Source organism: Moellerella wisconsensis ATCC 35017, assembly GCF_001294465.1.
In the GTDB taxonomy this organism is placed as follows: Bacteria; Pseudomonadota; Gammaproteobacteria; order Enterobacterales; family Enterobacteriaceae; genus Moellerella; species Moellerella wisconsensis.
In genome coordinates, this window is sequence record NZ_LGAA01000018.1 from 1 (window position 1) to 461373 (window position 461373).

Genomic DNA, 461373 nt, shown 5'->3' on the forward strand with positions numbered 1-461373 from the left:
CCTCCTGTCGATGTGATGCTGGTTATTATTGCTGTTGTGGCTGCCTCTGCCACTTTACAGGCGTCGGGAGGGCTTGATGTTATGTTGCAAATCGCTGAGCGATTGCTGCGTAAAAACCCGAAATATATCTCTATTGTCGCTCCCTTTGTGACCTGTATTCTGACTATTTTATGCGGTACAGGGCACGTCGTGTATACCATATTACCTATTATATACGATGCAGCGATTAAAAATAATATTCGCCCTGAACGTCCAATGGCAGCCAGTAGCATCGGGGCTCAAATGGGCATCATTGCTAGCCCAGTTTCTGTCGCGGTGGTTTCATTAGTGGCGATGCTGGGTGGCGTCACTATCAATGGTAAGTCATTAGAATTTTTAGATTTATTAGCAATTACTATTCCATCAACATTGTTAGGTATATTAGCGATTGGTATCTTTAGCTGGTTTCGCGGCAAGGATTTAGATAAAGACCCAGTGTTTCAAGAATTTATTTCTGACCCAGAAAACCGTGAATATGTTTATGGCGGTACAGTAACATTACTCGATAAAAAACTGCCGACAATTAACTGGGTAGCTATGTGGATTTTTTTGGCCTCAATAGCGGTAGTTGCTACATTAGGTGCATTTTCTGAATTGCGTCCACTGATCAATGACAAGCCTTTATCGATGGTACTGGTTATTCAAATGTTTATGTTATTAGCCGGTGCGCTGATTATCATTATTTGTAAAACCAATCCAGCACAAATTTCAAAAAACGAAGTGTTCCGTTCAGGAATGATAGCTATTGTTGCGGTATATGGCATTGCGTGGATGGCCGAAACTATGTTTGGCGCGCATATGAATGAAATTAAAGGTGCATTAGGCGCGCTAGTCAAAGAGTATCCTTGGGCGTATGCAATAGTTTTGTTATTAGTATCTAAATTCGTTAACTCACAAGCGGCGGCACTGGCTGCCATTGTGCCGATTGCTTTGGCTATTGGGGTCGAGCCAGCGTATATCATCGCTTCTGCGCCTGCTTGTTATGGTTACTATATTTTACCGACGTATCCAAGCGATTTAGCGGCAATCCAGTTTGACCGTTCAGGAACGACTAAAATCGGTAAATATGTTATTAATCATAGCTTTATTTTTCCCGGCTTAATCGGAGTAAGTGTTTCTTGTGTGTTTGGTTGGGTTTTTGCTGCAATGTATGGATTCTTGTAATCAAGATAACATCAGGGATTAGATATCGCTTTTTGTGCCGGTGGATACCACCGAAAAGGTGAGCAACAGCCAAGTAATGATTAAATAGACGTGGATTGAAGTATCGAGAGAAAGTAAGGAATCGATATTAGTTGATAGACGAATCAATAGGTTAATAAATAAAAGGCGCAACTTAATCAATAAGTTGCGCCTTTTATTTTAAGTCGGCCTTAGCGGTATGATCAATCAACTACTGAATATAAATGGCTATAATCAATACGTTATCATTCAATTTCAATATCCGATAACGGGTGACAGCAGCAGGGCAAAATTTCGCCTTTATTAATAAAGGCCAATGGTTGGCAGCGATACGCCACTTTGCCAGTTAATAAAGTGACTCGGCACGAGCCACAATAACCTTCTCGACATTGGTATTCAGCAGCAATCTGACTATCTTCCAAAGCTTCAAGCAGTGAGTCGTGAAGCTCCGAATGGAAGGGAACATCAACACCCTGCGGTTGGCGCAGGGTGATTTTATGGCTCGACATGATTAGAGCTCGAAATCACTCAAATCGTCGGTATTAACTTCAGAATCTATTTGACCGACTAAATAAGAGCTGACTTCAACTTCTTGTGGCGCAACTTGAACGTTATCTGAGACTAACCACGAATTAATCCATGGGATTGGGTTTGAACGTCCTTCAAAAGGCAATTTCAAGCCAACGGCCTGCATACGAATATTAGTAATATATTCAACATACTGGCACAGAATATCTTTATTCAAACCAATCATAGAACCATCGCGGAATAGATAACTAGCCCACTCTTTTTCTTGCTCAGCGGCATCGACAAATAGACGATAGCATTCATCTTCACATTCGGCGGCAATTTCTGCCATTTCAGGATCGTCTTGACCCGAACGTAACAGATTTAGCATATGCTGAGTGCCGGTTAAATGCAGTGCTTCATCGCGCGCAATTAATTTAATGATTTTGGCGTTACCTTCCATTAATTCACGTTCTGCGAAGGCAAATGAGCAGGCAAAACTAACGTAGAAACGGATAGCTTCTAAGGCATTGACACTCATTAAGCACAAATATAACTGTTTTTTCAGTGCACGTAGCGAAACAACGACTTCTTGACCATTGACGATATGCTCACCTTCACCATACATATGGTATTGATTAGTCATATTAATCAAGGTGTCATAGTAGGCCGAGATATCACGAGCACGTTTTAAAATTTCTTCATTTTCGACGATATCATCAAAAATAAGCGCCGGATCATTTACAATATTACGAATAATATGGGTATATGAACGTGAATGAATTGTCTCTGAAAATGACCATGTCTCAACCCAAGTTTCCAGTTCTGGGATCGAAATCAGTGGTAGAAAAGCCACGTTAGGGCTACGACCCTGAATTGAATCCAATAAAGTCTGATATTTTAAGTTGCTGATAAAAATATGTTTCTCATGATCAGGCAACGCATTGTAGTCAATACGATCGCGAGACACATCCACTTCTTCTGGACGCCAAAAGAAGGACAATTGTTTTTCGATCAGTTTTTCGAAAATAGGATATTTTTGCTGATCGAAACGTGCAACGTTAACCGGTTGGCCGAAAAACATCGGCTCCTGTAACTGATCATTTTTCTTCTGTGAGAAGATGGTATACGTATGAGACATAGCTTCCTCAAATTAAATTTTACACGCGCCGCCTTCACAGTCGGTATCTTCAGCTTCAATGACTTCTTCCAGATCGCCCTGAATATCTTCTGCGCCATCACGGGTGTTGTGATAATAAAGCGTTTTGACGCCAAATTTATACGTTAGTAGCAGATCTTTGAGCAGTTGATTCATTGGAACTCTGCCATTAGGGAAACGAGTTGGGTCATAATTAGTATTAGCCGAAATCGACTGATCAACAAATTTCTGCATAATGCCGACTAATTGTAAGTAGCCGGTATTTGATGGCATTTGCCATAATAGCTCATAAGCATCTTTCAGGCGTTCATATTCTGGAACCACTTGGCGCAAAATACCATCTTTAGACGCTTTAACGCTGATATAACCGCGCGGCGGTTCAATTCCGTTAGTAGCATTAGAAATCTGCGATGAGGTTTCAGAAGGCATCAATGCCGATAACGTTGAATTACGTAGGCCATATTGTTGAATATCGCGGCGTAAAGATTCCCAATCGTAGTGCAGAGGCTCGTTGGTTAGCTTGTCGATTTCTTTTTTATAGGTATCGATAGGCAGCACACCCGCTGCATAAGTGGTTTCATTGAACCAAGGGCATGCGCCTTGCTCTTTTGCCAGCTCATTAGAGGCTTTCAATAAATAATATTGAATAGCTTCAAACGTTTGATGAGTGAGGTCATTAGCACTGCCATCAGAATAGCGTACACCATTTTTAGCTAAATAATAGGCAAAGTTAATTACGCCGATACCTAGCGTACGACGACCCAAAGCGCCTTTTTGTGCAGCAATAATGGGATAATCTTGGTAATCCAGCAGAGCATCTAATGCACGTACTGCTAGCGTGGCTAACTCTTCGAGCTCATCAAGGCTGTTAATCGCACCTAAATTGAAGGCCGACAGTGTACACAGAGCAATTTCTCCGTTCTCATCTTTGATGTCACTTAACGGTTTGGTCGGTAACGCAATTTCTAAGCACAGATTAGATTGGCGTACTGGTGCAATCGCCGGATCAAATGGGCTGTGGGTGTTACAGTGATCCACATTCTGAATATAGATTCGGCCAGTAGATGCACGTTCTTGCATCATTAATGAAAACAATTCCACCGCTTTAATTTTTGATTTGCGAATAGCTGGATCTTGCTCATAAGCCACATACAGACGTTCGAATTCGTCTTGATTAGCGAAGAAAGCATCATATAAGCCAGGAACATCTGACGGGCTAAATAGCGTGATATCTTGGTTTTTAATCAGACGCTGATACATTAAGCGATTGATTTGAACCCCATAATCCATATGGCGAACACGGTTACCTTCGACCCCACGGTTATTTTTAAGCACTAACAAGCTTTCAACTTCTAAATGCCATAATGGGTAGAATAAAGTTGCTGCACCGCCACGTACGCCGCCCTGAGAACAAGATTTAACCGCAGTTTGGAAGTGTTTATAAAAAGGAATACAGCCAGTATGGAACGCTTCACCACCACGGATTGGGCTGCCTAATGCGCGGATGCGACCCGCATTGATACCAATTCCTGCACGTTGAGAGACATATTTAACAATTGCGCTTGATGTTGCATTAATTGAATCTAAGCTATCACCACACTCAATCAGAACACAGGAGCTGAATTGACGTGTTGGCGTACGAACCCCCGCCATGATAGGCGTCGGTAATGAAATTTTAAAGGTTGAAGCGGCATCATAAAAACGCTTGATATAATCTAAACGCGTTTCTTTGGGATAGCGAGAAAACAGACAGGCTGCGACTAAAATATACAGGAACTGTGCGCTTTCATAAATATCACCGGTCACTCGGTTTTGAACTAAATACTTCCCTTCTAATTGCTTAACCGCGGCATAGGAAAAGTTCATATCACGCCAGTGATCAATATAATCATCCATTTGCTTGAATTCTTCGGCGGTGTAGTCTTCGAGCAAATGCTTATCATATTTGCCCATTTCAACTAAGCGCTTCACATGATCATACAGTTTTGGTGGTTCAAACTGACCGTAGGCTTTTTTGCGTAAATTAAAAATCGCAAGGCGAGCAGCGACATACTGATAATCCGGCGATTCACCGCTAATTAAATCGGCGGCTGCTTTGATCATCGTCTCGTGGATATCAGAAGTTTTGATCCCATCATAAAACTGAATCTGTGAACGTAACTCCACCAGTGAAACGGATACGTTATTGAGCCCATCAGCGGCCCAGGTGATTACCTTGTGGATTTTATCGAGATCGATACGTTCTTTGTGTCCATCACGTTTGGTGACTAACAGACTCTGGTTCATGAGCAGATATACCTTGAGTTGTGCTACATATGACTGTGGCGACAAGCATAAAAAAACTCACGGGGTAACCCCATGAGAGTAGTATTTGGTGGTGTCTTATCACACTATATGTAGTGGTTTTGATATTGTTCGATAACAAGATAATGTTAATGACGGATTTTATCAAGTGTACAGTTTTGGCTGATCTTGTGGATAAGTTTCTGGATAAATTAGGTGATCATGTCGGTAACCTGCACCCCAAAAGGAAAGAGCGAAATTAGATTAGCCGACATAACTAAAAAAATAAATTTGTAAATGAGAGTTCGTTTGCTGATTTATTAATCTGCGCTGAGTTATTTATCAGCACTCTGGGTATGTAACATATAATTCACATCAACATTTGGCCCAAGCCAAAACTTATCTGTAATAGGATTGTAATGTAACCCTATGATATTTTTCTCTTTTAATGAGGTTTGATCGGTCCAGCTAATCAATTCTGAAGGGCGGATAAATTTTTTCGCATCATGCGTGCCTTTGGGGACAATCTTCATAATATATTCTGCTGCGACGACGGCCATTAACCAAGCCTTTTTATTGCGATTAATGGTTGAGAACATAACGTGCCCACCAGGTTTAACCAATTTTGCGCAGGCACGCACAACAGAGGCAGGATCTGGAACATGCTCAAGCATCTCCATGCAGGTAACAATATCGTAGGCATGTGGATATTTTTCCGCGTGTTCTTCGACAGTTTCTTGTACATACTCGACCGGGATCCCACTTTCTAATGAATGCAGCTTAGCTACTTGCAGTGGTTCAGCACCCATATCGAGTCCTGTAACAATGGCTCCTTCACGTGCCATGCTTTCAGATAAAATTCCGCCACCACAGCCAACATCGAGCACTTTTTTACCGAATAGCCCATCAACGCGCTGCATAATATAATTTAAGCGTAATGGATTAATACGATGCAGTGGGGCAAATTCACCTTCGAGATCCCACCAGCGGGAAGCAACGGCTTCAAATTTTTCGATTTCGTGCAAATCAACATTTTGTTGATTATTTAGCGGGGCATTAGTCATGAGGGGATAACTCCTTAAGTGCATAGTTGGCGATCCAGCGGTGGAAGCAAAGCATAAATTACCTATTATTGCCGAGGTACGGTCGACCAATAGTTAAAAATAGTAGCTGAACCGATCCATAACCCAATTTTTTGGCTATTATACATAGCTTGAAAGACAAATACTCGCTTCTCTTTTTTATTAAATTGACGAATTGTGGTATAGTTCTAAACCTTTGAATCCGAAGTTATGAGGGACAGTGGTTCCATGAGCGACATTGCCAGAGAAATCACACCAGTCAATATCGAAGAAGAACTAAAAAGTTCGTATTTGGATTATGCTATGTCCGTGATCGTCGGACGTGCACTTCCAGATGTTCGTGATGGACTGAAGCCGGTACACCGCAGAGTACTTTTTGCGATGAATGTACTGGGAAATGATTGGAATAAAGCCTATAAAAAATCCGCCCGTGTAGTCGGGGACGTTATTGGTAAATACCATCCGCATGGTGATAGTGCTGTCTATGAGACAATTGTTCGTCTTGCACAGCCATTCTCAATGCGCTATATGCTTGTTGATGGTCAGGGAAACTTTGGGTCAGTCGATGGTGACTCAGCCGCAGCGATGCGTTATACGGAAGTCCGTATGGCTAAAATCGCCCATGAATTGCTAGCGGATCTCGATAAAGAAACGGTCGATTTCGTTCCAAACTATGATGGAACGGAAAATATTCCTGCAGTTATGCCGACCCGTGTACCCAATTTATTGGTTAATGGCTCATCAGGTATCGCGGTTGGTATGGCAACCAATATTCCACCGCACAACTTAGGTGAAGTGGTCAGCGGTTGTTTAGCCTATATTGATGACGAAGATATCAGTATTGAAGGTCTGATGGAGCACATCCCAGGGCCTGATTTCCCAACAGCTGCGATTATTAATGGGCGCAGAGGGATTATCGATGCTTATCGTACTGGCCGAGGTAAAATTTATCTCCGTGCTCGTGCTGATATCGAAGTCGACGAAAAAAATGGTCGCGAGACCATCGTAGTTAATGAAATCCCGTATCAGGTTAATAAAGCACGCTTAATTGAAAAAATGGCGGAGCTAGTTAAAGACAAACGTATCGAAGGCATCAGTGCTTTACGTGATGAGTCTGATAAAGACGGCATGCGTATTGTGATTGAAGTTAAACGCGATGCAGTGGGTGAAGTGGTTCTTAACAACCTCTATTCATTAACTCAGTTACAGGTTTCTTTCGGGATAAACATGGTTGCTCTGCATCAGGGCCAACCGAAAATCCTTAATCTGAAAGAGATCATTTCAGCGTTTGTACGTCACCGTCGTGAAGTAGTGACTCGTCGTACAATTTATGAATTACGCAAAGCCCGCGATCGTGCTCACATTTTGGAAGCGTTAGCGGTTGCCTTAGCCAATATTGATCCGATTATCGAATTGATCCGCCGGGCATCAAGCCCTGCAGAAGCCAAAGCGGGCTTAATCGCATCGCCTTGGGAATTAGGTAACGTTGCAGCAATGTTAGAACGTGCGGGTGATAATGCGGCACGTCCTGAATGGTTGGAAGAGCAATTTGGTGTTCGCGACGGTAAATATTATCTTACTGAGCAACAAGCCCAAGCAATTCTTGATTTACGCTTACAAAAATTAACCGGGCTTGAGCATGAAAAACTGCTCGAAGAATACCGTGATTTACTCAAAATTATTGAAGAATTACTGTTTATTCTAAATAGCCCAGATCGTCTGATGGAAGTGATTCGTGAAGAATTAGAAACTATCCGCGATCTATACAATGATGCGCGTCGTACTGAAATCACTGAGAATACTGCCGATATTAATATCGAAGATTTGATCAACCAGGAAGATGTTGTTGTTACCCTGTCACATCAAGGTTACGTTAAATATCAGCCATTATCAGACTATGAAGCGCAACGCCGTGGCGGTAAAGGTAAATCAGCAGCGCGAATAAAAGAACAAGATTTTATCGAACGTTTGCTGGTGGCTAATACTCACGACACAATTTTATGTTTCTCAAGCCGTGGTCGCTTGTATTGGATGAAGGTATATCAATTACCGGAAGCCAGCAGGGGAGCGCGAGGTCGACCAATCGTTAACTTGCTGCCGCTGGAACAGAATGAGCGTATTACGGCTATTCTGCCTGTCCGAGACTATGAAGATGGCTATTTTGTCTTCATGGCTACAGCCAGTGGTACCGTGAAGAAAACAGCACTGAAAGAGTTTAGCCGCCCAAGAAGTGCCGGTATTATTGCGGTGAATCTGAATGACGGTGATGAATTGATTGGCGTTGATTTAACCAACGGTTCTAACGAAGTTATGCTGTTCTCTGCACAAGGTAAAGTGGTTAGATTTGCTGAAGATGCCGTACGCTCAATGGGCCGCACAGCTACAGGTGTTCGTGGTATTAGATTGATGGATAACGATAAAGTTGTTTCATTAATTATTCCGCGTGCCGAAGGTGATATCCTAACAGTTACTGAGAATGGTTATGGTAAGCGAACTAACGAACGTGAATACCCAACGAAATCTCGTGCGACTCAAGGCGTTATCTCGATTAAAGTGAGTGAACGTAATGGTCAAGTAGTTGGTGCTATTCAGGTTGAAGAAACCGATCAGATTATGATGATTACTGATGCCGGTACTTTGGTTCGTACTCGCGTATCAGAAGTTAGCATTGTTGGCCGTAATACGCAGGGGGTCACCTTGATCCGTACTGCTGAAGATGAAAAGGTTGTTGGTCTTCAGCGTGTTGCTGAGCCAGAAGACGATGATGAATTACTGGATGCTGACGGTGATGTAGCCGCCGAATTAGAGGATGAAATTATTACTGACTCTGATGGTGCACAAGCAACTCCAGATACAGATGATGGCGTAGAAGATAACGCATAATTCTGAAAGCTGAATAAAAACAGACGGATTACCGTCTGTTTTTATTTTAACAAACGCTAATTACTACTGTTTATTCTCTGGCTGATATTATAATCTATGATGGCTAATTTAATGCATTGAATAGTTTTAGGAATACGCTTGAGATATTTATCTTCTTTTCGAACATCGCTTAAAATATCCCGTTATTTATTCCGAATTCTCGGCTTTATGTTGTGGGCGATGGGCGCTATTCTTACATTATCCTATCTAATAAATCAGTTTAACCAAGCTAAATCAGATATACGTCAGCAGTTTAATTCTAGCTATGATCATATGCAGACTTATATAAGAGAAACTAACGGTACATTGCGCTCAATTCAATTTATGACAGAAAGTTATATTGAAAAACGAAAAGCACAACCTGATTTTTTTTCTAACAAAGTCGAACATTCCTCTTTTGTTTATCATCCATTACAAGTGAATGGTGATTGCCGTATATTCAAAGAAAAAACACAAGATTATTTATCCTCTTTCCAGCAATTAATTTATTTTTGGAAAGATAGTATTGCAGCGTCACAAGGCATTAATCATGTATTTATTGCCGGTGTTAATAGCCATTGTATGGTGGATTTCCCTATTCGAATGACTGCTTCAAATATTGAATTGCTTAAGCGAGTGGTTTACGAATATATGCGCACCTATATGAGTATGAAAACACAAGGGCAAGAGCGCAGCCTATATTGGATTGTTCCTAATCCACAACCTGATGCTGGTCAGCTATATTTAATGGCTCCGATTTATAAAGAGGGAATATTAGTTGGTTTAATGGGTATAGAAAGAAATATAAATCTTAGCCAATTTAATCATCGGTATGATATCCCGCTTGAACTGGCGATTGTTAATCAAAATAATCAACCGGTAATCTATAACTCTATTAGTAAAATTCCAATGTCTGCGAGTATGCTTGAATCAATCGATACTCCATATTTTGGTTTTAATAATGATTATTCAAAATTAATTTTTAAAAAACGTTTATCTCCTTCGGCGCTTAGTGTAGCGCTTTCTATACCAACTAATAGATTATTAGCTAAATTTAATCTTTCCTTACTTAATGCTTTTATTTTAAATTTCATCTCGGCTATTAGCATTGTTATTATGATTTGGTTGTTGGAAAGAAAAATGCTTGCACCAGCAGAAAATAATGCAATTCGTTTAGAAGAACACGAACAATTTAATCATAAGATAGTGGCTTCTGCTCCGGTTGGAATTATTATCCTACGAGTGAGTGATGGTGGAAATATATTAAGTAACGAATTAGCTCATGATTATTTCCAGTTGCTCAATGACAAAGATAAACAACGAATATTAAAAATAATTCGTGAGAAGTCTTCTAATTACATCGATGTAGTGACAACAAATCAAACACATTTGCAGATTAGTTTTGTGAATTCACGTTATCAAAATGAAGAAGTAGCCATTTGTGTCTTTGTTGATATTAGTATTCGGGTACAAATGGAAAAATCGCTGCAAGATGTTGCCGAAGCAGCCGAGCAAGCAAATCATGCTAAATCAATGTTTTTGGCGACTGTTAGTCATGAATTAAGAACGCCACTTTACGGAATTATTGGTAATATTGAGTTATTGCAATCATATGATTTGCCAGGTAAAGCTAATCGCTTGGTAAAAACTATGGACAATTCATCTGCATTATTATTACAGATTATCAGCGATATTTTAGACTTTTCTAAAATTGAATCTAAACAATTAAAAATTGAACATAAAGCTTTCACTTGCCGTGAGATCTTTTCTTTTGTCTTATCTAACTATGTACCCTTAATTGCTAAAAAAAAGCTATCAGTATATTCATTTATTGAACCTAATGTCCCCGATTTAATTAATAATGATGCAGTACGACTTCAGCAAGTAATTTCTAATATACTAAATAACAGTATTAAATTTACTGAATCAGGATTTATTGTTCTGTACGTCTGGCGTGATGAACATTATTTGCGAATCGAGATTAAAGATTCTGGTATTGGCATGACTTCCGGCATACAAATGCAACTGTTCGATCCTTTCTTTCAAGTTAATAATGATAATAATATGGCAAGTAAAGGCACTGGACTAGGTTTGGCAATTTGTGAAAAATTAGCCAGTTTGATGGATGGAGATATTGAAATTAATTCTGAATACGGACTAGGCAGTACTTTTATCGTGCGTATTCCATTGTATAACGTCAAATATCTACCAATCCAAGTTCCTGAATACCGTTCAGCATTCACGATCGCTGTATTATGTCGTAATGATTTTCTGGGGCAATATTTATCTCGTCTGCTTGAACACCATGGCTTTAATGTCACTCTCATTGATGAGCTCCATAGCCAAGAGAATTACGCTCTGCTGTTGACTGATAACCCAGTATATAGCTCATTGGACATACCGCGGACTATCCGATTAGCTGCTACTTATATTGGTGAGGTACGTTTGGTTAAGCAGGGTGAATGGAAACATAATACCTATCAACTAGATCGGTTACCTACGTTTATTGATACATTGATGCGTGAAGAGAGTAATATAACTGTAATTCCTGAAGATCATATTCAATATGATGGTGCATTGAATAAATTTATCGTATTAATTGTCGATGATCATCCTATAAATCGTCTTTTATTGACAGATCAGATAACTAGTATGGGATACCGAACGGCAATGGCAATTGATGGATTAGATGCATTGGATTATATTGCTAAAAATCCAGTTGATATTGTTCTGAGCGATGTCAATATGCCTAATATGGATGGCTATATGCTAGCAACTCGTCTGAGAGAACAATCATTTACTCAACCTATCATTGGGTTGACTGCGAATGCGATGGCCGAAGAGAAACAACGTTGTATAGCTGCTGGTATGGACGATTGTTTATCGAAACCAACCAAACTACTGCAGCTGAAAAAAACGTTATTGAGCTTTAGTAAGCGTTAAAAAAATGCACTCTATGATTATTATCAATAGAATGCATTTTAAAACGCTATAGCGCAGTGTTGCAGCGATGTATTCACATAAAGTAATTAGCTGATTAACTTTAATAATCAAATGCTTATAAATATAAGTATAGAATTACTCTACAGGACTATTATCAATAGTAACCGAAGATAAATAATTGAGCAGGGCGATATCGTTATCTACACCGAGCTTAAGCATGGCTGATTTCTTTTGGCTACTAATAGTCTTAATACTGCGATTTAATTTTCGTGCAATTTCGGTGACCAGAAATCCTTCAGCGAATAAACGTAGAACTTCGCTTTCTTTTGGCGATAAACGTTTATCCCCATAACCACTAGCATTTACTTTTTCTAATAACTTAGTTACGCTCTCTGGTGTAAATTTTTTACCTTTCTGTAATGCAGCTAGCGCTTTTGGTAAATCTGCTGGAGCGCCTTGTTTTAGAACAATACCTTCGATATCTAATTCAAGTATTGCACTTAAAATAGCTGGATTATTATTCATTGTAAGAATAATAATCGAAAGATCGGGATAGTGGCGTTTGATATATTTAATTAACGTAATACCGTCGCCGTATTTGTCACCCGGCATGGATAAATCGGTTACCAAAACATCCGCATTTAGGCGCGCCAAGTTATTGATAAGGGCAGTTGAATCTTCAAATTCTCCAACGATATTAACCCATTCAATTTGTTCTAGTGATTTTCTGATACCGAAAAGAACAATGGGGTGGTCGTCTGCAACAATGACATTGATGTTATTCATATTATTGGTCACCTTCTGGCATTAATTTAGATACTGAATACTCCAGCTCTCTAATACCTTTACTTATTTCAAGTTTATTATGTTCTGCTATGTGGTACTCTAAATATTCACATATTTCTTTCAATAAATCAAAATCTAACATAGCAAAAACACCTTTTAAACGATGAGTTATATCTTTTAGCTCGGTTAAATCAGCGATACTTTCACTACTATACAGTTTATTAATATCTACTGGTACTGTGGTGATAAATAAATCTCGATATGGGCTGATAGATAAATTATTTTTATAACTTGCTAGAATGCTTTCGGTTGGATTAACTTCCGTTTCATCATATTCATTTATTTCAGGTGCGAATTCATTAATTCCTAAATTATCGAGATCAATATGATCACTAGACTCATTATTATCGATTAAAAATGAAATTGCATTAATAAGCTGATCAGAAAAATTAAAATTTGATTTGACTTTAGTTGTACTAATAACCGAAAGTTGCGTAGAGTTGCTATCTAAAATTATTGTTGGTCTTCCTATCTCATATTCTTCTTCATTATCAGTAATCACGATATCACCAATAGTGCTAGTAGACTGCTTACTCATTATTTTTACGTTTGCACCATAGTGACTCAATATATCTTTGACGATGGTTTCTGTTTCATAATTATGAATATCCATCAATATGATCATATCCTCTAATAGAGGAGGGAATTCGACAGAAGTACTCTCAGTGTTAGCAGCAAATGTTAGTGTATAATGTGAGCCAATCTCTTCTTTGCTATTTATAGTAAAGCTCCCGTTCATCATTTTACACAACATATGACATAAATAGAAAGTAACACCGGAGCGCGAGAATCGTTGTTCATAAATAACTCGATTAGAAAATGGGAATTGCAGATTATTTAAATCTGCTGCGGTTAGCCCATACCCACTGTCCATAATATTAATAATAATCTCATTACGTTCAGCGTTATAATCTAGCGTAAGAGATATCTTACCAAAAGAAGTACTACCAATTGAGTAATTCATTGTTAATTCAATTATATGCAGTAAAGTTTGCTTATCAATGGTAAACAGTTGTTCAGGATTAATATGATTATGAAAATATAATGTTAATCCCTTTTGATTGATTAATAATAATTTTTGCTGTAGAAATTGTGTGATAACTGTACTGATAGCGGTGGACTCTACATTCTGTGTATATAGATTAGCTTCAACTTGAGTTAAGAGATTAATATTATCAAACCAATGTTTGATGCTATCAATATGCAAAATTAATTGGCTTAAATACGGGTTATCATCATAAGGCTCACAAGAAAGTAGATGTTTTATTTGCTGATCTATTTCTATTAACCTAGGTTGGATCTCAAATCCCATATTTTCAAAAATAATTTTTCTTAAATGAATATTTTTTTTATATTCACGCTCAGCCAGCATATATTTTTGCTGTGATAGTGCCTCATTATCTTTATCAACTAAAATAAATAAGAATGTATTATCAAACATTGAACTATTAACTAAGGTAATTTCATACACTATGTTATCAATCGATACTTGGATAATACCGTGATTTTGTACCGCCATATCACGGATATGTACTAAATCCATTGATGTAAGTAGTTTATTTGCAATACTATTGCTGAGCACTTTTCTATTCAATGAAAAATCATACACCATCAATCCATAAGGAATATTATTTACAATTTCATTATTAATCGAATCCTTAGCTTGTAACTCGCGATACATGGTTCTATTCGGGGTAATAAATCGTCTTCTTATATATAAACTTCCACCGCAAGCCAAGGTAGTAAATAAAATCATACAAATGATTAACCAGAAGTTATTGCTCAAAATACTAATGATACTTTCTTTCAGTGAGAGCGCATAGATTAATTTGTATGATGTTCCTTGTACTGGCTGAGAGAAGATAATTTGAGCGCCTTGTACTGAAATATTATTTTTATTATTATCAAAATCATCATCTAGATTAGCAGGTACGAGTGAGATATTTTTATTAGATAGAGAAAGTGCACTGATAGAATTGAGAGAGATATCAAAAGATATAATGCTGGTTAATTGGCCTGGTGAATTAAACATCGCACGGTAAGTATAATAATAAATATTTTCTGGACTTAATTTTTGAATATTAGATAAGGTTTCGCGTTTATCTAAAATAGTTGATTGAACCAGCATATCAGCCCGTTTTTCTTCTGCGCTTAACGTTAGATAGCTCTCTTTATAGCGTAATTCTGGTTTTAATACTGAATGCGTAGTGGTCAATATGAGTGAGTTACTGCTCCCATCTAAATAATACATTGAGTTGTATTCATTTCGTGCTCCCCAAACAATTTCCATGTAATTAGCTAAGATTGATGCTAAGAATGAATCCTCTTTTTCTCGATCACCAAAGATAATAGCATCAATTGTCTGATTGGCACTGCTTAGCCAATAAACATTGGGACGAATTTTAATCACTGAATTATTGTTCTCTAAATGATAAATAGCTTCAGTATTTTTTATTTCAGGATTAGCGAGCTTATAAAGGTGATTCGCATGATATCGATAGTCCTCAATTTGATAGGCAAGGCGCAGCGACATGCTATTTAGTGAACTTTGTTTAGAGATTAACCAGGCATGAGAATAGTTATAAACAAACAGCGCCAACATCAATAATAATAAAAGAATAAAGGCGACAAAAAAACGTGAAAGTGTTGATGGCTGTAAAAGTGATTGTTTATACATAAATGAAAGTAAAGCCTTGTCGATAACACTATTAAATTGGAATAGAAAACAGATGCATGGGTATAATATATGCGCCGAATGACTTTATATTAACACTTTTTTTTATAAAAAAGCCGCCGATTGATCGAAGATTAATCAAACAGTAAAAAAAATGCATTTTTTTTACTTGTAGGGGTAGACAAGTTGCTCCGGTTTCTCCATAATCGCACCCCATGGAAGGATGGCCGAGCGGCTGAAGGCAGCGGTCTTGAAAACCGCCGATGGGAAACCATCCTAGAGTTCGAATCTCTATCCTTCCGCCATATTTGCCGGCTTAGCTCAGTTGGTAGAGCAACTGACTTGTAATCAGTAGGTCACCAGTTCGACTCCGGTAGCCGGCACCAAATAAGAACCCGCTATCTCTCAACGAGATAGCGGGTTTTTTCTTGCTTGTAATTCATGTCATTTAACTGCCTCTAGTAGTTAATGGGACATATTTGGGACATCATCAACAAAAAGGGTGTCCATTTTAAGTGCATGCTCTTTTAAATGTGAAGGTGCCAAGTGAGCATATCTTCTCACCATTTCTCTTGATTCCCATCTTCCAATAATAAAACGTTTCCACTTTTCGAGATGGGTCTTGCTTGTTGTACGATGTAATACTGAGTTTTTAGAGCGAGGCTTACAAAATAGTTATATTAAGCAAAATAACTGAATTAAGGTTTTGCCTGCTTTATCTTTGGCTTTATCTAAAGGAACGCAAAAGACTTTATATAACGCCTCTAAAGCACCAGGTAAACTATGTGCAAAGGCTTAAAGCAAGGTATCGTATCAGTGGCTAATATCAAATTTGATTCTGCTATTATTAAACATAGGGCTTAGTGCGGCCAAAGTGGCTGCTATATGCATAAATAATTGTTTAACGCCCAAGTAAAAAGCATAATTTTAATAATTTCCGCATAAGAATGTGTATTATATTTAATTGGTTTTTCACTGAATGCTTCGAGGTCGAAACAGAATATATTTTGGTTAATTTATAGGATAGTACCCATGTCAGATTTTAAAAATATAATGGATTATATTGCCAATATTATTAAATATTTTTTGGTCAAAAAAAAGAAATTTTATGCTATTAGCTGTTATTATATTTTTTAGCTATAGGTATGAGTTTTTTACAGATGTTTTTTATAAGGTTAAGAATAAAAAATTAAATGAACTATCTTTTTATAGAGATAGAGTTAAAAGTGAAACAACCACTAAATAAATTAATAATATAATTAATGAGATAATGGAAATAAGAATTACAAAAATTAGTGATTATAAAGAAAGAAATATTTTTATGTTTTTATCTTCACGTATAGAACATTGGAGTTATGGATATATTGTTTAAGGAATATTATAAGTTACATTTCTGTTGGTAAAAGATTTCGAATTAATTTTAAAAAGTATAAAAAAATCGAAGTGGTTATAGAGCGAAGTTTATTTTTTAGTCGTCGAAGTTATTTTCGCTAGTGATATCGCCACCTGTGAAGGCATCATTATCACAGAAGTTAAAGTGCATTGAACTATCGCTAATAGATTTGAAGTATATTAGAACTGTATATAACTAAAACATTTTGATTTTAGGGGGCAAAAAAGGAAATTTGAGGTTAGGGGAGAGTACATGCACAAATAGTGATAGTTAAGTCAAGAGAAAGTATAGTACGGTGGATTAAATATTATAATTTTGCGCCAAAGCTATATTTTTGTTCTGCATGATAGAATACGATAATATTAATATCGGCCTTGTCGATGAGGTGGTGGGAAAGACGATGAACGTTCTTGCCGTGATTGAGGGAATTTGGAGCTGTTTTCTTCAGTTTGCTGACTATCGCGATATACTTCCCCGCAGAGAAAATGTAAATTTGGTCGTTGTTTTTCTAGATAGTTTTTTCTAACTTCACATTCCTGTTGAGTATAAATCACGTCGGTTACGGGCAACGCATCACAGGCATCTAATCCACATGGACTCACCCATAACCCCCAGCCGATTAATATTAAGTGTGGTGACATCGTTTATACCCATTGAATAGTTGATCAATTCCAGTTTCAATTTATCTGTCAGATCATATCATATATTGTGCTAACTTTATTAATATAACTTAAGTTAAAGCAACACGATAGCTTTAAAACTATTTTTTCGATTTATGAGTAATAGGTCTTTATTTTATATAAAATGATAAGCGTAAAGTGATGCGTTTAAATTTAATTATCTAATAAACACATGTAATAATTATCTATTATAATTTTCAAGGTAGATATTGTGATTGTTTATGCTGGTGATGATACAAAATAAGCTTTGAATAATTTCATTATTGAAATTATAAGTTTTTTTGTGGTTTACTTCTCAAAAATATAAAACATTATACGGTGATACGACATTTTAAGAGATCAGTTATGTCTTTTACATTTATTATTCTTTACGATAAATATAACTATCTGATAACAGATTTTATAACATCTATAGGCAAAAACTATGCATACGGCGGAACAAGTTCTGTCATTTTGGTTTGAAGAAGCAACGCCAAAACAATGGTTTGAAAAAAATAGCCAATTTGATGCTGCAATAATTAAACGTTTTAGTGTAATTAGTGAGCGTGCAGCTAAAGGTGAATTAGCTTATTGGCGAAAATCATTAAAAGGTCGCCTGGCTGAAATAATTGTTTTGGATCAGTTTTCTCGTCATATCTGGCGGGATACTCCTAGAGCATTCTCTCAGGATACCATGGCGTTAGTTTTAGCTCAGGAAGCTTTAAAACATCAAGATTTTAATCAATTATCTCTTAGTCAACGTAAATTTATTCTTATGCCATTTATGCACTCAGAATCTATGTTTATTCATCAGCAAGCTGTCGAATTATTTCGAATATTAGGTCATGATAAAACGTTAGAATATGAAATGCAGCACAAGGCAATCATTGATCGTTTTGGGCGTTATCCTCACAGAAATATTATTTTAGAACGTCATTCATCGAAAGAAGAGTTATTATTTTTACAGCAAGCGGGCAGCATATTTTAATTTTTCTCTCAATGACATGAGTTAATAATAAGTTCGTAGTAAAAATATAGTAAGAACTTAGTAATAGACTCTAGAGTGCAAATAACTGATGCCCGCTAAATAGAGAAGCGTTAGCGAAATAACTCAACAGTGAGTGGTGTAATATTTAATTGCTGTTGTAATTGGGCTAAATAAATTTTGGTGATTGTTGCAAGCTGAGGATAAAAAGTGTTCTCAACATGAGACATCTCCACCAGAGTAAGATAACGATAAGCCCAGGGCAATAAATGTTGTTCAAGTAGTGTTAGCACTGCATCTGGTTTATTTTGCTCATATAATGCGGTAATGGCTAATAGCATCAGTCCAAATTGGTCTTCAGGCTCATTGAGATAAGAATTAGAGACTAAACCATGGCTGGCTAAAAATTCACGATATAATAAAGTTGATTCACCCATCACAATATTTTCATGATCCAGATAAACTGATCCCCAAGGCGGGGCAGGCATTTCCCCTTGACCTTCAAACAAGACAGAAAAATCATAACTTAGTTGCTCTGGAGTGTATTGACCCATCGACTGTAGCAGCGAATTAATATGTTGACTATCTGGCCAATTATTAAGCTCAGCTAATTCTGGTAATACAGGAATAATATTTTCAAATGTGGATGACTGTGGCGGGTAATAGAAACATGCGCCTAAAATTCGTAATAATGTGGTGTTAGCTAGCATAAGAGTTATTTTTCCGTAATATTGCAAATTTATAGGTGATGAGCTAGATATTGTATAATTACTATGCCCAATACAGGTATTTATTTTAGTCGATCTCGTTTAATAAGAAAGCCTGCATCAGGCAGGCTTTAAAAGTTAATCTTATTATATAAAAGGGTTATGTACGGTAGATTACATAGTAATTTGCCAAAGATTATAAAAAGCAATACGTCCTGCCAGTTCAGCCATTAAAACTGCACCAGCACAAGTAACTAATATTGTTTTTGGCATCCGTTGTTTTAAAACAGTGACAGCAAAAATAAAGATAGCTAAGGCGAGAATAACTAACTGAAAAGCCCAAAAAGGAGTTTGTTCTGCGCTTAACTGTGGGCCACTTTCGCTTAAGAAGCTTTGATAGCCAGCTCGGCTAGCAAAAATGGCGACTGAACCGACAATAAAGCACAGTACACCCAGTTGGCGAGCACCGATAATTACCGCTAATGCGCCACCACCGACTAATAAGGTCATCCACATTTGCAGAGTAGTATATTCGGTAAACCAATTAGCAATTGTAGCAATATTATAAACTTGTGGAATAGACCAAACGAAAGCTAGGCCAAAAATGACCGTACCAAGATTGGCTAATTCGCGCAGTAACGGTTTTTTCATAAATAACGTGAAAAACAGCGTTACTGCACCGAATCCAACAAAAATACCACTGAGTAATGCTTCATTACTCATTGGCGAACGGCCAACACCAAACAGCATATTAAAGAAACGCAATGGTTGGCCGACGTGCAAACCACCAATACCTAAGCCAATAACCACAATAATAAAAGCCAAAATATTAGCATTTTTGAGCTGATTAAGGTCGATTAAGCCCAATTTCTTGCTCAAATAAGCGATTAAATACAGGCCTGCGGCGGATTGCCCTAAAACGGTAAAAAATACTAGGGGTAGTTCATGCATATTACACCTCCGCCGGATTTTGTAGTTTGCCACTCTTATCGCCAAAAGGTTTGGCATCTTTGTGTGGTTTGATCACGATATTAGGATGGGTCAAATTAGGATCTGGCATTGGAGCAATACCGCATTCAGAACCGTGACGAGCACGTAACACAGTGATATCGTCAAAATCTAGAGCACGTTGAGGACATGAATCTACGCAAACCGGCTTCATACCTTGGGCAACACGCTCATAACAGCCATCGCATTTGCTCATCAATTTTTTCTTCTCATCATATTGAGGAGCGCCATATGGGCAACGTAATTCACAATAGCGGCAACCGACACAAATCGACTGATCAACAACGACTAAGCCATCTTCAGGACGTTTATGCATGGCGCCTGTCGGGCATCCTGTGACACAGGTTGGGTTAGAGCAGTGGTTGCACGAGATAGACAGATAATAATTAAAGACATTTTGTTGCCAAATGCCGTCTTGTTGTTGCCAACTGCCGCCGCCAAACTCATATACTCGACGGAATTTAGGGCCTAATTCGAGATCTTTTTCATCTTTACAACTGACCTGACACGTTTTACAGCCGGTACATTTTGTGGAGTCAAAGAAAAAGCCATATTGTTTCATTAATTAACTCCTTGTACACGTTTGACTTCGACGAGGTTAGTGTGTTGTGACGGCCCTTTAGCTAAAGGAGAAGGCATCTGTGAGGTTAAAGTATTGATACAACCTCCAACATCAATCCCTTCTTTGTCTAAACTGCGCCATGCACCCTGGGGCACAGCAATAACACCCGGTAATACGCGATCAGTAACTTTAGTTTTAATTTGGATCCTGCCACGACCATTATAAATTTCAGCCAGATCGCCATTCTTTAATCCACGCTGTTGAGCATCGATAGGATTTAACCAAAATTGATGGGGAATAGCTTCACGTAGCATCGCAACATTATAGTAGGTTGAATGAACGTGACCTTTGTCATGGAACCCAGTCATTTGTAAGGGATATTTTTCTTTTTGTTGTTTATTTTCAACGCCTTCTTTATTTGCACAATATTCAGGCACCGCTGGAATTCTCTGACCCTCAGGCAACTGCCAGTGTTTAACACGTTCAGCCAGTTGTTCAGAATAAATCTCAATTTTACCCGATGGCGTTTTTAATGGATTGGCTTGTGGATCGGTATAAAAGTCTTTTAACGCAATATTATCACTGCTATTGGCGAGGATCCGGTCGATAATGCCTTGATCATCCGTTTGTTCAAATGCAGGAAGATGAGGCATGGTTTCACGGGTTTTGTTATAGCAATATTCAATCCATTCAGGATAACTGCGCCCTTCTGTGAATTGATCTTTAATACCAAGTTTGTCAGCAACTTCGGCTAAAACATCATAGTTAGGGCGATTTTCCCACAGAGGAGTAATTGCATTTTGTAATCTGACCATGTAGTGATAAGCCCCACTGGCATAGGAATTATCAATTAGATCATTAGTTTCTACTGGAGTTACATCCGGCAGTAATAAGTCTGCATATTTTGCTGATGGGGTATTGTGATTATCCCAAACTAAAATAAATTCGCATTGGGATTCGTCAGATAAAATTTTATGGGTTTTATTTAAATCTGCGTGCTGGTTTCCGGTGACATTACTGGAATAACACCATAGAAATTTAATCCCTTGGTTTAATTTATCCGCTCCTTTAATCCCCGCATTTTCAGCGGTCATTTCAGGTGCTCGAGTAATCGCATCCGTCCACATGAAGGTTGGAATTTGTGTTTTGACTGGATTAGGAACTGAGAAACCTGCGACAGGGTATTCAATGCTACCGCCCCATAAGCCAGTATTGGTCCCTGGACGGCCAATATTACCGGTCATAATTGGCAACATCATAATAGCTCGGCTCGCTTGTTCGCCATTTTCGGTACGTTGAATTCCCCAGCCTTGAGAAATCCACGCATTTTTAGCATTACCGATTTCACGAGCTAATTGAATAATTTGTGCGACTGAAATACCGGTTAATTTACTCGCCCATTCAGGGGTTTTTGCCTGACCATCAGGTCCATTACCTAGAATATAATCTTTATAAGAACCATTGCGCGGAGCTGAAGCCGGTAAAGTTGATTCATCCCAACCGACACAGTATTTTTTTAGAAAATCTTCATCGGTCAGATTTTCTTGGATCATCACATAGCCCATGGCGGCGATTAAAGCGGCATCAGTACCTGGATAGATAGGTACCCATTCAGCTCCTAGTGTCGTAACACTATCAGTACGACGTGGATCAATGATAATGACTTTGGCTTTGCTTTTTTCTAGGGCATTGAGTGTTTCATAGAATTGTCCACCACCAGACATACGGGTTTCTGCGAGATTGTGACCAAACATGACGACTAAATCAGAGTTAGCGATTTCGGATAACAAAGATTCTTCCACTGAGCCGTAAACGTAAGGGGTAATTTCCATCAATTGAGCATAGGAATATGTTCCATAATCACTTAAAAAACCACCAGTTAAGCTTAATAAGCGTTTGCAGGCAGAGCGGCCATGTAAATTAGCCCCAGTAGAGCCAGTACCGTATTGGTAATAAATTGCCTCATTGCCATAATTTTCGATCGTATATTTCAGTTTTTCTGCAATTATCGAGGTGGCTTCGTCCCAACTAATTTTTTTGAATTTACCTTCACCACGTTTACCGACCCGTAACATAGGGTATTTTAAACGATCTGGATTATATGTTTTCCAGCGGACAGAACGACCACGCAGGCAGGGACGAATTTGATGCTGCCCAAAGGTAGAATCATCGTAAAAAGTTTCATTTGAAATACGGCGTATAACATTATCTTTCACATGTACTTTTAATGGACAGCGGCTACCGCAGTTAACTAGACATGCACTGTATTTTATGGTTTCTCCCGTCTCATCAGGTTTAGAAACAGTGATATCATTGTTTGCTCGCGCGGAAAAGGGCAGTGATATAGATCCCGCAACAGCCGCAGCACCAGCAACGGTAGCGGATGTCTGGATAAAATCACGTCGGCTCATTTCTGCAAAATGAGGGGCTTTTTTAGTTTTATGCATCGACATTGCCTATATAAATAACGATTATTATTTTATTGATGCTGATGTTAAAAAAATTAGCCTGGTACCATCATGATGTAAATCAAGTTAGAGGCTGAAAAATAAAACTAGATTATTCTCATTTACTTAATTTATAAGGATTTTTTGATTGGTTATTTACGTTTTGATGAGTAAGACTTACCAATGGATATGTTATTTAATATATAACGATAAGTAAAAAGCCATAAAAAAAGAGGAGTAAAACCCCTCTTAAAATAATTAATATCTAAATTTACATCAATTTAATTTAATAATCTCTAATAAAAATTAGATTATATTAATTTCGTCATTGTACCCAATTGCACGCATATCATTACCGGTCGGTGATTGATGAACTCTTAAACCAAATTGCGGCAAGATAGAGAAAATATGGTCAAATATATCAGATTGAATCCGTTCATACTCTAACCAAGCGGTAGTATTAGTAAATGCGTATATTTCAACGGGTAAGCCATTGGAATCTGATTCTAATTGTCGGACCATAATGGTCATATTTTTGTGGATTAACGGGTGGTTTTTTAAATATGCTTCCACATAAGCGCGGAATGTTCCAATATTTGTTAAGTTGCGTTGATTTAATGGCGATACTTTGTCTTGAGGTAGCGAGGAATTAAATTGTTTTAGCTCGTTAACCTTATTGTCTATATAAGGCTCAAGCAATTGCGCTTTTTCTAGTGCAGAAATTTCGTGCTCGGTTAAAAAATGAATGCTTGTCGTATCAAGGCGCACACTGCGTTTAATACGGCGTCCTCCAGACTCAGTCATTCCCTGCCAGTTTTTAAATGAATCAGAAATTAATGCATAGGTTGGGATGGTCGTCACTGTATTATCCCAGTTACGAACTTTCACTGTCGTTAACCCAATATCTGTGACTGCGCCATCAGCACCATATTTAGGCATTTCTAGCCAGTCGCCAATATTAAGCATATTATTAGCTGACAATTGGATCCCGGCTACTAAGCCCATAATTGGATCTTTGAAAACTAACATTAATACCGCCGTCATGGCACCCAAACCACTAATTAATATTAGAGGCGATTTTCCAATGAGTAGCGAAATAATCATTATGCCAATAATGACAGTTGCTATTAGCTTAACGCTTTGGAATATTCCTCTGAGCGGTAAACGCGCGATAGAGGGATAACGCTGCATGGCGCCCAGAATAATATCCAGCAGTGAATATAAGATAAGTAAGCCAAATAATAGGCTCCAAGCTTGTGCTCCAACGGTTAGCACTTGCTGAGTTGTAGACCCAGCATGTAGCCATAAAATGGCTTGAATATTAACAACTATACCTTGAATCAAAAAGGCAATACGATTAAATAACTTATGTTGGGTTAATTGAAATTGCCAACCTTGATTCTTCTTTTTTCCATTTTTTTCCAATTGAGGAAGAATAATTTTATGTAAAATAAAGTGCAGAATAAGTGCAACAATAATAATAAGTGATAAGACTATCAATAACGAGGTGATATCGGCGTAGTCATGGTTAAATTGTTTTATCCAATCAAGCAGTTGTTGCTGCATACGTTCCCCTAAAAAAATTAAATACTGCTGTTAAGGCTAAAGAATTCCACGCTTGAGTCAACCATTAACCGATAAATTGTAGGTAATAAAGATTACTATTATGTAACATTTGATTAAAATGTTCAGCTAACAGCTGCCAATAGTATATTGATATATATTAAAAATAATATTTTGGTAGGATAAATTGAAGTTGAGTAGTGAGTTAAGACAAAAAACTGAATTTATCTTATAAAACAATCAAATTTATGATATCAGTCATAGCTATACTAAATATCGTTTATAGCCATATTTATACATTCTTCAGAAATAAAAAAACCGCCTAACAATACAAGTTGAGCGGTTTATCAAAATACAAATTGAAATTAAAGCAAGATATATCAATCTATTAAAGGCCATTGAATTACATAAAACGTTTAGCTGATAATAATTCAACAACTTGTTGTAGATTGATAATAAACTGTTTGATATTGGTCATAACTTAATCCTTAATTAATAAAGTGTGATCCAGATCACTTGATGACCATTTTAGTCAATCATATGTTATAGTCAAGTTAATTTTAAAATTTATTTTAAAAATTAAAAAATAGTTATAGTGTTCTATGTCTATGTCTATGTCTATGTCTATGTCTATGTATAGATATCTAGATATAAGTTAACGAGACTAATAAGTGGTGATTAAAGCGAGTGTAAGTTTTTTTAATTATCAGAAAAGTGCTGATGCGAAGAGGTTAGTATGACCATAAGCACCCTTAGAAGTAAGCAGAGTGGGCATTTTTGTATACTAAATTAGTAACTAAACAAATAATTGTTATAGTTAGAGGAATAGCTGGCAGTGATGTTTATTCTTACTAAGAATAACGCTATAGGTTGTTCAAAGAGAAGATAAATAAAAAGGCTCTGCTAATTGTTACTAACAGAGCCTATAATTTACAAATAACTTATAAAATTTAACTTAAGATTTAAATTGTCTTTTTAGCAGGCTAGCAAAGCTAAATAGCGTGAATGAGGTAAATAGTAACTCAATACCAATAAATGTGGTTAATAAAATAATTGATGTTTCAGCACCGGCACTCAGCAGTAAGTAAGCGATAATAAAATCTAGAATACCGATCAGGATATTCATCCACGCTGAATTCGCGGATAAATTTGAAAATCCTGCATATAATCTGAAAACACCGCCAATAATAAATAATGCACCCACAAAAATAGCTAGAGTCAGTAAACCTTGTAGCGGATCTGTAATAAATACATAGCCCAAAATTAAATACGCGGCTGCGGCGATGAGGCTAAATAAAACTGATCGGCCATTATATATGCGCCCTACAATCAACGTCACAATTATAGCTATACCGCTGATCAGTAACATAACACCTATGATTAGGCTAATTGTTATACCTGATACTAAAGGGCTGGCTAAACAGACAATCCCTCCAACTAATAAAAGAAATGAAAGAATATACAGTAAAGTTCGCTGTTTTTTGATTTGTTCGCCCGCTAATTTAGAGAGCTGCTCGGGATTGATGTTAAGCATGATAAAGCCTCTTTTAATGACTATATTTTGATAAACGACTGTATATTAGTGAATAATGATATATGCGTAATAGATTTAAGTTTCAGCTGTATTTAGTTGCTTTCCGTCACTTAAAATAATGCTAAGCATATAAAATCCGTAGAGTTAAGTTAAGCTTATAATAAATATTAATCAACTACCATAATATAGATCAATAGCGATTAAATGTAACAAACAGTACATCGAGAGTAAGCCTATTCCTATAATTTAAATCATAAAAGGAATACTTTAAGTGCTTAATTTATACATAAGAAAATCTATATTATTAATTATCACTAGAATTATTATTCTAATATAGTATATATATTAATCTATAGTTTTTAACGGTCACATTGAATATTATCAGGATAACTATGTCTGAAATAACACCTGCGATAGCATATGTAAATGGCAAATATTTACCGGAAAGCCAAGCATCAGTATCTATCTTTGATCGCGGATTTTTATTCGCTGATGCGGTATATGAAGTCACTGCGGTTATTCAAGGAAAACTAGTTGATTTCTCTCAGCATATGGCTCGTTTAGTACGCTCTTGCTATGAGTTATCTCTACCACTACCTTATTCAGAAGCAGAATTAGAGCAAATTCATCATTCTTTAATGAGTCAAAATGAGTTAACTGAAGGATTAATTTATTTGCAATTAACTCGAGGAAATCCAGGAACTCGTAGTTTTTTATATCCCGAAAAACAAATAAAACCGACCTTGGTTTTATTTACTCAGCCGGTAAATATTATTGAGCAACCGTTAGCTAGGCTAGGAATACGGATGGTAACCTATGATGATATACGCTGGTTACGCCGTGATATTAAAACGGTTGCGTTACTTGCAGCATCGATGGCTAAAGAATACGCACAGACGAATAATGCCGATGATGCACTATTAGTGCAAGATGGATTTATTACGGAAGGAAGCTCAAGTAATTGTTTTATTTTTCGTGATAATAAATTAATTACTCGAGAATTAAGCCAAGATATTTTACCCGGAATTACACGTCGAGCGATACTTCAATTAGCCAAAGAACAAAATTTAATAATTGAAGAGAGAGCATTTACGCCACATGAAGCCATCGAAGCTCAAGAAGTCTTTATAACCTCAGCGACGACATTGATTTGGCCTGTTATTAGTATTGATGGCCAACTGATAAATAATGGCATACCTGGGCCGATAGCTAAGCGATTGCGAGAAATTTATTTAGCTCAGATAACTAAGTAATATATTAAATATAATATAGCATTGCCTTTGGCTATAGAACGTGCTGCTTTTAATTATTATATAATAAATTCATATTATGTAATCAAGTTTGAGTAAAGAATAGCAACCCAATTGCGTAAATAAAATTTAGCCTATAGAAATTTTATTTACGCAAGATAATCCGAACATATATATCTTAATAAGATTTTTATGACTGTTGCCATTCCGTGGAGCAAGAGATTGTCGCCATGCCTTGTAATGCTTGCATACTTTGTCTATGTAATTCCTCATTTGCGGCAGCACAAAGATCCTCTAATACAGTTACTTGATAACCTAAATCATGAGCTAAACGAGCAGTACTTTGGATTGCCATTAATGAACTGACGCCGCCGATGACTAAATGTTGGCAATTATGCTGCTTTAACCATTGGTCTAATTTATTACTGGTGAATGCGGATACCCCCTTTTTTATAAAAATATGATCTTGAGGTTGTACGTCTAGCCCTTTTACCCATTGACATCCTGAACCACTTAATTTTAAAGCTCCCAGTTTCTGTGCGTTTTTAAACATAGGCGAGCCTGCGGGAATATCGTGATAATCATCAGAAAAGCCCACCTTAACCCAGATTACAGGGATTTGATGAGCTCGCGCATATTGCGCTGTTTTATTCGATTTATTAATAATATCGCGTGTTTTTGTTTCGGCAGCACTACTATTAGACAGGCCTTGTTCACCAATAATATCTTCAATTAAGTCAATAATTATTAATACTTGAGACATAGATGTTCCTATATAATTAATCTGATAAAAAAGAGTTAATTTAGTCTATTTGTTCATTAGGCTCAGGAAGCCAACTATCATCAAGCCAAATTTCTTCTAACATCTCTTGTATTCTTTCCTTCTCATGATCAACTTTAGTTCCACTGATCACAATTGATTGCGAGGTACTTAATGCGACGCGAGTGATCATCTCTGGAAATTGTGGTTTTAGTTTACGTTCAATTTCTATTTTCAGCGCATCCATAATACTCGGAGACGGTTTATGGGAGGAAAGTTTATCAAACAAGACTTCAATACGTAACATAATAGCCTCATAACATAACTGTATCTATATACAGTGTATTTATAACTCGATTTTCTTTATTGTCAATTAAAATTTAATTAGTCATCATTAGCTGGAAGAAGCATCCATCTTCAGTAAGATAGTTCTTTTTACAAGCTATAATAAGACTTATTCTTATATTCGTGTACTGTGTGTAACATGATCACTTGTCATAAAATCTCTCATTTAGTTACTAATTGTTACAAAATAACAAACTATCTTTCTGTTTTTTACTTTTTGAATATATTTCACTGGTGGATAGCTCCACTTTTTCGAGTTTATAGTTGTGGTAATTACGAACTTTAGATATAAAACCGGGGAGAAAAATGACATAAACATAAAATCTATTAAATATAGAGAGTATTATATGACGCTAAATAAGACAGGTAAAAAAAAGTTTCGCCTTGGTTTAGGCTGGCAAATATTAATAGCATTATTTTTAGGTATTATTTTAGGAGCAATTCTTCATAATAATACAGAATATAAAGATTGGTTGATTTTAAATATTTTAAATCCAGCAGGTAATATTTTTATTCAATTAATAAAAATGATTGTTGTACCAATTGTTATATCAACATTGATTGTAGGAATTGCCGGAGTTGGTAACACTAAGCAACTCGGTACATTAGGTTTTAAAACCATTCTTTATTTTGAGCTGGTAACAACAGTCGCTATTATTGTGGGCATTTCATTTGCGAATATATTCCAACCTGGTGTGGGTATTGATATGTCGCAGTTGACCCAGGTTGATATCTCACAATATGAAAAAACCACGCAGGCAGTAGAGAGTCATCCGCATGGAATTATTAATACAATATTATCGTTAGTGCCTAGCAATATATTTGCTGCTATGGCGAGTGGTGATATGCTTCCTGTTATTTTCTTTGCTGTATTATTTGGTTTAGGTTTATCTTCATTACCAAAAGAGAAAAAGCAACCTCTATTAGATGTTCTACAGACTTTTTCTGAAACTATGTTTAAAGTGACCAATATGATTATGTTATATGCACCGATTGGTGTGTTTGCATTAATCTCGGTTACTGTTGCCAACTTCGGATTTAGCTCATTAGTTCCATTAATTAAGTTGATTGTTATTGTACATGTTGCAATTCTATTTTTTGCACTAGTAGTATTAGGATTAATTGCTCGTTATTGTAAAATAAATATATTTACTATTATTCGTATTTTAAAGGATGAATTATTATTAGCTTACTCAACTGCAAGCTCTGAAACTGTATTACCGCGTATTATGGATAAAATGGAAAAATACGGTGCGCCTAAATCAGTTACAAGTTTTGTTATTCCTATTGGGTATTCATTTAATCTTGATGGTTCAACTCTTTATCAGAGTATTGCAGCTATTTTTATTGCACAGCTTTATGGTATTGAATTATCTATCGGGCAGGAGATTATTTTAGTCTTTACTTTAATGATTACTTCTAAAGGTATCGCTGGTGTACCAGGTGTCTCATTTGTGGTTCTGTTAGCTACACTTGGTAGTGTAGGTATTCCTTTGCAAGGTTTAGCATTTATTGCTGGTGTTGACCGTATATTGGATATGGCGAGAACGGCTTTAAATGTCGTTGGTAATGCGCTTGCTGCAATTATAATCTCTAAGTGGGAACATAATTATGATGAGAAAAAAGCTATAGAATATGAAAAAAGTTTATAATAATTAAAATCTAATAATTCTATAAAGCCAACGTATTTGTGTTTAGACCACAAATATGTTGGCTTTTTTATTATTTGTTATTCATTATTTAATTTTTTATCTTTAGTAATATTAAATATAGTTAAGTTCTAAATTATTCTTTAAATGTAAAATATTTAATTAACTAATTTATGAGATGAAATATAAGTATATATTACGGAATTTTAGCTAAAGTACATAAACTGACAAAAATCTAGAGTATGATAAAATAACCATTAATCAATAAGCTAAATGATATAAGAGGCTTTTTTGGTGATTAGTTATTCAATTGGATTCTTAATTTTCTATGTCTCATCTATGATAAAATGATAAGATATTCAGAAATTTTTTATTGAGTTACAATCAAAGTAGCGAAATTTTTTAAGTTATTTGGTAATAAAATATATATTTAAGATAAGGGTGATTAGTGTATTCTAAAAATGTTTTTAAATATAAATATTTACATCCAAAATATGCATTAACTTGGCTTGGTGTGGGTGTATTATATTTGTTAGTTCAATTACCTTATACTTGGATTGTCATGATTGGAGGTAGCTTAGGTAATTTATCAAGACTTATCTTAAAAAGACGGGCAAAAATAGTTAAGAGAAATCTTCAATTATGCTTTCCAGATAAATCCGTGTCCGAAATAGAACAAATGGTAAAAAAGAATTTCTATTCTCTCGGAATTGCGTTATTTGAAACAGGGATGGCATGGTTCTGGAGTGATCGCCGGATAAAGAAAATATTTACTATGACCGGTGGTGAAAATTTCACCAATGCAATGAACAAGCAGCGCGGTATTATGGTCGTTGGAGTTCATTTTATGTCGATTGAGCTTGGTGGTCGGATCATGGGAACTTGTTATCCAATTAATGCAATGTATCGACCACATAATAATAAAGTTATGGAATATATCCAGACAAAAGGGCGAACCAGATCGAACAAAGGTATGATCGATAGAAGAAATTTAAAATTCATGATCGAAGAGTTAAAAAGTGGTAAAGCCATTTGGTTTGCACCTGATCAGGATTTAGGCACTAAAGGAACTTTATTTGCACCATTTTTTACGGTGAAAAATACCTCGACATCAAAAGGAACCGCGATGATTGCGCAGTTATCTAATTCCGTGGTACTAACGATGGTCTTAATTAGAAATAATAAAAATGGTAAACCTTATGAAATGATTATCGGTCCTGAATTAGATAATTATCCGACGGGCGATAAGCAACATGATGCTGAATATATTAATCATATTATTGAAAATGAAATAATGAGGGCTCCAGAACAGTATTTATGGGCTCATCGCCGATTTAAAACTCGTCCCAAAGGTGAACCCACTTTTTATGAAAATAAATAACTTATTATAAATATAATCGAGTTATAAGTATGCGCTAAGTAATATTTTAAATTTAGCGCATACTTATTATTATTCATGAATTGATGAAATAAACATCAGTTTTTTTGCATCTACACATCAGTCTCTCTTTATCTTCTAGGTACTTTCTTATTAATCAATACGTGAAAGAATATTTGTTGCTAGCTGCAAATAGAATATTCGATTCTGGTTAATAAGAATCAATCAATTAGTATAAAATATGTTGCTCGTCTGTTTATTTTATCATTTAATAAAGCAGCCCTACGGCTTTATCTTGAGTAATGAATTTACATGAAAAGTTACTATTATTAGTCATAGTTATCACTATAAGCCACGATGTTCAATCTTAAATAATAAGCAGGTGTTTATGGAACGTTTTATTGAAAATTTAATGTATGCCTCGCGTTGGTTAATTGCCCCAATATATATAGGCTTATCGTTGGCACTAGCCGCATTAACGATTAAATTTTTTCAAGAGATCATTCATGTATTACCCAATATATTTTCTATCGCTGAATCCGATCTCATTTTGATCTTATTATCTTTGATTGATATGGCATTAGTCGGTGGATTATTGGTCATGGTAATGTTTTCTGGTTATGAAAACTTTGTTTCCCAGTTAGACATAGCTGAAGGTAAAGAAAAACTGGGTTGGTTAGGAACCATGGACTCGAACTCATTAAAAAATAAAGTAGCAGCGTCAATTGTAGCTATTTCATCCATTCATTTGTTACGTATATTTATGAATTCACAAAATGTGCCCGACAATAAACTCATGTGGTATGTGATTATCCATTTAACTTTTGTTCTTTCGGCATTTGTTATGGGATATTTAGATCAAGTGACCAAGAAAAAATATTAAACTGAGTAAATTATTTGGCCTAAATATGTGTTGATAGCAGTGATAAAGTAAAATTTATTGCTGCTATTTTACTTTTTATACGTCTAAGTAAATTATTTAATTATTTGATTTGCAATAACTTTACTGGATGAGCACTGCAGGTCATAAAAATTAATATGCAAATAAAGGTTGCTATAAACAGGGGAATATGAGTAAATAGCGTCATCGGTTTGAAAGTACAGACCCATTTATGATAAGCAAGTTTAAAGCAGTTCACCATTTAGTGTTATCCACGATACCCCTTCATTGCGAATTCCTTCTAATTAGTTCCCATAAGTACGTACAAATTTAAAACAAACCTTAATCTGCCTTATGGCAACTCTAAAATTTAAAGGATTTCAAATGTCTAATACAATGACTGGTTTAGTAAAATGGTTTAACAATGATAAAGGCTTCGGTTTCATTTCACCAAAAGATGGCAGCAAAGACGTGTTCGTCCATTATTCTGCAATCCAAGGTACTGATTTCAAAAGCTTAGATGAAGGCCAAGAAGTATCTTTCACCATCGAAGATGGTGCTAAAGGCCCAGCAGCTGCTAACGTAGTTGCTCTGTAAGAGTTCACTGTTATTTTGATAAATAAACTATACTGTTTATTTAAATAAATACAAAGAATCTTAAAACCTCGCTTATGCGGGGTTTTTTACGTTATATATACTAGAAATTATATCTTTATATAGCAGATCTATTTTTTTGATCACAATATTTAATTAAGCTGAGTAGTATTTGCTATAGATATATTTAGCCCTAATATTAAATGTTACTCTAATATCATACTAGTAGATTTTAGTTCGAAAAAGTCGATGACGAGTACTATTTTTGTGTTAAGAGAATAAATAACGGTGGGGAAGTAGTTGCTTGTTCGGTACCGAATAAATGATTTTGGGTCGATTTTTACGATCAATTTTTTAGTGAGCCTATTATTACGCTATCAGTGGTTACAAGTTGATATTATATTATCAATCTAATATATCGGGCATTTTTTTAGGAAATTTTGGTCGGTATGATAGGATAATTATTGATGCAGCGGTTGGTTAGTTTGTTAAAACAGGTAAAAGATAAATATGAATTAACAGAACGGTACTATATAAAAGACATTTCAAAATAAAAGATATTTCAAAGACAGCAATAGTAAAGAGATATGAAGCGCTCAGAGGATAAAATTAGATAAAAATTAATGATAGCTGAAAATTTCATCGAAACATGTTTGATTATAGTTGGTGCTGTTTTAGATACGGATGAACGGGTAAATAAATCCACAATTAATAGTTAATACTTTTGTAACAAATTTTGGGCATTAATGCGATAAGCGTGAATAAGTTCCACCTAATTTATAGAATATAACCTCGCAATTGCGGGATTTTTTATGCCTAAAACAACCATAAGACGGGCTGTTAACTTTGGCCCGAGTTATATGTGTGACCATGCACAATAACTAATTAAACTTAAATTATTTTTAAAACTGTAAATTTAATGTTATTTCGTGTAAAAATAAACTCTCAAGAGCTTATATGGGGTGGTTTTTATGTGGAGTAACAAAGTAAATATTAAGATAGTTATTTGGGGAACTATTATTGGTGGCTTTATTAGCTCATTAGTTAAATGGGGCTCTGAAGTAAATATGCCACCGAGAGTTGCGGGAGAAATATCGCCACCAGCGGCGAATATTGATGCGTGGTTTAGCTGGTTAGGCGTTAACTCTCACTCTCTTGATTATTTTTATCAGGGTTCATTGATTGGTGGCGCTGTAACTTTATATCATTGGCTGTTTAGTTTTGTGTTCGCTTTTGTATATGTTTTTTTATCAGCTTATTTACCTAAGATCCGAATGTTTTATGGTGCATTGTATGGCGTTATAATTACAATATTTGCTCATGGAATAATGATCCCATTATTTGGATTTCGTCATCCATCATATAATGAGGGGAAAGTTGGTTGGCTCTGGAATTTAAATGGCTATGAACTAGTTAGTGAGATTTTAGGACATATTTATTGGGCTGTATCTATAGAGATTTGTCTAATTGCAGTCTTAGCATCTTTTGCTCGTCCTATACGTGGTCGCTGGATTAGCCAATAAATAATATTTACACTCGACTGTGTAGAGTGTGGCGATTTATCCAGAATTGGCTTATTGCCTTCTAATAAGAGACGTTCTATACCTAGTCGCATTAAATATATTCAAGACCTCGCATTCGCGGGGTTTTTTTATACTTAAAACGAGCATAAGTTTATTATTAACTTTGGTTAGAATTATATGTATAGTTACGCAAAATAACTAATCAATGGTTTCATCACATGATAAAAAAAATCACGCTAATGCTGTCTTTACTTTTTATGTTATCAGCATGTTCAATTAAAACGCTTAACTTAACACAAGAACAAGTAAGTAAAATTCCTTCTATGGGAAATGTAAAAGTGATTTTGCCTAATCTAAGTGAACATAACATTCAGCTTGCAAGTAAGCCTTCACTTTTTATTACTTATCGCTCTAGTGATTTACAAAAAATAAAGAATGAAAAGTATCTTTCTATTTCTCTTGATGAATCAACTAATAACCAAGAATATGTCATCAACATCCCAGACTATCAAGGGACTACTGTTGACAATATTTCATTATTGATTGCATATAAAATTAATGGAGATTCAACTATATACGCTAATGCAGTCATACAGCTAGTCGCCATATATGATGAAGATAGATATGAAATAGATAAACTATCGAAAGCGAAACACTATAAAAATGGAGATAGCATTAACTATATTTTCGATATAAAAATGCAACCAAATTTAAAATTAAAAGGATTGTATTTCTATACTGATAAGGACGTTATCTATGGTTCAGGAATTTCATCAGTGTGATGATATTACCGTGCTTATAAGTGAGACGTCTCTACAATAGCAAAATATATGTAAATAATGCTATTTTAGGCAACAAAATATTCTAGAAATTATTCCGAGGGTTGCGCATTGCGTGGCCTTATTCTATTTAAGAGAGATAGTTATGATTGATAAAATCAAACTATCAGTAATTAAAAGAGCCAAAGTGTCAGGTGTTGTTCTCATTCTAGAAGAGTAAGCGATCATCATTGGTATTATTTGTACGGTTGTAACGTTCTTTGTTAATTGGCACTACAAACGAAAAGATTTCAAATTATAAGAGAGCTACCAGTGGCAAAAATATCCAATAAGATAAAAATTGCAGCTGGTGATGTGATGGCTTTAACTGTTGCTTAGTAAGTTTAAATATTTATAGCCATCAGCTAATCACTAGTAGCTTTTTCATTTATGGATATATTTTATACCACTACGTATCCTTCACTAATGTCGTAAACACGGATATGCCAAAACAAAAACTGACCGCGGTGGTTATTGTGCTAAGCATCAGAGCATAAAATGAGAAACCATCAGCGAGGCATGAGCAGACACGAATGTGGCTATGGTTCTAAGCGGGACAAGATACGCGCCTGATTCCTGCGTCGTGATAAGTATTTGTGCCAAGAATGTATCAAGTTAGAACGAGCAATAGAGGCTAAGACCGTCGAGCATATTACACTGAAAGCGGATGGGGATATCGATAATAACAGTAACTTGCAGTCATTGTGCTGGCCCTGTGATAAACGTAAAACAGCAATGGAATGAGTTCACTAAATTAGTCGATGATGAACGTGGTGAACTAGAAAATGGTGCGCCGGTAGATATTTCCGCAAGGCATTGGATCGATGTGCGTGTCAATATGCCAAATAACTCTATCTACAATCAAATGCAAGCAGAAACCAAGAGACTCAGCGAAAGAGGAGGCGGAGTAAAATCCTTTTTAAGTCACCGATCATTTTACTCCTATTTTATCCCGCTTAAATTTCAGATATAAAAAAATAAATGTAACAGGTTGTTTTTTTTTAGGAAATGCTAGTCGGCATGATAGGATTTCAACCTACGACCGCCGACACTCATGAATCCGATTTTGAGTTATATAATATACTGATTTTAAATAATTAAATATTAATCGACTGTATTTTTAAATAGTACATGATATGCAAAATATATACTAATGAATCAATAGGTTTAGGTTAGATTGAATTTTATCTACTGAAACTCAGAGTATTAAGTAAAACATAGTATGATATTTAAAGTTTTCTAAGTGGCTAGCAGAAGGCAAGCAATATCCAATCGACACCATTGTTTACCATAAAAATAAAGCATAATAGTTAAAATTATTAAAATAATAGTATTGAGTCCGTCGTTGGCAAAGAGCGGAAAAAGCTAAAATCGGATCTCACTGCGGGTGATATCAATGTTTATAAAAAATAGAATCTGACACGCATTTTCAGCCATTAGCCAACTACCAAGCGGTAGGTTACAGCTATTCTAAAATAGAATCTGGCACTAATTATCAATCCAAAGGCAACTATTCCCCTACAGGTCATTATGCACTTAAAGGTGAAAGTTATATGAAAACTGAAAGGGATACATGGCATCAACCGAAAGGCAGTTACCAATCTAAAGATAGTTATCAAGCGGCAGGTTATAGCTATTCAAAAGCGAGGTCGACATAAACTATCAATCCAAGAAGAATTATCAGCCAACGGGGATTATGTGGTCAATAGAGCGTTAACGAATAGCTTAAATATAAAATTCAATATAAGCGGTGTGGTGCAGGCTACTGATGCATCGACGACTACGGTTATGAGCTAAAAAACGGTTACAGAAGTCTTACAAAATGCGATAAATCTCAATATTATTTATCCGATTGGTATCGTGGTATGGTTTGCTAAAAATAAAAATCTGAATCCCTTATTCCCTGATATCAAATTGCAATATGCCGGAGAGAATAAAATCATTCGATTAGCTAATTCGAGGAGTAACAACGTATTAAGCAGCTATGGGAGAGATTCAGTGACTATCGGTAAAGGTCATCTTTTTACGGTTTAATTAAAATATTCAGGTACAACAGTAAGTAATGGCGGTATACACATACTAGTGGCACCAATGAATATTACAGGCGAGTATGATTATATGCATCGGGAGCTTTTTCTTTAGGCTATATGCTGCTAATGGTGGATATACAGGGAACAATAATACAGGATCACGTAAATATATTTTCAATGCGCAAGTACTTGGAGTGGTAGCTCATCTCAACATGGGGGACGCACTCACACCTATTAAGGGTATATAGAAAACTTAGGATCAGGAGCAGCTTTGGCATTAACTAACCCTTATATCATGTTAATGGGATGGTATCGAGTTAGTTAGATTTTTTTTATAAATTAAATATTTTTGTTTATTAAAAAAGCAATAAAAACCTAAAAACATAATCTTTAGCTTAAAACTATAATTTTGTTTTAGAATAAAGGGGGTTATATATTTTTTTATTGAAGCCTGTTGTTGACGAGTAAAATAACAATAGCCATATACCCGAGTGCTGACTCTTCTCAGCAATGAATATAAGCCAAGTATAGATGGTGTTAAAACATCTATACAAACTGCTTTGTTATCTGATTTGTCATATATGCTATATAACATTTTTATAGCGTATATGATGTCATCAATATGATGCTCTTTAGCCGTATTTGTGATGCTATTCGTTCTAACGCGATAATAAATAAGAGGAGAAGATATACTATAAATAGTTTTTGAATTAATTGTAACTAAAGGAATAATTGCAGCATCCTCATATACTTTTCCCTCAGGAAAAGTAATATCCTTAAATAAATCTCTGTGATATATACGAGCCCATGGAAACCACTCATTTAGTTTAAATAATCCTTTTACATCAATGATATTATGAATATGGGTTAGTTTATCTAGAAGATTTGTGATTTTAACATCGGTAGTTATATTTGTATCATCGTTATAGAAACGTACCGCATTAAAGATAATCATATCAGGTTGAATGTGATTTAATATATGCTTAGTTTTCTCCCAAAAATTTGAACACCACAAGTCATCTGCATCAAGAAATCCAATGTATTTCCCTGAAGAATGAGATATGCCTACATTTCTTGCAACGGAGACACCTTGATTTTTTTGCTCAATAATTTTCACGTTTAGATTGCTGTTATCGTTGGCAAAACGTCGGATCTCATCAATAGAGCCGTCGTTAGATCCATCATCGATAATAATAATTTCAACTGTATCATCTACTTGCTCAGCAATTGAATGTAAGCAGGCATAGATATAATTTTTATTATTGTAGCAAGGGACTATAACACTTAATACTATTGTGGGCATAAAATGAACAACCTTTATATTGATTACACATTATCATACCATAGGAAATATATATATCATGTATAGGTGTGTTTGATTTTTGTGTGGATCCTTATGAAAAAAGTACAGGAATAGAAATAAAAAACCTGTAAACAGCAAAATATTTTCATATTCTCATGAAATTAATATGACTTTAGATATTTAAAGATAATTGATACGTTACTTTTATCTAAAACTGTTACTTCAATGACAAGATAGTCGCTTTAAAAAGCAGCTCTTTTCACTATCAAAATCGATGTTTTGGGTTGCTGAAAACAGGAACATTTCTATTAGTTTTATCCCCATTTTACCCACCTAAAATCACAGGCCTAAAAAAACCAACCACAATAGATTGTTTTTTTAGGGAATTTTGGTCGGCATGATAGGATTTGAACTTACGATCTCTCCGACACCTCATGACTATATACAATTAAGCCACAACCTATTGATTTTGATGTTGTTGTAATTGATTCGACTGCATAGGGGAACATTGGATTATTGATCATTTTGGTAGTATATGAATCAATGGATTGCAAGCGAAGAACAGGCCGAATTACAAGGGGTACCAGCTTATAAAGATTGTCCTCGATGTGCCGGGCGCAGATTTAAGCGTGTGCCATCATCTGTAGCGTATAATGCGATAAAGCAATTAGTACTCTATCTTAATGAAAGAACATGGCGTAGAAATTGGAAGCCATTCTATGAAAAGTTGACTAACAAATGTTATATTGAAGAAAACATAGCGGAACAGGCTTTTAAGAAAGTAATTAAATAGCCTATACAGATAGCGGGTGGTTTAAGTAGATAAAACAACCCGTTATTATAGATACCGAATATGGTGAATATAGCTCGAAAGTTATAATAATGACCTTAGTGCATTCCATTCGCTTTTAAATTTACGCCTAAGATACCAACAAAATAAATCCATTCGTAGTTTTCCATATGCAGTTTTCTTTCTTTTCCTGATAGAGTCAATGTTTGCATGTAATTCTTCGGGGTCAAAAAAATAGATTACAGAAGGAATGGGCGCTACTGTATTGTAGTAGCAAGATGGAGCTACATAGTTGAAAAATAAGTTTTCAACATGTTCCTTCGGATAATTTTTAGCGACTGAAGCTATATATGCATAATCAATTTCCGTATCAATAAAGGCATATGATAAAGCCTCACAAAGTGCCTTGTCTTCTAATGAATACCCCATTTAGTGAACTCTTCTATTTCGTCATCAAGACTATCAGCAACAACGGAACCAGCAATGCCACCAGCGGTTCCTCCTAATAAAACGACTGCGATAGCGCAAACTGGAGCGCCTGGGCCACATAAAGGCACAACGGCAAAACCTGCCAGCCAACCACCAATAACCCCGCCGCCTATCTGTACACCTTGTTTAATTGCTTCTTTAGGCTTATTTTCTGCATCTAGTATTTCGTATGTAGCTAGAGATGCTGTAATTAATATTCCTACCTTCCCTAGTATTCTTAGTCGTTTAGTTTCAGTTGAACTTTGAACATTATTTCTTCCTGCTGACTCTATTATTTCATAGTAAATAGTATTTTTTTGACTACCCGTAAGGCTTTTTATATCAAGACCATACTTTTTTAGAATATTTATCTAATAGTTCATTTAATGATAATGGTACTTTTTTATGTTGCTCAGCTTTAGCTAGTCCCTGAACTGAGGTTATTTTCCTATGTTCAGCCATTATTTTATTTCTCATTTCATCACAAAAGACTGAAGCCTCCTTAACGGATATTTTTTAGTATTTACCATTTATTTTACTTCACTTACTACGTGCTTTATATTTTATTGATAACTATTTCTTATTTTGGCGTCACTTATTGCATCTATTTATGCATTGCCCATCATCTAAAGTGATAATGTATTTTAGATCTGAATAGTCTCTATTTAGTGGTAATTGAAAGGAAATCCATTTTTCTACTGTTTTGTCCAAAACTGGCTTATTCTCTTTTGAGAATAGGCAGCCTATACCTAGTCGCATTAAACTAATTAAAGACCTCGCAATAGCGGTTTTTTTATACCTAAAACAAACATAAGATTTACTGTTCACTTTGGTTAAAGTTACTTTTTTCAAATGAGCGTCGACTTTTTGAAGAAATAATTCTTTAGGGGCTTTTTCGCAAGCTTCGTTAATTAACAGAGCTGATATTTCGATCTCGCTAATATCTAAAATAGGATTTTATATTTTATCTTTCTGAGTAATAATTTCAGCGACACCAATTGCTGTTGGATAAAAAGCATCATCGATTGTTAAGGGATCTTCACTCGTCCACTGAGATACAGGTTTAGCATCTGCAGTTGCGAAAGTGGATGCAAGTATTAAAAACAATATAATGATACTAGTAAATAGTACTTTTTTTATAAAATCATCTTATAGTTTTAAGTGAAATACTTTAAAAAAATTAAATATAACTGAATATGTTTAAAAGTAAAATAATCAGTATTTGATTATTAAAAGTAGATGATGTAATTATAGGAAACTGAGATCAGTTAAATATTTACTTTAAGATTCTATTAAGATTTAATTGATGGGCTATAAAAACTAACAGAAAAAGGAATTATTATGAATAATATAGTTATTGGACTCGTATTATCAGCGGCATCATTTGGTGTTTTAGCTAATAATGGTACGGGGGGATTTATTTCGAATGATGGCTCAGTCGTGCAGAAAGGTGGCTTTGTTGCAACAAATCAGGCTGTAACAACAGTCATTCAAGCCAAAGAGCTTCCTGATGATGCCTGGGTTTCACTTGAAGGTAATATTGTGAAGCAGATTGGTAAAGAACTTTACGAGTTCAAAGATAGTACTGGCTCAATCGCTGTAGATATTGATGATAGACGCTGGCGTGGACAAGTTGTAACACCTGAGACAAAAGTTCGCTTAGATGGTGAAATTGATAAAGAGTGGTCTTCATTAGAAGTTGATGTGAAGCGCGTAACGATTATTAAAAAGTAATCTTTAATATTATAAAAGTCCCTTAATAGAAGGGGCTTTTTTGAGTTATCTAATCACTAGATGAACTAATTCCTCAATTTAATTCTCTAGTAATTAGATACAGTTAAATTTTATTCTTGTTGCGCCATTAATTGAGTATTTTAAGCAAGCGAGATATACATTAGGCATAACGGCTAAGGAAATTCATCAAGCCACGAGAAAGCAAATGGCTTCTCATTGGTTTGGCTATAGTCAATGGCAATTACCGAACGAATCGGATTATTTAAAGCTTCAAGAATTGTTTCATCGTGTAGCAGGTGAAAAATTCAGTACAAATCCATTAAATCGAAGTCACTCAGATTTAATAGACACGCAAGCAACGCTTAATCGCGAATATCATGAATTGGCAGCAAAATATCAGTTATTACGCCGTCCTTTCTCTGTGACTGTTGATGTTCCTTATACAGACGTATGGATCTACCCACCCGTACAGTATTACCCCGGCAAGCATCCCTATGAAAAACCTTCAGCGATGATGGAACACATTATTAAGAGTAGTAGCCGTGAAGGTGATGTAGTGGCTGATTTCTTTATGGGTTCTGGCGCCACAATAAAAGCCGCATTAAAACTTAATCGACGGGTTATTGGTGTTGAGCTGGAGTCGGAGCGGTTTGAGCAAACAAAGTTAGAAATCTGTAATATAAGATTATAGTAAATATAGAGCCTATGCTTCGGTAGGGCCTTTTTGCTTTTTATATTAACTTTTATTCAATCAATTGATTTTTATTTCCAGAAGTTAGTGGTTAATCTTTATTTTTGTAGGTTAAATCACACTTAAAATATAAAAATCATTATTTCTTGAAATTTAATATTGTTTATTTGCTTTTTAACAGCTATTTTTTTATTGCTCGGTGAGTCATTTTTTTTATTTTTAATAATCTAAGCATTAATACAGGATAACATCATGAAAAAAATAATTATTGCATCAGCATTAATATTACAAGTTTTGGCATTTAATAGTTATGCAGGAAATAGTAAATGTGAGGATTATCATCAAGCTATTATTGATAACTGTAACTCCGGTACCGGAGGAATATCGAGTGGTTCAATGGGTGCATGCTTTGGCGCTCAGTTAGGTGCATGGATTGCGGGCTGCTAAATAAATATAAGAAAATAACCACCGAGCCGTTTAGTGGAATTAAATAGCCGCCAATGCGAATAATGAAAATGTTATCTTTCATTATCCCAAGCGAAAGAAATTAAAGCCTCATCTCGGTGGGGTTTTTCTACAATGAAAACTCTATTTGTCAGCTTCTATCTTGCATATATAGGTATTAAAGCGAGTAGGACTCTCATTGTAGACAATGCCAAGGCTGATTGGCTAACTCGTATGGGTTCTGTACTTGTCAGGATAGGAGCACGCCATGGGGAACCTGAAAGCGTATACCCTCAGTGTATGCCACCGTAATACCTATAACTATCTTATCGTTTTGATAATGTTTAATTGAACAATTGAACTTACAGATCTCTATTAGTCTAAATTTTCACTTAAATATGTAATGTGAGGTATGGCATGAGGCTATTTATAATAGTTTTTGTGGTAATGCTTTCTGCTTGCACATCTTCTGGGTCAGATTTTAGTAAGGAAAAACCTAAAGATGACCCCTATGCTGATAGTACGTTAAATAACATAAAGGCTAGTCAGAAAGCGCAAATAGACCAGAAAGTATATAAAAGAGGATACTAATTCAGTAACAGAACAATATTCCAAGGGCTACGCATTGCGTGGCCTTTTTCATATATAGCCATCAGCCATAATGATTTTCACTTTAGAAGCGTGAGCGATCATCATTGGCATTATTTGTACGGTTGGAACGTTCTTTGTTAATTGGCACTACAAACGCAAAGATTTCAAATTAAGAGAGAGCTAACAGTGGCAAAGGTACCCAATAAAATAAATATGACCGCTGCTGATGGCTTGATGGCTTTAACTGTTGCGATGGTCTCTGATTTCGAAGGATATGGATCTAAGCCTTATCGTGATGTGGTTGGTGTTCTTACCGTGTGTTATGGGCACACAGGCTCTGACATTATCCCCACCAAAATCTATACAAAAGCCGAGTATGATGCGCTGTTAGAAAAAGACTTGGCCATCGTCGCTAAAGCCGTAAATCCTCTCATCAAAGTCAATATTCCTGATTACACTAGGGCAGCACTTTACTCATTCACTTATAACGTTGGAACAGGTGCTTTCTCGCGCTCTACACTACTGAAAAAAGCGTAATACTGGTGACCAAACTGGCGCATGTAATGAACTTAAATGCTAGATATATGCTGGGGGCAAGCCGTGGAGAGGGTTAATGACAAGGCGAGAAGTGGAAAATACAGTATGCCTTGGAAGCCTATAGTCTGTTTGGTTGCCTATCTTATTTTATTTATTCGATCGGGCGCATATTTATTGCTTGATGACAATGATCAGCAGGGGGCTAGAAAAGCGTTGCCAAGTTGCACTCAGGCATTATCGGGGGGGATGTGAAGTGGAAAATAACAGCATTAACACTAGTTGATGTCATTATTTTGGAGGGGCTGCTTAACTGGCAGGTGAGTGAAAATCAAAAGCTACTAGATGAAAATACTGAGCTAAAAAAAGAGAAGAAGTCATTATATGACGCCCTCAGCGAACAAATCGCTATCACCGCAGATTATGAAAAGCGCATTAACTCCCTTCACGAACTCGACACTAAACATACCCAAGAGCTAACAAATGCAAAAACTGAAATTGACCAGTTGCGTATTGCTGCTGAGCGCAATTCTGAGCGGATATACATCAAAGCCAGTTGTTTGAAAAGCGAAGCCAATTCAACCGCCAGCTTGGATGATGGAACAACCGCCAGACCTACTGACTCCGCTATCCGAAATTATTGGTTACTCAGACAGCGAATTGCAGAGACAGAGCAAATGATTAGGGGATTAAAGTACAGTGTAATTCATATTAGAAATGCAAAGAAAGCCTACCTAATGCTTGAACTGCACAAACAGCTACCTCTTCCTGTTTGTCATCGCATAATTGAATAAGTCTTGAAATTGCAGCTTTTTGCCCTGTGGCAGCTTTATACTCACCAAGGGCTGATATCGCAGTAACCTTGATTTTATTATTTTCGTTGTGTGTTAACTCAATAAGTTTCCGAATTATAGTATTTTCCATTCTATCGCTCGCATATGTTTTTATATATTAACATCAGTAAGTAACGCATCATTAGCATACTGAAATAGCTAGTTAATATATGTAATGAATTACAACAAAATGCTACGAGAACAATTAAATTCGATGCGAACATTATTTAATAATAGTGTTGGTAGATGATATGAATTTAATAGCAAAGTGCAACTTGGACAAGAAAGCAATACGGGAAATTGAATAACAACGAGCCTCACAATAGCGGGACTTTTTAATATCTACAAAAATCGCATTTCACTCTGTACACCACATGCACACACATCTAAAAACATCGAGCCAATGTTTAGGAATGAGCCTTTGAGGTGATAAGTTATAGCTAATACTGCTTCGCTGGACTGATGTTGCTATGTGGCAAAGGCTCATTACTAAGTAAGGTAAGCACCATGAATAATATTATTCCTCTTGAATATGATGGGCATCCTGTGCATTTTAATCACGACGGATGGATTAATGCCATCGAATTAGCTGCTAAATTTGGGAAGTGCCTAATGAATGGGTCAAGCTTCCTGAAACCATAGCTTATATTCAAGCACTTGAAGGTAGATACGGGAAAATCCGGTATGTAAAAACTAGCTCTTAATTATAGGGACTCTGACACAATCTAAGTTGAATTGTGTCATGAAAAGAATATTAGCTGGCCTATTACTTTGCTCTGTTGGATTCGGAATGTTTGCGGACTGGAAGCATACAGAGAAAGTTGACGAGATGTGCGGCAAAACTCAGTATTTTACAAGCTTAGCTCCAGAAAAAGAGCACGAAGGTATAGCTATGATTTTAAGGGCATATAGTGACAATAATGCAAGATGCATACGATATTAAGTTTATGCTAAATGGTGCCAAATTTGATTGCAAGTTAGGCAGTATCTGCTCGGGTTCAATGAAATTAAATAATAAAAATATTGTCGATTTATTATTTAAAACAGACAAGGAAGGTGGGGCGATAGCAACGCATGTATGGCCGACTGGGGGGCAACTTCAGTTTTGAATTCTGACGTTGTTTATCTAGAGGTTCCCATAAAGAATGAAGGAATGATACAGTTTAAATATCACCCACAAGGCTTTAAATGATCAATGTAATAAACATCAACAATCACACATAATAACCTTCGGGGGTTTTTATTGCCTGAAATCTGTATCTATCCTAATATTCATTGAACTTAAGCTAAACTTGTTAGGGCAATGGAATGAATAAATTACTTGCGTGTTTTTTGAGCTTGTCAATTTTAAGCTCTACTGGTTGTATGACAAAGAATTTTTGGGAAGATCACCCAACAGTTGAAACAAAATCACAAGATGTCGTTAAGCTAACAGATAAGATAGTTACTACGTTTGAATATAAAAACATTAAAGTTCAAGGTAAAACAACAAATATTACACATGATATAAATATTCCAACTTCAGGGTTTGGTTTTGTTGGAGAGAAGTATGTTTATTTATTGACTAGTGGATCTACTGAATTAATGGATTTAAATGAAATAGTTAAAAAAATACCGTTAGCTGCATTTGATAATCCACAGGGAGTAATTCGAATACAAATACTTCCAAATAGCAACAGTCAGTCACCGATTGAATTTATGCAGGATTATTTTGTTTACACGAACTCTAATTATAAACTTACAAAAGAACAGATAAAAATATTAGAACAAGCAGGCTTTAAGAAAAGGTCTGAAGGAAATAGTAAATCATCTTGGATAAAAACAATATCAATTAAAGGGTATGTTATTGATAGAAATGATATGAACTTGCCTGCAATATCAGTCGATAAGCTCAATGAGTTATATACAGTTGAGTTATATTCTGCTGAAGATAAGAAATCTTTTAGTGCAGGGAATTTGGCCGCAAAGATAATAGCTACACCATTTACTGTCGTGGCTGACATCATTGTCACACCTCCCCTTTTTATTTTTATTATGTATGCATTTAGCAAATAATCATTTTGATAGCGAACTATTTGGCAACTTAATCTCTAATGAATAACCTGCTCCGGCAGGTTTTTTGTTGGCTTCAATTTGCACCCCCGCTAAGCTAACAGTACTGAAACTAATAAAAAACTGAATGAGGGGGGATAAAAAAGGTATTAATGATAGCAGTATTAGCTTCATTTCCATGTGCGACGGTGGTTGGTGATATCTTAAATGAGTCAGACGTAAAGATTGTAAAAAATAGCGCAGACGTAAGTGATCTAAAGTGTGATGGCTATGAGAAGTTAGGTTATTTATGCCAAAGATACCGCGTTGATTTCATATGAATTACTAGGAGGGACATCTAATTATAACCTGATTTACAAAGTCCCAGCACAATGTCTAGTATTCAAAAGTTAAAGTAATCAATTTAATCAAGGCTGCTTAATTGCAGTTTTTTTACATCTAATTTTAAGGAAATAGCATGTACAGTACAGATAAAATTATACAACCACAGCAAATACTACGAAAGTAGTCGGCACTAATACAAAGTGGAAAGATAAAAATTCACTCGTCTTGCCCGAGCAAGCCATCTTAATTTAAAACGGCGCCACAATTTACATTAACAGCATTGCCTCTATCTAAAGCAACACGGAAATGACGCTGAGTTTTCCGGTACTGGTAACCGTCAAAGATGCGACATATAACATCTTAACTCCGATGATCCACTCGGTATCAGATGCAGCAAACAAGATTGTGGCAATGAATAATGCTAACGTCCAGTTCAGCGACATATTGAATCGCTGGGCTACGGAAACTGGCACAATCACCGTCACGTTACCCGACGGCACCAAGCAGCAACTGCGGACAGCGAAAAAAATGGATAAGCAGTTGGGTGGGAAGTTTGAAAAGGCGGGCGGTACAGTTACAGGCTCTCTTACATTAGGCGGTAACCTTACATCCGGTGGCAGTGTTGTGCAAAGAAACAACGAAAAAACAGGAAGCAGCGGAAAGTGAGTCAGTGGATGATAATTCCTAACAAAAGGAAAGGTAAGGACTAGTGTGATTTGTGTTGTCATTTTACCCGACTTTTACCCACCCCAAATTCACCACATAAAAAAACCAACCGTAATAGGTTGGTTTTCTTAGGGAATTTTGGTCGGCATGATAGGATTTGAACCTACGACCCCCGACACCCCATGACGGTGCGCTACCAGGCTGCGCTACATGCCGAACAGTAATTATACTACCTATTTTTGTCTTAAAATCAAGAGTCGTTGGGGCGAGTGATTGAATTTTAAGCGTTAGTTATCATTAAAACGTTTTATTTCAGATAAGATTTTTAATAGTTCAGCCAAGTTAGGTTTTTCATCTTTTAGTTCATTTCCTTCGGCGTCATAAAGATTAAATTGACCATTATTGTGCATAAATAATGTTTCATTTTCGCTGGTGACGATAATGTCATTATTATCGCCGGTGATTAACCAAGGACGTTGGCGAGTTGCGGTAAATAAATCCTCACCTTGTGTATAGTCATCAGGATTATTAGTGACATGCAATAAACGCTGCATCAAGGTGGCCATAATATCTTGATGTCCAGTCAGTTTATTTAACTGCTGCGCCGGTGTCTCAGGCCAGTAGATCCACAGTGGAACCTGCATTTGCTGGCGATTGAATTTTTTATTGATAAACCAGTGATCAGCTTGTTCATTTAATCGATGATCATAATTAGCTGTAATAATGACAATAGTATTTTTCAAACTGTCATGTTGCTGCAATGTCGTGATAATTTGTTGGATCTCATTATCGGTTTGGGCACGATTATCGCCTTTGATATTTAGATAGGAGAACCAGGGCGCATTGCTTTGCAGGTTATTTAACCAATTTTGCCATTCAAGAATAGTTTTTGGATCGCTGTCCGTGGTTCTTGGCGAGAGTGAATAATCTGCCAAAATGGCCTGCCTGAAGAGCGGCGAAGTAAAGCCATCGGTAGAGAATAAGCCAAATTGATAGCCTTGATGTTCTAATGCTTCAAACAGGGCAGAAGTATGGCGTCCATTGAGAATATTATCGAAATAACTGGCAGAAATTCCGTAAAATAAGCCAAAGAGCGCGGTATCGTTTTTAATTCCGCTACTGTAATGCTGATTAAATTGGACGCTAATATTCTTAAACGCTTGCAGTGCTGGCATCTGTTGTTGCTCTGTAGCAGAGCCCAAATTGTCAGCAACCAGTAATAATAAGTTATAGCCTTGCCCTTGGTCTTGATATTTTAATGGCTTTAAAGGGTACTGCAGATGCTGAGCTGTCGGGCTGCCTTGTAAAAACAGGCGCTGTTGATATTCAGTTAAATTCAGCAGGCCATAGCGATCTAATAGCTTACGAGCAGTCATCGGATAGGATAATGGATAATTATAACGCTGCATGGTAATAGGGCGATAGAAGTTTGCATCAGCCCAAATATACATTAAATGTGACAGTACAAAAGCAGTTATAAAAATTCCTGCGACCGGTTTTGCAAATTTTTGTCGATTAAGACTGCGTAATTTTTGCCAACTCCAAGTGGCAAACAGCATCTGCACCAGAAAAATAATCGGGACACTGATAAACATCAGTTGCCATTCTCTAGCCATTTCACTTTGTTCAGGATTTATCACTAAATCCCAGACTTGAGGGGTCAGATGCAGCCCAAGTTGACTAAATACTCTGATATCGAAAATTAATAGGGTGATACCCGTTGTCGCTAAGGCAACGCATAGAAATCGCAGTAATCGCTGGGAAACGACAATAAATGTGAGCGGAAAAATAATCAGTAAATATGCAGCAAAGACAATAAAACTAAAATGTCCTAACCAGCTGACGATGGCATAGATACGCCCGGTAAGGGTACCGGGCCAGTCAAACAAGAACAGATAGCGGCTACTCAACACGAGGCTGAGTAAAATATTAAATAGTGCAAACCAGTGCCCCCAGCTGATCATCTGGGAGACTTTGTCACGGTAGCGCTGATGTGTCACCATACTGTCCGTATCATTAATTAAATTAGTGAGATTGGTCTTCTTTGACAGAAGAAAGTAACGCGTGCGCAAACGACTCGGCGATCATACTTCGCTGAGCGGGTGCAACTGACGTATTGAGTAAATTGGTGACCATATTACCTAAAACCATCAGGGAAAGATCAACCGGAGTCCGATTTTTTTCCAGTACACTGACTAGTTCAGCTAATAATTTTTCTACTTGTTCATCAGTATAGCGAGATGACTGTGGCATAAATTTCAACATCCTAAATGAATAAAAGCATCCTATAATAGCCGATAGTTGGATGATTTTCTGCAATTCTGCAAAGTTTTTTAGCGTTAATTCATAATAATAGTTATTAAGATAATTAGCCTCACTAATAGTTCCATAAATTGTATGGAAAAATGACTATTGATTTAGCGTTTTAGTTGCACCGTCAAGACAACAGTGTTTGAATAGCCGAGATTTTTTATTCTGCTATCCATGAGGAGCATATAATGAGTTTAGATATCACAAATATCGCCTTACACCAGCTAATAAAACGTGATGAACAAACGCTGGAAGTGATGTTGCGTGATTCTTTGCTGCCAACAACTGAGGTTGTGCGTGAGATGATGGCTGAATTACACCGTGTTTATAGTGCCAAAAGTAAAGCCTTTGGTTCGTTTAATCAAGACAGTGAGCTATCGGAAGCATTAACTCATTTACGTAAAGGTGACGAGGATTTTTTGGGGTTTAGTCGTGCTGCTACGGTGAGATTAAAAGATGAGCTAGCGAAATACCCTTTTGCTGAAGGCGGAATTGTGCTGTTTTGCCAGTATCGTTATTTAGCGGTCGAATATTTATTAATTTCAGTATTGAATAGCTGCGATAGTATGTTTGTTACTGATACTTTAGATTTAGGCACCACACATTACTTAGATATTCCACATGCGGATATTGTTGCACGTATTGATTTAACTGAATGGGAAACCAACCCGAACTCAACCCGCTATTTGTCTTTTTTAAAAGGGCGAGTAGGGCGTAAAGTTTCAGATTTCTTTATGGATTTTTTGGCGGCTAGTGAAGGTATGAATGCCAAAGTTCAAAATAAAGGATTAGTACAAGCGCTAGATGATTACTGTGAATCGGCTGAATTGAATAAGAATGAAAGTTTGGCTTATCGTCAGCAAGTATACAGTTATTGTAACGAGCAATTACAATCCGGCGAAGAAATTACGCTAAATGATTTGTCTCAAGAATTACCGCCGATTGGCGATCAAACTTTTTCTGATTTTACTCAGCAAAATGATTATCAATTGGAAGAGAGTTTCCCGGCAGATCGCAGTACCTTAAAACAGCTGACTAAGTTTTCGGGCAGTGGGGGCGGAATGACATTAAATTTTGATGCAATGTTACTAGGAGAACGTATTTTTTGGGATCCTGCGACAGACACGCTGACCATTAAAGGTACACCACCGAATCTGCGTGAGCAATTACAGCGTCGCAGCGGTAAATAATAAGTTAGCTGAATATTATTTGTCTCTATAAGTAAATAACGCCGCAAAAGCGGCGTTATTTACTCGGCGTCCCGAAATTTTTCAAGCTCGGCTTATGTGGCTAATTAAGCGCGCAGGAAGTCAATGTGCGTTAGTTTAGGCTTAAACGGGTGACGTTGAATAGCCTGCACTTTAACTTTAGTTTCTTTACCATCGATAACCAGAGTCAGAACTTCGTAAAATTCTGCTTTTGGCTCTTGGTTGATAACGTCATCATGGAACAGTTCAATAGCAACTGGCTCCTGGTTACCACCATACACGATAGCTGGGAACTTGTTGGCTCTGCGCAGGCGGCGGCTCGCACCCTTACCCTGCTCTGTACGTAAATTTGCTTTAATAGTTAACATTATTTTTTTCTCATAAAGAAAAGAAAAATAAAAATCCTGCTACAGGCGACCCAGCAGCAGGTTCGAGATTTGGCTAAGTGTTCGCACAACGCGAAAATCACTCAGGCGGCGGCATTTTAACGAAAAAGCGCTAGCGCGGCAATGACAATTACAGTTTATTATTCAAAGCACGTATTGATGACGTCAGTAATCACTCGGTGTTGATGACAAAATTCGTCTTTAATACAAGCTGTCCGCTAAGCGATAACGGCCTTGATAATCAAATATTTTTTCTCTAATTTGCCAAAAATTATCTTTTTTACGGGCGACGATAAAATCGGGATAGCGCAGTAAAATTTGCTGGCGAATAATATCCTCAGCGTGTTGCCAGATAAATGGTGTAGCGGGTGCCCGTTGATGGAAACGTAAAAAATGATATTCAAATGCTTTACGTTGAGCGGGGGTTTTTAAACGAAAGCGTTCAGAAACATCGCTACCATCTTCATCATAATAGGTGATTTTTATCCATTCACCTTTGGCATCTTCGCCGCTAGCTAATTGCATACCGCCACAGCGTAATATTAGCGCATCTTTGAGTTTTAATGCGGCTTTTAACATATCGTCCGGATCGGACAATATAGCATCACATTGGTGACAGCGTCGTGCGGCAATATCGTTTTCTTCACCGCAGTAGGGGCATTGTTTAAAGCGAAAGCGAAATTCGCACTGTTGTTTTTTATGTTGTTCATCAAGCTCCCAGCCTTGGCATCGGCGGCCATAATGCTCAATAATGTGTCCGTCTTCGGTTGTTAGTCCCCAAAAGGTATTCGCAAACTGACACAATGGGCAGAAAACTTGCACAGGAACGCTACGTGAATTAGGTTTAGGACTGCCAACTTCGGGATTAAATAGATCATGTGGATTGCCGGCATAATCTAAAATGAGGCACGATTTTTTCTCTGGGAATAAACGTAGGCCACGACCCACAATCTGCTGATATAAACTAACAGATTCGGTAGGACGCAAGATGGCAATGACATCGACATGCGGGGCATCAAATCCGGTAGTGAGTACCGAAACATTAACCAAATAATGCAGCTTCTGCTGCTTAAACTGTTGAATTATCGTTTGCCGTTCTGCAGCTGGGGTCTCAGCACTTACTAAGGCGGCACTCTGAGGAGGTAAATAACCGAGGATCTCTTTTGCATGCTCCACGGTCGAAGCGAAAATCATACAACCCCGACGCGACTGTGCATATTGAATAATTTGCGCGATAATTTGTGGTGTAATCCGTCGTTGCTTGGTAATTTCACGGTTGAGTTCAGTTTCATTAAAAATACCACTACTGCTGATGCTCACCTGACTAAAATCGTACTGTAACACAGGCATATCGAGCCGTTCTGGTGGCACTAAGAAATGATGTTTTATCATATAATGCAGCGGTAATTCATAAATACATTGGTCGAAAAAACAGCGTTCATCTCCTTTGACCATACCATGATAATGGTAGCGATAAATCCACCCTGTACCTAAGCGATAGGGTGTTGCGGTTAATCCAAGAATTTTTAGTTTAGGATTACGTTGTTTTAGCTGCTGAATAATTTGCTGATATTGGCTGTTATCATTGAGGCTTATACGGTGGCACTCGTCAATGATAATTAGAGAAAATGCACTATCGAACTGCGATAAATTCCGCGCTACAGATTGTACACTGCCAAAAATTACTTTTCCTTGAGCCTCTTTTCGAGCCAATCCCGCGGCAAAAATATCAGCATCCTGACCATAAGCGCAATATTTAGCATGGTTTTGTTCAACTAACTCTTTAACATGGGCTAGGACCAACACGCGGCCATGAGCTAGGCGTGCCAGTTCGGCAATGACTAAACTTTTTCCGGCACCAGTGGGCAGAACAATGACTGCAGGTTGATGATGTTGGCGGAAATATTGTACGGTAGCATTGACCGCATCTTGCTGGTAAGGGCGTAAGGTAAAAGACATATTTTCGAATAAAGAGTAAAGTAGCGCAGAATAATCGTGCTGTAGGATAACATTTTTTATAATGTTTGGCTGGTTTAGTCTTATTTAATCAACTGAGTGATTGTCTCGATTGTGTTACATGCTATCACTTGAGTTAGGTTGTTGTTATAATCATATGTGTGATAATAATCACAGCAATTCAACCTTCAATTCTGACAGCATGAGCCACTTATTTGCTCAGCTGACATGCCATCAATTTTAAGAGTAACTATGCGACTGGATAAATTTTTGTGCCAGCAGCTGGGGATCAGTCGTAATTTAATTACGCGTGAATTCCGAGCAGGCCGGGTAACTGTTGATGATAAGGTCATCAAATCAGCTTCTTATAAACTATCGCCTGAAGAAGTTGTAGCATACGAAGGCAATATCCTTAAGCAAATTATTGGCCCTCGTTATTATATGCTACACAAACCTGAGGGATATATTTGTTCTACAGATGATCCTACGCATCCGACTATCTTGTATTTTATTGACGAACCGATGGCAGAAAAACTGCATTCTGCGGGGCGTTTAGATATGGATACCACCGGATTAGTGCTATTAACTGACGATGGTCAATGGTCTCATCGTATTACCGCGCCAAAACATCATTGTGAAAAAACCTACTTAGTGAGTTTAGACTCGCCGATCGCGGATAACGTAGCGAATAAATTTGCCGAGGGCGTGATGCTTAATGGTGAAAAGCAGCCTACACGTCCGGCAACATTAGAGATCCTTGAGCCAACGCGAGTGCGTTTGACTATCAGTGAAGGGCGCTATCATCAAGTTAAACGTATGTTTGCTGCGGTGGGTAACCATGTTGTTGGTCTGCATCGAGAACGAATAGGCAGTATTATACTGGATGATGAGCTCGCTCCAGGTGAATATCGCCCACTGACTGAAGATGAAATAAACAGTATCCATATACCAAGTTAGGTCATTGCTTTTTTAGGAGTTATCGGCGTGCAACAGCAACGTTCGTCCTATTTAGGACTTATTTTAATCTTGGGATTGATATCAATGCTAATGCCTTTAGCGATTGATATGTACTTACCAAGTTTCCCAACGATTGCCCAGTATTTTGGTGTCGATGATGGCCAAGTCCAGATGACGCTAAATAGCTATATTATGGGTTTCGCTATTGGGCAACTGTTTTATGGACCAATGGCTGATAGCCTTGGTCGCAAGCCGGTAATTCTAGCTGGAGTGATTATTTTTGCTTTAGCGTCTGCCGCCTGTGCTTTAGTCGAATCAATTAATTGGTTTATTAACTTCCGTTTTATTCACGGTTTTGCGGCAGCAGCAGCCAGTGTTGTTATTAATGCCTTAATGAGAGATATGTTTAGCCGTGACGAGTTCGCTAGGGGAATGTCCTTTGTGACTTTAGTAATGACGGTCGCACCATTATTAGCACCGATTTTGGGCGGGATGCTGATGATTTGGTTCTCATGGCATTCAATTTTTTGGAGTATCTGTTTTGCAGCGGTGATCGCAGTTATTTTAGTCACTTTCTTTATTAAAGAAACGCTGCCAGTGGAACGGCGACAACCTTTTCATTTGGCGACTACCTTGCGCCAATTTGTGACCTTATTTAGAGCAAAGCGGGTATTCTTTTATATTCTTGCTAGTGGTTTTTCTTTTGCAGGAATGTTCTCTTTTTTAAATGCGGGTTCTTTTGTTTATATTGATTTAAATGGCGTTTCACCTCAGGATTTTGGCTATTATTTTGGTCTTAATATCATATTTCTTTTTGTGATGACTACGATTAATAGCCGTTATGTTAGGCGTTTTGGTGCGATGAAAATGCTGCATTTTGGGGTAACCGTACAGTTCATTATGGGAATTTGGCTGTTGCTAAGTACCGCGTTAGGATTCGGTTTTTGGTCTTTAGTGCTAGGTGTAGCAATTTATGTCAGTGGTATTGCGATGATAACCTCGAATGCGATGGCGGTTATTCTGGATAATTATCCACATATTGCCGGAACCGTCTCCTCTTTGTCTGGTACGATCCGTTTTAGTATTGGCGCATTCGTGGGGTCAATGCTGTCGTTGTTCCCTTCACAAAGTGCTTGGCCGATGGTCGGCTCGATGGCGGGGTGTGTCTTTTTTGCCATGCTGTTCGTAATGCTTGCGAAGCGTATAAAAGACTAGTTATACGACAATTGAGCGTTATTCTATTTTTATTGAGTGATCTCAAGGATGAGATTATCAATTTAATCATTTCCTACTTAATAACTATTAGCTTAGCTTTGTGCGGCTAATTTTTTCCTTTAATATTTGTAGTTATCCGGATGTCTTCGTTTTTTAGTCTAGCCGCTATTGCTAGCTTCTCTTCGTATTTACATATTGTTGCGTCTTTTAACGCTCATTCAGTAATATCGATTATTTTCATATAAGTTTAATGTTTGATGATCAGCTGATTGTATTGCCGTTATGTCAGCGCTACTTATTGTATAATTCGACGATAACAATAGAATACCTCGAATAAAACGATTAATAACTCAGAGGGATTAAAATAAAAGTCGATGCTTAATACAGATTAATATAGAAATGTGATTTTATTGTTAAATAATCTGTTAATAAAAGTAAATTAAACTGATGATTATTTTTAATATAAGTTAACTAATTATTTTTTAAAGAGTTTTGTTTTTATTTGTTAATTTTTTTCGGTTTAACAAATGAAATATGTAAATAAGAATTCAATATTCTGTTTAAAATATGAAGTAAAATATTTGAAATTTAAGTTTAAAAAGAGTATGAAATATCGAACAGTGATCTGTATCACTAAATGTTAACGACAGGTCTTTTGTTTAGTGTTATATTTAGTCTAATGATTTAACATTATCGTTACTTGGTTTTGACTCGGTTGATTCGGTTTGAACGAGTTTTTATTGAATGTTCACCATAGGAATGTTACGTGGAAAATATTGGACTTTCGGTAGTGCATCGACTGCCGCAAAGTTATCGCTGGTTGTCGGGGAAAGTGGGGAGCTCACTAGAAGTTATTCCAATGAATACGGCTGATAGCAATAAGCTGGTAGGTTTGAAACTTCTTAGTCATGACTGTGAAACGGATACGGTAGCCTTAAAACAGCTTGCTGATATTTTATCTGACATGCAAATTGATAGTGTAACTTTAGATTGGCAGGGTGAATTGTGTTTATTTATTCGTGCCACTGATGAGCAAGCAGCAATGTGCCGCTTCAAGGCGTTTGGTATGGCCGTCGCGGAATCAGTAACAGCATTCTATCCCTTTTAAGCGTAGATTTAAGCCACTGTTATTAAACTGCAATTAGTTGATAATAAATATACAGTCATAAATAAGAATTGATCACTAATTGATAGTTTTATTAATAGGTTAGTTGATAGCTTAATTGATAGTTGAATTGATTAATAGCTTGATAATAGCCCCTGAATAAGAAAAAACGCGTCCTAACAGATAACTGGGACGCGTTTTTTATGGCCTGTATTTATATTTTGTTATCTGGCCGGTAGCTCATTAATTCGTTGTTTCATGTTTCTAATTTAGTTGGCATTCACTATCGAACGGTTCAAATTAAGAGGGATCGATAACTCGTCTGCTGGCATAAAGACGCTTACTCCAGTAGCTATTATCCATCTTAGAGACGATAACACCGCTGCTAGTGGAAGCATGAACAAATTGGTTATCTCCGACATAAATACCGACATGGCGCATAGAACGGCCGGTTTTGAACAGAACTAGATCGCCAGGACGTAAATTATTACGTTTAACGCTCATGCCAATATTTTGTTGTTCTGAGGTAGAGCGAGGTAAATCCATGCCAAATTGTTCTTGGAAAGTTCTTTGAACGAAGGCTGAACAATCAATACCACTGCGGTTGGTGCCACCGAGACGGTAAGATACGCCTTTCCAGTTAGCATATTGAGCCATCAATTTTGATTTAACATCGACATTACGGACTAAATCTTCGAATTCATCTTGTGAGGCTAAGCTGAGTGAGTCGCCCATGTTGCCATTAAGCATACGACTATCGGATTTGGCAGTACGTTGATGTGTTTGATTTGAATTAGGGGAAGTACACGCGGATAAAGTGATGGCAATCGCGATAGCGGGGATAAGCCGCAAAATAGAGTGTTTGAGTTTGTTGGTTACCATTATGATTAATATCCCATGCCGTTCTTATGCATTGAGCTGTTTATGTCACATGCATGCTTTTAACTGATCCTTGTGAAAAATGCCTTATAGATTAGCTATAGTGTATCTTTCATAAGAAATGTTTGTTATCGCTAATGCTGTCGGCACTATGAATACTAAAACGTTCTATAATATTAGAGCGTCATATTATTATTTATTGGTGCTTATGCCAGCTTGATATTCTATTGGTAATTAGTCGAATAAATAATTATTAAAGTATCCACTCAACTTAACCGTTAACAGCATACATAAAGAAAACTAAAATGGCGAGTTAGACAAGGCAGAATTTACAAAACATTATATTTGTTGCGTTATTAAACTCGTCATAAAGGTATTTTTATAATACTCAGCCCATAAATCAACCTCATTTAATTCGTTACAATACAAAAGTTAGATCTAGATCACATAATCTCACAAACTCATTATCTCGTTGAATTATATTAATTTGCATCATCCAGTCATGGAAGGCAGATAAAGGAGACGATAGTGTACAATCGTTACCGTTTATTTAGGAGAATAATGCCTCTCTATTTAATGCTGAAAAATTTATATTCTCGTCGATTTCTGCTGATTTTTAGTTTATCGACTGAAATTAATCAATGAAATTAATTAATGTAATTTCATGCTTAAATGAAATTTTAATGGCAATTAGGCATAAGGGGAATGGGTTAAAAAGACTTGATTAGTCTAAATAAGTTGGTTTTTTTGTCTATTTATTGGCTTATTTTTGGCTTTATTGTGATAGTGATCGGCATTTTATTGGTTAAATATAAAAATAAACGTTTTTATAAAAAACGGCGTCCATACCTGTGATTTTGCTTAAGTGAAATGACATAACATTTGCTCAGTGAATGGAACTATAGGTTTCAATAATGGTAGGTAACTAAATTTATCATCTGTTAATGATGGATGTTGGTTGCTACAACCTTTTAATACTGAGAATATTTATGCCAAGTTATTTTTGTTTTACTCGTAATATGATTATTGTTTTTCAGGCAATATTGATATTAATGAGTATTCCTAGTCTTATTCATATCAATATAGCAAATGCGCAAAGCCAATCACGTACTGCCGGTGGCACAATTACGTTTACTGGTGCGATTGTTGAACCTCCTTGTGAGCATCAGCAAGTAGATAATTTGATGGAAACGGTATGTTGGAATAGCCTGGGTAAAAAAGAGCAATTAACAATTACTCTTAATACAATGAAAAGTGGAGAAGTTTTAGCTTTAGGCAATAAGGCTAAAGTCTCTTTTCAGTGGATTAATAAGCAAAAAAAACTTGGTATATACAAGATTATTTATAATTAATTTAATGCTCAACGGTGAGCTTAATCATATTAACATTATATTATCATTGCTTTTTTAGAATAAAATGATTTTTAAATCAATGAGTTAACTCTAAAGTCATATTAAATTAAGAATGATTTACAGACGCATTTTCTGCTTAGGTTTTTACTATAATAATTAATTGATTTTAATAATAGATTATTAGTCTATATAACAAGCCATATAACAAAGATATGTGATAGAAGTAGATATAGAAAAATAAATAACAATTTCTTCTTCCTACCAATAACGTGAGATCACCATATACAAAGTATTATTGGCATTGGTTGTTATATTTCTCGTGTTTATTAACCAGCAATATTTTTGAATAGATACTGTTTAATAAATATATTTGAATGATAAGTTGAATAAATTATAGATGGTTGATGAGCCTATCTTATCTCAGCCTATGGGCATTAGCCCATAGGAGTCACAGATACAGATCAGGTTATTACGGGTTTCACAACAATGTAATTAATCGCTGCGGCCCATATAACGACGTTCTGCAATATGAATACGAATTTTTTCGCCCGAGCTTAAATACTCTGGCACTTGAACGATCAAGCCTGTAGGCAGCGTGGCGGGTTTAGTCCGCGCACTGGCAGAGGCTCCTTTGATACTTGGCGTGGTTTCTACAATCACCATATCCACAGTTTGTGGTAATTCTAAGGCCAGCACTTGGCCGTCCATAGTGAGCACTTGCATGCCAGGCAAACCTTCTTCAGGAATGAACAGTAGTTCCTCTTCAATATCCTCTTTTTTAAAGGTATATGGCGTATAATCTTCAACGTCCATAAACACATATTCATCACCATCAATATATGAAAAGGTGATAGCCCGACGAGTTAAAGAGATAGTTTCTAGAATATCATCGCCTTTAAAACGTTCTTCTACTTTTTGTCCTGTTTTGACATCAGTGAAACGCATTTTATACAGCGTGCTAGCACCACGAGCACTTGGTGATTGAATATCGATATCTTTTACTAATAATAATTTGCCGTTGTAATTGACAGCACTGCCGCGTTTGATTTCATTGGCTTTGGCCATAATTTACTCTCTCTTGATACAGTCAAAATGTGGCGACAAAATTACTCGCAGACAGCGAATTAGGCAAGATAGAAACGCATTTTTATTGCAGAAAAATCCCCAGTCAATTGACTGGAGATAAGCTTAATTAAAAAACAGGTAATAAATTAAACAGAGAAAGGATATGAGCGACGGCGTTAATTACTCCGAATAAGATAACAAAGCCAATTAGAAAGCTACCCCCCGGAGCGCGATAAGAGCTGTCTGGGAAGCGTTTACGGCAAGCTCTCGCCATCATTGCTGGCACAATTACCGCCCATACAGTCGCCGCTAAACCGGCAAAACCAATCGCATATAAGAATCCATTCGGTAGCAACAAAGCCAATACAGTCGGGGGTAAAAAGGTGACGACTGCCGATTTAAAGCGGCCGGTACCATTGTCTTTGAATTTAAAAAAGTCGGCTAAATAATCAAATAATCCCAGCGTTACGCCTAAAAATGAGCTGGCGAGCGCCATATAGGAGAACAAGGTTAAAAATTTAGAGACTGTACTATTGCCAGTGGATGTGTCCATTTGGCGTAATAATGCATCAATATTGCCGCCTTCAGCAATAATTTGCTTAAACGAATCGCGAGAGATATTCCCCTGAATCACATACTGCCACAGGATATAAATCACCAATGCAATTAAAGTACCAATAAGTAAGCTGCGAACCACCGATTTACTGTCTTTACGGTAATATTTAACTAGCCCAGGAACATTACCGTGGTAGCCAAAAGAAGCGAGTAAATACGGCAATGCGGCTAAAGCAAAAGGCAGGTACTGGGTATCGGAGCCCGCGCTTTGATTAAATAAAATTGCCGGTGAAACTTGGGTAAACATTCCACCGACCGAGAGAATAAAGGTGATTACCATGCCGCCAATTAAGATGGTGCTTAGCCTGTCGACAGCGCGGGTTGATAACCATACAAAAAAAGACACTAATATTGAAAAGGCTAATCCAGCAACCATTTGGGAAACCGGAAATACCGTCGCTAGATTATGAGTGATAATTGAGCTACCGGCAGAAATATAGGCATAAGTTAAAATATACAACACGAAAGTGATGGATAATCCATTAATACTATTCCATACCGGCCCAAGTAAGTCTTTGACTATAGTATGAAAACTGGCACCTGCCGGATAGTTCATATTCGCTTCGAGGATCATTAATCCTGAAAAGAACATACATGCCCAAGTATAAATAAGCAGTATGATTGAGCCGGTAAACCAGACACCAGAAGTAACAATAGGGATTGAAAACATACCGGCACCGACAGCGGTACCTGCAATTATCATTGCACCTCCAATGACGGAAGGGCGTTTTAGCTGTGTCATTACGTCAGCTGACATGTGGACTCCTGATTATCCGTTTCTTTGTACTAGCTCAATGATACAAGTAAGGTATGTTAATGTAAACTAATAATATTCTTAATCGGATAAATTATGCTCACTTAGTCAATATAATCTAATAATGTCGCGATATGATAAATAAAGGATGCGTGATAAAACTCGCTCTATGTGATTTTTGCCCGCTTATAAGGTGAGATATAGGACGAGTTAATAGAGAGTTTGATGGCTGGAAAGCGGCAAGATAACTTGTGGCTATACAACAGGCAGAGCGTTGATTAACGCGACGCGCAATAGAATTGGCCCTGTTGCCAAAGTGCAATTGCAGTACGACTGGCTTCAAAATGTGGTTCTGGTAAATTATTGGGATCGACCCACATTAGCTGAGCACATTTCTCCGGTTCCATAATTCGTGGCGCCGGTTCTCCAGTATATTCTGCATGTAAACATACAGAAATGGTATGTTTACCCTCTTCTTGGTAAGTTGTTAGATTATTTGATAGGCCGAAAACGTGAGGGTCGATAATCTGAATGCCAACTTCTTCGGCAATTTCTCGGATAGCACCGGCTTCAAAGGTTTCCCCCGCTTCAAGGTGACCGCCGAAAATAGACCAGTAAGGAGCATGTTTACTGCTGCGTTTGCCCACCAATATTTTTCCTTGATGATTGCTAATAATGACGCCAATACCAACGACGACTGACATGTGCTGTTCTCTTTTATATTAATTAAATGGGTAGCGCTAGAATAGCATTGCTCAGCGTGAAATATCACTGAGGTAATTGTGTTTTTAATGATATAACTATAATTTGTAGGAAATTATTTACTGTTAATGATTGGCTGATAACTATTTACTAAAAACTGGTCATTAATCAATAACGTTGTATTGCTGTGATCTGCTAAAAATGGAGAATTCCGGTTATGACCCGCCGCGTTGCTACAATTACATTAAATCCTGCCTATGATCTCATTGGGCTTTGTCCTGAAATTGAAGTGGGTGAAGTGAATTTGGTTAGAACCGCTAGCCTAAATTCGGGGGGCAAGGGGATCAATGTTGCCAAAGTATTGCGAGATCTCGGCGTTGATATCACCGTTAGCGGCTTTATGGGCAAAGAGAACCAAGAAGAATTCCAACACTTTTTTAGTGAAAATGGTATGGCTAACCGTTTTTATATAGTCCCCGGCCGTACTCGGATTAACGTCAAGTTAACCGAGAAAAATAGCGACTCCACCGATTTTAATTTTTCAGGCTTTGAAATAAGCAAAGAAGATTGGAACCGGTTCTCTAGTGAATCACTCAGTTGGTTAGGGCATTTCGATATGGTGATTGTGAGCGGTAGCCTACCGAAAGGGGTTGATTTAGCTGATTTTACCCGTTGGATGACTAAACTACGTCAATTGTGCCCATGCATTATTTTTGACAGCAGCCGTGAGGCCTTAACAGCAGGCTTGCAAGCTTCTCCGTGGTTAGTGAAACCGAATCGTCACGAATTAGAAATGTGGGCAGGACGCAAATTACCCGAATTAAAAGATGTAATTGCCGCGGCTCATGAATTGCGTGATAAAGGTATTGCTCATGTGGTCATTTCTCTGGGCGAAGAGGGCGCATTATGGGTGAATGCTTCCGGTTCTTGGCTAGCTAAACCGCCACATTGTGAGGTAATAAGCACGGTGGGGGCGGGAGACTCAATGGTTGCAGGGCTGGTTTATGGCCTACTCAATGGTGAAACTAGTTCACATACTTTGCGTATGGCAACCGCTATTTCTGCGCTTTCTGTGTCGCAGCCTGATGTCGGTTTAACCAATCGCAACAAACTCGCTGAAATGATGAATAAAATCACACTGCAATCGATTTAGTCATATATTAGATTAGTATTCGGCGAGCTATTATTTATTAATTAAATCAATTTATTGCTGGATTATGTGCTGAAAATTAAAAAGCCTGATCAGCTTGATCCCGTCAAGTGGGATACTTCATTGTGATCGGGCTTTGATATAAGATAAAATTGAATTATTTAGTCAATCACAGGAGAGCTATTCATCAATAGCCCCTATTTCAAGCTTGTTGTGCTTTTAACCAGGCAATTTCTTCTGGCCAAATATCCGGATTAATAGTTTCTAAAATAAGCGGAATATGATCAAACCGAGCATCCTGCATAATATAGCGAAAAGGTGTATGGCCAATATTGCCCATTCCTAAGCTGTGATGGCGGTCAACTCGGCTGGCATATTCACTTTTTGCATCATTTAAATGCATAGCTTTGAGATACTCGAAGCCGACAATGTCAGAAAATTGCTGGAAAGTAAGTTCACAATTTTCAACAGTACGCAGATCATAGCCCGCAGCAAACGCATGACAAGTATCGATACATACTCCAACACGTTGTTTATCTTCTACTTTATCTATAATCGCAGCCAGATGCTCAAATTTGAATCCTAAATTAGTTCCTTGCCCAGCTGTATTTTCGATGACTGCGGTAACTCCCTCGGTTTTATCTAATGCAATGTTGATTGATTCCGCTATCCGCGCTAAGCAGGCATCGATATCAATTTTATGCAAATGGCTGCCGGGGTGGAAATTCAATAACCCAATACCTAATTGCTCACAGCGTTGAATTTCATCGATAAAGGCCAGGCGTGATTTTTCTAATGCTTCGGCTTCGGGATGCCCTAAATTAATTAAATAGCTATCATGCGGTAAAATTTGCTGTTTACCAAAACCGTATTTTTGACAGTTTTGTTTAAAACGTTCAATGATTTCTGGTTTTAATTCAGCGGCTTTCCATTGGCGTTGATTCTTGGTGAACAACGCAAAAGCGGTTGCATTAATCTCATGAGCGCGGGTCACGGCCTGATCAACTCCCCCCGCAGCGCTAACATGTGCTCCAACGTATTTCATCATTCACTCCTTATTTTTCGACAGTATGCCATTATAAGTTGAATAAATGAAATCGGCTGGAACCATTGAGATCCCAGCCGAGATAGATGATTGAATTTTGGGCTATTATCGCGATTAGCTAAACAGATATTGAATTGCCCCATTAATCGCTAAGCCGCCAATAATTAACCAAAAGAACAGGATTAATGCCATTAAAATTGGTTTAACGCCGGCTTGGCGGATGGCACTAACATGGGTCGTTAATCCTAATGCTACCATTGCCATAGCTAATAATATGGTATCTAAACTAATAATGTATTGAACCACTGTTGCCGGCAATAAATTAAATGAGTTAAACCCAGCCATTAAGATAAAAATTACCGCAAACCAAGGAATTGTAATTTTTCTCTGTTGAGGCTCTCCGGCATGAGCCTGTTGTTTACGACTCAAATATGCCGATAAGATGATTAAAAACGGTGCCAGCATCATCACTCGGATCATTTTAGTGATCACTGCGGCATTTTCAGCCTCGGTACCCACAGCATGCCCAATCGCCACAACTTGAGCGACTTCGTGTACAGTGGAACCCGCAAAAATTCCAAAGGTTTCTTGGTTAGCCGGTAACCAATCTAAATAGGCATTTAATTGGTATAACCACGGATAAACGAAGATAGCAATTGTACCGAAAATAACTACGGTAGATACTGCGACAGCGACCTTGCTGGCTTCAGCTTTTACTACGGGTTCGGCTGCCATAACTGCGGCTGCCCCACAAATACTGCTGCCGGCACCAATTAATAAGGTAGTCTGTTCATCCAGCTTAAATACTTTGCGGCCTAACCATAGTGCAATCAAAAATGTTGAAGTTAACGTTAAGGCATCAATTAATAAGCCGGTAGCACCGACATCGGTAATTTGCTGAAATGTCAGGCGAAAGCCGTATAAAATAATCCCTGCACGCAGTAAATAATGTTTAGCAAATTTTATTCCATCGTCACATACTGGTTTTACTTGGGTGTAAAAGCTATTACCCACGATGATCCCCAGCAATATCGCTAAGGTTAATGCCCCTAACCCAACATTAGAAAACCAATGTAGATTGCCAAGATAAATTGCGATAGCGGTGAGAATTGCCGCTAAGATTAATCCAGGGATCAGTGCAAACACTGTGGATAATCTTGAGGCCGTTGCCGGCATTTTAGTCTTTAGCTCTGTCATAGTTGGTCTCTCGTTATGCTTATAACGGTTAATTACAGTGATATCCCTCGGTAAATCTAACGTTATTTAATTACCTACAGATATCAACTTAAGGGGATATGTGATTTAGGAATAAGCATATAACAAAATTATTAATAAAATAAATTCATTATTCAAGTATAATTAATCGATAAAATAGATTATCAACTAAATGTTTGTAACTTACTGAGATATAGCTAATATTAACATTATCGTTACAAATGAATGCAATGTGAGCGAGGCGGGAATTTATGCGTATTACACTCAGGCAACTGGAAGTTTTTACTGAAGTATTAAAAAGTGGCTCCACAACGCAAGCATCGCAATCACTGGCGTTATCGCAATCTGCAGTAAGTGCCTCTTTGACGGATTTAGAAAGTCAGTTAGGCGTGCAATTATTTGATAGAGTAGGTAAGCGGCTAGTAACCAATGAGCATGGCCGCTTATTGTATCCCAAAGCGTTAGCACTATTAGAGCGAGCTTTTGAAGTTGAACAATTATTTAAAAAAGAGATGGGGGCAGTACGCCTAGCGGCTAGTACCACTATCGGTAATTATATGCTGCCAGAAATGTTAGCTCATTACCGCCATGATCATCCTGATATCCCCTTAGAATTGAATATTAGCAATACGGAAGAGGTGATCCGCTCAGTATTAGAATTTCGAGTGGATGTGGGGTTAATTGAAGGTGCGTGCCATAGCCCTGAATTAATTACTCAGCCGTGGTTAAAAGATGAATTAGTTATATTTGCTGCACCGTCGAATCCATTAGCCAATAGAACGATTAGCTTAGAAGATTTAAAACAGGCATCGTGGATTTTGCGCGAACGCGGCTCGGGTACACGAGATGTACTTGACCAACTGTTATTCGCGCAATTACCCGGGTTTCATATTTTGATGGAGTTAGGTAACTCAGAAGCGATTAAACATGCGGTACGTTATGGCATGGGTATCAGTTGTTTATCTCGCCGAGTTATTGCTGAACAACTGACTAATGGATCGCTGGTGGAATTAACTGTGCCTGGATTGCAATTATCTCGCCTCTTGTATTTGATTTATCATCGTCAAAAACATCTCTCTAATGGTATTCGTAGTTTGTTAAGTTATTGCCGTGAATAAATTTAATAGGCTTAACCAATCAATAGTTATCTTCCTATATAAATGAAGGAGGCCAGCTGTTTACGGTGAGTTGGTTGTATTTTGTGCAAAATAGATGGCGGTTATGATGGTTTTACTAATAATTTCCCCGCGATCATGAAGGTATCTTATAACAGGACTAAGTTTCTTAGACTCGTCAGAATGTTTTGCTAGAATCGCGGCATTATTAGTTAGAAAAAGAAAAACAGGATACTGATGTCAGAACAACCAACTAGCGGAGCGCATCCAGGCCCGCAAAGATTACGTCGAGAATTAAAATCGCGACATCTCGCTATGATAGCGATTGGCGGCTCAATTGGTACTGGATTATTTGTGGCCTCTGGTGCGACTGTGGCTGAAGCTGGCCCTGGTGGCGCGCTACTTTCATATGCGATTATTGGCTTGATGGTCTATTTTTTAATGACCAGTCTGGGCGAATTAGCTGCATATATGCCAGTTTCTGGGTCTTTTGCAACCTATGGTGCCAAATATGTCGATGAAGGTTTTGGTTTCGCTTTAGGCTGGAACTATTGGTATAACTGGGCAGTAACTATCGCGGTTGACTTAGTTGCCGCGCAATTAGTGATGACCTATTGGTTCCCAGATACTCCGGGCTGGATTTGGAGTGCGCTGTTTTTAGCGATTATTTTCTTGCTCAACTATATTTCAGTCAAAGGCTTCGGTGAAGCGGAATATTGGTTCTCTCTTATCAAAGTTACCACGGTTGTCATCTTTATTGTTGTCGGTGTTATGATGATTTTTGGTATCATGGATGGGGCTGAAGATGCCGGTTGGCATAATTGGACCTTGGGAGATGCTCCGTTTGTTGGTGGTTTTGCCTCGATGATTGGTGTAGCAATGATCGTCGGATTCTCGTTCCAAGGTACTGAATTAATAGGTATTGCTGCTGGAGAATCAAAAGATCCGGCTAAAAATATTCCTAAAGCGGTACGTAAAGTCTTTTGGCGTATCTTATTATTTTATATTTTTGCTATTTTGATTATCAGCTTAATTATTCCTTATACCGATCCTAATTTATTACGTAATGATGTAAGCGATATAAGCGTTAGTCCATTTACCTTAGTATTTCAAAATGCCGGATTGCTGTCCGCAGCGGCTGTGATGAATGCTGTTATCTTAACCGCGGTATTATCGGCGGGTAACTCTGGTATGTATGCATCAACGCGTATGCTGTATACCTTGGCGAAAGAAGGTAAAGCACCACGTATTTTCTCTCGTCTATCGAAAGGCGGCGTACCACGTTACGCACTGATAGCGACTACGGTGGTTGCTAGTTTATGTTTTGTCAGTTCACTAGGCGACGATAAAACGGTTTACTTATGGTTATTAAATACCTCGGGCATGACCGGCTTTATTGCTTGGTTGGGTATTGCGATTAGCCATTATCGCTTCCGTCGCGGCTATGTGGCTCAGGGTAAAGATTTAAATGACTTACCTTATCGCTCAGGTTTTTTCCCTATCGGACCTATTTTTGCCTTTGTTCTGTGCTTAGTGATCACTTTAGGACAAAACTATCAGGCATTTTTGGAAGATAAAATTGACTGGGTAGGGGCAGTAGCCACCTATATTGGATTACCCTTATTTTTAGTTATTTGGTTCGGTTATAAAGCGGTGAAGAAAACTCGGATTGTCCGCTACAAAGAGATGGAGTTCCCTACCTACCAAGAAAATTTGGATAAATAAAATCTTTTTTAGCGTTATTCGGTGATACAAAAAACCCCCTGAGATTTCATCAGGGGGTTTTTTTATATTAAAATAAAAATATCTTTAGACGAGTAAACGATATTCTAGATACATGATAGTCATCATGTGGTTGATTATTTATTCGGCTAAATCGAAGGAAATAGGATAAAAAACGACAATAAGCTTCACATTTATGCACTCTCTACTGATTTATGACGCCAATCGTATTGATAAGTATTATTATTTGCTTTATTGTTAGGGCACTTTGTTTTCAGGCAAAAGAGAGCGTATTCCGTGAGACGACATTTCACTCCTATCACTAAGACGATTAGTGTTGCATTATTGGCTGGCGTCGGTTTATTTGCTAGCGTTACTGCGTGGGCAACCACCGTTGTTGATGCGGCTGGCCGTACCGTAGAAGTACCTGATAATGTAAACCGCATCTTGTTAGGTGAAGGGCGTTTATTTAGTGCCGTCGCGTTATTGGAAGGTGATAAACCGTTATCTCGCATAGTGGGATGGCAAGGTGATTTACGTAAGCTCGATCCCCAAACTTATGCTGTTTATCGCGATAAATTCCCAGAAATTGACAATATTCCATTGATTGGTGGCACCAGTGCAGACAGTGTTAGCTCAGAGAAAGTGCTGACTCTAAATCCAGATGTCGCGATTTTTGGTTTATCAGGCCATGGTCCGGGTAAAAATAGTGAACTAGTCGGGCAGTTAGAAAAAGCCGGCATCCCGGTAGTATTTGTCGATTTTCGTAATGAACCACTTAAAAATACCTTACCTAGCATGAATATTCTGGGTAAAGCGCTTAACCGTGAACAAAAAGCGCAACAATTTGCTGAGTTTTATCAACAGCAACAAGATAGAGTAACCAATATTACCGCCAAAATAGCCGAAGATAAAAAACCGACTGTATTTATTGATTTACGCGCAGGATCATTTGAAGATTGTTGTTCTACTGCCGGCAATGGTAATCTCGGCAATTTTATTGATTTAGCCGGCGGTAAAAATATCGCTAAGCATGTATTACCGGGGCCGCTAGGCTCAATTAATTTAGAAAAAGTGATCGCTGAAGATCCGTCGATTTATATTGTGACTGGGGCAAAGGCTCCGGGCAGTAAAGAAGCTGGTGTACAGCTTGGGGCACAAAGTACGGTTGATGCCGCGAAAGCCAGCCTGAAAAAAATCACTGAGCGTAAAGGTATTAGCTCGTTATCGGCGGTAAAAGAGGGACGTGATTATGCAATTTGGCATAATTATTATAATTCCCCTTATAACGTGATAGCGACCCAAGTTTTTGCTAAGTGGTTCTATCCTGAGCAATTTTCGACCCTCGATCCACAAAAAACACTCGAAGAGCTACACAGTAAATTCTTAGCGGTTGAACCGACCGGTGTTTATTGGATAAGCGAAAAGTAATTAGGTAATTATCATGAGTATTACCACCGAACCTTTAGCCTCGATTAAATCGACGGTTGAAGAGCATGAACAAGGTATTAAAAGTCACTATCGCCAGCTGCTACGCCGTCGAGTAATGTTGATGCTATTGATTATTGCCTTTATCGTAGTATCGCTGATAATTGATTTCACCTTGGGACCCTCAGGGCTGTCGCTGGAAAAACTGTGGCAAACACTGACTTCGCCAGCATCAGTTGACGCAGGAACCCGGGTTATTGTGTGGGACATTCGCTTACCTTATGCCTTAATGGCCGTGGTGATCGGTATGGCACTGGGTTTAGCCGGTGCAGAGATGCAAACTATTCTGAATAATCCTTTAGCCAGTCCTTTTACGCTGGGTGTTTCTAATGCGGCGGCTTTTGGTGCGGCATTGGCAATTGTCTCGGGGATAGGTATTCCAGGGGTGCCTGATCAATGGTTTATCTCGGCGAATGCCTTTATTTTTGCTTTAATTGCGGCGTTAATGCTAGATGGTGTGACTCGCTGGACAGGGGTTGCGACCTCAGGCGTGGTGTTGTTTGGTATCGCATTAGTATTTACCTTCAACGCATTAGTCTCAATGATGCAGTTTATTGCCACAGAAGATACTTTGCAGGGATTGGTTTTCTGGACCATGGGCAGTTTAACAAAAGCCACCTGGATTAAACTCGGTGTGATGGCGCTGGCATTATTGGTTATTTTCCCAATATCGATGCTCAATTCGTGGAAATTAACCGCTCTACGTTTAGGTGAAGATAGGGCGATTAGTTTCGGTATTGATGTGCGTCGTTTACGCTTAGGCACGTTATTACGGATTAGTATTTTATCGGCATTAGCGGTGGCATTTGTGGGGCCGATTGCCTTTATCGGCTTAGTTGCTCCTCATATCGCGCGTTTAATGTTTGGCGAAGATCATCGTTTCTATTTACCGGCAAGTGCATTAATTGGTGCGGTAATTTTGTCATTGGCTTCAATAGCTTCGAAGAATATCATTCCTGGAGTGATTATTCCTGTTGGGATTGTGACTTCATTAGTGGGCGTTCCGTTTTTCTTGAGTATCATTTTACGTCACAGAGGTAATGTTTCATGATTGGTGGTTTGCAGATTAATCATTTCAATGCAGGCTATCCTAAGCATCAGGTGATTAATAATTTAACTACACAGCCATTGCCGCGCGGTAAAATTACTGTCTTGCTGGGCCCTAATGGCAGTGGAAAATCAACATTATTACGTTCTTTGGCTGGATTAAATAAAGCCACCGGCGAACTTTTGTTAGATGGACTGGATTTAACTCAGCAGAATTTTGCTCAGCGGGCTCAGAATGTGGTGTATTTGCCACAAACATTGCCGGCGGGCGTTCACTTATATGTTTTAGAATCCGTTATTGTAGCTCAACGTGCTTCTGGTGGCTTGAGTAATCAAGACAGCAAAGATCAAGTTATGAGTTTATTACGCCAATTAGGTATTGAACATTTAGCTTTATGTTATTTAGATCAATTATCTGGTGGGCAAAAACAATTAGTGGGTTTAGCTCAATCATTAATTCGCCAGCCTAATTTATTATTATTAGATGAGCCACTGAGCGCATTAGATCTAAATTATCAATATCATGTTATGGATTTAGTCGCTAAAGAAACGCGTCGCCGTAATATTATTACCGTAGTCGTGGTTCATGATATTAATATTGCACTGCGTCATGCTGAACATATTCTCATGTTAAAAAATGGCGAGTTAATCGCGCAGGGTGAACCTGAAGAGGTTATTACACCGGAAAGCCTAGCGCAAGTATATGGAGTACGAGGTCGTATTGAGCGTTGTTCTCAAGGCGTTCCTCAAGTTTTAATTGATGGATTAGTCAGTCATTTAGTCAGTTAGTCTGGTATCACTCTTATTGACGATGCTATTTAGTTTATTGATTTAAAACAAGATAAAATAATAACTGGAGCCTATTAGACTTTGTCATTATGGCTGGCTGACAGTGTCGTGTTTAGGCTGTATTAGGTTAGTAATATATTGCGTTATCATAGTAAAATAAGGGTTATTAAATAGTCTAAAATAATATTTATATTAATACATATTTGTCTTTTATTTATTAAATAATAACTCTGGAATATTAAATCTATTTTTATAATTAAAAGTGATAAAGGTGTTTATTTAACGGATAGATAAAATCCACACTAATTATACTGAATATAATAATAACATGTAATAAGGATGTTAACTCCTTATTAGCCGAGCTAATGTCATCGGAAAATATATTTAATTAGAATCTATACCTATTATTTAGGGCGTAGGGCAATTGCCTGCAAGCTAATTAATCTCGGGTATATTATCTCTCGGAGAATTGGGAATGGCTGTTTTTACGAAAAGAAAAATTGCATTAGGCATTATTACTGCTTTAACTGCCGCGTCAGCTTATGCAGCTGAAAATGAAGATACCATTTATGTCACCACTGCCGCGGGTTTCCAACAGAAAATTGAAGACGCTCCAGCTTCGATTTCTGTAGTGACCCGTCAACAGTTGGAAAATAAAGCCTATCGCGATGTTACTGATGCCCTGAAAGATCTTCCTGGTGTGCAGGTTACGGGCGGCGGCAGTAGCACGGATATTAGTATTCGTGGTATGGATGCCAAATACACCATGATTATGGTGGATGGTAAACGCGTGGATACTCGTAGCACCCGACCAAACAGTGATGGTTCAGGAATCGAACAAGGCTGGTTGCCACCATTGCCGTCGATAGAACGCATTGAAGTCGTACGAGGCCCAATGTCATCGCTATATGGTTCTGATGCGATGGGCGGCGTGATCAATATTATTACCCGCAAAGTAGGTAAAGAGTGGCACGGTAGTTTACGCGCAGATACCACTATCCAGTCTCACCGCGATTCAGGCAATCAAGGCCAGGGCAGTTTTTATGCTTCTGGGCCATTAATCGATGGATTACTCGGCTTAAAAGTTAATGGGTTGCTATCTAAACGTGGAGAGGACAAATTTGTTGGCGGTTATAGCGAACAAAAAATTGGCGCTATCGGCACTACGTTAACCTTTACGCCAGATGAGCAAAATACTTTTGATTTTGATTTCAAACATGACGAACAAGAACGAAATGGCTTGGCAGGTCGTTCGATAGAATTGATGTGTACCTCAGGAAAAGGCGCCAATAAAGTAACCAAACGTTGCGATGATTCAAAAACCACTTATCGGAAAAATAATTATGCTATCACGCATAATGGACTATATGAGTGGGGATCAACGGAGACGTTTATTCAGCGCGATGAAACTAAAAACCCAAGCCGTAAGATGGAATATAACGATACGTTAGCTAAAAATCAGACGGTTTTTAATCTTGGTGATCATACTGTTAGTCTTGGTGGACAATACCGCTATGAAGATTTACGCGATAAAGGTAATCAATTAGCATCAGCCAAAGACGTCGATAAATTAACCCGCTGGAGCTGGGCATTATTTGCTGAAGATGAGTGGATGATGACCAATGATTTCTCGTTAACCGGCGGTATCCGTATGGATAAAGATGAAAACTTTGGCTCACACTGGACACCACGTTTGTACGGTGTTTGGCATGCGACGGATGAGTGGGTTATCAAAGGAGGGGTTTCTACCGGCTATCGTTCCCCAGAATTGCGTCAAATATCCCCTAACTGGGGACAATCTACCGGTGGTGGTGGTGCTCCTGCGGTGATCATCGGTAATTCTGATTTAAAACCTGAAAAAAGTGTCACTGAAGAGATTGGTTTTATCTGGAATAACCAAGATGATTTAAATATTGGTGTTACCTTCTTTAACACTGAATTTAAAGATAAAATTATGGAAATTCGTCAATGTACCGACTCTACTAAAAATGATAAAGGAGAGACAGGGACGATAGCCAGTGGTGAGTGCATGTATGATGGCAGCGCGTACAAATTTATCAGTACTCGCGAAAACGTTGATAAAGCCAACTTACGCGGAGCTGAGCTGACATTAAATTGGGATATTAATACTGACCTAGCATTGGCAGCTAACTATACTTATTCTGATTCTGAACAAAAAAGCGGTAAATTCAAAGGTAAGCCGCTGAGTCGTACGCCAAAACATATGGCGAATGCCTCATTAACTTGGCAGACCACTGAAGACTTACAAAGTTGGACCCGCGTTAATTTCAATGGCAGAAGCAGTGAATATTTGTCTAGAACATCGATGTCTAAACAGCGCCCATCGTATACTTTTGTTGATATGGGGCTGAGCTATCAATTATCCAAAGAAGTTAATCTGGTCGGCGGTGTGTATAATATTTTTGATAAGCGTTTAACTAAAGATACAAATGATATTATTCTGGATGGTCGTCGTTATAACTTTGGGGTTAACTACAACTTTTAATCTTAGAAAGAATTCGATAACCTAATACATTACAAAAAGCTTACATGCCAGTGATATGTAAGCTTTTTTATTGCAATTAATGGGCAACATTTGTAGCTCATTAATTGTGATTAAGGATGAATAAAAATTCGTTCAAAAACAAATGGATATATATAATTATAAGTTATCGATAGCTAATCTGTATTTTGCATGAAAAATTATCATCAGAAATCTAGGATTTTCGACGATTTATACTTGCTATTTATGGTCAGGGTGGGCAAAATGCGCCATCTAAAATTAACTGATGCAAATTACCCCTGCATCGGTTTTTTTTTGCTTTACATTAATTCATTTTATGGGGCCGGACACCAGGCCGGATTGATAAACGATACACACGCGTAGCTTATAAAAAATAAAGTTACCGAGTTGAGGGATGCTTACATGGCGTACATTTTCGCATTAGCACCTGTGCCAATTGGCCACAGCTGCATTGATGACTACGGAGCTACTGGCTCTGTTAATCACCTATTCCACTTTTTAACTTCTTTCTTTTCTGCTTATAGGCAGATGCAAAGTCTTCCCAGTAACTGTCGGTTGAGTCGAATTATTAGGACAAAATCGAAAGTTATGGGAGGACGCGTTAATGTCAAATAATACCACTACTCATGCTGTCGCCATTGGTAAAAACCAGACTGGCGCAAATAATCGTGTCCAACTCGCCAAAACCTTGACGCTATTACAAGTTGTCATGATGGGGCTTGCCTATTTGCAGCCTATGACGATTTTTGACACCTTTGGCCTGGTTTCTTTGAAAACTGATGGTCATGTTCCGTCTTCATATGTGATTGCATTAATTGCTATCCTATTTACAGCAATAAGTTACGGTAAGCTGGTGAAACGTTTTCCATCAGCCGGTTCCGCATACACTTATGCTCAAAAATCCATGAGCCCACATATTGGCTTTATGGTGGGTTGGTCGTCGTTATTGGATTATTTATTCATGCCGATGATCAATATCTTACTGGCTAAAATTTATCTCGAAGCTATTTTCCCGAATGTTGCGCCGTGGATTTTTGTGGTCGGTTTAGTTATTTTGATGACCCTTGCCAATCTGCGTGGCATTAACGTGGTGGCTAACTTGAATACGATTATTGTTATCGTTCAGGTTGCAGTAATGGTTGTTTTCCTTGGGTTTTTAATCCATGGATTGTCAAAAGGCGAGGGCGCAGGGGAGATGTGGTCCTTCCGACCATTTACTTCTGAGAATGCTCATCTAGTGCCGATGATCACCGGAGCGACTATTCTGTGCTTCTCATTCTTAGGTTTTGACGGCATCAGTTCATTGTCTGAAGAAACTCCGAATGCCGGTAATGTGATCCCGAAAGCTATCTTCCTGACAGCGCTTATTGGTGGGATTATCTTTATCGCGGTGTCTTACTTCTTACAATTGTATTTCCCAGATGTTTCTCATTTTATCAATCCAAATGAGTCACAACCTGAAATTATGCTGTATGTGGCAGGCGCGCTGTTCCAGTCAATCATTCTAGTCTTCTCTTGTGTTACCGTACTGGCTTCGGGTATGGCGTCACACGCAGGGGTATCTCGACTAATGTATGTTATGGGCCGTGATGGAGTGTTCCCTCAAAAAACATTTGGTTATGTACACCCAAGATGGCGTACACCGGCATTTAACGTTATTTTAGTTGGTGCATTGGCGTTGAGTGCTATCTGGTTCGATATGGAAATTGCGACCGCGCTAATTAATTTTGGAGCGTTGATTGCTTTTACCTTCGTTAACTTGTCGGTTATTTCTCAGTTCTATTTCCGTGAGCGTCGTAGTACCACACTGATGGACAAAGTGAACTACTTGATTTTACCTATCATCGGGGCATTAACTGTCTGTGTGCTGTGGGTTAATCTGGAAGAAAATTCGATGATGCTAGGGTTAGCGTGGGCAGCGATAGGCTTCACCTATATGGCGATTATTACTCGCCGCTTCCGTCAGCCATTGCCGCAGATGAACGAGCGTTAATTCAGTCTTAACCTGTATTGTTTTATTTAAAAACAGCGCCTTTGAGCGCTGTTTTTTTTTATCCAAATACCCATCCTCGCTATTTTCTGCTAAGTTAATTAACGTGTTATTAATCAGTTGTAACTCGTATTATAATTATGTGATTAGCCATCAATCCGCAGACAGAGACAGATCCCAAGACAATCCACAGGGTGAGAATAAATAATAATGAATGATGTTAAAAGTTCAGCAAATCAACGATTACTGCTTACATTAAAAAATATTGTCGGTAACAAACATTTACTGACAGAGCCTCATAAAACAGAACGCTATCGTAAAGGATTCCGTTCCGGTTTCGGGGATGCACTGGCTGTCGTTTTTCCCGGTACATTACTTGAGCAATGGCGGGTATTTAAAGCCTGCGTTGAGGCGGATAAAATCGTATTAATGCAGGCTGCCAATACGGGATTAACCGAAGGCTCAACGCCCAGCGGTAACGACTATGATCGCGATATTGTGATTATTAGTACGTTACGATTAGATAAAATACACATTTTGGGCGAGCATAACCAAGTGGTCGCTTTTCCGGGCAGTACTTTATACCATCTCGAAAAAATTCTGAAACCGTTAGGTCGTGAGCCTCATTCACTGATTGGATCTTCTTGCATAGGTGCATCGGTTATCGGCGGTATTTGTAATAGCTCGGGCGGCTCGCTAGTACGCCGAGGCCCCGCGTATACTGAATTAGCACTGTATGGACGCGTTAACGATGAAGGCCAAGTTGAATTAGTGAATCATCTGGGTATTGAGCTGGGTGAAACCCCAGAACAAATTTTAACTAATCTTGAAAATCGTCATTATCGCAGTGAAGATGTTCAAGCAAGTTCAAAACTGGCTTCTGATCATGAATATGCCCAGCGTGTCAGAGATATTGATGCAGACAGTCCATCACGATTTAACTCCGATGAACGCCGTTTATTTGAAGCTTCAGGCTGTGCGGGTAAATTAGCCGTTTTTGCGGTACGTTTAGATACCTTCCCCGCAGATACTTCAACTCAAGTTTTTTATATTGGTTCTAATAATCCTAACGAATTAGAAGACGTTCGTCGCCATATTTTAGCTAATTTTGAAAGCTTACCTGTGGCGGGTGAATATATGCATCGCAATTGCTTTGATATTGCCGAAGTCTACGGCAAAGATACCTTTTTGATGATTGATAAGCTTGGTACCGATAAAATGCCAGCATTTTTCACGCTTAAAGGGCGTGTCGATGCGGTGCTAAATAAACTGCCTTTGCTACCCGCTAATTTCTTGGATAGAACGCTGCAATTTTTCAGTAAATTATGGCCATCACATTTGCCACCCCGTATGAAAGAGTTTCGTGATAAATATGAACATCATTTGATGTTAAAAATGGCGGGTACCGGGATAGATGAAGCGAAGTCATGGTTAAAAACTTACTTTGCTCAGGCCGAGGGGGGATATTTTGAATGTACCCCAGAAGAAGGAGCGAAAGCCTTTTTACATCGCTTTGCAGCAGCAGGCGCAGCGGTACGTTATCATGCGGTTCATAGTAACGAGGTGGAAGATGTTTTACCGCTAGATATCGCGCTGCGCCGTAATGACCGTGATTGGTTTGAAAAATTACCGCCAGAAATTGAAAAATTATTAGTTAATAAATTGTATTGTGGCCATTTTATGTGTCATGTCATGCACCAAGATTATATTGTGAAAAAAGGCGTTGATCTTAAAGAACTGAAACAAAAGATGCTCGAGTTACTAGATTCACGGGGTGCTCAATATCCTGCTGAGCATAATGTGGGGCATTTGTATCAAGCACAGCCACAAGTTAAAGCTTTTTATCGACAGGCCGACCCGACTAATACGATGAATCCGGGGATTGGTAAAACCACTAAACGTAAAAATTGGGAAGGAGATTGTGGGTGTGCTACGCTACATCAAACTCATCAGTCTCAGAAACATCAAGAGTAATTATTGATGATCGACGAATGTCATGCGGTTACTCAGTCGCTAATTTACGCTTTAGTTAATGGGGTTTATATTTATATCACATTGATTTATTGAGTTTAGCTTTAATAAAAACCAAAGGCCGACTTCAATCTCAACAGATGAAGTCGGCCTTTGGCTTGTTACTGTGGGAATCGCTAGGTGTGATTCAAGCTAGCTAGCAATCTCAACAGCATAGTCAACTAAGGCTTTTAGCTGTAAGCAGCGTTGAGCGTCATGCTGATATTCAGCTAATAAGTGATTAATTTTTTCAATATACGCTTTGAGATTTGTTTCAGTTAAGATTTCTCGTCGATGATTTACCCAGCGATGTTGTTCTTCCAGTGATAAAATACCGGGGTAATTCCGCGCCTTATAGCGAAAGAATAGCGGCTCCATACGCGGATCTTCAAAGGTTAAATCCAAAGCCGGTAGATTTTGTGGTAGCGTTTTGCGGATAATATCCATCGCCGAGCGATCTGAAGGATTAAAAAAGCCGGAATAAAGCATCGCATCAACGTTAGTGGATTCTGCGAACGGTTCTGCTTGAGCAAACAGTTCTATTACCTTATTTCTGATCTCTGGGTGCCGCTTTAAAATTTCCAGATTTTGAGCGCAACGGTCGCGATCGATCGCTGTTCTTTCTGCATCTTGAGTTCGCAAGGTTTTTTCAGGGGCTAAAATAGGACATTTATTGATATGCACTAATTTAATAGGAACAGGCAATTCATCTGCGGCTAAATTGGCTCTCGGAGTATATAAACGGGTGCGTAGTGCTTCTGAATCTAGCGTTAATAACGGGCTAAGGTCTGCCATTAAATCGCACATAATCACTGCATTACGATTATCTGGATGCCATGCCAAAGGTGCGACTAAACTAATATTTGAACGCTGAGCACCAAACATACCTGAGACATGAACTAATGGAGTCATATCAACGATATCAATTAGCTGGCTAACTTTATTTTTGTTTCTTAACTCAAAGAAATAATTAAACATTCGTGGTTGGGCAGCTTTCAATTTCTTAGCCATCGCAATGGTAGCATCCACATCGGCCATCGCATCATGGGCATTCTCATGGAAAATTCCATTGGCGGCGGTTAAATGCTCTAAGCGAAAGCTGGGCAGCCCCAAATCATTTTCAGGCCACACAACCCCCTCTGGACGCAAGGCGAAGCAAGCACGGAGAACATCCATCAAATCCCAACGCGAATTACCTTGCTGCCAAGCATAAGCATAAGGGTCGTAAAAATTACGATATAAAATATTTCTGGTAACTTCATCATCGAAGCGAATATTATTATAGCCAATAATACAGGTCGATGGCTGACTAAAGACCTGATGAATACGGCGAGTAAACTCTGCTTCATTGACGCCTTTTTCACGGGCGAGTTGTGGCGTAATACCGGTGATCATCACAGCTTCGGGTTGGGGCAGATAATCATCGGTGGGCGCACAATAAAAAACGTGTGGCTCTTCAATAATATTAAAATCATAATCGGTTCTCACCCCAGCAAATTGTGCGGGGCGATCTAACGCAGGATGTTGCCCGAAAGTTTCATAATCGTGGAAGAAAAAGCTCGGTTGTTGTTTGTCATTTTTCAAAGTTATTTTCGTCCATCTTGTGTTTGTTCATCTTCGCTTGGTGGTGAAATACGATAAATATTCAGCGGCGAGGCGGCATCAGCCATCTTTGTTCTCTATGGTAAACCATATATGCCGAAATATGAAATTGCCGCCCCTGACAAATAAAAATAATTTTGCTGAAATTTTATTTAGTCGCGGGGGAGAAATAGCCATTCAATGATTGAGATTATCCCTATTTTAGAATGAAAATAGATATATTCCTGATATTGTTCGAGAGAGATTTATTAAATACTGCAGGGATAAAGATAGCCAGACGATAAATTGAACATAAACTATTTTTGTAACCTCGTATGAATAGAGGATGACGAAATATAGATTAACTTGCTAAAATTGAATAAAGTTTACTCATGCCACCTGCGTTATTTTCGTGTCTCTATATTGTCAGAGTAAGCTATATTCGTAGGGCATCTTTCTCAGTGTATATTACTGTGGATAGTAATAAAAGCAGCAAGTTTTGAAGGCGTCTTTTATAATGAATAGCTTAGTTGCTAGCATTAAACAGCCGATTTTATCCGATGTTTGTCCAGTTAATATTATTAGTGATCATTATCACAAAACGAATCTGTTAACGTTAACAATCGTGCTTAACATCACAAAAAATACTTGGCAGATTAGATTATTGACTATGTTAACCTTAACATTAGCGCCATACTGTTAGAAAAGAAAATGGACCCCCTCTATGAATAGTGAATCTAAAAAATATTATGCTTCATTAAGTGCATTATTATTTTTCTTTTTCTTTACTTGGTCATCGGCTTTTTCAGTGGTGGCGATTTGGTTAAGAAAGTTTGTTGGTTTAGAAGGCACCGATATTGGAATTATATTTTCCTGTATATCGATTGTGGCTTTATGTGCCCAGCCACTGTATGGCTTTATCCAAGATAAATTAGGACTAAAGAAAAACTTACTGTTTTATATTGCTGCGCTGTTAATTGGCTCCGGTCCATTTTTTATGATATTGGCCCCGTTATTACAGTGGAATATCTTTGTCGGTAGTATGATTGGTGGGTTATATGTAGGGATGACATTCAATGCGGGTATCGGGGTTTTAGAATCCTATACCGAGCGCGTTAGCCGTATGCGAGACTTTGAATACGGTAAAGCCAGAATGTGGGGATCGTTAGGCTGGGCAGCAGCAACGTTCTTCGCGGGGAGAAATATTAATATTAATCCAGATTATAACTTTATCATGGCCTCAGTTTCAGGCGTGATATTTATGGTTATTTTATTGCGCTTAAAAGCAGTAAAAACTAATGCATTAAATAACTTAGAATTTGGTAACCCAGCAGCAATTACAGTAAAAGATGCATTGCAACTGTTAGTATTACCTCGATTTTGGGCATTGATTTTATTTGTACTGGGTACCTGTATTTATGGTGTCTATGATCAGCAATTTATGGTGTATTTTGCCCAGCAGTTTGCTGATGAAAGTATGGGTAATGAGATGTACGGTTATTTGAATTCATTGCAGGTATTCTTAGAGGCGGGGGGGATGTTTTTAGCGCCGTATATTGTCAATCGCATTGGTGCTAAAAATGGACTGTTATTTGCTAGCTCAGTGATGGCATTGCGTATCATTGGCTCCGGGCTGGTGGACGGTCCGATTATGATCTCTGTAATGAAACTTTTGCATGCGGTTGAATTGCCTATCTTGCTGATTGCGATTTTTAAATATAACAGTAAACATTTTGATAAACGCTTATCTTCTACTTTATATTTAGTTGGTTTTAGCTGCATTACATCGATTGTTGCGAGTGTCCTCTCCCCATTAGCGGGATATGGTTATGATAAAATTGGTTTTGCTGATACTTATCTCATCATGGGTAGCTTCGTAATTATTACCACCGTTCTGTCTTATTTCTGTTTACGTAATGACTCCCCAGATGATCATAAACCCATTGCCGCCAATAATAACGGCAAGCTTAATTTAGTCGAAGACAAAGTAGCGAACTAATCTGAGGGTTCGCTGTTCTAACGGTATGTAGTAGTATTGTTTTATAGTCAACTGTTTATCGAGTTTTATAAAAAAAATTGTATAAATAAGCAGTAAAATCAATAAAATTGATAAACCGACTTGTAACTTAATAGCATTAGATTGTATTGTGTTAAGAATGCATTGTGTTTAAATATTTTTAACAGAGGGTCTTAAACATGGACAACGCCAACAAACAAACTTTCCAAAATGTACTGGAATTTGTGCGTATGTTTCGTCGTAAAAATAAAATTCGTCGCGAAATCACTGATAATGAGAAAAAAATTCGCGATAACCAGAAACGTGTTTTATTACTTGATAACCTGAGCGAGTATATTAAACCGGGCATGAGCATCGAAGATATCCAAGCAATTATCGCCAATATGCGCAGTGACTATGATGATCGTGTCGATGACTACATTATCAAAAATGCAGAACTTTCTAAAGAACGTCGCGAAATCTCTAAACAGTTAAAAGAGATGGGTGAGATCAGCAAGAAAGAAAAATAATTTGATAATGAGAGCTTAATTAGCCGTCATACTAATTATTTTATTACCGCCGACAGATCTATTCTGTCGGCGTTTTTTATGATTATTATCTTGATCTAAATAAGAAAATTGAGCGTCTTAATATACCATGCAATGGCCTATAAAAATCACCAATTTGGTCGCAATTGGCTATCTATCACTGCATAAACTTGGCCATAACTTTGGCGATCTTCGGCGAGTTTCTGAAGTTGTTTTGCCACATCATAGCGACTGACAATGCCGTGCGCTTCACCCACCAATAGCTCGCAATGACCGCTACCTGCGGTATTGACTAAGCCGCCGGGGCGCAGAATGGTAAATGCCAATTCACTGGTTTGAAGATAACTTTCGGCCATCGATTTATAGCGTACGGCACGGCCAAATAAGCTTTTGGCGCGCGGAGATAAACTGAGCCATGTGTCACCACAGCCAATAGACGTCACCAGCAATAGCCGGGAGATTGCGTGCTGTTCAGCCCGTTTAATTACAGTAAAGTTACCCGTAAAATCGGCATCCCCTCCGCCGAGAGTGCTGAAAATGATGCTGTTGGGGCTAGCATTTGAAAATAGGGTGTGGAGTGAGTTATCGACTACCGCATCGCCTAGATAGGTTTCAACCCCTAATTTACCGAGTTCCTTTGCGGTTGATTCGCTGCGTACTAGCGCGCTGATGTGATGTCCAGCAGCTAGCCCGAGATCAACTAAATGACGGCCGACACCTTTACTCGCGCCAAAAATAATCCACTGCGCCATAATACCCTCTAAATAATAATGATTATTATTCTATAGTATAGCTAAAGTATAACTAATTTATCAAAATCTATATCCATCTATAGATATTTATTAATAAATCAGAGGCTAATAAAGTGATCAGCAAGTAAAGAGGGGGGATAGATAAATACTAAAGATAGGCATATCGAAAGCCAGACGATCTTCGGGTGATAATTATTGGTGGTAAGAAAAAGAAAAACCCCCAGTGTGTTAATCACATAGGGGGTTTGGAATAGGCTAACCCATTGACTTAATGATGATTATTCAATAGGTGCTGGTTTGGCCATCTCAGCAGTAGCAACGTTGGTCGCGATATGACCACCTGCACCACCTTTTCCTTCGAAATTAACTGCTTCGCGTTGATAGATTTTAATTTCTATCGGTGCCTTAATTTCGTTAGGCGCAGGTGTTTTGGTCATTGGAGCATAGGCATGACGACCCGGCTCAACCACAATAACCGTGCTCACCACGTCTACCACAGCAACATCTTCTGTTTTCACTGTTTCAATTATTTCTGGCTCGGTTATTTCTGGCATGGCTGTGTCAGGAATCGCTGTGTCAGGAATAGTTATCTCAGGAATAGCTGTATCAGGATTAGCTACAGGTACACTTGCTGGTGAGGCGGCAGCTGAATGCGACGATCCGCCAGTACGTGCCGGTGCATGATTAGTCATCGCTGCATCGGTGCTAGCTACGTTCTGCTGTGGTTGTGGACTGATTGATTCAGGTTTAGCCTGTTCAATAGCAGGAGCATCAACGACTGGCTTGACAGCTTCAACAGGCTCATTGATAGCCGCAGTTGGCGAATAGGCCGGACTGTGGCTATGAGTTTCTGTGGAACGCGTGGTTTCTATCGATTGCGCTTTAGTTGTCACTGCAACTTCGGCAGGGGCGATATCTGTATTTTTACTGTCGTTATCCGCTGTGTTTTCAACTACATCCTTAACTACATCCTCAACGGTATTTTCAGCAACCGGGGCATTTTTCGCAGTAGATGCGTTAATGGCCGTTGCTGATTGCGCAGCAACTTTTGCTTGTTGAAGTGCATTAGCTTGCTGAAGTGCATTGGCTTCTTGTTCTAGCATCTCTTCATTAGTAATGATTGCTGGTGAATCATTTTGTGAAGTCATCAGTGAATAGTTAATCCACACTTTCCCAGATGCTAACTCAGGCGATGCGACGGCGGCAGTTAATGGTACAGGTGACTGCGTCAGATTACGTTCGTTACGGTAGCGACGACGACGTTGACCACTGACACGTAAATGGCGAGGTGAACGGCGAGAACGACGCGGAATGATGGTATCTTGTTTGTCACCATCAGCATTGTTTCCAATATTACTGCCAGGATTATTGCCGTTTTCATCGACATTATTCGCAGTAGCTACCGGGGCTTTAGCTTCGCGCACTGTTGTAGGTAACCCAGAGGCAATAGCGGCAGGGGAGCTAACCACAGGTTGTGCAGCGGTATTTGTTGCTGTTTTATTAACAGGCGCTGGTGTTTCCTGCGTTTTAGTGTCGGCTATAGTCGGCAAAATAACGTCATTATTATCAGTTGCTGCCTCAGTAACACGAACTTTTTGTGTTAATGGGCGACGTTGACGGCGCTGCATCGCTGGGCGTTGCTGCTCTTCTTTTGCTTCAACAACTTTTGCCTCAACAACGTCAGCAGATTTTGCAGTTGCAGCTGCAGTTGCGTCAGTTGCTTCTTGCTGAGCTTTGTTCGCTTGCTGTTGACGTTTTTCTTCTTGACGGCGACGACGTTCGGCACGTTGTTCGCGACGCAATTGCTGTTGAGCCTCACGAGCTTCATCATCAATTGGCGTTTCTGGCGTGGTATTGGCCGCTACTGGTGCGTTATTTTTAGCATTACGTAGTTTACGAGATGCATTGTCATCGGTCGATTGTGCTGCCGCTGGGCGATTTTGACGATTGTCACTGTTTTCATCGCGATCACGACGCGGACGACGATTATTGTTGCGACGATCGTTATTATTACGACGGCGATTATCGTTATTACTGCTGCCTGTATTATTACTCGGGCGTGCAGGTTCAGCGATAGGTGCAGTAACTTCAACCGGTTTATCTTCGCTAGCAAACAGTTTTTTGAAGAAGCTCGCAATGCGGGTAAATAAGCTGGGTTGTGGCTCAGTAGGTGCAATCTCCACCGGGCGTGTTTCTTTGGCCGGAGCTTCTTGCGCTTTAATTACTGGGACAACTTCATTATTTTCATGTTCTTGCAGGGCAAAAGCTGAAATTGCCGGTTGTTCTGGTAATTTACGCTCAGGGGTTGTTTCTTCGCTCGCATTTAACGCTTCAGCTTCATGATACTGCGCTAAATTGTAGCTCAGAGTATTAATTTCTTCGCCTTTACGAATACGTACCACGTTAAAATGCGGTGTTTGCATTTGATCGTTAGGCACGATAATTACCCGGACTAAGCGCTGGCGTTGTTCTATTTCACTGATAGCATTACGTTTTTCATTCAGTAAATAAGAAGCAATTTGCACCGGTACGATAGCATGTACTTCATGGGTGTTTTCTTTCAGCGCTTCTTCTTCAATTAAACGTAGAATCGACAGTGATAGCGATTCGTTATCTCGGATAGTACCCGTCCCACTACAACGCGGACAAACGTGATGGCTAGATTCACCCAGCGATGGACTTAAGCGCTGACGCGACATTTCCAGCAGACCGAAGCGCGAGATACGGGCGATTTGGATGCGGGCTCTGTCTTGGCGTACGGCTTCGCGCAGACGGTTTTCTACTTCACGTTGATGACGAACTGGGGTCATATCAATAAAGTCGATAACAATTAAGCCACCTAAGTCACGTAAACGTAATTGACGCGCGATTTCGTCAGCCGCTTCCAAGTTAGTATTAAACGCAGTTTCTTCGATATCCCCACCACGGGTTGAGCGTGAGGAGTTGATATCAATTGCGGTTAAAGCTTCAGTAGTATCGATAACCAGTGCGCCACCAGAAGGTAGACGAACTTCACGCTGGAAGGCAGATTCGATTTGCGATTCAATTTGGTAATGGCTAAATAATGGAATATCACCACTATAGTATTTGATTTTACTTGCAAAATCACCACGACCAATCGATTCAATATGGCTACGAGCCATATCAACAACTTTTGGATTATCTATCAGAATTTCACCAATATCTGGACGTAGATAATCACGGAATGCACGGACAATAACGTTACTTTCTTGGTGGATTAAGAACGGTGAGGGACGATTCTCAGCCGCTTTTTTAATCGCTTCCCAATGACGTAAACGGTATTGTAAATCTTGTTGCAGTGACTCGGCAGATTTGCCCACACCGGCAGTACGGACGATTAAGCCCATGCCTTCAGGGATTTCCAGCGAGGAGAGCGCTTCTTTAAGTTCTGTACGATCTTCACCTTCGATACGGCGAGATATACCGCCAGCACGTGGGTTATTTGGCATCAGGACTAAGTAACTTCCCGCTAAGCTAATAAAGGTGGTTAACGCGGCGCCTTTATTGCCTCGTTCTTCTTTATCAACTTGTACTATCACTTCTTGGCCTTCTCTCAACACATCTTTAATGTTAGGACGACCGTGGGCATGATAGTTACTAGGGAAGTATTCGCGGGCAATTTCTTTAATAGGTAGGAAACCATGTCTTTCAGCGCCATAATCAACAAAAGCAGCTTCAAGACTCGGTTCAATACGGGTGATTTTACCTTTGTATATGTTGGCTTTTTTTTGCTCATGACCTGGGCTTTCGATGTCCAAATCATAAAGACGCTGCCCGTCAACAAGGGCAACTCGCAACTCTTCTTGTTGAGTCGCGTTGATTAACATTCTTTTCATTATAACTTACTCATTATTCGTACTTACTTTCAATAAAGAGCAACGAAAAAATGGTGCTACTGTAAACCGATGGCCCCGTGACTTTTACAGGATCGTCAGCCTCGCGGATGTCGACTGTATAGAGGCGCGTTATTTTTCGGTGAACCTGATTTTTCGATTAAAAATTCAGCGTTCTTAATCGAGGCACCGTAGCTATTAAAACAATACGATTAGTCCCCGACCCAATAAGCAATTATTCGCTGCTCGCTAATTATTTGATTTTGCTTAACGTCTTACGCCATTGCAGCGTTATTACTCAATCAAACAGCTAAATATCTTACTTTCTTACTTTATTTGCCAATTATTGTTTTAAAGAAACATTCTGACAGTTATGCATTATTCCATTGCTGCTAGCAATATAGCAAGGAGCCATTGCAGCTTTATTGAAATTTTATTTATAAAAAGTATAAATCAGCTATTATTTGCGCAGTTTTAAAATATTTAGAAAAACTTTTTCAAATATCGGTAAGATATTAGATTCGCTTTTGCGGATCTTTCAACCATCAAGAGTTAGCACATTTCCTAATGAAAACACAAAACCAAGTTCAGTTTATTGATATCAGTGAGGACGAAGCAGGGCAGCGCATTGATAATTTCCTGTTGGCCCGCTTAAAAGGCGTACCAAAAAGTATGATTTACCGCATTATTCGCAAAGGTGAAGTGCGGGTAAATAAAGGCCGTATAAAGCCCGAGTATAAATTGTGCTCAGGCGATAGCGTGCGTATACCTCCGGTTCGTGTGGCAGAAAAAGAACAATCAAATGTTTCTGCCAGTTTAACCAAAGTTGCTGCTTTGGCTGATTGCATCCTGTATGAAGATGATGTCATTTTGGTGCTGAATAAACCTTCGGGTACCGCAGTGCATGGGGGGAGCGGGCTAAGTTTTGGCGTGATTGAAGGTTTACGTGCATTACGCCCAGAAGCGCGTTTCTTAGAATTAGTCCACCGTTTAGACCGCGATACCTCCGGTGTATTATTGGTGGCAAAAAAGCGCTCCGCTTTGCGTGCGCTACATGAGCAATTGCGTTTAAAACAGATGCAAAAAGATTATATGGCGCTGGTACGGGGTCAGTGGCAGTCCCATGTGAAGACTATTCAAGCTCCATTATTGAAAAATATTTTGCAAAGCGGTGAGCGCGTTGTCAAAGTGAACAGTGAAGGAAAACCATCAGAAACGCGGTTTAAAATTGAAGAACGTTTTGAACATGCTACTTTGGTTAAAGCCAGCCCAGTGAGCGGGCGTACCCATCAAATTCGAGTACATGCATTACATGCCGGTCATCCGATTGCCTGCGATGATCGTTATGGTGATACGCAATTTGATAGCCAATTGGCCGATACCGGACTTAATCGTTTATTTCTGCATGCTAGTGCGTTGAAGTTTACCCATCCTCAGAGTGGCGAAGAAATGCGAGTTCAAGCACCGCTCGATGCGAAATTAATGAAATGTTTGAAAGTATTAAGAAACAAAAAATAATAATTAGTTATGCGATAGATGATCAACAAGCTGATAGACGTAAACCAGCCATCGGTCAATTAAGCTGACCAAAAGGTGGGGGAAATCGCCTATCAACTATATTAGTCTATCAACTATATTAGTCCATCAACTATATTAACAGGTCATGGCTATAGGCCATTAAAAGCACGCTATTTATTTTTTTGGTGTATTGGTTAGATGGTCAATCAATGTAGCTAACCAATGCAGCATAGATAAATAGCGATTGCTTATCGATAATTTATTTTTTAGCCGTTCTCTATTAACTCTGAAAATTTAATGCTTGGTGAGCAATCTGGCTAAGCAATTCTGATGATTGATTAATAAATCGTTGTATTTCGGATATTGCACCCCGTTAGCGTTCTAATGGATTAATTCCATGTTTGCGCAGCATCTCTAATAAAAGAATGAGCGGTAATCCAATTAGCGTATTGGGGTCGCGTCCTTCGAGCCTATCAAATAATGCAATTCCCAAACCTTCGGATTTAAAACTGCCAGCACATTGATACGGTGTTTCTTTGTTGAGATAGTTCGCAATTTCATGATCAGTCAATTGACGAAAATGTACCTTGAACGGTTCACAATGAACATCATAATGCCCGTTACTGCTGTCTAGCAGGCATAAGCCGGTATAAAAAGCGACGCATTTCCCAGAAGCCGCGCGTAATTGTTTGACTGCATTATCGAAGTTATGTGGCTTGCCGCAGATTTTGCCATCGATCACACAGACTTGATCACTACCAATAATTAAATGTTGTGGATACAGTTCTCGTAATGCACCGGCTTTATCGTGAGCCAAACGGGTGACCAACGCCTCTGCGGATTCATTGAGTACCGGCGACTCATCGATATTCGGCGCGGCGGTTAAAAAAGGTAGGCCGAGCTTCTTTAATAGCCCTTGTCGAAATTCAGAAGTAGACGCTAAAACAATTGATTTCATAATTTTTCTCAAAATTCGTAGCCAAATGGTATAACTCATTCTAAACTATCCGCCGCTCAATGAGCGATTTTTTGGTGGAAAGGTGAGTTAGCTCGCCTTTTTCTTTGACTCTAGCTCATTACAAAGTTAATATGCGCGCCTTATGCAAAAGGTAAAATTACCCCTAACTATCGACGCAAAGCGTGCTGCTCAGAAAAAACTCGACTATGTCGGGAGCTATACCCCTGAGCAAGTTGCCCGTGTCGCAGAGTCGGTAGTCAGTGTGGACAGTGATGTAGATAGCGAATTATCATTTGATATTGATAATCAACGTTTGACAGTAGTAAGGGGAAGTTCGGTAACGGACGTCACTTTAGAGTGTCAGCGTTGTGGTCAACATTTTCATCGCCATGTCCACGTAACATATTGTTTTAGCCCTGTCGTCAATGATGAGAAGGCCGAGGCATTACCGGAAGAATATGAGCCAATTGAGATTGATGATTTTGGCGAAATTAGTTTGCTGTCGATGATAGAAGATGAAATAATTCTGTCACTGCCGGCATATCCGGTACATGATTCTGAACACTGTGAAGTGTCCGAAGCGGACATGGTATATGGTAAACTGCCTTCCGAGGTGGAAAAACCAAATCCATTTGCCGCATTAGCCAGTTTAAAGAAAAGTACTTAAAGGAGTAAGGTCAATGGCCGTACAACAAAATAAACCAACTCGTTCAAAACGCGGTATGCGTCGTTCACATGATGCACTGACTGCAACCCTTTTATCTGTAGATAAAACTTCAGGTGAAACCCATCTGCGTCACCATGTGACTGCTGATGGCTACTACCGTGGCCGCAAGGTTATCAACAAGTAGTTTCTGCTTTCATTAGCAAGTTGATACCTTGACTAATCTAACCATTGCGTTAGATGCCATGGGCGGGGATGTAGGTCCCCGCGTCATAGTGCCTGCTGCATTGCAGGCTCTAGCATCTAATCCAACACTTAAGTTACTGCTAGTCGGTAAACCAGACGCAATACAACCACTGCTTGCACCCTTTGCCCATGACAGCAAAGCCGCGGAGCTGGTTTCGCGTATTCAAATTATTCCAGCTGATAACATCATTGCCAACGAGGCAAAACCTTCTCAGGCCATCCGCCAGAGCAAAGGAACATCAATGCGTATCGCGCTTGATTTGGTGAAATCGGGGGAAGCTCAAGCGTGTGTTAGCGCCGGTAATACAGGTGCATTGATGGGATTAGCGAAGTTGATGCTTAAATCTATCGATGGAATTGATCGTCCTGCGTTGATGACCGTTTTACCTAATATCGAAAAAGGCAAAACGGTGGTGTTAGATTTGGGCGCAAATGTGAACTGTGATAGCCAAATGTTGGTGCAGTTTGCGGTGATGGGCGCGGTAATGGCCGAAGAATTAGCCGGTATTCAGCACCCTAAAGTTGCCTTGTTGAATATTGGCGAAGAAGACAGTAAAGGTTTAGATAATATCCGCGAAGCCGCCGCAGTGTTAAAACAAACGGCATCCATCAACTACATTGGTTATGTTGAAGGCAATGATTTATTGACCGGCAAAACTGATGTCTTGGTGTGTGACGGCTTCGCAGGTAATGTCACGCTGAAAACAATGGAAGGGATCGTCCGGATTATTCTTTCATTGTTGAAATCAGCAAGTACAAAGAACAAAAAACCGTCATGGTGGGTTCAACTGGCTAAAAAATGGATTAAAAAACGCATAATAAAGCGTTTTGGGGAGCTGAACCCCGACCAGTATAATGGCGCAACTCTGTTAGGATTAAAGGGTATTGTCATTAAGAGTCACGGTGCGGCTAATGAGCAAGCATTTATCGCTGCGATTGAACATGCCGTACACGCTGTCGAAAGGCAAGTACCGGACAGAATAGCTGCTCGTCTGAAGATCGTATTACCCAAGAGTGAACAATAATCCATGCATACTAAAATATTAGGCACAGGCAGTTATTTGCCACAGCAAGTTCGGACAAATTCTGATCTGGAAAAGATGGTTGATACCTCTGATGAGTGGATTGTAACTCGCACAGGCATTCATGAAAGACGCATTGCCGGTGAAAATGAAACTGTTTCCACCATGGGATTTACAGCAGCGCAACGTGCGATAGAGATGGCCGGCATTAATAAAGCCGATATTGACCTGATCATCGTGGCGACTACTTCTGCGACGCATGCATTTCCAAGTGCAGCTTGTCAAATTCAGCAATTGCTGGAAATTAATGATTGCGCTGCATTTGATGTTGCTGCCGCTTGTGCTGGATTTACTTATGCGCTAAGTATTGCCGATCAATTCGTGAAAACCGGAATGTCCAAAACAGCATTAGTGATTGGTGCTGATGCGTTATCAAAAACTGTTGATCCTACAGATCGCGGTACGGTTGTTTTGTTTGGTGATGCTGCCGGTGCGATGGTTGTTACCGCGTCTGAAACCCCAGGCATAATCTCAACACATTTGCATGCTGATGGCCGCTATGGCGAGCTATTAGCTTTACCACAGCCAACGCGTGGTTCCAATGAGCCGGCTTATTTAAGTATGACCGGTAATGAAGTCTTTAAAGTCGCGGTCAGAGAATTGGCTCATATTGTTGATGAAACATTGATCAAAAACGGGCTGGATAAATCACAGCTAGATTGGCTGGTTCCACATCAAGCCAATTTGCGTATTATTTCCGCAACGGCTAAAAAATTAGATATGACCATGGACAAAGTCGTGGTGACATTAGATCGCCACGGTAATACGTCTGCGGCATCCGTGCCGACGGCTTTTGATGAAGCTGTGCGTGATGGGCGTATCCAAAAAGGTCATTTAGTGCTGCTTGAAGCTTTCGGCGGCGGTTTTACTTGGGGCTCAGCCTTAGTCCGTTTTTAATAACTGAAAGCGCGGCGTATTGAGAATTCATTTTTAATTTATTGAGAAAATCGATATGACTCAATTTGCAATGGTATTTCCCGGCCAAGGGTCGCAATCTTTAGGCATGTTAGCTGCATTAGCCGCTGAGTTTCCAATTGTTGAACAAACATTTGCCGAGGCATCAGAGGTATTAGGTTACGATTTGTGGGCTTTAGTCCAAAATGGTCCTGAAGAAGAATTAAATAAGACTTGGCAAACTCAACCCGCACTATTAGCGGCATCGGTAGCTATTTTTCGTGTTTGGCAACAAAAACAAGCACCAATGCCACAAATTATGGCGGGACACAGTCTGGGTGAATATTCAGCACTGGTCTGCTCTCAAGTAATTGACTTTAAAGAAGCGATTAAATTAGTTGAATTACGTGGTAAACTAATGCAAGAAGCCGTTCCTGCGGGAACGGGCGCAATGTACGCGATTATCGGCTTAGATAATGCAGCTATAGAGCAGGCATGCCGTGAAGCCGCACAGGGCAGTATTGTTGCTCCTGTTAACTTTAACTCTCCGGGTCAAGTGGTTATTGCTGGTGAGAAAGCTGCGGTAGAACGTGCCGGTGCCGCCTGTAAAGCAGCAGGTGCTAAACGTGCATTACCATTATCTGTTAGTGTTCCTTCGCATTGTGCGTTGATGAAACCAGCAGCTGATAAATTAGCGCTAGCATTAAAAGACGTTAACTTTAAGCAACCTGTTGTGCCTGTGATCAATAATGTTGATGTCAAACAGGAACAGAACGCTGATAATATACGTGATGCACTTGTGCGTCAGTTGTATAATCCTGTTCGCTGGACCGAAACAGTTGAATATATTGCTGGACAAGGTGTAGAACAACTATTAGAAATAGGGCCGGGTAAAGTCCTTACAGGGTTAACCAAGCGTATAGTAACTAATTTAAGTGCAGCGGCGGTTAATGATCCCGCATCATTAAATGCTGCTCTAGATAACCTTTGAGGGCGACCATGAGCTTTGATGGAAAAATTGCACTTGTAACAGGCGCTAGCCGTGGAATTGGCCGTGCAATCGCTGAGAATTTAGCTCAGCGCGGAGCAATTGTCATTGGTACAGCAACAAGTGACAGCGGTGCAGAAGCAATAAGCACTTACCTGGGTGATAAAGGTAAAGGTTTTGCGTTAAATGTTACCGATCAAACATCAATTGACCAAACATTAGCCGATATTCGTAAAGAATTTGGCGAAATCGATATTTTGGTTAATAATGCGGGTATTACTCGTGATAACCTACTGATGCGTATGAAAGATGATGAATGGCAAGATATTATTGACACCAATCTTTCATCCGTTTACCGTCTGTCTAAAGCAGTAATACGTTCTATGATGAAAAAACGTTGTGGACGTATTATTTCTATCGCATCTGTTGTTGGTGTGATGGGTAATGCGGGACAGGCAAATTATTCGGCAGCGAAAGCTGGGCTAATTGGTTTTAGTAAATCATTGGCCCGTGAAATAGCTTCCCGAGGCATTACCGTGAATGTTGTTGCACCAGGTTTTATCGAAACTGATATGACTCGGGCATTGACAGACGAGCAGAGGGCAGGCATTTTATCTCAAGTTCCTGCTGACAGGCTAGGTGATGCAAAAGAAATAGCCAGTGCTGTAGCATTCTTAGCTTCAGATGAAGCAGCTTACATTACGGGTGAAACATTGCATGTCAATGGCGGCATGTACATGATTTAAGAAAATGGAGGAGTCCTTTTGCATTATTTGTGTTATGTAGCGCAAAATATTGCAAAAAAGCGATTCCAACAGCCGGGATTGGGTTGTATCTTTTCCTGTATTTCATAAACTACGAAAACCATCGCGAAAGCGAGTTTTGATAGGAATTTTAATAGTATGAGCACTATCGAAGAACGCGTTAAGAAAATCATCGTTGACCAATTGGGTGTTAAAGAGGACGAAGTTGTTAATACGGCTTCATTTGTTGATGACTTGGGCGCTGATTCTCTTGACACAGTTGAGCTGGTTATGGCTCTCGAAGAAGAGTTCGATTGCGAAATCCCTGACGAAGAAGCTGAAAAGATCACTACAGTACAGGCTGCTATCGACTACGTCTCGTCCGCAAGCAACTAATACTTATATACCATATCTAGGCGGTCACTCGACCGCCTATGTTTATCCCTTAACTTTTTCCCTCCTTGGAGGATAAGCGTGTCTAAACGTCGAGTCGTCGTAACTGGACTGGGCATGTTATCTCCTGTCGGCAATACAGTTGAATCATCATGGAAAGCTGTTTGTGACGGACAGAGTGGTATCAGCCTTATCGAGCATTTTGATACTACTAACCATGCAACGAAATTTGCTGGGGTAGTAAAAGAATTTAATCACGAAGATTATGGACTTTCCCGCAAAGATGCGCGGAAAATGGATCCATTTATTCAGTACGGGATTGCCGCAGGTCAACAAGCACTGCAAGATTCAGGGCTGGAAATAACAGAAGCCAATGCTACTCGTATCGGTGCAGCGATTGGTTCTGGTATTGGTGGATTAGGTCTTATTCAAGATAACTGTGAGTCTCTTGGTGCAGGTGGCCCACGTAAAGTGAGTCCTTTCTTTGTGCCTTCAACGATTATTAATATGGTTGCGGGTCACTTAAGCATCATACATGGTTTTAAAGGCCCATCAATTTCGATTGCTACTGCTTGTACCTCGGGTGTTCATAATATCGGTCATGCTGCGCGTATGATTGTTTATGGTGATGCTGATGTGATGATAGCGGGCGGTGCGGAAAAAGCGACCACCCCTTTGGGTGTGGCGGGTTTTGGTGCAGCGAGAGCATTATCGACGCGTAATGATGACCCGCAGGCGGCAAGCCGTCCTTGGGATAAAAATCGTGACGGTTTTGTGCTTGGTGACGGCGCGGGCATTATCGTGCTCGAAGAGTATGAGCATGCTAAAGCGCGTGGAGCCAAAATTTATGCTGAAATTGTTGGCTTTGGTATGAGCAGCGATGCTTACCACATGACGTCACCGGCAGAAAATGGTGAAGGTGCGGCATTAGCGATGGTCAATGCATTGAAAGATGCTCAGATTAGTGCTCAGGATATCGGTTACATCAATGCTCATGGCACATCAACGCATGCCGGTGATATTGCCGAAGCTCAAGCGGTTGAAACGGTCTTTGGGATGGGTACCGATGTGTTGGTCAGCTCGACAAAATCGATGACTGGTCATCTATTAGGTGCGGCTGGTGCAATTGAATCGATTTTCACCATTTTGGCGTTAAGAGATCAAATTGTCCCGCCGACAATTAACCTTGATGAGCCTGATGAAGCATGTAAACTGGATTTTGTCCCTGGCGCTGCGCGTAAAGTTGAAAATATGGAGTACGCACTGTGTAACTCTTTCGGCTTTGGTGGCACCAATGGCTCACTTATTTTCCGTAAAGTGAGTGACAGCTAAATATTTGTTAGTGTGTATTCTTTGATAGTGGGGATTTTTAACCTGCTATCAAGCGGCTAACACGCGACAATAAATATTAGTTAAAACAGTCATAACGACAAATATCCTGAAAGCCTCGGCATTTAACCGCCGAGGCTTTTTTGCATCGGACTTATCAGTCAGCTGAATTGACTCACTCCTGAATTGATATTACCATCTGATTTATCAGTATTAATTTAATTAAGAATAGCGATGACCTATTGGATTAATGGCAGCAAAACCGACACATTGTCCGCGAGCGATCGTGCTGTACAGTTCGGTGATGGTTGTTTTACTACTCTGAAAGTAGAGCGCCAACAGATAGTCATGCTGGAGCAACATCTTACGCGCTTGCGTACCGACACAATGCGTTTGCGTTTGCCGCCCCCAGATTGGCAGCAACTTCGCGCCCATTTAGTCAATATTGCTGAGCAACAATCCGAGACGATGGTGCTGAAAGTGATTATTAGCCGTGGGCAAGGCGGTCGGGGTTACAGTAGCGCGAATTTTACTGCACCGACGGTGATTGTTTCCGTCAGTCCTTATCCCCATCATTATCCATGTTGGCAGCAAGCGGGCATCGAATTGATCCTCAGCCCCATCCCCTTGGGTAAAAATCCCTATTTAGCCGGTATCAAACACCTTAATCGCTTAGAGCAGGTGCTTATCAAACAATATATCGATGACCAACAGGCTGATGAAGCTTTAGTCGTTGATATTGAAGGCTTATTGGTAGAATGTTGCAGTGCTAATATATTCTGGCGTCAGGGAGAGCAGGTATATACGCCATTGCTCGATAACGCTGGCGTGAATGGATTAATGCGTCAGCGTATCATACAGTTACTGGCGGATAGCCCATATACACTGCAGCAGGTGGCTGAGTCCCCACAGGCGTTAGCTCTGTGTGATGAGGTGCTGGTATGTAATACACTAATGCCAATTATACCGGTAAACGCCATTCGGTTACCGGAATCTTCCACTGTTTGGCATTATCAGTCACGGCATTTATTTAACTATTTGTTGCCAAGTTGCCAATAATTAATGCCAAATCAGCCCATAGGTTCAAAAATAGGTAAGTAATGAAATTAGCAAAACAGATAACTATTGGGGTGGTATTTATTGCCGTGGTAGCGGCGGCGACCCTGTATGTTCTTTATCAGCAGGTGGTAAGCTATGGGCATGAGCCAATCACCTTAAATGAAGATAAAATCTTTACGGTACCCGCTGGAACCGGGCGTATTGCGCTGGAAGGCCTATTAGTAGATGGTAAGATTATTGAAAAAAGTCCGGCATTCCAGTGGCTGTTAAAATTACAGCCTGAACTGGCGCAATTTAAAGCTGGAACGTATCGGCTACAACCTAAGATGACTGTCACTCAATTGCTGGCATTATTATCGAGCGGTAAAGAGGCTCAATTTACCATTCGTTTTATTGAAGGCAGCAAGCTCAGTGATTGGTCAGCAATATTACGAGACGCGCCGTATTTAACCCATGAAACTGAAGGGAAATCCTTGGAGCAATTAAGCGAATTGTTGGCGATAGAAACGCCAGATTCGCTGGAAGGATGGTTTTATCCTGATACTTATCACTATACCGCCAATACCAGTGACTTGGATATTTTAAAACGGGCGCACCAACAAATGAAAAGCGCATTGGATCAAGCTTGGAAAGGGCGAGACAAAACATTGCCTTATACACGTCCTTATGAAATGCTGATCATGGCATCTATTGTTGAAAAAGAAACCGGTGTAGAGCACGAGCGTTCCAAGGTGGCCTCCGTGTTTACTAATCGATTGAAGAAAAATATGCGGTTACAAACTGATCCGACGGTAATTTATGGTTTAGCCGAGAAATACCGAGGCACGATTTATCGTAGCGATTTAAATAATTATACCCCGTATAATACTTATCTTATCGATGGATTACCGCCAACACCGATTGCGATGCCTGGTCTGGCCTCGCTCAAAGCGGCGGCACATCCTGCGACCACTGATTATTTATATTTTGTGGCCGATGGCACGGGTGGGCATACATTCAGCACTAATTTGAACGATCATAATCGTGCGGTTAAAGTGTATCGGCAGTTACAAAAATAACATTAATGGATAGCATGAAAAATCATTACATTGTCATTGAAGGTCTAGAAGGCGCAGGGAAAACCTCCGCGATTAATACGGTCATTGATACGCTGGCGGAGGTTGGGGTGCATAATATCACTTTTACCCGCGAGCCAGGAGGCACACCGTTAGCGGAGAAACTGCGTGACTTGATAAAACAGGGGATAGAGAGTGACCCTGTCACAGATAAGGCCGAATTATTAATGTTATATGCGGCGCGAGTGCAACTGGTAGAAACCGTGATTAAACCAGCGTTAGCCCGTGGGTGTTGGGTGGTTGGTGATCGTCATGATCTCTCCTCGCAAGCATATCAAGGCGGAGGACGCGGTATCGATCAACAACTGATGCAGTCACTGAGAACCTTGGTACTTGGCGAGTTTAAACCATCGCTGACTTTGTATCTGGATTTAGATCCTGAAATAGGCCTACAACGTGCACGTTCTCGCGGTGAGTTAGACCGAATTGAAAAACAATCTCTCGACTTTTTTCACCGTACCCGAGCGCGATATTTAGAGTTAGCCGCGGTAGATGACACTATCTTGACTATTGATGCCAGCCAAAATTTCGCGCAAGTTCAAGCCAGTATTCGCCAGACATTACAGCAATGGCTTGCTCAGCAGGAAGCATAATTGATGAACTGGTATCCGTGGCTGAATAAAATCTATCGCCCGATAATTAATGCTTATCAGCAAGGTAAGGGGCATCATGCGTTGCTGATCCATGCGCTTGATGGAAATGGAGCTGATGCATTGTGCTACGCTATCAGCCGTTGGTTAATGTGTCAGTCGCCCGACGGATTAAAAAGCTGCGGTCATTGTCATAGTTGCCGTTTGATGTTAGCAGGTACACATCCTGACCACACCGTGCTCAGCCCGGAGAAAGGCAAAACCAGTATTAGCGTAGATGCGGTCAGAAAGCTGATCGAAAAATTGTCCTCTCATTCTCAGCAAGGCGGCGCTAAAGTTGTGTGGATCCCCAACACTGAAGCTTTAACCGATGCGGCGGCAAATGCATTGTTAAAGACGCTGGAAGAACCCGCGCAATCGACCTTTTTTATTTTGCAGTGCCAGCGACCAGAAACGCTGCTGGCTACGTTGAGAAGTCGCTGTTTTTATCATTATCTTGCAGTGCCTGACAGTGATAGCGCTTGGTTTTGGCTGCATAAAAACTTCCCCCAAGTGCCTTACTCCGATGCAGTAACCGCGTTACGTTTATCGCAAGGCGCACCTGTGGCCGCGGCTAAGTTATTAGAAACCACTCATTGGCAGCAACGCCAGCAATTTTGCCATGCATTATCGGCAGCGTTACAGCAGCAGGACATGTTATCGTTATTACCGGCATTAAATCAGGAGGGGATGACAACTCGACTTTATTGGTTGATGGGGTTACTCACTGATGCGATGAAGTACCAACAAGGGGCAGCTGAGTTTTGCAGTAATCAAGATCAGCTCCCTTTAATCGCCCAACTTGCCAACATACAGGCGCCCTCTCAATTGTTGGCTGCCTTTGATAAATGGCAAAATTGCCACCATCAATTACTGACAGTAACCAGTTTAAATCAAGAGCTGATACTGACTAACCAGTTATTAGATTGGGAAAAATCGTTAGTTATGACGTCAAAATAATTGACCAAAATAGCTTTAAAATAAAAATACCCGTAAAAATAAGAGTTAAATATGTTTTTAGTTGATTCGCACTGTCATCTCGATTGCTTAGATTATGAAAAACTACATACTAGCGTCGATGATGTGATAGCCAAAGCTCAGCAACGTGATGTCCAGTTTATGTTGGCCGTCGCAACGACCTTGCCGGGTTTTGAGAAGATGAAAGATCTGATTGGATCGCGAGATAATGTGGCTTTTTCATGTGGGATCCATCCACTAAATTTAGACGAAGGTCATGATTTTGAACGATTGGCTTCGCTAGCTGCACAATCTGAGGTCGTGGCGCTAGGTGAAACCGGTCTAGATTATTATTATCAAAAAGATAATGCCGAATTGCAGCAAACCTCGTTTCGTCAGCATATTCGTATTGGTCGTCAATTGAATAAACCGGTGATTGTTCATACCCGCGATGCCCGTAACGATACCTTAAATATTCTGCGTGAGGAGCATGCCGAAGAGTGTGGCGGCGTGTTACATTGCTTTACTGAGGATAAGCAGACGGCAGTAGAATTGCTGGATTTAGGTTTTTATATCTCATTTTCTGGCATTGTTACTTTCCGTAATGCCGAGCAAATTCGAGAAGCCGCGCGCATTGTACCACTTGATCGTATTTTAATTGAGACGGACTCACCGTATTTAGCGCCTGTTCCTCATCGTGGTAAAGAAAATCAACCTGCATACGTTCGGGATGTTGCTGAGTATATGGCGGTATTAAAAGGTGTCAGCGTGGAACAACTGGCCGAAGCCACTACAGAGAATTTTAATCGCCTGTTCCATTTAAATGTCGATCAGCCAGCTGAGTAAGTTTGAGCCCGGCGCTAATTATCTGCTAGCTATTACCTGTTTAGTTATTATCATTCTATATTAGGGGATTAAAATGTCAGAAGACACTATTTTCAGTAAAATTATTCGTCGTGAAATCCCAGCCGACATCGTTTATCAAGATGAGTTTGTGACTGCTTTTCGCGATATAGCGCCGCAAGCACCGACCCATATACTGATTATTCCCAATAAATTAATTCCAACAGTTAACGATGTCACCCCTGAGGATGAACAGATGTTGGGGAAATTATTTGTGGCAGCCGCTAAAATTGCAGAACAAGAAGGTATTGCTGAAGATGGATACCGTCTGATAATGAACTGCAATAAACATGCGGGACAAGTGGTTTACCATATTCATATGCACTTAGTGGGTGGACGTCCATTAGGCCCGCTATTAGCAGAATAGTGGATTCATTGCAGGCGAGTGTGCCGAGAGTAATTCGTCTAACTCGCTGATAATAGGCTAATACTAATGCGTAAACAACTCAAGGAATTCAGTTTATTAGGGATAATAACTCTAATGCTGGTGATGCTGACAGGGTGTTTGAGTAAGAAGCAAAATGGATTGAATTTAAATCAAAGTCAATTAGTGGTAATGGAGCCTTCGGTACTGGCCAGTGGCGTGATAGTCGAGACCCCGCGCATAACGCAGCAGAATAACGGTATGACGTCCGCCAGTATTAGTATTAGTAATGTTCATCACCAACCAGCGAACATTATGTATCGTTTATATTGGTATGATGCCAATGGCTTGCGTATTGGCAAACCGAAAGATAATCCGCTAACGCTGGCAGCGGATTCGGTTAAAACCATTGTGGCTGATAACCCTGCGCCACAGGCTAACCATGTGCGTATTTATGTATTTTTACCGAATTAATTCGCGGAGAGAGTGATGAAACGGATCTTATTGGTTATGGCTGCCAGCGTATTACTGGCAGGCTGTCCTTCAACCTATATGCCTGAAAATAAAGCCCCAGTAGAAACGGTAACCCCTCCGCCAGAGGTTGAACCTGTTACCCCACCACCGGTTGATGTGGTTCCTATTCCACCGAAACAAACGGCGGTCGATTGGTCAGCTGTTGTTGCTCCGTTGATCACACAAATGGCCTCAGCTGATAGTGTAGAGAGCGGCAAGATTTTATTAGTTGATTCAGTAAAAAATAATACTAACGGCGCATTGCCAGTTGCAAAAGTGACTTCGGCGATTGTGAATACTGTCGATAATACGGGGCGCTTTAATTTGGTGCCGCAAGATGTGGTGGTTAGTGCCCGCAAGGCGCTAGGCTTATCTCAAGAAGATAGCTTAGTCACCCGTAGTAAAGCCATAGGGCTTGGGCGTTATGTACAAGCTAATTATGTGCTATATAGCGTGGTGTCTGGCAGTAAAGATAATCGTGATATAGAAATGCAATTGCTGTCGGTACAGAGTGGCGAAATTTTATGGTCAGGCGACGGAAAAATTGACCAATAACATTTTTCGGAGCTCGGTGATTGATAGCACCTCTAGCGATCCGGCTATAATTTCGTTATTAGATTTATTGTCCGCTCATTATCCACAAGTCCGGCAAACACCATGGTCTATCACACCATTAGCCGGACTGTCTGGTGGTACTTATTTGCTGGCTAATGGTATTGAGAAGCTTATCGCGCGTTCACAAAACGTGACTCAGACTAATTTATCTGTGTCGCGGAAAAAAGAGCATGCTATATTGCGGCAGTTAAACGATTTTGACGCTGCACCCCAGGCGATAGCCGTGAATCGGCAGTGGCTGCTGGTGGAATGGTTACCGGGTATCTCACCTGAGACGTCGACATTCTATTCTGCCGATTTTCAACGCCAATTAGCCCAGCTAGTCGTAACATTACATCAGCATCATCGTTTCAGTTATCATTTGCCATTGCGCGAAGAAATTAGCCATTATGCGCGTTGGATTGACCCGCGCCGTAAGACCCCCGCAGGGTTAAGATTGCATCGGCATTTTATGCGCTCACCGCTACCAAAAACGCTTAAAATCACCCCTGCCCATATGGATATCCATGCCGATAATTTGCTTATATCACCCTCCGGCCAGTTATTGTTACTGGATTGGGAATATGCGGCGAATACCGACATCGGTTTATCCTTAGCTTGCTATTTTAGCGCCAATAATTTAAGCCTTGAGCAACGACAGATTTTTTTATCCCACTATTGTTTGGATTATCATGCGTATACTGATTTATCCGGGCTAGAAAATCAGTGCCAGTTATGGGAACCTTGGGTAAAATACATGATGCTGATGTGGTATGAAGTTCGTTGGCAGCAGAGTAAAAATGACCAGTTTCTGCAACACGGACAGCCGCTAAGACAGTATTTCGGTTTATCCTGAGCTATCAGGCTGAGAAATATCAAGAACATTTTATATTAATATAGCGAGGCATGTTATGGGTCCGATAATGTTGGATGTTCAAGGGTACGAATTGGACCAAGAGGAACGTGAGATTTTAGCACATCCACTGGTAGGTGGTTTGATCCTGTTCACCCGTAACTATCATGATGCACAGCAATTAAGAGAATTAGTTCGGCAGATCCGCGATGCTTCTCGGCATCGTTTGTTGATTGCTGTCGATCAGGAAGGGGGACGAGTTCAGCGTTTTCGCCAAGGATTTACTGCATTACCCTCCGCACAATCGTTCGCCGCATTAAATGATGCTTATGCGGGAGCTAAATTAGCCGAACAAGCAGGCTGGTTGATGGCGGCTGAAATGATTGCTATGGATATCGATTTAAGTTTCGCGCCAGTGCTGGATTTAGGTCATGGTTGCATAGCAATTGGCGAACGAGCCTTCCATGAAGATGCTGAAATTGCTATGGTCATGGCTGAGCATTTTATTAAAGGCATGCGTTCTGCCGGCATGAAAACTACTGGAAAGCATTTTCCGGGGCACGGTGCCGTGAAAACTGACAGCCACAAAGAGACTGCCCGAGATGAACGAGCTGCCGAGGTAATCCGTCGGCATGATATGTCTATTTTTACTGATTTTATTCAGCGCGAATTACTCGATGCTGTAATGCCAGCCCATGTAATCTATAGTCAGATTGATGAACGCCCAGCCAGTGGATCGCCATACTGGCTGAAATCAGTTTTACGTGAGCAGCTAAGATTTGATGGAGTGATATTTTCTGATGATTTATCTATGGAAGGGGCAGCGATTATGGGCACCTATCCTCAGCGAGCGCAGGCGGCGCTAGATGCTGGTTGTGATATGATTTTAGTGTGTAATAACCGCCAAGGTGCTGTCAGTGTGCTGGATAATCTACCCAAAATGCCTGCCTCGCGCGCATCTATGCTGTATCACAGCGGTCGTCAGTATTCATTAGCCGAATTACAAGCTAGCAGCCGTTGGCAGCAAGCGAATGGTGCTCTAACAGATTTACATCGTCGTTGGAATGAACAATAAGTCGCGCTGATCCCCATCAATTGATTAAATTGGTGAGTTCGAATTCGTTTGTTTTGTACTAAAGCATGCCCAGTGACAATACTGGGCAAATTGATTTTAACTGTGTTTTTATCCTCTTACGTCGATTTTTGAGAATAATTAATAATTGTCTTTTTTATTTTCTATTTTTTATTCTATAAAATATTAGTCATTGAAATTTAATTATTTTTTTTAGTTCCTCAATGATTTCCCCTCCGATTAGCCTGATTAATAAATTCATTGCATATTCTATGTTTAACTTAGCAGTCAATGCTTCACGAGAGAAATATATCCATCAGGATCAAATGATCAAAAAGATTTGACTTTGTGACCGATGTCATAATAATCAATTAAATTGATTTGTATCAATTTTGGTATGACCAAATAACCGGCCATGTTATTCTTTGTCACAAATCAGATTATGTTTTGTCAAATTAGGTTATTTAATTTTTTTGTCTACAGAATACTTAAATAATATTAATTTATTTTGCAGTGGAGTTTATATGGCATCTGTACAACCAAAAATTATTATCGTCGGCGGTGGCGCGGGTGGGCTAGAGCTGGCAACACGCTTAGGTCGTAAGCTAGGGCGTAAAAAGAAAGCTGAAATTACGCTGGTCGACCGCGAACATAGCCATTTGTGGAAGCCATTACTGCATGAAGTCGCTACGGGCTCATTAGATGATGGCGTTGATGCATTGAGCTATTTGGGGCATGCCCGTCAAAATGCCTTTAATTTTCAATTGGGCTCATTAACTGATATTGATCGTGAAAATAAAACCATCACGTTAGCTGAGTTACGCGATAAAAATAATGAGCTGTTAGTCCCAGAACGTCAACTAAGCTATGACTTTTTAGTCATGGCGCTGGGCAGTACCTCGAATGACTTTGGGACACCGGGCGTAAAAGATAACTGTATTTTTCTCGATAATCCACATCAGGCTCATCGATTCCATGATGAGATGCTTAATTTATTCTTACGCTATTCAGTGCGCGATAATGCAGAAGAAAAAGTTAATATTGCTATTGTCGGCGGTGGGGCGACAGGGGTTGAGTTGTCAGCTGAATTATATAATGCTGTTGAGCAGCTCACTAGCTATGGATTTAAAGGGTTGGATACCGATGCGTTGAATGTCACGCTAGTAGAAGCAGGCGAGCGAATTTTGCCGGCATTACCTGTGCGGATCTCATCTGCTGCTCATCAAGAGCTGAATAAAATGGGCGTGCGTGTCTTGACGAAAACTATGGTAACCAGTGCTGATGCTGACGGGCTGAATACCAAAGATGGTGAGAAAATTAATGCCGACTTAATGGTTTGGGCTGCGGGGATTAAAGCACCTGATTTTATGAAGGATATTGCTGGGTTAGAAACTAATCGAATTAATCAGCTGGTGGTTAAGCCAACCCTGCAAACGACGCGTGATGAGGCTATTTTTGCTATTGGCGACTGCGCTTCTTGTGCCAAAAAAGAAGGGGGGTTTGTTCCTCCACGCGCACAATCGGCGCATCAAATGGCGAGTTGTTGTTATGAAAATATTTTAGCTATTTTGCGCAATAAACCGCTAAAAGAATATGTTTATAAAGATCACGGCTCATTAGTTTCTTTATCGCGCTTTAGTACCGTGGGTAGCCTGATGGGGAATTTAATGCGAGGCGATATGATGGTTGAAGGACGTATTGCTCGTTTAGTGTATGTTTCTTTATATCGTTTACATCAAATCGCCTTGCATGGTTATATTAAAACCGGCCTGATGATGCTAGTTGGTAGTATTAACCGCATTATTCGTCCACGGTTAAAATTGCACTAATATTTATGTATTTAATAATGGGTTAAATTTTATTAAATTTTTGTATTAATAAAATATTCTATTAATTGAATAAAAATGGCATCACTAAAAGTGAATATCCACACTGATTAAGATGCCATTTTTGTAACTGATTTTTTGTTATCCTAGTTGTATTCAATCATTTTCCTTATCACTACTCCTACAATTAATTGTTTTTTAATTATTATATATCCGATTGTTACCTTCATTTTCACTAAATATTGCTAATTTACTCGCAGAATAAAATGATTTAGGTTAAATAATAACTTATTAAACCAATTTTACTAAATAGCAGTCGATGCCCATTTCTCATCAATTAAATTTGATTATAATCATATCGTTAAATAGAGGTAATATTTTTTTATAGATAAAAACAGTTAAAACAGGTTAGAAATAGAATAAATTTTTGTTAAATATCGTTTTTTCTTGGCCTTCTATTGAATAAAAACTCAGTATAATCGCTATACTATTAGCAGATGTACCGAAACTGACAATTGTTACTGAATTGTGGAGCATGAGGCCTGCTAATGGCAAAATATAAACTCTCTTTTATTCTTTTAGCCGCAGTGGCCTTGTTGATACTGGGGCTAATTATTGGATTGAAATCAGAGTCAAAACCGCAACTGGCGACAGTTTTATCGGTCGACCCTATTATCGTGACCCAAGTTATTGAGAATGAGCATTGTGATGTTGCTGGATTTATCGGCCCGTTTAATCGCGATCATTTAGCACGTTATCACCCAGCAGAAAAAGAATGTGAAGTTTTCTATATGATAGAAAAGATCCAAGGGATGCATATGACGGATTATCCGAAACGTCAATTTAGCCATTGCATCGTTACCCAGCAAAATATTTTGGTGACCATTGGCTATGATGTTATTTATCGAATTGGCGATACCTTAGGCAAGGTGAGAAGCCCTTATGATCCGGGAACTTTTATTCCACTGGATGAAAAAGGACAGTTGATATTGGATCTACCACTGAAGAAACTGTGTGAAAATGCGATGCATAACAAAGAGGCAGCACAGCCATTCTATTGTTTAAGTGGTTTATTAGTAGCAAACTCACTAGAGCCGGTACAATCGCTGAAAATATTACCCGCTAAGACATATGATTAATAATCCCCAGAAGGTATAAATAGAGCCGAGTAGACAAGAGATGCCATACTCGGCTGATATTTTACCAACTACGAACTATTAACTGTTTAATTGATGTTCGCTAAACTCGGTCAGTAAATTTTTCAAAAATTCAATCCTGGCCATTCTATCGCTTAAATCGAGAATAAATTTCAGTTTACTTGGCCCATCTAAACGGTAGGTTTGCGGAGCGCTTTGTAATAGACCAATTAAGAAACTTGGATCAACTTTATTGCGTTGACTGAATTCAATAAAGCCACCTTTTTCATGAGCTTCAATCCGTTTGATCCCTAAAATATTAGCTTGGAGGCGTAACGCCGCAGAGGCCAATAAATACTTACCGGCATCGGGCAATAAACCAAAACGGTCAATCAGTTCAATACGTAGCTCATTAAGTTCGGGTTGATCTTGCGCACTGGCTATTCGTTTATAGAAGGAGAGCCTGATATTGACATCATGGATATAATCCTCAGGTAGAAGTACCGGCATACGCAGCTCAATCTCTGTTTGCTGCTGGGTTAAATCTTCTAGTGAAGGCTCTCGCCCATCTTTTAGAGCTTCAACCGCACTTTCTAATAACTCCATATACAATGTAAAACCAATGGTGGTCATTTGTCCGCTCTGATCATCCCCGAGCAGTTCACCGGCGCCACGGATTTCTAAATCATGAGTTGCCAATGCAAATCCAGCCCCGAGATCTTCTAAAGATGAAAGGGCTTCCAAGCGTTTTTGTGCGTCAGTGGTCATCGCTTTCGGATGCGGAGTTAATAAATAGGCGTAGGCTTGGTGATGAGAACGTCCAACGCGACCGCGTAATTGATGCAATTGAGCCAAACCAAAATGATCGGCACGCTCAATAATGATGGTATTAGCACTCGGTATATCGATACCCGTCTCGATAATCGTCGTACAAATTAAGACATTGAAACGCTGATGATGGAAATCGGTCATAACCCGTTCTAACTCACGCTCGCGCATTTGACCATGACCAACGACAAAACGCGCCTCTGGGATCAGCTCTTCCAGCCGATTTTTAGCTTTTTCGATATTTTCGACATCGTTATACAGATAATAAACTTGGCCGCCGCGCATCACTTCACGCAGAATAGCCTCACGGATTACCAGCTCATCATATTGCCGTACAAAGGTTTTTACCGCTAAGCGTCTTGCGGGCGGGGTAGCGATAATTGATAAATCACGCATACCACTCATGGCCATGTTTAGGGTACGAGGGATCGGTGTTGCGGTAAGCGTCAGAATATCCACATCGGCGCGCATAGCTTTGATCCGTTCTTTATGACGGACCCCAAAACGGTGTTCTTCATCGACAATTAGCAGCCCTAAATCTTTCCACATAATATCATTTTGCAATAACTTATGTGTACCGATAAGTATATCCACTTTACCGTCGATAGTGTCTTGAATAACTTGTTGTTGCTCTTTGGCCGTTCTGAAGCGTGAGATCATTTCTATTTGGATTGGCCAATTAGCGAAACGATCACGGAAATTATCATAATGTTGTTGGGCTAATAATGTTGTTGGCACCAACACTGCTACTTGTTTGTGATTATTGACCGCCAGAAAGGCTGCGCGCATCGCGACTTCGGTTTTACCAAAACCGACATCACCACAAACTAATCTATCCATAGCAATAGGTTGGCACATATCGCTCATTACTGCATTGATAGCTTGTTCCTGATCCGGAGTGGTTTGATAAGGGAATCCTTGGCAGAAAATTTGATATTGTTCACGGTCTTGTTTAAACGCAAAGCCGGGCTTCGCAGCACGTTGAGCATAGACATCCAACAGCTCAGCAGCAACATCACGAACTCGCTCTGCGGCTTTTTGGCGAGCTCGGCTCCAGCTATCACTGCCCAGTTTGTGCAGTGGTGCATTTTCATCGGCGCCTCCCGAATACCGACTGATCAAATGCAGCGACGAAACGGGGACATACAGTTTATCGTTACCGGCATAAGTTAAAATCAAATATTCGGCTTTTACGCCACCGGCTTCTAGCGTGGTTAATCCTTGATAGCGTCCCACACCGTGTTCGATATGTACCACCGGCTGGCCGGGACGTAATTCGGCTAAGTTACGAATTAGCGTATCGGTATTGATACTGCGTTTGGTCTCAGAACGACGACGAGTAACGCGTTCGCCCAATAAATCACTTTCGCAGATAAGAGCGAAGTTATGCTGATTATCAATAAAACCGTGCTCAGCAGGTCCGATCATGATAGTAAAACGTGAATTTTGCCGTTGATTAAGCGAATCAATCGACTCAGGACGAATTTTTATCCGAGCCAGTAACTCAACTACAGATTCACGTCGGCCTTCACTTTCTACCGAGAAAACAATCGCTCCTTTAAAGGTTTCGATAAATTGACGCAACTTATCTAATGGCGATTTACTTTGCCCATTGACGCTGATATCGCTCAATAATTGATACTGTAAATTAGTATGTGCGGCTTTAGTGGTTAATTTATCTTGGGATAATTGCACCCGTGGCCACTTTTTAATCTGTTGATTGACCTGCTCTAAGGTTAGCCATAATTCGCTCGGTGCTAACAATGGGCGCATTGGATCGACTTTTCGACTGTCGAAGCGTTGCAGAGTATCAGCTTGAAATCGTTCGGCAGCGGCTTGAAAATCCTGCGAAATAAATAATGTATTTTCAGGGAAGTAGTCAAACAACGAAGGCAAAGGTTGACTAAAAAATAAGGGTTGCCAATATTCAATCCCAGCGGGCAGTGTTTTTTTACTCACTTGCTGATAAATATGCTCAGCATCACGACGAACATCGAAGCGCTCGCGCCATTGGCTACGGAATAATTCGATAGCCTCCTGATCGGTCGGAAACTCATGTGCGGGCAGTAAATTAATCTGCTCAACTTCCGTTAGCGTGCGCTGGGTATCAACATCAAACGTTCGTAGACTATCAATCTCATCATCAAAAAAATCAATACGATAAGGAACTTCACTGCCCATTGGGAATAAATCGAGAAGTGCACCGCGTGTAGCATATTCCCCATGTTCAAGCACTTGCTCGACATGACGATAGCCGGCTTGTTCAAGCTCAGTACGCAATTTGTCACGCGAAAGTTTATCGCCTTTTGACATTAATAAAGCATGCCCTGCCAGATAGTCGGCTGGACACACTTTTTGCATTAAGGTGTTAATCGGAAGAATTAGTACACCTTTTTGCAAGGTGGGTAGCCGGTATAAAGTGGCAAGTCGATTAGAAATAATTTCTTGATGCGGTGAAAAACTGTCATAAGGTAGCGTTTCCCAATCAGATAGTGTGTTGATGGGTAAACCGGTGAATTGTCGTATTTCATCACGCAAACGGAGGGTATTTTGCATGTCACGGGTGATGAGAACGACAGGTCCCTGATGACGTTCGATTATCTCTCCACATTCGATAGCACCAGCCGCACCTATCAGGCACCCTAGTTGGCGTACATCTCCGCTGCGCTGTGGGAGTTCATAACGGTATTTTGCAGACATAAAAGTTGTTAGCTTCTCATTGCGTGATGCCCCTCGACCTGAAAATCCCGGTACATTACTCTGAAAAATAGCAAGACAGGTCGAGATAGAACAAAAAAAACCACAAATCCGGGGGTGAGTGGTTCCATTCATCAATACTACCCTTTATTATCCCTGAACACTTCGCTTTAGCAACAGGGGCGTTACAGATTTCATGATTCAATCTGTCTCTTTATTTATAGGGCTACGTTATATGCGTGGTCGGGCAGTGGATAAATTTGGACGATTTGTCTCAAGTTTATCCGCTATTGGTATTACTTTAGGGGTTGCAGCGCTGATCACGGTAACCTCGGTTATGAGTGGGTTCGAACGTTCATTACAGGAGAGTATTCTAGCGTATATGCCGCAGGCGGTTATAACGTCAGACACAGGAAGTATCGATCCTCACCAATACCCATCTAGCAGCTTGAAAAATTTGGCGGGTATCAATGATATTACCCCAATAGTCCAAGGAGACGTCGTATTACAAAGCCGAAATAATGTGGGTGTTGGTGTGATGATTGGTGTACAGCCCGATGAACATTCACCATTATTAGATAATTTACGCAATAGTGAGCGTGATGATCTACAGCCCGGGGCATATAATGTCATTTTGGGCCAGCAATTGGCCCAGACATTAGGGGTCAAACGCGGTGACCAAATCCGTATTATTGTGCCGGGGGTCAGCCAATTGACGCCGATGGGACGTATGCCTAGTCAGCGTTTGTTCACGGTAGCAGGCGAATTTGCTACCCAAGGTGAAGCAGATACGACCGAATTAGTGGTTAATCAACAGGATGCCGCACGACTAATGCGTTATCCAGCCGAGCATATCACCGGCTGGCGTTTATTCCTCGATGAGCCTTTAGCGGTTGACCGACTAAGCCAACAAACGTTACCCGAAGGTTTAGTCTGGACTGATTGGCGTGAACGTAAAGGTGAGTTTTTTCAAGCGGTTAAAATGGAAAAAAATATGATGGGGCTGTTATTAAGCCTGATTATTGCCGTGGCGGCCTTCAATATTATTACTTCGTTATCACTGCTGGTTATGGAAAAACAGTCAGAAGTGGCTATTTTGAAAACCCTGGGATTAAAGCGGCGTCAAATTTTATGGATATTCATGATCCAAGGAGCCGGAGCTGGGGTTATTGGTACTTTAATCGGTACGGTGATTGGCGTACTAATCTCCAGTCAATTAAATTTATTAATGCCGCTGTTTGGTTTATTACCATCAGGAATTAACTTGCCTATTGTTATTGATATGACACGCGTTTTAGTGATCGCGTGCTCTGCTATTATTATTTCGTTGCTGGCGACCTTGTATCCATCATGGCGCGCGGCAGCGGTTCAACCTGCTGAGGCTTTGCGTTATGAATAAAACTCCACTTCTTGTTTGCCAGAATCTTTGTAAGCGTTATCAAGAAGGGGCGCTGTCTACAGAGGTATTGAAAGATGTGAGTTTTTCAATCAATCCCGGCGAAATGTTGGCCATTGTCGGTAGTTCGGGGTCGGGGAAAAGTACACTGCTACATTTATTGGGCGGTTTAGATACACCTACCTCGGGTGAAGTTATTTTCAGAGAGAAAAAAATCAACCTATTATCTTCGGATGCACGCTCTGAATTACGTAATAAACAATTGGGCTTTATTTATCAATTCCATCATTTACTGCCTGATTTTAGTGCATTAGAAAACGTTGCTATGCCTTTATTAATTGGCGGTACTCCCAAAGCTGAGGCCAATACTAAAGCGCTGGAGTTATTAGTGTCTGTCGGATTAGGCCATAGAGCTAATCATCGACCTTCAGAATTATCAGGGGGAGAGCGCCAACGCGTGGCGATAGCTCGGGCATTAGTTAATGATCCCGCACTAGTTTTAGCCGATGAGCCAACGGGAAATTTAGATTTACGTAACGCAGATGCCATTTTTGAATTATTAGGCGAATTAAATCGTCGTCAAGGTACCGCATTTTTAGTGGTTACGCACGATTTAAAATTAGCTGCGCGTTTAGATCATCAATTAGAAATGCGCGACGGATTTTTACAGCAAGATACCTCATCAGGAGCGCAATAATGGCTCGATTGCCGCTTTCTTTACTAACCGCGATACGCTTTAGCCGTGGGCGTCGGCGAGCGGGAATGGTATCGCTCGTATCAATTATCTCCACATTAGGGATTGTACTTGGTGTGGCAGTATTGATTATCGGTTTAAGTGCGATGAATGGCTTTGAACGAGAATTAAAAAATCGAGTACTGGCAGTGGTGCCTCATGGGCAAATTTATGCTGCCAATCCACCGTATCAAAATTGGGATTACGCTTATAAAGCCATCGAAGAAACGCCTGGGGTAGCAGGTGTTAGCCCGTATATTGGTTTTACCGGTCTCCTAGAACGTGGCGTAAATTTGAAAGCTATTCAAATTATGGGGGTTTCGCTAGAGAATGAGGCTCAAGTTAGTTCATTACCTAACTTTGTATTAGATAATGCTTGGCAGCGTTTTCAGCCCGGAAAGCAACAGATTATTTTAGGCAGTGGTGTTGCGAATGCACTGAATGTCCACGTTGGGGATTGGGTGACCATCATGATCCCTAATACTGACGCCAGCTTGAAGATTCAACAACCGAAACGTATTCGGGTACAGGTTGAAGGTGTTTTTAAACTGAGCGGTTTGCTTGATCATCAATTGGCGCTAATTCCATTGCAAGATGCGCAAAAATATCTTGATTATGGTGAGGGAATTAGTGGATTTGAAATTAAAGCCACCGATGTATTTAATGCCGAACAAATAGTCTACGATGCCGGCATGCGTACGATGCACCATGTGGTGATTAAGAGCTGGATAGGTGATTATGGCTATATGTATAACGATATCCAAATGGTACGCAGTATTATGTACTTAGCTATGATTTTAGTTATTGGCGTGGCTTGTTTTAATATTGTTTCTACGCTGGTGATGGCGGTAAAAGACAAAAGTACCGATATCGCAGTACTGCGCACGCTAGGGGCTAAAGATAGACAAATTCGCGCGATCTTTTTGTGGTATGGCTTGCTAAGTGGGCTGGTGGGGTCACTAATTGGTGCATTGCTTGGATGTATTGTCTCATTGAATCTCACCACGATAATCAGTGGATTAGAATTTATGATTGGTCATCCTATTCTATCCGGAGATGTGTATTTTATTGATTTTATGCCGTCAGAATTAAATGCAATGGATGTAGTTTATGTTTTATGCACCACAGTGATCCTCAGCTTATTAGCTAGCTGGTATCCTGCAAGGCGAGCAACAAAATTAGATCCTGCACGCATTTTAAGTGGGCAATAGCAGCGAATAACATTTAAATGCTATTAAATTCGCCGATAACAGTGAAGCTTGTTTTAGGCTGATAATCGATAAAAACCGGCAATAATTGGATGTGATGGTACCAAAAATTACGGGTTATTGACCGGTGAAATAAAAATATGCCGCAAAATAAAATGAAATGTACTAACATGATCGGCAATATTTGGAGTTATGGTTTAATTTAAACTCTAATCTAATTATGATAGTTTAAGCTTGATAATTAGTTAGTTTAGAATTTTTGCTCGGTAGATCTTAAACAAACGCGCTTCGATGTTAAGCTCGGTGAGTTAGCTGTTGCGCGAATGAATAAACACAAGGAAGCAATGTCATGATGCGTTATCGGCATCGCACGAAGAAGTTCAGAAAAATTAAACATTTACGACGTCAGCGTTCCCGCGGTCGTCTGTTTTATCAAGATTACAAATCTACACCAACGACGTTGCCAAAGATTGTAGTTCTAACGGGCGCAGGTATCTCTGCCGAGTCGGGTATCCGCACATTCCGCTCTTCTGATGGCCTATGGGAAGAACACCGTGTTGAGGATGTTGCTACTCCAGAAGGCTTTGCCCGTGATCCCCTCTTAGTCCAAAATTTCTATAATGACCGCCGCCGTCAACTCCAACAACCTGATATACAACCTAATCCAGCCCATTATGCGCTAGCAGAACTTGAAAAAGTGCTGGGCGATAATTTTTTGCTGGTCACTCAAAATATAGATAATTTACATGAACAAGCTGGTAATCAGCGAATTATTCATATGCACGGTGAATTATTAAAAGTACGCTGTTGTGGCTCAAATCAAGTTCTATCATGGAAAGGCGATTTATCGGTGGATGATAAATGCCATTGCTGCCAGTTCCCTCAGCCTCTGCGCCCCCATGTTGTCTGGTTCGGCGAAATGCCTCTTGGTATGGATCAGATTTATCACGCTTTGGAACAAGCCGATATATTTATTGCGATTGGGACATCGGGACATGTATATCCTGCGGCAGGATTCGTCCACGAAGCCAAGCTCAATGGTGCGCATACGGTAGAGTTAAATCTTGAACCTAGTCAAGTTGAAAGCCAATTTGATGAGAAACATTATGGACTGGCAAGCCAGTTAGTTGATGATTATGTTGAGGTTCTATTACGTGCGGTGCAAGCATCAGCCAAGCAAGATCATGATGTTAAGGTAGCCAGAGTCGATTTGCTTTAATAGATTGAAATCATCTTTACTTTAGCTCTCGCGATAACTAAATAATTCGATGGGGATAATTATTCCTGTCGAATAATGGTTTATATCGAACTGATTATGCATATTAATCCCTTCATTATCTGTAATTTCTGCTAATTAACCTCATTTCGCCATTTTTTGTCACCTTTCGCTACAAATCTGATTTGACGCAATATCTGATAATAGACTTTCCCCATAATAGGTGAAGATAAAAATATTAAGGGGAAGGAGAATGGATAGATTATTGGAACGTTTCTTTGATTATGTATCATTTGATACACAATCAAAACCTTCCGCAAAAACAGTACCGAGCAGTAACGGGCAGCTTAAATTGGCTCGTGCATTGGTCAATGAATTAACCGAGTTAGGTTTTGCGGATGTTACATTATCAGAACATGGCTGTGTAATGGCAACATTACCGGCTAATACTGATTGGCCAGTCCCTATTATTGGTTTTATTTCCCATTTAGATACCTCGCCAGATATGTCGGGGAAAAATGTTAAACCACAAATTTTAGAAGATTATCGTGGCGGTGATATCGCGTTAGGTATTGGGGATGAAGTCCTTTCGCCAGTAATGTTCCCCGTATTGCACCAAATGATTGGTAAGACATTGATAACCACTGATGGTAAAACTTTGCTTGGCGCAGACGATAAAGCCGGTATCGCTGAAATTATTACCGCAATGTTACGTTTAAAACATCAAAATATTCCTCACGGAAAAATTCGTATCGCTTTTACCCCAGATGAAGAGATTGGGCGGGGAGCTCATCATATCGATCTAAAAACTTTCGATGCTAAATGGGCTTATACGGTAGATGGTGGTGGGGTTGGTGAATTACAGTATGAAAACTTTAATGCGGCCAATGTCACGATAAAAATAGTTGGAAATAATGTGCATCCAGGTAGCGCTAAAGGCGTGATGGTAAATGCATTATCATTAGCGACACGTATTCATAGTGAGCTACCTCCAGAGGAAACCCCTGAAAATACCGAGGGCTATCAAGGTTTTTATCATTTGAATTGTATTAAGGGGACGGTAGAAAAAGCCGAGATGCATTATATTATTCGCGATTTTGATACTTCTGGTTTTGAAAATCGTAAACGTAATATGATCAGTATCGCAGAAAAAGTAGGTAAAGGGCTACACCCGAGCTGCTATATTGAACTCACTATCGATGACTCTTATTACAATATGCATAAGGCAGTGATGAAATCGCCTTATGTGGTTGATATTGCACGTCAAGCGATGGAGGATTGCAATATTACGCCCATTATTGAGCCGATCCGTGGGGGGACCGATGGAGCGCAGCTTTCATATCGGGGCTTACCTTGCCCAAATATATTTACTGGGGGATATAATTTCCATAGTAAACATGAATTTATTTCTTTAGAAGGTATGGAACAGGCGGTAAGTGTCATTATGCGGATTGCTGAATTAACTGCATTGAGTGCTAAAAAACTGATTAAATAACTCTTGATCTATTCTCTCTTTTTATTAACCCAGTCACAGAAATAATTCGTGGCTGGGTTTTTTATGGCATTGGCTCACTTAAGTCGTATCAGCGTGTTAAATATAAAGTTATCTGTTTTGCGTTGTGGTTGGTCGAATGCAAGAGTAATACCAAGAAAACACCTTTCCGTTACCATATAGAAGTTCAATATAGAAGTTCAAGATAATAGAGGTAATATAACGAAGGGAAGATATTTATGGGGCATTAAAAACAAAAAGCGTAGCGCATATAAAATAGCCGTGTAAATTTCGTATCGTTAAGTCTTTTAAATTTTATAGATTATTTAAACGGCAAACGTCGCTTAATAACATTTGAAAAACATAGGAATATAAAATACAAATATTAGCAATAGAAAACCACCCAATAGACGGGTGGTTATATTTTAAATTATCTATTATTCAATAGATTAACTGCCTAATTGATTTATAGCTGAACTCATCGCTAGCAATTAATCATCAAAATACCAGTAGCCATTATTGACAAGCTCGGTGAGCAGAGCAATAAAATTAACATCATCAATGGCGTCACCCAGTAATTCGGCGGTAACCGCTTGGTGACGGCATAAGCTGTCTGCGGCGTGGTAGCACTCGGTAGCTAATTGTTCACCATTTACAAAGAAATGATCACCAACGCGTAGGGCGCGTAATCCATTGAGGCGATACAGTGTCTCTTGCTGTGATTTCAGCAGCTCATACACTTCTTCTGGTTTATATTCCGGTTCTGGCGGCGCGATATCCAGCTCATGGCGTGATTGAGAGATAAATGTCCCTAACCATTTTCGGAATATTTCAGGTTCACTAATCATCGACTCCATCATTTCGCGCAGTTTAATTTGCTCGCCTTGTAAAATTTCAGCCGGATTATCTCGGAATGAAAGGTCTGGGTCGCTATAACGATAGCTACCTAACTCATTGGCAATTAAATAATCAGCAAAACTGCTTAGTAACTCGCGTGAATTAGGGGCTCTGAATCCAACGGAGTAGTTGAGCGAAGGTTCAATTGCATAGCCTTCATGTGGAAATCCAGGCGGAATATACAGGATATCACCGGGTTCCATTTCTTCATCAATGATGGCGTCAAAGGGCTGGACCTGCAATAAATCAGGATGTGGGCAATGTTGTTTCATTGGGACTTTTTCACCAACGCGCCATTGTCTACGGCCTACACCTTGAATAATAAACACATCATATTGATCTAAATGAGGGCCGACGCCACCGCCAGGCACTGAATAGGAGACCATCAAGTCATCCATACGCCAGTCTGATAAAACTCTGAACGGTTTCATTAATGCCGCAGAAGGATGATGCCAATGATCAACAGCTTGAACTAAAATTGACCAGTTTTCTTCGCCAAGATGGTCATAACGTTCAAATGGACCGTGTGAAACTTGCCAGTTACCGGCTTTATTACTAACAAGGCGGCTATCTACTTCCTCTTCCATTGCCAGCCCTGCAAGTTCATCAGGCGAGAGCGGATCAATAAAATCAGAGAATCCATTTTTAATTAATAGGGGGCGTTTTTGCCAATGGCTGTCGAGGAACGATTGCCAGTCAAGATTGAGTTTATAATCCATCTTTCTGTCCTGAGTTAATGGTATCTACAGCTATAGTATACCCGAATATTGGCGATAAACAGGAACATAAAGTTCTTTCGTGATCTGCAATTAATTATCATCAATCACCGATTGTTGACGAAAAATAACCACTAACTGTGCGCCGCCCAATGGACTATCATTAATTTGGATTTCACCATCATATTGGTCAATAATTTCCGAGGCGATGGAAAGCCCTAGGCCTTGACCGGGACGCATGGTATCAACACGCTGACCTCGCATAAAAATAACATCACGCTTACTCTCTGGTACGCCGGGACCATCATCGTCAACAATAATTGCTAAACTGTCGTTATTGACACGCGCGGTGACTTCGACAAATTCTAAACAATATTTGCAGGCATTCTCTAAAATATTGCCCATCACCTCCATAAAATCATTTGGCTGGCCTAACCAAGTAATTTCTGGGGAGATATCTAAAGTAATGACGACATCTTTACGTTGATACACTTTATGCAGCGCGCTGATTAAGCTGTCGAGTAAAACCGACACTGAAGTTAATTCACGTAGCATCATATTGTTATCGCTGCTACGCATGGTGGCACGATGCAGATAATAACCGATTTGTTGCGATATTCGGCCAATTTGCTCAATCATGATCGGTTCTGCTTGCTCGATTGTCATCTGTTTACCTGAGCGTAGTGAACGGAGTGTAGACTGCAAAACGGCTAGAGGCGTTTTCAAACTGTGGGTTAAATCAGACAAAGTGGTGCGATATTTACTATTACGCTTGCGTTCATTACTCAAGAGTGCATTTAAATTGCGCACTAATCCCCGTAACTCAGCCGGGGGATTCTCATCCAGAGTTTCTCTTTCACCTTTTTCTAAGCCACTTATTTGAGTAATTAATAACTTAATTGGCCGTAAACTCCAATAAGCAGCAAGCCAAAGCAAAGGGATCACTAAAATAAGATTAGCTAATAACACATATCCAAACCATTCCCAAACTAAATCTGTTTTTTGTAAATCTTGGGGAAGAGGGTCAATAACCACAATTTTTAAGGCAGGTAAATGATCTGTTTTAGCATATTGATTTACGGAGAGAGAATGGATTAAAGGCTCATCATCCTCGTCTAGTTCATCAAGCTGTTGATGATAATTCGGTGAATCTTTTAATAATTCGCGGGTGGTAGATAAATCAGTCTCTAGCTCATGTAATCCCTCAGTGGCGAGCCATTTTTTCGAGATCATCTTTTCAACTACGGGTAATTGACGCTGACGCCAAATAATCTGATCGTGATCATCATAGATTATTACCAAAGAGGGGGCATTTAAGATGAAATTGGGAGGGACACGGATATCTAACCGGTTATTACTCCATTGTGCCAAACTGTAAAATAGATTACTTTGACTCCGCAGCAAAGTATAGTTTGTCTTATCAAAACTGACTAAATAGCCTAATATCGCGACCACGCCATAAGATAGCGTGAGCGATAATATTACGGCGGCGGTGGCTAGCAGAAATCGTGCGCGTAATGACAGTGGTTTTAAGCTGAATTTCTTGATGTTCATGGTTAGATATTCACATCGAAGCGATAGCCTTGCCCTCTGACTGTAATAATCACTTCATCGGGATAATATTGCTGAATTTTTTTACGCAATCGCCCCATTAATACATCGATAGTATGGCTTTCTCGTAATTCAGCATCTGGGTAGAGTTGTCGCATCAATGAATCTTTACTTACCACTTTGCGATTATTACGCATAAGCGTTTCTATTATAGTATATTCAAAAGCAGTTAATTTGATGTTATGCCCTGCAACAGAGAATTCTTTTCTTGATAAATCAATGACAAATGAGCCAATCTCTAGCACTTGGGAGGCTAGCCCGCTGTTACGTCTCATGAGTGCTTGCATTCGTGCTACTATCTCTTCTAATTGAAAAGGCTTAGTAACATAGTCATCTGCACCACTGTTTAAGGCGGCCACTTTTTCTTGCCAGCTTTCTCGAGCTGTGAGCACTAATACGGGTAATTTCACCTGATTAGCACGCCAACGGCGTAGCATCGATAGTCCATCTTCGCCGGGTAGCCCAAGGTCAACAATGGCGATATCTGGCTGACTTTCGAGTAAAAAGTAATCAGCTTCTTTTGCATCCTCTGCGGCATCAACTTGATGGCCAAATTCTTTCAGTTGCACGGTTAAATGATGGCGAAGTAGTGAATTGTCTTCGACGATTAAAATACGCATCTAAACCCTCGTTATTTGGCACGAAACGTGACTAATTAAAAATATTAGCTATCAATAGTAGATTGAATAGTTACGTTTAGAAAGGGTAATTTTACTGTAGAAATACTTAATAAATGATTAACGATAAGCAGATAAAATACGGGATAGCCAATTATTAGAAGATAATATGAATGAATAGCGTGAGTGAGAAATAAGATGCGTAAAATTCATATAATTACCCGCATGATTAATCGCCGCAGCTATTTGAATAGCGACGGCGATTAAACAATTATTTTAATTGATCAATAAAAGTAACTGCATAACCGATGTAGTTAGCCGGAGTCAGGGCTTTTAAGCGATCTTTTTCTGCTTCAGGTAGCTCAAGACCATCAATAAAGGTCTTCATACCTTCGGCGGTTACGCGTTTACCACGGGTTAATTCTTTGAGTTTTTCATATGGTTTCTCAATGCCATAGCGACGCATAACAGTTTGAATTGGCTCTGCCAGTACTTCCCAGTTATGATCTAACTCTTCACGCAGATGGGCTTCATTAACTTCTAGCTTATTTAATCCTTTCATAGTGGATTGATAAGCAATTAACGCATAGCCAATACCTACGCCCAAGTTACGCAGAACAGTGGAGTCAGTCAGGTCACGCTGCCAGCGTGAAACAGGTAATTTAGATGCTAAGTGACCTAATACAGCATTTGATAATCCTAAGTTACCTTCTGAGTTCTCAAAATCAATAGGATTAACTTTGTGTGGCATGGTTGAAGAACCGATTTCACCGGCGATAGTTTTTTGCTTAAAGTGATTCAGTGCCACATAGCCCCAGATATCACGATCAAAATCGAGCAAAATAGTATTGAATCGCGCGACGCAATCAAATAACTCAGCAATGTAGTCGTGCGGTTCAATTTGAGTGGTAAACGGATTCCAAGTGATCCCCAAAGAGGTAACGAAAGATTCGCTGAACTGGTGCCAGTTAACTTCTGGGTAGGCGACAATGTGTGCATTATAGTTACCGACGGCACCATTGATTTTACCGAGAATTTCAACTTGACTCAGTTGGCGATATTGACGCTCCATACGGTAAGCAACGTTGGCAAATTCTTTGCCCACTGTCGATGGTGTCGCTGGTTGCCCATGAGTTCGGGATAATAACGGGAGATCACGATATTGATGTGCCATGGCCGTGATTTTATCAATCAACTGACGCCATTGGGGTAACAGAACCTCTTCACGTGCAGTATTTAACATCAGCGCATGAGACAGGTTATTGATATCTTCTGAGGTGCAAGCAAAGTGAATGAATTCAGAAACTGCGTGCAGCGCTGGAATATCTGCCACTTTTTCTTTTAGGAAGTACTCAACCGCTTTAACATCATGATTGGTTGTGCGCTCAATATCTTTGATACGCTGTGCATCTTGTTCACTGAAGTTGGCGACAATTGCATCTAAGTAAGCGTTTGCGTCTGCATCAAATGAGGGAACTTCATTAATTTCAGGGGTTGCTGCTAATTTTTGTAGCCAGCGAACTTCAACTTGAACGCGAAATTTTAGTAAACCAAACTCGCTAAAAATACCGCGTAGCACGCTAACTTTGTCGCCGTAACGACCATCAACCGGTGAAACAGCGGTCAGAGAGGATAATTCCATGGGGAGCAACTCCAGTTCTTTATTCACAGTGGGACAAAATTTCTTTCGCCTGATGAGTCAGACGGCTTCGGGAAAACATCAGTTGTAGACGACTACCGCCGACTTGCTGCCAGAGAACAGCACTGCGGATACCGGCTAACAGCACCGCGCGGACCTTAGCTTGAACTAACGAGTTCTTTAAAATATCCGGCGAGCCAGTGACTTGAATTCGGGGGCCGAGCGGACTAACAACATCCACGTAAATACCGGCTAAGCCATTAAATACCCCTTCGGACATCGGTTCAAAATAGTTACGTTGACGCTCAAACTGTTCAATTTTCTGGCCCAAGGTTGCAAACGCGTTCTGATCTTTATTTAATCGACGTTCTAACACCATTAGGCTCAGCATGTAGCGAGTCATCTCCGCGGATAACCCACTATTGGTCCCATTAAACATTCCTAGCAGCGCCTCTAATCCGGTTTTTAGATTAGTGGGATCATTGCCAAATACATCTAACGTAGAAGATGGATTCATATTAGTGATGCTATTGATCATGACTTCTAGATCGTTAGTGCGGCATTGACCCTCATGAGCCAATTGCTGCACGATACGCCCGGCTTGGCAGATACCTGCCATCGCCAGTGTTATGTCATAAAAGTTCTTTGCCACGATTACTCCTGAATACGCGCTTCGATAATACCGCCGCCCAGACAAACTTCATCAATATAGAATACCGCAGATTGACCAGGTGTTACGGCAGCAATAGGGAAGTCAAAGGTTACTTCAATTTTATCATCGCCTAATGGAGTGACTGTGCAAGGAATATCGGCTTGACGATAACGCGTTTTCACTGTGCAGCGTAAAGGCTCGGTTAAGTTATTTCTATCTACCCAGTGTAATTGCTGAGCAATCAACCCCGTTGACATTAGTCTTGGGTGCTCATGGCCTTGGGCAACAATCAGAATATTGTTCGCGACGTCTTTATCTACCACATACCATGGATCTTCAGAGCCATCTTTGGTACCGCCAATTCCCAATCCTTTGCGTTGCCCTAATGTATGATACATCAGGCCACTATGTTGGCCGATAGTTTCACCGTCAACGGTGACAATAGGACCTGGTTGGGCAGGTAAATAACGCCCTAAGAAATCACGGAATTTACGTTCACCGATAAAGCAAATCCCGGTAGAGTCTTTCTTTTTCGCGGTGACTAAACCAATTTCTTCTGCAATACGGCGAACCTCAGGTTTTTCTAATTCACCGATAGGGAATAAGCTACGACCGACTTGCTCATGGCTTAATGTGTATAAAAAGTAACTTTGGTCTTTATTACCATCTAAACCGCGCAATAATTGGCTTTTGCCATTAACATCTCGGCGGCGGACATAATGCCCAGTTGCGATATAATCTGCGCCTAAATCTTCTGCGGCAAATTCTAAAAACGCTTTAAATTTTATTTCTTTATTGCACAGAATATCAGGATTAGGTGTACGGCCAGCTTTGTATTCAGCTAAAAAAAGTTCAAATACATTATCCCAGTATTCGGCAGCAAAGTTAATGGTAAAAAGCTCGATACCAAGTTTGTCGCATACTGCTTGCGCATCGGCAAGATCAGTTGCGGCAGAGCAGTACTCTTGGTCGTCATCTTCTTCCCAGTTCTTCATGAATAGACCAGCGACCTGATACCCTTGTTGCTTGAGTAAATAGGCAGAAACCGATGAATCCACACCCCCGGACATACCGACGATGACTTTAATTTGGCTGTTATCTAACATGGCGTTACTTGACATGAAAATAGTCTCACTGGGGGAAAAACAAGCCCAATACTTTACCATGTTGCACCCTTGTTAGACTATACCAAAGGTGCATATTTATATTTTGGGTGCTATATTTGTGCAAAGTTATCGCCAAACACAGAAATAACCTCTAATGGCAGAGGATTATTTTGTAAAAAACAATGGATACTTTCTGCCACCAACGGTGAACGCAAACAGTCACTGGTTAGAATACGCTCGGCAGATACCCAATGACAGCAACTAATATCATTGTCTTGAGGTGTCGTTGGGCAAATATCATCTAGCTCAAGTGCGAATAGAAAGCGAATAAACGGTGTGTTATCCGGAGCTATCCATTGATGGATCCGCAGTAATTGCTGAGGCCGGGCACGGATCCCCGTTTCTTCAAATAGCTCTCTTTCAGCGGCAGCAATAACGCTTTCATCAGCCTCTAAATGACCCGCGGGTTGGTTCCACGTAGGTTTACCATTAATCCATTCTTCAACTACTAGAAATTGTGCTTTAGCATGAACAACGGTAGCGACAGTTACATGGGGTTTAAACATTTTGGATCTCCTTCCATTTACCGATAGCAATATTCTCAAGCGTATATTCGCCAACTTGATAACGAATTAAACGTAATGTCGGGAAACCAATATGAGCTGTCATACGTCTAACTTGACGATTACGTCCTTCATATAATGTGATTTTTAACCAACTGGTCGGAATAAGCTTACGCTCGCGGATAGGCGGATTGCGCTGCCATAACCATTCAGGTTGTTCGACAATTTCAATACCTGCTGGGCGTGTTGGCCCATCATTTAAAATTAATCCTTGGCGAAATTTAGCCAATGCGGCTTCATCAGGTATCCCTTCGACTTGGGCAAAATAGATTTTTGCGACTTTACTTTTGGGCTGAGTTAATTGTGCTTGAAGTTTGCCATCATTGGTTAAAATTAATAAACCTTCACTGTCTCTATCTAAACGACCTGCGGCGTAGACACCCGAATAAGAAATATAGTTTTTTAAGGTTGTGCGCCCTTGATCATCGGTAAATTGAGGTAATACATCAAATGGTTTATTAAAAATGATCAGTTTGCGTGGGCCTTCAAGTTTAGGTTTTTGCTCACGGGCGGGGTGTTGATTAGATGAACTGTGTTTAGACGCGGATTTATGAGTTGATTTGCTGCTAAATTTATGGGTGTGTTTATTATTTTTTGTAATGCGTTTAGGTGTGGTCATGTCCGCTCATTAATTAGAATTTATAGGGAGTGTGTTATTACTACTTTATCAATTATTGATTTGCCTGGGATTATTATATGCACTATACGGATATGGACTATACACAAATTACATATAGAAACGATATTCGTACGTATGATTCGTAGGTATTTGGCACGAATGCTGCGAGTTTCCCAGAAATACTGCTTAGAAGCTAACAATTGTATTTTAGTTTTAGGTTAAGGTACAGGCAGAAAATTTCAATAAAAAACAGTAGCAAGTTAGATGTATTAAACACGGTGTATTACCGTATGTTATCACGTGAGATAGGGTTAAACATTTTCTTTTTATTACAAAAATTTTACATTAACAGTCAAATACAGTACTCATTTAAGGTCATTGATACCCGATTAAAAGAATAAAACCAATAGCGATTAGGAGTTCACGTCGATTATATTTTTTGGGGGGAATATTTATACTTGAACAGTATAGTTAAGACTGAGATTAAACGGTCACTACGGCCACTACTTTTACAGTCTCTATTTTTAATTCTATATTAATACAGTAATCAAAATAAAAATATACTTATTAATAAATTAACAATCAAATATTATAAATTAATTTTAGTTATTTTTGGGTTAATAGGATAATGGGTTTTCAATGATAAAGTGATATTATGCGTGTGATTAGTTCAATAGAAGCTTTTATTTTATGATTTTGGTTTTATCATCTAATAAATCTATTAGATCCTTAAAGTTGTGGTCTGTTTTAGTGTTGATATCTTCTTATCTTCTTATCTTCTTATTTTTATTGTCATTTGTTGATTTATAACTTATAAAATTGTGTAATAAAAGATCTTATTTAAAAATTTCAACAGTATCCGTTTGTTTTAATAGAGATTGAATAAAAATTATTGATGAAAAATAATTATTCAAATAACATTATAAGCACCATTTTAATCATAAAAACCATCAGAATAATTAATAACTCATTATTGTACTCGCTTTGTATCTTAGACAAAAAATGTCAATGATTGACAAATGTAACCGTTATCATCTAATTTAAAGATGAAAGGTGAATATAAAATACTTTAATCGTTTATTAATCTTTGATTCTGTGAGCGCAATAAACTTTTTAAATTGCATTGTTAGATAAGATAAAAATCTCATTAAAATAATTATTTCTTGTAGTTAAGTGCGCTAAATTATCGTGATTTATCTGGCAGTATTGGTATAAATGTTTATTTATTAATAATACAAGTGAGAATTTTAATTGTTAGGAGTTTTGTAATATATTGATTTAAGGGTAATTATACTGACACTTATCCAGAACTCTCCTGAGAGTCGACGGCATAAATTAGCCGTATGCCATGAGATACTGTACTAACCATTGGCGTTCGGGAAAGATTCAAGTAATATCGACCGGTATCTTACAAAAAATTAACAAGAAAAATGCTGACTTGAAAGGAGAGGTTAATGGAAAGCAAAGTAGTAGTTCCGGCACAAGGCGCTAAAATCACCATCGATGCTAAAGGTAAACTCATCGTTCCAAACAACCCCATCATTCCTTATATTGAAGGGGACGGTATCGGTATCGATGTAACCCCTGCAATGCTGAAAGTGGTTGATGCATCTGTTGAAAAAGCCTACAAAGGTGAGCGTAAAATTTCCTGGATGGAAGTTTATACCGGCGAAAAATCTACTCAAGTATATGGTAAAGATGTATGGTTACCTGAAGAAACTCTCGAGTTAATCCGTGAATATCGTGTTTCTATTAAAGGCCCTCTTACAACGCCTGTTGGCGGTGGTATACGTTCTCTAAACGTTGCCCTGCGTCAGCAACTTGATCTCTACATTTGTTTACGTCCTGTTCGCTATTACACTGGAACACCAAGCCCAGTAAAACAACCTGAACTGACAAACATGGTTATATTCCGTGAAAACTCGGAAGATATCTATGCAGGTATCGAATGGAAAGCGGGCTCTGCTGAAGCAGATAAAGTTATTAAATTCTTAAAAGATGAAATGGGTGTAACCAAAATCCGTTTCTCTGAAAACTGTGGTATCGGTATTAAACCGTGCTCAGAAGAAGGAACTAAACGCTTAGTTCGTGCTGCAATTCAATATGCGATTGATAACGACCGTGATTCAGTAACGCTGGTTCATAAAGGTAATATCATGAAATTCACCGAAGGTGCTTTCAAAGACTGGGGTTATCAACTGGCTCAAGAAGAGTTTGGTGGAGAACTTATTGATGGTGGCCCTTGGATGAAAATCAAAAATCCAACTACGGGTAAAGAAATTATTGTTAAAGATGTCATCGCAGATGCATTTTTACAACAAATTCTACTGCGCCCTGCGGAATACGATGTTATCGCCTGTATGAATCTGAACGGTGACTATATTTCTGATGCTCTGGCGGCACAAGTCGGTGGTATTGGTATCGCACCTGGTGCTAATATTGGTTCAGAATGCGCTTTATTTGAAGCAACGCATGGTACTGCACCTAAATATGCAGGTCAGGATAAAGTTAATCCAGGCTCAATCATTTTGTCCGCAGAAATGATGTTGCGCCACATGGGATGGACAGAAGCCGCTGACCTAATCGTTAAGGGAATGGAAGGTGCTATCGAAGCTAAGACAGTTACTTATGACTTCGAACGTCAATTAGAAGGCGCTAAATTACTGAAATGTAGCGAATTCGGCGACGCAATCATCAAACACATGTAATTAATTAGCATGTGAGATTAATAACGGGAGCCTGATAGTTCCCGTTTTTTTTCTGTACAAGAAAAACCTTCCCCAAAACTCCCCCAAAACTCCTCCCCAAAACAACTCAAAAAATAGGCGATTTAAATAGCGATAATTTGCCACTCCTTACCACGATCGTCGTTATATTTATCGGTCATTTTTTGTGATTTATGGCCCAATAATTTTTGAGTATTGATACCTTGATCTCGATACAATCTTTCTGACAAAGAGCGTTGCTCGTGGAAAGATGGCGCGGCTCTTTCTTGCCACTCTAAGCCGCATTTATCTCTCGCTTTCTTAAATGTTGTTGTTAATGTATTTGCAGTGACCTGCTCACCACGTTTTGCTTGTGATGTAGTGTGACGGTAATGGACCAAATATTTACTGACAACAGCGTCACGGCAGATTGAGATAACTTGTTTAAGTGTCATGCCAATAGCCTCAGATTTAATTGATAATGGAATTGCTAGTTTTGAGCCTGTTTTTTCTTGCTCAATATGAAGCATGTCATCCCAAATATCTGAGAACTTCATTTTGACAATATCACCAATTCGTTGTCCAGTAATTACAGCTAATAGCATCGCATTACCCAAATATTTATGTTGGTTATCTGCCACTTCAAATATTTTTTGCCACTCTTCTAAGTTGAGGCGCTGGCGGGTAATTCGTCTTTTAGGTTGCTTGGTTGCGAGTGCAGGGTTGTACCCAGGTGAAACATGTCCAGCATGCTGAGCCTCTGCATAATTACCTCCACATCTGCCATATATAGATTTAAAAATTAAATATCGTCAGTAACTGGTTTAATTAAATGCTGGTGGATAATAGACACATATTTGGCCTGATGAATTGTATCAGCTAAGGCGTTATGTTGCTCACTGGCAAATTTGAGTGATTGAAGCTGGGATGCATTATTTCAATGTGAAAAATAATTTCGCGCTTTATCATTTTAGCCACCATTATTGGTCGTTACTGTAATATATTTCATCGGTGTCAGATTCATCTAAAACCAATAAGATTGTCTTCGTAGTAAATCGCACCAACAAGACGTTTAAGCTCAAAATAGAATGGAACAATCTTCTTAGCGAGTCTGTTTGAATACTCAAACTTGCCTGTTTATAGAGGCTTAGAGGCTGAAAATAGGGGATCCTAATTAATTAAACCACTACAGTAGCTACGGCATTTTAAGCTGACTGCTAATCAGCTATCGATTCGAGGTGATGGGTTCAAGACGATACTCTGACATCGTACTCAAGGAATGGAGGAGGCTACTGTGAGAGCACAGTCATAAGCAATGGCTTCTTCTTTTATTCCTCAAATGAGAGCGAAAAATAGAAGTTAAAAAAGTTCAAGGGGACGGATTATGTGTTTTTATTTATACATCTCACCAATTTGATGGGATATATAAATATTAGTAGAATTCAGACGTCCACATGAGAAGCATAAGTGATAAAAATGCCAGTATTATACCAATAGAGATACAGAAAGCTCCCTTGCTTTGGCTTGATGAAACAATAATTATGAATGAGACAATAAATCCTATTATGGGGATAATCGCTAATAGTTGAGCTAAGTCATTAAACATAATAAATTTTAGTTAGATTCAGTTAAGTTGTCATGTTTTATCATGTATCAATTAAAATGCTAATTAGCTATATTTTTTTCTAGCGGTATATATTCATTTTTAAATTTAGAGTTATAATATATTTTACTTAACCTAAATTATAATAAAAGTAAAAATTCATGGATACAGAAAAAGAAGAATATAAAGTAGTTGGTAAAGGAATTTTAAATGCATTTTGGTTTGGGCTTGTGGTATTCATCATAGCATTGATTATTAATCAAGTTAGCCCGCACAATAGCTCGGGTGGATGGTCAACTCTCTCCAGAGGGTTGTCGATGGCATTTATTATTTTTGGCGCAGGTGTTTATTGTTTTTTTTGTTTCATTATTGCTATGAATGAGTGGATAGATAACCGAAAAAAGAGTCACGTTAATACAGAGCGGGCAATGATAGCCACATTTTTGCACGGTATCGTTGCTTTATTTGTGGGCTGTTGTACATTGATTATTTTTAATAATTAGTTTTCTTATATTTTACAATCACAATATTTATTTCAATGGCTGCGTATTGCGCGGCCTTTGTCTATTTAAGAGGAGGAGGGATATGAATCGAAATATCAGAAAAGAATGAATTATCCGCTTTTCTAAGGTAATGGTTAATAGTTATTTACAAAATGAAGCTGCTAAACAAGCCACGCAATAAGTCGCTTTGAGAGAAATAAAAAAATAACAAATGTTACATTTAGTAATGAAAAATAAGACTAGTATGGACTGTTTTATAGGGATTCATTATTTAGTATATCGTTAGTTTTATTCGGAGGTGATATGTTTTCAAGTATATTTAAATTATCAAAGAAAGAGGATAGACACCTATCTTTAGCTGTTCTTATTGGTATTATAACAGGAATATTATCTGCTTTTGTAAAATCAGGGACTGAAAGTATTTTACCACCAAGAACTTTGGATAGAATAGCGCCTCCTGTAAAGATGATTGAAGATATGGGAGTTAATATTAATAATTTTGTTTATACGTATTCTGATCAAGTTGTTCATTGGGGCGGAAATGGAGTTCACATTATATTCTCAATTGCTGTTGCTATCTTTTACTGCTTAGCTTCAGAGATTTTTCCGCGAATAAAAATATTTCAGGGATTGGCTTTTGCTATTGTAGTGATGGTCGCATTTCATGGCATAGTTTTGCCTATATTGAATTTATCTCCAGCAGTTTGGAATTTGCCCTTTGATGAACTGTTTTCAGAAGTTATAGGGACATTGCTCTGGATGTGGTCGATTGAATTATTAAGAATGAATCTTCGTTATAGAATGACTAAAAAAGCAGATTTATAAAATTAACGGGATATATTAAATAATAAGTTAAGAAGCCATCAATTAATTATGGATGGCTTCTCATTTTACTAAAAGATCACTGCAGAGTGAGATTGTGAAGTATTTATTGAATAATAAAGATAGATTAACTACTTAAATACAGTTAAATTTAACTTTTGCAACCCCATTAATTAAATAATTTGAGCTGGTTTCATCGCTAAGTATTTTTAGCGCTTTATCTTGTTTTTGGCAATATTTAGATGCATTAGTGGTTGCGTAAGCTATGGCGCCACTAGTACGTCCAGCCCCCGGAGCGGCTTCTACAGAAGCAACATAGTAACCATCGGGTGTTTTATTAATATCTGAATTGTATGTAAAGCCAATACCTTTAAATTCAGTTGAGTCATTTTTAACTGCACATGCACTTAGTGATAGTACTGCGGAACAGATAAATAATAAAGGTAGTATTTTTTTCATAATAGAGTTCTCGATATATAAGATATATTTTTATTAATTATATTATGTGAAAAATAAACAAATATTAAACGATAGATCTAAATAATATTATGATTTTTTTAGTTTATCAATACTATTGATGAGATTAGGTAGTTAAAATAATTTCTACTTTGATATGACAGACAAACGTTTTAATGCTATATGTCATCTAAACTTTATTTGATATATATTGCTATGAGTATATCATAACAGTATGAATTACATGTGTTTTTATACCTAATTTGATTTTTTACTTGTTTGATTTTATACTCTCACTTCATTTTGGTGAAAATAGAGGGATGTTCGGTATGATTATCTTCCTCTAATTGCTTTTATTGGTTAGTCCTGTTATTAAGCCATGAAATTAATTATTAAACTCTAACTACAATAATCGCTCACTTTTTGTTAATAGATTTTTTTCGTTAAATCAGTCTTCGATAATAACCAATACGAGAGATCAAAAAATATAAGGTTCGGGAGTTGTAGGGAACATCAAATGAGATAGAATGCTAACTTGGCCGTCATTATGTAAATTACACTCATAGAGTGATAAATTTTAATCACTTTTTCAGTTTGCACTCTCTAGAATGTAAGTAAAATGGCTATTATTGATAAAGCTTTTAATCATGTGATTCTTTGCAGCTTCTAATTTTGATGCGCCTATTTGTTTATATTATTCTAAGCAAATGTCTACTATATGCAATTATCTTGTGGTTATTTATTTCCATCTAGTTATAAATAACCTATCATAGCAAAATTATATACTTATTTATTGGGAGAAATATGAATTTATTGGAGTTAACTCAAAAAAAGGCCCGCCATATTTCTATTGCGATTTATGTTGGAGTCATTGCGGGTATTTTTTCTGCGCTAGTAAAGTCTGGGTTTGAGGGATTAATTCCGCCAAGAACATTAGAGACAACACCACCTCCGGTAGTATTACTTGAAAAACTGGGGATAAATGTAGATGCAATGACATATGACTGGATGGGATATTCAATTAATTGGGGTGGGAATGGTGTTCATATTCTCTTTTCGATAGTTATTGCTGTTATATATTGTGTTATTGCAGAATATCTTCCTAAAGTAAAAATGTTGCATGGGATTATTTTTGGTATAGGTGTTTCTATTTTTGCTCATGGTTTAGTTGTGCCTTTATTAGGTTTATCTGGATGGTTATGGATAGCTGGTCCTGAGGCTTTAATTTCTGAATTTGTTGGTACTGCATTTTGGATTTGGTCAATTGAAGCGATTAGACAAAATTTACGCTATTGTTTAACTAAAGGGCCAGATGCTGAAAATTGTTAATATTGAGGATTAATAAAGAGGTAATATGAAATATTTTCCTATTATTTTAGTATTATTTTTTCTTGCTTGTGTTTATTTTATTTCTATTTTATAGATGTCTAATAAATAAAATTAATACGAATAATTAAATAATTTGATATAGTAAATCGCACCTTAATATTCGATACAAATATTTTAAGGTGCGTCTTTTCATGGTGTTTATTGATTAATTCTGTTGTTTAATAACAGAATTAAGTATATTTATGATACTAAAAAATAGAAGGTGAGAATAAAATTTTCACCTTCTGGATTTAAGTTACATATCAAACTCAAAAGAATGACTGATATCATGTACTAATAAAGTACACTTTATAGTTACTGCTTCAGGATCAATATTACGTTCTTGCAGCATGTTAGTAAATACATGATGAAAAATATCAATAACACATTTGATTTTTGCTAAATCACAACAGCCAGTAACATTGATTTCACCAGAAATTGTTGTTTCAACATTAGTATGTTTTTTAATATTTTGCAGGTTATTAACTTCTTTAGCAAGATAATCATCAATCCAATTACGAGTTTCTGCTGCAGCATTACTATTATCTGCTGGATTGTTTTTTTCTACAGAATAGGATAATAAAAAGGGTTTCATTACACATCCTTATGTAAACATAAATAATTTATCAATATAAAATAATGATATAAGTTGATTGGTTATTCGCATCGAGAATAATGAAATAACGATCTATCATATTGATTTTTAATTAAAAATAGAAGCTCAATATGTGATAATTGTTCGATTAATTCCAATTGTGTGAAGACGATCACTGTAATTATAAATATCAAATAAAATACTTATGAATTATTTATATTAATTATTATTAATTTATCTAATAATTATTTTTTCTACTTTTAAATATATTAAATATAGCTATATTTAAGTAAATATAATAATAGTCAATTATCAATAAAAACTTAAGAAATATTTATAGAACTGTGGACTTAATCAAAGTATACGATATTGTAAAAAATCAGATATCCAATTATTGATTTATATCAATAATACTGGGAAATTAAAGGACTATGGTTAATTCACGATTAATCGCTTTAGTGGGTAACTATATGGACTATTGGTTTATATCATTTAAAGTACGTTCAAGAAATGGCGATACGTATGTTGGTCAGAAGATTTTTGAAGCCGTACAGGGGACTACTCCTCATAATGCTTTAGAAGCAGCTATTAAAGACGTGGCAGACTTTAATCAAGCTGATTTGAATACGGTTAGGATTTTGGCATTTAATCGTGTGTAATCATTATTTTATATTTTTAATCCTTAATTAAACCTCGCTATGCGAGGTTTTTTGTTAGATGATTTCTCATTAAAAAATAACATATAGAAGTTAATTTTTATAAAAATAGCTATATTTAGGTACATAATATTAGGTAAAATAGCGACAAATTTAACTTATGAACAATTTTATTATGATAGCTAAATATTTACCTATATTATTATTAGTCATTTCTAATGTATTTATGATGTTTGCCTGGTATGGTCATCTTAAATTTGGATCAAAACCCTTATATGTGGTTATTTTTTTTAGTTGGTTAATTGCATTGGTAGAGTATTGTTTCGCGATTCCTGCCAATCGATTAGGACATCAATATTACAGTACTGCAGAGCTTAAAACATTACAGGAAGTAATTACATTATGTGTTTTCATGGTATTTTCTGTTGTATATTTAGGTGAAGGATTTACTATTAATCATCTTATTGGCTTTATTTTAATTTGTGCAGGTGCTTTTTTTATTTTTAAAGGTCCATTTTAATTAAATTTAGTTAATAATTCGTTAATTTTATTATTACGGAATTTATGCAAACAATAAATTTTAAGCCTGTCATTTGATATTTTCAAAAAACATATTCTATACTAAGTAAGTGGGTTTCTATTCTTATCTTACTTTTATCTATAGGAGGATATATGGCAGGTAAAAAGATTATTATTGGTGCAGATCCTTCAGGTTTTGATCTAAAAAATACAGTCAAATCTTATTTGTGTGAAAAAGGGTACCACGTAGATGATATTACGGCTGAGGCACCGACGGGATATTGTGACGTTGGAGATACTGTTGGAAAAAAAATTTCAGATAAAGAGTATGATTTGGGTTTTATTTTCTGTGGCACCGGAATGGGTGTGAGTATTGCTGCGAACAAACACTTCGGTGTCTATTGTGGAGTTTGTGAGAGCGTAACCACGGCTAAGTTATGTAAGGCTATTAATAATTGTAATGTCCTTTCTATGGGAGGACTGTTGATTACGCCTTTCAAGGCTAAAATGATGGTAGATGCTTTTTTAGGCGCAGAATTCTCGCAGAATTTTAGTGAAGCCACTCCTGATGAGCTGAAATCAGGATATAGTGATATACAAAAAGCAGAAAAACGAATTTTTAATCGTTAAAACGTATTAATTTTTAGAAAAAATAGAGCTAACCCGCCATAATGTGGTGGGTTTTTTGTTTTTTGTTTTTTGTTAGGCGTATTGTTTAATAATTATTGCAACCATTTTAACTTGTTGATATGTAATGTCTTTTGTTTTTTTTGGGGTTGCAGTCTGAGTTAAAAGTAAGTTTCATGATAAGAGCAGGGAGTAATATGCTCCTTTGAATTCAGATATAAATAAAATATTTGAATTTATTGTTTGCGTTATGCCATAGAATATGAGTTAATAGCGTCACTGGTTTGGAAGTACAGACCTACTTTATGAAAGACAAGTTTAAAGCAGTTCCTGTTTGGTGATATCGAAGATACCCCTCTCATTGTGAATTTCTTCTAATTAGTAACCATAAGTAAAAAAGAAAAACAAACCGAAAAATGCCATATGGCGACTTAAAAAAATTATAGGAAATTTAATATGTCTAATACAATGACTGGTACAGTAAAATGGTTCAACGAATCTAAAGGCTTCGGTTTCATCTCTCCAAAAGATGGTAGCAAAGATGTTTTCGTTCATTTTTCTGCAATTCAGAGCGATAGCTTCAAAACTTTGAACGAAGGTCAAGAAGTTAGCTTTACTATCGAAAACGGTGCAAAAGGTCCTTCTGCTGCAAACGTAATCGCACTGTAAGATAAATTAGTTAATACTAATTTTAATCTTTAAAGTGAAAAATATTTAAAACCTCGCCTTGGCGGGGTTTTTTCATATATAAAAAATCATAGTTCAAGCTATTATTATCTTCTGTTTTTTATAATCAAAAATAGCCTATCAGCTATTGCTCTCGTTATTTACTAAATAATTACTATTAGAATTAATCTCAATAGGCTTCTAGCTAAAATTATAATGATTTATGTTTACAAATTAACGTTTTTGATATAAATAATAAATTTCATTTATTAAAATAATTATTTATAATCAATATTTTTGGTTAACTATATAATTAGATCAATCTCAAAAGACTTAATCATAATTTTTAAAGGAATAGGGAATTGGCGTAAGATAAAAAATTCTTTTAATGTTGATTCCTATCAGTTTAATATCGATAATTAAGCGTTCGTGAGTTAATATCTATTATGTTTTCAAAAATTGAGGGAAGCCTAAAATATTAGATTTTGGATACGATAATTGGGGGGTTATTATCGGATTAGCTTTATTTTTCTAGTATCTGTATCGATTAATATAACTATTTTTAGTATTTTTTTCGGAGATATTTTGGAGTTTTGGTTAGTATTTTAGTATAAACCATTTATCAAAATAAGTATGTAGAAAGTAATATCCATCTTGGTTGATTTATAAATTATATTGACATTAATGATTGGTATAATTATTTTGGATGGATGACAAAACAGGCTATGATTAAAATTATTTTAATCATTAATCGTATATTTTTAATTTCGAATAAAGGTAAAAAGAACGAAAATTATAATCTAAATTGCTTATTTAAGATAATATTTTCACTGATTACGATTGTGGAATATTTAGGTTATTCTGTGATTTCTAAGAAATTTAATTTAGAGAAATAGGGTTTTTCCTCAGACACCAGAAACACTACTCATGGCATTATTATTTTCAGAAAAGTATATTATGAAAATATGTTTAATAAAAAATTACTATACAATATTCTAATGGGTATCTTTTTTCTATCACAGCATTACTTTATTTACTTTCGATAAAAATAAATAATATATAAATAAATTTATATTATCAAAAATGAGTATTGTTATAGATGAGTATAGTTATTGCTACACTTTACAGTATTTCTATATTGAATAAGGCTAAGTAAAAAAGAATTAATTTTAACTCTTATTGATTTAGTTTTGGCTGTGTTTAGTGGGATAATTATTAATATATCATGATGTTTATCATTATTATCTTGAGTAAAGTGGTAATTCTAAAATAAATATAACCCCTACATATGAATAATGACGGAGTTATATTTTATTTTTACTTATTTTTGGGCTGGACTCGAATTTTTATCTAGCCATTGCTGCATTTGCTCTATTTCTGGGCCTTGAGCATCAATTATTTCTTGTGCTAATTTTCTCATTTCAGTATTTTTACCGTACTTAAGCTCAATTTTTGCCATATCAATAGCACCTAAATGATGAGCTATCATGCCTTTAGCAAAGGCTATATCAGGGTTTTCAATGGAGGCACTTTCAGCCATTTCTTGATGCATTTTCATCATCGAATGATCAAGCTCTTGTTGCATAGCAGATGGACTATTGTTCGTTAAATTATGCTCCATGGTAGGCATATTTTTATCTGCAATGGCTGAAAAAGAAAGAGCGCTTGATAATAACGTAATTAAAGCAATTGTTTTTTTCATAAATAAATCCTCTTGTTAATTGGGAATAATATTTACTGTAAAGCTTCCTCTAAGGGGAAGGTCAAATAGTCCCGGTAAGATTTTACTTACTTTACATTTCTTCAATTCATGATTATTAATAAATAAAAAATGTTATATTGTAATATATATTATTGTTTAATTACATACTTTATAAATTCATTTAGCTTGGAGGTGATTTTATATTATTAGATGAAATAATTTAATTAGTGATGCTGCAGTGAAAAATAAAAAATATAATTTAATTGGATGTTGTTTTTGATATGTAATATTATTAAAATAAATAGCTTGATGATTATTATTAATATCTGGTGACTGAATTAGTTCATATGTAAAAAGTTAGTTCAATTAACTGGTGTAAAAATAAAGATAGGTGATAAATTAAAATACTAGATAGATAGTTGATGAAATCACTAGTATTGGAATTGTAGATATTATTATTTTATTGCAGGTAATAGTATTTAAACTGGAAAATTATTAATCTTTAAGTTTACATTATAGAGTAATATGGAGTAAAAATAGATAAATTAACTTATTATCATTAAAGAACAAATGGGTTTTATAATCATAGGAAAGACGCAATATAAAAAACTTAAAATATAGTATATTGCAGTATATTTTTGTTTATTTTGCTGTTTTTTATTATTTTTAAATGCCGTTCTGGTAGAGAGAACAGGTGTGTTCTACAATAAAAAATTGTTATATCAGTCATAAGTTATTGAATAAATATTATTTATATTTATTTTTGATGGAAGGTTAATTATTTATAATATACCTATTATTAGGATTGATTTTTATTTTATGCTATTTATGGCTGTCTTGTAAGTAGATTAAAAGTAATTATTGTAGCTGTAAGCTTTCTCTTAAACAGGAGTATACGATGAAAAAAGATAAATGGATTGATACAGAAAATACGGCAAATGAAATAGAGCATCGTTCTAAACATTTGCCTTCTCGAGCTGCAGCTATTCATGAGGAAATCCGCAGCGAAGGGCAGAAGGAATTAAATCGTGATTTATTAGCTTTGTTTTTATCAGCGATTGCTGCTGGTTTATCTATAGGAGTATCACTATTAGTTAAATCAAAGTTAAATATATCTTTTGCTGAGACAGATTATCGTGGTTTGATTGAAAGCTTTGGTTATACTCTGGGGTTCGTGATTATTATTATGTCTCGTCAGCAATTATTTACTGAAAATACACTGACGGCAGTATTGCCTATTATGCATCGACCTACAAAAAATAATTTTAAGATGTTGGGGCGTTTATGGGGAATAGTTCTAATAGGTAACTTAGTTGGAACATTTATTATTGCTTATTTACTAAATAATTTATCAGTTTTTCCACCAGTATTAAAAAATGCATTTCATTTAATATCTGCAGAGTTGCTGGAACAAAGTCCAACTAATATGTTTGTTGGTGGAGTAATTTCTGGGTGGTTGATTGCGACTATGGTATGGATGTTACCCTCTTCGGGGAGTAGTAAAGTCTTTATTATTATCATGATGACTTTTATTATTTCAGCCTTTGGGTTTCCTCATATTGTGGTTGGTTCGGTAGAAACATTTTATTTGATTATTGAAGGTGTGCAGCCTTGGAGCGCTTTTTTCTATCCATTTGGCATACCTACTGTGGTGGGTAACATTTTAGGTGGAACATTTATTTTTAGTGTATTAAGTCATCTACAGATCCGTAATGATTTGAAAGCACGTCAATAACTATTTGTTTTATAATATTATTAATTAATACTTAGTACCTCATCTATTTATGATGGGGTGCTTTTTTATTGATAATCTAATTTTCTATGAACATGGAAATATTAAAATTGAGATAAATTTATTTGTTATGATTTTTATCATTAGTAAAGAGATAATATGCTGTTTTAACGTTAAATAATAAAAAATTGTATTAATTTTGACAAAATAATTTCAAATATATATTCTTATTTGAAATATATAATATCTGTATCTAATTGATTTAAATGATCATTATTTTAAACCTAACTGGGGGGACAAATTTTTTAGTTTTATGACTTGCTAATTGTAATGAGATGTGCGTTAATAGGTCATCGGTTTGGAAGTACAGACCTATTTATGCAAAGCAAGTTTAAAGCAGTTCACCATTTAGTGTAATCATTAATACCCTTCATTGCGAATTCCTTCTAATTTAACGACTCATAAGTACATCTAGCACAAACCCTCTATCCGCCCTTGGCGAATTAAATAAATTTAAGGAATTCTATATGTCAGCTACAATGACTGGTTTAGTAAAATGGTTTAACGAATCTAAAGGCTTCGGCTTTATTGCTCCAAAAGATGGTAGCAAAGATGTTTTTGTTCATTATTCAGCAATTCAAAGTAATAACTTTAAAACATTGCAAGATGGACAAGAAGTCAGCTTCTCAATCGAAGACGGAAGTAAAGGCCCTTCAGCTGCAAATGTTATTGTTCTTTTATAATCAATAGCAAACTTCTTTAAGATAATAGCTTTACGATAGCGATGACGGGTCCCCCTGAGCAGTTAAAGCTGTTATCTATAATATTAAGCCTTGCATTAGCAAGGCTTTTTTTTTGGAGATATATGACTAAGGCTACTAAATTTCATATTGTTATAAAATTATGTACTAATATTTTAGTTATCGTTTTATTATTATCAGCTGTATTGATGATGTCTAAATGGTTTCAATAGATAAACTATTATTGAATATAATCAATTTTTTGTTTTTAATATTATAATTCATTATATAAAAAATCTATTATATCTGTATTTTATAATTAAATTATTATTCATTTTGTTCTGCGAAAAATTTAGCTAATTTACTTAAAGAAATAATAGAAGCAATAGCAATATCTTTATTATAGTCACCACATAAGGAAATTAGACGTTCAATAGCGCCCTCAAGCTCAATAGTACATTGATAATCACCTAATGCATTGATTGCTGCGACTTTGACATCATTGTTTGTTCCGTAAGTTAAAGAAACTAAGTTTTCAACAATTTTATTTTTCATTTTAGAATGTTTAATTTATTATTCAGTGAGTGATATTTTTATTATAGAGTAATGTTTTTTTAAAATAAATTATTTTTTATATCAATGCTAAATATTAAATTATATATAAATTATTATTTCTCAATGATCTATAGATGACTAACTTACTTATTATTAATGGTTGATAATAACTTATTATTTTTAATAATAAGTTATTTGTTGATTGCTGGGTAAGTTTAAGTATTGTTATTAGAGTAAAAAGCCAACCCGAAGGTTGGCTATAACGACATTACTCTTGCTTTTATTATAAAGATTATAGCATAAGTTTAGCCGATGAATAGTACGTTAGAATTGATGTGTGTATCAATGGATAGTGATGGACGTCCGAAAGCATTAATAATGTTCAGAATCTTCATTTTAGAGTCAAAATTGATACTTAAAGCTAATACATTTCGAGTTAATACTGCTAAATTAGACTTGGTTTTTTTAGATATAATGAATTTTGTATAGTCCAATAGGTGGCTGGTAACAAATTTATAATTTAGGTGGTTATTCTTGAAACGGTTTTATATTAAGTTATTTATAGTTGGTCTGTTATCTTTGTCAGTATTTGCGTATGTATATTATAATACAGTGCATGACAGTGATGTATTTCAAACAGTTCAGCAGCGTATTGAGCAAAAAACAAAAGCTACAAAACCATTAATATTTAATGATATGCGTATTGCTCAGCGTTTTGAGCAATCAAAAGGTGAGATGTTACGCGTTTGTGGAGACTTTCAGTATTCATTGGTAGGTAATAAGCAAGCATTTGTAGCAATCGTGAGTATCAGCAATAATAAAATTTCCTCAGCAGGACAAATTTTATTAGCTGATAGTGAGTTTACGCGATCGTCAATACGTACATTATGCGCGGAGCAGCGCTAGCCTTAGCGGATAACCATCATATCCTTTATTAACAGCTGAAAAAGTTATCAACTAACGAGATTATGTGATTTGCTATTGGAATAATGATCGTCATCTGGATATGTAACCAGCGCGCATGCTGAGAACTGATACGTTTAAATCCGTTGTTTAGAAAGAAGATCAAGAAGAACTATATGACATAGTGAACGATCGTGGTGAAACTATTAATTTTGCGCTAATAACAAGTATTGAGGGCAAAAGCTGAGTTGGGTAAAAAATTAGATAATTATTTGAAAATTTTTGCGATCCATTTTATACAGAAGCGATTATTAATTAAAAATAGCATTTAGATGCTATCGGATATCAGTATCATAGTAGTGAAGCTAGTATTTAGAACTCTCAAAAAATTCGCCTATTGCTTGCAGATAAACAATTTCCTAAAGCAAGAGAGATTAGGTTGTCTTTATATAAACAAGCACGCCTGTCTTATGCTGGGAAAAATAGTGAGTATAAAATAACAACACAATGTAATGATTAATAAAAGTAAACGGATAAATATTATATAATTTATCCGTTTTTTATTTCTCTAAATTTTCACCATATTTTTAATCTAATATGTGTGAAAAATATATCACATTGATTAATAAAGAATATTATTTGTTTAGTAACAGTTCGGTTTGGATTTTACAAGCGCTAACAGAATCATTGAGTGATTTAGTGAAATCTTCTTTAGTGGCGAACGCGGTTTTATTATCGCGAATACCTTGGATAGCGACTTGCAGATCTTTTTGCAAAGCAGCTTGATTGCTTTTTAACTTACTCAAATCCAGTTGTTCACTTTTTACCTTGACTAACGCAGTGTCGATCAATTCTTGTGCACTTTTATTGGTGCTATATGCTTGGGCCAGTACATCGCCCGTGATGTCACAATAATCAACCGCGGTTTGACTAATCTTTAATGGTTCATTGGCAGCGAAAGAGAGAACGGGAACCAAACATAAAGATAATAATAGACGTTTCATGGTATTACCTCGGATGCAGTCTAAAGATACCCACAGTCTAGAATAATTATCATCATAAATATAGTAGATAAATCCTTAAGTTTTTTACTCGGCGAATTATTTTTGTTCTCAGTGGAGAAGAATACTATTTATCATGGCAGTATGGGGCGCTCTTTTACAAAGGGATTAAATATAATAATAGAAGTGAATTCGGATTTTTATGGTGACAAAAGAAAAAGCCAGTACAAAACTGGCTGCTAGATAATTTAGCAAAAGCAATGTAGATAAATTTCGTTATATAAATTATCATATGACGTATAAAAGAAAAGCGTTATCTTCAAATAAATAATAATTAATCTGATGTTTGTGATAGAAAGCTACATGAGATGGATAGAAGAGGGCTAATTAACAGTGACTGGCGTTGCCACCAGTCAGATAACTATAAAGAAGTTGTGTTTTAGTTTATTTTTTTAGCCAATGACCATGTTGATGTACATCTTCTAAGATTTCATGCAGAACAATTCGTGCTTCATCATCATCATGAAAGCCATGGGTAGTAAAGATCGTTGGCCCAACATCATGAGTGATTAATAAGTTGCTGCTAGGATAAACCTCTTTTACGCGAGCAGTTAATTCTGCAATATAAGCGTCATACGCAGGTTGAGTTAAATTTTGGACAGAGTCATCAGCAACTTTGATTTTAATTTCCATTGAGTAAACCTTCAGCAGAATGATTATTTTTATCTGACGTGTATACGTCAAGCTAGTGTTTTATTGATTACCATAACGCAGTCTCTTGTGGACAGCAATCTCGTCTTTTCAGTCATCACCTTCCGTTGATGACTTATTGTATTGCTTCTATCTGCGTAAGAGCGGTAAATTTTGATGATATTATTATTAGTACTCAACCATTCTACGAATATTTATCTAAGTTAACAATTGTTCTTATTTTATGATTTCTAATATAGGGAATCACAATGTAAAGTAATTATGATCTCACTGGAAATAAGCAGTCTAAAATCGAACAAAAAACATGCATATGTTGGTTGATTTATATTCAATGATTATCACTTGGCTTACAGTTTAGTCATATGATATGTGAGTTTTTTAATAAATAGAGTAATTAAACAGTTTAAATTTTATGAGCTATTTATATAGCTGAATGATTAAGATATTACGTTAATATAAAATAGATATTTATTAGGATATATAGCTACAGTGAGCTTATCTTAAATTGTTGGTGTAATCTAAATCAATTGATTTATTTTTAAGCTTAAAAATAGTACGGATGAAAAATTTATTTTAAAACAGTTAGTTGATAGATAGTTTTAGGTGGTATCTGGTGTCATCATTAATTGTTTTAGTTAAATGAAATATCACTTAATTAACATAAAGTAGATCACAATGATAAAAATTTATACATCTAAACTCGCTTTATGATACATTATTTTCGTTATCTAATACATTATACCTATCGTCATATATTCATGAATATGTTGATCGAATAATCAATATGTTACCGTGCGTATTTTGCTTAATTAATAATAGTCAATAAGCGATACTATAGGCATCAGCGGAGTTGAATTTGGCATATTCATTATCCGATAAGATAAGGGGAAATATTTTGACTGAAGTTATTAACTATTTAAATAATATACTATGGGGTTCAATACTCATATATTTATTATTAGGTGTTGGTATCTACTTCACTTTACGTACAGGGTTTATTCAAGTTCGTCATTTCTTTCATATGTTCGCTATTTTAAAAAATAGTAATAATTCTAATCGAGAAGATAAGGCAGGAATTTCTTCATTTCAAGCGCTATGTACTAGTTTAGCCGCAAGAGTTGGGACAGGGAATCTGACGGGGGTGGCAATCGCGTTAACAGCTGGTGGACCCGGAGCGATTTTTTGGATGTGGGTTGTTGCGTTGCTTGGCATGGCAACTTCATTTATTGAGAGCACGCTCGCACAGTTATATAAAACGAAGGATGATCAAGGAAATTATCGTGGCGGTCCGGCCTATTATATGGAAAAAGGGCTAAAAATGCGCTGGATGGGGATATTATTCTCTATTTTTCTGATTATTGCGTTTGGTTTAGTCTTTAATGCAGTACAGGCAAATTCTATCGCGCAGGCGACAGCTGTTGCTTTTGATTTTAACCCTCTGTATGTCGGTATATTTTTGGTAATTATTAGCGGGATAATTATCTTTGGAGGATTAAAATCTATTGCAAAAGTGGCTGAATGGGTAGTTCCTGTTATGGCTTTAGCCTACTTAGGGTTAGCTGGATGGGTAGTCTCTGATCATCTAACCGAATTACCTGACGTATTTATGCTGATTATTCGTAATGCATTTGGATTGCAAGAAGCAGCAAGTGGAGCGGTTGCTTATGGCGTTGCACAAGCAATGACCCAAGGCATCCAACGCGGATTATTTTCTAATGAAGCAGGAATGGGGTCGGCGCCGAATGCAGCGGCTTCTGCGTCACCTTATCCACCGCACCCTGCATCTCAAGGTTATGTACAGATGCTGGGTGTATTTATGGATACGATCGTTATCTGTAGTGCGACAGCGATTATCATTATATCTTCCGGTGTCCTTGATAATCCAACAGATAAGATTAGCGGTATTGAATTAACACAGATGGCTTTATCGTCTTCGGTCGGTGACTGGGGAACTACTTTTATTGCTATCGCAATATTTTTCTTTGCATTTACATCGATAATTGCCAATTATGCTTACGCTGAAAGTAATCTGATTTTTCTAGAGAACAACAGTACTACAGGTTTGCTGATTTTACGTCTAGCAGCCTTAGGGATGGTGATGTTTGGTGCGCTAGCTGAAATGCCATTTATTTGGAAACTTGCTGATTTATCTATGGGATTGATGGCTTTAATTAATCTGATAGCCATATCATTGTTGTCAGGAATCGCCTTTAAGATCACCAAAGATTACAATGTGCAGCGTAAATTAGGTAAATTACCAGTATTTGATATTAACCAATATCCAGATATAGAGCGGCAAATAGAACAGGGTATTTGGGAAAAAGAAGCAGTAGAAAAATGGGTCGAAAGAGAAAGTAATCGTTAATTTTTGAGCCTGTTACTATAAATCGAACCAATTTAATCACCTCTTACCTGATCATTCAGTGTAAGAGGTTTTTTATTTGTAGACAGCGACGGTTGCTGTAGGATGACTATAATTTATCGATAAACCTAACTAATTAGCAGAAAAGTTACGTGAAATATATTTTACTCTTACTGTCGCTGGTCTTGGTCGGATGCCAAACTCCACGTGATTATACCATTAGCCAATATCCAATTGCAGGAAAGGCGGGAAATACACCTAAATTTTTAATTATTCACTATACTGCGTTAAATGATACAGATTCCATTAACGTTCTTTCATCAGGTCAAGTCAGTATTCATTATTTGATCCCAAGCATACCTGAAGTAGAAATAACAGGACGATTAACGGCTATACAGATGGTCGATGAAAAATCTATTGCGTGGCATGCGGGACAAAGTTACTGGCAGCAAATGCAAGGTCTGAATAAGTATTCAGTGGGCATTGAAATTGTTAATCGTGGTTTTCAAACGCGTTTATTAGGGCGTCACTGGTTTGCGTATCAGCCTGCACAAATAGAACTATTGGCTAAACTAGCTAAGGATATTATTCAACGCTATGATATTGCACCGGAAAATGTTCTAGGGCATAGTGATATCTCACCCGGTCGAAAAGTTGATCCAGGGAGGTTATTTCCTTGGCAGCAACTAGCGGAGCAAGGTATCGGTGCATGGCCAGAACAACAGACAGTGAAATACTATTTAGCAGGGCGGCCAGTTAACAAACTCGTTGATCCCCATGATAAGTTATTACCTGCGCTAGAACGTTATGGCTATCAATTACCCGTATCATCGACATCGATGAATAGCTTATCAATTAAATTACTGATTCAGGCGTTTCAGATGCACTTTCGACCTGCGGATATTTCAGGAATAGCGGATGCAGAAACAGAAGCCATTGCGTTGGCATTAGTGGAGAAATATCGGGCATCTAAACAGCAGATAATAACGATTAATAAGTCATCTATATAATTACAAATATCAATTCCGCTACCCTACAAGGGGTAATAGAATATATAGCCTAAGGAGTAAAACCAGTGAAAAATATTAGTCAGCAAGCAGCAACTGGTTATGGGATTATCGCGATTTTACTCTGGAGCACTATTGTTGGATTGTTACGCAGCGTAAGTGAAAGCTTTGGGCCTGTCGGTGGTGCTGCATTAGTATATACCTTAGGGGCCATTATTCTATTATTAACCATGGGGTGGCCAAAGTTAACCTTATTTCCTAAAAGATATTTATTTTGGGGAACATTATTATTTGTCAGTTATGAGTTGTGTTTAATTTTATCTTTGGGATTAGCCAATAATCGTCAACAGGCGATAGAATTAGGTATGGTTAATTATTTATGGCCCAGTTTTACGATAGCATTATCAGTTATTTTTGCAGGCAAACGATTTAGTTTGGCATTAATTATTGGTTTGATATTGGCTTTTTGTGGATTGATATGGGTATTAAGTGGCGACCAGTCAATTTCTGCGGTTAATTTATTGGCTAATATTCAAAGTAATCCAGTGAGTTATTTTTTGGCTTTTATTGGCGCAGTTATCTGGGCATTTTACAGTAATGTGACAAAGAAAATTTCTGGTGGGCATAATGGCATGGTGTTATTTTTTATTTTAACGGCGATGGTATTATGGGTATTAACCGGACTGCAATCTAATATTGACATGTCATTCTCTTTAGCGAATACCAGTTTATTAATTTTAGCCGCACTTGCTACCGGTGCCGCAAATGCTTTGTGGACGTTAGCAGTAATTAAAGGCAATGTAACGTTATTAGCTACGCTATCCTATTTTACTCCGGTGATTTCAACGGCTTTTTCTTCTTATTTATTAAGTACTATGCTTACATTGAGTTTTTGGCAAGGGGTTATTATGGTCACGTTAGGCTCAATTATTTGCTGGCTAGCGACACGTCATTAGCTAATAGTATAAAAGTGCCCATTTTATTACTAGTAATGGGCGCTTTTATACTGGAGTTTCAGCGCTATTTTTGAGTTTAAATTGTTATATTATTCGGATAACATTTAATTTAAACGTTAACAAATTTATTAATTGCAGTAGCAACGCCATCTTCGTCATTGGTACCTGTAACAAATTTTGCCATTTTTTGAATATGTTCAGCGGCATTACCCATAGCGACCGACATACTGGCATATTCTAGCATTTGGATATCATTATTATGATCGCCAATACTCATGATTTTATCATGGGTAATCCCTAATTTATCGGCTAAAGTTTTTAGTGCTTGCCCTTTACTAACCGTTTTATTATAGATTTCTAAGAAGTAAGGGCTAGTTCTTACCAAGGAATAACTATCAAAAGTATCTTCAGGAATATAGTTAATACGTTCAGAAAGCACTTCGGGATGATCAATCATCATTAATTTAGTAAAAGATAATTGGCGATCCATCTCTTCTACTGGGCAATATATCAGTGGAGTATTGGTGAGGTATGCATCAACAACAGTATAATGATGGATATGTTTATTAGCTGTATAAATAGAATTATCAGCTAGCGCATGCATATGAACCCCAATTTCGCGCGAGAGTGACTCAAAAAATTGATAGTCGGCAAATTCGAGTAGGTCTTCAACCAAATGTTCGCCATTATGGGCTTTATGGATCACACTGCCGTTATTACTGATACAGTAGTAATGGCTATTATCTAATTCTAATTGATGCAAAAAAGGAGCAATTCCAGAATAGGGTCGTCCTGATGCAAGAACTATATGAACGCCTTTTTCTTTTGCTAGCTGGATGGCATTTTTTACTGCATCAGTAACTTGATGGTGGCTATTTAATAAAGTTCCATCTAAATCTATGGCGATCAATTTAATCGACATTAATTCCTCCGGGTAATTAAGAGCGTTATTATCTTGAATTACCTTACTCTATTTATATCAAATGTAAATCAGCAGCAATGGATAAATAGGTGATAACATTTACGCTAGTTGATCCCTAATTATTCTGCGAAATCAGGGCTCAAATGTAATGGCTGCTTGACCATTAGTTCAATGTCTTGATTTTGTCGGAAATCAAACGGTGTGATCCCATATTCTTTACGAAACATATAAGTAAAATGAGATTGAGAACCAAAGCCAAAATCTAGAGCGATATCAAAAATAGACTGCTGACTGTTTCTCAGTAGATTCACAGCTCCCGCAAGTCGTCGTTGGCGAATATATTTACCAAGAGAAATTCCCGTGACTTCTTTGAATATTTTTTGCATATGCCATAGTGAGTAGCCGGAATAGGCAGCTAGTTCTTCTAAGTGGATGACTCGACCTAAATGGTTTTCAATCCATTTACTTAAGGCGCAGACCAATGCTAGGTGATTATATTGTGGCATCTCAATTACAGGCTAGTTAAGGATAAATGCAGTATACACAACTTTTTTTGTAGATGACAAAGGCCAGTTGTGCGGTAAAATCAGTTAACTCAGCATTGAGGCTATATTTTACGCTATCTTCATCATTATAAGACTGAAAACTTCCCCCTAATAAACGCGAATAGCTCAATTAATCAACGATTGAATTGAATAACAATTTCTAACACATGTAAAAATTTTAGATTGCCAAAGTATTATTATACTCAAGGTAGGACATATAAAATGGTGAAAAGGATCTTTTATATAACCCAAAGTGTATCGCTGGTTGATCAAGTTGCATGATTGAAAGGTAAAAAATTGATTAAAATTAAAAGATTACTTATTATCCTCTTGGTCATATTTAGTTGCTTGTTATTGTATTTGTTGGCATTAGACAATGTGTGTGATCAGGGCGGCAAGGATTTTAAGTATGGCGTTTGTCAGATAACCGATTGGTTACCCTTTTAATTGCTTACAAAGTAGTCGTCGGTAAAGCTCTTTTATTGACTAATTTTAGTTATGATTAATTGGCAAATAATGCTATTAATACGAAGATAAAATCGTGAAATTATAAAATTGTTAAATAATTAGTCACGAATAATAAAAAACAATCAAGGGTGTCATAATGTCAGAAATGAATGAGCAAACGTTAAAGCGAGGATTAAAAAATCGGCATATCCAGCTGATTGCTTTAGGGGGTGCTGTTGGTACAGGGTTATTTTTAGGGATCGCCCAAACGATTAATATGGCGGGCCCTTCAGTTTTATTAGGGTATGCCGTTAGTGGATTTATTGCTTTCCTTATTATGCGTCAGCTGGGTGAAATGATAGTTGAAGAGCCTGTCGCAGGCTCATTTAGTCACTTTGCTTATAAATATTGGGGTAGCTTTGCTGGTTTCTTATCCGGTTGGAATTACTGGGCAATGTTTATTCTCGTCGGAATGGCAGAATTGACTGCTGCCGGTATGTACATGAAATACTGGTGGCCAGACTTACCAACTTGGATATCTGCAGCTATTTTCTTTGTGGCTGTTAATGGTATTAACTTAATTAATGTACGTTTATACGGTGAAACCGAATTTTGGTTTGCAATTATTAAAGTCGTAGCCATTATTGCGATGATAATATTTGGATCTTATTTACTGATAAGTGGAAATGGTGGACCTCAAGCATCTGTTGCCAATCTTTGGCAGCACGGAGGCTTTTTCCCTAACGGTATTTCTGGGCTAGTGATGGCGCTGGCTGTCATTATGTTCTCCTTTGGTGGCTTAGAGTTAGTGGGGATTACGGCAGCTGAAGCAGAAGATCCACAAACCAGTATTCCTAAAGCGACCAACCAAGTGGTTTATCGTATTCTTATTTTTTATATTGGTTCTTTAGCCGTATTACTTTCACTATATCCGTGGATCAATGTGGTGAGTGGTGAAAGTCCGTTTGTGCTTATTTTCCATGATTTAGGTGATAAATTAGTCTCTAATGCTTTGAATGCGGTTATCTTGATTGCTGCGCTCTCGGTTTATAATAGCTGTGTATATAGTACCAGTCGTATGCTTTATGGTTTAGCGCAGCAACGAAATGCCCCACATTTCTTAACCCGAGTGACGCGCAGTGGTGTGCCGCTAATGGCACTTTCAGTTTCCGCATTAGCGACCTCATTGGGTATTGTCGTTAACTATATGATGGGAGGAAAGGCGCTTGAATTATTGATGTCACTGGTCGTAACCACGCTGGTGATTAACTGGATTATGATTTGTGTTTCTAATCTTAAATTCCGCGCCGCGAAAAATAAACAAGGTGTGACTACTCGTTTCCGTGCGCTATGGTACCCATTTGGTAATTATTTGTGCTTAGCATTCTTAGCTTTTATTTTAATCATTATTTTGATGACTGATAGTATTCGTATCTCGGTGATTTTAATGCCATTTTGGATTGGATTTTTATGGATTGGTTTCCAATTTTCTAACGCCAGAAAACAGTCTATTAATAATAACAAATCTGCATAATTAGTTTATGTCAAAGTTAATAGAACATTTGATACAAGCTAATGACCAAGACGTAATCACCTAGAGTTAATGGATTAAAATAGAAACTAAAAAGGCGACTAATAGAGTATTTATTAGTCGCCTTTTTATGATAAAACATTTTTTACAGATTATTTTTCGCTAACTTTATTATTACCACTGCCAACGAAGCCAAGCAAATAATACGTTACCATTATTATAGGTACCCGGAACATAGGTAGCTTGAAATGCTAGGCGATTGTATTCAACCGAAACTAAAGGTAAAGGCAGTGGTATTGGAATATAGTTATATTCATGGCGAGCCGTGATACTTAAGGTAAAACCGGCGCCCATACGAAAGCCGTCTATATCTCCGGGGATCCACATTTTCTGGAAGCCATAACCTATAATCGGTTCGACTTTGTCATTCGAATCCATAAACGCCATTGCATAAAGAGAATGCCAATCATTATCTTCATCATAGCGATATTTACCTAGCCCTAAACCCCAAGGGGTCTCATTATATCTATCGGTTTTTTTCTTATCATACGTCAAGCGGTTATGCCAAGTTAGTGCCGGTAAATAGACCTCATATTCAGGAGAATCCCATGTTTTACTGACATTGCTGGTAAATTTATCCCACAATCCCGGCGTATTTATTGATGCTGGGGCAACGTCTGAAGTGGAAGATGCGGAACAAGTAGCCGAACTTAACCAGATAGTTGAACTCGCCGCTAGGATCACCCAATTTTTTACAGTCATTACAATTCCAATATACGTTAACACATCACGTGTTTTTCATCTCTTACCCTAAAAAATCCTTTGGACAAAATGTATGTTAAAACAATCAGCAATGGCATTAAAAAATATTATATCGAGCTATAATAACATTTTTTTAAAAAGTGAAAACTAATACATTATTCATTATAAGAAAAATCTTAGATTATATATGTATTGATTCTCTATTTTTGATTTTTTCAGATTATGAATTTTTAACCTTAATAAGGAGTTAGTACAGCTGATAGTACTGAAAATAGCTAGTATACCGACTAGATAGAGGTTGATGATAGGCTAATATCAATGAGTAATAATCTCATAGTTTCTCTAGGTTATTTTTTTGTGTGACTGTAAATAATATTATTTAAATGAGTAAAATTTAAAAAGAAGAGTGTTTTAGTATCATTTTATCTTGAGTTTATTATAGCGCAACGAGCTAAATATAAAGTAATTATATTTGACGACAGATAAATTAATATAATATTAATTATATTTTTATTGGGTTAAATGTATTTGATTTTACCCGCTGGTTTGCGCTGATAATTAATGCGATACTAATCCGCATATTTTCTGCTTTTGCCAAAAATGGTAGAGCATTTGACTCGGGGCGCCTTAAGGCTGAGATGAACCCGTATTACCTGATCTGGATAATGCCAGCGTAGGGAAGTCGGTGAACTGGGTATCATTTTCCTTGCCAAATCATCACTCCTTAGCTGCATTTAAGTTACTAATACTTATAATCCGCATTTAAGGAGAAATATAGTGAGAATTAATGCATTAACCATCGCTGGAACCGATCCTAGTGGTGGTGCCGGGATCCAAGCCGATTTAAAAACCTTTTCGGCCCTTGGTGCATACGGAACCTCAGTGATTACGGCGCTGGTGGCGCAAAATACCCAAGGGGTCCAAGCGGTCTACGATATTTCTTCCGAGTTTTTTGCGACTCAGCTCGCATCCGTTTTGTCAGATGTGCGAATCGATAGCGCAAAAATTGGAATGCTCTCGAATAGCCAAAATATTGCTGTTCTTGTTAGTGCCTTAAGACGCTATCCTATCCCTTATGTTGTCCTTGATACCGTTATGGTTGCAAAAAGTGGTGATCCACTATTATCTCCTGATGCTATAAGCACTATGGTGAGCCACCTTCTGCCGTTGGTCTCATTAATTACCCCTAATCTACCGGAGGCTGCGGCATTATTGGCGACTTCTGTTGCCACGAATGAAAATGAAATGAAAATACAAGGGAGGATGCTGCTAGCAACAGGTTGCCAAGCGGTATTAATGAAAGGGGGACATTTGAATGAAACAGAAAGTCCAGATTGGTTATTTACTGCACAAGGCGAATGGCGGTTTTCCGCACCGCGTATCAATACCGTGAATACTCATGGAACTGGTTGTACGTTATCAGCAGCACTTGCAGCATTACGACCTAAATTTAGTAACTGGCAAACGACATTGCCGGTGGCTAAAAATTATTTACAACAGGCTTTATTAATGGCGGACTCATTAGAAGTGGGACAGGGTATTGGACCAGTCCATCACTTTCACCAATGGTGGTAATTAACTATATGTGTTGGAGAATAATAAATGGAACCATAAACTCCAACACACAATAGCGTTAAAACTAAATAAATCGCAGTAAAACAAGCGCTAAAAACCACAAAAAGTAGCGATGAAAATGCGTACTGCACTATCTAGGATAATAGGTCACATTGTGGCGGTAACCGACAGCTAATAACGTTAGGTAAAATCTCAAAGCGGAACGTTTCACCAGATAGTGGTTCGCCATCGAGATTAAATACCATTTTATGCGGAGAATGAATTTTTATCCATGAACTTGTTCTGCGGACAATACTGTCATTTTTTTCGGGGTTAAATAGATTATTGACGATAGCCGGGATTATCTCACGGGCAGGGATCAATAGAAGGTCTAATTTTCCATCATCGATTAATGCGTTTGGAGTTAGTACTTGTCCGCCACCAGCTTGTCGACCATTACCAATACCGATAACCAAGGTTTCGCCTTCCCAATTGAAATCTTCGGCTTCGACGCGACAAATATCTGTTTTTAGTGTATCCGGTCTAAATAGCCCGTTGACAAAATAGGCCATCCCTCCTAGCGCAGATTTGAGAGCAGCAGGGGTTTCTGTTGTTATACGGGCGCCAAAACCACCAGTCGCCATATTGACGAAATAAAAGTCATCATTAACTTTAGCTAAGTCGATAAGGGTTGTTTTTCCTTTAATTGCTAAAGCTAAAGCATTGTCGATTTCACGTGGGATCCCCGCACTGGTGGCGAAGTCATTAGCAGTACCGAGCGGTAGAATAGCGAGAGTAGGTCTTGAGCTACTCTGGCAGCGCATTAGGGCGGTAGCTACGGCATTAATAGTTCCATCACCACCACCAGCAATAACTGTGTCTATACCCCTGCTCACGGCCTCGTCGATAAAGCGGGTTAAATCATCAGGTTCCCAAGAGACACGAACGAGAATATTTGCACCCTCATGACGTAATTTCTCTACCGCACTACGCACTTCGGGATTCGTTGCATTTGGAGCAAATATAATCAGCATGCTGATATTTGAATTCTCCATATTTAACCTCTTTTTATACATGGATTTAATGGCGACAGGGCAGAATTAGACCTGATTATTCTTTTACTATAGATGGTTATATTGCGTGAGATAAATTTATTTTGCTAATAATGATTAAAATAGCCTTTAAATAGAGTCGCTAAAAATAATGATTAGAAGTGTAACTTAAAATTTAGTTCAAGGAGAAGGAGAAAGAACGTTGGAAAAATAAGCCGGGAGCTAATGATGGATAAAACGAATTGTGGGTAAAGTAAACAGATAAAAGAAATGGCCAGCCCAAGGGAGATTGGGCTAGCCAAGGAGGTGGTTCCTAGTCTTAATCTATGACTTTATAGTTCTTAATTTTCGTTGAGGATTATAGGACAAGCAGATATTGATTGATGTGATCTATGGCAAAAATTTGCATATTAGTTATAAGTTGAGTGTATGAATTTATAATATTGCTGAATTATTCAATATCAATGTAATGACTATTCTACTGGCAAACTCAGCCTATGTTGGGCTTGCCGATTTGCATGTAATCTTTTATTTCTATCCGCTATGAGGGGACGGTAATATATAAGTTAAGCTAATTGTATTCTCCACAGGGAATTGTATCGAGGGATTCAATGAAGGTTACAGCTCTAGCTATGCTGTTGTTGTCCTTAATGATAAACGCAAGCAGAGCAAACTGATTCAGGCATAAACTACAGAACAAGTCGGTTTTAACAAGTAGAGATAGTCCATAATTTTGAGAATAAGCCTGAATCAACAAAGCTCGAGATATCATTAAAATGCTTACTTTTTTGGGCACGGGCTTCATGTGATGAAGCGCAATTGGATTGGGGCTCTGTAAAAATCGTGAGAGGATGATCGCTACCGTATTAATTAAGTTACCTTAGCTTCGCTACCGTAACTCAGCTATCAGTAGCTTTTTCTGAGTACCTAAGACGCGCTATTTTTAGTCAATTATTCAAGTAAGCCGATAAAATCAAAATAGGGATTAGCGTATTGGGGGTTAATGTTATGAGCTATTAAGGGTCATCAACAAGCAAGTCGATAGACTCAACAAAATCCGGCCTCAGTTATTCTTACGCGGGTTCAAAAAGAGAGCTTTAACAGTAAATGGAAATGGTTGAATCCTTTAGATCAGACAAAAGGTCTGATCTAAAGGGAAATAATACTAATAAAAAGCCATCGCATTAGCTTCTGTATTCAGAATATTGCGATGGCTAATATGTGCTCGTAAAGTTAATCACTTTAAAGTACACAGGCTAAAATACCTATGTGCTGAAAATTATTCTTATGCCGCCGAGTGTGGATCACGGGTAGTAGTACCCGGTAAGTTTCTGATCAGCAAACCAAATTCGAGATTAAAATCTTCAGGAATAGGTAAATAAACAATATGCCCATTTCCTGGTGCAACATCAATGGCTTCACCTTTACGATTCGCCAGTGTTTCTAATGTGAATACTACGTTGCCAGCTGGCGTCATTAATTCCAAGCTGTCGCCGAGGCTGAATTTATTTTTTACGTCGACTTCGGCTAATCCATTAACACGTTTACCGGTTAATTCACCGACAAATTGCTGGGTGTCAGAGACCGAATAACCATATTCATAAGTTTGGTAGGAATCATGGGTATGACGACGTAAAAAGCCCTCGGTATAGCCACGATGCGCTAATCCTTCAAGTGTGGTAAGTAATGATGCATCGAAAGGTTTGCCTGCGGCGGCATCATCAATTGCACGGCGATAGACCTGTGCTGTACGAGCGCAGTAGTAGAATGATTTTGTCCGGCCTTCAATTTTTAGTGAATGTACGCCCATTTGAGTTAGTTTTTCAACATGCTCAATGGCACGTAAATCTTTAGAATTCATGATGTAAGTGCCGTGTTCATCTTCAAAAGCCGTCATGTATTCGCCCGGACGTTTAGCTTCTTCAATCATAAAAACTTTATCGGTAGGTGCACCCGCGCCGAGGGTTGGCTGAATATTTTTGACTGCAATCGGTTCATGTTGGTGAACAATATTACCAACATCATCTTCTTTGCCTTCTTCGACTTTATATTCCCAGCGACAGGCATTGGTGCAAGTCCCTTGGTTAGGGTCACGTTTATTGATATAGCCAGAGAGCAAACAGCGGCCAGAATAGGCCATACATAATGCACCGTGAACAAAAATTTCCAATTCAATCTCAGGCACATGCTGGCGAATATCGGCAATTTCTTCGAGAGAAAGCTCACGGGATAAAATAACCCGCGTCAGTCCCATTTGATGCCAGAATTTTACCGTAGCCCAGTTCACCGCGTTGGCTTGTACCGAAAGATGAATATCCATGTTCGGAAAAGCTTCACGTACCATCATAATCAGTCCTGGATCGGACATAATTAATGCGTCTGGAGCCATTTCTATCACTGGCGTAAGGTCACGAATAAAGGTTTTTAATTTGGCATTGTGAGGGGCAATATTGACCACAACATAGAATTTTTTACCTAATTCATGAGCTTCTGCGATACCTTTAGCCAAATTTTCGTGATTGAATTCGTTATTACGCACACGCAAGCTATAACGCGGCTGTCCCGCATATACGGCATCTGCACCGTAAGCGAACGCATAACGCATGTTTTTGAGTGAACCTGCTGGGGATAATAATTCTGGTTTAAACATGATAATTCTCGGTCTGATAACAAGTCAGGGCTTACCGGATTGATAAGCTTTTAAGGAGGCAGATTCTAGCGCGTTATCGAGAAAATGCCAAATAAACCCTGCAAACAGTACGCGTATAAAAATAGCGAATTTATGGATCCACAATAAATTATTGGCGCTGCTTTATTCGTCGGATTCATTTTCAACTTCATCCCAACGGTATCCCAGTCCATAAATTGAACGAATGAAAGTTCGAGTATTGTCTAACGAGTTAAGTTTTCGGCGTAGATTTTTGATATGGCTATCAATAGTTCGGTCAGTAACTACACGATGATCATCATAAAGAATATCCAGTAGTTGATCTCGAGAGAATACGGTCCCAGGATTATCGGCAAAGTTTTTAATTAGACGAAACTCCGCTGGAGTTAACTCGAGTTGTTTATCTTGATAGCGAACTTGATAAGCTATTTCGTCGATAGTCAGTTTTTCATCGGAGGCTAAAAACGTATCATGGCGTACACAACGGCGTAAAATGGTTTTAACGCGAGCGACAACTTCCCGCGGGCTAAAGGGTTTGCAAATGTAGTCATCTGCGCCGATTTCTAAGCCAAGTAAGCGATCCACTTCTTCTGTTTTTGCGGTCACCATAATAACTGGGATTTGACTAAATTTGCGTAGCGCTTGGCAAATTGAAATACCATCTAAGCCCGGTAGCATTAAATCGAGTAAGATAATATCTGGCTGGTGGTTTTTGACATAGTCAATCACTTGGTCACCACGTAACAGCCATGCGGGCTGATAACCTGCGGCATGCAGATAATCATACAATAATTGACCCAATTTCGGTTCATCTTCGACGATTAGCACGTTGGCTGAGGTGATTGAACTGTTCATACTCAGTGAGTTTCCATATTAAGTTAGCTATCTTTAGCTATATTTATACTTAGCTATATAAAGAAAGCGGCTATACAAAGTGACAAGCTTAAACGGTGATACGTTTATCATTAGGTATCTGCTAACTACAGTTTCTGACAACATATCGTTGTACATAGCGTTTAGGGTGCCTGAGTCATCACCAGCATAGCTGGTGTATTCAGATCACTAAAGTACAGCCTAATTTCAACTATGATCGTATTTCAACTATGATCTAGCATGGTATTTTCTATCGTCATCAGTGGCAAGGTGAGGGTAATACATACTCCACCCAATTCTGAAGGCGAGGCGCTAATGGTGCCGTTATGTGCTTCGACGATGTTAAAGCAAATGGCTAATCCTAGTCCTGATCCTCCGCTGGCACGGTTGCGTGAAGATTCGGCCCGATAAAAACGCTCAAAAATTTTATCACATTGCTCGACACTTAAACCGGGGGCGCTGTCTTCCCAGCGTAAAATAAATTGTTGGTGATTAATTTCACCTTGCAGCCGCAATTGCCCTCCATTGTGGGTATAACGCAAACTGTTTTCTAATAAATTATAGAATAACTGGGTAATACGATCGGGATCAGCCATCACATTAACTTGTTCTGGTAAGGCTATCTCGAGAGTTAAAGGCTTCTCCGCCAATCGTCTCTGTGCATGGCCGAGTGCAACAGTAATCACTGGTGTTAGATTAATCAATTGTTTACGGTAGGCAAGGGAGCCACGATCGGATAATGATAATAGATGTAAATCATTGACCAGCTTGATTAATGTTTCCGTTTCGGCGAGTAATGAATTTAATGTTTCTGGTGTCGCTTGGCGAATACCATCTTGTACCGCCTCAAGTTCACCGCGCAGTACAGATAGTGGGGTACGCAGTTCATGAGAAATATCAGCCATATAATCACGCCGCGTTTGCTCGTTTTTTTCCAGCGTTGAGGCTAAATGATTAAAGTTTTGCGCTAATTTAGCCAGTTCGTCAGGGCCTGAATCAGGCACTCGGGTAGAAAAATCACCGGCAGCTAATTTTTGGGTTCCTTGCAATAAACGTTTAATCGGCTGTAAAAAGCCGCGTGCTAGAAAATACGTGGCAATTAAGGCCACTAACAGTGAAATTCCTGCCACTATCCAACTGGTATAGAGTTGCTGAGCATCAAAACGCAAGTCGATTTCTCGGGTTAATCGATTCGTTGAACTAGCGGCAACCCAACCAATAATTTTGCCATTATTTAGCTTAATTGGCTCACGTATTGCATCGGGAGGAATAGGTGTTTTACGCCCGTAAAGCGGTTTACTGCGCTTATCTAATACCCAGAATTGCATCGGCATAGGTTGAGGTGGCGCATTTCTAGGCGCCATTCCAGACATATGCTTATGCCCATTCATTGGGCCATGTTGTCGGCTGTTTTGGAGGTCATTGCTGGCATGCTGTCCTTGTTCGATAGAACGTAATATACGGAAAAAAGCCCGTTCATCTTTCATTAAAAATTGCCAGCTACCCACCTCTTGATATTGTTCCGCCAAGGCGTCAGCGATAAGTTTGGTACGCTGTTGGTTATCGGTTTTAATATAGCCGATAAATCCAGATTGAAAGCTCGAACGGACACCAAAGTGCATGATAATAACCAGTAAAATACAGGTGGCAAAGATAGCCAGAAATAAACGCGTTCTTAAACTGGTTAATCGGAGCTGAGTTAATCCTAATCGGCGTTTCATAGTCACTCCGTTAATGATGAGCGCGTACGACGCTGCTGCATTTTTTGACGTAACTGATCGAAATATAAATAGACAACCGGTGTGGTAAATAGGGTTAATATTTGTCCCATAATTAGCCCACCGACAATAGTTATTCCTAGCGGTTGACGCAGTTCTGCGCCATCACCCGAGCCAAGCGCTAAAGGAAGTGCACCAAAAATAGCCGCTAATGTAGTCATTAAAATAGGCCGAAACCGCAGTAAACTGGCTTTAAATATGGCTTTGCGAGCAGTTAATCCACCAACACGTTGTGCCTGAATAGCGAAATCCACCATAATAATGGCATTTTTTTTCACTATCCCTATTAACAACATCACCCCAATGAGTGCAATTAGACTAAAGGGGGTATTAAACAGCTCTAAAGCCAGTAAAGCCCCAACCCCCGCGGAGGGGAGCGTTGATAAGATGGTTAATGGATGAATATAGCTTTCATATAAGATCCCGAGAACTAAATACACCGTAACTATGGCGGCAAGAATTAATAATAGCTGAGATTTTAAGGTATCCTGAAAAACTTGAGCCGTTCCGGCAAACGAGCCACGTACAGAAGAGGGGACGCCTAGTTCAGTCATGGTTTTTTCAATGGCATTAATCGCCTCATCTAAGGTGGCGTTTTCGGCTAGGTTAAATGAAATAGTTGAAGCAGCTGAGAGCCCCTGATGATTAACACTTAGGGGCGCATTTGATGGCTGCCAACGGGCAAAATAGGATAATGGAATGGCTTGTCCTTGCCCATTTATTACAAACATTTTATCTAATGAACTGACATCCTGAGTATATTCAGGCGCTACCTCCATGACCACTTTATACTGATTCATGGCTTCATAAATGGTTGAAATTTGTCGTTGACCAAAGGCATTATTCAGCAAATTATTGGCTTCTCGCACATCGATACCCAATTGAGCCATTAAATCTCTGTCATAGGTTAGCGCCATTTCTGCGCCTTTATCTTCTTTATCAGAGTTAACATCAGCTAGTTGCGGTAAGGTCGCCAACGCTTTGCGTACGGCCGGTTCCCACTCGCGTAATTCATTTAAGTCATCAGCTAACAGAGTAAACTGATAACTAGCCATTGCCTCACGGCCACCGACACGTACATCTTGCACCGGCATCAGAAATAAATTTGCTCCTGGTTCGTTAGCCAGTTTGACGCGTAGACGATTAATTACTTGTGTCGCGCTTTCACTGCGTTCGTCTAGTGATTTCAAGGAGATAAACATAAAGCCACTGTTTATACGACTCCCACCAGTGAATCCTGTTACATTATCAATCGCCGGATCGGCTTTAATTTGCTGGATAAAGCGTGACATTTTTTCTTTCATCGATTGGAACGAAATACTTTGATCAGCACGGACAAAGCCCATTAGTCGGCCCGTGTCTTGCTCAGGAAAGAAGGTTTTTGGTACGCTGATATACAAATATACATTTAGGCCGATAGTGGCTAACAGCAATGCCAATATGGTGCGTCGATGGGATAATGCCCAGTCTAACGTGACAGCGTAACCTTGTTGTATTTTGAACAAGACTTTGCCAGCACCTCTGATTTTCTTCGCTTTATTTTTATTCGGTGCCTTGAGTAAATAGGCACACATCATTGGCGTTAGGGTTAATGATATCAGCAATGAAATCGAGATAGCGGTGGTTAGAGTAATGGCGAACTCTTTAAATAAGCGGCCGACTAATCCATCCATCAATAACAGGGGAATAAATACGGCGACCAACGAGATACTCATCGAAACCACGGTAAAGCCGACTTCAGTTACCCCTTTAACGGCAGCCTGAAAGGGCTTTAAACCATTTTCCAAATGGCGCGAAATGTTTTCCAATACCACGATAGCATCGTCGACCACAAAACCCGTGGCAACAGTGAGCGCCATTAAAGATAGATTATTGAGGCTAAAACCGCACAAATACATAGCGGTAAAAGTCCCAATCAATGAAACAGGAACAGCGATAGCCGGAATTAAGGTGGCTCGGCCAGAACGCAGGAAAATCAGGACGACCAAAATAACTAAGGCGATGGCAATTACAAGCGCACGTTCTACTTCAACCAGTGATGCTTTAATCGTCGGCGTTCTATCTTGTGCTACAATTAGTTCAATACTCGCTGGGATCATGCTGCGTAATTCGGGAAGTTCCTCGCGGATACGCTCTACCGTTTCAATAATATTGGCTCCAGCATCACGGCGAATAATCATTAATATCGCCGGAGATCCGTCGGACATTCCAGCCGCGCGCACATCTTGGACAGAATCACGAACCGTAGCGACATCGCTGAGTTTTACCGCATTTCCCGCGCTGTAATGAACAATTATTGGTTGATAATCAGCTGCTTTCTTAAGCTCATCATTGGTTTGGATCTGCCAGCGTACATTATCATTAGTTAATTGCCCCTGTGGTTGACGGACATTGGCGCTACTAATTGCTTGGCGTACCGCATCGAGTGAAATACCTTGATTAAACAATGCTGTTGGATTGAGCTCTACTCGTACTGCTGGGAGTGATCCTCCGCCGACGGTGACTTCACTCACTCCTTCAATTTGTGCGATTTTTTGTGCCAGCTTTGTCGATGCAATATCATACATTTCACCGCTATTGACCGTTTTTGAGCTCAAAGTTAAGATCATAATCGGTGCATCAGACGGATTAGATTTGTAATAACGTGGCCGACTTGGCATGCCACTGGGTAGCATGCTTTGTGCTGCATTCAACGCCGCTTGGACTTCACGCGCAGCAGTATTGATATCTTTAGTTAAATCAAATTCTAAGGTAATACGTGTACTGCCTAGTGAGCTGCTGGAGGTCATTTCATTGATCCCCGCAATCCGGCCTAGAGAACGCTCTAACGGAGTGGCTATCGACGAAGCCATCGTTTCAGGAGAAGCACCCGGCATCGAGGCTGAAACGTTTATGACCGGGTAATCCACTTGGGGTAAAGGTGAAACCGGTAAAAATGATAAGCTAAGTAAGCCACATAACGTAATCGCAACGCTGATCAGTAGGGTAGCAACCGGCCGCCGAATAAATAGGGCAAAAAAGGCTTCCATCATTTACTCCTGCGTTATCTGGGATGAATGACCGGATTTAATCCAACGCGATAAACGATCAAACAGTAGATAAATGACTGGAGTGGTGAACAGAGTCAGTACTTGGCTTAAAATTAAGCCGCCTACCATACAAATCCCCAGCGGTTGACGCAGTTCAGCACCGACGCCGGTGCTAAGCATCAGCGGTAATGCGCCTAATAACGCGGCCATGGTGGTCATTAATATCGGGCGGAAACGCAATAAGCAAGCTTGATAAATGGCTTCATAAGGTGTCATACCTTGTTCTCGCTCAGCGGCCAAGGCAAAGTCAATCATCATAATGGCATTTTTCTTTACGATACCAATCAACAAGATAATCCCTATTACCGCGATCATATTTATCTCGCTTCCGGCAATCATCAAGGCTAATAGCGCGCCAACTCCGGCTGTTGGTAAGGTAGATAAAATGGTGATCGGGTGAATGAAACTCTCGTATAAGATACCCAGCACGATATACATGGCAACAATTGCCGCGATAATCAGCCAGACGGTACTGGTCAATGCTGCCTCAAACGCTAACGTAGAGCCTTGGAATTGAGTTGTAATATCTTTAGGTAATTGAATAGCTTGCTCTGCTGCTTTCACTGCATTGACGGCTTCGCCTAGTGATGCACCTTCAGCAACATTGAATGAGAAGCTCACAGACGGGAATTGATCAAGATGATTAATTGATAGTAAGCCTTCGCCTTCTTCGATATTGACCAAGGTTTTTAGCGGAACCATTGCGCCATCCGACCCTTTAAGACGTAGATTATCAAATGCAGATAGTCCCTCTCGACTTTGTGCATTGTTTTCTAATATCACCCGGTACTGGTTCGACTGGGTATAAATAGTCGAGACCATCCGCTGACCAAAGGCATTGTAAAGAGCGTTGTCAATCGCTGACATAGTTATTCCAAAGCGGCTTGCGGTATCGCGGTCAACACGCAAAAATGCCACCAGGCCTTTATCTTGCCAATCGCTACTGATATCAGTAAGTGCTGATTGTTGTTGTAATTCATTCAACAACTTAGGAACCCACAAACTTAAATCTTCGAGCGATGAGGCTTGCAAAGTAAATTGATATTGAGTCCGTGACACTTGGGTATCAATAGTTAAATCTTGCAGCGGTTGCAGATAAAGGTTAATGCCGGGAATGCTCTCTGCGGCTTTTTGCATACGAGGAATGATAACATCCACTCGATCTGGGCGCTGATCGAGCGGTTTTAAGGTGATTTGTAAGCGTCCATTATTTAAGGTCGGATTAGAGCCATCAACACCGACATAAGAGGTTATGTTATCTACCGCGGGATCTTTTAACAATAACTGGGTCACTTCACGTTGTTTATCCGCCATCGCAGAGAAAGATATTGATTGGCGAGTTTCAACCGACCCCTGAATGATGCCATTATCTTGTAATGGGAAAAAGCCTTTTGGGATCCACAAATAGAGCAAAATAGTGAGAGCCAACATACTTAATGCGACAGCCAATGTTAGCCATTGGTGATTTAAAACCCGCTTTAAACCAATGGCATAGCTGGCAATCATACGATTGATAAATTTTTCACAGGCGATTTCGAATCTATTGTGCCGATGCTCTGATTCTGGTTTTAACAATCGAGCGCACATCATTGGGGTTAGGGTAAGGGAAACCACGGCTGAAATTAAAATAGCTACCGCTAAAGTAATCGCAAATTCACGGAATAAACGTCCAACGATATCCCCCATAAATAATAATGGAATGAGTACTGCGATCAGTGAAAAGGTAAGCGAAATAATAGTAAAACCAATTTCTCCGGCGCCTTTTAATGCCGCTGTCATGGGTTTATCACCTTGCTCAAGATAGCGCGAAATGTTTTCAATCACTACAATCGCATCGTCGACCACAAAGCCGGCGGCAATAGTCAGCGCCATTAAAGTAAGATTATTAATTGAAAATCCACAGAAATACATCACCGCAAAAGTACCGATAAGCGATAATGGCACCGCTATTCCAGGGATCAAAGTAGCAATTCCATTGCGTAGAAACAGATAAATTACCATTACCACTAAAGCGACTGCTAGCATTAACTCAAATTGCACGTCGTCGACGGATTCGCGAATAGTACTGGTTCTGTCGGTTAATATTTCAACATTGACTGATTTGGGTAAACTCTTGACCAATTCGGGCAGTAAATCTCGGATGGCATCGGTAGTTTCAATGACGTTAGCGCCCGGTTGTCGCTGGACGTTAATAACTATTGCTCGCTCATTATTTGCCCATGCGCCTAATAAATCATTTTCAGCACCTTGTTCAATAGTGGCCACATCGGCTAAGCGGACGGGAGCACCATTTTGGAATGCTACGATCAGTCGGCGATAATCGTCCACTGATTTCATTTGGTCATTGGCTGATAAGGTGACTGAACGGGTTGGGCCATCAAAACTACCTTTTGCTGAATTGACATTGGCGTTATTGATAGCGCTGCGTATAGTCTCGCTGTCTAATCCTTTGGCGGCTAAGGATTGTGGGTTAAGGCCGACTCGGATAGCGGGGCGTTGTCCTCCCGCTAAAGTGACGAGCCCGACACCATTGACTTGAGATATTTTTTGCGCAACTCGGGTTTCGACCATATCTTGAACGTCGGTCATTGCAACGGCATCAGAAGTTACCGCGAGGGTCAAAATCGGCGGATCGGCGGGATTAACCTTACTATAAATTGGTGGGTAAGGGAGATCGGCGGGGAGTAAATTAGTCGCCGCATTAATCGCGGCTTGAACTTCTTGCTCCGCGACATCAATGGGCAACGCTAATTGGAACATCAGGGTGATCACCGAAGCGCCGCCTGAACTTTGCGACGCCATCTGTTTTAGTCCTGACATTTGACCAAATTGACGTTCAAGCGGTGCCGTAATAGCCGAGGTCATCACCTCAGGGCTAGCGCCCGGATAGAGTGTAACAATTTGAATAGTCGGATAATCGACCTCAGGTAAGGCGGAGACCGGTAAAAAACGATAGCCAATAATCCCTGCTAATAAGATAGCCACCATAAATAGTGTCGTGGCCACTGGGCGTAAAATAAATATGCGCGAAGGACCGCCGGCACGTTTCAGAGTGTCTGGCTGCATTATTGTTTCTCCGCTGACGGGGTTTTAGTGGTTTTTGTCACTTTTTGCGCATTCGCCGTGACGACTTCAACTTGTGCGCCTTCTGTTAATCGATCGACACCATCGGTCACTACTTTATCGCCTGCACTAAGACCACTTTCAATCACTACGCGCTGATTATCCTGCAAGCCAACTGTCACCACGTGCTTACTAACACGATTATCCGCATTTAATATCCAGACATAATGACCTTCATTGCCCATTTGTAAGGCGGCATTAGGGATCACAATCGCATGTTGTAATGTTTCAATTTGCATTTTTATATTCACAAACTGATTGGGAAATAAGCGCTGCTGTTCATTGGTAAAACGCGCTTTCATTTTTAACGTTCCCGTCGCTGGGTCAATTTGATTATCGATACTGAGTAAATGTCCGCTGGCGATTAGCGCGATATTATTGCGATCCCAAGCTTCGACCAAGACCTGATTATTCCCTGGCTGTTGTGCGCGTTGAACGGCAGGAATATCGCCTTCTGGCAGTGAAAAGACCACATCGGCAGGATTAGTTTGGGTGATCACTACTAACGGAGTACTGGTGCCACTGCTAATAAAGTTGCCAACATCCACCAGTTTTAAGCCCACACGGCCAGAAATGGGAGCGATAATTTTACTGTAGGTTAATTGCAGTTTAGCGTTATCAACCGCTGCTTGATCAACTTTAATACTGCCTTCTGCTTGTAGCACTAACGATTTTTGGTTATCTAGCTCTTGTTTAGAAATAACATTGCTGCCTGCTAATGTTTGAAAGCGAGCCAGATCTAAACGAGCATTAGCTAATAGCGCTTTATCTTTAGCAAGTTGGCCTTCGGCTTGTGCTAGCTGAACTTGAAACGGTCGTGGGTCGATTTCGGCAAGCAAATCGCCGGCATTAACTTGCTGTCCTTCGACAAAATGCAAAGACATTAATTGACCTTCTACTCGACTAGTCACGGTTACAGTATTGGCGGCTTGTACAGTCCCTAATCCTGAAAGATAGCGCGGTACCACTTGCTCAACTGTTTCAGCAACTTGCACTGGCGGCAAAGGAAAACGTCGTGTTGGCGCGGCATTTTTATTGCTTTTTTTAGCGGCGGGTTCACTGATTGTATCGTGGGTGGCCGAGTAAAAATATCCGCCAGTACCGATGATAGCGATAATGGCAACAACAACGGCTGAGCGCATCAAAAGAGTCGAACGATTATTTTTAGTCATTTTTATTCACTTTCGCTTAATTCAGGATAAATCAGTGGTGTTATACCGTCCAAAATAGACGGACTAGAATGTTCAAAATTCCGTTTGTTCAGTTGGATTTAATGAAAAATATCAACAACATTGGATAGGCTAATAGTTTAGCGTTAATTATCCAGCGAAAAATGGAGGAATTATGAAGATACTGTCAATAACCGTATAAAATCAGAGGGAAACAGTAGCATATAATAGAGAAATAAATAATCGATTCAGTTTATATTATTTTTGTATGAATAATTGAGATGTAATCAGAGGCCGATCATGGCGAAGGAATCGCGTATACCGGCAATGCTACCGGCATACGCGAGAGGAAAATTACTGCTTAGTGTTGTGCTTGTGCGGACTGCGTGGATACAGTCTGTTCCGGAGCATCGGTCACTTTATTAGCACTCCATCCTTTATAAGCTAATGGTAAAAAGGCAACTAAAATCGCTAAAATTGAGACGCTTGCGACATAATATGCCGGTGCCATATGTGATTGTTGCAACCATGCGCCAGTTAAAATTGGGGTTAGTCCTCCAAAAATAGCATAAGCAATATTATAGGCGAATGATAACCCTGAAAAACGGATCGCTGGTGGAAAGGCACGAGCACTGATTATTGGGGTTGTTGCAATTGCCCCTACAAAAAAGCCCATCAATCCATAATTAAATGCCAAAGTAGTCGCGCCAATCTCAGAAGATAATTGAGCATAAAAATAAACTGAAGTTATTGCTAAGCCCCCCCATGCTAATAACATAGAGCAACGAGTCCCTGTTTTATCGCCTAACCAACCCCAGAAAATACAGCCTATAGTTAGCATTAATGTTGCGACACAGTTAGCTTGTAATGCGGTATTACGATCAATTTTATATACCCCTTGCAGTACAACATCAGGGGTCATTAATATGGTGACGACAATCGCAGTTGATAATGACCAAGTTAATGCAGCGGTGATCAAGCAAGCTTGTTTATGCGATTTTAATACCGTCTTGACGGGTAATTCTTGAGATAATGCTTTTTTAGCCGCAAGCTCTTTGAATATAGGTGTTTCTTCAAGAAAACGGCGTAAATATACTGACAAGAAACCAAAAATACCGCCTAAAATAAAGGGAATACGCCAAGCAAAATCATGAACTTGCTGTGCGCTATAATTACGCTCAATCATAATGGCGACAATAGAACCTAATAAAATCCCGCCGGTGATCCCCGAGGTTAAGGTACCAATACCTAACCCATAACGCTGTTTTGGCGTATGTTCGGCAATAAATACCCATGCTCCCGGCATTTCGCCCCCGATGGCCGCACCTTGCATAATACGCATTAACAGCAGTAATAATGGTGCTGCGGCACCAATGGTCTCATAGGTTGGTAAAAATCCGATAATCAATGTCGGGAAAGCCATCAAAAAGATGCTTAAAGTAAACATGCGCTTGCGACCAACTTTATCGCCAAAATGCGCCATAATTATTCCGCCTAATGGGCGGGCTAGATAACCAGCAGCAAATAAACCGAGTGTTGCCATTAAGGCTAGAAATTCGTTATTCCCCGGGAAAAACAGTTGAGAAATGATTTTTGCGTAAAAAACAAAAATAACGAAATCATAAAATTCCAATGTACCGCCCAAAGAAGATAAACCTAAAGTTTTATAATCTTGGCGGGTTAATGGCCTTGCCGACGGTTGTCCATTAGTGGTTTGTGTTGTCATGTTGCTATCCTTTATATATTCTATTTTTTATCCCTGATACTTTATATTGCCCAGAATAGCAGAAGCTGTTTTTACGGGGTATTGCATCATTGGTTATCTGTGGTTAAACATAAATTGACGTTAATAGTAGGCTGGTATAGAGGATCATATTCTCTACGGCCTGTTATTAATTTCTATTACTTACTTAATTTTACTGCCTGAGCGTTAGCACTCTTTATGGGCTATTGGTTTAGCTATCGGCCTGGCTATTAGCAAATAAAGAGAATTTATTTTGCTAATTTATTTTTGTCTGGTGAATGTTATAACAAAGTACATAAGTAATTTATAGCAGAAAGTTTCAGTTTTTGTAAACAGTAAAGCTAAAAACAGGTGTTAAGTTCTTCTTATTTGGAGGTGGTTGGCTTGATATTTTGGTGTGGGCTAACATGGTACAATATAGTTTTATGAATGGTATAAAAACAGAATATTGTAATATTAATAGACGTCATTATTTGATTAATCTATTTTTTAGATTAAATTATGGGATAAAACGAAGAATAAATAAACCGAAGCATAAATAAATCTATAGATAGAACCATGTATTTAGAATGTATTTTGAAGTGATGGAGTCTAATGGACTTTTATTTATTTAGGCTATTTATTAACTCATGATCAAAAATCAAAAATCAAAAATCAAAAATCAAAAATCAAAAATCAAAAAATAGAGAATAGCAGTAAATAGAAAATAAAAAGAGACCATAAAAAAAGCATGTCAGTGTCACAGACATGCTTTTTATACTGGCAGATGTTAATAATAATCAACGGCAATACTGATTAGCGTTGATTATTATTTATTATAATGATTAGAGACGCATTAGACTAAGAAAATAGTGGCTAATCCTAAGAAGATAAAGAAACCACCAGTATCGGTAATCGCTGTAATCATTACGCTCGAACCAATGGCTGGATCTTTACCAAATTTAATCATTAGCATTGGGATTAATACGCCCATGATAGCGGCCATGAGTAAGTTGAGGATCATCGCGAGGGTCATTACGCCACCCATCGCCATATCTCCATACAATAGATAGGTGACGACCCCCATCATTCCGCCCCAGACAATGCCGTTAATAAAGGCGACGCCAAGCTCTCTGACAAACAAGAACGAGAAGCTCCCGGTCTGAATTTGGTGTAAAGCAATAGCTCGTACAATCATGGTAATGGTTTGGTTACCCGTATTCCCGCCGATACCGGCGACAATGGGCATCAATGTTGCCAATGCGACTAGCTGGGAAATAGTATCTTCGAACACCCCAATAACGCGTGAAGCTACAAAGGCGGTACATAAGTTGATAGCCAGCCAAGTCCAACGCGTTTTAACTGCTTGTCCTACCGGAGCAAAGACGTCTTCTTCACGGCTTAACCCCCCCATGCGGCGGATACTGGTGTCGTTTTCTTCGTGCATATTATCGACGATATCTTCGACGGTGAGTCGTCCCATCATCAAGCCATTGGCATCAACCACGGCTGCGGAGATTAAGTCATAACGTTCGAACGCACCTGCCGCATCTTCACCTTTTTCATCGGGCATGAAGGTAACAGTATCGGTTTTCATGACGTCGGCGACAATTTTTTCGGGCGATTGAGTCAAAATAGTGGTTAACGGCAATTCACCGGTGAGATGATTCTGGTTATCGACCACAAAAATCTTATCGGTGGCTTCGGGCATTTTACCGCGTTGACGTAAATAACGTTGCACGGTTTTTAGCGTGACGGAAGGCCTTACGGTGATGAATTCGAAATCCATCATTTGACCAACACTGTCTTTCGGATATTGCAGTACTTCGCGGATCCGGCTACGTAGGCTTGGCTCTAAATAAGTTAGCAGGCGACGCATAGTATCGCGAGGTAAGTGCTCGGCAATATAGGCTTGCTCATCGATATGCAAAGTGGCGACTGCGCGTAAAAGCTCGCGGTCGGTCATATCTTTGATTAGGCTATCCCATACAGAAACCGAGGCTTCTACCAATACTTCACCGCGTTCACTGTTATCGACCAGATGCCAAAGTGCTAAACGTTCATCATACGGTAACATCTCCAAAATATCAGCGATATCGGCAGTATGCAGGTCTTTTAGCAGCTCTTTTACCGCGGCAATTTTTTCTTTTAGTACTTTGTCATCTGTACGGACGTGAGGGTCAGTTTCTAATAGGCTATGTACAAACTCTTCATCATCCAGAAAAAGAGTTAAAATTTGCTGACGAATATGCGCCAGTTTTTGTGAATGCGGATTCATAGTGGGTGCCGCATCAATTGAAAAAGCAGGTTGAGACATTTTAATCCTTAAAACATAAATTGAATGCCCAAGAGCATTTAAAATGAGTCCATTAGATGAATTCTAGCGGTTATTGCTCATCAATGAATCGCTGTCAGCGACAGTGGCTTTTATTTTTAATGATGAACAATTAAGCCGATTCCTCACATATTTTCAGTTCCCAGCCCGGAACGTCTTCCCAAAAAGCTTGTTCTTTTTCTAAATCCAGTTGCATTAGAGCATTCTCAGCCAAGTAGTTGGGTGGCAGATATAATGTCCAATAACCGTCATTAGTTTCAAGCCTTAACGTTGCCGGCGTTGTGGTTGACTGTCGTTGATTATTTAACAGAATGGATAGCCGAAGAATTTGGATCAGCGGCATAAACTGTTTTTTCTTATATAAATTAAACTTCGGAATATCATCATACTTAATGGCTTTACGATGATTTTTAACCAAAGTCGCTAATAATAATTGCTGTTCTTGATTAAAACCGGGCAAATTGGTATTTTGCAAAATATAAGCAGAATGACGATGTAGTCCGCTCAAATTAATACTTAAACCGACTTCATGCAGCATCACGGCCCAAATTAAAATCGCCTCTAAATGCAAATTAACTTGTTTCGGATTTTGTTCCGCCCATTGTTTATAAAGTTGTTCCATCGTAGCTAAAACGCGCTTTGCTTGTTCTCGATCGATATTATAGTGCTCTGCTAAACTCAGTGCAGTGCGTTGTCGAATATCCTGATGGCGAAAACGGCCTTCCATTTCATACAGAACACCTTCGCGTAATGCGCCTTCAGAAAGCCGTAGTTCCTTGATATCTAAAGAATCAAAGACTGCACATAATATTGCAAGTCCGGGAACAAAGATTTGCTTTCGATCATCGGATAAACCTTCAATCTCCAGATCATCAAACGATGTGTATTTTAATACGTGTTGGGTCAGTTGTGCTAGTCGTGCGGGCGTAATAATCCCGTCTCGTTCACCATTTTCTAGCAACACAGCATGCGCTGCCTTTATGGTACCCGATGCCCCTAATACCACATCCCACCCTTGTTGTTTAAATTGGGTAGCAATATTTTCTAATTTCTGATTTGCGACTAAGCGTGCGCGGGCAAAATTACTCGGTGAAATTTCATTATTTGGAAAATATTGACGCGAAAAACTCACGCAACCCATACGCCGGCTTTCAATTAGCAGTGGCGTAAAGTTCTCGCCGATAACGAGTTCAGTGGAGCCTCCACCGATATCAATTACTAGTTTACGGCCTTTTTCTGGCTGTGTATGCTCAACGCCCATAAAAATTAATCGAGCTTCTTCTTGGCCTGAAATAATTTCAATCGGATAGGGGATTATTTGTTTTGCTCGGCGTAAGAATTCTTGTACGTTTGTGGCTTCACGTAATGAATGTGTGCCAACTATACAGACATTTTCAGCCGGAAATCCTTGTAATCGTTCTGCAAATAGTGCCAGACAAGATAATGCTCGTTCGATGGATTCTTCGCTAAGCTCATTATGTTCATTTAATCCGGTCGCCAGATGAACGCGCTGTTTTAGCCGCGTTAGAACTTGTAATGCACCATTAACAACCCGCGCAATAATCATATGAAAGCTATTAGATCCGAGGTCAATAGCGGCGATTTCTAACGGTCGAGGTGTTGATGTATAAGTTAATGGCATGTTTATTAAGATCTCATGTCTGGATTTTCTATAGATTTCAAATAGTCATAAACCGCAAGCTGGGCACGGATCTTACGTTTGTTTCCTCGAGGAACATAATGATTGCTAAGTTCTTTGTCAACAAATCGTGCTTTTACGGTATCACCAAACTGTAAGTCTAAAATATCCAGAACGCGTTGTTTTAATTGCGGATCGACTAATTGCACTGCCACTTCAATACGATAGTCAATGTTGCGAGTCATCCAGTCAGCTGAAGATAGAAAGACTTTTTCGTCGCCACCATTGGTAAATACGTATACGCGATCATGTTCGAGAAAACGGTCAACAATACTGGTGACTTGAATGTTTTCACTCATTCCGGGTTGCCCTGCGACTAATGAACACATACCACGGATTAATAACCGTATTTTCACCCCAGCATTTGAGGCATCGTATAATCGGTCTGTGAGCTCTCTATCTACCAAATTATTGATTTTTAGAGTTATTCCAGAGGGTTTATCTGCCAGTGCATTTTCAATTTCAGTATCTATTAATTGATTTAATTTAATGCGTGTATTTTGTGGCGATACCATTAAATTATCGAAAGTCACCGGGCGATATGGATTTTCAATAAAGTTAAATACCCGGCGAACTTCATTGGTAATTTGCTGATCGGCGGTTAATAACGAGTAGTCAGTATATAAACGGGCGGTTTTTTCATTGAAATTACCCGTGCCAATGTGGGCGTAACGAATAATTTGACCGTCTTCCAGTCGAGAAATAATAAACAGTTTAGCGTGAATTTTTAGCCCCGGAGCAGAGAAAATGACATGTACACCGGCTTCAGTGAGGCGTTTCGCCCAATGAATATTAGCTTCTTCATCAAAACGGGCCTGTAATTCGACCACTACGGTGACTTTTTTACCGTTGTGTGCGGCGTGGATCACTGAATCGATAATCCGAGAGTCTTTAGCCACCCGATAAATATTGATTTTTATCGATATAACACTGGGATCAAATGAAGCTTGACGCAGCAGTTCTAACGTATGTTCAAAGGTATAATAAGGATAATACAGTAAAACATCGCGCTCACGGATAGCATCGAAACCATTACGAAAATTATCAAACCAGCGATGGCGCAGACATGGCAGCGGTTTATACAGTAAATTTTTATTTCCTTCATTAGGGAATTTTATGAAATCTTTAAAATTATGATAACGACCGCCAGCAATAACCGAGTCATCATTCGAGAGCCCTAATTTAGTTCTCAGTAATTCGACCATTTCATCCGGCATATCACGTTGATAAACAAATCTTACCGGTTCGGCAGTAAGCCGTTGTTTTAACGTCGATGACATTAACTCAAGCAGACTGGATTCCATTTCAGTCGCTAAGTCATATTCTGCATCTCGCGTCATTTTCATTGAATAGGCATTAAGTTTGTCGTAATCGAAAAAGCCTTTGAAAATTTCATCGAGACAATAACGCAAGATATTATCAATTAAAATCATTGACTTACGTCGTTTTGGCATTTCTGGAGGCAAATTAACAAAACGCGGAACTTTATCAGATGGAATTTCTAATAATGCATATTGAATCTCTTGCCCATGAATAATTTCGACCGCTAGATAGGTGTAATCATCTTTGAGAAATTCAACAAAGTTGGTTTCAGGATTAATTAAGATTGGAGTAATGTGCTGACGTAATTTTTGGCGAAAATATTGACGTAACCAAATTTGTTGATTGGGGGAGATTTGTCGCTCGTTAATTAAAAATATTTGATTACGTGCCATTTCTAGCAGTAGTTCGTTATATAGTATGTCAAATTCTTGATCGAGTTTAGCGACTTTGGTTTGAATTTTGCGTAACAAGTGACGAGAACCCGTAGCTGAACCACGTTCTTCATTGATCAAGATACGGCGCTTTACATCCGCAAAACGGACTTTATAAAACTCATCAAGATTATTGGAGTAAATACCAAGAAAACGCATTCGTTCTATTAACGGGTTACGTTTGTCAGCCGCTTCTTGTAGAACACGTTCGTTAAAAGAGAGCCAGCTCAGCTCTTTTTCATGATATGAGCGATCTTGGGACATTATTACTCCAATATGATAGGTGATAAGGTCAATCCTTGTTAGCTAGCTATTATACCTGTTGTTTAATAGTTGCATGTTTATTAACCACACTTTCTGGATGACTACTTTGTTGTTTCATCGCAAAATATTGTTGCTGAAAAACACACATACGGATAGCAGTGTGATAGCGACCATTAACAAAAAACTCATCGATTAATTCACCTTCGGTATAGAAGCCGAGCTTTTCATAAATATGGATAGCTTTGATATTTTCTTTATCAACAATTAAATATAATTTGTATAAATTGAGAACTGAGAATGCATAATCCATCGCCAGTTTTGCTGCGCGTGTGGCATAGCCTTTGCCTTGAAAATTAGGCGCGATGATAATCTGAAATTCAGAGCGCCGATGAATATAATCAATTTCGACTAATTCAACTAAGCCGACTTTTTCTGCAGCATTTTCAACGATAAAACGGCGTTCAGATTGGTCATGGATATGCTTATCGTACAGATCGCTTAATTCAACAAAGGCTTCATACGGTTCTTCGAACCAATAACGCATAACACTGGCGTTATTATCAAGTTGATGAATAAAAGCTAAGTCTTCGCGTTCAAGGGGGCGCAATCTAAATGGGGATAACTGCCCGGGTTTCATAATTTTACCTCAGAAAAGTTAAGGGTATTAGCTATACGCTACGCTAATAAATAAGCAGCTTAGCGTTGAGTATAACCAATAATAGGGCGATATTAAAAAATGCTGACGTAAATATCACCGTTATAAACAAGACAATCACTAAGGCAATAAAATTAATACTTTCTATTCATTATTAATCTTATTGATTGGTTTCTCATAGGATATCACTTATTTAATAGAAAATAAGCCAACCTCAAAATAGACAGACATCGATTGATGAATAATTCAGCAACAATTAAGTTGAAAATTTTATCTCTGCTGTCGGTGAGTGGAGTTAGCGAGGGATTAGCCGAATAACGGTGATGATAGCGATTAAAGTAACTCATTGAAATAAAATAATAGATAGTGAAGTGACCCCATAAAGTTGCTAATGGGGCAGAACAAATAAAAACCAGATAAACAGGGTTCAAATAATGAATAGGATTTAAAAAATATTCATAAATGAAAATATAAATCACCGGATTATCTGGTTTTCCAGTATTAAAATTGAGCCAATAAATTGTAATTTAGTGGTCTAGTCGTCGCTAGCATACCCGTGTTCGGGGAGAACTTTTCCGTCTAATTGCGCATTATTTCCCACCATTTGTAATCGACCTGAAATAAACCAATCAATTACAACCGGATAAATATCATGTTCTTGGGTTTTAATTCGTTCAACTACATCGTTTTCATGATCATCGGCAAAAATAGGTACTTTGGCTTGTAAAATAACCGGTCCGCCATCTAACTGCTCGGTGACAAAGTGGACAGAAGTCCCATGTTCTTGGTCACCATTTTCCATTGCTTTACGGTGGGTATGTAATCCCGGATATTTAGGCAGCAATGACGGGTGGATATTGATTATTTTACCGCGATAGTGGCGTACAAAATCGGCAGTCAAAATTCGCATATAACCGGCAAGCACCAGTAAATCAGTATCATGGCTATCTATTGCTTGCTGCAGTGCATGGTCATAGTCTTCGCGATTGATGTAATTCTCAGGTTGAATTACAAAGGTAGGGATCCCGGCCTCTTGTGCCCGAGATAATCCCAATGCATCGCTTTTATTGCTGTATACCGCACAAATTTCGGCGTTTATCTTACCTGCTTGGCAGGCATCCATAATCGCTTGTAGATTTGTGCCACTTCCCGAAATCAATACCACTATTTTTTTCATTAGCCAATGATAACCTGTTCTGCGTTTGCTGGTAATGCAGCAATTTTACCAATTTGCCATGCGGTTTCGCCTAATTCAGTTAATAAATTGATCGCTGTAGCAACTTCTGCTGGTGGAAGAGCGATTATCATCCCCACACCACAGTTAAAGGTACGATACATTTCATGGGTGCTAACATCGCCAGCCTTTTGTAGCCAACGGAATACCGCTGGCCATTGCCAGCTGTTCGCATCAATTTGTGCTTGGGTATTCTCCGGCAATACACGCGGAATATTTTCCCAAAAACCACCACCGGTTAAATGAGCAATAGCATGAATATCACTTTTCTCAATCAGAGTTAAAATATTTTTGACATAAATGCGAGTTGGCTCGAGAAGATGGTCAGCTAAACTTTTGCCTTCAAGCTCGGTAGCTTCAGGATCAGTTTGACTCACTTCTAAAATTTTACGTACCAATGAATAACCGTTGGAGTGAGGGCCACTAGAGGCGAGAGCGATTAGGGCATCACCAGCTTGCACTTTGCTGCCATCAATAATTTCTGAGCGTTCAACAACACCAACACAAAAACCGGCGACGTCGTAATCTTCACCATGGTACATGCCTGGCATTTCTGCGGTTTCACCCCCGACTAATGCACAGCCCGATTGTTTACAGCCTTCGGCGATCCCTGTAATTACGCTAGCCGCAGTATCGACCGATAATTTACCAGTCGCGTAATAATCTAGAAAAAACAGGGGTTCAGCACCTTGAACGATTAGATCGTTAACACACATTGCCACTAAATCAATGCCAATGGTGTCATGGCGTTTTAAGTCCATGGCTAAACGTAATTTGGTGCCAACACCGTCAGTACCCGAGACTAATACCGGCTCGCGATATTTTTGTGGCAGAGAACAAAGTGCACCAAAACCACCTAGACCCCCCATAACTTCAGGACGACGCGTCTCTTTTACAACGCCTTTGATACGTTCAACAAGTGCATTACCTGCATCGATATCGACACCGGCATCTTTATAGCTAAGAGAGGTTTTATCAGTCACAACAGCCCCCAAGGCAATTACGTTTTAAACAAAGAAGCAATAATGAGATTAATTCTAACAGGCTAAGCAAACGTTTGCGATAGCTTTCTGCGGGAAATAATCTAAGATTAAAACAACATTATTCGGAAATGTTTTGATCAGCATCAACCCGATACTAGTGGAACTATCTCAAAAAAGAGTTATAATCTCGCGATTTTTTTGCCCGCCGACCACCAAAAATAGTAGGAGAAAAGTATGAAAGTTGTTGAGGCGAAACACCCGTTGGTAAAACATAAACTCGGCCTGATGCGCGATCACGATATTAGCACCAAGCGTTTCCGCGAATTAGCGTCAGAGGTAGGGAGTCTCCTGACATACGAAGCAACTGCCGATCTTGAAACTGAAACAGTAACAATCGAAGGGTGGTGTGGCCCAGTTGAGATTGAACAAATTAAAGGAAAGAAAATTACCGTTGTTCCAATCTTACGTGCTGGTTTAGGCATGATGGATGGTGTTTTGGATAGTATTCCAAGTGCGCGTATTAGTGTTGTTGGTGTATATCGAGATGAAGAAACTCTTGAGCCAGTTCCTTATTTCCACAAATTAGCGTCAAATATCGAAGAACGTATGGCGTTGGTTGTTGATCCGATGTTGGCGACTGGTGGCTCAGTTATTGCAACGATCGATTTGCTGAAAAAAGCCGGTTGTAAATCGATTAAAGTCTTAGTCTTAGTCGCCGCACCAGAAGGTATCGCGGCATTAGAAAAAGCCCATCCAGATATCGAACTCTATACTGCCTCTATCGATGAGTACCTTAATGAACATGGCTACATTGTTCCAGGGCTCGGGGATGCGGGCGATAAAATATTTGGTACTAAATAAGATCAGCCGACGAATAGTCGGCTTTTTTTTAAATAAAAATACTGGGAATAATAAGTGTTGTTACCGTGTTGCGAGTTCAGCTTGGTTTTAGAGGGCTCGCAACCAGTGACTGATAGTTGGTATTCAGACACCGGACGAATTAAAGTTAACTTAATAGCCAATATGCGTTCCGTATGCGCTATTAAGGACTGTTTTAATCGTCTGCAATTATTAGGCTATATAGCCAGTTATGTTGTAAATGCGTTAGCTATAATTAACTGCGTAATTTTAACCCGTAATTTTAACCATAATATCTAAAAGTATATCATCTAGGGGATGCAACAAATGACTCGCCGTACCATCGGAGTTGAAGAAAGACCACCATTATTACAAACTATTCCACTTAGCCTACAGCATTTATTTGCTATGTTCGGCGCAACGGTAATTGTTCCTATTTTGTTCGGCGTTAATCCAGCCACGATCTTATTATTTAATGGCGTCGGGACATTAATTTATCTATTTATCTGTAAAGGTAAAATTCCTGCTTATTTAGGCTCTAGTTTTGCGTTTATTTCTCCGGTATTAATTTTATTACCTTTAGGTTATGAGCTAGCACTTGGCGGCTTCATTATTTGTGGAGTACTCTTTTGTGTCGTGGCGTTAATTGTTAAAGTCGCGGGCAGAGGCTGGATTAATGTGATGTTTCCCCCCGCTGCCATGGGTGCCATTGTGGCGGTCATTGGGTTAGAGCTGGCACAAACCGCAGCCAGTATGTCGGGATTATTGCCTCAAGGCGATACTCCTGTAGATCCATCAACCTTAATTATTTCAATTACTACGCTGAGTGTAACTATTCTTTGCGCGGTAGTGTTCCGTGGATTTTTATCAATTATTCCTATTCTTATCGGTTTCTTAGTTGGATATGCCTTATCCTATTTCATGGGGATTGTGGACTTGACGCCCATTGTCGATGCGCCATGGTTTGCGGTTCCTGAATTTTATACACCACGTTTTGAATGGTTTGCGATTTTAACTATTTTACCCGCGGCATTAGTTGTTATCGCGGAGCATGTAGGGCATTTGGTGGTGACGGCAAATATTGTCGAGCGTGATTTACTAAAAGATCCCGGTTTACACCGTTCTATGTTTGCGAATGGTTTTTCGACGATCATTTCTGGTTTCTTTGGTTCGACACCAAATACCACTTATGGTGAGAATATCGGCGTAATGGCAATAACTAAGGTTTACAGTACTTGGGTTATTGGTGGCGCAGCTATACTAGCAATTTTACTGTCATGTGTTGGTAAATTATCTGTGGCGATTCAACTCGTTCCAACCCCCGTGATGGGCGGTGTTTCTTTGCTGCTTTACGGCGTAATTGGTGCATCAGGCATTCGTGTGCTAATTGACTCAAAAGTAGATTATAATAAGCCACAAAATCTAATTTTAACGTCGGTGATTTTAATAATCGGTGTCAGCGGTGCGGTTATCCATATCGGTCAAGCAGAACTGAAAGGTATGGCATTAGCCACTATTGTTGGTATTGGTATGGCGCTGTTATTCCGTTTTATTACGTTTGTTCGTCCAGAAAAACATTTTATTACTGAGCAATTAGACGAAATTGAAACTAAGCGCTCGATAAAGCAATAATCTAGGCTTACAGTTAGTTCCGGTTGGTCGGCCTTTGGTATCATCGTGTCGGCCAACAGTGTTGATAACTATTACAAAAATATTGTCTAGAAATATTGCTCATAAACATTGCTTATAAACAATATATATCAGGTTCATTTAACCTGCGATTTTATGTTAAACTGTACCGCGAAAATTTGTTCGTTAAGCCAGAGGCTATCCTGAATACACCATCGCAGCTCTCATTACCTTTATATCTGCCGGATGATGAAACGTTTGCTAGTTTTTATGCGGGAAATAATCCCTCATTGCTGGCGGCGATTAAGCTCGCAATTCATCAACCACATGGCAGTTATCTCTATTTTTGGTCCCGTGAAGGTGGCGGAAAGAGTCATCTTTTACATGCTGCCTGTGCAGAATTATCTGATAAAGGCGAGGCCGTTGGCTATGTGCCACTGGATAAACGAGCATATTTTGTGCCGGATGTATTAGACGGAATGGAACACTTATCATTGGTTTGTCTTGATAATATTCAATGTATCGCCGGTGATGAAGAGTGGGAAATGGCGATTTTTAATTTATATAATCGCATTTTAGAGATAGGCCGCACATGTTTGTTGATCACGGGGGATAGGCCGCCTCGGCAAATTGAATTAAAACTGCCTGATTTAGCGTCTCGTCTTGATTGGGGGCTGATTTATAAACTGCACCCATTAAGTGACGAAGAGAAAATTCAAGCATTACAACTCAGAGCGCGCATGCGGGGCTTTGAGCTTACCGAAGATGTTTGCCGCTTTGTATTAAAACGCTTAGATCGCAAAATGGGTACATTATTTGATATTTTGAACGAACTTGATCATGCGTCTATTGTGGCTCAACGAAAACTGACAATTCCATTTGTTAAAGATATTCTGAAGCTATAAATCACGCGCTCTTATGAGTAACTCGGTTCACATTATTGATTTATTTTAGTCCTGCTGATCCACTATTAGCGGGTTAAAATCATAAAAATAGCGGCAGCTAAATAAACTGCCGCCAAATTAGCGGATTTGTTGACTGAGCTATTTTTTAACGCTTATTCTTCAGCTTTTGAATGTTAGTCGCTATTATTTAACCCGATGGCCTAGAATTTAGCGTCCACGATTTAATCACCTAGTATTTAAAGGCATTTCATTCGTCGCTTAAGGCTATAAAATCTCTTTAACTTGCTCCGGTGGGCGACCTAAACGCGCTTTATTACCGGCGACCACAATTGGGCGCTCAATTAATTTTGGATTTTCGTGCATAGCCTGCAACAATTGCACTTGGCTTAACTCGGGATTAGCTAATCCCAATTGTTGATACAATTCATCTTTGGTACGTATTAATTGGCGTGCATCCTCAAAGCCTAAAGCTGACAATAATTGGGCTAATTCGGCTACGCTAGGCGGTGTGTTTAGATATTCAATAACCTGTGGTTTTATCCCCATCGATTCGACTAATGCCAAGGTTTCACGGCTTTTTGAACAGCGTGGATTATGATAAAAAGTGACGGCTGTGCTCATAATATTAGAGACCTTTTAAAGTTTGATTTTACTTTCTCGCAATTGGAGCTGACGGATTTCGTCAATTCGAGCGTCATAACGTATTTGCTCATAACTCCCTAGTTTTGTCATTCTGCTGGCATCGCTCAAGTAGTTAATTGCCCCATCAAAATTACCTCGTAATACCATGTCTTCCGCGTAAGCCGCCAATTCTTCATTGCGCTTACCTTGCTTCGCGGAGGCCTCGGCCAGTAAATCCCAGCCATTGGGGTCGCTTGGGTAATCAAAAGTATATTTATACAAAAGTTTTGAAGCATCGGCATATTGTTTATTGCGAATATACGCATTGGCCAGGTTAATCTGTAAAACCGGATCTTTTGCAGAGTTTATACGTGCCTTTTCCAAACGAGCAACGGCTTTAGCCGCACGATTTTGTTCAATATCCAAATCGGTCATAGCATCGATAAACCACGGATTATTAGGTTGTTTCGCCAGTAATTCCGCTATAATTTTATTCGACTCGGTATATTTTTTTTCTTGTGAAGATAGCCACAGCGCTCGACCATAATCTGCGGCCATTTTTTCTTGCTCGCTACCTTTACTGTAGTTAGATAAAATTTGCTCTAAGATGGCTTTTTGATCCACACCATACATCGCCAAAATACGGACACGGGCTAGCATAAAATCAAATGATGACGGCACGGTGACTTTGGGAAATTGGCTTGAACGATTACGGGCATCGGCGAGCCGGCTATCAGGTAATGGGTGAGTGAGTAAAATTTCTGGGGGTTTTGACATATAGCGTGTTTGGTCAGACATTACCTGCATAAAATCTGCCATAGCATGGGGATCAAATCCTGAGCGACGTAACGTTTGTAGACCGATACGATCGGCTTCTTGCTCATTGCCTTGAGTAAAGCTAATACGACCTTGTTGAACCCCCGCCATAGTGCTGGTCAAGGCGGCAAACCCGGCTTGTGGATTCGCCATCACCAATAATAATGAACCAATAGTGCCGGCAATGGCTAATGGAGTATTGCTTTTTTGATCTTCAAGCATACGGGCTAAGTGCCGCTGAGTAACGTGAGATATTTCATGCGCCAAGACGGAAGCCAATTGGCTTTCATTTTGGCTATAACGAAATAGTGCGGAATGCAGTACCACGTTACCACCGAAGTAAGCATAGGCGTTAATATTCTGATTATTAACTAAATAAAATTTAAAGGGTGTTTTTACTGAATCTGCATTTTTAACTAACTTATGCCCCAAGTTATTAATATATTGCAGCAGCAGAGGATCATAAATGAGAGGTGTACTGGCTCTGATTTGCCGAGTAAACGCATCCCCCAATAAAATTTCTTGGTCAATAGTTAGAGTGCCTGCGGCGGTCGTTCCCATATCAGGCAGGGTATCTTCGACGGAACTGTAGGCCGTAGCCCAAGGTCCAAAAGTGAGTGTTGCAATTAATACAGCCAAAATAGGGTTTTTCAGTGTGTTTTTCATGAAATAGATACGCCCCTTACAGCGATGAATGAGCAAAATTCCCATTACTTGTCATTTATCAAATGGCCGATATGCTGGCTATTTTTGCATATTTTGAATTAATTGAGCTATATGATAGCAAAAGCTATCGTAAAATCTGTGGATCAGTATAATTTCATTAAATTAAATCGATTATTGGCTTATCCCTGGTCCCCAAGGAGTCATTGCTATGCTTGATATGCTTGTTCAATGGTATCGACGACGTTTCTCAGATCCACAAGCGGTTGCATTATTTACCAGCTTAGTTATTGGATTTTGTATTATATTCTTTTTTAGTGGAATTTTAGCCCCATTATTAGTGGCGATTGTTTTAGCTTACCTTCTCGAATGGCCAACTCATTTGCTTGAGAGGTTAGGTTGTTCTAGGGTATTAGCCGTATGTATCATTTTGACCGTGTTTGCTGGAATTAGTGCCATGGTTTTTTTCATCATTGCACCTACGGCTTGGCAACAGGCAATTAATTTGATCTCTGATTTACCGACTATGGTGAATGATTTTAACCAATATGCCAAAACATTACCTGAACGTTATCCTGCATTAGTCGATGCGGGTATTATAGATATGATGGCGGATAACTTGCGCAGTAAATTATCTTCAGTGGCGGAATCAGTGGTTAAATTTTCAGTCGCCTCACTCATTGGTATTTTTACACTTTCTATTTATATTGTGTTAGTACCGCTGATGATGTTTTTTTTATTAAAAGACAAACAGCGCATTTTTGCTGGCGTACAAAAAGTGTTACCGCGTAACAGAATGCTAGTTACTGAAGTTTGGCAAGAAATGAACCAACAAATTACCAATTATCTACGCGGTAAAGTGACAGAAATGGTGATTGTGGGTATTTGTACTTACGCTGTTTTTGCCTTTTTGGGGCTGCGTTATTCCGTTTTATTATCGGTGTTAGTCGGTTTTTCAGTCTTAATTCCATACATTGGTGCTGTGGCGGTCACTATTCCTGTGGTGATTGTGGGATTATTCCAATGGGGATTAGGCAGTGATTTTTGGACTCTAATGATTGCTTACTTAGTGGTTCAAGGATTAGATGGCAATTTATTAGTGCCGGTTTTATTCTCTGAAGCGGTTAATTTGCATCCGTTGGTAATTATTTTGTCGGTGATTATTTTTGGTGGATTCTGGGGCTTTTGGGGCGTGTTTTTCGCTATCCCGCTGGCCACGTTAGTTAAAGCGGTGATCCACGCGTGGCCTGAGGATGTAATTGAAGACAACTCAGCAGATGTCAAATAATAGTGCTTGAGCAAGAATAACGTTCGAGATCCTCACCCATGAGCGGTGAGGACACGTTAAAACAAGATACTTCTTAACAGGGACAATACCTATTCTGCGTCGGTGAAATCCCCAGAATAAAATAAGCGCAGTGATATCTAGCGGTGTTTACTCTTTATTTATAGGGATCGATTATGTTTCGTTTGTATACCCGATTTACCCATATTGCCCATCATTATTTTCACAGCCGACCGCGATTATTGCTTTCTTTGGGCGCTGCGACAATCACCTTTTTTATATTGCTGTCTTATTATCCAGTACAAACTGGCTTAATGTTGAGTTGGAATGTATTTGCATGGCTCTATTTAGCCTGTTTGCTTGAAAAAACTATTATTCGTAAAAAAATCGATATCCGCAAAGTGACTCGACGGGAAGATGAAAGTGCCAAAATGGTGATTTTCTTTCTATTAGCAGGGTGTTGTATCTCAATGCTGGTGCTGTTTGTCGAGTTGAGTGGCAGTGCTAACTTAAAAGGGTACGATAGAATTTTTTCTTATATATTAACTGCATCGACATTAATTTCATCTTGGTTATTAATTCCTATGGGTTTTACTATGCATTACGCCCATCTTTATTATGGGCGGCATGAAGATAATCAACCGTGGTTAATTTTTCCGGATAAACCTAACGAGCCGATGTATTCAGATTTTATGTATTTTTCTTTTACTATTGCCGTTGCTAGTCAAACTGCAGATGTGTGTGTTGGCTCTTCGATGATGAGAAAAGCGGTATTATTGCAATCAGTAATATCGTTTATCTTTAATATGGCAATTTTAGGCTTGTCGATTAATATTTGCGCCAGCTTATTTTAGTCCGTTATTTGATATAAAACGATTAAATTAAATAAGCTAATTTTTATTTTTATGCAACCGATAATCTTGTTGAAGGTCCGATGCTCACAGAACATTTAACTGAACAAATTGCCGAATACGGTTATTGGGCGACATTTTTTGGCACCATGCTGGAAGGCGAGGCCGCAGCTTTTATTTCTGGCGTAGCAGCACATAATCAGTGGTTATATTATCCGTGGGTTTTATTGTTTGCGGCGCTAGGTGGAATAACCAGTGATAGCCTGTTATTTACGGTCGGTTATTTCTTTGGACCCAAAATTTTAGCCCGCTTACCTCGGCATCAGGATAAAATTACTTGGGTACAGCAAAAAATAACTCAGCATCAAATCGGGTTAATTATCGGTATTCGTTTTGCTTATGGATTACGCACTATCGGACCCATTATTATCGGTAGCGCTAAAATTAATCCATTAAAATTTTTCGGATTCAATATACTAGGCGGAATTTTATGGAGTGGCATAATTGTTACTTTGGGTTATATGGCCAGCTCAGTACTGATATGGCTGCCGTTTAAGTCTCCTGTTGTTTGGTTAGTCGGACTAGTCATTATTTTGTTGGCAATTTTGATGGCGCGTAAATTTTGGCATAAGAAATGGCGTAAAAAACCTCAATCAAGCGATAACGACTAAAAAGTCTTGGATTATTGGTTGTGTGTTTCTCGTATAGCGGCGGAATAACTAATCTTGAAGGGGCCGAGGAAATTGCCGCTGAAGTTAGAGTCAGCGGCAAGAATATAGTTAGGCGTTAGAGTTGAGATAATCCAAGACGATTTGATGGTGATCGCTGGTTTTAAAGTTATCAAAAACATGTTCAATGTTGCCATTCGCATCAATTAAAAAGCTAATGCGGTGAATGCCATCATAGGTTTTTCCCATGAATTTTTTCTCTCCCCAAATACCAAATTGCTCACAAACATGGTGATCTTCATCGGAAAGTAGAGTGAAATTCAACATCTCTTTTTCAACGAAACGAGCCAATTTTTCTGGTTTATCGGTGCTTATTCCAAGAACATCAACGCCTTGTTGTTTTAGTGTATCCATTTCATCACGCAGACCACATGCCTGAACAGTACAGCCTGGCGTCATCGCCTTCGGGTAAAAATAGACTAAAACACGTTGCCCTACATAATCAGAAAGATTGATGATTTCGCCATCTTGGTCAGGAAGGCTAAATTGAGGAGCCTTATCGCCGGCTTTCAATGGACTCATTGCATAGATCTCCGTTAATTCTGCATTTTTGGATTATGAATAATATTTATGCTGCCTTGAGCATGCAGTATTGTACATAGCTGCTCAAATTTATGGGTTATTACTCCGCCATTATCATCCATAGGATTATGGGCGGTAATTTGTACTTCAAGCTGAGGTGGCAATCCGTCATCCACTAGGTGGGTTTTAGACATTAGCTCAGCAATATTACACTGCTGGGTAGTAAATAAATTAGTAAATTGCTCGACTATACCAGGTGCATCATTTACCACAACTTTAACGACTGCGGTTGATGGATAGTAGGTGGTCTCGATACAGCGGGTACGTTTCATCACGATCAATAAATCGAGCTCTGCACCTTTTAGCGGCAAAATGGATTCGAGCATAGTGATTGAATTCCATTTACCTGACAACATCATAATAAAAGTAAATTCTTCTCCAAACATCGCTAAGCGGCTATCTTCTATATTACAGTCACATTCACTGACCAGTCGGGTGATAGTATTCACTATTCCTGAGCGATCTTTTCCTAATGCGGTAATCACCAGATACTGCTGTTCGGACTGTGACGATGCTGATGGTGGCAAAGCGGGTTGTGGCAAAATAATTTCCTTAGTGTTTGTTCGCGTATCTGTTTTTGTCTAATTATCAGTTACTTTTGCTTATTTTAAACTTATTTGGGCTAAACGCTAGAATAGCTTATCGCTAAATATAGCGTTTAAGCATCCGCCTTAAAATAGTCGATGCAAAATAAAAATAGAATCAACGTTCTCTAAGGGGAGCATAAAATTGCAGTGATGCCAAGTAAAGCTCATTACGGTTTTTATTCATCGCTAAGCCTTGATGGTGATTCAAAGCCGCATCAATACGATAACATGAGAACCTTAGCTATCTAGAAATTGATAATAAAGAATGAGATTGAACTCTATGCCGATATCTAGCTTGCCAGATAAATTAACTTGAAAAACTGAACCTAATTGCCCGAATTTGAGGGAATTATTACTTCTGTTTAAGTTAAAGATTCAGCTATTAACAAAATTCATTAAAATCATGCGTTAGAATGGTTTTATTCTTTCTGCCGAGAAAGTAACATGAGAGTTCAACTTTTTGGGGGAATGGCGAATGGCTAGCGGACAGAAAAACTATAAACAATTTATGCAGGGCAGTATGGTTGCATTGATTACACCCATGGATGCAGCGGGAAAACTGGACAAAAAAAGTCTAAAAGCGTTAGTCGATTATCATGTCGCGAGTGGCACCTCAGCGATTATTTCTGTTGGTACAACGGGAGAATCAGCCACACTGAGCCATGATGAGCATGCTGAAGTGGTACTGGCCACGCTGGAATATGCTGATGGACGCATCCCGATTATTGCGGGAACTGGCGCTAATGCAACTGCCGAAGCAATTTCGCTAACTAAACAGTTTGAAAATACAGGCGTTGTTGCTTGTCTGACGGTTGCACCTTATTATAATAGACCGTCACAAGAAGGGATGTATCAGCATTTTAAAGCTATTGCTGAAAATACCGATTTACCTCAAATTCTGTATAATGTTCCTGCGCGTACTGGCAGTGACTTATTGCCAGAAACTGTGGGCAGATTGGCAAAATTGGCGAATATTGTGTCAATTAAAGAAGCTACAGGGAACTTAAGTCGTGTTAGTCAAATCAAAGAGCTGGTTGATGAAGATTTCATTTTGCTCAGTGGTGATGATGCATCGACATTAGATTTTATCCAGCTCGGCGGAAAAGGTGTTATTTCGGTAACCTCGAATGTCGCCGCTGCTGAAATGGTAAAAATGTGTGACTTAGCCTTAGCAGGCAAATATACTGAGGCGCGAGAGTTGAATAAACGCCTGATGGGGTTACATCATCAGTTATTTGTTGAACCGAATCCAACGCCAGCTAAATGGGGCTGTCGACGTCTGGGTCTGATAGCGGATGATTCGCTACGGCTGCCAATGATCCCACTGACTGCGTCGGGCCAGCACAAGGTTGAAGAAGCCCTGAGGTTAGCTGGATTACTGTAAAATTTAGGGAATTTTAATGGCAACATTATTGCAAAAATCGAAGGTTATGAAGGTTGCTGGTCTGTCACTTGTCGTGTTACTGGCAGCCTGTTCCAGCGATCAGCGCTATAAACGTCAGGTAAGTGGTGACGAAAATTATCTGGATGCTGCGCCACTGAAAGCATTGGTTGTCCCACAGGGAATGAGTTTACCTTTACAGAACGGCGAATATGATATTCCACCGGTCACTTCGACAGGTGCAGTAGGTAAAGCATTAGATATTCGTCCACCGGTTCAAACCATTAGCTTATTAAGCGGCTCGAAAACAGAAAATAGCGCGGATGCAAGCCGTTTGTTGCTAGAAAATACACCTGAAAACAGCGCACTTTGGTCTCAATTGAACCTGATCTTAGCTCAGAAAGGGATTAAAGTTGCAGAAAAAAATGATCCGACCCAAACCGTTGTGACTGACTGGGTGGTGTGGGATCGCGCCGATGAAGATGTACCATTACAAACACGTCATCGTTTAGTTATCGCGCCACAGGGATATCAAATTATTCTGACTATCACCAATGAAGGCATCAAACAGGGTGAGCAAAATATCACTGATCCGGTTGAGATCCAACGTTATAACAAGCTGTTATTAAACGAAATTGTTGATAGCTTATATATTCTGCGTGATACCTCTAAACAAGATAAGTTAGGTAATACGTTTGGTATTATTGATGTCCAAAGTGGCAGTGATAGTAGTGGATTACCGCAAGTTATCGCTCGAGCTCCGTTTGATGTTGTTTGGGATCGTTTACCGGTAGTATTGGAAAGCATCGGTATGAAAGTGGGCGATCGTAGCCGTTCAACTGGGGCCGTTAATGTTACTTATAAAGGACTCAGTAGCTCTGAATGGCAAACCTTCGGTATTGACGATCCAACAGTTCCAGAAGGGGATTATAAATTGCAAGTTGGTGATTTAAATAACCGTAGTAGTCTGCAATTTATTAACAGTAAAGGCGTACCGTTAACTCAAAAGCAAAATGATGATTTGGTCGCCGCATTAAAAGCTGCATTTAGCACCACGAACATCAAATAAGTTGTTTTAGAAGACGATTTATTGTGCGATTGTTTGATGCCATATTGTTTTAAGCCATATTGTTTGAGGCAATATTGTTTGAGGCAATATTGTCTGATGGCGAATAAATAAAAGGAGAGCTTAGGCTCTCCTTTTTTGTTGGCTTGGGGAGGAATAATTATCGCTATGGCAGAAATCTCATAGCCGATACTTTGTATATTTTTAAGATTTAATCAATCCTGTAGCGCTTGTTGCAAGTTTCGCAGGTTATTTTTTGTTATATTATCACTTCGATATCTTACAATTTAATTTTTTCTTAATTGCATAATGTCACGATTGAAAAATATCTTATAATGTTTAAGTAATCGTTTGCGTAGGCGAGATAATTTTATTATTATAGTTAATAGCAAGATTAAAAATATTTATTTTCAATGGGTTAGGGGTATTGTAAAGGTTATTATTTATTTTTAGCGAACAAGTTGATTTCTAAGCGATTAGCGGTAAACAAAGTCGATAATAAACGGCATAAACTGATAGATAGAGTGTGCATCACCAACACGCCGTTTGTTATCTATTTTTGCAGTTAAACTGCGCGGACAAACCTTGATAGAGTCGGAGTATTTCATCCCTCTATAGAATGAAATATGACGGTTTTATTTTCAAATGATCACATCGCTGGAGTGTGTAAGATGCAAAAGAAAGCTGAGCTGTATCGTGGAAAGGCGAAAACAGTCTATACCACAGAGGATCCTAATCTGCTAATTCTAGAGTTCCGCAATGATACATCAGCGCTGGATGGTGAGCGTATTGAACAATTTGATCGTAAGGGGATGGTTAATAATAAGTTTAACCATTTCATTATGACCAAACTGGAACAAGCGGGCATCCCAACACAAATGGAAGCGTTACTTTCAGACACTGACGCTTTAGTGAAAAAGCTCGATATGGTCCCGGTCGAATGTGTTATTCGTAACCGAGCCGCGGGTTCATTAGTCAAACGCTTAGGCGTCGAAGAAGGACTTATTCTGAATCCACCTATTTTTGATCTGTTCTTAAAAGACGATGCTAAACATGACCCAATGGTGAATGAGTCTTACTGTGAAACTTTTGGCTGGGTAAGTAAACAGCATTTAGCAGAAATGAAACGTTTAAGCTATTTAGCTAATGATGTCTTGAGCAAAATTTTTAATGATGCAGGTCTTATCTTAGTTGATTTCAAACTGGAATTTGGTTTGTATCAAGGAAAAGTAGTATTAGGGGATGAGTTTTCTCCGGACGGTAGTCGTTTATGGGATACAGAAACATTAGATAAGATGGATAAAGATCGTTTCCGTCAAAGCCTCGGTGGGCTTATTGAAGCTTATGAAGAAGTCGCTCGCCGCATTGGTGTTGAGTTAGACTAATTGATGTTGATACCCTAACTACGCTAAAAAACCTGCCCTAGAGGCAGGTTTTTTGTATTAAAGCCCTCTCAATAGCCCAATTATTAATCATTACTATGTTTTGATTGATGAATAACGGTAATATTTTCAAACCGAAGCTAATTTTTCGCTATAATTCAGGCAAAGCTCACTCTGTATAATTATCCCTACCTGAGGGACTGAGGTCACTATGCGTTGGCAAAATCGTCGCCGAAGCGACAATATCGAAGATAGAAGAGGCGACAGTTCGGGCAGTAATGGCTCGGGAGGTAATGGTTCTCTGGGCGGCGGCCGAGGGATCCGTATTCCATTAAGAGGCAAAACAGGATTGATTATTATTGTTGTCATTGTGGTGGCAGGAATATTTGGTGTCGATCTCAGTGGATTAGTCACTGGTGAGCCGATTAATATTAATCAAAGTAAACCGACAGCGACGCAGTACCAACCGGTGAGTAAACAAGATCAACAACTAGCAGAATTTACCTCGGTGATTTTGGCATCAACTGAAGATGTTTGGCAGCAACAGTTTGAAAAAATGGGCAAGCGTTATCAGCAGCCAACATTGGTCATGTATCGTGGTTCAACGGGCACAGCTTGTGGTCAAGGACAGTCAGTGATGGGGCCATTTTATTGTCCTGCCGATCATAAAGTGTATATTGATCTATCGTTTTATGACGATATGCGTACCAAGTTAGGAGCAGACGGTGAATTTGCTCAAGGTTATGTCGTGGCGCATGAAATAGGTCATCACGTGCAATCGTTATTAGGCATAGAACGTCAAGTTCGCCAGAAACAACAAGGCGCTAGCCGAGCTGAGGCTAATCGCTTGTCAGTAAAATTAGAACTGCAGGCGGATTGTTTTGCCGGTGTTTGGGGACATGCTATGGCACAAGAAGGGATCCTTGACTCAGGCGATTTAGAATCTGCACTTAATGCTGCTAAAGCGATAGGTGATGACCGTTTACAGCAGCAGAGTCAGGGGCGAGTTATCCCCGACAGCTTCACACATGGCACATCGCAGCAACGCTATACGTGGTTTAAAACGGGTTTTGATAGTGGGGATATTAACCGTTGCAACACATTTGCTGCTCAGTAAAAGTTTTTGTTTTATAAGTTAATTTTATTGATTACCGGTCGCAGCATTAATGGTTGCGACCTTCTTTATGTTGTTATTTATCCGTAGGGGATCCAAAGTATGGGCCAAGTCGATCCGACACTTATTATCCTGCTGGTGCTGGCTGGGCTGGGCATTATTAGCCATAACAGTACTGTGACATTAGCTATGTTATTTCTGCTAGTCGTACGTATTACGCCATTAAACAACTATTTTCCATGGATTGAAAAATATGGGCTAACGATTGGGATTTTAGTACTAACGATAGGCGTGATGGCACCGATTGCCAGCGGGAAAATCTCAGCACAAGATGTGCTAGGCAGTTTTTTAAATTGGAAATCATTGCTGGCTATTGTGATTGGGATTTTAGTTTCTTGGCTCGGAAGCCGCGGCGTATCTCTCATGTTTAATCAGCCTTCGACAGTAGCTGGGTTATTAGTTGGCACGATAATTGGTGTTGCACTGTTTCGCGGGGTACCCGTCGGTCCCTTGATTGCTGCTGGTATTTTGTCCTTATTAATTGGTAAAACCTAATTGATAGGACTTAAAAAACAGCAAATCGTGATGACAAAAAATGGTTGAAAGCATGACTGAAAGCATAACTGAAAGTATAGCTGAGCCATTACTCAAGCTGCATCAGCAGCGGTTGATTTACGGACAGCGGCAATTAATAGTGTTGAGCGGTCAATCCGAATGGATAGAGCGGCAGTTAAATGAGATAACCAGTGCGCTGAATGGGGATTGGATAACGCTGTCTCCACACTTAGCAGGGGCAACACTGCCGTCTAAAGCCACGGTATTATTAGGCCGTGAATTTCTACATGGCATTTTTGATGCTCAGTCAGGCTGTTATGCTGAATCGATGGCTATTTTGGTCGGTACATTAAAAGCCGGCAGTGTTTTGATTTTATGCATCCCCGAATGGGATGCCTGGCCATTGCAGCCGGATAGCGACAGTTTACGCTGGAATGAAGCTCACGGTATGATTGCCACGCCTCATTTTGTCGCGCATCTACAGCAAAGCTTATGTAATGATCCTGATGTTTTGATTTGGCGTGAAAATCAGCCGTATATCTTACCTACCTTGACACCGGCAGTACCTTGGTGTGCGCCGCAAGGGCAAGCAACGCCTCAGCAGCAACAGATATTATCAACTTTGTTGGCGGCAGAGCGCGGTACTTGGGGGATAATTGCGGCGCGAGGCCGAGGAAAATCGGCACTGGCCGGTATGTTGATTGAACAGTGGCCAGGCAGTTGCTGGTGCTGTGCTCCAGCAAAGATCACAACGTCGGTAATGAATCAATTTACTCACAAAGCCCCGCGATTTTGGTCGGTAGATAGTTTACTCGCCTATTGTTTGGCTGGGGGGGAAATCGAGGCTGACTGGCTGATTATTGATGAGGCGGCGGCTATTCCAGGACCTCAGCTTAAACAGCTAACCGCTTATTTTCCTCGCTGTTTATTAATTACGACAGTCGAAGGTTATGAAGGTACCGGTCGCGGTTTTTTGCTTAAATTATGTGCCTCACTGACTGATTTTCAGGCTTTGACGCTCACCGCACCGATCCGTTGGGCGCCGAATGATCCGTTAGAACGTTGGTTGAATAAAGCATTATTGCTGGATGAAAAACAGCCTGATTGCCGCACTATCGATGTCCCCGACCAGATACAGTCAATTACTCAGCGTCAATTTATCGATTCTCCTCCGTTACTGGAAGGATTTTATGGCTTATTGACCAGTGCGCACTATCGAACATCGCCGCTTGATTTACGTCGATTATTAGATGCGCAAAATATGTTTTTTATGGTATCAAAGCGCCAGCAACAGATTATTGGCGCATTGTGGGCGGTCGATGAAGGTAATTTATCCTCCATGTTAAGTTGGCAAATATGGGCTGGATTACGCCGGCCTCGCGGTAATCTGGTGGCACAATCTTTAGCCGCACACAGTTATTTTCCACTCGCGAGCCAGTTGCGTTCACGGCGAGTCAGCCGTATTGCGGTCGATATTCTCTATCGGCGTCAAGGTATAGGGTTGGCATTGTTGAATCAACTGGCTAAACAGTCGGCATGCCAACAATTAGATTATTTATCGGTTAGTTTTGGCTTTACTCCCGAACTGTATCATTTTTGGCGGCGAGCCGGTTATCGACTGGTTCGTTTAGGCAGCCATAAAGAAGCCAGTAGTGGTTGTTTTGTGGCGATGATGATCTTGCCATTATCTGCCTCAGCACGGCAATGTTTTCAGCGGGCTGAATATATGTTGCAACGGGATGTTTATTGGCGCAAAGATAGGCAACAATTAGGCCTGATTACAGGCAATGATCAGATCGTTAATGAGCAGTCAGAATACGAACAATCAGAATATAAACAATCAGAATATGATCAGCGATTGATTGATGAAGATTGGCAAGAATTAGCAGGATTCGCCTATACCCATCGTTCACTGGCCGCCAGTTACTTCGCAATTTGCCGTTTTTTAGCCACAACTAACGGCGAATTACCGATATTGCGTCTTTATTGTGAACAGCATCTGTCATTGCCGGTTATTTGCCAACAGCTTAAAATCGCGGGACAAAAGCAAGGACTAACGCAGGCAAGAGCCGAGTTAGCGGCCGCATTAGAGCAACAACAGCCACAGAGAATGAACTATTGGCGCGAGCTAATCACGACTTTTTATCGTTAGGCCAGTCGTCGTCATCATCCCATTGATGATTGTTATCGCGGTGAGGCGGAATTTCAGGTTTATTATCCAGATACTTTTTATGATCTACGCGCATCATATCTTTAATTGAATTCCAGATAATACCGACGAGCAGCAGCAGGATCACCCACCAGTAATCAGCTAGCCAATGCATAATTTAGCACCTATATTTTATGATTTTTTTAAGAAAGGTTATTACAGCACACTTTAGAGCAATGAGGGAGCGCAAGATGGGAATAAAGAAAGGAATATTAATCCTCATAGGGTGGTTTGCGGTAATTTTAGCAACCTTAGGTGTCGTATTACCACTGTTGCCTACCACGCCTTTTTTACTGCTTGCGGCGTGGTGCTTTTCACGATCTTCACCGCGCTTTCACTATTGGTTGCTCTATCGTTCGTGGTTTGGCGGTTATATTCGCTATTGGCAAACTTATCGTGGATTACCTAAAGGGGCGAAACCGAAAGCTATCGCCTTGATTTTGGTTACCTTTGGGATTTCCTTATGGGCGGTATCAATGTGGTGGGTTAGGGGATTATTAATCCTCATCTTATGCGGCTTAGTGATTTTTATGTTGCGCTTGCCAGTGATTGATAAACCTATGATTGATAACTCTACGATTGATAAAAAATAGATAAATCTTAAGAAAGACAGCGATCTATATTCGGATAATAGCGCTATTTAAGCAGGTTATTGGGAGTATGGCTGACAGCAGCGGCTCAAACGAAACATTAATGAGCAGGATTAAATCGGCCACCTCGGCTCTTCAACAGAAGGACATGGGCTGAATAGTTTTAATTTAGCCCATGAAACCTGACATCCAGCGCAATAAATCTTATTCTGGAAGCCGAATATAGCGTTCAAATACCGTCGATAAATTGGCTAATAGCCACGTTTTACCGGCAATATCTTCAGTACTCAGAACTTGCGCTATTACCTCTGGTGTCAACAATGCCTCTGCTTGATGCGATAACGGCCAGTAACTAATATGCCATGGTTCATAGGCGACACCGGCATCCGTGGCGGTAAAGGGACGATAAAAATCAAACGCAGCCATATTCTCTGTCAGCCATTGGCTAAGATGATAAAAATAGCCACCTTCCTCATATTCCCACGGTGTTAATTCCAGTGATTTATCTTCAGGAAGCAAAAATGGATCGTAAATATCTAGCTCTGTACCCCAATGATGGCGGCTGGCACCGGGCAGTGCTGACCAGCGTAAAATAGCTTCACACAATTGGCCTTCACTAAGATGAGTAATATCAAGCGGTTGGCTATCTGCATCTAATACCACTCTTGCTCCAGTAAACTTACCGTTCCAAATAGCTTGTTGGCGTGTAAAATCACGAAACGAGCTGGCAGGTTGCAGTTTAAATCCCGCACGTGCAGCCGCTTGTTGTAAGGCTAAAAAAGCTTTAGTGGCATTAAATTGTAATCGATGATGGCTATTCAATGACACTAAGTGGCCGCATGCGCGGCCGGTGAGCTGTTCAATAGTTAGGTTGTCATTCGACATTATAACACCAAGCGCTCCATAATATTTTCATAAATAATGGCTAATTGTTGGAGATCGCGCACATTAACGCACTCATTTACTTTATGAATAGTGGCATTTAATGGTCCAAGTTCAACCACTTGAGCCCCCATTTTAGCGATAAAACGCCCATCAGATGTTCCACCGCTGGTTGATAATACCGGGACATGACCACAACATTGTTCGACAGAAGTGACTACCGCATCGACTAACTTACCTTTAGACGTTAAGAAGGGTTGACCCGATAATGCCCACTGTAAATCATATTTTAGCCCGTGACGTTGTAACATATCCTCGACTCGCTGGCGAATGAGCTGGTCTGTGACTTCAGTGCTAAAACGGAAATTAAATTGTACCGACATTTCACCAGGGATCACATTATTCGCGCCAGTACCCGCATGTATATTAGCAATTTGCATGCTGGTGGCAGGGAAAAACTGATTCCCGTTATCCCATTCGGTGGCGACAAGTTCTTGTAAAAAGGCGGTTGCGCGATGCACCGGATTATCCGCAAGTTGTGGATAGGCGACATGTCCTTGAACACCGATGATGGTCAAGTTAGCGGTGATGGAACCGCGACGACCATTTTTGATCATATCACCAAGTTGCGATTGGCTAGAGGGTTCACCGACTAAACAATAATCTAAACGCTCATCGCGAGACATTAAAGCTTGAACTACTTTTACGGTACCATCCGCGGCTTTGGCTTCTTCATCGGAGGTGATTAAAAAGGCTAAGCGGCCTCGATGATCGGGATATTTTTCGACGAAGCGTTCGGCAGCGACTACCATCGCTGCAATAGAACCTTTCATATCAGCGGCACCGCGGCCATATAAATGACCATCGATAATTGTTGGGGTGAAGGGAGGCGTAGCCCAATGGCTGGGATCGCCGGCAGGTACCACGTCGGTATGCCCAGCAAAAGCTAACGTTTCTCCTTCATTACCACGATAAGCCCAAAAATTAAGGGTTTCACCAAAAGGCATTCTTTCTATAGTAAAACCAATATTTTCAAGTCGTTGGATAAGTAATTCTTGACAACCTTGATCATCAGGGCTAATAGACGGCTGGCTGATTAATTGTTCTGCAAGGGCGATAACAGGGCAGTTCATGATTGACCTCATCCAATAAATTGTTGATATTCTGTCTCAGAAAAACCGAGGTGATAGCGGTTATTTGGTGCAACTAACACTGGGCGTTTGATCATCGCGGGTTCAGCCAGTAATACGGCTTTAGCGCTGGCTGCATCTTTTACTGCATTTTTTTGTTCATTAGTTAGTTTTCGCCAAGTAGTGCCGCGTTTATTTACTAACACTTCCCAACCGAGAGCAGCGATAAATTGGTCGAGCAGCACTTCATCAATTCCATCAACGCGATAATCATGAAACTGATAAGTGATACCTTTATCATCCAGCCAACGGCGTGCTTTTTTTATGGTGTCACAGTTTTTAATACCGTACATAATGAAAGTGGAATGACGGTGGCTGTTATCTGTCATACTATTTACCTTTTGGTTATCACTAATTATTTACTACATAATGCGTGAAAAAGTCAGTCTGATCCAGCCCTTAGGTGTAAAAGTGATGCCATCAAATCTGTCAAGATAACTGTCGATATAGCCTATATTAAAGTGTTATTTATTGTTTAATTCAGTATATTCTAACTTTTTATAGCGTATTTTATTTTAAATAAATAACCTTCATTTATTTTATAACGATTACTAGTTATCTTAAAATACCCTATTTTATTTAGTGTTTTAATCTGCCGTTGTTAGTAGATAATAATCAAATCGTTCAGTTTATTTGGGGTGTTAACTGATTCTATGTTGATAAAGTTTCATTGTTCAGCATTAATTTTATTTGTTTTTCATTATTTTGGGTTTTATTTTTTATTACCATGATAAAATTATTTTATCAAAAATGGATTTAATCATTTAGAGGTGTTTTAATGGTTATTTTAACACTAATAAATAATTGGATATTAAAATATTAACGTTAAGCTATAAGATTATTATGTGAGTTAGAAATTTATTTATAATACTAGTTAGTTTATGTAATGATATGTGTTAATGAGTTATATAACAAATAATAAGTATGTTTTATTCGTATCACTATTTAGTGCGTAAATAAATTAAGCTGGCTTCTAATCGTGAACGAGCCTGTAATTTTTTCAATAAATTTCTAATATGAACTTTAACGGTTTCTTCAGAAATAAATAGCGCTTTAGAGATTTCTTTATTTTTTAATCCTGAGGATATTTCCTGTAATACTTCAAACTCACGTTTAGTCAGAAAAGACAGAGGGTCTTGATATTTATGGCGATTTATCAAGAACTGATATACTTTTTCGCTGAATACAGTATGGCCCTGTGCTGCTCGGCGGATACTGTTCATTAACATATCTAGTTCGCAATCCTTTAATAAATAGCCATTAGCTCCGGCATCCATAGCACTGTAAATATCATTACGATTTGCAGAGAATGAAAGAATAAGGACGTAGGTTTGTAGGCAGTATTTTCGTAATTGACGAATGATCTCGATGCCTTTCATGTTTGAAAGGTTAATATCCATCATGATAATATTAGGTTGTATTTTACTGGCTATATTAATGGCATCAGAACCATTATTAGTTTCTGCTGCCACGATAAATTTCTTTTCACTTTCGACTAATTGCCTTAATCCATGTCGCATCACTGGATGGTCATCAATAATCATAATTGAACTATTAGACATATTTTACTCCTTTAGCAGTTTGTTCGGGCGATTGATTAAATTCTTTGATTGTTAAACGTAAGTTATTTAATGAAAGTTATTTTTTATCCTTATTTATGCTGAGTTAATTGATTTATTTTGCTTAGTTTGAGTGTTTTAATTGATTTTATTTTTTAATGGCATAGTTTCTAATGGTATTAATTAATATTTTTGTGATTATTTTAATAGCGATGTTAATTGGAATATTATTGTATCTGGCTGATGATAACCTAATCTTATTAGATATAAAATAGGCATTGTTAATAGTTAGTATTCATATATTTTCATACTAATTGATGACATGGCCGGTGAAAATTACATCGATTAGATAGAACCATCTCAGATAAATAAAAATTATGTAATTTCGAGCGATGTTCATGATTTAGCTATGCGTTATGTTTATACTAGTTTGGCTCTTACCTCTATAAGATTAGAAAGGACGTTATGATGGACAAACAATTAAAACAAAGTGCTCTTGATTTTCACGAATTTCCACAGCCAGGAAAGATAGCGGTAACGCCGACTAAACCCTTAACCACCCAGCGTGATTTAGCGTTAGCTTATTCTCCGGGCGTTGCTGCGCCTTGCCTTGAAATTGCAGAAGATCCTTTAGCGGCTTATCGCTATACCGCAAAAGGCAATTTAGTCGGTGTTATTTCTAACGGCACTGCAGTGTTGGGGCTGGGTAATATAGGGGCTTTAGCCGGTAAGCCAGTCATGGAAGGTAAAGGCGTCTTATTTAAAAAATTCTCGGGTATTGATGTCTTTGATATTGAAATAGATGAAACCGATCCTGACAAATTGATCGAAGTTGTAGCGGCGATGGAGCCGACCTTTGGTGGGATTAACTTAGAAGATATTAAAGCGCCCGAGTGTTTCTATATTGAAAAAAAACTGCGTGAGCGCATGAATATCCCCGTTTTTCATGATGATCAACATGGTACCGCAATTATTTGTACTGCTGCTGTTTTGAATGGACTACGTATTGTTAAAAAACAGATTGAAAATGTACGTTTAGTCGTTTCAGGCGCCGGGGCGGCTTCTATTGCTTGTATGAATTTGTTACTGACCTTAGGCCTGAAACGTGAAAATATCACGGTATGTGATTCAAAAGGCGTAATTTATAAAGGTCGTGATACGCGCATGGATGTTACTAAAGCCGCGTATGCTATTGACGATAATGGCAGCAGAACTCTCGCTGATGTTATACCAAATGCTGATATCTTCCTCGGTTGCTCAGGCCCTAAAGTCCTTACGCCTGAGATGGTTAAAACCATGGCAAAAGACCCGTTAATTTTAGCATTAGCCAACCCAGAACCTGAAATTTTACCGCCATTAGCTAAACAAGTGCGCCCAGATGCGATTATTTGTACCGGACGCTCTGATTATCCGAATCAGGTCAATAACGTCTTATGTTTCCCGTTTATTTTCCGTGGCGCGCTAGATGTTGGGGCAACGGCTATTAACGAAGAAATGAAATTAGCCTGTGTACATGCGATTGCTGATTTAGCTTTAGCTGAACAAAATGAAGAAGTTGCTTCTGCGTATGGTGATCAAGATTTATGCTTTGGTCCAGAATATATTATTCCTAAGCCATTTGATCCACGTCTTATCGTAAAAATAGCGCCAGCTGTAGCGAAAGCCGCAATGGACTCAGGGGTTGCAACGCGTCCAATTAGTGATTTTGATGCTTATACCGAACGACTCAATCAGTTTGTGTATAAAACAAACTTGTTTATGAAACCTATTTTCTCACAGGCGAAAAAAGAGAAAAAACGCATTGTATTAGCTGAAGGTGAAGATAATCGCGTATTACATGCAACTCAAGAATTAGTATCTTTAGGATTAGCACACCCTATATTGATCGGACGCCCAAGCGTTATTGAAAGCCGAATCAATAAGTTAGGTTTACATCTTGAAATCGGCAAAGATTTTGAAATCGTTAATAATGAAAACGATCCACGTTTTAAAGAATACTGGCAAGAATATTATCAAATTATGAAACGCCGTGGGGTTTCGCCAGAAATGGCACGTCGTGCAGTGATAGGTAATCCAACCTTAATTGGCGGTATTATGGTGTTACGAGGTGAAGCCGATGGCATGATTTGCGGTACTGTAGGCAGTTATAGCGAACACTATGACGTGGTAAAAAACATTTTTGGTTTCCGCGAAGGTGTTCACACCGCAGGGGCGATGAATGCGTTATTACTGCCGACGGGTAATACGTTTATCACTGATACGTATGTTAATGAAGATCCAACAGCAGAACAACTAGCCGAAATAACGATTATGGCGGCAGATACCGTGCGTCGTTTTGGTATTGAGCCTAAAGTGGCGTTATTATCTCGTTCCAGTTTTGGTTCATCAGATTGTCCTTCCGCGCAAAAAATGCGTGATACGCTAGCCTTGGTTCGAGCGAAAGCCCCGAATTTAGAGATAGACGGTGAAATGCACGCCGATGCAGCGTTGGTAGAAGCAATTCGTCAGGATGTAATGCCGGATAGTCCGCTAAAAGGTTCAGCTAATCTATTGATTATGCCAACGATGGAGGCTGCACGTATCAGTTATAATTTGTTACGCGTGACCAGCTCAGACGGCGTAACGGTGGGGCCTGTATTAATGGGGGTAGCAAAACCAGTGCATGTTTTAACTCAAATTGCTTCGGTGCGTCGTATTGTTAATATGGTCGCATTAGCTGCCGTAGAAGCACAAACGCAACCCTTATAGTAGCTAAAACTCTGTGAGCTTATCGTTAATCCCGCCAGCATTATAATAGGCTAGGGCACTAAATTGACCTCTGTAACAGTATAAGGTTACAGAGGTTTTTTATTGCTAATAGTTCTCATTACCGCTATCTTGGGCGGCCTATTTGCTACATTAGTTTAACGTTTCGAGCTATCATTCATGAAATCAAAATTGATTAAATTCAATAAATTAATTCTATCAGTATCCTTATTTTTGCTGGCGGGCTGTGTTCAATCATTGAATCAACCATCAGACAAACCATCTATTGATCCCTTAGCGGCAGAATTAATTACCCACGGAAATATTATTGATTTGCATACCGGTAAAGCGATAACTCCGGCACAGTTGGTACAGCGGTTATCGGATTCGTCATTGGTGATAGTCGGGGAAAAGCACGATAACCGTTATCATCATCAGATTGAACGTTGGCTAATACAGCAAGTTGCACAGCAGCGACCACAAGGCGCTGTTTTGCTGGAAATGCTGGTTCCTGCCCAACAGCCGAAGGTCGATCAAGTGAAGCAATGGCTGCGATCCAAACCTTATGTTCGTGATGAGACATTACAGCATGCATTAGCTTGGCAGCAGGGCTGGCCGTGGGAACATTATGGCGAGTTTACAAAAACGTTACTTTATGCATCATATCCGCTATTAGCTGCCAATTTAGATCGGCAGGAAATTACCCAACTGTATGATAATCCGATACAACTGGCCGGTACTTATTCTACCCAACCGACAGTCCGCGAGATGATAAATCAAATGATCGATAGCTCGCATGGCGGTCAATTAACCGCAGAGCAAATAAATAAAATGACGACTATCCAACAAATGCGTGATCGCCGTATGGCACAGCAATTATTAGCCGCGCCGCGTCCTGCGTGGTTATTTGCTGGTGGATATCATGCAACTCGAGTCGTTGGTGTACCATTGCATGTGCAGGATCTGGCGTCGAGTGCTGAGATGAGTGTGCTTATCCTCAGTGAACAAGGCAGTGAAATTAATAATATGCATGCCGATTATGTTTGGTATACCCCAAGTTCTTCATAGAAAGCGTTAGCATGACTGCGCCAATAGGGGATTTGGGTCCGAAAAATCACTTTGGCGCAGATAATCTGTCTAAATAACTGTCATTTTATCTTTAAGTGATTATCATTCTCATATATTTATTGTCCATTAGATGAGATGTTATTACCGAAGATGAAGACCTTGCTGCTTCCCTCTGATAACCGAATAAACCTGATTATCGCCGGCATAATTGCTCTCGCGATACATGGGGTGTTTTTGGCTTGGTTAATGACTAAAAATAATATCTATCAATGGGATGAAGTATTACCTGCCGCTTCAGTGATTGTAGAGTTTTCGTTTGATCATCAAGCTAAAAAACAGATTGAGCCGCATATTGGGCCAGAGCAGCAATTGTCCGCATTGATGACAGCCCAAGAAGCCATGCGTGAGACACCGCAATGGTTATTATTGGCCGAGAATGAACAGGCAGATATACAGGTGCAGCCTAAAAAATCACCGCAGCAACAGCAAAAACCCATAATTTCAGCCGTACCTACGCCGAAAAATATCCCCGCACAGCGACCTAGCGACAATACCCAAGCTAGCCGGGCACAGTTTACTAGCGACGCTATTGCCCAAATCGTGAGTGATAAAACGGCGGCAAGTTATCAAAGTGAGTCCCATGAAGTGAACAATGAGGAGCAGCAATGGCAGGCACGGGTACTTGGGCATTTAATCAAGTTTAAGCAATATCCCACAGATGCACATCGGCGAAATCGCAGCGGGACACCAGTAGTGTCGTTTGTAGTCGATGCCGAGGGTTATGTACTGCAACAGTCATTATTGCGTAGCTCAGGAACACGGGCATTAGATAGAGAAGCTGAACGAGTTATCAAACGCGCCCAACCGCTGCCAATTCCGCCGCCCGAAGCGTTAGCTCACGGGCAAGTAACGGTGATTTTACCCATTGTTTTTTTATTAAATGAGTGAGTTTTGGTCAATATGCTAAAAAGCACATTATTTTCACCGGTTACTGAATGAATTAAAGAGAAAATAAATGCATAAACCATTAAGCTGGATGCTTGATCCGCAGCGGATCGCACATTGGTGCTTGATTGCCCTATTAAGTTTTAATTCAGGAAATATATTGGCGGAGGAAAAAATGAACGCACCGCAGGCTAAAAAACAGCCCCATAGCATGACAATTCATGGTGATACTCGCCTCGATAACTATTATTGGCTGCGCGATGATGAGCGTCAGTCGCCGGAGGTTCTCGATTATCTTGAGCAGGAAAATCGCTATACTCAGCAGATGCTGGCGCCCGGTGAAACGCTGCGTGAAGAGATTTACACCGAATTAGTCGGTCGCATGAAACAAGACGATCAATCCGTGCCTTATACCTCAAATGGTTACACTTATCGTACGGTGTATGTTAGCGGCAAAAATTATCCAATTTATCAACGAAAACCTGCGACTCGCCGAGCAGAAAATCAACATAATAGTCAGCAAAATAACAGTGATCTAGAAAGTAACCAAGATGATTGGCAAACGCTGATCGATGGTAATCAACGCGCAGAAGGCAGTGAGTTTTATCGTCTTGGCGCATTAGCGATTTCACCGGACAATAAAATTATCGCGGTTGCTGAAGATAAACAAGGACGCAATAATTTTTCGATTTCATTTCGCCAAGTTGATGATAATGCATGGCAAGATAATGTCTTGCAGGGGACCTCGGGGAATATAGTCTGGGCGGCAGATAGCAACACACTGTTTTATGTGCATAAACATCCTAAAACGCTGTTACCTTATCAAGTCTATCGTCATCAATATGGCAGTACACAGCAGCATGATCAGAAAATTTATGAAGAGCTGGACGACACTTTTTATATCAGTTTGTCTAAATCGACGTCTAAACAGTACATTTTAGTCGCGATAACCAGTACAGAAACTGCGGAATATCGCTTAATTGATGCCGCTAATCCACAGCGCGAGATGGTGACGTTTAAACCTCGAGAAATCGGCATCGAATATTATCTTGATCACTTTAAAGATAATTTTTATTTGCGTGCTAATCATGAAAATGAACTGTTTGGTTTATATTCTACCGACCATCCTGGAAATAACTGGAAAACGGTAATTGCCCCGCGTGAGGGGATTGATCTGGAAGATTTTGAGTTATTCAATAAATGGTTAGTGACTGAAGAGCGTGAAAATGGTCTGGTTAAGTTACGTCAAATTAATTGGCAAACCCAAGAAGAGCGCTATATTCCGTTAGATGATCCCGCCTATATGGTGTGGATTGGTTATAATCCAGAGCCTGATAGTGACTATTTACGCTATGGTTATTCCTCAATGACCACGCCGACCACCACTTTTGAAATAAATATGTGCACTCAAGAACGCCAGTTATTAAAACAGCAAGACGTTAAAGGGTTTAATGGCGCATTATACGCCAGTAAACGGGTATGGATTGAGGCGCAGGATGGTGTAAAAGTCCCGGTTTCATTGGTGTATCGTAGTGATCTGTTTAAAACGGGTGATAATCCATTATTAGTCTACGGCTATGGTGCTTACGGCGCTAGCATGGATCCATCGTTTAGTTCTTCACGCTTGTCATTATTAGATCGAGGTTTTGTGTATGCGATTGCCCATATTCGAGGCGGCGGTGAGCTGGGTAAAAAATGGTATAATCAAGGTAAATTAGCCAATAAGAAAAATACTTTTACTGATTTTATCGATGTTACTCATGGATTGATTTCCTTGGGTTATGGCCATCCTGAGCATATTTATGCTATGGGGGGCAGTGCGGGGGGATTGTTGATGGGCGCGGTGATTAATATGGCGCCGGGGTTATATCAAGGCGTGGTGGCTGCGGTGCCATTTGTGGATGTTATGACCACCATGCTAGATGCATCTATTCCGCTAACTACTGGGGAATATGATGAGTGGGGCGATCCTAATCAGTCAAAGGCTTATTTTACTATGTTGGCCTATAGTCCTTATGACAATATAAAACCACAGCGATATCCGCATTTGTTGGTTACTACGGGATTGCATGATTCGCAAGTACAATATTGGGAACCGGCAAAATGGGTGGCTAAGCTACGCGATTATAAACAAGGTAACTCTTTACTCTTATTGGAAACCAATATGAGCGCGGGACATGGTGGTAAATCTGGTCGTTTTAGTGCACTGGAAGATATTGCAACCGAATACAGTTTTTTGTTAATGCTGGAAAATAAAGCTAATTATTTCCCACAATTAAACTAATATTATGTGGATATGATACTTGCCGGTACTATTTTCCGGCACTATTTTCACAGACTATTCACTGTCACTATGTGAATATAATAATGAATCTAGTCTCTAAATAAATTAGGCGCTAGATTCATAAAATAAAAATAAAAATAAAAATAAAACTGATAATAAATTATATTAATTGAAAGTATTTTATAAACTATATCTTTAACTCCATGATTAAAATGAAATATTTCTAATTGGTTGATATATCAAGCTAAAATTATTTTATTTCTCAAGTATATATTTGTAATATATTTACAGAAATAAGACTTAAGTTATTTTTTATTAAGCAAGTGAGTTTATGGTAAATAAGCTATCTTAAAAACCTACCTTACGGATTGGGATGATTATTTATTTAAATGAAAGCATTTATAAAAGTCTAGCGCGGTATATAACACAGGCTCATTGAATGTCTATAATTAATATTTCATTTAGAATAATACCCCATGGTATCTTATATTTCTATCTTATCTAGAAAAGATATCGGTTATTAAGATCTGTTTAAATTTATGGATAAATTTACGGAACTGTTTAATGAATAAAATCACCCAATTAATATCGTTAGGTATTTTTCCTGTAGGGATAATGCTGATAACGATCACACAGATAGCACAGGCGCAAGCGCCAAATTCAGGTAATAGCCAGCAAGCACGCATCTTTCGCCCATTAAAAATATCGGGCAGTACTAAGAATACCCCATCAACTCAAGCCTTAGAACGGCCAGGCGCCTATAGTGCACTCAGCGTAGAATATAATTTACAATCGCTTGATAGCGCGATACGTACTTTGCCGGGGGTGTATACCCAAATGGATGGTAGCCAAGGGGCAGTCAACGTTAATATTCGCGGGCTCAGTGGCTTGGGGCGCGTAAATATGATGGTTGATGGCGTCAGTCAAAGTTATTACGGAATTTCGCCGAGTCAATATACCCATGGCCAGCAACCTTATAGTCAATTTGGTAGCATGATTGATCCTAATTTTATTGTGGCGTTAGAGGTTGAAAAAGGGCAACTTAATGGGGGCAATAGTATTAATGCATTAGCGGGTAGCGCAAATTTTCGCACTTTGGCGATAGATGATGTTATTTTTTCTCCGCATGTTTATGGCATCCGCAGTAAAACCCGTTGGGGGAATAATGGTATAGGCTATAACGGCATGTTGGCATTGGGTACCAAAATAGCGCTAAATTCATCGCAGGGGTATATTGGCGGTTTGATAGCATTAAGTGGACATAATATTCCAGGCAATTATAAAAATGGTGATGGTATAAATAGTGATGAATTTGCTACAGACAGTACTTTTAAACAACGGCCTAAATCACAACTGGCAAAAATTAACTATAAAGTTAATGATTTTCATCAACTCGAATTAAGTGGCCGTTGGTATCAAAATAAATTAACTCGCCGTAATATAAATACTAAAGATTATTTTATAAAATATAACTATACACCGTTTAATGATTTTATTGACAGTGAAGTCCTGTTAAGTAATAGCCAGAGTCATCAGGATTTTTCAGGGGATTCACTAGGGTGGGCATTACGCCAAGGTAATTCCTATCATCAATCATGGGCGATGAATGGATTTAATACCAGTCGCTTTTCACTCCACAATATTGATTATCAATTCACGTTAGGATCAAAACTCATCGCGACTAAATATCATCGACAAGTGAGTACTGCCAGCACGGTTGATACGATGATTAGAAATCCATTCTCTCCATCAGGAAAACAAAATTTGGCTAGCGCTTATGCTAAATTAAAAATGGATTATCAAATTTATACCGCTGAGTTTGATATTAACTATACCTATTATGATGTTAAGGGGCATAAGCCGGCATGTGATGCGCGAGAAAAATGTTTTCCCGAAGGTGCCGCTGATTTTCGATTAAAGCACGGCGGATTTAACCCTGGCGTGTTGCTTTCAGCTGAAATTATCCCTGAATTTCAACCATTTGCCAGTTATGCCTACAGTATGCGTGCCCCCAATGCTCAAGAAGCTTTTTTTTCTAATGAAGGGGGAGCATCGATGAATCCTTTCTTGAAAGGAGAAAAAGCCCAAACGGTTCAGTTAGGATTTAACAGTTATCGACCTGATTTAATTATTACTGGGGATGTATTAAGGCTCAAAGCCTTGTGGTATCACAGTAAATTGACCGATTATATTTATAGTCGCGGTTACATTTTGTGCCGTACTCATGCTGATGATGAATATCATCGTTGCTTAAATAACGACGATGCTTTTGATAATTATGATGTTAATGCCAATGTTAGCATGTATATCTACCAAAATAACCCCGATAAAGTCACGCTGCATGGTTATGAACTGCAGGCGGATTATGATGCCGGCCTATTTTATTCGACCTTGTCGTACAGTAAGGAAAGCAGCAATCAGCCGATGTCCGTGACTTATAGCTCTGATGCGTTTAGCGCCGGAGATATTTCAGAGTTGCCAGAATACTATTTGAGCTTAGATTCCGGCATACGTTTACTGGATAAGCGCTTAAAACTTGGCACCCTGATCACTATTACCGGCCCTTCTAAGCGGATTACCCCTTCAGGCGAAAGAAATGAAAGTGGCGATATTATGACTGAGCAATATGAACAGCAGCCGACAATTATTGATTTGTATGCAAAATACACGATTAATCGACAGATTAAATTGATGTTTAATGTGAATAATATCACTAACCGCAGTTATTCAGACGCGCTAAATCGTGCAAATTCATCGGCCAAGATAAGTGAGAAAGATCAACATACAGCTCGCGGACGCACCTATATGCTGGGTGCAGCGGTACGTTTTTAAGCTTATTCAGCATTTAACAAAAAGGTTATTGAGTCACTAAGTGATTCGATCAATATCAATACGAGAGGCATTCGAGCAGTAATCGCCCGAATGCCACAGCTTAGATTAGGTTTTGCTGACGGGTGCAGTTTTACGTTGGCGAATTTTTTTGATCGCGGTGATTTCACTATCAACCCAGCCATCGTGCAAGCGGGTACGCAACATTTGACCTTTTTTAACTTGGCTGACACCTTTTAGTACTTCACCCGTTGGGGTTTCACTAATACTAAATCCTCGGGCCAAGGTCGCTAATGGGCTCACTGTTTCCATTTTTGAACAGGCGACGGCAAAGCGCTGGCGATAATTATTCAATACTGTAACTAGTGAACGCTGTAGACGATATTGATATTGATTAATATGCTGCTGATATTGCTGAACTTGTGGCCGAAGATCATGTTGCATTAATTGACGACTCATCTGTGTATATTGAGTCATTCGGCGCTGTAATAGGCGACTCATGGATTGAGTAAGGTGTTGATTTAACGTCGCGAGTCGATTTTGCTGCCGCGCTAAGCGTAATTGAGGGTGCTGCTGTTGCAAACGATGATGTAATTGAATGAAACGCTTATGTTTATTCGCCAGATAATAATCCAGCGCCATTTCCAACCGCTGCTGGTGGCTGTTTAATTGTCGTAGTAACTCTTGTTGATTGCGGCTAATCACTTCTGCGGCAGCCGAAGGCGTAGGTGCCCGTAAATCCGCCACAAAATCAGCAATAGTTACATCGGTTTCATGGCCTACGGCACTGACAATCGGTAATTGGCTAGTAAAAATTGCCCGGGCGACTTTTTCATCATTAAATGCCCACAGATCTTCTAAAGAGCCACCGCCGCGGCCAACAATTAAAACATCACATTCTTGGCGTCGATTAGCAATTTCAATAGCACGAACAATTTGTGCTGGGGCGCCATCTCCTTGAACCGCAGTGGGATAGATAATAATCGGCAGTGAAGAGTCTCTGCGGCGCAAAATATGCAAAATATCATGCAGTGCTGCGCCCGTTGCCGAGGTGATAATACCGACACATTTTGCCGGTGAAGGCAACGGCTTTTTATGGGCAGATTCAAATAATCCTTCTGCGCTCAATTTTTGTTTTAATAGCTCAAATTGTTGCTGTAATAATCCTTCGCCCGCCGGCTGCATACTCTCGACAATTAGTTGATAGTCGCCGCGAGGTTCATACAAAGTAACAGAAGCCCTAACCAGCACTTGATGGCCATTTTGTGGACGAAAGGTTACTCGCCCGTTTTGCCCGCGAAACATGGCAGCCCGTACTTGCGATTTGGCATCTTTTAATGTGAAGTACCAATGCCCAGAAGAAGGCTGGGAAAAATTAGAAATTTCCGCACTGAGCCAGATTCTGCCCATCTGATTGTCTAGTAGTTCCCTGACCGTTTGATTTAAACGGCTAACAGAAAAAATTCCGGTCGATGAAGTTGTTAACATATGCGCTAGAAAAAATTTCAAAACAATGACTTAATCAATCGATACTAACCTACCTCGTGCTGTTAGCAAGCTTTTTTTTGAAAATAAAGCTGGAGGCAATCGGTTTCGGTGTGTATAATGCCGCGGCAATATTTAAACCTTTCTAACAAGCTGCCCGGTGAGATATTGCCTATGTTACGCATTAAAAAAGAAGCACTAACTTTCGACGATGTATTACTCGTTCCTGCACACTCAAATGTACTGCCTAACACGGCAGATCTTACTACTCAACTCACTGATACTATTCGTCTAAATATCCCAATGCTGTCTGCAGCGATGGATACCGTGACCGAATCTGACCTGGCTATTGCACTTGCTCAAGAAGGTGGGATTGGCTTTATTCATAAAAATATGCCAATCGAACGTCAGGCAGAAGAAGTTCGCCGAGTGAAAAAATACGAAAGCGGCGTAGTTACCGACCCTGTCACCGTCAGTCCAGAAACCACAATTCGTGAAATTAAAGAACTGTCAGAGCGTAATGGCTTTGCCGGTTATCCGGTTGTTGCCGCAGATAATTCTTTGGTAGGTATTATTACCGGCCGTGATATCCGTTTTGTGACTGATTTAGATCAGCCAGTTACGGCAATGATGACCCCAAAAGAACGTTTGGTAACGGTCAAAGAAGGCGAAGCTCGTGATGTTGTGTTACAGAAAATGCATGAAAAACGAGTTGAAAAAGCTTTAGTTGTTGATGATAAATTCCATTTATTAGGGATGATCACCGTTAAAGATTTCCAAAAAGCAGAACGTAAACCTAATGCCTGTAAAGACGAACAAGGCCGTTTACGCGTTGGTGCGGCCGTTGGCGCAGGCGCAGGTAATGAAGAGCGCATTGATGCATTGGTGGCTGCGGGTGTTGATGTTTTACTGATTGACTCGTCTCACGGACATTCTGAAGGTGTCTTACAGCGTATCCGCGATGCACGTGCAAAATATCCCAATCTGCCAATTATTGGTGGTAACGTTGCAACTGCGGAAGGTGCAAAAGCACTGGCTGATGCCGGCGTGAGCGCAGTAAAAGTGGGCATCGGCCCAGGTTCTATTTGTACTACTCGTATTGTTACTGGCGTCGGCGTACCGCAAATTACTGCTATTGCCGAAGCTGTTGATGCCTTAGAAGGTACGGGAATTCCGGTTATCGCCGATGGTGGTATCCGCTTCTCTGGCGATATCTCCAAAGCGATTGCAGCGGGTGCGGCCTGTGTAATGGTCGGCTCTATGTTCGCCGGTACCGATGAATCCCCAGGGGAAACTATACTGTTCCAAGGTCGTTCATATAAATCGTACCGTGGCATGGGATCGTTAGGGGCGATGTCTAAAGGATCATCAGACCGTTACTTCCAAACCGATAATGCTGCGGATAAACTGGTACCAGAAGGTATCGAAGGCCGCGTTGCTTATAAAGGCAAACTTAAGAATATCATTCATCAACAAATGGGCGGACTGCGTTCATGCATGGGTCTGACGGGTTGTGGCACTATCGATGAATTGAGAACTAAAGCTGAGTTTGTGCGTATCAGTGGTGCGGGTATTCAAGAAAGCCATGTCCATGACGTGACTATTACTAAAGAATCACCGAACTATCGTTTAGGTCAGTAATTACAGTAATTTTTTCAGGGCGGTCCTTCGCGGGACTGCCATATTTTATTTTGACATGAATGTTTGGAATTCTCCTCAAATGACAACAAATATCCATAAACATCGCATTCTTATTTTAGATTTTGGTTCCCAATACACACAGCTTATTGCACGTCGTATCCGTGAAATTGGTGTGTACTGTGAACTTTGGGCATGGGATGTGTCTGAAGAGCAAATTCGTGAGTTTAATCCCAATGGAATTATTCTTTCGGGCGGCCCTGAAAGTACAACGGCTGAAGATAGCCCCCGCGCGCCAGAGTACGTTTTTCGTGCTGGTGTGCCTGTATTGGGTATCTGTTATGGCATGCAAACTATGTCTATGCAACTGGGCGGCGCGGTCGAAGTCTCCGGTGAGCGCGAATTTGGTTATGCACAAGTAGAAATCAAACAGCAATGTGAACTGTTCCAAGATATCCACGATTCACTGTCAGAGCAGGGCGCACCGGTATTAGATGTCTGGATGAGCCATGGCGATAAAGTAACCGCTATTCCTGCTGATTTTGTAACCGTTGCTAGTACACCAAGCTGCCCATACGCGATTATGGCTAACGAAGCTAAACGTTTCTACGGGGTACAATTCCACCCAGAAGTCACTCATACTCATCAGGGTCTGAATATTCTGAAACGTTTCGCGTTAGATATTTGCCAATGTGAAGCTCTGTGGACACCGGCGGCAATTATCGAAGATACCGTTCAGCGTCTGAAAGACCAAATTGGCGACGATCACGTTATTCTGGCACTGTCTGGTGGTGTTGACTCATCAGTAACTGCATTATTATTACATCGTGCTATTGGTAAACGCCTGACATGTGTATTTGTTGATAACGGTCTGTTACGTTTAAATGAAGCTGAGCAAGTTATGGAAATGTTTGCCGGCAAATTTGATTTAAATATCATCCATGTTGAAGCGGAAAACCGCTTCTTAAATGCATTGGCCGGTATTGCAGATCCTGAAGCAAAACGTAAAGCCATTGGCCACGTATTTATCGATGTATTTGATGAAGAAGCGTCAAAACAATCTCAAGTTAAATGGTTAGCACAAGGCACGATTTATCCAGATGTGATTGAATCTGCAGCATCAGCAACGGGTAAAGCTCACGTTATCAAATCTCACCATAACGTTGGCGGGTTACCTGATGACATGAAACTGGGCTTGGTTGAGCCATTAAAAGAATTGTTCAAAGACGAAGTGCGTAAAATTGGTTTAGAACTGGGGTTACCGTATGACATGCTGTATCGTCATCCATTCCCAGGTCCAGGCTTAGGTGTTCGCGTCTTGGGCGAAGTGAAAAAAGAGTATTGCGACCTGCTACGTCGTGCTGATGCTATCTTTATTGAAGAGCTGCATAAAGCTGATTTATATAATAAAGTTAGCCAAGCATTCACCGTATTCTTACCTGTACGTTCTGTAGGCGTGATGGGTGATGGCCGTAAATACGACTGGGTGGTTTCATTACGCGCAGTTGAAACTATCGATTTCATGACCGCACATTGGGCACACTTACCGTACGATTTCTTAGGCCGTGTATCTAACCGTATTATCAATGAAGTCGGTGGGATCTCTCGCGTAGTCTATGACATCAGCGGCAAGCCACCAGCGACTATTGAGTGGGAATAAACTAGCGTCAGTCGATAACAAGCGTTAGTTGTTGATAAATTCTAAGGCATCAGTAACTTACTGGTGCCTTTTTGTTTTTTACAGCGGTTAACAGTCGATAGTAGCCGATAATTTTGACGGTATCTATGACAGTGTGAAATAAAAAAATATAATTTTATAATTAAAACATCGCCTCAAAAATAATTAAAAATGACGGTATCACGCAAAGGAATACCGACGTGTTAACCGATAAAAAATTAAAGAGCTTAAAGCCTCAGGATAAGCGTTATAAAGTGGCTTATCGTGATAATTTATATGTTGCCGTATAAAAAACTGGCGTAATATCATATAGATATAATTACTGCTTTAACAGGTGTAGAGACACAATAACTTTCTGGCGCTATAGTGATGACGGTATTACGCTAGCAGAAGCAAGAAATTTATTATTGGCGGCTAAAAAGCGTCTAAACGCAGGTGTATTACCAGCATCAAGCTAAGAGATCACGACATAGAAGGTTAGAGCCTTATATCAAAAAATTAAAGAGCGCGGCGCAAGGGCCACTGCTTTGCAGGTACGTGAAATCATTGGCTCTGTCTTTACTATGTCATTGACCGTGGCTATGAAATTAAAAACGCCGTCGGCAGCATTAAAGCATCGTCAATTGCCATCTTTGAAGCGCGTGAGCGTTCATCATCTCCTAAAGAAATTAGCATCCTATTCAACGAACTTGAAAATTACAGTTGCTATCCAACGTTAAAACTCGCTGTTAAGTTTGTATTGATAACGTAGTGCGAAAGAGTGAGTTCACAAATGCAACTTGGGATGAGGTTGACTTCCAAGAATGTCAGTGAGTGATCCGATTACAGAGAAGACATAGTTTACAACCGATACGTACGCTATCAGAGTGAATTCAATCCACGGCAGTCTCTTTAGTTATAAATTGAGATCCTGTAGGTTAAATACTGTTATTTGGGCGTTAAGACTAGCCGCCTTTATTTATGGCAATTTGTGCGATAGTCATAAAACCCCTCGGCAATCTAGTGCCGGTCTATGATCGTCATGTTAGAATTTATTTTTTGATGATTGATAAAAATAGGAATTATATCGGCTATGGCAGTTAGACAGATTATAGAGATCCCTGATGAGCGTTTAAGAGTTAAATTTACTCCGGTACAAGATGTTAACTCAGTACAAACGTTAATTGATGATATGTTGGATACCCTATATGGCACCGATACCGGTGTAGGTTTAGCCGCGCCCCAAGTTGGGGATAAGCATGCGGTAGTTGTGATTGATATTTCAGAAACGCATGATCAACCATTAGTTTTAATCAATCCTGAAATTATCAAAAAAGAGGGATTAACCACCTATCAAGAAGGCTGCTTATCGGTCCCCGGTATTTATGCAGATGTTGAGCGTTATCAATCTGTTACTGTGCGTGCTCTGGATAGAACAGGTAAAGAAATTTTGGTGCAAGATGATGATTTTTTAGCTATTGTTATGCAGCACGAGATAGATCACCTGCACGGAAAAATCTTTATCGATTATTTGTCGTCTTTAAAACGTAGCATGGCACTGAAAAAAATGAAGAAATTTAAAAAATCCAATGCAGAATAGTTCAGATATTAGCCTGAGCGATGGGGTGATCACCATTCTTGACGGTAGTGTTTATTCCCATGCGTAGAGGTCGATGCACTATTGCTCTTTTTACGGTTACTTTGCGAAATTAATAGCATTAATTTCGCGCATCAGAGTAGATAATTGACCGTGGCGTGGGTGTAAAAGCCCAACGTTGCTGGGTGCGGATATGTTATACTGCGTTCATCTCATTATTAGCTATTAGTATTTAATCCTATGAATTATCAATGCCCTCTATGTCATCATCCTTTGTTATTAACCGGAAAAAGCTGGATTTGCCAGCAAAATCACCATTTTGATTGCGCTAAAGAAGGCTATGTTAATCTGTTGCCAGTACAGCATAAACGCTCGAAGCAGCCCGGTGATAGCGCGGAAATGATGCAGGCACGGCGTGAGTTTTTAGATGCCGGTTATTATCAGCCGATGCGTGATTTAGTGGCTGAAAAACTAGGTCATTTTTTGCCAGAGCTTAGCCAAAGTATTTTAGATATTGGCTGCGGTGAGGGCTATTATACCGCACAATTTGTTGAAAAAGCAGCCAGCCTCGGTCGTGAGATTGATGTTATTGGGCTTGATGTCTCGAAGGCCGCAATCCGATCGGCGGCTAAGCGCTATACTCAAGTTAATTTTTGTGTCGCATCAAGTCACCGGTTACCATTTAATGACAGCAGCATGGGGGCGGTGATCCGCATTTATGCTCCTTGCAAAGCGGAAGAATTGCAGCGTGTTATCGAAAATAATGGCATTTTAATTACCGTCACGCCTGCGCCTGAGCATTTGAAACAATTAAAAGCGCTGATATATTCTGAAGTGCGTTTGCATCCGGTTAATCATGAAGATTTGGCTAATTTTGAATTGATTGATCAACAGCAATTGACTTACACCCTTGATTTATCTGGCAGTAAAGCATTTGATTTATTACAGATGACACCATTTGCTTGGCGAGCTTCGGAAGCGGTAAAGCAACAGCTGAAAAGTACGCTTAATTTCCATTGCACGGCTGATTTTATGGTAAATGTCTATCGGTTAACCAAGTAACTCGATAGCCAGAATCGTGGGAGTTTTAACGGTATAGCTATAAAAGGTATGACTATAAAAGAGATAGTTATTGAGTTGTATTGCCACTGAATAAGGGCAGTAACGTGAATATAAAATGTTACTTACTCAATAAACAGTGGCAATAGGGTAGTTATTTGGTGTTAGCCGCAGCAAGATTAAGCCGGTGCATACATAAATAGTTGCAGATGTTCAAACAAGATATTAAAGCCGATACCAATAAGTACTACGCCGCCGATAATTTCTGCTTTTTTGCCTAAGATAGGGCCAATATAGCGTCCGATCATCATACCGATAGTCGCCATAATCATAGTCATTAGGCCGATAGTCATGGCGGTATGAACAATATCAACTTGCAGGAAGGCTAAACCTAAACCGATAGCCATGGCATCCAGACTGGTGGCAATAGCGGTACAGATTAGGGTGACTGAGCCGTGACGAGTTTGCGGTTCTTCGCAAGGTTGGTCTTTTGTTTTATAACTTTGCCAAATCATTCGTGCGCCAAGCACAAATAATAAACCGAAAGCAATCCAATGATCCCAGCGAGCGACATATTGACTGGTTAATAAGCCGACCCCCCAACCAATAACGGGAGTTATGGCTTCAATGATGCCAAAGATAAAACCAGTGCGGAGGATTTCTCGGAAGCGGGGTTTGTGCAGAACGGCGCCTTTGCAGATTGCGACGGCAAATGCGTCCATAGACAAGGCTAATGCCAAAATTAAGGTTGCGTAAAAACTCATAATTATAGACTCGGTTGGGTATTATCCATATACACATAAATTACCCCCAACCAATGGCGTATTTATGTGTCTATGGTCTTGCCAACCGAATTTGGTGTCCGTACCACGTTTTAAATAAAACGAGTATGTTGATACGGACTTTCTGAATAAACGCGGTTATTCAGAACAGGCTACTCCCCAATGACGTGGACGGAAAGATACCATAAAATAATTAAAACGCAATAACAATATTATTAAGGATATTAAATCTAATTGAGAATTATTTTCATTTATGTAATTGAAAAAAATTAAGATTAATTATTTTTAATTAACCTTAATTTTAAAGTGAATATATAAATAAATTATTTATGATTTAATAGGAAATTATAAATCTTTTGTAAATCATCTAGTTGAGTAACTCTTATATAGAGTTTATTTTTCTCTAATCCCACAATTAAAATACCGTCTTCGGATAAATTCATAGTTTTAATTCGATTAAATAAAATAAAAGTATTCGCGAAATAAAAGCCATCTTGTTTAAATAATAACTTTGGCGAACGAATAAATGCTAAATAAATAGCCATTAATATAGTTGCTAATAACAGATAGGTGGTTAATAAATTACCATCGCGGGTAATATTGGTATAAATAACAATAGATACTAGCACAATAAAAATAACCGCATCCACTCGATGCTTACGTTTTAATTTGATTTTAAGAAGAGTTTTTCCTTGGCGTGTTGGCTGGATAAATTCATCATAAATGGCATAAGCCAGCATCAAAAGAATAATAATGGCTAGAATGATATCATTTAAACTCATGGTGAACATGCCCTTGAGTGGAGTAGTGAGTTGGTGAAGAATAAAAGCAATAACGGGAGGTCGCAACCTCCCGTACAATTATTATTGGATTAGATACCGAGGAAGCCTAACCAATAACCGAGGATACCTAAGGCGAAGAACCCGATAATTATCCACAATGCATTAACTTTATGACGTAATAACCACATACAGCCGAAAGTTAACAGCAGCGGAACCAGTCCCGGCATGAGTTGGTCAAGAATGGTTTGGACCGTGGTAACATCCATTTGTCCGGTGGCCTGATTTTTGATTTCAGAAACCACCAGTGGAATATTGACATGGGTCCATTTATTGACCAAGGCGCCCATGACAAAGAGGCCGAGGATAGACGCTCCTTCCGTCAATTTTTGCAGGAAGCCGCCACCCATATCTTGAACGATATCCAGTCCTTTTTTATAGCCGTAAGAGATGCCGTAGTATAAGGTTAACAGACGTACTAAGTTAAACAGAACGAAGAACAGTAGGGGGCCTAATAGGCTACCGGTCATTGCGATACCGGCACCCAATGCGGCAAACACCGGACGCACAGTACCCCAGAAAATAGGGTCACCGACACCGGCTAGCGGTCCCATTAAACCAACTTTGATCCCATTGATTGCGGCATCGTCGATATCTGCGCCATTCGCCCGTTGTTCTTCCATCGCCATTGTTACGCCGAGCACAGGGGCTGCAACGTAAGGGTGGGTATTAAAGAACTCTAAATGACGTTTGATGGCTTGTTTGCGGTCATCATTGTTTTCTGGGTATAAACGGCGAATAACTGGGATCATTGAATAGCAAAAACCCAGCGCCTGCATACGTTCAAAGTTCCAAGATCCTTGGAATAAGTTGGAACGCAGAAATACGCCACGGATATCACCCGGGGTGAGTTTTTTCTCAGCAGGTGCGGCTGAAGAAGTTGTTGTATCTACCATGAATGCGTCCCTCTTAATCTAATTCGTTATCAAGATTATTATTGCCATTACCGGATTGGCTGACGACAACCTGTGATTTGTTATATTTAGGGCTAAGCTGGATATACAGCACTGCCATAACCACACCGATAACACCAAGAGCAACCAAGTTAAAGTCAGTAAATGCCGCAGTCACGAAGCCTAAATAGAAGAATGGCATTAGGTAGCCTGCACGCATCATGTTAATAACCATCGCGTAACCGACAACAACAATCATACCACCAGCGATATTAAGACCATTAGTCACGACATCAGGGATAGAGCTGAGTAACTCTTGCACTTCTGAAGTTCCGACAGACACAGCCACGATTAATGCAGGAATAGCTACACGCATGGCTTGTAACACTAACGCACTAATATGGATAATCCCTAACGCGGTTAGATTACCATTTTTACCGGCGCGGTCAGCAGCATGTTGGAAGGCAACAGTCACCGTACGCACTAAAATAGTTAATACTTGTCCGGCAGCTGCCAGAGGGATAGCTAGTGCGATACCTGCACCAATATTTTGCCCGCCGGCGATAACCAAGATAGTAGAAATAATCGATGCCAGAGCCGCATCAGGCGCAACCGCAGCCCCGATGTTCATCCAACCTAATGCGATCATTTCTAGCGTACCCCCGATAATAATACCGGTTTTCATATCACCTAGTACGATACCAATTAAAGTACAGGCAACTAGTGGGCGGTGAAACTGGAATTCATCGAGGATAGACCCCATACCTGCGATACAGGCAACGATGAAAACCAGTACTATTTGAACAACGGTAAGTTCCATTGTTAATCTCCTGTAACCAAACGAGTTTGGCAATTCTGTTTTCGAGTAATGATAAAAAATACGTGTTAAACCGCCGTTATTAACGCACCGCAGTTATCGACGTGGAGTTATTAATTTTTTGCTTTTTTTATTAAGTCCATCATACGAACTTTACTGTCTGAGGCGACTTTACGCACTTCCAGCTCAATGCCTTGATCATTCAAATAATTGAATGCTGAGACATCTTTGTCATCAATCGATACTGCATTGGTGACTTGGGTTTTGCCTTCGTGGAAAGCCATACCGCCAATATTGACGGATTTAATCTCAACACCGCCCTCAACAATGCGTTTAACATCGGTTGGATTAGTGAATAACAACATCACACGCTCACCGGCGTATTTAGGGTTGTTATAGACACGCACACATTTTTCAACATCAACAACATGGGCGGTTACACCCGGAGGCGCGACTTGTTTTAACAGAGTAGAGCGGACGTGATCTTTAGCCACTTCATCGCTAACGACAATAATCCGTTTAACCCCAGTTTCTTTAGTCCAACGAGTCGCGACTTGCCCATGGATTAGACGGTCATCGATACGTGCTAGCGCGATCACCATATGGCCACCAGGACCTGGAGTAACGTGTGGTGCGGCTTGTGGAGCAGGGCTCGGCGCTGGTGTGGCAACGGCTTCAGGTTCAGATTCTTGCAGTTTGAACGGTTTGATTCCACCCCGGCCTGTTTCTAATGCCACGGTCACTAACTCTTCCATCGAAGGGCCATCGTCACGGCACATGAAGGTTTCAACCAGCATCGGGACATTAACGCCAGTAACAATTTCATAATTGTCATTTTGGTTAACGATCCGCGTTGCTGCATTAAAAGGACTGCCGCCCCAGGTATCAACCAAAAATAAAACACCGTCAGTAGTGGTTAAGTCGGTTAATTTGGCGTTGTATTTATCGAATAAAGTGTCAGCATTTTCCCCCGGCACAAAATCAATAAACGAGACATTTTCTTGCTCGCCAATTAACATTTCGGTGGTGCGTAGCAACTGCTCTGCTGCGACCCCGTGGGTACCAATCATAATAGCTATACTCACTATCTTTACCTCTTAATTAGATATACTTGCTATAAACCAATTTTCTGTTATGCAACTAAAACAAAAATCTTGGCTATCACTATGCTGTAACCCGATACTGTTCCTCCGTTATGCCAATGAGAGATCGATTATTTTTAATGAATATGATGTGTGGGATCCCAAATATCGGGGGATATACCGACACGTTAATAGCTACCTAGTTATCATTAGGCATTTATCAATTTAACTTATTAAAATTACAATATTAGCTAATGTTAACTATATGTAAATATAATTAATTTTGCATCTTTTAAATAGGATAGCATTTTGTTTAAGGTAAAAAACTTGTTTTGCGTCAGAAAATTAAAATAAACCAGATTATATCGATTATAAAGGTTGAATTGTTTTTGATTTTTACTATTTTAGATATTTTATAAGTATATTTTTTGTTTGGTTGAATTTATTATCTTTTATCGGTAACAGAATATGTCTGTAATTTAGAATTAACTTGTAAAAAAGACTAAAAAAACAGCAGAATAAAGGGTGGGATAAAAAATAGCCTTAGCAAATGCTAAGGCTATATTCTTATTTCGCCGGTTAAATTTTATATTAATTTAGCTAGCGAATAATTAAGGATAGTGAAAAAGAGTAAAAATAGTTTAGTCACACTGAACTTTTATCGCTAAACCACCGCGAGATGTTTCACGATATTTAGCGTTCATGTCTTTACCGGTTTCATACATGGTTTCAATAACTTTATCCAGAGAAACACGGGGTTCACTGGTTCGGCGGATAGCCATACGTGCCGCATTTACCGCTTTAACTGAGGCAATTGCATTACGTTCAATGCACGGTACCTGTACTTGTCCAGCGACAGGGTCACAGGTCAATCCTAAGTTATGTTCCATGCCAATTTCTGCGGCAATACACACTTGTTCAGGGCTGCCACCTAATAGCTCTGTGAGTCCAGCGGCTGCCATCGAGCATGCAACACCGACTTCGCCTTGACAGCCCACTTCAGCACCTGAAATAGAGGCATTCATTTTATACAGAATACCAATAGCCCCAGAGGCTAAAAAGTAGCGGGTGTATAGTTCTGGTGTGACGGGTTCGATACACTCGTTATAATAGGCTAAAACAGCAGGAACAATCCCACATGCACCATTAGTCGGTGCGGTAACAACACGCCCGCCAGCCGCATTTTCTTCATTGACCGCTAAAGCATACATATTGATTAAATCAACAACTTGCATTGGGTCATTAGAGAATTTACTGGATGAGGTTAACAACCGGTGCAGCGCAGAAGCGCGACGCGGAACACGTAATGGACCTGGTAATACGCCTTCGGTATTTAATCCGCGCTCAATACATGCCTGCATAGTGTGCCAAATGTCGGCGAAATATTGTTCGATTTCAATCCGAGAATGCAGATCAAGTTCATTCTTCATCATCAGGCTTGAAATAGATAAACCGGTTTTTTTGCAATTCAATAATAATTCAGAGGCTGAATTATAAGGATAAGAAACCGGTTTGCTATTGAGTGTTGATTGCCCGAAATGCTCTTCATCAACGATAAATCCACCGCCGATAGAGTAGTAAGTTTTGGTATAAATTTCGTCATCACCGGAAAAGGCATGAATAGTCATGCCATTTTCATGCAATGACAAGTTATCGTGACGGAAATTCATTCCACCATCACGCAAGAATTCAACCACGTTTAACCCATTGGCTAAAGGCAGTTGCTCAGTTTGTTCAACTTGCTGAATGAACCCAGGAATGGATTCGATATCAACTGTTGCAGGTAAATTGCCAGCCAATCCCATAATAATAGCAATATCAGTATGATGGCCTTTTCCAGTTAGTGAAAGTGAACCGTAAACATCAACGGTTACACGCGTGACGCTGGGTAGCAAATTTTTAGCGACCAAATCATCGACAAATTCTTTACCTGCCTTCATCGGACCGACCGTATGAGAGCTTGAAGGACCTATGCCGACTTTAAACATGTCGAAAACGCTTATCACGCTTGACTCCTTAAAAATGAACAGTTATTTGGTGTTTTATAGTAAAGCGCGCTACTTTACTTTCATTTCATAATGTAAACCAGCACGATTATAGGTTTTTTTGAATTGTCATAGAGTTTTTAACAAAAGGGGTTGAAAATAATACAAATTATCTGTCTTATTTTGGTTATTTGAGTTTTGTTATTTGCTTTTATAGGGCGCTACTTGACTATATAGAAAATAACCCGTTGGATGAGGCATAAATAGATAATAAGCCAATTAGTCAGTAAATTGATTATACGCTATAGCGGAGTAAATAGTGGACATAATTGTGCGATGTACCAGGTGAGATTCATACCATGAACTGTTTATTATTCATCTCCGTCGTTCGGTGATGAAACGTGGCTTAATGAAAGTAATGTGACCAGTAGCGATTTAATTAAGTTGTAATGCCAATTGATGAAGAATAGCCGCGGTCAATCCCCATATCATGCGATTTTTATACCAGTAAAAGAACACCCGTCGCCGTGTGCCAAAACGGATAATATCGATATATTTATGTTGATGTAGAGATAATGCATCAAATAAAGGCACTTCAAAAATATCATCAACTTCGGCGTCATTGGCATGATAATCAATTCCGGAAGGAATTAAGCCAACGATGGGCGTGACTTGATAACCGCCCAGACTGTTCATCGGGGATAATTGGCCGAGAACTTGGACTTGATTAGGGGGGATAGCGACCTCTTCGAAGGCTTCGCGCAATGCGGTATCAATTAAACTGGCATCAGTCGCATCCGCAGCGCCGCCGGGAAACGCCACTTGCCCAGCGTGAGAGCGCAAAGTTGTGGCGCGGCGAGTTAATAATAAGGTCGGTTGTTGTTTACAAACAATCGGTAATAACACGGCTGCCGATTTATCCTGTTGAGAAAAAGATACTCCGGCAACCGGGACGTTAAGCTGAAAATCACGAATGAAATCAGTTAGACAGGTCATTCTGGTGTAATTCTCCGAGCTGCGGCAAGATTAGTCTAAGTTTGTCGAAGGTTTCTTGATATTCCTTGCTAGCCACACTATCGGCCACAATACCGCCACCCGCCCAGCAATAAATTTTCTGCTTGTCGGTAATTAACGTTCTAATGGTGATATTGGTGTCCATATTGCCACTGAAACTGAGATAGCCTATCGCTCCACAATAACCATGGCGTCGATGGGGCTCTAGTTGTTCGATGATTTCCATGGCTCGTACTTTTGGGGCACCGGTAATTGATCCTCCGGGGAAGCATGCGCGTAATAATTCTGTCGCTTGATACTGAGAATCTAACTCCGCTGTAATGGTGCTGACCAAATGATGCACCGCAGGGAAGGGCTCGACTACAAATAATTCGGGCACTTTAACGCTGCCGGGCTTGGCGACTCGGCCAATATCATTGCGTAGTAAATCAACAATCATCAGATTTTCAGCCCGATCTTTACTTGAGGCCGCCAGTTTTTCGGCTTGCAATGCATCTTCTGCGGCATCCGCTAAACGAGGCAGCGTACCTTTAATCGGACGGGTTTGAATATGGCGCTGTTCAAGAGAGATAAAACGCTCTGGTGATACGCTGATCACTGTGTTTTTAGGCAAGCGTATAAATGCCGAGAACGGGGCTTTATTGGTTTTATTTAGGGCTAAGAAGGCTTCCCATTCATCCCCTTGATAATCGGCAGTAAATCGTTGAGCTAAATTAATTTGATAACAATCGCCACTGCGCAAATATTGATGGATTTGGGCAATTTTTTCATAGTATTCAGATTCTGTCATATTGGCAGACCAATCGGAGGTCAATCCAAATGGACGCTGCTCTGCGGCTTGTTGCTGCTGTAACCACTCAAAACGCGTATCGACATCATTAAAACTGAATAAAGTAACTTGCTGTAAATGGTGATCAACCACTAATCCCCAATCATAAATGCCAACCGCCATATCAGGAAAGTCCAGCTGGTTAGCCGCTAGTTCAGGTATTTTTTCAACGTAGCGCCCTAAATCATACCCAAAAATACCCAGCGCGCCACCTTGGAAAGGTAATGCTGAATTTGGCTCTGTGGCGAATTCAGGCTGTTGTTGATACAACGCTAAATAATGCTGTAACAGTGCAAAAGGATCGTCGGTGGAAGACCAGCTTTTATCTGCTTCATGAATAATAGTTTGATGATGCTGAGTTTCTAAAGTCACTATCGGCTGTGCAACTAGAATATCAAAACGATTATGTGAATGATCAGCCGCGCCAGAGTGTAATAGCATAGCCCAAGGTAAATGCGCAATAGTGGAAAAATAATCTTGAGCGGCATTAGGATGATACGGTAATGAGCGTTTTTGTAGCGTAGATTGTAGCATAGATTTCATGGGCGTTAATTAACCAATTGAACAAGATACGGTAACAATATTATCATAGGTTACTTGACAGGGTTAGCGCGGATTGTTATCAAATCGCTGACTTAAGACTCACTGATTGGCTATTACTGACTCAGGAATTCGGGATAATTAACAAATCATAACGATATACTGCTATATTGCTTGCCCGTTGCGATAGCATAGCCCATCATTCATCAACTACGGATTAATTTAACCAGAGTCAGCTGAGTCGATCAGTTGCTTATGCATTGAAGATCCCTCAACGCAGTGATTAAAATTATTAGCCTATATTTCTGTAATTATAGAAATATAACCCTATAAATCTAGCCATATAAATATTGTCATAGCATCGAAAATCTTAATCTTGTATATCAATGTTATAACCCGGTTGTTTAATTTAAGAGGTAATAAACGATGTTTTCTGGAATGCCTGCACTAAATCATACGCAACAACAGGTTGCAGTAGAACGAATTCATCAATTGATGGCGGACGGTATGAGCAGTGGTGAAGCTATTATGATTGTTGCTCAAGAAATTCGTGAACAATATAAAGACGAAGAACAGATACATGTGCGCTTTGAAGATGATGATGCTGATGAAGATCAGCCTCAAAGATAGGCATAGTAGCAAATTATTAGGTTGATAATGAGCAAATAACCAAATAATTAAAACGTTTTATTAACATTATCACAAAAATCCGATAAATAATGTGCTACTTATAGACTTTGATATTTTTCAATCTTAAGTTTTCTGTCTCGTGAGTTAGAAAATAGTTAGCAAATAGCGAGCAAATAACATTGAAATAAATCATTGTTTAATGAGCACATTTACCCCAAAGAGGGTTGTCGGAGGAAGTATGGAAACCATAAAAAATAACCGCCTGAATCTTATATTGGCCACAGTTGCACTAACATTCAGTGCTTTTACGTTTGCCGCCACCTCAGATGAGGCAAGAACAGCCCATTTTATAAGCTGTGAAAAGCTAAATGAAGTGCAAATTGGCGCACAAGTAAAAAATGATTTTATGCACAATCGTCTGCCGCGTTGGCAAGATGAGAAAGCAATATTAGGCAGTAAAGCCGTTGCTTGGGTGAATAATAATAATATTACTCAAACCCCAGAGGGCTATCAGGTACCACTTGATGTCCGAGGTGCAAAAAAAGATCTGCGTTATAATGTGCAAGTTGATTGTGTAAAAAATACTATTACCTATCAGCCAATAAAATAATTCATGAGTAGCTAGCAAAAAGGAGAATATTAAGTTCTCCTTTTTGCTGATCAAATTATTTTATAGTTGGTTCGTAAGGTAAACGCGAGAGCGTTTGAGAGCGTTGCCGATAAAAGACTAAGCGCTCACGAAAATAGTCGCGTAGAGACTCGGGTTGTTGTTGTTCAACCAGCTCGGCAATAATCGGCATATTATAACGCTCTTTAAAGGCGACGCCGGAGGCCGCGAGATCAACATTAATTTTATCCATCTCTGATTTAGACAATTCCGCCAAATTATAACTCATGTATGATCCTATTAATTTTGGGTTATACACCATGATATCGGTATTTTAGCAGCCTGTTATTCACCTGTCTTGTCTAAGCTGGGGGGCTATCTTTGAAGGTTTTTTTGTGATGATAGAAAATACATTGTAGAGCTAATGTATTTAAGCGATAGCGTAGATCTTTATATTGATGATATTTTAATTCAATAATAAGAAAAATATCGATAAATAATAAGTTTAATTTAATGCAAATAACAATAAATCTTATTATTCTTTATTAAAATTGAATGATATTTAAAATAACAAATAGCTAAAAGATAATGAATCGCATTGCGTAATATATTTATTGAATGAGATTAGTTATTATTTGATGTTTCATAAAAAGTTAATATTAATCAATATATTGTGATATTTTGTTTTATTTTTGTTTTAGTGTGTATTTATTTGTAATAGTGTGCATAATACACAGATATTTTATTATAAAAAACAGGAATAAATAATATGCTTACAAAAGACATGATCAATAAATTAAATGAACAATTAAATCTTGAATTTTATTCAGCTAATTTATACCTGCAAATGAGTGCGTGGTGCAGTGATAAAGGTTATGAAGGCGCGGCAGCGTTTTTAAAAGTCCATGCAAAAGAAGAAATGGAACATATGCAACGTTTATTTGATTATCTGAGCGATACTGGCGCATTGCCTCTGTTAGGTCAGATTGCAGCACCACCATCAGCATTTTCTTCTATTGCCGATGTGTTCAAAACAACTTATGAACATGAACAATTCATTACTGCTGAGATTAATAAACTGGCGCATTTAGCGATGACTACGCAAGATTATTCAACTTTTAATTTCCTACAATGGTATGTTTCTGAACAGCATGAAGAAGAAAAACTGTTTAAATCTATTTTGGATAAATTGGATATGGTAGGTGAGAGTGGTAAATCCTTGTTTATTCTGGATAAAGATTTAAAAGGAATGTCTGCGGCAACGCATGTTTGATTGGTATCAGTTATAATTCCGTTCGAATAATATCGATAAAACGACCAGAGCTATTTATTTGCTCTGATCGTTTATTAAAGCATATATAATTTTCACTTCATTTGACCTCAATAATTACCACGCAAATAATCATCAATTAATTAACATTTAGTCAACAATGTCATTTTAGGTATATTCCTTTGTAGAAATGACTAAAATGAGTGCTGTATCACAGGATAAAACACTCGTACAAATTAGTGGCAGCGTAATGTTCTTTCTTAGTATAAAATAATTGTCATTACAAATAAAATCACCTGCAAATTAAGGGGTTACTATGCCACTTCATAAAATTACATCGCCATGGCGCAAATTAAGTGCAATCGCCGTTTTATTTATAGGGATGTCTTGTCAGCAAGCTCTCGCTCATGCACACCTTACCGATCAATTGCCTGCCGAAGGCGCATCAGTAGAACAGACGCCTGAATCGATTACACTTAACTTTTCTGAAGGAATTGAAGTTAACTTCACTAAAGTTAATATTACCGGACCAAATAATACTCGTGTTGATACCGGTAAGCCGATACTTGATGCCGCCAACGATACCAAAGTAATCGTACCTATCAAGGCTAAACTTGCCAGTGGTAAATACGATGTTTCTTGGAGCGTTGTTTCGGTTGACGGACATAAAACTAAAGGTGAATATAGTTTCACAGTAAAATAATGGTGAAATAATCGTAAAATAATAATGTCTCTGGATCAGCTGTATGTCCTAACTCGTTTTATTCATTTTATGGCAGTGATGCTAATGTTCGGAATGAGCATATTCACTGCCACCCTCGCTGTTGATCGCTTCGCGTTACTTTTATCTTCTCAGCTTAAAAAAGGCTTGATATTTAGTACATTGATAACTGCATTGACCACCTTTGCTTGGATGTTTATACAAGCGGGATTAATGGGCGATGGTTGGGAAGACGCATTTGATTTCTCGACTTGGATCAGTGTATTGGGTACGACTTTCGGTCAATCTTGGCGCTGGGAATTAATTTTGTCAGTGGCTGCGATGGCGGCATTAACACTAAAATCACCGCGATGGCGTAATCGTGGGCTATTAATTATTTCCATCGGGTTATTAGCGGTACATGCCACTATAGGGCATGCGGCTATGTACAGTGGTATGCGCGGTATATTACATCAAATAAATCAATTCATTCATTTAGTTAGCTCGGCTTATTGGTTCGGTGGATTATGGCCATTCTTGATTTGCATCCAGTTTATGCGCGACAAACAGCAGCTCACGGGGGATCTTGATCCTGCCATTCTGCCTTCTATTATTCGCACGATGACTCGCTTTTCCCAGATTGGACATATCGCGGTGATTTTGGTGTTAATCACAGGAACAATTAATAGCTTATTATTGTTACCGGGCTGGCCGATTAATTTTACTTTCTCTGATTATCAATCACTGCTGGGGCTAAAAATTGGCTTGGTACTGGTGATGTTAATCTTAGCGGTGGTTAATCGCTATGTGCTGGTGCCCAAACTTAAGTTAGCTGGACGGTTACAATATTTGATTATTAATAGCTGGATCGAGCTAATTTTAGGTACAATGGCGATTCTCGCTGTTGCTATTTTTGCAACATATCAACCCGCATGACGATCAGATTAATATCGCTGATGAATATCACTGATCATGAATTTAGGTGAAGGGCAGTATACATGAACATCAAATCCGTTGTTTTCACACTATTATTAACCAGCATCAGTTTTTCATCGCTTGCTGCGCCTATTACGACGGTGAGCAAAAAACAAATAGGGGCAGATAAATGGCCCTTTACCCGAGAAGAAGTGATGCTAGAGTGCCGAAGCAATGGCGCATTAATGGTGATTAATCCCGCCACACTAATGCAGTATCCGATCAACGATATTGCTATTCAGCAGATGAAAAATCGTGAAATCAATGCAATGCCTATTGATATCTTATTGCTTGATGACCCCCAACAATCAGGGATGAAAATGGACATTGCGGTAATACAGCAAGCGGCTCAAAGCTTATGCCATAATGATTAGTTTGCAATAAATCTGATTATTACTGGTTCAACAGACTCAATATTATAGATTAGTTCGAATAATCAATAATATTGGGTTTTTTTATGGCTAAAATTTGAAAAAATTAATACGGATTTATCGGGGGGAGATATTGAGGAATAACGGCAAATAAATCCATTACGTAGGATAAATAACTTAATTGCTAATAGTAGGAACTGTTTAAAAACCAGTAATCAATTATAAATTAATGTTAAAAAACTGTAAAATTGAGCAGGTAATTAATGGCGAAAATAAGTAAATCAGCTAAGATTAAAATTATAGGCTATATCAATTAAGACCAAAATTAAAATTAAGATTTTAAATAAAGAGTTTAGATAAAGATTTTAGATAAAGAGTTTAGAAAGATTTTAGCGCATGGCTCAAGCAGAGCCCTTTCCCAAGGCCAGATAAGCGGAATTTATCTGGCCTCTTTTTTTACTATCATGACGTCATGCTGTTTACACATACACATTAGGCGACTCGCATAACCCAGTGATCACGTTCTTTATCATACAGATGCCGATAAAGTAGCACCGGTTGCTCGTTGATGGTGGCGGGAATACTGGTGTGTTCATCCCAGCCATCCAACTGCATACAAAATTCGGTATCTGAATTACACGGGATACGTACCATAGACGTTTGTTTATCAGAAAGAATAGCATCATCGATTTCATAGGAAGATATTTTCAATTTTACGATGTTCATCAGTAACCCCTAATTTCATTTAATGGTAATCAGCTAATACTGCAGTAAGCCGTTCAAGGAACAATAATAACAAGCATTCATTGAGTTACTGGAAGGTAATTCAATTGTTACATTATTGATACTCACGCTATACAGCATAGTATAAATGGAATCTATTTCCAAAATAAATTTAGCCACTAAATAAAAAGGAGGTGCAATATTCTCATAATATGCACCTCCTGTAGCATTATCGTTTAGGGATTGCCGTTCCCCATTCCTGCCAATCTTTAGGTGGCTCTAATTTTAGGATGAAATGCTGTTCGGCTTTAGCCGGATTGGATAAAGGTACGGTCGGTGGTGTAGCAATGGCGATTCCTCCACGGACGAATTGTTTAAAGGTGCCGCTTTTCACTACGCCACCCGTTAAGCCGAAGGATAAATTGTATCCAGAAGCTAACCAAAACTCAGTGTTATCCCGAATAAGATATTGATATTCTTTACCAATTCTGGTTGAAACATAGACTCTATCAGACAGTTCGCCCAACGTAAATCCGGTCACTGTTCCAATTTCCAAACCGCGAAATAGAATCGGCGTTCCAACTTGTAAGGCGCCTATTTCGCTGGCATCAAGTACGATAGTCATACCATCAAGATAGCGTGAGTCAGTAATGTTGGCGGTTTGTAAGGCAAAGAGATAACGGTTTTTTGTGCCTCGGCCGGGCTCTGCATTAATATAAGGTTGCAGCAGTGAATCTAAGTTACTCACGCCCGCAGAAGATAGCTCTGGCGTCACTACAGCAAAACGACTGCCCGCTATAGAGAATGATTGAACATACTGGGGATATAAAATCGCTTGAGCATGCACTTCACTTTTGTTGGCAGATAGTTTCATCGATTCAATTTGGCCGATATCGATGCCGAGATAACGAATAGGCATTCCTACGGACAGTTTAGAAGCATCGAAGGTTGTGAGGGTAATCACGCTACCTATGGCTTTAGCCGCAGTTTCGTTAGGGTACAGGGTATGCCGACGTTCGTCATTTACCACTACGCCGGAAAAGTTATCAAAGCTGATAGCGCCTTTAATCGCTCGGCTAAGTGGAGCGGCCTGCACGGTAAGCCCATGGCCGTTTAATTGGACTTTGGCTCCACCTTCTGCCCAGAACACACTATTATCTGTCAATAAATTACGGTATTGGCGCGAAATATGCACATTGATACTAAACCCTTTGGCATGCGGTTTAATTGAGACTATTTCGCCAACTTTAAATTGACGATAAAGAACAATAGATCCAGCCTGAATGTCGGGTAACGTATTGGTTTCTAATGTGATTGATGTCGTTGGTTCCGAGCCTATCACACCCGCTTGAGCATTTTCATCACTGCGATAGAGAGGATAGGTTTCAGTGCTATTTGTGGGTGCGCCTGATCCAGCCAGCAAGTGGATACCACCTTCTAACCATTCTTGTGGTGTTGCTCCTTGAAATTGCACTCCATTTAAACCAAATTGAACATCTACCCGACTATTGGCGACAAATTTGCTATTTTCTCGAATTAAGTGGCGATACTCGTCCAATATACCAATGTTGAAAATGACATTTTCATTGGAGAGATTACGGGCTAAAACTTCACCTATTTTGATCCCTCGATAGACAATAGGCTGTCCTGCGTTCACACCGTAGGTTTCGGGAGAGGTTAATGTCAGGCGTAAACTTTCGGGTCCATATTGGTTTTCAATATTAGCGATATCTCTGGCGGCTAATAAAGGAAAGTTTTGATCTTGTTCAGCGGCAGGGCTGTTTTCTGGCGAGTCAAAGGCAACTGCGCCATTAATAACCGCAGAAAGACTTTCCATTTTAACACTGGCACCTGAACGCAGATCAAATTCGCCTTGTACACCCGAAACATTCCAAAATTGGCTGTCTTGTTTGACTAAATGGGCATAGCGTTTTTCAATTACTACCGCAATAGAGACACCTCGGCTGTCAGGTAAAATAGAATAATCATAAATATAGCCGACAGGGACTTTACGATAATAGACCGCTGAGTTTTCGTGCAGTGAGCCTAAATCCGAGGCGCTGAGATAAATCAGTAATTGTCCGGCATCCATATGAAATTGAGGTTGACTATCTTGTGCGACGTAATTATGTGCTTCCGCGCCTTCTCCCGGCATCATGCCTATATAGTTGCCTCCAACCAGAGCATCTAAGCCAGAGACGCCAGCTAATGAGGCTTTGGGAGTTACTAACCAAAATTTAGTGCCTGCACGCAGTGCCGATTTCATGTCTTTATGAATACTCGCCGTGACACTGATGGTTTGCATATTTTGGCTAATTGCGACTGATTTAACCATACCCACTTCGACCCCTTGATAGCGAATAGGGGTTCTTCCTGCCACGATGCCCGGGGCTGATGAGAATTGGATCGTAATTTCGGTTCCTTGCTGTGACCATTGTTGCAGTAATAGCCAGCCGGCAATAAAAATCGCGACCAGTGGCAGCAACCAAAAGGGAGAAATTCGAGCTTTGTGTTTTATCATCACCGGCACTTCAGGTTCTGAGGGTTCACTTGGTTGTGGTTTTTTTTGCATATGTATCCCAAATTAGACGGCTATCAAGCCATTCAACGGCAAGAATGGTGAGAATGACAGCGGTACCAAAATAAAAAGCGGCTGGTCCTAGCGTAAATGACATTAATTGGTCTCGATTAATTAAGGTCATCATCAGAGCAATAACGAATAAATCTAACATTGACCAACGGCCAATCCATGAAACAAATCTCAATAATTTCATCCTCAATATCGGGTCTAATGCGCTGTTAATGCGGATAGATATTAGCAGGATTATCATCACTATTATTTTCAAAAAAGGAACAAATATACTGGCGATAAACACAATTAGCGCAATCGGCCAGTTTCCTGATTGAATTAATGACACTACGCCAGAATAAATTGTATCTTCCATTCGCTGACCATTAAGATAAACAATTGATATTGGTAATAAATTGGCCGGAAATAATAAAACCATAGCAGCAATTAATGCAGCACAAGATTTCTGCATACTGGCGGGTTCTCTGGCATGCAGTGGACGATGACAGCGCTGACAAACGCCACGTTTATTAGGTGGCGCAGTATAATCGCAGGCGCGGCAGATTAGCGCGTTATTTTCCGCGCCATGAGAAGCTTGTGGATAAAATCGAGACCACAGCCGTTCAAGGTCGAGGTGAATGAGCATTAAAAGGCTTAAAATAGTGATGCATATAAAAGCGATTAAGCCATTACCGATAAAAATAGTCGCGTAATCTTGCAGTTTTATGGCCGCTACACCTAATCCAACCAAATAGACATCCAGCATCACCCACTCTTTTAAGCGGCCTAAGACTAATAATATCGGCCGTAAATTCATCCCGATGCGGGATCCTAAAGATAAATAAAGAATCGATAAGGGTAAAAATAGCGGGGCGGCAATGGCACAAAACGCCACAATCGCCGCCGTTAATGGCGAGCCTTGTTGACTCATTAATTTGACGCCAGTAAATACGTTGGCATCTATTTGGCTTCCCAAAAGATGTATCGAGATTAAAGGTTGCCAGAAAGCCATCGGGGCCAAAATTAGAATAGAAATAGCTAAGACAGTTAAGCGGCTGAGCGACCAACTATTGCCATCTTCTAATTTACTATTACAGCGCGGACAAATCAGTGCTTGTTGGGTATATCGCGCCGCAGGTAGCTGTAATTTTTGATCGCAATAACAACAACGTTGCGAAATTGTGTCACACCTATTAATCTGAGCCATATAAAAATGTTCGCTATGGGTGACTCAACATAAAAATACCGCGCATGTTGGCATTAATACGCGGAAAAAGCTGCGCAGAGTCACCTGAATATTGCAGCTATTAGTGCCGTTATTGTTGATTTATCGTGCTTATGATGGCACGAATTTGCCTATAAGGTAATTTATTGAGTTCTGTGAACGGAATAAATTTTACCACAAAGTGACATCCTGATAACCTGTTCTTCGGTGGTTTATGGTGCGCATTATTGAAACTTGGTTAATTTCTAGAAGATATCATTATGGATAAACAGATTTTATATCGTGAGCTTACGGATAGTTTGTCTGCTCTATTGGCTGGAGAGTATGATTTTATTGCCAGTCTAGCTAATACCAGTGCATTATTATTTGAACGCTTAGAAAATATTAACTGGGCGGGATTTTATCTCAGAGATGGGCAGCAATTAGTGCTTGGTCCTTTTCAAGGTAAAATTGCCTGTGTCAGAATTCCTTTTGGTAAAGGGGTATGTGGAAGCGCATTCTCAGAAAATAAGATCCAGCGGGTTGCCGACGTGCATGAATTCCCTGATCATATCGCTTGTGATGCGGCAAGTAACTCTGAAATTGTGCTGCCTTTAGAGATAAATGGTCAGATCTTGGGAGTTTTGGACATTGATAGCCCAAATATTGAACGGTTCGATGAAGAAGATGAAATTGGCCTGAAAATGCTTGTAAGCCAGTTGTGCCAACATCTCGCGCTATGTTCTATGGCAAAATATCAATAATTAAGGGTAACTTAACTTAATCAGGGCGTGGTAATTGTTTGTAACGCTATTATAATGTCCGCTTGTTCATGCCCATGCTGGTTGGCAAAATCGTTGTTATCAGGAAATTTCATGGAAAATCAACCTAAGTTGAATAGTAGTAAAGAAGTCATCGCTTTTCTGGCTGAGCGTTTTCCGCTCTGTTTTATCGCTGAGGGAGAAGCGCGTCCATTAAAAATTGGTATCTTCCAAGATATCGTCGGACGTTTGAAGGATGAAGATGGTATAAGTAAAACTCAGTTGCGTACAGCATTACGCATGTATACATCAAGCTGGCGTTACCTTTACGGTGTTAAAGAAGGGGCTAAACGTGTTGATCTTGATGGTAATGATTGTGGCGAGTTAGAAGCAGAACATATTCAACATGCGCAGGCTCAGCTTGCTGAAGCAAAAGCGCGTGTTCAAGCTCAACGTGCACAAAAACGCGCGGCTGAAAAAGAGAAAGCTGCTGGTGAAAAAACACCACGCACTGCTCCGGCAAAAAATAGCACGCCTCGCCGTCGTACTGCAGACAGTGAAAAACGTGAAAATCGTTCGTCAAACCAAACTGCCAAACCGCGTAAACCTGCTGGACACTCTCCTCAACCTGCATTGAAATCAGTCACTGACATTACGGCACTAAAAGTCGGTCAGTTATTGAAAGTCAAAATTGGCCAGAGCTTAATGGATGCGTCAGTATTGGAAATTGCCAAAGATGGTGTCAGAGTTCAGTTACCGACTGGATTGGCAATGATGGTGCGCGCGGAACATTTAAAGTTCTGATACGGAGGTCAACCTGGGCATGAGCAAACTTCTAAAAGTCGCTTTTGTTTTAAGCCTTGCCACCTTTGGCAATGCAATAGCAAATACACAAGCCGTGACCGCAATCACGGCGAGTCAGTTACCCGAGCTAAAACAAGATCCACAGCATGGCATTGTGAGTGAGCGAGTTACCTCACGGTTTACTCGTTCTCATTATCGCCAATTTGATTTAAATGCTGACTTTTCAGCTAAGATCTTTGATCGTTATCTAAACATGTTGGATTATGGGCATAATGTCTTGTTACAGTCTGATGTCGATAAATACGCCAAAGATAAAACAAAAGTGGGACAGTGGCTGGAAGATGGTAAGCTTGATGCCCTGTATGACTTGTTTAATTTATCGCAAAAACGCCGATATGAACGCTTTCAGTTTGCGTTAAATCGGTTAAATCAGCCGATGAATTTTGATGGTAATGATACGATTCAGATAGATCGTAGCAAAGCCCCATGGCCGAAAAATAGCCAAGAACTGGATAAGTTATGGGATGAAAAAGTTAAATATGACTGGCTCAATCTCAAGTTAACCGGTAAAGATGATAAAGAAATTAAAGAAACTCTGACCAAACGTTATAATTTTGCGATTAAGCGTTTGTCTCAAGGTCAAAGCGAAGATGTTTTTCAATTAATCATGAATGCCTTCGCGCGCGAAATTGATCCACATACTAGCTATTTATCGCCTCGCAGTACCGAACAATTTAACTCGGAAATGAGTTTATCTCTTGAAGGTATTGGTGCGGTATTACGTCAAGATGATGATTATACTGTAATTAATTCTATGGTTCCCGGTGGGCCAGCAGCAAAAAGTAAATCATTAGCGGTCGGCGATAAAATTATTGCAGTGGGCCAGCAAGGTAAAGGTATGGTCGATGTAGTCGGTTGGCGCCTTGATGATGTAGTCGCGTTAATTAAAGGACCCAAAGGCAGTAAAGTTCGCCTTGAAGTCTTAGCGGATAGCAAAAGTGCCAAACCGCGAACCATTACTATTTTGCGCGAGCAAATCCGTCTGGAAGATCGCGCAGTTAAATTGAAGATTAAACAAGTTGGTAACCAAAAAGTCGGCGTTCTGGATATTCCAGGCTTCTATGTTGGTCTGACCAATGATGTTAAAACCCAATTACAAAAAATGGCGCAAGATAATGTTTCTGCCTTAGTAATTGATTTACGAGGTAATGGTGGGGGCGCGTTAACCGAAGCTGTCTCATTATCTGGCCTGTTTATTCCGAGTGGTCCGGTAGTGCAAATCCGTGATAATAACGGACAAGTACGCCAAGACATCGATGAAGATGATGCGGTTTATTATAAAGGCCCCATGACAGTATTGGTTGACCGGTTTAGTGCATCAGCCTCTGAAATTTTTGCGGCGGCAATGCAAGATTATGGTCGGGCATTAATTGTCGGTGAGCCGACTTTTGGTAAAGGTACGGTACAGCAACATCGCAGTTTAAGTCGAGTTTATGACCAAATGCTGCGTCCAGAATGGCCTTCATTAGGCTCAGTGCAATATACTATACAAAAATTCTACCGTATTAATGGCGGCAGTACCCAACGAAAAGGGGTCACACCAGATATTGTGATGCCTACGGGAGTTGATCCAGCTGAAACCGGTGAAAGTTTTGAAGATAATGCGTTGCCTTGGGACAGTATTCCCGCAGCAAGTTATGAAATTCAAGGTGATGTTAAGCCGATAGTGGCAGAATTAACGGCCAAACATCAAGCTCGGATTAGTCAAAATCCTGAGTTTAACTATATTGAAGAAGATATTGCGCGTTATAAGGCTAATAAAGAAAATAAAGATGTTATTTCTCTTAATTATGCTCAGCGTGAAAAAGAAAATAGCGAAATTGATGCAACGAAACTTAAACGTATTAATGCGCGCTATGCTAAAGAAGGTAAACCTTTATTAAAATCAATTGATGATTTACCAAAGGATTATGAAGGTCCTGATCCTTATTTAGATGAAAGCGTTAATATTGCGATTGATACGATTAATGTACCTTCAGGCCGTTTGTTAACTAAATAGTCTCAGGCACAGATTAAGTAATCTGCTTGCGATTAGCAGATTGAAATACCAGCCTTAATTAGATTGGAGTGAAGGGATTTGCTTCAATCTACCTTTATGCTATTAGCCCATCCGTGTTTATTCAGTATAGTTATTCAGCGCAGTTATTCAGCTTAACTCTTCGGTCTATTCCAGGCGTTTTATGCTAACTTTCATGACATTGAAAACAGCAGGTTAAATTCAAATTAGGCTAAGATAACTGATTAATAATTCGCTAATTAGTGAGCTTTGTTATCAATTATGTAAAGTTATGTTTATTTTTATGTTTGAGGTGGTAAAAGGCTTGAAAAATTGTGAGAAAGCCTTATTTATAGCGTTAGATTCTACCGAATTAAATTCGTGTAATATTATTTTAACCAAGGAAAGCAAATTATATGATGCGTATAGCTTTATTCCTGCTTACAAACCTCGCGGTAATGTTTGTGTTCGGGATTATACTCTCTTTAACTGGAATACAGGGCAGTAGTGTTTCAGGTTTAATGATTATGGCGGGATTATTTGGATTTGGTGGTGCGTTTATTTCACTGCTGATGTCTAAATGGATGGCATTAAAATCGGTCGGTGGTGAAGTAATTCAATCTCCGCGTAATGATGTTGAACGCTGGTTGATAAATACCGTACAACGCCAATCACAGCAAGTAGGCATAAAAATGCCTGAAGTGGCGATATATCATGCGCCAGATATTAATGCGTTTGCGACCGGTGCACGTCGAGATGCTTCGCTGGTGGCCGTGAGTACTGGATTATTAGAAAATATGAGCCGTGACGAGGCAGAAGCGGTTATTGCTCATGAAATTAGTCATATTGCTAATGGTGATATGGTAACAATGACCTTATTGCAAGGGGTAGTAAATACCTTTGTTATCTTTATCTCACGTATTTTGGCTCAAGTAGTGGCTGGATTTTTATCTAATAATAATGATGAAAATGAAAGCAGCAACGGTAATCCTATGGTCTATTTTGCCGTGTCGATGGTGCTTGAAATTGTGTTTGGTATTTTGGCCAGCATCATTACTATGTGGTTCTCTCGTCATCGCGAGTTCCATGCAGATGCAGGCTCGGCTCAATTAGTTGGTAAAGAGAAAATGATCGCCGCATTGCAGCGCTTAAAAACCAGTTATGAGCCACAAGAAGCCAGCAGTATGATGGCATTTTGTATCAATGGTAATGGTAAATCATTCAGTGAATTATTTTTATCTCATCCACCATTAGATAAACGCATCGAAGCTCTACGTTCTGGTGATTATTTGAAATAATTGCATTAAATCGCTAAAAAGTCATATTGACTGCACCTCAAACGTTGAAATAGTACGGAGTAGGGTGCAGTTTTTATTTTTAATGAACACAAAATAATTTTGAATCGTCGAATATGATGAATATCATGGCTAAATAATTTTATCGCGATAAGCTGCTATTCTATTAAGAGTTAATATTAATAGCTAATTGAACAGTCATATTGGATAAATACATTATATTAGACAATAACTAAAACCTTGCAGAGGAAGCTTTATGGATACATTAGTCGCAACATTAGTATTCGGTAATGATTTTATCAATGCGGTTAATCCTGCGCGCTTGATCCCGTTTAAATTTGAAATTTATCAAAATGATCAGGGATTCTATCATCGTATATATAAAGAAGTGGGGATGGCGGCGGCTAATTTAGGGCTGGTGTATAAAGTCTGGGCTTTTGAAGAACAAAAAAGCTGGGAATACGGAAATAAGCAGATTCAATTAGCGGATTATATTGCACATTGCCAAGATCTTTATGCGGGAAAAGTTAAAGATTAGCGCGCAGTAGTCAGCGATTTAGACCAGCAAATTGATGGCTAAAAAAGCCCCTTCAGAATAGATGATGCACTGAAGGGGCTAAATATCTCGGAGATATTTTTAGTATTTACCTAGTAAGTTATTTATTGGCGATAAGCTGTTTTAATTTGTTCTAAGGTGCTTTTATAGGTTTCTGCTTGGCTGCAATCTTCCATTGCGGCAACTTCACGATCCATCTTAATCAATATTTTACCGGCATCGGCTTGACCCAATGCTTTGAGCATATGAGTTAATAGATTTTTTAAGCAGGTAACTTCATCAGCCAATACATTGATATCTGCAGATGTTGGGAAATTGTTTTTCATTGCTATATTCCTTGAAATTTACTGAATGATTGACTAATTTTACCATAAAAGAATCGGTTAAAATTTAAAAAACTAATTAAACATGACGATTAAATTTATCTAATTTATACAGTCAGGAGGGTAAACCATGCTGACGCAAGCCGAAAAAGACTTATTAGCCCAACGATTCCCTTATTTAACGGCTGTTCGCCCTGAAGAGAGTAACAAAGGTACCTTTGGCACCCTGGGAATTATTGGCAGCGCGCCACAAATGAATGGTGCCTGTGTATTAGCAGGAAGTGCAGCATTAAAAACTGGCTGTGGTAAAGTTATCATTGGTTTTAATCAAAATAAATTACCTTTAGCAATAGTAGAGAATGCACCTGAACTAATATTAAATATTGCTAATGAGTTAATTAATAATAAGCATATCACCGCATGGGTGATTGGCTGTGGATTAGGAATGCAATTAGCCGCAGTTATATTAATAAAAAATATGTTGCAGTATATTAATAATGGAGCCAAAGTTTTAATTGATGCAGATGGACTGAATATATTATCAATACAGGCTGAAACGATAAAATTAACTGAGAATTGTATTATTACGCCGCATCCTAAAGAGGCATCAAGATTATTAGCTTGTAGTGTGGAAAAAATACAACAAAATAGAGTTGAAAGTGCAATAAAGCTGGCAAAAATATATCATTGCTGGGTTGTATTAAAAGGCCATGCAACAGTGATTGCTGCACCCAATGGAAAAACTTGGGTTAATGAGACAGGAAATTCTGGATTAGCGACTGCCGGGAGTGGCGATGTACTATCCGGTATTATTGGTAGTTTACTGGCCCAAAATATCCCGCTTTCAGAAGCGGTACGAGCGGGTGTATGGTTACATGGTAAAGCCGCAGACGACTTAGTATCTCAAGGTATTGGTCCGATCGGTTTGACTGCACATGAATTAATTAACGCTGTAAGAATGCTACGGAATCAGCTAATTAGCCGCTAATCATATCTGTTAAATTGAATTTTTGTTCATTTTAAAACGCTTAATAAACGTGATATAGTTCACACATTGCGTTTTCACTATTTTGTTAATGTGACATTTTAATTTGCAATAACAAAAATGCCTGAAAAACTTATTGATTGTCCGTAGTACACAATAATATCTAATTACTATTGTGTATTTTATATATCGGCTATTACGTTATATATTAAGGGCTAAATATTGTGTGCCATGTTTTACGGATTAAGCAAATAAACTATGAACAATATATCACAGGTTTCTAGAAAAACGGCGTGGACTCGGGTTATCGCCTTATCTATTGCCGCTTTTGTATTTAATACTACTGAATTCGTGCCCGTTGCTTTATTAAGTGATATAGCGGAAAGTTTTAATATGTCAGCGGCACATACTGGGTTGATAATAACTATTTATGCTTGGGTTGTGGCATTAATGTCATTACCGTTAATGTTATTAACCAGTAAAATTGAGCGTAGAAAATTATTAGCGATTTTATTTATTATTTTCGTCATCAGTCATATCGTTTCAGGCTTCGCTTGGAGCTTTGAAGTATTGGTTGGCGGACGCATTGGGATAGCTTTATCACATGCGGTGTTCTGGTCGATAACAGCCTCATTAGCCATTAGGGTAGCCCCGCCGGGTAAAAAAGCTCAAGCTCTAGGGTTATTGGCCACCGGAACGGCTTTAGCGACAGTACTTGGGTTACCAATTGGACGAATTATTGGCCAATGGCTTGGCTGGCGAGTTACCTTTTTATGTATTGGTGCTATTGCCTTATTTACTATGATTATACTGGTGCGTTTTTTACCGAAATTACCGAGCGAACATTCTGGTACCTTTAAAAGTTTGCCCGTAATTTTAAAACGACCTGCACTGGTTGGTATTTTCGCATTAACGGTGATTGTGATGACCGCACACTTTACGGCATATAGCTATATTGAGCCTTTTGTGCGTGAAGTTGCTCGTCAAAGTGAAGATTTTACCACCTTGATTTTATTGATTTTTGGTGGTGCAGGGATTATTGGTAGTGTAATTTTTGGTCGCTATAGTAATAAATTAGGATTGGTTTTCTTACCGGCAGCGATAGCGATGTTAACCGTGAGTTTGTTATTCTTAATGAAGGTAGGCGGTGAAAGTTGGTCATTAATTCTGCTGACTATTTTCTGGGGAATGGCGATTATGTGTATTGGTTTAGGTATGCAGGTTAAAGTGATTGATTTATCACCGGATGCGACTGACCTATCAATGGCTATTTTCTCTGGCATTGTTAATTTAGGTATTGGTGGCGGGGCGTTATTGGGGAACCAAGTGATCACCCATTTAGGAATGACTAATATCGGCTATGTCGGGGCTGGGTTAAGCTTTCTGTCTCTGTTATGGTGCGTATATATCTTTAGGCGTTATCGTCAGGCGTTTAGTGATATTACACCACCGGCAGCGAGTTCAACCTCTATTTAAATTAAACTACGTGACGCTGTCACGATAGACTTAATTCCGTACCGTGAGACTTGACGGTCGTATTCGAGCTAAATTTAGTCATATAACCCGAGTTTATTGCGTCTTATTTTAGGCCATAAGCTCGGGTTTTTTTATCTCAATTAAGCGGTAAAAAAATCTTGTCATTAGTAATTGTTATGTTATAACATAATTTAAAATAAAATGGTTTCATTGATAGGATTAGCTTTCATGACACGCAACTCATTGTTTATTTCTTTAGTCGCCTTAGCGGGTAGTTTTTCATTTTTCAGTATTTCTGCATTAGCGCATGGTGGGCATAGCCACAGTCATCCGCCACAAACCGAAGAAGCACGTTTGGCAAGTGACGGTATATTTAAGGATGATGCAGTCAAAAATCGGCCCTTGAGTAATTGGGATGGGGTCTGGCAGTCAGTTAACCCCTATTTATTAAACGGTGATTTAGATCCTGTTTTACAGGCAAAAGCGCAAAAAGATCCGCAAAAAACCGTGGAGCAATATCGTCAATATTATAAAATGGGCTATGCGACTGATATAGATATGATTGGTATCGAAGATAACGTGATTGAATTCCATCAAGGCGATAAGGTCAGCGCCTGTGAATATCATTATTCTGGTTTTAAAATATTACACTATGCTTCAGGTAAGAAGGGCGTACGTTATTTATTTGAATGCGCTAAAGGCGATGCTGATGCTCCGAAATATGTACAATTTAGCGATCACATTATTCAGCCGCAACAATCAGCCCATTTTCATATTTATATGGGAAATAGCTCGCAAGAAAAATTATTAGAGCAAATGGACAATTGGCCGACCTATTATCCCTACTCACTAAATGCCGCACAAATTGTCGATGAAATGTTACATCATTAATATATTCAGCTATAAAAAATAATTTTCCATAATTAAAACCCACTTAAAACAGTATTAAGTGGGTTTTTTGTCGTTTTTAGTACTGGTTAAGTGTGTTAAATTTCACCGTGCTTATTATTTGCTTTAATTTTAATATAGGTGAGAATATAAAAGGTCTGGGGCTATTAATTTTATCAATTCTTGCGGAAGTAATTGCCACTACAACATTAAAGGCTTCTGATGGATTTAGTCGATTTTGGCCTTCACTGATAGTCATTATCGGTTATGCAGTTTCGTTTTGGGGCTTATCGCAAGTGGTTAAAACAATGCCTTTGGGCATCGCTTATGCCATTTGGTCAGGTTTAGGTATTGTATTAGTTTCTATTGCGGCGATGTTTATTTATCAGCAAAAACTCGATCTGCCTGCGGTGATCGGTATGCTACTTATCATCGCGGGAGTATTAGTTATTAATATATTATCTAAAAGTGGAACCCATTAATTTTAGATAGTGCGAATATTCGGCTAGCATACGCTGGCAGTCGCAAGCACAAGTCAGCGGAGATAATAATGAATCGGTTTACTGGTAATATCGCATCATTAACGGTATTGGGAATAATATTGAGCATAGTTTCAGGTTGCAGTAATTCTTCAGCACAGCAAAAACAACGACAATATGTTAATCAAGATGCTGATTATGCTCGACAAGTGATTAATTTGGGGCCAGGGATCAACGAAGCCTGTACTTCTGCCGGAGGCATTCCTTCGCTAACTCAGCAGTTAGACGGCGCCAAAACACCCGTATGTCAGTTTGCTAATGGCAAACGATGTGATATTGATGCCATTCAATATGGTAGCTGTTTATAACAGTAGGCAGCAGAATAAAAATAGCCAGTTTTTGCAACCTGGCTATTTTTGTAGATATTAATGATTGAATTATTACTATTAGCTATTTAGTTATTGGGGATAGTGAAATAACGGATTATTTCTGCTTAGCAGCAAAAAATTGACTCAACGTAACAATAATTGCCATCAATAAATAAACTGCAAATACACCAATTAACCACTGCGGCATATCCCAGCCTAAAAAGATCCATTGTCTGACTGAACAATCTCCGGTGGCTTCAAATACTGCCGGAACCCATTGATTAAGCGGTAGCCATTCAGGGAAATTGACAAAAAAATCACAGGAGGCAAAAGGTGAAGGATAAAGCTGTAACATCGTATGTTCCCAAGCTAAATCCAGCCCGCGCCAAGCACTGTAAATCCATACAATAATCGCTAGCCAGCGTAATAATCTATTCTGTGGAGCAATCGCACCAATTAACCCAGCAGCAATAATCCCTAATAATGCGATGCGTTCATAAATACACATGACACAAGGCTGTAATTTCATTACATGCTGAAAATAAAGTGCGGCACATTCCAGCATTAATGCAATAAAAGCCATTAATAGCCATGCTCCTCTTCCTTTTGAGCAGGAATTAAAATATCTGAGCATACTCATTTCCCTAAGTTTATTAATGGCTGATATTTTGCCGTGTTATGTTGAGCAAAAAAAGGATTATCGCCAATTTGTCGCTATATTATGGGCTAATTTACTTAATCTTACGATTGTTATATCGGTGTGAATGTTACTTTAAACACCGATATAACAGTGATGTAATAACGAATAACAGGATTCATGCCTATTTAAGATAACGTAATCCATCCCATAGTCTGCATCCAATCAGAAACGGGTAATAACCATAACTCAACGCCTAATAAACCGATAACCGTCATAACGATAGTATAAGGTAAGGCCATCCAAACCATACGTCCATATGACAAACGAATTAATGGCGAAAGAGCCGAGGTGAGTAAAAATAGGAACGCGGCTTGTCCATTAGGTGTCGCCACGGAAGGTAAATTAGTCCCGGTATTAATAGCAACCGCAAGAGCTTCATATTGATGCAGCGAAATTAATCCTTGTTTCATTGCTGTTGTTGCTTCATTTATATATACCGTACCAACAAACACGTTATCAGAAACTGCAGAGAGTAAACCGTTAAATAAATAGAATAACGATAGCTGAGAAGATTCTGAAGACTGTAGAACAAATTGGATAAACGGGGTAAACAAATGCTGATCAACAATTACCGCGACTACTGAGAAGAATACGGTTAACAATGCGGTAAACGGTAGGGCCTCTTCGAAGGCTTTACCCAATGAATGTTCTTCGGTTATTCCACAAAATGCGGTGGTCAAAATAATCACTGACAAACCGATTAAGCCAACTTCCGCCAAATGAAACGCCAGAGCGAAAATTAACCATAATCCAACAATCGCTTGTACAATCAATTGAGCACGATCACGACGTGTACGTTTGGCACTGGCTTTTTTATCATGCTGTGTCAGGATATTTCTGACGCTATCAGGTAATTCCGCACCATAGCCAAACAGTTTAAATTTCTCAACTAAATAACAGACAAGTAATCCACAAACGAATACTGGAATAGTCACAGGAGCCATGCGCAGGAAGAAAGTAGCAAAATCCCAACCCACATACTTTGCAATAATCAGATTTTGCGGCTCACCAACCATCGTCATTACGCCGCCTAATGCGGTACCGATACCCGCATGCATCATTAAGCTACGTAAAAAGGCACGGAATTGTTCAAGTGTTTGTTTTTTTTCTGCAGTATCGATATAACCGTCATTGGTTAAATCATCATTATCTTGTTGATTTGATGCATAATGATGATAAATAGAGTAGAAGCCGACCGAGACACTGATAACTACCGCTATTACCGTTAGGGCATCTAAAAATGCCGATAAGAAAGCACTGGCAAGACAAAAAGCTAAGGATAGGGCGCGCTTAGAGCGGATAGACAGTAATAACTTGGTGAAAGCAAACAGCAGCAGTTGCTTCATAAAGTAAATACCCGCTACCATAAATATAAGCAGCAGTAATACTTCTAGGTTGTTACTGATCTCATGGCCTATTTGGCTAGGGGAGGTCATACCAATAATAACCGCCTCAATAGCTAATAGTCCGCCGGGTTGCAGTGGGTAGCATTTTAATGCCATAGCTAAAGTAAAAATAAATTCAACAACTAGCATCCAACCTGCAGTGAACGGATCGACGTGATAAAACACAATAGGGTTGATAATCAAAAAGATAATGATAGCTAGTTTGTACCAGTCAGGTGAGTTTCCAAGAAAATTTCTAAGAAATGCTTGTTTGAAACTGATATCCATTATTATTCATATTCCTCTGGTATATATGTAAAGCGTAGTGTGGCTATATACTACGCTTAAAATCAATGGAAATTAAGCTTAGATATTCATAGTAAATGCATTAATAGTATAATGTTTTATGATTGATCTCACTGTTTATACAGCACCTAACTATCTCAGATTCAGACAATCTGTTATGATTTCGGCTATAATTAGTAAAATTCAGTTTGGAATCAATCAAAACATGGTTATTAAAGCTCAAAGTCCTGCCGGCTTTGCGGAAGAGTATATTATTGAAAGTATTTGGAATAATCGTTTTCCTCCGGGGTCAATTTTACCTGCTGAACGTGAACTTTCAGAGCTTATTGGTGTAACGCGAACCACTCTGCGTGAAGTATTACAACGGTTAGCCCGCGATGGTTGGCTGACAATCAAGCATGGTAAGCCGACAAAAGTAAATAACTTTTGGGAAACTTCAGGCTTGAATATTCTTGAAACTCTAGCGCGATTAGATCATGACAGAGTCCCCCAATTAATTGATAATTTACTGGCAGTTCGTACCAATATCGCGGCAATTTTTATTCGTACTGCATTTCGTAATAACCCTGAAAAATCATTAGAAGTGTTGGCACAAAGAGAGACCGTCGAAGATAACGCGGAAGCCTATAGTGCATTGGATTATAATATTTTTCGCGGGTTGGCTTTTGCCTCTGGTAATCCTATTTATGGATTAATTATCAATGGATTAAGAGGTCTATATACGCGTGTAGGTCGCTATTATTTCTCTAATCCTGACGCACGTAAATTAGCCCAAAATTTTTATCAACAACTGATAAACCTGTGCCGTGAGCAATCTTATGAGCGGATTATGGAATGTGTGCGTAATTATGGAAAGGATAGCGGGACAATTTGGCACAGTATGCAAGGCAATATGCCGAGCGATTTAGCCCAAATGAGTTAATCATCAATAGCCGTATAATTCTGTATAAATGGCCTTCGAGTGAAGGCTATTTTTTTGACTAAAAATGCAAATTGATGATTAATAATTTTTGCTGTCTCGATTCCGTTATAATAAACCAATCCAGTTGTGATGACGTTGTAAATAATAATAAACCAAGTTTATCATACTGCTAGTATTCAGTTTATAGTTACTCATCTATTTAATGATCTGATTTTTAAAATAGTTCTCACTGATTCTCTGTTTTTCTGTTAAATAAATATTCTACCAAATAATATATCGTTATTAATCATTATTTAGTGCTGCTTTAGGGATTAAGTTTGTTTTTTATCCAGTAGATAATTCTGTGCTGGCAAATATTTTATAGCCGATTACTCTTATGTTAATGGCTGGTTATAAAATATAGAGGGCAATGATGAAAGTTCTGGTATTAGGTGCGGGCGTTATTGGTGTCACTAGCGCATGGTATCTCGCGCGCCAAGGGCATGAAGTCATAGTCATTGACCGTCAAAATGCGGTAGCTACAGAAACCAGTGCGGCTAATGCAGGGCAGATTTCACCAGGATATGCAACTCCTTGGGGAGCACCAGGTGTTCCGCTAAAAGCGATTAAATGGATGTTTGAAAAAAAACATGCGCCTTTGGCTATTCGCCCTGATGGCACATTGTTCCAATTACGTTGGATGTGGCAGATGTTGAAAAATTGCAGCGACCAACGTTACGCTATCAATAAAAGCCGCATGTTACGCTTGGCTGAATATAGCCGCGACTGCTTAAAGCAGTTGCGGGCTGAAACCGGTATTGAATATGAAGGCCGGCAAGGGGGAACGTTACAGCTATTCCGTACTCAGCAGCAGCTTGATCACGCGGCTAACGATATTGCCGTTTTGCAGCAGCAGGGTGTGGCTTATCAATTATTAACCGCCGATCAATTAATCATCGCAGAACCGGCACTAGAGCAGGCTCAACATAAGCTAAGTGGTGGGTTACGTCTGCCAAATGATGAAACTGGTGATTGCCAAAAGTTCACGCAAAATTTAGCCACAATGGCGCAAGATATCGGAGTACGCTTTAAATTTGGCCAACAGGTACAGGCGATATTAACCGCGGGAAATAAGGTCACCGGTATTCAATGTGACGATGAATTACTCACCGCAGATAGTTATGTGGTCGCGATGGGCAGTTATTCGACTAGGTTATTGACGGATTTGGTAAGCATTCCAGTCTACCCCTTAAAAGGTTATTCATTAACTTTGCCAATTATTGATGCCGAGCGCGCTCCCGTTTCAACCGTGCTGGATGAAAGTTATAAAATAGCTGTAACACGTTTCGATAAGCGAATTCGCGTCGGCGGTATGGCTGAAGTCGTGGGATTTAATTTGCGTTTATCTCCTCAGCGTGCAGAGACACTAAAAATGGTAGTTAATGATCTTTACCAGGGGGCGGGAGATATCGAAAAAGCGACTTTTTGGACCGGTTTACGTCCGATGACACCGGATGGTACACCGATTGTCGGCGCAACACATTATCAAAATCTGTTTATTAATACCGGCCATGGGACGTTAGGATGGACAATGGCATGTGGTTCAGCAAAATTGTTGGCTGATATTATCTCGGGAAACTGCCCTGAAATTGCAGCGGATGATCTGTCGGTACGGCGTTATATGGACAGGCGTTAATGCGGTGAGGCAAATTCAATAAAGTTGATTTAAGCAGAAATATCCACAATTATTTCTGGCGCTTCGATAAAAAATACGAAAAAATAGCCAATAAAAACAATAAGAGGAAGTCGAATGCCCCGTCCGATCTGTGCAAAAATCCACTTGCCGAATTTTACTCATAATTTGTCGATTATTCGCCAGCAGGTTGGCACAGCTAAAATTTGGTCGGTCGTAAAAGCCAATGCTTATGGGCATAATTTAGCTAAAGTTTGGCCATTTCTGGCGGCGACAGATGGTTTTGCATTATTAGAGCTTAGTGAGGCGATTCAATTACGCCAAGCTGGCTGGCAGGGGCCGATTTTATTATTGGAAGGTTTTTTTCATCCATCAGATTTAGCGGTTATCGATCAGTATTATTTGACTACCGCTATTCACAGTGAATGGCAGTTGGATGCCTTAGAACAAGCGGATTTATACCATCCAATATCAATATATGTAAAATTAAACAGTGGAATGAATCGGTTAGGTTTTTCACCCACTGATTATCCGAAGATTATCTCGCGTTTACAGTCGCTAGATAATATTGCTTCAGTGACGTTAATGAGCCATTTTGCTAATTCGGATAATAGTCAAGGTATTGAATATGCTCATCGACAAATTGAAGCCTTTTCAGCATTAAAATTAGCGACTTGTGTCGCTAATTCAGGGGCAATTTTATGGCATCCGAATACTCATTATGACTGGGTAAGAAGTGGTATTTTGCTTTATGGTGGCTCTCCAAGTGGTTGTTGGCGCGATATTGCTTGCTATCAAGTTAAGGCCACTATGACCTTGTGCGCTGAAATTATTGCAGTACATCATATTGTGGCCGGTGAATCTATCGGCTATGGCAGCCGCTTTACTGCGACTCAACCTAAACGCATTGCCACTGTCGCTTGCGGATATGCGGACGGCTATCCTCGTCATGCGCCAACAGGAACACCTGTTTGGGTAGATGGTGTACGTTGTCCGATATTAGGTGCTATTTCGATGGATATGTTAACTATTGATATTACTGATTGCCCAACAGCGAAAGAGGGAACCTCAGTGGAATTATGGGGACAAAATTTACCGATTGATGATATTGCTCAGCGAGCGGGTACGGTGGGTTATGAATTAATGTGTGGGTTGGCTCAGAGAGTACCTATTGATTACGAAATATGATTAATTATGAATAAATACGGTAGAATTAAAATTAATTGTAAGCACAGTTAACTAAAAATGTGATTTGGTGGGATTCTCCTTGGCACTTAAGGCAGACAACAGTATTATTTGGTCAAATAGTTAATTAATAATCTAGGGTTAGCAATGTCTAAACATGTTAAATTAGTATCAATGGGTATCGCAGTAGGCTTATTATCAGCATCATCCTTCGCTGGAACTTGGTCTATTGGTGGCTCAGTATTAGCTCAAGCCTCACCTTATAAAGGGATCAAAGCTAAAGACTATGTCACTCCCGTACCAGTGATTAATTACGACAGTGAAAATTTTTATTTTCACACTTTAGCGGCGGGTTACTATCTGTGGAATGATGAAGCAGATCAATTATCACTTGATGCACATTACTACCCACAATTTTTCAAACCTAAAGATAATGATGACCACGACATGCGTCAGCTAGATCGTCGTCGTGATACCGTGATGGCCGGCTTTACTTATAAGCATAATGCACAATGGGGTACCTTGCGAGCAATCGCTTCGGGCGATATTCTGGGTGTTAGTAATGGATTGAGAGGTGACTTCGCCTATTTATACGGTTTCCAGGGCGATAAATGGTCTATCATGCCAGGTGCTGGTATTGTATGGACGAGCAAAAATCAAAATAATTACGAATACGGTATTTCATCTAAAGAGTCACGTAACAGTGGATTAAGCCGTTATAAAGCGGGCGACAGCTGGACTCCTTACTTAGAATTACAAGCTAGCTACCGTTTCAATCAAGATTGGTCTGTATTTGCTGTCGGTCGTGTTGACCGTTTATCTAATGAAGTTAAAGATAGCCCAATGGTTAATAAATCAGTTTCTGGGATTGTATGGTCTGGCGTGACATATACATTCTAATATGCTGATTTATAGTCTTTATTAAGACTATCGACGCAAAAACTGTAGATATAATGAAGTAACCCCCAATAGTTGGATAACCAATTACAGGGGGTTTTTTTATGCCAAAATTTTCAGGTATTATCGCTAGAGTTATTTTTTTTATAACTATCATCTTGAGCGGCATTATCCAAATAGGGATGAAACTCATTATGATCGCGACAACGCATAATGAGTGACATACGTGCAGGCTCGGCATTATCCGGTATCATTGGTTTATTGATACGGGCGGTTTCAACGCAGATCATCTGCTTGTAACCATTATTCGGCATATCTGGCATGCTGCACGATAACTCTGCCCACGGATTCCAGCAAACTACATCACTGTGATGATAATGGTGCATTTCAATAGTACGCTGCCAGCCATCATCTCGAACTAAACTGTATTCATCCGATTCAGTATAGATGCGATCGGTACGTCCATTAACTCTCAGTGTTGATGCATTATATTCTTGCTTATCAGTCACTTTATCTAAATAGTGTGAGCCTAAACCATAGACTGCCGTTTTTTGGATATCACTGATATTTAAATAGCTATGCATCGCACAGGTTGCACTGAAATTACCGTAGCTTTCTAATTCAATTTCGCAGGTTTCCCCGAGCTTAAAACGTAATATCAATGTGAAGTCATGCGGCCACAGTTTTTTAGTATATTCATTATCAGACAAAGTGAAAGTGAGGATAACTCCATCATCGTGTTCATTATGTGCGGTAAATTCCCATGGCAAAATACGTGCAAATCCATGGCTAGGTGTGCCGGCAGGACCAAACCATGGCCAGCAAATAGGAATACCGCCACGAATTGCTGTGCCGGGTTTAAACTCACTATTTTCACTTAACCACAAACAGGGTTTCTGGCCGCTAGGTTGCCAAGCAATTAATTGCGCCCCTTGGAAGCTGATAGCTCCGCGTACTTTAGGGTGTGAAATGACAATCAGAGGAAGTTCGCCTAGCTGACGTTGGCTAAGGTAAGGGGAGATCTGTGTTAATACCGGTAAATTAAAAATTTTATCATTCATGATAACTCGCCTATTCATACAACCTAAGGATTAGACAAACAGGATTGTTGTGCTAATTAAAGGTCATGGAATACAGAGGAAAATAACATTTCTGTCCATGGAGCTCGAGCAGTATAAAGTAGATACAAAAGAGCCGCCATAATGGCGGCTCGAATATATTCTGAAAACTAATTAGCTATTATTTAGAGATATGAGCAATCAGGTCCAGAACTTTGTTTGAGTAACCAGTTTCGTTGTCATACCAAGAAACCAGTTTAACGAAGTTATCGTTCAGTGCGATACCTGCTTTAGCATCGAATACTGAAGTCAGTTTTTCGCCGTTGAAGTCTGTTGATACAACGTCTTCGTCAGTATAACCCAGAACACCTTTCAGCTCGCCTGCAGCAGCATCTTTGATTGCTTCACAGATTTGCGCGTAAGTTGCTGGTTTAGCCAGACGTACAGTCAGGTCAACAACAGAAACGTTTGGTGTAGGAACACGGAAAGACATACCCGTCAGTTTACCGTTCAGTTCTGGGATAACTTTACCTACAGCTTTAGCTGCACCGGTAGAAGATGGGATGATGTTTTGTGATGCGCCACGACCACCGCGCCAGTCTTTATGAGAAGGACCATCAACTGTTTTTTGAGTTGCAGTAGTTGCATGAACAGTTGTCATCAGACCTTCAACGATACCAAATTTGTCGTTGATAACTTTTGCCAGAGGTGCCAGGCAGTTAGTAGTACAAGACGCGTTAGAAACGATTTCTTGGCCTGCATAAGTATTTTGGTTAACGCCCATAACGAACATTGGGGTGTCATCTTTAGAAGGACCTGTTAACACAACTTTTTTAGCGCCTGCTTGGATGTGTTTACGTGCAGTCTCATCGGTCAAGAAGATGCCGGTAGCTTCAGCAACAACATCAACACCAACTTCGTCCCACTTCAGGTTAGCTGGATCTCTTTCTGAAGTACAACGGATAGTTTTACCATTGACAACCAGGTGACCATCTTTAACTTCAACAGTACCGTTAAAACGGCCATGAGTTGAATCGTATTTCAGCATGTATGCCATATATTCAGCATCTAACAAATCGTTGATTGCAACAATTTCAACGTCAGAGCGTTCTTGTGCAGCACGGAAAACGATACGGCCGATACGACCAAAACCATTGATACCTATTTTGATACTCATAGTATTTCCACCAGCTATTTTTTAGTGAATTAAGTTGTATTTAAACTTACCAAAACCTTGCCAGCCGTCAAGCGGAATCGTGTCAATTATTGCAAAAGATCAATTCAAAACGCACTAATTGGTTACTTGTCAGCCATTTTATTGAGTAAATACACCCAAAATGTATTATCAGGGCAGATTGAAATAATTAAAGATCTTATCAGTAATATATGTGAGATAGGTCACAAACAGAATTCGAAAGCAGCTTCTAATTAGTTTAGAATAGCATTTGACAATTTTCTGTTAAATTTTTGTTTCAACATAGATTAATTTAATGATTAGCAAGATCTTTTATCACAGCCATACTGATAATCCATATACTGTAATACATATAAACAATTAATTATATAAAAGTAATTAATCGATATCATGAGAGAGTCGGTGTGGGAGTGAAAAAATGCAGTAAAATTAATTAAATTAATCAGATAACACGGGTTAATACGCATTTTTAGCCAAGTTTATATTTTACGTTGTTAGCGAAAATTAAAAATTGTCCAAAGAAAAAACAACAAATATAGGTACCGTAATGTCAAAGTCTAAAGATAATCAAATTGATCTCTCCGATCTTAGTGAAATTCAGCGTTACGTGACTCAACAAGCCGGAACCGAGCCACCGTTTTCTGGTCGTTTATTGCATCTGCGAGAAGAGGGGATATATTATTGTTTATGTTGTCATGCGCCATTATTTCGTTCAGAAACTAAGTTTGATGCGGGATGCGGATGGCCCAGTTTTTATCAGCCAGTCAATGACTCCGCGATAAAATATATTGAAGACAATAGCTTGGGTATGCAGCGAATTGAAGTACGTTGTCAGCAATGTAATGCGCATTTGGGACATGTATTCCCTGATGGGCCACAACCTACCGGACAGCGCTACTGCATTAATTCAGCCTCATTGCGTTTTACTGATGACAATCAGAATAAATCAATCGATGGTTAATTAAATAAAAATAAAGTAACTTATTGATATTAATGGAGTAAGGTTCAGTAATAGAATCTACAGGCCCTATAATCAACGCATCATATAAGCAATACCCGGGCTTAATCGTTTCAGCTTTGAATGTAAATTAAGTCATAACGAGAGCTATATAACGAGGGCTCTATGCCCAAATATTAAGCTCAGATATTAAGCCCAAATGGCGAGTATTGACATTAAGCACAGGCGATTAAAATAGGCCAGTTTTGAAAGATATTAAAACATAGGCAATAACTAATATTTTAAGTCAAGGTGAATAATTTAGCCTTGGCTTGTTGAGGAGTGAATGTGAGTTTTGAACCTAAATCGGTTGATGTAACGCCGCTGGATTTATCTGAGCCAGCGAGTGAAACTCAAACTGAGGCACTAGATCCACAGCATATCGAGCAGTTGCTTTCGGTTATGACGCCAGAAATTTATCAACGTTTAGTAACCGCAGTCGAGTTAGGTAAATGGCCAGATGGGGTTGCTCTCAGTGCTGAACAAAAAGCCCACAGTTTACAAATGGTGTTGTTATGGCAGTCGCGGTATAATCATGACCCCGAACATATGACGGTGGGAACAGACGGCAATATCACCATGAAAAGCAAACAGCAGCTGAAATCAATGTTTCAACAATCGCTGTTAGCCACCTTAAAGCCGCAGGACAATGACTCGAGTGCTCAGCATTAAATTTAAATATTAAGTTTGAATATAAAGTTTGAGTATAAAAAAAGCGCAATTAAATCAGCGGTTATTAAGCTAACCGCTGTCTTTGTATAGAAATTTCCTTGGCTATTCTTGTGCACAAAATTGCGCGAGATTGATCAAAACAGCACCGTTATCAGCCATTTCTTGCAAGGCGAGTTGCCCATCGTGTGGGGCTAAATTAACGGCACGACAGCCATCGGTAATCACTTCCACGCTGTAGCCTAATCTCAATGCATCTAATACGGTGAATTTAACGCAATAATCCGTCGCAATACCCAAAATGAATAATTTTTGGATCTGCTGCTGTTGTAGCCATGAGTGTAGTTGGGTTTGGCTGCGCTGATCGTTATCGAAAAATGCGCTGTAGCTGTCTATTTGTGGATTTTCACCTTTGGTAAATATTGCATCGATAGCAGCTTGGTTTAATTGAGGATGCAGCGCCGCTCCGGGGTGGTTTTGTACACAATGTACGGGCCACCAAACCTGTGGCAGTCCATTCAGTAAGCCACATTCGCCAATATTAGTTCCTGAATTGACTGCAAAACTTAAATGCGTCGCGGGGTGCCAGTCTTGGCTAGCGATGACGTGAATATGGTTCTGTTGGCAATAGGTAATCGCTTGATTCGCAATATCGATCGCCGTTTCGCTATTCTGGACGGCGAGTGCACCTCCTGAACAAAAATCATTTTGTAAATCAACCAGAAGTAGAGCAGATTTCACGTTATCGTCCTCATTATCAGTCATCAGCGTAACTCAATTCACCGCGTAAATTATTTTGCATTAATTCGCGAATATGTGCAGTAGTAAAATTTTGGCTTAGTAAATAATGCAATTTGGTCAGCGTAGCTTCAAAGGTCATGTCATAACCACTAATAACCCCAGCTTCAGCCAGTGCATGCCCAGTGGCATAGCCTTCCATATTAACTCGTCCAGAAATACATTGGGTTAGATTAATCACAATAATGCCTCTTTCTGTGGCTTCGCGCAGTAAGCGTAGTAAATCAGGCTGTTGAGGGGCATTACCGACACCATAAGAACGAATAATCAAGGCTTTTATCGGTTGCTGTAAAATATTATTGATAATATCAATTGATAGTCCTGGGTAGAGCATTATCACGCCTATAGGCTGAGGGGTGATATTATGCGTGATAAATTCACCAACTCCGCGTGGTGCGGGGCAGGTAGCAAAGCTACGAATATTAATTCCTGCTTCCATTAACGGCGAACAGTTTGGCGAGGTAAAGGCATCGAACCCGTCGGCGTGGGCTTTTACCGTGCGATTTCCACGAAATAATTTATTATTGAAAAATAAGCTCACTTCGTTTACCGGATAATTAGCGGCCAAATATAGCGCGTTAAGTAGGTTAGTTTGGCCGTCAGATCGCAGTGCTTCCAAGGGAATTTGTGACCCTGTCACGATAACGGGCTTTTGCAGATTTTCAAACATAAACGACAATGCTGACGCGGTGAAAGCCATGGTATCGGTACCATGTAGAATAACGAAACCATCGTATTTATCGTAATTTTGGTGAATATCATCGGCAATAATTTGCCAATCTTCAGGCGTAATATCTGAAGAGTCAATTAAAGGATGATGTTCACGCAGCGTAAAAGAAGGCATTTCAGGCCGGTGAAACTCAGGCATTTTGGCTAATTGTTGTTGTAAATGCCCCGATACAGGCACATAGCCAAACGCAGAATGCTGCATACCAATAGTGCCGCCAGTATAAACCACATAAATTGATTTTTTTTCTATATCTTTTTGCATTATAAAAATCCGACCTGAAGAGAGACAACTAATTAATCGGGATTATAGAATGAATGCAGTATAAATATTAGATAATAAATGCAATTTATTGGTGTAATAATATTAAGGTGCCAGATTTGGCGCTATTTTAATCTCGTGGATTGAGGGAGATGGTGTGGCAACTTCATTCAATTAAAAAGAGCATATAAAATGGAATGAAGTAGCCAGTAAGTCAAATAATTAAGCGCTCCCAGCTTTAGAACGCTGGGAACGCCAATACACGTTAATTACTAATATAAGCTAATTAATAGATGCGTTAATTAATAGATATCTCCGCAGTTTAAACAAAAGGCATAGCGGTTTTGGGGATCGTTCATCTTTAAGAAAAACTGGGCTTGTTTACGAATATCGGTCACAGTTTGTTCTGGTAACAGCGCATGCAAGGTATCGGGCATTATCGCCTGAGCTTTAGCGGTGATTTCTAACATCACTAAATCAAACAATGATAAGTCTGGACGTAACCAATCAATTTTAACATTATTTGGTGTGATATTGGCTAGCTCTGCGGCTTTATCTACCGCGTCATCAAAATCACCCAGCTGATCGACTAAGCCAATATTCTTAGCATCGATGCCAATCCATACACGTCCTTGGGCGATTTTATCAATTTGCTCGGGAGTTTTATTGCGTGATTGAGCAACCAAATTAATAAAGGTGCTATAGCCATTTTCGATGGTGATTTGCATTAAGTCGCCAAACTCGGAGCTGATCCCCTTGGTGAGCGAGACATCAGCCAATGGCGATGTTGAAACACCGTCAGTATATACTCCCAGCGAATTTAATGAGTCTTCAAAGGTGTTGATAACGCCGAAAATACCGATGGAACCAGTTAGCGTACTCGGACTAGCGATAATATAGTTTGCCGGTGTTGACACCCAATATCCACCTGAAGCGGCTAAACCCCCCATTGAAACGACTATCGGCTTACCAGCTGCACGGGTAGAGGCCAATTCACTGCGAATAATATCTGAGGCAGTTACGCTACCGCCTGGGCTATTAACCCGTAAAATAATGGCTTTAATCGCCGGATTGAGCCGAGCTTTACGAATTTGGGCGGCAATGGTATCACTGCCAGCAATACCGGGTGTTTGTGGGCCGTCCATTATTGCCCCTTGTACCACGATCACTGCGATATTTCCGCTATCTTGTTGTGATGAGTCTGTATTTGCCAGGTCTAATTGCTGAGAATAATCATAAATACTAATATAATTGAAATGCTGCTGGGTTTTATTCCAGCCAAAGTGAGCTTTCATTTCATTTTCAGCTTGTTCGCGAGTTACCACTTTATCTACTAGCTTTTGTGATAATGCATATTGCGCATTATTGCCATTCACCGCTTTTAGTGAAGTGAGCAGTGCATCAGCTCCCGGAAAAATACCGGTTGGCGTGGATTGGCGGTTGTTAGCTAACGTAGTTAAATAATTATTCCACAGAGTTCCCAGCCATTGCTGATCCGCCGCGCGTGCTTCGGGAGACATTTGATTGCGCATAAATGGCTCAACAGCAGATTTGTAGGTACCTACGCGGAAAATATGAGTATTAACTTTCAGTTTCTCGAGCAGCGTTTTGTAATATAAATTATTGGTAGAAAAACCGTAAACGCCAACGGTACCTTGCGGTGAGAGATAAATTTCGTCGGCATAGCTAGCTAAATAATATTGTGATTGGTTATAACTATTGCCCAGTGCATAGACTGGTTTACCTGTGGCTTTAAACTCACTGATAGCTTTACCAATATAATTTAATGAAGGTTGATCTGCGCCAACAAAATTATCTAGTTGCAATACCATTCCGGTAATATTTTTATCATTGGCAGCTTCACGTAAAGTATCAACTAACTCAAATAAGGCATTTTCTTGCATTCGGTTAGCGGAAGCGCCTAATAATTCGCGACTCATACGCCCAAGTGGATCAGGGCTTGAGATTTGATCAACTACGATCCCTTGCAGATCTACATATAGCGCACCTTGCTGAGATGCTACGGGTTGTTGATCTGATTTATAAATTACAATCCCAGCACCGATGATAATTATCAGCGCTATGAATACAGCATTAAAAAATAGTTCTCGGGCAAAATTCAATAATCGCCAGCTAAATTTAAAGACTGTTGCGATAATGTTCCAAATTTGGCGCATACTCTCTCCATATTACAAAAATTTTGCCCATATTAATGGCAAAGAACATCTTTTTCTGTCTAAATCCTGATAATTTATCCACAAAAAAAGTGTCAAGATGATTATAAAATGCGGGCATCATATTTCTCTGTACCGACAGATGATATAATTCAATATATTGATATGTACAGTTATTCGCTACGGTTATTCAAATTAATTACTATAATAAATCGATATTATCGAGTAATTACGAAAACAGTTTATCCCGAAATGGAGATATAGATGGATGCTTTAACACTTTTATTGAATCGTCGTTCAGCTTCACGCCTAACGACACCGGCACCAGCAGGTGAGGCGTTACAAAATATCCTTACCGCTGGTATGCGTGCGCCTGATCATGGCGCTTTACGCCCATGGCATTTTATCGTTATGCAAGATGAAGGATTGATTAAATTTAGTCAACTGCTTGAACAAGCTGCGATTGTGGGGGAAATGGGCCCAGAAGTAGAAGAAAAAGCGCGCCATGCCCCGTTTCGTGCACCGCTGATTATTACGGTAATTGCTAAAATCGTCGATCATCCCAAAGTGCCTGATTGGGAGCAATTGGTTGCTGCGGGCTGTACAGTACAAGCCATGCAAATGGCGGCATTGGCTCAGGGCTTTGGTGGTATTTGGCGTTCAGGATCATGGACTGAAGACCCTATCGTGAAAGCTGGATTGGGCTGCGCTGAAAATGAAAAAATTGTTGGCTTTTTGTATCTTGGTACGCCTGCATTAAAAGTACCAAGTAAAGTTCAGCAACCAGATATGAGCGACTTTGTTAGTTATTTTTGATTTGGGAGGCCTTTAAATGCAAGATATTAGACTCACACAATACAGTCACGGTGCTGGATGTGGCTGCAAAATTGCGCCAAAAGTATTGGAACAAATTTTACATAGCGAGCAAGCTAAATTTCATGATCCTCATTTATTAGTCGGCAATGAAACTAAAGATGATGCGGCGGTGTATGACCTTGGAAATGGTATCGGTATTATTAGCACTACCGATTTTTTTATGCCGATTGTCGATTCTCCATTTGAGTTTGGTCGGATAGCAGCCACTAATGCGATTAGTGATATTTATGCTATGGGTGGAAAACCAATGATGGCTATTGCTATTTTAGGTTGGCCTATCAATAAATTAGCGCCGGAAGTTGCACGCGAAGTGATTGAAGGCGGGCGAGCAGCATGTAAAGAAGCGGGCATATCACTGGCAGGTGGACATTCAATTGATGCACCAGAACCGATTTTTGGTTTAGCGGTTACTGGTGTGGTCGATACTGCTAAAATCAAGAAAAACAGCGCAGCAAGCAGTGGATGTCAATTATTTTTGACCAAACCGTTAGGTATTGGCGTATTAACTACCGCTGAAAAGAAAAGCTTATTGGCAGATGAACATCGTGGTTTAGCAACAACAATCATGTGTCAACTCAATCAGATAGGTAGTGAATTTGCGGCTATTGAAGGTGTTACGGCGATGACTGATGTGACGGGTTTTGGTTTATTAGGTCATTTAAGTGAAATATGCCAAGGCTCGCAAGTTGCGGCACAAATTAATTTCTCACAGGTGCCTAAATTACCAAATATTGAACAGTATATTGCTCAAGGTTGTGTGCCCGGCGGAACACAGCGTAATTTTGATAGCTATGGCCATTTGATTGCACCATTAACTAATTTACAACGTGACGTTTTATGTGATCCTCAAACTTCAGGCGGATTATTGATAGCAGTACAGCCTGACGCGGTAGATCAAGTCACCACGCTGGCAGCGCAGCACGGTATTGCATTAAATGCGATTGGAAGATTGATTCCACAGCAACCAGATCAGCCTTTGATCGATGTTATTGAATAAGCTATGCGTTTATTTATTGCGGAAAAACCGAGTTTAGCTCGGGCTATTGCAGAGATATTACCGAAGCCCCATAAACGAGGGGACGGTTTTATTCAGTGTGGTGATAATCAAATGGTCACTTGGTGTATTGGCCACTTATTAGAGCAAGCGGAGCCAGAGGCTTACGATGCGCGTTATGCTCGTTGGGCGCTAAATGACCTGCCTATCATCCCGGAAAAATGGCAATTAAAACCAAGGCCTTCAGTCGCTAAACAACTGAATACGATAAAATCATTATTGTCTCAAGCCTCAGAAGTTATTCATGCGGGAGACCCCGACAGAGAAGGCCAATTATTGGTTGACGAGGTGCTTGATTATCTCAATTTGCCCGCAGAAAAAAGAAAAGCAGTTCAGCGTTGTTTAATTAACGATTTAAACCCTCAAGCCGTTGAGCGAGCTGTACAGCGATTACGTGCTAATCGTGACTTTATCCCGCTATGTGTTTCTGCATTAGCTCGTGCCCGCGCAGATTGGTTATATGGGATAAACATGACTCGCGCTTATACACTTTTGGGTCAACGTGCTGGCTACCAAGGGGTATTGTCTGTCGGGCGAGTACAAACTCCAGTGTTGGGGTTGGTGGTGCGCCGTGATGAAGATATTGAAAATTTTGTACCTAAAGATTTCTTTGAAGTTAAAGCTCACATAGTAACGCCCAATGAAGAACGTTTTACGGCGGTCTGGCAGCCAAGCGACTCCTGTATTGATTATCAAGATGAAGAAGGACGATTAACGCACCGGCCTCTGGCTGAGCATGTGGTGGCACGGATCTGTGGGCAACCAGCAGAAGTCACCTCATATCAAGATAAACGTGAGTCAGAAATATCGCCTTTACCATTTTCATTATCGGCTTTACAAATTGAGGCGGCGAAGAAATTTAACTTGAGTGCGCAAGAAGTCCTAGATGTTTGTCAGCGCTTGTATGAGACACATAAGTTAATTACTTATCCGCGTTCTGATAGCCGCTATCTTCCGGATGAACATTTTGCTGGGCGTCATGCGGTACTTAATGCAATTTCAGTCCATCGACCCGCATTAACTGAATTTGAGTTAACTGAAATTGATCACAAAAACCGTTGCTGGGATGATAAAAAAGTTGATGCTCACCATGCGATTATTCCGACGGCACGCAGCTCAGCGGTCAAATTAACTGAGCATGAAGCTAATATTTATGGCTTGATAGCACAACAATATATTGTTCAGTTTATGCCCGATGCTATTTATCGTAAGTGCGTGATTGAGTTAGAAATTGCAGGCGGTAAATTTATCGCTAAAGCGCGATTTTTAGCTGAGGCTGGGTGGAAAACAGTACTGGGTAATAAAGAACGTGACGCAGAGAATGATGGCACTCCGTTACCCATCGTTAAAAAAGGGGCACAATTATTGTGTGAAAATGGAGAGGTAATCGAAAGACAAACTCAGCCACCTCGGCCATTTACCGATGCCACCTTGTTATCTGCAATGACCGGTATAGCTCGCTTTGTGCAAGATAAATCATTAAAAAAAGTGCTACGCGAAACTGATGGTTTAGGGACTGAAGCGACGCGTGCAGGGATTATTGACTTGTTATTTAAGCGCCAGTTTTTATTTAAACAAGGGCGCTATATTCATGCTTCACCGGCGGGGCGGGCGTTGATCCATGTGTTACCTGATATGGCAACATTACCTGATATGACCGCACATTGGGAATCAGTCTTAACTCAAATAAGTGAAAAGAAAACTCGCTATGATGATTTTATGCAACCATTGTCCGCGACATTACAGCAATTAATTGAATATGCTCGACAAAATACCAATGTAAAAGCGTTTAGAGAATTACCACCTGCACCTGCGCGCAAAGGTAAATCTAGCACAAAAGCGCGGAAAAATTCTGCCTCAGGTACCCGCAAAAAGCCCGCAAATAAAGCATAAAATACTAATAATCTCGACCCCATAATTGAAGCAATGAACTTATCAATTATGGTGGCCGAGATTAATGCTTATTTATCGCTAGCAGTTAGCTCAAACTCAGCCCACACCGGCGCGTGATCGGAAGGTTTTTCCATCGCCCGGATATCATAATCAATTCCAGTAGCGACACAGCGTTTGGCCAATGATGGACTGGCTAAAACTAAGTCAATTCGTAGCCCACGGTTATCATCAAAACCTTTTGAACGATAATCAAACCATGAAAATTTATCATCAGTATTAGGGTGCATTTGACGATAAGTATCGACTAATCCCCAATTTAGTAGCTTGCCTAACCATTCACGTTCTTCGGGTAAAAATGAACATTTTCCACTACGTAACCAGCGTTTCATGTTGTTTTCACCGATACCGATATCTTTATCAGTAGGGCTAATGTTGAGATCGCCCATAATTAGCAGCTGTCCGGCGGGATCAAACGTTTCGACATAGGTTTGTAGATCGCGATAAAACTTTTCTTTAGCCGGGAATTTAGTTGGATGATCGCGGCTTTCACCTTGAGGGAAATAGCCATTAATGACGGTTAATGGGCCATTTTCAGTGGCAATATCAGCCATGATAATACGGCGTTGAGCATCTTCATCATCGGTAGCAAAACCCTTACGTATCGCCAATGGTGGATTTTTCAATAATAATGCCACCCCATAGTGACCTTTTTGTCCATGATAATAAATATGGTAACCCAGCTGTTTCACATCATCTAAAGGAAACATATCATCATGAACTTTAGTTTCTTGTAACCCAATAACATCAGGTTGATATTTTTCAACAATTGCAGCGAGTTGATGAGGGCGGGCTCTTAATCCATTGATATTGAATGATATAAATTTCATGGTAAGGGAAGTGTCCATATTTTAACTGAAAAAACTATTTTAACAGATAATAGAATTTATGTAACCATTCAAAATAATAATTTAAAATAATGTAAATATAATTAACTTAATATGAAATTAAACTGGTTCGCTTATTATATTAAATGTAACAATGATAAATAAAGAATATAATAAGAATGTGAGCAATGTTTAAAATAGCTTGCTGTAAAGGTTGAGGATAATTTTTATTTAATACAGGCATTACAAATTTTATTCATATAAAACGCTAGATTGGCATGGTTGAGTTTGTTAGAAATTAAGTGCTTTAAGTTATAGGATTATATTATCTATTCGATTTGGGATTGTTAAATTAATTATTTTTTAATTTCCATGCTCGATAAGCTAAAAGCGGTCTAACTCAAATTAACTAATTGATATCTAGAGTTATTATTTGAATATTACTCTATATATTCTTATTTTATCGTAGTTTGGATGGGGATATAGATATGTTTTTTTCACGCAAGCTAGAGGCTTTTATGGCAGTAGTAGAAAATGGCTCATTAAGTAAAGCTGCTCGAGTAATGAATAGAACAACGCCACCAATTGCTAAGTCAATTAAAGATTTTGAAACCATATTAGGTAAACGACTTTTTAAACGTGAAAAATTTGGTATGACACTCACAAAAGATGGTTTTGAATTATATAATGACCTCAGAGAACTTTATTTACAGGAAAAAGAAATTACTAAGAAACATTTTACTGGGCATATAAGTAATGAGGCAAATATTTATTATGACTGGGGAAAGGAAGGGCATTTAATTAATTTATATCACTCAGCGAGTAAACATAATACACAGGTAAATATTTTTAGATTTAATTCTCAAGAATTAGACGATATTGTCGATTACGATGGTAATACATTGATTCTAAGCTCGGAGATAGTCATTAGCGAGCGTTTTAGTCTACTAAAGCAGATTGAGCATAACTCATTAGGTATATACTGCCAGCGTTCACTGTATCAACTGTGCCAAGAAAATATTATTGAACTGCTACGCAAATATACTTGGTTATGTGATCCGGCATTATATAAAAGTCCGTTAATGGCGCAGCTAATTCATCAAGTGGGTGCTAATAAAATAAAAATTAGTATCCGCCAAATGGACAATACTGGCTGCTGTGTTAATTTTATCCAGCAGGGCGATTTTATTGGATTAAGCGATCAACTACCTAAAGAGTGCCGCAGTGATGAGAAAATGATATTTTTACCGTTAGATAAGCTGAATATCAATTTAAAGTGTTACATTTATAAATCGAAAGCCCATTCTAGCGTATTGAATCGCTTTATTTCGTTAATTGAGCAGATGACATAATGATAAATATAGCCAGAGATAAATAAAATGATGTTGTTGAAAATAAATGTAGATAGGGCGCAAAAATATGTACTGTACAAGAGATAATTTAAAACAAGGAGAGGGTCGTTAGAGTAGGATTAAATTTGAAATATTATGATGAAAATTTTAAGTGAGTCTATCAAGGCTAACTGGCGGTTAGCGAAGTGGTGGTGGGGGAAGGATTCGAACCTTCGAAGTCTGTGACGGCAGATTTACAGTCTGCTCCCTTTGGCCGCTCGGGAACCCCACCAAATTTTTTCGCTCGCTATCTGTGACAGCGGGCAGAATCATATCAAATGAGCTGCCGCTGTAAAGTATTAATTTAAAAAAATAGTTCGAATGCCGTTTTTTTGCACTTTATGGCGGTTTAATCTACTAAAAATCTTTTTATAAGATAACTGTTCTATTTCCGTACACGAAAACGCGTTGTGCTAATACCCAATATAGGGCTTGGCTCAGCACGTTTTTTTCTACATCGCGCCCAGCCCGCATCATATCGTCCGCCGTAAAGGTATGATCAACGTTGATGACGTCCTGAGTAATGATCGGACCTTCATCCAGGCTATCGTTAACAAAGTGTGCGGTAGCCCCAATAATTTTCACCCCACGCTCATAAGCTTGATGGTATGGGCGTGCGCCAATAAAGGCTGGCAAGAAAGAATGATGGATATTAATGATCTGATTTGGATAATGTTGCACGAATGCTGGAGTCAGTACCCGCATATATTTAGCTAACACGACATAATCAGGTTGATATTGGTCAATTTGGTTGATCATTTTTTCATCATGTTGCTCGCGAGTTAGCCCTTCATGGCTAATATGATGGAAAGTAATCCCAAATTGCTCAACTAATGGCTTTAGGGTATCGTGATTCCCAATAACTGCGGCGATTTCAACATCTAAACCATCGTAGATGCTCTTCATTAATAGATCACCTAAACAATGGGCTTCCTTGGTCACCATAATCACAATACGCCGACGACCTGCTGCATTAAGCTCACGTTTTGAACCACTAGGTAATGCATCATCCAGATCCGCTAGTAACGTTTCATCATTAAAAATTCCTTCTAGCTCGGTTCGCATAAAGAAACGTCCGGTGAGATGGTCAACGAATTCATTATTTTGAACAATGTTGAGCTGATGTTTGTAGCAAATATTGGTTATTTTTGCGATTAGGCCTTTTGCATCAGGGCAAATAGTTCGAAGAACTTTTCTTTGTATATTTTTGTGTTGCATGAAACGGTTAGATCCTTAAATAGTTTCGATTTTAGTTATCGCTGATGACGGCTACATTAAAAATCGTCAATGATTCCCGCGTAATAGCAGAATAAGATTAATTATCACCGCAGCATTTTTTATATTTTTTCTCTGAGCCACAAGGACAGAGATCGTTTCTGCCGACTTTTGGTGTTACCTCATCAATATAGAGCCACTGTTGGCCGACACGCACAAAGCGCGAACGCTCATGAATAAGTTGTTTATGATCAGCTTTTTCATCAATAAAGCAAGCCGAAAATTCGACATAAGCTAGGTCTGAGTTTTTATCATGAGAAGAACTAATGACACGCAACCCAAGCCATTGGGTATGGGCAAAACCATTAATTAGTTCATCCTGCCACTGCTCAGCATGACATTCTGGATGCCATGTTTGAAGCAGGTAATCTGCGTTATGTGTTACATAGGCACTATAACGTGAGCGCATTAATGCTTCGGCTGTTTCGGGAACCTGCTGATGGTCTAAAAAAGGCTGACAGCATACGTTAAATGTTTTTTGGCTACCGCAAAAGCAGTCTTGGTGCACAGAATCTTCCATTTTTAGCCTGTATTTTTCTATTTTGAAATAAAATATCTATACTTAGATTACAGTTACCCAAAAAAATAATAGGGTTCGGATAATAGTATCTGAATTTTGTCTCTAGTGACTAGCGATTGGATTTTTTATGAAAAATAAACAGATAATGATAGTCGAAGATGAAATTGTTTTTCGAACTCAGCTTGAGAGTTATCTGCGCTCATTAGGGGCTACGGTAATTGTTGCAGAAACAGGTAAGCAAGCATTAGATATGATTATTCATCATGGTGTGCATCCTGATATTATTTTATCCGATATTAATATGCCGTTGATGTCGGGTGAAATGTTGATGACTCAGCTGATCGAAAATAAGCTGTATATCCCGGTGATAATTATTACGGCTACTAATGATTTTACTCAAGTGGATAAAGTGCTTAGACTAGGCGCTAAGGATGCATTACTAAAGCCTATTCGTGATTTAAATGAGATTAAAGAAACTTTGGAAACCTGCTTGTATCCAGAGCGTTATCAATCAGATATTGGTATAGAAGCAGAGATGCGCCATATATCCTCATTATTACAGCATCCATTACCTAATATCACACCGATGTTAATGCAATTACAGCCGCCTGTTTCTCAAGAAATTAATAACTACAAAGTTAATTATCGCCAACTAAATGATGCTGAGCGTGTGGGGCTGTTATTAGATTTAGCCCCATTATCGGTTCATCAAATTGGTTTTTATTGTATCGATATCGAACAATCACCAAATGAAGGCGTCATGGCAGCATTACTTATTCGAGTTGTATTTAATAATTTATTAAAAAGTGCGGTTAATAATCCACAACAAAAATTACCAAAAATTGAATACATTATTCAGCAATTAAATTATTTACTAGAAGACTCCGGCTTTAGTGGCCAATTTCCGTTGCTAGTGGGGTATTTTAATACTGACAGTAAAGCCGTTATTCTTACTTCTGCGGGATTAGAGGTTCAAATCGAGACTGAAAACAATACATATAAACTCAGGCCGAGTTTACCGCTGGGTACCGCTAATCCAACAGATACCGCGCAATTAGCCACTCATACGACTCAGTGGCAATGTAAAGTCTCCAACGCAGGGCATCAAATTACGCTGATGTTTAACCCGTTAACAGTTTAATTTGAGTCATAACTTATACTCGTGCATAAATTATACTCTACATCAGAAAAAGGGTTATTACCGTCTTATTTTATTATCAATTAATGAATTAATCGGCTTCGCTCATTAAATATGGCTAAAAAATTCTGAAAAAAAGCCAGATCTATTTATCCTTGCTTTATTCCTGCTATACTCCGCAGCACTATATTATGGCACTAAAATGCTCCCTATATTATATCGAGGGGAGCTAGTGTTAAGGGAGATTATTTGGTCATGAAAACTGGATTTAAACATAAAGTACGTAAAGCGGTCATTCCGGTGGCAGGTTTAGGTACGCGGATGTTACCTGCAACGAAAGCTATCCCTAAAGAGATGCTGCCTATTGTAGATAAGCCACTGATCCAATACGTGGTTAATGAGTGTATTGCCGCAGGGATCAATGAGATTGTTCTGGTCACGCATTCATCAAAAAACTCAATCGAGAACCATTTTGATACTAGTTTTGAATTGGAAGCTATTCTAGAACGCCGAGTTAAACGTCAATTGCTGGCTGAAGTACAGTCTATCTGTCCCAGTCATGTCACTATCATGCAAACCAGACAAGGTATTGCTAAAGGTTTAGGTCATGCAATACTGTGTGCTAAGCCGTTGATTGGTGATGAGCCATTTGCAGTTATTCTACCTGACGTTATTCTTGACCGTTATAGTACCGATCTGTCTAAATTCAATTTAAGTGAGATGCTAGCGCATTTTGATGAAACAGGCGCGAGTCAAATATTAGTTGAGCCGGTTCCTGAATCTGATGTGTCTAATTACGGCATTGTTGATTGCAATGGCATAACGTTACAGCCTGGTGACAGTAAACCTATTTTACGCATGGTAGAGAAACCACGCCAAGAAGAGGCTCCGTCTAATTTATCTATTGTTGGGCGTTATGTCTTAACTGATAAGATTTGGCCTCTGCTAGCTAGAACAGCACCAGGTGCGGGTGATGAAATTCAATTGACTGATGCTATTGCTATGTTAATTGAACAAAATGAACCTGTTGAAGCTTATCATTTGCGCGGTAAAAGCCATGATTGTGGAAATAAACTGGGTTATATGAAAGCCTTCGTTGAATATGGCATGCAGCATGAAGAGTTAGGTGAAGATTTTTCTCAGTGGATTAATTCACTACCAGCAAAATTAAACGTCAATAAATAATATCTATCTCGATTTGACCATCCATTTATAATTACTCGCCGATATATTACGCATATATCGGTTTTTTTATTTTTGTAATTAACCGCCATTTTTACTCTATAGCGCTAGAGCATTTTACTTAAACTCATATTGTAAATTGTATCTGTATATTTGAACGTTATTTTACTCGTAATAAGAGGAGAAAGGAGAGAATTACGGTTTAAATTCATCAGGTATTATACCTACCACTTATATGGTACTGCTAAATCACTAAATTTGTTATCAGCTATTCTCGTTTATTCCAATATTATACGGTTCATCAATTTTTATCGTTTGATGAGAAGTGAGTTGAACGCCATCTAATCGAATAACGCTATATTCATAAAATCCCACGAATATTATGTGTATTAAATTTCATAAATCTTTATTTTATTTCGGATAATAATTATTAAATGAATAACTAAAATTAACTAATTGATTCATTAATCAATCGAGCTATTATTGATAATAATTACATAAATTTACTTTAATTTTCGCTTTTGTATAAAACGTCAAATGAATGTTGAAGGCTGGTTATTTGTCCAGAGTGTTGATTTAGAAAATATCTTAATTTGATATTTATAATTTTAAATTGTTTTTAATCAAAGTCGTTAAGTCAATAAACTTGCCTGAATAGGTGATAGCACAATAGGATAATTATCATATTGGGTTCATACAACATAAGAGAGGGATTATTTTCTGATGAATAAATGATTTATTCAAAAAAAACGCCCTTGATTAAGGACGTTTTTTAATAACATATAAATCAATTAGATTAAGAAATCTTCTAATGATTTACCTTGTTCTTCAATTGCTTGTTTGATGACAGCTGGAGTACGACCTTGGCCGGTCCAAGTTTTGCTTTCACCATTTTCGTCGATGTATTTATATTTTGCAGGACGTGCAGCACGTTTAGGTTTAGCGCTAGTTTTCGTTCCGCCCATAGATTGCAGCAGCTCATTAGGGTCGATACCTTGAGCCAGAATCATTTCACGTACTTCTTCCAGTTTACGAGTACGTTCTTCTAATTCAGCTTGTGCTTGGCTATCTTCTTCACGACGCTCTTCTACAACAACAGTTAATTTTTCTAACATCTCTTCCAGTGATTCCAGAGAAAGTTCTCTTGCTTGCGCACGAAGAGTACGGATGTTATTTAATGCTTTTAATGATTCGCTCATTTTCCTGGTCTCAAATTAATTAGTAGGTTTAAGTGTCTTAATAATAGAATGCTATTATATTTTCTGCAATAGCTAATTTTCTCTATTAGTTTAAAAGTTATCTTTAGTAAAAGCAATTCCTTTACAAAAGGAATATTAAATTTTCATAGATATATATTTCCATTTTTATAAAACTTAGCAGGATATGAATCATAGTCTGTTAATTGCTTGGTTAACGCTATTTATATTTTCTTTAGCCATAAACTTATACAAGCAACTAAGCTAGATTTTACTAGATTTACTATCCTCTTAAACAAAATTTTTGTTTTTAGTTTCAGTGATAAAGTCATGAAAAAGACAATCTGGATTTTTATCATCAAGATCAATTATTAGAATAGGGTCTATTTCTCATTTATGTAGTCATTAATCTGATTGTTACTAATTTCTTATCTGTTTTCTTATATAATAAGATATATCGAGATGATAAATTAATCGACGTTAGTCGGTATTCTAATTTTATCGTTCTATTTGCTCTCAGGAGCTTTGTTTGTGATAGAATCAGCCGGTTTTATTTTTCCAGAGGGGTACGGCTGATGGCTCAGCTTTATTTTTATTACTCTGCAATGAATGCAGGGAAATCGACATCACTTTTACAATCTTCTTATAATTATAATGAACGTGGAATGAGAGCGCTTATTTTTACTGCAGAAATTGATACCCGTTTTGCTCAAGGTAAAGTTGTTTCGAGAATTGGCTTATCTGCCGATGCGTTACTTTTCTCACCACAAACGAATATGGCTGAAGTAATCAAGAAAGAAAATAATAATCAAAAAGTACATTGTGTCTTAATTGATGAGTGTCAATTTCTGACAAAACAGCAAGTTGAACAATTATGTGACATAGTCGATAACGTGGATATTCCGGTATTATGCTATGGCTTACGAACTGATTTTTCAGGCGAGTTGTTTTCTGGAAGTCAATATTTGTTGGCTTGGTCTGATAAGCTGGTGGAATTAAAAACCGTTTGTTGGTGTGGACGTAAAGCGGGTCGAGTATTGCGGATTGGTAGTGATGGTATTCCGGTTTATGAAGGCGCTCAGGTTGATATTGGTGGTAATGAAAAATATATTTCAGTATGTCGTAAACATTACATGGAAGCTATTAATAAAGCTAAACTGATGGCTAATGGTCAGTTGCCAAAAGTTCCTTTCCATTTTAATTAATGTTGACTGAGATAAATTTCTGACGAGACCCTTAATGATTAGCGCTGTATGGCTTGTAAGGGGATTTAATCAATCTTCTGATAACTTTGCATCGATTACACTAAAAGTGGCTCAATAGTTCTTGTGTGACCTTTAGTGTAATTAGTTTGTTTTTCAATCTGTATTTTCTCATTATTCCTGCAGATTTTACTCCCATCATTAACTGTAGTGATTAGGACAGTATTTGGGACGAAAATACTCTTCGCTATTCTATTTTCATGGTATTGATTATCTGCCAGTTATTTCATTCACACTTTCTTGCTTATCAGTTATAAAAACCGTGTCTTTTTATTTATTGTTGTATGTTATGACAATCGGATGATGAGTGCGTGGTTATTAACAGCGATAATAATATGGAGTTTTTTTCTGCGTGATAATTAAATCGGGTATCGGGGATAGATATAAAAATTAATCCGCAGAACAGATTTAATCCGGGTCACAATATGTGACGGATAATTATGTGATAGAGAATAAAGTGGCTGTATTGAATATTCTATGGTGAGGTTAGTTCAGCGCTAGTTAAGGTTGGTAGCCGACGTTATAAAAGAGACACTGATTTATCATCAGTGTCTCTTGATAGGGAGATCTCCTTTTACGTTAAGTTATACGAGTCGTGTACTTATCGAATATAACTTAATGAGTTAGAAGGATCGCCATTGTTATTTTTTAGTGGCTTTTTTGCTTTCTTTCGCTGCTTCAACCACATTTTCTGAGTATTCACGGCCGTAGTAAGTATCCAGAAGAATTTGTTTCAGTTCAGCAATCAGTGGGTAACGTGGGTTAGCCCCAGTACACTGGTCATCAAATGCATCTTCAGATAATTTATCAACTTTAGCCAAGAAATCAGCTTCAGCCACACCAGATTCACGGATTGATTTTGGAATGCCCAGTGAAGATTTCATTTCTTCAATCCATGCCAACAATCTCTCAATTTTCAGCGCTGTATTGTCATTTGGCTGGCTCAGACCTAAATGGTCAGCAATTTCCGCATAACGACGACGTGCTTGAGGGCGATCATATTGGCTGAAAGCCGTCTGTTTTGTTGGGTTATCGTTAGCGTTATAGCGAATAACGTTACAAATCAATAAGGCATTAGCTAATCCATGAGGAATATGGAATTCTGAGCCTAATTTATGCGCCATGGAGTGGCAAACTCCCAAGAAAGCATTGGCGAATGCGATACCGGCTAAGGTCGCTGCATTATGAACACGTTCTCTAGCTACTGGGTTAGTTGCGCCTTCATGATAGCTGGCTGGCAGATAGGCTTTCAGCAGGCTAAGTGCTTGTAATGCTTGGCCGTCAGAGTATTCGTTAGCCAATACAGAAACATAAGCTTCCAATGCATGAGTTACCGCATCTAAACCACCGAAGGCAGTCAGAGATTTAGGCATATTCATAACTAAGTTTGCATCGACAATCGCCATATTCGGAGTTAATGCATAGTCCGCTAATGGATATTTTTGACCTGTCTTATCGTCCGTAACTACCGCAAATGGTGTGACTTCAGAACCGGTACCTGAAGTGGTGGTAATCGCGACCATTTTCGCTTTAACCCCCATTTTGGGGAAACGGTGAATACGTTTACGGATATCCATAAAGCGTAAAGCTAATTCTTCGAAGTGGGTTTCAGGATGTTCATACATCACCCACATAATTTTAGCTGCATCCATTGGTGAACCACCACCTAATGCAATAATAACATCAGGTTTGAAGGCGTTCATTTGTGCTGCACCTTTGCGCACAATAGATAATGTTGGATCTGCTTCAACTTCAAAGAATACTTCAGTTTCAACATTGAATTTTTTCAGAACGCGGACAACTTCTTCAACATAGCCATTATTGAACAGGTAGCCATCGGTGACGATAAATGCACGTTTTGCCCCCTCAGTAGCGACTTCTTCTAATGCTATTGGTAAACAGCCCCGGCGGAAATAGATAGAGTTCGGAAGTTTATGCCATAACATATTTTCTGCTCTTTTTGCTACGGTTTTGGTATTGATTAGATGCTTAGGACCCACGTTTTCAGAGATAGAGTTTCCACCCCAAGAACCGCAGCCTAGAGTTAGAGAAGGGGACAGTTTAAAGTTGTACAGGTCACCGATACCCCCTTGTGATGCTGGGGTATTAATCAAAATACGTGCTGTTTTCATTTTGTCGCCAAAATGTTCGATACGTGATTTTTGATTATCTTGATCAGTATATAAGCAAGAAGTATGTCCAATACCGCCCATTTCAACTAATTTTTCTGCTTTTTCGACCGCATCTTCAAAGTTTTTACCGCGGTACATTGCGAGTAACGGAGACAGTTTTTCATGTGCGAACGGTTCTGAATCGTCGATAACTTTAACTTCACCGATCAAGATTTTAGTGGTTGCAGGGACACTGATACCGGCCATTTCTGCAATTTTAGTCGCAGGTTGACCGACGATATCTGCATTTAGGTTACCGTTTTTTAGAATAACGTCTTGTACCGCTTTTAAATCTTCACCTTGCAGTAGATAACCACCGTGAGTAGAGAAGCGTTCGCGGACTTGATCATAAATTTTATCAACCACTACAACAGACTGTTCTGATGCACAGATAACGCCGTTGTCGAAAGTTTTAGACATTAAAATAGAGGCAACAGCTCGTTTGATATCGGCGGTTTCGTCGATCACTACTGGCGTATTACCTGCACCCACACCAATTGCCGGCTTACCAGAACTATATGCGGCTTTAACCATGCCTGGACCGCCAGTGGCTAAGATCAGGTTGATGTCTTCATGGTGCATTAATGCGTTAGACAAAGCGACAGATGGCTCATCAATCCAGCCGATAATATCTTTTGGCGCGCCTGCAGCTATGGCTGCATTTAGTACAATTTCAGCAGCGCGGTTAGTGGCATTTTTAGCGCGTGGATGTGGAGAGAAGATGATCGCGTTACGTGTTTTCAGGCTGATCAGTGATTTAAATATAGCAGTTGATGTTGGGTTAGTGGTTGGTACAATACCACAGATAATCCCAATAGGCTCGGCGATGGTGATAGTGCCAAAAGTTGGGTCTTCAGATAAGATCCCACAGGTCTTTTCATCTTTATACGCATTATAGATATATTCTGAAGCGAAGTGGTTTTTAATCACTTTATCTTCAACAATACCCATACCGGATTCTTCTACGGCTATTTTAGCTAAAGGAATTCGAGCATCTGCGGCGGCGAGTGCAGCAGCACGGAAAATTGCGTCAACTTTTTCTTGTGGGAAATTGGCGAATTCACGCTGTGCTTTTTTGACACGGGCAACCAGTTCGTTGAGTTCGGTAACATTAGTTACTGACATAAAGATTACTCCTGATAAATGTTAAACTTTTTAAGCCAATGAGCAGTCAAATGGTTAACCAAACCAACAAGATAACTAATGTTTCTTAACGGCTTAAACTATAAATCTAACATATTGAATCAATGGCCGTTTGAAGATCTTGTTAGCGGTACTTTTATATCTCAAGCTACAAGGATAAAAATAATAAAATTAAATTAACCTTTTAAGATAATAAATTTCAACAACTCTGTTTTATACCGCTTATTGGCTTAAAAAGCTCTTTAAATCAAGGACGACAGTATTAATTAATACTTGATATCGTCTGTTTTAATGCAATACAGCTTAGCATTAATCTAGATAAATAAAGTGATCTAAATCACAAAACAGCCATGCTGACACCATTCAGCATGGCTGTTTTATTAATCAATAGAGATGTTTTATTAGTGTCAAAATAATGTAAACAGATAAGAAAGATTTGCTAACTTAAAAATTCATCTATTAACGAAAATTAAGCTTACGGACAGAAGTGTAAATAAAAATAGCAGACATTATAGAGATAAGTTACATTACCGTCCTTCGCGTGAAAGCATCAGTAGATTCTACTTCTATTATCACAAAATTACGTATCACAAAATTAAGACTTACAGAGGATGGTTATTCGTGGGCTCAGCATTACTAGATTTGTCAGGTTACATTAAATTCTTTATTGGGTTATTTGCCTTAGTTAACCCAGTAGGGGTATTACCTGTTTTTATCAGCATGACCAACTATCAAACGATTGCGGATAGAAATAAAACAAATTTAGTCGCTAACGGTTCAGTCGCTATTATTTTGTGTATTTCTTTATTAGTCGGCGATTTAATTCTTAAATTATTTGGTGTATCTATTGATTCGTTCCGGATTGCTGGTGGGATATTGATTGTTACTATTGCTATGTCGATGATTAATGGGAAATTAGGCGAAGATAAACAGAATAAACAAGAAAAATCAGAATCTGCTATCCGTGAAAGTGTCGGCGTAGTTCCTTTGGCGTTGCCATTAATGGCAGGCCCCGGAGCGATTAGTTCATCAATTGTTTGGGCGTCACGCTGGCAAGGGTGGCAAAATTTTTTAGGTCTGGCACTGACCTGTATTATTTTTGCTTTTTGTTGTTGGTTATTATTTCGTTCTGCATCCTTATTAGTGCGTTTTTTGGGGCAGACCGGTATTAACGTCATTACCCGTATTATGGGATTGTTATTGATGGCTCTGGGTATTGAGTTTATTGTCACTGGGATTAAAGCTATTTTTCCCGGCTTATTATAAATATTCGTGCTATGGCTATTGCCTCTATATTGATCTCCTGCTGCGTTTCAATCTCTAGCTAGAGCTAGAGCTAGAGCGTAGTACGGAGAAACCCCCTTTGCGTACTTATTTTATTAATAACTGAACATTAATAATGAATAATCGTTGAATTCCTATTACTTTATTTTTATTGCATCTGATAGAAGATCCTCGCCATATCACCTCAGTGTGATATTTCATTATGTTTTAATCACTTATTTTAATGATTTTTTATTTCCTGCCTTTTAATTCTTTGTCTTTTAATTTCCCTGCTTTTAATTTTTACCGTCAACGAGCATTTTTTTATGTTGCTTGTCTAGGGTAAACAGAAAGATTAAATAGGGTACTTTTTTATAAATTAAGGGGAATATCTTACAAATGTGTGATGAATGTAAATTTTCACACTAAATAATTTGTATTATGTTAATAAATTGTTTATTTTCGATTTAATGACTTAAGAAATGAAAGCACATTAATTTATATATTTAGCCTTTAAATATCATATACATAATCACATTTTTGAGGGTTATAACGTTTATTTAGTCACTAATAACGAACGGGAAGGTTAGCAGCGATTAATTTTTGATTAATCAACTGAATTTTATCATTGGCATATTATTTAGAGACTAAAACTTGGCTCGGATAGCTGTTCTGATTGAGATGAAGATAATAACGGCTTAATTCTATCATGATTTAATGGTTATACCGGAAACGGGTTAATCGATTTTTATATAATAAAATTTTTAATCACAGTGAGTTATCGTCACTTATTAATCATAAAAATGAACCTGAACAACACATCACCACTTCAACGGCAGTTTATTTATTGGGAGTAATGAGATGATAAAAAATATTAATAAAACCTGTGTGGCTCTAGCGGTTTCTGCTTCAATATTGGCGGCAACACAGGGAGCAACATTTGCGGCCAATGTTTCTGAAGGGGTGCAATTAGCTGAAAAACAAAATTTAGTACGTAATAACGGTTCTGAGCCTCAGTCATTAGATCCACATAAAATAGAAGGTGTACCGGAAGCCAGTTTAGCGCGTGATTTGTATGAGGGGATCACTATTGTTGGACCTGATGGGGAAATATTACCGGGTTCTGCGATTAGTTGGGAAAATAAAGATTTTACCCAGTGGACATTTAATATTCGCGAGGGCGCAAAATGGTCCAATGGTGACCCTGTAACGGCAGGGGATTTTGTTTATAGCTGGCAACGATTAGCTAGCCCTGATACCGCATCACCTTACGCAAGCTATTTACAATATGCTCATATTGAAAATATTGATGATGTTATTGTTGGGAAGAAAAAACCTACCGAATTAGGGGTTAAAGCTCTTGATGATCATACTCTAGTCGTGACGTTAAGTGAGGCCGTACCTTATCTACCCAAATTATTAGCTCATTCTTCTATGTCCCCCGTGAATAAAAAAACTATCGAGAAATACGGTGCTAAATGGACTCAACCAGCTAATTTTGTCGGAAATGGAGCCTATAAACTCAAAGATTGGACAGTTAACGAGCGAATTGTGTTAGCGCGTAATCCTAACTATTGGAATAATGATAAAACCGTCATTGATCAAGTGACATTCTTACCTATCTCTTCTGAAGTAACCGATGTTAATCGCTATCGCAGCGGTGAAATTGATATGACTTACAGTAATTTGCCGATAGAACAATTTAAATCGCTGCAAAAAAATATGCCGAATGAATTAAAAATTAATCCATATTTATGCACTTATTATTATGAAATTAATAATGAGAAACCGCCATTTGATAATCCTAAAGTACGAGAAGCGCTTAAATTATCCATGGATAGAGATACCATAACTTATAAAGTTAAAGCTCAAGGGGATATTCCGGCCTATGGTTTTACGCCTCCGTTTACCGATGGAATGGAGAGTGAAAAACCGGATTGGTATCAAAATATGGATCAGCAACAGCGGAATGATAAAGCCAAACAATTGCTGGCAGAAGCAGGCTATAATGAATCTAATCCATTGAAATTTAATTTATTATATAACACCTCGGATTTACATAAACGTATTGCTATCGCCGCGGCTTCAATGTGGAAAAAGAATTTAGGCGCGGATGTTAAATTAGAGAACCAAGAATGGAAAACGTTCTTAGACACTCGTCACCAAGGAACATACGACGTAGCGCGTGCAGGATGGTGTGCGGATTATAATGAACCATCGTCTTTCTTGAATATGTTGTTGTCATACAGCAGTAACAATACGGTACATTATAAAAATAAACAGTACGATGCGTTAATTAAAGAAACGTTACGGGCTAAAACGGATAATGAACGTGCTAAGTTATATCAACAAGCTGAGAAATTAGTCGATCAAGACTCGGCGATTGTCCCACTATATTATTATGTAAATACACGCTTGGTTAAACCGTATGTAGGTGGATACAGCGGTAAAGATCCTTTAGATAATCTACATACCAAAGATTTATATATTATCAAAAAATAATAAGATGCTGATCATTGTTCATATTGCTGCCACTGAGCCACATCAATTTATTTATGGTGGCAGCAATATAGAGATCATAGCGATAATAGAAAGTCCAAATAATGGATGACCACAGTATAAATTATCACTCTGAATAAGTTATTCAGTAGGAAGGGGCAATGTTAAAGTTTATTATTCGCCGGTTACTTGAGGCGATACCGACATTATTTATTTTGATTACTATTTCATTTTTTATGATGCGCTTAGCACCGGGAAGCCCATTTACCGGGGAGCGAAAGTTACCACCAGAAGTTATGGCGAATATTGAAGCGAAATATCATTTAAATGATCCCATCTATAAACAATACTTTTCTTATTTGGCCCAATTATCTCAAGGTGATTTTGGTCCTTCCTTTAAATATAAAGATTACAGCGTTAATGAGTTAGTCGCGAAAGCTTTTCCGGTATCGGCAAAACTTGGCGCGACGGCTTTTTTGGTGGCGGTTCTGTTTGGCGTTTCTGCGGGAGTAATCGCAGCACTTAATCAAAATACTAAATGGGACTTTACGGTGATGGGATTCGCAATGACGGGGGTAGTTATTCCCAGTTTTGTGGTAGCGCCATTATTGGTCCTCATTTTTGCCATTCAGCTGAAGTGGTTACCCGGCGGGGGCTGGGATGGCGGTGCGGCTAAAAATATGATTTTGCCAATGGTGGCTTTATCCTTAGCTTATATTGCCAGCATTTCGCGTATTACGCGCGGCTCAATGATTGAAGTCATGCACTCTAATTTTATTCGTACTGCTCGTGCTAAAGGGTTACCGCTCAGAACAATTGTTTTACGTCATGCGCTTAAGCCAGCATTATTACCGGTATTATCCTATATGGGACCGGCATTTGTCGGGATTATTACCGGTTCGATGGTCGTAGAAACGATTTTTGGCTTACCAGGAATCGGTCAGTTATTCGTTAATGGTGCGCTTAATCGGGATTATTCACTGGTACTGAGTTTAACCATTTTGGTCGGGGTGTTAACCATCGCCTTTAATGCGATTGTTGATGTGTTATATGCGGTGATTGACCCGAAAATTCGTTACTGATCTGGAGTAAGCTATGTTACTACATTCAAAAAACAGCGATGCTCTGGAAAGTTTCTCCGAGCAGCTCGATATTGAAGGGCGCAGTTTGTGGCAAGATGCACGTCGGCGATTTATTAATAATAAAGCCGCGTTAGCCAGTGTATGTCTGTTATTTCTAATCACTCTATTTGTAATTTTTGCCCCAATGTTATCACCATTTCTTTATGATGATACCGACTGGGATATGATGTCGATGCCACCAGATTTTGCCAGTGGACACTATTTTGGTACAGATGCCTCCGGGCGTGATTTGCTAGTTCGTGTAGCCATAGGGGGACGAATTTCATTAATGGTGGGCGTTGCTGCGGCATTTGTTGCCGTCATTGTGGGCACATTGTACGGCTCACTATCGGGTTATTTAGGGGGTAAAATCGACTCTTTGATGATGCGTTTACTCGAGATCCTTAACTCTTTCCCATTTATGTTTTTTGTTATTTTATTAGTCACTGTATTTGGACAGAATATTTTACTTATTTTTGTGGCCATCGGAATGGTTTCTTGGTTGGATATGGCTCGTATCGTACGGGGTCAAACGTTGGGCTTAAAGCGTAAAGAGTTTATTGAAGCAGCGTTGGTGGGTGGGGTTAAAACTCGGCAAATTATCTTGCGTCACATTGTCCCCAATGTGCTCGGGGTGGTAGTGGTATACGCCTCTTTGCTAGTTCCAAGTATGATTTTATTTGAATCCTTTCTCAGTTTTCTGGGATTAGGCACCCAAGAACCCTTAAGCAGCTGGGGGGCATTGTTAAGCGACGGCGCTAACTCAATGGAAGTCACTCCATGGTTATTATTAATTCCGGCAGCGTTTTTGGTGACCACCTTATTCTGCTTTAATTTTATTGGCGATGGCTTGCGTGATGCCCTCGACCCGAAAGATCGCTAAGGGGATAATAATGAACAATATACAGCCCACATCATTGCTTTCAGTCAAAGAGCTAAATGTTGAATTTACGACACCCGACGGTCAAGTTACTGCCGTTAATCGTCTTAATTTTGAACTTAACGCGGGAGAAACCTTAGGGATCGTCGGTGAGTCAGGCTCAGGAAAATCTCAAACCGCTTTTGCCTTAATGGGGCTATTAGCTAAAAATGGTAAAGTCAGTGGCTCGGCACAGTTCAACGGACGCGAAATTTTGCATCTTAGCGAAAAACACCTTAATCGTATGCGAGCTGAAGAAATTTCAATGATTTTCCAAGATCCCATGACGTCATTGAATCCTTATTTAAAAATTGGTACCCAGTTGTCTGAAGTATTGCGTTTGCATAAGGGCATGAGTAAGCAGCAGGCGTATGAAGGATCTGTGCGTATGCTTGACGCGGTGAAAATGCCCGAGGCTCGCAAGCGGATGGAGATGTATCCACATGAATTTTCAGGTGGTATGCGCCAACGCGTTATGATTGCTATGGCGTTATTATGTCAGCCAAAATTATTAATTGCCGATGAACCAACTACCGCATTAGATGTGACGGTACAAGCACAGATTATGATATTGCTTAATGAGCTAAAACATGAATTTAACACATCAATTATTCTAATAACTCATGATTTAGGCGTTGTGGCGGGAGTTTGTGATAAAGTTTTAGTCATGTATGCCGGACGTACCATGGAGTATGGTACTGCACGTGACGTATTTTATCAGCCTTCCCATCCGTATTCTATTGGTTTACTTGAAGCGGTACCGCGTTTAGACGGTAACAGTGAAATTTTAGCTACTATTCCTGGTAATCCTCCGAATCTGTTACGTTTACCTAAAGGTTGCCCATTTGGTCCTCGATGTCAATTTGCTTATGATAGATGCCACCAGCATGAGCCAACGTTACAAGCATTCTCACAAAATAGATTACGAGCGTGCTTTAAGCACGTTGAGGAGTTGGCATGATCCCGTTAGAACAGCGCCAAGTATTATTAGAAGTTGACGATCTAAAAGTTCATTTCGCGATAAAAGATCATAAACAGTGGTTTTGGCAAGCCGATAAATCACTGAAAGCTGTCGATGGGGTGACACTGCGACTTTACGAAGGTGAAACCTTAGGTGTCGTGGGGGAATCCGGCTGTGGTAAATCCACATTAGCTCGCGCTATCATTGGCTTAGTGAAAGCTTCAGGGGGGGCAGTCAGTTGGTTAGGGCGCGATTTATTAGGCATGAATGCCCAACAATGGCGAGAAGTACGCAGCGATATTCAAATGATTTTTCAAGATCCTTTGGCCTCATTGAACCCAAGAATGACGATTGGCGATATTATTGCTGAGCCACTAAAAACTTATTTCCCGAAAATGAAATCAGCTGAAATCGAGGACAAAGTAAAAAATATTATGATGAGAGTTGGGTTATTACCCAATCTGATTAATCGTTATCCGCATGAATTTTCTGGCGGTCAATGTCAGCGAATTGGTATTGCCCGGGCATTGATTTTAGAGCCTAAACTGATTATTTGCGATGAGCCTGTATCGGCACTGGATGTGTCAATTCAGGCGCAAGTTGTTAATTTATTACAGCAATTACAGCGTGAAATGGGGCTATCATTAATTTTTATTGCTCATGATTTAGCCGTAGTAAAACATATTTCAGATAGAGTGTTAGTGATGTATTTGGGGCATGCCGTCGAACTTGGCACTTATGATCAGGTATATAATTCACCGCTGCATCCTTACACCAAAGCGTTGATGTCTGCGGTACCGGTCCCAGATCCTGATAAAGAACGTAATAAATCAATCGAATTGCTAGAAGGTGAGCTACCTTCGCCAATCAATCCACCTTCAGGTTGTGTTTTTCGTACGCGATGTCCGTTGGCCGACGACGAATGTGGTAGAACTAAACCATTGCTAGAAGGCAGTTTTAAGCATGCGGTCTCATGTTTGAAAATCGATCCATTATAATTTAGCCAGTGAAGAGACAAATAAACTAGGTCTGTATAGAATAGCCCGAGTTTTTCTATTTTTAATTGTAATATTAATAAGTTATCGCAGTAACTCGGGCAATTACTGACGCCAAATAATATGTGAAAATGGCTGTGATAAGTCTCGGCTTATTAAAATACGAGCGAAAATATCTTTTAGTTCGGCATCTTCATCTTCCGCCAGCCCAATCACTACTTCACAGAAACGTTGACTATCAATCTCTCGGTTTAATTGCTGCTGCCAATCTTCGCTCACATCGATAACTTCTGCCGCGCCACACTGTTCAAATTGCAAACTAAAAATAATTTGATCTGCCGGCTCTAAGTGCTCGCTGGCACCTTCCAGAAATAAGTCGTACGCGATTTCTAAGGCATCATCTTCAGTAATTAATTGATTGCTAACAGAACTATTCATCTTGGTTAACACCTTAACTAGTTAGAGTAACGGACAAGTTAGAGTAACGGACTAAAGAAATAACATAAACGTTCCACAATACGATTCCAGAATGGGCGTTGTTCCCACTCTTCAAGCTCCAAGCGGGTAGAACGTGCAATATAATCATATTGAACGATGGTGAGATCGCTACCAAATACTTTGTCATCGATAACGACAGTAATTTCAAAATTGAGCCATAAACTGCGCATATCTAAATTAACCGAGCCGACAAGACTTAATTCGCCATCAACTAATACGCTTTTAGTATGCAATAAACCATCTTCGAATTGATAAATTTTAACGCCGGACTCTAATAATTCAGTGTAGAACGATCGACTTGCCCAGCGCACTAAAAATGAATCATTTTGCCGTGGCATAATAATACTGACATCGACGCCACGCATTGCTGCTGTGCATATGGCATGCATTAAATCATCACTAGGCACAAAATAAGGTGTGGTAAATATCAACTGTTTGCGTGCCGAGAAAATAGCGGTCATTAATGATTGCTGGATAAGCTCATCGGGAAAGCCCGGGCCGGAGGCAATAACTTGGGTCGTATGACCGTCATCACGCTCAAACGGCATAATATTGGTATCTGGCGGCGGCGGTAACATACGTTGTCCCGTTTCCATCTCCCAGTCAAAAGCGTATACAATCCCTAACGTTGTGCTGACTGGCCCTTCCATGCGCACCAAAACATCAATCCATTGCCCGACGCCCGCATCTTGTTTAAAGTAGCGTGGATCAACCATATTCATACTGCCGGTATAAGAAATATAATTATCAATTAAGATAATTTTACGGTGCTGGCGTAAGTCCATTCGACGTAGGAAAAAACGCCACAAGCTAACTTTCAATGACTCGATAAACTCGATGCCTGCTTGACGCATTTGGTCAGGATAGGGGCCGCGGAAAAAGTGCCAACTGCCCGCAGAGTCAACCATAACTCGGCATTTAACGCCACGTTTTGCAGCGTTGATTAAGGCCTCTGTGACACCATCGACTAAGCCTCCCGGTTGCCAGATATAAAACACCATTTCAATTGAATGACTGGCATTATTAATATCATTAACAATGGCTTTTAGTGATTCCTCACAGGTTGTCATTAATTGAATACGATTGCCTTTAACCCCAGCAATTCCTTGGCGTTTTTCACATAGTTGGAACAGAGGTTCAGCAACAGCGCTATTTTCGGTAGCAAAGATATGTTTAGAATGCCGCAATCCTTCTAGCCAGGTCGCGACAGAAGGCCACATTTGTTGCGCTTTTGCTACCCGTCGTTTGCCCAGATGTAATTCGCCAAAGGCGATATAAGCAATAATCCCAACTAATGGCAGAATATAGATAATTAATAACCACGTCATGGCGGAGGTGACAGGACGACGCTTCACCAATACTCGCACTGTAACAGCGGCAATTAATAGCCAATAAAGGAAAAAGAATAACCAACTCAATAGGGTATACACTGTTGTCATACTAAGATGCTAACCTCGGGGGACGAAAAGTGAAGTGGATGAACATCATCACAGTAAAATGATAATCAACGATTTATACCGATGCTGGCTAAATTTAACAAATATTTAGATTAAAAGCTGCGAAAATGAGTAAATAATTTAATAAAAGTTACCGCTATCATTTTATGATTTCATTTTTTAATAAAAATACCATTTTCAACTATTGTTTTTGGCACTTGTTTTTAATATTAGTTTTTGGCACTAAATGACTTAAAGATAAATAATTTAATCTATCGAATCAACGTGAATTGAAAACTTATCTCATCCCCTTGGATCCCTAGTTTAAAGGTCTATAATATTGCAACAAAATATTATCATCCATATTTTCTTGAGAATTTAAGGGTAAAAGATGAGACGCAGTCGTAATGAAGTCGGTCGTTGGAGAATGTTAAGACAAGCTACTCGCCGTCGTCGCCGTTGGCTAGAAGGACAGTCGCGACGTAATTTACATATCTACGCAATGCGTAAGATAGATATTTATAAAAGCCGTCGTTCGCTGTTATTTACTGAATGGAAAGAATGAGTTTAAGCCATAATTTTGGCACAATAATAAGATTGAATGATAATCCTTATTGAATATGATTGCTATTTGCATTTAAACTATAGCCCATGATGTTTCACGAATAATTTCGGCAGTAGGATAAAATTAGGCTATGCGTTGTATTCGTTGGATTTTTATTATTGTGCTTTCATTAGCTCTGCATGCAGGGTTAGCTATGGCGTGGATGTTTAATCAGCCCAAAGTTACGCCTCCCCCTGAACCCATGACTATCGCCATGCTAGCGTTTGAATCACCTGAGCCAGCTGCCGAGTCAGCCTCATCATCTGCTGCGGTGGAGCCAGAACCTGAGCCAGAGCCCGAACCTGTGACACCGCCACCCCCGAGAGTTAAACCGGCGATTGCGATTGCAGAAAAAAAACCTGAAGTAAAACCAAAACCGAAGCCAAAACCAAAAAAAGAACAAAAACGAGAGAAAAAACAGCCTATTAAGCCGATTGAAAACAAGTTAGCAGATAAAAACACCCCGTCGCTTGAGTCTCTAAACAGCGGTAAACCGGCAGCGCAAACGGTAAAAACGGATAACCAAGGAAGTACAAATTCGTCAAGTAGTGGTGCTCGTGGGCCTAAAGCCTTACGTCGACAAGCCCCTAGTTATCCTGATAGGGCACGCCGTCTGGGTAAAGAAGGGGTGGTGAAAGTTCGTTATGATATCGATACTGACGGGCGAATTACCAATGTAGAAATTATTGAAGCTACGCCTAAAGGATTATTTGAGCGTGAAGTCAAGCGAGCCATGAACCGTTGGTTATACGAGCAAAAACCACAACCGACAACCGGTAAAATTGTTGAAATACGGTTTAAAATTGACGGAACTGTTAGCCAAATATAAGCCAATAAAAAATACCGGTGTTTTAATATTAAAAACACCGGTATTTTTTCATCTATCTATCAAACCAAACATGAATTCAAATATGAATTAAATTACTTGCCATCAAGTTGATAAACCTGAACCTTCTAAGACAAAATTACGTTTCTCAGGCGGTAATAAACGTGGTTTGTTTTCATCATTAATAGCTACATAGGTAAAGGTTGCCTCAGTCGCTCGATAACGCTGGCCAACGGGTTCTGTAGATACTTTCTTTACCCAGACTTCAATATTGACTGTAATTGAACTGTTTCCCGTTTTTAGACAGCGAGCGTAACAGCACACTACATCACCGACAGAGACCGATTTTTGAAACTCAATGCCATTCACTGCCACAGTAACCACACGGCCTAATGCAATTTCTTTAGCCAGAATCGCGCCCCCGATATCCATTTGTGACATTAACCAGCCACCAAAAATATCACCATTCGCATTGGTATCTGCGGGCATGGCAAGTGTCCGAAGTACTAACTCTCCATTCGGTAAATGCATATATCACTCTTTTCAATAAAATGATGGTAGTAATAAAATTATGGCTTGCGCCATCCTAGGTATCACATTATAAGATTAATTATAATTAATGATGCTGTTAACTATTTTGCAGATAATCATCTATATCGGCAGGCATTTATTCAGCAACTTATTTCTAATTCAATTTGGTTATTCGATAATGATAAACTAGAATAATAGCTAGCGTCATCACTTTTACGCTTAAAAACTATCTAAATAGGCCCGTTTATAGTTTGTTATTACAGTAGTGAATCATGCGATCATACCGTGAAGAAGGATCTATTTATTTATGGTTATGCAAAGATAGATAAAAAAGTGTGCTTAGCGTTGCTGTTTAATCACTAATCTGGTTACTATAGTGATTAAATCTGACCTATTTATTAAGCTATTTTAATTAAAACCCCATGATTTTAATCAACTCTCTCTATTGGTCGAGGTCGATGAAGCACCTAAGAGGGATTGAATGGATAAACAGAGGTTAAGTGATTATGAGATTATTGCTGGCAATATTATTACCGTGGCTACAATTTTTCACTATTGGTCGTCCTTTTGCGGGTATTATCTGCCTGATTTTACAAGTTACCTTAATTGGCTGGATCCCCGCGGCTATTTGGTCAGTTTACGCGCTCTCTCAATATAAAACCGATGAAAAAATCCGCCGAGCATTAGGCCGATAATCTACTATTTATTGCACCTATTTCTGATACATAAAAAAACACCTGCATTGGCAGGTGTTTTTTTATCGCGTGAATTATTTCATTAAGGCAGTTAATCATAAAGCTAATCATGTTAATTAATAGATTTAAGTAAAATTAGACTAGCTCTATTGCGGTTAACAACGTCAGTATAGGTTGAAATAAAAATTATTTATTGGCTTCTTTAGGCATATATTTATAGATATAAACCACTGAAAGTACCGTAAATAGTAAGGTGGCGGCGGTTAACCCGAATACTTTAAAATTGATCCAAATATCTTCTGAAAGCCAAAATGCGACATAAACATTTACCAGCGCACAGACGATAAAAAACAGTGACCAAGCGATATTGAGTTTAGTCCAAACAAATGGCGGCAATGTTAGTTCTTTACCTAGCATTCGTTGAATGAGGGGTTTATCAGTAAACCACTGGCTGCCAAGTAAGGCTAAAGCAAAAATTCCATAAATAATGGTGACCTTCCATTTGATAAAGACCGCATCATGGAAAAAAATAGTCAAGGCACCGACAACCATCACTACGCCTGCAGTAATTTTGGCACTTTTTTCAATTTTTTTATACATCAAGTACGTGACAAGCATAGCTAATGCCGTCGCAATCATTAAAGCGCCGGTAGCATAAAAGATATCCACTTTTTTATATACGATAAAGAAAATAATGAGTGGGATGAATTCAATCAGTTGCTTCATATTAGTTGTTTCCGATCCATTGTTGTAAGTCATTTAGCCATCAAACGATCGTGATAAGCTAAGATCATTGATTATGGCTAATTCCATCATATGTTTGCATCGTTGCGGTGCAAATAGCGCTTAACTGTTGGTGTTACAAATTATTCTGGCTATCTTAGCGTAATTTAGGGCGAATGTTAAAACTTTGCGTGTAATTAGGCGATAAAATCAATCCAAATGTAATCAACTTAGCACCAATGCCAGTTTATCTGGCCGTGATGCTAGCTTAAGTTATGTGCTTCGGATATAACTTAAGGAACGATGGAGTTAACTGACTAATTGAGTAGGGAATTTTCAATTATGCTAAAGGCGAGGTTATTTAATTGGGCGCCCGGAATAAAAGTATTAGCACAATACAATAAAGACTATCTTAGTGCGGATATTAAAGCGGGTTTGTCGGTAGCGGCTGTGGCATTACCGGTGGCGATTGCCTATGCTGAACTAATGGGAATTAATGCCATAATTGGTCTTTATGCTTGTATATTGCCGATGATTGCCTACGCATTATTTGGTACTTCGCGCCAACTAATTATTGGTCCTGATGCAGCAACTTGTGCTGTCATTGCAGCAGCAGTAACTCCTTTGGCGATGGGGGATGAAAATTTACGTTGGCAATTAATTATCGTCATGAGTTTAATGACCGGATTTTGGTGTATTCTAGCGGCACGTTTTCATTTGGGGGCATTTGCCGATTTTTTATCTAAGCCGATTTTACAGGGATTATTAAATGGCGTTGCGTTGACGATTATTGTCAGTCAATTAGGTAAAGTATTTGGTATTCATCATTTACCTTCAGCATTTATAGAGCGTTTGGTTGCTCTCCCTCAGTTACTGCATATTGCACATATTCCTACAGTCATTGTGGCGCTATTAACTTTAGCTATCACCATAGTTATTAAACGATTTCGTAGTAAATGGCCATCATTACTCATTGCGATGTTACTAGCAACATTAATCAGTATGTTGATGGATTTTACTCAGTATAAAATCGAAATTGTCGGATTTCTGGGCGAGGGTTTACCTTCAATACCGATGCCAGACTTTCCTCCAGGACTGATCCGTGAGTTAATTATTCCCTCGTTAAACTTAGCGGTGATAAGTTTTGTCAGTTTTATGATGACGGCACGCAGTTTTGCTAGTAAAAATGGTTATCAAGTCGATGCAGATCAAGAGTTAAGGGCATTAGGGATAGCCAATATGGCTTCGGTATTATCGCAAGGTTTTGCGGTTAGTGCGGCAAGTAGTCGTACCGCGGTCAATGATATGATGGGTGGTAAAACTCAAATGGTCTCGGTTATCGCTGCGCTGACTATCTTATTAGTTTTGCTCTTTTTAACTAATTTTCTAAGCTATATACCATTACCTGCATTAGGCATGGTATTAATGATTTCAACTTGGTCATTATTAAGTTTTCGCCAAATTTGGTCGATACGAAAGCGTAATAGAGAAGCTTTCACTTTAGCTATTTTTACCTTATTTTCTGTATTAGTCGCTGGGCTAATAACCGGAATTGGGTTAGCGGTATTATTAGGACTATTACAGTTTATTCGAGTTATTTTTCGGCCAACAGATCAGTTATTAGGTACTGATTTTCAGGGGATGATCCATTCAATAGCCGATGATAATCATATTCACTCACCTGAAGGTGTTTTAATTTATCGTTTTAACTCGCCTTTGACCTATTTTAATGTCAATTATTTTAAAGAACGACTGCATAAACACCTGGATAATCAACCTAAGCGCCCAGCTTGGGTGATTGTCGATGCAGCCGTTAGTTTTACTCATAACGATATCAGTGTTTTCTCAGCATTGAATGAAATCGTAACCAGCCTAAAAGCCAAAGGCGTGACATTGGTGCTGGCGGGCAGACGTACATCAATTAATCGCTGGCTAGAACAGAACAAAATAAATCGTTGTGATGATGATTTGCTGGTGGTTCCGGATATATATTTTGCTATTCGTCTGATACAAAGTAAGCAATTAAGTCAGCAGAAAGAGAAACAAAATACAGTAATTACGCCAGAAATAGGGGAAATAAAGAAAGATTAGATAGGGGGCGATAATGCCTATTTGTTGGATAAATTTGGCGGCCAGCAGAGATTATTTATCTACGCTGACCGTCAAAAATTTTATCATGTTAGTACGATCATGCCTGCGGTGGTTGCACCAGCATATATAAGCGGAAAAAGTAAATTAGCACAAATGCGGCGATAATATTATTAATAAAGAAAGATAGCCCATTGATAATAATATCAGGCAGTGGGATATGCCCTAAAAGTAACCCAACCAACATTTGGCTAGCCATCCAAATTAAAATCATCGGTAAAATAATTCGCCAATTAGCATAGGCTAGTTTCCAACTCCGAGCCATTGCACTGAATGGATTAACTTTTTCGGTCATTAAAATCGATGGTGCTAATGAAAATCCAATGGCTAAAATCACACCAGGTAAGATCATTACTGCGGTGCCTAACTGGATCAATAATGAACAAACTAATAACAATATAAACATGCTGACTAATTTGCCGCTTGATTGTAACAGCGCTTGCAGCCCGCTAACTTCCTCACCTTTAGATAAAGCCAGAATATAGGATAGTGTACCAGAAACCAATAATAAGCTGCCTAGGGTAATTGATAAAATTAGGCCAAAAGAAACCCGCAAAATGCTACTTTTATCTTGGTCTGATAATTCTTTAATCCATTCTTGTAGTCCTGCATTACCTGATTCTGCCAACTTATTTTGTGCTTCGAAGACGACGGCAATCATCTCTTTATTGGGGATCATCAAATAATAGATAACGACACTAACCACGGTGGCGAGAAGCGATATCGTGAGAAGGCCATTCAGTTGATTTTTGAAAAAATTGACGCTATCACGGATAAGTGAATTGGCCGTAATGGACATGAAACTGCTCCTAATCTATGGGCTGCATAACAATTGGGCGCAATTGTAACTGACTCTGGCTTGAGAAGGTAGTAGCAGAGGCGAAAAGTCGGTGAGTTTGTAGAAAAATACACCGTGAAATGTGGATAGCTAAATTTATGATAATTAATCAATACTCGGATAATTATGCCATCAATAAAGATAGGTTTATCAATAAACAAATTTATCTGTGATTAATTTGTACAAATAATTTTTCATTAGATGATTAAAACATCAAAAAAAATAAATTGTCTCTATAGGAATTATCTATTTTTAGCTTAACCATAAAAAATTGATTTACATCAAAAATAAAAAATACATCAATGGAATAATAATTGAAAATTGACGGGATATGACTCTATTTATTAAAACTTGTGATCTTGATTAGATCATAAAATACAATTAAAGAGTATATTCCCCTAAGAATAAAAAACACAGGAATGGGATGATAATGAAAAAATTAGCGGCAATCGTATTAGCGGCGGCAACTATTGCGCCAAGTATTTCTTTCGCTCACCAAGAAGGTGATTTTATTTTCCGTGCTGGGACGGCAACTGTACGTCCAAATGCAGGGTCTGAAAATGTATTAGGATTAGGTTCTTTTGATGCTAATAATAATACTCAGCTTGGCCTGACTTTTGGTTATATGGTAACCGATAATATTGGTGTTGAATTATTAGCAGCAACGCCTTTCGAACATAAAATCAGCTTGGGTAATCAGGGTGAGATTGCAACTGTTAATCATTTACCACCCACATTAATGGCACAGTATTACTTTGGTAATAAACAAGACAAATTACGTCCTTATTTAGGTGCCGGTATTAACCATACGTTTTTCTTTGATGAGAAATTTAATGCTAATGGTAAATCAAAAGGATTAAGCGACTTAAGTCTGTCTAGCTCATGGGGCTTTGCAGCGCAGGCTGGTATGGATTATATGCTGGATGAAAACTGGATGCTGAATGCGTCACTGTGGTGGATTGATTTAGATACCGATGTTAAATTCAAAGCAGGTGACCAAAAAGTTAAGGTTGATACTCGCTTAGATCCATTCGTCTTCATGTTTGGTGTTGGCTATCGTTTCTAATTGATCCGCCGGTTATATTATTAGTGGTAATTCACGGGGCGTTCGCCCCGTTTTTTTATGTCTATTATTTCTTAATGATTATCTTCGCTCTATTTGCTTTGATACTAATTTTTTTGATATGTAAGGACAAGAAATAAACTAATAAGAAACAGAGAAAATGAAAAAGGTGATTAGAAAATAGATTCAAAATATAAATAACAATAAAATATAACAGGCATTTAAAATACACTTTTACTATAACTTAAAGCTGTATAGCAATCAGATATATAGTTTAAATTTAGATTAACATAAAAATTCTTTAAATGTATTTCAATAACCGTGTCTTCTCGACGGCGAATAAGTCTATTTATTGGATAACTTTGGCAATATAAAAAATCAGCTTCAATAGAAGCTGATTTTAAAGGATAGATCAATTTAATGATGGGCCAGTATTTAGCGTACTTTCATTGAATCAATAACACTTTGTACTCCGTTAACGCCGCGAGTAACTTGTATTGCGCGTTCTGCGGCATTTTTTGAGTTAACAAATCCGCTCAGTTGTACTCGACCTTTAAAGGTTTCGACACTGATTTGTGTAGATTTTAGATCTTTCTCGGCTAATAACGCAGATTTAACTTTCGTGGTGATCACAGAATCGTCAATATAGCCACCAGTGCCTTCTGTTTTTGCACTTGGTGCACAGGCAGAAAGTGCAACAGCCATAAATAATGCGATAAATACTGCAGTAACTGATTTGATTGCTTTCACCGTATCTCTCCTGAAATAGAATATTAATCAAATAAATCTTAGATAATCCAATATTTATTTTTGCTTAAACTTATACCTAGAGAACGAGGTATTTTATTTGCCTCTATATCAGTATTAATAAAAATTAGACAAAACACAAATTTATTGTTGCTTAATTAATCATTTTTAATAAATCAGCTGAAAATAAATACAAAAAAAGAGATAAAAAGTCCCAAGGGTAGGTAATGTCTTTAGATAGGAGATATCTAGAGAGCGATAGAATAATAATTATCTATTGCTCTCTATAACGAATATTCGATTGAATTATAATTGAGTTGCGGCTTTCATTTCGCGCACAAATTGAGTTAATGCGCTAAGCATACGTTGGGGATCCGCCAGATTATTGGCGATAATATTAACCACAGCAGAGCCAGAGATAGCACCGGCAGCCCCGTTATGTAAGGCTTCGCGCACTTGGCTAGGTTCAGAAATACCAAAGCCTTGTAACGCGGGAGCTACATTATATTGCTGAAGTTTATTTATTAGATGCGTTAATGGTTGCTCTGCTCGTTTTTCAGTACCCGTTACGCCAGCTCGCGATAATAAATAAGTATATCCCCGGCCATTATCTGCAATTTGCGCGATTAGCGATTCATCCGCATTCGGTGGGCAAACAAAAATCGGTGCCACATTATGTGCGATAGCCGCATCACGGAACGGTTGTGATTCAGACATCGGAACATCTGCCACTAATACCGAATCCACACCGGCTTGTTGACAGCGCTGATAAAAATTATCAATTCCACGACTAAAGACTAAATTTGCGTAAACTAATAAGCCAATCGGCATTTGTGGGTGCTTTTGGCGAATGCGAGTTAATAATTCAAAGCATAGGGTTGGGGTGATTTGGGCTTTAAATGCCCGCAAGTTAGCGGCTTGAATCGTCGGGCCATCGGCTAACGGATCGGAAAATGGAATACCAATTTCAAGCGCATCTGCACCGCCAGCGATTAAAGCATCTACGATGTCTAATGAGAGTTCAGCATCAGGGTCGCCCAGAGTGATAAATGGAACGAAAGCCCCTTGATTTTTCGCTTTCAATGACGCAAAAAGTTGTTGATAGCGTTCCATTAAATCTCTCCTTTTTGGGTTAAAATATCGTGCACCGTAAAGATATCTTTGTCACCACGACCGGAAAGATTGACAATTAGAATTTGCTCTTTTTTGGGTTCTAACTCAATCATTTTTAATGCGTAAGCCAGTGCATGTGACGATTCTAACGCCGGAATAATTCCTTCTTTGCGCGATAATAATTTAAAAGCATCTAATGCTTCATCATCGGTTACTGAGACGTATTCTGCACGTCCAATGCTGTTTAAATGTGCATGCTGTGGCCCAACGGAAGGAAAGTCTAATCCGGCTGAAATAGAATAAGACTCTTCAATTTGGCCTTCGGCTGTTTGCATCATGGGTGATTTCATCCCGAAGTAAATGCCGACACGGCCATGCTTTAATGGCGCACCATGCTGTCCTGTCTCGATACCTAATCCTGCGGGTTCAACACCAATTAATCGTACATCGGTTTCAGGAATAAATTCTGCGAACATGCCAATAGCATTGGAGCCGCCGCCAATACATGCCAGAACAGCATCAGGCAGTCGTCCTTCTCTTTGCAAAATTTGTTGCTTAGCTTCTTCGCCGATCATGCGTTGAAATTCGCGGACAATTGTCGGGTAAGGGTGTGGCCCAGCCGCAGTCCCTAATAGATAGTGCGCCTGTTGATAACTGCCAGACCAATCTCTTAATGCTTCGTTACACGCATCTTTTAAGGTGGATGAGCCACTATGAACAGGGATCACTTCTGCGCCCATTAAGCGCATCCGGAAGACATTAGGGGATTGACGTTCAACATCTTTTGCGCCCATATAAATCCGGCATTTCATGTCCAAAAGTGCGCAGGCTAATGCGGTAGCAACTCCATGTTGTCCCGCTCCAGTTTCAGCAATGATCTCGTTTTTACCCATCCGCTTGGCCAATAATGCTTGGCCAAGTACTTGGTTGGTTTTATGTGCGCCACCATGCAGCAGATCTTCGCGTTTTAAATACAATTTGGTGTTAGTGCCTCGGGTAAGATTACGGCACAAGGTAAGAGCTGTTGGTCTGCCGGCATAGTTTTTTAGCAGATCCTGAAATTCTTGCTGAAAAGAGGGATCATTTTGCGCATCGATAAATGCTTGTTCGAGTTCGTTGAGTGCAGGAATTAAGATCTCGGGAACATACTGTCCGCCGAATTCTCCGAAATAAGGATTTAATTTACTCATTATGCATCCATCCATTTTAAGACTGTAATAAGGTAAAAACATGTGCAATTTTTTGTGGATCTTTAATCCCCGGCGCGCTTTCTACACCTGAGTTAAAATCTAATCCATTGCAACAATAACCGGCGGCGCTCTGGCAGTTTTGTGCGTTCAATCCCCCAGCTATCATAATTCTGCATTGGCTGGTGGTCGGAATATTTGCCCAATCAAAGGGTTGACCGCTGCCACCCTGGCCGTTATCTAACAGAATTAAATCAATGTTATTAATATCATTAATGCTATCAAGATGGGCTAATTTTTTATCTGCCATATTATAGGCTTTCCAGATCTCACAATCTTCGGGGAGTTGAGTTCGTAACTGAGCTATAAATTTAGCATCTTCATTACCATGCAATTGAACCGCAGATAGGGCCAGGGTATGCGCCAAATGGGCAATAAAATCGACCGCTTGCTGCTGGAATACTCCTACATACTTTAAGGGGGCGGCATGAATAATTTGCTGTGCCTGTGACAACGTCACTTTACGCGGGGATGTATCGGCAAAAATAAGTCCGCCATAAGTGGCGCCAGATTGATAGGCAGCAAGGGCATCTTGCGCTCGGGTTAACCCACAAACTTTATGCTCGCCAATAATCAATTTTTTCAATGCTTGAGCTAAATCATCTTGAGACATCAATGCGCTACCGATTAAGAATCCGTTAGCAAATTGGCTTAATTGCTGAATATGTTGGTGTTGATAAATACCGGATTCGCTAATAATAAGAGTGTCTTCGGGCAGTTTGGGTGCCAATTGACGAGTACGATCCAAATTGATCGAGAGATCACGCAGATCGCGATTATTGATCCCCACAACTCGAGCATTGAGTTTAATCGCCCGGGCGACTTCTTCGTCACTAATAACTTCGGTTAATACACCCATATTTAATTGGTGTGCAACGGCAGCTAAGGCGATATATTGCTCATCATCCAGAACCGAAAGCATTAATAATATGGCATCTGCTTGGTGATAACGCGCCAGATAAATTTGATATTCATCGATGAAAAAATCTTTACATAACACCGGTTGATGCACTGCATCGCTGACTTGTTGCAGATAGGTAAAATCCCCTTGAAAGTATTTTTCATCGGTTAATACTGAAATTGCCGCTGCATAGGGTTGATAGGTTTTAGCGATAGTCGCAGGGTCGAAATCCGCGCGGATCAGCCCTTTAGAAGGCGAAGCTTTCTTGCATTCAAGAATAAATACGGGATGCTTAGCCTCAAGTGCTTGATAAAAATTTCGTTTTGCAGGGACTACCGCATCGATAAAACTGCTCAATGGTTGCAGGGCTTTACGCGCGATTAGCGCTTGACGTTTATCATTGACGATAGTGTGTAATATAGTTACTTTCATGGCATTACTTCCTTAAAGCCAGGGCAGTCACACGGTCATAAGCCTTGCCACTGCGAATAACATTGAGAGCAAAATCTGCATTTTCAGCCAGATTTTCATGCCCGTTAATTTTCATGAGTAAAGCAACATTTGCTGCCACTGCGGCCTCATGTGCCGGCGCACCTTGCCCTTGTAACAGCTGGCTGAGTAATTGGCGATTGTGCTCAGGTGCCCCCCCAGCTAAATCGGTGAGAGCATATGGCATTAACCCAAAATCATCGGCATTAAGTTGGTAATAAGACAGCTTTCCATGATTAAGTTCAGCCACATCGGTCGGTGCATGCAATGAAACTTCATCCATTCCACCACTGTGTACCACAGCTGCGCGGGTAAACCCAAGCATTTGTAATGTCTCAGCAATGGGTTTAACCAATTCCGCTTGGTAGACTCCAATTAACGCAATCGAAGGGCGAGCCGGATTAATTAATGGGCCCAGCACATTAAACAGTGTTCGAGTTTTTAACTGGCTTCTAACAGGTGCTGCGTGACGAAAACCACTGTGATATTGCGGGGCAAATAAGAAACAAACGCCTAGATCATCAAGGGCATCGCGGGCGTTTTGTGCGCTCATTTCTAACGAAATACCAAAAGCCGCCAATAAATCAGAAGAGCCGGAACGGCTGGATACGCTACGATTACCGTGTTTAGCGACTTTAATACCACATTCAGCCGCCACAAATGCACTGGCTGTTGAAATATTAATACTGTTGGCCCCATCACCACCAGTACCAACGATATCACTGAAGGCATAGTCCGGGCGTGGAAATGGCTGGGCGTTTTCTAAGCAGGCTAATGCTGCGCCTGCGATTTCTGCTGGCTGTTCGCCGCGAATTTTCATACTAATTAATACAGCGGCTAATTGTGATTCGGTCAGTTCACCGCGAATAATGGCATTGAATAATGATTGGCTTTCTGATTGTGATAACACTTGAGCGCCAAATAATTTATTTAATAATGTATTCATAATATTTTCTCTCTATCTAAATTGGCCTTGCAGTTTATTGATATTTATTTTATTTCTGCGTATCGAGTGCCCAAGCTAATGTCTGCTCAAGCAATCTGGCCCCTTGTGTTGTTAAGATAGATTCGGGATGAAACTGAAAACCGCACACTTTATCTTGCTGATTACGGACCGCCATCACCATGCCGTTAGATTCCGCGCTAATGGTTAATGTACTCGGGATTTTGTCGCCCACGAGTGAATGATAGCGCGCTACTGGCAGAGGGTTATCAAGACCGGCAAACATAGCTTGATTATCGTGAGTCGCCAGTGATGACTTACCGTGTAAAATTTCACCTGCGGCAGACACTTGGCCGCCATATACTTCAATAATGGCTTGGTGCCCCAAACAAATACCAATAATGGGATATTGTCCTTTTACCGCTTGCAATACGGCGGGCATACAACCGGCTTCTGACGGTTTACCCGGGCCTGGAGAGAGCACTAATAGCGGGGATTCCATGCTCGCCAGTACGGTGAGAATATGTTCAGCAGAGACCGTGTTGCGATAAATAACCACTTGATGGCCATAAGCACGTAATTGGTCGACGAGGTTATAAGTAAAAGAATCGACATTATCGAGTAATAGAATATTAGCCATTAGAGGATCTCCTCGGTTTGGTGTGCTTTAGCTATCGCGCGGATCACCGCTTGGGCTTTATTGCGTGTTTCATCGGCTTCGTCTTGCGGATTGGAATCCAACACCACACCACCACCGGCTTGTACTGTGGCAATGCCATTTTCGACATATGCCGAGCGAATTACGATACAGGTATCAAAATGACCTTTACCGGTGAAGTAACCGACCGCGCCCCCGTATGATCCTCGACGTTCTTGCTCATATTCTGCTATCAGTTGCATTGCACGAACTTTTGGTGCCCCGGTTAGGGTTCCCATATTCATACAGGCCTGATAGGCATGGAAAATATCTAAATCGGAACGTAATGTTCCCACGACTTGAGAGACCAAATGCATCACAAACGAATAACGATCTACTTTGGTTAAATTAGCCACATAGCGGCTACCAGGTTCGCAAATACGGGCTAAATCATTACGGGCCAAATCCACTAGCATTAAATGTTCAGCCAATTCTTTTTTGTCTGTACGCATGGATAATTCAATGCGGCTATCTAAATCCGCATCAATCTCGCCATTTGCGCGATGCCCGCGAGGACGAGTACCAGCAATTGGATAAATTTCAATCTTTCGGCTGTCGGCATCATATTTAAGCGCGCTTTCTGGAGAGGCTCCAAATAGGCTAAAATCCTGATCTTGCATAAAAAACATGTACGGGCTGGGATTCTGTTGTTTGAGATGCTGATAAGCCAATAAGGGGTGTGGGCACGGCATGCTGAATTTACGCGATGGCACTACTTGAAAGATATCTCCTTGGCGAATGTATTTTTTCAACGCACTCACGGCATCGCAATAAACTGCATCGTCTTTATTCACGTTAACCGTAAAGTTGTCGACAGAAACTGCTGGTAATGCAGATAAGAAGGGGCGACAAGCAGAGATAATTTCTTGGTGACGCACGGAAATACTATGATTAATCGTGATATCTTGGCTAAAGATACTGCTTCTAAGTACCGCGGCTTGGTTTTGATGGTCGATCACTAAATAATGTTCGGCAACATAAAAGCAATAATCAGGGCAACGATTAACCGATGCGACTTCAGGCAAAGATTCAAAGTTGGCGATAAGATCGTAAGCAAACAAGCCACCGACAAATAATAATTCCGGTTTATCTGATTTTTGTTGAGCTAATTCAGGCAATAAGCGTAATACGTCCATTGACGAATGGGCTTTGAGGCGGTTATCTTCATCTAACTCTGGCGCAGGCTGTGGAAAAATGACGATTAATTGCCGGGGAGTAATGTTTATGTTCTTACTGTGTGAGGCTAATAAATCGGCTATGAGCGGTAATAATGCCGCACCGTTTTCACTTAGCGCTTCTATCTCAACTTGTTGGCCAAAGGCACGGATACGCAAGGCGCTATCGACAATCAGCAAACTTTGTAAATTAGTTTTTAGCGTGATTTCAGCAGATTCGAGCAATAGGGTGGCAGGCTTATTTTCACACAGATGGTGAAATAGCAGTGTCGGATCTTGCTGATAATTAATCGGGCTTTCCAAATGATCAAACTTAACCGCTGTTTCTTTGTGATTTGTCATGTGTCTTACCTTAAAACTGTAGCCTTAAAACTGAGGCTTAAAATGAAAATGTAGCAATAAAAAAACCCACCTCAAGGGGCGGGTTTCAGCACGGTAGCATCTCTATTCTATGCACTCGCGGATTGCGCCCAAACGGGGAAGTTACGCCACCAACGGTTAAATAAAATAGATGCTGTCATACCGTGCCTCACATGATTTAGGGTTAATTTATCTAAGGGTTATCATCCTGACCTGTGTACTAGTTAACTAGATCGAGCTTGGTGTGTCAAGCCGTTTATGGAATACTAGTTAAAATAATTAATATCTATAATTAATACTGATAAAAAGGACTCAACATGTCGCAACAGTTAACTGAACTGCTGGTTAGATATGATTTGCATAGTCATACTACGGCTTCAGACGGTGAGTTAACCCCTGAAGAACTGGTAGAGCGTGCGGCAGAAATGGGGATTAATTTTCTAGCAATCACCGATCACGATACTTGTGCGGCTTTGCCAATCGCACAACAGTATATTATAGAAAGTCATCTTCCAGTAAGGTTGATCACTGGCGTAGAAATCTCAACATTATGGGAGAATATGGAAATCCATGTGGTGGGATTAAACTTTGATCTCAATTCTCCGGCGATTAGTCAACTGCTCGAGTTACAATCAACCAGACGTTATCAGCGCGGTGAAGAAATAGGGCGACGGCTAGCTAAAAGTGGTATCGAAAATTGCTGGGAAAATGCGCAGCGATTAGCGCAAGGTGGGCAAGTGACTCGTGCTCATTTTGCTAAATATTTGATAGAAATTGGTAAAGAAAAAACCATCAATAAAGTCTTTAAACGCTATCTAGCGAAAGGGAAAATTGGGTATGCTCCGCCAACATGGTGTTCAATTGAAGAGGCGATAGCCGCTATCCATCAATCCGGCGGGGTTGCCGTGTTGGCGCATCCCTCCAAATATCAGTTGTCAACCAAATGGTTAAAGCGGCTGGTGGATTATTTTAAACAGCAAGGCGGCGATGCAATGGAAGTCTCGCATTGCCAGCAAACCCATCAAGAAAAACAGTTTCTATCGCAACTGGCTGAATTGCATCAATTAAAATGTTCTCTGGGCTCTGACTTTCATCGCCCTTGTGGCTGGATTGAGCTGGGCCGTAATTTGTGGCTACCAAATGATAATAATGCAGTTTGGCAATTGTGGGATAACACGGATAATAATAACGCGTTGCTGAGCGTATAAGTCAGTGTAGAATAGACAAAATTTAATTTAAACTAGAATTAAATTAACAGTGCAATTTATTGTTAATCTATATCCTATAACTCACATGGTGAGGTATGGTCGTGAAATGTTCACGACCAGAGGATCGCGAGGTAATTTATGAGCCAATTTTTTTATATTCATCCAGATAATCCGCAAGCACGCATGATAAATCAGTGTGTTGATGCTTTAAAACAGGGCGGAGTAGTGGTTTACCCAACCGATTCCGGTTATGCAATGGGTTGTTGTTTGGGCGATAAAAATGCGATGACTCGCATTTGCCGTATTCGCCAGTTAGATTCTAACCACAATTTTACTTTGATGTGCCGTGATTTGTCTGAACTAGCGACATATGCCCATGTTGATAATACCGCGTTTCGTTTGATTAAAAATAATACGCCGGGTAATTATACTTTTATTTTAAAAGCTACCAAAGAAGTACCTCGTCGTCTGATGAATGAAAAACGTAAGACGATTGGGCTGCGAGTGCCAGCTAATCCAATAGCGCGTGATTTGTTAGAAGCAATGGGTGAGCCATTAATGTCCACCAGCTTGATTTTACCGGGTGATGATTTTACCCAGTCTGATCCTGAGACTATTCGTGATGTGTTAGACCGCCAGGTGGATGTGATTATTCATGGGGGCTATTTAGGACAACAACCGACCACAGTGATTGATTTAACTGATGATTCCCCGGTGATTGTACGTGTAGGAACTGGGCCGACTACACCTTTTGAGTAACCGAGGTTTGTTTAGGGCATTCACTGAAAGCTGTGTATAATGCGCAGGGATTTTGATATTGTATCGGGATATCCGCAGCAAGCTATATCAGCCCATATCAAATTAGATCATATCAAGATAATAAGCCATATAGATTATCTATGTGGCTAAGCCATATTTATAAATCACTGTGTATAACATTGAAAGTGAATGAATAATAGCCAGTGCAAAGTAAACAATATTAATGAATATGACGCCTGTGAAGGCGACACATGAGGTATACATGAGCGTTAAAACGCAAAAGACAGAAAAGTTACAGAAAGTTTTAGCCCGTTCAGGGCATGGTTCGCGTCGTGAGATTGAAACATTAATCGAAGCTGGGCGGATCAGTGTTGATGGTAAAGCCGCCACATTAGGCGATCGTATTGACGTTAAATCATCGACTAAAATCCGTTTAGATGGCCGAGTGCTATCTATCAAAGAAGCTGAAAAAGAAGTTTGCCGCGTCATGGCGTATTACAAGCCAGAAGGTGAACTCTGTACCCGTAATGATCCCGAAGGTCGTCCGACCGTATTCGCTCGTCTTCCTCGTTTAACCGGCGCTCGCTGGATAGCGGTAGGTCGTCTGGATGTTAATACCAGTGGTTTACTGTTATTTACCACTGATGGGGAATTAGCTAATCGCTTAATGCACCCAAGCCGTGAAGTTGAACGTGAATATGCGGTGCGCGTATTTGGCGAAGTTACAGATGCCATTAAACGCCAACTGACCATGGGTATTCAACTTGATGACGGCCCTGCATCGTTTAAAACCTTGACCTATAAAGGCGGCGAAGGTATCAATCAGTGGTACAACGTGACCTTAACCGAAGGGCGTAACCGCGAAGTACGTCGTCTGTGGGAAGCGGTTGGTATTCAAGTGAGCCGTTTAATTCGTGTGCGTTATGGCGATTTAGATCTGCCAAAAGGCTTGCCACGTGGTGGTTGGGTTGAATTAGGTTTAGAGCAAATCAATTATTTACGTGAATTGGTTGAATTAGATCCAGAAGTTGTGACTAAAGTGGCTGTTCCTCGCGATCAACGTCGCTTAAAAGCTAATCAAATTCGCCGTGCAGTGAAACGTCATTCGCAGGTGTCTGAACGTACGGGGGGGACTAAACGCCCAAGTACTCGTGCAGGGACTAAAACTGGGGCTAAATCCAGTACCAAACCCGTGACTAAAAGTCGTACCCGTACTTAATCAATATATATAATCAATATATAAATTAGTTTTAGTAAAATCAGCCGGATATTTTATAGCGGCTGATTTTTTATTATTACGATATCATTCAAAAACAATCATTAAATACAATAAATTACGTGATATTTATTCTATTTTTTTATGAGTTATTGTCCTATCCCTTACATTGTTACAATCCTGTACCAAATTACAATCTTATACCGATTTTATAATTCAGACTCGGGCTATATTTGGTACTGGCGTATCAGTTATTCAACAGCTATTTATAACATCGTTGCCCAAAGAGTCATTGATATAATGGCTGATCTGGCTCGTGCTTTTTATCGTAAAATGACGGGCTAAACAACAGTAAATGGATTAGCCCGCCGTAGCTATTATTTCGAATGATTTTTAGTCATTAGCTTTTACCAATCGATGCCTTTTTGCGCTTTAATACCGGCATCAAATGCGTGTTTCACCGGGCGCATTTCGGTGACAGTATCTGCTAGTTCCAACAGCTCTCGATGGCAACCTCGTCCGGTAATAATGACCGTTTGATGCTCTGGCCGCTGGGTTAAGCGTAGGAGAACTTCCTCTAACGGCAAATAGCCATAACTCACCATATAGGTTAATTCATCCAGAACCACTAAATCGATGGATGGATCAGACAATAATGGAACTGCCTGTTGCCAGGTTTGTAGGCACGCTTGGGTATCATAGTCACGGTTTTGGGTATCCCAAGTAAATCCGGTGGCCATAACATGAAAAGGAACACCTAATGGTTCGAGCAATGCGCGTTCGCCATTATCCCAACCGCCTTTGATAAATTGGACAACTGCGGCTTTTAAACCGTGCCCGATAGCCCGTGTTACGGTCCCAAACGCTGCGGTGGTTTTGCCTTTGCCATTGCCAGTAAAAACGATTAAAATTCCGCGTTCAAGCTGAGCAGATTCAATCCGAGCCTCAACTTTATCTTTCAGTCGTTGTTGCCGTTGCTGATGTTGTGATTCTGGCATCGATTTACTCCGTTATCCCCGGTTTTCTATTCGGTTGTGCATCAAAGCTAATACCGCTTTTCCCTTGGCTATCATTACCCATAAGATACACATAAACTGGCATAATATCGGCCGGGGTTTTTAGTCCGAGAGGGTCTTCTTGTGGGAATGCACTGGCTCGCATTTGAGTACGAGTGCCTCCAGGATTGATACAATTAACTCGCAGATTACTTTGTTTATATTCTTCAGCCAGAACTTGCATCAAGCCTTCGGTGGCAAATTTAGAGACAGCGTATGCTCCCCAGTTTGCACGCCCTTGTTTACCGACACTGGAGCTGGTGAATATTAATGAGGCACTGGTTGAGCGTAATAATAGCGGGAGTAATGCCTGCGTTAGCATAAAGGTCGCATTAACATTAACTTGCATAACTTGATGCCATAATTCAGCGGGTTGTTCGCTGATTGGGGCAACAATACCTAATAACCCAGCATTGTGCAGTACGCCATCAAGACAAGGTACTTTCTGTGCTAGATCAGCCGCTAACGCTTGGCATTGTTCCTCGGTCGCGGTTAATAAATCTAGCGTATAAATTAACGGAGTGGCGTGATAAGTATCAGTAATCTGTTGTTGGACATCTTTGAGCTTGCTTTCGGTTCTGCCCAGCAAAATAAGTTTGGCACCATAACGTGCATAGGTTAATGCGGCTTCTCGGCCAATGCCTGCACCAGCCCCAGTTACTAAGATAATTTTATCGTTTAATAGGTCACTTTTGGGTTGATAGTGTAACATGCGTTGTTCCTAATCGATTGGTGGTTATTTATCTATTTGTATTAACTGCAATTATTAGCTAATTAAATACAATCGAATTCAGTAGATCCTCGATTAAGAGTAAACTACTCTATAATTTTTGCTAGCCTCATGAATTTATTCATGAGAATATTTTTGTATATATTTAGTCTGAAAGAAGGATTATTTCGTGGAGTATTTTTCTCTGTATGGTTTATTTTTAGCCAAAGTAGTAACCATCGTGTTAGCTATTGGGGCGTTGGTAGTATTAATTTTTGCTAATAGCCTGCGTCGTGGTGGGAGTAAAGGCGCATTGAAAATTAGCGATCTTGGTGAGCTTTATCGTGATCGTCAACGTGAAATGCAGCGGCTAAAAATGAATGAGGCTGAGCATAAAGCGTGGACAAAAGCGTTTAAAAAGCAGCGTAAAAATGATGCTAAAAAACAGAAGCTTAATGCGAAGGCAGGTCAGAGTGGTGTAAAAAAACCGTGCCTGTATGTATTGGGTTTTAAAGGCAGCATGGATGCGCACGAAGTTTCGTCACTGCGTGAGGAGATTACTGCCGTATTAGCGGTAGCGGATAAACAAGATGAAGTGCTGCTACGTTTAGAAAGCCCGGGCGGTATGGTGCATGGTTATGGACTTGCAGCGTCTCAATTGGGGCGGTTGAAAGAAAAAAACATTCCATTAACTGTGGCTGTCGATAAAGTGGCCGCCAGTGGTGGTTATATGATGGCATGTGTTGCTGATAAGATTGTGGCGGCTCCTTTTGCTATTATTGGCTCTATCGGTGTGGTTGCTCAAGTACCCAATATTCATCGTTTATTGAAAAAACATCAAGTTGATATTGAACTGCATACTGCGGGTGAATATAAAAGAACATTGACAATGTTGGGCGAAAATACTGATGCTGGCCGTGAAAAATTCATTGAAGATTTAAATGAAACTCATCACTTGTTTAAATCATTTGTGCACGATAATCGACCATCATTAGATATTGAAGCAGTAGCAACAGGCGAATATTGGTACGGAACTCAGGCAAAACAGAAAGGTTTAATTGATCAGATTGGCGTTAGTGATGATTTGATTATTGAGCAAATAGAAAATAGAGAAGTGATTAGCGTGAGCTATACACACAGCAAAAAATTAGTTGAACGTTTTACTGGTAGCATCTCAGAAAATGTGGATAAATTACTATTACGCTGGTGGCAGCGCGGTCAAAAACCGTTACTTTAATCATAATAATGACTAAATTAGTGGATTAAAAATAATCGCTAATAGTTATTTAATGACGAATTTGATTATATTTATGGTTTAAATTTAAGCATAAATATAGTCGATAGTTCATTTTATAATATTTAGAGGCAAGTTATTGCGATAAAGATCATCAGCCGTTTGCTGTTATCTTTATCGCATGCTGATTATTAATCTTTTAATCTATATTGTTCAGATAATGTTTGAGTTAAATGTTTAAACATATTAAATACTGCGGTACTTTTGGCCGTTGGTACGCCATCTTCATCGAGGAAAAACTCCCCTTTAAACACTAGGGTCGGACCGTGTTGTTCAACAGTGGTTGCGTACATTCCATGAATAAAATCTTCATGTTCTTTAATGATTTTATTCGCTTTTTCTAAAAGCTCATCCCGAGTAATGAGTGTTGGTTGCTTCTGCATAGAACTGACTCCTTAAAAAAATAATTAGTTGCGTATCACTATTTATCAGGTAGAGTGTGTGTTTTTCATTTGCCACTAAACTGCTATTATACAGCAAAAAATATTGCATACTAAAACTCAGTTTCTCTGTGTCTAAAATAGCTCAGTTAATTTTACTGTTTTTGTTCTACCGCAAATAAATTAAAGAAAAAAAGTTGATCTATTACGATTCTTACGCAATATAAGAAAGAGATTTTCAATTTAGTACATTTAAATAATGAATGTACTTATTACAGAAATTAGGTAAAGGTAATTATGGGTAAAGCTCTTGTTATAGTGGAGTCCCCGGCAAAAGCCAAAACGATAAATAAATATCTTGGCAAAGACTACGTGGTGAAAAGCAGCGTTGGTCATATCCGTGATCTGCCTAAAAGTGGATCAGGAACGCAAAAGAGCGCAGCCACAACTACCGATAAAACCAAAAAAGCCAAAAAAAATCCACAAGATGCCCTGGTTAATCGTATGGGTGTCGATCCTTATCATGGGTGGACGGCTAATTACCAGATTTTACCTGGTAAAGAAAAAGTGGTTTCTGAATTACAATCGTTAGCTGCGGATGCAGATCATATCTATCTCGCAACCGACCTTGACCGCGAAGGAGAAGCTATTGCTTGGCATTTGCGGGAAGTGATTGGTGGTGATGATTCACGATTCAGCCGGGTCGTATTTAACGAAATTACAAAGAACGCCATTACACAAGCATTTAATAAGCCCGGTGAGTTAAATATTGACCGAGTTAATGCTCAACAAGCGCGTCGCTTTATGGATCGCGTGGTGGGCTATATGGTTTCTCCGCTACTGTGGAAAAAAGTGGCGCGAGGATTATCTGCCGGACGCGTTCAGTCCGTCGCTGTACGTTTGATTGTTGAGCGTGAGCGCGAAATTAAAGCATTTGTACCAGAAGAATATTGGCAGCTACATGCAGATTTAGCAGAAAAAACAGTTTCAGCGATCCGTATGGAAGTGACCCACAGTAAAGGTAAGCCCTTTAAGCCGGTCACTAAAGCCGAAACTGAAGCTGCAGTGGCATTGCTGGAAAAGGCTAAATTTGAGGTCACTGACCGCGAAGATAGACCAACCTCCAGTAAACCCAGCGCACCTTTTATTACTTCAACTTTACAACAAGCGGCCAGCACACGCTTAAGCTTTGGAGTAAAGAAAACCATGATGATGGCTCAGCGTCTTTATGAAGCGGGGTATATTACCTATATGCGTACTGACTCGACTAATTTGAGCCAAGATGCATTAACCATGGTGAGAGACTATATTGGTGAAAACTTTGGCGCTAAATATCTGTCTAAAGACGCTAATATTTACAGTAACAAAGAAAACTCACAAGAAGCGCATGAAGCTATTCGTCCTTCCAGTGTGGATGTATTACCTGATTCCTTGAAAGATATGGAACCAGACGCAAAAAAACTGTACCAGTTAATTTGGAATCAATTTGTGGCGTGTCAAATGACACCTGCCAAATATGATTCAACCACATTAACTGTAAAAGCGGGTGATTTTGAGCTTAAAGCCAAAGGTCGTACATTACGCTTTGATGGTTGGACGCGAGTGATGTCGGCATTACGTAAAAATGATGAAGATAAAACTTTGCCACCGATTCAGCCGGGAACGGTACTGAGTTTGGAAACGCTGCTACCTAGCCAGCACTTTACCAAGCCACCCGCCCGTTACAGTGAAGCCTCTTTAGTTAAAGAGCTTGAAAAGCGCGGTATCGGACGTCCATCGACCTATGCATCGATTATTTCTACTATTCAAGATCGTGGATATGTTAAAGCGGAAAATCGTCGTTTTTATGCTGAGAAGATGGGTGAGATTGTTGTCGATCGCCTAGAAGAAAACTTCACAGAATTGATGAGTTACGATTTTACCGCGCGTATGGAAGATCAGCTTGACCATATTGCTAATCATCAAGAAGAGTGGAAAGCGGTGTTAGACGAATTCTTCTCTGATTTTAGCAAGCAACTGGATGTGGCTGAAAAAGATCCGGAAGAAGGCGGCATGCGGACCAATCCAATGGTGTTAACGTCGATCACTTGTCCTGATTGTGAACGACCGATGGGCATTCGTACTGCATCAACCGGTGTTTTCTTAGGATGTTCGGGATATGCTTTACCGCCTAAAGAGCGCTGTAAAAAAACCATTAATCTGATCCCAGAGAATGAATTATTAAATATTCTCGAAGGCGAAGATGCGGAAACCAATGCATTACGTGCTAAGCGTCGTTGTCCGAAATGTGGCACTGCGATGGATAGTTATCTAATTGATACTCATAGAAAACTTCATGTTTGTGGTAATAACCCTGCCTGTGATGGCTATGATATCGAAGAAGGTGAGTTCCGGATTAAAGGCTACGATGGCCCCGTGATTGAGTGCGAAAAATGTGGTTCAGAGATGCACTTAAAAATGGGACGTTTTGGTAAATATATGGGATGTACCAATGATGAGTGTAAAAATACTCGTAAGATCTTAAAAAGTGGTGAGATTGCGCCACCGAAAGAGGATCCGGTCCCTTTACCTGAGTTGCCATGTGAAAAATCTGATGCTTACTTTGTCCTACGTGATGGGGCTGCGGGGATATTTTTAGCTGCCAACACTTTCCCTAAATCGCGGGAAACTCGTGCACCGTTAGTTGCTGAGTTACAACGATTTAAAGATAGATTAGCCGATAAAATGAAGTATCTAGCAGAAGCACCTGCCACCGATCCTGAAGGTAATCCAACGATTGTTCGTTTCAGTCGCAAGACTAAACAGCAGTATGTTTCTTCAGAAAAAGACGGTAAAGCCACTGGCTGGAGCGCATTCTATGTTGATGGCAAATGGGTTGCAAAAGAAAAGTAATACGCATTTATTGATGTCGTTTTATTGCCTAATGACTAGATAATTGACATAGATAAATAAAGGCGCTGGAAACCAGCGCCTTTATTGTTTGGTTATCCGCTAAGATCACCAAATATGTACCCGTTCAGTCGGAGGTAGATATAATTTGTTATCGGGCTTAACGTCAAACGCTGAATACCATTCATCGATATTACGTACTACGCCATTTCCTCTGAATTGATTTGGACTGTGAGGATCCGTGAGGATTTTGTTTCTCTCGGATTCTTGGTTTGCTAATTCTTGCCACGTTCTGGCCCAAGAAATAAAGAAACGTTGTAACCCCGTGGTACCATCAATAATCGGTGGTTCGCCGTTCGGATAATGTTCTTTAGCGAACTGTTTATAGGCATTTAAGGCAATACTTAGCCCCCCTAAATCACCAATATTTTCCCCCAAAGTTAATTGCCCATTTACGGCCAACTCATTGACTTTAAAATTACTGTACTGCTTGATTAGGTTTGCAGTTTTAGCATTAAACTGGGTTTGTGATTGTTCTGTCCACCAGTCTCTTAGAGTGCCTTTACCGTCATACAGTCGACCTTGATCATCAAATCCATGGCCCATTTCATGCCCGATAACTGCGCCGATGGCCCCGTAGTTATAGGCTGGATCAACATTCGGATTAAAGAAAGGTGCTTGTAAAATAGCCGCAGGAAAAACGATTTCATTTTGCACAGGATTGAAATAAGCGTTGATCATTTGAGGAGGCATCTCCCACTCCCAGGTGCGGACTTTTTCACCTACTTTTTGCATATCTTGTTGATATGACCAATTTAAAATATTTTGGTAGTTATTAAATAGTTGGTCGTCACTTAACGTCAATTGGTGGGTATCGGTCCATTTATCTGGATAACCTACTTTTACCTTAAATTGGTCAAGTTTGGTTAAGGCTTCTTGGCGAGTCTGTTCATCCATCCAGCTATTTTTCTGTAAACGGTCGCGGAAGGTTTGTTTGACATAATTAACTAAATCGATAATTTTAGCCTTTGAATCCGCATTAAAATAACGCTCAACATACAGTTGACCTAATGGCTCATCTTGTAGTCGGTTAACGGTTTCTAGCGCGCGCTCTTGACGGCTACGTTGCTGTTCAATGCCATTTAGCTGGTGAAGATAAAAATTGAAGCGTGCGCTATCAAAATCGGGTGTTAAGAAGTTTGCGTTACTGCTTAACAGATGAAATTGCAGATAATCCTTCAGTGTATCAATATCGGTATCAGCAAAAATCTTGGCAGATTGTTGAACCGCACTGTCATTTTGCACAATAATTTTTTTGAGTTGTTTATCCGAGAGTTTCCAATAATCAAATAATTCATTTAATGGATACCCCGCAGTATATTTGGTAACTTCAGCAAGGCTCATTGGGTGATATTGCTTGATAGTGTCTCGGTTAGCTTCTGGTGTCCAGTGAGCCTTGGCTAGGGCGGTTTCTAACGCCAAAATTTTATGTGCTTTTTGGTTAGCTGTAGCTGAATTTTCGCCAGCGAGTTTTAACAGAGTTACAATGTATTCGACATAATTTTTGCGGATTTCAACCATTTGCGGACTATCATCAAGATAGTAACTACGATTCGGTAAGCCTAATCCCCCTTGTCCCAAATACAACACATAGGTATCCGGCGCTTTAGCGTCTAAATCAACCCAATAAGAGATCAACGAGAAAAAGCCAGGTTGTGCCATTAATTTGGCAATATCAGCATGACTATTGGCTTGCTGTATTGCGTTCAGTAATGGTTGAGCCGGAGCTAATCCGGCCTGTTTAATTGCCGATTCATTCAAATAGCTAAGATAGAGGTTACGAATATTGCGCTGATTATGATTTAACGTATTTTCTGGCTGGTTGAGTAAGTTATCTATTAATGACTGTAATTGTTTTTCGGTTTTAAGATGTAACTCAACAAAAGAGTTAATACGTGACATTCCGGTAGGAATTTTGGCCTGATCTATCCACTGCTGATTGACATAGTGATAGAAGTCATCTCCCGGGACAATATTATCGGATAATGCGATGGTTTGAGAGCCATAAGTAATATCTTTGGCATAACTTGAAGGTAGGGTTGTTATCGCTGAGATCCCTATGGCTAAGGCTAATAACGTTTTCTTCATAGAGCAAAAACCTCTTTTAACTGAGACAGCTAGCGGATTATCATAAGGTAGGCGTAGCTGGTGATTAATTCAATCTCAAATTCTAACATATAGCTGTTAATTATTATTTAAACAATGTTATATTAGTTATATTAACTTATATCTATATTACTTTTTGTTATATGTAAGATGATTTAGCTATAGCCAATTAGTATGGGCATAAATTTACAGGTTGAGGGTGGTAGAACTATGAAATTGCAACAACTGCGGTATATCGTCGAAGTCGTAAATCACAATTTAAATGTCTCATCGACAGCCGAAGGTTTGTATACCTCTCAGCCGGGGATCAGTAAACAAGTGCGTATGTTGGAGGATGAGCTAGGGATCCAAATTTTTGGACGTAGCGGAAAACATTTGACTCACGTGACGCCGGCGGGTGAAGAGGTGATTCGAATCTCCCGAGATGTTCTGTCAAAAATAGATGCTATTCGTTCTGTGGCTGGAGAGCATACCTATCCTGATAGAGGCTCATTATATATTGCGACTACCCATACACAGGCTCGTTATGCGTTACCCCCGGTAATTAAAACTTTTATTGAACGTTATCCTCAGGTTTCATTGCATATGCATCAGGGATCGCCAACCCAAATTGCGGAGGATGTGTGCAAAGGCAATAGCGATTTTGCCATTGCTACGGAAGGGTTACATTTGTATAGCGATTTAATAATGTTGCCTTGTTACCATTGGAACCGTTGCGTTGTCGTGCCCAAAGACCATCCTTTAGCCAATAAAAAAGATTTAACTATTCGAGATATTGCTGAATATCAAATTGTTACTTATACCCATGGATTTACTGGGCGTTCGGAGTTAGATGTTGCATTTGAACAAGAACAACTGACGCCGAAAATTATCTTTACTGCCACCGACGCCGATGTGATTAAAACTTATGTACGTTTAGGGTTGGGTATTGGCATTATTGCCAGCATGGCCGTTGATCCTGTGCAGGACAGTGATTTGGTTACTATTGATATGCGAGATAAATTTAGCTATAGCACCACTAAAATTGGATTTCGTCGTAGCAGTTTCTTACGTAGCTATATGTATGATTTCATGTGGCGTTTTGCACCGCATCTAACCCGGGATGTGGTCGATAAAGCGGTGGCTTTGCGTAATAATGAAGATATTGAACAGATGTTTAAAGATATCCAGTTACCGATTATTTAGCTGCTATCTTAGCTGTGGCTGTTTGCTGTTTTTCGGTATAGTACTATTTTGGGTTATAGTACTATTTAGCCTACTATAACAGTGTGTCACATACGTGCTGTTACTATGTTTATCGATATACCATCCATATCTTTATATGAATACATATCTTTATATGAATAAACGGTATAAAGAGGGCGATAAGTAACTATTTAGAACCGTATGTAGGTGGATGTTACGATTGAGTAGGGTGACGCCCAAAAAAGTTATCTGATTTTTGAATCGAACTCAGCAAATGGCGTTGGATAAATTGTTCAAATTGATGGCTAACCAGTTCATCCTTAAGTGCATCATCATTAAAAAACGCACTAAACGAGGTATATTCAAAATTAATCTCAAAACTATCACTGGAGTTACAATTCAGCATCAGTTGTGCGTTCTTACGATTGAAATGTAAATGGTAAAAACAGATTTTGGGATAAAAAACACTATTTTGCATAATATTGTGTGCTTCTATAACGCAAAAGATTAGTGTGGTAGAGAACTGATTAATATTTTTCTTTAATCTCAATTGCATTGCTTGTTCTTGTTCTTGAAGAAACAGTAAAAATGCGTCTAATCCTTCATTTTGAACATTCAAAATCGTCTCCATGATTAAAGCTAATACACCTTTAGCGACAGTTATTCCTTTAACCTGATGGCTTATTTCCTTTTTTTGTATGGCGGAACAGGTGATTAGTGGCAATTGTTGTGTCGCATCTAGCCAATTTTTTAATCCGGGTTGGTGGGATGAAAGTGTATCGATAGGGTGATTGGTATTGATATAATGTGTAACAATGGAAATTAAACTAATCAGATATTTTTTCAGTTTAGTGAGCTTTTCATGGATACCTGGTTTTTTATACAGTGATCTGTCGATGATATACTGAATGATGCCATCGTTGTCACTATTTCTATGCAGGATGGGTTGTGTTTGCGCTGTCGGCTGCACATCAGAAAGTGTATAGGTATTGTTAATATGCATATTCGCATGAGTATTTGTGTGGGTATAGGCGTAGATATTCGTATTAGCATAGGAATGTTTGAATCGATGATAATTAAATTTAGTCATAAAATTCTGATCTCATTCTATTGAAAGATAGATAGAATTAAACATAGTCTGCTATCGACTGAAAAGGCTAAATTTTATTAACGCGTGAGAATGTTTACCGGTAATTAATAATATTTTTATGGTTTTTTATTGTTTATGTAGGTCTTAGATGTGATTTAACTTAGGTTAATAACACGGTCTGAACTGTATTTAACGTTATGTATTTAAAGTTATTTTAAAATTAGCATTTAACTATTCCGCAATTATTTCGCAACTATTCTTCAATAACTATTTATCCTTAAAAACTACTCTTCAATAATGACTTTTAAACAACTATCGTCCAACTATTCCATATTAATTTATACAGAAAATACGAAAGCGCCGATGATAGGCGCCTTCAAGGATTACAGTAAGCCTTTTTCGGCTAACTCTAGTGCAAAGTAAGTAAAGATAATATCTGCACCTGCGCGTTTAATTGAGCCTAGTGTTTCTAAGGTCACTCGAGTTTCATCAATTGCACCGGCCATGGCTGCAAATTTGATTTGTGCATATTCACCACTCACCTGATATGCGCCAATCGGTAACTCAGTTCGCTCACGCAAATCGCGAATAATATCCAGATATGCACCAGCGGGTTTAACCATCAACACGTCTGCACCTTCTTGGGCATCAATCAATGATTCGCGAATAGCTTCACGACGGTTCATCGGATCCATTTGATAGGTTTTACGATCGCCTTTTAAGCATGATCCTGCGGCATCACGGAATGGACCATACAGTGCTGAAGCGAATTTAGTCGAGTAGGACATAATTGGCGTATGATTAAAACCTGCGTTATCTAGTGCTTGGCGAATAGCGGCAACTTGTCCGTCCATAGCTGCTGATGGGGCAATGAAATCTGCGCCTGCCCGTGCAGCAGCGACCGCTTGCAAACCCAGGTTATGAATAGTCTGATCGTTATCTACACTCTCATTATGCAATACGCCACAGTGACCATGTGAGGTATATTCACAGAAACAGGTATCTGACATAACTATCAGTTCAGGCGCCGTTTGTTTGGCTATACGTGACATTCTAGACACCAAACCATTCTCTTGCCATGCATCGCTACCGGTTTCATCTAAATGGTGCGATACCCCAAAAGTCATAATAGATTTAATTCCTGCCTTGGCAATACGCTCTATTTCATACGGTAGACGTTTTTCTGGAATACGCATGACACCCGGCATGCTCTCAATCGGTTGGTAGTCATCAAGACCTTCTTCAACAAAGATAGGTAAACACAGGTCATTGAGTGACAGAGAGGTCTCTTGGAAGATTTCGCGGAATGTTTTTGTTTGACGGAGTCTTCTCAAGCGCTGGATGGATGGCTGATTATTCACAATAGCTCCTTATTTTGTGATCTGGCTGTTTGAGGATAGTGGCTATTTTATGGCAGCTAACGCTCAGTGAGCATAAATTGTAATGACAGTATAAACGTTATCAACAGAAAGTGAATGTAACCGATTGGATGGGGAAACTTGATGTTGATGATAGTTAAATGCTGATGATAGTTAATAGAGCAGATTTAGAAGACCATCGATTGGATGATCTTCATCAAAAGTATTTATTTACTCGTACTGATATTTGTCAAATTATTTATTAAATAATAAATGACCCATTTTTTCCGCTTTGATATCTAAATAATGCGCATTGTTTGGATTTCGGCCCACAATTAAAGGCACGCGTTCAACCACATTGATACCCGCTTGTTTCATGATCTCTATTTTTTTCGGATTATTGGTTAATAATCTTACTTGGTTGATCCCGAGTAATTTGTACATATCTGAACACAAGGTAAAATCGCGCTCATCGGATTTAAATCCGAGCTTTAGATTAGCTTCGACAGTATCTAGCCCTTGATCTTGTAACGCATACGCTCGGATTTTATTGAGCAGACCAATATTTCTGCCTTCTTGGCGATGATAAAGTAAAACACCTCGGCCTTCTTTAGCAATTTGTGACAATGCAGCTTCTAATTGAAATCCACAATCACAGCGTAGGCTAAATAATGCATCACCGGTTAAACATTCTGAATGGATACGAGATAGCACCGGAGTTTCGCCAGAGATATCCCCATAGATTAACGCGACGTGATCTTTACCGGTAGCGATTTCTTCAAATCCAACCATTAAAAACTCACCAAATGGGGTCGGTAATTTCGCCTCAGCGACGCGCTTTAGCTGTATATTTTCTTTCATGAATAGATTATAACTCTCGGATAATGATAAAAATGACCGATAAATAGAGTCTTTGAGATTTGCGATTAAGATTAAATAGACACAAAATTATAGTGTATATTATCTTAGGGCTATCTAATTAAGACATCATTCCCACGCAGTCTTAGCTATATTAATACAATAGGTTTTGCTAAGAATAAACAAATTTAATTAAAAATAATATCAGTGCTAAGGATGACAGAAAATGAGAAAATTTACTTATCCTATTGTGGTTTTTGCGATGATTTTGGCATTGCCGCCCATACTGCTGGTGGCTATGCAATGGCATTGGCAACCTTTTGATAATCCTTTCGGCTTACCGTTGCTATATATTACTAATACAGCGGGGAAACCGTGGTCAATAATCACTTCTTTGTTGTTATTGCTATTAACACTTTGGCTAATTCGTCCACGAGGAAAGCAGTGGATTAAATGGGTGATAGTGATGACTGGATGTATTGTTATTGGGCAAGGGCTGAAAGTGGGAATAAAAAATAGTGTGCAAACGCCAAGGCCCTATGTGTTGTGGCTTGAACAGCAGTATAACATTTCTCCTAACCAATTTTATGCTCAAGATCGCCAACAAAGAAAAGTACTGATTAAACAATTAACATCAAATGTTAGCGATATTCCGCAATGGCAGTTAACTCATTGGCAGAATGAGACGGGTTATTCTTTTCCCTCAGGACACACGTTATTTGCCACTGGTTGGGCATTATTACTGATAGGTCTATTTTGGCAACGTGGTTATTATCTATGGTCGATTGCGCTAGCGGTGTGGGCTGAAAGCGTTATTGTAAGTCGACTGGTTTTGGCGATGCACTGGCCGAGTGATATTTTGCTATCAATTGCTATTAATGTTGTATTAGCGATGATCGCATGTCGGCTATTAGCTCAACCGACCAACCGCTAATTGGCTAAATACTAATCGCCAAAGTATGATTATATTATTGAAATGCGAAAATAAAAATCTCGATAAAACAGGGTATTATTCAGAATGATAGCCAAGGTATAATAGAGAGTGTAATAGAATGTGTATTACACCGTATCGATAAGGCGATAATTGATATTTTTTGGTATATTACGGATATCGAGTTAGATTTTGTAAAACACGGCCATTATCCGACTTACAGCTGGCAGGTTTATTTGAGAAATTGCTTGGTCTGAACTCAGAGTAAATGCTACCTTATCAGGCAGATAATGGATATTTATGTCTATCGACGACAACTGATAACAGGAAATAATGTGAAATATTTTCTAATTTTATTACTGGCAGTGGTGATTTTTATTGTGTCAATAACGCTAGGATCGAGTAACGACCAAGTGATTAGCTTTAATTATTTGATTGCTAAAGGTGACTTCTCTGTTTCTACGCTGTTGGCCTCATTGTTTGGTATGGGGTTTATTTTAGGTTGGTTGGTCTGTGGTATTTTCTATTTAAGATCATTTGTTGCTTTGACGAATGCCCGTCGTAAAATTAAACGCTTAGAATCACAATTAACTGAGTCAGGCAAAAATGCATCCGAATCGGCGGTATCTGCTGTGACCTTATCAAATAAGGATTAATTTTCTATGTTAGAGCTGCTATTTCTGCTGCTACCGATTGCTGCCGCCTATGGCTGGTATATGGGGCGTAGAAGTGCTCAACAAGATAAACAACAGAACGCTGATCGTCTGTCGCGTGAATATGTGACAGGCGTTAACTTCCTTTTATCCAATCAACAAGATAAAGCGGTTGATCTGTTCCTTGATATGTTGAAGGAAGATAGCTCTGCTTTTGAAGCTCATCTAACCCTCGGTAATTTGTTTCGTTCTCGAGGTGAAGTTGAACGTGCGATTCGTATTCACCAATCATTAGTTGAAAGTGCCTCGTTATCTTTTGAACAACGTCTGCTTGCGACCCAACAATTGGGGCGTGATTATATGGCCGCGGGTGTCTATGACCGGGCAGAGAATATGTTTTTACAATTGACTGATGAAGTGGATTTTAAAAATAGTGCTTATCAATCTTTATTATCGATTTATCAATTGACTAGTGACTGGCATAAAGCCATTGATGTGGCAACCAAGCTAGTCAAATTGGGGAATAATGCGCTACGTGAAGATATAGCCCAGTTTTATTGTGAATTGGCCTTACAGCAATTGGGCAGCGATGATTTAGATGCCGGTTTAAATTTATTGAATAAAGCCGAACAAGCAGATAAAAATTGTGCGCGTGTTTCAATTATGAAAGGGCGTATTTATATAGAAAAAAATGCCTACGATAAAGCCATTGCCTCGTTGAAACAGGTTTATCAACAAGATCGCGAATTAGTTACTGAAACGTTGCCGCTACTTTATGAATGCTATAAACAACTGGATAATATGCAAGAATGGGCTGAATTCTTGCAACAGTGTGTCGCCGGTGATTCGGGTGCTGCGGCTGAACTCTATTTGGCGGATATTATTGCCCAAAGCGAGGGACACGATAAAGCATTGACCTATATTAATGCTCAATTGCAGCGCCATCCAACAATGCGCTTATTCTATCGCTTGATGGAGTATCATTTACAAGATGCCGAAGAAGGGCGAGCCAAAGAAAGCTTAATTTTATTACGTAAAATGGTCGGCGAACAAATCCGAACCAAACCTGATTACCGTTGTCGTAAATGTGGATTTACTTCACACTCGTTATATTGGCATTGCCCATCTTGCCGTTCATGGGATACGACAAAACCTATCCGTGGGCTAGATGGTCAGTGACACTGTCACATCATATTTTCGTTTTTTTCAAATGATATAAAGGCATAGCATAGAAATGAACTCCCCAACTCAAAATCAAACAATGGCACCTGTCGATCCATCGGTTATTGTTGCTCTCGATTATGATGATATTAATCAGGCATTGGCCTTTGTTGACCGTATTGATCCGCGCGATTGTCGGCTAAAAGTTGGCAAGGAGATGTTTACTTTTCATGGGCCTGAGCTGGTTAAGCAATTAAAACAACGTGGATTTGATGTGTTTCTGGATTTAAAATTCCACGATATTCCCAATACTGTTGCGCGTGCAGTGGCTGCGGCGGCAGAAATGGGGGTTTGGATGGTCAATGTACATGCCAGTGGGGGGACACGTATGATGGATGCGGCGAAAGAAGTATTAATACCTTACGGTAAAGATGCCCCGCTACTGACGGCGGTAACAGTATTAACCAGTATGGATCAAACTGATTTGGCCGGTATTGGTATCGATGTTTCACCGGCCGAACATGCAGAACGTCTAGCTTTACTGAGTAAAAACAGTGGATTGGATGGGGTTGTTTGCTCTGCTCATGAAGCGGCCCATTTAAAACAATTATGTGGCGCTGGTTTTAAATTGGTCACTCCTGGCATTCGTCCCGTAGGCAGTGATATTGGCGATCAACGTCGGATTATGACCCCACAAGATGCAATTGCCGCAGGGGTGGATTATATGGTCATTGGTCGTCCCATTACTCGCAGTGATTCTCCTACCCAAATGCTACAACAAATTAATGAATCACTGAAGGGGCTGTAATGAAAGATAATAATAGCCGCTTAGTCTATAGCACTGATATAGGGCGTATCGAGGAAGAAAAACCACGTATTGAACGACCTAAAGGCGATGGTATTGTGCGGATCCGCCGTGAAACCTCTGGCCGAAAAGGCAAGGGGGTTTGTGTTATCACTGGATTGGATTTAGACGATAGCGCATTAGCTAAATTGGCTGCTGAATTAAAGAAAAAATGTGGCTGTGGTGGCGCGATTAAAGACGGCAATATAGAAATTCAAGGCGATAAACGCGACTTAATTAAACAGCTACTTGAAGGCATGGGTCATAAAGTGAAGCTGGCTGGTGGATAAATCAGTGGATGACAGACGTCGATTTATCAGAAATGCAGAGCGACAGTAATATTAATTAATGGATAAAATAATAGGGCGCAGAATAAGCGCCCTATTTATAGTATTTTTAAGCGACATTTGCTAATGGTATTATTTTTTAACCTGATGACCAATAACCCCCCCGACAGCCGCCCCACCCACAGTGCCTAATACACTTCCCCCGGTTAATACCGCGCCACCTACGGCACCAATCCCTGCGCCAGCCGCGGTATTTTTATCTCGTTTAGACATATTTGAACACGCAGAAAGTGAAAGGACTACGACTGCGGCTACGGCATATGCTGTAATGGATTTTTGTCTAGCTTTCATAATTCAATTCCTCATTTTAATAGTCAATCTACGTTAGCATAGCCCAGTAATTAGCAAATGAGAATAATCGGGGATTTTTATTTAATTACCCCGATAATTTAACTTTTAGTGCGAATATTGTTTACGAATATTGTTTGCGAATATTGTTTATGAATATTGTTTACGAAGCACCAGCATAATGGACTCTGCGAAACTACGGCTACGCCAATACAAAGTTACTCTAAGATATAAGGTTAAATAGGGCAGATTAAGCCCGTCCAATGCAATAATAGGGCTATCAATATAGAAAACAAGCGAGTAAAAATAGACAGGGTAAGTAATTCGATAGGAACAATATAGACACAATAAAAAGCCGGATGATTTTCACCCGGCTAGAATATCGATAATCTGAAATTAGTTGACAGGGCGCGCTACGATATTGCGAGTCTCCATACGGACCTCGGCAATACGTACATCAATAATATCATTCAGTTTATAGACGGGTTCACCCTTAATCAGAACGGCGCCGGTTTCTTGGCTGCATTGAATTTCATCGCGCGTTGAATGTAAGAACGTGGCGGGAATAAATGCTACAGCACCATTATCGACTAGGCGAATACGAACCCCTCCGCGTGTTATATCAATGATTTCCGCACTGAAAACCTGGTCAGTCCCAGCATATGGGCTAAGGAAGCGAGAATATAGCCAATCTCCAACATCTCGTTCCGCCATGCGATTAGCACGGCGACGCTCAGCTAAATGAAGCGATAACTCTTCTGACGGTTTCTCAGTGCTTGGTTTGCCGGCAATAATTGATTTTAATAAACGGTGATTGACGATATCTGAATATTTACGGATGGGCGATGTCCATGTCGCGTAGGCATCAAAACCTAATCCGTAATGGGGCGCGGGTTCATTTTTGACTTCAGCAAATGTCTGGAACCGACGAACGCGGCTATCCAAAAATTGAGTCGGCTGACGGTCTAAAATGCGGCGAATTTTACGGAAGCCTTCGATAGATAGCAGTGACTCTGCGTCAGTTTCAATGCCATTATCTTTTAATGTTTGTACCACTTGTTCGATATTTAGTGGGTCAAAACCGGCATGCACATTAAACACGCCAAAGCCTAATTTATTTTTCAGCTCTGAGGCAGCGCATAGATTAGCGGTGATCATTGCTTCTTCTACAATTCGGTTAGCTGCACGGCGGTTTTCAGCGACGATATCAACTACCACGCCGTTATCATCGAGAATAAACCTAAAATCAGGGCGATCTTTAAACACTAAGGCATTATCCTGACGCCATTGACTACGGCGGGTAGACATCTCAAATAAGCGCTCAATTTGTTGCTCAACTTGAGGGTTTTCTGGCTGCCAAGTTCCTGTTTTTTCAATCCAATCAGATACCAAGTCATAGGCAAGCTTGGCTTTTGACTCAATCCATGCGGCAAAAAATTGAATATCATCAGCTAAAGTACCATCAGCTAAAATGGTGACTGAGCAGACGAGTGCAGGACGCCGTTCATTCGGACGCAACGAGCATAAATCATCTGACAATGCGCGGGGCAGCATCGGGATATTAAAGCCGGGTAAATAATTGGTATACGCCCGGGCAGCGGCAATTTTATCTAATGGGCTGTCTTTAGCGATATAACTGGTGGGATCAGCAATGGCGATAAACAGTTTGAGATCACCGGCTTCTGTGCGTTCAACATATAACGCATCGTCCATATCTTCGGTGCTGGCGCTATCGATAGTGACAAAGAATAAATCGGTTAAGTCAATACGTTCTAGATCATTATCATCGCGTTCGCTGTCAACCATCTCAGGGGCAATACGCTCTAATTGATGGCGGCGTAATGTTACCCACCATGGAGCGTAGTGATCGTCAGCGTCAGTAATAAATTCAGTAATTTCAGCGTTAAAAGCTTTATCGCCTTTAAGCGGGTGACGGCGCATTTCAGCTACGGCCCAATCACCTTGCTTAAATTGATGATCTACGTCTTTGGCAGGGCGACAAAAAATAGCGTCGCGTAATAATGGATGGTCGGGAATAATGGACAGACGATTATCGTTTTCTTTCTTTTGAATTCTGCCGACAAATCGAGTTAAAAATGGCTCAACCAACTCTTCTGGCTCGACGGATTCGCGGTCTTTATCAGTATGAATAGTTGCGATGATCCGGTCGCCATGCATGACTTTTTTCATTTGTGGCGGGGGGATAAAATAACTTTTTTGTCCGTCAACCTCAAGAAAGCCAAAACCTTTTTCTGTACCTTTTACGATCCCTTCCGCTCTCGGCGTGGTCGCGTGAAGTTGCTGTTTAAGCTGTGCAAGCAGCGGATTATCTTGAAACATACTTACCATTTTTCGTGGAGTTTAAAATTTAACGCCCATTGTTACGCAAATCAAAGTTATCGGGCAAGTATAATCTCGCCTGCGTGATAACTTTTGGGCCCGTATTGAGTTAATTTTCAGGATAAACTTTTTGTTTAAATTCGCATAAGTCTTCAATAATGCAAGAACCACAGCGTGGTTTTCTGGCAATGCAGGTATAGCGACCATGCAAAATTAACCAATGATGGCAATCAACTTTGAATTCAGCGGGTACCACTTTTAGCAGTTTATCTTCCACCTCAACGACATTTTTCCCGGGGGCAAAATTAGTGCGATTACAAACGCGGAAAATATGGGTATCGACAGCAATGGTTGGCCAACCGAAAGCGGTATTCAATACCACATTAGCAGTTTTCCGCCCAACGCCCGGCAATGCTTCTAGTGCGGCTCTATCTTCTGGAACTTCACCTTGATGTTTTTCGATTAACATTTGGCAGGTTTTAATCACATTTTCAGCTTTGGTATTAAATAAACCAATGGTTTTAATGTACGGTTTTAAGCCATCAACGCCAAGTGCCAAGATTTTTTCTGGTGTGTTAGCTATCGGATACAGCTTGGCTGTGGCTTTGTTCACGCTGACATCGGTCGCTTGAGCTGACAATAACACCGAAATTAACAGCTCAAATGGGCTGTTAAAGTTTAATTCGGTGGTTGGGTGTGGGTCATTTGCCCGCAAACGGGTTAAAATTTCAATCCTTTTGGTCTTATTCATAGCTCACAACATGTTGATTTAGATAATAATGCCGGCCATGCACCATGCCGATAATCGGTGTTAATGGCTTGACTGTCCTTCTGAAGCGCGCTCGGTGGATAATTCTGTTTGAGGCTCAGCTTCTTGAGTTTTATTTTGGGTTAGCGACTTATGGGTCTGGCGCTGTTTCATTTTTTCATCAATTAAATATTTTAATGCCAGCATTAGTGCAAGACCAATAAAGGCACCAGGAGGGAGCATGGCTAAAAGGAATGGCGAATCGAGATGAATAATTTCAATTCTCAGTACTTTAGCCCAAGAGCCAAGTAATAAATCCGCGCCATCAAACAGCGTACCATTACCAAGAATTTCACGCATGGCTCCTAATACCAGCAAGGCAGCGGTTGCCCCTAGTCCCATCGCAAGGCCATCCATCGCTGATTGATAGACTGGATTTTTGGCAGCAAAGGCTTCAGCACGACCAATCACGATACAGTTGGTGACAATTAGTGGAATAAAAATCCCCAATGATTGATACAACCCAAAAGCATAGGCATTGATCAGCATTTGTACCGCGCTAACTACTGAGGCGATAATCATTACATAAATGGGGATACGAATTTCTGAAGGCACCCAACGACGAAAGGCCGATACCGCAACATTAGTACAGACTAACACTAAAGTGGTTGCTAAACCGAGACCTAATGCATTGGTGGCGGTTGATGAAACGGCCAATAATGGGCATAAACCCAGTAATTGAACCAGCGCAGAGTTATTTTTCCACAGCCCTTGAGCAAATAATTCTTTAGTCTGATTCATTATTATTCCTCTCCACACACAGGATAATCGGCCAGATTATCGGTAACATTTTGCATAAATAAAGCGGTTCTTTTTGTAGCATTGACCACAGCTCGTGGTGTGATGGTTGCTCCAGTAAATTGATCGAACTCTCCACCATCTTTTTTTACTGCCCAAGGTGATAGATTATCAGCATCAATTTTTTTACCACTAAAATGGGTGATCCAGTCGGAAATCCGAGTTTCAATTTTATCACCTAACCCTGGCGTTTCATGATGTTCAGTAACCCGAGCCCCCAAAACGTTACCGTTAAAATCACTGCCAACAATTAAGTTGATAGCGCCTGAATAGCCATCAGGTGCCGTAGATTCTAACGCCGCCGCGACAGGAGTACCTTGTTTGCGCGCGATATATAAGCGGTGCGGTTGTGCAGTCCCCAGGGCCTCGGGTGCAGTGACTAAATAACATTCTTGGCTAAACTGATTATCGTACATTTGTGGAGGAACCACTTGGTCCAATAATTTTTTTTGCTCAATTTGGGCTTGTTCCGCAATAATATGTTTAGTCAAGGTATAAACCGCTGCACTTAATCCGGTGGTTCCAGCGGCAAACAGTGCCAAAGTAATCGCATGGCGTCGCATAGTTGTTAACATCTGTTTTCCTTATTTATGCCCGTATGCTCGTGGTTGCGTATAATTATCGATTAATGGTACCGCGATATTTGCCAATAATACCGCAAATGCAACAGCATCTGGGTAGCCGCCATAGACTCGAATAATCCATACTAATAACCCAACCAGCCCGCCATAAATTAATCTTCCGCGAGGTGTTGTTGATGCCGTCACTGGGTCGGTGGCAATAAAGAATGCACCAAGCATCGTTGCGCCAGACAGTAATTGGAATAGTGGCGGAGCATAATGGCCATCATCAACTAACCAGCTGATGGTAGAACAAATCGCGAGTACCGCTAAGAATGAAACGGGGATTTGCCAATTGATCACCTTGCGATTAAGCATGATTAATCCGCCAAATAAATAACCGATATTTACCCATTGCCAACCAATGCCGGCTAATGAGCCTTGTAATATGGGTTGCGCTAAGACTTCGTCAATGGCATGGGTTAATAAGCCGGTTTTAAAGCTGTCGAGCGGCGTAGCTTGGCTCATGCCATCAATTCCTAAGCGTAGCTGCTCTAATGTAGATCCTCCAGGTGTATGCCCGGTGAGAATAATCATTAGGCTATCCCAAGCTGAGGTAGGGATATTTTGTAACGCATCCGGCGGTAGCCAACTGGTCATTTGTACGGGGAATGAAATGAGCAGTACGACATAGCCGACCATGGCGGGATTGAACGGATTTTGACCTAATCCACCATACAGATGCTTGGCTATAATTATGGCAAATACAGTACCAATAACAATTAACCACCAAGGTGCTAAAGGCGGCAAACTAACGCCTAATAATAGTGCGGTCACTAATGCCGAGTTATCTTTGAGCGCGGTGCTTATGCTACGTGTGCGTAATTTTACCGCGATAGACTCGGTAATAATGGCGGTTAGCATGGCTAAAATTAACTGGTATAAAGTACCAATTCCGAAAAAATAAAGCTGCGCGGCAATACCGGGAATAGCAGCAATAATTACCCACAGCATAATTAGTTGGGTATTATGTTGGTCGTGAGTAAACGGCGAGCTAGCGATTTTTAAACGACGACTTTGTTGATTTATGGGTCTAAATTTCATATTTTTTTCGCTATTCTATCGATGTTTCTTCATGTTTTTGCATTTCACGCTTTGCTTTTACGCGAGCAATTGCCGCAGCAACTGCTATTTTACGTGGATCAGTTTCGTCTTCGATGGGCTCATCGGCAGCCGGCGATAATTGATTATCTATTTCCATTTGTAAACTTGGCGTATCAATCTCAATCGTGCTGGCTTGTGCGGCTTTTTTGGCTTTCACTCGAGCAATCGCAGCGGCTACAGCGGCTTTGCGTGGGTCAGTTTCAACCCCGGCTTCCGTTGCAGCTTCAGGTGCTGTGGTTGCAGACGCTGTTGTAGAAGCTGTTGTAGAAGCTGTTGTTTCGGCAGCTACTGTTTCGGCAGCCTCCGCCGAGAGATCAGCACCAGCTTGTGCGGCTTTTTTGGCTTTCACTCGAGCAATCGCAGCGGCTACAGCGGCTTTGCGCGGATCAGTTTCAACCCCGGCTTCCGTTGCAGCTTCAGGCGCTGTGGTTGCAGACGCTGTTGTAGAAGCTGTTGTTTCGGCAGCCACTGTTTCGGTAGCTACTGTTTCGGCAGCCTCCGCCGAGAGATCAGCACCAGCTTGTGCGGCTTTTTTGGCTTTAGCACGAGCAATCGCAGCGGCTACAGCGGCTTTGCGTGGGTCAGTTTCGGCCCCGGCTTCCGTTGCAGCTTCAGGTGCTGTGGTTGCAGACGCTGTTGTAGAAGCTGTTGTTTCGGCAGCTACTGTTTCGGCAGCTACTGTTTCGGTAGCTACTGTTTCGGCAGCCTCCGCCGAGAGATCAGCACCAGCTTGTGCGGCTTTTTTGGCTTTCACTCGAGCAATCGCAGCGGCTACAGCAGCTTTGCGCGGATCAGTTTCGGTCCCGGCTTCCGTTACAGCTTTAGGCGCTGTGGTTGCAGACGCTGTTGTAGAAGCTGTAGTTTCGGTAGCTACTGTTTCGGTAGCTACTGTTTCGGCAGCCTCCGCCGAGAGATCAGCACCAGCTTGTGCGGCTTTTTTGGCTTTAGCACGAGCAATCGCAGCGGCTACAGCGGCTTTGCGCGGATCAGTTTCGGCTCCGGCTTCCGTTGCAGCTTCAGGTGCTGTGGTTGCAGACGCTGTTGTAGAAGCTTTTGTTTCGGTAGCTACTGTTTCGGTAGCTACTGTTTCGGCAGCCTCCGCCGAGAGATCAGCACCAGCTTGTGCGGCTTTTTTGGCTTTAGCTCGAGCAATCGCAGCGGCTACAGCAGCTTTGCGTGGATCAGTTTCAGCCACGGCTTCTGCTGTGGCGGTTGGTAGCTCAGTAGACGTGGATAATGACTCAGCGGCTTTTTTCTCGGCTTGGCGTGCGCGTGCTTGTGCTTTTCGTGCTTCACGAGCGGCAATCACTGCGCTGTTATCTGGAGCCTGGGTCGGATCGACAGTAATGCTTTCGGCGGCAGACTGCTGTTTTGCTTTTACACGAGCTAAAGCTGCATTAACCGCACTTTTATCATCGCTATCTGGTTGCACGGCGGCTTTTCTATGTCGAGCTTCACGCGCTTCTTTTTCTCTTTCCATACGGATTTGTTTAGCTTCAAATCGCAGTTTAGCCTCGTTAGCACGTCGTTCTTCTTGGGCTATCTCTTTGATTTCTGCTTTTTCTTGGCGGTAATATTGCACCAAAGGAATATTGCTCGGGCATACATAGGCGCAAGCGCCACATTCAATGCAGTCAAATAAATGATGCTTTTGTGCTTTATCGTGCTCTTTGCCTTGGCTAAACCAATATAGTTGCTGTGGCAGTAAACCAGCAGGACAAGCTTCGACACAGAGCCCACAGCGAATGCAGGCTTCTTCTTGTGCTTTAAGCCCCATTTCTTCTGCGGTAGGCACTAACAGGCAGTTGCTGATTTTTACGATAGGCACACTGAGGTCGGGCAGGGTAAAGCCCATTAATGGCCCCCCCATAATCACCATTTGTTGATCTTGTGGTTGAAAACCCGCTTGTTGCAATAGATATTGTACGGGTGTACCTAAACGCGCCCAAAAGTTTCCCGGTTGCTGTATAGCTTCACCCGTCACAGTTACCACGCGCTCGATTAAAGGGTGTCCGTCAATAATTGCGCGTTTAATGGCAACCGCCGTGCCGACATTTTGCATTAATACGCCAATTTGAGATGAACGCGCGCCAGAGGGTACTTCTTTGCCAGTTAAAATTTTAGTTAATTGTTTAGCTCCCCCCGAAGGGTATTTGGTGGGGATCACCCGAATATGGATCAGTGGGTCGTGTTGCGTTAGTGCCTTTTTTAAGGCGCGAATGGCTTCGGGTTTATTATCTTCAATGCCTATTAACACTTGTTCAGGGTTAAGCAAATGGATCAAAATTCGGCAGCCTTCAATAACTTCATCGGCATGCTCTTGCATTAAGCGATCATCGGCCGTGATGTAAGGCTCGCATTCTGCGGCATTAATAATTAGTGTTTTAATCGCTTGCCCTGCGCCAGCTAATTTTGCTGCCGTTGGGAATCCCGCACCGCCAAGGCCGGCAATGCCTGCTTGTTCGATATGGAATAATAGCTCGGAAGCCGTCAGCTGAGTATATTCAGGATGTGGATGTAGTTCACCCCATTGGTCTTTACCGTCGGTGGTAATAATTACACACAGCTCAGCTAATCCGGAAGGATGCGCAGTAACGCGTGGCTCAATAGCACTGACAATCCCGGAGGAAGACGCGTGTACCGGGACGGTTCTGCCAATCCCTTTGGTTAACGGTTGGCCTTTAAATACATAATCGCCAACCTTAACTAATAATTCACCCTCAGGGCCTAAATGCTGCTGTAATGGAATAATCAATTGCGCAGGTACCGCGGCGATACGCATGGGGGTTTGGCTGGATTGTAATTTCATTTCAGGTGGGTGAATACCACCATCAAAATCCCAAATATTGTCTTTTTTCAACCAGTTAAATAAATTAAACATGCGATTCACCCTGAGTCGATCCCTTCGGAGTGATAGGAGTTGTTGGTAATGTAATATTTTTAACCGGAATCGAATTTAAATCCCATTTCCAGTTAGAGGTGGATGTTTTGATTGGAACTAATTCAATGCAGTCTGTTGGGCAGGGGGCCACACACAGATCGCAGCCAGTACACAGATCTTCAATCACTGTATGCATGGCTCGCGTTGCACCAATAATTGCATCTACCGGGCAAGCTTGAATGCATTTGGTACAACCAATACAGTTCTCTTCATCAATAATTGCCACTTTGCGCTGAGGATTTAATACGGCTTCATCGCCTTCTAGTGGCTGCGGGTCTACATTTAGTAGCTCCGCAATTTTCAACATCGCTTGCTCGCCACCAGGAGCGCAACGATTGATCATTTCACCATTATTGGCTACCGCATTTGCGTAAGGTTTGCAGCCAGGATAACCACATTGACCACATTGGCTTTGTGGTAGAATATGATCGATTTGTTCGACAATCGGGTCTTCTTCGACTTTAAAACGCAGAGATGCGTAACCTAAAATAAGGCCAAATATCAGCCCAAATGCGGCTAATATGCCAATAGCAATCCATAACGATATCATTAGAATTTCACCAAACCACTAAAGCCCATGAAGGCCAAAGACATTAAACCCGCGGTAACTAACGCAATTGATGAGCCCCGAAATGGCGCGGGTACATCGGCGACTGCCAGTCGTTCGCGTATTGCAGCAAATAGCACCATGACTAATGAAAAACCAACCGCGGCACCAAAACCATAGACTGCCGATTGTAAAAAGTTATGGGATTGATTGATATTAAGTAGTGCAACCCCTAAAACCGCGCAGTTAGTGGTGATTAGCGGTAAAAAGATACCTAATAAGCGATATAAGGTCGGGCTAGTTTTACGTACGACCATCTCGGTGAATTGGACCACCACCGCGATCACTAAAATGAAACTTAATGTCCGCAGATAAATGAGATCTAAAGGGATCAGAATAAAGGTGTCCATCAACCACGAGGTGATAGACGCAAGGGTCATTACAAAGGTGGTTGCAAAGCCCATTCCAATGGCGGTTTCGAGTTTTTTTGAGACGCCCATAAACGGGCATAAGCCAAGGAACTTAACTAACACAAAGTTGTTAACTAAAACGGTCCCGATAAATAAAAGCAGATAATCAGTCATTGCATTGCCTGAAACGTGTTGATAAAAAACGAAAAAGAATTAGCGAATTATTAAAAATAACCCGGCTATAATAACAAGCAATTTTAGCGTGGCTTATCGATCTTGTGTGAAAGTCATTTTTACGCGGTATGAACGTTTCATATAGGGCACAAATAACGATGCGGCAAATAATGGCCATAATAGCACTTTTAGCGCCATAGTATCGTCAATCGGTGAAAATGCGAAGGTTTTCAGTCCGAGAACTAATGAAATCATGAGCCAAATTATGAACATACGTGGGAATTTGCGTGCTCGAAAAAACATCAATTTAATCACGTGAGCAGTAAAAAGACCCATTAATAACGTCGTTGCTAAAGATAAATACCAGCTAAGTGGTAGAAAGCTAGGCCATGCTCCATAAGCTGAATATAAATCAAAAAATTTTAAAATATACAATATAAACATGCCGCAAGCAGCAACAAACATAACAACTAGATAGGTCGCTGGCGCTAATAGCCAACCATTAATATGCTGGTAATCATTTAAAGGTTTCATTATAGATATCAACTCAATGACGGGAAATAGCGCTATCTTAACATGTCGCTAAGGGATAGAGCTATTTTAGTTTAGTTTGCTAATCAGCAAACACTAGTGGTACTTTCTTCTCTAGCTAATTAATATTAATGATTAATTTAAAATCTATCATCTGACCGAGATAAAGAGGTAATTATGACTAAACCAATTAAAGTTGGATTAGTAGGGTATGGGTATGCAAGTAAGACATTTCACGCACCTTTTATTGTGGCTTTAGATCAGTTTGAACTCACCGCTGTCTCAAGCAGCAATCCGGCAAAAGTTAGTGCGGATTTGCCCGATGTTACCGTAGTTTCCTCGCCAGAAGCCTTATTTAATAATCCCGATATCGAACTTATTATCATCCCTACGCCTAATAATACTCACTATTTATTAGCACAAGAGGCTTTGGCAGCAGGTAAGCATGTCGTGGTCGATAAGCCATTTACTGTAACAGTAGATGAAGCTGAGGCGCTGAAGAATCAAGCGGAAAATGCTGGTTTATTGCTATCGGTTTATCATAATCGTCGCTTTGACGCAGGGTTTTTAACGTTGAAAAAACTGTTGGATCAGCAGATCCTCGGCGATATTAAATATTATAGCTCACATTTTGATAGATATCGCCCGGCAGTGCGTCAACGCTGGCGCGAATCGGCTGTCGCCGGCGGTGGGATTTGGTACGATTTAGGCCCGCACTTGTTAGATCAAATGTTGCAGTTTTTTGGTAAGCCGCAATCGATCACCGCCGATCTGGCTGAGATCAGGCCGGGAGCAGAAGCGGTAGATTACTTTCATGTGATGCTTAATTATGCTGATAAAAAGGTGGTTCTGCATGCGACAACAGTGGCTGCTGCTGAATCGCCTGTTTATACTGTGCATGGAATGCTGGGCAGTTATGTTAAATATGGCTTGGATACCCAAGAAGATTTATTAAAAACGGGGCATTATCCAGTCGGCGATAATTGGGGTGTGGATCCACGTGCAGGAATTGTGACGCTGTCACAGGGTGATCAATTAGTTGAACAGCCGTGGCCGAATGAAAAAGGCAATTATGGTGGCTTTTATACGGCGATTTACCAAGCTATCCGCGAAGGAGAAGCTAATCCTGTTACACCTGAGCAAGCAATTATGGTCATGAAGTTAATCGAAGCCGGTGTTAAATCGGCAAAACAGCAGCAAACTATTGTTCTGGAATAACAATTTTAGAACAACTATTTTAGAACAACTATTGAAGAATAATTCCTTTAAATGGAACAGGTTGGAATGGTAGTTTTTATTTAATCATTACTGGCATCAGGATAAGGTGCCAGTAATATTATATTGAGAAGTAATATGCCTTGGCTAAATAAATTAAAAATCGACCCGTTTCTTATTACCATGCTATTGGTGATTGGAATTGCGAGTATTTTTCCTTGCGAAGGTGAGGTTAAAATAGGCTTTAAATACTTAACGGTTGCTGCGATAGCACTGCTATTTTTTATGCATGGCGCTAAATTATCGCGGGAAGCGATAATGGCGGGCATTCGTCATTGGCGGCTGCATTTGTTGGTGTTTAGCAGTACTTTTATTGTGTTTCCGATTTTAGGGCTGGGCATGCACTTTATGGTGCCAGAATGGATGTCGCCTACGGTATATATGGGCTTTCTTTATCTATGTGCTTTGCCCGCAACAGTACAGTCAGCGATAGCCTTTACTTCGGTAGCCGGAGGCAATGTCGCAGCGGCAGTTTGTAGTGCTTCGGCATCCAGTATTCTTGGGGTGTTTTTATCGCCTATATTAGTTGGGATGTTGATGGACGCTGATGGTAGCCAAGCTGTAGATACTTTTAATGCGATTGGCTCAATTTTACTGCAACTGATGCTTCCGTTTATCGTTGGACATCTGGCGAGGCCGTTAATTGAAAAATGGATTAATCGTCATCGTAAATTAATTAATATCACTGACCGTTCATCGATTTTATTAGTGGTCTATGTTGCTTTTAGTGAAGCAGTGGTTGAAGGGATCTGGCAAAAAATCGATGCTTTTTCGTTATTGATGATTTGTGTAGTGAGCTGCTTACTGTTATTGGTGATAATTGTGATGAATATTGCTGCAGCGAGATTACTGAAATTTAGTAAGCCCGATGAAATTACGATTGTTTTTTGTGGTTCAAAGAAAAGTCTGGCGAATGGTGTACCTATGGCGAATGTATTATTTCCGGCATCTGTCGTTGGGGTGATTTTATTGCCATTAATGATTTTCCATCAAATCCAATTGATGGTTTGTGCGGTACTTGCACAACGCTACGCTAATCAGGGAGCTAAGCAAAAAGCCGAATAAGCCCGAGATCTCGGCGTAACTATTTGATGACTGAAAAATAATAAATTGATACATACGCAATAATTGTCTAATACCGATATGTTGTTTAGATATTTGGAATCTGTTCTGAGTATAGACTTGAGTTCATCAATAGAGCTTAAGCGGTTTAGCGTGGCTTATGATTTGTCAATTTGTCATCACGGTAGGTTAAACTCGTTTAATTTAGTAGGTCACATCATTGACCTACTAAATTGACCGATTCGATTAAATAAGCTATTTACGTTGTGCAGCAATTTCAATTAATTGCTGTTTTTCTGTGGCGCTTAAAAATGCCATACGTAGACCGTTGCGCTGCGCTTGTAAAATCTCTGCGGGAGTTAACCCAGCATCGCTAGCCGCGAGTTGATACTCATGAGCTATCTCTATTCCTTGTACCGCCGGATCATCGGTATTGATGGATACAATAACCTGATCGGCTAAGAATTTCCTTAATGGATGCTCTGCCAGAGAAGCTACGGTACTGGTTTGCAGATTAGAGGTTAAGCAGCTTTCAATTCCAATCTCTTGGGCAACCAAATAATCCATTAATTGAGGATCTTGTATGGCTTTAACGCCGTGACCAATCCGCTCGGCGCCGAGTTGATTTATCGCTTGCCAAATACTGGCGGGACCCGCAGCCTCGCCGGCGTGTACCGTTATATGCCAACCCGCATCTTTGGCTTGGGTAAAATGCGAATGGAATAACTCCCCTGGGAAACCGAGCTCGTCTCCGGCTAAATCGAGGGCACAGATATGGTCTTTATGCGCTAATAATCCATCCAACTCTTGTTGGCACGCCTCGCGTCCAAAAGTTCGGCTTAAAATACCGATTAAATTAATTTTTATGGGATATTTTTTAACTCCCGCTTGAATGCCTGCGATTACTGCCTCGACAACACCATCGATAGGTAATTGGTGTTTCATCGCCATATAATAGGGAGAAAAACGCAGCTCGGCGTAGTCAATTCCTGCATGATAGGCATCTTCTACATTTTCAAAAGCTACACGATAACAGGCGGCTAGATCGGCCAATACTGCCACACCCCAATCAAGTTTTTGTAGAAAACCGAGTAAGTCTGGTTGATTGCTAAGCACTTGAACATGAGGGCGTAATGCTTCTAATTCATCCGCAGGCAGAGCGATATTGTGCTGTCTTGCAAGAGATAATATGGTTTGTGGACGAATATTGCCATCAAGATGTCGGTGTAAGTCGGTCAATGGAATAGTATGGTTTATCATGCAATTCTCGTCCTTTTAGTCTATATAGTGAAACGAATAATAAAAAACGCCAGTCAAAGAGATTGACTGGCGTTTTAACAAAAAGATAAATGATATTAACAATAACTTAAACTGAAATTATTATTGTGCCGCTGGAGCCTGTTCACTTACAGCTGGAACTTCAATTTCTTCTTGTACATCAATCTGTTCTTCAGGTTGTTCTTCAGCAGTTGGTGTCATGACATGCATTTTAGTCAGGAAATCAGCTAAAGCAAATTTCTGGCCATTAACCATAATGTCATTGCCGTCAAATTTGAATGACATAGTTAATGCATCATCGCTATTGACCATCCAAGGCGTTGGTTTTTGCTTGGCTTTTTCTGCACGTTGTTCGTCAGTTAAGAACATATCTTCATAGGGTGAAGAGAACATATCAGCAGTTAATGGCGCTTCAATGGTAGTTAATTCTTGAGTCGCTTGTTCGGTGAACGCTTTTTTCTCTTCTGCGTTAACTACTTTACCTGAATCAATGCTGTGCGACTGGGCAATCGCTTCGATAAGCATAGGTTTTGACAGTTTGATGTTCATATCAAAGCTTTTAAACAGTTTTTTCACGGCTTCGTCAGCTTTGTTAGACATTCCTAAATTAGTTAATTCTTCCGGTGTCCATGCATTGAAATCTATTGACAGGTCAAAGTTGCTTTCGCCAGCCGCATTTTTCCAAGACAGTGGGGAAATAGCAAATTGTGGATTTGATTTCATCAATTCAGGCAGACTTGTTGATAGCATACGCATCGCTAATTGATCAGCAACATACGGTAAGCTGCCATCCGATAAACTTTGTGAAATTGCTTCGTTGTAATCAGTAATGAATTTGCCCAAGGCTTCGGCACTTACACGATCCATTGATAATGACATTTTACCTGAGCCTAAGTTTTGGCCGAGAACGTCTAAATCATCAATGCTATAAGTCAAACTTCCTTTGGCATTTTTATCTGCAACAGAAGTCGCTGAATTAACCTTTAAGTTTTTGAAAGAGAAGGCAGTGTTATTATTATTAACATCAACATTTTCAACAACTAAAGCTTGATCGCCAGTATAAAAACCATAGTCAGTCTTTGTGATATCACTCGTAAACTTCAGGCCTTTTAATACCATGCTTTCTTTTTCAGCATCGCTAGAAATAACGGTATTGTCACTGGTTAAAGAAGCTTTAATATCTTTTAGATCTGCGGTACCTTCAAATACGAATTTTGCACCACTGAATTTTAGGCTATTACCATTTTCAGTAATATCTAATGGAATAATATCAAATGTTGAATCGATACCTTTGCCGTAACCGATAACAGTAGTACCGTTGATTAATGATTTACCGTCGGTATATTTAAACAGTTTCTCAGTTACTTTGTTGTTAGCCAGTTCAACATGTGTCGCAGCTAATTTTGGCATTAAATTAAATTTAGCCACTTGAGATACAGGGAAAGGACCATGATCAATGTTAGTTTTAATCACGATAGCATCGGAGTTATCGGTAGAATCCGCACTAGTGATCAGAACATCTGCATTAGAACTGAAGATACCACGTTGATAATTTTCAACTTTTAACACAATTCCAGTATCTGGCAGGCTAACGGCCAACGCTTGGTTAGTTTTTTCAATCACGCGACTGAATTCAGATTCAACTTTAGAACCTGTGTACCATGATGCGCCCGTCCATACTGCGCCTACTGCGATAATAACGCCAACCGCGACTAATGACTTTTTCATGCTGAACATCCATCCTTTCTGTCCGTTGTAACACAACGGTGCTTAATACGAATTACGAAAATTTATATTGCCGTCTATTGAAAAAAATCAATGACGAGTAAAATACAAAGTTAATGACTACAAATTATAGGCTCTGGCCAGTTTACCATGACCGTTTATATAAGCTAACTTATCAGAAGCAGGGAGAAAAATAGATTCGCCAGCAATAATTAACAACTCATCATTATTGGATGTTATTTTAATTTCGCCTTCAATACAAAACAGGATTGAAGCGGTTTCATTCTCTATTTTAGTCTGCATTTGATTAATAGAATATATACAAAATGCAAAATCTTCTACAGGTATATCGTATTTACAGATATTTCCATTTATTTGAGGTTCAGAAAATAAAGATTCTACCTCTTTAGGGATAAAATCAACATTAGCAATTAATTCTGGAATATCAATATGCTTATTGGTTAAACCTGCACGTAATACATTATCTGAATTAGCCATTATTTCTAATCCGACGCCTTCAATATAAGCGTGCGGAGTTCTAGCGTAAAGAAACATCGCTTCTCCAGGCTGTAATTCAATCACATTTAACAGTAACGGTGAGAATAAGCCATTATCTTCAGGATAAAGACTAGCCATTTTTTTAATTGTATTCCAAGGTTCACCTTGACGGCTATTAAGCGCAGATTTTAACACGCCAAGCGCGCGTTCTTTTTGTTCTCCAGATAAACTAAGAATTTGTGCAAATAATTTTGCCAGTTTTTCTTCGGTCGGCTGTTGAACAAATAATTGAATTTCAGGATGTGCCGCAGAGACAAAATCAAGAAGATTGGCAATTTCAGCTAATGGACGGAACGCATTCATCGCTTTAAACGGAGTAAGAGCGTAAATTAATTCGGGTTTATGATTATCATCTTTATAATTTCGATTTGGTGAATCCAGTGCAATGCCCGCAGCATTTTCTTTAGCGAAGCCGACTTCAGCATAAGTTTTATTCGGATGAACTTGAATCGATAGAGGCTGTGCGGCGCATAATACTTTAAACAAAAATGGCAATTGATTGAATTTATAAGCTATTTTCTCGCCGAGAGTGGCAATTGGATCAGCTTCAATCAATGATTTTAAACTGATTAATTTATGCGTTGAACTATCCATAACTCGAGAGCTGGCTTTGGGATGGGCACCCATCCACAATTCTGCCATGGGTAAATTATCAGGATTTTGTATGCCATAAAGTGACGTTAAGGCTTTTTTACTTCCCCAAGCATAATTTTGAATTTGATTGGTCATTTTTAACATCGCAAAACCCTCATTAGTGATAAAATCAACATATTTCCTTTTAACTACAATACAATAAACACGCATAAGTCGCATAATTGAAATTAAATTTATGGCATCATATGTTCATCGATTTTTAGTTTTCTGTTCAACAGATTGTTCATAATTTAATTTTTCTGTGTACTAAGTAAGGAGAAAGTAATGGCAGCTAATCGCATTGAAAAAGACTCAATGGGACCCATTGAAGTACCTGCTGACCAGTTGTGGGGAGCGCAAACTCAGCGTTCTTTAGAACATTTCCGTATTTCGGTAGAAAAAATGCCTGTTGCATTGATTCATGCACTGGCATTAACCAAGAAAGCGGCAGCCTGCGTCAACATGGATTTAGGATTATTACCGAAGGATCGCGGAGAGGCAATTACTGCTGCTGCTGACGAAGTTCTGGCGGGTAAACACCCAACAGAATTCCCGCTGGCTATTTGGCAGACGGGCTCCGGTACACAAAGTAACATGAATATGAACGAAGTGCTGGCTAATCGTGGTAGTGAAATTCTCGGCGGTCAACGCGGTAACGAACGCCTTATCCATCCTAATGATGATGTGAATAAAAGCCAAAGTTCTAATGATGTATTCCCAACAGCAATGCATGTAGCTGCGGTTACTGCATTGCGTGAACAATTATTACCGGAATTAAAGCAACTTCAGCAGACATTAGCGGCCAAAGCAGAAGCATTTAAAGATATCGTTAAAATTGGCCGTACTCATTTACAAGATGCCACTCCATTGACTCTTGGTCAAGAAATCTCAGGCTGGGCAGCGATGTTATCCTATAATATCAAGCATGTAGAGGAGAGTATTCCTCATCTATGCGAGCTAGCACTAGGGGGTACAGCAGTAGGCACTGGACTAAATACACACCCTGAATATGCAGTACGTGTCGCGAAAAAAATTGCTGAGTTATCTGGTCAGCCGTTTGTGACCTCACCCAATAAATTTGAAGCGTTAGCAACTTGTGATGCATTAGTTCATGGCCATGGTGCGTTGAAAGGGCTAGCAGCTTCGTTGATGAAAATTGCCAATGACGTACGTTGGTTATCATCAGGCCCTCGTTGTGGAATCGGCGAAATTTCTATTCCTGAAAATGAACCGGGCAGCTCAATTATGCCAGGTAAAGTTAACCCAACACAGTGTGAAGCAGTTACTATGTTATGCGCACAGGTTATGGGTAACGATGTAGCCATTAATATTGGTGGCGCATCAGGTAACTTTGAATTAAACGTTTTCCGTCCAATGATTATTGATAACTTCTTACAATCAGTCCGTTTATTGGCTGATGGAATGCGCAGTTTCAATGAGCATTGTGCGATAGGAATTGAACCAAACCGTGAGCGTATTGATAAGTTATTGCATGAATCATTAATGCTAGTGACCGCATTAAATACCCATATCGGTTATGATAAAGCCGCTGAAATTGCTAAAAAAGCCCATAAAGAAGGATTAACACTGAAGCAATCTGCATTGAAATTAGGTTATTTAACCGATGCTGAATTTGATGAGTGGGTACGTCCTGAAAATATGGTCGGTAGCATGAAATAATCGTCACTTTACGCTGAGCTATGTTTATTAGCTGAAGCAACATACATACCGTTATTAGAAAGCCATCTTAGCCGACTAAGATGGCTTTTATATTATCCGTCTCTATCAATATAATTTTTATCATAAAGTTTGAATAATGATCTTAAGCCGTAAACAGTATTATTGCGGCTGAATATTAAGGTAATTCACGATATAAATTTAACCTAGGAATTAATAATTCTAACGGTTTACTTTTCGGCTTATGTCGCAGTGTAATATTACTGGCATCGTAATCGTTCAAATCACCAATAATGATACTGTTTTCTATCGGCTCGATTAAAAAAATTAATAATGGAAGAGGGCAGGCGTACTGGGTTTGTTTTTGCTGCTCGCTATTCCACACTCGAGCTATCGGCTGCACTTTAACCGGCCGTTGAGTTTTCAGGGTCACTGGTTCCCGCAAACTAGCGATAAGCCGTATTTCTTGATTAATTTGCTCAAGCCACTCCGAAGGTTGATAACCCGCAGGTGTCCGGCTATTCTCGTAGCTGAATTGCAGTTTATCTAACATTTGTGCTTTAGTGATTTTATTAATGATTTTTTTATTTGCCCAACCAAAACGGACGCTATTTGGTGACTTCACATAGGTGAGGGTGCGATAGGCATTTAAGGTAATTAATCCGTGAATATTGTCATGCACAAACTCAAAACGTTTATTCTCATCTACACCCGAAGCCTTGGTGACAATGTATTTTAGTTGATGTTTTAATTTATTGATTTCATCAATTAGCGCTGTCAATTGTTGATAGTTGTCTGCTGATACGCTAAAGCATAGAGCACCGGGGAGTCTAATCGCAGATTTACTACTAACAGATTCAGACTTATCAAAGATAAACAGTAAGTTATACAGTTTTATTGCTTTATCTAAAGCAATTTTATTTTCTAAAGTATTCACACTTATTTGAGTTATTTCATCATGTTCTTGGCCTTTTTTTACCGAAGGTAGCTCAAATACCTTCGCTGCTAATAATTTTTGCTGCCGCAAAAGCTGACTAAATTCTGCGATTTTTTGTTCTAATTGATTGAAGCACTGATTGAGTTCTAGTTTAGGTTTTATCATAGTTATTAGTTACAACATGCAATTGTGTGGTAACCAAAGAGTAACACATAAACACCTGAGATAAAATACACGCTAAACAGTAAGGCCAATGTTGATTTTAAGTGCTCTAGATGCACGAGCAGAAAAACTATATAACAAAGAAAAAAAGAAGGGTGCAAGAAACCAATAGTGATGTCGATTACTGCGATAAAACAGTATCGAGACACCACTATTTATAGGGCGCTTAGATAGGGAGGATATCAGCTTGTTGTTTTAATTTTAAGGCAATCAATAATCCAAATATTAACATTGCAGCAATAAAATAGACCACACCAGACCAGCCAAAATGTACCCAGAAGATGCCGCCAACCGTACCAGCTATACTCGAACCAGCATAATAGCTGAATAAATACAGTGACGAAGCTTGGCCTCGTGCGCGCTTAGCGCGGTGACCAACCCAACTGCTTGCCACAGAATGAGCAGCGAAAAATCCGGTTGTAAGGATTGTCATGCCAATAAAAATCAGTACGATATGGGAAAATAGTGTGATTAAAATACCGATTAACATCATTAATAACGCGGAAATTAACACCTTGGACATGCCAAACTTATTGGTCAAAGCGCCGGCTTTTGAAGCACTGTAAGTTCCAGTCAAATAAATAACCGATAAAAAACCTACTGCTGCCTGACTAAAGTTATATGGAGCTTCAAGCAATCGATAACCGATATAATTATACAGTGTGACAAAACCGCCCATTAATATAAATCCCTCAATAAATAACAACGGCAGGCCTTTATCGCGAAAATGCAGTTGAATATTGATCCATAGAGATTTAGGTTTGAGTGAGCTAGGTCTAAAATGCTGAGATTGCGGTAATAAACGCCAAAAGCTAATGGCTGCAATTAATGCCAATAGGCCGATGATGATCACTGCCACGCGCCAAGAATAGTAGTCGGCAATAACCCCGGTCGCTAGACGGCCACTCATCCCACCAATTGAGTTACCGCTAATATATAAACCCATCGATAAGGCAATATAGCTGGGATGGATCTCCTCGCTTAAATAAGTCATAGCCACAGCAGCAACGCCGCTTAATGATAATCCAACTAATGCACGTACTATTAATATTCCTTGCCAACTTTGCATCACCGAACTGAGTAAGGTAAATAATGCCGCGCAAGTTAATGCGATCACCATAACATTTTTGCGTCCGATAGCATCTGAGATAGGACCAGTAATTAATAATCCTAATGCCATCATCCCCGTACATAATGAAAGTGATAAACTTGCCGTGGCTGGAGAAACATTAAAATCTTCTGATAATAAAGGCAGAATAGGTTGTACAAAATAGAGTAGGGCGAAAGTGGCTAACCCGACGGTAAAAAATGATAAAGTGACCCGTAAATATAAAGCGTCATTACGCTGAATAAAATGTTTATTTTGCGGTTTGAGCGCCGACGTCTTTTGGCTCGGAATGGATTCTTCAACCCTCGGTTTATCGGAGATATTCACGTATTCTGTCCTTAGATTATCACTATTTTTAAAGTGGAGATCACAGAATAGAAACTTAGTACTTTTTTGTCTAATATATTAATGGTCTAGATTGATATGAAAAGGATCTCAATTAGAAAATGTCCATAGAATTAAGGCACTTACGTTATTTTGTTGCTGTTGCTGAAGAGTTACATTTTGGCCGAGCTGCGGACAGATTACATATTTCACAACCGCCACTAAGTCAGCAAATACAATCACTTGAACAGCAGATAAAGGCTAAATTATTAGAGCGCAATAACCGTAATGTCAGCTTAACGCCCGCAGGAGTAATGTTTCTAAAAGAGGCATATCAAATATTGTCTCAGGTCGATGCTGCGGTAATAAAAGCGGCACGGATGGAAAAAGGGGAACTTGGAGAGCTTTCAATTGGTTTCACATCAACTACGCCGTTTATGAATAAAGTTACCATGAGCCTCAGGCAATATCGAGAAACCTATCCTGATGTGGGTATTCATATGCACCAAATGAATACTAAACAACAAATAGCGCCGTTACTGACCGGGCGTATTGATATTGGGATCATGAGGAACACGGAACTTCCAGAACAGCTTGAATATCAATTACTGTTTAAAGAACCCTTTATGCTGGCTGTTTATGAAGGGCATCCATTATTGGCCTATGAGTCGAGCCATGTAGATATTGCGTTATTAGCTGATTATCCGCTGATTTTTTTTGAGCGTGATGTAGGAACAGCGCTTTATGATGAGATATTACACTTATTAACGGCTGCCGGGGTTACCCCAACTATTTCACAAGAAGCAGGGGAAGCAATGACTATTTTAGGGTTAGTTGCTGCAGGAATGGGGATCTCTATCATCACACAATCTTTTACTCGCATGAAAGTCGATGGGGTTCGTTATCTTAAATTATCTGATAAAACAGCAACTTCTGAAGTATGGTTGGTCTCAAATAAACAGCGATCTATTCCTGCCGCTGCGCAAAAATTAACTGATTTATTAGTTAACAATATAGTGAATGCTAAATAACTATTTATGTGATGCTAGTCACGTATTTGATGTATTAAGTTACATCTTTTGATCAGGTTTAGCATAATTAACCGGTGTTTATTTTGTGGTACAAATTAATTATGAGTATGGATAATCTAACTGGTCATAATGACCAGATTAAGCAATTAAATACAGGATTAATCTATCGATTAATTGATCTGCATGGACCGATATCCAGAATTAGCCTGTCAAAAAAGGCCAAACTCGCACCTGCAAGTATTACTAAGATCACTCGGGAATTAGCCGAGGCTCATTTAATTAAAGAGATAGAATTCCCCGTTTTAGGGCTTAGAGGCCGACCCGCGGTTGGGTTAGAAATAGACAGTGAAGGGTGGCAATTTTTAGCTATCCGTATTAATAAACAACAGCTTGTTTTTTCACTAAGAGAATTAAATGCTAACCTAATTATTGAGGATGAATTTGATTTTACCGCGCAGGGAAATGCTAATTTTAGCCAACAACTCCTCGACTCTATTAGTTTATTTTTCTCTCGCTACCAAAATTTTCTAGAAAGATTAACCGCTATTACTATTATAACTCAAGCAAATATAGATCCATCGGCGGGGATTATTAATCAATTAGATGATTACAATATTAAAAATTTACCCATTAAAGTACAGATTGAAAATAAAATAGGCTTACCTGTCTATTTACAAAAAGATATTTATGCATGGACGTTAACCGAAAGTTTTGTTGGAGCAGCTAAGGACTGCGCTAATATTTTACATATTATTTTAGATGATCAAATAAATGCAGGGGTTATTACTAACAATTATCTTATTCATGCTGAAAATTCACGAACTATTGAACTTGCCCATATGCAAATTAATAGAGAAGGGATTAAGTGCTCCTGTGGAAATATAGGCTGCTTAAAAACAGTAGCGAGTATTCCTAATTTATTAAAGCGTATAACTATCTTATTAGCACAGTATCCTCAATCAATACTGCATCAGCAAGAGATTACTATTAAACATTTTTGTCAGGCAATCGTGGCTAAAGACCCTTTATGTTTAGAAATTCTTGGTGATTTCAGTCGAGATTTAGGTCGTGCTATTGCGCCATTGATTAATATTTTTGGTCCTGAAGTCATTGTTATCGGCTCACCATTAAATACTATCGCCGAAATTTTTTATCCACAACTAGCTGCTATTATAAAATCAACGTCAGTTCCTAAATACACTTCAAACCTGCAATTAAGAGCGGCAAAATATACGAATACAGGGACTTATAATTCATCAGCCTTAATTAAACAGTCATTATATAATGGTGAGCTTTTGTTAAAATTGTTACAGGGTTAAACCACGATAACGAAAAAGCAACATAAATAGACTGGTTTTTTTAGCTTTCCAACCAAAAATTGAGCTAACGCAAGCTTCATTTATCTCCATTACCATAAACTGAACTTATATCATCTATTTCACCAGTTCTGTCATTTCAGGATATAAATTAATTATGGTTACTAATCTATTTGTGACAGGGACAGATACCGATGTTGGCAAAACGGTAGCGACACTTGCGATCCTCCAACTTCTCAATACAAACGGGACTAAAGCCGTTGGTTATAAACCCATTGCCGATAATTGTATTGATACCACCGAAGGTTTGAGAAATAAAGATGCTTTACTAATTCATAAGGCATCACAACTAAATGTTTCTTATGAAGAAATTAATCCCATTCAATTGGAAAACAATTACGAAAACGATACACAAGTTAACTTTGATAAAATCCAACACGGTTTAGATCATTTAAATAAACAATCGGATACGGTAATTATCGAAGGTAATGGCGGTTGGCGCTATCTGCTTAATAACAACACATTTTATTCCGACTGGGTTAAACAGCAAAAACTAGGGGTTATTTTAGTGGTTGGTATTCAGCATGGTTGTGTCAATCATTCATTATTAACTGCTGAAGCAATTAAACAAGATGGCCTACCGTTAATTGGTTGGATTGCTAACCGAATTAATCCGGGACTAGCGCATTACGCACAAATTATTAATCGCTTACAAGAACATCTCGATGCGCCATTAATTGGTGAAATACCTTATTTATTACGGCCTGAAGAGAAAGAATTAGCTCAATATTTAGATGCTGATGCATTGCAATCATATATATGTGAATACGCGTAATACTCAGTATAAAAGGAAAGGGCGCAGCGCGCCCTTTTTAGTCTAATTATCTAACATAAAAACAATATGGCTTATTGGGCTTCATTATTGCCGTTAGCAAAGCGAGTATAAATAATTTTATAAGTTTCATTTTGGCAATGGCCAACAATTTGCCCACCGGCATTATCCGCTTCATCATTAGGTACTGCTTCTAGTTTAAAAGCGTTTTCAGCGACACCATTATTAATGATTTTCTGTTTAATATCTTGGATAACACTTTCACAAGATGCTTGTGCTGCAATAGGTGCAAACATTAAAAATAATACTGAAAATAAAACTTTCTTACTCATAGTCATTTCCCTCATTTCTATCAGAATAAAGCTATCTTATTATTAAGGCTTAATTGGATAGCCAGTATTAGTGTCTAAACAGCGTTGAGTATTAGGTTCCCAGTATGCATTTCTATTTAAACTTTTGCGACAGGTATCTTCGTTATCGATAGCTTGTTCCAGTTTATTAAATTCTTTTTCAGTCCGAGAAGTTATTTTACTCCGCAGAGATTTTGTTTCATCCCAATGCTGCTTTTCTTGCCGGGCTTGTTCTTTGGTTAAAGGATCTTCGACACCATTCCCGACTGTAACGCAGGTGCTTCCCGATGTACAGCTTGCCGCAACGGAGGTTGTTGCCCAAAATAGCGGTACACATAATGCTATTGCAGGAAGTAGACATTTAAACAATGGAGTTGATAATTTCATTTTGGCCTCAATATAAAATTCTAATACCCAAAGTATAAAAACAATTACCTATTTACAGTATATAAGTAAGCTCTTAATTTTCTTTATTTACGCTTAAACCAGCAAATGACTGAGACACCGGCATCATCTCTATCGTGTTAATATTCACATGGGCAGGGAGATTAGCTATCCAAAATACGGTTTCAGCAATATCTTCAGGCGTCAATGCATTGGCACCTTTATAAATATCAGCCGCTGTTTGATTATCCCCTTTAAGGCGGATATTAGAAAATTCAGTCCCACCGACTAAACCGGGTTCAACATCGGTTACTCTAATTTTTTTACCTTGTAAATCAGCTCGTAAGCCAAGAGAGAATTGTTTTACAAATGCCTTCGTTGCCCCGTAAACATTACCGCCTTTATAAGGCCAATTCGCCGCAGTCGATCCAATATTAATAATATGACCGTGATTATTTTTCACCATGATTTGTAATATTTCATAGGTCATATTAACCAAACCTTTAGTATTAGTATCAATCATCGTCGACCAATCGGTAGGGTCAGCTTCATAAGCAGGAACAATGCCTAAAGCTAGACCCGCATTGTTGACCAGCAGATCAATATTTTTTAAATGTTCAGGTAACTGTTTTACCGCTTTAGCAATCGCTGTACTATCGGTAACATCAAGTTGAATAGGGTGAAACTGATCGCCAAATTCTTGTTGTAACGCAAGTAAACGTTCGAGCCGGCGACCAGTACCAATCACTTGCGCGCCATGAGCAATAAATTTTCTGGCAATTGCTTCGCCAAACCCAGCCGTTGCACCCGTGACTAATATAATCATGTTTACCCCTGTATGTTATGTATTAATTATTATATCTCATCATTCTAACGCCATCTTAAATAAGATACAAAAAATGGTTTAGCAACAGAATGAAAAAACACTCGCTTAAAATTAATACGTATTTTTATGTTCGATACCATTATTTGACCGAAGAAATAAACAGTCTGAGTTATGTCATAAACTATGTCTGAGTTATGGCGCCTCCGTAGATGAACCAGAAGGTTTGACCTATACTGGCTTACCATTAATTAATGATAATCATTTACATTTTAATCATTTAAGGATGAATACTATACTTATGATGAATACTATGCGTTTCATCTCACTGTTCATTACTCTAGGAGCGTTAATAGTGTGCAAGCCAACATGGGGAAAGGATACCGATCCTCCTTCTATTCCCCCCCTAAGAGATAGATTATTTACCAAGGATTATAGAAAAATAGAACTACGTTATGATCCTAATTTACCCCAACGGGCACCTTATCCGAAGACGCAGCAACAGGTTATCGATTTATATCACCAGGCATTAAACGAAAATAACGAGGATGATAACTATGTGTTATTTTCTTTTTTCAGAACTGGCTGCTCTGATTTTAATGGTCCCAATTATTCAGTGAATGCACAAGAAGAGTGCTCTTTAGCAAACTTCTTTTTAGCTCGAGTGCTAAACCTTAACCCTACCAATGGATTAGCCTTATTCTATATGGGCCAAACTTTTCATAGGGGTTATCTAGGAGAGATAAATACACCAAAAGCCGTTGAATATTATGAAAAAGCCTATCACCTTCATAGCAATAGCCTTATTCTAGCGGCACAAAATCTTTTTGTTATTTATATGCATGGGATCGGGGGGGTACCGCAAGATTTTGATAAAGCCAAATACTATTTGGAAAAGGTGGCCGCAGATAACCCAAAAGGGATCGAAGCCTATGATCTGAGGAATTTTGATACCCATGTAGACATGGCTAAATTATTGAATGAAAGTGATAGATGCAAACAGAAAGATCCTAATAACCGAGAGTGGAGACTAAAATGTACCGATGAAATGGATAAAAAAAGAGAAGAATATATAAAGAAATATCAAGGCACTGAAAGAGCAAGAAATTGGCAAGAAAACCCTGATCAGGAGTCATCAGAGTAATCATAATTTGTCGAGCGCCTTAGGTGTGGAGAGCGGTATAACCTGAAATCACCTAAATGCGTTCTTTATATAAAAATGACGACAAAAAAGCTAATTAGCGTGACGCTGTCACTAATAGTTAATAATAAGCACAAATAGCACTATCAAATAGTTAATTTAGTCTAATTACAGCTCATTAGTTCCTCAAAGCCAAATAAAAACGGCAGGTAATATTAATTTATTAAGTATAATTGCCTTAAAAAATATAAATAATCAACTATTTAACATGTTGGTTCGGATAATATTATTTGATTATGTTAAATTGACTGTGTTAATAACACTGAATAATAGGGGAGTTAATCATACCTATCTTATTGTGCGATGTGACACACTAAGTACCGAGTTATGCTAAAAGAATAGCGGTTACCGGGATGCAGAATAGCGAGAGGAGATCTTTACACAGAGTGGGTTATGAAAATCAATTATTCATTATAGAGTGGTTTTTTTAAAAGCCTATTATTTCAATAGTTTTTTACGAAGTACATTTAAAATTCTATCATAAACATTGTCACATCGTGTACTGAAAATAATAAATAACTATTTACCCTTATTGGACTCTAGTGTTGTATTACGGAGATAGTTTCAGGATAGCTACAGGATTAACTTCAATTTTGTTATTAACACTTATGGGGATTTATTTTTATTATCTAATATTGATTTGCCAGATTTTCGATAATTATCTTCACTGACTGATTTATACCTTATGAAGTATATTACTAGATAGTAACACTGATATGGTGACTAAGATTCTTATTATTTTAGTACAAGCGACGGTTGCGCTGAGACTAATAATCATCCAGAAAAGCACAGTCAAGAGATAAAAAATTAAGAAGTACAATTTACATCCGATATATGAATTTGATGGTTATATTAAAATTTATTTATTGTGGCAATGATCAGCAATAAATCACTTAAAAAGAACCAACACGATTAACCAGCCAGAACGCTGGATTTCTTCATTTATTACAAAGGTTCGCATAATGTATATTATGTTAAATTGAATTAATTGATCTATTATTGCTGTTGTTGGTCAATTAGCCAGAGCTATTTCCCCACTACTCTACTTTTTGCTTTTGTTTTTGTTTTAGTGACGTTATAGATCAACAGCGATTATTTTTTCATTTATCAAATATTGGTTGTAAATGAGTTTTTAGTAATGGCTATATTAACGGATTATCGTTTATAACTTAAAAATCTTATTTACTATCCAGTTACACATATGAAACGTATTGTTGTTGGTATTTTAGTCTGTTTAATTAATAGGGTCAGGATGCCGCCTTTGTCCGTCAGAGCCTTCCCCTGTTGGTGTGTTTTTAGAGTATGACCGAAATCGAAAAATTATGCCGTTAATCATTCTTTTGGACATCGTTTATTTACTGGAATGATACCGAAAATCTAACTCATCTAACCTTTTACGCTAAATAATTCATATTTCTTATTTATACTTTTTATTTACAATTATTATGCTTGCTCTCTATGATGATAAGTTACATAGACAGAAATGGTAGATTTAATATCTGAATTTAGTCCTCCACCTCTTGGGAATATTTCATAAGGAACGGTTACAAACTCATGACTTAAATATGAGACATACCCGTTATTTTTTACAAAATCTTCTATTTTCTTTATTAAGGGATTTAAATCTAAAGTTTCTGAACCTCCATAAAAATAGATAGAACCTACTTTAGAAACTTTAATGACATCCTTTATTTCTGGTTGTTTAGCATTTTTTTCATCAATAAATTGATTCATTTTTCACCTGTCTAATTAGTTATTTTTCGTCATAATTATAATGGATCATATTTATATAATATTTGGTTCTATCCATTACCGAATAGCTGCTATAAAGTATCAATCACTGCTATTAGTTATATGATCCTCACCGTAAAAATAGAAAGGCCGCATATCGATTTTTTGTGTCTTAATAGAACAACCTAAACCTTCGCGTGCAGCATTCACTAATAGTCCACTACTATCCTGATCGGCAGTCCATGTCATTAATCCACCTAAGCCTTTATTAATAACGTATTCTCCCTTAGCGAATACTGTTCTTGGAGTATCAATAGATAGCAAGAGTTGTGATTGTGGATTATAAAGATAATCAGCATTTGCCTCAGAATCCGTCAATAATTTAAAACCATTTTTCCCAGTTTGATTTTCAAGATCTAGATAATTATTAAGGATGTCATACCATTCAGTACTGCCAGATTCAAAGGTTCCAGTCGTATGTGAAGCCCCACTATTATCATAATTTCCGGCTAAGGGAGATACTGAAGTCAGAACTGCTCCTTTTGCATTCCGTGAATAACCGGCATAACCAATCATAATTTGTTGAGGAGGAAAACCGATTTTTAGTAAATAGTTGACCGCATTATCTATGCTCCAGATACCCTCTGGAGCATAAAGATTGGTATGATGTGCTAATTTATCTGCCCATGGAGTACCAAAAAAATCGTAAGTCATTAAGTTAATACCCAGACCACCATTGGGAGAACAAACTGTATTCAGATCAAGAACGGATGCTTTCATTAAAATTTCAGGATCAGCGGAGGCAGCAATGCTGATCTTAATATGACTTAATCCATTTTGTTGAAATTTTTGAACGAGTTCCTTCATTAAAATAACGTAATTTTGACCATCCGCTGGATCATGCGGGTTGTTATTACCTACAGCTCCAGGATATTCCCAGTCAATGTCGACCTCAGAAAACATAGGAAAACGTTTTAATATATCCACCACACTAGTACAAAAAGCAGTACGTAAAGTCGGATCTTTGACTAAATCACTAAAAGCATAACTCATCGTCCAACCACCAATACTGAACGATAAAGCTAAGATATGTCCTTGTGCTAATGCTTTCTTCTGCAAATCGCGTAATCCACCAAGAACCCCTCTGCTAGATCCTTGATTAAAAGATTGTGGCATGGGTAAATCTACCCAGCCCTCAAATCCACAATTTCTCCAAGATTGACAATCTCCCCATGGATCAAGAAAGGTAACTTGTCCATTATTAGTACGACCAAATTGAGGAGCAGCTGCATTGATAGCATCTTTTTTCTCACCCAGATCACCAAGGCAACCGGCAAATCCAATAATCAATTTATCGAAAGCACAAGGATCAATGAGTGTTAAGTCCACGCCCCTACCTCGATTTGTTAGTGTCTGATCACCATCCAATCGGCCATCATATTGTGACCAATCAGTATAGTAGCCTATTACTTTAGGTTTGCCTTGTTTGTTATAATTATTAAAATTAGGCTGAACCACGCGAGAAGAAGTATAACTATATTTTATTACTTCTGACTGGGGATCAAATTCATCCATAATATAGGAGTCATTGGTTGCTTTATCATATTTGGTTATTTTAGATGTCATAATAATACCTTTATTTTTCAGATGGAATATATAATGCTGTATGAATTTATTTATTAATTATCGTGAAAAATATAAGTTACACTTTATTTAAACGTAAAGTAACCCGCTGATAGATTATTATTTATAACATGGATGAAATCATTATTAATGGTCAGAATAATAATTTGTATATTTATTCTTTATTTGAGAGTAAATATTATGAGTGATTTACTCAATATCTTTTGTAGTATCGCCATTATGGAATTATTCTCAGCCCTTCCGATGATTAGTATTTTTTAGCTTATCGCGTAAATTAAGTGACGCTGTCACTATGTACAATCAGTATTCTCTAAGTTAATTGTTTTGCGTTTTATTTATTTAATTGAAATAGTTATACAAATTATGGGCTAAAAATATTAGATTATTATCTAATAATATTGATGTGTGTATAATGGAGATAAAAGTGACATTGTCACTTTTTTGTGTGGTATTACGAATAATTAATACCATTTAATTCCCTGAGCTAAAGTTTATTCTCTACTAACTCTTTATTGTCCATATTTTTATATTTTAACAGCAAGTCATTTATTAATTATGATTTTATAAAGTATATGGATTTATAAAATAGGGTATTTTTATTATGAACAATACATACTAAATTTATAAAATGACTTACTATTAAAATAACTACAACTTATTATTAAACGACAAAATTGATTAACCGTTTTGACGTGTTGGACGAAACAATATCTCATTAATATCAACGTCTTCGGGCTGGCTTATAGCAAACAGTACAGTATTGACGAATGAGTCAGCAGAAATAGCGTTTTCCTCATAGAATTTCTTATAATTACCGGCAATATCTTTTTCAGTAATACTATCGACGAGCTCACTTTGCACTGCTCCGGGGGAAATAATCGTAGTCCGAATATTGTACGGCTTTACTTCTTGCCTTAACCCTTCGCTGATCACTCTGACCGCTGTTTTTGTAGCAGAATAAACCGCGCCACCAGGTTGTACTCGATGCCCAGCAACTGAGGAAGTATTGATAAAATGTCCTGATTTTTGTTTTTGCATATAAGGAAGTGCGGCGGCAATGCCGTAAAGTACCCCTTTTAGATTAACGTCAATCATGGCATTCCAATCATCAATTTTGCATTTTTCGAGTAAAGAATGTGGCATTAAACCCGCATTATTTACCATAACGTCGATACGGCCATACAATTTAATGGCTCGTTCAACCAGTGCCTGAACTTGCTCTGGATGAGTAACATCAGTTTTTATACTTGAATTTTCTGGTAAGTCTAGCTCATTGATTAATCTTTTCAGTCTTTCTTCACGACGTGCACCGAGAACTACTTTGGCTCCTTCATCAACTAAACGGCGAGCTAATGCTTCACCTAACCCGCTGCTTGCTCCTGCTATTACGACGACTTTATTACGGATATTTTCCATTATCATTCCTGTTATTACTAATACAAACCATAAAATTTCTTCAATTGTCTTTATTTAAGAGTAGCAAAGGATCTGACATTTTGCTGTCAGTCTTTATTTTAATTAATATTATATTTGTCATTTTTAGTATAGATAATGCAGTTTTTAAATAGCCACCAGCAATTAAGAAAAAATTAAATCATTCTTTAATCAGATAAGGGTTATTATAACTGAATATTATATAACCCTTTAATTATCATTTATTATTTATAACTGACTCATTAAATACTAATGCTTGATAAGGTTGTAATAAAATTTCACCCTTTTCATTGGTAATTAATTCTCGATTGGATAAGAAAAGATGATGGCATTTTAATGGCAGAGGTAGGATATTTTTACTGAAGTTAGTCACTATATTGACGGACTTTCCGGCAAATTTGCGCTGATAAGCTATCACATCGTCACTATCAATATTTAAAGGAACAAAGCTACCATAAGTAAGAATATCCCCAATTATTTCATTATTTCTTAAGTTAATCAGCTTCTTATAATAATTAACCACTGAATTTGGATCGTGTTGTTGTGCTTTTAAATTAATAATAGCGTTATTAGGATTCACTTTTAACCAGGGTGTATGCGTACTGAACCCTGCATTTTTTGTTTCATCCCATTGGAACGGTGTTCGTGAATTATCCCGACTGCGCTGATTTAAATAACCGATAATTTTTGACTCTGAATAACCTAATTTTTTACCTAAGCGATATAAATTTTTTGCAGCTAAATCGTCATATTCATCTATAGTCATTGGGCAATTTGTCATACCTAATTCTTGCCCCTGATATATATATGGCGTTCCTCTTAGCAGCATATAAAAAGTTGCTAGCATGGTTATACTTTCATAATTGATTTCACCCTTAGGCAGAAACTTATTCAGTGAACGTGGTTGATCATGATTTTCTAAATAAGGTGCGGCCCAGCCAACTTGTTCTAACTCTAATTGACTTTTAAATACCAGTTGACGCAATTGTTTAGCGGATAATACCGTGGTGTTAAACAGTTTTTGTCCATGAATATCGGCATCAGCATAGCTGAAATCAAATACCATAGAAAAGAAACCGTCTTTACCGATATATTCTTCCATGGCTTCTGCTGGAATATCAATCTCTGCTACGGTCATACTATTAGCTGGTTTAAAGGTATTATCGGCTAATTCATTTAAGAAATCCGCAATGCCGGGTTGGTTTAATACCCATGGAACTAACAGCGCAGAACCGTCTTCATGATCGGGTTCAAAATGATGAGCGGATAAGGCCAAAGCTGATTTTTTAATATTGCCTATAGCATCGATTCTAAATCCACGCACCCCCTTTTCAATCCAGTAATTGATTATATTTATAATTTCTTGTCTAAGCGCGGGATTTTCCCAATTTAAGTCAGGTTGTTCTGCGGCAAATGAATGAAAATACCAACGGTCTGAATTAGCTAGCCTTGTCCATACAGAGGTATCAAAATAGCTACGCAGATTGTTCGGTGGCAGGTCTTTATTCCAATGTTTAAAGATATAATAATTAGCGTAAGGGCTATCAGGATCATTAATTGCCGCTTGGAACCAAGGGTGTTGATCTGAGGTATGGTTTAGCACTAAATCCAGCATAATAGCTATTCCACGTTTTTTAGCCTCATCAATTAATTGCTCTAAATCTTGATTGGTTCCAAAAGTGGGATCAACTTGATAATAATCGGCGATATCATAGCCATTGTCTTTCATCGGTGATTTAAAAATAGGACACAACCAAATGACATTAATGCCAAGTGATTGAATATAGTCTAATTTTTGAGTTATTCCAGGTAAATCACCGATGCCGTCATGATTACTATCATAGAAACTTTTAGGATAGATTTGATAAACAATTGCCTTTTTCCACCAGCCATTATCGCTGCCAATATCCATAAATACTCCCCTTAAATTTTTAGGTTCATTACTCGACTAGTTTAAGTTTAGTATAGTTAATGTGCTTTGTATTTCTACTGTTTGGTCTATATTTGAATCAATAAAGTCGATTAAAGTATCAATAGTTGGCGTTAAAATCTGAAGTATATAGTCACTGTTCATTATTGAGATTTTATGCTGGAAATAACTTGCTTAGAGTAATTAGAATAAATTTTTGGGCGTCTTGTTGATATTAATTAACGGTACTATTAACAATACTATTGACAGTACTGACGCCCGAAATGTTCTAAGTAAGTTATTTAGTGGGATATAGGATTAACTGCAATAAAGTGTCTCTTCGTTAATTGGTAACGGAGGGATTTCAATGCGTCTCACTTGCGCCTTGTCGTTAGGCTCAGTTAGATTATTATCGCCCTGTGCGCTGGAATCAATAAGTTCAAAGATGGCATTTAACATAGTGGGAACATCCTGTTTAACCATTTCGATATCATGCCCCAGTAAAGCTACAAATGGATCCCAGTCAAAGCACCCCATCGCCGGTTGTTTCTTACCTATATATCCTTGCTTTGACATCCAGCGAATAACACCTTCAAGCGAAATGGTTGAGTTAACGAATAGTCCAGGCAATAAATTCGGCGCTATATTAGGTTTTAGGTTAGGTTCCATATTGTTAGGATTAGAAGCACTGGGCAGCAAAGTGCTAATAAAATCACGTAATGCATTTTCTGCTTTTTCAGCAGCATATCCGCAAGTCAATATACGCGCTTCACTGACTTCAATTCCATATTCACGATGCGCTTCGCGGAAACCACGTAAACGTTCACGAGTATTGTGATCGCTATTACGCCCCCCAATGAATACCAAGGGGTCTAATCGCCCTTGCCGCTGTTGATTATTATGTAGTATACGTGAGGTTAACGCTTTTGCTCCGCTGTAGTTATCTGAAATAACTGAGGTCGCTAGCGTACCGGGAAGGTCTAGGTTTAAGGTAGGCACTCCCGAGGTGGCACAAATCTGCGTAATTTTATCTGGATCGGTAGCGCCGGTCGCAATTAGCCAGTCAACTTGATACGACAGCATAGTTTTTGCTGCTTCGATTTCTAGAGACGGGTCTCTGCGTGTACAAGTGATAATGGGAAATAGCCCACGCTCGCGTGCCATAGCCTCGAAATGCTCGACAATAGAGCCAAAATAGCGGTTATCATATTTAGGCACAATCATACCAATGATTTTTGATTTATTACTGCGTAGCGAACTGGCTTGCTTATTGGGCGCATAATTTTGCTCTTCGGCAATACGAATGATTTTTTGCGCTAATTTTTCACTGATACGTCGTTTTTTCCAGTTACCGTTAAGCACCGCGCTGACGGCGCTTGCAGAAGCCCCAGCCAGTTCGGCTAAATCATAGATAGTGGTTTTCTTCGTTTGTCTGACTTGAGTCACAAATATTTCATCTCCATTTTTGTCTAGCTTGACACCAATTGATAAAAGAGACAATACTGCTACATCGATTGAGCAAATATAAAATCAATCCTCTATCACACTCTAAATCGTAATCTAAGATTGTGAAAAATCATAAAAAGTTACTCTGTTACCCTAAACCGTCAGCGCATTATAAACCTAAATGCTGACAAGCACTCCCGAGGAGAAAAATTATGGCTATCTCATTAGAAAATAAAGTTGCAGCAATTACTGGTGCCGCTTCAGGGATTGGTCTTGAATGTGCGCGTACCTTAATTAAAGCCGGCGCAAAAGTGGTCCTTATCGACCGTGCAGAAGAACGATTAAATCAACTGGTCGCTGAACTGGGCGATAACGCCTACCCACTAGTGATAGATTTAATGCAACCAGAACAAGTCTCTGGCATGCTAGACGGAATTTTAAAACTGACGGGGCGCCTGGATATCTTCCACGCCAATGCTGGCGCTTATATCGGTGGCGCCGTGGCTGAAGGTTGCCCTGATGTTTGGGATAAAGTGTTAAATCTAAATGTTAATGCGGCGTTCCGTTGCGTTCATGCCGTGCTTCCTTACTTTATCGCTCAAAAATCCGGTGATATTTTATTTACTAGCTCAATCGCCGGAGTAGTTCCCGTGATCTGGGAACCTATTTATACCGCCTCTAAATTTGCGGTACAGGCTTTTGTACATTCGACTCGCCGTCAAGTTGCACAATATGGTGTTCGTGTGGGTGCTGTTCTGCCTGGTCCTGTAGTGACGGCTTTATTAGATGATTGGCCACAAGAAAAAATGGATGAAGCATTAGCCAATGGCAGTTTAATGCAGCCGATTGAGGTGGCTGAAGCTGTCCACTTTATGCTGACACGTTCTAAAAATGTCACCGTCAGAGATTTAGTCATTTTACCTAATAGCGTCGATCTCTAATTATTCTCTTTTATCACTCTCTGGATGCCGTCGGCAATAAGATATTTGAAGGAAGCCTTATGCATAACCAAACACAAGCCGCAGCGGATTTAGCCAAGCACCACACTAAACGTTACGTTATCGGAATAGATGTAGGTACTGGCAGTGCGCGCGCCGGTATCTTTGATTTTTCTGGCACTATGCTGGCATCGGCCAAACAGAATATTACTCTCTATCGTGATACCGAGCATTTTGTCGAGCAATCAAGCCAAGAAATTTGGTCTGCCGTATGTCACTCGGTGAAACAAGCCCTTACGATAGCTAAAGTTACTCCGACAGAAATTGCTGGTATCGGCTTTGATGCTACCTGTTCTTTGGTCGTTATCGGAGATAATGATGCACCACTCTCGGTAAGTCCTTCGGAAGATCCCGAGCGCAATATTATTGTATGGATGGATCACCGTGCGACGGAGCAAGCTGAACGTATCAATCGTTTAGGCCACCCTGTATTACGTTATGTCGGTGGTAAAATATCGCCAGAAATGGAAACGCCTAAATTACTGTGGCTAAAAGAGAATCGCCGTAGCACATTTGATAATGCGAAATATTTTTTTGATTTGGCTGATTTTTTAACCTGGAAAGCCACCGGTGATTTAGCTCGCTCTACCTGTACGGTAACTTGCAAGTGGACGTATCTAGCGCATGAAAAACGCTGGGATGAAGATTACTTCCATCAAATTGGTCTAGAAGAACTGGCAAATGAAGGTTTTGCGCGCATTGGCCAGAATATTATTGATCCCGGCACACCATGTGGTCATGGACTAACACCACAGGCTGCTGAACAATTAGGGTTAATTGTCGGTATACCCGTCGCTGCGGGCATGATTGATGCACATGCCGGAGGAATTGGCACCGTTGGAGTAAATGGTGATGCTACTCGCAATTTAGCTTATGTGTTTGGCACCTCCTCGTGCACTATGACCACCCAACGCGAGCCCGTATTTATCCCCGGCGTTTGGGGGCCCTATTATTCTGTTATGGTTCCGGGAATGTGGTTAAACGAAGGCGGGCAAAGTGCTGCTGGTGCGGCAATTGATCAACTCATTTCATTCCATCCAGCCGCTGCAGAAGCGGCAATACTGGCTAAGCAACACGGAGTTTCTTTGCCGGTCTTTTTAGCCGATTTAGCGCGACAAAAAGTCGATTCAGCCTCTGAAGCGGTTGACTTAACTCATGGTATCTATGTCGTTCCGGAGTTCCTCGGTAACCGAGCGCCTTTTGCTGACCCTCATGCTCGTGCATTAATCGCGGGCTTAGGAATGGAGCGCGATCTGGATAACTTATTGTCCCTGTATATTGCTGGGATATGTGGTATCGGCTATGGACTGCGCCAAATCATTGACGCCCAACAGCTCGCAGGAGCCGCTATCGATAATATTGTGATCAGTGGCGGCGCAGGACAACACCCTTTAATTCGTCAGTTACTGGCAGATACCTGTGGGAAAATGGTGTTAGCCACTAAAGCTAGTGAACCGATGTTATTAGGTTCCGCTATTTTAGGCGCTGTTGCCGCTAATGTTGCTGATTCAGTAACTCAGGCAATGGAGCAGTTCAGTGAAATAGCCGATCAATATTCACCCTGCGATAAATATACTGAGCGCCATCAACGCGGTTATCAGGCATTTCAGCGCTTACAGCAAACAGCGCGAGAGTTGGCAACTAGTTAGCAGAGAACTGTTAGCAGAGAACTAGTTGCCAGATAGCTCAGCGAGTAATACATCAGTGACCATAAAATAGCGGTATAAAAACCTCAGCGGATACTTAAGGAATAACCCACCTTTCGCTATCCGCTTTATGGCTTATCTTGACAGAGTTATCCATTCCCTACCCTTATTCTCTCGGTGAACAGACTGATAGCTGATGGATATTCATCTAAATGACCCAATATTGTATAAGCGTATCACCATCCCTTTTCATAACTCACTATCTAATTTATTCGCCGTCCAATAATGTGAATAATCTAATCATTATCAAGAGTCTATCTATAAGCGATGATTAGTATTGAAACTATGTTTCATTGTGTAACGCAGGTTAAGTTGTGTAACACTTTATCACCAGGCTTAATTAAGAATAACTATCGTGAAATCGTCGATTCTTGCTATGGTTGGCTTATCTCTAGTTGTTTATTGTAAAGAGTACATGCAGATAAATTATATAAATTACAGTATATGAAACGTAAGGGAATTATTATGAACCGACTATACCTTGCATTATTAATTTCTTCTTGTCTCATTAGCTTAAATGCTAATGCAGCCCCTATTACATCCGAAGCGACTGTTATGCCAAACAGCTCGTTAGATAAAACGACTATGCTCACTAATACTAAAATGGTAGAAAAAATGGCGGGGAAAATGGTCGAGAGCTCACCGCTTGCTACCCCATTAGGTTTAAGCGAGGCGGCAGAGCAATATCACATTTTGTATACCTCAATCAGCGGTATTGATGGGAAATCGCTGCGTGAAGATTCCGGCGCTGTATTCTTACCTAAAGGACCAATGCCGCAAAATGGCTGGCCGGTGGTAGTTTGGACTCATGGGACTATTGGCGTAGCCTCAAAATGTGCGCCGTCACTGAATCCGCGTTCAGCTCGTGATACTCAGTATTTGAATACTTGGCTGTCGATGGGCTTTGCTATCGTCGCACCAGATTATCCAGGATTAGGCTCTGCTGGATTACACCATTATTTGGATGCCCGCGCGGAGGCATGGAGTGTACTCGATAGCGTAAAAGCAGCGCGTGAGAAATTTCCATTAGCCAACCAATTGATATTAGTCGGGCAATCCCAAGGAGCACATGCCGCCTTTGCCGCTGCTGGCTATCAGGCTGAATATGCCCCCGAACTGAATATTGTTGCTAGTGTATTAACCGGCACCCCCTATTTTAAACCAGGAATATCAGCAGAGCGCTTATTTAGTATTGATAACCAGGTCACCGGCGGTGATCCTAAATTGCCTTACGTGATGTACAGTTATCTTTCAGCTGCCGATCAAGATAATAGTTTGCAACCGAATGACTATTTTCAGGACGCGGCTATTGATACATTAGCGCAAGCCAACAAACTGTGCATTGGCGAGCTGACTGAATTAGTGATGAAAAAACAAATGAATGCCGGGAATAGTTTAAAACCTGACATTGAACGCGTTTTAACTCAGCAATTACCGAATTTTAGTTACAATACGATTAAAATTAATCATCCTGTCTTTATTGGTATCGGTCTCGCGGATATTAATGTCCCCACCCTTATGCAGCAGTTATTTGCCAAAGATGTGATTGCGGCAGGTACACCTGCCACTGTTGTAGAATATCCGCAGATGAGTCATGGAGAAACCGTTAACGTTTCGCTACGTGATTCGATTCCTTTTGTTTTGCAAGTGATAAATAGCCCAAATATAAGGACTGAATCGACCAAATAATTATTATTTGAAAAATAAGAAAACGGATAATGTACTAAAAAAAATCGACTTGATATTAGATGATGATTTTTAGTCAAGAAAAACGTACTCACGTTATGATCTATAAAAAGAACTTCAATTTTTAGATTCTTTACGTCCTAAATTCAAGAGCGATAATACCGCTATCAATATTGCTCTTTAATTTTCAGCTCTCCAATAAATATACTGTAATAAGTCACCGACAAGAGTCGCGGTGACTTATTACTCTTTAAGGTGATTGCTTAAAAAATTGAATACATAAAACACCGGACATCACTAGCCCTATCCCTCCAATTCTTCCCCATGGAATATATTGTTTGGTTACACCAAATAAACCGAAGTAATCAATCAGTGTTGAAGTCACTAATTGCCCGGCGATAACCATAATAAAGAAAGTTGTGGCTCCAATTTTAGGTACTAATATTAATGCTGCGGTAATATAAAATACGCCCGCGACACCACCTAGCCACATCCATACCGGTTGCTGAAATAGCGCAATATTAAGTGTCGGTTTTGGTACTTTTAACATCAATAATACCGGCAGTAGGACTATAATGCTGACAAATAGTGAAATTAAAGTTGCCCATAGTGGGTGGCCGATCTGTTTAGCTAATAGACCGTTACTGGCGGCTTGAAAAGGAACTACCGCACCGGCGACAAACGCACAGGCGCTTAATAATAAGGCAGTAAGAGCAAAACTAGACATATTTATTCCTTTCGATAAGTGATTATCCCACCGTATCGAAAAGCCACAGCAAAAAGAAATGAACAATTTTATAAGGCACTATCAGTAAAATGAATAATCTACGTCGATTAGATTTAAATCAATTAGTTATCTTGCACACGTTACTGCGAGAAAAGCATGTTAGTCGTAGCGCGGTCGCCTTACATAAAAGCCAACCGACCATTAGCCATGCATTAAATCAATTACGCGATATATTCCAAGATCCATTACTGATCCGCGATCAAGGACAATATTATTTATCTAGCAAAGCCGAGGCGTTATATCCTCAATTAACCCAAGCATTAAAACAATTAGATCAACTAATTGAGCAAGTAGAATTTAAGCCCTCTGATTGTCAACGTCGATTTAATATCGCTCTGTCTGATTATGGCGCAGCAATTCTAATTCCGTCATTAATCCAACAAATACATCAACTTGCCCCTCAAGTTGATTTACATCTTTGGCAATGCAGTCGGGAAGAAATGCAATCAAAATTACACGAAGGAAGCTTAGATTTAGCCTTTGGTATTTTTAATTATGTAACTGACGGATTAAAAGTACAGACCATTTTTAGCGATCATTTTATTTCGATCACAGACTCACAAAATATGAATTCAGACGTGATGTCGCTTGAACAATGGCTACAGTACCCTCATGTATTAGTCAGCATGAAACCGTATGAAGCTAATGAGATAGACCGCTGTTTAGCCCAGCTAGACTGTCATCGCAGGATTGCTATTTCTCTACCTTATTGGCAATTATCACCGCAAATCTTGCATAAAACGGATTTAATCCTTACGGTCGCCTCTCGAATACTTACCTCGCCACTACCTTCATCACTGAGCGTTTTTCCTCCACCGCTGGTACTGCCGAACTTGCATTTCCAGATGCTCTGGCATCAACGCGCAGATTCCGATCCCGCACTATTATGGCTAAAGCAATGTTTTACCCACTTGCTGGTTTAACCTGCTAAATGAGTTAGCTTAATAACGGGCTTATGCCAATAGTTATTTAATCGCAATATCGATTTTATCGCGGGTAGAATTGCCGGTGGATAAGATAAATAGCTCGGTGAGTTCACCATTGAGTCGTAAAGTATGTGACTTTTTAAACCCTACCCGTTTGGCTAACTTAATTGACGGCAAATTATCCGGTTCTATCAGACATAAGCATGACGTTATTTCTCGGGTATTTTGAAGCCAATGAATTGCCGCAAGTAATGCTTCTGTTGCATATCCCTTGCCTTGTGCCCATGAGGCTAATGCCCATCCTGCTTCTGGAATATAACGCGTCGATGGTTCAATATCACGATGAAAATCTGCAAAACCCAAATCGCCTACATAACGCCCCGTCGACTTTTCTTTAATTGCCCAATAGCCATATCCTAGCATCGACCATAGACCTAAATAGCTTAACATCCTCATCCATGTTTCACGTGGAGTTGATAATTGGCCTCCCAAAATATAACGAGTCACTGCGGGATCACGCCACATTTCAATTACTTGATTGTGATCATCTAAGGTATGTGCAGTTAAAATTAAGCGCTCTGTTTCTAAGCGTGGAATATAGGTATCAGGTGGGGTTATTACCGGTGTAATACACTCTATGTTCAAGCTATTCGCCTCTGTAAAAGTTATTAATCATTAATAAAGTTATTATTGAAATAAAATTAGCCGATAAATGTTCACTTATACGCCTTAACAAATGAACTCTGATCTTAATTGGCTAATTAATGACGCACAAAAACACCGAACAGTATTTTAACCTGATCGGCGTTTTGAAGTTACTCTATATTTTAAGTGCGTATGTAAAACTGAATTAAGCCGTCAGCGCTAATTTAGCGCCAAACATAACAAAAACAGTACCAATACACCCATTCGATAGCGAAGATAAACGTTTATTATGTTTTAACGCATTAGTCAAAGCTACGCCACCAAAAATAAGCAAAGATAAATAAATCATGCTACAGATTTCTAAGATACAGCCTAAAATAAAGAATGGAATACCAGCATTTGCGAATGTTGGGTCAATAAATTGAATAAAAAAGGATACATAAAAAATAATCATTTTCGGATTAAGCAGACTTAAAAATACCGCTTTTATATAAGTATCTTCTTTAGTGACTTTAACATGTTCCAGACTAGGTTCATCGGATTTTTTATGAAAAGTCGCATACAGTGTTTTTACTCCTAAATAGAATAAATACAGTGCGCCCACATATTTTATGATCATAAAAAATAAAGGTGAGGTTTTAACCAATGAAGCTACACCTAAAAATGCTAAAAAAATTAATATCGCATCACCGGTAAAAACTCCCAGAGCCGCCTTATAACCATCTTTTACACCATATTTAGCACTGCAGGTCAGCACATATAAAGAATTTGGCCCTGGCACTAAGGTAATGAAAATAACACCAAGCAGATAAGTCCAGATATTAAAGATGCCTAAGTTTTCAAACATAAGATACCTGCTAACGTCTTAGTATAAAACGATAAAAAGCATAATTGAGCTGTGTATTAGCTGATCATACATTTTATTTTTATTGTTTGAAATATTAAACCATGGGCAAATATTAAATAAACATAAAAGACCAGATTTATAAATAAAACCAATACACAAAACTAATTTTATGGGTTAGTGTTGGTGCATTAATCTGAATAAAATCATTTGTCAGAATGCCGCTATTTAAGCTTAATTCATTGAAGTTTAGTACTGACAAACAAAATATGATTAGACTAAATAACTATTAATAGGGTTTTTATGCTTATTTTAGGCAACTTCTCTTTTCCTCAAGACATTTATCTGCAGATAATCTAAGCTGGTAGATGGATGATTAATTTCAGTAATAACATATTGTTAATTCAATAGCGGATGAGAAAGTAAATGATTCAAAATAATTGTTATTGGCGTAGAGATTTATGGGCGGGAGCGCTCCATATGATGCCACTAAATTTAGCGGTTATCCCTTGGGGAATACTGGCAGGATCTATGGCAGTAGAAGCTGGATTAGATATCTGGCAAAGCATCGCCATGTCTGCCATGGTCTATGCCGGAGCGGCACAATTAGTTACCTTAGGATTGCTTAATACAGGGGCTGGTTTTCTTACTATTATTGTGTCGGTATTTTTTATTGCCTCGCAGCATTTATTATACAGTTTAACCTTTAGACCCTTAGTTAAGCCCTTTTCAACCGCCCAACGTTTATCAATTGGTTTTTTGTTAACCGATGAACTTTTCGCTATTAATGCGGCAAATAAACAATCTCCTACCTTTGCCTACTTATTTGGTGCTGGATTTAGCTTTTATTGTGTCTGGGTATTTGTGAGTTGTTGCGGCATCTTACTGGCCAGTTATGTTCCCGATTTAAGCCAATTACATTTAGATTTTTCTGTCGTGGCAACATTATTAGCTATCGTAGTACCATTAACTAAAAAAACCAGCACCTTATGCGGTGTGATTTTTGCTTTATTAGTTTCGATTATTTTATCTCGCTATGGAATTAGCAGCGCTATTGTCATTGCAGGTATTGGGGGAATGGCCTGTTCGGTGATCATTGCTCGATTATTAAAGGAAAAAATATGAGCTGGAGTTTGATTATTAGCTTAACGGTAATACTTTTTGGATTAAGATACGTCTTCTTAATTCCTTCATTACCAGTTCGGTTACCGTTATTTGTTCGGCAAGCATTAACCTATTCAGCCCCCTGTTTATTAACCGCAATCTGTGCACCTATTATTCTACTCGATAAAGGTGAATATCGTGATTTTCCAGATAACGCCTATCTATGGGGTGCTTTATTTTGTATTGTAATAGCCAAGCTAATTAATAATATGCTGTTATCTGTAATACTAACGCTGATATTTTTTTACAGTTTAAGCCATTTATTAGGCTGATATTCCAACTTATATTTAACTGTACCTGGGTAAAATCATAGATAATCCAATATAGGTTATCTATGATTATTTTTATATCAACTATATAGCATGAACTACTAACGGAACGGTGGCTCATCGAAAGTCCGTAATTTGCGTGAATGCAGCTTATCGCCCTCTTGCCTTAATAGATCTATCGCCTGTATACCGATTTGTAAATGTTCAGAGATCGCACCCTCGTAAAAGCTGTTCGCTTGCCCCGGTAACTTAATTTCACCATGCAACGGTTTGTCAGAGATACACAATAATGTGCCGTAAGGCACGCGAAAACGATAGCCTTGCGCTGCAATAGTAGCACTTTCCATATCGACAGCGACTGCTCGACTTAGGCTGAATTTTCTTGCTGTAGCAAAGAAACGCAGTTCCCAATTACGATCGTCCGTTGTCACCACTGTTCCAGTACGTAATCGTTTTTTAACCTGTTCCCCAGGCATATTACTAACCAATTTTGTTGCATCATATAACGCACGTTGCACTTCAGCGATACTAGGGATTGGAATATAAGGCGGTAATACATCATCCAAAATATGATCATCGCGTAAATAAGCATGGGCTAATACATAATCACCAATACGTTGACTTTCTCTCAACCCGCCACAGTGACCAATCATTAACCAACTATGCGGCCTTAATACAGCCAAATGATCACAAATATTTTTAGCGTTTGATGGTCCCACCCCAATATTAACTAAAGTAATTCCGGCACCATCTTTAGCAATAAGATGATATGCCGGCATTTGAAATTTTTTCCAGGCTAAATCTGATGTCGCCTGTGCAGGATCGGCATTTTCAGCGGTTAAATAATTATGTCCCACACAAGATAAAGCGATATAACGGCTATCAGGATCTTTTATTTGCTCACAGGCCCAGCTAACAAATTCATCGACATAACGATTGTAATTGGTAAATAAAATATATGGCTGAACGTGTTCAGGTTCAGTACCGGTATAATGCTTTAAACGAGCAAGCGAAAAATCAATACGTAAGGCGTCAAAGTGAGATAAAGGTAATTCATCCGTGTTTGAGATTAACCCATCGGTAATATCATCACTAATTTCCGACAGGTCAGTAATTGGAAAATGAGCGGCAATACCGTTACTCATGGTGCGATCTAATACTAAATCAGATCCATCCAGAACAAATGGATAAGGAATTTCTGTTTTTGATGCCCGCACCGAAAATATAGCGCCATAATCTTGCTGTAATATTGACAGCTGCTCCGATAAATAGCCTCGAAATAACGACGGTTTAGTGATGGTCATAGAATAAAGCCCCGGCTTAACAAAACGTGCATAAGCCCGAGTTTTCTCGCAATTTTCTATTTTACCATCCCAATAGACACATAATTCTGGGTAAGAAAATAATCCGTTATCACGTCTAGATACGCTAGGTACCGTACCCTGATTAATATAATCAGCTATCGCGTTTCTTAATGCCAAAATAGCATTGGCATATAATTGCTCTAATTTATCCAAGACAGCAGGAATCGATAGTTTTTCATCCGCTGAATATTGAGATTCTATCACTTATGTTACTCCTTAAAATTTTATGCCTAATAATGGCGGGTATCTGTAAGCAGTAATACCCTTGATGGAGATATAAATTGGTATTGTTATCATGTGGGCGTTAACGCTAGTTATATCAAATAGTTTCGTCGATTTTTGTTTGGATCCTCGGTATTTTTTATTTTTGTATCCAAAGATAATTATTAGGATCTTGTTGTTTATAACGTATAACCTTCATTCTTTACTTTTAGTAAGTCAACCATAACATTAAATTTTTTGCGCTAGCCAGCATATCGTCCCTATGAATTATTTTTTGTATATTACCATCAACACTATTGTAGGATTAAATCATTAATTATTCAGTGATATTGGTATAGATTAACTAGGTAAATTTAATTCATTTACTAAGGGGTGTAGATTTTTTGAGGATGTTAATCGAGTGGCATAGTAATTTGATATTATTAGATTCACTACCAATCAAAAAACTGTCATTCTGAAATGTCATTTTGAGATATCATGCCAAGAATAATGTTAACAGATAAACAATGGCATAGATTATCGTTGATGGGAAATATTAAATAAATTAATAATATACTAGACGTTGAAATGACCTGCTTTAAATAATATGCGTTACTGGATTTTTTGACGCAGACAAAAGGGAGAGAGCCTGATTATAAATAAACTTAAGATAAGCAAACTGAGTTAATGAACGACTCAGTTTGCTTATTTAAATAGTAATTAGGATTTATACTTAGCTAGCTTTTCATCAATTTTATTTAATTCCACTTCAATCATTCGGTCACAAATATTTGGCAAGCTTTTTAATTTTTGTAGCAATGCCTTTTTCTCATCGTCATTAAGAGTCCAGCTCTCTGCTATGCCTGTAACCAAGTAGTTGTTGCAACCTTCATTATGAGTATCTACCGCTCCTGTTTCAGGATTCTGAGTGTACGTTTTAACTTCATAATTGTAATTTATAATCTTAAACAATTCATTATCAATCAAATAATTAATCATTTCTGCATTACCAACATAAAATGCATAAAAAATTAGATTTATATTTTTCTTTTTATAAAAATAGGAATCAATATCATTGATGGTTGTATTTTCTAAAATACCTCTATCACTCTTAATTTTTTCAATTACGAAAGGTAAATTATTGGTCAATATATTCATTGCCAATTTGTAATCATCGTTACTAGGCGGCAATCTAGTTAAAAAATAACTTGCTGCATTCACTTCTCTATATTCTATTATTTTATGATAATCGCTATCTCGAAGATTAACATAACTAGCAATAGTTGGATTTAATTCAATTAACTTATCTAATCTACTAATATAAATATCAATGTATTCTTTCTTACTTTTATTTGCAATTTCATATACTAATTCCCATATTAATTTTTGTTTTGATTCCTCATCAAGTAAAGTGAAATATTTTTCAGCAAAAAGAACTTCAAGATTATGATTTATCGCTGTATTTCTTGATATTTTCTCATCAAAAAAATATCGGAGGTAGTGTCTACCCTCTTCTATTTTATTAACATCAAAGTTATCTTTATGAAATTGGCAACCAAATAAAAACTCTAAAGAGTCAATGGGTATTTCAGACCTAAATGATGCATATTCTATATAATCATTTAGTTTATCATCCACTAAGTCACAATTTTTACCTAACTCTTTTTCTAATAAACTGATATCTCCCTTGTTAATAATTTCATGTGTTTTGTTTTTGTAATCAAGTTCTATTTTTTCAGGGTAATAAATACCATTATAAATTGAAATTGAAAATAACAATGAAGCTAGTAAATATTGCGGGGATTTTAATTTTAATAAATTAAGAAAGACTGTTGGTGCTGAAAAGATAACAAATGTACTTAAAAAAAACAACAGACTAACATCATCCCAATTATAAGAACTTGGAATTTTAACGTAACAGTAATATGAAAAATTAATGATTGGGATAACTATAAAAGCAATGATAATCGAATTTTTAACCCAACCTTTTTCTATTTTAAAATTTAAAATTTTATTGCTAAATTCAGTTTCATCTTGTGTAAAAGTATCGGGCTCGCTTTCGGTTTCCTCTACTTTTTTATGGGTATCACCAGCTGATCTATTTTCTGGTTTTTCATCACTGAACGCGTTCGAAATTAAATTAAAATAGGATATCAACAAAATAATTAAAACTACTGCACCGATCGCAAGAACATAACCAAGACCATCAAACATAATAATTCCATTTATCATTATCGAATATTAGTGCATAGTCTTACTGTTAAATTCACTTTAAGTACATAAGACAAATCTCACTCACATGCTAGCCGTTACCTTTGCCAACTCAATAATAACATCGTGCGTTTGGCGAATATGGGCTACTTTTACAAGAAGAACTCACGCTAACGCTTTCTAACAATGTAATTAACGGTGCGTGATTATTGGCGAGCCATTCTATTGATTGCCTTATATGCAATACGCAAATAACTGTGCCTGTAAGCTATCTACGCGCTCATTGTATTACTCTAATATTGCAGCTTCTTTTATAAGTATCTTAGGCAAAAAAACGGAATGGGATAACGCTCAAGAACGAGTGTGGCATAACGGGTTTCAACGCTTTGCTCGGCTTTATTGGTATAGAGGCTTTTAGTTTTGCATTATCTTGGACAGGATCACTTTTAATTAAACACATCGGCAAATTACTAATCTGCAAAAAGTTTCGCCCTTGAGTGGCAATATTAGATTTATATGCATCGAACACGTCCTTAAGAGAGCTAAAGCTAGGCGCTTTTGAGCCTTTTTTGTACAGATTGTGCGCAAAAAAAAGGCACTCGCCCCCGAGTGCCTTTTGACTACAACTCACTGAATTTATAGCAAATTATATCTATTCAGCGGTTCTGGTACTGGTACGAATTAGGTAATCGAAGGCGCTTAATGAGGCTTTAGCACCCCCGCCGGCCGCAATGATAATTTGTTTATAAGGTACAGTTGTACAGTCTCCGGCGGCAAATATCCCTTTGATATTGGTTTCGCCACGCGCATCTACTACAATCTCACCCATTTTATTGCGTTCTACCGTATCACCTAACCAATTAGTGTTAGGTAGCAAGCCGATTTGGACAAAAATTCCAGCAACATCAAGATGATGCAATGAATCATTGGTTCTATCTTTATAGGTTAATCCGGTTAATTTAGTTCCGTCACCTTGAGCTTCTGTGGTCTGGGCATTAACGATAATATCCACATTTTTTAAGCTACGAGCTTTGTCTTGTAAGACAGAATCAGCTTTTAATTCGGAAGCAAATTCAAGCACCGTAACATGTTCCACTATACCCGCTAAGTCAATCGCGGCTTCAATACCTGAATTACCGCCGCCGATAACTGCCACGCGTTTACCTTTAAACAATGGGCCATCGCAATGTGGACAATAAGTGACCCCTTTAGTGCGATACTCTTGTTCGCCCGGGATACCCATGTTACGCCAGCGGGCTCCTGTCGCGATAATAATACTGCGAGATTTCAATACCCCGCCTGAAGCAGTTTCAACCTGATGATATCCACCTTCAGTTGGCGCTGGAATTAATTTGGTGATTGATTGACCGTCGACAATATCGACACTGTAGTCGTTAACATGATTTTTTAACGCGCCGGCAAAAATAGAGCCTTCTGTCTTGAGCACGGAAATATAATTTTCAATATCAACGGTATCCATAACCTGACCGCCAAAACGTTCGCCGATAACGCCGGTACGAATACCTTTACGTGCGGCATAAATAGCGGCTGAAGCTCCTGCTGGGCCACTGCCTATAACTAAAACTTCATACGGTTCACGTTCAGTTAATAATTTAGCCGCACGTGCATCAGCATTGGTATCAACTTTACTGACGATTTCACTTAGGGTCATACGGCCTTGGCCAAATTCTTTGCCATTTAAAAATACTGCCGGTACACCCATAATATTAAGTGAGGTTATCTCATCTTGATACACACCACCATCAATCGCAGTGTGGCTAATATTAGGATTTAATACTGCCATTAAATTAAGCGCTTGCACTACATCTGGGCAATTGTGACAGGACAATGAGTAGTAAGTTTCGAACTGAAATTCGCCTTCAAGCGATTTCACTTGATCTAATAATTCTTGGGCTTCTTTTGATGGATGACCACCGACTTGCAATAATGCTAATACTAAAGAGGTAAACTCATGGCCTAGAGGTGAACCGGCAAAACGGACACCACTATTATTACCTGGGTTAGTAATCAAAAATGAAGGTTTACGCTGTCCAGCATTGTCTTCTTCGCGGGTAGTCACTTGGTCTGATAATGCGGCAATTTCAGCTAACAGTTGTTTAATTTCTTTTGATTTTGCACTGTCATCAAGGTTAGCGACTAACTCAACAGGTCGAGTTAGTTTAGTTAAATAGGCTTTTAATTGAGCCTGCATATTGCTGTCGAGCAAATTGTTATCGAGCATAAAGTATTCCCCGGTTAAAAATCGGGTGCAGTGCACCCGATAACATGATTCATATCACAAGTAAGCATCATCTACGCTAAGCGTAAATTGAGCTATCAATGTGTTTTTATTAGATTTTACCAACCAGATCCAGTGATGGAGATAGAGTAGCTTCGCCCTCTTTCCATTTCGCCGGGCAAACTTCACCTGGATGGCTTGCAACGTATTGTGCTGCTTTGATTTTACGTACTAAATCTGCTGCATCGCGGCCGATACCTTCAGCGGTAATTTCAATCGCTTGGATGATACCTTGTGGGTCAACCACGAAAGTACCACGATCTGCTAGGCCTTCATCTTCACGCATGTTTTCGAAGTTACGTGTTAATGCGCCTGTTGGGTCGCCAATCATTGCATATTGGATTTTGCCGATAGTTTCTGAACTGCCGTGCCATGCTTTATGAGTGAAATGGGTATCAGTAGAAACTGAATAGATATCAACGCCCATTTTTTGGAACTCATCATAATGATCAGCTAAGTCGCCTAATTCGGTTGGGCAAACAAAGGTAAAGTCAGCTGGATAGAAGAAAAATACGCTCCATTTGCCTTCAGTATCTTTCTCTGTAACGTCAATGAATTCGCCGTTTTTAAATGCAGTATTGTGGAAAGGTTTGATTTTAGTATTAATTAAAGACATGGTGTTTTCCTTATTCCTCTTGTTGGGTTGAGGACTAAGTTACCGATTTAGACACAGCTTCTCCAATTAGTTGATTCTATTAATTTGATAGGTATTGCCTTTGGTTAGTTTATTCTTGATAGTTAGCGATTATGTTGTAGACAGTTTTCGCCGACAGATGCTTAAAATAATGACCGGAAAACCGGTCATTACATCATTGATATCGTTAGTTTAAATCTGAATAATTAAGCCATCGAGGAAATGGTTTTACGGAAGCGTAATAAAGCGAAAATAAAGAAGACAGCACCAATAATGAATAGAATAATAAATTGAGGCCAAACAATCGAAAAATCTGCGCCACGATATAGAATCGCTTGCGCTAAGCTAACAAAATGAGTAGTTGGCATGGTCAACATAATATCTTGTACCAGTTGCGGCATACTCTCACGCGCCGTCATCCCGCCGGAAAGCATATTTAACGGCAGTAAAACTAAAATCATCAATAAGCCGAATTGAGGCATAGAACGGGCGATTGTTCCCATAAAAATACCGATAGATGTGGTTGCAAATAAACTTAAGGCAACGCCACAAATAAATAATAGGATCGATCCTTCAATCGGTACGTGAAGTAAGGTTTTTACAACTAAAATCAATGATATTACTGAGGCTAATAATACCACTAAGCCCATCGACCAAATCTTTGACAGCATTATCTCAAAAGGTGTAACCGGCATAACTAATAGATGTTCAATTGTACCGTGTTCTCTTTCGCGAATTAATGCCGCCCCAGTGAGGACAATCGAGAGCATAGTAATATTATTGATTATTGCCATTACTGAACCAAACCACGATTGTGTTAAATTAGGGTTGAAGCGCATTCTAACTTCTAAATCAACGGGTAACACACTGTTATTTCTGGTTTTCGCTAAAAACTCAGTCACTTCACCTTGAACGATATTTTGAATATAGCTGTTGCCTAAAAAAGCTTGGCTCATGCGGGTTGCATCAATATTAACTTGAATTTCTGGCTGGCGACCAGCCAATACATCACGTTGAAAATTAGGCGGAATATCAAGTGCAAAGGTATAGGTACCGCGATCTAGTAAGCCATCAATCTGTTCGGGAACAATATCAGCAGGCATTTGGAAAAATGGTGCATAGAAGCTATTAACAATGCGGGTGGATAGCTGGGATTTATCCTGATCAGCAATAGCTATAGGCGCATTATGTAAAGAGCCCGGAGTCACGGTGGCAGACGAATAAATTGATACGGTAAACGCGAATATGATCAGCCCCAGCATCGCTTTATCTCGGCTTAAGCTGCGTAGCTCCTTCATCCCTAAATTAAAAATATTTTGCAGTGTTCTGATAACCATTTATGACTCCTGTTTCTTCAGGAATAGCACGCTTAAAAGAATAACCAGCGGAATAGTGATCAACAATGGGATAAATGAACTCTGTAAATCGAATAATCCCAACGCTTTAGAGAAAATCCCTCGAGTAATAGTCAAGAAATGTGAGGTCGGATAAATCATCCCTACCCAGCGGCCCATCCCTTCTAAGGAGGAGACAGGGTCAATCATGCCGGAAAATTGAGTCGCAGGGATCAGCGTAATAATTGAGGTTCCAAAAATTGCAGCAATTTGGCTTTTCATAAAGCACGAGATTAGTAGCCCGATACCGGTGGCAATTGTTATATACAGCAGCGCGGCTAAAGTTAAGCTTAACAAGCTGCCTTTTAAACTGACGCCGAAGACAAAAACTGATAAGCCACAAAGCAAGAAGAAATTAAACATCCCCAAGATGATATAAGGAAGCTGTTTTCCGAGCAGAAATTCTAATTTAGTCACCGGCGTTACATACAAATTAATAATGGAGCCAAGTTCTTTTTCACGTACTACACTCAGGGCGCTAAGCATAGCCGGGATCATCATTAATAACAGTGGGATAACGGCGGGGACAATCGCCGGTAAGCTTTTTACATCAGGGTTATAACGATAGCGGGTTTCAATATCTATCGCCGGCATACCTTGCACACCATGTGATTGACGGCTGGCTATATTGCTTAGCCACATTAAGTGCATGGCTTGAATATAACCGCGAACCGTTTCAGCACGATTAGGCATGGCACCATCAATCCATACGCCTATTTTAACATTATGACCGCGCGAAATATCACGGGCAAAATTAGGTGGAAGTTCAATAGCAACAGTCACTTCACCACTGCGTAATCGTCGCTCTAATTCATCATAATCTTTAATCGGCGCTTGTTCGATAAAATAGCGCGAACCGGCTAAGTTAGTATTATACGCTTGGCTCATTCCGGTTTGGTCTCGGTCAAGCACCGCAAATCGTAAGTTTTCAACATCCATACTGATACCGTAACCCATAATAAACATTAAGATTACGGTACCTAACAATGCAAGTGTTGAACGAACAGGATCACGGCGTAGTTCCATACCTTCGCGAATACTGTAACTGAACAAACGCCGTAAACTAAAGCGACTTTTCAGCGCTTGTTCGGTGCTATTTTGCTGTTGTGGATCTCGAGCCGCAGTAGGTGCATGTGAAGTATCTGGTTCGGGCGCCTTCACCGCCTCTTTGAGATAGGCAATGAATGTATCTTCTAAGGTCGCTAATCCCCGTTTTTTCACTAAATTAGCCGGAGTATCACAATCCAACACTTTACCTGCATGCATTAACGAGATACGGTCGCAGCGTGCTGCTTCATTCATAAAATGAGTGGAGATAAAAATAGTGACACCGTCACGTCGAGATAAATCAACCATCAGATTCCAAAACATATCACGGGCTACTGGGTCAACGCCTGAAGTCGGTTCATCCAGAATCAACATTTCAGGGCGATGAATAACCGCAACAGCTAAGGATAACCGCTGGCGGATCCCCAGAGGTAAGTCATCTGGCATAGTGTCTTGTACTTCACTGAGATTAAAACGCTGGCACATTTCATCGCAACGTGAGCTAATTTCAGCCTCGGGAATATGAAATAATTTGGCATGTAATTCTAAGTTTTGGCGTACGCTTAATTCACTGTACAACGAGAATGCCTGCGACATATAACCGACCCGTTTACGAGTTTCGATATCTTTGGGGTCTATCTCCTGCCCGAATAACCATGCTTGTCCTTCGCTGGCTTGTAGCAACCCGGTTAACATTTTCATGGTCGTGGATTTCCCACAACCATTGGAGCCGAGAAAACCGAAAATTTCGCCTTTAGGAATACGGAAATTGACATGATCTACGGCCACGAAGTGACCAAAACGCATGGTTAAATCTTGTGCTTCAATGGCAATAACATCATCGGCAGATTTATCTCTGGCGGGAATAATCACTTTTTGATGATTTTTTCTTTTATCTTCCGGGAGCAATTCAATAAATGCCGCTTCTAAATCTTCGCATTTGGTTTGCTGTTTAATTTCAGTGGCATGGCCGGTAGCTAATACTTTTCCGGCATCCATAGCGACTAACCAATCAAAGCGTTCGGCTTCCTCCATATATGCAGTCGCTACCAAGACGCTCATATTGGTTTGACGTTCACGTATCCGATTGATTAGCTCCCAAAATTGAGCCCGAGATAATGGATCAACCCCTGTGGTTGGTTCGTCGAGAATTAATAACTCAGGGTCATGAATAAGTGCGCAGCAAAGCCCGAGTTTTTGTTTCATCCCTCCCGATAATTTACCGGCCGGCCTATCACGAAATGGCGCTAACCCGGTACTTTCGAGCAAGTCATTAATTCGATGTTCTCGTTCCAGTTTTGATTGACCAAATAGGCGACCAAAAAAATCAACATTCTCAAATACCGACAATGTATGGTAGAGATTTTTCCCGAGACCTTGCGGCATGTAGGCTATTCTCGGGCAAACGGCTCGTCGATGAGCTTTATCGCTCATCTCACCACCAAGCACTACGACCTGCCCATGTTGTATTTCTCGTGAGCCAGCAATAAGTGAGATTAAGCTCGATTTACCGACGCCATCAGGGCCGATTAGACCGACCATCTGGCGTGCCGGGATTTGCAACGTAATATCATCAAGCGCACAATTTTCCCCGTAATGCTGACTGACATGACGTAAATCGATAATCACATCATCCCTTAATCGCGGTTTGCTTGTCATTACGGTATTCTCACCTCAAGATTTTGCGGCCATGCGAGCGAATTATCTAACCGTACATAGGCTTTACCGGGTAAACCTGTTTTTACATATTCAAAGTGTTGCTCTAGTAATTCGGGGGAAATTCTGGCGCGAATACGGAACATTAATTTTAATCGTTCGTTGTCGGTTTCGACGGTTTTCGGTGTAAATTGTGCAACACTGGCCACATAAGTAGCTTTGGCCGGAATGACTAAATTTGGCGCTGCATCCAGAACAATATGTACTTCGCTACCTAACGCGACTTTACCGGCATCTGTGGTTGGCAAAAAGAAGGTCATATACACATCACTGAGATCGACCATATTTAATACTCGTCCCCCGGCAGATAACACTTCACCCGGTTCAGCGACACGATATTGAATCCGTCCATTGCGAGGTGCTTTTAAGATACTGTCGTCTAAATCTGCGATGATCCTACGCTCAGAAGCAGCAGCAGCCTCAACCCGAGTTTTGGCTTGTACAATACCAGCATGCGCAGAATCAATCGCTGCCGTTGATGCGGCAACTTGTGCTTTAGCTGCTTCAAGTGCAGCTCGATTACCTTGTACTTTAGCTAAATCATCATCCAATTGTTGAACCGAAATAGCATTGGTTAGCACCAGTTTTTTAGAACGAACTAAGCGTTTTTGGGCAGCATTCAGTTCAGCCTCTCGTTGTTTAACTACCGCTTGAGCCGCTAATTTTTCACTTTTACGTTGAGTTAATGCAGATTCTGCCGTCATTACCGTGCTGGTGGCTTGTTTTAATTGCGCTTGTACTTCATGTAATTGCTCTTGCAATGCACGAGTATCCATTTTGGCTAAAACTTGCCCTTTAGTAACAACGTCTCCCTCCTTAACCTCAATAGATTCAATGCGTCCCGGTGTTTTGGTCGAAATATCAATTTCGGTGGCTTCTATTCGTCCATTACTTTGGGCGAATCCAGGGGGTAAATCACTACTCCGTTGATCCCAATAATAATATCCACCGATAATTAAAATAATTAAAACAATAATAAAAATTGTAATCTTACGCCTATTCTCTGTTTTCATAACAACCTGTTCTCATCTTTCAGGTTAGAGGAAGGATAACTACAGTGAAATAAATTTATTGGTAAAATATCAAGACCATTGGCCTATTTTAAGTAGCAGATTATCGCCCTAATAATTATTACCCAAATACTTATCATTACACCGTAGTATCTGAACTATTTGCAGATAGAAAATAACTTTAATAAAAACAAATTAATAAAATATTCTCTTGATCATAAGTTGCATATTACAGTCCTTAATTTAAATAATTATTTATATCATTATTCAAATAATAATTAATTTCCGGCCTATATTGAATTGTATTTTTATGGCGCTATTTATGATTAACCATTTAATTTTTATAACTATATTTTAGCGCTAATATTTATTTTAAAATAGCACACGCATCACAATATTTCAGATCAAACCAATAAATAAGTTAACCACCTTCGTATAGCTCAAAAAAAGTTAGTATTTATTAGAAGATTAGTGTCGAAAAAAAAATAAAACCAAGAAATCATCTTAATAATTTTTATAATACTAAATTATTGTTACTTTCTTTTTGTGAATTTATCTGTAAAATTATTATCCGCTCTCTATAAAACCGCATCAAAATAAATAATTTCCAAGTTAAAGTATTATTTATCACATATTACTTATTATTATCGAACTATCTTTATTTAATACTGTTTATTCTATGTTATCGCTATAAGCACGGATTATTAATACCCCGTGCTTATATTATAAACTGATTGAGTATATTTATTGTGCTGGAGCAATAATCTCATAATGACAGATAAACTCTGCCATCGTCAGACGATGAATATCATTAGCGTCTCGGGATGATTGAATTACGACATCCCCAGATTTGACTATTTGGGGGGATTTTCCATCCCGTGTAATGATAAATGAGGCGGTGTTAGGTGGGACTGGGTAATAATTAACTGGCATAGTGCGTGGAATAACACGAAGGTAACCCGGTTTGGTTAATGCAGTGATCGGATCATAATATTGCTCAGCAAAATTTTTTGCGGAGACCAACATTTGCTCGGTCGTCTTGGGTGAACAATCGGTTTCAATGATCCAATCGCCCTTTTGAGCCGTCACCGTGATTGTTTGTGCTCCATGGTCTGCTGTTAGCGTGACTGATTCTCCAGGTTTAGCCAGCCGGGCAAAGCGGGGTTTACTTTGCTGAGCTAAACCGATTTTACCACGCTGTTCCAGATGAGTGAAATATTCAATCGCTTGATATTCAGTCATATTTTCTTTTGAACTCGTAATTTTTGAATTCACTTCCGAGGATGCGGCATAGGCGGTCATAGTCTGTAAGGAGGCACAGGAAAATAAAAGAGTAATAAAAAAAACAGTTTTTTTTGTTGTCATGATGACTGATCTCATCGGTGATTTATGTCTATTTTTATCTGCGTATTGTATCTACGCTAGACTGCTAAGCCCTATTATTACACCCTATTTAGACCATAAGATCTAAAATTTCGGCTATTGCAGATATTATAGAAGAGATATGATAACTGAAGATCCTTCAAAGGCGATGAACTTTTCTCACCTTTGAAGGAAAATAGACTAAAATTAACGCGCTTTACGTGCTCGGCGTAAATAAGAGAAAGGAACATTAGCACAGACTTGATCTTTCACTTTCTTTTCTGTCGAGGCGGTGTTAGGTACCTCAGTATTGGCAGTTTCTTGGCGTGCCAAATCATCCTTAGCCAAATTGTTCTCTTGCTTCGCTGTTACCGCAGAATTCACGTTGTTTTCCATAATATGATTAGTTTTTGCCATGTTAGTTATCCACCTCAATCAGCGCTAGATTCATTGATTCTAGGCGCTGAACAGTCTGATTAATAATATTTACAATCTTAACCGACTCATCATTACTTAATTGTTTTAGTACAATTTTGTGCCTAAGCAGGCTTTTAAATCTACTTACGGCAAGTTCTATTTCATCGGCGAACGCATTACCTTGTTTTAACTCGCGTGCATATTGAAGTTTTTGTTTAATATTCAATAAGATTACAGTTTGAGTAGCCAAAAACAATTTGCCTTCAGTGGTAATTAAAAATTGTTTGCGTCCATGACTCTGATTTACAGGTTCGATGAATGTTTGTTCTTCTAACAATGTTAGCGTCGGATAGATCACTCCTGAACTGGGGCAATAAAAACCGCCAGTGGCTAGCTTAATTCGTTGAATTAGCTCATACCCATAACTTGATGATCCTGCCAATAGAGATAATACATAGACTCTTAACTCTTTTGGGCTGAACATTCGTCGTGATTTTCGACAACAACAATCTACATCATGCTCAGTATTGCTCATTATTTCCGCTCTTACGCTACATCGACTGCCAATACCATCTTTACGCTCAGAAATATTACGACATCATAAAATGACGAACTAGAAATATGTGAGTATAAACCGATATATCGATTACAACACTATCATAACCCATTATGCGGATAATGCCAGTTTAGATATATCTGATTTTATGCCAAAAATGCTAATGATAACTATTACCATGCTTTTTAATAATTACACATACAATTAATAATTAAAATTTACTTATCGATATATAAAGTTACTGCGAATCAATTAAAATTACGGCACAATTAGTTAAATCAACATATTTCGCTATTAGCGATACGGGCTCAGCCCCTCTATCACGCGACGGCTTTAATAAAAATCGAGTAATTTAGGACACTTTATATGCTAATTGTTTTTGGCGGATTACCCGGAACAGGCAAAACAACCATCGCAAAAAGGATTGCCCAAGCAATTTCTGCTTGTTATTTACGCATTGATTCTATAGAACAATCTCTAATACAAGCCTCGACAGTTGAAAATAATACTGTTGGTGCCGCTGGGTATAATATTGCCAATATAATCGCGGATGATAATTTAAAGCTGGGTCAAATAGTAATTGCAGATTGCGTGAATCCGCTAAGCATTACTCGTACCGCATGGCAAAATATCGCTGCCAAGGCCAATACACCATTAGTTGAAATTGAAATTATTTGCTCTGATTTAGCCCAGCACCGTATGCAAGTCGAACAACGAGTAGCGGATATTATCGGTCATCAGCTACCTGATTGGGATAATGTAATGGATCGTGAGTATGAATGGTGGGACAGTGCGGATATTGTTATCGACAGTGCAGTTACCTCGGTTGAGTTAGCGGTGGAAATGATCCTCTATCGCTTACAGAAGCTAAAAAGAAAACATTAACCTTTCCCGGTGATGCTTGTTTTTAGCATAAGCGATATAAAGACCTGAATAAATAATAAATAGGATGCTTTTCAGCACCCTATTTACGTTTATTGTCAGTCACATCAGATTTATTACCGCGTAATATATTCAACCAATATTTGGCAACACATTGAATACAATGGCCAACTGTACAGCAATGACTACAATCCCACACATAAAGACAAATACTAACGCAGGCGCTCCCCCTTTAACTTGATAATTACGTTCATTAATTGATCGAGATTTAAACGCCAACATACTTGGGAGTAATAACGCCAATATGGCCAAAGAAACTGCCGCATAGCCTAATGCCATAATAAAACCTGAGGGATAAAATAGTGCAAAGATTAACGGTGGACCGAAGGTTAATAATCCAGTTTGTAATCGCCCAGCAACCGAATCTTGGCGTTTAAACAGATCAGCTAAGAAATCGAATAATCCCAGTGCAACCCCAAGGAAAGACGTAGCTAACGCCAAACTCATAAACATCTGAACCGCTAGCTCGGTTTCACTCGAATTAACAACGTTGCGAATTGCATCGAGTAAACCATTTAACCCTGAATTTTGCGCTAAGATACCGACAAAAGTATCGCTACTAATACTGCCCAAAGTGGCGATTTGCCACAAAATATAAGCAATAAGAGGGATTGCACTGCCAATAATAAAAATAAAACGCAGTTTTTTTACATCGCCACCCATATATTTAACGATGCTCGGCACACTGCCGTGGAAACCAAACGAGGTAAAAACCACCGGGATAGCAGACAGAATAAGGACAGATTCCATCGGTTGAGACAATAAATTTTGTTGTTCAACATGTGGCATCATTAGAGCAAATATCAGCACCATGAAGACTGTTTTCGCTGCAAATAACAGACGATTAATAAAATCAACGGATGTGGTTCCAAAACAAACCACAGCGCCGCCAATCACGGTAAAGATAATAATTCCGATATAGTCCGCTAATTCAATCTGAAAATTATGGTTAAGATTAGACGTGATAATTTCTCCTGCCCCGCTCACATAGGCCGCAGTCAATGCATACATCAAAAACATCATACTGAAGCCAGTAATAATTTTCCCCGCAGATCCTAAATAACGTTCGGCGATACTGCCGATACCGGTTTCATGGGACTCATGTTGATATACTTCAACTAATAATAACGAGGTATAACACATCAATGCCCAAAGAGTGATAAGCATAACAAAACTGACACCAAAACCATTACCGGCTGCTGCGATAGGCATTGCCAACATCCCTGCACCAATTGTGGTTCCCGCGACAATAAATACACTACCAAATGTACGATTCTTCATAATAAACCCTGTCAATAATGAGATTATTAAATTCGCTATTAGGCGAGTTGTTGAGTAGCTAAAGATGTCGCAAGGCGATTTGATTTATTATTTTCATCCACAATTTTCTGTAATTTATTGACAAATATAGTTTTTAATTCCTGCCAATAGTGCTCAAAATGATGTTTATCGCGTAAACAATGGGTCATAATTGCCGCGCGTAGAACATATAAACTTTGAACTCGCTGCCATTCATCCGAACTAAATCCAGCCTGTTGACAAAAAATAGCAGGGTTATCGCCGTATTCTTCATGGCTGAGTGATGTTGATGAGGTTAAAAAATCATTGGTATAAGAGCGGCCAGTGGCAAAAGAGCACAGTTCATACATCCGTTTATTTAGCTGATTTTGTTGCTGAAGATCGTGATTATCTATTTGCTTAAACATAAAATTAACCATATGAAAATCAGGTGTTTGCATCGCATAAATTTTAAATATTCGGTCATCAATACTCAATGGCTCTGTTTGATTTAGCTTTTCAGTTAACCAATTCGCGGTGACTATTCCTGCGGCGATCACTTTGCCATACCCATAAATATTCAATGGCACTAACCGATGAGCAGCCCAAACCGCCGCCGCTGTGGCACCAGATTTCGAGCCTTCCATAATAGACGCCCCCAAAACCACCTGCTGATTCTTAGTTGATGGTGTTTTTTCTGTTACTGATTCAAACACATAAGCGGCATGATAAGAAATTAAATCGACAATCCGTTTGTCTTTCATACAAATAGCCCCAGCAGCGTAAGGGATAAATCCCACTTTATGCGGATCTACCGTAATTGAATCAGCTTCTTTTAAGGCTTGAAAACTGCGGTATACTTCGGGTTTAGGCCATATAACATCGGTAGGAAATATGCCTTCTTGTTGATAACGATGAATTAACTGTTCATATTCAATGAATTGGTTTTCTTCATCTAAAAACATAGCGCAGGCATATCCAGCATAAGCAGCATCGATATGAATATAAAAAGAAACGCCATAACGCTGTTCACACTCTCGTCGCAACTGAATCAGGCTATCGACATGATCAATAGCTCCAGTTTCTGTTGTACCAACTACCGCAATGATAGCTAAAATCGGCTCACCGCGTTCAATGAGATCAAACACTATTGCCCGCATTTTTTGAGTATCAGTACGATATTGCTGATTAACGGGTAATTGAACGATATTTTGCTGGCCCACGCCGAGGATATCCATGGCTTTCATCCAAGAATAATGTTTGGATTGAGGAACCAATAATTTACCTAATTTACTCGACTCAACCCCTGCGCCTCGGCAAGTTAAGGCTCTCACTTCTTCGAACCAACCGGCGTATTTCAATTGATCGATAAAATCAACAACTGTCGATGGTGATAAGTTTAATAATGCTTGTTCTGATATATTTGGCAGCAAGTTGCGAGCTTGTTTATGTTTAGCCATCGCTAACGGTAATGTTTTTAAATTACGAGCTACCCATAATCCTTCATAATTAGCTACCGTTCCGCCAGAAGTGATATGTCCCCAAGAAGTATCTGGGTCATAGCCAAACATTCGACACAAATCCTCCCCGGCTTCTAACTCTAAATGAGTGGTGGTCGGGGATGACTCTTGTGCGCAATTATTGGGGTTGTACATCATCGCCATGACATAAGCGAGGTTGGAGATCATTAGGGTATCAGCGTTCATATGCCCGAGATAACGGGGAGAAAACCAAGGCACTGAAGTGGTTTTTAATTTCGATGATAATTGATTAAGAATACCTTCTGTCCGGTATAAAGTATCACGATAATCAGCAGTATAACGGTCTACCGTGGTAATTAATGCGGAATCTTCTGGGTGGAATCCAGAACGCCAATGTAGATGTTCGCAAATAGCATATTCCATCATTTCTCTAAAAAATATTGCATTTTCAGACTTAGGTCCAAGAAATAAGGCATCAACATTGATCGTCGAATTGCTTTGTTTAATCATTATTACCCTACCTTCAATTTACAACTTTTGTGTTGTCTTTTTATTACAAGGAATTTAAGTTAATTAACTTATTATCATTGGAAGGTATGTTCATTTATCTGTTCCATGCCATACAAAGAAACCTCAATTAACTCATTGGTATTTCTATGTATTTATTATTCCATTAAAATTTCAGGCTAAAAATGACGTGACTGATTGCCAACTTGTTAATAGGTATAATATAAATTTGTTAAAATATTAATATATCGGTCGTAAAATCAATCGGAACTGTGGGCAAGTACAAAATTCAAGAAAATTGTCGGTAATAAAAGGATGTTCATACAAAAATAGCTTGATGATGTAAATGAATTGTTATAAGCAAAAATTAATTAATTATTTTTAATGATGGGGAAAGATAGTAATATATAAATTAACGGTCATCTTTTAATAATAAAAAATAACCGTTAATCTTAATACTACTAGGTAGTATGCCGTATACAGCGTGCAAGCAAACGCTCTAACCATTTAGTAATAGTTATTTATCGCTCATTATGCGTAGATGATTAATCCACGACTAACACTATCTTACCGATCAGATCTCCTGATTCCATGAATCGATGCGCATCCGCGGCTTGATCTAAAGGATAGGTTTTATTAATGATAGGCTGTATTTTACCTTGCTGAACTAATGGCCAAACTTGCTGTTTAATCTGCTGAGCTATCTGAGATTTTTCTTGAATATTTCGCGAACGCATGGTCGATCCGGTATGCGTTAGCCGTTTGACCATCAGCGGCATCATATTCAAATTTTGAGGGTTACCTTTCATCATCCCAATTTGAATGATGCGTCCAAACTTCGCGGCCACCGCATAATTTTTAGCGATGTAATCGCCACCAATCAAGTCAATGACCATATTCACCCCTTTATCACGGGTTAAAGCTAGGGTGCGAGTGACAAAATCTTCGTCATGATAATTAATCGCATGATCTGCGCCAATAGACTGTGCAATTTGTACTTTTTCTGCTGAGCCGACCGTCGTTATCACCTGTGCGCCAAAAGCTTTGGCTAGCATAATAGCTACACTGCCAATCCCTGACGTTCCTCCATGGATTAATACAGTTTCACCCGCCTGTAACTTCCCGAGTTGAAACATATTAGCCCATACCGTAAAAAAATTCTCAGGGATAGCCGCGGCTTCAATAAATGAAAGATTACCTAAAGGCAGCGCAATATCTTGATGGACCAGACAATATTCAGCATATCCCCCCCCGGCAACTAACCCACAAACTTTATCACCAATTTTCCACTCGGTCACATCGTCAGCTATTGCTACCACGATACCAGAGACTTCTAATCCGGGGATCGGGGATGCATCAGGTGGCGGTGGATATGCGCCTTTACGCTGAAATACATCTGGGCGATTAACCCCTGCCGCCATCACCTTAACCAGTAGGTGACCGGAGGTAATGGGAGGAAGAATGACATTGAGGGGCTGTAATTTCTCAGGCCCTCCAGGCTCAATAATATCGATAACTGTCATTGAATCCGGCAGATCATGGTGTGGTAGTTTCATCACAATTCTCCTAGGCGATTGAATATCCAATCAATTTTTTATTTAGTATGCACATACAATTACAATTAAAATAAAAAATATTATTAACTATAAAGCTATTTAATCATATTATTAAGATAATTATCGAAAGTAATAAATTATTTAAATAATAACTAATATCTTTTAATTTGAATTAATTAATATTTATCTTATAACAATAGTCTTAATGGCTTTTAGTTTATTATTAGCTGTTTTTTGCATAATGTGCTAAATCAAAATTTGACTAAGCGGGTAAAAAAGATAAATAAATATAAAGATAAGTTCACAATGAGTTTTTATTGAAATAACCGATTGTTATTGATACTTTAACTCGATGATAACTTAATAGTTTTTTCATAATATGCCGATGAATCTCGCTCATAAAAACAACACTGATAATCGATATTCTAATAGCTCTTACTAGTTTACTTATCTTATGTTAAAATTGACTCATATCAATATTTTTAACTTGAATGAGCATTATATATGATCCCAGAAAAACGAGTTGTTCGTCGCATCCAGTCTGGTGGTTGTGCTATTCATTGTCAGGATTGCAGCATTAGTCAGCTTTGCATTCCATTTACATTGAATGAACATGAACTGGATCAGCTTGATAATATTATTGAACGTAAAAAACCGATTCAAAAAGGCCAAACTCTGTTTAAAGCAGGAGATGAATTACGTTCACTGTATGCTATCCGTTCTGGCACGATCAAAAGTTACACCATCACTGAAGAAGGCGATGAGCAAATTACTGGTTTTCATCTTGCCGGTGATCTGGTTGGATTTGACGCAATAATTAATACTGAGCATCCGAGTTTTGCTCAAGCCCTTGAAACATCGATGGTGTGCGAAATTCCTTTTGAGACACTGGATGATTTATCAGGAAAAATGCCAAATCTACGTCAACAGATTATGCGCTTGATGAGTGGTGAAATTAAAGGCGACCAAGAGATGATCTTGTTGCTTTCAAAGAAAAATGCCGAAGAACGCTTAGCCGCATTTATTATTAATTTATCGCATCGTTTTTCTCAGCGCGGTTTTTCTGCTCGCGAATTCAGATTGACCATGACGCGTGGCGATATCGGTAACTACCTCGGTTTAACCGTTGAAACCATTAGTCGTTTATTAGGTCGTTTCCAAAAAAGCGGCATGTTAAGCGTTAAAGGTAAATATATTACGGTAGAAGATATGGAAAAATTATCGGAAATCGCAGGTAAATTACCGTCTACTATTGCATAAATAAACTTAATTAGTTGTTTATAGCTAAAACTAGGTCCTTCATCGCAATGGCCTAGTTTTTTATTGCCCTCTTTATTTCCCTCTTTTTTTGATTATAGCTTCCCTATCGCACCATAATTTAACGATTAATTTGATGAATTTTAATCCATTATCCCTCGTTTTCAGCAGGATAAGAGGTGATGCCGTCGATTTGTTGTGTTAGATTTAATCATAGCGGCATATAAGTTAAATTGTCTCCGAGGCTTAAATCAGGCTAATGGAATAACCTTAATTAACGTTTAAGCCGTATAATCCACATCGTAACAACAAAAAATAACGACGATATTTATACAATAACTGTCCAGCCGTTATGAGGAAAATCAATATGGCAAACTATCAAAATTTATTAGTTGCAATTGACCCCAATCAGGATGATCAACCGGCGTTACGGCGTGCTGTGTATTTAGTACAGCGTAATGGTGGACGGATTAAAGCTTTTCTTCCTATTTATGATCTGTCTTATGATATGACTACCCTGCTCTCACCAGAAGAACGTGATGCTATGCGTAAAGGTGTGGTTAATCAGCGGGCTGCATGGGTAAAACAGCAAGCACACTATTATCTTGAAGCTGGAATAGAGATTGAGATTAAGGTGATTTGGCATAACAAACCCCTAGAAGCAATTATTCAAGAGGTGATTAATGGCAAACATGATTTATTGCTCAAAATGGCGCATCAGTATGATAAATTTGAATCGCTGATATTTACGCCACTTGATTGGAATTTACTGCGTAAATGTCCTTGCCCGGTGTGGATGGTCAAAGATAATATTTGGCCTGATCATGGTTCGATTGCCGTGGCGGTTAATCTATCCAATGAGGAATCTTATCACGATGAGCTAAATATTAAATTGGTGGAAAAAACTCAGGATTTAGCCAAGCGCATCATAAAAGACCCGACCATTCATCTTGTTAGTTCTTACCCAGTAGCACCGCTCAATATTGCGATCGAACTGCCTGATTATGACCCTAGCTTGTATAATAATGCACTACGTGGTCAGCATTTGGTTGCCATGAAAGAACTGCGCCAAAAATTTAGTATTGATGAAAAGTATACTCATGTGCAGGAAGGATTGCCGGAAAAAATTATTCCTGAAATGTGTGAAGAACTCAATGCCGGAGTGGTTGTTTTAGGGATTATTGGCAGAACAGGTTTATCCGCTGCCTTTTTAGGCAATACCGCCGAGCATGTGGTAGATAAATTAAAATGTGATTTACTGGCTATCAAGCCCGATGGTTTTGTCTGCCCAATGACTAGCGATGATGAATAACCATTATTAGGTTTAAATTGTCTATTAAGTCAGTATAAAAAGCCCTGTACAGTATAATAACTCCTGACAGGGCTTTTTAGTGCCTCAATAACACAGGGGGTTATTGGTTAGCTCGCAATTATAGAGCCTTTAAAATGGCATCAACACTGGCTTTAGCATCACCAAATAGCATTTGACTATTTTCTTTAAAGAACAATGGATTTTGTACCCCAGCGTATCCTGTATTCATCGAACGTTTGAACACAATCACATTATTCGCCTTCCATACTTCAAGCACTGGCATGCCCGCAATTGGACTATTGGGATCTTCAAGTGCTGCTGGATTTACCGTATCATTAGCCCCAATGACTAATACGGTATCGGTATCAGCGAAATCATCATTGATTTCATCCATTTCTAATACAATATCATAAGGGACTTTTGCTTCCGCTAATAATACATTCATGTGACCAGGTAAACGACCGGCAACAGGGTGAATACCAAAACGAACTTTAATTCCACGTTCACGCAATTTAGCCGTAATATCATGCACTGGATATTGTGCCTGAGCCACCGCCATGCCGTAGCCTGGGGTGATAATGACTGAGCTTGAATTTTTCAATAATTCAGCCACTTCTTCAGCCGTGGTTTCACGGAATTCACCCATCTCTTCTGCATTCCCCACCGAGGAGCCATCGGTACCAAAACCGCCGGCAATGACGCTAAAGAATGAACGATTCATCGCCTTACACATAATATAAGATAGGATTGCCCCGGATGAACCGACTAACGCTCCAGTAACAATTAACAGGTCATTGCTGAGCATGAAACCTGCCGCTGCCGCTGCCCAACCAGAGTAAGAGTTCAGCATTGAAACAACGACTGGCATATCTGCACCACCAATAGAGGCTACTAAATGCCAGCCGAAAGCTAAGGCAATCAAAGTCATAACCAACATAGTGAAGACTTGCAGACCAACACTGTGAGTGTTAACGAAGATCAGCATCAAAATGAACGAAACGACTAATGCCGCTAAATTGATTTTATGACGATGTGGCAACATTAATGGCTTAGACGTCATTTTTCCTGACAATTTACCGTAAGCTACGATTGAACCCGTAAATGTTACTGCACCGATGAAAATACCCAAGAAAACTTCAGTTAAATGAATATTTTCCATGATAGGCTCAGCAAATGCTTCAGCAGCCATATAACTGTTAAAACCGACCAGAACAGCCGCTAAACCGACAAAACTGTGCAAAATAGCTACAAGTTCTGGCATTTCGGTCATTTCAACTTTTTTAGCTAACCGAATACCGATCACCGCACCAATAATCATGGCGATAATCATCCAGCTAATATTTTCGCTGTTTGGTCCGAGAATAGTCGCAATTAACGCAATTGCCATCCCGATAACACCAAAGGTATTACCACGCTGTGAACTTTCATGACGCGATAAACCCGCCAGACTAAATATAAATAGGATAGCAGCAACAATATATGCCGCTGTAACAACTCCGCTCGACATAAGTTACTCCTTACCCTTTACGAAACATTTTTAACATGCGTTGTGTGACGGTAAAACCGCCAAAGATATTAATACTGGCGATTAAAATAGCGATAAAGGAGAAGAAACTCACCCAACCACCACTGCCAATTTGTAATACCGCCCCAATAACAATAATACCAGAAATCGCATTTGTGACCGACATTAACGGGGTATGTAGTGCATGAGAAACATTCCATACTACGTAATAACCCACCACACAGGCCAGTGCGAACACGGTAAAGTGTGATAAAAATTCTTTAGGTGCGGCATTCGCAAACCAACTGAATAAAATAATCGCTAGCGCCATAAATCCATATTTAATTACCGGTGATTTTTTCGGTTTCTCTACTTTAGCCGCCGCTGGTGCCGGTTGTGCTTTAGCTTGTGGCTGAGCAGAAACTTGGATTGGTGGTGCTGGCCAAGTAACCTCACCTTCTTTGACCACAGTTACGCCGCGGATAACTACATCATCAAAATCAAGATTTATCTCGCCATTTTTTTCTTTGCACAATAACTTCAGCAAATTGACCAAGTTAGTCCCGTACAATTGAGATGATTGAGTCGGTAAACGACTTGGTAAATCGGTATAACCAATAATTTTAACCCCGTTATCTGTTACAACCAATTTATCAGCCTGAGTTAATGCACAGTTTCCACCTGTCTGAGCGGCTAAATCGACGATCACACTGCCTGGTTTCATCGATAAAATCATATCTTCAGTAATTAATTTTGGGGCCGGCTTACCAGGAATAAGCGCCGTAGTGACGATAATATCTACGTCTTTCGCTTGAGCTGCGAATAATTCCATCTCAGCTTTAATGAAGGCCTCAGACATCACCTTAGCGTAACCGTCACCGCTTCCTGCTTCTTCTTTAAAATCAAGCTCAAGGAATTCAGCGCCCATACTTTGCACTTGCTCTTTAACTTCAGGGCGAGTATCAAACGCACGAACAATCGCGCCTAAACTACCGGCAGCACCGATAGCAGCAAGGCCAGCAACACCCGCACCGATCACCATAACTTTAGCCGGTGGAACTTTACCCGCCGCGGTAATTTGTCCAGTAAAGAAGCGTCCAAATTCATGAGCCGCTTCAACAATAGCGCGATATCCAGCTATATTAGCCATCGAACTTAATGCGTCCAATGATTGAGCTCGGGAAATACGTGGAACCGAGTCCATAGCTAATGTATTAATATTACGTGCTTTTAATGCTTCAAGTAATTGAGGATTTTGTGCTGGCCAAATAAAACTAACCAACGTTGCGCCCGATTTAATAAGTTCAATTTCGTCTGTTTCAGGCGCATTGACCTTAAGAATAAGGTCAGCATCTAATGCGACCTCACGACTGACTATCTCCGCACCTGCTTGTTCATACGCAGCATCTTCAAAACTTGCCAGATGTCCTGCCCCACGTTCTACAGACACAGTAAAACCAAGTTTTAACAATTGGCTTACGGTTGATGGCGTGGCAGCAACACGAGCTTCATTGGCAAATCTTTCTTTTGGTATACCAATACGCATAATGTTCCCTTTTAAAGCTTTAAGTAATTTTTCAATTATTTCACAGATTGAGAATAGATCGATTCCTACGTGGAATATTCCTATTTTCAAACAAAACATCTTATCAATGTTCTAATAACCTACTGAAAATACGTCTGATGATCCATAATTGATCGCAGTTCTATGACAGTAAATTGAATTAATGGCAAAAATCTTAGTTTTAAGTCAATAAAACACTAGATATGTGAAATATTTTGGTAAATATCACTACCAAGTAACGTTTTTTTTACTAGTGAAAATAAAATCATGGGACAAGAGTGTTTAGAACGTGTAATAATTAGCGGCTATGTGGTACAAATATGATTCAGCACGTTTATAATAAATTGCGCAAGGCGGAAGGATTTTGTATGAAGCTGAAAACGACGGTCATCGCTGCCGCGGTGTTATCATTAACTAGCATTATTGCTGCACAAGCAGCTGTGGAACTTACGCCTGAGCAGGCTGCCGAATTTAAACCGTATGAGCGGATTACCGTAACAGGCCGTTTTAATGCGATTTATGAGGCGGCAGATGCTGTATCTCGTCGAGCAGATAAAGTAGGTGCTCACGCGTTTTATATCCAAAGTTTGGATGATGTTGGTGATAGCGGTAACCTGCGTGTTGTCGCAGACCTGTATGCTAAAGAAGCCGAAAAAGCATCAAGTGAAAAATTGCGTGTATTTGCAGGAATGCAAGAGTTCACTAAAGAGCAAGCGACTCAGTATGAACCTTTTGACACGGTAACCGTTAGTGGTTTTTACCCTGCTCAACCCGATTTGTATGAAGCACTGGCTAAAAAAGCTCGCAAAAAAGGCGCTGCATCATTTTATGTGGTAAGAAATATAGCTCAAAATGATGGCGGTAATACGTTAGCAACCGCATATATCTATAAAAAAGATGCGCCTAAACGCCAAGTATTGACTGAAGAAGCGGTTATTCCTGCAGATTCAGAGAAAGGTCGTGCATTGTTAGCTGAAGGTGGCGAAGCCGCTAAAAAAGTTAAAATCCCTGGCGTTGCCTCTTCTGCTGAACCTACAGCAGCGATTGGTAATTTCTTTGAAACTTCGAGCTCATCTTCTGGGAAAACTAGCGTTTCTCTGCCAAGTGGTTACTCTATTGAAGAAGTGAATAAAGTCACTGCAGCACAAATGGTGCCTTTTGATTCAATCACTTTCTCAGGCTATTACACCACGACGCCAGAAGTACGTTATCAGGTAGCTAAACGTGCCGAGAAAAAAGGGGCGAAGTATTATCATATTACGCGTGAATGGCAATCCAATGGTGGCAGTGTCACTATCAGTGCGGATCTGTTCAAGTAATCGATTAATAGTGTTATTATCTTAATAAAAGACGGGTCACATTAGACCCGTTTTTTATAGCCTAATATGCACTAAATCATATTTATCCGCTGTAATAATATTCAATACCTATAGATTGCATAAAATAGCTTTTTTTCTGCATATTTTACCGTTGCATATCCCCAGTATGATCCGTAGAATTCACTGTTCATTTTTAATGACATGACCAAACTCTCTGGTTTATTGCTTTATATCCATCAAATATCGCGCAGTAGCATGATGTCTCATTTTATCGCTCGGGACTATTCAATGAAATATTTGGCGCTATTATTGATTATATTTCTGTGATTCAGATTATTAGGGTATATAAGTTAAGTGAGTTGCTCTATCTCAGTGATTGATTAACTTTTTGTTTTCATTATTTTATACGTTAGGATCACCTCTTTGAAGCATACATTAAGCCTGACTGCATTAACCGCCTTAGTTTTAAGTTCAATGGTAGGTGCGGGTGTTTTTAGTCTGCCACAAAATATGGCGGAAGTTGCGAGTCCTTTAGCGCTAATCATTGGCTGGTCAATTACCGGAATAGGCATTTTATTTTTAGCGTTCGCTCTATTGTTACTTTCTCGTATTCGTCCAGACCTAGATGGTGGCATATTCACTTATGCTAAAGCTGGATTTGGTGAATTAGTAGGTTTTTGTTCTGCCTGGGGTTATTGGTTATGTGCGGTTATTGCTAATGTTTCCTATCTAGTTATTGTCTTCGCCGCTTTAAGTTTCTTCACCGATACGCCAGAAAATATAATTTTAGGTGAAGGTAATACATGGCAAGCACTGATTGGCGAATCAATATTATTATGGGTAGTCCACGGGTTAGTTTTACGCGGAGTACAAACCGCAGCAGGAATTAATAAATTAGCCACTATGGCTAAATTAGTTCCGCTTGGTTTATTTATTGTTTTAGCCTTTATCGCCTTCAAATGGGATACCTTCCATGCTGATTTTTCAGGGCTTGATCTGGATATTCCGGTCTGGCAACAGGTTAAAGATACCATGCTAATTACGCTGTGGGTCTTTATTGGTATTGAAGGTGCGGTGGTCGTTTCTGCCCGTGCTCGTAATCGTCGTGATGTTGGGTTAGCCACTGTTTTAGCCGTATTTTCGGCGTTAATTATTTACATTTTAGTGACTCTGCTTTCATTAGGTATTATGCCACGAGCAGAATTAGCTGAAATAAGAAATCCGTCAATGGCCACGTTGATGGTAAGCATGATAGGCTCTGTTGGCGAAATAGTAATTGCTGCAGGTTTAATAGTCTCAGTCTGTGGTGCATATTTAAGTTGGACCATTATGGCAGCTGAAGTACCCTATATTGCTGCATTGCATGGATCATTTCCTAAAATATTTAATAAACAAAATAACAATGATGCCCCCTCATCATCTCTGTGGCTAACTAATGGTGCTGTACAATTATCATTAGTGTTAATTTGGCTTAGCGGGAGTAATTATAATACCTTATTAACCATTGCTTCTGAGATGATCCTAGTCCCTTATTTTTTAGTCGGTGCGTTCCTGGTAAAAATGGCTATTGAGCGCAGCAGTAAAGCATTATTATTTGTTGGTGCTTGTGCTGCTTTATACGGAATATGGCTTCTTTATGCCTCTGGTATAATGAATTTGCTCTTATCCGTTGTGTTATATGCGCCTGGATTGCTGGTATTTCTATATGCCCGTAGCCAACAACAATCTGAACAGAAAAAATCATTATTAACAGCTGAGAAAATAGCACTCTATCTATTACTGGCGGGCTCGCTCCCTGCCCTGTGGTATTTAATTAATTAATTTCAATAATAAACAGCAATAAAGAACAGATTTTGTGAGTTGTCGAATAACCCCTTATAGACTCACGTAAAACTCAGAGGAAAATTTGAATGTTATCGTCAAAAGCTGTATGTGGATTTGATTTTGGAACCAGTAATACTAGTGTAGCGGTGAAAAACTCTGTTGGTGAAGTGGTTTGTTATTCCTTTCCTAGTGCGATTTTCTTTGAGTTTGAGACTAAATCCACGTTGTTCGGTGATGAAGCTTTAACCAGCTATTACGATTTGATCCCAGGACGACTATTTACTTCGTTTAAATCGCTGCTGGGCAAAAAAATCTATGATTCAAGCACCATGATCCATGGGCAATTAATTCCTTTTGAAGAAATCATAACTTCGTATATTAGTTTCATCAAAGAGACCGTAGAAAAAGATATTGGTTACTCTTTAACAGCGGTACTTGCTGGTCGTCCAGTATTCTTTATTGATCAAGATCCCGTGGCCGATGCAAAAGCTCAAGCCGATCTTAAAAGTATTTTTCAGCGTACGGGATTTGAACTAGTAGAATTTGAATTAGAGCCTATTGCAGCGACCTATTCCTTTTTAAGTCATCACACTGAAGAAAATACCACTATTTTAACCGTCGATATTGGTGGTGGAACCAGTGATATTTGCTTATTCAACAGTGACGATTTTAGCGCCGGAAAAAAACTACCGATTGAAACTGTGGGGGTTCATTTAGGTGGTGATGATTTTGATAAAGATTTTAGTATGTGCAGTGTAATGCCTTTATTGGGCCGAGGAAGTAAACTTAAACGAAATCCAAGTATCACGATCCCTAATCATTTTTTCTATGATATGTCTTGTTGGCGTTCGATTTATGAACAGTATAAATTCAAAAATATCAATGATATAAAGCAAATTGCTTTACAAGTTGAAGACAATACCGCGCTGGAAAGATTAATAAAGGTACTTAATCAACGTCTCGGGCATAATGTATTGAAACAAGTACAAAATGCTAAAGTGACTTTATCTTCAGTAGAAAACACTATCATAGATTTAGATTTCGTAGAGAATAATTTAGAATTACAAGTTTCTCAGGCAGATTTAAATAATGCGTTAAGTAAAATTCTAGAGAAGATTTCTGCCTCAATTGATTCGCTATTGTCTACGTTAGCAGTTGATCCAGAGCAAATTGATTATATTGTCTGTACTGGGGGCTCCACTTTAGTTCCCGCATTAAAAAACCTTTTATATCAAAAATTTGACCGCAAAAAAATTATTCAGCATGATACTTTTAATGCTGTAGCCAAAGGACTAATGCTACGTGCGGCTGAAATATTACCCGCACAATAATCATCTACTTTAGCACGTATTTTTATCTGCGCCCCAAAAGACAAGACAGATAGCATAATAAAGGAACAAGTGCTGTCTGTCTTAGAAAGAGGTAACTAAAAAACATCATAATTGGCTTGCTAAGGCTATCTAATTTCTAAAATAAAAGTGATACCATGAGCATTATCACCTAATAGGTATCCAACGCCCATTTTGATTTTTAATTGGTCATCATAAAAATCAATCGGTGCTTCTAAAGAAAGTGATATATTGTTTATAACACCAAATGATAATTCCCTATAATTCTTGCCATAAAACCCACCAATACTATCCGATAAAATTAGATTAAAATTCTTTTCATTTAATTTAAATAAATCCGTCATAACATATTCACTACCAAGTGCCCATGTTCCGGTGTTATTTTTATCTCTAAATTCATTAGTAAACATATATGATATGCGTCCAAATGAATTAATTTGATCATTATTATTTAACTTAAGAGTGTTTTTTATTCCAACTTTAGGGGTTATATGGAATGAGTTAATATCCCAATCTAATAGTTTCTCTTCACGTAATGATTCTTTCATTTGAAAATCACCATGAAATGAAGAATTATTCTTCATATTGGCATACCCAAATTCCAGCTCATTTTCAAAACTAAAATTATCATTTATTTTATAAGTAATCTTTGGTGAAGTGGCTATACTAAAAATATCCCATCTAGCATGTAAACTACCTACATTATCAATATGAAATGATGAGGATTTTACTTTAAGATAATTACCTCGTAATTGTACAGAAAAGGAATAATCCCCATTCACATAAAGTTCGTTAAAATTATAAGGTAATGAATATTTTTCATAACTAAGTCCATCAGACTTTAATTTTGAAGCGCTGATATCATCAGTCAACGAAAGCGCAAGTAGCTTATTGTAGCCAGTCTTCAAATCTTCCGCCATGGAAGAGCCAGATGTAGTAATTATTAAAAATAGCACTCTAAAGTATATAGACTTCATTATCCCTCTATTTAAAAATTATGAAAAAACATCCAGATTAAAAAGCCCATATTTATATAACAAATAGTTAAATAAAATCATAAATAAACTATTTTATAATAATATATTATTTTCACCTTAAACGTGAAGTAAGAACTAATAATTTAATGTCTATATTTCAATCTCTGTATATTCCCAGACAAAATTAAACCTAAATAAACCCTCAAAATATCGTGATATTTAACACTATTGCGATAGCATAAAAAACAATCAATCGACTAACAATACCCCTCCCGACCCAAAATCTAACTTTATGCCTCGATAGCTAAGTATTCTTCTACTACTTCACAACTAATACGAGTGAAAAATTAATGTATTTCCATATTAACAAATAGAAATTCTCTGTTACATATACATAGCTACATATTAGCATGTCGACTATTTTTGTTTAAAAACAAATATATATGATTGGCCAGCTACATCTATAGAGAATTAAAGTAATATATTTTCTTTTACTCCAATCACATAATTAATAAGAAAAGTTGATTTATTTATTATTCAGTTATATAAGTAAAAAAAGATCACTAAGGTAAATTTTTATAATTAAATTATAACTATTTACCAATATCCCACTTTAAATAATAAAAAATTTCATATAACAGAAGATAACCGAAGGAATACCTCTCATGTCAGATAGCTTCCAAAATGAAGTCCCTAAAGCGCGGGTTAATATAAAGTTAGACTTGCACACGGGCGGAGCGCAGAAAAAAGTTGAGTTACCCTTAAAGTTATTAGCGGTCGGCGATTACAGTCATGGGCAGGATAATCGTGCGCTATCTGAGCGTGAGAAAATCAACATTAACAAAAATAACTTTGATAGTGTGCTCGCTGAGTTTTCCCCCTCAATCAATCTGTCCGTTAAAAATACGCTGGCTAATGAAGGAAGCGAAGAGCTCGTCTCATTAGCATTCAAAAATATGAATGATTTCGAGCCAGAACAAGTTGCTCGCCAAATTCCTCAACTTCGCGCGATGTTAGCTATGCGTAATCTTTTACGCGACCTCAAATCTAATCTTCTCGATAACGTAACCTTTCGTCGTGAGTTGGAAAATATTCTGAAAGATCCTGCACTCAGTGACGAACTTCGCGAAGAATTGGCCCAACTGGCCCCCAAAAAAGACTAATTTGGATTTAACACAGGATCATGCTGATGTCAGTAAATAATGAATTAACTACAAATACACAGACTACCGTACTGGAAGAAATACCTTTTCAAGGTGTTTACGCTTCATTGTTCGAAAAAATTAACCTTACTCCGGTGACTGAAGTAAGCGATATTAACGCATTTCAAGATAACGCTGTTCTAGCTGATGCATCTGCCGATGAACGTGTAACTGTTGCTGTTCAGGTTTTCCTCGATCGGCTTAAATCATCAGGGCAAAAAGTTGAACGCCTAGACCGTAATTTACTTGATCACCATATTGCTGAACTAGATAAACAAATTAGTCAGCAACTGGATGAAGTCATGCACCATCCTGAGTTCCAACAAATTGAATCTACTTGGCGTGGATTAAAATTCTTAGTTGACCGTACCGATTTTCGCCAAAATGTTAAAATTGAACTGTTAGACGTCACTAAAGACGATTTACGCCAAGATTTTGAAGATAGCCCTGAGATTATTCAAAGCGGCCTCTATCATCATACCTATATTGCTGAATATGATACTCCAGGTGGCGAACCTATTGCTGCCATGATATCGGATTATGAGTTTGACCGTAGTCCACAAGATATTGCCTTGCTTCGTTGTATTTCCAAAGTCTCAGCCTCAGCTCATATGCCATTTATCGGTTCTGTTGGCCCTAAATTCTTTGGTAAAGATACCATGGAGGAAGTAGCGGCAATCAAAGATATTGGTAACTATTTTGATCGTGCCGAATATTTAAAATGGAAAGCGTTCCGTGACTCCGATGATGCACGCTATATTGGACTAACTATGCCCAGAGTACTGGGTCGCCTACCGTATGGTCCTGATACTGTTCCGGTACGTAGTTTCAATTATGTCGAAGAAGTTAAAGGCCCAGATCACGAAAAATATTTGTGGACTAATGCTTCGTTTGCCTTTGCTGCCAATATGGTAAAAAGCTTTATCAACAACGGCTGGTGTGTACAAATTCGTGGGCCACAAGCCGGCGGTGCAGTAAAAGATCTCCCTATCCATCTGTTCGATTTAGGCACAGGTAGCCAAGTTAAAATCCCTTCTGAAGTGATGATCCCAGAAACCCGTGAATTTGAATTTGCTAATCTTGGATTCATTCCATTGTCTTATTATAAGAATCGGGATTACTCGTGCTTTTTCTCTGCTAACTCGGCACAAAAACCGGCTCTGTATGATACGGCAGATGCCACTGCCAATAGTCGTATTAACTCACGTCTTCCGTATATTTTCCTGCTGTCACGTATCGCCCACTATTTGAAATTAATCCAACGTGAAAACATCGGTACCACCAAAGATAGACGCCTGCTAGAGCTGGAACTGAATAACTGGGTGCGTGGTCTGGTTACCGAAATGACCGATCCGGGTGATGATTTACAGGCTTCACATCCACTGCGCGATGCCAAAGTCGTCGTTGAGGATATTGAGGATAATCCAGGCTTTTTCCGCGTTAGACTTTATGCGGTTCCCCACTTCCAAGTTGAAGGTATGGATGTGGATTTATCCTTAGTTTCACAAATGCCAAAAGCGAAAGCCTAAAGGTTATCACGGATGAAAATCTACCGACCCCTGTGGACGGATGGGGCCTTTTTGGCCCCTCAACAATTCCAACAGCAAGCTCAATGGGATAGCCATGTAGCCAATTTGGTTTCCAATATGACATTGGCATCCCCGTGGGGTGTGATCAGTACTGAATTTGATGAAAGCGCATTGACTATTTCCCGGTTAAGTATACAACGGATGGTGGTTCGCTTTCCTGATGGAACAATAATCGACTCGACACTTGCCGATAATCTTCCTCCAGTACGAGAATTAAGCCAATACGCCGAACACTCGTCTCTGGATATCGTGCTGGCACTCCCCTTGTTACTGGCTAATGGCGGCAACTTAGTACCAGAAGGTGGCACAGAAAGGCCTCGCCGTTTTTATCAAGAGTGGATAAAAGTACAAGACCTTGTTGGTCATGAACAAACCGATATTGCGGTGCTACGTCATGCTGTTAGTCTGCGTTTTGCTCATGATGATAACAGTGCTTATATTACTTGCCCCGTGGCTAAATTAATACGTAATGCGCAAGGGGCATGGACATTTGATCCGCACTTTATTCCTCCTTTACTGTCTTGCCAAGGAAGCCCTGCTCTTGTCTCACTTTTGAGCGAGTTTATGCATCGTTTAGTTGCAAAACGCCGCAGATTAATGGCGTTACGCCGTGAAAGTAATGAGAAAATGGCTGACTTTGTGGTCGCAGATGTTTCTTTATTTTGGTTATTGAATTCACTGAATAGTGCAGAGCCGGTACTCAATGAATTCATCGCATCACTTAATCGACATCCAGAATGTTTATATCGAGAACTGGTTCGTCTTGCGGGGAGCTTATTAACGTTCTCACTCGACCATCAAATTGAAGATATTCCTGCTTATCAGCACGACAAGCCTGAACAGGTATTTCCTCCGTTATTTGCTTTACTCAATACCTTACTTGAAGCTAGCCTGCCTTCACGTATTGTCACTATTGATTTACGCAAAGAAGGACCGTTCTGGAAAGGCGATTTGCACGACGGTCGTTTGCGTGAAGATGCAGATTTTTATTTATCCGTACGCTCTTCACTTCCCACACATTTACTGGCCACCCAATTTCCCTTGCTGTGTAAAGCAGGAAGTACCGATGATGTCGCCGATGTTGTGAATGTCGCACTCAATGGTATCCCGCTACGTGCGCTGACACATGTACCAACAGCTCTCCCATTACGGCTGGAAAATCAATACTTTGTACTTGATATTAATAATCCCGCCGGTGCTGCCATGCTAGATACTGGACGGTGTGCATTTTATGTCCCGAGTACCTTGGGAGAAATTCAACTTGAACTGTTTGCGGTATTACGCTCATGAACAATCATCCCCACACTTCATCCTCGATTGATGCTATTTTTGCGGATACTTGGCTGATGGTTTGTCAATTACGCCAAGGCTCGCCGATTTCAAATGGCAATGTTTTTTACCGCAAAGTTTGTGAGCTTATCGATAAAACCCGACAAATTTTACAGCAACAAGGTTATGACGAGCGCGCGATTGATCATATGCAATATGCTCAATGCGCGTTAATAGATGAAAGTATAATGAACCGTCCTTCTCCTGATGATGGCTATCAAACTTGGCTGCAATCCCCGCTTCAAGCACGTTATTTTAATACGCTAGAAGCCGGTGATAAGCTGTGGGATCGCGTAAATACGGTACTTAAGGAAACAAATCCTAATCAAGAAGTGCTGCTTTGTTTTCATCGTGTTCTTACTCTTGGTTTTGTTGGAAAATTTCGCCGTCTAAATGATCCTGAACGCGAGCGTATTGTGGCGCAGCTAGATGCCTTACTTCCATCAATTACGCTTTCATCAGCGCTGCCGCTAGTTGTAAAACCCCAATTGCGTTTTAGCCGTCGTCGGCTCTATATGTTGGGTTGGCTGGGGGGAATCCTTCTTTTAGTCGCCCTTTGGTGGGGATTTTCTGCTTCACTAGAGCATTTGCTGCAATCATGGATGATTCAAGGACAGTAATGCGTAAATCGATAAAACCGCTGATCACCCTATTTTCTGCAGGATTATTCTTGTGGCTATTGTGGGAATTTTGGTCATTAGGACGCACTATTTCGATCTTTATAACACTGTTAGTTATCGTAATAACCGGTGTATTTCTCTTTTGGTATCGCAAACAACAATTACACACTATAGATACCCATTTTATCGATGCTCTACCGCCGCAAGATTATCAAGGGGCAATTGTGCTCGTTTGTGGTCAATCAGCGGCACTTTTCGCCGAGCAGCAATCTCGACGAGAAACTGCACTTGGCTGGTATCTTCCAATCCATACCCCCACAGAGCTAACACATTATGTGCAAACAATTGCTGAATATGCACCTTCATTATTTAGCCGGTTATCTATTTTATATGCCGTCTTGCCGGAACAAATAATACAGACCGAAACATTAGCTCAAGACGTTCTCGATTGGCGTAGAGCGATTGGAGAAAGCCGTTTAAAAACAAACCATAACCTTCCATTTTGGGTTAGTGTGTATCTTTCAAATTCGGATATTTTAGATCAAGATTTTCTGAACGATAATCAAGATAGCCCATGGTTTACTCTGTTAAAACATCAACCAGAATTTGTAGTTGAACAAGAAGGTACAACGGCTAAGCCATTTTCTGTCTGGTCAGACTCTCCACAATTTAATCATCAACAAATCCTACAAAATTCACTCTGGTTTGATGCCTTATTGGACTGGTTAAACACCATTTTTGTCCCTATGTTAACCACAGCACAAACGGGAGCCCCGATATTAACGCCATCTGCTTGGGCTATACAGTGTTCATCCGTTAATCGTCAACTAAACAATATTTGGCAACAATATATTGAAACTAAGACCGGATTGCCGCTTATAGAAACAGCGCAAACTGGTCATTTACTGCCACTTCCTGACGTTCTTCTGCGCCGCCTAAATCACGATGTGAGCCTAAGTCAACGTGAGCGTTTAATCGGTATTATTGGATTGATTTTTGGTATTTTTTTAGTTGGAGCACTCTGTGGTAGCTATCAACATAATCGACAACTTATCCGTCATATTGGAGAAGATGCTGCCCGTTTCTTGCATTTACCAGATAGCCCGTTATTGCCGAAAGAAACCAGCTATCGACAATTACAAAATGATGCCGCACAACTGGCGCGTTGGGAACGCGAAGGTATCCCGACAGCTTATTCACTGGCTCTCTATCAAGGCAGTTATCTCCTCCCTTATTTGCAAACATTATTGAGCAGTTGGGCACCACCATCCTCCCCAACACCTGCACCGGTCATTATTCAACAGGCGCCGCAAATGATCTCGCTGGATAGCTTAGCGCTGTTTGATGTCGGGCAGTACACCTTAAAAACCAATGCCACCAAAGTTTTAGTCAATGCCCTCATCAATATTCAGGCAAAACCTGGCTGGTTAATTGTAGTTTCAGGCTATACAGATAACACCGGTAATCCTGAACTTAATCAAAAAATTTCATTAAAACGGGCAGAATCAGTACGTGACTGGATGATAGAAACCAGTGACATCGACCCAACTTGTTTCGCAGTACAAGGCTACGGACAAAATCACCCGATTGCAGATAATGACACCACTGAAGGGCGCGCCCGTAACCGCCGCGTTGAAATTCGCTTAATGCCACAAGCTGATGCTTGTCGAGCCTTGAGTAATAAAACCGTGCAATCGATGGACGATGGCACACATTCCACAATGAAGGAGAAGTAATTATGGCTATTCCTGTTTATTTATGGCTGAAAGATGATGGTGGTGCGGACATTAAAGGATCTGTCAATGTACAAGATCGCGAAGGAAGTATTGAGGTTGTCGCACAAGACCACAGCCTTTATATCCCGACAGATAACAATACCGGTAAATTGACGGGTACGCGTATTCATACGCCATTTATTTTTGTCAAAGAAATCGATGCGTCTAGTCCGTATTTATATAAAGCCGTAACCACAGGCCAAACGTTGAAAGAAGCTGAATTTAAATGGTATCGCATTGATGATGCGGGCCAAGAAGTTGAGTATTTCAATACTAAGCTTGAAAACGTCAAAGTCGTCAAAGTCGCCCCTAAAATGCATGACATTAAAGATCCGGGCAAAGAAAAACATAACCACTTAGAAGAACTTGAGCTGCGTTACGAAAAAATCACTTGGACCTACAAAGACGGCAACATCATTCATTCCGACTCATGGAATGAGCGTGCAACCGCTTAATTAATCCTCGCAGGCGCTTGTCGCCTGCTTTTTTATGCTTACTGGCATATTGATGAAACACATAAAACACAATTTATCATTAATACCCAATGAACCTCGGTTAACGGTTATGGGCGGTAGCATGCCTTACTGCGCCTAAAAAATACGTTTTCACCCCCCAATACGAGAGAGAGAATATGGATAATTCATCCGTGATGCTATTACGTCGCCTAAATCCTTACTGTGCCAGCGCCTTAGAGGCAGCGGCTTCGTTATGCCAGACACGAGCACATGCGGAAATCACTATTGAACATTGGCTGCTCAAGTTATTGGAAATGGGTGAAAGTGATCTCACCGTGTTAGCTCGCCGCTACGAATGGGATATTTCTGCTCTTTGGCAAAGCTTATTAAATGAAATCAATAATTTACCGCGCTCCATTCATAGCCGTCCTCGTCTATCTAAACCTCTACTTAATCTAATCCAACAGGCGTGGATAATCGCGTCACTGGATGAAGATATTGAACATATTCGTAGCGTACATTTATTATCCGCCATTACTCAGCAGCCTTCTCTGCTACCTAACGACAACTTATGGCCTTTAATGACGTTAAGTACCACTCAACTTCAGCGCTTAAGGCCCGTGCTTGATGCCCAATCGGATGAGCGTCCAGACCTGCAACAACTTGCTGCACATAATCAAGTCATTGGCCGAGAAACTCCGCTTGATAGCCCATTAACAGAAGAAACGACAACACCAAACTTGATGGGTAATACATTGAACGAAGCTTTACTTGCAGTACTGAATAAATTCACCATTGATGTCACAGAAAAAGCACGAGAAGGTGCGATTGATCCAGTTTTTGGTCGAGATGATGAAATTCGTCAAATGGTCGATATTCTTTCCCGTCGCCGTAAAAACAATCCAATTTTAGTAGGTGAACCTGGGGTGGGTAAAACCGCCTTAGTGGAAGGCTTAGCGTTACGTATTATCGAAGGAAATGTGCCCGTTAGCTTACAAACTACTGCTCTGCGAACCTTAGATTTAGGGCTACTGCAAGCGGGCGCGGGGGTTAAAGGTGAATTTGAACAACGTCTCAAAAATGTGATTGAAGCAGTTCAGCAATCTCCTACGCCAATTTTGTTATTCATTGATGAAGCCCATACCATTATCGGGGCGGGTAACCAAGCCGGTGGCGCCGATGCGGCTAACTTATTAAAACCTGCTCTTGCCCGCGGTGAACTCCGAACAATTGCGGCGACTACCTGGTCTGAATACAAGCAGTATTTTGAACGCGATGCTGCCTTAGAACGCCGTTTTCAGGTGGTCAAAGTCGATGAACCGGATGATGAAAAAGCTTTTTTGATGCTGCGTGGATTAAAATCTCGCTATGCCAAATACCATGGTGTGCATATTACGGATGATGCCGTTAAAGCGGCTGTCACGCTATCACGTCGTTACCTCCCTGGCCGCCAATTACCCGATAAAGCCGTGGATTTACTCGACACTGCGAGTGCACGTATTCGCATGAGTCTTGATACACAACCTGAAGAAATAACGTATTTAAAAACTAAACGTAATGCACTAAAACTTGAGCAACACGCCATTCTTGATGATCTGACCATTGGTAACACCACTAATCAATCTTTACTTAGCGGATTAGTGACTCAAGATGCCCAAATAGCCATACAACTGGCGGAACTAGAACAACGCTTTGAACAAGAGAAAAATCTGATCAGCGAGTTAATGGAGCTACGCCGCCAAACGCAAGATATCAGCGAAATTCAATCTCAGCTAGACCAAGTTCAGCAAAATGAGCCACTGATCACTCCCGATGTCGATGTACGAACAGTTGCTACAGTGATTGCCGACTGGACCGGTGTTCCCTTATCCAGTTTATTGAAAGACCAACAAACGGGCTTATTAGAATTAGAAGCTAATTTAGCCCAGCGCGTGGTGGGTCAAAACCATGCCCTACTTGCGCTAGGCCAACGCTTACGAGCGACACGAACAGGTTTAACCTCAGAAAATGGTCCGCAAGGCGTGTTTCTGCTCGTCGGACCTAGTGGTATCGGAAAAACCGAAACGGCTCTCGCCTTGGCTGACCAACTTTTTGGCGGCGAAAAAGCCTTAATCACCATTAATATGTCGGAATACCAAGAAGCTCATACGGTTAGCCAATTAAAAGGCTCACCTCCAGGTTATGTAGGTTACGGCCAAGGCGGAATTTTAACCGAAGCCGTACGCAAACGCCCTTACAGTGTGGTGTTGCTCGATGAAGTGGAAAAAGCTCACCGCGATGTATTAAACATGTTTTATCAAGTGTTTGACCGAGGCTTTATGCGCGATGGCGAAGGACGTGAAATTGATTTTCGTAATACCGTTATCTTAATGACCGCGAACTTAGGCAGCGATTTATTAATGCAGCAACTCGAAGAATTCCCTGAGTCTACTGACGGTGAACTTCAAGAACTGCTGCGCCCCACCTTACGTGATCATTTCCAGCCGGCCTTACTTGCCCGTTTTCAAACCTTAATTTATCGCCCATTAGGGCAAACGGCTCTGCGTACTATTGTCGAAATGAAGCTCAATAGTGTAATGGCGCGCTTACAACTGCATTATGGCTTAACCGGCATTGTCGAAGATACGCTATACGACGCGTTAGTTAGTGCCTGCCTATTACCGGATACCGGGGCTCGTAATATTGATAGCTTACTGAATCAACAAATATTACCGGTACTCAGTCAGCAATTATTAATGCGCCAAGAAAACCAATTACTCGCACAAACTCTGACCTTAGGCTTTAACGATGAAGACGGTATTACCTTGAGCTTTAGTGGTGAGATGAATACATCGTCGGCGCAAGATAGCCAACTACTGGAGAATAATTTATGAGATTAACTGAACCCTCAAAAATCTTACTCCAAAACCAAAACCGTTATCATCTTGAAGTACAAGGCTGTGCTGATTATTTCGATGTTGAGCATTTCACGGGGCGTGAAGCCATTAGTGACACCTATCGTTATCAAATTACCTTTACTTGTTCAGCACAAGATCTCTCACCGCAACAACTGTTGCGCCGCAGTGCCAATTTAACCTTTGCTCCCCCCTCAAATCTTGCGGGAGGCGTTATATCCCCAAATACGGTAGCTAAACGTATCCATGGCACCGTTACCGATTTTCGCCGCTTGTCTGGCTCCGCGGATGAAGCGCGCTATCAATTAGTCATTGAACCGTTTTTTGCGCTACTACGCCATGAAATTCGCTCACATCGTTTTTTTATCAACCAATCGATTCCTGAAGTGGTTGAACAAATACTCCGAGAACATAATTTTAAAGGCTGGGAGTTTGAATTCACGTTACAACAAACCTACCCTAAACGTGAGCAAATCAATCAAATAAATGAAAGCGATAAACAATTTATTGAACGTTTATTGAGTGAAGTAGGAATCTTTTATCGTTTTGGTCTACAAGATGATACTCAAACTGAAGTCATTTATTTTACTGATAGCCAACGCGGCTATGTGTATGATAAATCATTACCACTTAATAGCCCTTCAGGAATGAGTGATAACTCTGCTGATAGTGTATGGGGACTTTCACTGCGGCATCAAATTGTTGAAAATAGTGTATTCGCCAAAGATTACAACCATCGATTAGCAGAAGACACCATGATCTCCGCTGTAACAGACATGACGCTTGGTGATGGCGAAGAGATTAATTATGGCGAAGTCTATCATTATCGTCCGCGTCACCTAGCACGCGGGGATAAGCTGCATCCTGAAGCTGAAACGGCTAATTTCTGGGCTCGCCTTGACCATGAACGATTCTTAGCTCGCCAAACTTTATTGCGCGGACAAAGCAGCGCTGCCGACCTAACCCCCTTGTTGGTATTAAGTATTCAAGATAATGTTCCTTTATCAAGCTTACCGTCTGTTTTCAAAGCCCCTATTTTGATCACTCGACTGCGCTTTACTGCCAGCCGAGATAAAGCCTTAACCGTTCGTTTTGATGCTGTGCCCTATACTGAAGCTCTCTGTTGGCGCCCTATTCTCAAGCCTCGCCCGGTAATTGCCGGAACCTTAATGGCACGCGTTACTAGCGCCAAAGAAAATGATATCTATGCACATCAAAATGAACATGGATTTTATTGGGTTAAATTCGACGCCGATCGTGATCAAAAAGCCAAAGGCTATGAAAGTATGCCGGTACGCTTGGCGCAACCCTACGCCGGCGATACTTACGGCATGCACTTTCCACTGATCCAAGGCACCGAAGTGGCGATTGCCTTCCATGAAGGTGACCCTGACCGCCCATATATCGCCCATGCCCTCCATGATTCCCGCCATCCGGATCACGTTACTGATAAAAATAATACGCGTAATGTGATCCGCACGCCAGCCAATAATAAACTGCGCATGGAGGATAAACGCGGGCAAGAACACATTAAGCTCAGTACTGAATATGGCGGAAAATCCCAGCTAAATCTAGGACATTTAGTCGATGCCAAACGCCAACCACGCGGCGATGGCTTCGAGTTACGCACCGACAGCTGGGGCGCAATCCGTGCGGGTAAAGGATTGTTTATCTCCACCGATAAGCAAGAAAAAGCTAGCGGTAAAGTGCTAGCAATGGAAGAAGCCATTGCTCAGTTAGAACAGGCACAGCAGTTAACCGAGTCCCTCAAAGAAGCCGCTAATGTTGCAAAAGCTGAGCTTGCTGATTTACAAACACAAAAAGAGTTTCTGTCTGAAACACTCAATGAACTTCAGCAATCAGCCCTGCTTATTTCCTCTCCAGCAGGTATTGCCCATACATCGCCTAAAAGTATTCAAACATCGGCAGGCGAAAATATTATCAACACGGCTAGTAATAGTGCCGATTTTAGTATTGCCAAAAAGTTTACCGTTGCCGCAGGCGAAATCATTAGCTTATTTGCTCAAAAGCTCGGTATCAAAATTTTTGCCAATCAAGGCAAAATTGCGATTGAAGCTCAACATGATGAAATGTCATTAGATGCCTTGAAGGATTTAAGCATCAGTAGCCATGATGGTAAAGTGATCATCAAAGCTAAAAAAGAAATTATCTTAACCAGTGGTGGCGGTTATATTCGTATTGCAGATGGTACGGTGGAATGTGCCGCTCCCGATAAAATTATTGAACGTGGCGCTGTTTGGCAAAAATTTGGCGGCCAAAGCATCAATGAGTCGATGCAGTCATGGGAAAGTTCTGAGTTCGCGATTAAGCCTCAATTGGTTGATTTAGCCGATCTAAATAGCTCCCGTCAACCCAAACCTGTAGGTATTTATGCTGAAGGTACAAAAAGTACGACGACTACTGATACCCAAGGAAATTTATCTGAACATAAGGGCTTAGGGTTAGATCAACTAGACATTAAACTTGATGATAAGTAATGGCTATCTAACGGTCAGCGAAATTATTCTTAGGAACTTTTATGACAGATAAATCAAACGGGTCAGTAACACCCAATGAATGCCAACACGTTTCCTATCACTTACCTCAGTGGGATGAAAATGGAAAATGTAGTTGGATTGACATTCAATTACAGCACAAATCCCTAAATGCCGAAGCGAAGTGTATTGTGCCGCCAACCAAAGTTATCCCTGTTATTTTTATTCCTGGGATTATGGGAACTAATCTTAAAAGTGATGTTGGTGAATCATCTTGGAATGCGGAATGGTTTATGGGGGCTGATAGCCTGAAATTTGTTAATAAAGACGGCGCTGAACGCCGAAGAACATTAGATCCCGATACGACAAAGGTTGAAAATAGATATAACAGTATTAGTTACATAGCTCATTCTATTTTCTCTGATGATGGTCATTTGTTTCCGACTCGCTACGAACGGCAGTGGGGACAAGCGTTAAATTTGAGCTATGGGCAATTTTTAGAAGTATTTCAATATGCGCTGTTAGATGATTGGCAAACAGATCTTTATAATTTTATTCCAGAATTTAGGGCTGTAAGTACAAAAATTAAAGGCGTATTAAGTGATTTAGTGGGGGATAAACTTGGAGATACGCACGATTCTCCATTAACATCTAGTGAATTAGCTCATTTTAAACGCTTCCTCTTTCCTATACATGTTTTTGGTTATAATTGGTTGAAGGATAATGCTATATCTGCTGAAGAACTGACCAACTATATTGATGATGTTTTAAATATCTATAAGTATAAACATGGGTATGGTTTAGCAGTAGAAAAAGTCATTTTAGTCACGCATTCTATGGGAGGGTTAGTTGCCCGTTACGCAATGAATCCTCCTAAAGAAGTAAAGTTTAAAGGTTGCCAAGATAAGGTTTTAGGTGTTGTTCACGGCGTTATCCCTGATTTGGGGTCTCCGGCAGCTTATCGTCGCATGAAAACAGGGGCAGGCAAAGAAGGTAATCCAGGGAAAGTATTAGGATCAACCGCAGAAAAGTTAATGCCCGTGTTAGCTAGAGCTCCAGCACCATTACAACTCCTACCTTACCCGAGTTATAAATCGCCATGGCTTACGATTGAAGGTGAAGGTAGCTACCCGCAAACTAAAGATCCTCAAACAGGGAAGTCAGATCCTTTTACTGATATTTACTTGCGTAACGATGTGTGGTGGAAGCTATATCAATCAGACATTATTGATTCTGATAAGGTTAAAATTGATAGTAATTGGGATGAATATGATATTTTAATGGATAATACTGTTAGGAATTTTATGGAGCACCAAGAACAAGGATTATATCACCCAAATACCTATGTTTTTTATGGCACAGAAGAAAAAACCGATGGTTTTTTGACATGGAATAAACTCCATGATAATAGGCAAACGGTTACGCTTTATTATTCTGAAAAGAAATATATTCGCAAAGTACCCTATGTTGATCCTAATAGAAAAATGCCTCATGACCAGAAAAAAGTTCTCCTTTCTGATGGTCAGTATTGTGATTTTATCTTAATACAATCGGACACTGCGGGGGATGGCACAGTTCCCATTGAATCATTGGAAGTCATAAAACGTAATCCAACAATTAAAAGTGTTTTAGCGACAAATGTCGATCATCAAGATGCATATGCTGTAAAGGGAGTTACTTATTCTGAATTTAGTGATGCCATTAAATTTACGCTAAGGTCGATCATTAAGATTGTACAAGAGGTCGATATTCGTGCGGCTGACTAAACCAAAAAAAATTGTAGGGTTACTTATCGCGATAATAATTATCGCATTTTTTTGGATAACTCGTGAAATTTTGCCTCCACCGTTAACTGATAAGGAAAAGGTTGTGATGGAAACATTGTTTGAAAAAGTCAAACCGCAATGTATCGGGCGTTATGTAATGGATGTCCCTGAATCGTTTAATAATCAGCTAAGAGATAAAATATTTATTGGTGATTTCAAAATTGAAAGTAAATTTATTTATCCTCCGGCATTTAGGCAACGTATTGAATTAAGAGAAAAAGAATTAATAGAATGGGAGCAAAACGAAGAAAATTCACCTGCGCTTAAAGAAGTTATTCGATTATCCGACAATAAAGGCGTGATTTTTGATAGGAATCAATCTGGCTCTAGTGATGCTTATCGAACATTAGAAGCTCATGTATATATTAATCATATTGCGTTTGTTATTACTTCTGACATTAGAGATTTTTCGAATAAAAAGCATGAAAAAAGAAAGACAGCTTTTTTAGCCAGAGGAGGAACTGAATATCAGTCAAATCAAAAGCCAGCCAAATTAGCTGCAATGCAATCATTAATTTCACGCCTGAGCGGACGATTAGATCATGAGATCCCTACGGAAAAAGGTGTCTGTATTCCTAATGGGTTTATATTGGATGATGAAAATAAACCTACAGAAAGATTATATTTTTTATATGAAAATAATGATTTCAATTTCTCGGTAAATATTGAAGACCATGTTACGGCTGTTGATGATACTTTGTTGAGTCGCTCATCAGAGATAAAAAAATCAATGGTATTAAATAATATGCATACCTTTAAAAAAGGTGAAATAAAACCCAATGGGGTTCCAGTTCAAGAATGGTTAATGGCAGGGCAACAAGATGTTTATAATGAAAAAGAAAATAAAGTAGAATCAGGTTTTCCCTACTATTATTTTCTATTAAAAGCAAATCAAGGTACATCTTCGTTTGAAAAACCATTTTTAAGTATGACATTATTTAATGATAATAAAAAAACAACGTACAGTGATGCACAAATGGTCGAAATATGGGATCGAATTGTTGGTTCTCTGCGTTATAAACCGAATGCGTTTTAATCTTTGCAACAATGATATTTAAACGATTTAAAAATAATAAATAAAAAACATAGTTTCTCATAATCTACTTCTTCATTAAAATGTACGCTTCTAGTTCCACTGAAAATATTCACTTTACTTCTAATAAATAGGTTTATTATGAAAGGATTTGTCTGTCTTGGTGACAAAAATACTCATGGAGGCCATGTGCTCTCGGCTTCATCCACGATGTACATTGATGATAAACAAGTTGCACTCGTTGGGGATCTTATTTCCTGCCCTAAACACGGAAATAACACCATTATAGAAGGGGCTGATTCCGCTTTTGATAATGGTATTGCCATTGTAGTGGATCAGTGCCTATGTGCATGTGGGTGTCGGGTGATCAGCTCGGAGCCCACAATTCATACAAAATAAGCAGACAAGGATATCGAATCAATGTATTGGAAGATCCCCTCTATCCCAAATAAAACCCCCATAAAAAAACCTAACTATAAAATTATATTTATCTTTTTTGTAACGATTATTACTGCAATTTATACTTATAGTGTCACATTATCAGCCGAGCAAAGAATACAGTTATTTTTTATTACATTCCCCATTATCGCTCTCCTCTTTTTTACATGTATCAGTTTTTTATACGTTCGTTACCAACATTCCGTGATCACCTGCCACAACTGGGAAAAAGAGAAAGAAATTACAAAAAACGAATGGCAAGCATGGTGTCAATCTTCCATAACCTCTATCGCGAATGTTATCTATACCCCTGATAAAGACGGTACTGATGTATTTTTGCAAAAAGCTGAAGCTGTTCCGATGTTTCCAGATAAACCTCGTCGTTTATTCAATAATATACAATTAGATCAAAATTTAATTGTGGCAATCGATGGGCAACTTGAAAGACAGTGTCCAAATTATCGATTCTATCTCTCTAAAATATATATCTTCGATAGCAATAATAGTAATGAAAATTTAATTTATGAAAATTGGCAGATAAAGCCTATTAAATCACCTCGCTATCAAGATGTTTTTTCTATCTATGACGATATCGAACAAAGTGATACATTTTTAATTATAACTATCCAATCTAAAGCAGAATATAGCGAATTTATTTCAGCTCAATTATTTTCAACAAACAGTAAAGTCATAAGTTTAAATAATGCACGTATAAAAGTAGAACGAATAATGGAAATAGATATTCAAAACATAGATGATGAAATAATAAAATATATTGATTACAGCGGAATATCAAAAAAAAATAAATTTCAGACCTGGATAACAGATAACAAACAAGATTTAGTGGATAAACTTCTAATTACTTACACCGAAAAAAATATTGAGTTTGATAAGCATAATCCTATTTATTCTTTAGCATTATCGTATTCAATACCTCATTCTAATGCATTTTTAACGTATCTTTCACTCGTATCAGAAATATCATCAAAAACAGAAACAGACCAAGTTCTTATTCACCCAAATCCTTATGGTGCCAGTTACGCGGTTTACATTCGTAGGTCTTAATATGAAAAATAAAATATCCGCAAGCTTTCCTCGCGGGAAGCTATTTGTGATTTTTTTAGTCTTATTTATTAGTTTATCAATCGTTTTATATGTAACTTATCAATATAAACCATTTGATTTAAAACCATTCTATATCGGAATACCGACACTAAGTGTGATTGCATTATTAAGTATTTATTTTTATCCTATAAAAAATAAATTTTCACAAAAGCAACAACAAAAAGAATTTAAGCCACAGACTAGCTCGGTGGTTTTAAATATTAAAACTAATAATTTTAGTCTATTGTGTGATGAGATTATTCAATTACTGCGTCGTCAATATGGTACATTCTGGCATTCCAAAGTCTCCATTCAGTTGCTCATTGGTTCCCACTCTGCGGTCGAAAAACTGGCTCCGAATCTTACCCAGGAAATCTGGCAGGAGTGTGATGGCACCTTGCTTATTTATGGCGGAGATATTGGCAGAAATTCAATGGATGCATCGGTAGATACTGAGCGACTGGATACCCTAAAACAACTGCGTCGCCGTCGTCCTCTGGACGGGATTATTTGGGTAACCGAAAATAACGTATCCTCTGTTCCGCTGGATAATCGTATTGGATTTATTAACTTAAATACCGCCACAGCAGATATCGCAGGACGCTATTTACATCACTTATTCCAAGCACTCGGCTGGCGTGCTCCCGTGTGGATGTGGAGTGTAAGTGACAATAAGGCGATTGCTGCTGATAATATGCCTTCCGTGCTGTGTCTCACTGAACCTAATATCTCACCAGATACCCTCTCACCTACTTTATTAACCTTATTATCTGGATTAAATACTCAAGGCACACAGGCATTATTGCAGCATCCCGAACACACTTATTTATTGACACTAGCCCAATATTTGAAATCGGGCGGTAGCGAACAACTGGCGGCGACATTAACACCGCTATTTTCAAGGACTCGTGCGCTACCTATTGCAGGCATAGCATTTAGTACACCTGTAATTACCGTGGGAAATCAACGTGTTAATCACAGTTGGCAACCCGATAGCCGGTGGCATAGTTGGCTTAGTATCCAAGCTGAATTAGCCCCTGAGCTAAAACCCGCCGCTTTAGGCCTTAATAGTAAACGTGTATTGCAATACTCTACGGCTACGATAATGGCGTTATGGGGAATTGGAATGATCACTGCTTATATCGCCAATCGTCAGCTTATTAATCAAAGTATGCACAATGCCCAAGTTGCTATTAATCCGCAACTATCTGAATCTGAAAGATTAAATGCACAATATAACTTTCAACAAATCTTAGGGCTGTTGGATCACCGAGAGCATACTTACGTTCCATTATGGCTACGTTTTGGGCTTAATCAGAATAATGCGTTATTGGCACAACTGTGGCCTGTATATCAACAATCGTTGTTGCCCTTGCTGCGAGACAATCTCCTTCAAGAATTAACCCAGCAATTACAGGCATTCGCCCAGCTTCCGCCTGAGAGTACTGAACGTGCTGAAGCTTCTCCTCGAGCCTATCAAGCACTCAAAGCCTACTTAATGATGAGTACTCCCGAGCGTATGGATCCGCGCTTTTTTATTGATGCTACCTTGGGTAATAACCCTCAACAGACCGGAGAGTGGCAAACCTTAGGCAGAGAACTACTGATGTTTTATGCCCAGCAATTACCTCAACATCCAGCGTGGGCAATAACACCTAATCGTTCTTTAATCAACAGTAGTCGCACGTTGCTTATTCGCCAAATTGGTCAACGCAGCGGTGAATCGGCGATGTATCAAAAAATTCTTCAACAAGCTAAATATAACTATGCAGATTTAACCTTAAATGAAATGGTTGCAGAGACTGATGTTAACTTTCTGTTCAGTACGGAGCAGTTTATTCCGGGGATTTTTACCCGCAAAGCATGGGAAGAATCGATTGAACCTGCAATAAAACAAGCAGTTGAAGCACGTCGTGATGAAATCGATTGGGTCTTAAGTGATAGTCAAAAAAGTATAGATAGCGAGATCTCACCGGAACAATTGAAGCAACGTTTAACTGACCGTTATTTTTCCGATTTTTCGGGCAGTTGGCTTAACTTTCTCAATAGTTTGCAATGGCGAAAAACGGAGAATTTATCCGACACTATTGATCAATTAACTTTAATGAGTGATGTTCGCCAATCTCCGGTTATTGCATTAATGAATACTTTGTCATATCAAGGCAAAACAGGCCGGCAACAAGAAAAGCTAACTGATTCCTTTGTTAATTCAGCGAAGGAGCTGATTAATAAAGAGAAAAAACCCACTATCAGCCAAAAAGCTGAGTTTACCGGTCCTCTTGAGGATGTTTTTGGCCCAATTTTAAATTTCACTGATCCACAATCTAGCACCGCAAACAACGATAATTTAAGTTTACAGACTTACTTAACGCGTGTGACTCGTGTGCGTTTAAAACTGCAACAAGTGATGAATGCCCCAGATCCTCAAGCTATGTCCCAAGCGTTGGCGCAAAGCGTATTTGAAGGGAAAACGGTAGATCTTTCTGAAACACGGGATTATGGCAGCCTGATTGCCGCAAGTCTCGGTCAAGAGTGGCATAGTTTTGGTGAAACACTGTTAGTCGAGCCGATGACCCAAGCTTGGCAGCAATTATTAATGCCGACCGCTGAAGGTATTAATAACGAATGGCAAAATGCTATTGTCAATGAATGGAACAGTGCATTTGGTGGTCGCTATCCCTTTAAAAATACACAAAGTGAAGTCTCTTTACCGTTGATGGCGCAATATCTACGCCCTGATAACGGACGTATTCAACGCTTCTTAGAGACACGTTTGCAAGGTGTTTTACGTAAAGAAGGCAATCGTTGGGTACCTAACAGTACTCACTCTCAAGGATTACGCTTTAATCCAGAGTTTTTAACCGCGCTCGATACTCTTAGCACTCTCGGTGATATCGCCTTTGCCAACGGTGAAGCTCGGCTGTATTTTGAAATGCGCCCCGCGACCAGTAAAAATGTCATGCAAACTATTTTAGTTATTGATAAACAAAAGCTAATTTACGATAACCAATCTCCTGAGTGGCAACGCTTTGTGTGGCCTGCTGATACTATTGCATCAGGCGCATCCCTAAGTTGGATGACCACCACTTCTGGCACTCGGCTCTACGCCGATTATCGCGGAGTCTGGGGGATTATTCGCCTATTAGAATCTGCCACTCTGGCCCCTTATGCCGGAAGCACCAGCAGCTATACTGTATCGTGGCAAACATTCGGGGGGAATACACTGTCATACGTGTTACGTACTGAAGTAGGTAACGGCCCATTAGCGCTCTTAAAACTGCGTAATTTTGTTTTACCTAAAAAAATCTTTTTAGACTAGCGTGTGAAGGATATTGAGCTATGCCCGTATTAACCGCACTACGAACATCGTGTTTTACCGATCATCCCCAAGATGAAAAATCCATTGCTCAACAACAAATTGCTCTTTGGGAGCGTTGGTTATTGCCAATCACGCCTGATTCTCCCGTCGGAGAAGATCCCGGATATGATGATGATTTTGAGCGCATGCGTGAAGAAGTTAATAAACTGTCTGGGGCAGATACTGAACTCATATGTTCACTTGCCGAGAAATTACTCACCACCGTCTGTAAAGATGTTCGGGTGGTTACTTATTATATTTGGGCGCGATTACATAAAGAGGGAGAAGCGGGCTTAGCTGACTCACTGGGTTTGCTCGCAGGTTTTCTAAGTCACTATCACGATACATTATTACCGGCTCGTCCGAACAGTCGAAAATCTGCATTAGAATGGTTAGCGGGTCAACGAGTATTAGATAGCTTGTCACTTTACCCTGAAGTTGATCACAAGGAATTTTCACGTATTGTGGCACTGTTGGGGATAATTGTAGACGAATTCACTACATGGGAAGAAAACTGTCGCCCTCAAATTTCTCCCTTATTACGGGCACTTGAAAAACGATTAGCTCAGTCAGGGGGCGCAAACAGTGTTGTACCTCAAAATATCAAAGCATCTGATCTCAAAAATGTCTCCTCCACATCCATATTATCGACAAGCCAAAGCTCAATTTCACCCATTCAATCAGGCCGTGAGCTTCTTGATCAAGCTAAAGTGTTAGCGGGCTATTTACGCAATCAACCCAACGGTTGGTTAGCCGGGCATAGATTAATGAAATCAGTACGTTGGGACACGATACATCAATCTCCTCCACAAAATCAACATGGATGTACTCGCCTCACGCCTCCTCGAACAGAAGCTCGAGCACAGCTTAAACGTTTATACTTACAGCAAAGTTGGTTAGAGCTAACCGAACAAGCTGATCGTCTATTTGCTGAAGGAGTTAATCACTTTTGGCTTGATGTGCAGTGGTATTTATACCAAGCGCTGAGTAAATCTCCTTCACCTTGGGATGGCTGGGCCGCCGTTATTGCCTCAGATTTAAAACAGTTTCTTACTCGTTTACCTGGGCTGGAAACACTGGCTTGGGAAGATGGAACGCCTTTCGCTGACGAAGTCACATTAGCGTGGATCAAGCAACATATTTTTGAGGAAAATACCTCAGGACTGCATGACTTACCTTTTCATCAAACTTCGCCCGCAGATGAAGAGTCTATTTTCGCGCTTGAGCAAGAAGCTTTAGTGCAAGCAGATAATGAGGGCATTGATACAGCAATTGCTTGGTTAATTAATCGACCTGAAGTTCGTCACCCTCGTCAAAAATGGTTATTACAGCTGGTCATCGCCCGTGTTGCTGAACAGTTTTCTCGCCACGACTTTGCGCTTAATTTTTTACAAGATTTAGATGAAAAAGCCCGCCACATGCCTTTATCTGACTGGGAGCCGAACTTTATATTTGAAATAAAGGCACGCCAGCTACATTTACTCCGTAATAAAGCCCAGCGGAATACAGCAGATAAAAGCGGCTTACATTTACAAATGAAAAATTTACTGGCAGAACTCACACGATTAGACCCTGTAAGAGCCCTCGTATTATATCCTTAATACTTACCGAATAGAGAATAACGAATGGATGATTTAACGCTACGTTACTATGACGCAGAAATGCGCTACCTACGAGAGGCGGCGAAGGAATTCGCTCAGGCCCATCCTGACCGTGCTGCGCTACTAGACTTAGATAAAGCGGGCATTCCTGATCCGTTTGTTGAACGGCTATTTGAAGGGTTTGCTTTTTCCATGGGGCAACTGCGCCAAAAAATTGATGATGATCTGCCTGAATTAACGGAAGGACTCGTCAGTTTATTATGGCCCCACTATCTACAAACGATCCCTTCTTTGTCGATTGTTGAGTTATCCCCTAATATTGAACAATTGAAAGTGCGTAGCGTAATTCCAGCGCATTTTGAAGTATTATCACGCCCTATTGGCCCCAAAAAAACAGTGTGTCGTTACCGCACAACGCGCAATCTCACATTAGATCCCATTAAATTATCTGGTGTTAATTTAACCACTGAACCTGATGGGCGCTCGACACTTCGGCTTACCTTTCAATGCAGTGAAATGATTGATTGGTCACAAGTCCCATTAACCGCTCTATCGTTCTATTTAGCGGGTGATATTCCTACAACGTATGCATTACACCTCGCTCTAACAAAGAATATTGCCGCAACCTATTTAAAGCTTCCATCAGCTTCTGAACGTATTGCCTTGCCGCTGTGGTTTTCACCTGGAGGGTTTAGTGAGCAAGACAGCTTATGGCCAAAAGGAGGAACAACCTTCAGTGGTTATCAACTATTACTGGAATATTTTACTTTTCGAGAGAAATTCTTATTCGTCAATTTACACGGCTTAGGCGATGTTCACTTTCCAGAAAATACACGCCAATTTGAACTCGATATTGTACTTAATACCCAATGGGATGATGATTTAGCGCTCAATACTGACAATATAAAATTACACTGTGTTCCGGTGATTAATCTATTCAACGTAGAGGCTGATCCACTTACTGTTAATGGATTAGAAAGCGAATATCTATTACGCCCTCGCCGTTTACAAGATGGCCATACAGAAATTTATTCAGTTGATAATGTTCAAGGTTCAAGACGTAACCAAAAAATTAACTATGTACCTTTTACCAGTTTTCGTCATCGGGGGGGAATGCTACGCCATAATGCCCCGGAGCATTATTATCATACTCGGGTCAAACGAGGAGTATCAGGGCTGCATGACACGTGGCTTATTTTAGGCGGAGAAGATAATCACCTTGATGAAGCACTTGAAAGCCAAACTTTATCACTTCAATTGACGGGAACAAACGGGCAACTTCCTCGCAAATCTTTACAAGGTACTTTGTTAGATAGAACCGAGCAAACACTTCAATTTTCGTTAACTGTACGTAATTTATGCAAGCCAACATTACCGAGTTACCCTCCGGTAGAAGATCGCTTTCATTGGCGAGTTCTAAGTCACTTAGGCGCCAGTTTTTTGAATATGATGGACAATGCAGAAGTCCTACGCGGTACATTGGCACTGTATGACTGGCGTGATGACGATATGAATAAACGCCAATTAGATGCTATCCAACATGTCGAACACCAACTTATAGAGCGCTTTGAGAAAGGTTTTTTACAGCGAGGTATTGCGATTAATATTACCTTAGACAGCCAAGGCTTTAATGGTGAAGGCGATATTCATCTCTTTGGTGAAATGCTCAATCGTTTCTTTGAACTCTATACCGATGTTCACTTATTTAATCAACTTACATTATTTATTTTGCCCACTGGAAAATGCCTACAATGGACCGAAAATCAATCTCCTCAACGACTGCGGTAATTGAAGCTCTGGGAGAGAAACTGCCTTCAATTAATTTTTATCGTTTTTGCCAATTGATTGAACAAGCTCATAAAACACACTCCCCATTAGGCAGCACGCAAAGCCCGCAAGCAGATCCTATTCGCTTTCGTCCGCACCGTGGAATGGGGTTTCCAGTAACTGAAATCAAAGGGATCGATAAAGACCATCGCTACCGACAAAGTACAATCCCCAATATTCGTACTACTTTTTTAGGTTTATACGGTGTTACCTCCCCTTTACCGACAACCTATCTCGATGATATCGCTCAACACCGTGACGGCACTGATGCACTCACTGATTTTTTGGATATTTTCAATCATCGACTGACTACCCAATTTTATCGTATTTGGCGTAAATATTCTTATCCAGCGACATTTGAAACTGGAGGTATCGACGACACCTCAAAATATTTATATGGACTAATCGGTTTAGGGATCCCCGGCAGTGCAAATCAGGTACAAACTCCTCTCTCTCGTTTTTTGGCACTTTTAGGAACTATGCGTTTACCAACGCGTACAGCCGAGGGAGTCATATCGCTAATTCAGTTATTAGCACCGAATACTACAGCAACTGTATCCCCCTATGATCCGCGAAGAATTGAACAAAAAAATGTCACCACATTATCATGTAAACAACCTATTAGCCTAAAAAATAAGCCCGTATTGGGCCAATACGCGACAGATGTTAATAGTCAAATTTTGATAAAACTTCATACCCAAGATAGTGACGAAGCGCGAGGATGGCTACCGGATGGAAGTATTTATCAAGACTTAATGGCATTATTACATGTTTACTTAGGCGCTAGAGTTAATGCTCGCCTAAGTTTAACGCTTCCTCGAAACTTACTATCGGATGCGACGCTAAGGACCAAATCATCTCTAGGCGTTCAGCTTGGACGTACAGCTGTGATGAAAATACAATCCCCCATTAATCCAACCATAGCCGATATCACGATTAGTTTAGGACATTATCAGCGACTGCCAGCCCATCAACAACATCAGCAACATAATCAATATGCTAACTATCGATTCTAATGCAAAGAGCGACCAGATGAAAAAAAATCACTTTTTAACCTTAACCGGTATCCTATTGCTGGTAACGACAACGTTTAATTTAACCGGATGTGGGCTAACCCAAATCGTCAGTGATGGAACTAGCAATGTGGCAAAATCTATTTTCTATAAGCAGATCAAAGTTGTTCATTTAGATTTTACTGCTCGCGATGCCTTGAATACCGATGATAATGGACTGCCCTTATCAACGATAGTTCGCATTTATCAATTAAAAAATATCGATAATTTTAATTATAGTGATTATTCCACGTTATTCGCTAACGATAACGAAGCCTTAAAAAGCGAATTAGTGGCACAAAAAGATATCCGTATTCGACCTGGAGAATCAATCTCTGTTGATATGCCGATGGAAGAAGATACTAAATTTGTGGCTATCGCGGCTATGTTCCATACTCCTGATTTGATTACAAATGATTGGCGCGTCGTGATCCCGAAAAAACAATTACTCTCAGAGACTCCCCGTCACCTCGTCCTTACCGAACATAAGATAACGTTAAGTCCAATAGAGGGCCTAAAATAATGAGCCAACCCTCTCTTTATGAAATGCTAACAGGTTATTTTTCTGGTGGCTTACCTATTGATTCTGTAGATGAAAGTGATCAAGTTATTATTTCTGTAATGGAGAATATTCGTCGTATTTTAAATTCTAGGGCGGGGAGTATTCAACATCTCCCTGATTATGGATTACCGGATATGAGCTTACTCATCCAAGGCCTTCCAGGGACAGCCCATAATATGATGAATATTTTATCTGCTACTCTCTTAAAATATGAGCCACGGATTAAATCACTTTCTCTTGTTTTACTCCCTCAAAATACCTTCGGTGAGCTACGTTACGCCCTTGATATTGAACTTCATGAAGAAGGCCTTATTCGTTATGGCACAGAGTTTATCCCTGATGGACGCATTTTGCTTCACCATTTAAAAAAGCAATTCAATCAAATTTAGCCTACAAATAGACTTATTAACTTTTCGAGATAACTATGAATTCTGATTTAATGACTTTAAACGTGGGAGGCGACCCTCGTTCCTTTAGCGATTTTGCAGCCTTAAAAGAAGAACTGAATAAACGTTTTCACCCTGCTCGCCCAGATATTGACTGGGCAAGAGCCCACGGATTATGCCTCTCTTTGTTCAATCAAAATGGGGCAGATCTGCAAACTGTCGCATGGTTTACTCTGATTCGACAACATCAAGCAGGGATGAATGGATTAAACGAAGGATTATCCTTACTAGAACGCTTAATTAGCCAACACTGGCAAGCCCTTTGGCCGTTACAAACCCACGCGCGAATTGAGATTTTATCGGCTTTGAGTCAGCAATTAATTTCGGGGTTGCGAGGCAATACGCCTGTTTATAGTGATTTACCCTATTTATATCAGGCTGAATCTATACTCGATAAAATCAGCCAGCAATTACAATTATTAGAATTAAAACATTTATCTAATCTTGAGCGGCTACATAATTTATTAGTCAGCCAAATTAGAAATTTAGAAAGCTGCGATACACCGCATTCTAATTTTACTCCTTCACCGCATATCACTAAAACGACTAAAACGGTTGCCAATACATTTCACACACAAATTACGGAGCCTACTGTATCAATCAAAACCACTTTATCATCAAATACTCAAAAGCAGACTTTATCGGATAAACGCAGTCAACCTTCCTATCGCCGAGGAATAGGTATTGGTTTTCTGATAGGGATTTTAATCACCAGTGTCTGCTGTGTGATCCTGCTGTATAGCCTATCGACATCGAAAAAGAGCAATGAATTAGTTCAAATATTACCGGCTCTTCCCCAATTTACGCCTAGCATCGCCTCACAGTTAACCCAACAGCTAAAATATAACCACGCCCAAGCTGATTCATTTCCCAATGATAAGTTGAAAGTTATTGATAATTATCTTAGTGAATTAGATGCAATATCGCCTATTTGGGCGCAACAATATGGACTGGAAACAATAAATTACCTGTCCACTCAATTTTCAGAGTCACCTGAAATAAGGCTATTTAATGACAAGTGGCAACAAAATATGCAAATTAATGCCGTATCTGAAAAGCAACTCACACAATGGAACCAAGGGATGGAACAATTAAATAATCTGAGTATACGATTAGACAATTTAGACGGTAAGCCGCGCAGCTACATTACCGGCTCTGAGCTAAAAACGATTATTTTTAATGCTCGGCAGCATTTTAATCAAGGTTTACCGCTTGAGGAAGAGTTGCGTAGGTTGGAGGCTTTGCAGTTAAACGGCATTGTGCCTGAATCAGAATATCTACGAATAGATAATCATTTTAAACAATTACTTAATCGCTACGCGTTGATCAAGCAAAATAAATAATACTTTGTCACATTATAAATTGCCCCTAACGATTTTTATAATTCGCTATTTATTTTTAATTTAAAACGCTTTTAGATCAGGCTGGTGCAATATCAAATCGACGACTTAATTTAATTGGTGTGCCATAAATATTAGAGGAAACACTATCAGTCAGAATAAGAAAAAAACTATTCGATATTATTTACTCTCATGCTGAGTTATTCCCATAATTTTCTTATCCGGAATTATGGGATCAAGCTTAAAACATAAAGATAATGGTGCTTTTGTTTGAAGAATACGCAGTAATCTAGCATTATCGGCAGGGATGCACTAATTTGATTTTTTCTTCAGGAAAGTATTATCGTCAATTATTACACCCTATCACTATGAAAATTTAAGCTTTTATCGACCTAACTTAGCCATAAAGAAGCTGCAACTTTTGTACGCTATAGTCTTTCCATTCACTCATGCGCCCTCCTCTTACTCAACTCAATAGTATCGTTTTTATTTATACGTTTTATCATTTAGCACTTTAATCGTGGGGCTATATTCCATTCTTAAAGCCCCTCTTTTGATTAAAAACTTAGCACTTAAATAACATGGAAAGCTTTGAGATGTCCATAATATTATCGGTGTTGGCATAGGGTATAAATAGCATACAATAGTATGTTGTAACTAAATGTGGTATCAATAAGATAGTCAGCTGAAAATTATTTATCCCTGATTATTTATTTTAATTAAATACACACCAATATAATAAAACCTCTGTTATTATTATATTTTTATTTATAATTAAAGTCATTAATATAAAATCCAATAGAAAGATATTCATCTTAAATCATGAAAACTTATATATAAATTATAATAACGTCATGATTATAATTTATAACATAAATCCAATAATTGAATTTAAAAGTAAAATTTAATTTAGAATACCTTAAACTAAACTAAACTAAATTTATTTAAAAACAATTTTATTTAATTATAGTTAAATATCATTGACTAAGTAAATAGCTATCTAGTAGCTCGTTAAATAATCTTGTCTATTGTTAGATAATAGATTATAACTGATTGGAACCTATCTATCCCTTAGAGAAAATAATAAATAATGAAAAAATATACTTTATGTGTGTTCTCAGCACTATTAATTAATAGTTTTACTACTCATGCTTCAGATGACCAAATTAGATTTACGGGTTCTATTATACCTAACTCATGTAATGTAGATACTAACTACGTAAATCAAATTATTAGTTTAGGTAAAGTTCCTATCACTACATTTAATGGAATTAATACTACCTCCTCAGCAACTCCTTTCAGTATTAAATTAAAAAACTGCCCAACTGAATATAAAAAGATACAGATTAAATTTGATGGGCGCAGAGATAAAACTAATAATGCATTATTGGGATTAAACCCTTCTAGCGGAGGACAAGCAGCCACAGGAGTTGCTATTGGGATTTATAATCAAAGTAGCTTACAGTTGTTACCGTTAAACCAAGAAATGGAACAACATACAATTAATAAACAACAAGAAATTGAAGTCCGTTTTATTGCTAAGTATATTGCCACAGGAGCAACTATTATCCCTGGAAATGCAAATTCATTAATCCATTTTAATGTTATTTATGATTAACTAAGGATATTCAAGGGAAACGATGTTTCCCTTACTATAGGGATATTAAATGAAAATTAACCTAATAATATTACTGTTCATTTCATTTTATTCAGCAGCAGGAATAATAGTAAGTGGCACACGTTTTATTTATTCCGAAAATGATGATGAGTTATCCTTAAGTATAGATAATTTATCCTCTGAAACATTATATTTAGTTCAATCATGGATTGAGGATGATAAAAATGTAAAAACAACTCAATTTATTCTTACTCCACCACTATTTAAGTCTTATCCTAATAGTAAAAATAAAGTTAGGATAATAAGATTATCGCAACAATTACCTCAAGATAAAGAAATATTATTTTGGTTACATGTGAAATCATTACCTGCATATGAAGATATTGGACAAAATAATTTACATATCATTGTTAAGTCTAGTTTTAAATTAATTTATCGTCCCAGTCATTTAAATGAAATAGCTATAAATGCCGCAGAAAAAATCCTATTCTCACTAAAAGGAAATCAATTGACTGCATATAATCCAACGGCAGTTTATATTACTTTTAGAGATTTATATATTAATCAGCAAGAAATCATGACACCAGGTATGCTCTCTCCTTTTAGCCAGAAAAATTGGACCATAGAAAATCAACCTAAGGTTATTCTATCTTGGTCTGCTCTTAACGATTATGGTGGTAAAACACCCGAGCAAACTCAAACTATTATTAATGATATAACCTGATAGATGAAAAAATTAATTATAATACTATTATTGATTCTATCTTTTAATTTATGGGGAAAATCCTATAATTTTAATCTTGATGCATTAGAAAATATCGATGATACCCAGATTGATATACGTTTATTATCAGAAGATAATAGCGTGCCTGCGGGTGAATATCTGATTGATATATACGTTAATGAAAAACATATTGGTAAGAATAATATATTATTTATTCTGAATAATAATATTCTCACACCACAATTCACACGATCACAGCTTCAACAATTGGGATTACAATCCTTTATAATTGAGCAGTTAACCTCCTCTAAAAGAGATAGGCCTCACTATAATTTGTTAACTCTTATTCCTTATAGTATTTTTTCTTTTTCGGTAGAAAATTTATCTTTGCAATTGACTATCCCACAAATTAACTTAGCAAAAAAGACAACTGATATTATTGATGAAAGTCAGTGGGATAATGGTGTAAATGTCTTTTTTAGTGATTATTATCTGAGTGGTAACAATAGATTAAATGGTAATCAAACTAACAATCATTATTTCGTCTCACTTAATAATGGCATTAATCTGTCCGCTTGGCGGTTTAGGCAAACCAGCACTTATGATCAAGATTATCACCAATGGCAAAATACTCGTTTTACGTTCAGTCGATCTATCCCTAAAATAAAGAGCCAATTAGTATTGGGCAAACAATATCTACGGGCTGATTTTATTACTTCATTTAATTTTGAAGGACTAAGCCTGTATAACGAAGATAATTTATATACTCAACAAGATAGAGAGTATGCTCCAGTAATTTATGAGATAGCTAAAACAGCCGCCCAAGTTACTGTTCGACAACAAGGGAATATTATTTATCAAACTACGGTTCCTGCTGGACCATTTATTATTGATGATCTGCATCCCTTCTCTACCCAAGGTGTACTCGAGGTTACTATTCAAGAAAATAACCAGATAGTCCGAAAAATTGAATATCGTTTTTCTTCTCTTACCCCAATGCTAAGAAAAGGACAATTTCGATTTTCTAGTAATATGGGCCGCTATTCTTTATCCACAACTGAGTCCTCATTAACTATACAGCCAAATAAATTATTTTTTATACACGCTCAGTTCGCCTCAGGATTAACTAATCATTTTACTGGATATAGCGATGTATTAATCTCCCAGCAATATCAATCTATTTTATTAGGTAGTTCTTTTTCACTATATCCTTTCGGTGCTGTCTCAAGCGATATTACACAGCATTACAGCCAAAACAAACTGGCTTTAACCTTTCATCTTGAATATCGTGCCACACTGCCAATAATAGGCAGTGACATCAATTTAAGTGGCTATTGGTTTACTCGGCCTTCACTTACAGGTTTTACAACCTTTATTGATAGTTCGATTAATAATGAACAAAAACAAGGATTATTACGATTTAATATTAATCAGCCACTATTTACATTAGGTCTATTAAATTTATCACTGAGTTATTACTCTTATCCTGATAGCGCTAAAAATAACCAATTAATTAATCTGAGCTATTCGTCCTCATGGAATAATATTTATTACTCTGTGCATTATACAGCAGGATATGCAGCAGAACGTAATGAACAGGAACGTATTTTAGCGTTTAATTTTATGCTGCCATTAGCTAAATTGTTGCCTCAAGGGTATTCAGATTACACTTACTTAAATCATGATTATTTTAATAATAGTAATGTAAGTTACCGCAATCAATTTTCAGGTAATGGGAAACAGAGCCATCAAATGATGATTAACGGCTATATCAATCAGAATAACAGCCTGAATTATAGTTATCAGCAAGATCATCAAATCAATCCTCAATCTGAACATCTCATCGATAACCAAGGATCGCTTCAATATACCCATGAAAATTATATTTTAAATGCGGGATATGGCTATGGAAATAATCAACATCGTATTAACTACAGTCTCAAAGGGGCTATGATTGCCCATACTTCAGGAATATATTTCACTCCCCAACTCGGTGAAACTTCCGCACTTATAAACATACCCACTATTAAAGGTATAGCTCTAGATAATCAGGTTCATACAAAAACTGATTATAACGGCCATGCCGTAGTCAGTCATTTACAACCTTACAGGCTTAATTATCTATCATTGGATACGAGTACTTTTCCTGTATCAGTTGAAATTCCTGATAACAATAAATATGTTATTCCAACCAAAGGGGCTTTTGTGAAAGTCAATTATACGGTTTATCAAGGGAATAAAATTTTTTTCAGCCTTAAACAATCGAATAAAAAATCAATCCCTTTTGGCGCATCAGCGAGTGCAATTGTTTTAGTCGAAAATAAGCCACCTCGATTAATTAATGGGATAGTTGATGAACTTGGCCAATTATATCTCAGTGGCATGCCTAACCAAGGCAAGGTTACTATAAATTGGGGAGCTAAAAATCAGCAATCTTGTATTTTTACCTATAAATTACCTAGCATTAAAAATAATCAGCTTATTTATACCATTACTGAAATTTGTCAGAGTCAGTCAGAATGAAAATATCAATCATTCTATTATTAAGCTGCTTTCTAGCTTATATCCCCGGAGTATTATCAGCATCCTGTCAATATATGGCGCCCCAATCCCCTGCGATCACCACAGTCTCATTTGGGCAATTAATTATAGCCGCTGATTTACCTATCGGCAGTATTATTCATCAGCAGGATTTTAATTCCCAAGGTCCTTCGGCCTTAGTCGCAATATGTGATGCACCGCAAGCCGTCAGCTGGGGAAACAGTCAATTTAATCGTTTATCTACAGGGGATAATTCTACTTATGATAGTGGAATAGCAGGAATTGGAATTAGATTTATGTTTAATAAACAGGCGAATATTACCGCATCATTGCCTTATCTGGATAATCATCTCTCACGCTGTAAAAAAAGAATTCACGCTTTTGCTTATTGTATCAATAGTTTTAAAACTCTCACTATCCAATTAATTAAAACAGCCTCTAACACAGGATCAGGGAAAATAGCTGATATTCAGCTGATAGACGCTTCGATTAATCATCTTAGCGTCATACGCTATCAATTATCAAATACCCGGATTATTAGTCCAAGCTGTATTTTATCACCCAATCATATTAACGTAAGAATGGGCAAAGTTAATGCACGTTATTTTAACGGTATAGGTAGTTATTCGCCGGCGTTATCATTTAAGCTTTCGCTACAATGTTCTAACATTAATTCTTTATCATTAATCTTTCGTGGTAATAGAGCCTCGGATAGTACTATTTTTGAGCTTAATAGGCACCATCATCGCGCTGAGGGGATCGGTTTAGTTATTAACCATCAAGGAAAACGGATTAATATTAATCAAGCGGTGAGAATTAACCGGTTAGCAGACACCTTATTACATAGCGAATATTTTAGCGCACAATATATACAATACGCCCCAGTAACTAAACCAGGGCGGGCTAATTTAACCGTTACGTTGCAATTACTTTATCCATAACCGTTGCTGTATTAATTACTTTAAAAGGTTAATTGATCGATAGCCTGGATAATCCGTTTATCTGAAATAGGATATGGTGTACCTAATTGTTGAGCAAATAAACTAATGCGCAACTCTTCTATCATCCATCTAATTTGTTTCACTTCGGCTTGTTGCTGCTGAATAGGATTTAATTTAGCAAAGTATTGTTGCCATAACTTTTGTACCTGCTCAACACGATTCATTTGAGCGCGATCGCGATTAGGATCAACCGCTAACTTTTCTAACCGGCGTTCTATCCCTAATAAATATCTGCGCGTATCGGCAAGTTTACTCCATCCATGTTCGGTCACAAAACCGCGGAAAACTAATCCGGATACTTGTGCTTTTATATCGGACAATGAATAAGCTAAAGCAATATCTACTCGGCCTTTTAAACGTTTATTAATCGCAAATACGGCAGTAAGGATCTGCTCGACTTGTTGGGCAATATCAACAACCGTGTCATTTAATTCAGCACGAACATACTCTTGTAGCTGGCTAAATTGTTGTTCATCCCAAACATTACCGCCGCGCTGCTCAATTAATTTATCGATAGCGCAAGTAATGCAGTCATCGATTAAATCCAGAACTTTGCCGTAAGGATTAAAATACAATCCTAATTTAGATTTATTCGGTAACTTTTCATGCAGATATTTAATTGGCGATGGGATATTCAGCAACAATAAACGACGAAGCCCTGTTCTCATGGCTTTTTGCTGCTCGAATTCGGTTTCGAAAACTTTAATTGCGACACTCTCTTTCTCATCCACTAATGCCGGATACGCTTTAACCGAGTACCCTCCTCGCTTCTGTTCATAGCGTTGAGGTAACTGACCAAAACTCCAAATATGCAAACCGCTTTGTTCAATTCCATCATCGACGACTTCAGAGAGCGTTTGCTGAACTTTAAGTTTTAGCTGTTTCTTTAAATGATCGAGATCTTGACCTTCTGCTATCGTTTTATTTTTATCACCAATGATACGGAAGGTGATTTTTAAATGGGTAGGTAATTGATTTAATTGCCAATCATCTCTATTCACCGTGACACCTGTCATACGACGTAATTCACGCTCTAAGGTATCTAATAGCTGGCCTTCAGGGTTGGGAACTCGCTCTAAAAATGCAGAAGCATAGTTTGGCGCGGGTACAAAGTTGCGGCGGATAGGCTTCGGTAAAGATTTAATCAACGCAATGATCAGTTCTTGGCGTAAGCCCGGCACTTGCCAATCAAAGCCATTTTCTTGAACTTGGTTTAGCACCGCTAATGGAATATGAATTGTCACCCCATCGGCATCAGTTCCCGGTTCAAACTGATAACTAACCCGGAATTTAAGCTCTCCCTGATACCAAAAATTGGGATAATCAAGCGCTGACACACTTGCGGCATCTTTTTTAATAAGCATGCTCTTTTCGAAATTGAGCAGTTCGGGATCTTTTTTCGCGGCTTCTTTCCACCAGCGGTCAAAATGACGAGCAGAAATAACATCGTTCGGAATACGTTGATCATAGAACGCAAATAAAATCTCATCATCGACCAAAATATCGCGGCGACGGGATTTATGCTCAAGATCTTCGACTTCTAATAGCAGTTTTCGATTCTCTTTAAAAAACGCATGGCGTGTTTGCCAATCGCCCTCCACAAGCGCATGGCGGATAAATAACTCACGACATAATAGCGGGTCTATCTTGCCATAATTAACCGGCCTTGCCGCGACAATTGCCAAACCAAATAAAGTCACTTTTTCCGAAGCCATAACAGCGCCCTGAGCTTTAGACCAATGGGGCTCACTGTAATGATGCTTAATTAAATGTTCCGCGAGTGGCTCAATCCATTCAGGTTCAATCGCCGCAGCGACCCGTCCCCACAGTTTACTGGTTTCAACCAGTTCAGCCACCATGCTCCACTTAGGTGGTTTTTTAAACAACCCAGACCCAGGGAACAGCGTAAAACGGGCATTTCGAGCACCGGTATATTCATTCTTATCGCTGTCTTTTTGCCCAATATGTGACAATAAACCTGATAATAAGGAGAGATGAATGGCTCGATAATCAGCTGCCTCGCTATTAATCATAAAACCTTGTTCTTTAATGACTTGTCTTAATTGAGTATAGACATCTTGCCATTCTCTAATGCGCAAGTAATTCACGAAATCTTGGCGACACAGTTTTTTAAACTGGGCGGAAGAGAGCGATTTTTGCTGTTCGCGTAAATAATCCCACAGATTGAGAAAAGCCATAAAGTCAGATTGTTTATCATGAAAACGACGATGCTTCTCATCTGCTGCCTGCTGTTTATCTAACGGACGCTCACGCGGATCTTGAATCGATAATGCAGCCACTATCACCATAACTTCTCTGATGGCAGCATGTTTTCGTGCCTCAATTACCATTCTCGCCAATCGAGGATCAACCGGTAATTGCGCCAACTGCCGCCCCATTTGGGTTAATTGGTAGCCTTTTTCACTGTTTGGATGTGCGGATAACGCGCCTAGCTCTTCCAGTAGCCGCACCCCATCTTGAATATTGCGTTTATCTGGCGCTTCGACAAAAGGAAATCCACTAATATCGCCTAAACCAATCGAGGTCATTTGCAAAATAACCGAGGCTAAATTGGTTCTAAGGATCTCAGGATCGGTAAATTCCGGACGAGATAAGAAATCCTCTTCTGAATAAAGGCGAATACAAATACCGTCAGATACACGACCGCAACGCCCTTTACGCTGGTTAGCTGACGCCTGCGATATTGGCTCAATCGGTAATCGTTGTACTTTAGATCGGTAACTATAACGACTAATACGCGCGTATCCAGTATCAATCACATATTTAATTCCCGGAACGGTTAACGAGGTTTCTGCCACGTTAGTCGCCAGAATAATTCGTCGCCCGGTATGCGACTGGAAAATACGATTTTGTTCACTGTTCGACAGCCGCGCAAATAAAGGTAATATTTCAGTATGCCGCAGCTGCAATTTATTTAATGCGTCTGCCGTGTCACGAATTTCACGCTCACCACTCATAAAGATGAGAATATCGCCGACACTTTCTCGTTCTAGTTCATTGACTGCATCGATAATACCATCGAGCTGATCGCGATCACCGTCATTATCTTCGCCCATCACTGGACGATAACGGACTTCTACCGGATAAGTACGCCCTGAAACTTCAATAATAGGCGCATGATTAAAGTGATCGGAAAAACGCTCAGGATCGATAGTTGCAGAGGTAATAATTACTTTTAGATCAGGCCGCTTAGGCAGTAACTGACGTAAATAACCTAAAATAAAATCAATATTTAGACTGCGTTCATGCGCTTCATCGATAATCAATGTATCGTATTGCAGCAACAGCTTGTCGGTCTGTAACTCGGCCAGTAATATGCCGTCAGTCATAAGTTTTATCAGAGTATTTTCACCTACCTGATCATTAAAACGGACTTTATAGCCCACCGCTGATCCGACGGGGGATTCTAGCTCTTCGGCCAAGCGATTTGCTACCGAACGCGCGGCCAAACGCCTAGGCTGGGTATGTCCAATATAGCCAGTAATTCCCCGGCCTAATTCAAGGCAAATCTTAGGGATCTGAGTGGTTTTCCCTGATCCTGTTTCACCGGCAATAATAACCACTTGGTTATCACGAATAGCCTCATAAATAGTTTCTTTTTTCTGGCTTACCGGCAGATTGGCGGGATAAACAATTTTTGGCAGATTAATACGTCTATTTTCTATTTTCTGTTGTGCCAAAAGTATATCTTTAGTAATAGCGTCTATAACGGCGTCACGAGATTTTTCATTACGTATTTTTGCTACGCCATGCAGCCGTTTATTCAGTTGTCGCTGATCACGCAACGATGTCTGATTAATTTCAGCCTGTAAGGCTGCTAAATCGGATTTCACTCTAATAAATCCTTATGGTATTCACAATATATGCTGTTATAGCTTAAATAATTACCCAAATAGTATCACACCCCATTTGCGCTGAAAAAAACTTTCAAAATAAGCATCAATCTAAATATTGTTCTCACTGTCTTAAGCGCTTAAATTCACCGTTATTATTAATTATTTTCATAAAATTAAGCTATAGCTGAACAACTCAACATAAAACTATCCATATCGGAGCTATTTATTTTTTCTTAAGCCATTGTCCATTTAAGCCACGAACATATTCACCACTACTGGCACGTTCAATTAATTTTGCTCCAGCAATTTTGGCTACCTCGGCAGTTTTTAACTGATTATTGCGCGCGATCTCGGTGTATTTTTGTTGTCGCTGTGCGTTTATATCTGTAACCAATTTAAGCGCCTGTGGATTATTACTTTCAATCACCGCTAAATATCCGGACAGCGTTTCTCCCACCAGCGCCTGATTTTTAGCTTCATCTAGCGTAAGCGCACAGGCGGTATAACTGCATAATATTGCACTTAAAAATACCGCACATTTCCAGCCACGTATCCAAGAGGTCATCATATTATTCCTTAATTGGTGGTTTGTGGTTTAGTTAATACCTCACCAAACAAATCGGCATTATCTTTTAATAGTTCTTCAACTTGGCGATCAACTTTAATTTGGATCTCATGTTCTATTTTTACATTCATATTAATCGTAATCGGCTTATCCGGCGTCGCAACTTCTAATCGTAGACAACCAGATAACATTAATACCATTACACCCAGCATACCGATTGATGAATAACGGACTTTGTTCATCGCTTATTCCCTATAAGTTTTTTTCAAGCCATTGTTCTAAATTACTGCCAAAACGTAAACTACGCCATAATTGGAACACATTCTCTTCATGATGATAATTGAGTTGCACTTCGCGCTTTTTCTCAGCTAAGGGGTTCAATCCCTTCACCCTAGCACGTAAAGTTAACTGGCCAAGATTAGACAAATTAACCTCGGCTTGGCTCTGACTAATTTCAAGATAATCTAACCAACTCATCGCAGCACCGGCAGAGATATTATCCTGCTTAATTGATTGCATAAATTGTGGATCAATACGCAAAGTTAATGGTCCCCGATTTGTGATCCATCCTTGGTGAATAATCCATTCGGGGTTAGTCAGGTAAAAAGGAAGTTCACCATCAACTCTACCGGATAAGGCAAACTGACTAACTTTTAGCGTACTAAATAAATGACTCAATTCAATATTACTGATTTTAATGGTCGCCGGTTCTCGTTGCGGCCAACGTAATAGAGGTAAACTAAGCTGCCCGTCTAATAAACGTAGTCCCACCGCTTTCAGCTGTAATGGGTGGCTGTCACTGGGTGGATAATAACCGCTCAAATCGGCAGTAATATCACTGAGCTCAAATAAATTATTAATCTGTTTAATGCGTAATTGTACCGGTGAATTAATACCCAGTTGCCAAGTGCTTTGCTGCAAGCGCCAAGGCAAAACAAAATCAACACCTTCAATATCGCCATCTTTTAGCCACATACCGGCATTTTTAACTCGCCAGTGTCCTCCCCCAATAAACCCCTGCTCAGCAGAGATAGAAAATGCCGCTTGTGCATAAAAATCACCTTCACGTAACGTTATTGCCAAATCAGGCGGTATCAATGTTTGGAATGCCGTCATCGGCTGTTTCGGCCAACGCGCCATACCACGTAAACGACTGCCATCCCAACGAGAATAGAACGGAATTGGTCCTACTTGTTGCGCAGACAAATTACCATTGAGGGAAAAATCAGACGGTGATTTTCCGCGTACAGTGGCATTAATAGTGGTCGGCGGCAAATAACTGTCCTCACCAAACGTCATCCTCTGAGTGCTCAGTGAAAATGCCCCTTTAAAATCGGCGATATCGGCATTTCGTTGCCAAATCAATGGCTCAGTTAATATGAGGCGTGGTTTTGACATCGAAACTAAACCGTACTCAATCCGATTAAAGCCAGTATTGAGGCTATTAACGCTCAGCAAAGAATCGTGCCAAGCACCGCGACCTTGTAAATCCCAATCAGCATTCAACGCGGGCAGTTTAGCATCTCCCCAATAACGCCATTGCCAAAGGCCTTGATCGAGGCTAAAGTTCTCAGCTCGACCATCGAGGTGTAAATTAAAATTGCCCCAATAACGTTCCTGAAATTTAACAATAGCCTGTAAGCGCCCTGTAACCCCATCAAGATCAACAGCTGTTCCCGCTAATGGCCAACGCGCTTCTTGTAATGTCATTGTCGGTGAAAGCCGCCCATAAGCGCGTAATAATGCCTGTGGCTGAAACGTAACTTTCGGCGAAAGCAATGGCCCAGAGAGCATGGCGGGTAACCGAACATCAACAATCATATCATCATATTTAATCTGACCATTTAGACTAAAAAGCATCTCAGATTGCAGCAGATTAATCGGACTTGGCGCTAAACTTAACACTAGGTTCCCTTTACCTTTACTTCCCTCAGTTACCATATTGACTCGGGCACTAACACGCATATCGGCCAGTGTATCTTGCCAATTATCCAACTGTAAATTAATACCGCCACGCAGGGGCAATCCGTCCTGCTGCCACTGCCATATTCCTTGCTGTATAGATAGCGTATGTGAATTAATGCGCCATGGAAGCATAGCTAACGGTGTGGATTGTTGCATATCCTTAACCGACAGCATCCCCTGTGATTGTTGCCAGCTCAAATCAACCTGCCACCGTTGTTGGCTTTCTTGCAACATGACCACGCCGCTAACCTCGCCTTGTTGAGGCATGGAGTCAGTCGTGATTGGCAGGGTTAATTTTCCGTTAAGATTAAGCTGTTGATCATCCAATTTCAGCATCAGTTGGTTGATAGTTAACTGATCATTATCAGTAATTTCAGCACTGAGTTGTAAATTATCTCCTTGAAAAATCAGTTGACTACCATGTTCTGGTTGGGCATCAATCAATAATTCGCCATGATATTTTTGCCATTCTTCATCTCTAATATCAGTAATATTAAGTTTAAACGCCGGCAAATTAGCCAGCAGTGAATGAACATCAGTTGGTGGATTATGAGTTTCTGTGACGGGTAGGTGGTGTAAACAAGCGCTATTAGTTTTAAGATGTGCAATATTCATCGATAATACATCGCTATCGCTTGCACTAAATCCTGAACTAAGCACTGAGCTAAACCCTGAGATAGTCGCATCTTGCAATTGTAATAACCGACAATCATCAACGTTTAGCTGTAACTGACTAATATCTAAAGCGGCGCGTGAAAAATCTATTTGCGGCTGAGAAAGTGACAACGTCACCCCTTCAGGAAGATAAGGTTTAGCCACCAATGGGAGCCAATGGGTCACGGTAAGCCATAATGTAATCAGCGACACTAAAATGAGTCCTAAAATACTGGAGAGAATTTTTAGTGTTAGTTTCATTAAAACGGTCCTTTAATTTATCAATTTAATGCGTTGCTTTTATTTTTATAAGTGATTACATCGCGCTGATTATACATTTCGATTTAGTGCTATTATGTGTTTTGAGCTATTATTCAAAGTCAGTATTCTATACAGTTATTCCATCAATATTAGGTACAGTTAAAACTATCTCGTCTATAATACCCAGACTTTATAAAAACAAGCATCATAAGCTAGAACCCTATAATAACGGATAGTAAAAAGAGAATGTTGCTTTTTTATTTTAAGCTTTTTATCGCGACTAACGTTGAACAAAGCCGTCTATAGAAAAGTAGATATTGTGAGTATAACTATAGCGCTTGTAATGTGAGGAAATATTTCACCGCCGTAGTCGATTAGCAATATCAACATCAAGTTCAAATCGATGACAATAACTAAAATATCTTAACCAAGATAAGCCGATACCCTACAACTTGTAGGCCGATAGGTATATTATGTTCAAACAATAGGAATTTGATCATTACACAATTTTAATTAAATTATTTTGTTGTGTTTTTTATTTTGGGTTCCTGATAAGTGGAGATTTACCCATGAAACTCGTCTCGTATAGTACTAAACATTATGACCGCAAATATATGGAGCAAGTTAACCAAAATGCGGGCTTCCATTTTGATATCGAATATTTTGATTTTTCATTAACCGCGCAAACAGCTAAAACAGCTGTCGGTGCAGATGCGGTATGTATATTTGTTAATGACGATGCTAGTCGTGAAGTACTCGAAGAACTGGCCGCATTAGATATTAAAATTTTAGCCTTACGCTGCGCCGGTTTTAATAACGTTGATCTGCAAGCTGCACAAGAATTAGGCATTCAAGTCGTCAGAGTTCCAGCATATTCCCCGGAAGCCGTTGCTGAACACACAATTGGGATGATGATGTGCTTAAATCGTCGTATTCATCGAGCTTATCAACGTACTCGGGATGCAAATTTCTCTCTTGAAGGGTTAACCGGCTTTAATATGCATAATCGGACTGCGGGCGTAATTGGGACCGGAAAAATTGGTCAAGCTACCTTACGTATATTGAAAGGTTTCGGCATGCGCTTGCTAGCCTATGATCCGTATCCAAATCAAGTAGTTCTCGATCTCGGCGCAGAATACGTTGATTTAGATACGTTGCTATCGCAATCGGATGTCATCTCTTTGCATTGCCCATTAACCGCAGAAAATCATCATCTGTTAGATGAAAATGCATTTAATAAAATGAAAAGTGGTGTAATGATTGTCAATACCAGCCGAGGTGCATTAATTGACTCTGTAGCGGCAATTAATGCTCTGAAAGCCCAAAAAATTGGCTCTTTAGGAATGGATGTGTATGAGAATGAAAGAGAACTATTCTTTGAAGATAAATCAAATGATGTAATTCAAGATGATGTGTTCCGCCGTCTATCTTCTTGCCATAATGTTTTATTTACTGGGCATCAAGCATTTCTAACGGAAGAAGCGCTCAACAGCATCAGTGAAACTACCTTGATGAATATTCGTCAACTTAAACAAGGCGAAGCCTGCCCAAATAGAGTAACCGCTTAAGCCCACCAGCCGATGGCGACATAGCACCGTTGACGTTAACGCTGAGATTAGCGTTAACGTTGAATATACAACGACAGTTAATCACTAAAGTAGTGTTGAGTTTAAATGAAACGTATTATCTCTTTAGCGCTGAGTATGCTGGTTCTTTCGGCGTGTCAATCGTCTAAAGTTTCAGCCGATAATCAACTGGTTGAAAAACAATTGATGCATCATAACTATGTTCTTACCCTAGTCAATGGCCAGCCGATAACAGCAACACGCGGCGCGCCATCTATTGAGTTTGGTGAAAACATGTTTGTCTCCGGTGCAATGTGTAATCAGTTCACTGGAATGGGGCATATTGTTGATGGTAAGCTTTTCGTGAAACAACTAGCAATGACCGATATGCTGTGTATCAATGAAAATTTATCTCAATGGGATCAACTAATTAGCAAGATGCTCAATCAAGGTGCCAAGATAAAATTAACCCAAAATTCGTTAGTATTATCTCAGGGGAAAAATCAGTTAACCTATACCCTCAGAGACTGGGTTTATTAATCCTCCAGACGGGCAGATTAGTATCGTCAGACGGTTATTTCTTGGCCGTCTGACTTCTATTTATTGCTCTAAATAACACTTTTGTATTTCACTCAATCTTATATTATTCCCAGAGCTCATAATGGCCATTGAGCCAAATAATCTAACGACAGAATAAAGAATACTTCATTTACTCATCAAGTTAACTGTTAATAAACTTGGCATAAACGCTCTATAAGCGATTATGCTTATGTATTGATAGAGAGTAATATCTCAATGGAGGATTAATATTATATAAGCCGTTTCTTTTCGTTAATTTCATCAATTCGAAGGAACATAAATGAATATTACAATAAGAGCGATGACATTAGAGGATACCGCAATGGTAGCTGATTTATTACAAGCTAATTCAGCCATACATCATGGGGGATTATTTGGTGAGTTTCCGAATGCTAAAGTCACTGGAATGTATCAATCTAGCTTGCACTCTATTATTGCCCTTGATCAGTCAAGCAGTCATCCAAATAACGTGGCCGGTGTATTATTTAGTTTCCCGGTTAATTCCCCATCACTCCCTCCTATCGCCCAAGAAATTAATCGACGCTTTCCTGCAATAAGCCAAAATAACTGGTTTTATGGACCAGTCTGTATCGCTGAACATTATCGCGGGCAATCTCTGCTTATTCGCTTATACCAGCAAATGTGCCAACAAAATAGCGGTCAAGCGGTGGCTTTTATCAATAGCGATAATATTGCGTCACTAAAAGCCCATCAAAAAATAGGCATGCAAAAAGTAGCTGAATTTGAATTATTAAATAAACGTTGGCTGGTAATGTGCGGGGAGTAATGGTCGAGAATATACCGAGAAAGCAGCCTGATAAATAGCTCTGAATACTTACTAATCAGATAATTAAAACCACCCCATAAGCTAATGGATAGACTTATTGGGGCGGTTACTATTACTCATGTAGCGTTATTATAAAAAACACTTTGTAAAATCACGATGTAAAAATTAAACCTACTATTTTTTACGGTGGTTCAAGGTCTCTTCTTTTAAATCTAACTCATGGCGTAAATGGATATAAACTTGTTCACTGATATTTCTATCTTTGCGTAATTGAACCAATTTAGCACGCTTAGCCTGTAGTGCTGAACGCGATAATTGTTTCTCCATTTTAACAAATTGTTGAATATCGGAGCCACTATTATCAGCACCATTATTATCTAAATGACGTTCATAGATTTCTAATAAGTAATTTCCGACTTCTGCACGTAAAGCCATTTCATCTAGATCGTCACCGGGATGATTAATCTGGTTACGTAAATGGATAATAGCAGCTTCATTTAAAGCAAAACGCGCTTGGATCTCTTCATCATCATACGGCAAATTATGAGTCAAACCACGGGTTAAAAAAGGTAATGTCATGCTAGCAATCAGCAAGGAGCATAGAATAACCCCCATAGAAATAAAAATCGCCAAATCACGGTGTGGGAATGCTGAGCCATCCATCATGACCAATGGAAGTGTTAATATACCAGCAAAAGTAATCGCCCCACGGACCCCGGAAACAGCCATTACGGCAATTAAACGCAAATGTAAGCGCGGACGTGATTGTGATTTATCTTTGTTGCGGCGTTGAAACAGAGTCATTGACATGGCTAACCAGACCCATACAAAGCGCAGCGCACCAAGCATGAGGGTGATAATAATAACGTAACCAAATAATTCCCATACGTGAGAAACACCAAGAGACTCAGCAACCTGTGGTAATGAGTGCCACAGACGTGGTAATTGCTCTCCGAGAAGAATGAAGATCATGCCATTTAATGCAATCTGAATCGTGTCCCACACTGCTTTACTTTGCACTCGAGTTGCTGATTGCATACGCCCAACTAATCGTTCATAGTGCATCGCAATTCCGGCAACTACCGCAGCAAGGATCCCTGACACATGTAAATGCTCAGCAACTAAGTATGCAGTAAAAGGAATTAATAAACTGATCAGGATTTGAATGCCAGGCTCTTCACCTGTGCGTTTGACTAAAAATTGGTTCAATTGCCCGATACCACAAGCCACCACTAATCCAACTAATCCTCCCCCTAAAGCAACGATAAAAAATTCACCGGTCGCTGAAGATAACGAGAACGTTCCGGTTAATGTCGCCATAACCGCAAAACTAAAGCATACCAGACCGGTAGCATCATTTAACAGCGATTCACCTTCTAAAATATGCGCAATACGTGAAGGTAACGGTGAATTAACCGTCATCGCCGAGACTGAAACAGGATCGGTTGGAGATAAAATTGCCGCCAGTGCAAACGCTATTGCCAAAGATATAGTCGGAATTAACCAATGTATGAATAAACCCATGCCCACAACAGTCACAATCACCAAACCTATGGCTAGTGACAATATAGGCCGCATTTCATGAAATAAAGCTTCTTTAGGAATACGCCAGCCATCTAAAAATAATAACGGTGGAATAAATAGTAATAGGAATAAGTGTGGATCGAATTCAACATCAAATCCTAAAGTAGATAATCCTGTACCTAAAGCAATTTGTAATATCGGCAGCGGTATCTTTTCGCGTAAAAGTTTAGAAACAAATACGCTAATCACTACCGCTAATAAGAAAACTAATACGATTGTTACCATGTCCATAAATTTATTACTCTGCTTTGTTAACATTATGCGCAATTAATATTGCGAAAAGTAAACGAGAAAATACGTAGCTTGTAAAGTCAGCTATCCGTATTTATGGGTTAATTGGATTGAAAAATTTGTAAGCAAGCGTATCTTTCTCAGAAAAAGAGTAAATAATAGCCTATCGCAGATTTCTAGTGGTAATATTTATACTTACTAATAAGGGCTACAAATAAGATAATCCGACGCTATTCACTGGTATCTTGCTATTCCTCAAATATCATGTATCTAGGATGCATCACACTAATACCGTCGGTTATCTAAGATATCGAGCTTGATTTAACCTCTACCACGTGGCCGATTTAAGATATGATCTTCCCAATCAACAACATCTATTTCACGTACCGCAATATGACGAACAGAAATACCGGCATCGTGCATTTTGGATTTAGAGCCGGCAATTAAGGGATGCCATGCGGGAATAGGCTTACCTTCTGATAATAATCGATAAGCACATGTCATCGGTAACCATTCAAAAGTATTTAAATTTTCACGAGTTAACTTAATACAATCAGATTCATAGCTGAAACGATCTTCATAGTGCTTACACTGGCAGGTTTTAATATTCAGCTGATTACAAGCAACGTTGGTGAAATAAATTTCATCGGTATCTTCATCAATTAATTTATGCAGACAACATTGCCCACAGCCATCACACAATGATTCCCATTCGCTGTCACTCATTTCATCTAAAGTTTTTTCCTGCCAGAACGGTTGAGACATAATTCTTATAAATCCTTAATTAAATAACACGAGTAGTCAGTGATAAATCATTCAGACCCACTCTTAACATATCACCGGACACTAATGGACCGACACCTTCAGGGGTGCCTGTCAGTATAATATCGCCCGGACGTAAAGTGAAAAAACGCGACATATAACTAATTAAGGGCAGTATCGGGGTGATCATCTCTTGAGTATTACCCCACTGGCGTTGTTCACCATTAATTGATAATGATAAATTCACCGCTTGTGGATCAGCCAAATCATTAACCGGTACAAAACCAGAAATCGGGCAAGAACCGTCAAACGCTTTGCTTTTTTCCCACGGTTGTCCGGCCTGCTTAAATTTAGTTTGTAGATCACGTAAAGTTAAATCTAGCGCTACCGCAAATCCAGCAATCGCCCGAGAAACACGATCTTCATCGGCATTTTTAAGCGGCATGCCAATTAATACCGCCAATTCTATTTCATGGTGAACGGCACCAAAATCTTTAGGGATAGAAATCGGCTGCTTAATATCACACAGCGCAGTTTCTGGCTTAATAAAAATCACCGGCTCTTCCGCGGCAACAGAACCCATCTCTTTAATATGCTTGGTATAATTACTACCAACACACACCACTTTATTCACCGGAAACTCAAGTAATGCGCCCTGCCAGTCACGATGTTGATACATTAGCAGCCACTCCTATCGTTAATAATTATTTGATTTTCTGTTCGACACCATCGGCCATCAGGCATACGCTAAGCGCAAAATAATAAGAACGATTCCAATGCATGATAGTCCGGAAATTCTCTGTTACCAGGTAAGTTCGCCCTTGGGGATCATCCGGGATCACCAACCAAGTTGGTGTATTAGCCGTCAGTTTTGCGGTTGCAGGTAATTTCACCCCTAAACGCTGCCACTCGGCAACAGTTTTCCCTTGCTGAGTTTTCACCCCTTCTAACTGACGATCAAAACCACCGGGTAAACTGACTTGATAACCCCAAGGAAGATTTTTTTGCCAGCCTTCGGTAGATAAATAATTGGCAATTGAAGCAAAGACGTCAGCTTTATTATTCCAAATATCCATTTTGCCGTCACCATCACCATCTGCGGCATACGCCAGATAAGAGGTTGGCATAAACTGGCTTTGGCCCATTGCTCCTGCCCACGAGCCTTTGAGCTGCTGCTCATGAGGAATATAACCTTTATCGATAATTTCTAACGCTGCCAATAATTGTTGGCTAAACAGTGCTTCTCTGCGCCCTTCAAACGATAATGTCGCCAGAGCAGAAATGACATCTTCTTTACCCTGCATGCGGCCAAAGCCACTTTCTAAACCCCACAGGGAAACAATATATTGAACCGGTACGCCATAACGAGCGCTAATGGCATTTAATAACGTCTTATTTTCTTGGTACTTATCTGCACCAGCAGTAATTCTACTGGCCGGTAATACATTTTTTAAATAACTATCTAAGGTTACTGTAGCGCGTTTTTCTGGTTGACCCTGATCAGCTTTTACCACACGCCCAATGAAATGAATATTAGCAAAAGCACGATTAATAGTGGATTCACTCATTCCATTTGCCCGCGCATGCTGTTTTAATAGCTCAACATAACCGTCGAATTGAGCGGGTTCACGCTGGCTAATAGGAAAAGCGATATCCAGTGCTGTGACTTGTTGTTCAATTACGGCTTCCTGAGCGGGAGTAACCGCCAACGCCGGTGAATGGTTTTTATTAGATGCAGAGCAACTCGTTAATAATACGCTGGAGATAAGGGCAAAAATAACCGTCGATTTCATTTATTAATCCTTTAAAATAAAAAGGTTTCAGGATTTTCTTAATTTTCTTTTTTTTCGCTAGTTTCTAAATAGTTAGATAATAAGTTTTCAACCGGTGGTGGAAACTGTAAATAATAACCAAATTCAATCAGTTCTGATTTGACTTTTTCGATATCGGCATTTGCCAATTTATCACGGTTTGTCAAGGAGATCTGTAACGCGAACTGCGGTTTTCCAAACTGTTTTAATAACTCTTCAGGAACGCGAGAAAAGTCATCTTTCTTTTCGATATAAATATAGGTTTGATCACGATTCGGGCTACGGTAAATTGAACAAATCATTATCTTTAACTCTTTTTATTAACACTGTGGCTTGCTTGAAGAATACAGTAACTATAACATGCTATTGTTTTTCAGAATATCGTCACCCGAATTTTGTTTCGGAGAATTTTAATTTGCTGAGTCAGGATAGATGTCACAGTCGCCCATTGAACTAAAAGGCAGTAATTTTACGCTTTCTGTTCTTCATCTTTATAGTGAAGAACCTAAACTCATCAAAAAAGCACTTCAGGAAAAAATGAAGCAGGCACCTGGTTTTTTAACTAATGCGCCTGTGGTGATTAATGTTTCCGCATTGCCCCCTACTGCGAATTTGGTCGCCATACAAAATATTATTCAGACTACTGGATTAAAAATAGTCGGGATTAGTGGCTGCACCGATCCTCAGCTACGTGAACAAGTTACCCATGCTAATCTACCTTTATTAAATGAAGGTAAAGGACAAAAGATAGTTGAAACGGCTCAAGCGCCGGTTGAAACAGCGTCAGAGCCAGAATCTACGGTATCGCCTAGTGAACCCCAATTCAAAAAAACACGTATAATTGATACGCCCGTACGTTCAGGCCAGCGCATCTATGCACCAAATAGTGACCTTATTGTCACCAGTAATATAAGTGCAGGCGCTGAATTACTTGCGGATGGCAATATCCATATTTATGGCATGATGCGAGGCCGAGCATTAGCCGGTGCCTCGGGTGATACCGAAAGTCAAATATACTGTACCCACTTACAGGCGGAGCTAGTCTCTATTGCGGGTGAATATTGGTTAAGCGAGCAAATCCCGACTGATTTTATTGGTAAAGCAACTAGACTCAGTCTAGTTGATAATAAATTGCATATTGAAAATTTAATTTAGACCTTATGACAAGGATATGATTCCATGGCACGCATAATTGTTGTTACTTCAGGTAAAGGTGGCGTTGGTAAAACCACTTCAAGCGCGGCCATTGCTACTGGCTTGGCACAAAGAGGCAATAAAACCGTCGTTATCGACTTCGATATTGGTTTACGTAACCTCGATCTCATTATGGGTTGTGAACGGCGTGTAGTGTATGACTTCGTAAATGTTATCCAAGGTGATTCAACGTTAAATCAAGCATTAATAAAAGATAAACGTACTGAAAACCTGTTTATTTTGCCCGCCTCTCAAACACGAGATAAAGATGCATTAACTCGCGAAGGCGTAGAAAAAGTATTAGATGAATTAGAAGCTTTGGGTTTTGATTTTATCATTTGTGATTCCCCTGCGGGAATTGAAAGTGGCGCATTAATGGCGCTCTACTTTGCTGACGAAGCCATCATCACCACTAATCCTGAAGTATCATCTGTACGTGACTCTGACCGTATCCTGGGCATTTTGGCCTCTAAATCAAGACGTGCTGAACGTGGCCAAGATGCGATTAAAGAACATTTATTATTAACCCGTTATAATCCAGGACGTGTAAGTCGTGGTGATATGCTGAGCATGGAAGATGTCCTCGAAATTCTTTGCATCCCACTGATTGGCGTGATCCCAGAAGATCAGTCAGTATTACGTTCTTCGAACCAAGGGGAGCCGGTTATTCTTGACCAAGAATCTGATGCGGGACAAGCATACAGCGATTGCGTCGAGCGTATTTTAGGTGAAGACCGCCCTATCCGTTTCATTGATGAAGAGAAAAAAGGCTTCTTAAAACGCCTATTTGGGGGATAAGTCATGGCTTTACTAGATTTCTTCCTGTCGAGAAAAAAAACGACAGCCAATATCGCTAAAGAACGTTTACAAATAATTGTAGCAGAACGTCGGCGTGGCGATTGCGAACCGGCCTATTTACCCGAAATGAAGCGTGATATTTTAGCGGTTATCTGTAAATATGTACAGGTCGATCCTGAGATGCTTTCGGTGCAGTTTGAGCAAAAAAATGATGATATTTCTGTACTTGAATTAAATGTTACCTTGCCAGAGTCCGATACCGAAGACTGTAAATAATTACAATAGCCATCTGTTATAGATGGTCTATTATAGCTCGGCACTAATTAATAAATATACTATTAGCGCCGAGCCAATATTTATACAACAAACTGTATAAATTAGAGAATTAGAGAATTAGAGAATAAAATTTGATTCAAAAACTAACGCTAACTATTTTATATAATAGATAAAAATTTTATAATCAGTGATTTATCAAGTTAGCGGACTGAACGAGAAAAATCTTGTGACAATGAATAATAATACATAGTGTTTCTCTCGGCATTAATCTTCGCAAAATACCCGCCGTCACGATTAGTTATTCGGTTCTTGCTAATCGACATCGTACCATACGATTTTATCGCCCCTCTATTCTCATTATTATACCTATTATTATACCTATGAACCATAATACTTAGCGTAACCTCATCATTCGCTGTCCAGTTCGCGTTATTATCAAATTTGGCATTCACCAATCTAGCGCTAATCCTATTACCGCTGATTTCTGCTTGTTCTCCAGTATATAAACCGGCACCTGCAGAGAATCGCTCTACCGGCGTGTTGACTCTAAAGGTTGGTCTAGAGAAACCGGAATCAGTAACAAATTGCGGCCGCGCTGAAGGCCCATGGAAAATATCACCATGATCGACCATAAAATCAATCTGATCGGCTTTTATTTTCGTTAATGGTGCAATAAAAATTTTATCTGCATATATCTTGGCGGATTTGATTGCTCGAGTATCAATATCACCAGCTAAAGAGACCGTACCATCAATAGTTCTAATTAAACGTACTTTCCCTCGTTGCTGTGCCTCCACTTTTCCCGCATGTAAATGAAGATCGTTAACCTGGCTAAAACTGCATGAATCACAATCAATGCCTTGCACATTAGCAATAATTAATCCAGCCCGTTTGCCTAATATTTCAATCTTACCTTTAAGTTGAGTTTGATTTCTTCCATTTATCTCTGCAATAATTAATGAAGTAGCGCTATCTCTGTTCATATTATTAAAATATACCGCTTTATCTTTCCCGACATCTAATTGAGAAAAATAAGTATGCGAACGACCGTATTGATCTGATTGATTCATATTAATCACCGGCGTATTATCTCCCCCGGAAGTTAAATTAATTTTATTAGCCTGTTCATATTGATTTAATGTAACTACATTAGCCGTTTGATTACGTGCATCATTGGCCAAAATAATAGCAGTATCAGCATCAACTAAATAATTAAACCCCTTTTCATTTAAGGCAGTTATAATCTCATCAGTTCCTTGCTCCGTTGGCTCATTAGCAGCGAGCGCCCCCGAATATACTGCCATCAATACCAAGAATCCTACTTTTGTTTTCATTATCGTCCCTCTTAATTAACACTACTGTTATTCCAAAAATCCGCTTTATCATGTGGATATTACTGTGTGAATAGTACCGTGTAGATAAGCCGAGAATTTATTTATTCCACTAACGATATAATGCAGTATAAGTCAGAAAAAATAATCGTAGGATAGTGATTAGATATATTGTTTAAAAATGAGAGTAAATGCAGCACATAATTAATAATCAATAACTAAATTAATAGAAATATTATAATACTAAGATTGTAAATATAGAATAATATATATAAACAACTAACACTATTAATAATAAATCATAAAAACACGAGTTTATTAAAAATAAAATATAGAAATTGAACCCTAAAAATTAACGCTAGATAAATTAAAGTGTTGATTTTCATTGTTCATCATAAATAATTGTTCACTATAAATAATTGTTTAAATGCAGTGTGCGGATAAAACAAACTATTATAGGAGACTGTAATTTAAATTGTGTATTTGCCTACTTTTGATCTGTTAAATAGCGTTTATCCTCAGACACAAATCCAGTTATATATCATCTTTATAGTGCGTAATAGTCTAAAACACGTCTCTTAGAAAGATTATCTGGAAACAAGCGATGAGCCGCTTTATTATTGAGTTCAGTGAGCGCCTAGACGGTCATATTTAATGAAAGACAAATACACGAATTATTTACAGGGTCTACCGCGTGCTTATATTCCGAGGAGCGGCTATCTGGATGATTGGACCGACCTACTCCTCTCAATTTTCTAGCCATCAAGCCCGTTTATAACTAAATTTTTTTCTGCCAGATTCGAACATAATCAATGTATACAGTAGCTGATTGATCTAGTGAACATGTTCTTATATCTCCTTCCGCAAATTTTATAACTTCATTGGATAAAATAGGAAACTCTTTTACTTGGCTAATTAAATTTGGGTCAGTTATAGTTCTTATAGCTTTTCCATCATAAATAAAAATAATCTTGTTGGGCTCCCATATTACTCCAAAAGTATGATACCAAACTTGACGTAATTTAGGCGCTAGAACATTAACGGATGATTGTTGATGATATTTTCCGTATCCCCCCCAATGTAATGTAATTGCATACTGATCTTTGTTAGTATTACTCTCTAAGATATCAAATTCAGCACCTGTTCTTGCGGTTACATCTTGATATTCTGGAAGCCCATCTGCAGCTTGTAACCACACGGCAGCTAGATGACCTTCAGTTTTTGGTACATGTATCCGGCTTTCAAACACACCATAAACAAAATCAAATTTACCTTGACTATCGATTCTCCCTCCAGAATAAACATTTTCACTAAGTTTACCTACATCAATAGCTAAAGCGTTATTTCCTCCTCCGGCCATGCGAACATTTTCAGGTTTATACCACCATTCAACATTACTATTACCTATCCCTCTATACTGATTTCGAGCAGTCCATTTTTTAGTGTCAAGATTTTCGCCCATGAACTCATCGCTAAAAACAAGATTATAATCCAAATCAGACAATCCGACAGGGAGTGAATTTTTCGGTGTATGTGGATCAATCATATTAATTCTCGCCAATTGAAAAAAAATTTATAACATAGTTTTCATACTTTCTGACAACATACCAGGGTCAGCTACCTCTTTAACATCTTGGATTGCAGGAATTCCCCAAGCATCAGCATGTAAATCACCATCAAAGGGCTGATTAAATATAACATCTTGGTTCATCGTACGATTCCAGACATTTCCCGCGAACCACGTACAATTAGTAAGAGGAGTATAAACACCCTGTTGGCCAGCTCCGGGCTTCATATTAAAACCTTTTGCAATTTCAGTACTCTCTTCATTGAGTTGAGGAATGATATTTTCGACTAAATTTTTAAATTGCTTATCGCTAATTTTCATACATAACTGATATGCGAACCCTCGATCTACACGGTCGTTAGATTTATTTTTAGTAAATCCATAGTTTTCGTGATAACCATAACGATGGCTATTCTCATTGGTAACATTTTCACTTTCGAAAACTATAATCCATGCGTGCCCAAGGTTACCACTACCACATATTCTTGTAAGTGCGCTGATAACGGCCTTTGCCCGAGCCGCCGGATCGTCAGGATAGGGAGCTGCAGCTTCATCTGCAATTTCACAAATAGCATTTAGATCTGTTCTTTCAGGTTTTCGATTAGAACGGATACAAATTTGCGGATACCCAACGCTAGGGTCTCCCTTGGGCATTACTTTAGATTCGTCTTTAAGACCAGTGAGTGACTTAGGTATTCTGTATTCGAAATTCTGCATCTCAGACCTCTTTTTTGGGCGGGATTATCAACTGTTCGTATTCAATGATAAATATATAGTTCAACCGCAGATAAAATTAAATAATAGATATATTATTATTTATTAATAACATGGAAAATATAGATTAATATTGCAAATTTCTGATTAAAATAGCTAAGAGAAACTTGGATTTAATTAATAAAAATTATTATTTTTAAATAAAATATTTCAACACAAAAACATAATAGACAATATGTTTAGACTATTTTGTCATGTTTGCATCAATTACTTGGTAAAATGCATTCTCGGTATCGGCAATAGTCCAGACTCCAAGAATAATTTGATAGCCACTGCGCTCAGGAATATCACAGTTGATTTGAACAAGATTCGTTGGTGTACTACCATTATCTTGTCGTTCACAAAATGGTTTTAATTCGAAATCATCACGTGTTAAAGGGCTATTTGGATCCCAATCTTGTTTCGTAATAAAAAACTGCCATGATGCAGTTCTATGCAGTGCAGTTAAAGACCAAGAAAAATCGTTCTTGCCACTATGAATATCAACTTTATACCAGCGCTCTTTAGATTGTTCATTTAATTGAGAAAAGTTTGGATTTCCGCCACTCGCGATTTCACCGTTTTTGGGACCTTTTTCAGGAAATCCTTTTGGTCCTTCAACTGACTGGGGTTCATATTGTACTGGTCCACATTCTTTATTTAAATTTTTTCCCATAGATGAACAAAGAAATGCTCTACTTGGTGGATTATCAATATAACCGTGGCGAGCCGAATTATTTTTAGCTAGAGATGTAGTTGAAAATAATAATATTGATACCATTAAAAATGATGTTTTTATCATAAGAAGATCCTCAAATAATTATATGAATGAAAGTAATATTTCTATATGCATTTTAAAGATAGTAGATAATATGAAATATACAAACCATTTAATTTGTTACATGTGAATTTTTATAGACACTTTTATAAAATAAGGCAAAAAAAAATAAGCTATAAATATTAAGCGAGCAATTATTTTTATATCGAATTATAACTCAATAAATATATGTAGCAGAAGATTGTTCTAATAGATATTTTTTATATTGCCCTCAGAAAATCAGATCACTTTATTTAAAAAAATAGGAAATTATTTTACTTAATTATATGGCAACATCACTTTTAGTAATTTTAAAATATATTTTTTAAGGCACGAAGGATAAGATAATTTATTGTGATATAATAATTAAATTGTTGGTTATTATATCACATAAAAATTTTCACGTTACTCTAGAAAGTATAGATTTGAAATAATTGCTATATTAACTCAGCTCTTTAAATCTAATTCAATATATTATTTACTAAGATTAAATCTAAAAAAATTTAATATTTACAGCGTGATATTTGCTTATCACACTAACATTAAATACCACCAACAGCACTCTGCTATTATCTCAGAATACTACTGAGGTATCGAGCAATTATATTTAACACTTAATATTAATATCAATCAAAGTGCTAGGGATTTATTAAATTACATCAAAGAACAAAATAGTTTAATCAGACTTAGCTTAATTAAATAACCAAGTTCTCTTATGTTAAATTAATAAGATAAATCCGGATGTTATTTATCTTAATTAAGGTGTAGTTTTAAATCTCAAATTAACAATCTAGGGTTATTATTATATGCATTACAATAAGACTATTTTATGTATATTGACTGCTTTTGCTTTTTCATCACAAGCAAACTCGTTATGGACGTATGAGGGGAGTGGTGCTCCTGAAAACTGGGGGAAATTAAGCAAAGAATTCAAAGTTTGTGAACGTGGGTTTAATCAATCGCCGATCAATATAGAGAATGCGATTGATGGAAAGCTACAGCCTTTGAATATAAATATTCATACTCATGCCCAAAAAATAATTAATAATGGTCATTCTATACAAATCAATGTTAATGATGATGATGATTTTTCTATCGACGGTTCAATTTATCAATTAAAGCAATTTCATTTTCACAGTCCAAGTGAGAATGAAATAAAAGGTAAACAATATCCATTAGAGTTACACTTTGTGCATTCAAAAGATGATGGAGAAATAGCAGTATTAGCAATAATGTTAGAAGAAGGAGCAGTTAACTCAGCCATAGAACAAATTTTAAAAAATATACCGAAAGAAAAAAACCAAGAAAAAGAATTAGGTTCAAATATTGATTTAACAGCACTTTATCCAAAGGATAAAAGCTATTACCGATTTAGCGGTTCTTTAACAACTCCTCCATGCTCCGAAGGAGTTGTATGGCTTGTCATGAAAGAACCTATTTTTGCATCAAAAGAACAGATACAACAATTTCAAAAAGCTTTAGGGCATTCAAACAATCGACCAATCCAGCCTTTACATGGTAGGTTGATTGTAAACTGATACAAGCTGAAATTGATTAATATTAATTATTAAAGGAGAACATGGTGTGGTCAACAAATATTGGCACACCATGTTCTGCACAACTAACTCGAGAGCAAATGAAAGATGACGTTACCATTTGGAGTACCTGCCGTTAATGAAGCTTGATAAACCACTTTCATAGCATGGATTACCAGTGCTCACTCTAGCCTTGGCGCTAAATACTTTTATCAAGCACTAAATACCCCAAGGTACAAGGTACTGCTAAACATTTTTATATCATACTCTTTTTTGCTGCGTTTTATTCGGCAGATATCCTTTTTCAAAATAGCTGCTAAATAAGAAAAACCACTATAATACAGTTAGTTATATATCCTTAGCAAGCTCATGATTAGGAGAAATATTACTGTTATGCTGACGTGTAAATGTTCCGTCAGGAACAAATTCAAGAAGATTTGTTTTCATTCATAATTGGCTAAAACACAATCAATATCTGGAGAAAAAATCTCGACCGTGGAATCATCGACTTATTGCTCCATTTCTTGCAGACATTTTGCGGCACGCTTCGAGCTGGTGGAGGCTTACTGTATCCATAGCTAAGTTTTTGATGCCTCATTGAAGATCAACCAGCAGTGTTAGCCAAACAAAAAGAGACACAATACGACTAATTGCCGCAGTGTCCCCCTTTCTATCATCACAAATAATTATCATGCATCATGAGTGTCAGCCCATGATAGATTTAGTAATGCGTTTTGTAATAGTTTAATAGTGGCTTAATAATTCCGTAAGTGATTCTGTTAATAACTGACCGCGCCAGCCATCAAGTAACTCAGGCTTACCGGCGATAGATTTTAATCCCCAATGCACACTAAGTAACTGGTTGATTTGTCTTCTCGATGCTAATAACTCAGCATTGAATTTTTCAGCTTCGCTGATCTCTTTAACTCGCGCTTTTATTTCTTTAAATGCCTGTTTGTAACCCGGTTGCTCAATAAGATTAGCCACCGAATCGGGATATTCTGCCTCATCCAATTGTTGAGCTTGCTCGACCATAGCTAACATCCGTTTACCGTGGCAACGGATCTCTTGTCCGCTCAAACCTAATGCATCTAACTCTGCTAACGAACTCGGTAAATAGCGCGCTACTTTCCATAGATTTTCTTCTCTAACCACAAAATTAATCGCTAAATTACGCTCTCTCGCTTGCTGTAAACGCCAACCTGCCAGCATTTTTAAACACGCTAAATTTTTTCCTTTCAGCTGCCATGCGTTAGATATATCGCGATAAGCATTCTCTGGTAAAGTGATCTCCTGCCGGCGCTGCACGATACGGCGGCATTCATCCTTGGCTGATTCTAAATAACCAGCCTCAGTTACTTGTGCCATCAATTTCTCAGCCAAAGGTAATAAATACAACACATCAGCAGCCGCATATTCACATTGTTTTTCGCTTAATGGGCGCGCTAGCCAATCAGTTCTTGATTCGCTTTTATCTAAAACAACACCCAGATATTCGGCAACTAAGGCGGCAAATCCGCATGAAATAGGATGACCAATAAATGCGGCTAAAACCTGCGTATCAATCAGTGGCTCCGGGACACAACCAAAATCATGCAAAAAGACTTCTAAATCTTCGCTACCGGCATGTAAAAATTTAACGATATTAGTATCTTGCAGCAATTGTTTAAATGGGCTGAGATCGTCGATTAACAACGGATCGATCAGAGAAACGCGTTCTCCATCATAGAGCTGCAATAATCCAAGCTGTGGATAATACGTTCTGGTGCGAATAAATTCGGTATCCAAAACTAACCATTTTGCGTTTTTGGCTTGCTGGCAAACATCTATCAATGCGGAATGTGTGGTGATTAACTGATCATTCAAAACGGGGTTCTCTTCTATGGTCATTGGCTTATCGCTGCTTTTAGCTTTTAATAAAGCTTTTTATTACTTTTAATAATATTCACGGCCTATTACCGCACTTATATCAATCTTTATAGCCACTTTAACTGACAATTATTTTAAGCGCCATCTCTGTTATACATATTATTCTTGCCTTAATGCTAACTGATGAAAATTTCTCATGAAAATTAGACACGAAAACGCCGGCATAAACCGGCGTTGAATATATTCAGCCAACCGTAGGCTATTGATCTATACTGTTATCAAACTTGTATTATCACGTGGGTTATACAGTAGCTTGTTCGATGTTCTCTTGTGCTTTTTCTTCCTTACGCAATTCTTTACGTAAAATTTTACCTACATTAGATTTAGGTAATTCAGCTCGGAATTCGAAAGTTTTTGGCACTTTATAGGCGGTAAGATAACGGCGACAATAGATTTTTAGTTCTTCCGCAGTTAATGCAGGATCCTTACTTACCACAAAAACTTTTACCGCTTCACCGGTACTGTCACTTTCTATTCCTATCGCAGCACATTCCACCACGAATGGATGGGCGGAGACTACATCTTCAATTTCATTCGGATAAACATTAAATCCTGAAACTAAAATCATATCTTTTTTGCGATCAACAATGCGAATATAGCCTGCTTTATCTATATACGCGATATCTCCAGTTGCTAGCCAACCATCATGCATTACTTCGGTGGTTGAATCAGGGCGCTGCCAATATCCAGCCATCACTTGCGGGCCTTTAACCCACATTTCCCCGGGTTCCCCCAGAGCAACTTCATCACCATTATCGTCAACAAATTTGACCTCGGTAGAAGGCACAGGAACCCCAATACTCCCACTGTAAGCGGTCAAATTATAGGGATTACCCGTCACCAACGGTGAGCACTCGGTTAACCCATAGCCTTCTAACAAGTGGATCCCGGTGAGTTGTTGCCACTTTTCAGCCACTCCCTTTTGCACCGGCATGCCACCACCAACACTTAAACGCAAATGCGAGAAATCTAAGCGCTTAAAATCCTCGTTATTCAGCCATGCGTTAAATAAGGTATTTACCCCTGTGATGGCAGTTATTGGATAGCGGGCTAATTCTTTAACCGTTCCAGCCACATCGCGAGGATTAGTAATTAATAAATTTACCCCGCCGACATTAATAAATAACAGACAATTTACCATTAGCGCAAAAACATGGTACAGCGGCAGTGCCGTGACCACTAATTCATGGCCTTGCTGTAATGCAGGACCATAAGCCGCACGCGCTTGCTCTAAATTAGCTAACATATTGCGATGGGTTAACATAGCGCCTTTCGCCACCCCGGTAGTTCCACCGGTATATTGCAAAAAGGCCAGATCATCACCGATAATATTTGGTTTAACATACTGCATTCGATAGCCATAATGCATCGCTCGGCGAAATGAGATTGCATCTGGCAAGTGGTATTTAGGCACCAATCTTTTGATATATTTCACTACAAAATCAACCACAGTAGCTTTTGGTCGTGATAATTGATCGCCCATGCGAGTTAAAATAACGTGCTTAACTTTGGTATTAAATACAATCTTCTCTAGCGTATGTGCGAAATTAGATACAATAACAATCGCCGTCGCCCCGCTGTCATTTAACTGATGCTCAAGCTCTCTGGGGGTATACAGTGGATTGACATTCACTGCCACCATTCCGGCACGCAAAACCCCAAATAATGCTATCGGATACTGCAGAAGATTAGGCATCATTAAGGCCACACGATCACCTTTTTTTAGCCCTAACCCATTTTGCAAATAAGCAGCGAATGCCCGACTACGCTCTTCTAATTTGCGATAAGTCATCACCTCGCCCATATTAATAAATGCAGGTTGATCCGCATAATTGGCTACGGCATTTTCTAACATTTCAGCTAACGACGCATAGCGATTAGGATTTATTTCCGCCGGTACGTCTGAAGGATAACTTTTTAACCAAAGTTTTTCCAAAGTAACTCTCCTGAATTTACGGGATGCGGCCTGTCACCAACCTAGTTCAATTTAACAAAATATTAACTCAGCATACCAGTTTAGGAAATACACTGTACTCAGGTTGAGAACCGCATCACTAAATAAATTTTATTCAGTTAATTCCAAAAACAAAGCGGCCACAGCCGCTCTATATTTTTTGTTATTTTTCAATTAATTATGTATTAACTGTGATAAAACTAATCATTAATATCCTAATTATACACCGAATTAATCAATTGAGAAAAAAATAATGTTAAAATAGCTTATCAATCAATTACATCGGCTTATAAAACCAACTCTTTGACAGCCATATAGCTGTCCTCAGATTATTTCAAATAACTTTATATATTAACTGATTAGTTAATTCAGTAACTAAAACAAGATATTTTTAACATCCTCCCTACCCTTTGAACTCCCCCCAAAAGTTGGACTCTTTTAGTAAAACATCAAAACAAGTTTATTCGCCTGAATTTAAATTTTGGCCGGTTCAAATGATCCTAAATGGGCATCTATATATGAGGTTTGCAGACAGCTTAATATCAGTGATAGGTCAATACTTAGCAATTTGTTGCACCAATATAAAGAATACGATAAGAAGAGCGTTTTGATAAAGTCGCCTATTTACGTCAAGGGTTGCTTATTAAAAAAATCACAAATCCTTGATTCAACAAAAGAAATAATAGCAAAAAATCAAACAGCAGCATTAGTAAGATCGATAACTGAATTGCAGCGAAGGAGCCTAATCAAAAATGGGTAACAGATGTCACACAGTTTAATGGTGTGATAAAACAAAGCATGTCACGAAAAGGAAACTATTTAGATAATGCGTCAATGGATAGCTTTTTGGAATACTTAAATCTGAGTGTTTTCACGGAACAGACTTTAAATCGATTGATGAGTTAGAGCAGAGACCATCGAAGAATCAAGTTAAATTGAAAAGACTGAGCCCTATAGATATATAGCGCTCAGTTCTTGAAAGCCGCTTAATGAACAGTCTAACTTTATGGGGGCAGTTCATTAGGGCGAGGCTTTACGGCATATCTGATAAAAATAATATTACTATAATAAAAGTTATTGAGCTAAGTAAGTTTCGACAGCGGCAGAACCGACAGGATAACCATAACCAGGCTCCCAATTCCACGGCTGCTGTGGATCATAAAAATGGGAATAATACGGCGGATAATCATAATAGCCGTAACCTAACGGCCCGACAGGAGGAAACATCACACGTTGCATGACATTCCAGCGCTGAAGCCCTGTTACCGCAAGTGTAATATAGTTATATGGGATCTCACCGATTTTACCCGCTTTTTCGCCGGTAATTGTTCCAACCACAGTAACATATTTTCCTGTAAAATCTGTTGGTTCAAGGAAGCTATTGACATAAGCATATAGGCGTCCTTCCGAGACAGTATTTAACTCCGGAGCAGCATCATATTTATTTAACGGCATCACTGCTATTTCTAAGCGAGTTTTTTCAGGCTCATTAAATACTGAAATCACTTTGCCACCAAAACGCCCTTCCTGACCAATATACATTTCAGGGGCATTACGTACTGATGCCAAGTTTTCAGCCGGATTAGGTGACGTTCCTTTAATAGATGCGGGAATAGTAACACATCCACTTAATGCCAGCGCCCCCACCAATAATGCAACATGCATCGCACTCCGGCAGCTTAACTTTATTTGAGTCATTTTCATAAACTACCTCCATTTACTGCATTATAGAAATAAAAATCAAAAAATTAAGAGTTAGTTTGTAAGCAAATACAACCATAAAATAGGGTATATTTCACCCATATTCATGCCCGGCATGATAAATTACTATTTCTGATAAAATGGTAGCATTTATATAATAAATCAACTGCTAAACAATGAAACACACATTAAAATTAACCTATGCTACATAGATTAATCTTAGTTGATAAAATAAAATTGGGAATAATTTTTGTCGTAGGATATTTACATCGCTATAGCTTAAAGCTGATTTATTTACAAAAATAGCCTATAAATTGATAACCCTATTGAAGATAAATAGGGTTATGATAAATCTAGTAATTATCATCACAGCCATGATTGCTAGGGTCATGATTATAATTTAATTATAACTCTGTCGCGATTAACGCCCCGGTAATTTTTTCCAAGTCACTTCATTGCGTAAATAACTAGGCTGGGCATCCTCAACCGCGCTAGTTTGTCCGTTATTCCATAAAGTTAAAGCGAGAGGAAGCATATCTTCAGCCGCAGGCAAGACAATCTCACTGCTAACTAAACTAAGCACGTTGTCTGCCATTAATTCAGAATAAGCAGCCCACCCCGTACCCGCGGTAGCCCATGGCTCGGACGATATAGATTCGGACAATGACAGCTCTGGTAATAATTGAAATGATTGTTTAAATGCTGCCGGAGTTAAAACTGCTTCACTATTTTCACCAATCCACTGCCCAAGATTATCTAATTGATAATGTGCACAATAAACCTCAGACATTCTGGCATCAATCGCCACCAGCACATTACGATAGCCATGTACACGATAAGCACCTTGAGCCATTGTCTGGAGTGATGATACACCTATCATCGGTAAATCAGCGCCAAATGCCAATCCTTGAGCTATTCCGACTCCAATGCGTACTCCAGTAAAGCTCCCCGGGCCACGACCAAATGCTAATGCATCCAATTGCTGCAAAGTGACCCCTGCCTCAGCGAGAACGTCATCGACCATCGGTAATATTTTTTGCGTGTGTTCACGCGGTGAAACAGCAAAACGAGATACAATCTGTCCATCACACATTAGAGCAACGGAACAGGCTTCTGTTGCTGTATCTACAGCAAGAATACGAGTTGACATGCCTGAACTCCGGCAATTGAAGAATAATTAATACCGATATATTACCATAACTCGGCTATCCGATGGCAATATTTGTAACCAGTATCAATCAAATCATTGAATCTCAGCCATTTTTTGTCGCTGCTGCAAAAAATTAATCGCCCGCGATAAACTGCGTGTCCGCGGTGATGGCGGTAAACTATTAAGAAATACCTCGCCATACGGCCGTGTCACTAAGCGATTATCACAGATCACAATCACGCCATAGTCACTTACATCTCGAATAAGACGCCCAACTCCTTGTTTTAAGGTAATAACTGCGTCAGGCAACTGCACATCTTGAAACGGATCACCACCTTTTAATTGGCAATCTTCAATTCTGGCTCGTAACAAAGGATCATCCGGTGCTGTAAAGGGTAATTTATCAATAATCACACAGGTTAAACTATCACCGCGTACATCTACCCCTTCCCAAAAACTGCTCGTTGCGACTAATACCGCATTGCCACTAGCCATAAACTGGGCAAGTAATTTATTTTTACTGGTCTCGCCTTGTACCAATATCGGCAAGGTTAATGACGCTTTAAACTCGATCGCTAAATCACGCATCATTTGATGTGAGGTACATAAGAAAAAACATCGGCCTTTATTTTGCTGAATGAGTGGCGTTAACATTTGTGCTAATTTAACGGCACTGCCTTTGATATTAGTCTCTGGCAAAAAACGCGGTACACACAGCAACGTTTGAGTTTGATAATCAAAAGGACTCAATAATAATAAAGTCTCCGCCCCTTTTAGCCCCAAGCGATCGGTAAAATAATCCAGTTTGTCATCCACAGATAATGTCGCAGAGGTGAAAATCCAGCTCCCTTTGCGTTCTAACATCATTTGATTAAATTTTTCAGCCACAGTTAATGGCGTTAACGCTAATAAAAAATGCCGTCCATAGCTTTCATACCAATAGCTGTAGCCAGGAATAGAAGCATCTTTTAGCCGATTTAGGCGATTGCGGTACAGCGTCACTCGTTCAAAGACGGCATCCAGCATTTGTGAACGGCCTAGTGAACTTTTGATCACTTCATAACACAGCTCTAATGCATCATCCAGTAAATTAAGCGCACGTTGGATAGCCGGTTGTGCCAAGAGCTCGCGTAAATTACCGCGATAACTATTTTCTCCCATAATCATGCGGAAATCTAACGTACTGTGAGACAATCGATCGGCACTTTTTTGCAATTGTAGCTGATCTTTTACTTCAGTTCGGTAAGCTAAAATCATATCGCGGGCTAAATCGAGCAATTGTCGACTGGTGAGCTGTTGACCAAAATATTGACTGGCGATATCAGGAATTTGATGCGCCTCGTCAAAAATCATCACATCGGCATCAGGGATCAATTCGCCAAAACCGGTATCTTTTACTACTCGGTCAGCCATAAACAAATGGTGATTAACTACAACAATATCGGCGTCCAACGCTTTACGTCGAGCTTTTAACACAAAGCATTCTTTATATCGTGGACAATCACTGCCGAGACAGTTGTCATTGGTGCTGGTCACTAAAGGCCAGACTGCATGATCTTCAGAAATTCCATGACAGCTACTAACATCACCACTTTCCGTCTCTATCGACCAGCTACGAATACGTACTACGCTCGATAAAATTTCAGGCTCAAGACTACCGCCTCCTAACGCCTGCTGATCGAGCCGTTCTAAGCATAAATAATTTGACCGTCCTTTTAATAACGCAATGTTGCCATCATAGTTAATAGCATCAATAATAGTTGGCAAATCACGATGATACAGCTGGTCTTGTAACGCTTTAGAACCGGTAGAAATAATCACTTTTTTGCCTGACCGCAATGCCGGTACTAAATACGCGTAGGTTTTACCGGTTCCCGTACCTGCCTCCACGACCAATTGTTGCTGATGCTCAATTACACGATCAATAGCTTGAGACATTTTTATCTGTGCGTCTCGGGGTTGGAACCCGGGGATCGCCTTGGCAAGAGTACCTGATGTTGAAAAATCGTCACTCACAGCAAAAACCTATAATTATATTAAAGATGAAAATAGCGATAGCGATCATGCGGGTTTGGAAAAATACCACTCTGGGGACATAACTCTAACGTCCTAGCCTATTCAAACACAGGTCAATGACAAGCGCCCGGTAACCATTAGTATGAAACGATAAAATGCTGGCAATAATCTAAGCTATAGCAAAATCAATCCGATCAAAAAGAATGAGCGCCACTTTATCATGACTAACAGCTGCTGGCTGTATTCACGCAAAAAATGTTGTTTCAATAAAATTATTTTTGAATTAATCGGTATGAGATAGTTCATATTAATAATTAATATTCAATCTTGATCTCAACTGCTATTCTGAAAGAAACGTATCTATTACCTCTATAGCAATAGCAAGATAGCAAGGAACCTAAAATGACGATTGAACGTATTGATGCAGATACACGCTGGTCAGATGCAGTTATTCATAATGATGTAATTTATTATACCAGTGTGCCAGAAACGCTAGATGGCGATATTGTTGTACAAACTTCAGATGCCCTTGCAGCGATAGATGTGTTGCTGCTACGTGTCGGGTCAGATAAAAGTAAAATTCTTGACGCGACTATATTTCTAGCAGATAAAGCAGATTTTTCTGGCATGAATCAAGCATGGGATGCTTGGGTAGTGGCAGGAAGTGCACCGGTGCGCTGTACGGTTCAAGCCGGACTAATGGACCCAAAATATAAAGTAGAAATCAAGATTATCGCGGCTCGTTAACCGACAACATTAATTTATTACAAAAAGAGTGGCAGCCTATCCGTGGCCATCACTCTTTTTACTGGCTTTTATTAAGCCATTTTAATCAGAACCATCCCGATTAACAGTAGGCAAACCCCACCCCAACCTTTGTAGTTAAGACGCTGATTGAATAAAATCCAGCCGGCGGCAATAGTGGCAATAATGCCGAAAGCCCCCCATAATGCATAAGCGACTGACAACTCAATGCCTTTAACCGCTTGTGCCAATGAACTAAACGCCCCGAGCACTGCCAATAAAGACAATACCCCCAACCAAATACGTTTAAATCCATTCGACATCTTTAATAAGATGTTGGCCAAAATTTCTAATATAACCGCCAGAATTAAGAACGCCCCATGCCACCACTCAAATTGAGATAACATGATTAAGCCTCCTTCGTACGGTGACTCACGGCAGTTGCGGTATTGGCCGCTTTAGAAGCCATACGCTTAACAGTCGCTGT

The 461373-nt window shown here is 39.3% G+C and carries 383 protein-coding genes, 4 tRNA genes, 7 pseudogenes and 2 riboswitches (1 of these 396 only partly in view); of the genes and pseudogenes, 211 read left to right on the plus strand and 183 right to left on the minus strand.

Annotated elements, in window-relative coordinates; all coding sequences use genetic code 11:
* Positions 1–1203: anaerobic C4-dicarboxylate transporter (locus tag M992_RS08155; RefSeq protein ID WP_053908091.1), on the plus strand; the 1203-nt coding region annotated here is incomplete at its 5' end.
* Positions 1204–1466: 263 nt separating this feature from the next.
* Here M992_RS08155 and yfaE read toward each other — a convergent pair.
* From yfaE to ubiG, 4 genes are all read right to left on the minus strand, one after another.
* Entirely contained in the window at positions 1467–1730 is a 264-nt protein-coding gene (gene yfaE, locus M992_RS08160; RefSeq protein WP_053908092.1) for a class I ribonucleotide reductase maintenance protein YfaE, read from the minus strand.
* A 2-nt stretch (positions 1731–1732) separates the two neighbouring features.
* Positions 1733–2869, minus strand: coding sequence for a class Ia ribonucleoside-diphosphate reductase subunit beta (gene nrdB / locus M992_RS08165; RefSeq protein ID WP_047257002.1), 1137 nt, complete (start codon positions 2867–2869; stop codon positions 1733–1735).
* A gap of 12 nt (positions 2870–2881) precedes the next feature.
* Positions 2882–5173: a class 1a ribonucleoside-diphosphate reductase subunit alpha gene (nrdA, locus tag M992_RS08170; RefSeq protein ID WP_053908093.1), complete on the minus strand. Its 2292-nt coding sequence runs from the start codon at positions 5171–5173 to the stop codon at positions 2882–2884.
* Between the two features lie 332 nt (positions 5174–5505).
* Entirely contained in the window at positions 5506–6234 is a 729-nt protein-coding gene (ubiG, locus tag M992_RS08175) for a bifunctional 2-polyprenyl-6-hydroxyphenol methylase/3-demethylubiquinol 3-O-methyltransferase UbiG (protein WP_053908094.1), read from the minus strand.
* Positions 6235–6480: 246 nt separating this feature from the next.
* Here ubiG and gyrA point away from each other — a divergent pair, with 246 nt between their 5' ends.
* Both gyrA and rcsC read left to right on the plus strand, forming a co-directional pair.
* Positions 6481–9135, plus strand: a complete 2655-nt coding sequence (gene gyrA / locus M992_RS08180) for a DNA topoisomerase (ATP-hydrolyzing) subunit A (RefSeq protein WP_053908095.1) — start codon at positions 6481–6483, stop codon at positions 9133–9135.
* 138 nt (positions 9136–9273) lie between these two features.
* Positions 9274–12096, plus strand: a complete 2823-nt coding sequence (gene rcsC / locus M992_RS08185) for a two-component system sensor histidine kinase RcsC (RefSeq protein WP_072165932.1) — start codon at positions 9274–9276, stop codon at positions 12094–12096.
* 135 nt (positions 12097–12231) lie between these two features.
* Here the strand turns inward: rcsC and rcsB are convergent, their stop codons facing one another.
* Positions 12232–12882 (minus strand): response regulator transcription factor RcsB, encoded by a 651-nt coding sequence (gene rcsB / locus M992_RS08190; RefSeq protein WP_053908097.1) that lies wholly within the window; start codon positions 12880–12882, stop codon positions 12232–12234.
* Position 12883: 1 nt separating this feature from the next.
* Positions 12884–15619 carry a phosphotransferase RcsD gene (gene rcsD, locus M992_RS08195; RefSeq protein WP_053908098.1) on the minus strand — a complete coding sequence of 912 codons (2736 nt, stop codon included), beginning with the start codon at positions 15617–15619 and terminating at the stop codon, positions 12884–12886.
* Positions 15620–15833: 214 nt separating this feature from the next.
* Between rcsD and M992_RS08200 the strand changes: the two genes are divergently transcribed.
* Together M992_RS08200 and M992_RS08205 are read left to right on the plus strand one after the other, a co-directional pair.
* Positions 15834–15921: transfer RNA gene (locus tag M992_RS08200), tRNA-Ser, on the plus strand.
* A 5-nt stretch (positions 15922–15926) separates the two neighbouring features.
* Positions 15927–16002, plus strand: a tRNA-Thr gene (locus M992_RS08205).
* Positions 16003–16081: 79 nt separating this feature from the next.
* Here M992_RS08205 and M992_RS15455 read toward each other — a convergent pair.
* Together M992_RS15455 and M992_RS08210 are read right to left on the minus strand one after the other, a co-directional pair.
* Positions 16082–16207, minus strand: a pseudogene (locus tag M992_RS15455) (integrase); the annotation flags it as partial.
* 1164 nt (positions 16208–17371) lie between these two features.
* Complete coding sequence (locus tag M992_RS08210) at positions 17372–17650, minus strand: hypothetical protein (protein WP_248842506.1); 279 nt, start codon at positions 17648–17650, stop codon at positions 17372–17374.
* Positions 17651–18113: 463 nt separating this feature from the next.
* Between M992_RS08210 and M992_RS08215 the strand changes: the two genes are divergently transcribed.
* Positions 18114–18656: a DUF924 family protein gene (locus M992_RS08215; protein ID WP_053908099.1), complete on the plus strand. Its 543-nt coding sequence runs from the start codon at positions 18114–18116 to the stop codon at positions 18654–18656.
* Positions 18657–18766: 110 nt separating this feature from the next.
* Here M992_RS08215 and M992_RS08220 read toward each other — a convergent pair whose 3' ends face one another.
* From M992_RS08220 to M992_RS08245, 6 genes are all read right to left on the minus strand, one after another.
* On the minus strand, positions 18767–19363 hold the full coding sequence (locus M992_RS08220; protein ID WP_053908100.1) for a molecular chaperone TorD family protein: 597 nt from the start codon (positions 19361–19363) through the stop codon (positions 18767–18769).
* Between the two features lie 171 nt (positions 19364–19534).
* A complete protein-coding gene (locus tag M992_RS08225) occupies positions 19535–20311 on the minus strand; it encodes a dimethyl sulfoxide reductase anchor subunit family protein (RefSeq protein ID WP_053908101.1) in 777 nt (258 codons plus the stop codon).
* 1 nt (position 20312) lies between these two features.
* Positions 20313–20930: a DMSO/selenate family reductase complex B subunit gene (locus M992_RS08230; RefSeq protein ID WP_047256991.1), complete on the minus strand. Its 618-nt coding sequence runs from the start codon at positions 20928–20930 to the stop codon at positions 20313–20315.
* Positions 20930–23383: a DMSO/selenate family reductase complex A subunit gene (locus M992_RS08235; protein WP_390892489.1), complete on the minus strand. Its 2454-nt coding sequence runs from the start codon at positions 23381–23383 to the stop codon at positions 20930–20932. Before M992_RS08235 ends, M992_RS08230 begins: the two co-directional genes overlap by 1 nt.
* A gap of 300 nt (positions 23384–23683) precedes the next feature.
* Positions 23684–24943 (minus strand): mechanosensitive ion channel family protein, encoded by a 1260-nt coding sequence (locus tag M992_RS08240; protein WP_053908103.1) that lies wholly within the window; start codon positions 24941–24943, stop codon positions 23684–23686.
* A 952-nt stretch (positions 24944–25895) separates the two neighbouring features.
* Positions 25896–26474 (minus strand): HdeD family acid-resistance protein, encoded by a 579-nt coding sequence (locus M992_RS08245; RefSeq protein WP_053908104.1) that lies wholly within the window; start codon positions 26472–26474, stop codon positions 25896–25898.
* A gap of 392 nt (positions 26475–26866) precedes the next feature.
* Between M992_RS08245 and M992_RS08250 the strand changes: the two genes are divergently transcribed.
* Positions 26867–27727, plus strand: coding sequence for a D-amino-acid transaminase (locus tag M992_RS08250; protein WP_053908105.1), 861 nt, complete (start codon positions 26867–26869; stop codon positions 27725–27727).
* Positions 27728–27914: 187 nt separating this feature from the next.
* Here the strand turns inward: M992_RS08250 and M992_RS08255 are convergent, their stop codons facing one another.
* Together M992_RS08255 and M992_RS08260 are read right to left on the minus strand one after the other, a co-directional pair.
* Positions 27915–28487 (minus strand): cysteine hydrolase family protein, encoded by a 573-nt coding sequence (locus tag M992_RS08255; protein WP_053908106.1) that lies wholly within the window; start codon positions 28485–28487, stop codon positions 27915–27917.
* A 40-nt stretch (positions 28488–28527) separates the two neighbouring features.
* Positions 28528–28791: a DinI-like family protein gene (locus M992_RS08260; RefSeq protein ID WP_053908107.1), complete on the minus strand. Its 264-nt coding sequence runs from the start codon at positions 28789–28791 to the stop codon at positions 28528–28530.
* Positions 28792–29176: 385 nt separating this feature from the next.
* On the opposite strand from M992_RS08260, the gene gltP reads away from it, so the two are divergent.
* From gltP to M992_RS15220, 9 genes and pseudogenes are all read left to right on the plus strand, one after another.
* On the plus strand, positions 29177–30481 hold the full coding sequence (gene gltP / locus M992_RS08265) for a glutamate/aspartate:proton symporter GltP (protein WP_047256985.1): 1305 nt from the start codon (positions 29177–29179) through the stop codon (positions 30479–30481).
* A gap of 445 nt (positions 30482–30926) precedes the next feature.
* Positions 30927–31859, plus strand: coding sequence for an LpxL/LpxP family Kdo(2)-lipid IV(A) lauroyl/palmitoleoyl acyltransferase (gene lpxL / locus M992_RS08270; RefSeq protein ID WP_053908108.1), 933 nt, complete (start codon positions 30927–30929; stop codon positions 31857–31859).
* A 385-nt stretch (positions 31860–32244) separates the two neighbouring features.
* Complete coding sequence (locus tag M992_RS08275) at positions 32245–32739, plus strand: TIGR00645 family protein (protein ID WP_047255667.1); 495 nt, start codon at positions 32245–32247, stop codon at positions 32737–32739.
* Positions 32740–33120: 381 nt separating this feature from the next.
* A complete protein-coding gene (gene cspE, locus M992_RS08280; RefSeq protein ID WP_047255668.1) occupies positions 33121–33333 on the plus strand; it encodes a transcription antiterminator/RNA stability regulator CspE in 213 nt (70 codons plus the stop codon).
* A gap of 968 nt (positions 33334–34301) precedes the next feature.
* Positions 34302–34853 (plus strand): YagU family protein, encoded by a 552-nt coding sequence (locus M992_RS08285; RefSeq protein WP_053908109.1) that lies wholly within the window; start codon positions 34302–34304, stop codon positions 34851–34853.
* 218 nt (positions 34854–35071) lie between these two features.
* Positions 35072–35635 (plus strand): hypothetical protein, encoded by a 564-nt coding sequence (locus tag M992_RS08290; protein ID WP_053908110.1) that lies wholly within the window; start codon positions 35072–35074, stop codon positions 35633–35635.
* Between the two features lie 226 nt (positions 35636–35861).
* Positions 35862–35933, plus strand: a complete 72-nt coding sequence (locus tag M992_RS15610; protein ID WP_390892494.1) for an HP1 family phage holin — start codon at positions 35862–35864, stop codon at positions 35931–35933.
* Positions 35934–36098: 165 nt separating this feature from the next.
* Positions 36099–36415 (plus strand): annotated as a pseudogene (locus M992_RS14715) (HNH endonuclease); the annotation flags it as partial.
* Positions 36339–36644 (plus strand): phage tail fiber protein, encoded by a 306-nt coding sequence (locus tag M992_RS15220; protein WP_053908111.1) that lies wholly within the window; start codon positions 36339–36341, stop codon positions 36642–36644. The pseudogene M992_RS14715 and the gene M992_RS15220, both read left to right, overlap by 77 nt.
* 1355 nt (positions 36645–37999) lie before the next feature.
* On the opposite strand, the gene M992_RS08300 is transcribed toward M992_RS15220, so the two are convergent.
* Positions 38000–39004: a glycosyltransferase family 2 protein gene (locus tag M992_RS08300; RefSeq protein ID WP_053908112.1), complete on the minus strand. Its 1005-nt coding sequence runs from the start codon at positions 39002–39004 to the stop codon at positions 38000–38002.
* Between the two features lie 535 nt (positions 39005–39539).
* On the opposite strand from M992_RS08300, the gene M992_RS08305 reads away from it, so the two are divergent.
* A complete protein-coding gene (locus M992_RS08305; RefSeq protein ID WP_053908113.1) occupies positions 39540–39797 on the plus strand; it encodes an antitermination protein Q in 258 nt (85 codons plus the stop codon).
* Positions 39798–39878: 81 nt separating this feature from the next.
* On the opposite strand, the gene M992_RS15615 is transcribed toward M992_RS08305, so the two are convergent.
* Positions 39879–40223 (minus strand): DUF7079 family protein, encoded by a 345-nt coding sequence (locus M992_RS15615; RefSeq protein WP_053908114.1) that lies wholly within the window; start codon positions 40221–40223, stop codon positions 39879–39881.
* Between the two features lie 54 nt (positions 40224–40277).
* Between M992_RS15615 and M992_RS15070 the strand changes: the two genes are divergently transcribed.
* The 8 genes and pseudogenes from M992_RS15070 to M992_RS08340 all read left to right on the plus strand — a co-directional run bounded on the left by M992_RS15070 (position 40278) and on the right by M992_RS08340 (position 45050).
* A complete protein-coding gene (locus tag M992_RS15070) occupies positions 40278–40529 on the plus strand; it encodes a hypothetical protein (RefSeq protein WP_156317258.1) in 252 nt (83 codons plus the stop codon).
* Between the two features lie 1074 nt (positions 40530–41603).
* Positions 41604–41996 (plus strand): YgiW/YdeI family stress tolerance OB fold protein, encoded by a 393-nt coding sequence (locus tag M992_RS08320; protein WP_053908115.1) that lies wholly within the window; start codon positions 41604–41606, stop codon positions 41994–41996.
* A gap of 124 nt (positions 41997–42120) precedes the next feature.
* Positions 42121–42687 (plus strand): annotated as a pseudogene (locus tag M992_RS08325) (DNA methyltransferase); the annotation flags it as partial.
* Positions 42688–42939: 252 nt separating this feature from the next.
* Positions 42940–43134 (plus strand): hypothetical protein, encoded by a 195-nt coding sequence (locus tag M992_RS08330; RefSeq protein WP_053908116.1) that lies wholly within the window; start codon positions 42940–42942, stop codon positions 43132–43134.
* Positions 43135–43825: 691 nt separating this feature from the next.
* Positions 43826–43906 carry an HP1 family phage holin gene (locus M992_RS14955; protein WP_390892495.1) on the plus strand — a complete coding sequence of 27 codons (81 nt, stop codon included), beginning with the start codon at positions 43826–43828 and terminating at the stop codon, positions 43904–43906.
* Between the two features lie 50 nt (positions 43907–43956).
* Positions 43957–44383: pseudogene (locus M992_RS08335) on the plus strand (lysozyme).
* The gene (locus M992_RS15075) at positions 44296–44511 is read left to right on the plus strand and encodes a hypothetical protein (protein ID WP_162200742.1); all 216 of its coding nucleotides are present in this window, start codon (positions 44296–44298) and stop codon (positions 44509–44511) included. Before M992_RS08335 ends, M992_RS15075 begins: the two are co-directional and overlap by 88 nt.
* Positions 44508–45050 (plus strand): lysis system i-spanin subunit Rz, encoded by a 543-nt coding sequence (locus tag M992_RS08340; protein WP_072165935.1) that lies wholly within the window; start codon positions 44508–44510, stop codon positions 45048–45050. The genes M992_RS15075 and M992_RS08340 overlap by 4 nt, the downstream gene beginning before the upstream one ends.
* Here M992_RS08340 and M992_RS14725 read toward each other — a convergent pair.
* Complete coding sequence (locus tag M992_RS14725; RefSeq protein ID WP_072165936.1) at positions 44968–45180, minus strand: HEAT repeat domain-containing protein; 213 nt, start codon at positions 45178–45180, stop codon at positions 44968–44970. The two genes, M992_RS08340 and M992_RS14725, sit on opposite strands and share 83 nt — an antisense overlap.
* Before the next feature lie 820 nt (positions 45181–46000).
* Between M992_RS14725 and M992_RS08345 the strand changes: the two genes are divergently transcribed.
* The 3 genes from M992_RS08345 (at position 46001) to M992_RS08355 (ending at position 48131) form a co-directional block, all read left to right on the plus strand.
* A complete protein-coding gene (locus tag M992_RS08345) occupies positions 46001–46198 on the plus strand; it encodes a hypothetical protein (RefSeq protein ID WP_134473540.1) in 198 nt (65 codons plus the stop codon).
* A gap of 199 nt (positions 46199–46397) precedes the next feature.
* On the plus strand, positions 46398–47144 hold the full coding sequence (locus M992_RS08350) for a hypothetical protein (RefSeq protein ID WP_053908118.1): 747 nt from the start codon (positions 46398–46400) through the stop codon (positions 47142–47144).
* 627 nt (positions 47145–47771) lie between these two features.
* Positions 47772–48131, plus strand: coding sequence for a hypothetical protein (locus tag M992_RS08355; protein ID WP_053908119.1), 360 nt, complete (start codon positions 47772–47774; stop codon positions 48129–48131).
* 139 nt (positions 48132–48270) lie between these two features.
* Here M992_RS08355 and M992_RS08360 read toward each other — a convergent pair.
* From M992_RS08360 to M992_RS08370, 3 genes are all read right to left on the minus strand, one after another.
* Positions 48271–48347: transfer RNA gene (locus M992_RS08360), tRNA-Pro, on the minus strand.
* Positions 48348–48418: 71 nt separating this feature from the next.
* Positions 48419–50134, minus strand: a complete 1716-nt coding sequence (gene yejM / locus M992_RS08365; protein ID WP_053908120.1) for an LPS biosynthesis-modulating metalloenzyme YejM — start codon at positions 50132–50134, stop codon at positions 48419–48421.
* A gap of 22 nt (positions 50135–50156) precedes the next feature.
* Entirely contained in the window at positions 50157–50384 is a 228-nt protein-coding gene (locus M992_RS08370; protein WP_047255671.1) for a YejL family protein, read from the minus strand.
* A 245-nt stretch (positions 50385–50629) separates the two neighbouring features.
* Here M992_RS08370 and yejK point away from each other — a divergent pair, with 245 nt between their 5' ends.
* Complete coding sequence (gene yejK, locus M992_RS08375) at positions 50630–51631, plus strand: nucleoid-associated protein YejK (protein ID WP_047255672.1); 1002 nt, start codon at positions 50630–50632, stop codon at positions 51629–51631.
* A 104-nt stretch (positions 51632–51735) separates the two neighbouring features.
* On the opposite strand, the gene rplY is transcribed toward yejK, so the two are convergent.
* Both rplY and radD read right to left on the minus strand, forming a co-directional pair.
* Entirely contained in the window at positions 51736–52017 is a 282-nt protein-coding gene (rplY, locus tag M992_RS08380; RefSeq protein ID WP_053908121.1) for a 50S ribosomal protein L25, read from the minus strand.
* A 219-nt stretch (positions 52018–52236) separates the two neighbouring features.
* Positions 52237–53994 carry a DNA repair helicase RadD gene (radD, locus tag M992_RS08385; protein ID WP_053908122.1) on the minus strand — a complete coding sequence of 586 codons (1758 nt, stop codon included), beginning with the start codon at positions 53992–53994 and terminating at the stop codon, positions 52237–52239.
* Positions 53995–54243: 249 nt separating this feature from the next.
* Here radD and rsuA point away from each other — a divergent pair, with 249 nt between their 5' ends.
* From rsuA to M992_RS08400, 3 genes are all read left to right on the plus strand, one after another.
* Entirely contained in the window at positions 54244–54948 is a 705-nt protein-coding gene (gene rsuA, locus M992_RS08390) for a 16S rRNA pseudouridine(516) synthase RsuA (protein ID WP_053908123.1), read from the plus strand.
* A gap of 27 nt (positions 54949–54975) precedes the next feature.
* A complete protein-coding gene (locus M992_RS08395) occupies positions 54976–56163 on the plus strand; it encodes a Bcr/CflA family multidrug efflux MFS transporter (protein WP_053908124.1) in 1188 nt (395 codons plus the stop codon).
* Between the two features lie 766 nt (positions 56164–56929).
* Positions 56930–57271: a YejG family protein gene (locus M992_RS08400; protein ID WP_053908125.1), complete on the plus strand. Its 342-nt coding sequence runs from the start codon at positions 56930–56932 to the stop codon at positions 57269–57271.
* Between the two features lie 297 nt (positions 57272–57568).
* Here M992_RS08400 and mepS read toward each other — a convergent pair whose 3' ends face one another.
* Positions 57569–58150, minus strand: a complete 582-nt coding sequence (mepS, locus tag M992_RS08405; RefSeq protein ID WP_053908126.1) for a bifunctional murein DD-endopeptidase/murein LD-carboxypeptidase — start codon at positions 58148–58150, stop codon at positions 57569–57571.
* A gap of 986 nt (positions 58151–59136) precedes the next feature.
* Here mepS and M992_RS08410 point away from each other — a divergent pair.
* Entirely contained in the window at positions 59137–59499 is a 363-nt protein-coding gene (locus M992_RS08410) for a hypothetical protein (RefSeq protein WP_053908127.1), read from the plus strand.
* 492 nt (positions 59500–59991) lie between these two features.
* Here the strand turns inward: M992_RS08410 and yeiP are convergent, their stop codons facing one another.
* The 3 genes from yeiP to M992_RS08425 all read right to left on the minus strand — a co-directional run bounded on the left by yeiP (position 59992) and on the right by M992_RS08425 (position 62637).
* A complete protein-coding gene (gene yeiP, locus M992_RS08415) occupies positions 59992–60564 on the minus strand; it encodes an elongation factor P-like protein YeiP (RefSeq protein ID WP_053908128.1) in 573 nt (190 codons plus the stop codon).
* 127 nt (positions 60565–60691) lie between these two features.
* Complete coding sequence (gene mtr / locus M992_RS08420; protein ID WP_053908129.1) at positions 60692–61936, minus strand: tryptophan permease; 1245 nt, start codon at positions 61934–61936, stop codon at positions 60692–60694.
* Positions 61937–62211: 275 nt separating this feature from the next.
* Positions 62212–62637 (minus strand): nucleotide triphosphate diphosphatase NUDT15, encoded by a 426-nt coding sequence (locus M992_RS08425; protein ID WP_053908130.1) that lies wholly within the window; start codon positions 62635–62637, stop codon positions 62212–62214.
* 215 nt (positions 62638–62852) lie between these two features.
* On the opposite strand from M992_RS08425, the gene fruK reads away from it, so the two are divergent.
* Complete coding sequence (fruK, locus tag M992_RS08430; RefSeq protein WP_053908131.1) at positions 62853–63788, plus strand: 1-phosphofructokinase; 936 nt, start codon at positions 62853–62855, stop codon at positions 63786–63788.
* Between the two features lie 199 nt (positions 63789–63987).
* Here fruK and nfo read toward each other — a convergent pair whose 3' ends face one another.
* Positions 63988–64830 (minus strand): deoxyribonuclease IV, encoded by an 843-nt coding sequence (gene nfo / locus M992_RS08435; protein WP_053908132.1) that lies wholly within the window; start codon positions 64828–64830, stop codon positions 63988–63990.
* 114 nt (positions 64831–64944) lie between these two features.
* Entirely contained in the window at positions 64945–66027 is a 1083-nt protein-coding gene (locus M992_RS08440) for a YeiH family protein (RefSeq protein WP_053908133.1), read from the minus strand.
* Between the two features lie 269 nt (positions 66028–66296).
* On the opposite strand from M992_RS08440, the gene yieE reads away from it, so the two are divergent.
* The 8 genes from yieE (at position 66297) to dld (ending at position 78694) form a co-directional block, all read left to right on the plus strand.
* Positions 66297–67163 carry a DNA-binding transcriptional regulator YeiE gene (gene yieE, locus M992_RS08445; RefSeq protein WP_053908134.1) on the plus strand — a complete coding sequence of 289 codons (867 nt, stop codon included), beginning with the start codon at positions 66297–66299 and terminating at the stop codon, positions 67161–67163.
* A gap of 234 nt (positions 67164–67397) precedes the next feature.
* Positions 67398–68885 carry an amino acid permease gene (locus M992_RS08450; RefSeq protein WP_053908135.1) on the plus strand — a complete coding sequence of 496 codons (1488 nt, stop codon included), beginning with the start codon at positions 67398–67400 and terminating at the stop codon, positions 68883–68885.
* Between the two features lie 294 nt (positions 68886–69179).
* Complete coding sequence (locus tag M992_RS08455; protein WP_053908136.1) at positions 69180–70313, plus strand: ABC transporter substrate-binding protein; 1134 nt, start codon at positions 69180–69182, stop codon at positions 70311–70313.
* Positions 70314–70326: 13 nt separating this feature from the next.
* On the plus strand, positions 70327–71421 hold the full coding sequence (locus M992_RS08460) for a FecCD family ABC transporter permease (RefSeq protein WP_053908137.1): 1095 nt from the start codon (positions 70327–70329) through the stop codon (positions 71419–71421).
* Complete coding sequence (locus M992_RS08465) at positions 71418–72206, plus strand: ABC transporter ATP-binding protein (RefSeq protein ID WP_053908138.1); 789 nt, start codon at positions 71418–71420, stop codon at positions 72204–72206. The genes M992_RS08460 and M992_RS08465 overlap by 4 nt, the downstream gene beginning before the upstream one ends.
* A gap of 475 nt (positions 72207–72681) precedes the next feature.
* On the plus strand, positions 72682–74712 hold the full coding sequence (locus tag M992_RS08470; RefSeq protein ID WP_053908139.1) for a ligand-gated channel protein: 2031 nt from the start codon (positions 72682–72684) through the stop codon (positions 74710–74712).
* A gap of 622 nt (positions 74713–75334) precedes the next feature.
* The gene (locus M992_RS08475) at positions 75335–76723 is read left to right on the plus strand and encodes an APC family permease (RefSeq protein ID WP_053908140.1); all 1389 of its coding nucleotides are present in this window, start codon (positions 75335–75337) and stop codon (positions 76721–76723) included.
* 207 nt (positions 76724–76930) lie between these two features.
* The gene (gene dld, locus M992_RS08480) at positions 76931–78694 is read left to right on the plus strand and encodes a D-lactate dehydrogenase (RefSeq protein WP_053908141.1); all 1764 of its coding nucleotides are present in this window, start codon (positions 76931–76933) and stop codon (positions 78692–78694) included.
* A 189-nt stretch (positions 78695–78883) separates the two neighbouring features.
* On the opposite strand, the gene sbcB is transcribed toward dld, so the two are convergent.
* On the minus strand, positions 78884–80314 hold the full coding sequence (gene sbcB / locus M992_RS08485) for an exodeoxyribonuclease I (RefSeq protein ID WP_053908142.1): 1431 nt from the start codon (positions 80312–80314) through the stop codon (positions 78884–78886).
* Between the two features lie 721 nt (positions 80315–81035).
* Here sbcB and M992_RS08495 point away from each other — a divergent pair.
* Together M992_RS08495 and tmaR are read left to right on the plus strand one after the other, a co-directional pair.
* Complete coding sequence (locus tag M992_RS08495) at positions 81036–82310, plus strand: MFS transporter (protein WP_072165937.1); 1275 nt, start codon at positions 81036–81038, stop codon at positions 82308–82310.
* Positions 82311–82507: 197 nt separating this feature from the next.
* The gene (tmaR, locus tag M992_RS08500) at positions 82508–82837 is read left to right on the plus strand and encodes a PTS system regulator TmaR (RefSeq protein ID WP_053908144.1); all 330 of its coding nucleotides are present in this window, start codon (positions 82508–82510) and stop codon (positions 82835–82837) included.
* Positions 82838–82983: 146 nt separating this feature from the next.
* On the opposite strand, the gene M992_RS08505 is transcribed toward tmaR, so the two are convergent.
* Both M992_RS08505 and rne read right to left on the minus strand, forming a co-directional pair.
* Positions 82984–83607: an SDR family oxidoreductase gene (locus M992_RS08505; protein ID WP_053908145.1), complete on the minus strand. Its 624-nt coding sequence runs from the start codon at positions 83605–83607 to the stop codon at positions 82984–82986.
* 278 nt (positions 83608–83885) lie between these two features.
* Positions 83886–87464, minus strand: a complete 3579-nt coding sequence (gene rne / locus M992_RS08510; RefSeq protein ID WP_053908146.1) for a ribonuclease E — start codon at positions 87462–87464, stop codon at positions 83886–83888.
* 564 nt (positions 87465–88028) lie between these two features.
* On the opposite strand from rne, the gene rluC reads away from it, so the two are divergent.
* Complete coding sequence (rluC, locus tag M992_RS08515) at positions 88029–88979, plus strand: 23S rRNA pseudouridine(955/2504/2580) synthase RluC (RefSeq protein ID WP_053908147.1); 951 nt, start codon at positions 88029–88031, stop codon at positions 88977–88979.
* 373 nt (positions 88980–89352) lie between these two features.
* Here rluC and M992_RS08520 read toward each other — a convergent pair whose 3' ends face one another.
* Complete coding sequence (locus M992_RS08520; RefSeq protein ID WP_053908525.1) at positions 89353–89937, minus strand: Maf family protein; 585 nt, start codon at positions 89935–89937, stop codon at positions 89353–89355.
* Between the two features lie 142 nt (positions 89938–90079).
* Here M992_RS08520 and yceD point away from each other — a divergent pair, with 142 nt between their 5' ends.
* The 20 genes from yceD to umoD all read left to right on the plus strand — a co-directional run bounded on the left by yceD (position 90080) and on the right by umoD (position 107300).
* Positions 90080–90604, plus strand: coding sequence for a 23S rRNA accumulation protein YceD (gene yceD, locus M992_RS08525; protein WP_047256951.1), 525 nt, complete (start codon positions 90080–90082; stop codon positions 90602–90604).
* Positions 90605–90617: 13 nt separating this feature from the next.
* Positions 90618–90788 carry a 50S ribosomal protein L32 gene (rpmF, locus tag M992_RS08530; protein WP_047256950.1) on the plus strand — a complete coding sequence of 57 codons (171 nt, stop codon included), beginning with the start codon at positions 90618–90620 and terminating at the stop codon, positions 90786–90788.
* Between the two features lie 28 nt (positions 90789–90816).
* The gene (gene plsX / locus M992_RS08535; protein ID WP_072057362.1) at positions 90817–91872 is read left to right on the plus strand and encodes a phosphate acyltransferase PlsX; all 1056 of its coding nucleotides are present in this window, start codon (positions 90817–90819) and stop codon (positions 91870–91872) included.
* A 3-nt stretch (positions 91873–91875) separates the two neighbouring features.
* Positions 91876–92826, plus strand: coding sequence for a beta-ketoacyl-ACP synthase III (locus M992_RS08540; protein ID WP_047256949.1), 951 nt, complete (start codon positions 91876–91878; stop codon positions 92824–92826).
* 55 nt (positions 92827–92881) lie between these two features.
* Positions 92882–93814 (plus strand): ACP S-malonyltransferase, encoded by a 933-nt coding sequence (gene fabD, locus M992_RS08545; RefSeq protein ID WP_053908148.1) that lies wholly within the window; start codon positions 92882–92884, stop codon positions 93812–93814.
* An 8-nt stretch (positions 93815–93822) separates the two neighbouring features.
* The gene (gene fabG, locus M992_RS08550; protein WP_047256947.1) at positions 93823–94557 is read left to right on the plus strand and encodes a 3-oxoacyl-ACP reductase FabG; all 735 of its coding nucleotides are present in this window, start codon (positions 93823–93825) and stop codon (positions 94555–94557) included.
* Between the two features lie 156 nt (positions 94558–94713).
* Positions 94714–94950, plus strand: a complete 237-nt coding sequence (gene acpP / locus M992_RS08555; protein WP_047256946.1) for an acyl carrier protein — start codon at positions 94714–94716, stop codon at positions 94948–94950.
* A gap of 78 nt (positions 94951–95028) precedes the next feature.
* Complete coding sequence (gene fabF, locus M992_RS08560; protein WP_072165938.1) at positions 95029–96279, plus strand: beta-ketoacyl-ACP synthase II; 1251 nt, start codon at positions 95029–95031, stop codon at positions 96277–96279.
* 231 nt (positions 96280–96510) lie between these two features.
* On the plus strand, positions 96511–97335 hold the full coding sequence (pabC, locus tag M992_RS08565; RefSeq protein ID WP_053908150.1) for an aminodeoxychorismate lyase: 825 nt from the start codon (positions 96511–96513) through the stop codon (positions 97333–97335).
* 41 nt (positions 97336–97376) lie between these two features.
* On the plus strand, positions 97377–98393 hold the full coding sequence (gene mltG / locus M992_RS08570; protein ID WP_053908151.1) for an endolytic transglycosylase MltG: 1017 nt from the start codon (positions 97377–97379) through the stop codon (positions 98391–98393).
* A gap of 14 nt (positions 98394–98407) precedes the next feature.
* Positions 98408–99043 (plus strand): dTMP kinase, encoded by a 636-nt coding sequence (gene tmk / locus M992_RS08575; protein WP_053908152.1) that lies wholly within the window; start codon positions 98408–98410, stop codon positions 99041–99043.
* 3 nt (positions 99044–99046) lie between these two features.
* On the plus strand, positions 99047–100039 hold the full coding sequence (gene holB, locus M992_RS08580) for a DNA polymerase III subunit delta' (RefSeq protein ID WP_053908153.1): 993 nt from the start codon (positions 99047–99049) through the stop codon (positions 100037–100039).
* 51 nt (positions 100040–100090) lie between these two features.
* A complete protein-coding gene (locus tag M992_RS08585; RefSeq protein WP_053908154.1) occupies positions 100091–100882 on the plus strand; it encodes a metal-dependent hydrolase in 792 nt (263 codons plus the stop codon).
* A 73-nt stretch (positions 100883–100955) separates the two neighbouring features.
* Complete coding sequence (hinT, locus tag M992_RS08590; RefSeq protein WP_053908155.1) at positions 100956–101306, plus strand: purine nucleoside phosphoramidase; 351 nt, start codon at positions 100956–100958, stop codon at positions 101304–101306.
* A gap of 66 nt (positions 101307–101372) precedes the next feature.
* The gene (locus tag M992_RS08595; RefSeq protein WP_053908156.1) at positions 101373–101777 is read left to right on the plus strand and encodes a YcfL family putative periplasmic lipoprotein; all 405 of its coding nucleotides are present in this window, start codon (positions 101373–101375) and stop codon (positions 101775–101777) included.
* 15 nt (positions 101778–101792) lie between these two features.
* A complete protein-coding gene (lpoB, locus tag M992_RS08600) occupies positions 101793–102371 on the plus strand; it encodes a penicillin-binding protein activator LpoB (RefSeq protein ID WP_053908157.1) in 579 nt (192 codons plus the stop codon).
* Positions 102372–102387: 16 nt separating this feature from the next.
* Positions 102388–103266, plus strand: coding sequence for a phosphotransferase (locus tag M992_RS08605; RefSeq protein ID WP_248842507.1), 879 nt, complete (start codon positions 102388–102390; stop codon positions 103264–103266).
* 55 nt (positions 103267–103321) lie between these two features.
* A complete protein-coding gene (gene nagZ / locus M992_RS08610) occupies positions 103322–104338 on the plus strand; it encodes a beta-N-acetylhexosaminidase (RefSeq protein WP_053908158.1) in 1017 nt (338 codons plus the stop codon).
* Between the two features lie 521 nt (positions 104339–104859).
* Positions 104860–106164 carry an NAD(P)/FAD-dependent oxidoreductase gene (locus M992_RS08615; RefSeq protein ID WP_047256935.1) on the plus strand — a complete coding sequence of 435 codons (1305 nt, stop codon included), beginning with the start codon at positions 104860–104862 and terminating at the stop codon, positions 106162–106164.
* Between the two features lie 545 nt (positions 106165–106709).
* Positions 106710–107300 (plus strand): UmoD family flagellar biogenesis regulator, encoded by a 591-nt coding sequence (umoD, locus tag M992_RS08620; RefSeq protein WP_053908159.1) that lies wholly within the window; start codon positions 106710–106712, stop codon positions 107298–107300.
* Between the two features lie 78 nt (positions 107301–107378).
* Here the strand turns inward: umoD and mfd are convergent, their stop codons facing one another.
* Positions 107379–110825: a transcription-repair coupling factor gene (gene mfd, locus M992_RS08625; RefSeq protein WP_053908160.1), complete on the minus strand. Its 3447-nt coding sequence runs from the start codon at positions 110823–110825 to the stop codon at positions 107379–107381.
* 193 nt (positions 110826–111018) lie between these two features.
* On the opposite strand from mfd, the gene lolC reads away from it, so the two are divergent.
* From lolC to pepT, 5 genes are all read left to right on the plus strand, one after another.
* The gene (gene lolC, locus M992_RS08630; RefSeq protein WP_053908161.1) at positions 111019–112221 is read left to right on the plus strand and encodes a lipoprotein-releasing ABC transporter permease subunit LolC; all 1203 of its coding nucleotides are present in this window, start codon (positions 111019–111021) and stop codon (positions 112219–112221) included.
* Positions 112214–112915, plus strand: a complete 702-nt coding sequence (gene lolD / locus M992_RS08635) for a lipoprotein-releasing ABC transporter ATP-binding protein LolD (protein ID WP_053908162.1) — start codon at positions 112214–112216, stop codon at positions 112913–112915. Before lolC ends, lolD begins: the two co-directional genes overlap by 8 nt.
* Positions 112915–114162, plus strand: a complete 1248-nt coding sequence (gene lolE, locus M992_RS08640; protein WP_053908163.1) for a lipoprotein-releasing ABC transporter permease subunit LolE — start codon at positions 112915–112917, stop codon at positions 114160–114162. Before lolD ends, lolE begins: the two co-directional genes overlap by 1 nt.
* A gap of 349 nt (positions 114163–114511) precedes the next feature.
* Positions 114512–115378 carry a Sir2 family NAD+-dependent deacetylase gene (cobB, locus tag M992_RS08645; RefSeq protein ID WP_053908527.1) on the plus strand — a complete coding sequence of 289 codons (867 nt, stop codon included), beginning with the start codon at positions 114512–114514 and terminating at the stop codon, positions 115376–115378.
* A 250-nt stretch (positions 115379–115628) separates the two neighbouring features.
* A complete protein-coding gene (pepT, locus tag M992_RS08650) occupies positions 115629–116870 on the plus strand; it encodes a peptidase T (protein ID WP_053908164.1) in 1242 nt (413 codons plus the stop codon).
* A gap of 488 nt (positions 116871–117358) precedes the next feature.
* Here the strand turns inward: pepT and M992_RS08655 are convergent, their stop codons facing one another.
* From M992_RS08655 to rluE, 8 genes are all read right to left on the minus strand, one after another.
* On the minus strand, positions 117359–118483 hold the full coding sequence (locus M992_RS08655; RefSeq protein WP_053908165.1) for a ribosomal protein uL16 3-hydroxylase: 1125 nt from the start codon (positions 118481–118483) through the stop codon (positions 117359–117361).
* Positions 118484–118573: 90 nt separating this feature from the next.
* Positions 118574–120034: a two-component system sensor histidine kinase PhoQ gene (gene phoQ, locus M992_RS08660; RefSeq protein WP_053908166.1), complete on the minus strand. Its 1461-nt coding sequence runs from the start codon at positions 120032–120034 to the stop codon at positions 118574–118576.
* A gap of 2 nt (positions 120035–120036) precedes the next feature.
* Positions 120037–120711 (minus strand): two-component system response regulator PhoP, encoded by a 675-nt coding sequence (gene phoP, locus M992_RS08665; RefSeq protein ID WP_053908167.1) that lies wholly within the window; start codon positions 120709–120711, stop codon positions 120037–120039.
* 268 nt (positions 120712–120979) lie between these two features.
* A complete protein-coding gene (gene purB / locus M992_RS08670) occupies positions 120980–122350 on the minus strand; it encodes an adenylosuccinate lyase (RefSeq protein WP_053908168.1) in 1371 nt (456 codons plus the stop codon).
* Between the two features lie 19 nt (positions 122351–122369).
* Complete coding sequence (gene hflD, locus M992_RS08675) at positions 122370–122999, minus strand: high frequency lysogenization protein HflD (protein WP_053908169.1); 630 nt, start codon at positions 122997–122999, stop codon at positions 122370–122372.
* A 2-nt stretch (positions 123000–123001) separates the two neighbouring features.
* Positions 123002–124105, minus strand: coding sequence for a tRNA 2-thiouridine(34) synthase MnmA (gene mnmA, locus M992_RS08680; RefSeq protein WP_053908170.1), 1104 nt, complete (start codon positions 124103–124105; stop codon positions 123002–123004).
* Between the two features lie 110 nt (positions 124106–124215).
* A complete protein-coding gene (locus M992_RS08685; protein ID WP_053908171.1) occupies positions 124216–124671 on the minus strand; it encodes an NUDIX domain-containing protein in 456 nt (151 codons plus the stop codon).
* Positions 124664–125347, minus strand: a complete 684-nt coding sequence (rluE, locus tag M992_RS08690; protein WP_053908172.1) for a 23S rRNA pseudouridine(2457) synthase RluE — start codon at positions 125345–125347, stop codon at positions 124664–124666. The genes M992_RS08685 and rluE overlap by 8 nt, the downstream gene beginning before the upstream one ends.
* A 1454-nt stretch (positions 125348–126801) precedes the next feature.
* On the opposite strand from rluE, the gene icd reads away from it, so the two are divergent.
* Positions 126802–128055, plus strand: a complete 1254-nt coding sequence (icd, locus tag M992_RS08695) for an NADP-dependent isocitrate dehydrogenase (RefSeq protein WP_053908173.1) — start codon at positions 126802–126804, stop codon at positions 128053–128055.
* A 122-nt stretch (positions 128056–128177) separates the two neighbouring features.
* Here icd and M992_RS08700 read toward each other — a convergent pair.
* A pseudogene (locus tag M992_RS08700) lies at positions 128178–128819 on the minus strand (tyrosine-type recombinase/integrase); the annotation flags it as partial.
* 997 nt (positions 128820–129816) lie between these two features.
* On the opposite strand from M992_RS08700, the gene M992_RS08705 reads away from it, so the two are divergent.
* On the plus strand, positions 129817–130158 hold the full coding sequence (locus tag M992_RS08705) for a hypothetical protein (protein WP_053908174.1): 342 nt from the start codon (positions 129817–129819) through the stop codon (positions 130156–130158).
* A gap of 303 nt (positions 130159–130461) precedes the next feature.
* Positions 130462–130983, plus strand: a complete 522-nt coding sequence (locus M992_RS08710; protein WP_053908175.1) for a YagU family protein — start codon at positions 130462–130464, stop codon at positions 130981–130983.
* Positions 130984–131115: 132 nt separating this feature from the next.
* Here the strand turns inward: M992_RS08710 and M992_RS08715 are convergent, their stop codons facing one another.
* The gene (locus tag M992_RS08715) at positions 131116–131439 is read right to left on the minus strand and encodes a hypothetical protein (protein ID WP_053908176.1); all 324 of its coding nucleotides are present in this window, start codon (positions 131437–131439) and stop codon (positions 131116–131118) included.
* A gap of 801 nt (positions 131440–132240) precedes the next feature.
* Between M992_RS08715 and M992_RS08720 the strand changes: the two genes are divergently transcribed.
* Positions 132241–132765 (plus strand): YagU family protein, encoded by a 525-nt coding sequence (locus tag M992_RS08720; RefSeq protein ID WP_053908177.1) that lies wholly within the window; start codon positions 132241–132243, stop codon positions 132763–132765.
* Positions 132766–133060: 295 nt separating this feature from the next.
* Here M992_RS08720 and M992_RS08725 read toward each other — a convergent pair whose 3' ends face one another.
* Positions 133061–133399: a hypothetical protein gene (locus M992_RS08725; protein WP_053908178.1), complete on the minus strand. Its 339-nt coding sequence runs from the start codon at positions 133397–133399 to the stop codon at positions 133061–133063.
* Positions 133400–133869: 470 nt separating this feature from the next.
* On the opposite strand from M992_RS08725, the gene M992_RS08730 reads away from it, so the two are divergent.
* From M992_RS08730 to cspE (M992_RS08745), 4 genes are all read left to right on the plus strand, one after another.
* Positions 133870–134058 carry a hypothetical protein gene (locus M992_RS08730; protein WP_248842508.1) on the plus strand — a complete coding sequence of 63 codons (189 nt, stop codon included), beginning with the start codon at positions 133870–133872 and terminating at the stop codon, positions 134056–134058.
* Between the two features lie 172 nt (positions 134059–134230).
* Complete coding sequence (locus tag M992_RS08735) at positions 134231–134575, plus strand: DMT family protein (protein ID WP_053908528.1); 345 nt, start codon at positions 134231–134233, stop codon at positions 134573–134575.
* 152 nt (positions 134576–134727) lie between these two features.
* Positions 134728–135204 carry an RpiB/LacA/LacB family sugar-phosphate isomerase gene (locus tag M992_RS08740; RefSeq protein ID WP_053908180.1) on the plus strand — a complete coding sequence of 159 codons (477 nt, stop codon included), beginning with the start codon at positions 134728–134730 and terminating at the stop codon, positions 135202–135204.
* A gap of 453 nt (positions 135205–135657) precedes the next feature.
* Positions 135658–135870 (plus strand): transcription antiterminator/RNA stability regulator CspE, encoded by a 213-nt coding sequence (gene cspE, locus M992_RS08745; RefSeq protein ID WP_053908181.1) that lies wholly within the window; start codon positions 135658–135660, stop codon positions 135868–135870.
* A gap of 1318 nt (positions 135871–137188) precedes the next feature.
* On the opposite strand, the gene copM is transcribed toward cspE (M992_RS08745), so the two are convergent.
* On the minus strand, positions 137189–137569 hold the full coding sequence (copM, locus tag M992_RS08755) for a CopM family metallochaperone (RefSeq protein ID WP_053908183.1): 381 nt from the start codon (positions 137567–137569) through the stop codon (positions 137189–137191).
* Between the two features lie 898 nt (positions 137570–138467).
* On the opposite strand from copM, the gene M992_RS08760 reads away from it, so the two are divergent.
* Entirely contained in the window at positions 138468–139304 is an 837-nt protein-coding gene (locus M992_RS08760) for a formate/nitrite transporter family protein (RefSeq protein WP_053908184.1), read from the plus strand.
* A gap of 524 nt (positions 139305–139828) precedes the next feature.
* Positions 139829–140044, plus strand: a complete 216-nt coding sequence (gene cspE, locus M992_RS08765; protein WP_053908185.1) for a transcription antiterminator/RNA stability regulator CspE — start codon at positions 139829–139831, stop codon at positions 140042–140044.
* Positions 140045–140368: 324 nt separating this feature from the next.
* On the opposite strand, the gene M992_RS08770 is transcribed toward cspE (M992_RS08765), so the two are convergent.
* Positions 140369–140596 (minus strand): hypothetical protein, encoded by a 228-nt coding sequence (locus M992_RS08770; protein ID WP_047255430.1) that lies wholly within the window; start codon positions 140594–140596, stop codon positions 140369–140371.
* 534 nt (positions 140597–141130) lie between these two features.
* Here M992_RS08770 and M992_RS08775 point away from each other — a divergent pair.
* Positions 141131–141502 (plus strand): hypothetical protein, encoded by a 372-nt coding sequence (locus M992_RS08775; RefSeq protein ID WP_053908186.1) that lies wholly within the window; start codon positions 141131–141133, stop codon positions 141500–141502.
* Positions 141503–142134: 632 nt separating this feature from the next.
* On the opposite strand, the gene M992_RS08780 is transcribed toward M992_RS08775, so the two are convergent.
* Together M992_RS08780 and M992_RS08785 are read right to left on the minus strand one after the other, a co-directional pair.
* Positions 142135–142503 (minus strand): hypothetical protein, encoded by a 369-nt coding sequence (locus tag M992_RS08780; RefSeq protein WP_053908187.1) that lies wholly within the window; start codon positions 142501–142503, stop codon positions 142135–142137.
* 441 nt (positions 142504–142944) lie between these two features.
* Positions 142945–143193, minus strand: a complete 249-nt coding sequence (locus tag M992_RS08785; RefSeq protein WP_053908188.1) for a DinI-like family protein — start codon at positions 143191–143193, stop codon at positions 142945–142947.
* Between the two features lie 913 nt (positions 143194–144106).
* Here M992_RS08785 and M992_RS08790 point away from each other — a divergent pair.
* From M992_RS08790 to yddG, 3 genes are all read left to right on the plus strand, one after another.
* Positions 144107–145576 carry an alanine/glycine:cation symporter family protein gene (locus M992_RS08790; RefSeq protein ID WP_053908189.1) on the plus strand — a complete coding sequence of 490 codons (1470 nt, stop codon included), beginning with the start codon at positions 144107–144109 and terminating at the stop codon, positions 145574–145576.
* Between the two features lie 149 nt (positions 145577–145725).
* Entirely contained in the window at positions 145726–146583 is an 858-nt protein-coding gene (locus M992_RS08795; RefSeq protein WP_053908190.1) for an N-acetylmuramoyl-L-alanine amidase, read from the plus strand.
* A gap of 65 nt (positions 146584–146648) precedes the next feature.
* Positions 146649–147536 carry an aromatic amino acid DMT transporter YddG gene (gene yddG / locus M992_RS08800; protein WP_282955649.1) on the plus strand — a complete coding sequence of 296 codons (888 nt, stop codon included), beginning with the start codon at positions 146649–146651 and terminating at the stop codon, positions 147534–147536.
* A gap of 109 nt (positions 147537–147645) precedes the next feature.
* Here yddG and yidA read toward each other — a convergent pair whose 3' ends face one another.
* Both yidA and M992_RS08810 read right to left on the minus strand, forming a co-directional pair.
* Entirely contained in the window at positions 147646–148458 is an 813-nt protein-coding gene (gene yidA, locus M992_RS08805) for a sugar-phosphatase (protein WP_053908191.1), read from the minus strand.
* Between the two features lie 119 nt (positions 148459–148577).
* Positions 148578–148964 (minus strand): helix-turn-helix domain-containing protein, encoded by a 387-nt coding sequence (locus M992_RS08810; RefSeq protein ID WP_053908192.1) that lies wholly within the window; start codon positions 148962–148964, stop codon positions 148578–148580.
* 345 nt (positions 148965–149309) lie between these two features.
* Here M992_RS08810 and mgrB point away from each other — a divergent pair, with 345 nt between their 5' ends.
* Together mgrB and M992_RS08815 are read left to right on the plus strand one after the other, a co-directional pair.
* Positions 149310–149450, plus strand: coding sequence for a PhoP/PhoQ regulatory lipoprotein MgrB (gene mgrB, locus M992_RS15740; RefSeq protein ID WP_479686843.1), 141 nt, complete (start codon positions 149310–149312; stop codon positions 149448–149450).
* A 157-nt stretch (positions 149451–149607) separates the two neighbouring features.
* The gene (locus M992_RS08815) at positions 149608–150984 is read left to right on the plus strand and encodes an amino acid permease (protein WP_053908193.1); all 1377 of its coding nucleotides are present in this window, start codon (positions 149608–149610) and stop codon (positions 150982–150984) included.
* A gap of 171 nt (positions 150985–151155) precedes the next feature.
* On the opposite strand, the gene pagP is transcribed toward M992_RS08815, so the two are convergent.
* Positions 151156–151743, minus strand: coding sequence for a lipid IV(A) palmitoyltransferase PagP (gene pagP, locus M992_RS08820; protein ID WP_053908194.1), 588 nt, complete (start codon positions 151741–151743; stop codon positions 151156–151158).
* 608 nt (positions 151744–152351) lie between these two features.
* A riboswitch (TPP riboswitch) is annotated at positions 152352–152440 on the plus strand.
* Positions 152441–152517: 77 nt separating this feature from the next.
* On the opposite strand from pagP, the gene thiD reads away from it, so the two are divergent.
* Positions 152518–153318 carry a bifunctional hydroxymethylpyrimidine kinase/phosphomethylpyrimidine kinase gene (thiD, locus tag M992_RS08825; protein ID WP_174721778.1) on the plus strand — a complete coding sequence of 267 codons (801 nt, stop codon included), beginning with the start codon at positions 152518–152520 and terminating at the stop codon, positions 153316–153318.
* Positions 153319–153452: 134 nt separating this feature from the next.
* Here the strand turns inward: thiD and yegS are convergent, their stop codons facing one another.
* The 14 genes from yegS to purM all read right to left on the minus strand — a co-directional run bounded on the left by yegS (position 153453) and on the right by purM (position 177696).
* The gene (gene yegS / locus M992_RS08830) at positions 153453–154352 is read right to left on the minus strand and encodes a lipid kinase YegS (protein WP_082335407.1); all 900 of its coding nucleotides are present in this window, start codon (positions 154350–154352) and stop codon (positions 153453–153455) included.
* Between the two features lie 1282 nt (positions 154353–155634).
* On the minus strand, positions 155635–156999 hold the full coding sequence (gene trhP / locus M992_RS08835) for a prephenate-dependent tRNA uridine(34) hydroxylase TrhP (RefSeq protein WP_047257047.1): 1365 nt from the start codon (positions 156997–156999) through the stop codon (positions 155635–155637).
* Positions 157000–157161: 162 nt separating this feature from the next.
* Positions 157162–157872: an envelope stress response regulator BaeR gene (baeR, locus tag M992_RS08840; RefSeq protein WP_053908197.1), complete on the minus strand. Its 711-nt coding sequence runs from the start codon at positions 157870–157872 to the stop codon at positions 157162–157164.
* Between the two features lie 242 nt (positions 157873–158114).
* The gene (gene baeS, locus M992_RS08845; protein WP_053908198.1) at positions 158115–159611 is read right to left on the minus strand and encodes an envelope stress sensor histidine kinase BaeS; all 1497 of its coding nucleotides are present in this window, start codon (positions 159609–159611) and stop codon (positions 158115–158117) included.
* Positions 159612–159613: 2 nt separating this feature from the next.
* On the minus strand, positions 159614–162697 hold the full coding sequence (mdtC, locus tag M992_RS08850; protein WP_053908530.1) for a multidrug efflux RND transporter permease subunit MdtC: 3084 nt from the start codon (positions 162695–162697) through the stop codon (positions 159614–159616).
* A gap of 3 nt (positions 162698–162700) precedes the next feature.
* Complete coding sequence (locus M992_RS08855) at positions 162701–165823, minus strand: MdtB/MuxB family multidrug efflux RND transporter permease subunit (RefSeq protein ID WP_047257050.1); 3123 nt, start codon at positions 165821–165823, stop codon at positions 162701–162703.
* Positions 165823–167052: an MdtA/MuxA family multidrug efflux RND transporter periplasmic adaptor subunit gene (locus M992_RS08860; protein WP_053908199.1), complete on the minus strand. Its 1230-nt coding sequence runs from the start codon at positions 167050–167052 to the stop codon at positions 165823–165825. The genes M992_RS08855 and M992_RS08860 overlap by 1 nt, the downstream gene beginning before the upstream one ends.
* Before the next feature lie 358 nt (positions 167053–167410).
* Positions 167411–168775 (minus strand): MFS transporter, encoded by a 1365-nt coding sequence (locus M992_RS08865; RefSeq protein ID WP_053908200.1) that lies wholly within the window; start codon positions 168773–168775, stop codon positions 167411–167413.
* Positions 168776–169628: 853 nt separating this feature from the next.
* On the minus strand, positions 169629–171089 hold the full coding sequence (gene mgtE / locus M992_RS08870; RefSeq protein ID WP_047257053.1) for a magnesium transporter: 1461 nt from the start codon (positions 171087–171089) through the stop codon (positions 169629–169631).
* Positions 171090–171219: 130 nt separating this feature from the next.
* On the minus strand, positions 171220–172749 hold the full coding sequence (gene ppx, locus M992_RS08875) for an exopolyphosphatase (protein ID WP_053908201.1): 1530 nt from the start codon (positions 172747–172749) through the stop codon (positions 171220–171222).
* A 5-nt stretch (positions 172750–172754) separates the two neighbouring features.
* Positions 172755–174824, minus strand: coding sequence for a polyphosphate kinase 1 (gene ppk1 / locus M992_RS08880; RefSeq protein ID WP_053908202.1), 2070 nt, complete (start codon positions 174822–174824; stop codon positions 172755–172757).
* Between the two features lie 49 nt (positions 174825–174873).
* Positions 174874–175461, minus strand: coding sequence for a spermidine N1-acetyltransferase (gene speG, locus M992_RS08885; RefSeq protein WP_053908203.1), 588 nt, complete (start codon positions 175459–175461; stop codon positions 174874–174876).
* Between the two features lie 553 nt (positions 175462–176014).
* Positions 176015–176656, minus strand: coding sequence for a phosphoribosylglycinamide formyltransferase (purN, locus tag M992_RS08890; protein ID WP_053908204.1), 642 nt, complete (start codon positions 176654–176656; stop codon positions 176015–176017).
* Positions 176656–177696: a phosphoribosylformylglycinamidine cyclo-ligase gene (purM, locus tag M992_RS08895; RefSeq protein ID WP_053908205.1), complete on the minus strand. Its 1041-nt coding sequence runs from the start codon at positions 177694–177696 to the stop codon at positions 176656–176658. Before purM ends, purN begins: the two co-directional genes overlap by 1 nt.
* A 234-nt stretch (positions 177697–177930) precedes the next feature.
* Between purM and upp the strand changes: the two genes are divergently transcribed.
* From upp to hda, 3 genes are all read left to right on the plus strand, one after another.
* Complete coding sequence (upp, locus tag M992_RS08900) at positions 177931–178557, plus strand: uracil phosphoribosyltransferase (RefSeq protein WP_053908206.1); 627 nt, start codon at positions 177931–177933, stop codon at positions 178555–178557.
* A gap of 324 nt (positions 178558–178881) precedes the next feature.
* Complete coding sequence (gene uraA, locus M992_RS08910) at positions 178882–180186, plus strand: uracil permease (RefSeq protein ID WP_053908208.1); 1305 nt, start codon at positions 178882–178884, stop codon at positions 180184–180186.
* Positions 180187–180362: 176 nt separating this feature from the next.
* Positions 180363–181088 (plus strand): DnaA inactivator Hda, encoded by a 726-nt coding sequence (hda, locus tag M992_RS08915; protein ID WP_197076019.1) that lies wholly within the window; start codon positions 180363–180365, stop codon positions 181086–181088.
* Positions 181089–181352: 264 nt separating this feature from the next.
* Here hda and arsC read toward each other — a convergent pair whose 3' ends face one another.
* Positions 181353–181709: an arsenate reductase (glutaredoxin) gene (gene arsC / locus M992_RS08920; protein WP_053908209.1), complete on the minus strand. Its 357-nt coding sequence runs from the start codon at positions 181707–181709 to the stop codon at positions 181353–181355.
* Between the two features lie 15 nt (positions 181710–181724).
* Positions 181725–183191: a beta-barrel assembly-enhancing protease gene (bepA, locus tag M992_RS08925; protein ID WP_053908210.1), complete on the minus strand. Its 1467-nt coding sequence runs from the start codon at positions 183189–183191 to the stop codon at positions 181725–181727.
* A gap of 208 nt (positions 183192–183399) precedes the next feature.
* Between bepA and M992_RS08930 the strand changes: the two genes are divergently transcribed.
* The 3 genes from M992_RS08930 to M992_RS08940 all read left to right on the plus strand — a co-directional run bounded on the left by M992_RS08930 (position 183400) and on the right by M992_RS08940 (position 185995).
* On the plus strand, positions 183400–184476 hold the full coding sequence (locus M992_RS08930; protein ID WP_053908211.1) for an AI-2E family transporter: 1077 nt from the start codon (positions 183400–183402) through the stop codon (positions 184474–184476).
* A 173-nt stretch (positions 184477–184649) separates the two neighbouring features.
* Positions 184650–185327 carry a DUF1345 domain-containing protein gene (locus M992_RS08935; protein WP_053908212.1) on the plus strand — a complete coding sequence of 226 codons (678 nt, stop codon included), beginning with the start codon at positions 184650–184652 and terminating at the stop codon, positions 185325–185327.
* Positions 185328–185407: 80 nt separating this feature from the next.
* Positions 185408–185995: a DedA family protein gene (locus tag M992_RS08940; RefSeq protein ID WP_053908213.1), complete on the plus strand. Its 588-nt coding sequence runs from the start codon at positions 185408–185410 to the stop codon at positions 185993–185995.
* A 108-nt stretch (positions 185996–186103) separates the two neighbouring features.
* Here the strand turns inward: M992_RS08940 and bcp are convergent, their stop codons facing one another.
* On the minus strand, positions 186104–186574 hold the full coding sequence (bcp, locus tag M992_RS08945) for a thioredoxin-dependent thiol peroxidase (RefSeq protein ID WP_053908214.1): 471 nt from the start codon (positions 186572–186574) through the stop codon (positions 186104–186106).
* Positions 186575–186588: 14 nt separating this feature from the next.
* Positions 186589–187176, minus strand: coding sequence for a glycine cleavage system transcriptional repressor (locus M992_RS08950; RefSeq protein ID WP_241540313.1), 588 nt, complete (start codon positions 187174–187176; stop codon positions 186589–186591).
* Between the two features lie 553 nt (positions 187177–187729).
* Between M992_RS08950 and dapA the strand changes: the two genes are divergently transcribed.
* From dapA to M992_RS08980, 6 genes are all read left to right on the plus strand, one after another.
* Complete coding sequence (gene dapA / locus M992_RS08955) at positions 187730–188605, plus strand: 4-hydroxy-tetrahydrodipicolinate synthase (protein ID WP_231637046.1); 876 nt, start codon at positions 187730–187732, stop codon at positions 188603–188605.
* Positions 188606–188621: 16 nt separating this feature from the next.
* Complete coding sequence (gene bamC / locus M992_RS08960; RefSeq protein ID WP_047257069.1) at positions 188622–189671, plus strand: outer membrane protein assembly factor BamC; 1050 nt, start codon at positions 188622–188624, stop codon at positions 189669–189671.
* 668 nt (positions 189672–190339) lie between these two features.
* Positions 190340–191053 carry a phosphoribosylaminoimidazolesuccinocarboxamide synthase gene (gene purC, locus M992_RS08965; RefSeq protein WP_047257070.1) on the plus strand — a complete coding sequence of 238 codons (714 nt, stop codon included), beginning with the start codon at positions 190340–190342 and terminating at the stop codon, positions 191051–191053.
* A gap of 208 nt (positions 191054–191261) precedes the next feature.
* Positions 191262–192167 carry a KPN_02809 family neutral zinc metallopeptidase gene (gene ypfJ / locus M992_RS08970; RefSeq protein ID WP_047257071.1) on the plus strand — a complete coding sequence of 302 codons (906 nt, stop codon included), beginning with the start codon at positions 191262–191264 and terminating at the stop codon, positions 192165–192167.
* Between the two features lie 99 nt (positions 192168–192266).
* The gene (locus M992_RS08975) at positions 192267–192719 is read left to right on the plus strand and encodes a DUF441 domain-containing protein (RefSeq protein ID WP_047257072.1); all 453 of its coding nucleotides are present in this window, start codon (positions 192267–192269) and stop codon (positions 192717–192719) included.
* A 52-nt stretch (positions 192720–192771) separates the two neighbouring features.
* On the plus strand, positions 192772–194871 hold the full coding sequence (locus M992_RS08980; RefSeq protein WP_082335408.1) for a tRNA(Met) cytidine acetyltransferase TmcA: 2100 nt from the start codon (positions 192772–192774) through the stop codon (positions 194869–194871).
* Here M992_RS08980 and M992_RS08985 read toward each other — a convergent pair.
* Complete coding sequence (locus M992_RS08985; RefSeq protein ID WP_053908215.1) at positions 194852–195043, minus strand: YpfN family protein; 192 nt, start codon at positions 195041–195043, stop codon at positions 194852–194854. The two genes, M992_RS08980 and M992_RS08985, sit on opposite strands and share 20 nt — an antisense overlap.
* A gap of 82 nt (positions 195044–195125) precedes the next feature.
* Between M992_RS08985 and M992_RS08990 the strand changes: the two genes are divergently transcribed.
* Positions 195126–195521 (plus strand): DUF454 family protein, encoded by a 396-nt coding sequence (locus M992_RS08990; RefSeq protein ID WP_053908534.1) that lies wholly within the window; start codon positions 195126–195128, stop codon positions 195519–195521.
* Between the two features lie 201 nt (positions 195522–195722).
* Here M992_RS08990 and M992_RS08995 read toward each other — a convergent pair whose 3' ends face one another.
* The 4 genes from M992_RS08995 to M992_RS09010 form a co-directional block, all read right to left on the minus strand.
* Positions 195723–196403, minus strand: coding sequence for a M15 family metallopeptidase (locus tag M992_RS08995; protein WP_053908216.1), 681 nt, complete (start codon positions 196401–196403; stop codon positions 195723–195725).
* Positions 196403–197533, minus strand: a complete 1131-nt coding sequence (dapE, locus tag M992_RS09000) for a succinyl-diaminopimelate desuccinylase (RefSeq protein WP_053908217.1) — start codon at positions 197531–197533, stop codon at positions 196403–196405. The genes M992_RS08995 and dapE overlap by 1 nt, the downstream gene beginning before the upstream one ends.
* A gap of 8 nt (positions 197534–197541) precedes the next feature.
* The gene (locus M992_RS09005; RefSeq protein WP_053908535.1) at positions 197542–197883 is read right to left on the minus strand and encodes an ArsC family reductase; all 342 of its coding nucleotides are present in this window, start codon (positions 197881–197883) and stop codon (positions 197542–197544) included.
* Between the two features lie 648 nt (positions 197884–198531).
* On the minus strand, positions 198532–199152 hold the full coding sequence (locus M992_RS09010) for a response regulator (RefSeq protein ID WP_047256394.1): 621 nt from the start codon (positions 199150–199152) through the stop codon (positions 198532–198534).
* 465 nt (positions 199153–199617) lie between these two features.
* On the opposite strand from M992_RS09010, the gene maeB reads away from it, so the two are divergent.
* From maeB to M992_RS09035, 5 genes are all read left to right on the plus strand, one after another.
* On the plus strand, positions 199618–201897 hold the full coding sequence (gene maeB, locus M992_RS09015; protein ID WP_053908218.1) for an NADP-dependent oxaloacetate-decarboxylating malate dehydrogenase: 2280 nt from the start codon (positions 199618–199620) through the stop codon (positions 201895–201897).
* A 177-nt stretch (positions 201898–202074) separates the two neighbouring features.
* Positions 202075–202962 carry a ChaN family lipoprotein gene (locus tag M992_RS09020; protein ID WP_053908219.1) on the plus strand — a complete coding sequence of 296 codons (888 nt, stop codon included), beginning with the start codon at positions 202075–202077 and terminating at the stop codon, positions 202960–202962.
* A 150-nt stretch (positions 202963–203112) separates the two neighbouring features.
* Positions 203113–203910 (plus strand): energy transducer TonB family protein, encoded by a 798-nt coding sequence (locus tag M992_RS09025; RefSeq protein WP_053908220.1) that lies wholly within the window; start codon positions 203113–203115, stop codon positions 203908–203910.
* Between the two features lie 172 nt (positions 203911–204082).
* Positions 204083–206191, plus strand: coding sequence for a S9 family peptidase (locus tag M992_RS09030; protein WP_134473776.1), 2109 nt, complete (start codon positions 204083–204085; stop codon positions 206189–206191).
* Positions 206192–206755: 564 nt separating this feature from the next.
* Positions 206756–209023, plus strand: a complete 2268-nt coding sequence (locus M992_RS09035; RefSeq protein WP_053908221.1) for a TonB-dependent receptor domain-containing protein — start codon at positions 206756–206758, stop codon at positions 209021–209023.
* A 105-nt stretch (positions 209024–209128) separates the two neighbouring features.
* Here the strand turns inward: M992_RS09035 and xseA are convergent, their stop codons facing one another.
* The gene (gene xseA / locus M992_RS09040; protein ID WP_053908222.1) at positions 209129–210508 is read right to left on the minus strand and encodes an exodeoxyribonuclease VII large subunit; all 1380 of its coding nucleotides are present in this window, start codon (positions 210506–210508) and stop codon (positions 209129–209131) included.
* A 171-nt stretch (positions 210509–210679) separates the two neighbouring features.
* On the opposite strand from xseA, the gene guaB reads away from it, so the two are divergent.
* From guaB to rlmA, 4 genes are all read left to right on the plus strand, one after another.
* Complete coding sequence (guaB, locus tag M992_RS09045; protein ID WP_053908537.1) at positions 210680–212146, plus strand: IMP dehydrogenase; 1467 nt, start codon at positions 210680–210682, stop codon at positions 212144–212146.
* A 79-nt stretch (positions 212147–212225) separates the two neighbouring features.
* On the plus strand, positions 212226–213803 hold the full coding sequence (gene guaA, locus M992_RS09050) for a glutamine-hydrolyzing GMP synthase (RefSeq protein ID WP_053908223.1): 1578 nt from the start codon (positions 212226–212228) through the stop codon (positions 213801–213803).
* A gap of 1090 nt (positions 213804–214893) precedes the next feature.
* Positions 214894–215400, plus strand: a complete 507-nt coding sequence (gene def, locus M992_RS09055) for a peptide deformylase (RefSeq protein WP_053908224.1) — start codon at positions 214894–214896, stop codon at positions 215398–215400.
* A gap of 237 nt (positions 215401–215637) precedes the next feature.
* Entirely contained in the window at positions 215638–216459 is an 822-nt protein-coding gene (gene rlmA, locus M992_RS09060) for a 23S rRNA (guanine(745)-N(1))-methyltransferase (protein ID WP_053908225.1), read from the plus strand.
* 176 nt (positions 216460–216635) lie between these two features.
* Here the strand turns inward: rlmA and mntP are convergent, their stop codons facing one another.
* From mntP to pabB, 8 genes are all read right to left on the minus strand, one after another.
* A complete protein-coding gene (mntP, locus tag M992_RS09065) occupies positions 216636–217220 on the minus strand; it encodes a manganese efflux pump MntP (protein ID WP_047256405.1) in 585 nt (194 codons plus the stop codon).
* Between the two features lie 48 nt (positions 217221–217268).
* A riboswitch (yybP-ykoY riboswitch) is annotated at positions 217269–217413 on the minus strand.
* A 148-nt stretch (positions 217414–217561) separates the two neighbouring features.
* Entirely contained in the window at positions 217562–218020 is a 459-nt protein-coding gene (locus M992_RS09070) for a DUF986 family protein (protein WP_053908226.1), read from the minus strand.
* A gap of 89 nt (positions 218021–218109) precedes the next feature.
* On the minus strand, positions 218110–218973 hold the full coding sequence (locus M992_RS09075) for a PTS mannose transporter subunit IID (protein ID WP_047254696.1): 864 nt from the start codon (positions 218971–218973) through the stop codon (positions 218110–218112).
* A 13-nt stretch (positions 218974–218986) separates the two neighbouring features.
* Positions 218987–219790, minus strand: a complete 804-nt coding sequence (locus M992_RS09080; RefSeq protein WP_053908227.1) for a PTS mannose/fructose/sorbose transporter subunit IIC — start codon at positions 219788–219790, stop codon at positions 218987–218989.
* Between the two features lie 110 nt (positions 219791–219900).
* Positions 219901–220872, minus strand: a complete 972-nt coding sequence (manX, locus tag M992_RS09085; RefSeq protein ID WP_211257337.1) for a PTS mannose transporter subunit IIAB — start codon at positions 220870–220872, stop codon at positions 219901–219903.
* Between the two features lie 638 nt (positions 220873–221510).
* Positions 221511–222875: an L-serine ammonia-lyase gene (locus M992_RS09090; RefSeq protein ID WP_053908228.1), complete on the minus strand. Its 1365-nt coding sequence runs from the start codon at positions 222873–222875 to the stop codon at positions 221511–221513.
* 414 nt (positions 222876–223289) lie between these two features.
* Entirely contained in the window at positions 223290–223850 is a 561-nt protein-coding gene (locus tag M992_RS09095; RefSeq protein ID WP_053908229.1) for a CoA pyrophosphatase, read from the minus strand.
* Positions 223834–225231, minus strand: coding sequence for an aminodeoxychorismate synthase component 1 (pabB, locus tag M992_RS09100; RefSeq protein WP_053908230.1), 1398 nt, complete (start codon positions 225229–225231; stop codon positions 223834–223836). The genes M992_RS09095 and pabB overlap by 17 nt, the downstream gene beginning before the upstream one ends.
* Before the next feature lie 432 nt (positions 225232–225663).
* Here pabB and M992_RS09105 point away from each other — a divergent pair, with 432 nt between their 5' ends.
* Complete coding sequence (locus M992_RS09105; RefSeq protein WP_053908231.1) at positions 225664–225867, plus strand: YoaH family protein; 204 nt, start codon at positions 225664–225666, stop codon at positions 225865–225867.
* A gap of 238 nt (positions 225868–226105) precedes the next feature.
* Positions 226106–226477 carry a protein YebF gene (gene yebF / locus M992_RS09110; RefSeq protein WP_053908232.1) on the plus strand — a complete coding sequence of 124 codons (372 nt, stop codon included), beginning with the start codon at positions 226106–226108 and terminating at the stop codon, positions 226475–226477.
* Between the two features lie 55 nt (positions 226478–226532).
* On the opposite strand, the gene M992_RS09115 is transcribed toward yebF, so the two are convergent.
* On the minus strand, positions 226533–226763 hold the full coding sequence (locus tag M992_RS09115) for a DNA polymerase III subunit theta (protein ID WP_053908233.1): 231 nt from the start codon (positions 226761–226763) through the stop codon (positions 226533–226535).
* A gap of 480 nt (positions 226764–227243) precedes the next feature.
* Between M992_RS09115 and ftnA the strand changes: the two genes are divergently transcribed.
* The 4 genes from ftnA to M992_RS09135 all read left to right on the plus strand — a co-directional run bounded on the left by ftnA (position 227244) and on the right by M992_RS09135 (position 229793).
* On the plus strand, positions 227244–227747 hold the full coding sequence (gene ftnA, locus M992_RS09120) for a non-heme ferritin (protein WP_053908234.1): 504 nt from the start codon (positions 227244–227246) through the stop codon (positions 227745–227747).
* 313 nt (positions 227748–228060) lie between these two features.
* Positions 228061–228447, plus strand: coding sequence for a copper homeostasis periplasmic binding protein CopC (gene copC / locus M992_RS09125; RefSeq protein WP_053908235.1), 387 nt, complete (start codon positions 228061–228063; stop codon positions 228445–228447).
* A gap of 24 nt (positions 228448–228471) precedes the next feature.
* Positions 228472–229380 carry a copper homeostasis membrane protein CopD gene (gene copD / locus M992_RS09130; protein ID WP_053908236.1) on the plus strand — a complete coding sequence of 303 codons (909 nt, stop codon included), beginning with the start codon at positions 228472–228474 and terminating at the stop codon, positions 229378–229380.
* 68 nt (positions 229381–229448) lie between these two features.
* Positions 229449–229793: a YebY family protein gene (locus M992_RS09135; protein ID WP_174721779.1), complete on the plus strand. Its 345-nt coding sequence runs from the start codon at positions 229449–229451 to the stop codon at positions 229791–229793.
* Positions 229794–230282: 489 nt separating this feature from the next.
* Here the strand turns inward: M992_RS09135 and M992_RS09140 are convergent, their stop codons facing one another.
* From M992_RS09140 to yebS, 3 genes are all read right to left on the minus strand, one after another.
* Positions 230283–230516 (minus strand): DUF1480 family protein, encoded by a 234-nt coding sequence (locus M992_RS09140; RefSeq protein WP_053908238.1) that lies wholly within the window; start codon positions 230514–230516, stop codon positions 230283–230285.
* A 226-nt stretch (positions 230517–230742) separates the two neighbouring features.
* On the minus strand, positions 230743–233085 hold the full coding sequence (locus tag M992_RS09145; protein ID WP_053908239.1) for a PqiB family protein: 2343 nt from the start codon (positions 233083–233085) through the stop codon (positions 230743–230745).
* On the minus strand, positions 233060–234289 hold the full coding sequence (gene yebS, locus M992_RS09150; protein ID WP_053908240.1) for a membrane integrity lipid transport subunit YebS: 1230 nt from the start codon (positions 234287–234289) through the stop codon (positions 233060–233062). Before yebS ends, M992_RS09145 begins: the two co-directional genes overlap by 26 nt.
* 278 nt (positions 234290–234567) lie before the next feature.
* Here yebS and M992_RS09155 point away from each other — a divergent pair, with 278 nt between their 5' ends.
* The 5 genes from M992_RS09155 to M992_RS09175 all read left to right on the plus strand — a co-directional run bounded on the left by M992_RS09155 (position 234568) and on the right by M992_RS09175 (position 239740).
* The gene (locus tag M992_RS09155) at positions 234568–235050 is read left to right on the plus strand and encodes a GAF domain-containing protein (protein WP_053908241.1); all 483 of its coding nucleotides are present in this window, start codon (positions 234568–234570) and stop codon (positions 235048–235050) included.
* A 111-nt stretch (positions 235051–235161) separates the two neighbouring features.
* Positions 235162–235851: an RNA chaperone ProQ gene (proQ, locus tag M992_RS09160; protein WP_053908242.1), complete on the plus strand. Its 690-nt coding sequence runs from the start codon at positions 235162–235164 to the stop codon at positions 235849–235851.
* A 19-nt stretch (positions 235852–235870) separates the two neighbouring features.
* The gene (gene prc, locus M992_RS09165; protein WP_053908243.1) at positions 235871–237910 is read left to right on the plus strand and encodes a carboxy terminal-processing peptidase; all 2040 of its coding nucleotides are present in this window, start codon (positions 235871–235873) and stop codon (positions 237908–237910) included.
* Between the two features lie 413 nt (positions 237911–238323).
* On the plus strand, positions 238324–239205 hold the full coding sequence (gene htpX, locus M992_RS09170; protein WP_053908244.1) for a protease HtpX: 882 nt from the start codon (positions 238324–238326) through the stop codon (positions 239203–239205).
* A 253-nt stretch (positions 239206–239458) separates the two neighbouring features.
* Positions 239459–239740 (plus strand): hypothetical protein, encoded by a 282-nt coding sequence (locus M992_RS09175; RefSeq protein ID WP_053908245.1) that lies wholly within the window; start codon positions 239459–239461, stop codon positions 239738–239740.
* Between the two features lie 122 nt (positions 239741–239862).
* On the opposite strand, the gene M992_RS09180 is transcribed toward M992_RS09175, so the two are convergent.
* Entirely contained in the window at positions 239863–240084 is a 222-nt protein-coding gene (locus M992_RS09180) for a DUF2594 family protein (protein WP_053908246.1), read from the minus strand.
* Between the two features lie 127 nt (positions 240085–240211).
* On the opposite strand from M992_RS09180, the gene M992_RS09185 reads away from it, so the two are divergent.
* The 5 genes from M992_RS09185 (at position 240212) to M992_RS09205 (ending at position 244277) form a co-directional block, all read left to right on the plus strand.
* Positions 240212–241069 carry an NAD(P)H-hydrate dehydratase gene (locus tag M992_RS09185; protein ID WP_053908247.1) on the plus strand — a complete coding sequence of 286 codons (858 nt, stop codon included), beginning with the start codon at positions 240212–240214 and terminating at the stop codon, positions 241067–241069.
* A gap of 255 nt (positions 241070–241324) precedes the next feature.
* Positions 241325–242542, plus strand: coding sequence for a sugar transporter (locus tag M992_RS09190; protein ID WP_053908248.1), 1218 nt, complete (start codon positions 241325–241327; stop codon positions 242540–242542).
* 228 nt (positions 242543–242770) lie between these two features.
* Entirely contained in the window at positions 242771–243433 is a 663-nt protein-coding gene (zinT, locus tag M992_RS09195) for a metal-binding protein ZinT (protein ID WP_053908249.1), read from the plus strand.
* Between the two features lie 146 nt (positions 243434–243579).
* The gene (locus tag M992_RS09200) at positions 243580–243912 is read left to right on the plus strand and encodes an SMR family transporter (protein ID WP_053908539.1); all 333 of its coding nucleotides are present in this window, start codon (positions 243580–243582) and stop codon (positions 243910–243912) included.
* Positions 243913–243980: 68 nt separating this feature from the next.
* Complete coding sequence (locus M992_RS09205) at positions 243981–244277, plus strand: DUF333 domain-containing protein (protein WP_053908250.1); 297 nt, start codon at positions 243981–243983, stop codon at positions 244275–244277.
* Between the two features lie 115 nt (positions 244278–244392).
* On the opposite strand, the gene dsbB is transcribed toward M992_RS09205, so the two are convergent.
* Both dsbB and nhaB read right to left on the minus strand, forming a co-directional pair.
* Complete coding sequence (dsbB, locus tag M992_RS09210) at positions 244393–244911, minus strand: disulfide bond formation protein DsbB (RefSeq protein ID WP_053908251.1); 519 nt, start codon at positions 244909–244911, stop codon at positions 244393–244395.
* 191 nt (positions 244912–245102) lie between these two features.
* The gene (gene nhaB, locus M992_RS09215) at positions 245103–246650 is read right to left on the minus strand and encodes a sodium/proton antiporter NhaB (RefSeq protein WP_053908252.1); all 1548 of its coding nucleotides are present in this window, start codon (positions 246648–246650) and stop codon (positions 245103–245105) included.
* A gap of 223 nt (positions 246651–246873) precedes the next feature.
* Between nhaB and fadR the strand changes: the two genes are divergently transcribed.
* From fadR to M992_RS09235, 4 genes are all read left to right on the plus strand, one after another.
* On the plus strand, positions 246874–247590 hold the full coding sequence (gene fadR, locus M992_RS09220) for a fatty acid metabolism transcriptional regulator FadR (RefSeq protein WP_053908540.1): 717 nt from the start codon (positions 246874–246876) through the stop codon (positions 247588–247590).
* Positions 247591–248002: 412 nt separating this feature from the next.
* Positions 248003–249265 (plus strand): D-amino acid dehydrogenase, encoded by a 1263-nt coding sequence (locus tag M992_RS09225; protein WP_053908253.1) that lies wholly within the window; start codon positions 248003–248005, stop codon positions 249263–249265.
* Between the two features lie 114 nt (positions 249266–249379).
* The gene (alr, locus tag M992_RS09230; protein ID WP_053908254.1) at positions 249380–250450 is read left to right on the plus strand and encodes an alanine racemase; all 1071 of its coding nucleotides are present in this window, start codon (positions 249380–249382) and stop codon (positions 250448–250450) included.
* Between the two features lie 144 nt (positions 250451–250594).
* Positions 250595–251347: a MipA/OmpV family protein gene (locus tag M992_RS09235; RefSeq protein ID WP_053908255.1), complete on the plus strand. Its 753-nt coding sequence runs from the start codon at positions 250595–250597 to the stop codon at positions 251345–251347.
* A 113-nt stretch (positions 251348–251460) separates the two neighbouring features.
* Here the strand turns inward: M992_RS09235 and M992_RS09240 are convergent, their stop codons facing one another.
* Positions 251461–252405 (minus strand): D-hexose-6-phosphate mutarotase, encoded by a 945-nt coding sequence (locus tag M992_RS09240; RefSeq protein WP_082335411.1) that lies wholly within the window; start codon positions 252403–252405, stop codon positions 251461–251463.
* A gap of 178 nt (positions 252406–252583) precedes the next feature.
* A complete protein-coding gene (gene gapA / locus M992_RS09245) occupies positions 252584–253579 on the minus strand; it encodes a glyceraldehyde-3-phosphate dehydrogenase (RefSeq protein WP_047256208.1) in 996 nt (331 codons plus the stop codon).
* Positions 253580–254144: 565 nt separating this feature from the next.
* Between gapA and msrB the strand changes: the two genes are divergently transcribed.
* Both msrB and M992_RS09255 read left to right on the plus strand, forming a co-directional pair.
* Positions 254145–254558: a peptide-methionine (R)-S-oxide reductase MsrB gene (gene msrB, locus M992_RS09250; RefSeq protein ID WP_053908256.1), complete on the plus strand. Its 414-nt coding sequence runs from the start codon at positions 254145–254147 to the stop codon at positions 254556–254558.
* A gap of 417 nt (positions 254559–254975) precedes the next feature.
* Entirely contained in the window at positions 254976–255266 is a 291-nt protein-coding gene (locus M992_RS09255) for a YeaC family protein (RefSeq protein ID WP_255314276.1), read from the plus strand.
* Between the two features lie 102 nt (positions 255267–255368).
* Here the strand turns inward: M992_RS09255 and pncA are convergent, their stop codons facing one another.
* The 3 genes from pncA to sppA form a co-directional block, all read right to left on the minus strand.
* Positions 255369–256004 carry a bifunctional nicotinamidase/pyrazinamidase gene (pncA, locus tag M992_RS09260; protein WP_174721780.1) on the minus strand — a complete coding sequence of 212 codons (636 nt, stop codon included), beginning with the start codon at positions 256002–256004 and terminating at the stop codon, positions 255369–255371.
* 16 nt (positions 256005–256020) lie between these two features.
* On the minus strand, positions 256021–257040 hold the full coding sequence (ansA, locus tag M992_RS09265) for an asparaginase (RefSeq protein ID WP_053908542.1): 1020 nt from the start codon (positions 257038–257040) through the stop codon (positions 256021–256023).
* Positions 257041–257351: 311 nt separating this feature from the next.
* On the minus strand, positions 257352–259226 hold the full coding sequence (sppA, locus tag M992_RS09270) for a signal peptide peptidase SppA (protein WP_053908258.1): 1875 nt from the start codon (positions 259224–259226) through the stop codon (positions 257352–257354).
* 261 nt (positions 259227–259487) lie between these two features.
* Between sppA and M992_RS09275 the strand changes: the two genes are divergently transcribed.
* The 3 genes from M992_RS09275 to M992_RS09285 are packed head-to-tail and all read left to right on the plus strand — an operon-like array spanning position 259488 to position 263046.
* Positions 259488–260039 (plus strand): NAD(P)H nitroreductase, encoded by a 552-nt coding sequence (locus M992_RS09275; RefSeq protein ID WP_053908259.1) that lies wholly within the window; start codon positions 259488–259490, stop codon positions 260037–260039.
* Between the two features lie 16 nt (positions 260040–260055).
* Positions 260056–261096, plus strand: a complete 1041-nt coding sequence (gene selD, locus M992_RS09280; protein ID WP_053908260.1) for a selenide, water dikinase SelD — start codon at positions 260056–260058, stop codon at positions 261094–261096.
* 3 nt (positions 261097–261099) lie between these two features.
* The gene (locus M992_RS09285) at positions 261100–263046 is read left to right on the plus strand and encodes a DNA topoisomerase III (RefSeq protein WP_053908261.1); all 1947 of its coding nucleotides are present in this window, start codon (positions 261100–261102) and stop codon (positions 263044–263046) included.
* A 68-nt stretch (positions 263047–263114) separates the two neighbouring features.
* Here M992_RS09285 and xthA read toward each other — a convergent pair whose 3' ends face one another.
* A complete protein-coding gene (gene xthA, locus M992_RS09290; RefSeq protein ID WP_053908262.1) occupies positions 263115–263933 on the minus strand; it encodes an exodeoxyribonuclease III in 819 nt (272 codons plus the stop codon).
* A gap of 485 nt (positions 263934–264418) precedes the next feature.
* Here xthA and M992_RS09295 point away from each other — a divergent pair, with 485 nt between their 5' ends.
* Positions 264419–265282 (plus strand): LysR family transcriptional regulator, encoded by an 864-nt coding sequence (locus M992_RS09295; protein ID WP_053908263.1) that lies wholly within the window; start codon positions 264419–264421, stop codon positions 265280–265282.
* A 186-nt stretch (positions 265283–265468) separates the two neighbouring features.
* Here M992_RS09295 and M992_RS09300 read toward each other — a convergent pair.
* The 3 genes from M992_RS09300 to M992_RS09310 form a co-directional block, all read right to left on the minus strand.
* Positions 265469–265553: transfer RNA gene (locus M992_RS09300), tRNA-Tyr, on the minus strand.
* Between the two features lie 137 nt (positions 265554–265690).
* Complete coding sequence (purU, locus tag M992_RS09305) at positions 265691–266539, minus strand: formyltetrahydrofolate deformylase (RefSeq protein ID WP_053908264.1); 849 nt, start codon at positions 266537–266539, stop codon at positions 265691–265693.
* 97 nt (positions 266540–266636) lie between these two features.
* Positions 266637–267116: a YchJ family protein gene (locus M992_RS09310; protein WP_053908265.1), complete on the minus strand. Its 480-nt coding sequence runs from the start codon at positions 267114–267116 to the stop codon at positions 266637–266639.
* 127 nt (positions 267117–267243) lie between these two features.
* Here M992_RS09310 and rssB point away from each other — a divergent pair, with 127 nt between their 5' ends.
* Positions 267244–268257 carry a two-component system response regulator RssB gene (gene rssB, locus M992_RS09315; protein WP_053908266.1) on the plus strand — a complete coding sequence of 338 codons (1014 nt, stop codon included), beginning with the start codon at positions 267244–267246 and terminating at the stop codon, positions 268255–268257.
* 252 nt (positions 268258–268509) lie between these two features.
* Complete coding sequence (galU, locus tag M992_RS09320) at positions 268510–269439, plus strand: UTP--glucose-1-phosphate uridylyltransferase GalU (protein ID WP_053908267.1); 930 nt, start codon at positions 268510–268512, stop codon at positions 269437–269439.
* A 788-nt stretch (positions 269440–270227) separates the two neighbouring features.
* On the opposite strand, the gene hns is transcribed toward galU, so the two are convergent.
* Complete coding sequence (gene hns, locus M992_RS09325) at positions 270228–270635, minus strand: histone-like nucleoid-structuring protein H-NS (protein WP_047256194.1); 408 nt, start codon at positions 270633–270635, stop codon at positions 270228–270230.
* 572 nt (positions 270636–271207) lie between these two features.
* Between hns and M992_RS09330 the strand changes: the two genes are divergently transcribed.
* Positions 271208–271837, plus strand: a complete 630-nt coding sequence (locus tag M992_RS09330) for a thymidine kinase (protein WP_053908268.1) — start codon at positions 271208–271210, stop codon at positions 271835–271837.
* 698 nt (positions 271838–272535) lie between these two features.
* On the opposite strand, the gene adhE is transcribed toward M992_RS09330, so the two are convergent.
* Positions 272536–275190, minus strand: a complete 2655-nt coding sequence (gene adhE / locus M992_RS09335) for a bifunctional acetaldehyde-CoA/alcohol dehydrogenase (RefSeq protein WP_053908269.1) — start codon at positions 275188–275190, stop codon at positions 272536–272538.
* 639 nt (positions 275191–275829) lie between these two features.
* Here adhE and M992_RS09340 point away from each other — a divergent pair.
* The 6 genes from M992_RS09340 (at position 275830) to oppF (ending at position 282969) form a co-directional block, all read left to right on the plus strand.
* A complete protein-coding gene (locus tag M992_RS09340) occupies positions 275830–276474 on the plus strand; it encodes a YchE family NAAT transporter (protein ID WP_047256191.1) in 645 nt (214 codons plus the stop codon).
* Between the two features lie 858 nt (positions 276475–277332).
* The gene (oppA, locus tag M992_RS09345; protein WP_053908270.1) at positions 277333–278973 is read left to right on the plus strand and encodes an oligopeptide ABC transporter substrate-binding protein OppA; all 1641 of its coding nucleotides are present in this window, start codon (positions 277333–277335) and stop codon (positions 278971–278973) included.
* Between the two features lie 158 nt (positions 278974–279131).
* Positions 279132–280052, plus strand: a complete 921-nt coding sequence (gene oppB / locus M992_RS09350; protein ID WP_053908271.1) for an oligopeptide ABC transporter permease OppB — start codon at positions 279132–279134, stop codon at positions 280050–280052.
* 13 nt (positions 280053–280065) lie between these two features.
* Positions 280066–280974 carry an oligopeptide ABC transporter permease OppC gene (gene oppC / locus M992_RS09355; RefSeq protein ID WP_053908272.1) on the plus strand — a complete coding sequence of 303 codons (909 nt, stop codon included), beginning with the start codon at positions 280066–280068 and terminating at the stop codon, positions 280972–280974.
* Between the two features lie 10 nt (positions 280975–280984).
* On the plus strand, positions 280985–281971 hold the full coding sequence (gene oppD / locus M992_RS09360) for an ABC transporter ATP-binding protein (protein ID WP_053908273.1): 987 nt from the start codon (positions 280985–280987) through the stop codon (positions 281969–281971).
* Positions 281968–282969, plus strand: coding sequence for a murein tripeptide/oligopeptide ABC transporter ATP binding protein OppF (oppF, locus tag M992_RS09365; RefSeq protein ID WP_053908274.1), 1002 nt, complete (start codon positions 281968–281970; stop codon positions 282967–282969). The genes oppD and oppF overlap by 4 nt, the downstream gene beginning before the upstream one ends.
* Before the next feature lie 102 nt (positions 282970–283071).
* Here oppF and M992_RS09370 read toward each other — a convergent pair whose 3' ends face one another.
* Both M992_RS09370 and cls read right to left on the minus strand, forming a co-directional pair.
* The gene (locus tag M992_RS09370; RefSeq protein WP_047256185.1) at positions 283072–283404 is read right to left on the minus strand and encodes an HI1450 family dsDNA-mimic protein; all 333 of its coding nucleotides are present in this window, start codon (positions 283402–283404) and stop codon (positions 283072–283074) included.
* Between the two features lie 38 nt (positions 283405–283442).
* Positions 283443–284903, minus strand: coding sequence for a cardiolipin synthase (gene cls, locus M992_RS09375; protein WP_053908275.1), 1461 nt, complete (start codon positions 284901–284903; stop codon positions 283443–283445).
* Between the two features lie 388 nt (positions 284904–285291).
* On the opposite strand from cls, the gene M992_RS15080 reads away from it, so the two are divergent.
* Complete coding sequence (locus M992_RS15080) at positions 285292–285465, plus strand: YciY family protein (protein WP_134473676.1); 174 nt, start codon at positions 285292–285294, stop codon at positions 285463–285465.
* A 130-nt stretch (positions 285466–285595) separates the two neighbouring features.
* Complete coding sequence (locus tag M992_RS09380) at positions 285596–286333, plus strand: TonB family protein (protein ID WP_053908276.1); 738 nt, start codon at positions 285596–285598, stop codon at positions 286331–286333.
* A 102-nt stretch (positions 286334–286435) separates the two neighbouring features.
* Here M992_RS09380 and yciA read toward each other — a convergent pair whose 3' ends face one another.
* Entirely contained in the window at positions 286436–286861 is a 426-nt protein-coding gene (gene yciA / locus M992_RS09385) for an acyl-CoA thioester hydrolase YciA (protein ID WP_053908277.1), read from the minus strand.
* A 506-nt stretch (positions 286862–287367) separates the two neighbouring features.
* Here yciA and M992_RS09390 point away from each other — a divergent pair.
* A complete protein-coding gene (locus tag M992_RS09390) occupies positions 287368–287556 on the plus strand; it encodes a YqaE/Pmp3 family membrane protein (RefSeq protein WP_047256180.1) in 189 nt (62 codons plus the stop codon).
* Positions 287557–287742: 186 nt separating this feature from the next.
* Here the strand turns inward: M992_RS09390 and M992_RS09395 are convergent, their stop codons facing one another.
* Complete coding sequence (locus M992_RS09395; protein WP_053908278.1) at positions 287743–288282, minus strand: septation protein A; 540 nt, start codon at positions 288280–288282, stop codon at positions 287743–287745.
* Positions 288283–288621: 339 nt separating this feature from the next.
* Here M992_RS09395 and M992_RS09400 point away from each other — a divergent pair, with 339 nt between their 5' ends.
* Positions 288622–290370 (plus strand): SulP family inorganic anion transporter, encoded by a 1749-nt coding sequence (locus M992_RS09400; RefSeq protein ID WP_053908279.1) that lies wholly within the window; start codon positions 288622–288624, stop codon positions 290368–290370.
* Positions 290371–290467: 97 nt separating this feature from the next.
* On the opposite strand, the gene M992_RS09405 is transcribed toward M992_RS09400, so the two are convergent.
* The gene (locus M992_RS09405) at positions 290468–291226 is read right to left on the minus strand and encodes a YciC family protein (protein ID WP_053908280.1); all 759 of its coding nucleotides are present in this window, start codon (positions 291224–291226) and stop codon (positions 290468–290470) included.
* 469 nt (positions 291227–291695) lie between these two features.
* On the opposite strand from M992_RS09405, the gene ompW reads away from it, so the two are divergent.
* Positions 291696–292331, plus strand: a complete 636-nt coding sequence (gene ompW / locus M992_RS09410) for an outer membrane protein OmpW (RefSeq protein ID WP_047256176.1) — start codon at positions 291696–291698, stop codon at positions 292329–292331.
* A 432-nt stretch (positions 292332–292763) separates the two neighbouring features.
* On the opposite strand, the gene M992_RS09415 is transcribed toward ompW, so the two are convergent.
* The 6 genes and pseudogenes from M992_RS09415 to M992_RS09445 form a co-directional block, all read right to left on the minus strand.
* On the minus strand, positions 292764–293033 hold the full coding sequence (locus M992_RS09415) for a BON domain-containing protein (RefSeq protein ID WP_390892497.1): 270 nt from the start codon (positions 293031–293033) through the stop codon (positions 292764–292766).
* A 348-nt stretch (positions 293034–293381) separates the two neighbouring features.
* Positions 293382–294188: a tryptophan synthase subunit alpha gene (gene trpA / locus M992_RS09420; protein WP_053908281.1), complete on the minus strand. Its 807-nt coding sequence runs from the start codon at positions 294186–294188 to the stop codon at positions 293382–293384.
* A complete protein-coding gene (gene trpB / locus M992_RS09425) occupies positions 294188–295378 on the minus strand; it encodes a tryptophan synthase subunit beta (RefSeq protein ID WP_053908282.1) in 1191 nt (396 codons plus the stop codon). Before trpB ends, trpA begins: the two co-directional genes overlap by 1 nt.
* A 16-nt stretch (positions 295379–295394) precedes the next feature.
* Positions 295395–296768: a bifunctional indole-3-glycerol-phosphate synthase TrpC/phosphoribosylanthranilate isomerase TrpF gene (gene trpCF / locus M992_RS09430; protein ID WP_053908283.1), complete on the minus strand. Its 1374-nt coding sequence runs from the start codon at positions 296766–296768 to the stop codon at positions 295395–295397.
* A 4-nt stretch (positions 296769–296772) separates the two neighbouring features.
* Positions 296773–298408: pseudogene (gene trpD, locus M992_RS15470) on the minus strand (bifunctional anthranilate synthase glutamate amidotransferase component TrpG/anthranilate phosphoribosyltransferase TrpD).
* Positions 298408–299982, minus strand: coding sequence for an anthranilate synthase component 1 (locus tag M992_RS09445; RefSeq protein ID WP_053908286.1), 1575 nt, complete (start codon positions 299980–299982; stop codon positions 298408–298410). The pseudogene trpD and the gene M992_RS09445 overlap by 1 nt, the downstream one beginning before the upstream one ends.
* Before the next feature lie 335 nt (positions 299983–300317).
* On the opposite strand from M992_RS09445, the gene rnm reads away from it, so the two are divergent.
* From rnm to rluB, 3 genes are all read left to right on the plus strand, one after another.
* Entirely contained in the window at positions 300318–301208 is an 891-nt protein-coding gene (rnm, locus tag M992_RS09450) for an RNase RNM (RefSeq protein ID WP_053908287.1), read from the plus strand.
* Positions 301209–301346: 138 nt separating this feature from the next.
* Complete coding sequence (locus M992_RS09455) at positions 301347–301967, plus strand: L-threonylcarbamoyladenylate synthase (protein WP_053908288.1); 621 nt, start codon at positions 301347–301349, stop codon at positions 301965–301967.
* A gap of 262 nt (positions 301968–302229) precedes the next feature.
* Positions 302230–303186 (plus strand): 23S rRNA pseudouridine(2605) synthase RluB, encoded by a 957-nt coding sequence (rluB, locus tag M992_RS09460; protein ID WP_053908289.1) that lies wholly within the window; start codon positions 302230–302232, stop codon positions 303184–303186.
* A 404-nt stretch (positions 303187–303590) separates the two neighbouring features.
* Here rluB and cobO read toward each other — a convergent pair whose 3' ends face one another.
* Positions 303591–304181: a cob(I)yrinic acid a,c-diamide adenosyltransferase gene (gene cobO, locus M992_RS09465; RefSeq protein ID WP_053908290.1), complete on the minus strand. Its 591-nt coding sequence runs from the start codon at positions 304179–304181 to the stop codon at positions 303591–303593.
* 4 nt (positions 304182–304185) lie between these two features.
* Positions 304186–304950, minus strand: coding sequence for a YciK family oxidoreductase (locus M992_RS09470; RefSeq protein WP_053908291.1), 765 nt, complete (start codon positions 304948–304950; stop codon positions 304186–304188).
* A gap of 187 nt (positions 304951–305137) precedes the next feature.
* Between M992_RS09470 and sohB the strand changes: the two genes are divergently transcribed.
* Complete coding sequence (gene sohB, locus M992_RS09475; protein ID WP_053908292.1) at positions 305138–306184, plus strand: protease SohB; 1047 nt, start codon at positions 305138–305140, stop codon at positions 306182–306184.
* Between the two features lie 188 nt (positions 306185–306372).
* On the opposite strand, the gene M992_RS09480 is transcribed toward sohB, so the two are convergent.
* Entirely contained in the window at positions 306373–306624 is a 252-nt protein-coding gene (locus M992_RS09480) for a DUF2498 family protein (protein ID WP_053908293.1), read from the minus strand.
* A 294-nt stretch (positions 306625–306918) separates the two neighbouring features.
* Between M992_RS09480 and topA the strand changes: the two genes are divergently transcribed.
* Positions 306919–309513, plus strand: coding sequence for a type I DNA topoisomerase (gene topA / locus M992_RS09485; protein WP_053908294.1), 2595 nt, complete (start codon positions 306919–306921; stop codon positions 309511–309513).
* Positions 309514–309618: 105 nt separating this feature from the next.
* Here the strand turns inward: topA and M992_RS09490 are convergent, their stop codons facing one another.
* Positions 309619–311658, minus strand: a complete 2040-nt coding sequence (locus M992_RS09490; protein ID WP_053908295.1) for a M13 family metallopeptidase — start codon at positions 311656–311658, stop codon at positions 309619–309621.
* Between the two features lie 228 nt (positions 311659–311886).
* Here M992_RS09490 and cysB point away from each other — a divergent pair, with 228 nt between their 5' ends.
* Positions 311887–312861 (plus strand): HTH-type transcriptional regulator CysB, encoded by a 975-nt coding sequence (gene cysB / locus M992_RS09495; protein ID WP_053908296.1) that lies wholly within the window; start codon positions 311887–311889, stop codon positions 312859–312861.
* A gap of 214 nt (positions 312862–313075) precedes the next feature.
* Here the strand turns inward: cysB and M992_RS09500 are convergent, their stop codons facing one another.
* The 3 genes from M992_RS09500 to ribA form a co-directional block, all read right to left on the minus strand.
* A complete protein-coding gene (locus tag M992_RS09500; protein ID WP_053908297.1) occupies positions 313076–313951 on the minus strand; it encodes a hypothetical protein in 876 nt (291 codons plus the stop codon).
* 383 nt (positions 313952–314334) lie between these two features.
* A complete protein-coding gene (hemB, locus tag M992_RS09505; protein WP_047256156.1) occupies positions 314335–315312 on the minus strand; it encodes a porphobilinogen synthase in 978 nt (325 codons plus the stop codon).
* 252 nt (positions 315313–315564) lie between these two features.
* Entirely contained in the window at positions 315565–316158 is a 594-nt protein-coding gene (gene ribA, locus M992_RS09510) for a GTP cyclohydrolase II (protein WP_053908543.1), read from the minus strand.
* Between the two features lie 235 nt (positions 316159–316393).
* On the opposite strand from ribA, the gene M992_RS09515 reads away from it, so the two are divergent.
* From M992_RS09515 to yciH, 5 genes are all read left to right on the plus strand, one after another.
* On the plus strand, positions 316394–317101 hold the full coding sequence (locus tag M992_RS09515; protein ID WP_053908298.1) for a phosphatase PAP2 family protein: 708 nt from the start codon (positions 316394–316396) through the stop codon (positions 317099–317101).
* Between the two features lie 332 nt (positions 317102–317433).
* Positions 317434–317754, plus strand: coding sequence for a LapA family protein (locus tag M992_RS09520; protein ID WP_053908544.1), 321 nt, complete (start codon positions 317434–317436; stop codon positions 317752–317754).
* Between the two features lie 6 nt (positions 317755–317760).
* On the plus strand, positions 317761–318930 hold the full coding sequence (gene lapB / locus M992_RS09525) for a lipopolysaccharide assembly protein LapB (RefSeq protein ID WP_047256153.1): 1170 nt from the start codon (positions 317761–317763) through the stop codon (positions 318928–318930).
* Positions 318931–318985: 55 nt separating this feature from the next.
* Positions 318986–319720, plus strand: a complete 735-nt coding sequence (gene pyrF / locus M992_RS09530; RefSeq protein WP_053908299.1) for an orotidine-5'-phosphate decarboxylase — start codon at positions 318986–318988, stop codon at positions 319718–319720.
* The gene (gene yciH, locus M992_RS09535) at positions 319720–320046 is read left to right on the plus strand and encodes a stress response translation initiation inhibitor YciH (RefSeq protein ID WP_053908300.1); all 327 of its coding nucleotides are present in this window, start codon (positions 319720–319722) and stop codon (positions 320044–320046) included. The genes pyrF and yciH overlap by 1 nt, the downstream gene beginning before the upstream one ends.
* 129 nt (positions 320047–320175) lie before the next feature.
* Here yciH and osmB read toward each other — a convergent pair whose 3' ends face one another.
* From osmB to M992_RS09585, 10 genes are all read right to left on the minus strand, one after another.
* Positions 320176–320394: an osmotically-inducible lipoprotein OsmB gene (gene osmB / locus M992_RS09540; RefSeq protein ID WP_053908301.1), complete on the minus strand. Its 219-nt coding sequence runs from the start codon at positions 320392–320394 to the stop codon at positions 320176–320178.
* A gap of 393 nt (positions 320395–320787) precedes the next feature.
* Positions 320788–322731: an exoribonuclease II gene (locus M992_RS09545; protein WP_053908302.1), complete on the minus strand. Its 1944-nt coding sequence runs from the start codon at positions 322729–322731 to the stop codon at positions 320788–320790.
* Positions 322732–322840: 109 nt separating this feature from the next.
* On the minus strand, positions 322841–323482 hold the full coding sequence (gene nth / locus M992_RS09550) for an endonuclease III (protein WP_053908303.1): 642 nt from the start codon (positions 323480–323482) through the stop codon (positions 322841–322843).
* 60 nt (positions 323483–323542) lie between these two features.
* Positions 323543–324280, minus strand: a complete 738-nt coding sequence (locus M992_RS09555) for an electron transport complex subunit E (protein WP_053908304.1) — start codon at positions 324278–324280, stop codon at positions 323543–323545.
* Positions 324281–324282: 2 nt separating this feature from the next.
* Positions 324283–324912 (minus strand): electron transport complex subunit RsxG, encoded by a 630-nt coding sequence (gene rsxG, locus M992_RS09560; RefSeq protein ID WP_053908305.1) that lies wholly within the window; start codon positions 324910–324912, stop codon positions 324283–324285.
* Positions 324913–324921: 9 nt separating this feature from the next.
* A complete protein-coding gene (gene rsxD, locus M992_RS09565; RefSeq protein ID WP_053908306.1) occupies positions 324922–326001 on the minus strand; it encodes an electron transport complex subunit RsxD in 1080 nt (359 codons plus the stop codon).
* A 10-nt stretch (positions 326002–326011) separates the two neighbouring features.
* Complete coding sequence (rsxC, locus tag M992_RS09570) at positions 326012–328942, minus strand: electron transport complex subunit RsxC (protein WP_053908307.1); 2931 nt, start codon at positions 328940–328942, stop codon at positions 326012–326014.
* Positions 328935–329552, minus strand: a complete 618-nt coding sequence (gene rsxB / locus M992_RS09575) for an electron transport complex subunit RsxB (protein WP_053908308.1) — start codon at positions 329550–329552, stop codon at positions 328935–328937. Before rsxB ends, rsxC begins: the two co-directional genes overlap by 8 nt.
* Positions 329552–330133 carry an electron transport complex subunit RsxA gene (gene rsxA / locus M992_RS09580; RefSeq protein WP_047256142.1) on the minus strand — a complete coding sequence of 194 codons (582 nt, stop codon included), beginning with the start codon at positions 330131–330133 and terminating at the stop codon, positions 329552–329554. The genes rsxB and rsxA overlap by 1 nt, the downstream gene beginning before the upstream one ends.
* Positions 330134–330226: 93 nt before the next feature.
* Positions 330227–330667 carry a DUF2569 domain-containing protein gene (locus tag M992_RS09585; RefSeq protein ID WP_053908309.1) on the minus strand — a complete coding sequence of 147 codons (441 nt, stop codon included), beginning with the start codon at positions 330665–330667 and terminating at the stop codon, positions 330227–330229.
* Positions 330668–330841: 174 nt separating this feature from the next.
* Between M992_RS09585 and M992_RS09590 the strand changes: the two genes are divergently transcribed.
* A complete protein-coding gene (locus tag M992_RS09590; RefSeq protein WP_053908310.1) occupies positions 330842–331882 on the plus strand; it encodes an oxidoreductase in 1041 nt (346 codons plus the stop codon).
* 135 nt (positions 331883–332017) lie between these two features.
* Positions 332018–333004, plus strand: coding sequence for a bile acid:sodium symporter family protein (locus M992_RS09595; protein ID WP_053908311.1), 987 nt, complete (start codon positions 332018–332020; stop codon positions 333002–333004).
* 252 nt (positions 333005–333256) lie between these two features.
* On the opposite strand, the gene add is transcribed toward M992_RS09595, so the two are convergent.
* The 3 genes from add to manA form a co-directional block, all read right to left on the minus strand.
* Positions 333257–334261, minus strand: coding sequence for an adenosine deaminase (add, locus tag M992_RS09600; protein WP_053908312.1), 1005 nt, complete (start codon positions 334259–334261; stop codon positions 333257–333259).
* A gap of 120 nt (positions 334262–334381) precedes the next feature.
* Positions 334382–336007 (minus strand): YdgA family protein, encoded by a 1626-nt coding sequence (locus M992_RS09605; RefSeq protein ID WP_147638172.1) that lies wholly within the window; start codon positions 336005–336007, stop codon positions 334382–334384.
* A gap of 117 nt (positions 336008–336124) precedes the next feature.
* Complete coding sequence (gene manA / locus M992_RS09610) at positions 336125–337300, minus strand: mannose-6-phosphate isomerase (protein ID WP_053908314.1); 1176 nt, start codon at positions 337298–337300, stop codon at positions 336125–336127.
* 180 nt (positions 337301–337480) lie between these two features.
* On the opposite strand from manA, the gene fumC reads away from it, so the two are divergent.
* The gene (gene fumC / locus M992_RS09615) at positions 337481–338875 is read left to right on the plus strand and encodes a class II fumarate hydratase (RefSeq protein ID WP_053908315.1); all 1395 of its coding nucleotides are present in this window, start codon (positions 337481–337483) and stop codon (positions 338873–338875) included.
* A 175-nt stretch (positions 338876–339050) separates the two neighbouring features.
* On the opposite strand, the gene tus is transcribed toward fumC, so the two are convergent.
* A complete protein-coding gene (tus, locus tag M992_RS09620; protein ID WP_053908316.1) occupies positions 339051–339974 on the minus strand; it encodes a DNA replication terminus site-binding protein in 924 nt (307 codons plus the stop codon).
* Between the two features lie 223 nt (positions 339975–340197).
* Positions 340198–341430, minus strand: coding sequence for an MFS transporter (locus M992_RS09625; RefSeq protein WP_053908545.1), 1233 nt, complete (start codon positions 341428–341430; stop codon positions 340198–340200).
* Between the two features lie 155 nt (positions 341431–341585).
* Between M992_RS09625 and M992_RS09630 the strand changes: the two genes are divergently transcribed.
* The 3 genes from M992_RS09630 (at position 341586) to bioD (ending at position 344645) form a co-directional block, all read left to right on the plus strand.
* Positions 341586–342494, plus strand: a complete 909-nt coding sequence (locus tag M992_RS09630) for a LysR family transcriptional regulator (RefSeq protein WP_053908317.1) — start codon at positions 341586–341588, stop codon at positions 342492–342494.
* An 83-nt stretch (positions 342495–342577) separates the two neighbouring features.
* Entirely contained in the window at positions 342578–343813 is a 1236-nt protein-coding gene (locus M992_RS09635; RefSeq protein ID WP_248842510.1) for an ROK family protein, read from the plus strand.
* Between the two features lie 154 nt (positions 343814–343967).
* Positions 343968–344645 carry a dethiobiotin synthase gene (gene bioD / locus M992_RS09640; protein WP_053908319.1) on the plus strand — a complete coding sequence of 226 codons (678 nt, stop codon included), beginning with the start codon at positions 343968–343970 and terminating at the stop codon, positions 344643–344645.
* A 71-nt stretch (positions 344646–344716) separates the two neighbouring features.
* Here the strand turns inward: bioD and M992_RS09645 are convergent, their stop codons facing one another.
* The 3 genes from M992_RS09645 to ydfG all read right to left on the minus strand — a co-directional run bounded on the left by M992_RS09645 (position 344717) and on the right by ydfG (position 346202).
* Entirely contained in the window at positions 344717–344974 is a 258-nt protein-coding gene (locus M992_RS09645) for a DUF1161 domain-containing protein (RefSeq protein ID WP_047256130.1), read from the minus strand.
* 42 nt (positions 344975–345016) lie between these two features.
* Entirely contained in the window at positions 345017–345379 is a 363-nt protein-coding gene (locus M992_RS09650; protein WP_047256129.1) for a DUF1283 family protein, read from the minus strand.
* A gap of 73 nt (positions 345380–345452) precedes the next feature.
* Complete coding sequence (gene ydfG, locus M992_RS09655; RefSeq protein WP_053908320.1) at positions 345453–346202, minus strand: bifunctional NADP-dependent 3-hydroxy acid dehydrogenase/3-hydroxypropionate dehydrogenase YdfG; 750 nt, start codon at positions 346200–346202, stop codon at positions 345453–345455.
* A gap of 352 nt (positions 346203–346554) precedes the next feature.
* Between ydfG and M992_RS09660 the strand changes: the two genes are divergently transcribed.
* On the plus strand, positions 346555–347343 hold the full coding sequence (locus M992_RS09660; protein ID WP_248842511.1) for an SEL1-like repeat protein: 789 nt from the start codon (positions 346555–346557) through the stop codon (positions 347341–347343).
* 1500 nt (positions 347344–348843) lie between these two features.
* On the opposite strand, the gene M992_RS09665 is transcribed toward M992_RS09660, so the two are convergent.
* The 5 genes from M992_RS09665 to M992_RS09685 form a co-directional block, all read right to left on the minus strand.
* Positions 348844–349134, minus strand: coding sequence for a hypothetical protein (locus M992_RS09665; protein ID WP_053908321.1), 291 nt, complete (start codon positions 349132–349134; stop codon positions 348844–348846).
* 99 nt (positions 349135–349233) lie between these two features.
* The gene (locus M992_RS09670; protein WP_053908322.1) at positions 349234–350757 is read right to left on the minus strand and encodes a glycosyl hydrolase family 18 protein; all 1524 of its coding nucleotides are present in this window, start codon (positions 350755–350757) and stop codon (positions 349234–349236) included.
* Between the two features lie 696 nt (positions 350758–351453).
* Entirely contained in the window at positions 351454–352191 is a 738-nt protein-coding gene (locus tag M992_RS09675; protein ID WP_315970591.1) for an SDR family oxidoreductase, read from the minus strand.
* A 235-nt stretch (positions 352192–352426) separates the two neighbouring features.
* Positions 352427–354121 (minus strand): alpha-glucosidase, encoded by a 1695-nt coding sequence (locus M992_RS09680; protein ID WP_053908323.1) that lies wholly within the window; start codon positions 354119–354121, stop codon positions 352427–352429.
* 315 nt (positions 354122–354436) lie between these two features.
* Positions 354437–355564, minus strand: coding sequence for a LacI family DNA-binding transcriptional regulator (locus M992_RS09685; protein ID WP_053908324.1), 1128 nt, complete (start codon positions 355562–355564; stop codon positions 354437–354439).
* A 212-nt stretch (positions 355565–355776) separates the two neighbouring features.
* Between M992_RS09685 and M992_RS09690 the strand changes: the two genes are divergently transcribed.
* The 3 genes from M992_RS09690 (at position 355777) to M992_RS09700 (ending at position 359957) form a co-directional block, all read left to right on the plus strand.
* A complete protein-coding gene (locus tag M992_RS09690) occupies positions 355777–356505 on the plus strand; it encodes an SDR family oxidoreductase (RefSeq protein ID WP_053908325.1) in 729 nt (242 codons plus the stop codon).
* Positions 356506–356564: 59 nt separating this feature from the next.
* Entirely contained in the window at positions 356565–358211 is a 1647-nt protein-coding gene (locus M992_RS09695) for an FGGY-family carbohydrate kinase (RefSeq protein ID WP_053908326.1), read from the plus strand.
* A gap of 672 nt (positions 358212–358883) precedes the next feature.
* The gene (locus M992_RS09700; protein ID WP_072165943.1) at positions 358884–359957 is read left to right on the plus strand and encodes an alpha/beta hydrolase; all 1074 of its coding nucleotides are present in this window, start codon (positions 358884–358886) and stop codon (positions 359955–359957) included.
* A gap of 247 nt (positions 359958–360204) precedes the next feature.
* Here M992_RS09700 and M992_RS09705 read toward each other — a convergent pair whose 3' ends face one another.
* The gene (locus M992_RS09705; protein ID WP_082335413.1) at positions 360205–360681 is read right to left on the minus strand and encodes a DMT family transporter; all 477 of its coding nucleotides are present in this window, start codon (positions 360679–360681) and stop codon (positions 360205–360207) included.
* 89 nt (positions 360682–360770) lie between these two features.
* On the opposite strand from M992_RS09705, the gene M992_RS09710 reads away from it, so the two are divergent.
* Positions 360771–361664, plus strand: a complete 894-nt coding sequence (locus M992_RS09710) for a LysR family transcriptional regulator (RefSeq protein WP_053908327.1) — start codon at positions 360771–360773, stop codon at positions 361662–361664.
* Positions 361665–361706: 42 nt separating this feature from the next.
* On the opposite strand, the gene M992_RS09715 is transcribed toward M992_RS09710, so the two are convergent.
* Positions 361707–362312: a GNAT family N-acetyltransferase gene (locus M992_RS09715; RefSeq protein WP_248842512.1), complete on the minus strand. Its 606-nt coding sequence runs from the start codon at positions 362310–362312 to the stop codon at positions 361707–361709.
* A gap of 205 nt (positions 362313–362517) precedes the next feature.
* A complete protein-coding gene (gene leuE / locus M992_RS09720; RefSeq protein ID WP_053908328.1) occupies positions 362518–363159 on the minus strand; it encodes a leucine efflux protein LeuE in 642 nt (213 codons plus the stop codon).
* Positions 363160–363582: 423 nt separating this feature from the next.
* Between leuE and M992_RS09725 the strand changes: the two genes are divergently transcribed.
* Both M992_RS09725 and M992_RS09730 read left to right on the plus strand, forming a co-directional pair.
* Positions 363583–364281: an AzlC family ABC transporter permease gene (locus M992_RS09725; RefSeq protein ID WP_053908329.1), complete on the plus strand. Its 699-nt coding sequence runs from the start codon at positions 363583–363585 to the stop codon at positions 364279–364281.
* A complete protein-coding gene (locus M992_RS09730) occupies positions 364278–364592 on the plus strand; it encodes an AzlD domain-containing protein (protein ID WP_047254828.1) in 315 nt (104 codons plus the stop codon). Before M992_RS09725 ends, M992_RS09730 begins: the two co-directional genes overlap by 4 nt.
* 98 nt (positions 364593–364690) lie before the next feature.
* Here the strand turns inward: M992_RS09730 and M992_RS09735 are convergent, their stop codons facing one another.
* The 10 genes from M992_RS09735 to M992_RS09780 all read right to left on the minus strand — a co-directional run bounded on the left by M992_RS09735 (position 364691) and on the right by M992_RS09780 (position 378779).
* A complete protein-coding gene (locus tag M992_RS09735) occupies positions 364691–366154 on the minus strand; it encodes an AMP nucleosidase (protein WP_053908550.1) in 1464 nt (487 codons plus the stop codon).
* A 720-nt stretch (positions 366155–366874) separates the two neighbouring features.
* Positions 366875–368368, minus strand: coding sequence for a hypothetical protein (locus M992_RS09740; RefSeq protein ID WP_053908330.1), 1494 nt, complete (start codon positions 368366–368368; stop codon positions 366875–366877).
* Between the two features lie 649 nt (positions 368369–369017).
* Positions 369018–370592: an alkyl hydroperoxide reductase subunit F gene (gene ahpF / locus M992_RS09745; RefSeq protein WP_053908551.1), complete on the minus strand. Its 1575-nt coding sequence runs from the start codon at positions 370590–370592 to the stop codon at positions 369018–369020.
* Between the two features lie 124 nt (positions 370593–370716).
* A complete protein-coding gene (gene ahpC / locus M992_RS09750) occupies positions 370717–371280 on the minus strand; it encodes an alkyl hydroperoxide reductase subunit C (protein WP_053908331.1) in 564 nt (187 codons plus the stop codon).
* 224 nt (positions 371281–371504) lie between these two features.
* Positions 371505–372629 (minus strand): ABC transporter permease, encoded by a 1125-nt coding sequence (locus M992_RS09755; protein WP_134473780.1) that lies wholly within the window; start codon positions 372627–372629, stop codon positions 371505–371507.
* Positions 372630–372635: 6 nt separating this feature from the next.
* Complete coding sequence (rbbA, locus tag M992_RS09760; RefSeq protein ID WP_053908334.1) at positions 372636–375398, minus strand: ribosome-associated ATPase/putative transporter RbbA; 2763 nt, start codon at positions 375396–375398, stop codon at positions 372636–372638.
* Positions 375398–376468: an HlyD family secretion protein gene (locus M992_RS09765; protein WP_053908336.1), complete on the minus strand. Its 1071-nt coding sequence runs from the start codon at positions 376466–376468 to the stop codon at positions 375398–375400. The genes rbbA and M992_RS09765 overlap by 1 nt, the downstream gene beginning before the upstream one ends.
* Before the next feature lie 741 nt (positions 376469–377209).
* Entirely contained in the window at positions 377210–377830 is a 621-nt protein-coding gene (locus M992_RS09770; RefSeq protein ID WP_053908338.1) for a hypothetical protein, read from the minus strand.
* 204 nt (positions 377831–378034) lie between these two features.
* Positions 378035–378244: a hypothetical protein gene (locus M992_RS09775; RefSeq protein WP_053908340.1), complete on the minus strand. Its 210-nt coding sequence runs from the start codon at positions 378242–378244 to the stop codon at positions 378035–378037.
* Between the two features lies 1 nt (position 378245).
* Positions 378246–378779: a PadR family transcriptional regulator gene (locus tag M992_RS09780; protein WP_053908342.1), complete on the minus strand. Its 534-nt coding sequence runs from the start codon at positions 378777–378779 to the stop codon at positions 378246–378248.
* A 387-nt stretch (positions 378780–379166) separates the two neighbouring features.
* On the opposite strand from M992_RS09780, the gene M992_RS09785 reads away from it, so the two are divergent.
* Positions 379167–379685 carry a P-loop nucleotide/nucleoside kinase family protein gene (locus M992_RS09785; RefSeq protein ID WP_053908344.1) on the plus strand — a complete coding sequence of 173 codons (519 nt, stop codon included), beginning with the start codon at positions 379167–379169 and terminating at the stop codon, positions 379683–379685.
* Positions 379686–379814: 129 nt separating this feature from the next.
* On the opposite strand, the gene tyrP is transcribed toward M992_RS09785, so the two are convergent.
* The 3 genes from tyrP to M992_RS09800 all read right to left on the minus strand — a co-directional run bounded on the left by tyrP (position 379815) and on the right by M992_RS09800 (position 384564).
* Positions 379815–381023, minus strand: coding sequence for a tyrosine transporter TyrP (tyrP, locus tag M992_RS09790; RefSeq protein ID WP_053908346.1), 1209 nt, complete (start codon positions 381021–381023; stop codon positions 379815–379817).
* 38 nt (positions 381024–381061) lie between these two features.
* Positions 381062–383011 (minus strand): pyridoxal phosphate-dependent decarboxylase family protein, encoded by a 1950-nt coding sequence (locus M992_RS09795; protein WP_053908348.1) that lies wholly within the window; start codon positions 383009–383011, stop codon positions 381062–381064.
* 542 nt (positions 383012–383553) lie between these two features.
* Positions 383554–384564: an NAD(P)H-quinone oxidoreductase gene (locus M992_RS09800; protein WP_053908350.1), complete on the minus strand. Its 1011-nt coding sequence runs from the start codon at positions 384562–384564 to the stop codon at positions 383554–383556.
* Between the two features lie 504 nt (positions 384565–385068).
* Here M992_RS09800 and fnr point away from each other — a divergent pair.
* Positions 385069–385824: a fumarate/nitrate reduction transcriptional regulator Fnr gene (gene fnr / locus M992_RS09805; protein WP_053908352.1), complete on the plus strand. Its 756-nt coding sequence runs from the start codon at positions 385069–385071 to the stop codon at positions 385822–385824.
* A gap of 364 nt (positions 385825–386188) precedes the next feature.
* Positions 386189–387133: a universal stress protein UspE gene (gene uspE, locus M992_RS09810; protein ID WP_053908354.1), complete on the plus strand. Its 945-nt coding sequence runs from the start codon at positions 386189–386191 to the stop codon at positions 387131–387133.
* 118 nt (positions 387134–387251) lie between these two features.
* Here the strand turns inward: uspE and pntB are convergent, their stop codons facing one another.
* Both pntB and pntA read right to left on the minus strand, forming a co-directional pair.
* Positions 387252–388640 (minus strand): Re/Si-specific NAD(P)(+) transhydrogenase subunit beta, encoded by a 1389-nt coding sequence (gene pntB / locus M992_RS09815; protein ID WP_053908356.1) that lies wholly within the window; start codon positions 388638–388640, stop codon positions 387252–387254.
* Positions 388641–388650: 10 nt separating this feature from the next.
* Entirely contained in the window at positions 388651–390183 is a 1533-nt protein-coding gene (pntA, locus tag M992_RS09820; protein ID WP_053908357.1) for a Re/Si-specific NAD(P)(+) transhydrogenase subunit alpha, read from the minus strand.
* A gap of 386 nt (positions 390184–390569) precedes the next feature.
* Here pntA and ydgH point away from each other — a divergent pair, with 386 nt between their 5' ends.
* The 3 genes from ydgH to M992_RS09835 all read left to right on the plus strand — a co-directional run bounded on the left by ydgH (position 390570) and on the right by M992_RS09835 (position 394675).
* Complete coding sequence (ydgH, locus tag M992_RS09825; protein WP_053908358.1) at positions 390570–391520, plus strand: DUF1471 family protein YdgH; 951 nt, start codon at positions 390570–390572, stop codon at positions 391518–391520.
* A 423-nt stretch (positions 391521–391943) separates the two neighbouring features.
* Positions 391944–393341, plus strand: coding sequence for an amino acid permease (locus M992_RS09830; RefSeq protein ID WP_053908359.1), 1398 nt, complete (start codon positions 391944–391946; stop codon positions 393339–393341).
* Positions 393342–393430: 89 nt separating this feature from the next.
* Entirely contained in the window at positions 393431–394675 is a 1245-nt protein-coding gene (locus M992_RS09835; protein WP_053908360.1) for an Hsp70 family protein, read from the plus strand.
* Positions 394676–394800: 125 nt separating this feature from the next.
* Here M992_RS09835 and M992_RS09840 read toward each other — a convergent pair whose 3' ends face one another.
* Positions 394801–395613: a porin family protein gene (locus M992_RS09840; protein ID WP_248842514.1), complete on the minus strand. Its 813-nt coding sequence runs from the start codon at positions 395611–395613 to the stop codon at positions 394801–394803.
* Between the two features lie 722 nt (positions 395614–396335).
* Here M992_RS09840 and tssB point away from each other — a divergent pair.
* The 23 genes from tssB (at position 396336) to M992_RS09955 (ending at position 428440) form a co-directional block, all read left to right on the plus strand.
* Positions 396336–396833 (plus strand): type VI secretion system contractile sheath small subunit, encoded by a 498-nt coding sequence (tssB, locus tag M992_RS09845; RefSeq protein WP_053908364.1) that lies wholly within the window; start codon positions 396336–396338, stop codon positions 396831–396833.
* A 20-nt stretch (positions 396834–396853) separates the two neighbouring features.
* Positions 396854–398401, plus strand: coding sequence for a type VI secretion system contractile sheath large subunit (gene tssC / locus M992_RS09850; protein WP_134473680.1), 1548 nt, complete (start codon positions 396854–396856; stop codon positions 398399–398401).
* Between the two features lie 12 nt (positions 398402–398413).
* Complete coding sequence (gene tssK, locus M992_RS09855) at positions 398414–399751, plus strand: type VI secretion system baseplate subunit TssK (RefSeq protein WP_053908368.1); 1338 nt, start codon at positions 398414–398416, stop codon at positions 399749–399751.
* On the plus strand, positions 399748–400410 hold the full coding sequence (tssL, locus tag M992_RS09860; RefSeq protein ID WP_053908370.1) for a type VI secretion system protein TssL, short form: 663 nt from the start codon (positions 399748–399750) through the stop codon (positions 400408–400410). Before tssK ends, tssL begins: the two co-directional genes overlap by 4 nt.
* Entirely contained in the window at positions 400410–402146 is a 1737-nt protein-coding gene (locus tag M992_RS09865; RefSeq protein ID WP_053908372.1) for an OmpA family protein, read from the plus strand. The genes tssL and M992_RS09865 overlap by 1 nt, the downstream gene beginning before the upstream one ends.
* A gap of 2 nt (positions 402147–402148) precedes the next feature.
* On the plus strand, positions 402149–402640 hold the full coding sequence (locus tag M992_RS09870) for an Hcp family type VI secretion system effector (protein ID WP_047254619.1): 492 nt from the start codon (positions 402149–402151) through the stop codon (positions 402638–402640).
* 176 nt (positions 402641–402816) lie between these two features.
* A complete protein-coding gene (gene tssH / locus M992_RS09875; RefSeq protein ID WP_053908374.1) occupies positions 402817–405513 on the plus strand; it encodes a type VI secretion system ATPase TssH in 2697 nt (898 codons plus the stop codon).
* Positions 405510–408032 (plus strand): type VI secretion system Vgr family protein, encoded by a 2523-nt coding sequence (locus M992_RS09880; protein WP_053908376.1) that lies wholly within the window; start codon positions 405510–405512, stop codon positions 408030–408032. Before tssH ends, M992_RS09880 begins: the two co-directional genes overlap by 4 nt.
* A gap of 41 nt (positions 408033–408073) precedes the next feature.
* Positions 408074–409795 (plus strand): lipase family alpha/beta hydrolase, encoded by a 1722-nt coding sequence (locus M992_RS09885; protein WP_053908378.1) that lies wholly within the window; start codon positions 408074–408076, stop codon positions 409793–409795.
* 106 nt (positions 409796–409901) lie between these two features.
* Positions 409902–410891, plus strand: a complete 990-nt coding sequence (locus M992_RS09890; protein ID WP_315970592.1) for a T6SS immunity protein Tli4 family protein — start codon at positions 409902–409904, stop codon at positions 410889–410891.
* 138 nt (positions 410892–411029) lie between these two features.
* Positions 411030–411287, plus strand: coding sequence for a PAAR domain-containing protein (locus tag M992_RS09895; RefSeq protein WP_053908380.1), 258 nt, complete (start codon positions 411030–411032; stop codon positions 411285–411287).
* A gap of 21 nt (positions 411288–411308) precedes the next feature.
* Entirely contained in the window at positions 411309–412391 is a 1083-nt protein-coding gene (locus M992_RS09900) for a hypothetical protein (protein WP_053908382.1), read from the plus strand.
* A gap of 1 nt (position 412392) precedes the next feature.
* The gene (locus tag M992_RS09905; RefSeq protein WP_053908384.1) at positions 412393–415749 is read left to right on the plus strand and encodes an ImcF-related family protein; all 3357 of its coding nucleotides are present in this window, start codon (positions 412393–412395) and stop codon (positions 415747–415749) included.
* 20 nt (positions 415750–415769) lie between these two features.
* Complete coding sequence (gene tssA, locus M992_RS09910) at positions 415770–417389, plus strand: type VI secretion system protein TssA (RefSeq protein ID WP_053908386.1); 1620 nt, start codon at positions 415770–415772, stop codon at positions 417387–417389.
* 24 nt (positions 417390–417413) lie between these two features.
* Positions 417414–419177: a type VI secretion system baseplate subunit TssF gene (tssF, locus tag M992_RS09915; protein ID WP_053908388.1), complete on the plus strand. Its 1764-nt coding sequence runs from the start codon at positions 417414–417416 to the stop codon at positions 419175–419177.
* A complete protein-coding gene (gene tssG, locus M992_RS09920) occupies positions 419141–420232 on the plus strand; it encodes a type VI secretion system baseplate subunit TssG (protein WP_053908390.1) in 1092 nt (363 codons plus the stop codon). The genes tssF and tssG overlap by 37 nt, the downstream gene beginning before the upstream one ends.
* 16 nt (positions 420233–420248) lie before the next feature.
* On the plus strand, positions 420249–420791 hold the full coding sequence (tssJ, locus tag M992_RS09925; RefSeq protein WP_053908392.1) for a type VI secretion system lipoprotein TssJ: 543 nt from the start codon (positions 420249–420251) through the stop codon (positions 420789–420791).
* A complete protein-coding gene (gene tssE / locus M992_RS09930) occupies positions 420791–421219 on the plus strand; it encodes a type VI secretion system baseplate subunit TssE (RefSeq protein WP_047257340.1) in 429 nt (142 codons plus the stop codon). Before tssJ ends, tssE begins: the two co-directional genes overlap by 1 nt.
* A gap of 35 nt (positions 421220–421254) precedes the next feature.
* Positions 421255–422619: a VasL domain-containing protein gene (locus M992_RS09935; protein WP_053908394.1), complete on the plus strand. Its 1365-nt coding sequence runs from the start codon at positions 421255–421257 to the stop codon at positions 422617–422619.
* Positions 422620–423706: 1087 nt separating this feature from the next.
* Complete coding sequence (locus tag M992_RS09940) at positions 423707–424234, plus strand: fimbrial protein (RefSeq protein ID WP_053908396.1); 528 nt, start codon at positions 423707–423709, stop codon at positions 424232–424234.
* A gap of 49 nt (positions 424235–424283) precedes the next feature.
* Positions 424284–424958 carry a fimbrial biogenesis chaperone gene (locus M992_RS09945; protein ID WP_053908398.1) on the plus strand — a complete coding sequence of 225 codons (675 nt, stop codon included), beginning with the start codon at positions 424284–424286 and terminating at the stop codon, positions 424956–424958.
* A gap of 3 nt (positions 424959–424961) precedes the next feature.
* Positions 424962–427481: a fimbria/pilus outer membrane usher protein gene (locus tag M992_RS09950; protein ID WP_053908400.1), complete on the plus strand. Its 2520-nt coding sequence runs from the start codon at positions 424962–424964 to the stop codon at positions 427479–427481.
* Positions 427478–428440, plus strand: a complete 963-nt coding sequence (locus tag M992_RS09955) for a fimbrial protein (RefSeq protein WP_053908402.1) — start codon at positions 427478–427480, stop codon at positions 428438–428440. The genes M992_RS09950 and M992_RS09955 overlap by 4 nt, the downstream gene beginning before the upstream one ends.
* 20 nt (positions 428441–428460) lie before the next feature.
* Here the strand turns inward: M992_RS09955 and hrpA are convergent, their stop codons facing one another.
* The 4 genes from hrpA to M992_RS09975 all read right to left on the minus strand — a co-directional run bounded on the left by hrpA (position 428461) and on the right by M992_RS09975 (position 435802).
* Entirely contained in the window at positions 428461–432354 is a 3894-nt protein-coding gene (hrpA, locus tag M992_RS09960; RefSeq protein WP_053908404.1) for an ATP-dependent RNA helicase HrpA, read from the minus strand.
* Positions 432355–432580: 226 nt separating this feature from the next.
* Entirely contained in the window at positions 432581–432922 is a 342-nt protein-coding gene (locus M992_RS09965) for a YdbL family probable chaperone protein (RefSeq protein ID WP_047256526.1), read from the minus strand.
* 11 nt (positions 432923–432933) lie between these two features.
* A complete protein-coding gene (locus M992_RS09970; RefSeq protein ID WP_053908406.1) occupies positions 432934–433164 on the minus strand; it encodes a YnbE family lipoprotein in 231 nt (76 codons plus the stop codon).
* A 10-nt stretch (positions 433165–433174) separates the two neighbouring features.
* The gene (locus tag M992_RS09975; protein WP_053908408.1) at positions 433175–435802 is read right to left on the minus strand and encodes a YdbH family protein; all 2628 of its coding nucleotides are present in this window, start codon (positions 435800–435802) and stop codon (positions 433175–433177) included.
* A 569-nt stretch (positions 435803–436371) separates the two neighbouring features.
* Between M992_RS09975 and M992_RS09980 the strand changes: the two genes are divergently transcribed.
* The 3 genes from M992_RS09980 (at position 436372) to M992_RS09990 (ending at position 438733) form a co-directional block, all read left to right on the plus strand.
* Entirely contained in the window at positions 436372–437370 is a 999-nt protein-coding gene (locus tag M992_RS09980) for a 2-hydroxyacid dehydrogenase (protein WP_053908410.1), read from the plus strand.
* A gap of 105 nt (positions 437371–437475) precedes the next feature.
* Positions 437476–437907: an META domain-containing protein gene (locus tag M992_RS09985; RefSeq protein WP_053908412.1), complete on the plus strand. Its 432-nt coding sequence runs from the start codon at positions 437476–437478 to the stop codon at positions 437905–437907.
* A 319-nt stretch (positions 437908–438226) separates the two neighbouring features.
* Positions 438227–438733, plus strand: a complete 507-nt coding sequence (locus M992_RS09990; RefSeq protein ID WP_053908413.1) for a GNAT family N-acetyltransferase — start codon at positions 438227–438229, stop codon at positions 438731–438733.
* 174 nt (positions 438734–438907) lie between these two features.
* Here the strand turns inward: M992_RS09990 and M992_RS09995 are convergent, their stop codons facing one another.
* The 5 genes from M992_RS09995 to M992_RS10015 all read right to left on the minus strand — a co-directional run bounded on the left by M992_RS09995 (position 438908) and on the right by M992_RS10015 (position 443423).
* Positions 438908–440548 carry a Na+/H+ antiporter gene (locus M992_RS09995; protein ID WP_053908416.1) on the minus strand — a complete coding sequence of 547 codons (1641 nt, stop codon included), beginning with the start codon at positions 440546–440548 and terminating at the stop codon, positions 438908–438910.
* Between the two features lie 321 nt (positions 440549–440869).
* Complete coding sequence (locus tag M992_RS10000) at positions 440870–441316, minus strand: cysteine cluster protein YcgN (RefSeq protein WP_197076012.1); 447 nt, start codon at positions 441314–441316, stop codon at positions 440870–440872.
* 16 nt (positions 441317–441332) lie between these two features.
* Positions 441333–441989 (minus strand): fumarylacetoacetate hydrolase family protein, encoded by a 657-nt coding sequence (locus tag M992_RS10005; protein ID WP_053908418.1) that lies wholly within the window; start codon positions 441987–441989, stop codon positions 441333–441335.
* A 25-nt stretch (positions 441990–442014) separates the two neighbouring features.
* Positions 442015–443103 carry a lytic murein transglycosylase gene (locus tag M992_RS10010; protein ID WP_053908420.1) on the minus strand — a complete coding sequence of 363 codons (1089 nt, stop codon included), beginning with the start codon at positions 443101–443103 and terminating at the stop codon, positions 442015–442017.
* A gap of 38 nt (positions 443104–443141) precedes the next feature.
* Entirely contained in the window at positions 443142–443423 is a 282-nt protein-coding gene (locus M992_RS10015) for a YcgL domain-containing protein (protein ID WP_047256517.1), read from the minus strand.
* A 130-nt stretch (positions 443424–443553) separates the two neighbouring features.
* On the opposite strand from M992_RS10015, the gene minC reads away from it, so the two are divergent.
* Genes minC through minE form a run of 3 tightly spaced genes read left to right on the plus strand, consistent with a single transcriptional unit; the run spans position 443554 to position 445389 of the window.
* Positions 443554–444276: a septum site-determining protein MinC gene (gene minC / locus M992_RS10020; protein ID WP_053908422.1), complete on the plus strand. Its 723-nt coding sequence runs from the start codon at positions 443554–443556 to the stop codon at positions 444274–444276.
* Positions 444277–444300: 24 nt separating this feature from the next.
* The gene (gene minD, locus M992_RS10025) at positions 444301–445113 is read left to right on the plus strand and encodes a septum site-determining protein MinD (protein ID WP_053908424.1); all 813 of its coding nucleotides are present in this window, start codon (positions 444301–444303) and stop codon (positions 445111–445113) included.
* A 3-nt stretch (positions 445114–445116) separates the two neighbouring features.
* Entirely contained in the window at positions 445117–445389 is a 273-nt protein-coding gene (gene minE, locus M992_RS10030) for a cell division topological specificity factor MinE (RefSeq protein WP_047256514.1), read from the plus strand.
* Positions 445390–445589: 200 nt separating this feature from the next.
* On the opposite strand, the gene M992_RS10035 is transcribed toward minE, so the two are convergent.
* From M992_RS10035 to M992_RS10050, 4 genes are all read right to left on the minus strand, one after another.
* A complete protein-coding gene (locus M992_RS10035) occupies positions 445590–446723 on the minus strand; it encodes a two-partner secretion domain-containing protein (protein ID WP_053908426.1) in 1134 nt (377 codons plus the stop codon).
* A gap of 775 nt (positions 446724–447498) precedes the next feature.
* Entirely contained in the window at positions 447499–448281 is a 783-nt protein-coding gene (locus M992_RS10040; protein ID WP_255314169.1) for a glycoside hydrolase family 16 protein, read from the minus strand.
* 12 nt (positions 448282–448293) lie between these two features.
* Positions 448294–449004, minus strand: coding sequence for a hypothetical protein (locus tag M992_RS10045; protein ID WP_082335415.1), 711 nt, complete (start codon positions 449002–449004; stop codon positions 448294–448296).
* Positions 449005–449245: 241 nt separating this feature from the next.
* Positions 449246–449842 (minus strand): lytic polysaccharide monooxygenase, encoded by a 597-nt coding sequence (locus tag M992_RS10050; protein WP_053908430.1) that lies wholly within the window; start codon positions 449840–449842, stop codon positions 449246–449248.
* 821 nt (positions 449843–450663) lie between these two features.
* Here M992_RS10050 and M992_RS10055 point away from each other — a divergent pair.
* Positions 450664–451395, plus strand: coding sequence for a carbonic anhydrase (locus M992_RS10055; protein WP_053908432.1), 732 nt, complete (start codon positions 450664–450666; stop codon positions 451393–451395).
* 741 nt (positions 451396–452136) lie between these two features.
* Here the strand turns inward: M992_RS10055 and rnd are convergent.
* Positions 452137–453258, minus strand: coding sequence for a ribonuclease D (gene rnd, locus M992_RS10060; RefSeq protein ID WP_053908554.1), 1122 nt, complete (start codon positions 453256–453258; stop codon positions 452137–452139).
* A gap of 304 nt (positions 453259–453562) precedes the next feature.
* Complete coding sequence (gene fadD, locus M992_RS10065; RefSeq protein ID WP_053908434.1) at positions 453563–455257, minus strand: long-chain-fatty-acid--CoA ligase FadD; 1695 nt, start codon at positions 455255–455257, stop codon at positions 453563–453565.
* 804 nt (positions 455258–456061) lie between these two features.
* Here fadD and M992_RS15620 point away from each other — a divergent pair.
* Positions 456062–456265, plus strand: a pseudogene (locus M992_RS15620) (IS3 family transposase); the annotation flags it as partial.
* An 84-nt stretch (positions 456266–456349) separates the two neighbouring features.
* Here the strand turns inward: M992_RS15620 and M992_RS10070 are convergent.
* The 3 genes from M992_RS10070 to yoaA form a co-directional block, all read right to left on the minus strand.
* The gene (locus tag M992_RS10070) at positions 456350–456979 is read right to left on the minus strand and encodes a Slp family lipoprotein (RefSeq protein ID WP_390892492.1); all 630 of its coding nucleotides are present in this window, start codon (positions 456977–456979) and stop codon (positions 456350–456352) included.
* Positions 456980–457397: 418 nt separating this feature from the next.
* Complete coding sequence (gene tsaB / locus M992_RS10075; protein WP_053908435.1) at positions 457398–458126, minus strand: tRNA (adenosine(37)-N6)-threonylcarbamoyltransferase complex dimerization subunit type 1 TsaB; 729 nt, start codon at positions 458124–458126, stop codon at positions 457398–457400.
* 93 nt (positions 458127–458219) lie between these two features.
* Positions 458220–460142 (minus strand): DNA repair helicase YoaA, encoded by a 1923-nt coding sequence (gene yoaA, locus M992_RS10080; RefSeq protein ID WP_053908438.1) that lies wholly within the window; start codon positions 460140–460142, stop codon positions 458220–458222.
* 402 nt (positions 460143–460544) lie between these two features.
* On the opposite strand from yoaA, the gene M992_RS10085 reads away from it, so the two are divergent.
* Entirely contained in the window at positions 460545–460889 is a 345-nt protein-coding gene (locus M992_RS10085; RefSeq protein ID WP_047256510.1) for a RidA family protein, read from the plus strand.
* Positions 460890–460960: 71 nt separating this feature from the next.
* On the opposite strand, the gene mdtI is transcribed toward M992_RS10085, so the two are convergent.
* Positions 460961–461293, minus strand: a complete 333-nt coding sequence (gene mdtI / locus M992_RS10090; protein ID WP_047256509.1) for a multidrug/spermidine efflux SMR transporter subunit MdtI — start codon at positions 461291–461293, stop codon at positions 460961–460963.
* 2 nt (positions 461294–461295) lie between these two features.
* Positions 461296–461373 carry the 3' portion of a multidrug/spermidine efflux SMR transporter subunit MdtJ gene (gene mdtJ, locus M992_RS10095; RefSeq protein WP_053908440.1) on the minus strand. The gene runs 339 nt beyond the window's last position, so the window shows 78 of its 417 coding nt (coding positions 340–417); the start codon falls outside the window, past its right edge; it ends in the stop codon at positions 461296–461298.

Excerpts from the sequence above, each read along its gene's own strand:
- M992_RS09480 (WP_053908293.1), bottom strand. The coding sequence starts at position 306,624 with ATGCAGAAGCAACCAACACTCATTACTCGGGATGAGCTTTTAGAAAAA.
- lpoB (WP_053908157.1), top strand. The coding sequence starts at position 101,793 with ATGAAACGGATCTTATTGGTTATGGCTGCCAGCGTATTACTGGCAGGC.
- M992_RS08240 (WP_053908103.1), bottom strand. The coding sequence starts at position 24,943 with ATGCAGCAACAACTGCTTGATTGGATAAAACAATTTAACCATGACTAC.
- M992_RS09490 (WP_053908295.1), bottom strand. The coding sequence starts at position 311,658 with ATGAAGAAAACGTTATTAGCCTTAGCCATAGGGATCTCAGCGATAACA.
- M992_RS08260 (WP_053908107.1), bottom strand. The coding sequence starts at position 28,791 with ATGTTACGTATTGAAGTCTTGTTTGATAAACTTTCCTCCCATAAACCG.
- M992_RS09240 (WP_082335411.1), bottom strand. The coding sequence starts at position 252,405 with ATGAATGATAAAATTTTTAATTTACCGGTATTAACACAGATCTCCCCT.
- M992_RS09095 (WP_053908229.1), bottom strand. The coding sequence starts at position 223,850 with ATGACCTGTCTAACTGATTTCATTCGTGATTTTCAGCTTAACGTCCCG.
- M992_RS09690 (WP_053908325.1), top strand. The coding sequence starts at position 355,777 with ATGGCTATCTCATTAGAAAATAAAGTTGCAGCAATTACTGGTGCCGCT.
- dld (WP_053908141.1), top strand. The coding sequence starts at position 76,931 with ATGAATGATGTTAAAAGTTCAGCAAATCAACGATTACTGCTTACATTA.
- M992_RS08520 (WP_053908525.1), bottom strand. The coding sequence starts at position 89,937 with ATGAAATCAATTGTTTTAGCGTCTACTTCTGAATTTCGACAAGGGCTA.
- M992_RS08810 (WP_053908192.1), bottom strand. The coding sequence starts at position 148,964 with ATGCCACAATATAATCACCTAGCATTGGTCTGCGCCTTAAGTAAATGG.
- cysB (WP_053908296.1), top strand. The coding sequence starts at position 311,887 with ATGAAATTGCAACAACTGCGGTATATCGTCGAAGTCGTAAATCACAAT.
- M992_RS09105 (WP_053908231.1), top strand. The coding sequence starts at position 225,664 with ATGTTTTCTGGAATGCCTGCACTAAATCATACGCAACAACAGGTTGCA.
- ppx (WP_053908201.1), bottom strand. The coding sequence starts at position 172,749 with ATGCCATTAACTTATACATCAACACCTCGACCGTTAGAAATCGCCGCT.
- M992_RS08735 (WP_053908528.1), top strand. The coding sequence starts at position 134,231 with ATGATAGCTAAATATTTACCTATATTATTATTAGTCATTTCTAATGTA.
- M992_RS09705 (WP_082335413.1), bottom strand. The coding sequence starts at position 360,681 with ATGTCTAGTTTTGCTCTTACTGCCTTATTATTAAGCGCCTGTGCGTTT.
- M992_RS09080 (WP_053908227.1), bottom strand. The coding sequence starts at position 219,790 with ATGGAACTTACCGTTGTTCAAATAGTACTGGTTTTCATCGTTGCCTGT.
- M992_RS09275 (WP_053908259.1), top strand. The coding sequence starts at position 259,488 with ATGGATGCTTTAACACTTTTATTGAATCGTCGTTCAGCTTCACGCCTA.
- M992_RS09595 (WP_053908311.1), top strand. The coding sequence starts at position 332,018 with ATGCCTTGGCTAAATAAATTAAAAATCGACCCGTTTCTTATTACCATG.
- M992_RS09020 (WP_053908219.1), top strand. The coding sequence starts at position 202,075 with ATGAAATCAAAATTGATTAAATTCAATAAATTAATTCTATCAGTATCC.
- proQ (WP_053908242.1), top strand. The coding sequence starts at position 235,162 with ATGGAAAATCAACCTAAGTTGAATAGTAGTAAAGAAGTCATCGCTTTT.
- M992_RS08290 (WP_053908110.1), top strand. The coding sequence starts at position 35,072 with ATGATAAAAAAAATCACGCTAATGCTGTCTTTACTTTTTATGTTATCA.
- rnm (WP_053908287.1), top strand. The coding sequence starts at position 300,318 with ATGTCGCAACAGTTAACTGAACTGCTGGTTAGATATGATTTGCATAGT.
- M992_RS08930 (WP_053908211.1), top strand. The coding sequence starts at position 183,400 with ATGCTTGATATGCTTGTTCAATGGTATCGACGACGTTTCTCAGATCCA.
- M992_RS09700 (WP_072165943.1), top strand. The coding sequence starts at position 358,884 with ATGGCGGGGAAAATGGTCGAGAGCTCACCGCTTGCTACCCCATTAGGT.
- M992_RS09155 (WP_053908241.1), top strand. The coding sequence starts at position 234,568 with ATGGATAAACAGATTTTATATCGTGAGCTTACGGATAGTTTGTCTGCT.
- M992_RS09370 (WP_047256185.1), bottom strand. The coding sequence starts at position 283,404 with ATGAATAGTTCTGTTAGCAATCAATTAATTACTGAAGATGATGCCTTA.
- tmaR (WP_053908144.1), top strand. The coding sequence starts at position 82,508 with ATGGACAACGCCAACAAACAAACTTTCCAAAATGTACTGGAATTTGTG.
- M992_RS09515 (WP_053908298.1), top strand. The coding sequence starts at position 316,394 with ATGAGAAAATTTACTTATCCTATTGTGGTTTTTGCGATGATTTTGGCA.
- M992_RS09780 (WP_053908342.1), bottom strand. The coding sequence starts at position 378,779 with ATGAGCAATACTGAGCATGATGTAGATTGTTGTTGTCGAAAATCACGA.
- purN (WP_053908204.1), bottom strand. The coding sequence starts at position 176,656 with ATGAAAAAAATAGTGGTATTGATTTCGGGAAGTGGCACAAATCTACAA.
- copM (WP_053908183.1), bottom strand. The coding sequence starts at position 137,569 with ATGAAAAAAACAATTGCTTTAATTACGTTATTATCAAGCGCTCTTTCT.
- tssE (WP_047257340.1), top strand. The coding sequence starts at position 420,791 with ATGAGCCAACCCTCTCTTTATGAAATGCTAACAGGTTATTTTTCTGGT.
- M992_RS08285 (WP_053908109.1), top strand. The coding sequence starts at position 34,302 with ATGTGGAGTAACAAAGTAAATATTAAGATAGTTATTTGGGGAACTATT.
- M992_RS08585 (WP_053908154.1), top strand. The coding sequence starts at position 100,091 with ATGTTTTTAGTTGATTCGCACTGTCATCTCGATTGCTTAGATTATGAA.
- M992_RS09295 (WP_053908263.1), top strand. The coding sequence starts at position 264,419 with ATGTTTTTTTCACGCAAGCTAGAGGCTTTTATGGCAGTAGTAGAAAAT.
- M992_RS09865 (WP_053908372.1), top strand. The coding sequence starts at position 400,410 with ATGCGTAAATCGATAAAACCGCTGATCACCCTATTTTCTGCAGGATTA.
- M992_RS09980 (WP_053908410.1), top strand. The coding sequence starts at position 436,372 with ATGAAACTCGTCTCGTATAGTACTAAACATTATGACCGCAAATATATG.
- htpX (WP_053908244.1), top strand. The coding sequence starts at position 238,324 with ATGATGCGTATAGCTTTATTCCTGCTTACAAACCTCGCGGTAATGTTT.
- prc (WP_053908243.1), top strand. The coding sequence starts at position 235,871 with ATGAGCAAACTTCTAAAAGTCGCTTTTGTTTTAAGCCTTGCCACCTTT.
- mntP (WP_047256405.1), bottom strand. The coding sequence starts at position 217,220 with ATGAGTTTTTACGCAACCTTAATTTTGGCATTAGCCTTGTCTATGGAC.
- M992_RS09965 (WP_047256526.1), bottom strand. The coding sequence starts at position 432,922 with ATGACCTCTTGGATACGTGGCTGGAAATGTGCGGTATTTTTAAGTGCA.
- mnmA (WP_053908170.1), bottom strand. The coding sequence starts at position 124,105 with ATGTTAGATAACAGCCAAATTAAAGTCATCGTCGGTATGTCCGGGGGT.
- M992_RS08705 (WP_053908174.1), top strand. The coding sequence starts at position 129,817 with ATGGATACAGAAAAAGAAGAATATAAAGTAGTTGGTAAAGGAATTTTA.
- yejK (WP_047255672.1), top strand. The coding sequence starts at position 50,630 with ATGAGTTTAGATATCACAAATATCGCCTTACACCAGCTAATAAAACGT.
- M992_RS09545 (WP_053908302.1), bottom strand. The coding sequence starts at position 322,731 with ATGTTTCAAGATAATCCGCTGCTTGCACAGCTTAAACAGCAACTTCAC.
- M992_RS15075 (WP_162200742.1), top strand. The coding sequence starts at position 44,296 with ATGCTAGATATATGCTGGGGGCAAGCCGTGGAGAGGGTTAATGACAAG.
- lapB (WP_047256153.1), top strand. The coding sequence starts at position 317,761 with ATGTTAGAGCTGCTATTTCTGCTGCTACCGATTGCTGCCGCCTATGGC.
- minD (WP_053908424.1), top strand. The coding sequence starts at position 444,301 with ATGGCACGCATAATTGTTGTTACTTCAGGTAAAGGTGGCGTTGGTAAA.
- sppA (WP_053908258.1), bottom strand. The coding sequence starts at position 259,226 with ATGCGCCAAATTTGGAACATTATCGCAACAGTCTTTAAATTTAGCTGG.
- M992_RS08940 (WP_053908213.1), top strand. The coding sequence starts at position 185,408 with ATGCTCACAGAACATTTAACTGAACAAATTGCCGAATACGGTTATTGG.
- M992_RS08615 (WP_047256935.1), top strand. The coding sequence starts at position 104,860 with ATGGCATCTGTACAACCAAAAATTATTATCGTCGGCGGTGGCGCGGGT.
- dsbB (WP_053908251.1), bottom strand. The coding sequence starts at position 244,911 with ATGCTCAGATATTTTAATTCCTGCTCAAAAGGAAGAGGAGCATGGCTA.
- M992_RS09940 (WP_053908396.1), top strand. The coding sequence starts at position 423,707 with ATGAAAAAATATACTTTATGTGTGTTCTCAGCACTATTAATTAATAGT.
- M992_RS09950 (WP_053908400.1), top strand. The coding sequence starts at position 424,962 with ATGAAAAAATTAATTATAATACTATTATTGATTCTATCTTTTAATTTA.
- zinT (WP_053908249.1), top strand. The coding sequence starts at position 242,771 with ATGACACGCAACTCATTGTTTATTTCTTTAGTCGCCTTAGCGGGTAGT.
- nhaB (WP_053908252.1), bottom strand. The coding sequence starts at position 246,650 with ATGGATATCAGTTTCAAACAAGCATTTCTTAGAAATTTTCTTGGAAAC.
- M992_RS08220 (WP_053908100.1), bottom strand. The coding sequence starts at position 19,363 with ATGCTAGCTAACACCACATTATTACGAATTTTAGGCGCATGTTTCTAT.
- cobO (WP_053908290.1), bottom strand. The coding sequence starts at position 304,181 with ATGCCAGAATCACAACATCAGCAACGGCAACAACGACTGAAAGATAAA.
- purC (WP_047257070.1), top strand. The coding sequence starts at position 190,340 with ATGCAAAAGAAAGCTGAGCTGTATCGTGGAAAGGCGAAAACAGTCTAT.
- rsxD (WP_053908306.1), bottom strand. The coding sequence starts at position 326,001 with ATGAAATTTAGACCCATAAATCAACAAAGTCGTCGTTTAAAAATCGCT.
- icd (WP_053908173.1), top strand. The coding sequence starts at position 126,802 with ATGGAAAGCAAAGTAGTAGTTCCGGCACAAGGCGCTAAAATCACCATC.
- pabC (WP_053908150.1), top strand. The coding sequence starts at position 96,511 with ATGACCTATTGGATTAATGGCAGCAAAACCGACACATTGTCCGCGAGC.
- M992_RS08440 (WP_053908133.1), bottom strand. The coding sequence starts at position 66,027 with ATGACAGAGCTAAAGACTAAAATGCCGGCAACGGCCTCAAGATTATCC.
- M992_RS08995 (WP_053908216.1), bottom strand. The coding sequence starts at position 196,403 with ATGTCGAATGACAACCTAACTATTGAACAGCTCACCGGCCGCGCATGC.
- M992_RS08595 (WP_053908156.1), top strand. The coding sequence starts at position 101,373 with ATGCGTAAACAACTCAAGGAATTCAGTTTATTAGGGATAATAACTCTA.
- M992_RS09800 (WP_053908350.1), bottom strand. The coding sequence starts at position 384,564 with ATGAAACTACCACACCATGATCTGCCGGATTCAATGACAGTTATCGAT.
- M992_RS08865 (WP_053908200.1), bottom strand. The coding sequence starts at position 168,775 with ATGACAACACAAACCACTAATGGACAACCGTCGGCAAGGCCATTAACC.
- alr (WP_053908254.1), top strand. The coding sequence starts at position 249,380 with ATGCCCCGTCCGATCTGTGCAAAAATCCACTTGCCGAATTTTACTCAT.
- ypfJ (WP_047257071.1), top strand. The coding sequence starts at position 191,262 with ATGCGTTGGCAAAATCGTCGCCGAAGCGACAATATCGAAGATAGAAGA.
- acpP (WP_047256946.1), top strand. The coding sequence starts at position 94,714 with ATGAGCACTATCGAAGAACGCGTTAAGAAAATCATCGTTGACCAATTG.
- M992_RS08470 (WP_053908139.1), top strand. The coding sequence starts at position 72,682 with ATGGCTGTTTTTACGAAAAGAAAAATTGCATTAGGCATTATTACTGCT.
- lolC (WP_053908161.1), top strand. The coding sequence starts at position 111,019 with ATGATTCAATCTGTCTCTTTATTTATAGGGCTACGTTATATGCGTGGT.
- M992_RS10050 (WP_053908430.1), bottom strand. The coding sequence starts at position 449,842 with ATGATAAAAACATCATTTTTAATGGTATCAATATTATTATTTTCAACT.
- mepS (WP_053908126.1), bottom strand. The coding sequence starts at position 58,150 with ATGGTAACCAACAAACTCAAACACTCTATTTTGCGGCTTATCCCCGCT.
- yieE (WP_053908134.1), top strand. The coding sequence starts at position 66,297 with ATGCGTATTACACTCAGGCAACTGGAAGTTTTTACTGAAGTATTAAAA.
- M992_RS08320 (WP_053908115.1), top strand. The coding sequence starts at position 41,604 with ATGAATAATATAGTTATTGGACTCGTATTATCAGCGGCATCATTTGGT.
- M992_RS09775 (WP_053908340.1), bottom strand. The coding sequence starts at position 378,244 with ATGGCAAAAACTAATCATATTATGGAAAACAACGTGAATTCTGCGGTA.
- nrdA (WP_053908093.1), bottom strand. The coding sequence starts at position 5,173 with ATGAACCAGAGTCTGTTAGTCACCAAACGTGATGGACACAAAGAACGT.
- oppF (WP_053908274.1), top strand. The coding sequence starts at position 281,968 with ATGATCCCGTTAGAACAGCGCCAAGTATTATTAGAAGTTGACGATCTA.
- xthA (WP_053908262.1), bottom strand. The coding sequence starts at position 263,933 with ATGAAATTTATATCATTCAATATCAATGGATTAAGAGCCCGCCCTCAT.
- bepA (WP_053908210.1), bottom strand. The coding sequence starts at position 183,191 with ATGAAAAACACACTGAAAAACCCTATTTTGGCTGTATTAATTGCAACA.
- M992_RS09765 (WP_053908336.1), bottom strand. The coding sequence starts at position 376,468 with ATGAAAACAGAGAATAGGCGTAAGATTACAATTTTTATTATTGTTTTA.
- M992_RS09330 (WP_053908268.1), top strand. The coding sequence starts at position 271,208 with ATGGCTCAGCTTTATTTTTATTACTCTGCAATGAATGCAGGGAAATCG.
- M992_RS08210 (WP_248842506.1), bottom strand. The coding sequence starts at position 17,650 with ATGTCACCACACTTAATATTAATCGGCTGGGGGTTATGGGTGAGTCCA.
- M992_RS08245 (WP_053908104.1), bottom strand. The coding sequence starts at position 26,474 with ATGCTTAACATCAATCCCGAGCAGCTCTCTAAATTAGCGGGCGAACAA.
- baeS (WP_053908198.1), bottom strand. The coding sequence starts at position 159,611 with ATGAAACGCCGATTAGGATTAACTCAGCTCCGATTAACCAGTTTAAGA.
- copC (WP_053908235.1), top strand. The coding sequence starts at position 228,061 with ATGCCACTTCATAAAATTACATCGCCATGGCGCAAATTAAGTGCAATC.
- oppD (WP_053908273.1), top strand. The coding sequence starts at position 280,985 with ATGAACAATATACAGCCCACATCATTGCTTTCAGTCAAAGAGCTAAAT.
- M992_RS09605 (WP_147638172.1), bottom strand. The coding sequence starts at position 336,007 with ATGAAAAAGTCATTAGTCGCGGTTGGCGTTATTATCGCAGTAGGCGCA.
- M992_RS09905 (WP_053908384.1), top strand. The coding sequence starts at position 412,393 with ATGAAAAATAAAATATCCGCAAGCTTTCCTCGCGGGAAGCTATTTGTG.
- M992_RS08465 (WP_053908138.1), top strand. The coding sequence starts at position 71,418 with ATGATTGGTGGTTTGCAGATTAATCATTTCAATGCAGGCTATCCTAAG.
- M992_RS09955 (WP_053908402.1), top strand. The coding sequence starts at position 427,478 with ATGAAAATATCAATCATTCTATTATTAAGCTGCTTTCTAGCTTATATC.
- M992_RS08785 (WP_053908188.1), bottom strand. The coding sequence starts at position 143,193 with ATGGAAATTAAAATCAAAGTTGCTGATGACTCTGTCCAAAATTTAACT.
- nrdB (WP_047257002.1), bottom strand. The coding sequence starts at position 2,869 with ATGTCTCATACGTATACCATCTTCTCACAGAAGAAAAATGATCAGTTA.
- M992_RS09785 (WP_053908344.1), top strand. The coding sequence starts at position 379,167 with ATGCTAATTGTTTTTGGCGGATTACCCGGAACAGGCAAAACAACCATC.
- rsxA (WP_047256142.1), bottom strand. The coding sequence starts at position 330,133 with ATGACTGATTATCTGCTTTTATTTATCGGGACCGTTTTAGTTAACAAC.
- rcsB (WP_053908097.1), bottom strand. The coding sequence starts at position 12,882 with ATGAATAACATCAATGTCATTGTTGCAGACGACCACCCCATTGTTCTT.
- rssB (WP_053908266.1), top strand. The coding sequence starts at position 267,244 with ATGAAAAATAAACAGATAATGATAGTCGAAGATGAAATTGTTTTTCGA.
- M992_RS10045 (WP_082335415.1), bottom strand. The coding sequence starts at position 449,004 with ATGCAGAATTTCGAATACAGAATACCTAAGTCACTCACTGGTCTTAAA.
- umoD (WP_053908159.1), top strand. The coding sequence starts at position 106,710 with ATGGCAAAATATAAACTCTCTTTTATTCTTTTAGCCGCAGTGGCCTTG.
- M992_RS08740 (WP_053908180.1), top strand. The coding sequence starts at position 134,728 with ATGGCAGGTAAAAAGATTATTATTGGTGCAGATCCTTCAGGTTTTGAT.
- M992_RS08770 (WP_047255430.1), bottom strand. The coding sequence starts at position 140,596 with ATGAAAAATAAAATTGTTGAAAACTTAGTTTCTTTAACTTACGGAACA.
- M992_RS09795 (WP_053908348.1), bottom strand. The coding sequence starts at position 383,011 with ATGATTAAACAAAGCAATTCGACGATCAATGTTGATGCCTTATTTCTT.
- tssK (WP_053908368.1), top strand. The coding sequence starts at position 398,414 with ATGAAAATCTACCGACCCCTGTGGACGGATGGGGCCTTTTTGGCCCCT.
- dapA (WP_231637046.1), top strand. The coding sequence starts at position 187,730 with ATGCAGGGCAGTATGGTTGCATTGATTACACCCATGGATGCAGCGGGA.
- ftnA (WP_053908234.1), top strand. The coding sequence starts at position 227,244 with ATGCTTACAAAAGACATGATCAATAAATTAAATGAACAATTAAATCTT.
- minE (WP_047256514.1), top strand. The coding sequence starts at position 445,117 with ATGGCTTTACTAGATTTCTTCCTGTCGAGAAAAAAAACGACAGCCAAT.
- cspE (WP_053908185.1), top strand. The coding sequence starts at position 139,829 with ATGTCAGCTACAATGACTGGTTTAGTAAAATGGTTTAACGAATCTAAA.
- rcsD (WP_053908098.1), bottom strand. The coding sequence starts at position 15,619 with ATGTATAAACAATCACTTTTACAGCCATCAACACTTTCACGTTTTTTT.
- M992_RS09840 (WP_248842514.1), bottom strand. The coding sequence starts at position 395,613 with ATGGCGGAAGATTTGAAGACTGGCTACAATAAGCTACTTGCGCTTTCG.
- cls (WP_053908275.1), bottom strand. The coding sequence starts at position 284,903 with ATGACAACAGTGTATACCCTATTGAGTTGGTTATTCTTTTTCCTTTAT.
- nth (WP_053908303.1), bottom strand. The coding sequence starts at position 323,482 with ATGAATAAGACCAAAAGGATTGAAATTTTAACCCGTTTGCGGGCAAAT.
- tmk (WP_053908152.1), top strand. The coding sequence starts at position 98,408 with ATGAAAAATCATTACATTGTCATTGAAGGTCTAGAAGGCGCAGGGAAA.
- M992_RS08725 (WP_053908178.1), bottom strand. The coding sequence starts at position 133,399 with ATGAAACCCTTTTTATTATCCTATTCTGTAGAAAAAAACAATCCAGCA.
- yciA (WP_053908277.1), bottom strand. The coding sequence starts at position 286,861 with ATGCATTTACCGAATGGAGAGTTAGTACTTCGGACACTTGCCATGCCC.
- M992_RS09630 (WP_053908317.1), top strand. The coding sequence starts at position 341,586 with ATGTCCATAGAATTAAGGCACTTACGTTATTTTGTTGCTGTTGCTGAA.
- M992_RS10035 (WP_053908426.1), bottom strand. The coding sequence starts at position 446,723 with ATGAAAACAAAAGTAGGATTCTTGGTATTGATGGCAGTATATTCGGGG.
- M992_RS08815 (WP_053908193.1), top strand. The coding sequence starts at position 149,608 with ATGTCAGAAATGAATGAGCAAACGTTAAAGCGAGGATTAAAAAATCGG.
- tssA (WP_053908386.1), top strand. The coding sequence starts at position 415,770 with ATGCCCGTATTAACCGCACTACGAACATCGTGTTTTACCGATCATCCC.
- tssC (WP_134473680.1), top strand. The coding sequence starts at position 396,854 with ATGCTGATGTCAGTAAATAATGAATTAACTACAAATACACAGACTACC.
- tssL (WP_053908370.1), top strand. The coding sequence starts at position 399,748 with ATGAACAATCATCCCCACACTTCATCCTCGATTGATGCTATTTTTGCG.
- lolD (WP_053908162.1), top strand. The coding sequence starts at position 112,214 with ATGAATAAAACTCCACTTCTTGTTTGCCAGAATCTTTGTAAGCGTTAT.
- pabB (WP_053908230.1), bottom strand. The coding sequence starts at position 225,231 with ATGCTACAATCTACGCTACAAAAACGCTCATTACCGTATCATCCTAAT.
- M992_RS09225 (WP_053908253.1), top strand. The coding sequence starts at position 248,003 with ATGAAAGTTCTGGTATTAGGTGCGGGCGTTATTGGTGTCACTAGCGCA.
- M992_RS09835 (WP_053908360.1), top strand. The coding sequence starts at position 393,431 with ATGTTATCGTCAAAAGCTGTATGTGGATTTGATTTTGGAACCAGTAAT.
- M992_RS08710 (WP_053908175.1), top strand. The coding sequence starts at position 130,462 with ATGTTTTCAAGTATATTTAAATTATCAAAGAAAGAGGATAGACACCTA.
- M992_RS09945 (WP_053908398.1), top strand. The coding sequence starts at position 424,284 with ATGAAAATTAACCTAATAATATTACTGTTCATTTCATTTTATTCAGCA.
- M992_RS09115 (WP_053908233.1), bottom strand. The coding sequence starts at position 226,763 with ATGAGTTATAATTTGGCGGAATTGTCTAAATCAGAGATGGATAAAATT.
- M992_RS08715 (WP_053908176.1), bottom strand. The coding sequence starts at position 131,439 with ATGAAAAAAATACTACCTTTATTATTTATCTGTTCCGCAGTACTATCA.
- pagP (WP_053908194.1), bottom strand. The coding sequence starts at position 151,743 with ATGACTGTAAAAAATTGGGTGATCCTAGCGGCGAGTTCAACTATCTGG.
- M992_RS09935 (WP_053908394.1), top strand. The coding sequence starts at position 421,255 with ATGAATTCTGATTTAATGACTTTAAACGTGGGAGGCGACCCTCGTTCC.
- tssH (WP_053908374.1), top strand. The coding sequence starts at position 402,817 with ATGGATAATTCATCCGTGATGCTATTACGTCGCCTAAATCCTTACTGT.
- tyrP (WP_053908346.1), bottom strand. The coding sequence starts at position 381,023 with ATGAAGAATCGTACATTTGGTAGTGTATTTATTGTCGCGGGAACCACA.
- M992_RS08475 (WP_053908140.1), top strand. The coding sequence starts at position 75,335 with ATGTCAAATAATACCACTACTCATGCTGTCGCCATTGGTAAAAACCAG.
- bamC (WP_047257069.1), top strand. The coding sequence starts at position 188,622 with ATGGCAACATTATTGCAAAAATCGAAGGTTATGAAGGTTGCTGGTCTG.
- M992_RS09175 (WP_053908245.1), top strand. The coding sequence starts at position 239,459 with ATGGATACATTAGTCGCAACATTAGTATTCGGTAATGATTTTATCAAT.
- rne (WP_053908146.1), bottom strand. The coding sequence starts at position 87,464 with ATGAAAAGAATGTTAATCAACGCGACTCAACAAGAAGAGTTGCGAGTT.
- M992_RS08330 (WP_053908116.1), top strand. The coding sequence starts at position 42,940 with ATGAAAAAAATAATTATTGCATCAGCATTAATATTACAAGTTTTGGCA.
- M992_RS09310 (WP_053908265.1), bottom strand. The coding sequence starts at position 267,116 with ATGGAAGATTCTGTGCACCAAGACTGCTTTTGCGGTAGCCAAAAAACA.
- tssJ (WP_053908392.1), top strand. The coding sequence starts at position 420,249 with ATGAAAAAAAATCACTTTTTAACCTTAACCGGTATCCTATTGCTGGTA.
- ompW (WP_047256176.1), top strand. The coding sequence starts at position 291,696 with ATGAAAAAATTAGCGGCAATCGTATTAGCGGCGGCAACTATTGCGCCA.
- M992_RS08225 (WP_053908101.1), bottom strand. The coding sequence starts at position 20,311 with ATGCATGAACTACCCCTAGTATTTTTTACCGTTTTAGGGCAATCCGCC.
- M992_RS10055 (WP_053908432.1), top strand. The coding sequence starts at position 450,664 with ATGCATTACAATAAGACTATTTTATGTATATTGACTGCTTTTGCTTTT.
- M992_RS08235 (WP_390892489.1), bottom strand. The coding sequence starts at position 23,383 with ATGTCGATGCATAAAACTAAAAAAGCCCCTCATTTTGCAGAAATGAGC.
- radD (WP_053908122.1), bottom strand. The coding sequence starts at position 53,994 with ATGTCTTTTACCTTACGCCCTTACCAGCAAGATGCGGTCAATGCTACC.
- rplY (WP_053908121.1), bottom strand. The coding sequence starts at position 52,017 with ATGTTAACTATTAAAGCAAATTTACGTACAGAGCAGGGTAAGGGTGCG.
- leuE (WP_053908328.1), bottom strand. The coding sequence starts at position 363,159 with ATGTTTGAAAACTTAGGCATCTTTAATATCTGGACTTATCTGCTTGGT.
- fadR (WP_053908540.1), top strand. The coding sequence starts at position 246,874 with ATGGTTATTAAAGCTCAAAGTCCTGCCGGCTTTGCGGAAGAGTATATT.
- M992_RS09395 (WP_053908278.1), bottom strand. The coding sequence starts at position 288,282 with ATGAAGCAACTGATTGAATTCATCCCACTCATTATTTTCTTTATCGTA.
- M992_RS09900 (WP_053908382.1), top strand. The coding sequence starts at position 411,309 with ATGTATTGGAAGATCCCCTCTATCCCAAATAAAACCCCCATAAAAAAA.
- fumC (WP_053908315.1), top strand. The coding sequence starts at position 337,481 with ATGGCAGCTAATCGCATTGAAAAAGACTCAATGGGACCCATTGAAGTA.
- M992_RS14725 (WP_072165936.1), bottom strand. The coding sequence starts at position 45,180 with ATGGAAAATACTATAATTCGGAAACTTATTGAGTTAACACACAACGAA.
- M992_RS09710 (WP_053908327.1), top strand. The coding sequence starts at position 360,771 with ATGAATAATCTACGTCGATTAGATTTAAATCAATTAGTTATCTTGCAC.
- M992_RS09185 (WP_053908247.1), top strand. The coding sequence starts at position 240,212 with ATGCTGACGCAAGCCGAAAAAGACTTATTAGCCCAACGATTCCCTTAT.
- cobB (WP_053908527.1), top strand. The coding sequence starts at position 114,512 with ATGCGTTATCGGCATCGCACGAAGAAGTTCAGAAAAATTAAACATTTA.
- fabD (WP_053908148.1), top strand. The coding sequence starts at position 92,882 with ATGACTCAATTTGCAATGGTATTTCCCGGCCAAGGGTCGCAATCTTTA.
- hinT (WP_053908155.1), top strand. The coding sequence starts at position 100,956 with ATGTCAGAAGACACTATTTTCAGTAAAATTATTCGTCGTGAAATCCCA.
- trpCF (WP_053908283.1), bottom strand. The coding sequence starts at position 296,768 with ATGAAAGTAACTATATTACACACTATCGTCAATGATAAACGTCAAGCG.
- M992_RS08305 (WP_053908113.1), top strand. The coding sequence starts at position 39,540 with ATGAATCAATGGATTGCAAGCGAAGAACAGGCCGAATTACAAGGGGTA.
- lolE (WP_053908163.1), top strand. The coding sequence starts at position 112,915 with ATGGCTCGATTGCCGCTTTCTTTACTAACCGCGATACGCTTTAGCCGT.
- M992_RS10005 (WP_053908418.1), bottom strand. The coding sequence starts at position 441,989 with ATGTATCAACATCGTGACTGGCAGGGCGCATTACTTGAGTTTCCGGTG.
- pepT (WP_053908164.1), top strand. The coding sequence starts at position 115,629 with ATGGATAGATTATTGGAACGTTTCTTTGATTATGTATCATTTGATACA.
- dapE (WP_053908217.1), bottom strand. The coding sequence starts at position 197,533 with ATGAACTGCCCTGTTATCGCCCTTGCAGAACAATTAATCAGCCAGCCG.
- M992_RS09645 (WP_047256130.1), bottom strand. The coding sequence starts at position 344,974 with ATGAGTAAGAAAGTTTTATTTTCAGTATTATTTTTAATGTTTGCACCT.
- M992_RS09470 (WP_053908291.1), bottom strand. The coding sequence starts at position 304,950 with ATGTTACACTATCAACCCAAAAGTGACCTATTAAACGATAAAATTATC.
- M992_RS08655 (WP_053908165.1), bottom strand. The coding sequence starts at position 118,483 with ATGGATTATAAACTCAATCTTGACTGGCAATCGTTCCTCGACAGCCAT.
- M992_RS09030 (WP_134473776.1), top strand. The coding sequence starts at position 204,083 with ATGAACGCACCGCAGGCTAAAAAACAGCCCCATAGCATGACAATTCAT.
- cspE (WP_047255668.1), top strand. The coding sequence starts at position 33,121 with ATGTCTAATACAATGACTGGTTTAGTAAAATGGTTTAACAATGATAAA.
- M992_RS09455 (WP_053908288.1), top strand. The coding sequence starts at position 301,347 with ATGAGCCAATTTTTTTATATTCATCCAGATAATCCGCAAGCACGCATG.
- yegS (WP_082335407.1), bottom strand. The coding sequence starts at position 154,352 with ATGGAGAATTCAAATATCAGCATGCTGATTATATTTGCTCCAAATGCA.
- M992_RS08450 (WP_053908135.1), top strand. The coding sequence starts at position 67,398 with ATGTCAGAACAACCAACTAGCGGAGCGCATCCAGGCCCGCAAAGATTA.
- M992_RS09990 (WP_053908413.1), top strand. The coding sequence starts at position 438,227 with ATGAATATTACAATAAGAGCGATGACATTAGAGGATACCGCAATGGTA.
- maeB (WP_053908218.1), top strand. The coding sequence starts at position 199,618 with ATGGACAAACAATTAAAACAAAGTGCTCTTGATTTTCACGAATTTCCA.
- guaB (WP_053908537.1), top strand. The coding sequence starts at position 210,680 with ATGTTACGCATTAAAAAAGAAGCACTAACTTTCGACGATGTATTACTC.
- M992_RS09650 (WP_047256129.1), bottom strand. The coding sequence starts at position 345,379 with ATGAAATTATCAACTCCATTGTTTAAATGTCTACTTCCTGCAATAGCA.
- cspE (WP_053908181.1), top strand. The coding sequence starts at position 135,658 with ATGTCTAATACAATGACTGGTACAGTAAAATGGTTCAACGAATCTAAA.
- M992_RS08230 (WP_047256991.1), bottom strand. The coding sequence starts at position 20,930 with ATGAAACAATATGGCTTTTTCTTTGACTCCACAAAATGTACCGGCTGT.
- M992_RS08860 (WP_053908199.1), bottom strand. The coding sequence starts at position 167,052 with ATGACTAAAAATAATCGTTCGACTCTTTTGATGCGCTCAGCCGTTGTT.
- ydfG (WP_053908320.1), bottom strand. The coding sequence starts at position 346,202 with ATGATTATATTAGTCACGGGTGCAACGGCTGGGTTTGGCGAAGCAATT.
- M992_RS09975 (WP_053908408.1), bottom strand. The coding sequence starts at position 435,802 with ATGAAACTAACACTAAAAATTCTCTCCAGTATTTTAGGACTCATTTTA.
- M992_RS09070 (WP_053908226.1), bottom strand. The coding sequence starts at position 218,020 with ATGAGTTTAAATGATATCATTCTAGCCATTATTATTCTTTTGATGCTG.
- fruK (WP_053908131.1), top strand. The coding sequence starts at position 62,853 with ATGACCCGCCGCGTTGCTACAATTACATTAAATCCTGCCTATGATCTC.
- tus (WP_053908316.1), bottom strand. The coding sequence starts at position 339,974 with ATGATAAAACCTAAACTAGAACTCAATCAGTGCTTCAATCAATTAGAA.
- M992_RS09010 (WP_047256394.1), bottom strand. The coding sequence starts at position 199,152 with ATGTCTAATAGTTCAATTATGATTATTGATGACCATCCAGTGATGCGA.
- tssF (WP_053908388.1), top strand. The coding sequence starts at position 417,414 with ATGGATGATTTAACGCTACGTTACTATGACGCAGAAATGCGCTACCTA.
- M992_RS08355 (WP_053908119.1), top strand. The coding sequence starts at position 47,772 with ATGACGCTGAGTTTTCCGGTACTGGTAACCGTCAAAGATGCGACATAT.
- yidA (WP_053908191.1), bottom strand. The coding sequence starts at position 148,458 with ATGTCGATTAAATTGATCGCCATAGATTTAGATGGAACTTTATTAAAT.
- upp (WP_053908206.1), top strand. The coding sequence starts at position 177,931 with ATGAAAGTTGTTGAGGCGAAACACCCGTTGGTAAAACATAAACTCGGC.
- topA (WP_053908294.1), top strand. The coding sequence starts at position 306,919 with ATGGGTAAAGCTCTTGTTATAGTGGAGTCCCCGGCAAAAGCCAAAACG.
- rsuA (WP_053908123.1), top strand. The coding sequence starts at position 54,244 with ATGCGACTGGATAAATTTTTGTGCCAGCAGCTGGGGATCAGTCGTAAT.
- oppA (WP_053908270.1), top strand. The coding sequence starts at position 277,333 with ATGATAAAAAATATTAATAAAACCTGTGTGGCTCTAGCGGTTTCTGCT.
- M992_RS08215 (WP_053908099.1), top strand. The coding sequence starts at position 18,114 with ATGCATACGGCGGAACAAGTTCTGTCATTTTGGTTTGAAGAAGCAACG.
- M992_RS09680 (WP_053908323.1), bottom strand. The coding sequence starts at position 354,121 with ATGGATATTGGCAGCGATAATGGCTGGTGGAAAAAGGCAATTGTTTAT.
- M992_RS09500 (WP_053908297.1), bottom strand. The coding sequence starts at position 313,951 with ATGACTAAATTTAATTATCATCGATTCAAACATTCCTATGCTAATACG.
- M992_RS09205 (WP_053908250.1), top strand. The coding sequence starts at position 243,981 with ATGAATCGGTTTACTGGTAATATCGCATCATTAACGGTATTGGGAATA.
- speG (WP_053908203.1), bottom strand. The coding sequence starts at position 175,461 with ATGAAACCCGGGCAGTTATCCCCATTTAGATTGCGCCCCCTTGAACGC.
- M992_RS09180 (WP_053908246.1), bottom strand. The coding sequence starts at position 240,084 with ATGAAAAACAATTTCCCAACATCTGCAGATATCAATGTATTGGCTGAT.
- M992_RS08780 (WP_053908187.1), bottom strand. The coding sequence starts at position 142,503 with ATGAAACGTCTATTATTATCTTTATGTTTGGTTCCCGTTCTCTCTTTC.
- gyrA (WP_053908095.1), top strand. The coding sequence starts at position 6,481 with ATGAGCGACATTGCCAGAGAAATCACACCAGTCAATATCGAAGAAGAA.
- gapA (WP_047256208.1), bottom strand. The coding sequence starts at position 253,579 with ATGAGTATCAAAATAGGTATCAATGGTTTTGGTCGTATCGGCCGTATC.
- ahpC (WP_053908331.1), bottom strand. The coding sequence starts at position 371,280 with ATGTCTTTAATTAATACTAAAATCAAACCTTTCCACAATACTGCATTT.
- oppB (WP_053908271.1), top strand. The coding sequence starts at position 279,132 with ATGTTAAAGTTTATTATTCGCCGGTTACTTGAGGCGATACCGACATTA.
- rsxB (WP_053908308.1), bottom strand. The coding sequence starts at position 329,552 with ATGATATCGTTATGGATTGCTATTGGCATATTAGCCGCATTTGGGCTG.
- M992_RS08720 (WP_053908177.1), top strand. The coding sequence starts at position 132,241 with ATGAATTTATTGGAGTTAACTCAAAAAAAGGCCCGCCATATTTCTATT.
- M992_RS15615 (WP_053908114.1), bottom strand. The coding sequence starts at position 40,223 with ATGGGGTATTCATTAGAAGACAAGGCACTTTGTGAGGCTTTATCATAT.
- phoQ (WP_053908166.1), bottom strand. The coding sequence starts at position 120,034 with ATGAACATCAAGAAATTCAGCTTAAAACCACTGTCATTACGCGCACGA.
- yeiP (WP_053908128.1), bottom strand. The coding sequence starts at position 60,564 with ATGGCCAAAGCCAATGAAATCAAACGCGGCAGTGCTGTCAATTACAAC.
- M992_RS09590 (WP_053908310.1), top strand. The coding sequence starts at position 330,842 with ATGACTAAACCAATTAAAGTTGGATTAGTAGGGTATGGGTATGCAAGT.
- M992_RS08425 (WP_053908130.1), bottom strand. The coding sequence starts at position 62,637 with ATGTCAGTCGTCGTTGGTATTGGCGTCATTATTAGCAATCATCAAGGA.
- M992_RS08300 (WP_053908112.1), bottom strand. The coding sequence starts at position 39,004 with ATGCCCACAATAGTATTAAGTGTTATAGTCCCTTGCTACAATAATAAA.
- ubiG (WP_053908094.1), bottom strand. The coding sequence starts at position 6,234 with ATGACTAATGCCCCGCTAAATAATCAACAAAATGTTGATTTGCACGAA.
- bioD (WP_053908319.1), top strand. The coding sequence starts at position 343,968 with ATGGTTACTAATCTATTTGTGACAGGGACAGATACCGATGTTGGCAAA.
- M992_RS09390 (WP_047256180.1), top strand. The coding sequence starts at position 287,368 with ATGAGATTATTGCTGGCAATATTATTACCGTGGCTACAATTTTTCACT.
- phoP (WP_053908167.1), bottom strand. The coding sequence starts at position 120,711 with ATGCGTATTTTAATCGTCGAAGACAATTCACTACTTCGCCATCATTTA.
- pyrF (WP_053908299.1), top strand. The coding sequence starts at position 318,986 with ATGAACTCCCCAACTCAAAATCAAACAATGGCACCTGTCGATCCATCG.
- M992_RS08985 (WP_053908215.1), bottom strand. The coding sequence starts at position 195,043 with ATGCATTGGCTAGCTGATTACTGGTGGGTGATCCTGCTGCTGCTCGTC.
- rlmA (WP_053908225.1), top strand. The coding sequence starts at position 215,638 with ATGAATTATCAATGCCCTCTATGTCATCATCCTTTGTTATTAACCGGA.
- ydgH (WP_053908358.1), top strand. The coding sequence starts at position 390,570 with ATGAAGCTGAAAACGACGGTCATCGCTGCCGCGGTGTTATCATTAACT.
- selD (WP_053908260.1), top strand. The coding sequence starts at position 260,056 with ATGCAAGATATTAGACTCACACAATACAGTCACGGTGCTGGATGTGGC.
- uraA (WP_053908208.1), top strand. The coding sequence starts at position 178,882 with ATGACTCGCCGTACCATCGGAGTTGAAGAAAGACCACCATTATTACAA.
- M992_RS09730 (WP_047254828.1), top strand. The coding sequence starts at position 364,278 with ATGAGCTGGAGTTTGATTATTAGCTTAACGGTAATACTTTTTGGATTA.
- M992_RS09075 (WP_047254696.1), bottom strand. The coding sequence starts at position 218,973 with ATGGTAGATACAACAACTTCTTCAGCCGCACCTGCTGAGAAAAAACTC.
- M992_RS09740 (WP_053908330.1), bottom strand. The coding sequence starts at position 368,368 with ATGTTTGATGGTCTTGGTTATGTTCTTGCGATCGGTGCAGTAGTTTTA.
- guaA (WP_053908223.1), top strand. The coding sequence starts at position 212,226 with ATGACAACAAATATCCATAAACATCGCATTCTTATTTTAGATTTTGGT.
- M992_RS09670 (WP_053908322.1), bottom strand. The coding sequence starts at position 350,757 with ATGACATCTAAAATAACCAAATATGATAAAGCAACCAATGACTCCTAT.
- M992_RS08685 (WP_053908171.1), bottom strand. The coding sequence starts at position 124,671 with ATGTTTAAACCCCATGTAACTGTCGCTACCGTTGTTCATGCTAAAGCA.
- msrB (WP_053908256.1), top strand. The coding sequence starts at position 254,145 with ATGTCAAAGTCTAAAGATAATCAAATTGATCTCTCCGATCTTAGTGAA.
- M992_RS08540 (WP_047256949.1), top strand. The coding sequence starts at position 91,876 with ATGCATACTAAAATATTAGGCACAGGCAGTTATTTGCCACAGCAAGTT.
- M992_RS09695 (WP_053908326.1), top strand. The coding sequence starts at position 356,565 with ATGCATAACCAAACACAAGCCGCAGCGGATTTAGCCAAGCACCACACT.
- M992_RS09405 (WP_053908280.1), bottom strand. The coding sequence starts at position 291,226 with ATGTCCATTACGGCCAATTCACTTATCCGTGATAGCGTCAATTTTTTC.
- oppC (WP_053908272.1), top strand. The coding sequence starts at position 280,066 with ATGTTACTACATTCAAAAAACAGCGATGCTCTGGAAAGTTTCTCCGAG.
- bcp (WP_053908214.1), bottom strand. The coding sequence starts at position 186,574 with ATGAGTCCATTGAAAGCCGGCGATAAGGCTCCTCAATTTAGCCTTCCT.
- M992_RS09380 (WP_053908276.1), top strand. The coding sequence starts at position 285,596 with ATGCGTTGTATTCGTTGGATTTTTATTATTGTGCTTTCATTAGCTCTG.
- M992_RS09970 (WP_053908406.1), bottom strand. The coding sequence starts at position 433,164 with ATGAACAAAGTCCGTTATTCATCAATCGGTATGCTGGGTGTAATGGTA.
- rpmF (WP_047256950.1), top strand. The coding sequence starts at position 90,618 with ATGGCCGTACAACAAAATAAACCAACTCGTTCAAAACGCGGTATGCGT.
- M992_RS09140 (WP_053908238.1), bottom strand. The coding sequence starts at position 230,516 with ATGAACATCGTAAAATTGAAAATATCTTCCTATGAAATCGATGATGCT.
- M992_RS09995 (WP_053908416.1), bottom strand. The coding sequence starts at position 440,548 with ATGGACATGGTAACAATCGTATTAGTTTTCTTATTAGCGGTAGTGATT.
- M992_RS08495 (WP_072165937.1), top strand. The coding sequence starts at position 81,036 with ATGAATAGTGAATCTAAAAAATATTATGCTTCATTAAGTGCATTATTA.
- M992_RS09005 (WP_053908535.1), bottom strand. The coding sequence starts at position 197,883 with ATGTACGGTATTAAAAACTGTGACACCATAAAAAAAGCACGCCGTTGG.
- rsxC (WP_053908307.1), bottom strand. The coding sequence starts at position 328,942 with ATGTTTAATTTATTTAACTGGTTGAAAAAAGACAATATTTGGGATTTT.
- yciH (WP_053908300.1), top strand. The coding sequence starts at position 319,720 with ATGAAAGATAATAATAGCCGCTTAGTCTATAGCACTGATATAGGGCGT.
- fabG (WP_047256947.1), top strand. The coding sequence starts at position 93,823 with ATGAGCTTTGATGGAAAAATTGCACTTGTAACAGGCGCTAGCCGTGGA.
- M992_RS09985 (WP_053908412.1), top strand. The coding sequence starts at position 437,476 with ATGAAACGTATTATCTCTTTAGCGCTGAGTATGCTGGTTCTTTCGGCG.
- M992_RS09895 (WP_053908380.1), top strand. The coding sequence starts at position 411,030 with ATGAAAGGATTTGTCTGTCTTGGTGACAAAAATACTCATGGAGGCCAT.
- manA (WP_053908314.1), bottom strand. The coding sequence starts at position 337,300 with ATGTTAAAAATGACCAATCAAATTCAAAATTATGCTTGGGGAAGTAAA.
- uspE (WP_053908354.1), top strand. The coding sequence starts at position 386,189 with ATGGCAAACTATCAAAATTTATTAGTTGCAATTGACCCCAATCAGGAT.
- M992_RS08370 (WP_047255671.1), bottom strand. The coding sequence starts at position 50,384 with ATGCCACAGTCATCTCGCTATACTGATGAACAAGTAGAAAAATTATTA.
- M992_RS08855 (WP_047257050.1), bottom strand. The coding sequence starts at position 165,823 with ATGCAGCCAGACACTCTGAAACGTGCCGGCGGTCCTTCGCGCATATTT.
- copD (WP_053908236.1), top strand. The coding sequence starts at position 228,472 with ATGTCTCTGGATCAGCTGTATGTCCTAACTCGTTTTATTCATTTTATG.
- M992_RS09770 (WP_053908338.1), bottom strand. The coding sequence starts at position 377,830 with ATGACAACAAAAAAAACTGTTTTTTTTATTACTCTTTTATTTTCCTGT.
- mgtE (WP_047257053.1), bottom strand. The coding sequence starts at position 171,089 with ATGTCTCAACCTGCTTTTTCAATTGATGCGGCACCCACTATGAATCCG.
- M992_RS09145 (WP_053908239.1), bottom strand. The coding sequence starts at position 233,085 with ATGCAAAAAAAACCACAACCAAGTGAACCCTCAGAACCTGAAGTGCCG.
- M992_RS08410 (WP_053908127.1), top strand. The coding sequence starts at position 59,137 with ATGCCAAGTTATTTTTGTTTTACTCGTAATATGATTATTGTTTTTCAG.
- def (WP_053908224.1), top strand. The coding sequence starts at position 214,894 with ATGGCAGTTAGACAGATTATAGAGATCCCTGATGAGCGTTTAAGAGTT.
- add (WP_053908312.1), bottom strand. The coding sequence starts at position 334,261 with ATGATAAACCATACTATTCCATTGACCGACTTACACCGACATCTTGAT.
- tssG (WP_053908390.1), top strand. The coding sequence starts at position 419,141 with ATGGACCGAAAATCAATCTCCTCAACGACTGCGGTAATTGAAGCTCTG.
- gltP (WP_047256985.1), top strand. The coding sequence starts at position 29,177 with ATGACGCTAAATAAGACAGGTAAAAAAAAGTTTCGCCTTGGTTTAGGC.
- minC (WP_053908422.1), top strand. The coding sequence starts at position 443,554 with ATGTCACAGTCGCCCATTGAACTAAAAGGCAGTAATTTTACGCTTTCT.
- trpB (WP_053908282.1), bottom strand. The coding sequence starts at position 295,378 with ATGAGTAAATTAAATCCTTATTTCGGAGAATTCGGCGGACAGTATGTT.
- fnr (WP_053908352.1), top strand. The coding sequence starts at position 385,069 with ATGATCCCAGAAAAACGAGTTGTTCGTCGCATCCAGTCTGGTGGTTGT.
- M992_RS10015 (WP_047256517.1), bottom strand. The coding sequence starts at position 443,423 with ATGATTTGTTCAATTTACCGTAGCCCGAATCGTGATCAAACCTATATT.
- M992_RS08760 (WP_053908184.1), top strand. The coding sequence starts at position 138,468 with ATGAAAAAAGATAAATGGATTGATACAGAAAATACGGCAAATGAAATA.
- yejM (WP_053908120.1), bottom strand. The coding sequence starts at position 50,134 with ATGGTGACACATCAGCGCTACCGTGACAAAGTCTCCCAGATGATCAGC.
- M992_RS10010 (WP_053908420.1), bottom strand. The coding sequence starts at position 443,103 with ATGAAATCGACGGTTATTTTTGCCCTTATCTCCAGCGTATTATTAACG.
- M992_RS15080 (WP_134473676.1), top strand. The coding sequence starts at position 285,292 with ATGAGACGCAGTCGTAATGAAGTCGGTCGTTGGAGAATGTTAAGACAA.
- mdtI (WP_047256509.1), bottom strand. The coding sequence starts at position 461,293 with ATGTTATCTCAATTTGAGTGGTGGCATGGGGCGTTCTTAATTCTGGCG.
- purB (WP_053908168.1), bottom strand. The coding sequence starts at position 122,350 with ATGGAATTATCCTCTCTGACCGCTGTTTCACCGGTTGATGGTCGTTAC.
- rluE (WP_053908172.1), bottom strand. The coding sequence starts at position 125,347 with ATGACCACACCTAAACGCATTACAAAAAATAATAAACACACCCATAAA.
- M992_RS09870 (WP_047254619.1), top strand. The coding sequence starts at position 402,149 with ATGGCTATTCCTGTTTATTTATGGCTGAAAGATGATGGTGGTGCGGAC.
- M992_RS09880 (WP_053908376.1), top strand. The coding sequence starts at position 405,510 with ATGAGATTAACTGAACCCTCAAAAATCTTACTCCAAAACCAAAACCGT.
- M992_RS15220 (WP_053908111.1), top strand. The coding sequence starts at position 36,339 with ATGGGGATATCGATAATAACAGTAACTTGCAGTCATTGTGCTGGCCCT.
- M992_RS08350 (WP_053908118.1), top strand. The coding sequence starts at position 46,398 with ATGAATAAATTACTTGCGTGTTTTTTGAGCTTGTCAATTTTAAGCTCT.
- mltG (WP_053908151.1), top strand. The coding sequence starts at position 97,377 with ATGAAATTAGCAAAACAGATAACTATTGGGGTGGTATTTATTGCCGTG.
- M992_RS09035 (WP_053908221.1), top strand. The coding sequence starts at position 206,756 with ATGAATAAAATCACCCAATTAATATCGTTAGGTATTTTTCCTGTAGGG.
- M992_RS09025 (WP_053908220.1), top strand. The coding sequence starts at position 203,113 with ATGAAGACCTTGCTGCTTCCCTCTGATAACCGAATAAACCTGATTATC.
- tssB (WP_053908364.1), top strand. The coding sequence starts at position 396,336 with ATGTCAGATAGCTTCCAAAATGAAGTCCCTAAAGCGCGGGTTAATATA.
- galU (WP_053908267.1), top strand. The coding sequence starts at position 268,510 with ATGAAAACTGGATTTAAACATAAAGTACGTAAAGCGGTCATTCCGGTG.
- M992_RS08250 (WP_053908105.1), top strand. The coding sequence starts at position 26,867 with ATGTCTGAAATAACACCTGCGATAGCATATGTAAATGGCAAATATTTA.
- M992_RS10085 (WP_047256510.1), top strand. The coding sequence starts at position 460,545 with ATGACGATTGAACGTATTGATGCAGATACACGCTGGTCAGATGCAGTT.
- yebF (WP_053908232.1), top strand. The coding sequence starts at position 226,106 with ATGGAAACCATAAAAAATAACCGCCTGAATCTTATATTGGCCACAGTT.
- M992_RS09285 (WP_053908261.1), top strand. The coding sequence starts at position 261,100 with ATGCGTTTATTTATTGCGGAAAAACCGAGTTTAGCTCGGGCTATTGCA.
- trpA (WP_053908281.1), bottom strand. The coding sequence starts at position 294,188 with ATGGAACGCTATCAACAACTTTTTGCGTCATTGAAAGCGAAAAATCAA.
- rluC (WP_053908147.1), top strand. The coding sequence starts at position 88,029 with ATGAAAACACAAAACCAAGTTCAGTTTATTGATATCAGTGAGGACGAA.
- M992_RS09555 (WP_053908304.1), bottom strand. The coding sequence starts at position 324,280 with ATGAATCAGACTAAAGAATTATTTGCTCAAGGGCTGTGGAAAAATAAC.
- yceD (WP_047256951.1), top strand. The coding sequence starts at position 90,080 with ATGCAAAAGGTAAAATTACCCCTAACTATCGACGCAAAGCGTGCTGCT.
- xseA (WP_053908222.1), bottom strand. The coding sequence starts at position 210,508 with ATGTTAACAACTTCATCGACCGGAATTTTTTCTGTTAGCCGTTTAAAT.
- pntB (WP_053908356.1), bottom strand. The coding sequence starts at position 388,640 with ATGTCGAGCGGAGTTGTTACAGCGGCATATATTGTTGCTGCTATCCTA.
- M992_RS09665 (WP_053908321.1), bottom strand. The coding sequence starts at position 349,134 with ATGAATCAATTTATTGATGAAAAAAATGCTAAACAACCAGAAATAAAG.
- mdtC (WP_053908530.1), bottom strand. The coding sequence starts at position 162,697 with ATGGAAGCCTTTTTTGCCCTATTTATTCGGCGGCCGGTTGCTACCCTA.
- M992_RS09445 (WP_053908286.1), bottom strand. The coding sequence starts at position 299,982 with ATGACAAATCACAAAGAAACAGCGGTTAAGTTTGATCATTTGGAAAGC.
- arsC (WP_053908209.1), bottom strand. The coding sequence starts at position 181,709 with ATGAGCACAGCCGTCACTTTTTATCATAATCCACGCTGTTCAAAAAGC.
- rluB (WP_053908289.1), top strand. The coding sequence starts at position 302,230 with ATGAGCGTTAAAACGCAAAAGACAGAAAAGTTACAGAAAGTTTTAGCC.
- nagZ (WP_053908158.1), top strand. The coding sequence starts at position 103,322 with ATGGGTCCGATAATGTTGGATGTTCAAGGGTACGAATTGGACCAAGAG.
- yebS (WP_053908240.1), bottom strand. The coding sequence starts at position 234,289 with ATGGCTCAGATTAATAGGTGTGACACAATTTCGCAACGTTGTTGTTAT.
- pntA (WP_053908357.1), bottom strand. The coding sequence starts at position 390,183 with ATGCGTATTGGTATACCAAAAGAAAGATTTGCCAATGAAGCTCGTGTT.
- rbbA (WP_053908334.1), bottom strand. The coding sequence starts at position 375,398 with ATGACAAGCAAACCGCGATTAAGGGATGATGTGATTATCGATTTACGT.
- holB (WP_053908153.1), top strand. The coding sequence starts at position 99,047 with ATGAACTGGTATCCGTGGCTGAATAAAATCTATCGCCCGATAATTAAT.
- M992_RS08730 (WP_248842508.1), top strand. The coding sequence starts at position 133,870 with ATGGACTATTGGTTTATATCATTTAAAGTACGTTCAAGAAATGGCGAT.
- M992_RS09415 (WP_390892497.1), bottom strand. The coding sequence starts at position 293,033 with ATGGCTGTTGCACTTTCTGCCTGTGCACCAAGTGCAAAAACAGAAGGC.
- nfo (WP_053908132.1), bottom strand. The coding sequence starts at position 64,830 with ATGAAATACGTTGGAGCACATGTTAGCGCTGCGGGGGGAGTTGATCAG.
- M992_RS10070 (WP_390892492.1), bottom strand. The coding sequence starts at position 456,979 with ATGAAAATGACTCAAATAAAGTTAAGCTGCCGGAGTGCGATGCATGTT.
- adhE (WP_053908269.1), bottom strand. The coding sequence starts at position 275,190 with ATGTCAGTAACTAATGTTACCGAACTCAACGAACTGGTTGCCCGTGTC.
- M992_RS09400 (WP_053908279.1), top strand. The coding sequence starts at position 288,622 with ATGCTAAAGGCGAGGTTATTTAATTGGGCGCCCGGAATAAAAGTATTA.
- rsxG (WP_053908305.1), bottom strand. The coding sequence starts at position 324,912 with ATGTTAACAACTATGCGACGCCATGCGATTACTTTGGCACTGTTTGCC.
- purU (WP_053908264.1), bottom strand. The coding sequence starts at position 266,539 with ATGCAACACAAAAATATACAAAGAAAAGTTCTTCGAACTATTTGCCCT.
- M992_RS08460 (WP_053908137.1), top strand. The coding sequence starts at position 70,327 with ATGAGTATTACCACCGAACCTTTAGCCTCGATTAAATCGACGGTTGAA.
- hns (WP_047256194.1), bottom strand. The coding sequence starts at position 270,635 with ATGAGCGAATCATTAAAAGCATTAAATAACATCCGTACTCTTCGTGCG.
- mfd (WP_053908160.1), bottom strand. The coding sequence starts at position 110,825 with ATGTCTGCAAAATACCGTTATGAACTCCCACAGCGCAGCGGAGATGTA.
- baeR (WP_053908197.1), bottom strand. The coding sequence starts at position 157,872 with ATGAACAGTTCAATCACCTCAGCCAACGTGCTAATCGTCGAAGATGAA.
- M992_RS09885 (WP_053908378.1), top strand. The coding sequence starts at position 408,074 with ATGACAGATAAATCAAACGGGTCAGTAACACCCAATGAATGCCAACAC.
- M992_RS08975 (WP_047257072.1), top strand. The coding sequence starts at position 192,267 with ATGGGCCAAGTCGATCCGACACTTATTATCCTGCTGGTGCTGGCTGGG.
- mtr (WP_053908129.1), bottom strand. The coding sequence starts at position 61,936 with ATGTCAGCTGACGTAATGACACAGCTAAAACGCCCTTCCGTCATTGGA.
- M992_RS08255 (WP_053908106.1), bottom strand. The coding sequence starts at position 28,487 with ATGTCTCAAGTATTAATAATTATTGACTTAATTGAAGATATTATTGGT.
- M992_RS09585 (WP_053908309.1), bottom strand. The coding sequence starts at position 330,667 with ATGAAACCTTTAAATGATTACCAGCATATTAATGGTTGGCTATTAGCG.
- M992_RS08505 (WP_053908145.1), bottom strand. The coding sequence starts at position 83,607 with ATGGCGCAGTGGATTATTTTTGGCGCGAGTAAAGGTGTCGGCCGTCAT.
- M992_RS15070 (WP_156317258.1), top strand. The coding sequence starts at position 40,278 with ATGCCACCAGCGGTTCCTCCTAATAAAACGACTGCGATAGCGCAAACT.
- osmB (WP_053908301.1), bottom strand. The coding sequence starts at position 320,394 with ATGAAAGCTAGACAAAAATCCATTACAGCATATGCCGTAGCCGCAGTC.
- ppk1 (WP_053908202.1), bottom strand. The coding sequence starts at position 174,824 with ATGTCCCAAGATCGCTCATATCATGAAAAAGAGCTGAGCTGGCTCTCT.
- yfaE (WP_053908092.1), bottom strand. The coding sequence starts at position 1,730 with ATGTCGAGCCATAAAATCACCCTGCGCCAACCGCAGGGTGTTGATGTT.
- M992_RS08980 (WP_082335408.1), top strand. The coding sequence starts at position 192,772 with ATGACTGAAAGCATAACTGAAAGTATAGCTGAGCCATTACTCAAGCTG.
- M992_RS09675 (WP_315970591.1), bottom strand. The coding sequence starts at position 352,191 with ATGGAAAATATCCGTAATAAAGTCGTCGTAATAGCAGGAGCAAGCAGC.
- tsaB (WP_053908435.1), bottom strand. The coding sequence starts at position 458,126 with ATGTCAACTCGTATTCTTGCTGTAGATACAGCAACAGAAGCCTGTTCC.
- trhP (WP_047257047.1), bottom strand. The coding sequence starts at position 156,999 with ATGTTTAAACCAGAATTATTATCCCCAGCAGGTTCACTCAAAAACATG.
- M992_RS09725 (WP_053908329.1), top strand. The coding sequence starts at position 363,583 with ATGATTCAAAATAATTGTTATTGGCGTAGAGATTTATGGGCGGGAGCG.
- M992_RS08275 (WP_047255667.1), top strand. The coding sequence starts at position 32,245 with ATGGAACGTTTTATTGAAAATTTAATGTATGCCTCGCGTTGGTTAATT.
- M992_RS08935 (WP_053908212.1), top strand. The coding sequence starts at position 184,650 with ATGTTTCGTTTGTATACCCGATTTACCCATATTGCCCATCATTATTTT.
- M992_RS09190 (WP_053908248.1), top strand. The coding sequence starts at position 241,325 with ATGAACAATATATCACAGGTTTCTAGAAAAACGGCGTGGACTCGGGTT.
- M992_RS09235 (WP_053908255.1), top strand. The coding sequence starts at position 250,595 with ATGTCTAAACATGTTAAATTAGTATCAATGGGTATCGCAGTAGGCTTA.
- M992_RS09890 (WP_315970592.1), top strand. The coding sequence starts at position 409,902 with ATGGAAACATTGTTTGAAAAAGTCAAACCGCAATGTATCGGGCGTTAT.